Here is a 424671-nt window from a genome sequence, read left to right as displayed (position 1 = left end):
CACCACGGTGTCGCCCTCCGACAGCAATCAGACCGATCAGCTCGAGACCCGCTCGTTGTTCCTGCAGGATACGCTGCATCTCACCAACTGGTTCGCGCTGGTCGGCGGCCTGCGCTGGATGGAATACGACCAACTCGCCGGCCGCGGCCGGCCGTTCACCGCCAACACCAATCTCGACGGCAGCAAGGTGCTGCCGCTCGCCGGCGCCATCCTCAAGCTGAACGATCAGGTCTCGCTCTATGCCAGCTACACCCAGTCGCTGCAGCCGACCTCGAGCATTGCGCCGCTGACCGGCGGCTTCGTCATCGGCTCGAACATCGCGCCGGAAGAAGGCACGCAATACGAAGCCGGCCTGAAGTTCGACCTGAACAAGCGGCTGTCGGGCACGCTGGCGGTCTACGACATCGACAAGAAGAACGTGCTGGTGTCGCAGTTCAACGCCGCGACCGGCCTCAACGAATATCGCGCTGCCGGCAAGGTCCGCTCACGCGGCGTCGAGTTCGACGTCACCGGCCGGCTCGATGACCACTGGAGCACGATCGCCAGCTACGGCTACACCGACGCGATCGTCACCGAGGATCCGGCGCTGGTCGGCAAGCGGCTGCAGAACGTCGCGATGAACACCGCGTCGCTATTCCTGGTCTACGATTTCGGCACGGCGCTGCCCGGCCGGCTGCGTGTCGGCGGCGGCCCCCGTTATGTCGGCGATCGGCCCGGCGACAGCACCAATTCCTTCGTGCTGCCCGCCTACACGGTGGCCGACATCTTCGCCAGCTACGAGACCCGGACAGGTCCGTTCCCGGTGACCTATCAGTTCAACGTCAAGAACGTGTTCGACACCGTGTACTATCCGTCCGCCGTCAACACCCTCAACGTCGCGGTCGGTGACGCTCGGCGGTTCTCGCTGGCCGCGACGGTCAAGTTCTAGTTCGATGCGGGCCCCGGCGCTCAAGGCCATCCTGCTGCAGCTCCATTCCGTTGCCGGATTGGTGCTTGCGGCGGTGCTGGTGGTGGTGGCGTTGACCGGCGCGGTGATGAGTTTCGAGGACGAGATCCGCGGCGCGTTGGATGCCGGCCGCGTCCAGCTCGCACCGCACGCTGCATCGAGGATATCGCTGGACGCGCTGCTCGCGAAACTGCAGGCCGGCGGAGATCCGGTCGCGTCGATCACGGTGCCGCGCAGCGCGACCTCAGCCGCCGAGGTCCGGTTCGCGCGCAATCAGGATCACACTCGGCCCGCACCACTCTATGTCGATCCCTACAGCGGCGACGGTCTCGGCCATCCGGCCGCCGACGCATTCTTTGCGACGGTCCGCAAGCTGCACCGCTGGTTGTTGCTGCCGGGCGACGGCAATGGTTACGGCCGGACCGTCACCGCCATTGCCGCGCTCGGATTGCTGGCCATGCTGCTCACCGGGCTGGTGCTGCGATGGCCGCATCGCCCTGGCAGCATCAAGGTCTGGCTGAAACCGCACTGGCAGTTGCGCGGGCGCGGACTGCACCGGTCGCTGCACGCCGTGATCGGAACCTGGGTGTTGCTGCTCTATTTGATCATGACGCTGACCGGCCTGTGGTGGTCGTTCGACTGGTACAAGGCCGCCGCGACATGGCTTCTGGCACGATCCCCGGTCACGACGCAGCGTCCACACCGTCCTGCCGTTCCTGAGGCGCCGTCCGCAGCGGTTTCGCTGGATCGCGTCTGGGCGACACTCGTGGCCGAGCGTGGCGACAGGTTCGAGGCTGCACGCCTGACGCTGCCGTCCGGACGCGACGGCACCGTGCGGGTCCGCGCCTGGCTGACCGACGCCCGAGACGGCGCGCATGACGAATTGCGGATCGACGGTCGGACTGGCCAAATCCTGTCCGCTGACCTCTACGCCGACAAGACGATCGGCGAAAAGGTATTGGCACGCGTGCTCGACATCCACCGCGGCAGCATTTTCGGCTGGCCCGGTCAGTTGCTGTTCATGCTGGCGGCGGCGGCAATGCCATTGTTCGGGGTGACCGGCGTTCTGCTGTATCTGTCGCGCCGGCGGCACAAGCGGATGCAGCGTGCTGCTCAAGGCAAAACCGGCTGACGCCGATGTCGGGGATCAGCCCGGCGGCCGAAATGTTGCGCCGCGCCGATCCGGCGCGCTATAAGCCCCCGGTCAAGTCACCCCGACCGGTCGCGAACCAACCGCCGCGTCATGAAAATCTTGCTGGCGGTCTTCCAACTCGAAAAGCAGAGCGGCAAAGAACGCGATTGCATCGCTATCGCGCGCCATCTCGCCACTCGCGGCCACGACGTCACCATCGTCACCACGATCCCGTCGCCAGAGCCGCTCGACCGCATCACGGTCGTTCAAGTGAAGGCGCGCGGCCTCACCAATCACCGCCGGGCGCGTAATTTCGCGCGTGCGGTCCGCGAGCACCGCCGTACGCATCAACCGGATGCGCTGCTGTCGTTCGAACTGGTGCCCGGCGCCGATTTTCATTACGTCGCCGACGATGCGGCGATCCTGCGCGACCGGCTGTGGGCCTGGCCGCCGCGGCAGCGAATCCGGCTGGCGCTGGAGCGCGGCGTGTTCGCCGCAGCGTCCCGCACCGAGCTGTGGTTCCTGACCCAGGACCAGCACGACGCCTATCATATCGCCTACGACTTCGATCCGGCCCGCGCCCATGTGCTGCCGGCGGACCCGAAAAAGCTGCTGGCCACGGTCGCCACCCGTCTGGAGCAGCACGTCCCGGCGGCTTGAAATCGGGTGGCCGGCCGGCCGCGGCGGACGTAATCTCGGTGCTATGATGCCCACGACCCAGCACAGCCATGCCCTGTTCGACACAGCGATCGGTCGCTGCGGCATCGTTTGGGGCGCGCGCGGAATCGTGGCGGTGCAGTTGCCGCAGCCGACCGAAGCGCAGACCTGCGCCCGCATCACCCAGCGTCACCCCGATAGCGCCGAAGCGGCTCCGCCGGCCGACGTGCAGCGTGCGATCGACGGCATCGTCGCTCTGCTGGAAGGGGCCGCGATCGATTTCGCCGACATTCAGCTTGATCTCGACGGCACCTCGGCGTTTCAGCGCCGGGTCTACGACATCGCTCGCGGCATTCCGGCCGGCAAGACGCTGACCTATGGCGACATCGCCAAGCAGCTCGGCGGCGTCGAGCTGTCGCGTGAGGTCGGGCAGGCGTTGGGGCGCAATCCATGCCCGATCATCGTGCCGTGCCACCGCGTGCTCGCCGCCGGGGACAAGCCCGGCGGCTTCTCGGCCAATGGCGGCGTCACCACCAAGCTGAAGCTGCTGGCGATTGAGGGCGCCGCCGTCAACTACACGCCCAGCCTGTTCGACTAGGCGGGCTGCGGCTCAGGCCGCCGGCGGTACCGACACCTTCACCGACTCGCGCTGCGACATCCGCTGGAAGAACGCATCGAGATTGGGATAGGCCGCGCGCCAGCCGCAATCCGGAAAGCGGAAGTCGGCGTAGCCGAGCACGCAGGTGAGCGCGATCTGGGCGATCGTCAGTGGCCCGTTCAGCATCGCGGTGTCGCGATCGAACCGCGCCATGCCGGCCCAGGCCCGCGCCCAGTGATCGTCGTACCAGCCCTGCCAGAACAGTTCCTTCGGCCGCACCAGCTTTTCGTAGCGGCACAGCAGCATCGAATCCAGCATGCCCTGCAGCAGCGAGTGATCGCTCTTCACCCGCCAGCGCTCCGCGCCCGACACCGGGATCAGCTTGCCGCCGCCGGCGAGGTCGTCGAGATATTCGGCGATCACGTAGGAGTCGACGATCACCTCGCCATTGTCGAGGATCAGCGCCGGCAGCTTCTTCAGCGGGTTGACCTCGCGCATATACGGCTCGTTGGCCTGCGCCGGGATCACGGTCGCCGACACGAACTCGATATGGTCGATCAGTCCGAGTTCGATCGCCGCGATCCGCACCTTGCGGGCGAACGGCGAGGCTTGGGAGAAGGTGAGTTTCATCAGATAAGATCCTCAGGGACGAAGCGTTGTTTGCTTTCGCCGTCATTGCGAGGAGCACCCGGATCGGCGCTCCGCGCCGTCCGGGCACAGGCTCCGCGACGAAGCAATCCAGTCTCGCGCGAATGGCGCTGGATTGCTTGGCTTCGCTCGCAATGACGTCGTGGATATCCTTACGCCGCCACGATGGTCTGTTTTTGCTCGCCGAGGCCTTCGATGCCGAGGGTGACGACGTCGCCGACATTGAGGAATTGCGGCGGCTTCTTGCCCATGCCGACGCCGGGCGGCGTGCCTGTGGTGATGATGTCGCCGGGCATCAGCGTCATCAGCTCCGACAGATACGACACGATCTTCGGCACGTTGAAGATCATGGTCGCGGTCGAGCCGGTCTGGCAGCGCTTGCCGTTGACGTCGAGCCACATCCCCAGCTTGTGCACGTCGGCGATCTCATCCTTGGTGACGACCCAGGGGCCGAGCGGGCCGAAAGTGTCGTGCGACTTGCCCTTGGTCCATTGCCCGACCCGCTCGAGCTGGAAGTTGCGCTCGGAGACGTCGTTGCACACCGCATAGCCCGCGACGTAGTTGAGCGCGTCGGCTTCGCTGACATATTTGGCGCGGCTGCCGATGATCACCGCGAGCTCGACTTCCCAATCAAGCTTGGTCGAGCCGCGCGGCTGTTCGACGTCGTCGTTCGGCCCGCACAGCGAATTGTTGGCCTTCATGAACACGATCGGCTCGGCCGGGATCGGCATGTTGGCTTCGGCGGCGTGGTCGGCGTAGTTCAGGCCGATCGCGATGAATTTCGGTGCTCCGCCGACCGGCGAGCCAAGCCGCGGATGGCCGGGCACGGCGGGCAGTCCGGCGACATCGAGCGCAGCGAGTTTGGCAAGGCCTGCGGGCGAAAACGCGTCGCCTGCAAGGTCGGCGATCTGCCCGGACAGATCGCGTAGCTGGCCGTCTTTATCGATCAGGCCGGGCTTCTCGTGGCCGATAGCACCATAACGAACAAGCTTCATCCCGCGTGTCCTCCGCAGTTTTGCAGGCTGCCTAAGTGATGGATCAGTAGTGAGTTGAATTCAATACATGGCCGCGCCGGCACGCTATGCGCCGCGTCGCCATGCTTTGTCATGACGGCGCCACGAGGCGGAAAGCGTCGCCGTCGCGGATGATCCGGCCGGGACCGAAATGCCCGCCGAACAGCAGCGTCGGCGTATCGGCAAAGCGCGAGAACAGGCGGCGTCGCGTTTCGATCGATTGCAGCCCGTCGGTATCGAAGCTCGACGACCAGTCCAGCCGCACCATCTGGCAAGGATGATGCGCGACGTCGCCCGACAGCACCGCCTCTTCGCCCTCGGAGCGAATGTGCAGCGCGATGTGGCCGGGGCTGTGGCCGGGCGTCGGGATCAATGTGATCTCATCGGCGATCTGGGCATCACTGCCGACCAGATCGACGACGCCGGCATCGATCACCGGTTCGACCGAGTCGGCGAACACCGCGGCGTGGGCCGCGTCGGTGGAGTGCTTCTTCCAGTACTCGTATTCGATGCGGCCGAACAGATAGCGTGCGTTGGGGAAGGTCGGCACCCACTGGCCGTCGACCAGCTTGGTGTTCCAGCCGACGTGGTCGACGTGCAGATGGGTGCAGATCACCGTGTCGATGCTGTCCGCCGGGTAACCGGCCTTGGCCAGATCCTGCAGGTACGGCTTGTCCAGCCCGTTCCAGTGCGGCACGCCGCGGCCCTGCTTGTCGTTGCCGATGCAGGTATCGACCAGGATCCGCCGGCTCGGCGTTTCCACCACCCAGCTGTGCACCGACATCGTCAGCCGGCCTTCGGGGCTGGCGAACTGCGGTATCAGCCACGGCATGGCCTGAATTTCCTGGGGGGTGGCTTGCGGCAGGATGAACCGGGTGCCTCCGGTCAACTCCATCTCGACGATTTTTGTGATTTTGACCTTGCCGATGGTCCAGACCATCCCACGTTTCTCCCGGGCTTTTCGTATTTTGCCCAAACATGCGGGTTTTGCGCTTGAGGCGCAATGGATCATCTCGCGCTGCAGTGCGTTAGTTCGCGCGCGCCGGAGAGCGAAACCCGCGCCACGACGGAGGAAAGACGATGCCCGAGCTCGCGATTTCGACCGACAAGGTCGCGTTTCTGATCGAGAAGGCGCGTGAATTCGACGTCAAGGAAGGCGACGCCGATGCCGATTCCGGGTCGAATGGCGCCGACGACAACATGGTGGACGTGCTCGAAGACACCGGCGAAGACCCGGTTGTTCAGGAGATCGCCGGCTTCATCAGCGCGATGACCGAGGAAGAGGAGATTGACTTGGTGGCGCTGATGCGGCTCGGCCGCGGCGACGGCAGCATCGAGGAGTGGGACGATCTCCGCCGCGAAGCCGCCGAGGGGCGCAACGGGCGTACCGCGCGCTATCTGCTCGGCGAGCCGCTGCTCGGTGATTATCTCGCCGAAGGGCTGGATCAGTTCGGGCTGTCCTGGAACGACGAGCGCACCACACCTGTGGTTTGAGCGCGCCCCCACGCGTACTCGGGTGCTGCGGTCCCGTAGCATTCCGAGGGACGCCGATTTACCAGCGATTTCAGCGCTGTGCGGTCTAATCTACCCGGCCCTTTGATCGGCACGAACGAATGCCGGTCGACCCGTGGAGGCGACCATGAAGCCGGAGGCTGGTTTCGATCCCCGCGACCTGCTGCGTAAGCTCGGTCAGGGTCACTCGATCGCCAAATTCGCCAAGAACCAGACGATTTATGCGCAGGGCGACAACGCCGATAGCGTGTACTTGCTGCTGCAGGGACGGATCAAAGTCGTCGTGCTGTCGGTGCAGGGCAAGGAAGCGGCGACCGGCATGGTGTCGCCGGGGCAGTTCTTCGGTGACGGCTGTCTGGTCGGCGAAATCAGCCGCAGCACCACCACGATTGCGATGCAGGATTGTGTGGTCGCGGCGATCGCGAGTGCGCGGCTGATCGAGACGCTGCGGGCGCAGCCGGATTTCGCCGAGCTGTTCGTGCGGCATCTGCTGCTGCGCAATCGCCGCATCGAAGAAGATCTGCTCGATCAGCTCCTCAACTGCAGCGAGAAACGGCTGGCCCGGCTGCTATTGCGCCTCGCCGAGTTCGAGGAGGGCAGCGAGCCGCAGCCGATCGCGCCGCACATCAGCCAGGAGACGCTGGCCGAGATGATCGGCACCACGCGGTCGCGCGTCAGCTTCTTCATGAACAAGTTCCGAAAACTGGGCCTGATCAGTTACGACCGCACCATCGAGGTGCACCCGGGCCGGCTCAGCGCCGTGCTGCACGATCAGGCCGAGGCCCGCGGCTAGCCGCGCAGCTGCATTTCGTCGGGGCCGCGGTCAAGCCACTTGCGCGGCCTCGCCTCGCAAAACCGCCATCCACTTTTGCCGGATACGCGCGGCTGTGCCGCCAGTATAGTGCGCCCCGCGCGCAAGACGCAGGGTGGAAACGGCATGGACGATGAGGAGCGGCACGATCGGCTCGCGATCCGCGAACTGATCGAGAACTGGGTGGTGTGGCGGGACGCCGGAGACTGGGAGCGTTTCCGCACGGTCTGGTTCGACGACGGCCGGATGATGGCGACCTGGACGCAGGGTACCGCCGACGAATTCATCGCGATGAGCAAGGCCGGCTGGGCCAAGGGTGTCTCGATCCTGCACTTCCTCGGCGGCCAGTCGATCGACCTCGCCGGCAGCCGCGCAGTCTCGCAGACCAAGATGACGATCTCGCAGCGCGCCAGCGTGCATGACGTCGTGGTCGACGTGGTCTGCACCGGCCGGTTCTATGATTTTCTTGAAAAGCGCGACGGTCGTTGGGGCCTGGTGTTGCGCCAGCCGATCTACGAGAAGGATCGCATCGACCCGATCGATCCGGCTGCGAAGCTGGCGCTGGATCCCGCGCTGCTGGCGCAATTCCCCGAAGGCTATCGCCATCTCGCTTACTTGCAGAGCGGCCTCGGCTACCCGATCAAGCGCGACATGCCGGGCCTGAAAGGCGAGGCCGTCGAACGGCTGTACGCCAGCGGCGCGAAGTGGTTGAAAGGCGAGGCGCTGGATCGCTGACGCCCGCTGACTTCTCTCGGCGTCATTGCGTGTGAAGCCAAGCAATCGAGAGTGCCGGACACGGACTTCTGGATTGCTTCGTCGCTTCGCTTCTCGCAATGACGGAGCACTTGTCGAACTGGATAACCAAGAAACGTGGAGACCGAAATGCCCGACTTCATCACACTTCCTGCCCTGGTTCGCGGCACCGCGCAGGCGCGCCCGGACCGGATCGCAGTGATCGACGGGGAACGGCAATTGCGCTACGCGGAATTTGATGCGCTGATCGATCGCATCGCCGCGACCTTGCAGCGCGACGGCCTGAAGCCGACCGACACGATCTCGATCTGCGCGCTGTCCTCGATCGAATACGCCGCGACTTTCCTCGGCGCGCTGCGCGCCGGCATCGCGGTCGCGCCGCTGGCGCCGTCGTCGACCGCCAAGGACTTCTCCGCGATGGTGCGGGACTCCGGCGCCAAGATCCTGTTCACCGACGACTTCGCCGCCACTGCGATGAAGGACGCCGAGATCGATGCCGCGGTGAAGCGCGTGGCGTTCGACGATGGCAGCAGCGGCGAAGCGTTCACCCGCTGGCTCGCGCCGGAAGGTAGCAAGCCCGCGCCGGTGACGATCGATCCGGAATGGGTGTTCAACATCATCTACTCGTCGGGTACGACCGGCACGCCGAAGGGCATCGTTCACAGCCATCAGATGCGCTTGGCGCAATACGGCAAGCTCGATCCGATCGGCTACGGCCCCGACGCGGTGACGCTGCTGTCGACGCCGCTCTATTCCAACACGACGCTGGTCTGCTTCAATCCGACGCTCGCCGGCGGCGGCACCGTGGTGCTGATGAAGAAATTCGATGCCCGCGGTTTCCTGGAGCTGGCGCAGAAGTATCGCGTCACTCATGCGATGCTGGTGCCGGTGCAATATCGCCGGATCATGGCGCTGCCGGAGTTCGGTCAGTACGACCTGTCGTCCTTCCAGATGAAGTTCTGCACCTCCGCGCCGTTCGCGCCGGAGCTCAAGGCCGACATCCTCAAACGTTGGCCCGGCGGTCTGACCGAGTACTACGGCATGACCGAGGGCGGCGGCTCGTGCACGCTGCTCGCCCACGAATTCCCGAACAAGCTGCACACCGTCGGACAGCCGCGGCCCGGTCATGAAATCCGGATGATCGACGAGGACGGCAACTTCCTGCCCAATGGCGAAGTCGGCGAAATCGTCGGCCGCTCCGACACCATCATGAAGGGCTACCTCAATCAGCCGCAGAAGACCGCCGAAGTATTCTGGACCGACAAGGACGGTAACCTCTGGGTCCGCAGCGGCGACGTCGGCCGGTTCGATGCCGACGGCTTCATCACCCTGATGGACCGCAAGAAGGACATGATCATCTCGGGCGGCTTCAACATCTATCCGAGCGATATCGAAGCCGTGGTTGCCAAGCATCCCGACGTTCTCGAAGTCGCGGTCGTCGGCATGCCGTCGGAAGAGTGGGGCGAGACCCCGGTTGCGTTCGTGGCGTCGCGGCCCGGCCGCAGCATCGATCCGGCGGAGCTGAAGACTTGGACCAACGGTCAGGTCGGCAAGACCCAGCGTCTCGCCGAGGTGGTGCTGGTCGAGTCGCTGCCGCGCAGCGCGATCGGCAAAGTGCTGAAGCGCGAACTCCGCGACCAGCGCCTCGGCATGAAGGCGGCGTCGTAGACCAAGCAAACGCTCAGCCTCACCGACGTCATTCCGGGGCGCTCACGAAGTGAGCGAGCCCGGAATCCCGAGATTGTTGCGACGCGGAGATTCCGGGTTCGCCGCTACGCGGCGCCCCGGAATGACGAGGGCGAAGGGCTTGCGCTCGAGCGGGCGAGCGCCCTCTCTCAATAATGCGGCGGGCGCTCATTGGCCGGAGCGCCGGCGCTGCTCTCGGCCTGGTCGAGCCGTTCGCTCAGCGCAGCGAGCTGCCGGGTCAGCGCGTCGATCTGCTTCCACTGCGCGGTGACGGTCTGGTTCAGCGCCTCGATCGTCTCGTCCTGATACGCCAGGCGGACTTCCAGTGCCTCGACGCGGTCGTTCAGATCGTTCTCGCCGGCCATCGCTCGCTCCTTTTCGGCTCGGTCTGCCCGCTCACGGCCGGCAGGACGCAGGTTGTCGCCGGCCCGGATGCGGAAGCGCGGCATTGCACGGGCGGTTTAACAGCGCGTGCGCCGGCAGGAAACCAGCCCTTTCAGCCAGATTACGGTCGCCCGGCTCCGGTCGCGGCGAGGATTGCTCGGCGGCCGTGGAATATGCCAACTAGGCCGGCGCCGGAGCGCGGCGTAACCAACCCAACGAGCTTGTGCCTATGAGGAATTTCCATCTCGCCGGCCGGTCCACCGTCCACGCCCGTAACGGCATGGTCGCGACCTCGCACCCGCAGGCGGCGCTGGCCGCGATTGAAATCCTGAAAGCTGGCGGCACCGCTGCCGACGCTGCGATCGCCGCCTCGGCGCTGCTGGCGGTGATCGAACCGCAATCCACCGGCATCGGCGGCGACTGTTTTGCTCTGGTGCAGCCGAAGGGCACCGGCAAGATCACGGCGTATAACGGCTCGGGTCGGGCGCCCGCGGCCGCCAAGGCCGAGTGGTTTCTGGAAAAGGGCATCGACGCGATTCCGCTGACCAGCCCGCATTCGGTGACGGTCCCCGGCGCGATCGACGCCTGGGCGACGATTCTGCGCGATCACGGCCGGTTCGGGCTCGACAAAGTGCTGCAGCCGGCGATCAAAGCCGCGGCGGAAGGCTACGTGGTGGCGCCGCGTATCGCGTTCGACTGGGCCAACGGCTTCGCCAAGCTGAAGAAGGGTGCCAACACCGAGCGCTATCTGCTGCCGCACGGCGAAGCTGCCAAGACCGGCGACGTCATCACTCAGCCGGAGCTGGCGAACACGCTGAAGCTGATCGCCGACAAGGGCCCGGACGGTTTCTATAAGGGCCCGGTCGCCGAGGACATGGTCGAGACGCTGCGCGGGCTCGGCGGTCTGCATACGCTGGAAGACTTCGCCGAACACTGCACCGAAACGACGTCGCCGATCGGCACGATCTACAAGGGTCTCGACGTCTGGCAGTGCCCGCCGAACGGCCCGGGCATCACCATGCTGGTGATGCTGAACATCCTCAGCCGGTTCGATCTCACCAAGTTCGGCCCGCTCAGCGTCGAGCGCTTCCATCTGGAAGCCGAGGCGACCCGCATCGCCTACATGATCCGCGAGCAGCACATCGGCGACCCGCAGCATGTCGATGTCGACGTGCTGCGTATTCTGGCGAAGGAATTCGCCGAGGAGCATTACAGCCAGATCGCGCTCGACAAGCTTCTCGACCTGCCGGTGGTGTCGCCGCCGATGAATCCGTCGACCGTGTACATCACCGTGGTCGACGAGGAGCGCAACGTCTGCTCGTTCATCAATTCGATCGCGCATTCGTTCGGCTCGGCGATCGTGTCGAACAAGACCGGCGTGCTGCTGCAAAACCGCGGCGCCGGCTTCCGCATTCAGCCCGGCCACCCGAACTGTATCGCGCCGAAGAAGCGCCCGCTACACACCATCATTCCGGCGCTCGCGACCGAGAACGGCCGGGCCCGGATGTCGTGGGGCGTGATGGGCGGCCAGTATCAGCCGGTCGGTCAGGTTCACGTGCTGACCAACGTGCTCGACTACGGGCTGGATATGCAGGAAGCGATCGATCTGCCGCGTGGCCTGCACTACGAGGACATATATCAGCTCGAGGATGGTGTGCCGGCGGCGACCGTCGAGGGCCTCAAGGCGCTCGGTCACAAAGTCGTGCCGATCGGCACGCCGCACGGCGGCGGCCAGGGCATCTGGATCGATTGGGATAAGGGGACGCTGACCGGTGGCTCCGACCCGCGCAAGGACGGCTGCGCGCTCGGCTACTGATCGCCGGCTCTCCACCGGCTTGTTCAAAATTGCTCTCGTCCAAACATGCGAAGACCGGCCCGAGGGCCGGTCTTGCACCTGCTGATCGCCGCCTCAGCGGCGGTCAACGCGCAGACATCACAGATTCTTGTGCGCGGTGCCGGCGACCTTGTCGGCCGCATTCTTGACCGCGTCCTTGGCGTTGCCGAGCGCCTGCTGGCCGTGGCCCTTGGCTTCCTGCATCACGCCTTCGCCCTGCAGCTTGTCAGAACCGGTGGCTTCGCCGATGCCCTGTTTGGCCTTACCGGCGAGCTCGTTGGCCTGACCCTTGATCTTGTCCATCGTGCTACCCATCAGATGTCTCCTTCGCTGTTTGATCTTCGCGAGGACAACAGACTGGTCCCTCGGATGTTCCCGGGGAGTGACGGTTGCGGTGCCGAAGGACTGCACGCTGTTGACGTAATTGATAGCTACTAAATTACCTGTCGTTAGTCCGCTTGGCGGATTATTAACCGAGGCGGCCGTTGCGGCCGAGGTTCGGCGGTCGAGTTAACGGTCGTGAAGCCCGCCCGCCGCATGGTCGGCGGGCTATCGCCTGACCGGCAGGCGACGATGGAATGGTCGTCTCCGGCGCTGTCGTACGAAAGGAAGACTTGATCCTCTCGGGCGGCTACACTGTGCATGCGGGGCCGCGCATGACACGGCGAGGACCTGGATCTGAGGACGGCCGAGAGAGCGCTTCGAGATGTCCGGCCTGTGGCAATCGATGACAACGGCCTGGATGTCGCAAACCGAGCGGTCGGCTTTGCTCGACTTCTGGCTCGGCGGACGCGGTGCCGGTACGCTGATATCGCAGCCTGATATCGACGAGCACGAAATGCGGCGGATCCGCGCCGCGCAGATCAATAGCGTTACCCGGCTGACGCCGGTGACGATGAGTATCAACGTCGCCAACGCTGCTCTGATCCTGTTCACCTTCTGGGACAATGACGCCCGCCCGCAACTGCTGGCGTGGATGGCGATGATGCTGTTCGCGGCGGGGGCGGCGGTGCAGTCATGGCTGCGCATGCGGTTCGAACCGCGGCTCGAAGCCTCCGCGCGTGCGATCCGCCGCATGACGCTGCACGCGTTGCTGCTCGGACTGATTTGGGGCGCGATGCCCGTGATGGTGTTCGTGAAGGCCGAGCCCGGCGATCAGCTGATCGTCGCCTGCGTGGCGGCCGGCATGATCTCGGGCGGTGCGTTTACACTATCCACCGTGCCGCGCGCCGGGCTTGCTTACACCTGGACACTGGCGGCGGGTTCAGCTCTATCGCTCGCGCTGAGTGACGGCACCGCCTATCGCATCACGGCGGCCTTTCTGGTGCTGTACGCGGTGTTCATGTCGCGCAACCTGATCTCGCACGGCGAGATGTTCTTCGACAATCTGCGGGCGAAGTTCGAACTCGAACGGCAGACCGAAATCATCTCGCTGCTGCTGAAAGACTTCCAAGCCAATGCCAGCGACTGGCTGTGGCAGACCGATGCGCATGGCCGGCTGGTGCACGTGCCGGAGCGCTTCGTCGAAGTCGCCAAGCTGCCGCCGTCGCTGCTGATCGGGGCGCCGCTCGCGGATGTGATCGGCATGCTGTGCCCCGAGGACGGTCGCTGTGCGATGGGCGTCGCTGCGAAGATGGCGCAGCGGGAGGCGATGAACGATCTTGTGGTGCATGTGGTGATCGGCGGCACGCCGCGGCTGTGGTCGCTCACCGCAAAGCCGATGCTCGATGCGGCCGGCGAGTTCGCCGGCTATCGCGGCGTCGGCCGTGATGTCACCGAGCGCTGGCGCGCCGAGCAGGCCGAAGCCGAGAACCGCGCCAAGTCCAGCTTCCTGGCAATGATGAGCCACGAGATCCGGACGCCGATGAACGGTGTGCTGGGTCTCGCCAATTCGCTGCTCGAAACCAAGCTCGATCCCGAGCAGCAACAGGCCGTCACCACGATCCGCGATTCCGGCGACGACCTGCTGCGCATCCTCAACGACATCCTCGATCTGTCGAAGCTCGAAGCCGGCCGGCTGGAGTTCGAGCAGGCCGACTTCTCGCCGGCCACTTTGGTCGAGTCGGTCCGCGCGATCATCGAGCCGGAAGTCCGCGGCAAGGGCATCGAGCTGAAGGTCGATATCGATCCGCGGCTGCCGCCATCGCTGAATGGTGACGCCGCGCGCATTCGTCAGGTGCTGCTCAACCTCGCGGCCAATGCGGTGAAGTTCACCGAGCAAGGCTCGATCGCGATCGTGCTGACGTGCGTGAAGCGCAACGACAGCCACGCCACCGTCGAGTGGCAGGTAACCGATACCGGCATCGGCATTTCGCCGGATCGCGTCGGCAGCCTGTTCACCGACTTCGCGCAGGCCGACGTCTCGATCAACCGCCGGTTCGGTGGCACCGGCCTCGGGCTGGCGATCAGCCGGCGGATCGTCGAGCAGATGGGCGGCGATATCGCCGTCACCTCGCGCGAAGGCGAGGGCTCGACCTTCCGCTTCAGCCTGGATCTGCCGTGGAGCAATGCGTGGATTGCCGATCACCGGCTCGACCGGCTCGGCAGCGACGATCTCCGCACCCGCATCGCGATGCTGGGACGCCCGCTGCGCGTCCTGATCGCCGAAGACGACGCCACCAACCAGATGGTGGTGATGAAGATGCTGCAGGAGTTCGCCGCCGAAATCACCGTGGTGTCCGACGGCACCGACGCGGTGACGGCGGCAGGCGAAGGCGAGTTCGACGTCGTGCTGATGGACGTGCGGATGCCCAACATGGATGGCCTTGCCGCCACCCGTGCGATCCGCGGCAAGGGTGGCGTGCTCGCCAAGCTGCCGATCATCGCGCTCACCGCGAACGCCTTCCCCGACGACGTCAAAGTCTGCCGCGACGCCGGCATGAACGACTTCCTGTCCAAGCCGCTGCGGAAGCCGGCGCTGGTCGCGGCCGTGCTGCGGGCGCTGCGCGGCGCATCGACGCCGGTGACGATGCCGTCGCCGCCGATGCAGGTCGATATGGACACGCTCGCCGAACTCACCGCCGAGATCGGCCAGGATCAGGTGAGCGAGATGGTGGCGCTGTTCTTCGCCGAAACCGAGCGGCGGATCGCGCTGTTCCGGCGCTTCGCCGAACAGATGGACCGCCACACAATCGAGGTCGAAGCGCATTCGCTCAAGGGTGGAGCCCGCACGCTCGGCTTCCACCCGATCGCCGAGATCGCGCGTTCGATCGAGCGCGATGCGAAGACGATCTCGCCGGAAGGGCTCGATTTGCTCACCGGTCAGCTCAACAAGGCGCTGATCGAGCTGCGCCGGCAATGCGAAGGCAGCCTGAAGCTGGCGAGCTGACGTTCGATCGTCATTGCTTTTGAAAATTCGCGTCGGCTGTCGGCCGGCAGCGCGTTCGATCGTCCTCGGCATAATGCAAATGCGTTGTGCGGGAGGATGCGCGAATGTCGAAGATCGTTCCTTGTCTGTGGTTTGCCGGCGAAGCCGAACAGGCAGCGCAGTTCTACGTGTCGCTGCTGCGGGACTCGCGGATCGACAACGTCCAGCGCAGCGTCGTCGACACCCCGGGCGGGCCCGAAGGCTCGGTGCTGGTGGTGGAGTTCACGGTGGCCGGGCAGCCGTTCATGGCGCTCAATGGCGGCACGCCGCTGCCGTTCAATCACGCGGTGTCGTTCAAGATCGATTGCGTCGATCAGGCCGAAGTCGATCGGCTGTGGGATGCGTTGCTGGCGGATGGCGGCGAGCCGGTGGCGTGCGGCTGGCTGCGCGACCGCTACGGCCTGTCCTGGCAGATCGTCCCCGCCGACGCGCTCAAGCTGTTCGCGGGCCCAAACCGCGAAGGCGCCAAGCGTGCCATGCAGGCGATGATGCAAATGGTGAAGCTCGACGTCGGCGCCCTGCAGCGAGCGTATGAGGGCGTGTAGGGGGCTGTGAGCCCGGAAAAAGGATCGGCCTCCATCACGGACTCATGATTTCTGACGATTATTGACAATCGTCATAAATCAATCGACAGTTCCCGTCACCGCAAGGGGAGGCTGCCGATGCGTGCGATTTCTGTATTCGACGGGTTTTTCAGGCTTCTGATAGGTACCCTGCTGGCCGTGGCGGTGCTCGGTCTGGCGGGCTGCGACGGCAAAGACGCCAAACAGGAGCTCTCCAAGCGTCCGGTCCTGGTCACGGCGGTGCATTACACCCCGCAGGCGCCGGAGCGCAGCTTCGTCGGCACGATCAAGCCCCGCACCGAGACCGACGTCGGCTTCCGGGTCACCGGCAAGGTGGCCAAGCGCCTCGTCGAGGTCGGCGACACCGTGGAAGTCGGCCAGAAGCTGGCGCTGCTCGATCAGACCGATCTGAAGCTGCAGGCCGAGCAGGCCGAGGCCGAACACAGTGCCGCCAAGGGCGTGCTGGCGCAGGCGATCGCGTCTGAAAACCGTGCCAAGGAGCTGCGCGCCAAGGGCTGGGCGACCGAAGCCCAGATGGATCAGGCGCGCGCCACCGCGGACGAGGCGCGCGCCCGCTTTGCCCGCGCCGAGCGCTCGGTCGAGCTGACCCGCAACTCGCTGTCCTACGCGACGCTTGAAGCCGATAGCCGCGGCGTCGTCGCGGGTGCGCTGGTCGAACCCGGGCAGGTGGTGGCAGCCGGTCAGGCCGCGTTCCGGCTCGCGCGGATCGGCGAGAAGGAAGCGGTGGTGGCGATCCCCGAGACGCTGATCACCCGCGCCACCAAGGGGCTGGCCGACGTTACGCTGTGGTCCGAGCCCGGCCGTCACTACGTCGCCAAGCTGCGCGAGGTGGCGCCGCTCGCCGATCCCGCGACCCGCACCTTTCTGGCCAAGTTCTCGCTGCCGGACGCCGACGACCGCGTCGTGCTCGGGATGACCGCGACGCTGACGCTGACCGATCCCGACAAGGTCCGCGTCGCCCGGGTGCCGCTGTCGGCGCTGTTCAATCAGGGCGGCCAGCCGTCGCTTTACGTCGTCGACGGCGGCGGTGAGGTGAAGCTGAAGCGGGTCGCCGTGAAGGCATACGAGACCGAAGACGTGGTGATCGCCGAGGGCGTCGACGAAGGCGATCAGATCGTCACGCTCGGCGTGCAGAAACTCGATCCGGCGGAAAAAGTGCGGGTGGTGTCGGCTCTGACGTTCTGATCTGCGCTGGGGAGTGCGACGATGCGTTTCAATTTGTCGGCCTGGGCGGTCCGACATCCGGCGCTGATCCTGTTTTTGATCTGCGCGCTCGGCTTCACCGGCATCTATTCGTATCAGCGGCTCGGCCGCGCCGAAGATCCGTCATTCACCGTCAAGGTCGCGGTAGTGTCGGCGATCTGGCCGGGCGCCACCGCCAAGGAGATGCAGGAACAGGTCGCCGACCCGATCGAGAAGAAGCTGCAGGAGCTGCCTTACTTCGAAAAGGTGCAGACCTATTCGAAGGCGTCGTTCACCGCGATGCAGGTGACGTTCCGCGACTCGACGCCGCCGTCCGAAGTGCCGCACCTGCTCTATCTGCTGCGCAAGAAGCTGTGGGACGTCGCGCCGCAATTGCCGAGCAGTCTGATCGGCCCGTCGATCAATGACGAGTACGGCGACGTCGACTCGATTCTCTACATGATGACCGGCGACGGCGCGAACTACGCGCAGCTCAAGAAGGCGGCCGAAGGATTGCGGCAGCGGCTGCTCAGGATTGCCAACGTCTCGAAGGTTAACATCTACGGCACGCAGGACGAGAAGATCTATGTCGAGTTCTCGCACGCCAAGTTGGCGACGCTCGGCCTGACGCCGCAGGCGATCTTCGACTCGCTCGCCAAGCAGAACGCGGTGGTGCCGGCCGGCACGGTCGAGACCTCGTCGCAGCGCGTGCCGCTGCGCGTCACCGGCGCACTCGATGGCGCGCAGGCGGTGGCGGAGACACCCGTCGAGAGCGGCGGCCGGGTGTTCCGGCTCGGCGACGTCGCCGAGATCCGCCACGGCTATGTCGATCCGACCGATTACCAGGTGCGGCAGAAGGGCAAGCCGGCGATCGGCATCGGCATTGTCACCGCCAAGGGCGCCAACATCCTGCAGCTCGGCGAGCAGGTCAGTGCGGCGACCGCGGCGTTCATGGCCGACGTGCCGCAGGGCATCGACATCGAGCAGATTGCCGATCAGCCCGAAGTGGTAAAGCACGCGGTCGGCGAGTTCATGCGCTCGTTCGTCGAGGCGCTGGTGATCGTGCTGTTCGTGTCGTTCCTGGCGCTCGGCTGGCGCACCGGCATCGTGGTAGCGCTGTCGGTACCGCTGGTGCTGGCGATCGTGTTCATCGTCATGAACGTGATGTCGCTCGATCTGCACCGGATCACGCTCGGCGCGCTGATCATCGCGCTCGGCCTGCTCGTCGACGACGCCATCATCGCCGTGGAGATGATGGTGGTGAAGATGGAGCAGGGCTGGGATCGCGCCAAGGCGGCGTCGTTCGCCTGGGAGTCGACGGCGTTTCCGATGCTGACCGGCACGCTGGTCACCGCGGCCGGCTTCCTGCCGATCGGTTTCGCCAATTCTGCGGTCGGGGAGTATGCCGGCGGCATCTTCTGGATCGTGGCGATCGCGCTGATCGCCTCGTGGTTCGTGGCGGTGATCTTCACGCCCTATATCGGCGTCAAGCTGCTGCCGGACTTCGCCGGCAAGAAGGGTCACAATCCGGACGAAGTGTATCACACCCGGATCTATCGCGCGCTACGCGCCGCGGTGACCTGGTGCGTGCGCTGGCGCGGCACGGTGGTGGCCGCCACGGTCGGCATCTTCATCGCCGCGGTGGTCGGCTTCGGCCATGTGCAGCAGCAATTCTTCCCGCTGTCGGAACGGCCCGAACTGTTCCTGCAGCTGCGCTTGCCGGAAGGCACCGCCTTCGATGTCACCACGAAGTCGGTGAAGGAAGCCGAGACGCTGCTCAAGGACGACGGCGATATCGCGACCTACACGGCCTATGTCGGCAAGGGCTCGCCGCGGTTCTGGCTCGGCCTCAATCCGCAGCTTCCGACCGAATCCTTCGCCGAGATCGTGATCGTCGCCAAGGACGTCGCGGCGCGCGAGCGGATCAAGGCACGGATCGAGCAGGCGGCGCATAGCGGCCGGCTCGCGGCGGCGCGGGTGCGTGTCGACCGCTTCAATTTCGGCCCGCCGGTCGGCTTCCCGGTTCAGTTCAGGGTGATCGGCCCGGACACCGCCAAGGTGCGCGAGATCGCCTATCAGGTCCGCGACGTGGTGAAGAAGAACGCGAGCGTCATCGATCCGCATCTCGATTGGAACGAGCAATCGCCGTATCTGAAGCTGGTGGTCGATCAGTCGCGTGCCCGCGCGCTGGGCCTCACCCCGCAGGACGTCTCCCAGGCGCTGGCGATGCTGATCTCGGGCGCGCAAGTCACCACGGTGCGTGACGGCGTCGAGAAGATCGGCGTGGTCGCGCGCGCGGTGCCAAACGAGCGGCTCGATCTCGCCCGGATCGGCGAACTCACCATCACGGCGCGCAACGGCATGGCGGTGCCGCTGTCGCAGGTCGCCAAGGTCGAGTATTCGCACGAGGAGCCGATCCTGTGGCGGCGCAATCGTGACATGGCGATCACCGTGCGCGGCGACGTCGTCGACGGCGTGCAGGCGCCGGACGTCACCAACGCGATCTGGCCGCAGCTGGAGAGCATCCGCGCCAATCTGCAGCCGGCCTACCGGATCGAGACCGGTGGCGCGATCGAGGAATCCACTAAGGGCAATGCGTCGATCTTCATCCTGTTTCCGGTGATGGTGATCGCTATGCTGGCGCTGCTGATGATCCAGCTGCAGAGCTTCCCGCGGCTGCTGCTGGTGTTCCTCACCGCGCCGCTCGGCATCATCGGCGCCTCGCTCGGCCTCAACGTCGCCTCGGCGCCGTTCGGCTTCGTGGCGCTGCTCGGCCTGATCGCGCTCGCCGGCATGATCATGCGCAATGCGGTGATCCTGGTCGACCAGATCGAGAGCGACGTCGCGCACGGCTCGACCCGGCGCGAGGCGATCGTCGAGGCGACGGTGCGCCGGGCGCGGCCGGTGGTGCTGACCGCGCTGGCGGCCATCCTGGCGATGATCCCGCTGTCGCGCTCGGCGTTCTGGGGCCCGATGGCGATCACCATCATGGGCGGCCTATTCGTCGCCACCTTCCTGACGCTGTTCTATCTGCCGGGGCTGTACGCGCTCTGGTTCCGGAGCAGCCTGGACGAACGGGGCACGGCCGCCGAGCCGGATCTTGCGCCGCAACACGGCACCGCTGGCCCGAACGCCTTTCCGCTTGCCGACGCGGCGGAATAATTGAATATCTTGGCCCGATGACGCTTGTTTCTGAGAATACCGAAGCCGACATGCGGCACCGCATCCTGGTGGTGGCCGAACGGCTGTTCCGTGAGATCGGCTACCAGAAGACCACGGTGGCCGACATCGCAAAGCTGCTGCAGATGAGCCCGGCCAATGTGTATCGCTTCTTCGATTCGAAGAAGGCGATCCACAAGGGCGTGGCGCGGCATCTGATGGGCGAGGTCGAGCAGGCGGCGGTCGCCATCGTGCATGCGCCGGGGTCGGCGGTGCAGCGGCTGCGCGATCTGCTCACCACCGTGCACCGGATGAACTGCGAGCGCTACATCGGCGACGCCAAGCTGCACGAGATGGTGGCGATCGCCATGGAGGAAAACTGGGATGTCTGCATCGCCCATATGGAATTCATCACCGGCACGATCGGCGAGGTGATTGTCCAGGGCGTGGCGAGCGGTGAGTTCAAGGTCGCCGATGTGCCGCAGGCGGCGAGCTGCACCTGCGCTGCGATGATCCGGTTCTTCCACCCGCAGATGATCGCGCAGAGCTTCACCAAGGAGCTGCCGAAGCTCGAGGACATGATCGATTTCGTGCTGGCGGCGCTCGGCGCCGGCCGGCACGCCGACGCGCAATAACAATAAGGACATCCCGCGTGACTGATCTGCATTCCTACAAGCCGGCGAACGGCCACGGCCTCAAGCACGACCCGTTCAACGCGATCATTGCGCCGCGGCCGATCGGCTGGATTTCGTCCTGCGATGCCGAGGGCCGCGTCAACCTCGCGCCGTACAGCTTCTTCAATGCCTTCAACTATCATCCGCCGCTGATCGGGTTCTCGTCCACCACCTGGAAGGACACCGTCGCCAACATCCAGCGCACCGGCGAGTTTGTGTGGAATCTGGTGACGATGGATCTGGCGCAGGCGATGAATGCCACCTCCGCCAGCGTGCCGCACGAGGTCGACGAATTCGCGCTCGGCAATCTCACCAAGCTCGACAGCGAACTGGTGAAGCCGCCGCGGGTCGCCGAAAGCCCGGTGTCGTTCGAGTGCAAGCTGTCGGAGATCGTCCGGCTCAAGGGCGCCGACGGCGTCGAGGTCGATGCCTGGCTGACGATCGGCGAGGTGGTGATGGTGCACATCGACAAGCGCTTGATCGAAGACGGCGTCTATCAAACCGCCGCGGCGCGGCCGATCGTACGCGCCGGCCGGCGCGGCGACTATTTCGAGATTCGCCCCGACGCGATGTTCGAGATGGTGCGGCCGGCCTAGCGGCTTGTGAGTCCAAACGGCCGTCGCCTCCGTTTTGGCCCGTCCTGCGGCCTTGCTGCGGTCACTGAGTCCTCACCCTGGAGACCTTTGCACGGATAGCTCTGCCGTGATTCGCTAGTGTTGGTGAGTCGCGGAGGTCTGAGATGGGACAGCGGCGGATTGGTCAGTTGGGTCTGTTGGACGCGGCGGTCAGCCGCAGGAAGCCGCGGCGGGCCGACGTGCTGGACGATATCGGCCGATTGCTCGACTGGGCGGCCTTCGAGCGCCTACTGGCTGTGATCCCGGTCGCCGCCAAGGGCGAGCCGTCGTTTCCGGCCCTCATGATGTTCAAAGCGCTGCTGCTGCAGCGCTGGTACGGGTTGTCAGATCCAGCGATGGAGGCGGCGCTGTTCGATCGGCTGAGCTTCCAGCGCTTCGCCGGCTTGTCGCTGGACGACGAGACGCCGGATCACAGCACAATCTGGCGGTTTCGTGAGCGCCTGACCAAGATGGGACTGATCGAGGAGCTATTCGCGGAGCTTCAGCGCCAACTCGACACCCATGGCTTGCTGATCAAGCAGGGCACGCTGATCGACGCTTCGATGGTGACGAGCGCGGCACGCCGGCCACGCAAGGAAGATGGCACAACCAGCCCGGTCGATCCCGATGCTAGGTTCGGCGCGGATAACGAACGCCGCCGCTTTACCTTCGGCTACAAGATGCATGTGGCAGTCGATCAGGGTACGGGCCTGATCCGCAGCGGCCGGCTAACCTCCGCCAACATCCAGGATGTCAGCGTCGCGCCCGACCTGCTGCCGCCCAGCGCCGGCACGGTCTATGCCGACCGCGGCTATCACAGCCGATCGCTTCGCGAGCTGCTGGCGCAGAAGGGCTTCGGCGACGGAGTGATGCGCCGCGCCCACAAGAACCAGCCCCTCACGCCTGAGGAAGTCGCGCGCAATCACGCTTTGGTGCCGCTGCGCAGCCCTGTCGAAGCGGTGTTCGGCACGCTCAAAAGAAGCTACGGCTTCACCCGCATGCGCTACTTCAACGCGGCGCGGAATCTCACGGCCTTCCTGCTCGCCTGCATGGCCTACAATCTGCGGCGAAGTCTCCAACTGAACCCGGCATGAGCGGCCACGGGTCCAAGCCGCCTGTGCGCCAGCTGAGCCGCAGCCGGATCGACGCCAGCAAGGCAATCTCGATGCCGCCCAACCGCCTTAGCGCAGATATCGCCATCCGCGCAAAGGTCTCCACCCTGAGGAGCCCGGCGCAGCCGGGCGTCTCGAAGGGTGGGCCGCGCAGTACCAGCAGCCATGGTTCGAGACGGCGCTTCGCGCCTCCTCACCATGAGGCCGTGCGTATTGCGGAGCGCAGCCGTCTCGCGCCGCGCGTTGACCTGACGCGCGAACAGCCGCACCATGGCGCATCAACGTTGTAAGGTGCGTGCGTGACGGCTCTGACCCATCGTCAGTCTGAAATCCTCAACCTCGCCCGGGCCTCGGGCCGGGTGATGGTCGAGGATCTGGTGCGGCGCTTCGAAGTGTCGGCGCAGACCATCCGCAAGGATCTCAACGATCTGTGCGACCAGCGCTCGCTGACGCGAATCCACGGCGGCGCGATCATCGCCTCGGGCGTCGCCAATCTCGCCTATGAGGCGCGCCGCTTCGTTGCCGCCGAGGAAAAGAAGGCGATCGGGGCCGCAGCGGCGGCGCGGATTCCCAATGGCTGCTCGCTGTTCATCAACATCGGCACCACCACCGAAGAAGTCGCCAGCGCGTTGTCGGCGCACCAGGACCTGTTGGTGATCACCAACAATCTCAACGTCGCGATGCTGCTGTATCGGCATCCGCGGATCGAGGTGATTGTCGCCGGCGGCACCGTGCGGCGCGCGGATGGCGCGGTGATCGGCTCCACCGCCACCAGCCTGATCGGCCAGTTCAAGGTCGATTACGCCATCATCGGCGCCTCTGCGATCGACGAAGAGGGGGCGCTGCTCGACTTCGACTATCGCGAAGTCCAAGCTTCGCAGGCGATCATCGCCAATGCCCGCAGCGTGATGCTGGTGGCAGATTCGACCAAGCTGGAGCGCAACGCGCCGGTGCGGATTGCCGATCTCAGCCAGATCCAGACCTTCGTCACCGACCGGGCACTGCCGCCGTCACTGCAGGCGATCTGCGATACGAATGGTATCGAGGTAATCGAAGCCTGCCCGGCGAAACCCGAGCTCGACGAATCCGCGGCCTAAACCGCCTCTTCCAAGCGTCAGTTGTGCCTGTCTCCCAGCCTCTGGGCGCGATTTCGCGCGCGGAAACGCGATCCCTTTGCAGATCGCAGTTGCTTTCGTTTTGGTTTGTGCTTTATTCGTTTTCCAGCGTAAATCGACAGAAGCGAAAGTGCATTGCAGCAAAATGCTGCGATGCGGTGAGGAGCGTCGGTGGGGATGGTGTACGACCTCGCGATCATCGGGGGCGGGATCAACGGCTGCGGCATCGCGCGCGATGCGGCGGGCCGGGGACATTCCGTGTTCCTGTGCGAGATGAACGACCTCGCCAGCGGCACCTCGTCGTGGTCGACCAAGCTGATCCATGGCGGGCTGCGCTATCTCGAATATTTCGAGTTTCGCCTGGTGCGCGAAGCGCTGATCGAGCGCGAGCGGCTGTGGCAGATCGCGCCACATATCATCGGGCCGCTGCGTTTCGTGCTGCCGCATCACGACGGCCTGCGCCCGGCCTGGCGGCTGCGGCTCGGGCTGTTCCTGTATGATTATCTCGGCGGCCGGAAGCTGCTGCCGCCGACCCGTTCGGTCGATCTGGCGCATGACGAAGTCGGCAAGCCGCTGATTCCCGGGCGCTACACCAAGGGCTTCGAGTATTCCGATTGCTTCGTCGACGACGCGCGGCTGGTGGTGCTGACCGCGCGCGATGCCGCCGAGCGCGGCGCCGAGATCCGCACCCGCACCCGCGCGGTGCAAGTCAGCCAGCAGGGCGGCATCTGGCAGGTGACGCTGGAAGATGTTGGTAGCGGCGCGCGCAGCACGATCGAGGCGCGAGCGCTGGTCAATGCCGCCGGTCCGTGGGTCGAAGGCGTGCTCGGCTCCGGCGCCGGGGTCGATGCCCGCTACAAGGTGCGGCTGGTGCAGGGCTCGCACATCGTCACCCGCAAGCTTTACGATCACGACCGCGCCTACATCTTCCAGAATGCCGATGGCCGTATCGTGTTCGCGATTCCGTATCAGGGCGACTTCACCCTGATCGGCACCACCGACCGCGATTATCATGGCGATCCGTCACAGGTGAAAGCGACGCCGGAAGAGATCGACTATCTGTGCAAGGCGGTGAGCGGCTATTTCGCCAAGCCGGTGACGCCCGCCGATGTGGTGTGGACGTTCTCGGGCGTGCGGCCGCTGTATGACGACGGCGCCAGCGAGGCCAAGGCGGCGACCCGCGACTACGTGTTCGAGCTCGACACCCCGGGCGGCGCGCCGCTGCTGTCGATCTACGGCGGCAAGATCACCACCTATCGCCGGCTCGCCGAAGAGGCGCTGGAGAAGCTGTCGTCCTATCTGAAGGGCGGAACCGCCAAACAGGGCTGGACCGCGCATCAGCCGCTGCCGGGCGGCGATTTCCCGATCGACGGCGGTCCGGCGCTGATCGGCGATCTGTTGCGCGACTATCCGTTCCTCGCTTCGGCGCACGCCTCGCGGCTGGTGCATGCCTACGGCACCCGGGCGCGTGACGTGCTCGGCGCGGCCAAGTCGGCGGCCGATCTTGGCCGCGACTTCGGCGCCACATTGACGGAGGCCGAGGTCCGCTATCTGATGAGCCGCGAATGGGCCTGCAGCGCGGACGACATCGTCTGGCGGCGATCCAAGCTCGGCTTGCGGCTGACACCGGCCGCGGTTGCCGCGCTCGATCAGTGGATCTCCGACCGCCGCGCCGCCGAGAAGCCCCAGCAGCAAGCGGGAGGCCGGGCATGAGCGTCAGCCTGGAGAATGTCACCAGGGTGCTGGACGGCGTTCCGGCGATCCGCAACGTATCGCTGACGCTGGAGCGCGGTACGCTGAGCGTGCTGCTCGGACCGACGCTGTCGGGCAAGACTTCGATCATGCGGCTGCTCGCCGGCCTCGACAAACCGACCACCGGCCGCGTGCTGGTCGACGGCAAGGACGTCACCGGCGCCGATGTGCGCAGCCGCTCGGTGGCGATGGTGTATCAGCAGTTCATCAATTACCCGTCGCTGACGGTGTACGAGAACATCGCCTCGCCGCTGCGGGTGCAGCGCAAGCCGCGCGCCGAGATCGAGCGCCGCGTTGCCGAGGCCGCCAAGCTGCTCAAGCTCGAGCCGTATCTGCAGCGCACGCCGCTGCAGCTCTCCGGCGGCCAGCAGCAGCGCACCGCGATCGCCCGCGCGCTGGTCAAGGGGGCCGATCTGGTGCTGCTCGACGAGCCGCTCGCCAACCTCGACTACAAGCTCCGCGAGGAGCTGCGCACCGAGCTGCCGAAGATCTTCGAGGCCTCCGGCGCGATCTTCGTCTATGCCACCACAGAGCCGTCCGAAGCCCTGCTGCTCGGCGGCCGCACCATCTGCATGTGGGAAGGCCAGGCGCTGCAGGTCGGGCCGACCCCGCAAGTTTATCGCAAGCCCGACACCATGCGGGTGGCGCAGGTGTTCTCCGATCCGCCGCTCAATCTCGTCGGCGCCGAGAAGAAGGCCGGCACCGTGCATTACTCCGGCGGCGTCACCGCGCCGGCAACCGGGGTGTTCGCCGGGCTCTCCGATGGCGCCTACCGCGTCGGCTTCCGTGCGCATCAGATCGAGGTGAAGAGCGCCGATCCGGAGCGTCATGCGTTCCAGGCGACCGTGGCGGTGACCGAGATCACCGGCTCGGAGAGCTTCGTGCATCTGAAGCGCGGCGACGACTATTGGGTCGCGGTGCTGCACGGCATCCATGAGTTCGAGCCGGGCCAGACGCTCGACGCCATCCTCGACCCCGCCAATCTGTTCGTGTTCGACGCGGCCGATCGCCTCGTCGCCGCGCCGAAGCCGATCTGAGGGGACAGCCCGATGGCGCGCATCGATCTCGTCGATCTTGCTCACTCTTATCTGGTCGGTGACGACCTGCCGCCGCAGGCCTATGCGCTGAAGCCGGTGTCGATGACCTGGCGGCAGGGTGGCGCCTATGCGCTGCTCGGCCCGTCGGGCTGCGGCAAGACCACGCTGCTGAATATCATCTCGGGCATCGTCACGCCGTCGCGCGGCAAGATCCTGTTCGACGGTCGCGACGTCACCGCGCTCTCCACCCGCGAGCGCAACATCGCGCAGGTGTTCCAGTTTCCGGTGATCTACGACACTATGACGGTGCGCGAGAATTTGGCATTCCCGCTGAAGAACCGCGGTGTGCCGAAGGCCGAGATCGACCGGCGCGTCGCCGAGATCGCCGACCTGCTCGATCTGACGCCGAACCTGAAGCGCAAGGCGACGCGGCTCACCGCCGACGCCAAGCAGAAGATCTCGCTCGGCCGCGGCCTGGTGCGCAGCGATGTCGCCGCGATCCTGTTCGACGAGCCGCTGACGGTGATCGATCCGCATCTGAAGTGGGAGCTGCGTAGCAAGCTCAAGGCGCTGCACCGCGCGCTGGACCTGACGATGATCTACGTCACCCACGACCAGACCGAGGCGCTGACCTTCGCCGACACCGTGGTGGTGATGCACGACGGCCGTGTCGTGCAGAGCGGCACGCCGGAAGAATTGTTCGAGCGCCCGGCCCACACCTTCGTCGGCTACTTCATCGGTTCGCCGGGCATGAACATCGTGCCGGCCGAGGTGAAGGGCCGCGAGGCGCTGGTCGCCGGCCATCGCGTGCCGCTCGCGCGCAGCTACGACAAGCTGCCGCCGGGCAAGATCGAGATCGGGGTGCGGCCGGAATTCGTCCACCTCACCGCCAAGGCACCCGGCCTGATGACCGGCCGCGTCGAGCGGATCGACGATCTCGGCCGCATCCGCTTCGCGTCGGTGCGGGTGGGTGACGTCAAGATCGCCGCGCGGGTGCCGGATGGCTTCTCGCCGAGCGGGGATGAAGCGGCGCTGCGGTTCGAGCCGTCGCGCATTCACGTCTATGCCGACAGCGAAATCGTCGAAGGCAGCTCACTGGAGCAGGTCGCCTGATGGACAAGGTCGTCAACCAGAAAGCTTGGTTCCTGGTGCTGCCGGTGTTCGCTATCGTGGCGTTCTCGGCGATCCTGCCGCTGATGACGGTGGTGAACTATTCGGTGCAGGACACCTTCGGCAACAACCAGTTCTTCTGGAACGGGGTCGGCTGGTTCAAGGAGCTGCTCGATCCGTCGACCGATCTCGGTGGCCGGTTCTTCGCTTCGCTGTGGCGCAATCTGGCGTTCTCGGCGATCATCCTGGCGATCGAGGTGCCGCTCGGCATCGTGGTGGCGCTGGCGATGCCGCGCCACGGCTGGTCGGTGGCGTTCTGCCTGGTGATCATGGCGCTGCCGCTGTTGATCCCGTGGAACGTGGTCGGCACCATCTGGCAGATCTTCGGCCGCCCCGACATCGGCCTGATGGGCTACACGCTCAATCATCTCGGCTTCAATTACAACTACGTGTCCAACGATTTCGACGCCTGGGCCACGGTGGTGGTGATGGATGTCTGGCACTGGACCAGCCTGGTGGCGCTCTTGTGCTACGCCGGCCTGAAGTCGATCCCGGACGCGTATTATCAGGCGGCGCAGATCGACGGCGCCTCGCGCTGGGCAGTGTTCAAGGCGATCCAGCTGCCGAAGATGCACCGCGTGCTGCTGATCGCCGTGCTGCTGCGGTTCATGGACAGCTTCATGATCTACACCGAGCCGTTCGTCGTCACCGGCGGCGGGCCGGGCAATTCGACCACTTTCATCTCGATCGAGCTGGTCAAGATCGCGCTCGGGCAGTTCGACCTCGGCAAGGCCGCGGCGCTGTCGATCGTCTACAACCTGATCATCATCATCGTGTGCTGGGTATTCTACACCGTGATGACCAATGCCGGCGCCGAGCGCCAGCCGACCGAAGGGAGCGCGTGATGCATTCGATCCCCGGCCGCCGCATCGTCATGGCGCTGTATCTGTTGTTCCTGATGTTGCCGATCTATTGGCTCGTCAACATGAGCTTCAAGACCAATGGCGAGATCGTCTCGACCATGACGTTGTGGCCGCACCAGCCGACGCTGGAGAACTACCGGACGATCTTCACCGATCCGAGCTGGTATTCGGGCTACATCAATTCGCTGCAATACGTCGTCATCAACACCGTGCTGTCGATCTCGTTCGCGCTGCCGGCGGCGTACGCGTTCTCGCGCTATCGCTTCCTCGGCGACAAGCACCTGTTCTTCTGGCTGCTGTCGAACCGCATGGCGCCGGCCGCGGTCTATGCGCTGCCGTTCTTCAATCTGTATTCGGCGCTGAACCTGTTCGACACGCCCTGGGCGGTGGCTCTGGCGCACTGCCTGTTCAACGTGCCGCTCGCGGTGTGGATCCTCGAGGGCTTCGTCTCCGGCGTGCCGAAGGAAATCGACGAAACTGCGTTCCTCGATGGCTACTCGTTCCCGCGGTTCTTCGTGAAGATCCTGATGCCCCTGATCGCCAGCGGCATCGGTGTCGCGGCGTTCTTCTGCTTCATGTTCTCCTGGGTCGAACTGCTGCTGGCCCGCACCCTGACCTCGGTCAACGCCAAGCCGATCTCGGCGGTGATGACCCGCACCGTGTCGGCCGCCGGCATGGACTGGGGCCTGCTCGCCGCCGCGGGCGTGCTCACCATCATCCCGGGCGCGCTGGTGATCTGGTTCGTCCGCAACTACATCGCGCGCGGCTTCGCGCTCGGACGGGTGTGAGGGAATGATGACGCGACCGCACCCCCATCGTCATTGCGAGGAGCGTAGCGACGAAGCCATCCAGCTCCGTGTGCTGGGTTCTGGATTGCTTCGCTTCGCTCGCAATGACGGGGACGGGCTCTTCGCCTGCAACAATCGACGGGGAGGGCTCTGATCATGGATTCCTTCGCATGGATGGCGTGGACCTGGCCGACCGCGGCGTTCTTCGCCGCGCTGGCCGGTACGCTCGCGACCATGACCTGGCTCGCGGTGGTTGATCCCGAGGTCGAGCGCGTCGGTGTCTTGCGGATTCCGACGACGCGCGGCGACCGGCTGTTTCTGTCGCTGATCCTGGCCGCGGTGATTCATCTGGTCTGGATTGCGCTGGTCGGGACCGATCCGCTGCTGACGCTGCCGATCGGAGAAGGAGTCGAAGTGTCGAGCCTGTGGCTCGCCACGCTGCTGTCGCTGGTCTCAGCCGTTGCGATCTTCCGCACCGTCTGATCCCGGCGAACGAGGAACAGATCCGGGATCAACCTGGACCTGAATGATGTCGCTCAACGGAGGAAACGAACGATGATTGGACGAAAGCCCCACCTCAGCCGTTTGCGGCTGATGACGATGGTGAGCGCTGCGGCGCTGATCGCCACGTCGATGACGCTGTCGCCGGCGCGTGCCGCGGACGACGCGGTCCTGAAGAAGTGGATCGACGAGGAATTCCAGCCCTCGACGCTGTCCAAAGAAGACCAGATGAAGGAACTGCAGTGGTTCGCCAAGGCGGCCGAGCCGTTCAAGGGCATGGAGATCAACGTCGTCTCCGAGACGCTGACCACGCACGAATACGAAGCCAAGACGCTGGCCAAGGCGTTCAGCGAGATCACCGGCATCAAGCTGAAGCATGACCTGATCCAGGAAGGCGATGTCGTCGAGAAGCTGCAGACCCAGATGCAGTCCGGCAAGAACGTCTATGACGGCTGGATCAACGATAGCGACCTGATCGGCACGCACTTCCGTTACAACCAGACCATCGCGCTGTCGGATTACATGACCGGCGAGGGCAAGGACGTGACCGATCCGATGCTCGATGTCGCCGACTTCATCGGCACGTCGTTCACCACGGCGCCCGACAAGAAGATGTATCAGCTGCCGGACCAGCAGTTCGCCAACCTGTACTGGTTCCGGTACGACTGGTTCACCAATCCGGAGTACAAGGCCAAGTTCAAGGCCAAATACGGCTACGACCTCGGCGTCCCGGTGAATTGGTCGGCCTATGAGGACATCGCCGAGTTCTTCACCAACGACATCAAGGAAATCAACGGCGTCAAAGTCTATGGACACATGGACTACGGCAAGAAGGACCCGTCGCTCGGCTGGCGCTTCACCGACGCCTGGTTGTCGATGGCCGGCAACGGCGACAAGGGCCTGCCGAACGGTCTGCCGGTCGACGAATGGGGCATCCGCATGGAAGGCTGCCGTCCGGTCGGCTCGTCGATCGAGCGCGGCGGCGACACCAACGGTCCGGCGGCGGTGTATTCGATCGTCAAATATCTCGACTGGATGAAGAAGTACGCGCCGCCGCAAGCGCAGGGCATGACGTTCTCGGAGTCGGGCCCGGTGCCGGCGCAGGGCAACGTCGCCCAGCAGATCTTCTGGTACACCGCCTTCACCGCCGACATGGTGAAGCCCGGTCTGCCGGTGATGAATGCCGACGGCACGCCGAAGTGGCGCATGGCTCCGTCGCCGCACGGCGCGTACTGGAAGGAAGGCATGAAGCTCGGCTATCAGGACGTGGGTTCGGCCACGCTTCTGAAGTCGACCCCGGCGGACCGCCGCAAGGCCGCCTGGCTGTATCTGCAGTTCATCACCTCCAAGACTGTCAGCTTGAAGAAAAGCCATGTCGGTCTCACCTTCATCCGTGAGAGCGACATCTGGGATAAGTCGTTCACCGAACGCGCGCCGAAGCTCGGCGGCCTGATCGAGTTCTATCGCTCGCCGGCCCGCGTGCAGTGGTCGCCGACCGGCAACAACATCCCGGACTATCCGAAGCTGGCGCAGCTGTGGTGGCAGAACATCGGCGACGCGTCGTCGGGTGCGAAGACCCCGCAGCAGGCGATGGACTCGCTGGCCGCCGCGCAGGACTCGGTGCTCGAACGCCTCGAGAAGTCGAAGGTGCAAGGCGAATGCGGTCCGAAGCTGAACAAGAAGGAGACCGCCGAGTACTGGTACGCCAAGTCCGAAAAGGACGGCAACATCGCGCCGCAGCGCAAGCTGGCGAACGAGAAGCCGAAGGGTGAAACCATCGACTACGACACCCTGATCAAGTCCTGGCCGGCGACCCCGCCGAAGCGCGCGGAAGCGAAGTAAGCGGCTGCGAAGCCTCATGGTGAGGAGGCGCTCAGCGCCGTCTCGAACCATGAGACGACACGCACAGTGCTCGGCGCATCATCCTTCGAGACGCCCGGCTGCGCCGGGCTCCTCAGGATGAGGTCTCCGCAAAATCGAAAGGCCGGGAGCGATCCCGGCCTTTTTTGCTTTTGCATTGTCTTTCCACGTCATTCCGGGGCGCTCGCGGAGCGAGCGAACCCGGAATCTCGTCGTAGCAACTGCTGGATTCCGAGTTCGCGAGCTGCGCTCGCACCCCGGAATGATGGTGCGTACGGCTTACTGCGCCGCCTGCGCCGACTCCAGCGTCGGGTAGTCGGTGTAGCCCTTGGCGCCGCCGCCGTAGAAGGTCGACTTGTCGGGCTCGTTCAGCGGAGCATTCCGCTTCAGGCGCTCGACTAGATCCGGGTTGGAGATGAACGGCTTGCCGAACGCGATCAGGTCGGCCGCGCCTGCGTCGAGCTGCTTGTTGGCGAGCGCGAGGTCGTAGGCATTGTTGCCGATGTAGGTGCCGCTGAATCGCTTGCGCAAGCTCGCGTAGTCGAACGGCGCGATGTCGCGCGGGCCGCCGGTGGCACCTTCGATGACGTGGATGTAGACCAGCTTCAGCTTGTTGAGCTCGTCGACGATGTAGTCGAACAGCGCCTGCGGGTTGGAGTCCGAGACGTCGTTGGCCGGCGTCACCGGCGAAATCCGGATGCCGGTGCGCTCCGGTCCGATCTCCTTGGCCACCGCCGCGGCGACTTCGAGCATCAGCCGCGCCCGGTTCTGGATCGAGCCGCCATATTCGTCGGTGCGCTTGTTGCTGCTGTCGCGGGCGAACTGGTCGAGCAGATAGCCGTTGGCGCCGTGGATCTCGACGCCGTCGAAGCCGGCCGCGATCGCATTGGCGGCCGCTTTCCGGAAGTCTTCGATGATGCCGGGGATTTCAGACAGCTCGAGCGCGCGTGGCTCGGAGACGTCTGCGAACTGGCCGCCGACGAAGGTCTTGGTCTTGGCGCGGATCGCCGACGGCGCGACCGGCGCGCCGTGGTTCGGCTGCAGGTCGACATGCGAGATGCGGCCGACATGCCAGAGCTGGATGAAGATCTTGCCGCCGCGCTTGTGCACCTCGCCGGTGACCTTGCGCCAGCCTTCGACCTGGGCCTGCGAGTAGATGCCGGGCGTGTCCTGATAGCCCTGGCCCTGCTGCGACACCTGGCTGGCCTCGGTAATCAGCAGGCCGGCGCTGGCGCGCTGGCCGTAATACTCGGCCGCCAGCGGGCTCGGGACGAGACCCTCGGGCACGGCGCGGTTGCGGGTCAGCGGCGCCATCACGACGCGATTGGCGAGGGTGATCGGGCCGAGCTTGTAAGGTTCGAAGAGCTTGGAAGTCGACATGGGGCCGTCCTGGACAGTTACGGATGTCAGGAACTTGGGGGGCGGTCCCCGAAACACAATGGCCCAGCCGAAAATAGATGCGTCCGCATGAAACTTTGAAGTGCGGTTTCGAAAATGCCGTTCTTAAGGGAAGAGAATTGCTGGAAATGACGCAGGCCGGGATAATTCCTGCCGATCCGCAGTTCGGCGGCGAGAGGCGCCGCCGAACCTGTCTTCGCGATCGCGCATTCGGTGCGCGTCCGTTAGGCGGCCGCAACCGTGCGGCGCTGGCGGCGGAAGAACCAGAACACGATCGGGCCGACGAACAGCGTGCCGAACGCCGGCAGCGCCGCGACCCGCAGCATCGCGGTGGCGTCGAGCACTTCGCCGCCGATGCCGGCCTTGTCGAGCACGAAGGCGGCAACCAGCGTGATAAACGGCCCGACCACCATCGAAGCGGCACCGGCCGCCTGGCAGTACAATTTGCCTTCCGGCGCGGAGGCGGCCAGCACGCGCGCCACCACGGCGGTGGCGACGAAGGCGATCGCGGTAAGGACCAAGAGCAGCATCATTCCAACTTCCTGTTTGGTCGGACGCTCCCCTGCCGCAGCGTGAATATGGTGCTGGAGTAGGGAGAATGTCCTAGGTCGACAAAGGCGCGGACTATGGGAGGGCGCCTGTTCAGCGGCAACAGGATACTTTGTGCGCTGCAAACGATGTTGATCGAGCGCAGAAACTGCTTCTTATTTTACCGGCGCGGGTACTGGCCCAAGAGGTATCGCAGGACGCGAACAGGCATTTTACTACCGAAATCCTGCACCCAGGCGCTGAGTGACGGCGTTGCTATCAACCTCTGGGGGTGCGAAGAGGCACTAAAGAGCGCAAGGCTGGAATCGTTCGAAACGATCCGCCCGAATGGGTCGCTTCTAAGACTTTCGTCGAGCTACTCGGCGGCCTTCGGCGCCCCGCGCAATCGGCCGACGATTCCGGTCGGGAAGAAGTACACGCTGGCCACGAACAATAGCCCGAGCCACAGCAGCCAGCGGTCGGGATGCAGCAGGTTCGGCAGCAGCGGCAGCCCGGCATCGGCGGCGGCGGTCGAGGCGGCGCCCATCAGCGCCTGCAGATAGTTCTGCGCCAGGATGAAGATGGTGGCGCCGATGATGGCGCCGTAGATCGTGCCCATGCCGCCGATCACCACCATCAGCAGGATGTCCAGCATGATCGAGAACGACAGCGACGTATCCGGTCCGGCATAGCGCAGCCACATCGCATTGAGCACGCCGGCGGCGGCGGCGACCAGGGCGGCCAGCACGTTGGCGTAAGTGAGATGAAACACGGTGCGATAGCCCAGCGCCTCGGCGCGGAAACGGTTCTCGCGGACCGCCTGCAGCACCCGGCCGAACGGCGAGTTCACCACCCGCAGCAACGCCAGGATCATGCCGGCGCAGCCGACCAGGATGATGTAGTAGGTCAGGATCCGGCCGTTGATCCGCACCCCGAAGAAGTCCTTGATGAACACCGTGCCGGGCCGCAGCAGCTCCGGCAGGCTGAAGCTGCGACCGTCTTCGCCGCCGGTCAGCCACGACAGCTGCGACGCCAGCACCAGAAAGGCGGAAGCGACCGCCAGCGTGATCATCGCAAAGAAGATCGCCTCGACGCGCAGCGAGAACAGCCCGATGACCAGCGCCAGCAAGGCCGCCAGCGGCAGCCCGATCACGATGCCGGTTGCCACCGCCGCCCAGCTCGGCCCCATGCCGTACAGCGCGATCGCCACCGCGTAGCTGCCGATGCCGTAGAACATGGTGTGGGCGAACGACACCGTGCCGGTGTAGCCGAGCAGCAGGTCATAGGACGCCACCAGCGCCGCGAAGATACAGATCTTGGCGGCGACGTTGAGCGGCTTGGCGCCGGGAAACACGAACGGGGTGATTGCCAGCATCACCACGATCGCAATCAGCAGCAGCGACAGCACCCGGCTGCGCGGCGGATCGCCGGACAGGATCATCATCGACTTGTCACCGCATAGAGCCCGCGCGGCCGCCACATCAGGATCGCGACCATCAAGAGGATATTGGAGACCAGCGCCAGCTTCGGCACCAGGAAGCCGCCGTAATTGGCGACCATCGCCACCAGCAGCGCTCCGATGAAGCAGCCGCCGACCGAGCCGAGCCCGCCGATGATCACCACGATGAAGATCAGCACGGTCAGCTCGTTGCCCATCGAGGCGTGGACCTGCTCGCGATACAGCGCCCACATCACGCCGCCGAGCCCGGCCAGCGCTGAGCCGACCATGAACACGCCGAGGAACAGCCGCTTGACGTGATAGCCGAGCGCTTCGACCATCTCGCGGTTCTCGACGCCGGCGCGGATCAGCAGGCCGATCTTGGTACGGTTCAGCGTCAGCTGGATGCCGACGAACACCACGAGGCCGACCAGCATCACCAGCAGGCGATATTTGGCGATGGCGATGTCGCCGATGATGAACGAGCCGCGCAGCGACGTCGGTAGCGGCAGCGGGATGATCTGCGGCCCCCACAGCGCATACAGCGCCTGCTCGGCGACGATCAGTCCGCCGGTGGTCATCAGGATCTGCTTCAGATGCTGGCCATACACCGGCAGGATCAGCACGCGCTCGACCACCACGCCGAGCGCGCCGGACACCGCCATCGCAGTCAGCACTGCGGGCACCAGCACGGCGAGATTGGTCAGTAGCGAGTCCGCTCCCGACATCGCCGCCAGCGGCAGCAGTACCAGCGTCGCCACATAGGCGCCGACCGCGATGAACGCGCCGTGGCCGAAATTCAGCACGTCCATCAGCCCGAACACCAGCGTCAGGCCCGACGCCATGATGAAGATCATCATCCCCATCGCCAGGCTGGCGACCGTCAGCGTCACCCAGGACGAGAACGAACCGACCAACGGCAGCATCAACAGCGCCAGGATCGCCGGCAGCAGCACCGGCAGCAGATCTCGCTTGGCTTGCGGCAGCGGATCGGAGGTGGAGGGCGCGGGGACGGGGACGTCGGTCATGTCAGCTCCGATCGTCATTGCGAGGAGGCGAAGCCGACGAAGCAATCCAGCTCCGTGCACGGGCTCTGGATTGCTTCGCTTCGCTCGCAATGACGGAGAGGGGATTGCGTAAAGTCACTGATGCGCCTCCAGGCTGAGGCCGAGCAGGCGCTCCTGCAGCGGCACGTCGGCGGCGAGCTCGGCCATGGTGCCGCGATGCACGATGCCGCCATTGTCCATCACCACCACGCTGTCGCCGATCTGTTGGGCGACGTGGAAATTCTGCTCTACTAACAAAATGGTGGCGCCGGTGCGCTTGAGTTCGGCGAAGCAGTCGATCAGCGCGCCAATGATCGCCGGCGCCAGCCCCTTGGTCGGCTCGTCGATCAGCAGCAATTGCCGCGGTTCGATCACCGCGCGGGCGATCGACAGCATCTGCTTCTGCCCGCCGGACAGCGAGCCGGCGCGCGACAGCCAGAATTTTCGTAAGGCCGGGAAGAATCCGAAGATCCAGTCGAGGCGCCCAGCGTCCATCTCGCCGTCGCGTGCCGCCAGGATCAGATTTTCCTTCACGGTGAGATCGGAAAACACCGCCATCGTCTCCGGCACGTAGCCGACGCCGAGCCGCGCGATGTCGGGCGTCGCCATCGCTTCGATGCGCCGGCCGCCAAGGGTGATCTCGCCGCGCGACGCCGGCCACAGCCCCATGATGGTACGCAGCGTCGTGGTCTTGCCGGCCCCGTTGCGGCCGAGCAGCATCGTGGTCTGCCCCTCCGGCACCACGAAGTTGACGCCCTGCAGGATGTGATAGCGCCCGATATTGGTGTGGACGCCGGAAAGGGTGAGGAGGTCGGTCATGCGGCGCTTCCCGATGAGGACGTATGACCTCTCCCCGAAGCGAAGCCTGCTCCCCTCCCCCTTGCGGGGAGGGGTCGAGGGTGGGGGGCCACAACGGGACGCCATCCTTGTGGCGCCCTCACCCCAACCCTCTCCCGCAAGCGGGAGAGGGAGCTCGCTGGCGCGCGGGGAAAGGGCGTTAGCAACATCATCGATCGATCAGTCATGCGCTGCCCGCCGTGACGAGGCGCCTCTGCTCCCCTCCCCCTTGCGGGGAGGGGTCGGGGGTGGGGGGCCACAACGGGACGCCATCCTTGTGGCGCCCTCAGCCCAACCCTCTCCCGCAAGCGGGAGAGGGGGCTCGCTGGCGTGAGGGGAGGGGGCGTGACCAACACCGCAGAAGCTGGCGTCACCAAAATCGAAGCATTCGATATTTTCATCATCACTCTCACGCCGCACTCTTGCCCGGTGCAATGCCCAGATACGCCTCTTGCACGATCGGCGAAGCGATCACCTCGGCGGGTTTGCCGTCGGCGACGAGCTTGCCGTGGTGGAGGACGATGATGCGGTCGGCGAGGGAGCGGACGACGTCCATCTTGTGTTCGACCAAGAGGATGATCTTGGACGGGTCGGTCTTCAGCCGCGCGATCAGGTCGAGCACCACTGGCACCTCGTCGACGCTCATGCCGGCGGTCGGTTCGTCGAACATGTAGACCTTGGGCTCCAGCGCCATCATCAGCGCGACTTCGAGCTTGCGCTGGTCGCCGTGCGACAGCGCGGTGGCGGCGACATTGCGGCGGGCGCCCAGCGCAACGCTGTCGAGGATGGCGTCGGCGCGTTCGATCAGGTCGCGCCGCGTCCGCCACGGCCGCAGCATGTCGTAATGCGTGCCGCTGTGCGCCTGCACGGCGAGGCGAACATTCTCTTCGACCGACAGATTGGGAAACAGATTGGTGAGCTGGAACGCGCGGCCGAGCCCGGCGCGGGTGCGCAGCGGCGCGGTCATCTTGGTGATGTCGGCGCCGTTGAACAGGATGCGGCCGCCGCTCGGGCGGAGTTGCCCGGAGATCAGGTTGAAATACGTCGTCTTGCCGGCGCCGTTCGGCCCGACGATCGCGGTCAGCTCCCCGGGGCGAAACGCGCAACTCACCGCATCGACCGCGACATGGCCGCCGAACCGGATGGTGAGGGATTGGGTCTCGAGGGTGGTCATGGAGCACGGTCACCGCAACGTCAGAGCATCATCGAAGGCGTAGTGGAGCATGAGTGGTGCACGACGTCTCCCCAATCCCGTCGTCATCCTCCGCGAATGCGGAGGATCCAGTACGCTGCAGCGCTTCGGTTCATCACCGTCGCCCTGGGATACTGGGCCACCCGCATGCGCGGGTGGTGACGGTTTGTGAGTGAGGCAGGCGACGAGCCTCATCGCTAGAGTTCGTCATTCCGGGGCGCGAGCGCAGCTCGCGAACCCGGAATCTCGAGATTCAGGCCACCTGAAAAAGTGGCGCGGGACATGTCGGGATTCCGGGTTCGCGCTGACGCGCGCCCCGGAATGACTCCCGCCCGGCAATTACTTTTTATTCCGGATCGGGATGTCCATTTCCTCGATCTTCAATTCGCGCACCGGCTCCAGCACCGCCCAGGCGACGGCCGGGTCGACCTTGACCTTGAAGTGATACATGCTCTGCAGCGCCTGATGGTCTTCCTTGCGGAACATCATCTTGCCCTTGGGCGTGTCGAACTCCATGCCCTCCATCGCGGCGATCAGCTTCTCGGTGTCGGTCGACTTCGCCTTCTGCACGGCGGTGACCACGGCCATCGCGGCCGAGAAGCCACCGGCGGTGAAGAAGTCCGGCGGCGCGTTGAAGCGCTTCTGGTGCTCGGTGACCAGCCACTCGTTGATCGGGTTCTTCGGGATGTCGTAGTAGTAATAGGTCGCGCCTTCCATGCCGGGCAGGCGCTTATAGGCGGCGAGCGCAGGCAGGATGTTGCCGCCGGTCGACAGTTCGATGCCGTAGCGCTTCGGGTCCATGTCCTGCAGCTTGGTCAGCGGATCGCCGCCGCCGGCCCAAATCACCCAAATGATTTTCTTGCCCGGCTTGTCCTTCAGCGCATCAAACAGCCGCTGGCCGACAGCGGTGAAGTCGGTGGTGGTGGTCGGCACGTATTCCTCGGCGGCCAGCGTCGCGCCGGTCTTGGCCAGCGCTTCCTTGAAGGCGGCGACGCCGTCGCGGCCGAACGCGTAGTCCTGCGCCAGGGTGGCGATGGTGACGCCCTGCTTGCCGATCGCGACCGCGTTGGAGATCGCGTCCTGCGACGAGTTGCGGCCGGTGCGGAAGATGTAGCGGTTCCACTTCTCGCCGGTGATCTGGTCGGCCACGGCGGGCTCGACGATCAGGATCTTCTTGTTTTCTTCGGCGACCGGCAGATCGGCGAGCGCTGCGGCCGACGACGAGGTGCCGATCGCGATGTCGGCGCCGTCATCCTGATAGGCTTCGGCGAGAGCGGCTTTGGAGAGGTCCGGCTTGCTCTGATCGTCCTTGGTGATCACCACGATCTTGCGGCCGTCGAGCGTCATCGTGCCTTTGGTGGCGTATTCCAGCCCCATCATCAGGCCGGTTTCAGTCTGCTTGGCGTAGGCTTCGAGCGGGCCGGTCTTGCCGTAGATCAGCGCGATCTTGAGGTCATCGGCGGCATGGACCGCGGTGGTAGCCAGCGCGACAGCCGTGGCTGTCATAATCAACAGATGACGCACGTCGTTTCCTCCAGAGTGTTATTGCGTCGCACCCTAGAGCAAGTCGGCGGAATTTGAAAAGCCGCGGGACGGATTTTTCGGTTATTGCGGCAGCGGCGCCGGCGGGCGGGCGCGCTTGGCGCGCCGCGGCTCCGTCGGCTGCATCGGGTCTGCGGAAGCCGAAGGCGCCGGCGCGGCGCTGCCGCCCATCCGGGTGAGCAGTTCGGCGGTCGGCCAGGAATCCGCCGGCAGGCCGTACTTGAGCTGCATTGCCTTCACCGCGCTGCGGGTCTGCTGGCCGAGCACGCCGTCGACCTTGCCGACGTCGAAGCCGGCGCGCACCAAAAGCTGCTGCAGCTGCTTCATCTCGTTGAACGACAGCTGAGCCACAGCGGCGCGCGGCTTCTGCATCGGTCCGGCGCCGGCGATCCGGGTGGCGAGATAGGCCGCGGTGGTCGAATAGATCAGCGAGTTGTTCCACTCGGTGTAGGCGGCGAAGTTTGCATAAGCCAGGAACGCCGGACCGTGCCGCCCCATCGGCAGCAGCAGCGATGCCGGCAGCGCGTCGTTCGACAGCGGCCGTCCGTCCGCCGCGGTCACGCCCCACTGCGTCCATTGCGAGCGCGGATGCTTCACGGTGAGATCCGCCTGATCCCACGGCAGGTTCTCCGGCACCCGCACCTCCTGCAGCCACGGCTCGCCGCGCCGCCACTTCAGCCCGGTGGCGATGTAGTTGGCGGTCGAGCCGATCACGTCAGGCGCGCTGTGCAGCAGGTCGCGGTGGCCGTCGCCGTCATAGTCGACCGCATAGTCGAAATAGTGCCGCGGCAGGAATTGCGTCTGGCCGAGCTCGCCGGCCCACGAGCCGATCATCTCGCCCGGCGACAGGTCGCCGCGGTCGATGATCTTCAGCGCCGCGATGGTCTCGTCCTGGAACATCTCGGAGCGGCGGCAGTCATAGGCCAGCGACACCAGCGAGCGCAGCGTCGGCAGATTGCCCTGCACCGCGCCGAAGTCGCTCTCCAGCGCCCAGAACGCGGTGATCACCGCCGGCGGCACGCCATATTCCTTCTCGGCCCGCGCGAAGGCGTTCGCGTATTGCTTGATCAGCTGCTGGCCTTTGACGCGTCGTCCTTCGGAAGCCATCCGCCCGGCGAACACCGTGAAGATCTGCCCGAACACCCGCTGCCCACGGTCGCGATTGACGATGCCCTGATCGTACACGAGATACGGCGAAGCTTCGGCAATCGCCCGCTGCGATACCCCGGCCGCCACCGCCTTCTGCTTCAGCCCGGCGAGAAACTGATCGAAGCTCTGCCCGCCATGGCACGACGCGCCACGCTGGGCGAGGGCGGGCGAGGCGGTGAGGGAGGCGGCCGCCGCGATAGCTAAGACCGCGGCCATCGCGCCAACGGATGTCCGCAGATCTCTCGCCGTCGCCTTCAGCCGCAGCATGCCCGTCTCCCCAAACGTCATCGCCGGGCTCGACCCGGCGATCCATCAAATCAGAAGAGCTGACTGTTGTTGGGATGGATTGCCGGGTCAAGCCCGGCAATGACGGGCGGTGCGGGCCCTCGTCGGTGCGGCCAACGTCTCTCTCCGTCATTGCGAGGAGCGTAGCGACGAAGCAATCCAGCCCAGTGCTCGGAGCTGGATTGCTTCGCTTCGCTCGCAATGACGGGGAGAGTCGTGTCTGCAAAACGGGCGAATAACGAAAGAGCGCGCCTCACAGCTCCCGCGCGTTACTAAACGCAAAGCTGCTCGCCCTTCTCGTGTTCTCGTCGAGGATCAGTGTCCTGGTGATCGGCGGCTCCGCTCTCTGCGAACAATGCTCTCGTTCGCAGAGGCGGCAGTTGACGCCGATCGGGGTGCCTTCGGCTTTCTCCAAATCCATGCCGGCGGCGTAGATCAGTTTGGCGGCGTGGCGGATTTCGCAGCCCAAACCGATCGCGAAGCGCGGCTGCGGCTGCGGGTGCGGGGCGATCGGGCGGCGGACCATCTGGGCGATCGAGAAGTAGCGGCTGCCGTCGGGCAGTTCGATCACCTGCTTGAGCAGCCGGTCCGGGGTGTCGAAGGTCGAGTGCACGTTCCACAGCGGGCAGGTGCCGCCGAATTTCGAGAACGGGAAGGTGCCGGATGAGAACCGCTTGGAGACGTTGCCGGCGTTGTCGACCCGCAGCATGAAGAACGGCACGCCGCGGGCGTTCGGCCGCTGCAGCGTGGTGAGGCGGTGGCAGACCTGTTCGAAGCCGGCGTTGAAGCGCTGCGCCAGCACGTTGACGTCGTAGGAAAGTTGCTCGGCGGCGGCGTGGAACGCCGCATACGGCATCATCACCGCGGCGGCGAAGTAATTGCCGAGCGTGATCCGATACAGCCGCCGCGCCTGATCCTCGAGCCCGCCGGCGCGATGCACAATCGCGTCCATGATGCCGCCGTGCTCGGTCAGCCCGGTCTGAAATGCGACCTGGAAGGCGCGGCCGGGGCCGTCGATCAGTTCGGAGATCAGCAATTGCCGGCGATGGCGGTCGAACCGGCGCAGCGTCTCGCGCATCACGTCGACCGGCATGATCCGGGTGGTGATCGAATGGCGCTCGCGCAGCCGGTCGGTCAGCGCGCCGAACATCTCCTGCGAGCCGATATTGAGCTCGTCGCGCACCGCTTCGGCGGCCTGCTCCAACTCGGGGAAGTAGTTGCGGTTGGCTTCGATCAGGTCGCGGATGCGCTCGATCGGGTTGGCCTCGTAGCGGATCTGTTCGCGGTCGGCCATCTGGGCCGCCACCATGGTCTCGCCGCGGCGCGCCTCGGTATAGGCGGCGTACAGCCGCTGCAGCGAATGGGTGACGCCGGGGCACAGCTCGGCCAGGTCGCGCAGCTCCTGCTTCGGCAGGTCGATCTGCCGGAACAAGGGGTCGGAGAAAATCTCGTTGAGCTCGGCGAAGAACCGGTCCTCGTCGGCGGTGGCCAGGTCCCGGAGGTCGAGGTCGTAGGTCTCGGCCAGCCGCAGCAGGATCTGGGCGGTCACCGGGCGCTGGTTGCGCTCAATCAGGTTGACGTAGCTCGGAGAAATGCCCAAACCTTCGGCGATCTGGGTTTGCGACAGCCCGAGCTGCTGCCGAATGCGGCGGAAGCGGGGGCCCACGAACAGTTTTTTACCGGAATCGCCGGCCATTACAGGGTCCTTTCAGATTCCGCCCCAGATATCGCGTTTTACAAAATTTACAAAATAACAAATGTTACATGTACTGAAGTTACATGACATCACCATTCGTTCGCAAGAGGTCTGTACGTCTTCTGTCATCTCGCGTTTATCTCTCGGCACGTTTCAAGGCGCGATTGTCACGAATGTCGCGCTGCGAATTATTCGTACCGAAGGGATCATGTCATGAACTTCCAGCCACGCGGCATCAGCGCCATCCACGCTCCGAGCTCCTACAAGAGCGAGATCGAAGCGGCCGAAGCTCTCCTCAAGGACAAGCCGACCTGGAATGGCGTCACCGCCGAGGCCGTGGCTCGGATGCGTCTGCAGAACCGCTTCAAGACCGGTCTGGACATCGCCCGTTACACCGCGGCGCAGATGCGTGCCGACATGGCGGCGTATGACGCCGACCCGACCAAGTACACCCAGTCGCTGGGTTGCTGGCACGGCTTCATCGCCCAGCAGAAGCTGATCTCGATCAAGAAGCACAATGGCGGCAAGACCGATCGCCGTTACATCTACCTGTCGGGCTGGATGATCGCGGCGCTGCGCTCGGAGTTCGGCCCGCTGCCCGACCAGTCGATGCACGAGAAGACCTCGGTGCCGGCGCTGATCGAAGAGATCTACACCTTCCTGCGCCAGGCGGATTCGCGCGAGCTCAACGACCTGTTCCGCCAGCTCGACAAGGCCCGTGAGGCCGGCGACAAGGCCAAGGAAACCGCGATCATCGACCAGATCGACAACTTCCAGACCCACGTCGTGCCGATCATCGCCGACATCGACGCCGGCTTCGGCAACGCCGAGGCGACCTATCTGCTCGCCAAGAAGATGATCGAAGCGGGCGCCTGCGCGCTGCAGATCGAGAATCAGGTCTCGGACGAGAAGCAGTGCGGCCACCAGGACGGCAAGGTCACCGTGCCGCACGACGTGTTCATCGCCAAGGTCCGCGCGATCCGTCACGCGTTCCTCGAGATGGGCGTGGAAGACGGCATCATCGTCACCCGCACCGACTCGCTCGGCGCCGGCCTGACCCAGCAGATCGCTGTCAGCCATCAGCCGGGTGACATCGGCGACCAGTACAACAGCTTCCTGGATTGCGAAGAAGTCGATGCCAGCAAGATCGGCAACGGCGACGTGATCATCAGCCGCAACGGCAAGCTGCTGCGCCCGAAGCGTCTGCCGAGCAACCTGTACCAGTTCCGTCCGGGCACCGGCGCGGACCGCTGCGTGCTGGACTGCATCACCTCGCTGCAGAACGGCGCCGACCTGCTGTGGATCGAAACCGAGAAGCCGCATATCGAGCAGATCGCCTCGATGGTCGATCGGATCCGCGAAGTCGTGCCGAACGCCAAGCTGGCCTACAACAACTCGCCGTCGTTCAACTGGACGCTCAACTTCCGCTGGCAGGTCTATGATGCCTGGAAGGAAGAGGGCAAGGACGTCAGCAAGTACAACCGCGCCGAGCTGATGAAGGCCGAATACGACGAAACCCCGCTGGCGATCGAAGCCGACGCCCGCATCCGTACCTTCCAGGCGGATTCGGCCAAGCGCGCCGGCATCTTCCACCACCTGATCACGCTGCCGACCTACCACACGGCTGCGCTGTCGACCGACAACCTGGCCCGCGAATATTTCGGCGACCAGGGCATGCTGGGTTATGTTAAGAATGTGCAGCGCCAGGAAATCCGTCAGGGCATCGCCTGTGTGAAGCACCAGAACATGGCCGGCTCGGACATCGGCGACGATCACAAGGAATACTTCGCCGGCGACGCGGCTCTGAAGGCCGGCGGCGAACACAACACGATGAACCAGTTCAGCTAAACGGAAAGAAGCAGGAGAAGGACCATGACAGCGGGCAGCAACTTCTGGGTGATCGGTGGCGAGTTCGGTTCGATGAACTTCCACAAGCTCGTCGAAGGGTCGGCCCAGGTGAAGGGTCCCTTCAAGACGCGCAAGGAGGCCGAAGAGGCCTGGAAGGTCCTTTCCGAAGAGAACCGCCATCGCGCAGGCGTTCGGTTCTCGATCGTGGAAGAGCCGAACCGGGCCGTCACCCCGGCCTGATGCGCTCCTGACCCGCGGCGGCGTACGCGCCGCCCGGCGAGCTGACGAGATAGAAGACGTCCAAGGACTTTGGCGGTCCTGTCGGGGCAACCCGGCAGGACCGCCATCGTCGTTTTGGAGCACTTCAAGCCGGATGCGGGAACGACCCTCAGAGCGCCGTGGATGAGCCAACTGGTTGATCCGCAACCGGCTTTCGCGGCCGGAGGGTTACTGATAGGTTAATCGGCGGCGGGCTCAGGCAGGCACGAGGCTGAAGTCGAGAATGGCGGACGCTCAGAACTCCGTAAGCACGGCAGCGAGGCCGATGCGGCTGAAGGATGCGTTGCGGCAGGCCCGGATCGAGGCCGCCGACCGCACCGGCGTGGTCGTCGACCTGCGCGACGCCGAAATCGCCCGCCTCGAAATCCTTAATGACTCGCTCGACCCGCTGTTCGCCGAGATCCCGGGCGGGGTCGAGCTGTTCGATCGCGGCATCAGCCAGGGCGACACGCCGCGGCTGTGGATCGACGTGGTCGCCCATGTAGTGATGGGGCGGGACAAGCGGATGTACCGCTTCGTCCAGGACACCGCCTACGGCCGGATCGTACTGGCCGAATCCCACGAGGCGGCCAAGATCGCCGACGCGGTGACGAGCTATGTGGCCCGCCGGCTGGTCGAGCGTGAGCGGGCGCTGTCGTTGCCGCCGGTCCAAGCTGCTCCGCCGCTCCCGGCACCGCCGCGTCGCAATGGTCTATGGACCTTCGTGCTCGGCTTCATCGCCGGCGCGCTGGCGCTGTTTGCGCTCGCCCTGTTCGCGGCGCTGCGGATTTCCTGACGCCGTGCGGCGTCATTGGCACCGCATCCCCCGGTCAATACCAACTCCCGCCTCCCTCCGTCATTGCGAGGAGCGAAGCGACGAAGCAATCCAGCCTCGTGCACGGGGCTGGATTGCTTCGCTTCGCTCGCAATGACGGGGAGAGCCGGAATGACATGGCTACAGCCACTCCGGCGGCCGCAAATCCTCGATCAGCTCGCTGGCCTGGAAGCCACGGATGCGGTGTTCGCAGCGCCAGCCATCATTGCCTTCGCTGATCTTGAACAGGTTGTAGGCCGCCGACGGGCGGTGGTGATCATTCATCGCCGAGGCCGACGGCACGCCGACCACGGGAATCGCGCCAAACGGCGTGTCGATCCGGACCGTGGCGTGGACATGGTCATGCCCATGCAGCACCAGATCGACCGGATGCCGCTGCAGCAGCGCGATCAGCTCGGCGGCGTCGGTCAGCCGCTTGTGCCGCGACCGCGACTGCAGCGGATGATGGATCAGCAGCACCTTGAACACGCGCTCGCCGGCAAGATTCTGCAGCAGCGCGTCCAGCGCGGCCCGCTGGGGTGCGCCGAGCCATCCGGTGGCGCGCAGCGGCGCGGTCGGCACTGCGCTCGACACCCCGATGATCGCGATCGCCTCGCGCCGGCGCAGATATGGAAAGCCCGGGGGCGCGTCGTCGCCGCTGATGTAGTCCGGAAACGTCTCGGCGAAGCGATGCGCGGTGGAGCGGACGTAGGCGTCGTGATTGCCCGGCACCAGGCTGACGCGGTCGGCCGGGCCGACGCTCTCCAGCCATTGCCGCGCCGGGGCGAATTCGTTGACCAGCGCGATATTGACGAGGTCGCCGGTGACCGCGATGTGGTCCGGCTGCTGCGCCTGTAGGTCGGCGACCAGCGTATCGAGGATGTCGCGGCGGTGGATCAGATGGCGGTTACGCCGCCAGTTCAGGTAGCCGAGCGCGCGCTTGGAGGCGAGGTGGCGCAGACTGGTCTTCGGCGGCAACGGCAGATGCGGGTCGGACAGATGCGCCAGAGTGAATACGGTCATCGCCCGATCCTGTCGCGACGCCGCGCGCTTGCGAGCCGGTCGCGAACTGCCGCCTGTGAAAATCTCTGCGGTTTTGGCAAGTTGGCCGGACCGGCGCAAGCCTCCGCTGCGCCTTGGCGCGAGGGCCACCGGCGGTGACCGCTGTTCAGAATCTGCGTTTGAAATTCGAGCCGGTGCTGACCCGGATGTTTCATCTGTACTGGCGGTTCGCCCGCGGCATGACGCTGGGCGCGCGCGGCGTGGTGCTCGACCCGCAGGACCGGGTGTTCCTGATCCAGCACTCTTATGTCGGCGGCTGGCATCTGCCGGGCGGCGGAGTCGAGGTCGGCGAGAGCTTCGTCGATGCGCTCACCCGCGAGCTGATGGAGGAGGGCCGCATCGCGCTGACCGGGGCGCCGGCGCTGCACGGCATCTTCTTCAACAGCCACGTCTCGCCGCGCGACCATGTTGCCGTCTATGTGGTGCGTCAATACCAACAAGATCGGCCGCCGGAGCCGAACCACGAGATCATCGCCAGCGGCTTCTTCGCCGCCGACGCGCTGCCGGCCGAAACGACGCCGGGGACCCGGCTGCGGATCGCCGAAGTGCTCGAGGGCCGGCCGCCGATCGCGACTTGGCGGTAAAATCGCCAAAGCGCTGGGCGTCGGCCCCAACTTGACCATCCGGGTTCCCTCGTGTTGCTGGTTACGCGCGACCACAGAGATGGCCCATTTCCTGACTATCGGTGCGGCCGAAGCATTTTGCGCTGGGATCGCGGGGCGCCGGAGACGGTGGAGCCCAAGTGGACGATTCGTCCCGATTCCACGCCCGTCCGTTCAAGAGGAGCGATTTTGACGTCATCTGCACGCGCGTTGTTTCGAGCCCTGATCCTCGTCGCGACCATGACCCTTGTGGTCGCGAGTTCTGCCTTCGCCCAGATCCCCGGCACCAACGGCAATGGTGCGGCACCCGCGCAACCCGCGGCGCCGACCGACCCGCTTGGCCGTGAGACGCCGGCCGGCATGGTGGCAGGCTTCATCGCCGCCGCCGCCGAGCAGAACTACGAACGCGCCGCGATGTATCTCGACCTCAGCCAGGAAAAAGACGCCTGGGGCCCGAGCGTCGCGCAGCAGCTTCAGCGCATCCTCGATCGCGGCGGCGTGGTGTATTCGCGGCTGCGGCTGAGCACCGAACCGCAGGGCGACCAGGACGACAGTCTGCCGCCCGAGCAAGAGAAGTTCGGCATGGTGCGCACCGACCACGGCACGGTCGACCTGATCGCGCAGCGCGTCGAGGGCAAGGACGGCGTCAAGATCTGGCTGGTCTCCGCCCGCACGGTGGCCGAACTGCCCGAGCTGTCGCGCACGGTGGTGTCGAGCTCGGTCGATAAGCTGCTGCCCTATGCGCTGCGCGACGAATACCGCTTCGCCGGTGTGCCGATCGGCCACTGGATCGCGGTGGTCGTGCTCGCGTTCGTGTGCTTCGGCGCGGTCTGGCTGATCACCGGCGCAATCGGATTCATCATCCTCAAGTTGCGTCGCTCGACCGGCGACTCGCGGATCAGGCGTGTGCTGGAAGCCTCGGCGCTACCGGTGCGGCTGTTGCTGACCGCCTGGGCGCTGCGGATCGCGATGTCACTCGCCGGCGTCGCCATCGTGGCGCGGCAGCATTTGTCCGGCGCCATCGAACTGCTCGGCTGGGTCGCGCTGTCGTGGATCATTTGGCGTGTCGTGGATTCGCTGGCGGCGTTCGCGATCGATCGCATGACGTTGCGCGGCCGGCTGTCGATGCTGTCGGCGGTCACCTTCATCCGCCGCAGCGTCAAGTTCGTCATCATCGCGTTTGCGATCATCGTCGGCTTCAACGCCCTCGGCTACAACGTCACCGCCGGCCTCGCCGCCCTCGGTATCGGCGGTATCGCGATCGCTCTGGGCGCGCAGAAGACCATCGAACATCTGGTCGGCAGCCTGACGCTGGTCACCGACCAGCCGATGCGGGTCGGCGATTTCTGCAAGTTCGGCGACACCTCCGGCACCATCGAAGACATCGGGATGCGCTCGACCCGCATCCGCACCCTCGATCGCACCGTGGTGACGGTGCCGAACGGCGCGCTGGCGGCGCTGCAGATCGAGAATTTCAGCCGCCGCGACAAGTTCTGGTTTCATCCGATTCTGGAGCTGCGTTACGAGACCTCCTCCGAGCAGATCCGGACGCTGCTGGCTTCGCTGCGGGAGATGCTGCTCGACCATCCGGACGTCGACAACGACCCGGCCCGGGTGCGGCTCATCGGGCTGGCGCCGGCCGCCCTCAAGGTCGAGATCTTTGCCTATGTGCATGCGGTGGACGGCGACACCTTCCTGGAAGTGCAGGAAGATCTGATGCTGAAAATCCTGGAGCTGGTCGAAGCGGCCGGTACGGGCTTTGCCGCCGGCTCGCAGACCGTCTATGTGGCGCGCGCCAAGGGCGCCGCCCAACGCTCGTCCGGAGATGAAGATGCGCCGTCCGGTGGCTCGGACGGTGCCAAGGTGAGGGGCGGCATCCCCGAGCGGCTCTAGCCTAGCAATGGACCTGATGCGGAGGCGGTGCTATCTCGCCTCCGCCATGTCCGATCTGAAACTCACCATTCTGCCCGAATCCCCGAACGACGCGCAGGCCATCGAGCGGCTGCACGAGCGCACCTTCGGGCCCGGCCGCTTCGTGCTCAGCGCCTATCGGCTGCGCGAGCATGTCGATCATCTCCCGGAGCTGTCGTTCACCGCCTGGATCGGCACGCTGCTGGTCGGCTCGGTGCGGCAGTTGCCGATCCTGGTCGGCGACACGCCGGCGCTGCTGCTCGGTCCGCTGACGGTGGAGCCGCCGTTCCGCTCGCGCGGCGTCGGCCGGCTGCTGCTCGACCGCGCCATCTCGGATGCGCGCGCGCAGGGCCACAAGCTGATCGTGCTGGTCGGCGACGAGCCGTATTACAGCCGGGTCGGCTTCAAGCGGATTCCGAAAGGCCGCGTCACCATGCCCGGCCCGGTCGATGCGGCTCGCCTCTTGGTGCTCGAACTCGCCGAAGGCGCGTTCGAAGGCGTCGGCGGCGCGATCCGCCCGGATTGGAGCAAGGCGCGCTGACGCGCCTTGCTGTGGGACGGCTTCAGAACTTCTGCGCCAGGCCGACATAGAAGCCGCGCCGCGGACCGTATTGCGGCGCGAACACGCCGATCCCCGAGCCGTCGCGGATTTCGTACACGCTGTCGAACAGGTTGACGACGTCGAACCGCACCGTGGTCGGCTTGGTGGCGCTCACCAGATGGAAGTCGTGCGACACGCCGAGATTGACCTGGGTGTAGGACGGCAGCGAGCCGATATTGGCGAAGCCGGAGCGAAGTCCGCTGCCGTAGATCATCGACGCGCTGAAATTGGTGTCGTGCCAGCGATACGATGCGCCGGCCGAAGCGGTCACCAGCTGGGCATGGTCGGTGTAGATGTAGTTGCTGGCGATGTAGGCGAGCTCGTCCGGATCGAACAGATACTGGTTGGAGACGACCTTGGTGGCGATCTGCCGGGCCAGCGCCAGATTGCCGTAGATCCGAAAGTTGCCGCTGGTGTACGCGCCCTTGAACTCGATGCCGACATTCTCGGCGCGGTCGTAGTTGAACGCCGACAGCACATAGGCGGCGCCGAACTGGCCGTCGTCGAGCAGATCGCGCGCGGTCTTGTAGTAGGTGTCGATGCCGACTTCGAGGCCGGGCAGCAGCTTCTGCGTGACGCCGACATCGAACACGTTCGAGCGTTCAGGCAGCACCGGGCTGCTCGCGTTGACGGCGGGCTGCTGCGTGGTGTTCTGCACCAGCGCCAGATTGGTGGGCGCCGCCAGCACCTGTACGGGCGGTGTGAAGTTGCGTGAATAGCCGGCGTGGAACGTGGTGTCCTCGAACGGCTTCCAGGTCAGGCTGATGCGCGGGCTGAGCTGGTTGGCGCTCGTGTATTCGTTCATCTGGTCGAACCGCAAGCCGGAGTTCAGCGTCACCGTGTTGGTGACCCGCCATTCGTCCTGCAGATAGGTGCTGAACAGCCAGCCGAGCTTGCTGCTGGAGTCGACGACGCCGAACGGCGCGTCCAGCGGATTGCCGCTGTCGTCGAGCGGCAGCACCACCGAGGAGTTGGTCACGCGGCTTTGCTCGGCGGTGACCTGGAAGCCTCCGCGCAGCGTATGTGCGTCGCTGAGCCGGTACGAGCCGTCGGCCTGGATGCCGCTGGCGACGCTCTTGCGATAGACGTCCGAGGCGACGCCGTTGAACACCAGATCGCCGATCGTGTCGGGCGTGAAGTGCAGCGTGCTATAGCGCGAGAACGCCGATAGCTGCAGGTCGAAGCCATTGATCGACTTCTGCAGCGCCAGAACGCCGAAGCCGTTGCGCTCGCGCTGGGTTTCGTTGAGCCGCGCCGAGTCGAAGTTCGATACGCCGAACGCCGTGAAGCCCGGCGTCTGGCCCGGGTTGTTGGGGATCTGGTAGTTGTTGGCCGAGCCGCCCCCGATGAAGGTCAGCCGCGTCGTGTCGTCGATCACGGTCGACAGATACGCGAATCCTCTACCCTGCTGGGAATCGTCGTGGATCGCGTTCGGCGACGAGGTCGGGTTTTCCAGCCCAAGGCCTGTTCCGAAGTAACGGCCGGAGACGAAGTACTGGGTGTTGCCGGCCGTGCCGCCATATTCGACGCTCGGCGTGATGGTCTGGCGGCTGCCGCCATAGACGCTGACGGTACCGCTGTTGTTGAAGGCGTCGGTGCGCGTGGTGATATCGACGACCCCGGCGGTCCGCAGGCCGTATTGCGCCGGCAGCGCGCCGGTGAGCAGGGTCAGTCGCCCGACCAGCGAGGTGTCGAGCATCTGGCCGAAGCCGCTGACGCCGTCGGGCAACGCGATGCCGTTGATGCGGTACTGCACATTGGCGTGCTCGTTGCGGACATGCAGATCGCCGCTCGCGGCGGAGTCCTGCGACACGCCCGGCGCCTGCAGCAGCACCTTGTCGAGCGTCGCATTGGCGCCTTGCGGCAGTGCCAGGATGGCCTCGTGATTGACGTCGAAGGCGCTGGCGCCATTCGGCGCGAAGATCGCCTGCCGCGCAGCATCGAAGCCCGCATGTTTGGCCGCGACGGCTTGTGCCGCGGTTTGCGGCGGCGTTTGGTTGTCGTGCTGCGGCGAGGCGGTCGCCGTTCCGCGCCGCGCCCGGGCCGCGGTTTGAGTCTTCGGACGCCGAGCCGGGTGGGGCGCACGCTGCGGCTGGATCACGTCGATTTCCGGAAGCGGTGTCGCACCGCGACTGGCCGGCGCCGCGCTCTGGGCCAGACCGGGTGAACTCAGAGCGGCTAACAGCAGCGTGGCTGAGCTCGACGCCGCAAGGCCGCGTTTGATGTGACAAAGCATGTGGGTCTCCTCGAAGCCATGCGGGCGCGGGCGACGCTGATCGTCGCCGCTGGGTCCGGGCGATGGCTTGCCGTCGATGGTCGACGGGCTTGGCTGACATCGAGATCGCGCGGCATGGCGCGATCTCCGGCTCACAGGGATCGATGTCAGCAGGCGGGAGGAGCGCGGGGATCGAAGGCGGTGCGGATGCCGCCGGACCGGATCAGGACGAGATCCGGGACGCGGTGCACGAGCGTGGTGGCCTGCCGCAGCGGCAACGAGGGCGGCGATGCCTCGAGCATCGCATCCGCCATCGCCATCACGGCGCAGACCGTACAACCGTCGGCATCGTCGTCGGACTGAGGATCGCCGTCGGGCGTGGCCGGATCGGCGGCCGTGAGCGCGAGTACGACCGACTGGGTGACGATCTGGTGGAAGTGACCGAACGCCACGACGAAGTGCAGCGCCAGCGCAACCAGCGCCAGCCGCGTTCCCAGTCGGATATGCGTCCGCACCCAGTTCATGGTTTCATCCGAGCCCGGTGACGTGTTTTTCGCGCGCGCCGGCAATTGATCTCGTTCGTCATTCCGGGGCGCGAGCGAAGCTCGCGAACCCGGAATCTCGATGGGGAGACGGGAGCGTTCCCACAACTTCTGGATTCTGGGTTCGCTCACTTCGTGAGCGCCCCGGAATGACGTCGTTGGCTCAGAACTTCAGGTTCGCGAACGCCCGTACGCCGATGCCGGGCATCAGCACGTTGTCCTTGCTGTAGGACGTCGCGATCCGGATGTTTTCGTTGAGCAGATTGTTGCCGACAATGCCGACCAGCATCTCGCGCGCGCCCCAGGCGTTGGGGTCGAGCTTGGTCCGGTAGCTGACTTCGGCCTTCAGCAGGTTGTAGCCGGGCGTCGTCGTTTCGGCGATCGGCGCCACGTCGTTCTGCGCGAAGGCGTGCAGCAGGTTGACCTTCATCAGCCAGTTGGCGTCGCGCCAGAACAGGCCGCCGCCGACCCGCATCGGCGGAATTCGCGGCACGTTGGTGCCGTCCGCGAAGGTCGCCCGCACGATGTCGAACTGGTTCTCGATGCCGAAGGTGCCGCCATAGAGCTGGGCGACGTCGATCTGGCTCTGGAATTCGCCGCCCTTGAAGGTGGCGTCACGCTGCGAGTAGATCGCCTGGTTCAATTCCAGCGTGCCTGTGCCTGGATCGACGCAGGAGGCGTCGTCGCAAGTGTTGCCGGTCAGCCGCCGATAGATGAAGCCGCTGAACTGCGTGTAGTAGGCGGTGATCTCGAACCGGAACGGTCCGGTGGCGCGGCGCAGCCCGACCTCGACCGACTTGGCGGTTTCGATCTTCAGGTTGGGATTGCCGATGTCGAAGGTGGCGGTGGCGTCGTGGCCGCCGCGCGAGAACAGTTCGGCCGGCTTCGGCGCGCGCTCGACATATTGCCCGGTGATGCTCGCCGACAGATCCCACGGCAGCGCCTGGATCAGGCCGACGCTGAAGCTCTTCGGCGTGAACGACAGGTTGCGCTGGGTGGCGGGGCCGATCGCGCTCGGATCGGTGTTGAGGTCGAAGATCTCCGGCACGAACGCCGGCGTGGTGCCGGACAGCTCGACATGCTCGATGCGGCCGGCGACCTGCGCCTTGGTGGTGTTGGTGAACTGCAGCTCGTTGAAGACGTAGCCGGCCGCCTTGGTGTTCTTGTTCGGATCGAACAGACCGTTCAGCGGGCTGCCCGGATCGTCCGGGCTCGGCGCCGTCAGTTCCTGATGGCTGGCCTGAATGCCGACCGCGGTGGTGATCGCCGCGAAGCCGGCGTTGAACGGCGCGAGCTGCACCTCGAGCCGGCCTTCCTGCTCACGATTGGTGAAGGTCTGGCGCACGCCGTCGGTGGTCGGATCGCCGGCCGTGGCCTGACCGACTTCGTTGTGCTTGTAGTCGGTGGCGCCGACCCAGAACCGGATCGCGTCGATCGCGGCCGCATCCGGGCGATACTCGCCCTTGGCATTGAACTTGGTCTGCTTGGCGTCGATCCGGGTGCCGACCTGCGAACCTTCGACACCGGGGATGTGATACAGCGAATTGTTCTGGGTGATCGACGCGCCGATGAAGCCGCCGTCGAACAGATACGAGCCGCCGACCGAGGCGCCCGCGGCAGTCGCGGCGGAGTTCGGCTGACGACCGTTGAACGGCATGCCGGGCGCCGCATACGGATAGCTCGGCACGTTGTAGTCGCCGGCATTGCGGCCATAGACGTCGGTATGGACCGCGACGTTGTTGCCGCCGGCATCGAGCAGCACCGCGCCTTCGACGCCGCGATCGACCGAGCTGACGGCGCTGCGGACTTCGCCGTTCATGCAGCCGGCGCCGCCGAACAGCGTCGGCGGCTTCGCCAGCCCATAGCTCTGGAACGGCTGCGCGCAGGGCGGCAGCGCGTCGGGAATCCGGTTGTTGGTGGCGCTGACGACGCCGCCGATCGCGGTCGAGCCGTAGCGCAGCGTGGCCGGGCCGCGGATCACTTCGACCTGATTGGTGGAGAGCGGATCGACCGGCACGAAGTGGTCTTCGCCGAGGTCGGACGCGCCGTTGCTGCCGGTGCCGTTCTCGATGATGCTGACACGGTTGACGTCGAGGCCGCGGATGATCGGGCGGCTGGCGCCGCCGGGCGCGTATTGCGAGGCGCTGATGCCGGGTTTGTTGCCGAGCAGGTCGCCGAGCGTGCCGCCGCCGCTGCGGCGGATTTCTTCGTTCGGCACCACCGTGACGGTGGCGAACTGGTCGGTGACGATCGGCAGGATGCCGGGCTGCGGCGCCGGGGTGGCCTGGGCGACGGGCGGCGTCTCGGCGGGTGCGGGGCCGCGCTGCCTTGCCGGAGCCGCGACGCGCGTCGCCGGACGCGGCTTCGCTTCGGTGTGGTGGCGGCGCTGAATCGGGCTCGGCGCTGTGACGGTGACTTCGGGGAGGGCGGTTTGGGCGCGCGCTGCCGGCGCGCCGGTGCTGCACACGGCGAGCGTTGCGGTGCCGAGCAGCAGCCCGGTCTTGAGGCGAGATGACATGGTTCTGTCCTGACTGCCGGCTCGCAGCGGAGCCGGGATCTGCGGCGACGCAGATCGATCACGTTGGTCCGCGCGCCGCCGGTGATCGGCTCGGCGCGGCATTCACAAGGGATCGGCGGTCAGGACAAAGGGGGGCCGCGCGGCTGAAAGCCGGCGGGCGGTGACGACAATTCGGCGTCGTCGAGGACGGCGAGGCGGTAGTGGAAGGAATGCGCCTGCTGCGGCGGCAGCGCCGGCGGCATCGCGGTCAGCGCCAGGCTCGCCATCGAGACGACTGCGCAGATCGCGCAGAGGTCGGCGCCGGGATGGTGGTGGTCGGTATCAGGTTCGGCTGGGCCATTGGCCGAGTCAGCCTGGGCGATCTGCAGCGCAGGCGGTTCGAAGCCGTGGAAGTGGCCGAACGCGGCGGCGAACTGCAGGGCGAGCGCGATCAACGCCAGCCGCGCGCCCCACCGGATGTTCGTCCGCACCCAATCCATGCCGCCCCAGCCTCTCACGGTGCCGGCGTCGTCCCCCGCCACGCAACGTTACAATGTAACATTGCGGCAAGCGCCTCCGCTGTCAACGGAGGTACCGATGAAGGTCGGCGGGTGTGACTTTTACGCCAGCTTCCGGGGTCGTCACTTCGACTTCGGCAACAGCGCCTTCAGCTTGTCCATGTCGGCGATGTTCATCTTGATCCCGCCGGGCATCACGATGTCGCCGGGCTTCTGGCCGTCCTTGCAGGGGCCGAGCCACTTCGCATCGAGCGTCGTGGCGGACTCCTTGGGAACGCCGGGCAGCGGGTTCTCGTTCTGCGATGTCACCTTGACCGTGTAGGCCGAATTGAAGTCACCGGTGATCTCAGCGTGCGAGGTCGTGGTCATTCCAGCGACCTTGCACACCGAATCGTTGGTGTAGCCGGTCGCGGTCTTCTGGATCGTCGGCGCTGAGCAGGCTTCGGTGGCCAGCGGCTGCACCGCCGCGTTCATCTTTTTGTCGATGGTCTCGTCGGTGCAGTGCTGGATCGCGACGTTCTGCCCGGAGCCGGAGCCCTGCATCTTCAGCTCCCACAGTCCCGGCTTGCGGGTCGGCAGGTCGATCGCCTGCGCCGCCGTCACTGGCGCGGCGAGCAGCAAGGAAAGCAGCCAGATGCGAGACAGATGGCGACGGCTCATCGCTGCGGCTCCGATCAGTATTTGGTGCGCAGCGGCCGCTCGTCGGCGCCATACGGCACCCAGCGGCACGCGAACGAGATGTAGCCGCCGTAATTGGCCTGCACGCCGAGCAGCTTCACCACCTTGCCGTAGCGGGCGCAGTGATCGACCGCCATGGCGCGGACGTCGGCGTGGCCGATCAGGCTGGTGGAGATGATTCCGCCGGTATCATTGCCCTTGAACGGCGGCACATAATCGGCGCGCGCCGCCGTGCTTGCCAGCACCGCACCCAGAACGGCCAAGCCGGCAGCCCCCATCAATCGCATCGTGATCTCCCTCTGTCGCTGCGTTCGAGTCTAGAACGCCGCCATGAGAATGGAAAGAACACGCCCCGCGTTCCGCGTGGGGTTCTGCCGAGGTGTGGCCGGCCCGCACTTGACCTTGGCATGGCTTCGCGGCACCGTCCGCCGCATCGAATTCCGGTGGATGAGCCATGCGATTCATTTCGACGTTGAAAACGCCCGTCGCCGCGGTCGCGGCCCTGCTTGGCCTGTTCGCGCTGGCACCCACCGCTCAGGCGGCCAATCCGCTGGAGATGAACTTCTGGCTGTCGGGTCCGCGCTATGACGGCAATCTGCCGCCGTGCGAAGCGGCGCTGCCGTCGATCACCCACCAGTTCGCCGAGAAGGAAGGCACCTTCTGGAATTCGGATCTGCGCATCACTGCGTATGCGAAGGTCCGCGACGTCGCGTTCCGCCCCTGGCAGAGCGACAACATTCCGCGCCGCTTCTGTGCCGCCGACGCGCTGCTGAACGACGGCAAGACCCGTCCGGTGTATTTCTCGGTGATCGAGGATGGCGGTCTTGCCGGCTTCACCGACGGCGTCGAGTTCTGCGTCGTCGGCGTCGACCGCAATTGGGCGTTCAATCCGGCCTGCAAGGCCGCCAAGCCCTGAGCGGCGCGCCGCGCTGAACCACGGCGCTATCGACCATTTGCGTTCTTGAAACGTTCCTGAGTCCTGGTAGGCTTTTCGCACTTCCAGCAGCAGGACCCTGTGACATGCTTGGATTTCTACGTCGACGACGGTCGCTGATCGCCGCCTGCGCGGTGGTGGGGGCTCTGTTCACCTCGGCCGGAGCCGAGGCGCAGGATCGCCGCCAGAATGCGCCCGGCGCGTTCGATTTCTACGTGCTGGCGCTGTCGTGGTCGCCGTCTTATTGCGAGCAGGCGTCCGAACGCGGCCTCAGCGGCCGCTCACAGCAGCTGCAGTGCGGCGGCCGTCCGTTCGCCTTCGTGGTCCACGGGCTGTGGCCGCAATACGAGCGCGGCTTTCCGGAATATTGCGAGCGTCCGGCGCCGCGGCTCGACCGCCGCATCGTCGACTCGATGCTCGACCTGATGCCGGCGCCGGGGCTGATCTATAACGAGTGGGACAAGCACGGCACCTGCGCAGGGCTGTCGCAGCGCGGCTATTTCGAGCAGATCCGCAAGGCCCGCGCCGCGGTCCGGATTCCGCCCGACTTCATCGACGCCAAGGAGCCGCGCACCGTCACCGCCGACGAGGTCGAGGCCGCCTTCATCAAGGTCAATCCGGGTCTGTCGAATTCGGCGATTGCGGTGATGTGCGACCGCAAGCGGCTCAGCGAGGTGCGGATCTGCATGAGCAAGGATCTGCAATTCCGGGCCTGCGAGGAAATCGACCGCCGCGCCTGCCGCCGCGACCAGCTCGAAGTCCCGCCGCTGCGCGGCGGCTGAGCCCTCGGCACCTCGCTTCAGACCTTCCCGAAGGTGTCCCAGGCCGCACGATGGCTTGACACCGCGCGCGGCTCCGCGTCACGGTCCGGGTCCCTCCTGAACGCGATGAACTGAATCCCAAATGACAGGCTTTGCCGTAATCCGCGACGATACGCCGACGGCCGTGATCCCCAAGGGCGCGGTGGTGGCGATGGGCAATTTCGACGGCGTCCACCGCGGCCATCGTGCCGTGATTGGCGCCTGCCTCGACATGGCGCGGATCAAGAAGGCGCCGGCCCTGGCGGTGACGTTCGAGCCGCACCCGCGCAAGTTCTTCAGCCCCGACGTCCCCCAATTTCGGCTCACCGACGAGACCGCCAAGCTGCGGCTGCTCGCGGGCACCGGGCTCGACGGCGCGGTGATCCTCAGCTTCGACGCGCGGCGGGCTTCGACCACGGCGCACGACTTCATCCAGCACGAGCTGATTGGCCGGCTCGGCGTGCAGGGCATCGCGATCGGCTACGATTTCCACTTCGGCAAGGGCCGTGGCGGCTCGCCGTCGATGCTGGTCGCCGAAGCGCCGTCGCTCGGGATCGAAGTCGACGTCCAACCGCATGTCGATTTCGGTGACCATCCGGTGTCGTCGAGCGCCATCCGCAAATGCCTGGAGGAGGGCCACATCGCTGCCGCCACCGAGATGCTGGGCGGGCCATGGTTCGTCACCGGCGAGGTGATCCATGGCGACAAGCGCGGCCGCGACCTCGGCTATCCGACCGCCAATATCAGGCTCGATCCGGAGTGCAGCCTGAAGCACGGCATCTATGCGGTGCGGGTCGGCCGCGGCGGTAAGCACTATGATGCAGTGGCGAATTTTGGCCGCCGCCCGACCTTCGACAACGGCGCGCCGCTGCTCGAAGTGTTCGTGTTCGATTTCAACGAACCGCTGTACGGCGAAACGCTCGACGTCGCCTTCATCGCCTTCATCCGCGACGAGGAGAAGTTCGAGAGCATCGAGGCGCTGATCCGGCAGATGGACGACGATTCCGCCCGCGCCCGCGCGGCGCTCGCCGCCGACCACGGCGCGTTCCCCAAGCTCGGCACGCTGCGATGAACCGGACCGAGAAGGAGAAGATGCTGGCGGGCGAGCTGTATCGTCCCGGCAGCCCGGAGCTCGCCGCCGACGAGGCCGCCAACAAGGCCTGGATCGTCCGCTACAACGCCTCGGGCGCGCTGCCGGCGGCGGAGCGGCACGTGCTGCTGTCCGAGCATTTCGGCCATGTCGGCAAGAGCGCGGTGGTGCGGCCACCGTTCTTCTGCGACTGCGGCTACAACATCTTCCTCGGCGACAACGTCTTTCTGAATTTCAACTGCGTGATCCTGGACATCATGCCGGTCCGGATCGGCGACCGCACCCAGATCGGTCCGGCGGTGCAGATCTACGCCGCCGACCACCCGCGCGACGCCGCCACCCGCCGCGAGGGCCTGGAATTCGGCCGCCCGGTGACGATCGGCAACGACGTCTGGATCGGGGGTGGTGCCATCATCCTGCCCGGCATCAGCATCGGCGACGGTGCCGTGATCGGGGCCGGCAGCGTCGTGACCCGCGATGTCGCCCCCCATTCGATCGTCGGCGGCAACCCGGCCAAGCCGCTGGGGAAGGGCTGACAGCTCCCTATCCACCGATCAGCCGCGGATCGAACGGTGCGCGGACAACCTCGGCGATCGCGATTGGGCTGCATCGGGATGCGCTGGATTGAGCAAAAAGTTGTCGGCCTGCGGCACGATCGCAGACGGCACACGAAGCAACGGGCTCGTCCCGTGATCGAGCCAATTGTCGCCAACCTGGCGGCTCACCTCGAGCCGATTGGCCCAATCCAATGGCAGATCATTCGGCGCGATAACGTTCGCTTCGAGGTCGTTCGCAACCGCAATGCGCAGCATGGTAGGTCGCGGGCAGAAACTCGCGGTCCATGTGGACCAGCATCTCGAGCACTGCGCTCGATGGATGGTCGGCAAGATAGACGATCCGCCGCCCGCGGCTGTGCCAGCGACCGCTGGCCCTAAGTCCACCTGTCCCGGTCAGATCCGCATAGTTCGAGATCCGCCAGAGCTCCATGACGAGGGGCTCAAGCAAAGATTCCGTGGTCGATCTGCTCCAGTTGTTCACGAACCACTGCAGCCCCGAGTTCGTCACGCAGCAGGTCGAGCGGACGCTGTCCGTTCAAACCCCGGTTCGGGTGGTTGAGCCAGGCCTCTGCCTTGGCCGGATCGGCAAAGACTCGATCTGCCAGCGCGCGGATTTCCAGCGTTCGGATCGGGGTGGCGGCAGAGTCGGTGGAGCCCCGAAGGGCCAGTCGGGCGTCATCCAGCAATTCGTCGAGGGGGCGGTTGTCTCCCTCGCGGCGAAGCCTCTTCAATTCTTCAAAGACTTCCGAAGGTGGCCTGACAGACATGGAATTCCTCCATCGATCAATAGATTAGTCTTTTGGAGGTCGACCGCAACCGGCACCTTGCCGGCGAGCCGCAATCGGCGCATCTCGGGGTAAATTCGATTGCCCGGCCAGTTCAATCGGGTTTCCGAAGCCCCGCAAAACCGCTATTCACGCCGCCATGACCGACACGCCCGCAAAAGACGCCGCCCAGGGCGGCAACGATTATTCCAAAACCCTCTTCCTGCCGCAGACGGAATTTCCGATGCGCGCCGGACTGCCGCAGCGCGAGCCGGAGCTGCTGAAGCGCTGGGAGGAGATGGACCTCTACGGCAAGCTGCGCGAAAGCGCCCGGGGCCGCGCCAAATTCGTGCTGCACGACGGCCCGCCCTACGCCAACGGCAACATCCATATCGGGCATGCGCTGAACAAGATCCTCAAGGACGTCGTGACCAAGAGCCAGCAGATGCTCGGGTTCGACTCCAACTACGTGCCCGGCTGGGACTGCCACGGCCTGCCGATCGAGTGGAAGATCGAGGAAGAGAACTACCGCTCCAAGGGTAAGCCGAAGCCGAACTTCAAGGACTCCGCGGCGATCATCGCGTTCCGCAAGGAGTGCCGCGCCTACGCCACCAAATGGCTGAATGTGCAGCGCGAGGAGTTCAAGCGGCTCGGCGTGATCGGCGATTGGGATCATCCCTACGCCACGATGAACTACTTCGCCGAGGCGCAGATCGCCCGCGAGCTGATGAAGTTCGCCGCCAACGGCACGCTGTATCGCGGCTCCAAGCCGGTGATGTGGAGCGTGGTCGAAAAGACCGCGCTGGCCGAGGCCGAGGTCGAGTACGAGGACTACACCTCGGATACGGTGTGGGTGAAGTTTCCGGTCAAGACCGGCGATGCGGCGACCAAGAACGCCAGCATCGTGATCTGGACCACCACGCCGTGGACCCTGCCGGGCAACCGCGCGATCAGCTTCTCGTCGAAGATCGCCTATGGTCTCTACAAGGTCACCGATGCGCCGGCTGATAACTGGGCCAAGACCGGCGACCTCCTGATCCTGGCGGACGCGCTCGCCGAGAGCGTATTCAAGCAGGCTCGCGTCGCGGCGTACGAGAAGGTCTCGGACATCGGCGCCGACGTGCTGAAGGCGAGCGAGTGCTCCCATCCGCTGCAGGGCCTCGACGGCGGCTATGAGTTCATCGTGCCGCTGCTCGATGGCGAACACGTCACCGAGGACACCGGCACCGGCTTCGTCCACACCGCGCCGGGCCACGGCCGCGAGGACTTCGATATCTGGATGCACAACGCCCGCGCTCTGGAAGCGCGGGGCATCTCGTCGACCATCCCTTACACCGTCGACGAGAACGGCGCGCTCACCGAGCAGGCGCCGGGCTTCACCGGCAAGCGGGTGATCAACGACAAGGGCGAGAAGGGCGACGCCAACGAGGCGGTGATCCAGGCGCTGATCGCGCGCGGCGCGCTGCTGGCGCGCGGCAAGCTGAAGCATCAGTACCCGCATTCGTGGCGCTCGAAGAAGCCGGTGATCTTCCGCAACACGCCGCAATGGTTCATCGCGATGGACAAGGACATCGTCGATGATGGTTCGGCCAAGCCCGGTGATACGCTGCGCGCCCGCGCCCTGCAGGCGATCTCCGTCACCCAATGGGTGCCGCCGGCCGGCCAGAACCGCATCAACGGCATGATCTCCGGCCGTCCCGACTGGGTGATCTCGCGGCAGCGCGCCTGGGGCGTGCCGATCGCGGTGTTCATCAAGGACAGAGGCGACGGTTCGGTCGACATCCTGCAGGACGAGGTCGTCAACCAGCGCATTGCCGAAGCCTTCATGCAGGAAGGCGCCGACGCCTGGTACGCCGAAGGCGCGGCTGAGCGCTTCCTGGGCGATCGCGCCGCGGAAGGCTGGCGCAAGGTCGACGACATTCTCGACGTCTGGTTCGACTCCGGTTCGACCCATGCGTTCGTGCTGGAAGATGCGCAGAACTTCCCCGGCCTCGCCGGCATCCGCCGCAAGGTCGACGGCGGCGCCGATACGGTGATGTATCTGGAAGGCAGCGATCAGCATCGCGGCTGGTTCCATTCGTCGCTGCTCGAGAGCTGTGGCACCCGCGGCCGCGCGCCCTACGACGTCGTGCTGACCCATGGCTTCACGCTCGATGAGCAGGGTCGCAAGATGTCGAAGTCGCTCGGCAACACCACCGATCCGGCCAAGGTGATCGCGTCCTCCGGCGCCGACATCCTGCGGCTGTGGGTGTGCGCCACCGACTACGCCGACGATCAGCGTATCGGCCCCGAGATTCTCAAGAACGTGGTCGAGACCTATCGCAAGCTGCGCAACTCGATCCGCTGGATGCTCGGCACGCTGCATCACTTCAAGCGTGACGAAGCGGTGGCGTTCGCCGACATGCCGGAGCTGGAGCGGCTGATGTTGCATCAGCTCGCCGAGCAGAGCGCGACGGTGCGCGCCGCCTATGCGGAGTTCGACTACAAGACAGTGGTGGCGTCGCTTGCGGCGTTCATGAACACCGAGCTGTCGGCGTTCTATTTCGACATCCGCAAGGACACGCTGTACTGCGACCCGCCGTCGTCGCTGGCCCGCAAGGCGGCGCTGACCACGATCGATATCATCTGCGACGCGATCCTGAAGTGGCTGGCGCCGGTGCTGTCGTTCACCGCCGAGGAAGCGTGGGGCATGTACCGGCCCGACGCCGAGCCGAGCGTGCACCTGACGCTGTTCCCGCTCGACCTCGGCGAATATCGCGACGAGGCGCTGGAGAAGAAGTGGCGGGTGATCCGTGCGATCCGCAAGGTCGTCACCGGTGCGTTGGAAGTCGAGCGCGCCGCCAAGCGGATCGGCTCGTCGCTCGAAGCCTCGCCAATGATCTATCTGCCGGAAGCCTTCATGGGCGATCTGTTCGACGTCGACTGGGCGGAGATCTGCATCACTTCGAACGCGATGGTCGAGATCCTGCGCGGCAACGACACCCCGCCGGCCGATGCGTTCCGGCTGCCGGAGCTCGCCGATGTCGGCGTGGTGATCGAGCGGGCGCAGGGCACCAAGTGCGCCCGGTCGTGGAAGATCCTGTCGAGCGTCGGCTCGGATGCCGAGTATCCAGACGTCTCCCCCCGCGACGCCCAGGCGCTGCGGGAGTGGAAGGCGCTGGGCGGCTCGGCGTCTTGAGCGGCGTGACACGCGCACCGGCCCCTCATGGTGAGGAGCGCGCCCTCGGGCGCGCGTCTCGAACCATGAGGTGGCGTGGCCCTCATCCTTCGAGACGCGGCGAAGACGCCGCTCCTCAGGATGAGGGGGCCGTGCCGGTGGTTCCTTCGCCGTCATCGCCGAGCATGACGACGCCTCGTTTTGGGGTGGGCGCCGCATCATGACCCCCGTCCGCCTCGGCGTTCTCGCCGCGATCGTCGCGCTGGCGCTCGACCAAGCCAGCAAGCTGTGGCTGCTGCACGGGTTCGAGCTGGCGCGGAAGGGCGTGGTGCAGGTGCTGCCGTTCTTCGATCTGGTGCTGGCCTGGAACACCGGGATTTCCTACGGCTGGTTCTCCGGCCAGGGGCCGACCGGGCAGATGCTGATGCTGGCGTTCAAAGTGGTGGCCGTGGTGGCGCTGGCGATCTGGATGGCGCGCTCCACCACCAGGCTTGCGACCATCGGTCTCGGTCTGATCATCGGCGGGGCTATCGGCAATGCGATCGACCGGCTGGCCTATGGCGCGGTGGTCGATTTTGCCCTGCTTCACGCCGAAATCGGCGGCAAAACCTACAACTGGTACGTGTTCAACGTCGCCGACGTGGCGATTGTTGTCGGGGTGGCAGCCCTGCTGTATGACTCCCTGATAGGGCTACCCGCCGCAAAAGCGCCCTGATCCCGGCCGATACCGACCGCGCGGAATTGGGCCTGCTTCCGGGTTGCGGCCCGATCGCAAGACGTGAATAGGATCAACGCCATGCGCCAGACCGACAGCCGCCTTCCGAAGACGGAAACGTCCACCGCCGCGCTGCTCCGCACCGCCCGGGTCGCCGCCGTTGCCCTCGGGGTCGGCATGGTGCTGACGGTCGGAATCGCCCGCGCCCAGGACCAGGAAGAGGCGGACGACTCCACCTTCGAGGAAAAGATCATCAAGGGCCTGATGTCCGGCATCGGCGCCACCAACATGGACAATTCCGGCATCAATTATCGCGAGCGCTCGCCGCTGGTGGTGCCGCCGAAGCTCGAATTGCCGCCGCCGGAAACCGCCGCGGCCGCCGCGCCGGCGCCGAACTGGCCGAAGGACGCCGACCTGCAGCGCCGCAAGGAAATCAAAGCGGCCGAAGCCAAGGCCAAGCCGAATCCGTGGGAATCGGCCCAGCCGCTGACGCCGTCGCAGCTCAAATCGGTCCGCGCCGACGCCGCCAAGGGCGGCAACGATCCGATGCAGCCCGGCAACCAGCAGAACAATCCGATGTTGAGCCCCTCGCAGCTCGGCTTCAACGGCTCGTTGTGGGGCGTGCTCGGCGGCGGCAGCAAGACCGAAACCGCGACCTTCACCGGCGAGCCGACCCGCGAGAACCTGACCCAGCCGCCGTCCGGCTACCAAACGCCGTCGCCGAACTTCGCCTACGGCACCGGGCCTAAGGAAGCGCTCGGCAGCAAGCGGATGGACATCATGTCGGGCAAAGAAACCAGCAATTGAGCCTGGTTGCCGTCCGTCCTCGTTCATCACGGCTCGCCGCGTCGCGCGGCATTCCCATCTCTCGTTCCCTCGAACAGCGTGCGCGTCAGCGCCGCTGCCGACGGCTTGCGCCTTGTTCTTCGGACAGGCGCTCGGCCTGATCCGTCCTCCAGCCTGGATGATGCCTGATATGACCGCATCCGCCGCTCCGCGCCGCCGCCCGCTCGCCGCGCTCGCCGTCCTTGCCGCCGTGGTGGTCGGGACGCCTGCCGCCGCGCAGACCGTCACCGCCGCGCCGCCGGCGACCTTCACGCTGCAGAACGGCCTTCGGGTGGTGGTGATTCCGGATCACCGCACGCCCGTGGTGACGCAGATGATCTGGTACAAGGTCGGCTCCGCCGATGAGACGCCCGGCAAATCGGGATTGGCGCATTTCCTCGAACATCTGATGTTCAAGGGCACCGAGAAGCATCCGGCCGGCGAGTTCTCGCAGACCGTGCTGAAGATCGGCGGCAACGAGAATGCGTTCACCTCCTACGACTTCACCGGCTACTTCCAGCGCGTGCCGAAGTCCCACCTTGAACAGATGATGGCGTTCGAGGCCGACCGCATGACCGGCCTGGTGCTGAAGGACGAGAACGTGCTGCCGGAGCGCGACGTCGTGCTCGAAGAGTACAACATGCGGGTCGCCAACGATCCGGATGCGCGGCTCACCGAGCAGATCATGGCGGCGCTGTATCTCAACCATCCCTACGGCCGCCCGGTGATCGGCTGGCATCAGGAGATCGCCAAGCTCGATCGCGAGGATGCCTTGGCGTTCTATCGCCGGTTCTACGCGCCCAACAACGCCACGCTGGTGATCGCCGGCGACATCGAGGCCGATGAGGTTCGCCCGCTGGCCGAGCGGATCTACGGGGCGATCCCGGCGCAGCCGGCGATCCCGCCGCAGCGCATCCGCCCGCAGGAGCCGACACCGGCGGGGCCGCGCACGGTGACGCTCGCTGATCCGCGCGTCGAACAGCCGGCGGTGCGGCGCTATTATTTGGTGCCGTCGGCCCATACCGGCGCCAAGGGCGATAGCGCTGCGCTGGAAGTGCTGGCGCAACTGCTCGGCCACGGCAGTAATTCGTATTTGTACCGCGCACTGGTGATCGACAATCCGCTGGCGATCACGGTGGGGGCCAACTACCAGGGCAATGCGCTCGACGACAGCTACTTCATCGTCGCCGGCACGCCGAAGCCGGGTGTCGATTTTGCAGCGATCGAGAAGAAGATCGACGAGGTGATCGCCGATGTCGTCGCCAACCCGGTTCGCTCCGAGGACCTGGAGCGCGTCAAGACCCAGCTGATCGCCGCCGCGGTCTATGCGCAGGACAATCAGGCGACGCTGGCGCGCTGGTACGGCCAGGCGCTGACCACCGGCCTCAGCGTCCAGGACGTGCAGAGCTGGCCCGACCGCATCCGTGCCGTCACCTCCGACGACGTCCGCGCCGCCGCCAAGCAGTGGCTCGACCGCAACCGCTCGGCGACCGGCTATCTGGTCACCGGACCCGCCGCCAAGCAGGAGGAGAAGCGCTCGTGAGCATCGATCTGTTGTCGTCGCGGCGCCTGACCGCTGCTCTCGTCGTGACCCGCGCCGGCTTTGCCAAGCAATTCGCGCTCGCCGCCTGCGTCGGGCTTGTCGTCGCTTTGTCCGCGGTGCCGTCTCATGCGGCCGCCAAGATCCAGCGGCTGGTGACGCCCGGCGGTCTGGTTGCGTGGTTCGTGCAGGATGCCACCGTGCCGCTGATCTCGATGGAGTATTCGTTCGACGGCGGCGCCAGCCAGGATCCGGCCGACAAGCCGGGCGTCGGCCACATGGTCGCCAACCTACTCGACGAAGGCTCCGGCGACATGGACTCGGCGACGTTCCATGAGCGGCTGGACCGCCGCGCCATCCAACTGTCCTACTCGGTGACCCGCGATTACTTCCGCGGCTCGCTGCGGATGCTGAAGGACGACCGCAACGAAGCGTTCGGTCTGTTGCACACCTCGATGACCCAGGCGCGGTTCGAGCCGAAGGACGTCGAGCGGATTCGCGCGCAGCTGTTGTCGACGCTGCGCCGCCAGGCGCTCGATCCGAGCAACCTCGCCAGCCGCAAGTTTCTCGAAGTGGCGTTCGGCGATCACCCCTATGGCCGGCCGTCGACCGGCACGCCGGAAAGCCTGCCCAAGGTCACGATCGAGGACATGAAGGGTTATGTCGGCCGGGTGCTGGCGAAGGACACGCTGAAGATCGCGGTGGTCGGCGACGTCGATGCCGCCACGCTGGCCAAGCTGCTCGACGACACCTTCGGCAGCCTGCCGGCCAAGGCGCAGCTGACGCCGGTGCCGGCCGTCGCCGCCGCCAAGCCGCCGCAGCGGACCAACGTCACGCTCGACGTGCCGCAGACCGTGGTGATGTTCGGCGGACCGGGCATCAAGCGCGACGATCCGGATTTCATGGCCGCCTATGTGGTCAATCACATCCTCGGCGGCGGTTCGCTGTCGTCGCGTCTGTATCGCGAAGTGCGCGAGAAGCGCGGGCTCGCCTATTCGATCTACGAGCAATTGCTGTGGATGCAGCATTCGGCGCTGTTCATCGGCTCGACCGGCACCCGCGCCGACCGCGCCACCGAGACGATCGACGCCATCACCGCAGAGGTGAAGCGGATCGGCGAGCAGGGGCCGAGCGAGCAGGAGCTCGCCGAGGCGAAGTCCTACATCAACGGCTCGCAGATGCTGTCGCTCGACACCTCGGCCAAGCTGGCGCAGGCGCTGCTGCAGTATCAGAACGACGGCCTGCCGATCGACTACATCGACAAGCGCAGCGAAGTGGTCAACGCGGTGACGCTGGCAGATGCCAAGCGCGTCGCGCAGCGGCTGTGGTCGAACGGTCTGCTCACCGTGGTGGTCGGCCGCCAGCCCCAGGCTGCAGCCCAACCGGCCGTCAAACCCGCCGGCGCCCCGCCTGCGCCGCGGGCGAATTAGCACCACGCTCAGACTAGCATTACCGCGACCTCTCCCCGAGCACGACTGAACCTCTCCCCGCAGGCGGGGGGAGGGCGCAAGCGGCTCGACCGTGCTAAACAGCAGGCCGCCGTGCGGTCCGCGCGGCATCAACCGCTTTGGTGCCCCATGCTGCGGATCAGCCGCAACCTCGTGATCGAGGACGACGACATCGAGATCAGCTTCATCCGCGCCTCTGGGCCGGGCGGGCAGAACGTCAACAAGCTGTCGACCGCGGCTCAGCTCCGGTTCGACACCGCCAAGATCGCGTTGCCGGAAGATGCCGCCGCGCGGCTGGTCGGGCTCGCCGGCCAGCGCATGACCAAGGACGGCGTCATCGTCATCCGCGCCGACCGCTTCCGCACCCAGGAGCGCAACCGGGCAGATGCGCTGGAGCGGCTCGAAGAATTGCTGAAGGCTTCGCTGGTCCGCCCGATCCCGCGCCGCGCCACCAGGCCGACGCTCGGCTCGAAGAAGCGCCGCCTCGAAGGCAAGAAGCGCCGCGGCGACATCAAGGCCGGGCGAAGCGGCAAGAGCTTCGATGATTGATCTGGTGCCGCCACGTCGTCATTGCGAGGAGCGAAGCGACGAAGCAATCCAGGAGCCATGTGCACGGAGCTGGATTGCTTCGCTGCGCTCGCAGAGGGCCACGTCCGCGGCTGACGGCGGCAACCGGCTTCTCTAAAGTCACCGCTCACGCCCACGAGTCGCTCGGTTCCCATGCCCGTCCGCCAGCTTCCCGAAACCATCGTCAACCGCATCGCCGCCGGCGAGGTGGTGGAGCGGCCGGCGAGCGTGGTGAAGGAGCTGGTCGAGAACGCGATCGATGCCGGCGCCAGCCGGATCGACATCTTTTCGGACGGCGGCGGGCGGCGGAAGATCGTGATAGCCGACGACGGCTCCGGCATGACGGCGGCGGACCTCGCGCTCGCGGTCGATCGCCACGCCACCTCCAAGCTCGATGACGAGGACCTGCTGCAGATCCGCACGCTCGGGTTTCGCGGCGAAGCGCTGCCGTCGATCGGCGCAGTGGCGCGGCTGTCGATCACCACGCGGCACGCAACCGAGCCGCACGCCTGGAGCCTGCGGGTCGAAGGCGGCGACAAGACCCCGATCGCGCCGGCCGCGCTGACCCAAGGCACCCGCGTTGAAGTCGCGGATCTGTTCTTTGCAACGCCGGCGCGGCTGAAGTTTCTCAAGACCGATCGCACCGAGGCCGAAGCGATCCGCGAAGTGGTGCGGCGGCTGGCGATGGCGCGGCCGGACGTGGCCTTCACGCTGGCCGGCGAAGAGCGCGCGCCGGTGACATGGGCGGCGGCGCTGCCGGGCGCGCCCGGGCAACTGATCCGGCTCGGCGACATTCTCGGCGCCGAGTTTCGCGCCAACGCCATTGAAGTCCGCACCGAGCGCGAGGGCGTGATCGTCGAAGGCTTCGCGGCGGCGCCGTCGCTGACCAAAGCCAATGCGCTCGGGCAGTATCTGTTCGTCAACGGCCGTCCGGTGCGCGACAAGCTGATCCTAGGGGCGGTACGCGCCGCCTATTCGGACTACTTGCCGCGCGACCGTCATCCGGTGGTGGCGCTGTTCGTCACGCTGGATGCGCGCGAGGTCGACGCCAACGTGCACCCGGCCAAGACCGAGGTGCGCTTCCGCAACTCCGGTCTGGTCCGCGCGCTGATCGTGCACGCGCTGAAGGATGGCCTCGCGCGCGAAGGCCGCCGCACCGCGGCCAACAGCGCCAGCAGCGTGATCTCGACGTTTCGTCCCGCCTCGATGCCGCCGGCGAATTGGGACTGGCGTTCGTCGCCGTCCTATCCGGTCGGCGGCAGCGTGGCGCCGTCGTTCGCGGAGCGCGCGCAGGCGGCGTTCGATGTCGGCGCGCCGAGCGCCGACATTCGTCCGACCGAGGTGACGCCGGATCTGCTAGACCGGCCGCTCGGTGCTGCGCGCACGCAGATCCACGAGACCTACATCGTGTCGCAGACCCGCGACGGTCTCATCGTGATCGATCAGCACGCCGCGCACGAGCGGATCGTCTATGAACGGCTCAAAGCTTCGCTCGACGCCAACGGCGTGCAGCGCCAGATCCTGCTGATCCCCGATATCGTCGAGATGGACGAGGCGACGGTCGAGCGTCTGGTCGCGCGGGCCGAAGAGTTGGCGAAGTTCGGCCTAGTCATCGAGAGCTTCGGTCCCGGCGCGGTGGCGGTGCGCGAAACGCCGTCGCTGCTCGGCAAGACCGATGCCTCAGGCCTGCTGCGCGATCTCGCCGAGCACATGGCCGAATGGGACGAAGCGTTGCCGCTGGAGCGCAGGCTGATGCACGTCGCCGCCACCATGGCCTGCCACGGCTCGGTGCGCGCCGGGCGCGTGCTCAAGCCGGAAGAGATGAACGCGTTGCTACGCGAGATGGAAGCGACGCCGAATTCCGGCCAATGCAACCACGGCCGCCCGACCTATGTCGAACTGACGCTGGCCGATATCGAGAAGCTGTTCGGGCGGAGGTAGTTGGGCGTCTGTGCGTAGGCGCATTGCATGCGCCCCGAGCACAATGCGCTCCCTCTCCCGCTTGCGGGAGAGGGCTGGGGTGAGGGTGCCCCCAGGCAGTGAGCCAGCGATCCGCGGAGAGGAGTGCCCTCACCCGGATCGCTGCGCAATCCGACCTCTGCCGCAAGCGGAAGAGGTTACGCGCGGTCGGGTCTGAAGGTTGTTACCAAAGAGAGATTCCGGGTTCGCTGACTTCGTCAGCGCCCCGGAATGACTCGTCGAGGGGTGGCTCAGATCACCTTACGGATCCAGCCGTGCTTGTCCGGCGTGCGACCGTATTGGATGTCGACGAGCTGCTTGCGCAGGCCCATCGCCACCTCGCCGGCCTGGCCGCCGTTGATGGTGAAGTCGCCGTGGTTCGAGCACACCTTGCCGATCGGCGAGATCACCGCGGCGGTGCCGCAGGCGAACGCTTCCTTGAGCTTGCCGGAGGCCGCGTCGGCGCGCCACTGATCGATCGTGTACGGCTCCTCGCGGACCACGCGGCCGGCGTCGCGCGCCAGCGTGATGATCGAGTCGCGGGTGATGCCGGGCAGGATGGTGCCGAGCGGCGGGGTCGACAGCGAACCGTCGTCGAACACGAAGAACACGTTCATGCCGCCGAGCTCTTCGACGTAGCGGCGCTCGAGCGCATCGAGGAACACCACCTGGTCGCAGCCGCGCTCGATCGCCTCGGCCTGGGCGCGCAAGCTGGCGGCGTAGTTGCCACCGCACTTGACGCCGCCGGTGCCGCCGACCGCCGCGCGGGTGTAGGTCTCCGACACCCAGATCGACACCGGGGCGGGGCCGCCCTTGAAGTACGAGCCGACCGGCGAGGCGATCACCGAGAAGATGTACTCGGCCGACGGCTTGACGCCGAGGAACACTTCGCTGGCGATCATGAACGGCCGCAGATACAGGCTGCCTTCGCCGCCCGGGATCCAGTTGCGGTCGATCTTCACCAGCTGCTCGATCGCCTCGATGAACACCTGCTCGGGCAGCTGCGCCATCGCCATGCGGTCGGCGCTGTCGCGGAAGCGGCGCGCATTGGCGTCGGGGCGGAACAGGTTCACGCCGCCGTCGTCGCGCTTATAGGCCTTGAGGCCTTCGAAGATTTCCTGCGCGTAGTGCAGCACGGCGTGGGCCGGATCGAGCGGGAAGTTCGAGCGCGCCTCGATGCGGGCGCCGTGCCAGCCGTGCGCCTGGTCAAAGCGGACGATCGCCATGTGGTCGGTGAACACCCGGCCGAAGCCGAGGTTTTCCAGCTTCGCGTCGCGTTCCTTGTCGGGGGTCGGGTTCGCCGAGGGCTGGATGTCGAAGTTCAGCCAGAGCGAGCCGTCGATCTTATCGAACGAAACTCCCATCGATCTTCTCCTGGACCGGCGCGCCTGCGGGTGGCCGTGGTTGTCGCGGATCCGGCTGCGAAAGCCGGCCGCAAAAGTGGTTATCGGTCCCGGCGCATCGCCGGGAGATGTTTTGGCGGAATTGCCGAACTCCGCTAATGTTTCGGCCGAGCCGTCCGACCATCGCATGCAGGCCGCCGAGCAGCTTCCTTTATCGGACTGCACGGGCAGGGGTCGCAAGCGGAATAGTCGATTATTTCGTCTTGGTCGGCGGTTTTGTAACATAAAGACCTGATATGTCAACATGGCTGACATAAATTTCAACGAGATGATCCGGCCGTCCGGCGAGCGCTCCCCGGCTGCCCCTGATCCGCATCCGCCGCGGTGGGACATCATCGAGCTGCTGTTCTTCGCCTATCGGGACTTCGTCGGTGATGCCGACCATGTGCTCGAAGCGTTCGGATTCGGCCGCGCCCACCACCGGGTGGTGCATTTCGTCTGCCGCTATCCGGGCCTGACGGTGGCCGATCTGCTCGACGTGCTGCGGATCACCAAACAGTCGCTCAGCCGGGTGCTGAAGCAGCTCTTGGACGAGGGCTATATCGTGCAGAAGGCCGGCGACAGCGACCGCCGCCAGCGCCTTCTTTTCGCCACCCCGAAGGGCGAGGCGCTGGTGGAGAAACTGGCCCGGCTGCAGACCGAGCGGATCGATCGCGCGCTGCGCGACCTCGCTCCCGGCGGCGCCGAGGCGGTCGCCAAATTCCTGCGCGCCATGATCGATCGGGACGATCCGGACAAGGTGCTCCAGACCATCCTGCACGGCGGCGCCACCGCAAAGGACGTGACGTGATCCAGCTCGCAGCACTGGCGAAGAAGCCGATCCGCCCCGCCGACGATGCGCCGCATCTGCTGCTGGTCGACGACGATCGCCGCATCCGCGATCTGCTGTCGCGGTTTCTCGCCTCCGAGGGCTATCGCGTGACCACCGCGCAGAGCGTGCGCGACGCCCGCGCCAAGCTCGCCGGGCTCGACTTCGATCTGTTGATCCTCGACGTGATGATGCCTGGCGAGACCGGCTTCGATCTCGCCCGCTCGATCCGCGAAACCTCGGACGTGCCGATCGTGATGCTCACCGCCCGGCACGAGGCGGAGAGCCGGATCGAGGGGCTGCAGATCGGCGCCGACGACTACGTCGCCAAGCCGTTCGAACCGCGCGAATTGCTGCTGCGGATCGGCAATATCCTCAAGCGCACCGCGCCGGCGCCGGCCGCCAAGGCCGAGACGGTGGCGTTCGGGCCTTACGTGTTTCACATCGAGCGCGGCGAACTGCGCCAGGGTGATGAGATCGTCCATTTGACCGACCGCGAGCGCGACATGCTGCGGATGCTGGCGGCGGCGCCCGGCGAGACTGTGCCGCGCGGCGATCTCAGCGGCGCCGGCAATGCCAATGAGCGCGCGGTCGACGTTCAGATCAACCGCCTGCGCCGCAAGATCGAGCGCGACCCCGCCAACCCGCTGTTCCTGCAAGCCGTCCGCGGCATCGGCTATCGCCTGGTGGCGGCGCCGTAGGGGCCTGATTAGTTTGGTGATGAGCAGAGCTTTGCCCCAGGCACCGTGCAACCTCTCCCCGCAAGGGCGGGGTGAGGGAGCTCGCCATGCTGGGGGCGGGTGCGTTGCTTTCAGCATCGGCGCTGAAAGGGACAGCGCTCGCGCATTTGGGCAGTCTTCGTCATGAGCACGCTCGACACCGGGCTGACGCTGATCCGCTCTGCCTATGGGCGGGTGTCGGCGGCCAATGGTTATTTGGGGCAGCGCTTCAACGATTTCATGCCGAAGGGGCTGTATGCCCGCGCGCTGCTGATCATCATCGTGCCGATGGTGCTGCTGCAGTCGGTGATCGCCTTCGTGTTCATGGAGCGGCACTGGAACACGGTGACGCAGCGGCTGTCGGCGGCGGTGGTGCAGGACATCGCGACGCTGATCGACGTCTACAAGAGCTATCCGCAGGACAAGGACAAGGCGGTGCTGCGGCGGATCGCGCAGACCCGACTCGGCCTGGTGGTCGATTTTCTCGGCCCCGGCGAAATGCCGCCGCCCGGTCCGAAGCCGTTCTTCTCGCTGCTCGATCAATCGATCAGCAAGCAGATCAGCCGGCAGATCGCGCGGCCGTTCTGGATCGACACCGTCGGCCGCTCCAGTCTGGTCGAGATTCGTATTCAGCTCGATGATGCGGTGATGCGGGTGTTCGCGCTGCGCAGCGCGGCCTACGCGTCGAACTCCGAGATATTCCTGCTGTGGATGGTCGGCACGTCGACGGTGCTGCTGATCGTCGCGGTGCTGTTCCTGCGCAATCAGATCCGGCCGGTGCTGCGGCTTGCGGACGCCGCCGAGAGTTTCGGCAAGGGCCGCGACGTGCCGAACTTCCGGCCGCGCGGCGCCCGCGAGGTGCGGCGCGCCGCCTATGCGTTCATCGAGATGAAGGCCCGTGTCGAGCGCTCGATCGAACAGCGCACCGCGATGCTCGCCGGCGTCAGCCACGACCTGCGCACGATCCTGACTCGTTTCAAGCTCGAGCTCGAACTGATCGGCGATGCGCCCGAGACCGAGGGGATGCGCAAGGACGTCGATGAGATGTCGGCGATGCTGGAAGCGTATCTGGCGTTTGCGCGCGGCGACAGCGGCGAGCAGGCGCAGCCCACCGATATGGCGGCGGCCTTGGAGGAATTGCGTTCCGACGCCGAACGCCATGGCCACGTCGTCAGTGTCGCCTTCACCGGCCAGCCGGTGGTGACGGTGAAGCCGGCGTCATTCAAGCGCTGCCTCGCCAATCTGGTGTCGAACGCCGCCCGCCACGCTCATACCATCGCGATCACCGGCGCACGCGATCATCGCTATCTCACTGTGACGATCGACGACGACGGCCCCGGCATCCCGATGGCGATGCGCGAAGAGGTGTTCAAGCCGTTCCTGCGGCTCGACGACGCCCGCAACCAGGACGAAGGCGGCACCGGGCTGGGCCTCGCCATCGCCCGCGACATCGCCCGCTCGCATGGCGGCGAAATCACCCTCGGCGACAGCCCGATGGGCGGCCTGCGCGCGATCGTGCGGGTGCCGGTGTAGGCCGAAGCGCTAACCCCACTCTCCGCCGTCATCACCCGCGTATGCGGGTGATCCAGTATTGCAGGGCGGCTGTTGTAACTAACCGGCGCTCTGGATTACTAGGTCGCCCGGTCAAGCCGGGCGATGACGTGGGTGTGTGGGGCGACGCCGCCAACCGAGATAGTCATCGCCGGGCTCGACCCGGCGATCCATCCTCTTCGTGAAATGTGCAGAGCATTATCTCGGCGCGCTTGCGCGCGCGATGGATGCGCGGGTCGAGCCCGCGCATGACGTCGGTATTCTGCCTACTTCGCCAGTTCCTTCGACCGCTTGGTCGCTGCGGCGACCGCGCGGGTGAGCAGCGGGCGGAAGCCGTCGTCCGCCATCAGCACCTCGAGCGCCGCGGCGGTGGTGCCGCCGGGGGAGGTGACGTTCTTGCGCAGGGTGGCGGCATCGAGGTCGGAGCGGTGCAGCAGCTCGCCGGAGCCGGCGACGGTGGCGCGGGCAAGCGTCATCGCGAGGGCTTCGGGCAGGCCGGCTTCGACGCCGGCGCGCGCGAGTTCTTCGGCGAGCAGGAACACGTAGGCCGGGCCCGAGCCGGACACCGCCGTGACGGCATCGATCAGGGCTTCGTCGTCGACCCATTCGACGCCGCCGGTAGCGCGCAGCAGCGCATCGGCAATGCCGCGCTGCGCGGGGGTGACGTTTCCGGCCGCCACCGCGACGGTGATGCCGCGGCCGATCGCGGCCGGCGTATTCGGCATCGCGCGGACGACGTGGCCGCCGAGCTGTTCGGACAGCGCCGCGATCGGCTTGCCGGCCATGATCGACACCACCAGGGTCGAGGGCCCGACGTAGCCGCGCAGCGCCGCGGCGGCTTCGGCGAACATCTGCGGCTTCACCGCAACCACCAGCGTCGAGACCGCGCCGACATCGCTGGCAGAAGCATTGAGGCGGATGCCACGGGCGCTCAGCGCGGCGATGTCGTCGGTCGGATGCGGCTCGATCACCACGACGTCGCCGCCGTCCAGCCCCTGCGCCAGCCAACCGGTGAGCAGCGCACCGCCCATCTTGCCGGCGCCGGCGAGAACCACCGTGCCGCCGAGCTGTTGCAGGGGAGATTGAGCAGAGCTGGTCATCGCAAACATCCATCCGCGCCGCGACGGCGGCGTGTTCTAGCCGGGTTTTATTGGATGCTCGAAGGGGTCACAAGCGCTGTGCCCCGCGCGCAGCGATCAGAAGGTCTTCATGAAGAACAGGCGCTGCGATCCGCGCGGGTGATCGGCGATGCGGCCGAACTCCTGATAGCCCTGCTTGCGGTAGAAGTCCGGCGCCTGAAACTGATAGGTATCGAGCCACACCCCGGCGCAGCCGCGGTCCTTGGCGATCTGCTCGGCGCGGCTCAGCAGCTCGGTACCGAGCCCGCTGCGACGCGCCGTCTCCGGAACGGCAAGGAATTCGACGAACAGCCAGTCGTAGATGATCCGGCCCCACAGGCCGCCGGTGGTCTCGCCGGTGGCAGGGTCTTCGACCACGAGGCAGACTTGCTGAAAGCCCGACGGCCCGCCCGCCTTCTCATTGTGGGTGATCAGCGCGCGCAGGATCGCGGCGCGGTCGAGCTCGGAGGCGCCGTCGCGAACGACGATGCGCGGCGCTTGGCTCACGCCTCGCCCTGAGTGTCGAACATCGCCGCGCTCATCGCTTCGGCGGCGGTCTTGCCGGCCCACACAGTGAACTGGATCGCCGGGTAGTAACGCTCGCAGGCGTGGATCGCGCTGATCAGCATGGTCTCGCACTGCGCTTCGGTGGCGGCCAGTCCGCCCGGCAGAACCAGCGCCTGACGGTACATCACGGTGCCGGTGTGATTCCACACGTCGAAATGTCCGACCCAGAGCTGTTCGTTGATCGCCGCGATCAGCCGCAGCGTTTCGTTACGCCGTGCCGCCGGCACTTTCATGTCGAACGCGCAGGCCAGATGCAGCGCTTCGATCTCGTTCATCCAAGTGAACGACAGCGTGTAGTCGGTCCACTGGCCCTTGGCGACGATGGTGATTTCATCCTCGCCGGAACGCTCGAAGGCGAGGTCGTTCGATGCCGCGATGTCTTCGACGACCGCGAGCGGATTATTTCGTGAATCGATGATGCCTTCGAGCAAGGGCATGCCGTCTCGACCTTACGTTGGAATATGCTGATACGCATGAGGCAGGCCGGTACGCGCCTGTACCTGTGCTCGCGTCGGAAGGATTAGTCCGGACGAACCGAGGTTGCAGGGATGAAATGATGTGATTTGCGGAATCGGCGCAATCCCGGGCTTCGCCAATTCCACAACCAAAGAGTAACCCTCCACAGCGGAGCGAGCGGCGCGAGAACAAAACGGAATCGGATTCGCGTTAGCCGAGTCCGGGGCGCGGAATTCGCTCCACACGAGTCTTTCGCCGCATGGTCAACCTTTGATTCAGGGGCGGCCGCTGGTAGCCTGAGCTGCCCTTCAGATGACAGCCCAGTGAGCCCGCCGATGACCGAAACCGTGACCGATCCTGCCGAGACTGCGCCGCCGCCGGCCGAGCGGTCGTATCCGCGCTTCGCCAAGCCGCAGCGCGTCGCCTTCGTGCAGTCGTCGTGGCATCGCGACGTTGTCGCCGGCTGCTGGGAGTCGTTCGTGCGGGAGATCGTCGAGCGCGGCATCGTCGCCTCGCAGGTCGACCTGTTCGAAGTGCCGGGCTCGTTCGAGATTCCGCTGCACGTGCAGATGCTGGCGAAGACCCGGCGCTACACCGCGATCGTCGCAGCCGGCCTCGTGGTCGATGACGGTCTCACCGGCTTTGTTGCCCAGACGGTGATCCAGGCGCTGATGGACGTGCAGCTCAAGACCGAGGTGCCGGTGTTCTCCGCGGTGGCGACGCCGCACAGCTTCGAGCGCGGCGAGTCGAACACCGAGCACTTCCAGCGGCACTTCGCCGCCAAGGGCGCCGAAGTCGCCCACGCCTGCGCCGACACCCTGCTCAGCCTGGAACGCCTGCGCGGCCAGGTCGCGGCGGGGATCGTGTAGTTGCGGGATCGTGTGGTCGAACGACTCTGTCATTCCGGGGCGCGAGCACAGCTCGCGAACCCGGAATCCAGAGATTGTTGAAATATCGCTGGTGCCTCGAACGTCGAGATTCCGGGTTCGCTCACTTCGTGAGCGCCCGGAATGACACACAGAGAGGCTGCGCGATTGCGTCGCGCCCCGGAATGACAAAAGAGATTGCGTCGAATGACGACGGAGATCAGGGAAACTTAGTCGAACAGGCTCGACACCGACTCTTCCGCCGCGGTACGGCCGATCGCTTCGGCGATCAGGGACGCGATGGTGATGGTGCGGATGTTCGGCGCCTTGCAGACGCCTTCGGTGGCCTGGATCGAGTCGGTGATCACCAGCTCTTTGAGCTTGGAGTTGCTGATGCGGGCGCAGGCGCCGCCGGACAGCACGCCGTGGGTGATGTAGGCGGAGACCGCGGTCGCACCGTTCGCGAGCAGCGCTTCGGCGGCGTTCACCAGCGTGCCGCCGGAGTCGACGATGTCGTCGAGCAGGATGCAGGTGTAGCCGGCGACGTCGCCGATCACGTTCATCACTTCGGACTCGCCGGCGCGCTCGCGGCGCTTGTCGATGATCGCCAGCGGGGTGTTGAGGCGCTTGGCGAGGCCGCGGGCGCGGACCACGCCGCCGACGTCGGGCGACACCACCATCACCTTCGACAGGTCGAAGCGCTCCTTGATGTCGCGCACCATCACCGGCGAGGCGTAGAGGTTGTCGGTCGGGATGTCGAAGAAGCCCTGGATCTGGCCGGCGTGCAGGTCCAGCGTCATCACCCGGTCGACACCGGCATGGGTGATCAGGTTGGCGACCAGCTTGGCCGAGATCGGCGAGCGCGAGCCGACCTTACGGTCCTGGCGGGCGTAGCCGAAATACGGGATCACCGCGGTGATACGGCGCGCCGAGGCACGGCGCAGCGCGTCGGTGATGATCAGAAGTTCCATCAGGTGGTCGTTGGCCGGAAACGACGTCGACTGGATGATGAAGACGTCCGAGCCGCGGACGTTCTCCTGGATCTCGACGAAGACTTCGTTATCGGCGAAGCGGCGGACGCTCGCTTTGGTGAGCGGCATCTTCAGCCATTCGGCGATGTCGCGCGCCAGAGCAGGGTTAGAATTGCCGGCGACCAGTTTGACCGATCCGTTCTTGCCCGACATCGACGCGTCCCCCCTCGGCGCGGTGGATACTACGTTCAGCATATCGGTTGACTCGCGAAATCGGACTGTTTTGCGAGCGAGGTGATACCAGCCGGTCGCCAGCGATGGCAACCCGTTGTGACGGTTTTCCGGTGCGGATTCGACCTATGTAGCGTGCAATTGCAGCAATCAGCGCGCAGCGAAACTCAGGGCTGCAGAGGGCGCATCGCTGCTCGCGGCCGGTGCCGGCTCGGCGCTTGCGATCGCGGGGCCGCGCTCGGCCGGGGCTGCGGTGGGTGCAGTGTCGGCAGGTAACCCGCCGTTCACCAAGCCGCTCATCCCGGTGAAGCCGGCCTGCGCGATCCGGCGCAGCACGACATCATCGGCCTGCTGCCAGGCATCGCGACCGTTGCCGGCCGGTTCCTCGCCCGACAGCCGCAGCGTGCGCTGCTGGTTGCGATCGTACACATCCCACACCCAGGCGATATTGGTGCGATTGCCGCGGACCTGCGCCGACAGATAGCTGCGGACGCGATACGCCGCGCCACCTTCGCGCGACACCACCGGGATTTGGCGCAGCTTGGATTCGCTGTCGAGCACCGCGACCATGCGGTCGAACACCTGCGGCGGCGGGCCGTCGATGGATTCGAACGCGACGCCGCTGCCGCCAGCCGAGGCCATCGGGCCGGTGCCGCCTTGGGTGACGCAGCCGGCGAGGCCGGTCAGCAAAGTGAGCAGGAGGGCGGTGCGCGTGGTGCGCGTGGCAATCTGGCGGGGCAGGCGAGCCAACATGCAGGGTCCCGTCGAAAGCGCGGCGCAGCGGCCGCCGAACGACGGAAGCGATATCGTTAAAATGCATTAAGGTCTAGGGCGGGGCGAGTACCAGGTTAATCCTTTGCAGGTTGCCAAATTCAATTTCTCTAAAATTTTCAGAATATTAGCCGGATCGGCGTCGCCTCGGGCGTAAACGAACGTGGTTAATTCCCGTTCATCTTTGGCAAGCTTCGGCGAGGTTTGGCGGGTCTCAGGCGTCCGGGTCGAGCACGATGGCGTGGATGTGGCGGCCGTAGTCCGGCTCGCTCCGATGGGTGGTGCGGCGATAGGAGAAGAACCGCTCGTCCGGATAAGTGTCGATGTCGAGGTCGTCGATCATGCCGACGCCGGCGGCCTCGAGCCTCATCCGGATGAAGCCGCCGAGATCGAACATCGCGTGGCCGGGCCGCTCCGCTTCAGTGAAGAAGGTCGCATAGGCCGGGTTAGCCGCGGTGAAGCGGGCGACGAACTCGTCGCCGACTTCATAAGAAGGCTGCCGGATCAGTGGACCGATCGCCGCGACCACGCGGCTGCGCTGGGCGCCGAGCCGCTCCATCTCGTCCAGCGTGGATTCCAGCACGCCGGTCAGTGCGCCCTTCCAGCCGGCATGGGCGGCGCCGATCACCTGCGCCGCTGGGTCGGCGAACAGGATCGGGCCGCAATCGGCCGTGGTGACGCCGATCGCCAGGCCCGGTGTGCGGGTGACGATGGCGTCCGCCTTCGGCCGGCTCGCCTGGTCCCACGGCGCTTCGGCGACGGCGACGTCCGGCGAGTGCACCTGATAGACGGTGAGGAAACGCTCCGGCGCAACGCCGAGGGCTTCCGCCATCCGCCGCCGGTTCTCGGCGACCTTGGCCGGATCGTCGTTGGAGCCGATGCCGCCGTTCAGGCCGGCATAGATGCCGTCCGACACACCGCCCTCGCGGGTGAAGAACGCATGGCGCAGGCCCGGTGCAGCGCCGAGCAGCGGCGAGGTGATGATCATCCGTGGGTCCCTTGCCGGCGCTCGGCTTCGCGGTCGGTGTCGTCGCTGAGCGCGACCAGCGTCTCGATCTTGGGATCGGACACCCCGATCACCTTGAACATCGAGCCCATCGCGCCGCGGCCTTCGCCGGTCAGGCGCTGCAGCGCGCCGGCGATATCTTCGGACACCTGCGGCGTTGCCTTGGCCATCAGCGACAGCGCGCGCGTCTCGATGCCGAGCCGCTTCAGGAATGTGCCTTGCGTCACCGGGCCATGGGCGCGGGCGCCGACGCTCTCGGCGGCGCGGCCGAGCGCGTCGAAATCGACATGCGCGGTGAGGTCGGCGCGGCCGGGATGCTGCAGCGGATCGGCGTAGCTGTGGCTGGCGATCGCCTGGAAGGTGTCGCCGACGTCGCTGCGCAGATGCCCGTAATCGATGATCAGCGCCGCACCGCCTTGGTCGCGCACCCGGCTGGCAATCTTCAGGATCTCGGTGTCGGGCCGCCATTCGAACACGGCGCCGGGGGGCGCCAGCCGCACCAGCGGCGGCAGCAATGCCTCGAAGCCACGGATCGGATCGGCGGCGACGCCGAACACCAACTCGCCGGCTGCGCCGATCTCGATCACCCGCTCGTGCCAGCCGGTTTCGCGCTTGATCGCCTGATGGATCGGCAGCACGTCGAAATATTCGTTGGCGAGGATGACCGCAGGACCTTCCGGCACGTCATCGAAGCTGTCGTGCCAGTGAATGTTGCGGATGCCGGCCAGCATGGTCTGCTGCTTCTGGCGCAGAACCGGGTTGATCTCGACCAGATGGATGCTGAGCGACTGGTACAGGACCGGCAGCACCCGCAGTGCGCGCAGCGCGTCCGCCATCATCGTGCCGCGGCCCGGGCCGATCTCGATCAGCCGCAGCGTCTCCGGCTCGTCGGCGGCCTTCCACACCGACGCCGACCACAGCCCCAGCAGTTCGCCGAACATCTGGCTGATCTCGGGCGAGGTGGTGAAGTCGCCTTCGCGCCCGAGCGGGTCGCGGGTGACGTAATAGCCGTGCTCGGGATGGCCGAGGCACAATTCCATATAGCGCCACACCGGCATCGTGCCGGCGGCCTTGATCAGCCGCTTGATCTCGGTGGCGAGGGCCGTCTGGTCGATCATGAGGCTGCCTCGCTGGAAGGTGTCGTGGCCGCAGCGGGCGTGACGCGCCCACGCCGCCACGTCGTGATCATCACCACGATGCCGACGATCACCATCGGCACCGACAGCAGCATGCCCATCGTCAGGCCGCCCCACAGGAAGCCGAGCTGCGGATCGGGCTCGCGGAAGAATTCGCCGGTGATGCGGGCGAGGCCATAGAAGGTGAGAAACGCACCGATGATCAGGCCCGGCCGCTTCAGGGCGCCGGCGCGGATCATCAGCGCCAGGATCACGAACAGCCCGATGCCTTCGAGCCCGGCTTCATAAAGCTGGCTCGGATGCCGCGGCAGCGGACCGGCATTGGGAAACACCATCGCCCATGGCACCGAGGCGTCGGCCGGGCGGCCCCACAATTCGCCGTTGATGAAGTTGGCGATGCGGCCGAGGAACAGCCCGATCGGGCCGACCGCGCACGTGATGTCGCCGAGCGACAGGATCGGCACCTTGCGCTTCCACCCGAACAGCACGACCGCCAGCACGCAGCCCATGAAGCCGCCGTGGAACGACATGCCGCCCTTCCACAGTTCGAAGATCTCAGCCGGATGCCGGATGAAGAAGTCGAGATTGTAGAACAGCACGTAGCCGGTGCGGCCGCCGAGAATGATGCCGATGGTGATCCACAGGATGAAGTCGTCGAACGCTTCCAGCGAGATCGGCGACGGGCCGCCCCACAGCCGCTGTCGCTGCAGCAGCATCCGGGCATACAGCCAGCCGATGACGATGCCGGCGATATAGGCCAGCGCGTACCAGCGGATCGCGAACGGACCGATCGCGACGGCCACCGGATCGAACACGGGAAAGGCGACGGCGAAGAATGGCATTGTTCGTTTGGCTTATCTCCAAAGCCCGCAACGGTACAGCGTCAATTGGCACCGCGTGTCGTCCAGACCGATGCTTAAATCGACCTTGCGACGGGGGTGCGAACGTCGCAAGGAATGGCAAATCGGATCGGGTCGGCGCAGGTCCCGCCTGGCGGCCTTGAAGTAGGCCCGATCCATCGCCATTGTCACCGCCAATGCCCGTTTGGCTTGCAACCGCGCAAGACGCGCGACGGAGATCTCGACCATGACCCAGACCAACAACCGGCTTTTCGACGAGATCGGCCGCCTGATGAACGACGCTGCCGGTGCCGCCCAGGGCGTCAAGCGCGAGATCGACGGGGTGGTGCGCAGCCAAGCCGAGAAGATCCTGCGCGACCTCGATCTGGTGAAGCGCGAGGAGTTCGAGGCGTTCAAGGAGATGGTTCGCCTCACCCGCGAAGAGAACGAAGCCCTGAAGGCCCGGATCGCCGCGCTGGAAGCCCGCCAGGGTGGTGGCTCCGAGCCTCCGACCGCGCTGGCGTGAGGACGGCGGACAGGCGCCAATTTTCCCTGCCTGAGTCCCTCATGGTGAGGAGGCCGCGAAGCGGCCGTCTCGAACCATGAAGGCCGATGAGGTCAAGCTTACACCCGGGCGCATCCTTCGAGACGCCCGCCGCCGCCTTGCGGGCGGCGCCGGGCTCCTCAGGATGAGGCCGTGCTCCGAAGGCGCGATTTCCTTGTCATTTGCGGCCTTTGCGGCTAGAAACCGGCCACGTCCGCGGCCCCCGCACCCCTGGAGGCTTGCCGCGACGTGTCAAATGGGCCGCTTTGCGGCCTTTAACTTTTTACAGATCAAGGACTTAAGCAGATGACGAGCGTCTTGGAACTGAAGGCGACCGCACGTCCGAAGAGCGGCAAGGGGGCCGCCCGGGCTGAGCGTCGCGCCGGCCGCGTGCCCGGAGTGATCTACGGTGACAACCAATCCCCGCTGCCGATCTCGGTCGAAGAGAAAGAACTCCGCCTGCGGATTCTCGCCGGCCGGTTCCTGACCACGGTGTTCGACGTCGTCCTCGACGGCAAGAAGCATCGCGTCATTCCGCGCGACTATCACCTCGATCCGGTGAAGGACTTCCCGATCCACGTCGACTTCCTGCGGCTCGGCGCCGGCGCGACCATCCGCGTCAGCGTGCCGCTGCACCTGAAGGGCCTCGAAGTGGCCCCGGGCGTGAAGCGCGGCGGTACCTTCAACATCGTCACCCACACCGTCGAACTCGAAGCCCCGGCCGAGAACATTCCGCAGTTCATCGAAGCCGACGTGTCGACCCTCGACATCGGCGTGTCGCTGCATCTGTCGGACATCGCGCTGCCGACCGGCGTCAAGTCGGTATCGCGTGACGACGTCACGCTGGTCACCATCGTGCCGCCGTCGGGCTACAACGACGACAAGGCTGCGGCGGGTGCCGCGCCTGCGGCCGCTGCTGCCCCGGCTGCTGCGGCGAAGGCTCCGGCTGCGGCCGCCAAGGCTCCGGCCGCGGCTGCTGCGCCGGCCAAGAAGAAGTAATCCGGCGCGGGGTTCCGCGTCATGCGGCTGTTCGTTGGGTTGGGCAATCCCGGGTCGAAGTACCAGGGCAACCGGCACAACATCGGCTTCATGGTCATCGACGAAATCGCGCGGCGTCATGGCTTCTCGCCATGGCGCCGTCGTTTTCAGGGCGAGACCGCAGACGGCGTGCTCGACGGCGAGCGCATTACACTGCTCAAGCCGCTCACCTACATGAACGAGTCCGGCCGCGCCGTGCAGGAAGCGGTGAGCTTCTACAAGATCGGCCAGAGCGAGGTCGCCGTGTTTCACGACGAGATCGAACTGCCGCCGGCGAAAGTTCGCGTGAAGGTCGGCGGCGGGATTGCCGGGCATAATGGCCTGCGCTCGATCTCGGCGCATATCGGCAACGATTATCTTCGCGTGCGGCTCGGCGTCGGCCATCCGGGCGCGAAGGAGCTGGTGCACAATCACGTGCTCGGCGATTTCGCCAAGACCGAGCGGCCCTGGGTCGAAGCGCTGTGCGAGATCGCCGCCGACAACGCCGGCCTGATCGCCAAGGGTAAGGACGCCTCCTTCGCCAACAAGGTGCATCTGGCGATGCAGGCGAAGGGTTTTTACGACAACGACAAGGGCGAGCCGAAGGGCAGCAACAAGTAACAGCGTCATCGCCGGGCTTGGCCCGGCGATCCATCTTCTCGCGAAGGAGATGGATACGCGGGTCAAGCCCGCGTATGACGCGGTACCTTAGTTGCGGCGTCGGCCTCGAACAGCAGGACATATCATGGGCTTCAAATGCGGGATCGTCGGTCTGCCGAACGTCGGCAAGTCGACGCTGTTCAACGCGCTGACCGAGACGGCGGCGGCGCAGGCGGCGAACTATCCGTTCTGCACCATCGAGCCGAATGTCGGCGAAGTGGCGGTGCCGGATCCGCGGCTCGATAAGCTGGCCGAGGTCGGCAAGTCGCAGCAGATCATCCCGACCCGCCTGACCTTCGTCGACATCGCGGGTCTGGTGAAGGGCGCCTCCAAGGGTGAAGGCCTCGGCAACCAGTTCCTCGCCACCATCCGCGAGGTCGATGCGATCGCGCATGTGGTGCGCTGCTTCGAGGACGGCGATATCACCCATGTCGAGGGCCGGGTCGCGCCGCTCGCCGATATCGAGACGATCGAGACCGAGCTGATGCTCGCCGATCTCGAGAGCCTGGAAAAGCGCGTCGACAATCTGACCAAGAAAGCCAAGGGCGGCGACAAGGATTCCAAGGAGCAGCTCGAGCTGGTCACCCGCGCGCTGACGCTGCTGCGCGACGGCAAGCCGGCGCGCTTCCTCGAGCGCAAGCCCGAGGAGGAGCGTGCGTTCCGGATGCTCGGCCTGCTGACCTCCAAGCCGGTTCTGTACGTCTGCAACGTCGAGGAAGGCTCGGCCGCCGAAGGCAACAGCTTCTCCGAACAGGTGATGGCGCGCGCCAAGGAGGAGGGCGCGGTCGCGGTGGTGATCTCGGCGAAGATCGAATCCGAAATCGCGACGCTGTCGAAGGAAGAGCGTACCGACTTTCTCGACACGCTGGGCTTGCACGAAGCCGGTCTCGACCGGCTGATCCGCGCCGGCTACGAGCTATTACACCTGATCACGTACTTCACGGTCGGTCCGAAGGAAGCCCGCGCCTGGACCATCACCAAGGGCACCAAGGCGCCGCAGGCTGCCGCGGTGATCCACACCGATTTCGAGAAGGGCTTCATCCGCGCCGAGACCATCGCCTATGACGACTACATTCGTCTCGGCGGCGAAGCCGGCGCCCGCGACGGCGGCAAGCTCAGGCTGGAAGGCAAGGAATACGTCGTCGCCGACGGCGACGTGATGCACTTCAGGTTTAATACCTAAGGCTGACGGCGAAACTCTTCGAGCGCCGTCCTTTCAGCGAGTCATTCCGGGGCGCGCGAAGCGTGAACCCGGAATCTCTGTGCGCTACAATCTCTGGATTCCGGGCTCGCGAACTATGTTCGCGCCCCGGAATGACGAGCGACACCTCGTCGCGGCTTATCTGAATCCCTGCTGATCGCGGATCGCGCCGAGGTGTTCGTTGATGCGGAACACGATCAGCACGAACTCGGCGACGATGCGCGAGAACACGATCCCGACCAGGATCGAGGCGAGGCTGGACAGCACCAGGATGAAACCGCCGAACGGGCTCACCGCCATCGCCGCCAGCCCGGAAAACACGCCGGAAATGCCGAACAGCACGGTCAACGCGATCACCAGCCAGTAGAAGGTCTTGATGATGGTCGGCGTGATGAAGCGGTCCCATTGAAACAGGTCCCGAAAATTGAACATCGGTGGTCTCCCCCAACAAACCGAATGATGGGCTTGTGATCGACCGCAATAACGGCCACAATCGGGCCTCCCACCAGCAAATGCCATGACAACCCTGTTCTTCGAAAATTTCGCGCCCGGCCACTTCGGCCGCTATGGACCTCGCCGCGTGACGCGCGAGGAGATCATCGCTTTTGCTTCGGAATACGATCCGCAGCCCATGCATCTGGACGACCACGCCGCCAACGCCTCGATGCTGAAAGGCATGTCTGGCTCGGGCTGGCATCTGTCGTCGCTGATGATGCGGATGATGTACGACGGCTTCATCAAGGACACCGCGTCGCTCGGCTCGCCGGGCGTCGACGAGATGCGCTGGATGTCGCCGCTGCGCCCCGGCGACGATCTGCTGCTCGACGTCGAAGTGATCGAAGCACGGGTGTCGAAGAGCCGGCCCGAAACCGGGATCGTCACCTTCAAGTGCTACGTGCGCAACGGCCACGGCCAGATGCTGAGCGAGATGGTGTCGCCGATCATCGTCAAGCGCCGCGACGCGGACGCGACCAGCGCCGGCAGCAACGGATAACGATCACCATGCGTTTCCTGGAAGACATGACGATCGGCGAACGCCGTGAGGTCGGTACGTTCACGTTCACGGCCGAGGCGATCAAGACGTTCGCGGCGCAGTTCGATCCGCAGCCGTTCCACCTCGACGAGGAGGCCGGCAAGAACTCGCTGTTCGGCGGCCTCGCCGCCTCGGGCTGGCACGTCGCCGCGGTGTGCATGAAGCTGATGGTGGCGGACGCTCAGCGGGAATCCGCCGAGGCTGCCAAGCGCGGCGAGCTGGTGGCGACCGGCGGTCCGTCCCCGGGTTTTCGCGAGCTGCGCTGGCTCAAGCCGGTGCTGGCTGGCGACACCATCACCTACTACAAGCAGGTCGAAAGTCTGCGGCCGTCTGATTCGCGGCCGCAGTGGGGAATCATGCAGGCCCGTAACACCGGGATCAATCAGCGCGGCGAGGTGGTGTTCTCGTTCCTCGCCACGGCGTTCGTGCCGCGCCGGCCGAACGCGGAGTGAACTGAGGCGAGGGGGACACAGCCGTTCGCATTTTAACCAAATGCGAGGCTTTTGACCGAGACGGCCCCGGAACGGCCGGGATATTAAGACGTTGTGAACCCTGCGAGCGTCACGGTCGACGAACGCAGGGCTGAGGGAATTGAAGACAATGGCTGACCAAGCTGGACTGAAATGGGTGGGCGTGATCTTCGCCACCGTGACGCTGGCGGTGATGATCACCACCGGAATGGTTGTGAAGGGTTACGCGGTGGGCTCCTACAGCCTCGACTCCGCGACTACGCTCTCCGACCGCTGAGCTTAAGGCTCGCGGCTGCCGGCGTCCCCGCCGGCCATCCTCTCTAAAATCCGAGATCGCACGCAAAAAAAGCAGCCACCTCGCGATGGCTGCTTTTGCGTTTTCAAGCCGGTGATTGCCGGGCTCGCCCGGCAGTGCCGGATCAGCCGTGACGCAGGGTCTCGGCGGCGCGCTTCCACTGCGCGACGTTGTCGGCGATCATCCGGGTCGATTTCATCGCCGCCTGGCTGAGCTGCGCGTAGCTCGAGATCTCGCGCTGAACCCGCTGACCTTCGGCGTGCAGCAGGTCGCGCAGCGTCTCCAGCTCACCGATCAGGTTTTCGATCTCGCCGAGCGAAGTGCCGGCAACGCGCTGGATCAGCGAATTGACGTTGTTCACCGCGGCTTCGGCAGTGCCTTCGAGACCGAGCGTCGCGGCCGGAGCGGCAGCGGTGTCGGTGGTCGAGGTCGTCGCCGAGGGACGGCGCAGATAGGCGATGTCGTTGCGGACGAAGTCGCGGATCCCGGCTTCGACCTCGGAAACGGCGGCGAGGTTCTCGTCGGTTTCGGTGGTCTCGATCTTCTCGGAAGGAATGGCGTTCATTCGGTTGGTCCCCTGTGTGAGCGTCACGCCGCGCGGGGATCCCCCGCACGTAATCTGCCGCCGCATGACTCCAGCGCAATTTGACCGCATCGCGGCCGTTCTGCGGCGCCGTCTCGGTGTTTCGGCGACAATCCTCAACGTCCCATTAACGACGCGGCTGCCAGCCTCAGGGGAGACGCCGGCAGCACCACAACTGGGACGATTGTCTCAGGCGATCTTGGGCAGGTGGATCGGGCGGCCGAGCGCTTGTTCGACCAGGTCGAAGGTGTCGAGCACCATCCGCAGATTGGTCAGCCGGCCGCCGTGAAACTGCGTGAACAACGCCATGCGCACGCTGATCGGCCGGTTAGTGCCGGCGGCGGTCAGCGAGTAGCGGACCATCGAGGCGGCGGAGTCGATCCCCAGCATCACCGACTCCCGGTGATAACGATAGATCCGCACGCTGTCGGCGATCTGGCGGCAGACTTCGAGGACGGCTTCTTTGCCCTGACGGGCGCCGAAGAACGGAAACATGTCGATCGGGCCGTAGATCGCCCAGTCGATATTGTCGTCGATGATGGTGGCGAGGTCTTCGGTCTGACGGTCGTTGAGGGCGCGATGCAATGCACGCGAGAACCGCCAGAGACTATGCTCTGTCATTGGCAATCCCGTTGGGAAAGGTTGATTGTCGATGCAAGCAGCGGCACCTGGCGACGCGGTGGTCGCCTTGCCCTTTGCAATTTGCTGCGCTGTCGGTTCCGATTAGTTACACTAAGAGCTAATTGCAATCGCATTTTGTGCATTGCACAAATTTAGAAATGCCGGCTCTAAACGCCCGTTTCACAGGCATCGGTCGGGCCAAACCGCCATGGTTTTGCCGGCTTCTCTGCAGCTTTCGAGTAGTTGCGCCCGATATCGAGTAATCGCCCCGTGCGGGTCCGGAATACTCCGAGGCGGATAGCGTACCGAGGCTGCAAACGTCAGCCAGGCGATACCGGCCGGTGAGCCGCGCGGCGCATCAGCATCGCAAGATGGCGGCACGTTGCGCCATCTGATTCGCGGATCGTGAGGAGATGCGGAGCGCAAGCCGCCGGCTTGGAGCGAGACGGGCGGACGCTTCGCCCATCTCAACAGCCGAGCTGGCTCAGCGCTTGGCCTTCTTGGCCGCCTTCTTCTTCGCGCCGGTCTTGGCCGGCTTGGTCTCGGCCTTGTCGGCCGCCGCCTTCGCCGGCTTCGGCTTGGAAGCCGCTGCGGCGGCCGCGGCGGCATCTTCGGCTGCCTTACGCATCGCGCGGGCATAGGCATCGGCTGCGTTGTCGGCCGCGGTCTGCAGCCGCTTCGCCGCGGCCAGACCCTGCTCATAGGCGGCAGTCGCCAGCGCCTTGCCCTGTGCCTTGCCGCCGGCATCCTTGGCCTTGGCGGCGCGGGCCAGCAGCGCGTCGCGGCGCTTCTTCACCGCGGCGGTGAGCGCCTTGGTCTGCTGTTTTGCGAGCTGCCGGATGATCGCGTCGAGATCGGCCTCGGCCATGTTGGTAGTCCCCCAGAAGTGTCTTGTTGGCGCGCGACTATGCAGAGGCGCACCGCGGTTGGCAATTCGTCAGTTCCGCCGCGCGGCATAAGTCGGCGCGCGCCACAGATTGCATGGTGCGACATCGCTGCCGCGGCTTGACTTCGCTCTCGTCTCGGACAATCTCGCCGCCAAGCCCCAACAAACCGCAAACAACATCGGGAGAAGAACAAGATGGCAGACGCCTACATCATCGACGCAGTCCGCACCCCCCGCGGCATCGGCAAAGTCGGAAAGGGCGCTCTCGCCGACATGCATCCCCAGCACCTCGCCGCCACCGTGCTGAAGGCGATCGCCGAACGTAACAAGCTCAACACCGCCGACGTCGACGACATCATCTGGTCGACCTCGACCCAGCGCGGCAAGCAGGGCGGCGACCTCGGCCGCATGGCCGCGCTCGACGCCGGCTACGACATCAAGGCTTCCGGCACCACGCTCGACCGCTTCTGCGGCGGCGGCATCACCGCGGTGAACTTCGCCGCGGCGCAGATCATGAGCGGCATGGAAGACGTGGTGATCGCCGGCGGCACCGAGATGATGTCGCTGACCGCCGCGATGGCCGCTGAGGACATGGCGGCCGGCAAGCCGCCGCTCGGCATGGGCTCGGGCAACGCCCGCCTCGCCAAGGTGCATCCGCAGTCGCACCAGGGCATCTGCGGCGACGCCATCGCCAGCATGGAAGGCATCAGCCGCGAGGCGCTCGACGCGCTCGGCTTGGAAAGCCAGCGCCGCGCCGAGATCGCAATCAAGGAAGGCCGCTTCGACAAGAGCATCGTTCCGGTGGTCGACGACGAGGGCAAGGTCGTACTGGCGAAGGACGAATATCCGCGTCCCGAAACCACCGCCGAAGGCCTCGCCGCACTGAAGCCGGCCTTCACCGCGATGGCCGACTATCCGCTCGACGACAAGGGCACCACCTATCGCAAGCTGATCAACCAGAAGTATCCGAACGTCGACATCAAGCACGTCCATCACGCCGGCAACTCCTCGGGCGTGGTCGACGGCGCCGCGGCGGTGCTGCTGACCTCGAAGGAATACGCCGAGAAGCACGGCCTCAAGCCGCGCGCCAAGATCCTGGCAATGGCCAATATCGGTGACGATCCGACGCTGATGCTCAACGCCCCGGTGCCGGCCGCCAAGAAGGTGCTGCAGAAGGCCGGCCTGACCAAGGACGATATCGACCTCTGGGAGATCAACGAAGCGTTCGCGGTGGTCGCCGAGAAGTTCATGCGCGACCTCGACCTCGACCGCTCCAAGGTCAACGTCAACGGCGGCGCGATTGCGCTGGGTCACCCGATCGGCGCCACCGGCGCGATCCTGATCGGCACCGTGCTCGACGAACTCGAGCGCCGTGGCCTCAAGCGCGGCCTCGTCACCATGTGCGCCGCCGGCGGCATGGCGCCGGCGATCATCATCGAGCGGGTGTGAGGCGAGAGGACGCGTAGGATGGGTTGAGCGTCAGCGAACCCCATCAATCCTGCGCAACACTGCTGAAGTCATCGAAAAGGGCGGCGCCACTTGCGTCGCCCTTTTTGCTTTTCACGACCTCTCCACGCCGTCATGGCCGGGCTCGTCCCGGCCATCCACGTCTTCTTGAGACTTTTCCGCTCGGCTTCGTCATTGCGAGCGCAGCGAAGCAATCCAGCCGCGTGCACGGAGCTGGATTGCTTCGTCGGCTACGCCTCCTCGCAATGACGGAACATCTGCGGGCGTCATTGGTCTCGCTGACGATGGTCACCATATCTGCAGCATGCCCGCCAAATCCTCCCCCACCATCGCTCGCCCCAAACGCCCGCCGCCGGTGCTGATCTGCGGCAAATGCCTGTCGAAGATCGACGGCGGCAAGAAGCTGAAGCAGGCGCTGAAGGCCGAACTGAAGCACGCCGCCGCCACGCAGGGCGGCAAGCGGCCGAAGCTCGTCACCACCAGCTGCCTCGGCATCTGCCCGAAGCGCGCGGTGGTTACGGCGAGCGCGGCGACGCTGGGACGCGGGGAGTATGTGCTGGTGGAAGATCGGAAGAAGGTGGAGGAGGCGGTAAAGGCTCTGAGTGATCAGTAGACGGCTGAAGCTCTGCCGACCGAGGTAGAATATATCGCCCCGTCTACGCGACCTTCGGCTGTGCCACTAAGCTGATGCCGAGTGCGTGCAGCACCTTCAGCACGGTCGCAAATTCGGGTTTCGCGCCGCCGCCGAGCGCGCGGTACAGATTCTCTCGGGACAGGCCCGTGTCTTCCGCGACGCCGCTCATACCCTTGGCGCGCGCGACAGCGCCAATCGCCTTGGTGATGAGTGCCGGATCCTCGGATGCGAAGGCTTCGGTCAAATAGTCCGCGATCATTTCGGGACTATCGAGATAGTCAGCGGCGTCGAACGGCGTCGTGCTCACCATGTTCAATCCTCCAACTCTCTTGCCAGTCGCTTCGCGGTGGCGATATCAGCCGCCTGAGAGCTCTTGTCGCCGCCGCAGAGCAGTACGACCAGAGTTGCGCCGCGCTCAACGAAATAAACCCGATAACCTGGCCCGTAGTGGACGCGGAGCTCGCTGACACCCTCGCCAATAGGAGCGACATCGCCAGGATTCCCTAGCTCCAGCCGATCGAGCCTCAAAAGGATTCGAACGCGAGCCCGGCTGTCTCTCAGATTTCGCAGCCAGCGCTCGAACTCTTGCGTCTTTCGGATCGTCGACATCCGGCCGCCCTCATTTGTAGCTTAAGCGCTACAATTAGGCTTTGCAACCGGGGGCCAGCTACCTCTTCTTCCACCCGCCCCGCTTTCCCGGCGCGCCGCCTGTGCTGCGCGGGGAGGGGCCGAATTCGGGGCCGGCTTCGCGGCTGGAGGTCGGCTGATAGATCTTGCTCTCCGTGCCGGGCCCCATTTCATCGAGCGTCGGCTTGCGCGGCTTGGGGCGCTGGACCTTCTTGAACTCGTGAAAGCCGGCGATGCCCATTTCGTCGAGGTCGGGCTTGTGGACTTTTGACGCTGTGCCTGGGGTACCCCCACCCCGGCCTTCGGCCGACCCTCCCCGCAAGGGGGAGGGTGACGAGACGGCACCGCCTCGCGAAACACTGTCGCCCGACGCGCCGCGCGCTCCAGCCTTGCCGCGTCCGCCTTTGCCAGCGTCGGCCGGCAAGTTCGCGGCGTCGCCGTAGCGTTTGGCGCCGGCGTAGCTGCCGGCCTTTGCCGCGACGCCGCGCTGCTTCACCGTCGGATCGTCGATCACTGCGAGCTCGGTGGCGCGCAGGCGTTTGACTTCGTCGCGCAGGCGCGCGGCTTCTTCGAAGTTCAGGTCTGCGGCGGCCTCGCGCATCCTGGTTTCGAGATCGGCCAGCACCGCCTCGAAATTGTGGCCGATCACCGCGGCGTCGTCGGTGAAGCCCGCGCCCTTGCCGTCGCCGATTTCGACCAGCACGTGGTCGCGCTCGTACACGCTATTCAGAATATCGCCGATCGACTTCTTGACGCTCTCCGGCGTGATGCCGTGCGCGGTGTTGTATTCGATCTGCTTCTCGCGGCGGCGGTTGGTCTCGTCGATCGAGCGCTGCATCGAGCCGGTCATTTGATCGGCGTAGAGGATCACCTTGCCGTCGACATTGCGCGCGGCGCGGCCGATGGTCTGGATCAGCGAGGTTTCGCTGCGCAGGAAGCCTTCCTTGTCGGCGTCGAGGATCGCCACCAGCGCGCATTCCGGAATGTCGAGGCCTTCGCGCAACAGGTTGATGCCGACCAGCGCGTCGAACGCCCCGAGCCGCAGGTCGCGGATGATCTCGATGCGCTCGATGGTGTCGATGTCCGAATGCATGTAGCGCACGCGGATGCCCTGCTCGTGCAGGAACTCGGTGAGGTCCTCGGCCATGCGCTTGGTCAGCACGGTGATCAGCGTGCGATAGCCGCGCGCCGCGGTGGCGCGGACTTCGCCGACGAGATCGTCGACCTGGGTGCGGGCCGGGCGAATGTCGACGGGCGGATCGATCAGCCCGGTCGGGCGAATGACCTGTTCGACGAACACGCCGCCGCTCTCGTTCAGCTCCCACGCCGCCGGGGTCGCCGAGACCGCGACCGTCTGCGGCCGCATCATGTCCCATTCTTCGAACCGCAGCGGCCGGTTGTCCATGCAGGACGGCAGCCGGAAGCCGTATTCGGCCAGCGTCGCCTTGCGGCGGAAGTCGCCTTTGAACATCGCGCCGATCTGCGGCACCGAGACGTGGCTTTCGTCGGCGAACACCAGCGCGTTGTCGGGCACGTATTCGAACAGCGTCGGTGGCGGCTCACCCGGCCGGCGGCCGGTGAGGTAGCGTGAGTAGTTCTCGATGCCGGCGCAGCTGCCGGTCGCCTCCATCATCTCGATGTCGAAGGTGGTGCGCTGCTCCAAACGTTGCGCTTCGAGCAGGCGTCCCTGTGCGTGCAGCTGATCGAGCCGCCATTTCAGCTCGGTCTTGATCGAGGAAATCGCCTGGATCAGCGTCGGCCGCGGCGTCACATAGTGCGAGTTGGCGTAGATCTTGACGAATTCCAGCTCGTCCTGCTTGTGGCCGGTGAGCGGGTCGAATTCCTCGATGCCCTCGATCTCGTCGCCGAACATCTTCACCCGCCAGGCGCGATCCTCGTAGTGCGCCGGGAAGATGTCGATGACGTCGCCGCGCACCCGGAAGGTGCCGCGGGTGAAGTCGGCCTGGGTGCGCTTGTATTGCAGCGCCACCAGATCGGCGATCAGCTGCCGTTGATCGATCCGTTCGCCGCGCTTCAGCGCGAAGGTCATCGCCGTATAGGTCTCGACCGAGCCGATACCGTAGATGCACGACACTGAGGCGACGATGATGACGTCGTCGCGCTCCAGCAGCGCGCGGGTGGCGGCGTGGCGCATCCGGTCGATCTGTTCGTTGATCGACGAATCTTTCTCGATATAGGTGTCGGTGCGTGGAACGTAGGCTTCCGGCTGGTAGTAGTCGTAATACGAGACGAAATACTCGACCGCGTTGTCGGGAAAGAAGTTCTTGAACTCGCCGTAGAGCTGCGCCGCCAGCGTCTTGTTCGGCGCCAGGATGATGGCCGGGCGCTGCGTCGCCTCGATCACCTTGGCCATGGTGTAGGTCTTGCCCGAGCCGGTGACGCCGAGCAGCACCTGGGTGCGATCGCTGCGGTCGATGCCTTCGACTAGCTCCTTGATCGCCTGCGGCTGGTCGCCGCGCGGCTGGTAATCGGATTTCAGCACGAAGCGCACGCCGCCTTCGGACTTCTCCGGGCGCGGCGGCCGGTGCGGCACCCACAGCTTGACGCCGCCGTCCTCGCCCTTGAATTCGGGGCGGCCGTCGCGGATCAGGCTCTCCAGTGCGTCGGCCGTGGCCTTGACGCCGAGTGCCTCCATCTTGCTGCGCGGCGGACGGGCCAGCGCTTCGGCGTCGTCCTCCTCGGTCGGCAGGCCGAGCTGCCGCGCCAGCTCCGGATCGAGCGTCGGAATGGTGGCGGCGGTTCCGTAATTCGCCTGCGGCGCCTCGTTCAGGCCCCCTCGGCTCGCGCCGGGCGGCTGCGGATAGGGCTGCAGCGCCGTCGGCCGCGGCGTGGCGCCGTCGCCGACCTTCGGCGTCGATGCGCGGCCACGATGCACGGCGGCTTCGCCGCCGGTGCGGCGGTCGTGCGAATTGTCCGGCGGCTGCTGCAAGCCGGTGCCGGATCCGAGACCCGCGTCACCGCGATTGAGCGCCGGATTCAGAAGTTCGGCCAGCGCCGGCCCAATCGGCTTCACGTCGGGCCGATGTGCTTTGGATTTTGGGGTTTTTGCCGGCTTGCCAGGCTTGTCAGGAGTCTTCGCCATGCCGGCAATATGGGGCGAAGCGCCCGGCGAATAAAGGGCGGCCGCCCGCGCGCGTTCTGCTTATGCCGGCGCCACCCGCAGCCGCTTCATCCCGTGGGGAAGACGCGCGTCACACCATGCCTCGATCGCCGGCTGGCGGCGATGCAGGAACAGCCCGAGGGCAATGATCGCGATGCCGATCAGCGACAGCGCGAACGGGAACAGCAGCGAGTCGCGGAACAGTTTTTCGGCAAGGTCGCCGAGATAGATCGCAATCCCGAGCGCGCCGAACACCGCGAACACCCGCCGGCCCAGCACCACCGCGATGCCGAGGAAGACGACGTTCATGGCGCAGTACAGCGCCTTGTCCAGGTTGGTCCCGTTCGAGGTCGCGGTGATGCCGCCCCAGAACGTCATCACGCCGAACAGGTACAGCCAGAATGCGAAGTCGCTGCTGCGCTGGCGCAGATGCACCAGCACCGCGGCGATCACCATGCCGGCGCCGAAGCCGATCGAGACCTTGCGGGCGGTTTCGAAATCGCCGTGCGGCGTGCCGGTGATCCACGGCACCAGGTCCATCGACAGGAACCACAGCGCCACCGCCATCAGAAACACGATGAATGGAAAGCGGTAGAACGCCAGCGCCACCAGCGCCGCCGCGATGGTGGCAAGCTCCATGAAGATGAAGCTGCCTTTGACCCAGATGTAGAAGCTGCGAACGGTGTCGGGCTTGCCGAATTCCGACCACAGCCCGAACGCCTCCTGCACGCCATACACCGCCAGTGGCATCATCCCGACCGCGACGGCGATACACAGCCCGCCCGGCGTGCGCAGATTCTTCACGTGCCACAGATAGTGCCCGGTCCACCAGAACGCGACGGCGTAGATCAGTGCCGTGGCGGTCAGTGCCGCGCCGCCAAGGCCGGCGAACGCCATGGTCGAGAACAACCCCATGGCGCTGATCACGATCAGCGCGCCCGCGTACCAGAGCAGATGCACGATATCGAAGCGCGGGCCGTCGCTCGCTGCCGCCGGGTGCCTTGCGTCCAGGAAGGCGCGGAGCGCTCCCTCCTGCGCCGGCGTGATGACGCCAGCCTGAGTCGCTGCCTGCAGATCTTCGGCCGAATAACGCATCGTCACTCTCCCTCCGCCCAACCGCGCGTCCCGCGGGCCGCCGCCGTTGGTGGTGTCAGTGAAGCGCGATCATGTTCAATTCGCGTTACGGAATACTTTGCAGTGCGGGAAAACCGTAGCTGTGGAGAGCCGAGATTGCGGGAGGAAATTTCGGTTTCGCGGGCGGGATTGCAATGGTCATTGCGGCGGGAACCAGGTGATGATCCGTGCCCTTCCGGAGATTGAGCATGGCACGAATAATACCGTCGATGATATTAGCGACCGCCGCGGCGCTGGCGCTGCTGGCCACGCCGCTCGCCGCGCAACCCAACGACGCCGAGCCGGCGACCCGCGCCGCCAACGAGGCGATCACCAAGACCTTGCCGCTCGCCGACCGCGCCGACTTCGAGGACGCGCAGCGCGGCCTGATCGCGTCATTGCCGGACGGCGTTGTCCCCGGCCCGCCGGGGGCGCCGGCGGCGTGGGATTTGAAGCCGTATGACTTCCTCAAGGGCGATCAGCCCTCGGCCACGGTCAATCCCAGCCTGTGGCGGCAGGCGCAGCTCAATCTCGCCAGCGGCCTGTTTCAGGTCGCCGACCGGGTCTATCAGGTCCGCGGGCTCGACATCGCCAATGTCACCATCGTCGAGGGCGACACCGGGCTGATCATCACCGACACCACGCTGACGGTGCAGACCGCCAAGGCGGCGCTCGATCTGTACTACCAGCACCGGCCTAAGAAGCCGGTGGTGGCGCTGATCTACACCCACAGCCACATCGACCATTTCGGCGGGGCTCGTGGCCTGATCGACGAGGCCGATGCAGCCAGCGGCAAGGTCAAGGTGATCGCGCCGACCGGCTTCATGGAACATGCGGTCGCTGAGAACGTCATCGCCGGCAACGCGATGAGCCGCCGCGCGCAATTCCAGTTCGGCACCCAACTGCCGGTCGGCGACCGCGGCCAGGTCGACGCCGGCCTCGGCAAGGCGCTGGCCAAGGGCACGGTGTCGCTGATCGCGCCGAACGACCTGATCAAGCAGGCCTACGAGACCCGCAGCATCGACGGCGTCGAGATCGAATTCCATCTGGTGCCAGAATCCGAAGCGCCGTCCGAGATGATCGCGTACTATCCGCAGTTCAAGGTGTTGAACATGGCGGAGGACACCACCCACACGCTGCACAACCTCTACACCCTGCGCGGCGCCGCGATCCGCGACGGCCGGCTGTGGTCGAAATATATCGGCGAGGCGATCGAGCGCTACGGCGACAAGACCGATGTGGTGATCGCCCAGCACAATTGGCCGGTGTGGGGCCGTGACCGCGTCGTCGGCTATCTGAAGAAGCAGCGCGACGTCTACAAGTTCATCCACGACCAGAGCGTGCGGCTGCTCAATCACGGCCTGACGCCGACCGAGATCGCCGAGCGACTGACGCTGCCGCCGTCGCTGACGAGTGAATTCGCCGCGCGCGGCTATTACGGTTCGGTCAGCCACAACGCCAAGGCGGTGTATCAGTCCTATCTCGGCTGGTACGACGCCAACCCGGCCGATCTCAATCCGCTGCCGCGTGCCGAGCAGGCCAAGAAGGAGATCGACTATATGGGTGGCGCCGCCGCGGTGCTGGCGCGCGCCCGCGACGACTACAAGGCCGGGCAATATCGCTGGGTGGCGACGGTGACCAGCAAGCTGGTGTTCGCCGATCCGTCCAACACCGAAGCCCGCGCGCTCGGCGCCGACGCGCTGGAGCAGCTCGGCTATCAGGCCGAAGCGTCGACCTGGCGCAACGCCTATCTGCTCGGCGCGCAGGAGCTGCGCAACGGCCTGATCAAGACCGACTCGGTGACGTCCAATCCCGATCTGCTCAAGGGCGTGTCGATCGATCTGGCGTTCGACTTCCTCGCGGTGCGGCTGAATGCGGCGAAGGCCGAGGGCAAGCACATCGTGGTGAACTGGACCTTCACCGATCTGAAGGAAACCTACACCATGAACCTGGAGAACTCGGCGCTGACCCACGTCTCCGGCAAGCTGTCCGACAACGCCGATGTCAGCGTCACCCTGAACCGCGCCACCTTCGATGCGATCTCGCTGAAGCAGCGCGGCTTCCTCGGCGCCGTGCTGAGCGGCGACCTCTGGGTCACCGGCAACCCGCTGAAGCTGCGCGAACTGTTCGGCTTGTTCGAGGACTTCTCGCCGAATTTCGAGGTGATCGAGCCGGTGAAGGCGAAGGTGGAGTAGGGGGCGGCGCACACTGCCATAACAGTGTCATTCCGGGGCGCTCGCGCTGAGCGAGCGAACCCGGAATCCCGAGCTTGTGAAGCACCTCTTTGTCCTTGCACGTCGAGATTCCGGGTTCGCCGCTACGCGGCGCCCCGGAATGACAGTCGATGCATCACCAGTCCCGTCATGCGCGGGCTTGACCCGCGCATCCATCATCTTGAAGAGATGGATCGCCGGACCTCGTCCGGCGATGACGTGACGTGTGTGGCGAGCGCCCGGCGCCGGAATGTTCGGCGAGCGCCCACGACCAACGCGAGACCCGAGGACGCGCGACATGACTCTCAAACTGTTTGAACTGGTCGGGGCCGATGTGGGCCGGCCGTTTTCGCCGTTCGTGTGGCGGACGCGGATGGCGCTGGCGCACAAGGGGCTGCAGGCGGAGACGATTCCGTGGCGCTTCACCGATAAGGCGGCGATCGCGCCGTACGGCTCCGAGAAAGTGCCGGTGCTGCTCGACGGCGACAAGACGGTCGCCGACTCCTGGGCGATCGCCAACTACCTCGAAGACACCTATCCGGATCGGCCGTCGCTGTTTGGCGGCGAGGGCGGCCGGGCGATGGCGCGGATGCTGAACTGGTGGGGCGATCTTGCGATCGTCGGCGGCCTATTTCCGCTGATCGTCGCCGACATCGCCCAACGGCTCGATCCGGACGACGCGGTGTATTTTCGGCAGTCGCGTGAGGCACGGCTGAAAAGGACGCTGGAAGAGACCGCCGCAACCCGCGATCGCGCGGTCGAGGGCTTCCGCAAGTCGCTCGATCCGCTACGGCTGACGCTGAAGACGCAGGCCTTCATCGGCGGCACCGCGCCGAACTACGCCGACTACATCGTGTTCGGCGGCTTCCAATGGGCTCGGGTCGTCAGTGACTTCCAGCTGCTGCAGAACGACGACCCGGTCTATGCTTGGCGCGAGCGGCTGCTGGACGCGTTCGGCGGCCTAGCCCGGGCTACACCTGGCTATCCGGTCTGAACCGCGGCGCGCGGCCGAGTCTGCCAGTCGGCGAGGCCGCGCGACAGCTCTTCGCGTCCGACCAGCGCGGCAAACTGGGCGCGTTCGACTAACAGGCCCTCGTCGATCGACAGGTTCAGCCCGCGGGTCGCCGCGGTGATCACTGCCGCGACTGCGCCGGCTGGATGCCGGATGATCTGCCGGGCCAGCGCATCCGCCGCGTTCAGCAACTCGCCATGCGGCACCACGCGATTGACCAGGCCGATCGCCAGCGCATGCGCGGGTGAAAACGGCTCGCCGGTCAGCAGTAATTCCAGCGCTCGCTTGCGGCCGGCGAGGCGAGGTAGCCGCTGGGTGCCGCCGAAGGTCGGCGGCATCGCCAGCTTGATCTCCGGCTTGGCGAAGCGGGCGCGCTCGCTCGCCACCGCCAGATGCACCGCCTCGGTGATCTCGCAGCCGCCGCCATAAGCAAGGCCCTTCACCGCTGCGATCACCGGCTTGGGAAAGCTCTCTAGCCGAGCCGTCATGGTCTGGCCGCGGCGGACGAAGTCGCGCACCGCGTGGTCGGCGCCGCGCGCGACGCTGCCGGAGAACTCGGCGATGTCGGCGCCGGCCGAGAACGCCCGCTCGCCTGCGCCGGTGAGGATCACGGCGCGGATCGCGTCATCTACTTCGATCGCGTCCAACCGCCGCATCAGCCGGTCGATCAGTGCGTAGTTCAGCGCGTTCAGCTTGTCGGGGCGGTTCAGCGTTAAGAGCGCGACGCCGTCGCGCAGCTCGATCGGGATCAGCTCGGTCATGTCGTGGCCTCCATCGGTCACCCGATGGCTACCGCGGGCATCGCATTGTGTATATTCACTGGTCGGTATACATGGGCGAGATGACCGTCCGAATGTCAGCAGCAGCTCCGAAGTCCCGCGAGGGCAATACCACGCGAGAGCGCATCGTCGCCGCAGCCGCCAAGCTGTTTTATGCCGAAGGCATCCGCGCCGTCGGCGTCGACGCGGTGGCGGAAAAGGCCGGCGTCACCAAGCGGACGCTGTATTATCACTTCCGCAGCAAGGACGATCTCGTCGCGGCGTATCTCGAAGGCCGCGATCAGCCGAACCTGGCGCTGTTCCGGCAATGGTTCGAGGAGACGCCGGGCGCGCTGCCCGCCAAGGTCGAAGGCATCTTCCGCAATCTTGCGCGGGCTGCGCGGCATCCGAAATGGAAAGGCTGCGGTTTCCTGCGCACCTCGGCCGAGCTCGCCAATTTGCCCGGCCATCCGGCGATCAAGATCGGCGCCGCGCACAAGAAGAAGTTCGAGCGCTGGCTGTGCGAGATCTTCGCTGAGGCCGGCATCGCCACGCCTGAGGAACTTGCCCGGCAGATGCTACTGCTGCTCGATGGGGCGTTCGCGGTGGTGCTGCTGCATCGGGATGCGAGCTACATGGAGACCGCGGGCGCGGCGGCAGCCAAGCTGGTGGCGGCAGCCTTGCCGGCGCGTGCGAGCGGGCCGCGGCGCGCGGCGAAAGTCAGCGCGTCTCGCACCCAGCGCTGAGGAACGGGACGTCGAGTCGGCGGTTGAGGGGGCGGTTCGCCGCCCACCTCTCCACGGAGCTGCCCGATGAATTTCGTTCCGGTGTTCGCCGCGCTCGCGTTCCTCGCCGTTGCGGCATGGCCTGCCGCGGCGCAGCCGGCGAACCCGCCGCATCATGCGGCTTTACGGGCCGACCCGCAGCCGCTCAGCGACGCCGACAAGCAGTTCCTGGCGTTCGCGGCCGAAGACAATCAGGCCGAGATTCAGCTCTGTCTGTTGGCTGAGAAGCGCGCCGTCGACCCGGCCCTGAAAGCGTTCGCGCGGCTGATGGTGAACGATCACGTTGCGATCGAGAGCCGGCTCGCCGCGCTCGCCAACGACGTTCAGGCGCAGTTGCCGGACGGCGTGGGCGATGAGGGCGAACGTACCCGCGCCGAACTGAAGGGCCTCGCCGGCGATCAGTTCGACCGCAAGTTCCTCGCGGCGCAGATCGAGGATCACAGCAAGGACATCGAGAAGTTTTCCCAAGCCGCCGATCGCGGCAGCGAAGGTGCCAGCCGCTTCGCATCCGAGACGCTGCCGATCCTGCGCCAGCATCTGGCGCTCGCGCGCGCCGTACAGACGCAGCTGAAGGCGGCCGAGTAACCGGCCTTCGGCCCGGAACGATCGCGTCAGGCGGCTGTTGCCGCTGACATCCACAGGATCACAGCCATGACCAATACGATCTCCCGCAGAGGTGTCGTCGGCGGAGCGGGTGCCGGCATGCTCGGCGTCGCGGCCGCAGCCGCGCCGGCATTTGCCAAGGATGCTCAGACCATGACCGACGCCGCTCCGCTGCAGGACCCGACCTCGAAGTATCCGAAGCCGCCGTTCGAGCGGCAATCGCAGCCATGGCCGGGATTGGCGTCGAAGATGAATCCGCGACCTGACCACGGTGAGCAGAGCTACAAGGGCTCGGGCCGGCTCACCGGCCGTAAAGCGCTGATCACCGGCGGCGACAGCGGCATGGGCCGCGCCGCCGCCATCGCGTTCGCGCGTGAAGGCGCCGACGTTGCGATCAACTATCTGCCGGCCGAAGAGGAGGACGCGCAGGAGGTGATCAAGCTGATCAAGGACGCGGGCCGCAATGGCGTGGCGATCCCGGGCGATCTGCGCGACGAGCAGTTTTGCAACCAACTGGTCGAGCGTGCGGTGGAGAGCCTCGGCGGCCTCGATATTGTGGTCAACAATGCCGCCCGGCAGCAGACCCGCGCGTCGATCCTCGACGTCAGCTCCGAGGATTTCGACGCCACGATGAAGACCAACATCTACGCGCCGTTCTGGATCATCAAGGCGGCGCTGCCGCACCTGAAGCCGGGCTCGTGCATCATCGGCACCTCGTCGGAGCAGGCGGCCGACCCGTCGCCGGATCTGTACGACTACGCCCAGACCAAGGCCGCGACCACCAACTACGTCCGTTCGCTCGCCAAGCAGCTCGCCCCCAAGGGCATCCGCGTCAACGCGGTGGCGCCAGGCCCGATCTGGACGCCGCTGCAGGTCTCGGGTGGTGCGACGATGGAGAAGCTTGAGAAGTTCGGCAGCATGGCGCCGATGGGGCGCCCCGGCCAGCCGGCCGAGCTCGGCTCGATCTACGTCCAGCTCGCCGCCAGCGATGCCAGCTACGCGACCGGCCAGGTCTATGGCGCGATGGGCGGCGGCGGACTGCCGTAACGATTACGCTCCGTCGAAGCGCCGAAGGCCTCTCGATGTCTTCCGTCATTGCGAGCGAAGCGAAGCAATCCAGCTCCGTGCACGAAGCTCCTGGATTGCTTCGTCGGCTATCGCCGCCTCGCAATGACGTTGAGAGATCATGACGACATAAGATCTTCCGCTCAGCCTGCTGATCAGGCTGGCACCGGCGCAAATCGTCCGCGGGTCTGCAGGACATCCAGCACGCCGTGCAAGTCCGGCAGCACCGCGGCGCATTTGCCGCGGGTGGAGGCGTCGGGCTGCAGCAGGTCCGGCACCATCAGGGTGATGGCGCCGGCCGTGAACGCTGAGGCGACCCCGACGCTGGAATCTTCCACCGCGACGCAATGCGCCGGCGGCACGCCGAGCCGGTCGGCGGCGAGCAGATACAGATCCGGTGCCGGTTTGCCGTGGGCGACATCGTCCCGCGTGAGGATCGTGCCAAACCGCGCGCGGATGCCGGCGAGCGTCAGGTGCATGTCGGCCGTCTTGCGCGATGACGACGTCACCACCGCGACCGGACAGCGGGCATCATCCAGCGCATCGAGCAGTTCGCAGGTTCCGGGCTTCACCGGCAGGCCTTTGGCGAACCGGGCGTCGCGCTTTGCGACGAAGGCCCGGTTGATGTCGGACAGCGGCAGCGTCTCGCCGTAGCGCGCGATTAGCAGCGCCTGGCACTCCGGTCCGGGCAGCCCGACCATCGACTCGCAGGTCTTTGTCGCATCCGGCAGCCCGAACGCGTTCAGCACCTCGGTCAGGCTTTCCAGATACACGCGTTCGGTATCGACCAGCGTGCCGTCCATGTCGAGCAGCACCGCTGCGATCAGCCAGTCCTGTGCGACCTTCACGATGTGCGGCTCGCCTTCGCCATCGCGCGCAAGCAGTCCGGGCACAGGCAATCCGTCGCATCCGACGGCAGCGGCATCGTCGCCGGCTCCGCCGCGCACCAGCAGCCCTTGTCCATCGTGCACGAAAACTCGGCGCCGCAGCCGGCGCAGATCAGCCGCCGCGGCGGCGGTGCAGGCGTGTCGGACGAGGTCGGGCGGAGCGGCATGAGCAACGATCGGTGAACGCTGGTTGAAACACACTCGCAGCGTACTCCGCCTGGGCCGCGATGCAATACGCGGAAGGTCGCGGAGGGGAGGGGCGTGCGGCGGTCGTGACCAATAGAAGGAACACCACCTCTCCACCTGTCATTCCGGGGCGCCGCGTAGCGGCGAACCCGGAATCTGACACGCCCACTCACCTCGGGATTCCGGGTTCGCGCCGTTTCGGGCGCGCCCCGGAATGACGGTGTGAGGAGGCGTTGCCGCCAACTACCCCTTCGTCATCGCGTCCACCTCGGCCATCTCCTCCGCCGTCAGCTTCCAGCTCGCGGCCTTGACGTTCTGCTCGATCTGCTCGGGCGTGGTGGCGCCGGCGATCACGCTGGAGACTTGCGGGCGGCAGGCGAGCCAGGAGAACGCCAGTTCGAGCAGCGAGTGGCCGCGCGCTTCGGCGAACGCCTTCAGCTTGTCGACCAGATCGAGATTGGCCTCGGTGAAGTAGCGGTCGCGGATCGCCGGCATCTTGGCGAAGCGGGTGTGCGCCGGCGCTTCCGTGCCGCGCTGATACTTGCCGGTTAGAAGGCCGCTCGCCAGCGGGAAGAACGGCAGCAGGCCGAGCTTGTATTCCTGCGCGGCCGGCAGCAGATCCTTTTCGATGTCGCGCACCACCAAACTGTATTCGTCCTGGCACGACACATAGCGATGGGTGCCGAGCGCACGCGCGACGTACTCCGCCTCGGCGATCCGCCATGCCGGAAAATTCGAATTGCCGATGTAGCGCACCTTGCCGGCGCGGATCAGGTCGTCGAGCGCGCGCAACGTCTCGTCGATCGGCGTCAGCGGATCGTAGTCGTGTTGCTGATACAGGTCGATCCAGTCGGTCTTCAGGCGCTTCAGGCTGGCCTCGACCGCCTCGACGATGTAGCGCCGCGAGGCGCCCTGCTTGGTGCCGTCGGTCGCCATCGGCTTGCAGAATTTGGTCGCCAGCACGATGTCCTTGCGGCGATCGCCGAGCACGTTGCCGAGCACGGTCTCGGAGCCGCCCATGCCGGCATAGATGTCGGCGGTGTCGAATAGCGTGACGCCGAGGTCGATCGCCTTGTGGATCACCTTCTTCGAGGTTTCGGGGTCGGTGCGCTGGCCGAAATTGTTGCAGCCGAGGCCGACGACCGAGACCCGCAGGCCGCTGCCGCCGAGATTGCGAATGTCCATGAAGTGTCCTTGAGAGGTGCGTGGAGCCGCCCATTGTGGCGCGCGCGCTGCAGCGCCGCAAGGCACCGCCCCCATCACACAAGCGTCAAGCGGCGTCGCCGGCGAGTGTCGCGAAGGCCATTCTACTTGCGGGCGTTAGCCTATTACTCGGCGTCGCGGCGCGCGACACGCCAGAGGCGAGATCTACGTTCGTTTCGTCGCTCACGCCGCTCCAGGCAGTCATTCCGGGGCACGCGCGTCAGCGCGTGAGCCCGGAATCTTGCAGTTTGGGGCACGGCGGGCGGCCTACATCTTCGGGATTCCGGGTTCGCTCGCTTGCGCGATCGCCCCGGAATGACGGCTTGTGGCAGTGCGTGAGCGCAGCGCGCCCTACGCCGCTTCCGGCTGCACGTCGGGCGTCGTCACCGGCGCTGCGGCGGGGCGCGGGGCGATGGTGCCGCGCATGCCGGCGCGGCGGGCAGCTTCGCACATCCGGCGCACCGACTGCTCGGCGTCGCGGGTGATCTGTTTGCGGTCGGCGTCGATCGAGGTCGCGACCGCATCGCCCCAGCTGACGGTGACGTCGATCGCACCGGCCGACAGCAGATCGACGAAATGCGGAATCAGCTCGGCGTCGCCGTACCACGCCACGCGCTGGCGCAACTCGCGGCCGATCGGCAGGCCGCCGAAGCCGGTATACGTCACCGCCATCGGCTGCACCGCGACGCGGGCGCCGCTCTGTTCGCCGATCGCGTGATGCACCGCGCCGACCAGCGCCGAGCGGAACGGCAGCACGCGGCTGCCGTCGGACGAGGTGCCCTCGGCGAACAGCACCATGGCGTCGCCATCTTGCAGCCGCGCGCCGATCTCGCGCGTCGCCTCGCCGGTGCGATGCCGGGCCTGGCGATCGATGAACACGGTCCGCTGCCAGCGCGCCAGCGCGCCGAACACCGGCCAGCCGGCAACTTCGCTCTTGGCGATGAACGACACCGGCGCCACCGCGGAGATCACGCAGATGTCGAGCCAGGAGACGTGATTGGACAGGATCAGCACCGGGCCGTCGCAGCGGCGGCCGACCTGATGAATGCGCACGCCGATCAACGCGCAGACGATGCGATGATACAGCTGCGGAATCGTGCGCTGCGCGCGCCACCCGAACCGGATCGCCAGCAGATGCACCGGCAGCAGGGACAATGTCAGCGGCACGACGGCGGCAATGACGAGGATGAAACGCAGCATGGCAATAACTTCGCGCCGCTCAAAAAGGTGCGGCCCCGGTCAGACGCGGCGACTGACGGGGACCGCTGGGGACGTTGATCGGCGACGGGGGGCCTCGATCAGACGCGAGCGGACCCTAACGGTAGTTTGTTACACGGCGGTGACGCGTCAACTACATCTTAACGTGTGAGGCGAGCCGCGGCCGCGGGCGCACTTCTCCGCTGAAAATACCGCTTAGTTGGCTGCCGGCGCGACGCGCAAGAGTCGCCCCGTATCGCTGTCGGTCAACAGCCACAGCGCGCCGTCCGGCCCCTGGCGCACGTCGCGAATTCGCTCGTCGAGCGTCTGCAGCAACCGCTCTTCGCCGGTGATCTTGTCGCCGTCGAGCGACAGCCGCACCAGCATCTGTCCGGACAGCGCGCCGACGAACAGGCTGCCCGTCCAGGTCGGAAACAGCTTGCCGGTGTAGAACGCCATGCCGCTCGGCGAGATCGACGGCACCCAGTACTTTGCCGGCTGCTGCATGCCCGGCTTGGCGGTCGCCTCGTGGATCTTGGCGCCGCTGTAGTCGATGCCGTAGCCGATCACCGGCCAGCCGTAATTCTCACCTTTGCGAATGATGTTGACCTCGTCGCCGCCACGCGGGCCGTGCTCGACCTCCCACAGCTTGCCGTCGGCGGGGTTGAAGGCGAGGCCTTGCGGATTGCGGTGGCCGAGGCTCCAGATTTCGGGCTTGGCGCCGTCGCGGCCGGCGAACGGATTGCCGTCGGGCACGCTGCCGTCCGGCGCGATGCGGACGATCTTGCCGAGATGATTGGACAGGCTCTGCGCCTGGTCGCGATACGCGTAGTGCTCGCCGAGCGTGACGAACAGATTGCCGCTTCCGTCCTGTGCGATCCGGCAGCCATAGTGATTGCCGGACGACAGCGGCCCCTGCTGGCGGAAGATCACCTTGATGTCGTTCAGCCGCGGTGCATCGCCGACGTCGACAGACGCACGCGCTACCGCGGTCCGGCCGCCGTTGCCGTCGCGCTCGGCGTAGCACAGGTAGATCGTGTGGTTGCTGGCGATGTCCTTGTCGGCCGCGACGTCGAGCAGGCCGCCCTGACCCGAGGCCCACACCTCGGGCACGCCCTGCAGCGGCTTCGAGACCTGGCCTTGCGGCGTCACCAGCCGCAGGCGGCCGGGGCGCTCCGTCACCAGCATTCGGCCATCAGGCAGAAACGCCAGACCCCAGGGATGCACCAGCTTCTGCGCCACGGTCTGGACGGTCAGCGGGCCGGCAGAGGATTCGTACGTGGTGATTTCGCCGCGGCTGGCGGTCACGATCAGCAGCGAGGCGAGCAGCGCGGTGGCTGCGCTCAGCGTACCGGAAACCCAGACGATCGGAGCCTTCATCGCACTGCCTCCTCGCAGGATGGCCGTCGCGGCTGCGGTGCGGCGCGCCAGTCAACGCGCCGTGATGGGAAAGGATCGTTGCCGAGCCGATCAGAGCGCGAAAGGCGTCCCCATGCCGCAGGCCGGCCCGCATTGGGTCGACAGCAGCGTCAGCGCGAGGATGGTGCCGAGCGAGGCGACCGCGATGACCAGCGAGGCGGCGACGGCTCGAACCAGACGGGGAGAGGTGACGGGCGCGGCGGGGCGGATGAAGCCGGAGGCCGTGCCGGACGACGAAAGCATGACTCGAAATCCTCGAACCAAACGCCGGCGAATCACCGGCATTTGTGGATTGTCGTGCGATCACGGGCGTTTATGCGGCGCCGAAGGGCGCCAATCATGGTCAAATCGCGGCGGAATTCGAGCGCTGCAGCCGGGCCTTAGGCCTCGGCCGCGAAGCTGGTGGGGTCGGCCGCGATGGTTTCCGGGGTCCAATCCATGGTGATGAAGCCCGGGGTCTGCTCCACCCGCCGCAGCCACGCATTCACCGCCGGAAACGTCGACAGGTCGAAATCGCACTGGTCGGCGACGTGAGTGTAGCCGTACAGCGCGATGTCGGCGATGGTGAGCTGGCCGGCCGCGAAGTAATCGTTGGTCTTCAGATGATTTTCCATCACCTGCAGCGCCGCATAGCCGCGCTCCAGCCAATCCTCCAGCGCGTGGGTCTGCAGGTCGCGGCCACCCTTGACGAGGCACAGCCAGAAATACGCCGAGCCGATATTCGGCTCGAGTGCATGCTGCTCGAAGAACATCCATTGCAGCGCTTCGGCGCGGTCCATCCGGGTGTCCGGCGCCAGCGAGGTGCCGACGGCGAGATACCACAGGATCGCGTTGGACTCGGCGAGGTAGCGGCCCGGCGCGGTTTCCAATAGCGGCACCTGGCCGCTCGGATTCTTGGCGAGGAAATCGGGCGTGCGGCTTTCGCCGCGCAGGATATCGACCTCGACCGCACGGTAGGGGGCATCGAGAAGCGCCAGCGCAAGGCGAACCTTGTAGCTGTTTCCCGATCGCTGCATCGAATAGAGCTTGTACATCCGAAGGTCGCTTCGCTCTCCCTGCCGCCGGCATCTGCCGCGCCTAACGCGGCTAAACAATGATGTCCCCCGGCAGACCCCGCAAGCCCCAAGCGCTGGAAAGGGTCGAAATCCCATGCCGCATTGCACAGGGTGCGGCGGCACCGCGAAAATCCCGCCGCAGCGACCGATTTCGTCTTTTCGCTATGCGAAATCGGGCGGGTGCGCGCGATGCCGCGCATGACTGGCAACTGCCGTTCTCAGCAAGGGGACGCGCGGCCTCTCCTGATGGTTGTGCCGACCACCACACAATGCCGCTATTCCCGCAAGCTTCTTGCGATGCAACGTGGCCACGCTTAGTGTGGGGATATTCCCGTCAGAGATGGAAGAGTCGCGCCAAATGCCGACTCATGACGGCTGCAAGGAGAAGACGATGCCGTTCCTCGCCACCGCGCTCGATCGTGTGAAGCCGTCCGCGACCATCGCGGTCACGGACAAAGCGCGTGAGCTGAAAGCGGCCGGGCGCAACGTCATCGGCCTGGGCTCCGGCGAGCCGGACTTCGATACTCCCGCCAACATCAAGCTGGCGGCGATCCATGCGGTCGAGGCCGGCAAGACCAAGTACACCGCGGTCGACGGCATTCCGGAGCTGAAGCAGGCGATCATCGCCAAGTTTCAGCGCGAGAACGGCCTGACCTACAAGCCGAACCAGATCATCGTCGGCACCGGCGGCAAGCAGGTGCTGTACAACGCGCTGATGGCGACCATCAATCCGGGCGATGAGGTGATCATCCCGGCGCCGTATTGGGTCAGCTATCCGGAGATGGTGGCGCTCGCCGGCGGCGAAAGCGTGCCGGTGGTGTGCACCGCCGAGTTCGGCTTCAAGCTGCAGCCGGCGGCGCTGGAAGCGGCGATCACGCCGAAGACCAAGTGGATCATCCTCAACTCGCCCTCGAACCCGACCGGCGCGGCCTACAGCCGTGCCGAGCTGAAGGCGCTCACCGACGTTCTGGTCAAGCACCCGCATGTCTGGGTGATGACGGACGACATGTACGAGCACCTCGTCTATGACGATTTCGAGTTCACCACCCCGGCGCAGATCGAGCCGAAGCTGTTCGATCGCACCCTGACGGTGAACGGCGTGTCGAAGTCGTATTGCATGACCGGCTGGCGGATCGGCTACGCCGGCGGCCCGGCCGAGCTGATCAAGGCGATGTCGACGATCCAGTCGCAGTCGACCTCGAACCCGTGCTCGATTGCCCAGTGGGCCGCCGTCGAGGCGCTTAATGGTCCGCAGGACTTCATCGACGCGCACAACAAGGTGTTCAAGGAGCGCCGCGACCTGGTCGTGTCGATGCTGAACCAAGCGGCCGGCATCGACTGCCCGCGTCCGGAGGGGGCGTTCTACGTCTATCCGTCATGCGCCGGCACCATCGGCAAGACCGCGCCGTCGGGCAAAAAGATCGAGACGGATCAGGACTTCGTCACCGAGCTTCTGGAAGCGGAAGGCGTGGCGGTGGTGCAGGGCTCGGCGTTCGGTCTTGGCCCGGCGTTCCGCATCTCCTACGCCACCAAGACCTCGGATCTCGAGGATGCCTGCAAGCGCATTCAGCGGTTCTGTGGAAATTTGCGGTAAACAATTCATTAACAATCCGCAACGTTCACAGGATTCGTTCCAAAACTGCGAAAGCGCCTTGTTTTGGACAAGACGCTTCCTTTTTGTCGCCGTCGCAATCTCAATCCACATGTGGAGTGTGCTTCTATGTTTACCCTCAGACAGTTCGGTCTCGCTGCGGTCGCGTTGGTCGCCTCGATCGCGAGCGCGAGCGCTCAAGAGCGGGTGCAGGTTGGCGTGATCGAATGCGCCGGCGGCCCGAACGTCGGTTATGTGGTCGGTTCGACCACCCAGCTCGAGTGCCTGTTCCGGACCGATGGCCGTCGTCCCGAGCCGTACATCGCGCACGTTCAGCGCATCGGCGTCGACCTCGGCTTCACCCAGAACACCGGCCTGGCCTGGGCCGTGTACGCCCCGACCCGTCGCGTCGGCCGTGGTGACCTCGGCGGCAGCTACGGTGGCGTTGGCGCCAACGCGTCGTTCGGCTTCGGCGTCGGCGGCAACCTGCTGATCGGCGGTTCGAACAACGCCTTCGCGCTGCAGCCGCTCAGCCTGCAGGGCCAGACCGGTCTCAACGCGACCGCGGGCATCGTCGACGTGCAGCTGCTGCCGGCCCCGATCGCCAAGAAGCATTATCGTAAGCATCACCGTCATCATCACTAAGTGACAGCGTTTACGAAGCATTAGCGTCGTAACGAAAAGGGCCCGCCAGCGCGGGCCCTTTTTGCGTCTGGACGATGCTGTACGCTCGGACACTCGGTCTTGGCGCTACGCCGGGTGTCATTGAAGATTTGCCGATGCTGTGACTAGATGGCGCGCTCTAGTTCGCGCGTTCGCCCGAATCGGGTCGTCTTCCGCATCACCTTCCCACGTCGGAGATCTTCGCTATGCGCCGCCTCTCACTTCTCGCCGGCCTCGCCGCCGCCGCGCTGATAACAACCGCCGCCAATGCTCAACAGGGCCGGGTGCGTGTCGGCATGCTCGAATGCCGCGGCGGTGCCAGCATGGGCTTCATCGTCGGTTCGGTGACCAATCTCGGCTGCGTCCTGCGTAGCGAAGGCCGGCCGGACACGCCCTATGTGGCGACGATCCGCAAGGTCGGTCTCGATATTGGTATCACTCCGGAAACCGCGCTCGGCTGGGCGGTGTTCGCGCCGGTCGAACGCTTCGGCCCCGGCGACCTCGCTGGTAACTACGCGGGCGCGCAGGGCTCGGCTTCGGTCGGCGTCGGCCTCGGTGCCAACGTGCTGATCGGCGGTTCGGCGAATTCGATCGCGCTGCAGCCGGTCAGCCTGCAGGGCCAGACCGGCGTCAACGTTGCGGTCGGCCTGCAGGAACTGGAGCTGCGTCCGGGCCGCTAACTAACAGCGCGCCCGCCAGAACAATTCCTGTTTTGCAACATTGCGCTGCGATGCAAACGCGTCGCAGCGCAAATTTTTGGTGTCCTTGATCCTGCTCAACACCGACATCATCGCGTCGTAATTTTTCGCGCTTGCCAAGTGTCGTGTGTTGCGAAAGCATCACGTCTTGCCGACCCAATCACGGGCCGAGCTCCAGATAGAAGGAGGCGGCGATGGGACAAGACGTCAGAAGTCCCCGTGGTCCCCGGTGCATCGCACTGGTGGGCCCATTCCAAAGCGGAAAAACCACACTACTTGAAGCGATCCTGGCACGAACCGGTGCCATCCCGCGGGCCGGCTCGGTCGATGCGGGCACCTCGCACGGCGACTCCAGCCCCGAGGCGCGCCAACACAAAATGGGCCTCAGCCTGACTGCCGTCACCACCCAGTTCATGGGTGAGAGCTACACCTTCCTCGATTGTCCCGGCTCCGTCGAATTCGCGCACGACATGCGCGCGGCACTTCCCGCCGTCGACGCCGCCGTGGTGGTGTGTGAAGCTGACGAGCGCAAGCTGCCGCAGTTGCAGCTGATTCTGCGCGAACTCGAAGATCTCGGCATTCCCAGATTTCTGTTCCTGAACAAGATCGACCGCGCCAACAAACGCATTCGCGAAGTGCTCGACAGTCTGCAGCCGGCCTCGCGTATCCCGCTGGTGCTGCGCCAGATTCCGATCTGGAACGGCGACCTGATCGCCGGTTACGTCGATCTCGCGCTGGAGCGAGCCTTCGTCTATCGGGAGCACAAGCCTTCCGAAGTGGTCGACCTCGAAGGCGGCAATCTCGACCGCGAGAAGGAAGCGCGGTTCTCGATGCTCGAGAAGCTCGCCGATCACGACGACGCGCTGATGGAGCAGTTGCTCGACGACATCCAGCCGCCGCGCGATGCGGTGTTCGACGACCTTGCACGCGAACTGCGTGAAGGTGTGATCTGTCCGGTGCTGCTCGGCTCGGCGCTCCGCGAGAACGGCGTGCTGCGTCTTCTCAAAGCGCTGCGTCACGAAGCGCCGGACGTCACCGAAACCGCGGCGCGGCTCGGCGTCACCGCCGGCAAGGATGCGGTCGGCTACGTCTTCAAGACTCAGCATCTGCAGCACGGCGGCAAGCTGTCGCTGGCCCGGCTGTTCGCCGGCACGCTCGCCGACGGCGACAATGTGCAGTCGTCGGCCGGTGAGGCGTCGCGTGTCTCCGGCATCCAGACGGTCGGCGGCGGCCACGACAGCAAACGCTCGTCGGCGACGGCCGGTGAAGTCGTCGCGCTCGGCAAGCTCGATGCGATCAAGACCGGCGACACCTTCGGCAACGGCAAGGCCGCGCCGGCCTCGCTGGTCGAAGTCGCGGCCGCGCCGCCGGTGCTGGCGATGGCGCTGGCCGCTACGGATCGCAAGGACGACGTCAAACTCGGCCAGGCGCTGCAGCGGCTGAACGAGGAAGATCCCTCGCTCACCATCGTGCACGATCCGCAGAGCCACGAGATGGTGCTGTGGGGGCAGGGCGAGATGCATCTGCGTGTGGCGTTGGAGCGGCTGCACGATCGCTACGGCGTCACCGTGAAGTCGCATGCGCCGGGGATCGGCTATCGCGAGACCATCCGCAAGCCGGTGACTCAGCGCGGTCGCCACAAGAAGCAGTCGGGCGGCCATGGCCAGTTCGGCGACGTGGTGCTCGACATCAAGCCGCTGCCGCGGGGTGAGGGCTTTGCCTTCGCCGAGACCGTGGTCGGCGGCGCGGTGCCGCGCAACTACATGGGCGCGGTGGAGGAGGGCGTGATCGATGCCCTGCGTGCCGGACCGCTCGGCTTCCCGGTGGTCGACGTCCACGTCACCCTGACCGACGGCTCGTATCACAGCGTGGATTCGTCCGACATGGCGTTCCGTACCGCGGCGCGGATCGGCATTGCCGAGGCGCTGCCACAGTGCCAGCCGGTGCTGCTGGAGCCGATCCACACCGTCGAGATCGTCTGCCCGACCGAGGCGACCGCCAAGGTCAACGCCATCCTGTCCGGGCGGCGGGGCCAGATCCTCGGCTTCGACACCCGCGAGGGCTGGCCGGGTTGGGACATGGTGCGCGCCACCATGCCGGAGGCGGAGATCGGCGACCTGATCGTCGAATTGCGCTCGGCCACGGCTGGTGCGGGCAGCTTCACCCGCACCTTCGACCATATGGCTGAAGTCAGCGGGCGGACCGCCGACCAGATCGTTGCGGCCCACCGCCAGGCGGCGGCCTGACCCTAGGAAAATCAGCGGGGCGGAACGTCTTCCGCCCCGCTCACTAAAATATGACTGCTCCGAAGCGGCTGGACTGATGTCTCAGACATCACTCCAGCTGTTTTTTGTTTGCTTGATGCTATTCAGAGCATCATATTGGCATCTTCAGACATCAGAGTTCATGCTTCATCCATGATGACCGCAGCCCAATTGCGCGCCGCGCGCGCGCTGCTTGGCATCGACCAGCGCACGCTGGCCGAACTGTCGGGCGTGTCGCTGCCGACCATTCAGCGGATGGAGGCGAGCGAAGGCAACGTCCGTGGTGTGGTGGAATCCCTCACCAAGGTGATCGAAGCCCTCGACCGCTGCGGCGTGACCCTGATCGGAGACAATTCCCGCAGCGAAGGCGGCGGCCGCGGCGTCCGGTTCAAAGAGCCGGCGCCGCCCCGCAACGAGGCCTAACGGTTTCGGTGCAGCAGCGGGGCGGACCAGGAGCAAACAGCATGGACACCTCCCGGCGACTTGTGGCTGCCACCAAACCGAGCTTCCGCGAGCTGTTCACCCCAAAGCTGATCACGGCGCTGCGCGAGGGCTACGGCCTCGGCGACTTTCGCGCCGACCTGATCGCCGGCCTCACCGTCGCGATCGTGGCGCTGCCGCTGTCGACTGCGATCGCGATCGCCTCCGGCGTCACGCCGGATCGCGGCCTCTACGCTGCAGTGGTCGGCGGATTTCTGGTATCGCTGCTCGGCGGCTCGCGGTTTCAGATCGGCGGCCCGGCCGGCGCATTCATCGTATTGGTGATGCTCAGCGTGCAGCGCCATGGCATCGATGGCGTGCTGCTCGCGACCTTCCTGGCCGGCATCATGCTGGTGATCGCCGGCTTCCTGCAGATCGGCACCTACGTCAAATTCATTCCGTATCCGGTCACGGTCGGCTTTACCGCCGGCATCGCGGTGATCATCTTCGCCAGTCAGCTCAAGGATCTGCTCGGCATCGAGCTGGCGCACGAGCCGGGGCCGTTCCTCCCCAAGCTCGAAGCGCTGGCGCAGGCGTTGCCGACGATGAATTTCTACGCGCTCGGCATCGCACTGACCGCGATCGTGCTGATCGTCGGCCTGAAGAAGCTGCGGCCGAACTGGCCGGGGCTGCTGATCGCGGTCGCCGTCACTGCGGCGCTGGTGTGGGGCTTCTCGCTGCCGGTCGCCACCATCGGCACCCGGTTCGGCGGCATTCCCGAGAGCTTCCCGCTGCCGTCCTGGCCGGTGTTCTCGGTCGCCAAGGTGATCGAAGTGCTGCCCGACGCGATGGCGTTTGCACTGCTCGGCGCGATCGAATCGCTACTCTCCGCGGTGGTGGCCGACGGCATGACCGGGCGGCGGCATCGCTCGAACTGCGAGCTGGTGGCACAGGGCTTCGCCAATATGGGTTCGGCGCTGTTCGGCGGCATCTGCGTCACCGGCGCGATCGCCCGTACCGCGACCAACATCCGCACCGGTGCGCGCACGCCGATCGCCGGCATGCTGCACTCAGTGTTCCTCCTGGTGTTCATGCTCGTGGCGGCGCCGCTGGCGAGCTACATCCCGCTCGCCACGCTCGCCGCGGTGCTGGCGATCGTCGCCTGGAACATGGCGGAGAAGCACGAATTCGCCACGCTGGTGCGCTCGTCGCGCGGCGACGCGGTGGTGGTGCTGGCGACCTTCCTGCTCACCGTGTTCCGCGATCTCACCGAAGGCATCGTGGTCGGCTTTGCGCTCGGCGCGGTGCTGTTCATTCACCGCATGTCTGAAGTCACCGGGGTGGAGGCGTATTCCGGGCTGGCGCAGGAAGATCGTGCCGACGAGAGCGGCAAGCGCCGCGGCACCGCCGCCGATCTGTCGCTGGTCACTGATCCGGACGTGGTGGTGTATCGCATCACCGGGGCATTCTTCTTCGGCGCCGCCGCGACGGTGTCGTCGGTGCTGAACAACATCGCCGATCGCCACAAGGTGTTCGTGGTCGATTTCGCCGCGGTGCCGTTCCTGGATTCCACCGCCGCGAACGCGATCTACCGGGTGGCGCTGTCGGCGCAGCGCAAGCGCATCAAGCTGATCGTCACCGGGGCCTCGCCGACCGTCCGCCGCGCGCTGCTCACCCATGGCGTCAAGCCGCCGCTGGCGCACTACCGTGCCGACATCGCGAGCGCGGTCGACGAGGTCAAGGGCAAGACCCCCGCACCCCAGGAGGCGACCGCACCGCAGCCCGCCTCGGTCTGACGTCCCCGACTTCCGTCGCGGCGCCGCGTTTTGCGATTGACGCTGGCGCGGCGGCCTGATTTTCACAGGCTTCGGAGGTCTCGCGTCTGTTGGAGGGCGAAATGGCTGCGACCAAGCGCGCCGCGTGTCTGATCGGCTGGCCGGCGGCGCATTCGCGCTCGCCGCTGATCCATCACTACTGGCTGCGCCAGCTCGGCATCGAGGGTGGCTACTCGATCGAAGCGGTCCCGCCGGAAGGCTTTGCCGAATTCGTGCTGCACCTGAAGACGCACGGCTATGTCGGCGCCAACGTCACCATCCCGCATAAGGAACGTGCGCTGCAGCTCACCGAGCCGGACGAGCGCGCCCGCGCCGTCGGCGCCGCCAACACGCTTTACTACGACGGCGATCTGTTGCGCTCGACCAACACCGACATCGAAGGCTTCATCGGCAATCTCGATGCCTCGGCGCCGGGCTGGGATCGCTCCCCGCATGCCGTGGTGCTCGGCGCCGGCGGCTCGTCGCGGGCGGTGGTGTTCGGTCTGTTGGAGCGCGGCGTGCAGCGGATCGCGCTCGCCAACCGTTCGATCGAGCGGGCAGAGGCGCTGCGCGATCTGTTCGGCGACCGCGTGGTGCCGATCGCCTGGAGCGACATCCCCGCGGCGTTGCCGGGCGCGGGTCTGTTGGTCAACACCACCTCGCTCGGCATGAAGGGACAGCCGCCGCTTCAAATCGACCTGTCGGCGCTGCCGGCGGACGCGGTGGTGGCGGATCTGGTCTATGTGCCGCTGGAGACTGATCTGCTCGCCGCTGCCAAGGCGCGCGGGCTGCGCACTGCGGACGGTCTCGGCATGCTGCTGCACCAGGCTGTGCGCGGCTTCGATCTGTGGTTCGGGGCGCGGCCGCACGTCACCTCGGAGCTGCGGGCGTTGGTCGAGGCAGATCTGGTGCCGAAGTAAGCGTCGGGCGTTACGCGGCGTGGTGCATGATCCGCCACGTCCGCGCGATGATCGAAAGCTGCTCGCGCAGTTCGGTGAGGTCCACCGGCTTTGACACCGCTTCCAGCATGGTGAGATCGAGCGACTCGCCGAAATCATGCGCCTTGCGCGCGATCTCGCTCTTGGCGCCGCTGAGGATGATGATCGGCGCCCGGAAGTCGCGATCGGCAAAATGGCGTAGCACCTCGGTGCCGGCCTGCTCGCCGAGCGACAGATCCAGCGTGACGCCTTCGAAATCGTTGTAGGTGGTCAGCTCGACGACCTCGTCGAGCGTGCCGGCTTCCACCGGTTCGAACCCGGCGCGCACCGCGATCTTGCAGATGATCGTGCGGTGCACCTGGTCGTCATCGATCACCAGGAGGCGCGGCTTCAACTCTGCTGAACCCGCCGCAGCCGCGGCAGAGCTCTCGGGATGGTCGGTCATGGCGCTCCGATCGAGCTGGCTGCGATAGCGAACACGCGCCGAGCCGTCTGCAGCAAGGCAGCAGTGGGCTCGCGTGTTGTTCCACAATGTCGCCCGATCGGTGAATCAAACCGTAAGACGGCGCCGCGTAGGACTACGTGGCGCAGGATTAGGTGGCGCGGGGCTTACTTACCCTGGAAGTTCGGCTCGCGCTTTTCCAGGAAGGCGCGGATGCCTTCGGCCATGTCCTTGGATTTGAACAGCGGCAGCAGCTGCAAGTACACGTGATGGACGTGATCCGGGAAGGTCTCGTTGAGTCCCATCCGCATCATGCGCTTGGCCGCCTGCACCGCCAGCGGCGCGTTGCCGGCGATCTCCTTGGCGACCGCGCGGGCGCGTCCCATCAGTTCGGCGTCTGGGACGACTTCGTTGGCGAGGCCCCACTCCAGGCTCTCGCGCGCGCTCAGCGTCCGGCCGGTGAAGATCAGCTCTGCCGCCTTGGCCCAGCCGATCATCCGGGGCAGAAACCAGGTGCCGCCGCTCTCCGGCACTACGCCGCGCTTGACGAACGCGGCAGCCAGCTTGGCGGATTCCGCCATGATGCGGATGTCGCAGCCGAGCGCGGTATCCATGCCGTAGCCGGCCGCGCCACCGTTGACGGCGCAGATCGTCGGCTTGTCCATCGCCTGCAGTACGGTCGGCGGCGTGTTGCGCAGGTCGAGCGTGGTCGGCGACGACGCCGCGCTGAGACCTTCGTCGCCGCGCTCCTTGTTGAGGTCGAGCCCGGCGCAGAATGCGCGGCCGTTGCCTGTCAGGATCACGCAGCGGACGTCGGGATCTTCGTTGGCCTTGGTGAGCAGCGCAGCGAGCGTATTCAGCATCGGCCCGGAGATGGTGTTCAGCCGCTCCGGCGCGTTCAGCGTGATCGTGGCGATGTGATCCTCGACCGCATAGAGCACTTCGCTGGAAGCGGGCTGCACGCTCGTCTGCATATTGGTCATCGGTTTCCTCCTCATTTTTGCTTTTGTTGTTGTTAGTTGTCCTCTCCCCGTCATTGCCAGGAGCGAAGCGACGAAGCAATCCAGCGCCGTGCACTCGGCTGGATGGATTGCTTCGCCTTCGGCTCGCAATGACGTGGAGAGGGCAGGGCGGAATTACTCCGCCAGCACCTTCTCGTCGATCTCGTGGATCGAATTGACGCCGCACAGGCCCATCGTGGTCGACAGTTCTTTGCCGATGATGTCGATCGCCTTGGCGACACCCGGGCCGCCATAGGCGCCGAGGCCGTAGATATAGGCGCGGCCGATCATGCAGCTCTTGGCGCCGAGCGCGAGCGCGCGCATCACGTCCTGGCCGGAGCGGACGCCGCCGTCGAACATCACTTCGATATGCGAGCCGACCGTGTGGACGATCTCCGGCAGCACCTCGATCGACGACGGCGCGCCGTCGAGCTGGCGTCCGCCATGGTTCGACACTACCAGCGCTTCGGCGCCGACCTTCACGGCCTCGCGGGCGTCTTCGACGTCGAGAATGCCCTTGATGATCAGCTTGCCCGGCCAGATCGAGCGGATCCAGTCGATGTCGCGCCAGTTCAGCGAAGCGTCGAACTGCGATGCCACCCAGGCCGACACCGATTCCAGATCCTTGGAGCCGGGCAGGTGGCCGGCGATGTTGCCGAAGTTGCGCCGCGGCGTGCCGAGAATGCCCTTCACCCAGCGCGGCTTGGTGGCGATGTCGATGACGTTCTTCAGCTTGAACAGCTGCGGCGGCACCGTCATGCCGTTCTTGATGTCCTGATGGCGCTGGCCGATCACCTGAAGGTCGACCGTGAGCACCAGCGCGCTGCACTTGGCGGCGATCGCGCGCTCGATCAGCGCTTTGACGAAGCCACGGTCACGCATCACATAGAGCTGAAACCAGAACGGCTTTTCGACATTGGCGGCGACGTCCTCGATCGAGCAGATCGACATCGTCGACAGCGTGTAGGGGATGCCGGCGGCCTGCGCGGCGCGGCAGGCGTGGATCTCACCGTCGGCGTGCTGCATCCCGGTCGAGCCGACCGGCGCCAGGATCAGCGGCATCGCGTAGGTGTCGCCGAGGATCGTGGTGGCCAGATCGCGCTTGGAGATGTCGACCAGGATGCGCTGGCGGAACTTGATCCGCTTCAGGTCTTCCACATTCGCCCGCAGCGTCTCCTCGGCGTAGGAGCCGTGGTCGACGTAGTCGAAGAACATCTTCGGCACCCGGCGCTTGTGGATCTGGCGGAGGTCTTCGATGCAGGTGATCTCTTTCATGGAAATGCCGTCCGCCTCTTGCGGGTTGTTGCGAGCCGCTCGTCCTGTAGCACGCGGACGCCATGTGCAAAATCGTCGCGTCGGGCTTTGCCGAAACTCGGGGAACCCGGTGCATCGCGGCGCGTTTCCCTCGAATTCTCAAGGTTCGAGCAGGAGGACCGCGATGACCGACACCAAGACCGCCGAAATCCCGACCAAGTCCAAGAAGGAGCTGGAAGATCAGCTCAATGAAGGGCTCGAGGAGTCGTTTCCGGGCTCCGACCCGGTCAGCGTGACCCAGCCGGCACCGTCAAAACCGGATGGGGATAAGCGCCGCAAGGATTAATCACCCGACGCGGCATACATCTGGATAGATGATATTTATCAAGTGCTTACGCCGTCGTCCCAAGTCGGCGGCGTAATCTTTGATTACATTTTTTGAAGTCCCCGCAACTATTTTGGGCCTATAAGGCCGTTTCGCCGTACGGCAAGCCCCGGACGAATCGTGGGTTTTTGACCGTGACCGGCAAGGGCGGGGGATGATTGGATGAGCCGCAGATATTTCGGGACGGACGGAATCCGGGGCCGCGCCAACGGTTTGATCACGCCGGAGCTGGCTCTCAAGGTCGGCCAGGCCGCCGGCCTCGCGTTTCAGCGCGGCGAGCACCGCCATCGCGTGGTGATCGGCAAGGATACGCGCCTGTCCGGCTACATGATCGAGAACGCGCTGGTCGCGGGCTTCACCTCGGTCGGGATGGACGTGCTGCTGGTCGGCCCGATGCCGACCCCGGCGGTCGCGATGCTGACCAAGTCGATGCGCGCCGACCTCGGCGTGATGATTTCGGCCTCGCATAATCTGTTCGAGGACAACGGCATCAAGCTGTTCGGCCCGCTCGGCTACAAGCTCAGCGACGATGTCGAAAAGCAGATCGAGCTGATGCTCGACGAGTCTCTCGACAAGAAGCTGGCGCAGAGCGCCAGCCTCGGCCGCGCCCGCCGCATCGACGGCGTCCACGATCGCTACATCGAATTTGCCAAGCGCACGCTGCCGCGCGAGCTGAGCCTCGAAGGCCTCCGCGTGGTGATCGATTGCGCCAATGGCGCCGCCTACAAGGTGGTGCCCGAAGCGCTGTGGGAGCTCGGCGCCGACGTGATTTCGATCGGAGTCGAACCCGACGGCTTCAACATCAACAAGGAATGCGGCTCCACCGCACCGCAGGCGCTGTGCGCCAAAGTCCGCGAGATGCGCGCCGATATCGGCATTGCCCTCGACGGCGATGCCGACCGCGTGATCCTGGTCGACGAGCGCGGCCACGTGGTCGACGGCGATCAGCTGCTGGCGGTGATCGGCCAGAGCTGGAAGGAGGACGGCCGCCTCGCCAAGCCGGGCGTGGTCGCCACCGTGATGTCCAATCTCGGACTCGAGCGCTTCCTGGCAGGCGAAGGCATAGCGCTGCTGCGCACCCCGGTGGGCGACCGCTACGTGCTCGAGCAGATGCTGAAAGAGGGCTACAACGTCGGCGGCGAGTCCTCGGGTCACATCATCCTGTCCGACTTCAACACCACTGGCGACGGCTTCGTTGCCGCGCTGCAGGTGCTGGCGATGGTGCAGAAGCTCGGCCGTCCGGTCTCCGAAGTCTGCCACCGGTTCGATCCGCTGCCGCAGATCCTGAAGAACGTGCGCTATCGCAGCGGCCGGCCGCTCGATGACAGCGGCGTGATCTCGGCGATCCAGGACGGTGAGAAGCGGCTGAACGGCCACGGCCGTCTGCTGATCCGTCCGTCGGGCACCGAGCCGGTGATCCGGGTGATGGGCGAGGGCGACAATCACGACGTGGTCGAGGAAGTGGTCGACAGCATCGTCGATGCGCTCGGCAACGCGGCGGCTGCGGCCGCCTGAGGCCTGCTCCCGCCGCATCAGGCGGGGTGCAACGCTGCCATCGCAAATCCGCGCTACACACACGCAGCGCCTGGAACTAACTTATGAACGGTCGGCCAACGTGCCGGCCGTTCGTCGTTATTGCGCCCGCGAAGTTTGCGTTGGCGCCCCAAGCCCACCTCAGGAAACGCCGTGAACAAGCCTGTCACCATCGATGCGGATATCGCTGCTCCGGTCAATCCGGCCGAGCTGCCGCTACCCGAACTCACCAAGCCGGCGGCGCCCGCCGCGGCCGGGCCGGCCTACGTTGTCCTCGGCGGCATCAGCTTCTCGCACTTCCTCAACGATACGATGCAGTCGCTGATCCCGTCGGTGTATCCGATCCTGAAGGCGAACTACGCGCTCGATTTCGGCCAGATCGGCATGATCACGCTGGCGTTCCAGTTCACCGCGTCGCTGCTGCAGCCGGTGGTCGGGCACATCACCGACAAGAAGGCGCAGCCGTTCTCGCTGGCGATCGGCATGGGCTCGACTTTCCTGGGTCTGCTGCTGCTCAGCGTCGCGCATTCCTATGCGGTGATCCTGATCGCCGCGGCGATGATCGGGCTCGGCTCGGCGGTGTTTCATCCCGAGTCGGCGCGGATCGCGCGGCTCGCCTCGGGCGGTCGCCACGGCATGGCACAATCGGTGTTTCAGGTCGGCGGCAATGCCGGCACCGCGCTCGGGCCGGTGCTGGCGGCGCTGATCGTGGTGCCGTTCGGCCAGCCCTCGATTGCCTGGTTCTCGTCGATCGCGTTCCTCGCCATCATCGTGCTGTGGCGCATCGGCGTATGGTACAAGCCGCAGGTCGCCGGCAAGAGGAAGATGGTGGTGCAGCCGCATCCGCACGCGCCGAGCCGGCGCCGGGTGATGGTCGCGCTGGTCGTGCTGGTGGCGCTGCTGTTCTCCAAGCAGCTGTATCTGTCGAGCCTGTCGAGCTACTACACGTTCTATCTGATCGAGAAGTTCCACGTCTCGACCCAGACCGCGCAGATCTTCCTGTTCATCTTCCTGGCTGCCACCGCCGCCGGGGTGTTCTTCGGCGGCCCGCTCGGCGACCGGTTCGGCCGCCGCTACGTGATCTGGTTCTCGATCCTGGGCATCCTGCCGTTCACCTTGGCGCTGCCATATGCCGGGCTCACCGCCAGCGCGGTGCTGACGGTGTTCATCGGGTTCATCCTGGCGTCGGCGACGCCGGCGATCATCGTGTTCGCCCAGGAGCTGATGCCGCATCGCTTCGGCATGATCTCGGGGATCTTTTTCGGCTTCGCCTTCGGGATCGGTGGCCTCGGCGCGGCGGCGCTCGGCCAGCTCGCCGATCATCGCGGCATCGACTTCGTCTATCAGGTCTGCTCGTTCCTGCCGGCGCTCGGCCTGCTCGCGGTGCTGCTGCCGAAGATGCCGCGCCACGCTCACTAGCGCAGCGTTGGGGCGGGCGTCGCTCTGATCCGCTCGATCACGGCTCCAGTTCCGATGGAACTGGAGCCGTTTTTTGTTCGTGCGCCGGCCAGTCGGATCGCGTTCGTCAGTAATGATTTGTTAGTCATTGCGGCGTCGGCACGGGGCTGGCGTTTGAAGTTGTTACCAGCGCAAAACGTTGCGACACCAAATATCAACCTTAAAAATTAGGGTTAAGTCGCGCTTAAGAAATTGATGGCATCGTTCGGTCTCATAGGTTTCCGGGTGTGGGGCCTTCGTAATTGATCATTGGACCAAAGGACGAAGCCAATGCGTAGCGTGAAGATTCTGATGGCCGCTGGAGCGGCTTCGCTGGTTGCCTCGGCCGCGATGGCGGCCGATATGCCGATTGCCCCGCCGCCCGCCTATGCGCCGCCCCCGGTTGAAGATTTCGGTGGCTGGTACCTGCGCGGCGACGTCGGGTTCAGCAACCAGCAGGTCAAGCGTCTCGACAACGCTCTTGATTCAACCCTGCTAACCCAGCGTCAAAATCTCGATTTTGCCAGCGCTGGAATCTACGGAATTGGTGTCGGCTACCAGTTTAATAACTGGCTTCGCACTGACGTTGTCGGTCAGTATCGTGGCAAGTCGTCATTCCACGGAACTGACAACAACACCTTCAATAATGGCGGCACCATCGGTTACGGCGCCGACACCTACACCGCCACCAAATCGGAATGGTTGGTGATGGCCAATGCGTATGTCGATCTTGGCACCTGGTGGTGCATCACGCCGTTCGTGGGTGCGGGTATCGGCGGCGCTCGGGTGACGGTAGCTAATTTCACCGACCAGAATGTTGGTTCGCTGTTCCCTCCTGGTAGCGGTGTCGGACCGGGTGTTGCTTACGGCGACACGGCATCTCGCTGGAATCTGGCGTGGGCAGCGCATGCTGGCTTGGCCTACAAGGTCAATCCCAACGTAACGCTTGAACTTGCCTATAGCTATCTCGATCTCGGTAAGGGTGTGACCGGCGATCTGCGCGCCTTCGACGGCACCAACAACATCTACAACCCGACAACTTTCCGCGATATTACCTCGCACGACCTGAAGCTCGGGGTGCGCTGGAATCTCGACTCCGGTCCGGTCTACGCCGCGCCGCCGCCCTTGATGCGCAAGGGCTGATCGTCGCCCTCGATTGTTTAAAAGTATTAACGGCGCGGGAGCTTTCCGCGCCGTTTTTCTATGTCGGATACCTCGGGCGACAACGAAGAATTAAGGTTAACAGCCGATGATTGCGGTTGTGGAAAGGTTCGTCGAGGAGTGTAGCGATGCGTAGAGTTGTGGTGGCTGCGGCAGTCGGCGTGATGGCTCAGACAGCGTATGCGGCCGACATGCCGGACTACGGTCCACTCCGCGGCGCGCTGGTGGAAACACCCCGTGTGATCAACTGGGAAGGCTTCTACGTCGGCGCTCAGGGTGGTTATGGCACCTCCGACATGGACTTTACCAATTCGACGCAAGGTATTGTTTCCAACCTCCTTGTGAACACGGCAGTCCAGGGGGCTCTCGGCGTGTCGTCGTGGCCAGTGCTGGGCAAATCTTCATCCCATGGCCAGGGCTGGGGCGGCTTCGTCGGCTACAACGCTCAATGGGACGATGTCGTGCTCGGTATCGAAGCCAACTACATGCACGGCAATTTCGGCGGCTCGACGTCGGGATCGATGGCCCGGCAGATCTCCTCCGGTGGCGTGAACTACGGCGCGATCTACGGCGCCAGTGCTGGGATCAACGTCCACGACGTCGGTTCGGCGCGGCTGCGTGCCGGCTATGCGTTCGGCAGCTTCCTGCCTTATGCATTCGGCGGCGTGGCGCTTGGACAGGCGGACATCGTCCAATCGGCGAGCGTTATCGGTACGGACGCCGGTGGCACCTGGGTGCTGAGCGGAAGCCAAGTCCAGAACAGCCATTTCATCTACGGCTATTCGGGCGGCGTCGGCATGGACATGATGCTTTACCGCGGACTTTTCGTGCGTGCCGAGTGGGAGTATCAGAAATTCGCGGCGCCGATCAACACGGCGGTCTCCACCGTGCGCGGCGGTATCGGCTACAAATTCTGATCTGACGTTGATGCACGCTCCGGCGACTGCTCGTCTCTGTCCGGAGACGCGAGGGCCTTCCGCGCATGAAGATCTACGGCGACCTCAACTCTGGTAACTGCCTGAAGGTGAAGTGGACTTGTGATCGGCTGAGTCTGCCTTATGAGTGGATCGCAATCGACACGATGAAGGGCGAGACCCGGACGCCGGCGTTCCTGGCGCTGAACCCGGCCGGGCAGGTGCCGGTGGTCGCGTTCGACGACGGCCGCTCGCTGGCGCAATCCAACGCCGTGATCCGCTATCTCGCTCGCGGCAGCGACCTGATCCCTGCCGATCCGTGGCTCGAGGCCAAGATGGACGAGTGGCTGTTCTGGGAGCAGTACAGCCACGAGCCCTATATCGCGGTGTGCCGCTTCCAGATGGTCTATCTCGGCAAGCCGGCCAGTGAGCTCGATCCGGACAAGGTTCGCCGCGGCCACGCCGCGTTGGCGCGGATGGAGCAGCATCTGGCAGATTCCCAGTTTCTTGCCGGCGAGAGGCTGTCGCTCGCCGATGTGGCGTTGCTGGCCTACACCCGGATGGCCGAGCAGGGCGGTTTCGCGCTGAAGGACTATCCAGCCGTTCGAGCCTGGATTGCCTGGGCCGAAGCCGGCCTCGGCCTGCCGGCCTTCCGTCCGTGAGTTGAGTGGCCCGATGAGCGCCGATCCCGCCGTCAGAATTCGTCCTGCGCGCCGGGACGATGTGTTCGCGATCGTGGCGATGCTGGCCGATGATCATCTCGGTGCCGGTCGCGAGAAGCTCGAAGACCCTCTGCCGGAGTCGTATTACGCCGCGTTCGACGCCCTGGAGCGCTCGCCGCATATTCAGATGGTGGTGGCTGAAGATCACGACGGCCGTGTCGTCGGCTGTCTGCAGCTTGCGGTGCTGCCGGGACTGAGTTCGCAGGGGGCGTCCCGAGCGATCATCGAGGACGTTCGTGTGGCCCGTGATTGCCGTAGCCGCGGCATCGGCGAACTGCTGGTACGCTGGGCGATTGATGAAGCGCGCCGCCAGGGCTGCAAACTGGTCGAATTGTTTACGCATCAGAGCCGTGTCGATGCACAGCGGTTCTACGTCCGCCTTGGATTTCAGCCGTCGCATGTCGGCATGACGATGCGGTTTTGAATCGATTACTCCCCAGGCTTGTCATAACCCGGTATTGCTACTGAGTGGCAGTTTAACGGCGGGGTAACGGGCTCAATAAGATTCTACCCCGTATAAGAAGTGCAATTTCTCGGGGAGGAGACCGGCCTGAGACCTGTCAGTTCAGGTTCCATCTTCAGGTTTCCATGATCAGGAGTGCACGACCGATGGCTCGGCCCCAGGTGAAGCCGACGGGCATCGAATGCCCGTTCGACGAAGATGAATTGATCGTCTCCAAGACTGATATCAAAGGGCACATTACCTACGCCAACGACGTCTTCGTTCGTCTGGCGAAATTTCCGCGTTCGGAAGTGATCGGCGCGCCGCATTCGCTGGTGCGACACCCGGACATGCCGCGGTCGATCTTCAAGCTGCTGTGGGACACCATCCAGGCCAAGAAGGAGATCTTCGCCTATGTGGTGAACATGGCGAGCGACGGCGATCATTACTGGGTGTTCGCCCATGTCACGCCGACGCTCGATGCCAACCGCAACGTCACCGGCTTCCACTCCAATCGGCGCAAGCCCGATCGCGATCAGGTCACCCGGATCGAGGCGCTGTATCGGCAATTGCGCGACGAGGAGAACCGGCATCGCAACGCCAAGGACGGCATGCTGGCGGGCTACGCGTTGCTGATGAGCATGATCAAGGATCGGGGCGTCGAGTATGATGAGTTTGTCTTCTCTGTCTAAGGCGATGATCGCGGTCGCCGGTGCCGCCGTGGTCATGCTCGGCTTGGCCGCGGCGCGTATCCTGATCGGACCGCTCGGCTCGGTCGTGGAGATCGTCGGATTGCTGCTCGGTCTCGGCTCGATCGGTGTCGCGGCGTGGCTGCTGCATGGGGCCGCAGGCGCGGTCGGCGAGATTGCTGCAGTGGCCGAAAGTGCCGCGCATGGCGATCTCGAAGCGCGGGTGCAAGGGCGTCGCGACGGCGGTGACATCGGCAAGGCGCAGGCCGGCGTCAACAACATGCTCGACATCGTCGACGCCTTCGTTCGGGAGGCTTCGGCCTCGATGGACTACGTCAGCCAGGGCAAGACGTTCCGCAAGGTGCTGACGCGCGGATTGCCCGGATCGTTCAAGGTGGCGTCGACCACGATCAACAATGCCACCGGCGTGATGGATCGCCGGGTGCGCGACGTTGCCAAGGAAGCGCAGTGCTTTGCGGCCGGCATGGACAATGTCGCCAGTATGCTGGTCACCGCGTCGACCGGCCTGAAGGGCGATGCCGGCGCGATGGCCAATGCGGCCGAAGAGACCAGCCGCCAATCGGTGAGCGTTGCGTCCGGTGCCGAGCAGGCCTCCGCCAACGTCCAGACGGTCGCCAGCGCGGCGGAGGAACTCACCGCTTCGATCGCCGAGATCTCGCGGCAGATCCAGCACTCGACCACCAGCACCCATCAGGCGGTCGATGAGGCCGCGCAGACCACTGACAAGATTCGGCAACTGGCCGATGCGGCACAGCGGATCGGCGACGTCGTCAAGCTGATCAACGCAGTCGCGGCGCAGACCAACCTGCTCGCGCTCAACGCCACGATCGAGGCGGCGCGCGCCGGCGAATCCGGGCGTGGCTTCGCCGTCGTGGCGGCCGAGGTGAAGGCGCTTGCCAGCCAGACCGCCAAGGCGACCGAGGAAATCACCGCGCGGATCGGCGAGATGCAGTCGATCACGGAGGAGTCCGTGGGGGCCGTCGAGGCGATCAGCCGCCGCATTAGCGAGATCAACGAGGTGAGTACATCGATCGCCTCTGCAGTGGAGGAGCAGGGCGCCGCTACGCGCGAGATCGCCAGCAACGTACAACAGGCTTCGGCCGGCACCGCGCTGGTGTCGTCGAACGTCGTTGGTATCAGCCATGCCGCCGACGATGCCGGCAAGATCGCGGTACGGGTCAACGGCGTCTCGGGCGAGATCGCCGGCCAGGTCGATCGACTACGGAACGAAGTGCAGCGCTTCATCTCACAAGTCGCCTGATCGCGTTCGGCTGTTCCTACACCGTCGCCCTAACTCGTGTGTGATAGCGCGGAACGAGATTGCGCCGGCCTCCGTTCTCCCCTCACAGCAAAGGGAGAACGTCATGGAATCCAAGAGTGGTTTGACCAAGAGTGGTGTGATCATCGCAGCCGTGCTGCTGGCGGCGTCAGGCGCATCGGCCCAAACCGGTGGCACAGGTGGTGGCAGCGGAGCCGGCGGCACCGCAGGCGGAGCGGCCTCGCCGGGCGGCATCAGTGCGCCGAGTTCAGTGCCGCAGAATTCCGGTAGTGCGGGGATTTCGTCGGCGCCGGGTGGATCAAGTACTTCGGCGACCGGAACCGGAATGTCGGGTGCGACGACCGGATCAAGCCTCAACTCGGGAACTAATCAACCGGGTGTGCCGAACACCTCGACGCCTGGCAGTATCGGTACCGGCGCGTCGCCGAGTGGTCTGCCAGGTGATTCCACCAGCAGCCCCGGCCATCCCGGTCAGGTCGGCAAGTAGCAGGTCGGTCTGAACTTACTCGTTTGCAGCGCGCGTCGGCCGTTCCAGCCGGCGCGCGTTGTCCGTTCTTGCTCGTCATGGTCTCGTCGTATTGCCGGCAAGGGCGCGGCTTTCGAAAGTCTAAGCTGTCCGTGATCTCCCGGATGGCGAAGTTCCTTGACTTTCGAGGCCAAAGGACTATCCCCAGCAGCGGGAAACCTCTCCCCACCGAGAGGCAGCTATCTGGAAGGATAGACTATGACTGTAGCGAAGCCCGCTTCGCGGCCCAATGCGCCGCAATTCTCCTCCGGCCCCTGCGCGAAGCGCCCCGGCTGGTCCCCCGAAAATCTCAAGGACGCCCCGCTCGGCCGCTCGCATCGCGCGAAGGTCGGCAAGGCCAAGCTCAAGCTCGCGATCGACCTGACCCGCGACGTGCTTGAGGTCCCCGCCGACTACAAGATCGGCATCGTTCCGGCCTCCGACACCGGCGCCGTCGAAATGGCGCTGTGGTCGCTGCTCGGGCCGCGCCCGGTCACCACGCTGGCCTGGGAATCGTTCGGCGACGGCTGGGTCGGCGATATCACCAAGGAGCTGAAGCTCCCCAACGTCACCAAGCTCAAGGCTGGTTACGGCGAAATTCCCGACCTCACCAAGGTCGATTGCAACACCGACGTCGTCTTCACCTGGAACGGCACCACCTCGGGCGTCCGCGTTCCGAATGCCGACTGGATCAAGGCCGACCGTGAAGGCCTGACCATCTGCGACGCCACCTCGGCCGCCTTCGCGCAGCCGCTGGATTGGGCCAAGCTCGATGTCGTCACCTTCTCCTGGCAGAAGGCGCTCGGCGGCGAAGCCGCGCACGGCATGCTGATCCTGAGCCCGCGCGCTGTTGCTCGTCTCGAGAGCTACACACCGACTTGGCCGATGCCGAAGATCTTCCGCCTCACCAAGGGCGGCAAGCTGATCGAAGGTATCTTCCAGGGCGAGACCATCAACACCCCGTCGATGCTGTGCGTCGAGGACTACATCGACGCGCTGCAGTGGGCGAAGTCGGTGGGCGGCCTCAAGGGCCTGATCGCCCGTGCCGACGCCAACACCAAGGTGCTGACCGACTGGCAGGCGAAGACCCCGTGGGTCGACTTCCTCGCCAAGGATCCGGCGATCCGCTCCAACACCTCGGTCTGCCTCAAGGTGGTCGATCCCGCGATCACCGCGCTGTCTCCGGAAGCCCAGGCGGACTTTGCGAAAAAGCTGGTCGCGGCGGTCGAAAAGGAAGGCGCGGGCTTCGATCTCGGCGCCTATCGTGATGCCCCTCCCGGCCTGCGGATCTGGTGCGGCGCGACGGTTGAGACTGCCGACGTGCAGGCCCTGACGCAGTGGCTGGACTGGGCGTTCGAGACCACCAAGGCCTCGCTGACTCAGGCGGCCTGATTAGTCACCCTCCCCTAGAGGGGGAGGGTCGACGCACCGTAGGTGCGGCGGGGTGGGGTGACAGACTCTCCCCGCCCTCGGACTCCAATTTCCATTCTCGACGCTTTCACCCCACCCCGGCGCTGCGCGCCGACCCTCCCCCTCAAGGGGAGGGTGTAGGAGAAATCCCATGACCGCTCCCAAAGTCCTCATTTCCGACGCGCTGTCGGAAGCCGCCGTGCAGATCTTCAAGGATCGCGGCATCGACGTCGATTTCCAGCCGAACCTCGGCAAGGACAAAGACAAGCTCGCCGAGATCATCGGCAATTATGACGGCCTCGCGATCCGCTCCGCCACCAAGGCGACCGCGAAGATCCTCGAGAAGGCCAACCGTCTCAAGGTGATCGGCCGCGCCGGCATCGGCGTCGACAACGTCGAGATTCCCGCGGCGACCGCCAAGGGCATCATCGTGATGAACACCCCGTTCGGCAATTCGATCACCACCGCCGAGCACGCCATTACCATGATGCTGTCGCTGGCCCGTGAGATCCCTGCCGCCGACGCCTCGACCCAGGCCGGCAAGTGGGAAAAGAACCGCTTCATGGGCGTCGAAATCACCGCCAAGACCCTCGGCGTGATCGGCTGCGGCAACATCGGCTCGATCGTCGCCGACCGCGCCCTCGGCCTGAAGATGAAGGTGATCGCGTTCGATCCGTTCCTGTCGCCGGAGCGCGCCAAGGATCTCGGCGTCGAGAAGGTCGAGCTCGAAGACATCTTCAAGCGTGCCGACTTCATCACCCTGCACACCCCGCTCACCGACAAGACCAAGAACATCATCGACGCGGCTGCGATCGCCAAGATGAAGAAGGGCGTCCGCATCATCAATTGCGCCCGCGGCGGTCTGGTCGACGAGAATGCCCTCGCCGAAGCCCTGAAGTCCGGTCACGTTGCCGGCGCGGCGTTCGACGTGTTCTCCGAAGAGCCGGCCACCAAGAACGTGCTGTTCGGCCTGCCGAACGTGATCTGCACCCCGCATCTCGGCGCCTCGACGACGGAAGCGCAGGAGAACGTCGCGCTGCAGGTCGCCGAGCAGATGAGCGACTACCTGCTGACCGGCGCGATCACCAACGCGATCAACTTCCCGTCGATCACCGCGGAAGAAGCCCCGAAGCTGAAGCCGTTCATCGAACTGGCCGAAAAGCTCGGCTCGTTCGCCGGCCAGCTCACCGACACCGGCATCACCAAGGTCACCATCACCTATGAGGGTGAAGTGGCCGAGATGAAGATCAAGGCGCTGACCTCGGCGGTTCTGTCGGGCCTGCTGCGTCCGATGCTGGGCGACATCAACGTCGTTTCGGCGCCGGTGATCGCCAAGGAGCGCGGCATGGTGGTGGACGAAGTCGTCCGCGCCGCCGAGAGCGACTATGAGAGCCTGATCACTCTGACGGTGACCACCGAGAAGCAGGAGCGTTCGGTGTCCGGCACGGTCTATGCCGACGGCAAGCCGCGCCTGGTCGACATCAAGGGCATCCGCGTCGACGCCGAATTCGGTGCCTCGATGATCTACGTCACCAACGAGGACAAGCCGGGCTTCATCGGCAAGTTCGCCAGCCTGCTCGGCGACGCCAAGGTCAACATCGCGACCTTCAACCTCGGCCGTCACACCGAAGGCGGCGACGCCATCGCGCTGGTGACGATCGACGGTCAGGCTCCGGCCGACGTGCTGGAGAAGGTCCAGGCGCTGCCGCAGGTCAAGCAGGTCAAGGCCCTGACGTTCTGATCGAAAGGCCGGATCGCACCGCTGCGGAGCAGCTCAGCCCCGTAGCTTGATCCCGAGCACGACGACATCAAGCCCTCTCCCCGGTACCGGGGAGAGGGCTTTCGTTTGCACGCTCCGCGCGAAATGGACGGAAGGTTCGCAAAATGGACGATTGAGTGCGCTGCAGTAACTGTCCGGGAAGAATTCCCGCGTAGTTGTACGAGGCGCAAAATTCTCGCGCCGCGTTGCACCTCGGGAGAAGTCCGTGAAGTTCAGTAATCTTCGAATTACTCCGAAGCTGGGCCTGCTGGTCGCAGGTACCCTGATCGGCTTGTGCGTGGCCGGCATCCTCGCCGGTGTAATGATGCAGCGTGAGATGCTCAACGCGCGGTATGAGCAGGCCAAGGCCATCACCGAGATGGGGCGCAATCTCGCGATCGGCCTGCAGAAGAAGGTCGAGGCCGGAGAGCTCACCAAGGAGCAGGCGATCGCGCAGTTTGCCCGCGATGCGGCGCTGCTGACCTACGACAACGGCCAGGGCTATCTGTTCGCCTACACCATGGACGGCGTCACCATCGCCACCCCGGACAAGAAGGCGGTCGGCACCAACCGGATGAACACGCCGACCGGCGACCGCTATCTGGTGCGCGAGCTGCGTGACGGCGTCGCCGCCAAGGGCGACGTCACCCTGTATTACGATTTCCGCCGGCCCGGGACCGAGGAGAACATCCGCAAGATGTCCTACGGCCTGGCGATTCCCGGCTGGGACATGTTCGTCGGCACCGGCGCCTATCTCGACGATCTCGACGCCAAGCTGAAGCCGATCTTCTGGACGCTGGGCGGCGCCATCCTCGCGATTGCAATCGCTGCCGGCCTGTTCGCGGTGTTGATCGCCCGCGGTATCACCCGTCCGCTGGCCAAGCTCGGCGCCGGGATGGATTCGCTGGCGCATGGCGAGCTGGAGCAGCCGATCCCCGGCATCGAACGCGGCGACGAGGTCGGCGAGATGGCCAAGACCGTGCAGGTGTTCAAGGACAATGCGCTGCGGATTCGCGACCTGGAGCGCGCCGAAGAAGCCGCCAAGGAGCACGCCGAAGCCGAGCGCCGCGCCGCGATGGAGCGGCTTGCCGACGAGTTCGAGCACAGCGTCAACGGCGTGGTGCAGTCGGTCGCCACTGCGACCTCCGGCATGCAGCAGACCGCGCAGTCGATGACCGCGACTGCGACCGACGCCAGCGCCCGCGCTGCGACGGTGTCGTCGGCCTCGGCCAACGCCTCCAACAACGTCAGCACGGTGGCATCCGCGGCCGAAGAGCTGTCGGCCTCGGTCACCGAGATCTCGCGCCAGGTCGAACAGTCGCGGGAGATCGCCGGCAAGGCGGTCGACGATGCCGCGCTGACCAACCAGACCGTCAAGCTGCTGGCGACCGGCGCCGAGAAGATCGGCGAGGTGGTGCAACTGATCCACTCGATCGCGTCGCAGACCAATCTGCTCGCGCTCAACGCCACCATCGAAGCCGCCCGCGCCGGCGAATCCGGCCGCGGCTTTGCGGTGGTCGCGAGCGAAGTGAAGGCGCTGGCCAGCCAGACCGCCAAGGCGACCGAAGAAATCTCCGCGCAGGTCGCGGCGATGCAGTCCTCGACCAACGACGCGGTGCAGTCGATCGGCGGCATCACCGCGACGATTGCGCAGATGAGCGAGATCACCATGGCGATCTCGACCGCGGTCGAACAGCAGGGTGCGGCGACTCGCGAGATCGCCCGCAACATCCAGTCGGTTGCGGCCGGATCGACCGAGATCAGCATGCATATCGGCGGCGTCACCGAAGCGGCCAGCGCCACTGGCTCGGCCGCCGGCCAGGTGCTCGCCAATGCCCGTGAACTCGACGCCCAGTCCGGCGAACTTCGCCGCGCGGTCGACGACTTCCTCGGCAAGGTCCGCGCCGCCTGACTTCCCGCGAGCTTCGGCTCCCGCGATCACTTTATGAGCCCCTGGCAGATCCGACGGTCTGCCAGGGGCTTCGTCTTTTCAGGGTGTTAGCAAGGTCCGGGGGCGCAACCCTCGGGTTCCTACGAGGGAACTATTAAACCGATTGGACACCCTGAGCTTGTAACGCTTCTCGCAGCTAGTCTCGAAATGCGTAGGAGCTGATCGCTGTGAAGTTCACCAATCTGCGGATCTCGCCGAAGCTGGGCATCCTGGTCGCCGTCGCGATGCTCGGCCTGGTGGCGTCCGGCCTGTTTGCGGCGTCGATGCTGCAACGTGAAATGAGCAACGAGCGGTTCGAGCAGACCAAGGCGCTGGTCGAAAGCGCGCTGAATATGGCGATGGGGCTGGAGAAGCAGGTCGCGGCCGGCAAGCTCACCAAGGAGCAGGCGATCGCCGAATTCCAGCAGCGCGCCCAGAGTATGACCTACGACGGCACTAACGGTTACTTCTTCGCCTACAAAATGGACGGCTCGGTGGTCGTAATGTCCGATCCGAAAATGATCGGCACCAACCGGCTCGACGTCGAGACCGGCGGCCGTAAGATCGTGCGCGAACTGCGCGATGGCGTCGCCGCCAAGGGCGACGTGACGCTGATCTACGAATTCATGAAGCCCGGCAGCACCGAGCTGCTCCGCAAGGTGTCGTATGCCGCCGTAATCCCCGGCTGGGACATGTTCGTCGGCACCGGCGTGTATTTGCAGGACATCAACGCCAAGCTGAAGCCGCTTCTGACCTGGCTCGGCGTCGTCATCGTCGGCATCGGCGTGGTGTGTGCCCTGGTCGCGTGGCTGATCAGCCGCAGCATCACTCAGCCGCTCGGCGTGCTCGGCACCCGCATGACTTCGCTGGCCGAAGGCCAGCTCGACGCACCGATCCCCGGCGTCGACCGCGGCGACGAAATCGGCGCGATGGCCAAGACCGTGCAGGTGTTCAAGGACAACGCGATCCGGATCCGCGGGCTCGAACAGCAGGAGCAGGAGGCGCAGCGCCGCGCCGCGGCCGAGCGCAGCGCGCTGATGCAGAGCATCGCCGACGATTTCGAACGCAGCGTCAACGGCGTGGTGCGGAGCGTGGCCGATGCCACGCGCTACATGCAGAACACCGCGCAGTCGATGACCTCGACCGCGGCCGATGCCTCGACGCGTGCAGCGGCGGTTGGTGCGGCGTCAGATTCGGCATCCGGCATGGTCGGCACCGTGGCGTCGGCCTCCGAGCAGCTCTCGAGTTCGGTGCAGGAAATTTCCCGTCAGGTCGATCAGTCGCGCTCGGTCGCGAGCAAGGCGGTGAGCGACGCCGAGGAGACCAACGGGACGGTGATGCAGCTGTCGGTCAGCGCCGAGAAGATCGGCGAAGTCGTGCAGCTGATTCACTCGATCGCGTCGCAAACCAATCTGCTGGCGCTGAACGCCACGATCGAGGCCGCCCGCGCCGGCGAGTCCGGCCGCGGCTTTGCGGTGGTGGCGAGTGAAGTGAAGGCGCTGGCGAGCCAGACCGCGAAAGCGACTGAAGAAATCTCTGCGCAGGTCGCGGCGATGCAGTCCTCGACCGCGAGTGCGGTGCAGTCGATCGGCGGCATCACCGCGACGATCGGCGAGATCAACAAGATCACCGTGGCGATTGCGACGGCGGTCGAGCAGCAGGGGGCTGCAACGCAGGAAATCGCCCGCAACATTCAGTCGGTTGCGGCCGGTTCGAGCGAGATCAGCGATCACATCGGCGGTGTCAGTTCCGCCGCCCAGGCGACCGGCGACGCGGCTTCGGAAGTACTTTCGCATGCCCGGGCGCTCGACAGCCAGTCTGGTGCACTGCAATCGGCGGTCGACGACTTCCTCCGCAAGATTCGCGCCGCCTGATCGTGCTCGGGGCTTGAACCTTTTGGCCTTCAGTGGTGACAATTCTCTGCTGGGGGGATGCGTGAAGGACGAGAGACAACGCATGCCCATGATGTTGCAAGGCACCGTCGCTTTCGAACCTGAATTCGTCGGCAATCTGGCGTGGCTCACCCGCGCGCTGATCGCCCGCGATATCGATCCGGATGGCGTCATCATCGCCAAGGATCTGGCCGGCGCGGGCGCGATGCCACGCGCGGCAAGCCTGCGCTACGTCTACACGGTCTCGACCGGCGATACTGATTTCGTCGTGATCGAAACCAGCGACGCGCGGTTTCTCGAACAATTCCTCAATCGTCTCGAATCCGCCGACGACACGCCGTCGGCCTTGCCGCCCAAAGGCATGTTCGCGCGCCTGACCCGCTGGATGTCACCGCCGGCGTAATGACAACGGACGCGAGATTCGTATGCCGAAGCGGCGCCTCCCGCCGCAACGTCATTCCGGGGCGCGCCGACAGGCGCGAACCCGGAATCTCGAGATGTTGAAGTAACGCCGCAGGACCGCACCGCGAGGTTCCGGGTTCACGCGCTGATGCGCGTGCCCCGGAACGACACAGTTCTTTGCTTTCCAGTGCTTACTTCGCCTTCAGGAAGTCGGCGACTTCGAGCAGGACGAACTCGTTGTCGTCGGCCTTGTTCGGGTCGCGGCTCGACGAGAACGGCAGGTTGTTGTCGTTGCCGACGATGATGTGGCGGTCGTCGACCTTGTCGACGTTCTCGATGGTGAAGAACGGGAACGCCAGCACGCCGTCGGTCAGCGGCTTCTTCGCCTTCTTGTCCGGATCGCGGATCTTCATCAGGTCGATGAAGCCGATCTTGTTCACCGGCTTGCCGGCGTTCGCATCGGTCAGCTCGATCTTGTAGACGCGCTTGAACTTGGCGAGATCGTTGAAGCAGTCGGTGCCGGTCTTGCCTTCGGGGCAGGCCTTGTCCTTGGTGCCTTCGCCGTTGTCACGCTCGATGACGAGGCCGTGGGTGGCGTCGATCATGTTGAAGTCGCCGATCGCGTTGCCGTTCTGCTCGAACACGTAATGCCAGGAGCGGCCGGTGAACTTCTTCTGCGCGACGTCGAATTCGAGGATGCGCGAGGCTTCCTTGCCGTCGACCTTTTCCCAGTCCTTCTTGTCGGCGTCCCACAGCGGGCCTTCGAGCAGGCCGTACAGGAACTTGCCGTCCTTGGAGGCGGCGAAGCCTTCGTAGCCCTTGGAGCGCTTGAGATTGACGCCGGTGTAGGTCGCGCCCGGCGCGCCGGGCGACTGCACCGACCAATGATCCGGCGACTTGATCGGCTTGCCGTCGGCCATGCTCTCATAGACGCCGATGATCTTGCCGGTCAGGTCGGCTTCGATGATGTAGGGGCCGAACTCGTCTCCGATCCAGAACCGGTCGCCGATGATCTGGAAGCCTTCGGTGTCGAAGTCCGCGCCGGTCAGATAGCGCTTGTCGGTGTCTTCGTGGACGATGCGGAACGGCACCTTCTCGTCCGGATCGTGCAGGAATACGGTCTGCTTGCGGTCGACCGTGCCGGTCGCCCAGTCGATCTTGTAGTTGTCGAGATACAGCATCGAGTCGGCCGAGTTGTAGCGCGAGCCGAAGCCGTTGTCGGTCAGCACCCAGAAGGTGCCGTCCGGCATCGCCTTGATGCCGGAATGGCCCTGCAGCGGCTGGCCCTTGAACGGCACCGACACGCCGGTCGGACGGCCGTTGGACTTGCCCATCACGCTGCCCTGCGCTTCGACGCGCTGCCCGGTGGTGTACTTGCCCGAGGTCTTCAGATCGGCCGGCGCATCGGCGGGCGCGTCGACGAACGAGGCCGCCGACAGCACCGCATGGCCGGCGAGGGTGGCGGGAAATTCGCCTTCGGATTGCGCCAGCGCGGCGGACGTCGCCAGCGCAAAGACCGCGACCGAACCGAGCAGTAGTTTTCGCATGAACAGCCTCCTGGAATGGAAAGCCGGTCTTGTGGCGGCGCTCGGTCACAGAGGCCTGACGGATCGATGAAGCGACGATGACGGGCCCTGCGACCAATTGGCCTCCCGCTGCCGAGCTCGGCTTTGACTCCCCTGGCCGGTGATCCTATTTAGAAACGTTCTAAACTTGCGGGTGCTGAAATGAAGGCGTTTTCCGACCTCACCGAGCGTGAAATCCTGGCCGTCGCCATCTCGGGCGAGGAGGAAGACAGCCGGATCTATCTGGCGTTCGCCGAGGATCTGGCCGAGCGATACCCCGATTCCGCGCGCGTGTTCACCGAGATGGCGCAGCAGGAGAAGGGCCATCGCCACATGCTGCTACGGATGTACGAGCAGCGGTTCGGGCCGGACCTGCCGCCGATCCGCCGGGAGGACGTTAAAGGCTTCATCCGCCGCCGCCCGATCTGGCTGACCCGCAATCTGCCGCTCGACCGCATCCGCAAAGAAGCCGAGACGATGGAGTTCGAGGCGCAGCGCTTCTACGAGCGAGCCGCCGAACGGGCGACCGACGTCCACATCCGCAAGCTGCTGTCCGACCTCGCCGAGTTCGAGAAGCGCCACGAGCAGCGCGCCACCCAGCTCACCGACAAGATCCTCACCCCCGACGCGCGCAGCGCCGAGGATCACGCGGCGCGGCGGATGTTCGTGCTGCAATACGTCCAGCCCGGTCTCGCTGGTCTGATGGATGGCTCGGTGTCGACGTTGGCACCGCTGTTCGCTGCCGCCTTCGCGACCCATCAGAACTGGCAGACCTTCCTGGTTGGTCTCGCCGCCTCGATCGGCGCCGGCATCTCGATGGGCTTTGCCGAAGCGCTGTCCGACGACGGCTCGATGACCGGGCGCGGCTCGCCGTGGCTGCGCGGCGGCATCTGCGGACTGATGACCACGATCGGCGGCCTCGGTCACACGCTGCCGTATCTCGTCCCTGATAGTTGGGCCAACGCGTTCTGGATCGCGACCGGCATTGCCGCGCTGGTGGTGTTCGTCGAACTGTGGGTGATCGCTTACGTCCGCGCCAGATACATGGACACGCCGTTCCTGCACGCGGTGTTCCAGATCGTGCTGGGCGGCGTCATTGTGCTCGGTGTCGGCATCCTGATCGGCGGTGCTTAGTCGCGGTGCTACACGCGGCGTTAGACCTAAGTCTTGGTCGGGAACCGGCTTTCCTCGTAACCGCACGAGGCGTTTGCTTAAACAATTCCAAATAGCCGGCAATCAGCATGGGGCTCTCCTAGGAGTGCCTCATGTCGTTCTCGTTCAAATCCATCCGCAAAATTCAGGTCAAGATTGCGCTGGTCGCGGGCCTCTGCCTGACCGGCGCCAGCCTGATCCTGATCGGCTACAGCGTCCTGTCGGCGCAGAGCACGCACCACTACGTCACCGCCGAGGTGATGAAGCTGGTCGATCAGCAGACCAAGGAAAGCCTGCTCAACCGCGCCAGCTCCGAAGCCTCGGTGATCAAGGCCGAGCTCGACCTCGGGCTCGACTCCGCGCGCAACATGGCGCACGCCTTCGAGGTGCTGGCCGATCCCAACAATGCGGGCACCACCGACGGCAATCGCCGCCTGCAGCTCAACGCGGTGCTCAAGAATACGCTGGAGCAGAACCCGGCGTTCAACGGCACCTACTCGGCCTGGGAGCCGAACGCGCTCGACGGCAACGACGTGGCGTTCAAGGGCCGCCAGACGATGGGGTCGGATAACACCGGCCGCTTCCTGCCGTATTGGACCCGCAGCGCCAGCGGTTCGATCGCGGTGCAGCCGCTGGTCGAATACGACAGCCAGGAGCGGCATCCGAACGGCCTGGTGAAGGGCGCGTGGTTCATCAATCCGAAGGCGACCGGCAAGGAGAACATCCTCGGCCCGCTGCCCTACATCGTGCAGGGCAAGGCGGTGTTCCTCGCCACCATGTCGGTGCCGATCAAGATCGACGGCAAGTTCGTCGGCGTCGCCGGTGCGGACTACAATCTCGACTTCGTGCAGAAGCTCGCCACCCAGGCCAACCGCTCGCTGTTCGGCGGCAAGGGCAAGGTCGCGATCCTCAACGACACCGGCCTGATCGTCGCCAACAGCGCCAATCCGGAATCGATCGGCAAGGCGGCGTCGAGCGCCGATCCGCGCTGGTCGGAGAGTCTGGCGATCGTCAAGGAAGGCAAGGGCACGGTGCTCGACGATCCGAAGTGGGATAACGTCGAGGTCTACTCGCCGATCTCGGTGGGACGGACCGGCACGCCGTGGTCGGTGCTGATCTCGGTGCCGCGCAAAGTGGTGCTGGCCTCGGCACATGAGCTCGACACCGCGCTGAACGAGCGCGCCAACTCGGCGATGTTCTGGCAGCTCGGCGCCGGCATCCTGGTTGTTGTGCTCGCCATCACGGTGATCGCGTTCGCAGCCCGCAGCATCGCCCGTCCGATCGGCGATTGCGCCAACTTCGCGGACGGCATCGCCAAGGGCGAGCTCGACCAGAAGCTGGCGATCGAACAGGCCGATGAAGTCGGCGTGCTCGCCGCCTCGCTGCGCACCATGCAGGGCGAACTCAAACGCAGCATCGCGCAGCGTGCGGAGGATCAGGCCAGCGCCGATCTGGCGCGCCGGCGCGACATGAACGACATGGCCGACAAGTTCGAATCCGCCGTCGGGAAGATCGTCGAAACGGTGTCGTCGGCCTCGACCGAACTCGAAGTCTCGGCCGGCAGGCTGACGACGACGGCCGAGCGTTCGCAGCAACTCACCTCGATGGTCGCTTCGGCGTCCGAAGAAGCCTCGTCGAACGTGCAGTCGGTGGCGACGGCGACCGAAGAGATGTCGGCGTCGGTCGACGAGATCAGCCGGCAGGTGCAGGAGTCCTCGCGGATCGCCAACGAGGCGGTCAACCAGGCTCAGAAGACCAACGACCGCGTCGGCGAGCTCGCCAAGGCCGCGACCCGGATCGGCGACGTGGTCGAGCTGATCAACACCATCGCCGGCCAGACCAACCTCTTGGCGCTCAACGCCACGATCGAGGCGGCGCGTGCCGGCGAGGCCGGCCGCGGCTTCGCCGTGGTGGCCGCAGAGGTCAAGCAGCTCGCCGAGCAGACCGCCAAGGCGACCGGCGAGATCAGCGCGCAGATCAGCGGCATCCAGTCGGCCACCGGCGAGTCGGTGACGGCCATCAAGGAGATCACCGACACCATCGGCCACATCTCCGAGATCGCCGGGTCGATCGCGTCCGCGGTCGAGCAGCAGGGCGCCGCGACCCGCGAGATTTCGCGCAACATCCAGCAGGCGTCGCGCGGCACCAGTCAGGTGACCGGCAACATCAGCGACGTGCAACGCGGTGCCAGCGAGACCGGCAGTGCGTCGTCGCAGGTGCTGGCGGCGGCGCAGTCGCTCGCCGGCGACAGCAATCTGCTTCGACGCGAAGTCGCACGCTTCCTGGACACCATCCGCGCCGCCTGACCTGGCTGTCGTCAGTTGCGGTTACGCGCTCGGCGCCGCCGTCTCGCACGGCGGCGCCGCAGTATTTTAGAGCGCTTCATCGATTGATTGAACCGGATTTGGCCTTTGCCAAGCGTCCGAAGTCCTCATCCTGAGGAGCCCGGCAAAGCCGGGCGTCTCGAAGGATGAGGAGCCACATCGCCTGCGGCGCATGGTTCGAGACGGCGCTTCGCGCCTCCTCACCATGAGGCTCTACGAGCTGCGACCGCTAGGAAGTTCGGTCCTGATTCTGTCAAAAGCAGAGATGCTCTAGAGTGTAAGTAACAAGTGGCAGGCGTCTTCGTCTTTCGTCGCTACGGACTCATACGTAGCCCGCGATTAACGAAGATTGATACGCGCGTAGGTAGTGTCGATCTGCCGCGATTGGCGTGATGCCCGGCGTTCAACGGCGAACCCCACCATCGAAATCGGACCATTAGATTTCCTGCGGCCTGTTCCAGGTTCGGAACAGGCGCGCGTCGCCGTCGCTCGTTGAAACGCGCCAATCAGGAGCCGGCGATGTCTCTTAAAATCCGTGTATTGCTGCCGTTGATCGTTCTCGCGCTCGCGGCCACCGCCATGACGCTCGCCGGGTTCGAGGCGCGTGACGCGGTGATCCGCCGCCGCCAGTCCGAAGCCTTCGTCGAGGTCAATCGCATCTCGCAGCTGCTATTGAAGAGCGCCGGCCGGTGGGCGCTGGAGCGCGGCCTGAGCAACGCGGCGCTCAATGCCCCGGAGCCGACCGATCCCGAGCGCCGCGCCGACATCGCCAAGGCGCGCAATTCCGGCGACACCGCATTCGCCGAGGCGCTGCGGCTGATCGGCGATGTGCCGCAGATGAAGGCCGGCGGCGCCGCGATCACCGATGCGCAGCGCGCCCAGCAGGATCACGGCGCCCTGCGTCCGCGTGTGGACGAAGCCATTGCCAAGCCGGCGTCCGCACGCGATCCGGAGGTGGTGCGCGGCACCTTCGGCATCATCACCCGCAGCATCGATGTCGCCGGCAATTCGCTGCGCAGCACGCTGGAGACGCTGACCGATCCGCCGTCGGTGGCGCTGGCGCAGATGATCCGGCTCCGGCATCTGGCGGCGGTGATGGCCGAAAATGCCGGGCGGGAGCGCGCTTATCTCGGCGCCAAGGTCAGCGCCCGGGCCAAGTTCACGCCTGCTGAGATGGGCGAGATCTCGGCGTTCCGCGGCCAGATCGATTTGGCGTGGCCGATGATCGCCGCATTGAAGCAGCGCACCGACACGCCGGCCGCGGTGATCGACGCGATCCGCAGCGTCGATGCCGATTACTTCGGAACCTATGTGCGGGTCCGGAGCAGCGTGCTCGCCGCCAGCGACACCGGCGCCTATCCGCTCAGCGGCAGCGACTACATCGCCCGCGCCACCGACGGGGTCGAGACCATCCTCAAGCTCGCCGGCGCGATCGGCCAGGCGGCCGATGCCGAAGCCGCTGCGGATTCCGCCCACAGCAGTTCGCGGCTGATCCGGGCGCTGGCCGCACTCGGCGCCGCCGGTGCGCTCGTGGTAATCAGCCTGTGGATCACGTTCCGCCGCGTGCTGCGTCCGCTCGCCGAACTCGGCGGCGCGCTGCACAAGCTGGCGCAGGGACAGCTCGACCTGACGCTGCCGGGCCTCGACCGCAAGGACGAGATCGGCGACATGGCCAATGCGATCGAGGATCTCAAGGTCCACGCCGCCGCCAAGGCGCGCGAAGAGGCCGAGGCTAGAATCCGCCAGGATGCGATCGCTGCCGCGCAGCGCCGCGCTGACATGCACAAGCTCGCCGACGATTTCGAAAGCGCGATCGGCGAGATCATCGAGACGGTGTCGTCGGCCGCGACCGAACTGGAAGCCTCCGCCGGCACCCTGAACGTCAATGCCGAGCGCGCCCAGCATCTCACCGTCACGGTCGCCGGTGCCTCGGAAGAAGCCTCCACCAACGTGCAGTCGGTAGCGTCGGCGTCCGAGGAGATGACCGCGTCGGTCGAGGAGATCAGCCGCCAGGTGCAGGCCTCGGCCAAGATCGCGTCGGATGCGGTCGAGCAGGCGGCCCACACCAATCACCGCGTCGAGGAGCTGTCGCAGGCTGCGGCGCGGATCGGCGACGTCGTCGAACTGATCAACACCATCGCGCAGCAGACCAACCTGCTGGCGCTCAATGCCACCATCGAGGCAGCGCGTGCCGGCGAGGCCGGCCGCGGCTTTGCGGTGGTGGCCGCCGAAGTGAAGGCGCTGGCCGAGCAGACCTCGAAGGCGACCGGCGAGATCGGTCAGCAGATCGCCAGCATTCAGTCGGCGACGCACGAGTCGGTCGAAGCCATCAAGGGCATCGGCGGCACCATCGAGAAGATGTCGGAGATCGCTTCGACCATCGCCTCGGCGGTGGAGGAGCAGGGCGCTGCGACGCGGGAGATCTCGCGCAATATCCAGCAGGCGGCCGAAGGCACCCGCGCGGTGTCGTCGAACATCGTCGAGGTCGAGCACGGCGCCAGCGGCACCGGTGCCGCGGCCGGCGAAGTGCTGCATGCCGCGCAGTCGCTCGCCGGCGAGAGCAACCGGCTCAAGCTCGAGGTCGGCAAGTTCATGCACACGGTGCGCGCGGCCTGACGGCTGCGCGTTCCGTCACCGCCGGGCGGCGATGAACACGCCGGCGACCACCATGGCGTAGCCGGCGAGGTGAAACAGCTCGGGCTTTTCGCCGAGCAGCACGATCGCCATCACCGAGCCGAACACCGGCATCAGATGCAGGAACGGCGCCGAGCGGTTCGGCCCGATCAGCGCCACCCCGCGGTTGAAGCAGAGATACGCCAGCATCGACGGGAAGATCACCACATAGGCGAGCGTCGCGGCGCTGAGCCAGTCGGCGCTCGGCCGCACGCCGCTGGCGTATTCCCAGGCGCTGAACGGCAGCAACAGTAGCGCGCCGCAGCCGGTCGTCACCACGATCAGCGACAGCGGATGGGTTGCGGGCCGCTTCGGCATCAAGGCCGAATACAGCCCGAATGCGCACAGCGCGCCCGCCACCATCAGGTCGCCGCGGTTGAGTTCGATGCCGGCGAGCGCCGCGAAGTCGCCGCGCAGGATGATGGTCAGCACGCCGAGCAGCGACAGCGCGATGCCGGCCGCCTGCATCCAGGTCAGCCGCACGCCGAACAGCAGCAGCGACCACAGCGCCACGAACAGCGGCCCGGAGGACTGCATCAGCAGCGCGTTGAGCGCCTGGGTGTATTGCAGCCCCCAATACGACAGCGCGTTGTTGATCGCGAAGCCGGTCGCCGACAGCACGATCATCAGCTTCCAGTGGTGCAGCAGCTTGCGCCAGTCGTGCCGCAGATGCGGCCAGGCGAACGGCAATAGCAGCAGCATCGCGCCGACCCAGCGCGCGCAGCTCAGCGTCACCGGCGGCACGTGGCCGGCCACCGCGCGGCCGAGCACGATGTTGCCGGCCCAGAACAGCGAGGTCAGGCTGAGCAGCAGATAAGGCTGGTGGGCGAGCCAGCCGAAAGCGGAGCGGGACCAGGCGATCAAATCGAGGGCCGGGGCAAGGGAACCATTTTGGTCTTCGTGCCTGAATTCACGTCGGCGCAAAAGAGGTGCGCGGCGGATTGCTGGCATGCGTCGCGAGTTTGCGCGTGCGGCGAGTTCCATGCACGGCGCGGGTGGAAGCGTTGCCGCGGCGCGGTTGGCCGCGGCAAAGAATCGGCTACCACGTCGCCGGCGATCTGCGCATGCTGGCGCAGGGATCGAGTGGGGCGAAGATGAGCATCGACGAGTTGAACATCGAAGGGCTGACGGCGCTCGACCGGGACGATCCCGGCCCGGTGGTGATGGTGAACCTGCTGCGGTTCAACGAGCAGTCCGCAGACGGCGACGGCACCGGCTGGGATGCTTACTTGCGCTACAGTGCCCAGAAGGTAGCGCTGATCAAGGAGCATGGCGGCATGCTGCTGTGGAACGGGAACGCCAAGGGCATCGCGCTCGGGCGCTCCGACCACGCCCCCTGGGACTATGTCTCGCTGGTGTATTACCCGACGGTCGCGGCGTTCATGGCGATGATGCGGTCGCCGGAATATCTCAGCCAGTGCGAGCCGCATCGGCGCAACGCCTGCGCCGATCACCTGATCATCTGCACCCGCGAGGCGTTCAGCAAGTTTCACATCCCGGTGAAGTGAGCGCCGGCGCGCTCACGCCGTCTTCGGCTTGCGCGCCGCGATCACCACGCCGGTCAGCACCAGTGCGTAGCCGACGGCATGGTAGAGGTGGGGCTGCTCGCCGAGAAACAGGATCGCCATCGCCGAGCCGAACACCGGCACCAGATGGAAGAACGGTGCCGAGCGGTTGGCACCGATCAGCCGGACGCCGCGGTTGTAGCAGAGATAGGCCAGGATCGACGGGAACACCGCCACATAGGCGAGCGCGCCGAGATTGCGCCAATCGACTGCCGGCAGCGGCTTGGTGCTCAGCTCCCAGATTTCGAGCGGAATCAGAAACAGCGCGCCGCAGCCGAAGGTGAAGCCGAGAAACGACAGCGCGTGCATCGGCGGCCGCTTCTGGGTCAGCGTGGTGTAGAGCCCGAAGCTCGCCAGCGCGCAGACGAACAGCACGTCGCCGCGGTTGAGATCGATCGCGGCGAGTTCGGCGATGTTGCCGTGCAGGATGATCACCACCACGCCGATCATCGACGAACCGATGCCGATCGCCTGGGTCAGGGTCAGCCGCATCCGCAGCACGATGAGCGCCCACAGCGCCACGAACAGCGGCGCGGTGGATTGCAGCAGCAGCACGTTGAGCGCCGAGGTGTACTGCAGCGCGGTGTATTGCAGCGTGTTGAAGGTCGAGATGCCGATCACCGACACCGACACCATCAGCGGCAGATGCCGGCGGATCACTTTCCAATCCGCGATCAGGTGCCGCCAGGCGAACGGCGCGACGATCAGGAACGCGCAGGTCCAACGCAGGAACGACAGCGTCACCGGCGGGAAGTGGCCGGCGATGGCGCGGCCGACAATGGCGTTGCCGGCCCAGAACAGCGAGGTCAGGCTCAGCAGCAGATAGGCTTGGTCGGAGATCCAGCCGAAGCGGGGCGCTTCAGCGGGCGGCGTCGTGGTGGTCATAGCAGGCCCGGTGGCTCGGAAGCGGCGCGCACGCCCGGCCATGCCCGCATCAGCAGAACGCCGCCTCCCTTTGAGATTTGGCCCCAGCAATACGGGTTTTTGCACAGATCACAAGCGGGCTGCACGCATCGCGAGCATGCGCGGCGGCGAACGGGCCTGTCAGTCCGCTGCGATCGGGCGCGCCACGGCGCCGAGCGCGGTGACGGCGGCGTTGGGATCGAGTTCGATCTGCAGGCCACGCTGGCCGCCGTTGAGATATACGGTGGTTTCGGCGAGCGCGGCGTCGTCGATCGCCACCGGCACGCGCTTCTTCTGCCCGAACGGCGAGATGCCGCCGACGTGATAGCCGGTCAGCCGCTCGGCGTCGGCCGGCTTCATCATCTTGGCGCTCTTGCCGCCGAGCGCGGCCGCCAGCTTCTTCATGCTGACTTCCTTGTCGGACGCGATCACCGCACACACCGGCTTGCCATCCAGCTCGGCCATCAGCGTCTTCAGCATCCGCTTCGGCTCGACCCCCACCGCCGCTGCGGCGGCCAGTCCGATCGCCTCGGCATTCGGATCGTACTCATAGCTGTGCAGCTTGAAGGCGACGCCGAGCTTCTCCAGCATCTGGGTGGCGCGGGTGGATTTCGACATGGTGGAGACTCGAGGCAGGTCGCAGGGCGGCGCACCAGTGTGCGCCGGCGCGCACATTGTCACTGCGCGCAAGCCGACGCAATGCAACGCCATCATGTCCCCCGCACCGTCATTCCGGGGCGCTCGCGCCAGCGAGCGAACCCGGAATCTTGCGGTCATGGGGCACGGCGGGTCGGCCAGCACCTCGGGATTCCGGGTTCGCGCTTGCGCGCGCCCCGGAATGACGAGGGTAGGGCGACGACACCCCACGGCGGCTGTTACTTCATGCCCAGTCACACCGTCATTCCGGGGCACGCGCGTCAGCGCGTGAGCCCGGAATCTGGAGGTGTGGGGCAAGGCGTTGGGACTTGCATTTCGGGATTCCGGGTTCGCTCGCTTTGCGAGCGCCCCGGAATGACGAGGACGGAGCCAAATACTCGTCCGCTCAATTGTGGAGATCCCGCCGCTACGCCTCGTCCCACTTCGGCGAAAACGCCGGGGTGACGAAGCGCTGGTTCTTCGGCAGTTTGGCGATCACGGCGCGGTCGTCGAAGTCGAGCTTGATGGTCAGCGCGCCGAGGTTGCTGCGCTGGCTGGCTTCGCTGCGGGCTTTCGGAATCGCCATCACGCCGTCCTGCTCCAGCAGCCAGGCCAGCGCGACTTGCGCCGCGGTGGCGCCGTGCTTGTCGGCGATCGCCTGCAGCTCCGGATAGGAGGCGAGCCGGCCCTGAGCCAGCGGCGCGTAGGCGGTGAGCGGGATGGATTTGCTCTGCAGATAGGGCAGCAGCTTGGTCTGCCCGAGCAGCACGTGGTACTCGACCTGATTGCAGGCGATCGGCGCGCCGATCTCCTCCACCGCCTGCTTCATCAGCGCCACCGGGAAGTTGCAGACGCCGATCGCGCGGGCGCCGCCTTCGTCCTTGATCTTCAGCAGAGTCTCCAGCGCCGCGCCGAGATTCATGTCCGGCGCCGGCCAGTGGATCAGATAGAAGTCGACATAGTCGGTCTTCAGCTTGCGCAGGCTCTGGTCGAACGCCTTGCGGATCGCGTCCGGCGCGAGATTGGTCCACCACACCTTGGTGGTGAGATGAATCTGATCCCGCGGCACGTCGGTGTCTTCCAGCGCGTCGCCGACGGAGTCCTCGTTGGCGTACATCTCGGCGGTGTCGATGTGGCGATAGCCGAGGCCGAGCGCGGTCAGCACCGCCTCGTGGCAATCCTTGCCCTGCAGCTTGAAAGTGCCGAGCCCGAGCTTGGGCACGCGAAGTCCCTGGGTCTTGATGCTGTCCATGCGGTCTCCTGGTGCGTCTTGGCGCGAACTGGACACCAGCCCGCTTCGACAAACGCGTCAAACCCAAATCAGGCTCATCGGATCTCATGTGATCAGGGCGGCGCGCCGGGTGGGCGTCGTTGCTCTTAGGAGAGCTTGCCACGCTGCGGAAAAGGTCAACGCATTGTGAATGCGAATGCCTGACATCTGCATTGGATTTTACGAATCGGAAGTGGTTGTGGATTATGATTCGCCACAACTGACGGGAGTAATAGTTCCGAGGGATTGGCTTCGCGCGCGGAGCCCAAGGCCCGCGGGCGGCTGCCGTCGGCGCGTCGATCCGAGATTTCAAGAACAAGACGATTGGCCGCGACAACGTCGTTGCGGCGCCAAGAATTGCACGGAGCCGAGCGTGACCTATGGCGACCGCAAAGATCCGCGGGTCCGGTTCGAAACCGCGATGGATTCGGTGATGATTGCCGTCGATGGCACCTGGCGGCGCGATTGCGCGATCGCCGACATCTCGCAGACCGGCGCCAAGCTGATTCTGAAGACGTCGATGGCCGGGCTGAACCTGCGGGAGTTCTTCCTGGTGCTGACGCCGAACGGCACCGCCTATCGACGCTGCGAGCTGGTGCGGGTCGAGGGCGACACCATCGGGGTGCGCTTCGTCGTCGTCCGCAAGGGAGCCAAGCGGCTGCCGAACCAGCGGGCCAGTGTCTGAGACCAAAACGGTATTGCGTCCGGGGTGATCGGCAGTCACCGCGGGGCGACGCGTCGGCCTCGCCGGAATGCCTCCAAACAGTGACGGATTTCAGAGGGGATACAATGCGTTGCAGCGCCGTGGGACGGGCGTTTCGCTTGCGTCGCAAGCCTGCATCCGTTATCCGGTGCCGTGCCTCGTATGCGAGCGGCCACGGCCGCGTTTGCCTGGGCGCGCGAGCCCGATCCGTCATCGTCGCCACCGGCGCGCCGCGATCGTGCTTCATCCGATAAAGTGGCAGGGGAACCTTCTCGAAATGGCCAATGTCGTCGTGGTCGGCGCCCAGTGGGGCGACGAAGGCAAGGGAAAGATCGTCGATTGGCTCTCCGAGCAGGCCGACATCGTGGTGCGATTCCAGGGCGGTCACAATGCCGGCCACACCCTGGTGATCAACGGCGCGACCTACAAGCTGGCGCTGCTGCCCTCGGGCGTGTTGCGGCCGTCGAAGCTGGCGGTGATCGGCAACGGCGTGGTGTTCGATCCGCAGGCCTTCCTCGATGAAGTGAAGAAGCTGCAGGGCCAGGGCGTCGCGATCTCGCCGGACAATCTGCGCATCGCCGAGAACGTCACGCTGATTCTGCCGCTGCACCGCGAGCTCGACGCCACCCGCGAGAACGCCGCCAAGGCCGGCGCGATCGGCACCACCCAGCGCGGCATCGGCCCGGCCTATGAAGACAAGGTCGGCCGCCGCGCGATCCGGTTGATGGACCTCGCCGACCTCGACACGCTGCCGACCAAGATCGAACGGCTGCTCGCGCATCACAATGCGCTGCGCCGCGGCCTCGGCCAGCCGGAGATCGACGCCGGCCAGATCCTGGCGGAGCTGTCGGCGATGGCGCCGCAGTTGCTGCCCTATGCCGAGTCGGTGTGGCGTCTGCTCGACATCAAGCGCCGCGAAGGCAAGCGCATCCTGTTCGAAGGCGCGCAGGGCGCGCTGCTCGACGTCGATCACGGCACCTACCCGTACGTCACCTCATCCAATACCGTCGCGGCGCAAGCGGCGACCGGCACCGGCATGGGCCCGGGTGCGGTCGGCTATGTGCTCGGCATCTGCAAGGCCTACACCACGCGCGTCGGCGCCGGCCCGTTCCCGACCGAACTGACCAACGAGATCGGCGAAGAGATCGGTCGTCGCGGCAAGGAGTTCGGCGTCAACACCGGGCGCAAGCGGCGCTGCGGCTGGTTCGATGCGGTGCTGGTGCGGCAGACGGTGCGGACCTGCGGCATCGCCGGTCTGGCGCTCACCAAGCTCGATATTCTCGACGGCTTCGACAGCGTCGAAGTCTGCGTCGGCTACAAGCTCGACGGCAAGGAGATCGACTACCTGCCGGCCGGCGAAGGCGCGCAGGCGCGGGTCGAACCGATCTACGAGACCATCGAAGGCTGGAAAGAGCCGACCGCGAATGCCCGCTCGTGGGCGGAGCTGCCGGCGCAGGCGATCAAATATGTTCGCCGCATCGAGGAACTGGTCGGCTGTCCGGTGGCATTGTTGTCCACCAGCCCGGAGCGCGAGGATACAATCCTGGTGCAGAACCCGTTCGAGGCTTAATAAGATGTTACCGAAAGACATCGTAAATTGAGTCGAGATGGCTGATTACTATCCGCTGATCGCACGCGCTATTGCGAGCCTGGATCCGAGTGCTCCGGGCGAGCAACGTCGCGCGATCTATGAGCGGGCGCGCGCGGCTCTGATCGCGCAGCTGCGCGGCGTGCAGCCGCCGCTGACCGAATCCGAAATCACCCGCGAGCGCCTGGCGCTCGAAGAGGCCGTGCGCAAGGTCGAGTCCGAGGCCGCGCAGCGCGCCCGCGATGCCTCGCGCGCCGAGCTCAAGGGCCGCGGCCGTCCGGGCGATCCGCCGCGTCCCGGCGATGCGCTGCGTGCGTCGAGCCGTCCGCTCGGTCGGCCCGGCGATCCGCCGCCGCAGGTTAATCGCGGTGCGCCGCCGAGTTCGATGCCGGAGCCGGAGCTGCCGTCGTCGGTGCGTCCGCGCAATCCCGACGAACCGATTGCTGCCGAAGACACCGGGGAGCCGAGGCCGCCGCGCACGCTACGAGTCGATCCGCCGCCGATTCCGCCGGAGCCGCCGTTGCCCGGTCGCGGTCCCGCCGCGCCGCCGCGTCGTGGTCCGCTGCCGAACCAGCCGCCGCCGCCCGCCAATTCGCCGGGGCTGCGTGGCTTTCGCGACGTTACCGCCGATCTCGACGATCTAGGCCGCGCCGCTGCGCAGGCCAATCGCTCGGCGCGCAAGACCTACGCCAATGTCGCGCCGTCGCCGGAATTCGACCGGCTCGAGCCGACCATGGAGAACCGCTCCGATCCGGACGCGCCGTACTCCTATGACGAATCGCCCGACGAGGCGGCGCGCTACACGCCGCCGCCGGCCGCCTCACGTGTCCCGGCCGAGCCGAAGCTGAAGGGCAGCCGCAAGCCGTCGAAATTCCCGCTGCGCACCGCGCTGGTGATCGGCGTGGTGGCGATGCTGATCGGTGCCGGCCTGGTGTGGGGACCGGGCGTGGTGTCGAGCCTGATGTCGATGATGCGCTCGCCCTCGACTCAGACTGCTGCGCCCGCGACTCCGGCGCCGTCGACCGAGCGACCGAAGATCACCGACCGGGTTGGCCAGCCGTCGACCGAGCAGGCTGCGCCGGTGGCGCAACGCGTCGTGCTGTATGACGAGGATCCGAACGATCCGAAGGGCAAGCAGTACGTCGGCACGGTGGTGTGGAAGACCGAGCAGGTGAAGGGGGCCAGCGCCAAGGGTGGCGCCGACATCGCGGTGCGCGCCGACATCGAGGTGCCCGAGCGGGCGTTCAAGATGACAATGTCGTTCCGCCGCAACACCGACACTTCGCTGCCGGCGAGCCATACCGCGGAATTGACCTTCATCCTGCCGGCGGATTTCCCCGGCGGCGGCGTTTCCAACGTGCCGGGCATCCTGATGAAGTCGAACGAGCAGTCGCGCGGCACGCCGCTCGCCGGGCTCGCCGTCAAGGTCACCGACGGCTTCTTCCTGGTCGGCCTCAGCAACGTCGAAGCCGACCGCGCCCGCAACCTGCAGCTCCTCAAGGAGCGCTCCTGGTTCGACGTGCCGATCGTCTACAGCAACGGCCGCCGCGCCATCATCGCCATCGAAAAAGGCGGCCCCGGCGAACGCGCCTTCAACGACGCCTTCAAGGCCTGGGGCGAGTAGTTAGGACGTTATGGCACCCGCGCCTTTGTGGCGCGGGGCCTGCGCGCTTCGGTCCTTTCGAGCGGCATTCCCGACTTACTGAAGTCATTCCGGGGCGCTCGCGTCAGCGAGCGAACCCGGAATCTCGACGTCGTATTGCGCGGCGCTGGCCGCGCGCCCGCTGCATCTTGCTTCGCTACAATCTCCAGATTCCGGGTCTGCGTGCTTTCGCACGCATCCCGGAATGACCGTGGGTGGTGAGGTGCGCGCGTGGCGTTCGCTGCTTCCCCGAGTCATTCCGGGGCACGCGCGCAGCGCGTGAACCCGGAATCTCGACGCAGGCAAATAACAACAGCCGTCATCGCCCGCGCAGGCGGGCGACCCAGTATTCCAGAGCCTCCGTGCCAATCACCAGCGCTCTGGAATACCGGATCCCCGCCTGCGCGGGGATGACGTCAGAAGCCGGCGGTCGCCCACGATGGACAGCTTCGCGCGGTACGCAGACCACTGCGAGATTCCGGCTCTGCGTGCTCTCGCACGCATCCCGGAATGACGGTGGGTGGAGAGGGGCGCGCGTGGCGTTTGTTCACTGCTCGGGCTTCTCCCCGAGTCATTCCGGGGCGCTCGCGTTAGCGAGCGAACCCGGAATCTCGACGTCGTATTGCGCGGCGCTGGCCGCGCGCCCGCTGCATCTTGCTTCGCTACAATCTCCAGATTCCGGGTCTGCGTGCTTTCGCACGCATCCCGGAATGACGGCAGGTGGTTAGGGGGCGCGCGTGGCGTTCATTCACTGCTCGGGCTTCTCCCCGAGTCATTCGGGCGCGCGCGCGCAGCGCGTGAATCCGGAATCTCGACGCCGGCAAATAACAACGCCCGTCATCGCCCGCGCAGGCGGGCGATCCAGTATTCCAGAGCCTCCGTGCCGATCACCAGCGCCCTGGAATACCGGATCCCCGCCTGCGCGGGGATGACGCCAGAAGCGAGCGGTCGTCCACAATGGACAGCTTCGCGCGGTACGCAGAACACTGCGAGATTCCGGGTCTGCGCGCTTCGCACGCATCCCGGAATGACGGCGGGTGGTGAGGGACGCGCGTGGTGTTTTTCGCGCCATCACTAGCCCCCGAATCAAAACGCGCCGCGGTGGCCGCGGCGCGTGGGTGGGTGAGGTTTGACGATTGGATTATGGCGCGCCGATCGAGCCGGCGCGGACAGCGTCATCGACCAGTTCGTGGGCGTCGGTGATGCCGCGGGCGGCGTTCTGCACGATGATTTGCGCCATCATCGCTTTGGTGGCCGGAGTGCGGTGCTCCGCTGCGATCTGCTCGACCGCGATATCGAGCACTTCGCGCAGCGTCGCGACGTATTCGGGATCGAACTTCGGCGGTTCGTTGGCAGTCATCGTCGTCTCCTTCAGTTACGGCGCGCACCTTGTCGGGCCAATGCGGCCCAAGTGCGGAGCGGCGATGAAGTTGCAGTGACGGAGACGATTTTTCCGCGACCTTACGGAGCCGTCATGAATCGAAAAACCCTTGCGGCACAATCACAAACGTGATTCCGCCATGGCCTCGACACGTTCCAATTTCGAGCAAATCCAGGCCGGCGCGAAAGCGGTGTCGCAGGTTGTTGACGTGGCTGCGATCTGCGGTGCCGTTCGCGTGTGAATTCAACCGTCGCGAGTCACTGGCTACGCGTCATGCGCGCAAACGGCGGATGGGACTCGGGGCCGATCAGGACACGCGGTGACATGCTGCGGTCATCACTGTGTCGTCGCGGCATGCTGCGGCCTTCAGGCCGCCAAAAACAAAACACCCGCCGGGACCTCCGCACGAGGGGCCACGACGGGTGTCTTGTCAGCTTCGAAGAAGTAAGAAGCTTACTTCTTGGCGGCCGGAGCAGCCGGCGCCGGCGCAGCGGCCGGGGCGGCGACGGTGGCGCCGTTCCAGTACTTCGGGAACCAGGTGGTGTTGCTGAGAACAGCGAAGTGCACCAGGATCGCGATGACGGTGACGCTGCCGAGCAGCAGCGGCAGGCCGACGCCCGGGTTCACGACGGTCCAAATACGACCTTGATTCATGTTCGATACTCCTTAGTGCAGCCAGGGCGAATAAACATACGCCAGGAAATGCGCGACGATGGCGATCGCGCCGAAGATGCGCGTGCCGTCGATCACATGCTTATGGAGCTCTTCCGACTCCGCGATCGTCAGACCGGTCGGCCAGACCTTGTTCAGATCGTCTGCCATTGTAAAACCTCCTGAGAGACTTCGATCAATTGCGTGCTGTTCGCACGCGTAAAGTGCCGCTAGCAGCGACCGGGTCGCCTGGTCCGTCTGACCAATCCGCGAAGACCCCCTCAGGACTGTCGCGCAATCATCCGAACCATTCGCTTCCGGTTGAGACCTCCGCTTTCGGTGCCGCTCCGATCCCGGAGGGGCGTTGTCGATCACGGCGTTCTCTCGCGCAGTCACATTATCGTGACAGTACCCCTTGTCAACTTGACATGACACTGACCTGTGTCCGGTTCATGCCGGACAGTGCCTCTCGTACCGAACGGACAAATCCGCCGGTCATTTCGGCGGCGGGGCGGGCTGGTCCGAGCCTTGATGCCGGGGGCTCGGCTGAGCATGGCCATGGCCGTGCTCGTGGTGGCTGTGCCGCGGCGGGCGGTAGGAAATCACCGCGCAGGCCAGCGCCAGGATCAGGATCGCGCCGCTCTCGTACAACAGGTTTTCGGCGGGCTGGTCCTTGCCCTGCAGGATCAGCAGCCGCGAGATCGCCGTGATGGCGATGAACATCGGCAGCGTGATCGGGATCTTCTTGCTCTCGTAGTACACCGCGACCATCGCGATCACTTCGACATAGATGAACATCAGCAGCAGCTCTTTCAGCGTGACGCGGACGTTCAGCACGGTCTCGTAGACTTCCTGCGTCATCGCCACCACGGCGAAGGTGCCGATCAGCAGCAGGAAGGCGTTCTCGATCAGCTGGAAGCCTTTGCGGATCAGCGGCATCGGCGGGTTGGGCGGCGGCAGGTCGTTCATCGATCGAATCCGGTTGCGGCGCGGCTTGCGCCTTGAAGCGGCGCATCTAGCGGATCGGGCGTGAAGCGTCTTTGACACGGTCACGCGCTGCGGAAAAACGCCGCTGCGGCGGATGCGCGCCGTCCAAGATCAAGCGATCGGCTGCGCCCGTTCGACCACTGCCTGCTGCGCGCTGGTTTCGATCGCGCCGCGGCCGCGCGCCGCGCGCACCTGCGCGATCGCGGTGGTCGGCGGCACGCCGAGCTCGACCAGCAGCCGCGCCGCGATCATGCCGGCGCGACCGAGCCCGCCTTTGCAATGCACCAGGACGTCGTCGCCGGCACGCAGCCGCTGCCGGATCAGGCGGCCCTCGGTTTCCCAGCGCCGTTCGAACTCCGCGGTCGGCGGGTGATAGTCCGGTATCGGCAGATGCAGCCACTGCATTGCGCGGCGCTCCACCTCGGCGCCGAGCTCCGGCACCTTCAGCAGCTCCAGTTCGCGCCGCTCGACCAGCGTGAGCACCAGCTGTGCGCCCCACGCCTGGATCGCATCGAGATCGGCGGCGAGATCACGCGCCCAGCCGCCGGTCAGCGCGGAATGATCGTGCTTGCCGGGGCAGAAGGTGATGCCGATGCGGCCGTGGTTCGGCCCGGCCCGCACTTCGGCGATCTGCAGCGGATGGGTCTGGCTGGTGCGCAGCGGCGCCATCATTCCTCCAGGGTGTCGAACGCGCCGACGCGATTGATCGCCGGCGCCGCGCCGCAGGCGGCGACGCGGCGGATCAGATCGTCGCGCCGCGCGAGCAGCAGCACGGTCAGGGCGCGCGCGTCGTCGGTGTCGCCGAGCACGTCGCGAACCACCGCGGAGATCGCCGGCTCGGTCAGCCGCGCTACCTTGGCGACGGACGCCGCGAGCGCGTGCCGGGTCATCGCACCGAATACGCTGGCCGCCACCGCATTGGCGCGGGCATCGCGCAGGGTGTCGAACTCGATCACCTCGGCGCCGAAATCTGTCTTGCGCGCGCCGCGGGCCCGATAGGCCAGCGCGCCGCCCTGGTCGATCCGCACCACGCCGCCGTCGCGCGTCACCAGCACGTTGTCGAGGTCGACGCCGAGCACGTCGCGATTGGCGAGCCAGGCATCCACCGCAAAATCGCGGCAGACCTCGGCGGCGACGCCGTTCTCCGGATAGGCCAGAGCTTCGCCGAGCGAGGCGCCGCGCAGCATCGCGCTTGCGATCGCGAGGCCTCCGCCGCGCGTCACCAGCTCGACCTCGGCGACGTTGGTGCCGGCGAGCCGATACAGCCGATTGGCCAGCACCTCGTTGCGGGCGTGATCGTCGCTCGGCGGGGTTTTGACGTACCAGGCGCGGCCACCAGCGTCGGCGTATAGGCCGCCGGCATTGGAGCCGGCCTGGCCGCCGATCGCGGTCCAGCCGTTGGCGTCGCACAAGGTTCGCGCGCTGTCGCTTGGCTCCGGCATAGACTCCCCGAGGTTGATCGCGCGCGCCTCGCAATTTGCGCGAAATCAAGCGACATCCCGCCGCCCGCCGATTAGCGTAGCGCCGCCGCTGGCCTACGCAACATCGACCAAACGCTGACGAGCCGGGAGCGAGGCGATGTCATTCTCGAGGTTCTGGGACGTGTTCACCGGGCGCGACACGGCGCGCGCGGGCCGGATCGACTGGGACGCCAAATACGGCACCGACACCCGCTCGACCGTCGAGCTGCACGGGCTCACCATCCCTCACGACAGCCGCAGCTTCGGCGAGCGCTATCAGGCGAGCGATCCGTCGGTGCTCAGCGACGCGCTGGCCTTCGTCGGGCTCGATCCGCGCGCCTATCGCTTCATCGATCTCGGCTGCGGCAAAGGCCGGATGCTGATCGTGGCCGCCGAGCTAGGCTTCAAATCCTGCGTCGGCGTCGAATTCGCCGACGAGCTGGCGCAGACCGCGAAGGCCAACGCCGCGGCGGCCGGCTTCAACACGATCTCGATCGTGCACGGCGACGCCGGCGCCTACGCGTTCCTCGACGAGCCGTTCGTGCTTTATCTGTTCAACCCGTTCTCGCACCAGATCATGGCGCGGGTGCGCGACAATCTCTCGAAGCTGCGCCGCGCCGAGTACTACGTGATCTACAAGAATCCGCGCGAGCGCCGGATCTTCGACGAGATGCCGACGCTGCGCTATCTCGGCACCCCGCCGGCGCACAAAGGCGTGTGGGGCGTGCATGTCTGGGCGCCGCGGGGCGCGTAGTTCGTCCGATCGAGATTCCAGGTTCGCGAGCTTTCGCTCGCGCCCCGGAATGACTGGGTGGAGCCATGCGTGCGCCTCTCCACCCGCTGTCATTCCGGGATGCGTGCGACAGCACGCAGACCCGGAATCTCGCAGTGTTCCGCTTACGCGCGAAGCCGTCCATCATGGGCGACCGCTCGCTTCTGACGTCATCCCCGCGCAAGCGGGGATCCAGTATCCCAGAGAGCTGGTGATCGGCACGAACGCTCTGGAATACTGGGTCGCCCGCCTGCGCGGGCGATGACGGACCATTGTTATTTGCCTGCATCGCGATTCCGGGCTCACGCGCTGGCGCGCGTGCCGGAATGCCTCGCTGCGTCACCCGAACGCGTAGCCTGAAATGCGCTTGTTGCCGATCAGGTCGCTGAATACGCGGCGGCCTTGGTCGGAGCCGGCGGCGCCGGCGGTGACCATCAGCGGGATCAGATGTTCTTCGCGCGGATGGCAGGCGCGGGCGCCGGGGGCGCTGGCCCAATGTGCCAGACGGTCGTTGCGGAGCGCGGCGTCGGGCGCGGTCGCGGCTTCCGTGAGCCAATGATCGAACGCTTCCGATTCCGCCTGTTGGCCGTCGAAGAAAGTCGAGAGGTTGTGGAAGCTGTTGCCGCTGCCGATGATCAGCACGTTGTCGTCGCGGAGCGGCGCCAGCGCGGCGCCGATCGCCAGATGCTGCACCGGATCGAGGTCCTGCTGCAGCGACAGCATCACCACCGGGATCTGCGCCTCCGGATCGACGATCAGCATCGGCACGAACACGCCGTGGTCGAAGCCGCGTACCGCATCGGTGGCGGTGGCGATGCCGGCATTGCCGAGCAGCGCCTGCACCTGTTTGGCCAGCGCCGGATCGCCGGGCGCCGGATAGCTCAGCCGGTAAGTGTGCTCGGGAAAGCCGTAGTAATCGAACAGCATCGATGGGGCGGCCGAGGTGCTGACGGTCGGCAGCGCCACCTCCCAATGGCCGGACACGATCAGGATCGCGCGCGGCCGCGCCGGCAGTGAGGCGAGCACGCCGGACAGATAGGCGCGCAGGCCGTCATAAGCGTGCGGCCCGAACCGCCGCGGCGGCTCCATCCAGAAGCAGGGGCCGCCGCCGTGCGACAGGAAGATGGAGGGTTGACGGGGCATCGTCGTGATCTCCCTGATTGGAAGTGATGTTGAGCGGCCGCGTCACAGCACGCGGCAGGCTTCCTCGAAGGCGAGCCGCGGGTTGCGCGGAAACAGCTTCTCGGCGTCGCCGTAGCCGATGTTGCACAGGAAGTTCGACTTCCAGCGGCCGTCGGGGAAGAACTCGGCATCGAGCGCGGCGTGATCGAAGCCGGACATCGGACCGGCATCGAGCCCGAGCGCGCGGGCGGCGAGGATCATGTAGGCGCCCTGCAGCGCCGAGTTGCGCTTCGCCGTCTCGGTGATCAGCTCCGGCTTGCCGACGAAGCCGCTGCGCATGTCGCGTGCGGGAAACAGCTGCGGCAACAGGTCGTGGAATTCGGTGTCGTAGGCCACGATCACGCAGCACGGCGCCGCCTTGACCTTGTCGACATTGCCCGGCGCGACGCTCTTCAGCAGCCGCGCCTTGGCCTCGGCGCTGCGCACGAACACGAAGCGGCCCGGATTGCTGTTGGCTGCGGTCGGCGCCCATTTCACGAGATCATACAGGGCGTGGATAGTGTCGTCGGTCACCGGCTTCGAGGTCCACGCATTGTGGGTGCGGGCCTGAACGAACAGCTGGTCGAGGTGGGGGTCGGGCAGCGAAGTGCTCATGGGGCGGGTTCTTGTCTGGGACGAGGGGAGAGGCGCCCGCCGCCGGATGCGGCGGGCGCGGAACGTCGAAGCGATCAGTTCTGCTTTTCGAATGCGGCGCTGATCTCGAGGCCGACCTCGTCGCTGATCAACGGCACATATTTCGTCACGCCGAAGTCGCTGCGCTTGATCGTGCCGGTGAGATCGAAGCCGACCGTCACCTTCTTGTTCAGCGGATTGACGCCGGCGCCGTGCAGCCGGGCGTCGAGCGTCACCTTCTTGGTGACGCCGTGCAGCGTCAGCTCGCCGGTCACCTTGGCCTGGCGCGGGCCGGTCACGTTGACGCTCTGCGAGGTGAAGCGGATCTCCGGATTCGCCTTGGCGTCGAGCCAGTCGGCGGCCTTCAGCTCCTCGGTCAGCTTGTCGACTGGGGTGTTCACCGAGGCGGTCGGTAGCTTGATGTCGAAGCTGCTCTTGGCCGGGTTGGCGCCGTCGAGCTGCAGCGTGCCGGAGACGTCGCCGAACCGGCCGCGGAAATCCGAAAAGCCCATATGCGACACCACGAAGCCGACCTGGGTGTGGTCGGGGTCGATCGCGTAAGCGCCGCTCTCGACCTTCACCGGCTCGGTCTTCACCGCCTGGGCCTTGGCGGCCTTCGGCGCGGTCTCGGCGAACACGGCGGGCGCGGCCACCAGGGCGGCGGCCAGGATCGGAAACAGCAGGCGTCGTTGGATCATGTGCATCCTCCAGTTTGGCTGTCCCCCTGACTTAAGAGCGGCTGCCCGCCGAAGAAAGAGATGAAGTTTTGCGGTTCTTCATCTAAAATTTCGATGATGAACGACGGCCTCACCCTCGACCAGATCCAGCTCCTGCTCACCGTGGCGGACGAAGGCAGCTTCTCCGGCGCCGCCCGCAGGCTGCGGCGGGCGCAGTCGGCCGTCACCTATGGGGTGCAGAAGCTGGAGCAGCAGATCGGCGTCGCGCTGTTCGATCGCTCCGGCTACCGGCCGGTGCTGACCGAGGCGGGCCGCGCGCTGCTGGCGCGGGCGCGGCGGATTTCCGAGGAGGCGGCGGCGTTTCGCGATCAGGCCCGCAGCCTCGCCGGGGGCCTGGAGTCGGAATTGACCCTGGTGCTGGACTCGATGTTTCCGATGCCGCGGATGGTCGATGCGCTGCGCGCCTTCACCGACGCCTTCCCCACCGTGCCGCCGCGGATATTCGTGCAGTCGCTCGGCGCCTCGGCCGAGCTGGTGCTGAACGGCACCTGCGTGATCGGGCTGGTGCCGGAGCCGTTCAGCGACCATCCCGATCTGAAGCGCTCGACGCTGTCCACCGTGCAGCTGCTGCCGGTGGTGGCGCAGGGTCATCCGCTCGCCGCGATCGCCGGCCCGATCCCGACCGACGTGCTGCGCCGCCATGTGCAGCTGGTGCTGACCGATCGTTCGGCGCTGACCGAGGGGCGCGACTACGGCGTGCTGTCGACGCAGACCTGGCGGCTCGCCGATCTCGGCACCAAGCACGCGATGCTGCTGGCCGGGCTCGGCTGGGGCAGCATGCCGACCCATCTGGTGGCGGACGATGTCGAGGCCGGCCGGCTCAAGCTGATCCAGCCGATGGAATTCGAGGACCGCACCGCGCAGCTGGTGATGACCGCCGCGCACCTCGCCGCCCGCCCGCTCGGCCCCGCTGCGCAATGGATGCTGAACTACCTCCGTGCCCAGAGCCCGCGCGGGTGAGCCGTGCTCCTCAGAGCCCGACTGGAAATGCGGGCAATGAACTCGAGCACCTTCGTTTCAACCCGTCATGCCCGGCCTTGTGCCGGGCATCCACGCCTTGCGGCGAAAACCGCATGCAAAGGCGTGGATGGCCGGGACGAGCCCGGCCATGACGAAACTCATCGTCGATTGGACGGCTTAGGAAAGCCTTTGCTGTCCGCATGTCCGGTCGGGCTCTGAGAATGCGGGCAGCGTCCGCTCGCCCTCAGCTCTTGCCCGGCGCCGCGAACGTCCGGTCCGGCGACAGCTCGGCGTCGTAGGCCATTTCCATGACGATCTTGAACAGCCGGTCGCAGCGCTCGTCGGGGGCGAAGTGGGTGTCGTCCTTGATCCAGCCGAGCGCCTTTTCCCAGCTCGGCGAGCGGCCGATATAGGCCATCGTCCAGTTCGGGAATTCGCGTGTCTCGACCTCGGCGGCCGACATCACCTGGATCTTGCCGTGGCGCGGGTCGTGCCGGATCACGTCGAAGATCCGCTCCACGGTCTCGCGCGGGCCTTCCAGCACCTGGGCGAAGAAGCCGCAATTGAAGATCAGCGCGCCGGTCAGGCCGAGCGCGTCGTTGTTGCGGCGGGAGGTCGCGAGGATGCCCTCGATCTCACGGGCGACATGCGCGACATCGCCCTCGATCCGATTCTCGCTGACGTAAAGCAACCGATACAAATGCGATTCAGTCATCACCGCGCAGGTTTAGACGGAGTAATGCAATCAGCCAATCCTCTGCCGCCATTGAGGAGCGCTGCGCCTCGCGCTGCCTTGCGCGGCGTCAAAACACCCCTGCGTCTTCTCACCCCCTGTCATTCCGCAGCGCTCGTGACGCGCGCGAGTCCTGAATTCTCGCAGTCGTGAATCGAAAGCGCGGCCGCGAACGGGCGCGGTGATGACTCGCTAAAATTGTCGGGATGCTCCGTGTCGCGCCGATGTCCGTCCGAGTCATTCCGTGGCGCTCGCGCCAGCGAGCGAACCCGGCATCTCGATCCCTGGATCAACGAGGGCCTGACATGACTCCGGGAGCCGAGAACGCCGGATTGTCGAGCGCAGCGAACTTCATCAGCGGTCGTGAAAGCGCCTCAGCTCAGCATCGGCCACAGCCGATACGCCACCGCCACGGCGAGCACGATCGCGGCCCAGATCAAAGCGTGGTTCAGCCATTGGCTGGTGGTGGTCCCGCGCAGTAGGCCGCGGCCGACGAACAGCGTCAGCGCCGACAGCATCGCGACGCCGACCACCGTCGAGGAGTCGAACAGTTCGCCGCTATAGGCGGTGTCGTTGACGATCGCCGCCACGCCGCCGGTGACCACGATCGCGATCAGAAGCCAGAAATACGCCATGGCCGAAGTCTCGGCCGCACCGCGCGCCCCTGTCAATGCGGGGCAGCGACGCGGGGGCAGGGGGCTTGCGCGTGCGCTTAGGGCGGCAGTGTCGCCAGATAGCTGGCGATCGCCGTCATGTCAGCGAGCGTCATCGCCGCGGTGTTGGCCTGCATCGGTTCGGCCAGCGCGCCGCGGCGCAGGCCGTGTTTGAATTCGTAAAGCTGCCGCACGATGTAGCTCGGCGAGCGGCCGGCGATCGGCGGGATGGTGTCGGTGCCGTGCAGGGTGTCGCCGTGGCAGCCGGCGCAGGCCGGCACCCGCTCCGCCTCGGCGCCCGCGACCAGCTTTTGTCCGCGCGCGATGCTGCCGGGCGGCACATAGGCGGTGAAGGTGACGCGCGCGTCGCGGTTGACGTAGTTCTCCTCGTCGTCCGGCACCTCGACGATGCGGTCGCCGAGCGGCTCGGTCGCGCCGCCGCCGCTGGGTGTGTAGTACCAGTTCGGGGTCGTGGTCGCGGGCGCTCGCTCGCTCTCGACCACCTTGATCCGCGCCGGCAGCCGGATCGCCGCGTAGTAGGCGGCGGCCTGGTCGATCTCCTCCGGCGTCAGCTCCTTCAGCGCCGCAATCATCCGGAATACATGCGCCCGCGCCGGTGCGCCGGTGCTGCGCGCACCGCTGCGATAGTCGTCGATCTGCCGCTTGATGTAGTCGGCCGGCAGGCCGGCGAGGCTGGCGTTCTCCGGCCCGCCGATGCCCTCCGGCCGGTGGCAGCTGCCGCAGGCGCGCAGGTTCGGCTTCCGCCCCAACGCGACGATCGAGGGCATCGCCGCGTGCGCGTCGGGCCGCCAGTCGAGCGCGAAGAACAGATCCCGGATCTGCGTCAGCGTGTAGCCGGCCTCGCTGCCCGCCACGTGCCGCACCGTGCCGTCGTCGGCCGGCGCTACCGTGCCCGGCGGCGCGATCGGATAGGCCCACACCGGCGGCGCCTCGTCCTGCGCCAGGCCTGCGGAGGCGGCACACAGCGCGGCCGGCACCAGCAACAGACGCATCGCCCGGCCCACGCGTCTCCGCAGCCGCCCCATCCGTGCCTCTCCGCGTCCGAGCACGCGCCTGCGGCGCTCGCCCCAGTTGTTATTTGCGGCTCAGCAGCGCGATGAGCAGCGCGCGTTCGCCGGCCGGTCGCGCAGGATAGGTAGTTTGGTATGGCCGTCAATCGGCAATGGGGGAAGGCAACGGGGACTCGACCGAGCGATCGTAAAGGCGATGCCAAGCCGGTTCATGGCTTGGCGGTCCGGTGCGCTCGATGAGCTGATGGCGTTTGCAGTCACGCGTAGGGCGGGTCAGCCGAAGGCGTCACCCGCCGACATGCGACGCGAAGGAAGACGGCGGATGACGCTGCGCTCATCCGCCCCGCGGTTGATCCCGTCGTCCGCGTCTCAGCGTTTCAGGCGGCGGAGGATACCAGCAGGCGCGTGGCCAGCTTGTGGACTTGCCGGACGCCTTGCTGATCCAGATTCCAGGTCGCGACTTCGCTGCGGATCAGATCGGGGTGCTTCTTGCTGACGTCCCGCAGGGCGTTGCCGACCGACTTGCGCAAGTACTCGCTGGCGTCGCTCCGCAGCGGCGACAGCAGTGCGACGGCGGCTTCGGGATGGGCGCGGAAGTAAGGCCGCGCCGTCCATATCCGCAACCCCTCGGTCACGGCGCGCCTTGTGTTGGCGGATGCCGCCGACAACCACTCCCGGATGGTCGGCAGCGCGGCCTCATAGCCGGTGTCCGCGCAGAACCGGTCGAATGCCTTGGCCAGAATCTCCTGCACGCGCCAATCGTCGTCCTGGCTGACTCGCTGCTTCAGCACGGCGAGCGCATCGCCGTCGCCGGCGGCCAGACGCCCGAGAATGAACGTCGCCACACAGCGGGCTTGATGGACCTCGGATCGCAACAGCTCCAGTGCGACGTCTTTCGACCGCGCCGCATCGCCGGACGCGATCACTTCGTCGGCCGCCAGTTCGAGATCCTTGAACCCGTTCGCCGTGCGCCTGGCCCGTTCGACGATCGCCGTTGTGATCCGCATCATGGTCTCGGTTTGAGCTTCGCAGGACACTATCGCGATCGTGGCCGCGCTTCCATGCGCGCGGCGTGGACTCGGTCGGTGCAATAATGATGCGCGCTCAGCGCGTAGGGCGGGTTAGCCGAAGGCGTAACCCGCCGATTTGCGGCGCCAGTGAAGGCGGCGGATGACGCCGCGCTTATCCGTCTCCTATGAGCTTGAAGCACGGGCCATTCCGCAGATCGCAGCCCGCTCCCTCTCCCGCTTGCGGGAGAGGGTTGGGGTGAGGGCGACGCGGGTCGTGAGTCCAACGTGTAGCCCGCGCGAGCGAAGCGAAACGCGGGACGAAGCGCGGCTCACAGATCGCGATAGGCCGCTTCGTCGGACTCCAAAAGCCATTCGGAGAATGTCGCGAACGGATCAACGTCACGTACCGGGAGCCTCGTCCGACGCGGCGTAAGTCCGACATCCCGACAAGGCGATGCTTGCATCGCATCGACCAGATCGTGCCCGCTCTGAGCCATGTCGACTGCGGGTATGCCAGTTGTCCTTCCGGCGTCACGAGCGATGCCGGACGGCCTCCGCTTGTTCGTCATAGAACACATCCTTGCAAAAGACCCCGTGGTCGCTTCGCTCGCGCGGGCTACGCTTGCTTGCCGGTGAGGCCGAGATGATCAGGCTCGTTGTGCGCCGAAAGGCGAAATGTGCCGACAGGAACGCCGGCCTCTACCAGTCTGGAGAACACCCGATCTAGGCGTTTTTTGTACCAGTCGTAATGGCGGAACGGATGATGCTTCAGCAGCGCTTCTTTCCCGAATGCAGCTTCTATCATCAACTCGAATCGCGATATCTGGCCAAGTCGCCCTCCTTCTCCAATTCTGCTTATTTGGTCATCATTGTATGGCGATATAGCCGTTTGAACCTCATTAAGGTCTCTAAAGCCGATCGTCTTCAGTAATCGTGCCAGCCAATCGTAGGCTGCTTCCGATATTCGCCCATCTGGCCCCAAATTCTTGTCTAGGAACTCTTTGATAGAGCGCGGAGTAATTTCAACGCCAGCTAGCTTCCCCTTCTGGACGTCCTGGCTAGCCTTTTCGTTCAGTTGCCGATCGGCTTCATCGATGGCTTGAAATTCCCTGTCGGCGACTTCAAGCATCCCCGCAAGGGCCATAAATCGGCGGTGAATTTCTGTCGGTATAGTGTCTGATGACTTGTACTGTATATCATGCTCGATCTCTGCCCATGCGTGCTGCAGGATCGTTCGGACCTGTATTTCGGTGACGGCGCTCTTGAACCGCGAATATTCAGCTAGCCCAGAGCGAATACTTCTTATTTTGACTAGATAGTGGACGCTTTGGTAGCCAAAACGGTCCTCTTCGATCAATTCAAGTCCTTTGTTTGATTTTTCAAGTATTTCAAATTCTTCATTTATTATCGTGTCTATATCAGAGAGTGTTCCCAAGAATTGGGTGATCACCCTGACGCCGGCGAGGTCGGTTATGTCGCTAAGAGGGTTTTTATATTTTGGCTTAGAAGGATCAACATCAGATGGCTTGGCTGCCTTTTTTGCGAAGCTTGTAGGGTCTTTTGCTCTGGCTTGAATGGAGTGGATCTTGATGTTGCGGGCCTTGATGCACTCATCGAGTATTCGCACCACGACTTCGGAAAGGGCGGAATAGAAATTCTGTTCCTTAAGGTAGTCCACCAGGGCCTTTTGAGCGTGAGATTGTAGGTCACAGAGTGGAGGTTCTGTCGTTTGATCGTTGTTAGGTGGCTGGTCGGCAGACATGCAGAAGGCCATTTGATAATGTGGGTGTCTGAAAAGGCGTCGGAACTATATTCTTAGAAGGTAAGAGGTGGCAATGAATCAGGTGGTGTTTTCGAATGGGGGCGGCGCGTAGGGTGGATTAGCCGAAGGCGTAACCTGCCGATGTACGGTATCGATGGACACGAGGGGCGGTGCTGCACTAATCGACCTGCGGTTTTGGGGGGGGCTGGGCTTGATCCGCGGTCGAAGTAGTCGCTAGGAGGCGCCGTCCCGGCCTATCTGGGCACCGCGGATATTTGGTGGCGCATTGTGGATGTCCGGGATAACTCCGTTTCACTAGAAGATCTTTGTCGCTGTCCTGAAACAATGTTCGGCGATTCGTCGAGGCGTTTCAGTCTCTGCCGAGCCTGTCTTCCCTATTGACTTTGCGGTAATCAGTTGTGGGGCGCGCATTGCAATGAGGTGCTGATGACAAAACGTACTATCCCCATGGCGATCGCCTATGATTTCGATGGGACACTTGCGCCGGGGAATATTCAAGAGAACAGTTTCCTGCCCGCAATTGGCATGAAAAAGAGTGATTTCTGGACAAAGAACAAAGAGCGCGCCGCCAAGCATGAAGCTGACGAGATTCTGTCTTACATGACTTTCATGCTCGAACGAGCGAAGGCTGAGGATGTGCCCGTTCGTAGGCAGGATTTTGCCAAACACGGCAAAGAGGTGAAGCTATTTCCAGGGTTAGAAAATTGGTTCGAGCGCATTGACGAGCATGCGAAGGAATTGGGCGTGCGTCTCGACCATTTTGTAATCTCCTCGGGCATCAAGGAGATGATTGAGGCAACGGACATAGGAAAGAAATTTAAGAAGGTCTTTGCGTCATCCTTTGCCTACGATGCAAATGGCGTCGCCAGTTGGCCGGCCCTCGCAATCAACTACACAACGAAGACACAGTATCTATTTCGCATCAATAAGGGTGTTCTATCCGTGAATGAGCACGGGCTCATCAATAAGTTCGTTGCGCACGAGGATCGGCCAATGCCGTTCACGAACATTGTATTTATTGGAGACGGCGAGACCGATGTTCCCTGTATGAGGTTGGTCAAAGAGCAAGGCGGTCATTCGATTGCTGTGTATCGTCCGAATGCCTCAAAGCTTAAAGCCGAAAAACTCATAGAGGATAGGCGAGCGGACTTCATCGCACCGGCCGACTATTCGGAAGGGAAGCAGATCGAAGCTATAGTAACTGCGATTATCGACAAGGTGGCCGCGAGCCACCAACTGAACTGCATGAAGTCGCGCTAAAGAGGAGCTCGGCGTAGCCGAGCGTCTCGAAAGGTGAGGAGGACGTAGGGCGGCTTCGTCGAAGCGCCCCGCCGATCCACGTCATGAAGACGGCGGATGACGCTGCGCTAATCGCCCCTAGGGGTTAGGCGTTCCCAACTTGTCGTTTGACAGGATTCCGTATCTGGATTATATTCCCATACATCCCGCCCCATCGAGGGGCGCGTTGCCGGGACGCTGGTCGTCGCGGGGCGGGGTGTGGCGCCTGCGGGTGTGGGGTGGACGTCGCCCTGTACCTCCGGGAGGCTGAGGGTCGCCGTCCGCCGCTACTACGAGCGGCCGCCGCGACAGAGGCTGGACGGGTACGGTAGAGGCCGGGGAAAGCCCGCAAGCTCGCCGTGTCCCGGAAGAACGGTCCTTCAGCCAAAAGTCGCCACGGTGGAGCGTCGAAAGACGTTTCCGCGGCGCTCGCGCTTCGGCGATCCGAGGCATGAGGCCGCGGGTACTACCAAAGGCGCGTCTTTCGGCGCTCCACCTCCCTCGGCCCGATGGCCGACCGGAGGCCCCCTGAACCCACCACTCACGCAAGGCTTTTGCGGGCAACGCGGCCGCATGCGCGCGCGCCCGCTGGTATCAGCATCAGGAGGGAGCGATGCCGACTTGGCCGACCGAACAACTCAGCTGGGATCACGCGCGGCTGGATGCGCTCGAGCAGCAGGCCAGCGCCGAGCGGGCGCAGCTTTGGCTCGATATCGACAGGCTGGCGGCACGCCGCGCGCTGCAGCGCGCGCTGGCAGATGAAGCGCAGGCGCACAAGCGTTGCCCAGTGAAGAACTGCCGCCGGGCGCGCGGCTGCCGCACGCCGATGCTCTGCGCCGTGGTGCCGATGGACCCGCCGACCGAGTCACAGTGGAAGATGATCGACACGCTGTACACCAACCTGCAGCGCCGCCGCCGCGATCAGGCGCTGGCGCGGCGGCAGGACGGCGAGCGGATGCGCGATGGGCGCAAGGCGGGGAGCGGGCGATGACGGTGGGGAGGGCGCTTTGCGATGATGCCGGCCGCGGAGCTGCAACGCGCTCGATCCGTCATCCTCCGCGCAAGCGGAGGATCAAGTCTTCCAGAGAGCCTGCGGTCAGCAACGCGCGCTCTGGAATACTGGGTCGCCCGCCTGCGCGGGCGATGACGATGATGGTGATGAGAGCGATGGTGGGGAGGCCGCTTTGCGCTGATGCCGGCTCCGAAGCCGCAACGCGCTGGGTCCGTCATCCTCCGCGCAAGCGGAGGATCGAGTATTCCAGAGCGCTTGCGGTCAGCAACGCGCGCTCTGGAATACTGGGGCGCTCGCTTGCGCGGGCGATGACCGTGAGGGGCGGTGGCTCAGAAGCCGCCTTCTTCGTCCTCGTCGTCGTGTTTCTTGCCGCCGATGGTCTTGAGCTTGGCGAACACCGCGTCGACGTCGAGATCTTCCTGGCTCTTGCCGGAGGTCGCCGCTTCGAACTCGGCTTCCTTGCGGGTGGTCTCGGAGGCCGGAAGCAGCGTGGCGCCGCCATACTGCTGGTCGGTCGGCTTCTCCTTGGCGGCGCGCTGCACCTCGAAGTCGAGGTCGAGCTGCGAGCACAGGCCGAGCGTCACCGGGTCCATCGGGGTCAGGGTCGCGGCGTTCCAATGGGTGCGGTCGCGCACGGATGCGATCGTGGTCTTGGTGGTGCCGACCAGGCGCATGATCTGCGCGTCCTTCAGCTCCGGATGATTGCGGACCAGCCACAGGATCGCGCTCGGGCGCTCGTGGCGGCGCGACACCGGGGTGTAGCGCGGGCCCTTCTTCTTGGCGGCCTGCGGCAGCACCACCTTGCTCTCGGCGAGCTTCAGGCGATAGTCCGGGTCCTTCTCGCCCTTCTCGATCTCGTCGCGGGTGAGCTGGCCGGTCGAAATCGGGTCCATGCCCTTGATGCCCTGGGCGGCGTCGCCGTCGGCGATCGCCTTGACCTCCAAGACATGCATCTTGGTGAAGTCGGCGACCTGATCGAACGTCAACGCCGTGTTGTCGAGCAGCCAGACGGCGGTGGCCTTCGGCATCAGCGGTGCGTTGCTCATGGCAAATCTCCTTTGTCCCTTGCCCCTCCGGATTCGTCCTGAGGCAAGGCGGGTCGTCGAGGATGACGGGAATTGCCGCTTATATATGCTGTCCGGGGCTCGCCGCGCAAGGAGCCTTGCTAAAGTGCAGGTTGAACGGCCTTGACAGTGCCGCAAACCCGGCCCAATTCCTACCCCGTTCGACCGCTGCGCAACGCCGTTGGCGTGCGCCCGTTTTCCGCCGGTTCTGCTCGGCGCCCAGGCCCCCGGATCGTTGCCAATGCTCGCCAAATCGCCGCTGAAAATCGTGTTGTGCTCGCCGCGCGGGTTCTGCGCCGGCGTGGTGCGGGCGATCGATACCGTCGAGCGGGCGCTCGCTCTGTACGGCGCCCCGGTCTATGTCCGGCACGAAATCGTCCATAACAAATACGTGGTCGACAGCCTGCGCGCCAAGGGCGCGATCTTCGTCGAGGAACTGGAAGAGATCCCGGACACCAAGGCCCCGGTGGTGTTCTCCGCCCATGGCGTGCCGAAGTCGGTGCCGGAAGACGCGCTGTCGCGGAATTTCTTCTCGATCGACGCCACCTGCCCGCTGGTCACCAAGGTGCACCGCGAGGCGGCGATCCATTTCAAGCGCGGCCGCGAGATCCTGCTGATCGGCCATTCGCACCACCCCGAAGTGGTCGGCACCCTCGGCCAGCTCCCGGCCGGCGCGGTGACGCTGATCGAGACCGCGGCCGATGCCGAGGCGTATCAGCCGAAGGACCCCAACAACCTCGCCTTCGTCACCCAGACCACGCTGTCGATCGACGACACCGCCGGCATCGTCACGGTGCTGCGCGAGCGCTTCCCGAACATCTCCGGGCCGCACAAGGAAGACATCTGCTACGCCACCACCAACCGCCAGGCGGCGGTGAAGAAGGTGGCGCCGGTGGTCGACGCCATGATCGTGGTCGGCGCGCCGAATTCGTCGAACTCGCAGCGGCTGCGCGAAGTCGCCGAGCGCGAGGGCTGCAAGGTCGCGGTGCTGGTGCAGCGCGCCTCGGATCTCGACTGGAGCCAGTTCGAGGGCATCAAGGTGCTCGGCCTCACCGCCGGGGCCTCCGCCCCCGAGGTGATCGTCGAGGAGATCATGGGCGCCTTCGCCGAGCGGTTCGACCTGTCGGTCGAGACGGTGTCGGCAGCGGAAGAAAACGAGTTCTTCCCGGTGCCGCGGGTGCTGCGCCCCGACGCCGCGGAATAACCGGCCGGACCCGGGGGCGCCCTTTCATCGCGCCCCGTCTTGGTCTAGGAAGCCGCCAGCTTTTTTTCCTTCTGATCGGATCACGCCATGGCGGTCTATACCGACGTCGCCGCCGACGAGCTTGCGGATTTCCTGAGCCGCTACGACATCGGCGACTTGTTGTCCTACAAAGGCATCGCCGAAGGCGTCGAGAACTCCAACTTCCTGCTGCACACCTCGCGCGGCTATTTCATCCTGACGCTGTACGAAAAGCGCGTCGCCCGCGACGATCTGCCGTTCTTCCTGTCGCTGATGACGCATCTGGCCGGCAACGGCATCAGCTGTCCGCAGCCGGTCGCCGATCGCGAAGGCCAGACGTTGGCGACGCTCGCCGGCCGTCCGGCGGCGATCATCAGCTTCCTGGACGGAGTGTGGCCGCGCAAGCCGAGCGTGGTGCATTGCGCCGGCGTCGGCCAGGCGCTCGCCAAGATGCATCTGGCGGGGCGCGACTTTGCGATGAAGCGGGCGAACGCGCTGTCGGTCGCCGGCTGGCGGCCGCTGTTCGCCGCCGCCGAGGCGCGCGCCGACGAGGTGCAGCCGGGCCTGCGCGATTTTCTGGCCGCCGAACTGAGCTATCTGGAAAGCGGGGTGTGGCCGTCCGATCTGCCGCAAGGCCTGATCCACGCCGACCTGTTTCCCGACAACGTGTTCTTCATCGGCGACGACGTCTCCGGCATCATCGACTTCACCTTTGCCTGCAACGATCTGCTCGCCTACGACGTGGCGATCTGCCTGAACGCCTGGTGCTTCGAGGCCGATCACGCCTTCAACGTCACCAAGGCGCGGGCGCTGCTCAGCGCCTATACCCGCGAGCGGCCGCTCGAGGCCGCCGAGCAGGCCGCGCTGCCGCTGCTCGCCGGCGGCGCCGCGCTGCGCTTCCTGCTGACCCGGCTGGTCGACTGGCTCAACGTGCCGGAAGGCGCGCTGGTCAAGCCGAAGGACCCGATGGAATACGTCCGCAAGCTGCGCTTCCAGCAGAATGTCGCCGGAATCCGCGACTATGGTGTCGAGATCGCAGGGGCGGTGGCGTGAGCGAGGCTGACCAGAAGCCGGTGATCATCCACACCGACGGCGCCTGCTCCGGCAACCCCGGCCCCGGCGGCTGGGGCGCGATCCTCAAATTCGGCGACGTCGAAAAAGAGCTGAAGGGCGGGGAGCCCCACACCACCAACAACCGGATGGAGTTATTGGCGGCGATCTCGGCGCTCGAAGCGCTGACGCGGCCGTGCTCGGTGGATCTCTATACCGACAGCCAATATGTGAAGAACGGCATTGGCAGCTGGATTCACAACTGGAAACGCAACGGTTGGAAGACCGCCGACAAGAAGCCGGTCAAGAACGTCGACCTGTGGCAGCGCCTCGACGCCGCGCTGAAGACTCACAGCATCCGCTGGCACTGGGTCAAAGGCCACGCCGGCCATGCCGAAAACGAACGCGCCGATCAGCTTGCGCGGGACGGGCTGGCGGAAAATCGGCTGAAGGGGCGGGTTAGTTAGCAAGGTCCTCATGGTGAGGAGGCGCGCAGCGCCGTCTCGAACCATGAGTTGGTAGCAGGCTGTGCTCGCGGCCATCCTTCGAGACGCCCGACTTCGCTCTGCGAGCGAAGCCGGGCTCCTCAGGATGAGGTCAGTGTACGTTACTAATCACAGCTGCCCGAGCAGCGTGTCGCCGCCGGAGACTTCGACCTTGCCGGGGTTCGGCTCGAGGTTGAGAGTCTTCACCACGCCGTCTTCGACCAGCATCGAATAGCGCAGCGAACGGGTGCCGAGGCCAAAGCCCGAGCCGTCCATTTCCATGCCGATCGCCTTGGTGAAGTCGGCATTGCCGTCGCCGAGGAAGATCGCTTCATTGCGCTGGTCGGTGTCGCGCTTCCAGGCGTTCATCACGAAGGCGTCGTTGACCGAGACGATCGCGATGGTGTCGACGCCCTTGTCCTTGATCGCATAGGCGTTGAGGAAGATGCTCGGCAGATGCATCTTGTGGCAGGTGCCGGTGTAAGCGCCGGGCACGGCGAACAGCGCCACCTTCTTGCCCTTGAAGATATCGTCGGTGGTCTTCACCTGCACGCCGTCTTCGGTCATTACCCGAAACTGCGCGTCGGGCAGGCGGTCGCCAACCTTGATGGTCATCGGTATCTCTCCCTGTTGTGCGGATGATTTCTAGCCCGTGGGTATGACAGTGACAATATTGCGGGATCGGTCGGGTGTTTGTGCTGGTAGGCGGCGGCGCGTGCTCCAAGCGTAACGCCGTCATTCCGGGGCGCTCGCGCCAGCGAGCGAACCCGGAATCTGACACCGGCATGATAACTGCGAGATTCCGGGTTCGCGGCCGTTTGGCCGCGCCCCGGAATGACGTGGAGGGCACGAGAAGAGCAGGCGTTTACGCCGCCGCCTGATTGCTCTTCTTCTCGTCGCGCAGTTCGCGGCGCAGGATCTTGCCGACGTTGGTCTTCGGCAGCGTGGTGCGGAATTCGATCTGCCGCGGCACTTTGTAGTTGGTCAGTTCGTTGTGGCAGAACTTGATGATGTCCTCGGCGGTGACATCCGGGTCCTTCTTCACCACGAACGCCTTGACGGCTTCGCCGGTGCGCGAGTCCGGCACGCCGATCACCGCACATTCCAACACACCGGGATGGCTCGCGACCACTTCCTCGACTTCGTTCGGATAGACGTTGAAGCCGGAGACCAGGATCATATCCTTCTTGCGGTCGACGATCTTGGTGAAGCCGTCCGGTGACATCACGCCGATATCGCCGGTGCGGAAGAATCCGTCGGCGGTCATCACCAGCGCGGTCTCGTCGGGACGATTCCAGTAGCCGGACATCACCTGCGGACCCCTGGCGCAAATCTCGCCGGGGGTGCCAAACGGCACTTCCTTGCCCTCTTCGTCGCGGATCGAGAGCTCGGTCGACGGCATCGGAAGCCCGATGGTGCCGTTGAACTCGGTGACGGTCGCGGGGTTGCAGGTCAGCACCGGCGCGGTCTCGGACAGGCCGTAGCCTTCGGCGATCGGGCAGCCGGTCATCTTCAGCCAGGCTTCGGCGACCGGACGTTGCACCGCCATGCCGCCGCCGTTGGAGATCTTCAGCTTGGAGAAGTCGACCTTGTCGAAGCCCGGCGCGTGGAGCAGGCCGTTATACAGCGTGTTGACGGCCGGGAAGCTGTTGACCTGATACTTCATCAGTTCCTTGATGAAGCCCGGGATGTCGCGCGGGTTCGGGATCAGCAGGTTGACGCCGCCGGCGCGCATGCCGAGCAGGTAGCACGCGGTCAGCGCGAAGATGTGGTACAGCGGCAGCGCGCAGACGATGAACAGCTGGTCGACATGCGGCGGCTTGGCCAGCGCCGGCTGCAGCCAGGCGTCGTTCTGCAGCACGTTCGCCACCACGTTGCGGTGGAGCAGCGTCGCGCCCTTGGAGACGCCGGTGGTGCCGCCGGTATATTGCAGGAAGGCGACGCTCTCGGGACCGATCGCCGGCTTGGTGAATTTCTGGCCGCGGCCGGCCGAGACCGCATCGTTGAACGAGACCGCGCCCGGCAGCGAATAGGCCGGCACCATCTTCTTCACCTTGCGGACCACCAGATTGACGATCACGCCCTTGAAGCCGAGCATGTCGCCCATCGTGCCGACGATGATGTGCTTGACGGGCGTGCGGGCGACCACCTGCTCGACCGTGTGGGCGAAGTTCTCCAGCACGATGATGGCTTCGGCGCCGGAATCCTTGAGCTGATGCTCCAGCTCGCGCGGGGTGTAGAGCGGGTTGACGTTGACCACCGCGAAGCCGGCGCGCAGCACCGCAGCGATTGCCACCGGATACTGCAGCACGTTCGGCATCATCAGCGCAACGCGCGCGCCCTTCTGCAGACCCTTGCCCTGCAGGTAGGCGCCCAGCGCGACCGACATTTCGTCGAGCTCGCGATAGGTGATCGCCTTGTCCATGCAGATGAAGGCTTTGCGATCGCTGTACTTACGGAAGCTTTCCTCGAACAGATCGACCAGCGAGGGATACTGCGTCACGTCGATGTCGGCCGGGACGCCCGGCGGGTATTGCTTGAGCCAGATCCGCTCCATGGTGTGTTCCTCGTGTCGCCTGCCCGAAGCATTCCGCTTCGTGCGTTATGATTGTTGCATATCGGTTGGGGGCGGCGAATTGGCCGAAAGACGCCGCAGGTCGTTTGCTGCGCTGCGAAATAAGTACTCGAAAACCGCGTTCGACCTCCCGTTCGGCGGAGTATTGAGCGAAGCCAACACCGAACGCAAGCGGCCGCACGCCGCAGTGCGACGGCGGTCTGTGAACCATCAAGCGGCAGCAACGAGAGGTTGATTCAGGCTGCCGTAACGGTCGTCAGGATTTCGGCTTGGCGTCGCTGGCTGCGCTGCTCGGTGCAGGTTTGGCGGCTGCCTTCGGCTTCGGCTTGGCCGGGGCGGCGGGCTTGTCCGCGGCGGCTTCAGGCTTTGCCGTCGCATGCTTTGGGCTCGCATGCTTGGTGCCGGCTGGCTTGGCACCGGCAGCAGGCTTGGCCGGCTTGTTGGTATCGACGACGACCGCGGTACGCGGCTTGCTGCCCTTCGGCGCGGCCTGATCGACGCTGGCTTCCTGACCTTCCGAAGCGGCGTCGTTCTTCTTCGCGACCCGGGCTTTCTTCTTCTTGGCCGGCTTGACGGCCTGCCGCTCGGCATCGCTGGCCTCGGCGGCGATCAGCGCCGGACCGCTGCGGGTCGGACCGGTATAGACCAGCACCGGCTGGGTCGGTTCAGGTTCGGCGGCGATCATGTCGACCGGCCGCAGCGCCGGCGTCTGGAACATCGACATCACCGGATTGCCCGACAGCGCGTTGGCGACGGTTTCGTCTTCGTCGCTGGCCGGGCGCTTGCGCTTCGGTCCGCACATCTCGTCACGCAGATCCGGCGGCGCTGCGGCGATCGGCGCCAGATTGTCGACGGTGCCGAGCGACGGCGTCAGCCAGGCAAGGGTGTTGGTGGAGAAGCCGCGCTCCAACAGTTGCGCGGCCTTCACGGCGCGGTCTTGGCCGGAGCTGGCACCGAGCACAACGGCGATCAGCCGGCGGCCGTTGCGCGTGGCGCTGGCGACCAGATTGTAGCCCGAGGCGCAGATAAAGCCGGTCTTGAAGCCGTCAGCGCCGGGATAGCGGCCGATCAGCTTGTTGAAGTTCCGCGTCACCCGCTTGCCGAAGCGGATCGCCGGAATGTGGACGTAGTATTCGTATTCGGGCAGGTCGCGGATGATGGCACGAGCCAGGATCGCAAGGTCGCGCGCCGAGGTCACCTGCTCGTCGGCGGGCAGGCCGTTGGGATTGACGTAGTGGGTCTGCGTCATTCCGAGCCGCGCCGCGGTATCGTTCATCATCGCCGAGAAGCCGTCGATCGAACCGCCGACGCCTTCGGCCAGCACCACGGCCATGTCATTGGCCGACTTCACCATCATCATCTTCAGCGCGTTGTCGACGGTGAGCTGGGTGCCGGCGCGGAAGCCCATCTTCGAGGGCGATTGCGCCGAGGCGATCGGCGACACTGTCAGCAGAGTGTCCGGTGTGATGCGGCCCTGCTTCACCGCCTGCAGCGTCACATACAGCGTCATCAGCTTGGTGACGGAGGCCGGATGCCACGGGTAGGTGGCGTTGTCGGCCTGCAGCACCTTGCCGGTATCGGCCTCGATCAGCAGCAGCGCTTCGGCATTCGCGACGCGTGGCAGCACGGTCAGCGACAACAACGCCGCAACGACGATGGTCAAAAACGAGGATGAACGGCGAGGCTGTGCAGTGATGAAAGGCACGTTCCGATTCCGGTCCTGTGAGTTCCGTCGCGCCGACGAGATCGCGGCACGGTGACGTTCGGGTTTTCAGGCGGTGGCCCCAGCAAACCCGACCCTATACCGGCTCGCGCCCGCAGAACAGGGCTTGGCCCCGGGTAATCGGGGACGAAAAGGGCTGAAATTCGACCGATCAGAGTTGTGCGTCGGCTGCCGGGCTCATTGCCGAGCGCGCGCTCTCCTGGACCATGAATTGCGCTCGTGCCAACTGCGCAAATGCGCCGCCGCGCGCCACCAGTTCATCGAACGTTCCGCTTTCGATCACTTTGCCGTTGTCGAACACCAGAATACGGCTGGCGTCACGAATGGTGGACAGCCGGTGCGCGATCACGAAGGTGGTGCGGCCTTTCATCACCTCGTCGAGCGCGAGGTTGAGTTTGGCCTCGGTCACCGCGTCAAGTGCCGAGGTGGCTTCGTCGAGGATCAGGATCGGCGGATCCTTCAGCAATGCACGCGCGATCGACAACCGCTGCCTTTCGCCGCCGGACAGCATGCGTCCGCGCTCGCCGGCATTGGTCTCGAACTTGTGGTCGCTGCGCTCGATGAACTCCAGTGCTTGGGCGCGCTCGGCGGCGAGGCGCAACTCTTCCGGCGTCGCGTCCGGCTTGCCGACCCGCAGGTTATCGGCGATCGAGCGGTCGAACAGCAGCGCTTCCTGAAACACCACGCCGATGTTCCGCCGTAGCGACGCCAGTGTAATACCCCGGACGTCCATGCCGTCGACTTTGATCACGCCGGACTGCGGATCGAAGGCGCGATGCAGCAGCGCGATCGCGGTCGACTTGCCGGCGCCGGTGGCGCCGACCAGCGCGATGGTGTCGCCGGGCAGGGCGGTGAAGCTCAGGTCCTCGACCGCTGGCCGCTTGCCGTCATAGGAGAACGACACGTTCTGGAATTCGACCAGGCCGGACAGCCGGCCGCAGTCGATCGCATCGGCGCGGTCACGCACGGCGGGCACGGTATCGAGCACCGCGATGAATTCGCGCAAGCGCGGCGCTTCCATCAGCACGTTGTTGATGAAGTTCACCACCTGTTCGAGCCGCTGGATCAGCAGCGTGGCGAACGAGACGAACATCACGATCTCGCCGACGCTGGTGAGCCCCTGCTGGTTGAGGTAGATGCCCAGCGCGAAAATCGACAGCACCGTGATGGTGGTGGAGGCGCGGGTGATCACCGTCACCAGCGCCCACCACGACAGCACCGGCATCTGCGCCGCGAGCAGCCGCCCCGAGACGTTGCGCAGCCCCTGCACCTCGGCGTCGACGCGTACGAAGCTCTGCACCAGGGCGACATTGCCGAGCGCGTCCGAAGCGCGAGCGGAGAGATCGCTGTACTGGGCTTCGACCTCGCCCTGCATGCCGTAGGTCTTGTGCACCACCAGTGTGGTCAGCACCGTGAACACGACGCACAGCACAAACAGCAAAATTGCCAGCCGCCAGTTGATGTACAGCGACAACGGCAGTAGCACGACCAGCGACAGAATCGCGGCGAAGTGCTCGCGGAAGAAGCCGAGCCACATCCGCCACAACGCGTCGGTGCCTTGCAGCATCACCTTCATCAGCCGGCCCGAATGGGTGCCGGTGTGGAAGCTGATCGGCAGCTGCAGAATGTGTTCGAAATAGCCGGTGAGCACGGCCTGGCGTTGCCGATGCGCCAACCGGTCGGCCTGCAGCGCAACCAGGGCCGAGCACATGATGGTGAACAGGCCAAAGCCGACCCATGCGCCGAGTAGCGGCCAGGGCGAGCGCGTCTCCGGCACAAGTGCGCCGGTGGCGAGATTGCCGCTCATCACGTCGACGATCCGGCCGAACAAGATCGGCTCGGCGAATTGCGCGGTGGCGAGCAGCAGATTGGCGACGGCAAGAATCCAGCCGAGCCGCGCCTCCTTGCCGAGCAGTTGCAGCACGCGGGTGTAGAGATGGATTAGCGACATCAGCCGGCCCAGGACGAAACAATTATCGTTAGATCATTTCAGCGTCCGGCGAAATGTGTTCGCGCATCTGTCCCGGGTGTGTTCGGACGGACCGAATGCGTACGCGGCCGACCTCGGACGGTCACCGGGGCATGCAAGCTCACGGCCATCGCGGCTCAACGTGGCAACGTGCCGCAGATTGCGGATGACGCCGATTCGGCCGTTGGGAAAGCCTTGGCTGGAGCCCGCAAAGCCCTGCCATGCGGGGCTTTCCGACACCCTATACCGGGTTCCAAGTACAGGAAATCACAGCGGGATTCTCACGTTGTCGTGGCCGCGGAGTTGATCCGCGTCAACCAGCCTTGACGGGTCGGATGGCATGGTGACGATGCGTTAACAACCCGACTTCTACACCCCACGTCGGATCGTTCGTGATCCGCTCTTCCGCTGTTTGTTGGAGCCTTGCCGGTGGGTGATCTGACCCTTCCGATCAATTCGGGCGCCGCACTCGCTATCCACGTCGCGCTGTCGGCCGGGATCGTTGCGGCGATCATCGTGGTCGCGGCCTGGCTGCGCGAGAAGCGCTCCGGTGCGCGGCCCGACGTGCCCTACGAAGGCGGCGTGCTGCCGGCGCAGCCGCAGCAGGGGCCGCTGAATGCGCCGTACTTCCTGATCGCCGCGCTGTTCGTGATCTTCGACATGGAAGCTGCGATCCTGTTCGCCTGGGCGGTCGCCGCGCGCGACGCCGGCTGGCTCGGTCTGATCGAAGCCGCCGTGTTCATCGGCGTGCTGCTGCTGGCGCTGGTGTATCTGTGGCTCGACGGAGCGCTCGACTGGGTCAAGGGCAAGCGCCGATGACGATGACGCCGCAACATCCGGGCATGCCGGGCGAACAGCGCTCGGTCGAAGAACATATGGCGCTGTCGAGCCTGTTCACCACGCTCGAAGACCTCACCGCATGGTCGCGCAAGCACAGCCTGTGGCCTTTCAATTTCGGCTTGTCGTGCTGCTACGTCGAACAGGTCACGGTGCTGACGCCGGTTTACGATCAGGCGCGGTTCGGCGCCGAAGTGATCCGCGCTTCGCCGCGGCAGGCCGATCTCCTCGTCGTGTCCGGCACCGTGTTTCACAAGATGGCTGCGCCGCTGCTGCGCCTGTACGAACAGATGCGCGCGCCGCGTTGGGTGATTGCGATGGGCGCCTGCGCCTGCTCGGGCGGCATGTACGACATCTATTCGGTGGTGCAGGGCGTCGACCGCTTCATTCCGGTCGATGTCTACATCCCCGGCTGTCCGCCGCGGCCGGAAGCGGTGCTCGATGCGCTGATCATGCTGCAGCAGCAGGTCGGCAGCGAACGTCGTCCGCTCGGTGTCACCGTCGGCAATACCGCCGGCCTGGGCTTCGACGCGCCGCGCCGGCGCGACCAGCGCCATGACGAACGCATGGCGCAGACCCTGCTTGATCCGCCGGAGTCATTGTGAGCGCATCCGAACTCGTCACCGAGCTCAGCGCGCGCTTCAAGGACGCGGTGCTGGGCGAGCAAATGACTGCCGATCGGTTTCCGACCGTATGGATTCGGCCGGACGCGACGATCGACGTGCATCGCTTCCTGAAGCAGGAGATCGACCGGCCGTTCAAGATGTTGGTCGACCTGTGGGCGATCGACGAAACCGCGCGCAAGCATCGCGAAGGCCTGCCGCCGTCCGGCATCACCATCGCCAGCCACCTGATGTCGCACGAGCGTAATGCCGACATCCGGATCAAGATCGCGCTCGATGCCGAATATCCGCGCGCCAAGTCGATCGGCTCGGTGTTTCCCAACGCGCCATGGTACGAGCGCGAAGCCTACGACATGTTCGGCGTCGAGTTCGAAGCTCAGCCGCACTCGCTGCGTATTCTGCTGCCGCCGGGCTGGGAAGGCCATCCGATGCGCAAGACCCAGCCGGGTCGCGCCACCGAACGGCCGCTGTTCAACATGACGGCGTCGCTGTTCGACGCCAAGGAGCACGCGCTCGCCGCTGATCCGGAGAAGTTCGGCCTGCCGACGCATCGCGACGGCGTCGAGCTGATGATCCTGAACTACGGGCCGCATTCGATGGCGACCCACGGCGTGTTCCGGATCGTGCTGGCGCTCGACGGCGAAGAGATCGTCGCAGCACGGCCCGATATCGGCTTCCATCATCGCGGCGCCGAGAAGATGGCCGAGCGCCAGACCTGGCATAACTTCCTCCCCTACACCGACCGCGTCGATTACTTGGGCGGGGTGATGGGCGAGATGCCCTACCTGCAGGCGGTCGAGAAGGCCTGCGGCATCAAAGTGCCGGACCGTGCGCTGACGGTGCGGATCATGCTGTCGGAAATGTTCCGCATCATGAACCACCTGCTGTTCTACGGCACCATGGCGCAGGACACCGGGGCGATGTCGCCGGTGTTCTACATGTTCACCGACCGCGAGCGCGGCTACCGGGTGATCGAGTCGATCACCGGCGCCCGGATGCATCCCGGCTTCTTCCGCATCGGCGGCCTGTCGATGGATCTACCGGAGGGTTGGGACCGGCTGGTCCGCGAATTCCTCGACTGGATGCCGTCGCGGCTCGACGATTACGAAGGCATGGTGCTGCGCAACGAGATTTTCCGCGCGCGCACCAAGGGCATTGCGGCTTACGACACTTCGATGGCGCTGGATTGGGGCGTCACCGGTCCGGGCCTGCGGGCCACCGGCTATGCCTGGGACGTGCGCAAGGCGCGGCCCTATGCGGGCTTCGAAAATTTCGACTTCGAGATTCCGGTCGGTCACGCCGGCGATTGCTACGACCGCACGGTGGTGCGGGTCGAGGAAATCCGGCAGTCGCTGAAGATCATCCGGCAGTGCGTCGACAACATGCCGTCCGGCCCGATCAAGGCCGATCATCCGCTGACGACGCCGCCGCCGCGCGAGCGGATGCTGCACGACATCGAGACCATGATCCATCACTTCGTCAGCACGAGCTGGGGTCCGGTGCTGCCGCCGGGCGAATACACTGGCCAGGTCGAGACCGTGCGCGGCCTGACGCAGTTCGCGCTGATCTCGGACGGAGAACCGTCGAGCTATCGCACCCGGATTCGCACGCCGTCGTTCGCGCATCTGCAGATGATCTCCGCGGTGGCGCCCGGCATGATGGTGGCCGATCTCGTCGCCTATCTCGGCAGCATTGACTACGTGATGTCGGACGTCGACCGATGAGCCTCAGTCCCGCCCTCAAGACCGCGATTCAGCATGCTGCCGCCACCCATGGCGGCGCGAAGGCTGCGATGGTGGAAGCACTGAAGCTGGTGCAGGAAGCCGAAGGCTGGGTGTCCGACGCGCACCTGAAGGAAGCCGCCGACGTCCTCGGCGTCACGCCTGCCGAGATCGACGCGCTGGCGACGTTTTACAGTCAGATCTTCCGATCGCCGGTCGGCGACACGGTGATCCTCTTATGCGACGGGCTGAGCTGCTATCTGTGCGGCGGCGATGCGGTGCGCGATGCGGTGATGAGCAAGCTCGGCATCGGCTTCGGTGAAACCACGCCGGACGGCAAGTTCACGCTGATCAACATCTGCTGCGTCGGCGGCTGCGATCGCGCCCCGGTGGCTCTGGTCGGCCCGGAACGTAAGCTGATCGGTCCGCTGACGCCGGACGATCTCGACGCGCTGATCGGCGGCGCTGCGGTGGGAGGCCAGCCATGAGCGACAAGCCGCTCACCGGCCGCGCTCGCGCCGACCGTCAGCCGCACAGCCTCGCCGCTTGGCGGGGGCTCGGCGGCTATGCGGCCCTGTCGCTGGCGCTCAAGCGGCATAGCCCGGAAGCGATCATCGCGATGGTCGAGGCCGCGGGCCTGCGCGGCCGCGGCGGCGCCGGCTTTCCGACCGCCAACAAATGGCGCTTCATGCGCACCGGTAGCGAGAAGGCCGGTCCAGGCGCACGCTATCTCTGCGTCAACGGTGACGAGACCGAGCCCGGCTCGTTCAAGGACCGGCTGTTGATGGAGGCGCTGCCGCATCAACTGATCGAGGGGGCGACCATCGCAGCCTATGCGATCGGCGCCACCGAAGTGATCATCCTGGTGCGCGACGAATATCGCGCCGCTGCCACCGCGCTGAGCCGCGCGATTGCCGAAGCGGAAGCCGCAGGGCTGCTGGGCCGCGATATTCTCGGCTCCGGCTTCGATCTGACGATGCGCGTGCACGCCTCCGCGGGCCGTTACATCGTCGGCGAAGAGACCGCACTGATCGCTGCGATCGAGGGCGAGCGTCCGGTGCCGCGGCATCGGCCGCCTTATCCGGCGGTCAGCGGCCTGTGGGGCCGGCCGACCACGGTCAACAACGTCGAGACGCTGTCGTCGGTGCCGTCGATCATCGAGAACGGCGCCGACTGGTATCGTTCGCTGTCGTTCACCGACGAAGGCGGCACCAAGCTGTACGGCATCTCCGGCTGCGTCGAGCGCCCGCAACTGATCGAAGCGCCGATGGGCTCGACCGCGCGTGAATTGCTGCATCGTGCCGGCGGCATCCGCAATGGCCGTGCGCTGCTGGCGTTCCAGCCCGGCGGCGGCGCCACCGCGTTCTTCGAGAAGGCCGAGCTCGACGTGCCGCTCGATTTCACCAACGCCAAGAAGGCCGGCAGTTCGCTCGGCACCGGCGCGCTGATCGTGCTCGACGATCGCGCTTGCCCGGTGGCGGCGATCGGACGCCATATGCGGTTCTACGCGCGCGAGAGCTGCGGCCTGTGCACGCCATGCCGCGACGGTTTGCCGTGGGTGGCGAAGCTGCTCGACACGCTCGAAGCCGGCAAGGGCACGCGCGCCGACATCGACCTGCTGCACCACCACGTCGCGCTGTCCGGTCCCTCGGGCCGCTCCTATTGCGACCTCAACACCGGCGCGCTGACGCCGCTCCGCAGCGGTCTCGAACGCTTCGGTGATATCTTCACGGCCCACCTGCAGGGCTTCTGTCCGGTGGGCCGCGCATGACCAAGAAGAAGATCGAGATCGACGGTCGCGTCATCGAAGCCAAGGACGGCGAAGACCTGTTGTCGGCGTGCCTGACGCACGGCATCGACGTGCCGTATTTCTGCTGGCACGGCGCGCTCGGCTCGGTCGGCGCCTGCCGGCAATGCGCCGTGAAGGTCTATGACGGTCCGGACGACAAGGAAGGCCGCATCGTCATGAGCTGCATGACGCCGGTCGCCGACGTCGAGCGGGTCTCGGTGAGCGATCCGGAAGCGGTGGCATTCCGTGCCCAGGTGATCGAGTGGCTGATGGTCAACCATCCGCATGATTGCCCGGTGTGCGAAGAGGCCGGCTCCTGCCATCTGCAGGACATGACGATCGCCACCGGTCATATCGATCGCCGCTACAAGTTCACCAAGCGCACCCACCGCAACCAGGATCTCGGGCCGCTGGTGACGCACGAGATGAACCGCTGCATCGCCTGCTATCGTTGCACCCGGTTCTATCGCGACTATGCGGGCGGGCGCGATCTCGACGCGTTCGGCGCCCATGACAACGTGTATTTCGGCCGCGCCGAGGACGGCCCGCTGGAAAGCCCGTTCGCCGGCAATCTCGCCGAAGTGTGTCCGACCGGCGTGTTCAACGACAAGGGCTGGTCGCGCGATTATTCACGCAAATGGGACATGCGGACGACGCCGTCGATCTGCCCGCATTGCTCGCTCGGCTGCAACATTCTGGTCGACCAGCGCGACGGCCGGGTGAAGCGGGTGCAGAACCGCTACCACGGCGCGCTCAACGGCTACTTCATCTGCGATCGCGGCCGCTACGGTCCGCTGCACGTCGTCTCCGAGCATCGGCTGCGGCAGCCGCTAATCGGCGGCGCGCCTGCGAGCGAGCACGAAGCTGCCTCGGCCGCCCATGCCATCGTGGCCGAAGGCGCGATCGGGATCGGTTCGCCGCGTGCCTCGCTGGAAGCCAACTACGCGCTGCAGCGTCTGGTCGGGCCGGAGCGGTTCTTCGCCGGCGTGTCCGATGTCGAAGCCGGTCTGGTGCGGCGTATCGTCGAGAGTTTGCGGGCTGGGCCTGCCAAGATCGCGTCGCTGCACGAGGTCGAGCACGCCGATGCCGTGCTGGTGCTCGGCGAAAACCTCACTGGCACCGCGCCGCGACTGGCCTTGGCTCTGCGGCAAACCGCGCGCGGCGCCGAGCGCGAGCTTGCCGCGCAGAAGGGCGTGCACGCTTTCCTCGATCCGGCGGTCCGTACCGCCGGCGAGGGGCGCCGCTCGCCGATCGTGCTGGCGACGCCGCTGCCTGATGCGCTGGACGATCTTGCTGCGCTGTCGCTGCGGCTTGATCCCCAGGGCGTCGCCGCGTTCGGTGCGAGCGTTGCAGCGGCACTTGGCGCAGGCCCCGCCGAGGCGGTCGAGGAGCATTCCGAAGCCGCGCGGGTCGCCGAGATTCTGGCGAACGCCGAGCGGCCGCTGATCGTCGCCGGCTGCGCGCTGATGTCGGCAGAGATTATCGAGACGGCGGCGCGCATCGTCGCCGCGCTCGGCACGAAAGCGCGGATCGTGCTGCTGGCGCCGGAAGCCAACAGCATCGGGCTCGCGCTGCTCGGCGGCGACGGCCTCGACAGCGCTGCCGCTTTGCTCGAACGTGGCGGTGCCAAGACCGCGATCGTGCTCGAGAACGATCTGTTCGACCGTGCCCCGCGCGCTGGCGTCGAGCGGCTGTTCGCTGCCGCGAAGGGTGTGGTTGCGCTGGACTCGATGGCCAACGAGACCACCGCGCGCGCGGCGGTTGCGCTGCCGGTGGCGCCGTTCACCGAGGCGACCGGCACCTTCGTCAATTATGAAGGCCGGGCGCAGCGCTTCTTCGCCGCGGTGGCGCCGCAGGATTCCGCACCGGCAAGCTGGCGCCGGCTCGATGCGTTCGGTGCCGGCGACTGGCACGGGCTCGACGCGCTGATCGGCGATCTGATCGTCGAGCGTCCCGATCTCGTGGCCGTGGCGGACGCTGCGCCGGGCGAAGATTTCGGGATGCCCGACGGCAAGGTCACCCGCGCGCCGCGGCCTTACACCGGCCGCACCGCCGACGATCGCGCCGGGCAGTTTGCCGATGCGGTGATCCCGGTCGATCAGGATGGGCCGCTGACTTTCGGCATCAAGGGCGCGCGCGGCACCGCAGTGCCGGCGCCTTTGATCACCAGCTACAAGACCTCCGGCCTGCATTCGGCCAATAACGTGACGCGCTTCCTGGAAGAAGTCGGCGGCCCGTTGCGCGGCGGTGATCCCGGCACCTTGCTGATCAAGCCGGGCGAAGCGTCGCTGCCGGATGCCGTGCTGCAGCCGATCGAGGCCGGCGAAGGGCTGTGGCTGATCCCGCTGCACGACACCTTCACCGGCGGCGAATTGAGCCGTGCCAGTGCGTTACTTGCTGCGCGCCGGCCGGCACCGCGATTGCTGCTGCATCCTGACGACGCGGCGCTGCACGGTTTCCGTGACGGCACAGCGGTGCAGGTCGACGGCAATCCCTGTGCGCCGGTGGTGACTTTGGACGCTTCGGTGCCGCGCGGCACCGTGGTGATCAGCGCCGGCTCGTGCCAGCCGCGCGGGCCGCTGCGCCGGGTCAAGGTGGAGGCGGCGCCATGATCGGTATGATCATCACCGCCACGATTTCAGTTGCGCTGATTATGGTGCTGCTGGTGCTCGCCGGCACCTTCACCTGGGTGGAGCGGCGGCTACTCGGATTCGTGCAGGAGCGTTACGGGCCGAACCGCGTCGGCCCGTTCGGGGCGCTGCAATGGGTCGCCGACACGGTGAAGATTCTCACCAAGGAGGATCGTCCGCCGCCGGGCGCCGATAAGCTGCTCTACATCCTGGCGCCGGCCGTCGCGGCGACGCCGGTGCTCGCCGGCTTCGGCGTGGTGGCGATCGGTGACGGATGGGCACTGTCCTCGGTCGATGTCGGCTTGTTGTTTCTGCTCGGCATGCTGGGGCTGACCGCTTATGCCGCCGTGCTCGGCGCCTGGGCGTCGAACAACCGGTTCTCGCTGCTCGGCGGCATGCGCGCCGCGGCGCAGATGCTCGCCTATGAGGTGTTCCTCGGCCTGTCGCTGATGGGCGTGGTGATGATCGCCGGCTCGTTCTCGATGGCCGAGATCGTCGAGGCGCAGCGCAGTGTCTGGTTCGTGCTGCTGCAGCCGCTCGGTATGGCGCTGTTCACCATCGCGGGCGTCGCCGCCGCGCACCGGCTGCCATTCGACTTGCCGGAATCCGAGAACGATCTGATCGCCGGTTTCATCACCGAATACACCGGCATGTCGTTCGGCCTGTTCTTCCTCGGCGAATATCTCGCGGTGCTGCTGGTGTCGGCCCTTGCAGTGACGTTGTTCTTCGGCGGCTGGCTCGGGCCGTGGCTGCCCGGCCCGGTCTGGTTCGGGCTGAAGACCGCGGCGATCGCGGTCGCGTTCGTCTGGATCCGCGCCACGCTGCCGCGGCCGCGCTACGACCAGCTCCTGAGCTTCGCCTGGAAGGTGGCGCTGCCGCTGTCGCTGCTCAATCTGATGCTGACCGGCATCGTCGTGGTGGCGAGGAGCGCGTCATGATCGGATTCGGATGGCTCGAAGCGCTGTTGCGGGTCGGCCGCAAGCTGTTCGTCAAGCCGGAGACCCAGCTCTATCCGGAAGTGAAGCCGAAGCTGTATCCGCGCGCCCGCGGCCGCATCGTGCTGACCCGCGATCCGGACGGCCAGGAGCGCTGCGTCGCTTGCAATCTGTGCGCGACGGTGTGTCCGGTCGGCTGTATCGATCTTTCCAAGGCGGTGGCCGACGACGGCCGCTGGTACCCGGAGCATTTCCGCGTCAACTTCGCCCGCTGCATCTTCTGCGGCTTCTGCGAGGACGCGTGTCCGACGGCGGCGATCCAGCTCACACCGGACTACGAATTGTCGGAATGGCGCCGCGACGCGCTGGTGTACGAGAAGCACGACCTTCTGATTTCCGGCGAAGGCAAGGTACGCGGCTATCGCTACTGGTCGTTCGCCGGCAAGGCGATCCCTGGCAAGGACAAGGGCGAGGCCGAACACGAGGCGCCGCCGGTGAACCTGAAGGGGCTGCTGCCATGAGTTCGCTGCTTGCGATCTATGCCGGCGCCTTCGCGCTGATCTCGGCTGCGCTGTCCGTGACGCGGCCGAACGCGGTGCACTCGTTGCTGTATCTGGTGGTGACGCTGCTGGCGCTGGCGGTGTGCTTCTTCGCGCTCGGCGCGGCGTTCGCCGCCGTGCTGCTGATCATGATCTATGCCGGCGCCATCGTGGTGCTGTTCGTGTTCGTGGTGATGACGCTGCCGATTTCGCCGGAAGCGATCACCCGCGAGCGCGCGCTGCTGCGCGGCGCCTGGCCGATACCTCTCTTGATGTCGGTACTGATCGTTGCGCCGTTCGTGTTCGGCGAAATCGGCCTGAAGGCCACCGGTCAGCCAGCGCCGGTGTCGGCCCAGGAGGTCGGCAAACTGCTGTTCGGGCCGTGGGCGCTGGCGATCGAGCTCGCATCGCTGCTGCTGCTCGCCGGCTTGCTCGGCGTCCGCCACATCGGTCGCAACGACCGTAGCCCGAGGAGCGGATCATGACCGGCTCCGACCTGATCGGCATCATGATCCTGGCCGCCGGCCTGTTCGCGATCGGCGTGTTCGGCGTGCTGGCGCGCCGGGGCATGATGTTTCAGCTCGTGGCGCTGGAGGTCGCGCTCAGCGGCCCGGCGCTCGGCTTCATCGCCGCCGGCGCCTATCACGCCGATCCCGAAGGGCAGGGGATGTTCATCCTGGTGCTGACGCTGGCCGCCGCCGAGGTCGCGGTCGGGCTGGCGTTGTTCCTGCGTCTGCGCCGGCTCACCGGCACTGACGACAGCGATGCCATCAGCGGGCTGAAGGGGTGAGCATGGCGCATCTGCTTCCGTTCGTCCCGGTGCCGGCGCTGCTCGGCTTCCTGATTTTGTCGCTGATCCCGGTGCCACTGTCGCGCGCTGCGGTGATTGCGCTCGGCGTCGGCGCTGCGGTACTGCCGGCGATCCTGTTCTTCCCGGTCGGGCTGTCCTGCATCGAAGGCGTCTGCGTTGCCGGCGCGGTGGTGCCGATTCTGTCGATCGACACCGGCGTATTCGTCGCGCAGATCGCGATGTCGATGGACCCGCTCAGCATGGTCACCGGCGGCACCGTGGTGCTGGTTGGCGCGCTGGTGCTGATCTATTCGGGCGCCTACATGGCGTCCGAACCGCTGCCGGATCTGCGCCGGTTCTTCGCGGTGATGAACTTGTTCCTGGCCGGCATGCTGGCGGTGGTGTTCGCCGCCGACGTCATCCTGCTGTTCCTGGGCTGGGAAACCATCGGCCTGTGCAGCTTCATGCTGATCGCGTTCTACGACAAGTTGCCGAAGGCGGTGGCGTCGGGGCGCAAGGCGCTGATCACCACCCGCGTCGCCGACAGCTTCCTGCTCGCCGGCCTAATGATGCTGTTCTTGAATGCCGGCACCACGCGGCTCGACGGCATGCTGGCCGCGGTGCCGGCAATTGATCCGTGGCGTCTGGCGCCGATCGCCGGACTGATCGCGCTCGGCGCGCTCGGCAAGTCGGCGCAGTTTCCATTCCACACCTGGCTGCCGAGCGCGATGGCCGGCCCGACACCGGTGTCGGCGCTGCTGCACTCCGCCACGATGGTGGCGGCCGGCGTGATCCTGCTGGCGCGGCTGGCGCCGCTGTTCGCCGCCGCGCCGGAAATCTCCGCCATGGTGGCGATGCTCGGCATCCTCACCGCGGCGCTCGGCGCGCTGGTCGCGCTGATCCAGACCGACGTCAAGAAGCTGCTGGCGTTCTCGACCATGAGCCAGATCGGCTTCATGGTGCTGGCGCTCGGGCTCGGTGCGCCCGCGGTGGCGCTGTCGCACTTTGCCATCCACGCGGTGTTCAAGTCGCTGCTGTTTCTCAGCGCCGGCGTGATGAGCCACGCCGCTGGCGGCTCGACCGCGATCGAGGCGCTACGCGGCTCGCGCTATCGCCAGCCGCTGGCGTTCTGGAGCTTCGCGGTCGGTGCCGCCTCGCTCGCCGGCCTGCCGGTGATCACCGCCGGCTGGTACTCGAAGGAAGCCGTGCTCGCCGCGGTGTGGAGCAGCGGACCTTGGGGCGTACCGTTGTGGCTGCTGGCCGCGACCGCCGCGGTGCTGACCGGCGCTTACGCATTCCGCGTCGTGTTCATCGCCGCCAGCCAGACCGCCGATCTCGCAGCTCCCGCCTGGGGCGGTCTCGCCGTGGTGGTGCCGCTGACGGTGCTGACGCTGGTTGCCGTGGTCGGTGGCTTGTCGGTCGGCGCGCTGATCCAGTTCACCGGCGGCGCCCCGGTGCACACGCCCTTGCTGCCGACGCTGCTCGGCGCCGCCGCGCCGATCCTCGGCGTGCTGTTGGCACGGCAATTGGTGAAACACCCGCAGGAGCTCGACGCGCTGGCGAAGCGGATGCGCCACGTCCGCATCTTCCGGTTCGAGGTGCTGTACTACTATTACTTCGTCCGGCGCTTCCGCCGCGTCGCAACGGTGCTCGGCAATGCCGAAGGCACCGAGGCAGTGGCCGACGCTGTCGCGCTGCGTCGTGAGGGCGTTGACGTGCCCGGACTCGTCACCGACGATCCGCTCGGCCGCGGTGCCGGTCAGGTCCGCGGTATCCGCACCGACCTGATCACGCGCGCCACCGACGGTCAGACCCCGGTGGTGCGGATGGTAGCCGGCGATCCGATCGGCCGGCTGCTGATTGTCGTGGCCCGGCTGTTCGTCGGGTTCTTCGTGGCGCGGTTCAATCCGGACCGGATCGATCGCGCCTGGATGGGTTTGGCCGGCGGTGCCGGACACGCCTGGGCGCTGGTGCGGCTGACGCAGACCGGCCGCGTCCGTGATCACTCGCTGTGGATCGCGCTCGGTTGCGCGGGACTTCTATTGTTTGCCTGGGGGACGTCATGGCGTTGATTGCGCTCATCCTGCTGCCTGCGATCGGCGGCCTCGTCGCATTCTTCGTCGCCGGCAAGGGCGAGCGCGAGCGTTGGGTCACGATTGCGACCTTCGCGCTGATGCTGGTGCTGTTGGTCGGCGTCGTTGCGACCGGCGCCGAGGGGCGTTGGTACGACAAGGTGTCGTACCCCTGGGTGCCGTCGTTCGGCATCTCGCTGGATTTCGCGATCGACGGCCTGTCGGCGACGATGATCGCGCTCGCCGCCGGGCTCGGCATCATCTCGGTGATGGCGTCGTGGTCGGAGATTCGCACCCAGTCCGGGCTGTTTCATGCCAGCCTGTGCTGGACCGTAGCCGCGACCGTCGGCGTGTTCCTGTCGTTCGACCTTCTGATCTTCGCGTTCTTCTGGGAAGCGATGCTGGTGCCGGCGTTCACGCTGATTGCGGTGTGGGGCCATGGCGACAAGGAAGGCGCGGCGCTGAAATTCCTGATCTTCAACGCAGTCGCGGGCTTCGGCTTGCTGGCGGCCTCGTTCGCGCTGGCGGCGATGGCCGACCACATGACGTTCAGCGCATTCGAACTCGCCGAGATGAAGCTCTCGACGCCGGTTCAAGTGTGGATGCTGCTCGGCTTCTCTCTGGCCTTCATGGTCAAGCTGTCGGTGCCGCCGTTCCACGCCTGGTTGCCTGAAGCGCACACGCTGGCGCCGACCGCGGGCTCGATCCTGCTCGCCGGCCTGCTGCTGAAGACGGGCGCCTACGGGTTGTTCCGGTTTGCGCCGATGCTGTTTCCCGACGGTCTCGCGGCCGTCGCGCCTTACGGCATCGCGCTCGGCGCCGCCGGTGCGCTGTATGGCGGCCTCGTCGCCTGCGGCCAGAACGACGCCAAGCGGCTGGTCGCCTATACGTCGATCGCCCACATGTCGATCGTGCTGATGGGCATTGCGGCCGGCGTGCACTACGCGCTCGCCGGTGCCGCGGTCGAGATGATCGCGCACTCGTTCTCGGCCTCAGCGCTGTTCCTGCTGATCGGCGCGCTGTACGAGCGCACCCATACACGCGACCTGCGCCAGCTCGGCGGCCTGCAGCAGACCGCACCGAAATTCGCCGCGGCGTTCGCGCTGTTCTGTTCGGCGCTGCTGGCGCTGCCCGGCACCGCGAACTTTGTCGGCGAGGCACTGGTGATAGTCGGCATCTTCCAGGTCAATTGGGTGTTCGCGCTGCTGGCGCTGTCCACCCTGATCGTCTCGGTGATCTACGCGACGCGGCTGCTCAAGGGGCTGGTGTTTGGCCTGCCGCAGCCCAAGCCGCCGCTCGCCGATATGACCTGGCGTGAGTATTGGCCGATCCTGGTGATGGGTATCGGCACGCTGATCGTCGGCCTTTATCCGCAGAGCCTGCTGGCGCTGCTCGAGCCGGCCATCAAGGCCGCGCTGATCCACACGCCGTGATCGCCGCGCCATGACCGCAGCCCAATTCGCCGCGCTCTCGCCACTCGTGGTGCTGGCCATCGCCGCCGTCGCGGCCATGATGCTGGTGCCGCTGGCGCGGCTGCAGATCGTGCAGGCTTCCGCAGCGGCGGGGCTGGCGGTGGCCGCTGCGCTGGTGCTGCTGCGGATCGGTGCCCCGGCGGCGCCGATGGGCGCGCTGTTCACCGACGACGGTCCGGCGCGGTTCGGCATCGTGTTCGCGTGCCTAGTGTCGCTCGGCGCGTTGGTGTTTCTGCGCACCGGTCACCCCGCCAAGGAGGCGCCGTCGCTCCTGGTGCTGGTGGCGATCGGTGCAGCCACCTTGGCCGGTGCCGGCCACCCCGCGACGCTGTTTCTCGGCATCGAGATCCTCAGCCTGTCGCTGATCGCGTTGTTCGCGTTTCGGCTGACCCGGCAGGGGCTGGAAGCTGCTTACAAGTTCCTGGTGATGAGTGGGCTTGCGTCCTCGGCGCTGCTGCTCGGCATTGCGCTGATCTTCGCCGAGACCGGCGCGCTCGATTTCGCCGGCTGGGGCGGCCGCGGCGCGCTGACCGCGTTCGGCACCGCGCTGCTGCTCGCCGGCCTCGCCTTCAAGTTTTCGCTGGTGCCGTTCCACATGTGGACGCCGGATGCGTTCGAGGCGGCCCCCGCGAGCGCCGCGACGCTGGCCGGCGTGGTGTCGAAATCGGCCGTGGCGATCGTGATCCTGCGGCTGGCACTGACCGCCCATCTGCCGGAGCCGGTGTGGAGCCAAGGTCTCGCCGCGCTCGGTGGCGCCTCGGTTCTGATCGGCAATCTGCTAGCGCTGCGGCAGCCGCAACTGCCGCGGATGCTCGGCTACTCGACGATCGCGCATTCCGGCTACATCGCGCTGATCATCGCCTCCGGCACACCACATGCCGGCGAGGCGGTGCTGTTCTATCTGGCGATCTATGCCCCGGCGATGCTCGGCGCGTTGTGCGTCTCCGCCGCACTCGGCCGCGCGCCGACGCTGCCCGATCTGCACGGGCTGATGAAGCGGCGCCCGTTGGAAGCGGTCGCGCTGTCGCTCTCGCTGTTGTCACTCGCCGGCCTACCGGCAGCGGGCGGCTTCATCGCCAAGCTGTTCCTGTTGCGGGTCCTGATCGACGGCAGCCTGTGGGTGCTGGTTGGGATCGTGGTTGCCGGCTCGTCGCTCGGCTTCTTTTACTACGCGAAGTTCTTCACCGCGCCGTTCGTCGGCCACACCCACGACGAGTCCGAGCCGCTGCCGCAGCTCGATCGCGGCCTGTTGATCGTCTGCATCGCGTTGATCATCATCTTCGGCGTCGCCCCGGCCGGGCTGATGAACGTCGTCGCTGCGACGATGGCGCCGTAGCGGCACTCGCTTTTCCCCGCGTGTAGGGGAGAGGTGGGATAGGCGTAGCCATCCGGCTGAGGTGGCGTGTCCCGCGAGGCCGAGACTCAGTGCTCGCGTCGCCCTCACCCCAACCCTCTCCCGCAAGCGGGAGAGGGAGCGTGCTGTGCCGGGGAAGTGTATCGCTTCCCGTTCTTACGCCGCGTTCGCCAGGCGTCCGGCGGCGAGGCCGCGGTCGATGTCGGCGAGGATGTCGTCGATATGCTCGAGGCCGATCGACAGCCGCACATAGCCGTCCGACACGCCGGTCGCGAGCTGCTCTTCGGTGGAGAGCTGCGAGTGGGTGGTCGAGGCCGGGTGGATCGCCAGGCTGCGGGCGTCACCGATATTGGCGACGTGATAGAGCAGCTTGAGCGCGTCGATGAACTTGCGCCCGGCCTCGCGACCGCCGGCGAGTTCGAAGCCGACCAGACCGCCGAACTTGCCCTGGAGATACTTCTCGGCGCGCTCGCGGGCGACGCCGCTCTGCTTCGACGGATGGATCACCTTCACGACTTCGGGGCGCTTCTCCAGATAGTCGGCGACCTTCTGGGCGTTCTGGACGTGACGCTCGATCCGCAGCGGCAGCGTTTCCAGACCCTGAATGATCTGGAAGGCGTTGAACGGCGACAGCGCCGAGCCGAGGTCACGCAGCAGCGTGGTGCGGGCCTTGATGATGTAGGCCACGGGGCCGATCGGCTTCACCGCTTCGACCCAGACTGCGCCGTGATAGCTCGGGTCCGGCGTGTTCAGCGCCGGCTGACGCTGCGGGAACTGCTCCCACGGGAAGTTGCCGCCGTCGACGATCAGGCCGCCGATCGAGGTGCCGTGGCCGCCGAGATATTTGGTTGCCGAATACACCACGATCGCTGCGCCGTGCTCGAGCGGCTTCACCAGCAGCGGCGCTGCGGTGTTGTCGACGATCAGCGGGATGCCGTGCTTGCGGCCGATCGCGGCGACTTCCTCGATCGGAAACACCGCCAGCTTCGGGTTCGGCAACGTCTCGGCATAGTAGGCGCGGGTGCGTTCGTCGGTGGCGCGCTCGAACGCCTGCGGGTCGGACGGATCGACGAAGCGGACTTCGATGCCCTGATCCTTCAGGGTGTTGGCGAACAGGTTCCAGGTGCCGCCATACAGGTCGGTCGACGACACCACGTTATCGCCGACGCGGGCGAGGTTCTGTAGCGCAAAGGCCGACGCGGCTTGGCCGGACGCGACAGCGAGCGCGGCGACGCCGCCTTCAAGAGCCGCGACGCGCTGCTCCAGCACATCGGTCGTCGGGTTGCCGATCCGGGTGTAGATGTTGCCGAGCTCCTTCAGCGCGAACAGGTTCGCCGCATGCTCGGTGTTGTGAAACTGGTACGAGGTGGTCTGGAACAGCGGCACCGCGACCGAGCCGGTCGCTGGATCGGCGCGCCAGCCAGCATGCAGGGCGAGGGTTTCGGGGTGAAGTTTCTGGGTCATGGCGACATCCTTCCGGCAATGAAATTCGGGCTGTAAACCGCGCGCTCATGACGGCAACGCAGGTCCGCGGGCCGTCATCAGGACGCCGCAGGGTGGCCAAGTCAATCAATGGGCAGAAATAAAAATCTCCGTCTCGGCAGTATGGCCACGGCGATGCGTTCATTCTTCGCCGATTGCGGGAAGAAAGAGAAAAATTTTCCCAATCCTACAATTGGGAAGCCCGCGCAGGGACGGCCCCGGCGCAAACAGAAAAGGCCACCATTGCTGGTGGCCTATCTGTCCGATCCGATGAAAGAGATGCTCCGGCGGGGATACCGCCGAGGTGGGCTTAGGCGTCGAGATTGCGAAGCTGCGCGCGGTTGCGCAGTTCGATCTGGCGGGCGCCGGAGAAGCCCAGGATACCCTTGCTCTGCAGCTGCGACAGCGCGCGGGAGACGGTTTCGAGGGTGAGGCCGAGATAGTCGCCGATGTCGCGGCGGCACATCGGGAGCGCCATCATGCCGGCGACGGCGAGGCGGCGGTCCATTTCCAGCAGGAAGTTGGCGACCCGCTCCATCGCATTCTTGCGGCCGAGCAGCAGCATGTGGTCTTCGGCGTGGCGCAGCTCACCGGCGGTCATCGACCACAGGCCGCGGGCGATGTTGATGTCGGTGGCGGCGGCCTGTTCGAGGCTGCGGCGCTTGATCAGGCGAACGGTTGTGTCGACGATCGCTTCGGCGGTGAGGCGGTGGGTCGGTCCCGACTCCAGCCCGAACACGTCGCCGGGAAGATAGAAGGCGCCGATCTGGCGGCGGCCGTCGGACAGCAGCTTGTAGCTGCGCACGGCACCGGATACCACCTGGTAGACGTATTCGGACGGCTCGTCCTCGCCGTAGATTTCCTCTTCCTTCTTATAGGTGAATTCGGAGGCGATCAGACCGGCGTGACCGGTGGTCGCGAAGAACTGCTCTGCCGGAGAACACAAAGAGGGATCGATGGGCGCGTGGGCGGTGGCGGGCGTCCTGAGCGACTGGTTCAGCATCTGGCCATCTCCTTTGATCGGATGGCCAGGGTTGTACGGAAGATTCCGAGGACGAGGTATTTCGCTCCATATCTTAAGTGGGTTCCCCTAAGTAGGTTTACGGAGGCTGGGAGCGTGCGCCCCCGTCCGCTTCTGTGCGGAAAACCGAAGTCTTAACAAGATCTTAATATGATGGGCGAGGGAGCCGTCGCGGCTCGCTCAGGCTGCGGCGCCGCTCTCTTCGAGAGCGGCCCGGATATGCCAAACCAGGCTCTCTTCGAGGTGGGGTTTCACCACCACGTGCTGCACGCCGACGACGCTGGCGCGGCTGGAGATCGTCTCGTCCGGATAGCCGGTGATCATCACGATCGGCGCGCGCACTTTGCGCTCGCGCAGCCCGCGGGCGAGGTCGATGCCGTTCATGCCGGGCATCTTGTAGTCGATCACGATGCAGTCGACCGGGCCTTGGTCGATGGCGTCGAGTAGCGCCGGTCCGCTCCGGAACGTGCGCACCGCGAAGCCATCAGTTTCCAGCAGGAAACGCAGCGATCCGAGCACGCCCTGATCGTCGTCCACAACGTAAACGATGGTTTTTGCGGGTGCGTTCGGCATTACCAAACCTCACGCACCAATGAGCGCTGCGAAAACTGTCATACTGGTAGCATACGGGCTACCAACGAAGCCGGATTGATCTGTCTCAATCCTTGATAACGCCACCGCGCATCGCCATCCGCACGAGTTCCGACAGGCTCGAGGCCTGCATCTTGGTCATCACGTTGGCGCGATAGACCTCGATAGTACGCGGGCTGATATCGAATTCGCGCGCGATCACCTTGTTGGACATGCCGGCAATCAGGCCGTCCATCACCTGGCGTTCACGCGGGCTGAGCGACTGGATCCGTGCCGCAATATCCTGCGCCACAGCTTCGCTCTTGGCGCCTTCCTGGGCCTGCTTCAGCGCCGTTTCGATCAGTCCGATCAGTCGGTCGTCGTCGAACGGTTTCTCGATGAAGTCGGAGGCGCCAAGCTTCATTGCCTCGACCGCCAGCGGCACGTCGCCGTGGCCGGTCATGATCAGCACCGGCAGCTTGCTGCCAGCCGCTTTCTGGCGCTTCAACAGGTCGAGACCATCGATCCCCGGCATCCGGACGTCGGACAGGATGCAGCCGAATTCCACGTCCGGCAGGTCGAGAAATGCCTGCGCGGATTCGTACAGTCTGACCTCGTAGCCGGCCGAGCTCAGCAGGAAGTCGATCGATTCCCGCATCGCCAGGTCGTCGTCGATCACATGCACGGTTCCCTTAGGCATCAGTCAAATCCCCGACGGGCGCCAGCGGCAGCGTGAAGCGGAACGTCGCGCCGCCGGCGCTGTTCGTTTCCGCCCACATCCGGCCGCCATGAGCCTCGATGATCGAACGGCTGATCGAAAGTCCGACCCCCATTCCGGTTTCCTTGGTGGTGAAGAACGTCTGAAACAGCTTGGCTTTGACCTGCTCCGGCAGACCGCTGCCGGTGTCCGAGACGGTGACCTCGACCATGTCGTCCGCCACGCGCGCGTTGCCAGCGGACAACTCCTTCTTATCGGAATTGGCCATCGCTTCCAGCGCATTGCGGAACAGATTGACCAGAACCTGCTGGATCTGAACCCGGTCGACCAGCACCAGGTCGTGGGCCGGATCGAGGTTGAAGCGCAGCACGACGCCTTGTTCCCGGGCGCCGGTGAGCCCGAGCGCACCTGCCTCTTCGATCAGCTTGGCGAGGCTCTCGACCCGTTTTTCGGATTCGCCGCGCGCGACGAAATCCCGCAGCCGACGGATGATTTGGCCGGCGCGCAGCGCCTGCTCGGCGGCGCGTTCCATCGCGCTTTCGATCTTGACCGTGTTCGGATCGGTGCTGCCGGCGAGCAGCCGGCGCGAGCCCTTCATGTAGTTGCTGATCGCCGACAGCGGCTGGTTCAGTTCGTGCGCCAGCGCCGAGGCCATTTCGCCCATCGCGGTCAGCCGCGAGACGTGGACCAGTTCGGCCTGCAATTCGTGCAGCCGCGCCTGGGTCTGCTGATACTCGGTGAGGTCGCGGATGAAACCGGTGAAGTAGCGCTCGCCGCCGGATTCCATCTCGCCGATCGACAGATGGATCGGGAAGGTGCTGCCGTCCTTGCGGCGGCCGGTGACGATGCGGCCGATACCGATGATGTGGCGTTCGCCGGTGTTGTTATAGCGGTCGATGTAGTTGTCGTGACGGGTGGCGTCGGGGCGCGGCATCAGCACGCTGATGTTCTGGCCGATCGCTTCGCGCTCGGACATGCCGAACATCCGCTCCGCCGCGCGGGAGAAGAACCGCATGATGCCGCGGCCGTCGATCAGGATCATCGCGTCCGGCACGGTGTCGAGGATCGAGCGAAGCTGGCCCTGCTGCAGCCGCAGTTCCTGCTCGAGCACCTTCTGCTGATCGATGTCGAGCACGATGCCGCAAAGATAGGAGGCTCCGTCCTCGTGGACGACGCCGCCGCGGGCGCGCAGCCAATGGCCGGGGCGGTCTTTCTCCGCCACCCGGTACATCACGTCGATCTTGTCGCCGTGCTCGATCGATTGCTGCAGTGCGAGGGCGATTTGCTCCCGATCGTCCGGATCAAGCAGGGAGATGAAGGTGTCGTAGGTGAGGGGAGCGTCGGCCGGCACGCCCAACAGCTTCCGCGCGGTCGCCGAACACGCCAATTCCTGGGTGGCGAGATTGAGCTCCCAGGTGCCGACGCCGTACCCGTCGATGCCCTGCTGCAAACGGCGATCGCGCGCGAGGAGTTCGGTCGACGGTGGGGCTGGTTCGGTCACGCGACGCCTGAAATGCTCTCTTTGCCGCTCTTAACACAACGGCATTCCGATCCGCAACACGGCGCGCGGACGCGACTTCACAACCAGCGGAAGGCGGGACGCCCGCCGCTGCCAGGGTCACTTAAACGGCGGCGGCGCGCCGATTTCAACTCGCTTTTTTGGCCGCCCGATCGTCTTCCGGCGAGTTCAGGTAGAACCCGGACATGGTATCGACCCAGCACAGATGATCGTGCACTTCCCGCACCCCGCAGACGTTCTCGGCGACCACCACCGCGGCCTGCCGCGACCGCTCTTCGGTGATCACGCCGTTGAGGTGCACCACGCCGTCCCGCACCAGCACGCTGAGGCCGAATGGGCGCCAGTCGTTCCGTTCGATTTCGGCGATGATCTTGTCGCGGATCTTGTCGTCGGCCGCGTTCGGCTCGGGGGCTTGGCGCGCCAGGTCGGCGACAGCGCGCAGCAGGTTCTTGCGGGTGACGATCCCCACCAGCAGATCGCCGCGCATCACCGGGAAGCGTTTGACGTGGTGCTTCTCCATCAGCTTCACGATGGTTTCGATCGAGGTGTCTTCGCTGACGGTGTGGGGATGGTGCGTCATCACCTCGCCGACCTTGCGGCCGTGCTCGTGGACGAAGTCGCCGGCGCAGGTGCCGGGGCCGAGCAACATCCGCAGCCAGCGCCCGCGCTTGCGCTGGGTTCCGATTTCGGCGCGGCGGATGAAGTCGCCTTCGGAGATGATACCGATCAGCTTGCCGTCGTCGTCGACCACCGGTAGGCCGCTGACGTGATTGTCGATCATTGCATTGGCGGCATCGACGATCGACGCATCCGGACCGATCGTGACAAGTTGCCGGGTCATGATTTGGTGAGCACGCATATCCAGTCTCCCCTAAGCCGCGGCGGCAATCCGAGCGCCACGCCGGTCGCACCGTGGCTTGTTGTGTCGCTGGCCCCTGCGACGCGTCAATGCGAGATCAACGCGGGCAAGGTCAGCGATTTGAAGATGCCTCTCGTCACACCGCCGAGGATGAACTCGCGCAGCCGCGAATGGCCGTAGCCGCCCATCACCAGCAGGTTGGCGCCGCTGTCGGCGGCGAACGACAGAATGGTGTTGTGGATGCTGCCGGGCGGCGAGGTGAGCTGGTGTCCGGTCGCCGCCAGATCGTGGCGCATCAGGTGCGCCAGCAGTGCGGTCGACGACGCCTGTCCGACCACGTCCTCATCTTCGTTGACGGAGACGACGTCGATCATCTTCGCCCGGGTGAGGAACGGCATCGCGTCATGCACTGCGCGCGCCGCGGGACGCCCGCCGTCCCAGCAGATCAGGATGCGGTCGAAGGCGAGCGGACCGGAGTGGATGTAGGGCACCATCAGCATCGGCTTGCCGGAATTGAACAGCACCGCTTCCGGCAGCGGGTCCTGGTGACCCGGCTTGGCGCGGTCCGGCTGCACCAGGACGGTGAGGTCGTACAGCCGCGAGATTTCCGACAGGGCCTGATTGGCCAGCACCGGCGTATCGCACACCGAGCGTGCGCCGTGCGTGACGCCGGCGGCGCGGGCGGCAATCTCGAACTGATCGAGCCGCGCGGCAGCCTCATCGGCATCGGTGTTCTGCTGGGTGGCGGCGGCATAGTATGCGGCTGATGCGCCGACCATGATGGCCGGATTGATCGGCTGATAGGTGCAGACGATGCCGTCCAGATGCGCATCGAATGCCTTCGCGACCGAGACGGCGCAGGCGACCACGCCGTCGGCCGGTCGATCGGCCGGGATGTGGGCGACGATGTCACTCAGCATTGCAGGACTCCCGCTTCCAAGCGTGTCGGATCGGGAGCGGAATATATGGCGGTGCTTGCGGGTTACTTTGATCTAGCTCATCGTATCTGAAAGCTCTGTTGCGGGATCATGGCTCCGTTGCAGTGGCCGGAAGCGGTGAGCGGTGGCTGCAGGATTGTGGTTGCCGCGGTGGTTCCCGGGAGGTGCCCGATGACGTACTCGACGGTGATGGTCGCGCTCGCGTTCGACCAGCCCAACGCGTGTCGTCTCAGCATCGCGGCGGAATTGGCAGAGCGCTTCGAGTCGCGCCTGATCGGGATTGCGGCCTCCGAACTGAGCCCGCCGGTGTACTACATGTCCGGCAGCCAGGCCGAGCGCCTGATGGTGGAGGGGCTCGCGACCATCAAGCAGCGTCTGTCGGATCTGGAAGCCGAATTCCGCCAGGCGATGAGCGGCCACACCCGCGAACTGCAATGGCGCAGCGCCATCGAACAGCCGTCGCGCTACATCGTGCAGCAGGCGCGCGCCGCGGACATCGTGGTGTGCGGCGCCGGCGTGTCGAGCCTGCTGTCCGATCCGTTCGCGTCAGCCGCTCCGGCCGACCTCGTGATGGAGATCGGCCGCCCGCTGTTGGTGGTGCCGCCGAACGTCTGCCGGATTGATCTGTCGAGCGTGCTGGTGGCGTGGAAGGACAATCCCGAGGCGCGGCGCGCGATCGTCGACGCGCTGCCGCTGCTGCGCCAAGCCAGCCACGTCACCGTGGTCGAGATCGTCGAGAGCGAAGAAGACCATGGCCGCGCCGCCGCGCTTGCCGGTGTGCATGACGTCGTCGATTGGCTGTCGCGTCATCACATCCATGCCATCGGTGAGGTGCCCGAACACACCGGCGATGTCTCCCGGCAGATCACCGACATCGCCCGCCAGGTCGGCGCCGGCATCGTGGTCGCAGGCGCCTACGGACGTTCGCGCTTCCGCGAATGGATCCTCGGCGGCGTCACCCAGCATCTCTTGGAGCAGACCTCGCGCTGCGCCTTCCTGGCGCGCTAGCGACCTTCCAGCACAACTGGCTGTGCTCCGGCGCCACAAACTCGGCGCCGGCGTGTCTAATGCCGGGGATGCGCGGCGTGCCGCCGCCGGCCGCGGTGACTGCTCAGATTTGCCAGCGCCAGCCGTTTGGCGAGCTCGGCGCAGATCAGATAGCAGATCACAATCACGGCCAGCATCAAGCCGAGTTGTGCCCCGATCGGGGCGAAGCCGAACACCGATCGCAATGGGCTCACCACCAACGCGATGGCGAAGGCGAGCGCGCCGAGCGATGTCGCGGCCAGGATCCAATGCGGGCGGCTGGTCCAGAACGGGCCGCTCGAACGGATCAGGAAGATCACCAGGATCTGGGTCGCGATCGATTCCACAAACCACGCCGTCTGGAACGTCGCTTCCTGGGCGTCGAAGACGTTGAGCAGCACGGCGAAGGTGGCGATATCGAACACCGACGACACCGCGCCCATGATCATGGTGAAGCGCAAGATGCTCTTCATGTCCCAGCTGTGGGGTCGTTCGACATCGCCTGAATCGACGCTGTCGAACGGAATGCCAATCTCGGACAGGTCGTAGAGCAGGTTGTTGAGCAGGATCTGCATCGGCAGTAGCGGCAGGAACGGCAAGACGATCGAGGCCAGCGCCATCGACAGCATGTTTCCGAAATTCGAGCTGGTGCCCATCCGCACGTATTTGAGGATGTTCGCGAAGGTCCGCCGTCCTTCGCGGACGCCGTCCGCCAGCACCGCGAGATCGGAATCCAGCATGATCATGTCGGCGGCCGCGCGGGCGACATCGGTGGCGCCTTCGACCGACAGGCCGACATGCGCGGCCCGGATCGCCGGTGCATCGTTGATGCCGTCGCCCATGAAGCCGACGACGTGGCCGCGGCGCTGCAGCGCCTGGATGATTCTGGTCTTCTGGTCCGGATCGACCCGTGCGAACAGATCGACGTGCTCGATCCGCGCGGCGAGCGCGGTCTCGCTGAGCTCGGCGATCTCGGCACCCGTCAGCATTTGCGCATTCGGCAGACCGACCGCATTGGCGACATGCTGTACCACTGCGCCGTGATCGCCCGAGATCACCTTCAGCCTGACGCCGAGGGATTGCAGCGTCGCGATCGCGGCGGCGGCATCCGGCTTCGGCGGATCAGAGAACACGCAGAAGCCCATCAGGACGAGGTCGCGTTCGTCGGCGAGGCTGATCTCGGTGGTGCCGGCGGGCATCCGCTTGGCCGCAACCGCCAGCAGCCGGTAGCCCAGCGTCACCTGAGCCTGTTGCAGCTGCTCCAGCGCGGCTCGCGCAGTGTCGTCAAGCGGCCGGACCGCGCCATCGCCGCCATCAAGGCCGGTGGCTCGCGACAGGATCGCCTCCGGGGCGCCTTTGCTGATCAGCCATGGCCCATCGCCGTCGGCGGCGAGCACCGAGACGCAGCGGCGTTCGAAATCGAACGGTACTTCGCCGAGCCGCTGCCAGGAGGCAGTTTCGGGCAGGTTCGGATGGGACAGAACGGCTTGGTCGAGCGGGCTCCGGACCCCTGTCTCGAACCGGCTGTTGATCGTGGCGAAGGTCAGAAGCCGATCACTGGTGGCGCCGTCAGGGCCAAGGTGATCGACAAGTGTCACGGTGGCCTGCGTCAGCGTGCCGGTCTTGTCGGTGCACAAGACGTCCATCGCGCCGAGGTCGTGGATCGCCGACAGCCGCTTGACGATCACCTTCTTGGCGGCCATCCGCAGCGCTCCCCGCGCCAGCGTCACCGTCATCACCATCGGCAGCAGCTCTGGCGTCAGGCCGACGGCGAGCGCCACCGCAAACAGGAACGACTCGATCGGCGGCCGGCCGGCGACCAGATGGGCCAGCAGCACGAACAGCGTGAGAAATACGGTGAGCCGGAGGATCAGCAGGCCGAGGCTGTGCACGCCCTTTTCCAGCGCGGTCTCGGGCTCGTTCGCTGCCAGCGCGGTAACGATGCCGCCGAACCGGGTGTCTTGCCCGGTCGCCACCACCAGCATCACGGCGCTTCCTCCGACCATGCTGGTCCCTGCGAACAACGCATTGGCCGCGTCCGCCGGGGTCGGACTGTGGCATGGCCCGCTGTTCTTTGCCGATGGAAACGCCTCGCCGGTCATCAGGGATTCGTTGACCTGCGCGTTATGGGCCTCGATCACGACGCCATCGGCCGGGACCAAATCGCCGGCGCGTAGTTCGACCACGTCGCCGGGCACGATATCCTCGACCGGCAGTGGGGTGACCTTACCGTCGCGATAGACGTCGGCCCTGACTGCAACTGAGCGCCGGAGGTTCTCGGCCGCCGCTTCGGCGTGATGCTCTTGGACGATGTCCAAAGTGATCGAAAAGGTGATCACCGTCAGGATGATGACGAAGCTGCCGAGATCGCCGCTGATGCTCGAGATCGCGGCGGCGACGAGCAGGATCGCCACCAGCGGATTGAGCATCCGCTTGCCAATCTTGGCGAGCAGTGATTGACCGGCCGGCGGGTGGAAGGCGTTGCGGCCGTAGCGTGCGAGCCGGTGTGCGGCCTCGTCGGAGCTCAACCCTTCGCGCCGACTCTCGAACTGGGCGAGCAGCGTCTCGATCGGGTGGAGCCAGAACAGCGGGCGATCTTGCACGAGAAAACCGATGTGTTGATCGGCATCAAGGGACGGAATATCGCCAGATGCGATCCTGTCGCAAAAGTTCGACGCTACGCCCGCTTAACCATCGGGCAAGCCTCGATGGATTCCACGGACGCGTGACTAAGCGATGACATCTTCGTCGTCCTATATGTCGGTGGCAATACCCGCTGCGAATCCGGTCAAAGGACCGCATATTCGAGTGCGTCGAAGTATCAGTACGAGGCCATGATGCTGCAGACACCGGTCACCCCCATTGCTGCCGAACCGCCCGCCCCCAAGCCGCCGGCCAGGCACCTCGGCCCGAGCGACAGCGACCGCACCCTGCATGCGACGCTGGCGCCGCTGACCGGCGGGCTGTCGCCGACCGCGCTGACGCTCGCCTATGCCGACTGGCTGTCACATCTGTTCTGGGCACCGACGCAGCGGATGGATCTTGTCAACGAAGCGCTGCGCCGTGGGACGCAGCTCGCCGAAGCCTCGGTCGGTCAGACCGCGCCATGGTCGCTGATTGCTCCGCAGCCGCAGGACCGCCGCTTCAGCGCGCCGGAATGGCGCGAGCCGCCGTTCAACCTGATGGCGCAGGGCTTTCTGCTGGCCGAGCAGTGGTGGCACGACGCCACCACCAACATTCGCGGCGTCTCCGAGCAGAATGAGAAGATCGTCGAGTTCGCGACCCGGCAGATGCTCGACGTCTTGGCGCCGTCGAACTTCGCCCTCACCAACCCGGAAGTGCTTCGCCGCACCGTGTCGACCGAAGGACGCAATCTCGCCGATGGCTTTCGCAATTGGTGGGAAGATCTGCTCGAACTGATGGCGCACGAGCCGAAGCACGATTTCGTCGTCGGTAAGGACGTCGCGGTCACGCCGGGCAAGGTGGTGTACAGCAACAAGCTGATCGAGCTGATCCAATACGCGCCCGCCACCGAGACGGTGCGGCCGGAGCCGATCCTGATCGTGCCGGCCTGGATCATGAAGTACTACATTCTCGATCTGTCGCCGCATAATTCGCTGGTGAAGTATCTCACCGATCAGGGGTACACCGTTTTTATGATCTCGTGGCGCAATCCGACTGCCGCGGATCGCGATGTTTCGCTCGAAGATTATCGCCGCCTCGGCGTGATGGCGGCGCTCGACACGATCGGCGCGATCCTGCCGGAACGGCCGGTGCACGCGGTGGGTTATTGCCTCGGCGGCACGCTGCTGTCGATTGCGGCGGCTGCGATGGGACGCGACGGCGACAGCCGGCTCAAATCGATCACGCTGTTCGCCGCCCAGACCGACTTTACCGAGGCCGGCGAGCTGACGCTGTTCATCAACGAGAGCCAGGTAGCCTTCCTCGAAGACATGATGTGGAATCGCGGCGTGCTCGACACCACTCAGATGTCCGGCGCGTTCCAGATCCTGCGCTCCAATGATCTGATCTGGTCGCGGCTGGTGCATGAATATCTGATGGGCGTGCGCTCCGAGCCGAACGACCTGATGGCCTGGAATGCCGATGCCACCCGGATGCCATACCGGATGCACTCCGAATATTTGCGCAAGCTGTTCCTCGACAACGATCTGGCTGAAGGCCGTTACACCGTCGATGGCCGGCCGATCGCGCTGTCCGACATCCACACGCCGATCTTCGTGGTCGGAACGCAGCGCGATCACGTCGCGCCGTGGCGGTCGACGTTCAAGATCCATTTGCTGGCCGACGCCGATGTCACCTTCTGTCTGACCGGCGGCGGCCACAACGCCGGCATCGTCTCGCCGCCGTCGCCGAAGGCACATGGTTATCAAGTGATGACCAAGGAAGCCGATGGTCCGTATGTCGGACCCGACGATTGGTTGAAGCAGGCGCCCCACGCCGAAGGCTCATGGTGGACCGAATGGGTGCATTGGCTCGCCACCCGTTCCGGCGAGCCGGTCGCGCCGCCGCGCATCGGATTGCCGGACGTCGATCCGGGCGCACTTCCGGCCGCGCCTGGCAGCTACGTGCTGCAGACCTGAGCGGCCTGCGGCAACGCCGCCAGCGCTAGCGACAGCGTCTCGGCCGGCGTGCCGCCGGCGTCGATCGTGGTCCATCCGACCACGCCCTGCGCGTAGCTTTGCTGCTGCCGGACGATCTCCGGCGTGGCATCGGAGGCATCGCCGATGCGGCCGGCGACCCGTGCGATCCGCGTGGCGAGATCGGCGGTGAGAAACAGGCCGTGGAACGGGACGCCGAGCCCGGCAGCAACGCTTTCGATCGCGCGGCGCTCCTCGGGCTTGGAGAACACCGCATCGACAATCACCGAATGTCCTTGCTTCAAGATATGCGCGGCGCGCTCGGCGAGGCCGCGATAAACCGCCTCCGTCACCTCGGCGGTGTAGGCTGTCGCCGGGAGCCTCTCGGTGTCGGCGACGCCGTGCAGCCGTTTGCGGGCCACATCCGAGCGCAGCACCACGGCGCCGGGCAGGGGCGGGACGTGGCCTGAGAGAGCGCGAGCCAGCACCGATTTGCCGGTGCCGGATAGCCCCCCGACCGCGATCAGCCGGGGCGGTGGCGGCCCGATCAGCCGCAGCGCCAGATCAAAATAGGATTCCGCAATCGCCCGATTGGCTTGCCTGATCGTCTCATTGGCGGCGGGCCGCGCCAGCATCACCTTGGCGCGGATCGCGGCGCGCATCGACAGCAGCAGCGGCAGTACCGACAGCGCATCGAGATTGTCCGCGCTCGTCACCGCGAGATAGCGGTTCAAGAGTTGTGCGGAGTCGCTGCCGCGGCCGTAGTGCAGCAAGTCCATCAGCGGAAAGGCGAGATCGTACAGCACGTCGACCGAGGCGAAGGCCGGGTCGAACTCGATGGCGTCGAATAGCGTCGGCTTGCCGTCGATCACCACGATATTGGCGAGGTGCAGATCGCCGTGGCACCAGCGGACGAAGCCTGCCGCACCGCGCTGCTCCAGCAACGGACGCAGCCGTCCGAGCGCATCGCGACTGCTCGTGTCGAGCATCGCAACGTCGGCTGCAGCAAAACCGCCTGCAGCAAGCTCGTTGGTGTCGTCAGCCAGGATCGGTTCGATCGATGCGACCCAAGGCGCAGTCGCCGCCAAAGGCGCGGCCTGATGCGAGGCGGCGATCGCATCGGCGACGGCGTCGATCAGCTCAGGGCCGAGCGAGCCGGCGCGGGCGAGATGATCCAGCGTGGCGCTGTCGTCGAAACGCATCATCTCGACGGCCCATTCCACCGCGGGCCCGTCGCCGCCGATCTGTAACGCGCCCTTGTCAGTGCGTGTGACCGGGACGACACGGCGATAGATCGCGGGCGCGAATCGGCGGCCGACGGCGAGCTCCTGCTCGCAGGCGATCTTTCGTTTGGCGAGGGTCGAATAGTCCAGAAATGGGAATTTGACGGCACGCTTGATCTTCAGCGCCCGGTTCCCCTCGAGGAAAACCGCTGCACCATGGGTGTCGATCTGCACCACGGGCGTGTCGCCGGCACCATGGCCCAGGAAGCCGAAGACCTCTTGTTGCGGGGGGGCGGTGGAGCTGGCGTCTGGGGCGGACATCGGGACTACTACTTAGGCGGCTGCGGAACTGTCCGAGGATGGATCACGTTGCATCCCGATTGCGCAATCCGGGCGGGCAGATCATGAGCATTGTTGTAGGAAAAACAAGCGGCGCCCCGAATTGCCGGTGGTTTGACCTTGATCAATTCAATTCGCCAAAGCTGCGGTCAATTTGCACACCAACGACGATTAGCAGGGCCGCCATTGGGTCGCCACAAATCGTTGGCGAAAATTCCGAGTGATTGGGTCCGGTCTTGTATAAGTTTCTAGAGGCAACCGTTGCCGACCATATGACGCGAGCGGTGAAATCCGTGTCGCGCGAACTGACCATGCGCGAGTTGGAGGACAAGTTCGAGCACGACGACTTCAACGCCTATCCGGTGGTGGAGGATCAGCGTGTCATCGGCATGGTGACAAAGTACGATTTCCTGAGTTGTTTCGCGTTCCACCCGACCCAGATGCTGCCGCATTACGACGACCTGATGAATCGGACCGTCGGCGACATCATGTCGGGGGACTTCCTCTACGTGCACTCCGATACCAAGCTCACCCGGGTGTTGCAGTTGATGGTCGAACACCAGACCCGCAGCATCCCGGTGTTGGACGCCGATCGCAAGCTGGATGGTATCATCTCGCGCGAGGACGTCATCAAGGCGCTGGCGACCTTCACCAAGGTACGCTAACTGCGCGAGCAGTACGCGTCCCTCCGTCGCGCCAGGCCGACATTGGCTTGTTGCAGCAACTGTCGTACACCTTTGCCGCGCAGATTCCGGATCGTGCGACGGCTGCCGTTCGCGGCCGGCCGTCCGGTGTCGAGGTGAGATGTCGACCTATCGATTGAGCACCCTGCTGTCGCCCGGAGCCGTGGCGGTCGTCGGCGCCAGTCCGCGGCCGGCCTCTCTTGGCCGCGCCGTTCTGACCAATTTGCGCGAGGCGGGATTTAAGGGGCAGATCGGAGTCGTCAATCCGCGCTACCCGGAGATCGGCGGCATCAAGACCGTCGGTTCGATCGCGGAACTCTCCTTCGTTCCGGATCTGATTGTCATTACGGCGCCGCCGCGCTCGGTCGCCAAGGTCGTCGCCGAAGCTGGCGAACTCGGCGTTGCCGGCGCGATCATCATCAGTTCGGAGATGGGACGCGGTAAAGGCTCCTATGCGGAAGCTGCGAATCGCGCTGCGCGCAAGTCCGGCATCCGGCTGATCGGGCCGAACTGTCTCGGCATCATGATTCCGGGCGTCAATCTCAACGCCAGCTTCGCCGCCCACATGCCGCGGCGGGGCAATTTGGCGCTGATCTCGCAGTCGGGCGCGATTGCGGCCGGCATGGTGGATTGGGCGGCCGTCAAGGAGATTGGTTTCTCCGGCATCGTCTCGATCGGCGATCAGCTCGACGTCGATATCGCCGACATGCTCGACTTCTACGCGGCCGATCTCGAGACCCGCGCGATCCTGCTCTACATCGAAGCCGTCACCGACGCCCGCAAGTTCATGTCGGCGGCGCGCGCCGCGGCACGGGTCAAGCCGGTGGTGGTGGTGAAGTCGGGCCGCATGGCGCACGGCGCCAAAGCGGCTGCGACCCACACCGGCGCGTTCGCCGGCGCCGATGCGGTTTACGAGGCTGCGTTCCGCCGCGCCGGCATGCTGCGGGTGTACGATCTGCGCGAGCTGTTCGACTGTGCCGAAACGCTCGGCCGCGTCAGCGCGCCGCGCGGCAAGCGTGTCGCGATTCTCACCAATGGCGGCGGCATCGGCATTCTGGCGGTCGACCGTCTGGCCGAACTCGGCGGCGAGCCGGCGACGCTGTCGGCCGATCTGCACAAGAAGCTCGACGCGATCCTGCCGACCTCGTGGTCCGGCTTCAATCCGATCGACATCACCGGTGACGCCGACGCCGAGCGCTATGCGGCGACGCTGTCGATGCTGCTCTCCGATCCGGATAATGACGCGATCCTGGTGATGAACGTGCAGACCGCCGTGGCTTCGCCGCGGGACATCGCCCGCGAAGTGATCCGCGTGGTCGGTGAGGAGCGCGTTCGCCGCACGCTGTTCAAGCCGGTGTTTGCGGTCTGGGTCGGCGCCGAGGAGGCGGTCACCCATGCCTTCGACGCCGCCTCGATCCCGAACTATCCGACCGAGGACGACGCAGTTCGCAGCATCATGAACATGGTGCGCTATCGCGAGGCGGTACAGCTTCTCACCGAAGTGCCGCCATCGCTGCCGAAGGATTTCGACCCCGACACCGAGACGGCGCGGGCGATCGTCGAGAAAGCGCTGCGCGAAGGCCGCACCTGGCTCGATCCGCTGGAGATCAGCGGTCTGTTTGCGGCGTATCAGATCCCGATGATTCCGACGCTGGCGGCCACCAATGCCGAGGAAGCGGTGTCGTGGGCGTCGTCGTTTCTGTCGCAGGGCGTCACCGTGGTGGTGAAAGTGCTGTCGCGCGACATCCCGCACAAGTCCGACATCGGCGGCGTGGTGCTCAATCTCACCAGCGTCGAAGCGGTCCGCGTTGCGGTGAACGAAATCATGGCGCGTGCCGCCAAGCTGCGCCCCGACGCGCGGCTCGAAGGCGTGATGGTGCAGCCGATGATCCTGCGCCCGAAGGCGCGCGAGCTGACCATCGGCATTGCCGACGATCCGACCTTCGGTCCGGTGATCGCGTTCGGTCAGGGCGGCACCGGCGTCGAACTGATCGACGACCGGTCGCTGGCTTTGCCACCGCTCGATCTGCCTCTCGCCGAGTCGCTGATCGCGCGTACCCGTGTCTCCAAGTTGCTTTGCGCCTATCGCGACGTGCCCGAGGTGAAGCGGAGTGCGGTGGCGCTGACGCTGGTGAAGCTGTCGCAGATGGCGGCCGACCTGCCGGAGATCCGCGAACTCGACGTCAACCCGCTGCTCGCCGATGAAAGCGGCGTGGTGGCGATCGACGCCCGCGTCGTGGTGCGCCCGCCGGAGCGCAAATTCGCCGGCCTCGGCAATTCGCACTTCGCCGTGAAGCCGTATCCGACTGAATGGGAGCGGCATCTGACCGTCAAGGATGGCTGGCGCGTACTGGCGCGGCCGATCCGTCCGGACGACGAGCCGGCGATCCACGAATTCCTCAAGCACGTCACGCCGGAGGATCTGCGGCTGCGGTTCTTCGCGGCCATGAAGGAGTTCAGCCACGCCTTCATCGCCCGGCTGTCGCAGATCGACTACGCCCGCGCGATGGCGTTCGTGGCGTTCGACGAAATCACCGGCGAAATGCTCGGCGTGGTCCGCATCCACTCGGACTCGATCTATGAGAGCGGCGAATACGCCATCCTGCTGCGCTCCGATCTGAAGGGCAAAGGGCTCGGCTGGGCGTTGATGAAACTGATCATCGAATACGCCCGTTCCGAAGGCCTGCATTATGTCTGCGGCCAGGTGCTGCGCGAGAACACCGCGATGCTGCGGATGTGCCGCGATCTCGGCTTCGAAACCAAAACCGATGCGTCCGAGCCGGACATCCTTAACGTTCGGTTACCGCTGACCGAAGAAGCCGCGCGCGCCGCCAAGCTGGCGTGACGACAGCGTCGCGCGAGAGCGCCTCCTCATGATGAAGCTGTGCCGTGCTTGCTACAGCCGGTTCACGGAGACCACACGGAAGGTGTGCATGTCACCTTCCTCGCGCAGCGACACGTACTCACCTTGGACGAAGCGTTCGTCGGCGAAGTGATAGCCGGCTTCGTCGGGCAGTTTCGCAGCACTGTCATATTGAAATGCCCATGATCCACCCGGACGGTGCACCAGGTGACCGAGGTTGTCCGGCTGATGCGGCCGTTGCCGTGCCACACGGCAGGCTTCGCGGTGCTTCTTCCAGATTTCGGCGTCGATCCGGTCATTGCCGTCGAGCGGAGCGATGATCACATAGGCGATGTTCGCTTCGCCTTCAGGATGTCCAGGTTCTCGTGCGAGTTCGAGCCTGATCTGGCGGAAGCACGCCGGCAACGAGGTGTTGAGGATTGCGGAGGGCGTAGCTTTGGTCATTGTTTCGCTCCTGGCATCGCGAACGATGCTGACGCAGAGCAGAAGCGGCATAATTGATTTGCATCAATCGCGGTACACGACGCAAACTGTGCGCTGCAACGCGTCGGGGCGAATCGAAACGGAGCAGCGCATGCTGGCCTTCGAGACCGGATGGGACCAGCCGTGAGCCTCGCGCCTGTGCTGAATGCCAAGACCGATGGCGATACGCTGGAGCTCAAGCCGAAAGGGGCTTGGACCGCGACCAACAGCAAATTCATGGAGCAACTGTCTGAGGACGTTGCTCCTCAGATCGCGGCGGCGAAGTCGCTCACCATCGATATGGCGGAGATCGGCGAGATCGACACGATCGGCGCCTGGGTGCTCGAAAAGCTATCGCGCAGCGCCGCACAGGCTGGCCGCACCGCGCAGTTCAAAGGCATTTCCGCGAGCTACGCAGAGCTGATCGACGAGGTGCGGCAGCTCAATCGTCGTGGGCCAACCCCGCACCCGAAGCCCAACCCGATCATCGCGAAGCTCGACGAAATTGGTCGGTCAGCCTGGAGCGCCACCACTGATATCGCGGTGTTTCTGGCAATGCTCGGTGCCCTCGGTGCCGTGCTGCTGGGTGTGCTGCGGCGGCCGCGCTCGCTGCGACTGACCTCGTTGACTTACCAGGTCTACAGGGTCGGCTGGCAGGCAATCCCGATCATGGTGCTGATCACCTTCCTGATCGGCGCGATCATCGCCCAGCAGGGGATCTTCCACTTCCGTAAGTTCGGTGCTGATTCCTATGTCGTCGACATGGTCGGCATCCTGGTGCTGCGCGAGATCGGCGTGCTGATCGTCGCGATCATGGTCGCCGGCCGGTCGGGGAGCGCCTACACGGCCGAGCTCGGCTCGATGAAGATGCGGGAAGAGATCGACGCGCTCTCGACCATGGGCCTTGATCCCGTTGAGGTGCTGATCCTGCCGCGGATCATCGCGCTGGTGATCGCGCTGCCGATCCTGGCCTTCATCGGCTCGATGGCGGCGCTGTATGGCGGCCTGCTGACGGCGTGGTTCTATGGAGGGATGCAGCCCTCGGTATTCATCGCCCGGCTGCACGAGGCCGTGTCGCTGAACTCCTTCCAGGTCGGGATGTGGAAGGCGCCGTTCATGGCGCTGGTGATCGGCATCGTCGCCTGCAGCGAGGGCCTGCGGGTCAAGGGCAGCGCCGAGTCGCTCGGCCTGCAGACCACCACCTCGGTGGTGAAGTCGATCTTTCTGGTGATCGTGCTGGATGGATTGTTTGCTGTTTTCTTCGCGTCGATCGGGATGTAGCGATGGACGCGCTCGCTCAACTCTATGCCATCCGCGTCGCCGACCTCGTGGTCGGATTCGGCCGGCAGACCGTCCTCAATCATCTGTCGCTCGATGTCCGCCGTGGTGAAATCCTCGGACTGGTCGGCGCGTCGGGTGGCGGCAAGTCGGTACTGATGCGCACCATCATCGGGCTGATCCCCAAGCAAAGCGGGCATATCGAAGTGATGGGCCACGATACCGAGCGCGGCTTCGGCCGGGCGCGCGGGGCAGTGGCGGCGACTTGGGGCATCCTGTTTCAGCAGGGCGCGCTGTTCTCTTCGCTCACCGCGCGGCAGAACGTGCAGTTCCCGCTGCGCGAGATGCTCGACATGTCGGAGAAGCTGCAGGACGAGATCGCCACCGCCAAGCTCGAGATGGTCGGTATCGCCCCAGACGATTGGGACAAGTACCCGTCGCAGCTGTCCGGTGGCATGACCAAGCGTGTGGCGCTGGCCCGTGCGCTGGCGCTCGATCCCTCGATCGTGTTTCTCGACGAACCCACCAGCGGCCTCGACCCGATCGCGGCCGGTGACTTCGATCAACTGATCAAGACCCTGCAAACCACGCTCGGGCTCACCGTGTTCATGGTGACTCACGATCTCGCCAGCCTCAACGTCGTCTGCGACCGCGTTGCGGCGCTGGCTGACGGCAAGATCGTGGCGGTGGGGCCGATGCGCGAATTGCTGCAATCCGAACATCCCTGGGTGCGGGCCTATTTCCACGGCAAGCGCTCGGCGATGCTCCAGCCCAGACAGGACTAGGACGCCACGCCATGGAAACTCGTGCTCCTTTCGTGATCGTCGGTGCGTTCGTACTCGCGGCGATCTTTGCGGTGTTCGGCTTCGTGTTCTGGCTGCACAACACTTCGGGCGTCGGTGCGCGCACCAGCTATCACATCCAATTCCGAGATCCGGTGCCGGGGCTGCTGGTTGGCGCCGCCGTGCTGTTCAACGGCATCCGGGTTGGCGAGGTCACGGCGCTGTCGCTGGCCTCGGATGATCCGCGGCGGGTCGATGCGACCATCGCGGTGGCGCCGTCAACGCCGGTCCGTCCGGACACCAAGGTTGGCTTGGATTTCCAGGGCCTGACCGGCGTGCCGGTGGTGGCGCTCGAAGGCGGCAAGCAGCTCAGCGGCTCGGCGATCGCCACCACGCTGGTGGCCGAGCCGGGAGCGGGCATGAGCATGACCCAGGCTGCCCGCGAGGCGCTGCGCAAGGTCGATACCGTGCTCGGCGAAAACTCCGGCCCGCTGAAAGACACCATCGCCAACTTCAAGACGTTCTCGGAGTGGCTGGCGGGGAAGACAGAGAAGCTGGACGGGATCCTTGGCGGTGTCGAGCGGATGACCGGCGCGAACGAACCGGTGGTGAAGAAGGTGGTGTACGACCTGTCGGCCGCGACCGGCTTCCCGCCGCCATCGCCGCCGCTCAAGGCGCAGCTCACCATTCCGGAATCCAATACGGTGGTTCTGTTCGACAGCCAGAAGATGCTGCTGGCGCCCGGTCTGGAAGTTCCGGCCTTTGCCGGCGCGCAGTGGAGCGACAGCCTCCCGAAGATGCTGCAGGAGAAGCTGATCCAAAGCTTCGAAAACTACGACATCGCCCACGCGCCGATGCGCCCGAACGATGCCGTGCAGCCGGACTACCAACTGCTGACCGATATCAGGAGTTTTCAGGTGATCGGTGAAGCGGATGCGCTTCGCGCCGAGATCGCGTTCAGCGCCAAGATCATCGACAAGGAAGGCAAGCTGGTTGCGGCCAGGCTGTTTCAGCAGGCGACGCCGCTCGACAAGCCTGAGCCAGCTGCGGCCGTCACCGCGTTCGACAAGTCGTTCGATACCATCGCCAAGGAGCTGGTGCCGTGGGCAGCGCAGGCGCTCGCAGCCGGTCACGCCGACGCCGAGCCGGCCTCGACACCCCCAGGCAGGTCGACTACCGCTCCAAGGTCTTCAGGTACGACAAAAGGTCGTTGATCTGGTCTGGATCGAGTTCGAACGCCGGCATCCGCGGGTGGCCGGTATAAATACCTTCAGCAAACGCCTCTGCCAGCGTCTCGACGGGATAGCGCGTGTGAAGCGTGCGGAACGGCGGGGCCTGTTCGAGCCGACTTTTACCGCTACGGCCGATAGCATGGCAGCGCGCACAGTGTGATTTGGCGAAGCCGAGGCCGCGGCGCTCCGACGGAGTCGCGGCGGCCGCCGCTTGGCTGGCCACAATTAGCAGGATCGCCGTGCAGGCGAGTAGTCGTCCCATGAGCCGCCCGGTCGGTAAAAACAGGTCGCCAAACAACGACTTGCACGATGCATGACGGTCGTGTCATGACCTTGATCTGTGTCAAGCTGCCTTGACGAATTGCCGACATATTAACTCTTCTGGCGCAGAATGGGCGGTCAGTTGACGGCGATGCGCGCCAGGAGAGTTCAGTCTGGCGACCGCATGGAGTGATGGATGCCGCATCTCGCTTATCCGACGACGACTTGCGAGGGATTTCGCTGTGAGACGCACTGCGCGGTGCGTGGGCTGGCGATCTGTGGCGAACTCGGCCCTGCCGACCACGAAGAGTTCGAACGTCTTGCCCAGCATGTCCGTTACGGGCCGAAGGAAGCGCTGTTCTCCGAGGACGAAGTCGCTGACTCGGTCTACAGCCTGATCGAGGGGATCGCCCGCCTGTACAAGCTGCTGCCCGATGGCCGTCGCCAGATCATCGGCTTTGCGCTTCCCGGCGATTTCCTCGGAATGGCACCAGGTAACCGCTACTCCTTCTCGGCCGACTCGATCGGCGGCGTGACCGTCTGCAAGTTCTTCCGCGGTCCGTTCCTGCGCTTCATCGAAAATCGCCCGCAGATGTTGCTCCGCATGAACGACTTCGCCACCCGCGAACTCAGCCTCGCCCAGGATCAGATGCTGCTGCTCGGCCGCCGCTCCGCCGAGGAGAAGGTCGCTGCCTTCCTGGTCGGTTGGCGCGATCGTCTGGCCCGGCTGGAAGGCGTCACCAAAACCGTCAGCCTGCCGATGGGCCGTCAGGACATCGCCGACTTCCTCGGCCTGACGATCGAAACCGTAAGCCGCACCTTCACCAAGTTGGAGCGGGAAAAACTGATCGTGATCGTTCCGGACGGGGTACGCGTGCTGGACCCGAAACGCTTCGACGCGCTCGCCGCGGCCTGAAACGCTTCACTTTCGGCCGCGCATCCGCCCGGAATCCCACCCGAGGCTACCGATGCGCGACGAAACGCCGGCCTATCTTCGAGCCCGGCATTATTTCTACGAAATCCTCGAATCCCAGGCGCAGACCTCGCGCATGGGCGTCGTCGTCAATCGCTTCATCGTCTTCTTCATCGTGCTCAGCGTCGGGATCACGGTGATGGAGTCGGTGCCGGCGATGCGCGACGACTACAGCCGGCTGTTTCAGGCGCTGGAGCTGCTGTGCCTGGTGGTGTTCTCGATCGAATACTACATCCGGATCTGGATCGCGCCCGAGCATCTGCCGTACCACCACATGAGCCCGCTGCGCGCTGCGTGGGCCTACATGATCAGCCCGCAGGGTATCGTCGATTGCATCTCGGTGATGCCGCTCTGGATCGCGCTGTTCGGTCCGGACGACCTCCGGGTCTTGATCATCCTGCGGATGCTGCGGCTGCTGAAATTCGCCCGTTATTCGTCGGGCATGCGGTCGCTGCTGGAAGTTCTGGAGAGTGAGCGCCGGGCGCTGATGGCCTGCCTCGTGATCCTGGCGTGCGCGACTCTGGTCTCGGCGACCGCGATGCACATTGCCGAGGGCCACGTGCAGCCCGAGAAGTTCGGCACCATTCCTGACGCGATGTGGTGGGCGATCGTAACGCTCAGCACGATCGGTTATGGCGACGTCGTGCCGGCCACCGGAGTCGGCCGGATGATCGCCGCCGCCACCATCATCTGCGGCCTGATCATGATCGCGTTGCCGGTCGGCATCGTCGCCAACGCGTTCTCCGAGGTGATCCACCGCCGCGACTTCATCGTCAATTGGAGCATGGTGGCGCGGGTGCCTTTGTTCTCGCATCTCACCGCCGGAGACATCGCGCACATTATGCAGCTGCTGCAGGCGCGGCAGATCGAGCGCGGCGAAGTGGTGTTCCGCCGGGGTGAGCCGGCGACCGCGATGTATTTCATTGCCGAAGGTGACGTGGAAATCGAGCTTGGGCCCGAGGACAAGGGCCGCCGCATCCGACTCGGCACCGGGCACTTCTTCGGCGAGATTGCAGTACTAAAGCGGGTCGAACGCTCGGCAACCGTGAGGGCGGTGTCGCGGACGCGGCTGTTGGTCCTGGATGGCGCCGATCTACGTGCGTTGATTGCCCGCGAGCCGAGCATCGCGCGCAAGATCAACCAGATTGTCGAAGGCCGTACCGGCCGTAACCTCAACCTCGAGATCGCTGATCTCGAGGGGCAGGCCGACGTCTCGGTGGAAGAGAACGCGTAAGGCGCTAACGGCGCTTATTCCGCCGCCATCGCGTACAAGCTCGCGATCTTGATCGGGCGGTGCTTGCTGCGGCGCTTCGGAAACTCGCTGGCGCGCGTCAGCGAGCGCTGGGCAGCCAAAAACGCCATCACCTTATTTCCGGCGTCAGCGAACGAGGCGCCGAGCGGCAGGCCGAACTTGCGGCAGTCTTCCGGCGACAGCGGTTGTTTGGCATGGCGGAGCGCCATCGCAGGTCCCCACCACCAGCCCGGAGCCGGAGACCGGTCGTCCGCCGGAACGGCGCGCCAAGCCGCCATTTCCTGAGCCAAACGGTTAAATTCGATGTGCTGTGCCGGATGCATGTCGTACGTCCCTGTTGTGCCGGCATAACGTCCGAAAGCCCAAAAGGTTGCAGGTCGCTGGCGTCCGTCGCCGTACGAGCAATAGTCCGGTACCGTTCTCAGTCGGGAAAACTCGTGCTAACCATTCGCATATGAACCAGCGTGCCGCGATCGACATCCGCCATTCCACTTGTCCGCACGACTGCCCCTCGGCCTGCGCACTCGACGTCGAAGTGATCGACGGCTCGACCATCGGCCGGCTCCGCGGCTCGAAGCGGCAGACCTACACGGCCGGCGTCGTCTGCGCCAAAGTCGCCCGCTACGCCGAGCGCATCCATCATCCCGACCGGCTGACCTATCCGATGCGCCGCACCGGATCGAAGGGCTCCGGACAATTTGCGCGCATCTCCTGGGACGAGGCGCTGGACGAGATCGCGGCACGGTTCGATGCCGCCGAGGCGGAGTTCGGCGCGGAGTCGGTGTGGCCCTATTACTATGCGGGCACCATGGGGCTGGTGATGCGGGACGGCATCAACCGGCTCGCCAATGTCAAAAAGTACTCGCGGTTTTACTCGACAATCTGCGCGAATGTCGCCTGGGCGGGCTTTGCGGCCGGTGTCGGCAAGGTCGCCGGCGTCGATCCGCGGGAAATGGCGAAGTCGGATCTGATCGTGATCTGGGGGACTAATCCGGTCTCGACCCAGGTCAACGTCATGACCCACGCCGCCCGGGCCCGCAAAGAGCGTGGCGCCAAGATCGCGGCCATCGATATCTACGATAACGAGACGATGCAGCAGGCCGATATCCGGATCATCCTGCGTCCGGGGACCGACGGGGCCTTCGCCTGCGGTGTGATGCACGTGCTGTTTCGCGATGGTCTTGCGGATCGCGGCTATCTGGCCCGCTACACCGACTGTCCGGACGACCTCGAAGCGCATCTTAAGACGCGGACGCCCGCATGGGCCTCCGCGATCTGCGGTGTGCCGGAGGCGGAGATCGAAGCGTTTGCGCATGCGGTGGGCCACACCAAGCGCAGCTTCTTCCGGCTCGGCTATGGGTTTACCCGCAGCCGCAACGGCGCCGCGCAGATGCACGCTGCGCTGTGTATCCCGGCAGTGACGGGGGCGTGGCAGCACGAAGGCGGCGGCGCTTTCTTCAACAATGGCGCGATCTTCGGCTTCGACAAGACTCTGATCGAGGGGCTGGATCAGCTCGATCCGGCGACGCGGATACTGGATCAGTCCAAGATCGGTCGCATCCTCACCGGTGATGCCGAGGCGCTGGATGGCGGCGCGCCGGTCAAGGCGATGCTGATCCAGAACACCAATCCGATGACCGTCGCGCCGGAGCAGGAGTTGGTCCGCGTCGGCTTCGCCCGCGAAGACCTGTTCGTTGCGGTGCATGAGCAGTTCATGACCGAGACCGCGCTGGTGGCCGATATCGTATTGCCGGCGACGATGTTCTTGGAGCACGACGACCTGTATTACGGCGGCGGCCATCAGCACATCTCGGTCGGCGCCCGGCTGGTCGAACCGCCCGGCGAATGCCGCTCCAATCACCAGGTGCTCCAGGGGCTGGCGCAGCGGCTCGGCGTCGATCATCCGGCGTTCGCGATGACGCCGCGTCAGGTCATCGATACGACGCTGAAAGCCAGCGGCCATGGCGGCATCGAGCAGCTCGAGGCTGATCTTTGGCGCGATCTACAGCCGGATTTCCGCGAGTCTCACTTCCTTGACGGCTTCGCGCATCCGGACGGCAAGTTTCACTTCCGGGTCGACTGGGGCAACGTCAACCTCGCGCGCAAACTGCGGCTAGGACCGTGGCAGGAGATGCCCAGCCTGCCGGATCACTGGGCGGTGACCGAACAGGCCGATGCGCAGCATCCGTTCCGGCTTGCTACGAGCCCGGCCCGCAGCTTCCTCAACACCACCTTCAACGAGACGCCGTCGTCGCAGGCACGCGAGGGCGAGCCCAACGTGATGATGCACCCGGCCGATGCCGCCGAGGTCGGCGTCGGTGAGGGCGATCTGGTGATGCTGGGGAATGCCCGGGGAGAAACGATGCTGACGGTCCGGCTCAGCAGCGGACTGCGGCGCGGCGTCTTGATCGCCGAATCAGTGTTTCCGAACCGGGCTCATCGCGGCGGACGTGGAATCAATGTCCTGACCAGCGCAGAATCAATCGCGCCGCACGGCGGTGCGGCGTTTCACGATAATAAAGTCTGGATAAAGAAGGCTGATGCGCCACTCGCGAAGCGCGACTGAGGCCCGATTAATCCGGTCGTAACCGGAGGTCGGCAGTCGTTATCGCTTCGCGAGTTGCGCGTTCAGGCTCAGCGCTGGTGGCCGAGGCCGATACCGAGCTTCAGCGCCTTCTGGCGCAGCGAGCCGACGGTCCGATTGGTCAGACGGGCGATTTCCGCCACCGGAGTGCGCGCCTTCGAATGCGCCTTCAACTCCTTGATGTCTTCCTTGGTGTACTCGCGGCGAGTGATCTTGCCCTTCTTGGCGGCCTTGGCCTTGGTAGCGGTCTTCGCCGCAGCCTTGGTCACGACCTTCTTGGCCTTCTTCGACTTCGCTGCGGTCTTCGCAGTCTTTGCTTTCGCTTTCTTTGCCACGCGTAGGCTCCTTTAGTGAAGCGCCCTTCTACTACACCCATTCCGTGCCGACAATTCGGAAATTGAGAATTTCGAACTGATCGAGGCGGCTTCGGTTAGCATTAGTTTAAGTGTGTGTAGTTGGCAATTTGGCGAAATTAGGTACTCGCGCGTAGTGACTATCGCCGTTTTGTCGATGTCTTGGCTCGTTGACACCGGTCAAACTGCTGCAAATCACTACACCGGCCCGGCGCGTGCCGGGTTTTCTCGCAAAGTGGAAACTTGCCACCCAAGAGTGCAAATCGGTGCCCGTCAGCCGTGTATTTCCGAGGATCGGTGCTGCTGATGGAGACGATTTGTCGCGAATAACGCGGTGGGACGTGGTCGCGCTTAGTGTGCGCGGGCTACGCAATCCATCCAACCAAAGGCGTATCGGGGGGGCGCCGCGAGATATCAGCGCGACGAGAACAGTGGAATGCGATTGATCAGCGCGGCTGTTTCGCGTTTGGCGCGAGTGCGGCGCGAGTGCGGGCGAGCGTGCGCTCGTAATAGTCCTCGCGCTCTTGCTTCAGGCTGATCTGCAGATTTCGGAAGGCTGCAATGCGTTTCGCGATCTCTTCGCGTTCTCGCGATGCAATCGTTTCAGGACGAGACACTTCAGCCTCGGAGTGTTGGGTCGCCGGAGGTATTTGCGCTCGTGAGTCGGTTTGGAACTCGGTAATTCCGCGAGCACCGGTCTGAATGCCCGCCGCAGCCGCGTCCTCAGAGCCACTATCCAGGCTGCTGCTTTCGCTGAAATCAGCGGACTCGGAGTTTGGCAGTTGCGACGTCGTCATTGCTCTTCCTAAAAGTCATCATTGGGAGCGCTGATCAGGGGCGTCAATCGAAATCGCTGCCAACAGGCTGCGGTGGTGGATAAATCGTACGGTTGGTTGCGGTGAAAGCGGTACTCGGTAGCCCAGCGCGAAAGTTGGAGCGGGCGCCAATAGCCAAGATCGATCTCGACTCCCTGAGCATCGAAGAACTCGCCGCCTTCCGGGACGAAGCGACCGATAAGCTCGCCGAGAAGGTTGCCGCGTGCCAAGCCGAGCTCGCGATGCTGTCGCGCTACGGCAAGGTCACCAAGAATGGGCCCGCTGCGGCCGAGGCCAAGCCGCGGAAAGAAGCCAAGGACGCTGGGTATTCCTCGAAAGATCAGTCCGCAGCGGCGTAAGCAGCCCGCTGCTGCGACCTATAGGGCGCCGACTAAGGATGTAGGCGGTTGTTTGAGTCCGGCGCGATGACGCCGCGGCGCTGCTCACGGCTTGCAATCTCTTGCCGCATCGTTCTTATTTCCGGCTCGCGGTGACGATTGATCGGTTTTGCGCCGCGTGGCTGCTTTCCTCAGATCTCCTACCGGAAATCCAATATGTCGGATCATCACGGCCCTCTCCGCGTCGGCATCGGTGGCCCCGTGGGCTCGGGCAAGACTGCGCTGATGGACCTGCTCTGCAAGTCGATGCGCGAGCGCTACGACATCGCGGCGATCACCAACGACATTTACACCAAGTGGGACGCCGAATTCCTGGTGCGCTCCGGCTCGCTGACGCCGGATCGGATCGCCGGGGTGGAGACTGGTGGCTGCCCGCATACCGCCATCCGCGAGGATGCGTCGATGAACCTCGCCGCCGTGGCCGAGATGCGCAGCAAGTTTCCGGGGCTCGATCTGGTGCTGATCGAGTCCGGCGGCGACAACCTGGCCGCGACATTCTCGCCCGAACTCGCCGACATCACCATTTATGTGATCGACGTCGCCGCAGGAGACAAAATCCCCTCCAAAGGCGGCCCAGGTATCACCCGGTCCGACCTCCTGGTGATCAATAAGATCGATCTGGCGCCCTATGTCGGTGCGTCGTTGGAGAAGATGGATACCGATGCCAAGCGAATGCGCGGCGCGCGGCCGTTCGTCATGACCAATCTGAAGAAGAGCGACGGACTCGATCGCATTATCGGCTTTATTGAAGAGAAGGGTGGCCTGACGCCGCGGCAGTCGGCCTGAGCCTCCGCCGGCGCAGCTACCTGCGGTATCTCCGCGTGCGCTGCAGTACCAACTTCGTGATTGTTGGGGCGGGAACGAAATCAGGCCGGGCGTGGTTGAACCGCTCTTGGAATTCGTGCCCCACCGACCGTCCTCCAGGATCGTTCAGTTGCGCTCAGGTCGACGCTTCTTCATGGTGGGGCCGGTTTCGATACGTTGAATAGGTGAGGCGGACGCTCCGCCTCGGACAACGAGTAAGAGCGTGGTTCGGCTTGGCTTCATCATCGGCTTGATCGCTATCATAGGGGTGGTGCTGTCAGGCTTTTCCGCATCCCGCGTCTATGAGCAGGAAGCGGCGATCCAGCGCATCGCGCTCGGACGGGCCATCGACGTTCATGCCAGCCAGGTTCAGGACCGCCTCACCGAGCGCGAACTGCTCGGCCGGGTCGCTTCAGGCCTGTTTCGCAAGCCCTCGGTGATCAAGGCCGACATGCTGCAGCCGCTGCGGTCGTCGATCTACACCTTCAAGACCGATTTCGTGCTGGCGACCTGGGTGGCACGGCTGAAGCCCGAGGAAGTGCCGGCCGCCGAGGCCGAGCTGACCAAGGCGGGTTTTCCCGATCCGACCGTGCGCGACTATGACGGCAAGCCGCTCGATCTGAGCAGCCCGGTGCCGCTCGACGTCGTGATGGATGTCGAGCCGCGAAACGCCGAGACCATGGCGCTGACCGGCCGGATGCTGGATCATGATCCGGTGCTCGGCCGGACCTTTGCGCAGGCCCTGGCCGAGGGCCAGCCGCACGTCTCCGATCCGGTGCCGCTAACGGGCAGTGGTCCGGTCGGTGTCGTTCTGGCGGCGCCGGTGATGAACACCGACAGCTCGGACATCGTCGGCTTCGTCACCTTCTCCTATAAGCTCGCCACGCTGATGCTCACCAACGACGATCTGTCGTTGTTCTCGGTGGTGCTGAAGGATCCGAGCCGCGAGGGTTATGAGCTGCTCGCCGACGAAAGCGGCGAGATCACCTCGCGGGTGGCGCACCCGGAAGGGGCTAATCCGATCATCGTTCGCACCGTGACGTTCGGTAATCGGGACTGGTCGCTGGCCTATTACCCGAAGATCGATCCCTATGACCGCGCTCAGAAAATGGCGCTGATCATCGGGCTCGCCGGCCTGGCGCTGACGCTGATCGTCTGTGGGCTGTTCGGCTATGTCAGCTACAGCAACATCCGGCTGCGACGCGAAATCCAGATGCGGATTGGTTTCGAGCGCCGCTTGACTGCGGTGATCGACGAGCTCAACCACCGGGTGAAGAATATTCTGGCGGTGATCCAGTCGATCGTGACCAGGACGCTGCGCCACGGCTCCGATCTCGACGTCGCGCGCGAGCTGCTGATCGGGCGGATTCATGCGATGTCCAACGTCGTGTCGCTGCTCAGCGACAGCCAGTGGCAGGGCGTGATGCTCAAGGGCCTGTTCGAAGGACGGGCAATCCCGCATGCCGACCGCATCGAGGTTGACGGTCCTGATATCGCGGTCAGCGCGCGGGCGGCACAGAGCCTGTCTCTGCTGTTCTTCGAGCTGGCGTCGCATTCCGATGAAGGCTTGGCCGTGGTCGGCAAGCACCCGCGGGTGGTTGCGAGCTGGACCGTCACAGGCGAAGCCAAGGACGCAACATTTCATTTCCGCTGGGAAGAGTTCAACACCAGCGCGTCGACCCGGCGTCCGGATAGCGAGTTCGGCATTATCCTGCTTGACCGCGTGGCGCCCGAAGCGCTCGGCGGCACATCGAAGCGCTACTTCACCGACGTCAGCTACGTCTATGAGCTGACCGCGCCGCTCGATACAGTCGTGGACGTCAACGAGCGTGATCGCACCGGGCAGATCACCGCGCCGGTGCGCCCGATCCGAAAATCCCCGAAGCAGCCCCGCTAGTTCGCACGCAAACAGCCGGATCTGGCCGAAGCATGCTCGGCCAGATCTCGGTCTGTTCGCGAGGGGGCGCCCCGCATGGATCGTGTTTGGGGAGTGATACCGGCGCCAGAGATCGCTCGATGCGTCATTGGATCGAGCGATCCCCGCCGGGTCGGCGGTGGATCAGCCGTTGCCGCCAATCACGGCACGGACGGTGTCGTCGGGTCCGAAGTCTTCAGCACCGTCGACATAGAGCAGCGCACTAAGCTTCGACCGGGCTCGGTTGACGCGGCTCTTGATGGTGCCGACCGCACAACCGCAGATCGCCGCGGCGTCCTCGTAGGAAAACCCGGAGGCTCCAACCAGGATGAGCGCTTCACGTTGGTCCTGCGGCAGCTTGTCGAGGGCGGCGCGGAATTCCTCGAACTCGAGATGCGCGGTCTGTCCCGGTTGCGACTTCAGGGTCTTGGCATAGCTGCCATCGGCGTCTTCGACCTCCCGGCGCCGCTTGCGATAGTCGGAGCGGAACAGGTTGCGAAGGATCGTGAACAACCACGCGGGCAGGTTCGAGCCCGGCTGAAACGAGTCGATGTTGGCGAGCGCTCGCAGCAGGGTTTCCTGGACCAAGTCGTCAGCACGATCGGCGTTGCCGCTCAGCGAGATAGCGAACGCGCGCAGGCTCGGCACGGCGGCGAGAATGTCGTCACGAAGGGAATCGGTGAGAGGCATTAGTCCCTCCCTTCGGTCGCGGTCGAGTCCGAGGCATTGGCCGCTTCGGCCGCCTGCTGCGGATCGTCGAGCTTCTTGATCAGCTCCGCGAACCGATCAGGAACGCCTTGCCGGACCACGTCGTCGTACATCGCGCGCAATTGATGTCCGATCCGGGCCTGGATTTCGGCGTTGAGACCTCCCTTAGTGCCTGGAGCCGACTTCTTCATGGTTTGAGCCTTGAATTCTTGCATGACTGATCCAATGTTTTCCCCATGGTCAAGTCCCCTGAACTTCGAGGGTTTTCTTGATCTGTCGCCGTTCACGGGACCCTAATGCGATCCCGGCATGAAAGTTCCACACGGGAATGGAACTTTTGCCCCGCTCGGGCGTAGTTGCCCTCGCAGAGGTGCCGGCCCGCCGCTGGCGATGGCCGAATGACTGATGGAGTGGGGATGTCGAGATCACAGGTTGTTGCAGAGCATTTGCCCTTGCTGCGCCGCTATGCGCGCGCGCTGACCGGTAGCCAGACCTCCGGCGACGCTTACGTAGGCGCCATGCTGGAGGCGCTGCTCCAGGATCCGGCCCTGCTCGACGAGCGGCACGGTCCTCGGGCCGGTCTTTTCCGTTTGTTTACCCAAATTTGGAACTCGGTCGCCCTGAACGACGAATCCGACGTTCGCACGCTGCCGATGCCGTCGGAACGCCGCCTGTCGGCGATCACTCCGCTCCCCCGCCAAGCCTTTCTGCTGTTGTCCCTCGAAGGCTTTTCGGAAGAGGAGGTCGCCTTCGTACTGCAGGCCGAGGTCACCGAAGTCCGTCAGTTGGTCGAAACCGCCGGCAAGGAGATGGCCGAGGAGATCGCCACCGACGTTCTCATCATCGAGGACGAGACCTTCATCGCGATGGATCTCGAGAGCCTGGTCAAGGGCTTGGGCCATAACGTGATCGGTGTCGCCCGCACCCACGCCGACGCGATCGCGCTGGCACGGACGAAGAAACCGGGCCTGATCCTGGCTGACATCCAGCTTGCCGACGGCAGCTCCGGCCTCGACGCGGTTAACGAACTGCTAAGGACCTTCGAAGTGCCGGTGGTGTTCATCACCGCCTATCCCGAGCGCTTCCTGACCGGCGAACGTCCGGAGCCGGCTTTCCTGATATCCAAGCCGTTTCAGCCTGCGATGGTCTCAGCGGTTGCCAGCCAGGCGCTGTTCTTTCAGCGCAACTCGCGCAACCGTAAGCCCAACGCGGTTGCTTCCTGATCACTCCGCCATAGGCCGAAAACGACCAACGCCGTCCGGCTCTGCCGGGCGGCGTTTTGCTTTGCTGCGAGTGAGGTGCCGGAGGCTGGGAATCAAACAGGGCGCGGCTGGCATCACACAGCCGCGCCCTGTATCGCCGGCTTCGGGGCAGGGGGACTTAACCGGCGCCGGATGAACGCCGGTAGGTAAAAACCGTTCCGCGTCAACTGCTAAAAACGTTAACACGCTCTGTTGATCGATGGTTATCGAACCGCTTTGCCGCTCCCGCGATTAATCATTGTGTGCATCGCGAACGCATAGTTGGCGGTGCCGCAACAGGGAAAAGCGGCATAACGCCAGCTACAACAAAGCGGCAAGATACCATGTCACAGATCGTGCGGGGAATTTTGGGCGCCATTGCTATCACCGGAACGCTTGGCGCGGCTCAACTGGCTGTCGGCGAAGACCTCGGTCACGCCGGACTGATGCAGCAGGCGTCCGTTGCCGCACCGGCAGCCCAAGACGTCAACCGTTCGGGCAAAGCCGATCGTGCTGGTATCAGCGGCGATGTGCAGCCCGGCCAGACCTTTGCCGTGACGCTGATCGGCCAATCGGTTCTCGTCCGAATCCCCAAGGAGCAGGCCGACGGAGCGGCGAGCGGAGCGCCCGCGGCCACCACCAAGCCGGCGATGGCGCCGAAGCGGATCGTGGCCTGCGAGCCGGTGGTCAGTGTACTTACCGAGGTTGCCAAGCAGCTCCAGCCCGGACGTTGCGTCGCGTAACGCTTTCCATCAGACAACAGAGCATCCGACATCCGCCCCTGGGGCGGATGTTTCCGTTTGAAGGGGCGTGGTGAGTGGGCGTTAGGCCGGCGTGCCGACGTCAGTCACCGCCGGGAAGCTGCGGGACGTCCTCGGGCATCAGATGCTCCTTGAGCACCAGCCCGACGATCAACAGCGGGGAGGCCAGGAAGCTTCCCATCGGCCCCCATAGCCAAGTCCAGAACGCCAGGGTGATGAACACCGCCAGCGCGTTCAGCGACAGCCGCCGCCCGATGATGGTGGGGGTGATGAAGTGGCCTTCGAAGAAGGTCAGGAGCGTAAAGCCCAACGGGGCCAGCAGCCCGGCTCCCAGGGTCGGCATGCTGATGATGCCGACCACCGTGAGCACCACGAACATCACGAACGGCCCAATGATCGGGATGAAATTCAGCACCGCCGCCAGCGCCCCAAGGCCGGCCGGGTTCGGCATGCCGGCGGCGGCACAGATCAGGCCGGTGGCGGCGCCGTAGCATAGGTTGATGACGGTGACGGTCAGCAGATAGGCGCCGAGGCTGCCTTCGATCTCGTTGAGGATACGCAGCGTCCGCAGCCGGGCATCGCGGCCGGCGAACACCATCACCAGCGATCGGCGAAGATCCTTCCAACTCGCCACAAACAGCACCAGCATCACCAGAAACAGCAGGAGTTCGGTCAGGGTCGGGGACAGGAATTCGAACACCCAGTCGATCTTCGGCATTTGCACCGAGCTCTGCGGCAGGCTCTCGGAGCCACTCAACGAGCTTTGGATCTGCCGCCACATCTGCAGCGGGCGATCGAGCACGTGCAGCTTTTCGCGCAGCAGGGAGCCGACCTCGGGAATCCGGCTGCTCCACTCGATCAGCGGAGCCGAGATCAGCCCGATCATGAACGTGACTGTGCCGAGCCCCAGCGCCACGATCAGCACCGCGCTGACCGCGCGGGGAATCCGGAAGCGCTCCAGGAAGCTCGCCGCCGGCGACACCATGGTGCCGACCACGAAGGCGGTGACCATCGGCAAAAAGAATGGCTTTCCGACGTAGAGCAGGCCTACCAACAGGATCACCAGCAGGGCGACTAAAGCGAGCGCAACGACTTCGGTGCGCCGGATCAGCGGCGGCCGCTCGTCCTTGCTGTCGGGAAGCGGCGTGCCGGCAGGCTCGGCGGGAAGTACGCGCAATGGACCACCCAGCGTCTGAGTTATGTGTGGAGACGTGGAAGTCGACGGCGAGCGGGCCGGATGACGGCGCAACCATCGAAGACTGCCGCTGCGTGCAACGACGATCGACCAAGAAGGTTCCGGGCTCGCTGCGGACGCCTTCACGCATCGCTTGAGCCAGGTGCGGGAACGGACTGGAGCGCGACCGCGTTCTCTCGCCGACGCCGAACGGACGTCGCAACTAACAGCGGGGACTTTCCATGATCACCACGATGCTGTCTGCATGCGTCCCGCAGCGGGGACGCGCGTTCAATTCGGTGGCGGCGACCGGTGCTGCGCTTTTGCTCGCGCTTGCACTGCCGGCAACTCCGGCCGCCGCCCAGGCGCTCGGCTATGCGGCGCAGCCGCCGCAGTTTGCGCCGTTCGAGTCCGACGAGGCGGTGATTGCGCCGTCCGAACCCGCCGATAACGATGTTGCGGTCGACGCGAACGAGGACGCGCAGCTTCCCGACCGGTTGCGCCGGACGGTGGTGAGCTATCCGAGCAAAGAGCCTGCCGGTACCATCGTGATCGATACCTCGAACACCTATTTGTATTACGTGCTCGGCGGCGGTCGGGCGATCCGCTATGGCGTCGGCGTCGGCCGCGAAGGCTTCACCTGGGCCGGCGTCCAGACCATCACCCGCAAGGCCGAGTGGCCGGACTGGCGGCCGCCGGCGGAGATGATTGCGCGCCAGCCCTATCTGCCGCGCTTTATGGCCGGCGGCCCGGGCAACCCGCTCGGTGCGCGGGCGATGTATCTTGGCTCCACCGCGTACCGCATCCACGGCACCAATGATCCGTCGACGATCGGCAAGTTCGTCTCCTCGGGCTGCATCCGGCTCACAAATGAGGACGTTGAGGATCTGTTCAGCCGGACCGGGATCGGGACCCGCGTCGTGGTGCTGCCGAAGTCGGGCTCGCATCCGATCGAAGCGCGCGCGACCCCGCGGCCGGGCCGGCAGGCCATGAACATCTCAGCCTCGTCGATCGACTAACGCCAGACAGCCGGAGACCGTCATGCGCAAGCTCACCTCACGCCACATCGGAATCGGTGCCGCGGCACTTGCGGCTGTGACCGTGGCGACGCCCCCGGCGCATGCGCAGGATTTCTTTCAGGCGCTGTTCGGCGGTTTCCAGGCACCGCGCTATCAACCGCGGATGCCGGCGCTGCCGTTTGCGGATGACGGGTATGGCCGCGATACGCGGGAGCGCGTCTCGCGTCCGAGCGCGCGCACCTATTCGACCGGCGGGCAGGCGTATTGCGTCCGAAGCTGCGACGGGCGTTATTTCCCCATCTCGTCCAGCGGGGGCGATACCAAGGCCGAAACATGCAACAGCTTCTGTCCGTCGAGCGACACCAAGGTGGTGTACGGCTCGTCGATCGAGAACGCCCGCACGTCCAGCGGCAAGCCGTATTCCGAGTTGCCGAACGCGTTTAAATTCCGCACCGAGATCGTCGCCGGTTGCACCTGCAACGGCAAGGACCAGTTCGGCCTCGCTAAGATCCCGATCGAGGACGATCCGACGGTGCGCAAGGGCGACATCATCGCCGGCAAGGACGGCCTAATGGTCGCGGCCCGTAACGCCTCCGGCAACGACGGCAAGGTGGCGCTCGCCCCGGCCTCTGGCGCCGATCACGTCCGCGCCGGCTATTCCAAGGTCCCGGTGCTGGCCCAGGACTAATCCCTCGGCTGCGAACAGTTGGGAAGCCGCGCGTCTGTCACGCGCTATTTCTCATGGGAAGTTACGATAGTTCCGAACTTGGAACTGATCAGCGTCTTGGCGATTGATCCGGTGCGGCGCGACCGCGGGTTGGAGCTAGGAAGATGAGCATTCTGATCGGAATTCTGATTACATTTCTCGTCGTCATTTTGGTGCTGTATCTGATCAACATGCTGCCGATGGACGGCCGCGCCAAACAGATCGCACGGATCATCGTCATCATCATCGGCGTCGTATCGCTGTTGAAATATCTGGCGGTGTTCTAAGCCAGCAATCCGGCCGGGCCATCGCCCGGCCTTTTCTTTGGTCGCCGCAAAGCAGACCCGTCGTCAGTCATTCCGATAGTGCCGACAAGCGAAAAGCCCCGGCTCTCGCCGGGGCTCTGCATGTCGAGCTGTGATGTCGATCACTTCAGGGTCGAGAACCAGTCGTCGACGTCTTTGCGGACTTGGTCCTTGGCGTAGCCGTAGCGCTCCTGCAGCTTGCCTTCGAGCTGGTCGCGGCGACCTTCGATCACGTTGAGATCGTCGTCGGTGAGCTTGCCCCACTTCTCTTTGACGTTGCCCTTGAACTGCTTCCAGTTACCTTCAACGCGGTTCCAATCCATCCTGTCCTCCAATGTTTGGATGCCGGTCAACGGGCGGTGCTGAGGATGGTTCCGGCTTCCGCTGCGGCAAGCCGTCACCCAAGGCTTGCGCTTTGCGGCCTCGAAATCAGCAGCAAGTAACGAGCTACCAAAGCAAAAGACCTCCCCCTGGCGGGGGAGGTCTCGTGACTGCGGAAGTAACAGGTCTGCTGATTTAGCGCGCCGAGTCGAGATGCGCCGCCTTCGCTTCGCGGCGGCGCTCATGCAGGATGAACTCGGTGTAGCCGTTCGGCTGAGCGCGGCCCTTGAAGATCAGGTCGCACGCGGCTTCGAACGCGACGCCATCGAAATCCGGCGCCATCGGACGGTACAGCGCATCGCCTTCGTTCTGCTTGTCGACCACCACGGCCATCCGCTTCAGCGAATCCATCACCTGCTCCTTGGTGACGACGCCATGGTGCAGCCAGTTGGCGAGATGCTGGCTGGAGATGCGCAGCGTGGCGCGGTCTTCCATCAGGCCGACGTCGTGGATGTCCGGCACCTTCGAGCAGCCGACGCCCTGGTCGATCCAGCGCACCACGTAGCCGAGGATGCCCTGGCAGTTGTTGTCGATCTCCTGGCGGACATCGTCCGGCGCCCAGTTCGAATTCGACACCGGGATGGTGAGGATGTTTTCGAGCTTGGCGCGCGGGCCGCCCTTGGCCAGCTCCTGCTGGCGCCCGATCACGTCGACCTGGTGATAGTGCAGCGCGTGCAGCGTTGCTGCGGTCGGCGACGGCACCCAGGCGGTGGTGGCGCCGGCCTGCGGATGGCCGATCTTCTGCGCCAGCATGTCGGCCATCTTGTCCGGGGCCGCCCACATGCCCTTGCCGATCTGGGCGTGGCCGGGCAGGCCGTCGACCAGACCGGTGTCGACGTTCCAGTCCTCGTAGGCCTTGATCCAGGGCTGCGCCTTCATCTCGTTCTTGCGGATCATCGGACCCGCTTCCATCGAGGTGTGGATCTCGTCGCCGGTGCGGTCGAGGAAGCCGGTGTTGATGAAGCAGATCCGCTTGCTCGCATTCTGGATGCAGGCCTTGAGGTTCACCGTGGTGCGGCGCTCCTCGTCCATGATGCCGACCTTCAGCGTGTTCTCGGTCAGGCCGAGCATCTTCTCGACGCGGCCGAACAGCTCGACGGTGAGGGCGACTTCATCCGGGCCGTGCATCTTCGGCTTGACGATGTAGACCGAGCCGGTGCGGCTGTTGCGGGTCTTGCCGAGGTGCTTCAGATCGTGGATCGCGATCAGTCCCGACACCGCAGCGTCGAGGAAGCCTTCCGGGATCTCCTGACCTTCGCTGTCGAGCACCGCATCGGTCCACATGTGGTGACCGACGTTGCGCATCAGCAGCAGGCTGCGGCCATGCAGCGAGATTTCCTTGCCGTCCGGCGCGGTGTAGGTGCGGTCGCCGTTGAGCGCGCGGGTAACGGTCTTGCCGCCCTTCTCGAAGCTTTCCGACAGCGTGCCGTCCATCAGGCCGAGGGTGTTGCGATAGATCAGCACCTTGTCGTCGGCGTCGACGGCGGCGACCGAGTCTTCCATGTCGAGAATGGTCGAGACCGCCGACTCGATGATCAGGTCGGCGACGCCGGCCGGATCGTCCTTGCCGATGGCGCTGGCGCGGTCGATCTTGATCTCGATGTGCAGGCCGTTGTTGACCACCAGCACCGCACTCGGACTGGCGGCATCACCGCGGAAGCCGGCGAACTGGGCCGGCTTCTTCAGGCCGGTGGCATTGCCGCTCTTCAGCTTGGCCGACAGCTGGCCGGCGATCACGCTGTAGCCGGTGACGTCGCTGTGGCTTCCGGTGGCGAGCGGCGCGGCCTGGTCGAGGAACGCCTTGGCCTTGGCGATCACCTTGTCGCCGCGCGCCTTGTCGTAGCCCTTGGCCTGGGTGGCTTCCTGCGGGATCGCGTCGGTGCCGTAGAACGCATCGTACAGCGAGCCCCAGCGCGCATTCGCGGCGTTCAGCGCGTAGCGCGCGTTCGACAGCGGCACCACCAGCTGCGGGCCGCACAGCTTGCCGATCTCTTCGTCGACATTGGCGGTCTCGACCGGCGCGGTCGCCGGCTCGGGCTGCAGGTAGCCGATCTCCTTCAGGAACGCGGTGTAGGCCGCCATGTCCTGCTTCTTGCCCTTGTTGGCGAGATGCCACGCATCGATCTTGGCCTGCAGATCGTCGCGGGTCTTCAGCAGCGCGCGGGTCTTCGGCGCCAGATCACGAACGATCGCAGCGAGTCCGGCCCAGAATACGTCGGGAGCGATGCCGGTTTTCGGCGCGGCCTCCTTGGCGATGAAGTCGAACAGCACAGGCGCGATTTTCAGTCCGTGGGCGTCAATACGATTCATTTTTGGATGTCTCGCGAGAAAACGGCGCGCTGGCGCCTTTTCAGGGGTCAAATGACCGGTCGCCGCGTAGCGGCGCCGGGTGCTCCTTTTAGCGTCAAAGGTCGCCAAAAGAGAAGGCCCGCACTGTCTGACTGCAGTCAGGCGCCGCCGGGAACCCTTTCTTTCCCAGCCCAAACACCGATCTGCCGGGAGTCGCGGCAGGAAGGAGGGCGGCACGGCCCTTGCTCAGCTCAGACTCCAGATGCGGCCGAGAAAGACTGTCTCTGCCAAGTGGCGACGAGGGGCGAAATTTCTCTACGGATCGGCAGAGGTGGAATGGAATGATTTTCTTCCGGCCCTGCTTGTGTCGCGGAGGCGGAGAAAATAATTCTAAACAGCCCCAGGTGGCGATGGAGCGGACATGCGATTTCTTCCAGTGTTTCTGGATCTGGCGACGGGACCCGTGGTGCTGGTGGGCGCCGGCGAGATGGCGCGCGCCAAGCTGCGGCTGTTGCTCGGCGCCGGTGCTTCGGTCCGCTGGTACGTCACCGATGGCGACCGCGATCTGGCCGGCCTGACCGAGGCCGAGCGGGCGCGGGTGAGTTTCCCGGACGGCGATCCGGCCGCCGCTGACCTCACCGGCGCGATCGCGCTGCTGTGTGCGGGTGCTGGCGAGATCGCTGCCCCGCTGGCCGCGAAGGCGCGGGCACTCGGCGTGCCGGTCAACGTCATGGACGAGCTGTCGCACTCGACCTTCATCTTTCCCGCGATCGTCGATCGCGGCGACGTGGTGGTGGCGATCGGTACCGGCGGGTCTTCGCCGGTGGTAGCGCGTCGTCTCCGCGAACTGATCGAGACCGTGGTGCCGGCGCGGATCGGCGAGCTGGCCGCGCTGATCGGCCGCTGGCGCACGCCGATCAAGACACGGATTCCTGAATTCCCGCTGCGCCGCCGGTTCTGGGAGCGCGTCGTCGACGGCCCGATCGGCCGCGCGGTGCTCGACGGGCGGCTGGCGGATGCCGAGACCGAACTGAAGAAGATCGACGACGCTACAGACTACGCGCGGCATTCGCTCGGCCGCCGCGCTGACGGTCACGTCAGCATCGTCGGCGCCGGTCCCGGTGATCCTGATTTGTTGACGCTCAAAGCTCTCCGGGCGCTGTCGGACGCCGACGTGGTGTTCTACGACGAGCTGGTTTCGCCCGAAATTCTCGACCGCATCCGGCGCGACGCCAAACGCGTGCCGGTGGGCCGCCGTGTCGGCCAGCCGGGCATCGGTCAGGACGCGATCAACAAGCTGCTGGTCGAAGCGGCTCGGTCCGGCCAGCGCGCCGTGCGGCTGAAGGGCGGCGATCCATTCGTGTTCGGCCGCGGCGGTGAAGAGGTCGAAGCGCTGCGCGAGGCCGGCGTGTCTTACGCGGTGGTGCCGGGTATCAGCGCGGCGCTTGGTGCGGCGTCGCAGTTCGAGGTGCCGCTGACCTATCGCCACGAGGCGCTGCGCATCACCTTTCTCACAGCCCACAAGGCCAAGGATGCCGAGGCCGTCGACTGGTCGGCGCTGACTGATCAGAAAATGACGGTCGTGGTCTACATGGGCATGAGCGCGGCGCCGACGATCCGCGAAGGGCTGCTCGCCGCCGGCCGCGCGGCCGATACCCCGGTCGGCGTGTTCGCGCGGGTGACGCGTCCGGACGCTGGCTCGGCCGTCGGCACGCTCGAAGATCTGCCGGCGCTGGTCGAGCAGGTCGACGGCGGCCCGGCACTGCTGGTGATCGGCGACGTCGTCGCGCACTCGGCGCCGTGGCGCCAGCAACAACTCCTGCAACTCGTTTCGACCTATCAGATGGCCGCCGAATGACGTCCCCGCTGCAACAGAAGATCAAGATCACCGGTCCCTCGGTGGTGACCGCAAACCGAACCACCGATGGCGTGGTGATTTATCGAACCGCGCAGAGCGGCTGGTCGACCGATCTGGCCGACGCCGCCATCGTGCGCGAGGCCGAGCCGGCGCGCGCGCTGCTCGCCGCTGCGACCGCCGATGATGTCGGCGCGGTTGGTGCCTACATCGCGCCGGTGGAAATCGGCGCCGACGGGGCGATCAGTCCCGGCAATCTGCGCGAGAAAATCCGCCGCAATGGCGTCACCATCGCGCTGCCCGTCCAGGTTTGAGGGCTGTTTCATGTATGCTTACGACGACATCGACCGCGCCATCGTTCACGAGCGCGTCGAAGAATTCCGCGACCAGGTGAGCCGCCGTCTCTCAGGCGACCTCACCGAGGACGAGTTCAAGCCGCTGCGGCTGATGAACGGCGTCTACCTGCAGCTCCACGCCTACATGTTTCGCGTGGCGATTCCGTACGGCACGCTGTCGTCGGCGCAGCTCCGGAAGCTGGCGCATGTGGCGCGGACCTACGACCGCGGCTATGGCCATTTCACCACCCGGCAGAACATCCAGTTCAATTGGATCGCGCTGAAGGATCTGCCCGACGCGCTTGCGGATCTTGCCGAAGTCGGCATCCACGCGATGCAAACCTCGGGCAATTGCACCCGCAACGTCACCGCCGATCAGTGGGCTGGCGTTGCGCCGGGCGAGGTCGAGGACCCGCGGGTCTGGGCCGAAATCCTGCGCCAGCACACCGCGCTGCATCCGGAATTCTCGTTCCTGCCGCGTAAGTTCAAGTTCGCCATCACTGCGTCGGATCACGATCGCGCCGCGATCAAGATCCACGACATTGGCCTCAAGCTGGTCAGGAATGACGCCGGCGAGACCGGCTTCGAAGTTCTGGTCGGCGGCGGGCTCGGTCGCAGCCCGTTCATCGGCCGGACCATCAAGTCATTCGTCGCGGGCCGCGACATCCTCAGCTACATCGAGGCGATCCTGCGCGTCTACAACCAGTACGGACGCCGTGACAACATCTACAAGGCGCGCATCAAGATCCTGGTGCACGAGCTCGGCATCGAGAAGTTTGCCGCCGAGGTCGAACAGGCGTGGCGCGAGATCGCCGACGGCCCGCTGACGCTCGATGACGAGATGATCGAGGATATCCGCTCGCGCTTCATCTATCCGGCCTATGAGAAGCTGCCGGCCGAACCTGACGAGCTGCGCGCCGCGGCCGGCGATGCGCGGTTCGAAGCGTGGCGCAACAACTCGGTCGCGCCGCACCGCCAGGATGGCTATGCCATCGTGACGTTGTCGCTGAAACCGGCAGGCGGCCCGCCCGGTGATGCCACCGCCGAGCAGATGGATGCGGTCGCAGACCTGGCCGACAAATACTCGTTCGGCGAGATCCGCGTCGGCCATGAGCAGAATCTGGTGCTCCCACATGTCGCCAAGCGTGACCTGCCGGCGCTGTGGGCCGCGCTCGACAAGCTCGGTCTTGCCACACCGAACGTCGGTCTGGTCAGTGACATCATTGCTTGCCCGGGGCTCGATTACTGCTCGCTGGCGAATGCGCGGTCGATCCCGATCGCCCAGGAATTGTCGCGCCGGTTCGCCAGCCCCGAGACCGCCGCGCTGATCGGGCGGCTGCACATCAACATTTCCGGCTGCATCAATGCCTGCGGCCATCACCACGTCGGCCATATCGGCATTCTCGGTGTCGAGAAGAACGGCGAGGAGTTCTATCAGATCACCATCGGCGGTCGTGCCGACGAAGGCGCCGAACTCGGCGTTCTGATTGGCCCCGCGGTGCCGTACGGCGAAGTCGCCGACGTGATCGAAGATATCGTCGAGGCCTATCTCAGCCTGCGGCAGCGGCCGGACGAATTGTTCGTCGACGCCGTGAAGCGCCTCGGCGTCGAGCCCTTCAAGGAGCGGGTCTATGCCACTCGTTAAGAACGGACAGATTTCGGTCGATGAGTTCGTTGCCGTCGCCGACGACGCAGAGTTGCCGGCCGCGGGTTCGGTGCTGATTTCGGCTGCGCGCTTCCTGGCCGATCCCGAGCGCCTGGTGGCGCGCAACAGCCCGCTCGGCGTGATCTGGCCGAACAACCGGGATGTCGCCGAGCTGAAGCCCTGGCTCGACCGTCTGGCGCTGATCGCGCTGGTGTTTCCCACCTACAAGGATGGCCGCGCCCACAGCCAAGCGCGGCGGCTGCGAGAGGTCTATGGTTATCGCGGCGAACTGCGCGCCACCGGGCAGGTGCTGCGTGACCAGTTCACCTTCCTGGTCCGCAATGGCTTCGACACGCTCGACGTCAAGAAGGAAGCCGACGCGCACGCCTTCGGCGAAGCGACGCATCGCTACACCGAGTTCTATCAGCCCACAGGCGACGGTCACCGCAGCGCGCTGCAGCTCCGCCGCCAGCGGCATCTGACGTCGGCGACGTAGCCCGAACGCATTCGTCATTGCGAGCGCAGCGAAGCAATCCAGCGCCCCGCGTGCGGCATGGATTGCTTCGTCGCTCCGCTCCTCGCAATGACGCGGCTGTCTTTGTCGATTGACCTGGTGCGCGCTTTGCATCAAATGCGCCGCCATGAGCAATCAGCTTCTCGACCGTGTCGTTGCCGAAATCGCCGATGAGATGGCGCAGCGGACGGACCGCGGCGAGGTGGCGAGCTACATTCCGGAACTGGCGCGGGTCGATCCGAAAGCGTTCGGCCTCGCGGTGATCGGTGCCGACGGCCATGTCGCCGCCGCCGGTGATGCCGACGTGCCGTTCTCGATCCAGAGCATCTCGAAGGTGTTCACGCTGACGCTGGCGCTGGGCAAGGCCGGCGATCGGCTGTGGCGGCGCGTCGGCCGTGAGCCGTCGGGCTCCGCCTTCAACTCGATCGTGCAGCTCGAGCACGAGCGCGGCATCCCGCGCAATCCGTTCATCAATGCCGGCGCGATCGCCGTCACCGATCTGATCCTGTCCGGGCATCAGCCGCGCGAAGCGCTCGGCGAAATCCTGCGCTTCATGCAGTTTCTGGCCGGTGATTCCACCGTCGCGATCGATGAAGCGGTGGCGAAGTCCGAGCAGCGCACCGGATTCCGCAACGCTGCGCTCGCCAATTACATGAAATCGTTCGGGGTGCTGGACAATCCGGTCGAGTACACGCTCGGCGTCTATTTCCATCACTGCGCGATCGCGATGAGCTGCCGACAGCTGGCGATGGCCGGCCGCTTCCTGGCGCATAACGGCCAGAACCCGTCGACCGGACTCAACGTGGTGTCGAGCGAACGCGCGCGCCGCATCAACGCGCTGATGCTGACCTGCGGCCACTATGACGGTTCGGGCGAATTCGCCTATCGGGTCGGCCTGCCGGGCAAGAGCGGCGTCGGCGGCGGCATTCTCGCGGTGGCGCCGGGCAAAGCCTCGATCGCGGTGTGGGCGCCGGGGCTCGATGCCGCGGGCAACTCCCATCTCGGCCGCGTCGCGCTGGAGGCGCTGACAAAGCGCATGGGCTGGTCGATCTTCGGCGTCTGATGATCAGGCGGGCGATCCGGCGCAACAAAAAGGGCCGAACGCGTGCGCCGGCCCTTCGTCAGTCGCTCTGTTGATCACGGCAGCGGCGCCGCGCAAGCTGCGGTGTCATGGCCGCTTGGTGGACTGCTCTTCAAGCATCGCGATCTCGTGATACCAGCTCGAGCAGGTCAGGATATTGGCCGGATTCGACGCCGCCTCGCTGCTCGGAAGCGCGGTGCGGTTGGCTCCATCCCGGCCGCCGACCGGGAACTGGTAGATCTTGGCGGAGGTCTGATTCAGGCTACTCACGCGATCTCTCCTTTCTCTCCTTCGGGTCGATGAAGCTGGCTCGACGAGCGGTCTGGCCGCGCGCCGCAACGGATGATAACGCGATTGCTTCGCGTGCAGGCAGAATGATCAACAAAGAACCAGCCGCTGGCGATTCTTTGCGCATTCGCCCGTTTGCTGACGAACTCGGCATTGGATTGATGCAACGCGGCCGGGATGGCTTGGTTGCGCACTCCCCCCTTCCGAGAAAATCGTGCGCCCGAGGGGTTAATTTTGTTCACCGCGGTGGGTGCGGGGAAATACGGAGGAATCTGGCGTTCCGCGCTCCGCGACCGCGCAAGGCCCACACTGTCTTGCGCATCGAACTTGCCGCGCGACCGCTGCGGACCTGCCTGCGGCGATTTGGCTCATTTTGGCATATTAAATGCTTCATGTTCGCAGGACCGAAGGCCGCCGGGTGCGGTTCCGTGTCCGTCATCGGCCGAATACCGGTGGCATCTCCAACGAGAGGACCGCATGACCAAGTACAAGCTCGAGTACATTTGGCTCGACGGCTACAAGCCGACGCCGAACCTGCGCGGCAAGACCACCATCAAGGAATTCGAGATCTATCCGACGCTTGAGCAGCTTCCGCTGTGGGGGTTCGACGGCTCGTCCACGATGCAGGCCGAAGGCCATAGCTCGGACTGCGTGCTGAAGCCGGTCGCGATGTACCCGGACGCTGCGCGGAACAACGGCATTCTGGTTCTGTGCGAAGTGATGATGCCGGACGGCGTCACCCCGCATCCGACCAACACCCGCGCCACCATTCTGGATGACGAAGGCGCCTGGTTCGGCTTCGAACAGGAATACTTCTTTTACAAGAACGGTCGCCCGCTCGGCTTCCCAGAGGCCGGCTATCCGGCTCCGCAGGGCCCGTATTACACCGGCGTTGGCTACAAGCACGTCGGTGATATCGCCCGCCAGATCGTCGAAGAGCATCTCGACCTCTGCCTCGCCGCCGGCATCAACCACGAAGGCATCAATGCCGAGGTGGCGAAGGGCCAGTGGGAATTCCAGGTGTTCGGCAAGGGGTCGAAGACTGCCGCCGACCAGATGTGGATGGCGCGCTACCTGATGCTGCGTCTTACCGAGAAGTACGGCATCGATATCGAGTTCCACTGCAAGCCGCTCGGCGACACCGACTGGAACGGCTCGGGCATGCACTGCAACTTCTCGACCAGCTACATGCGGGAAGTCGGCGGCAAGGAGTATTTCGAATCGCTGATGAAGGCGTTCGAAGACAATCTCGACGACCACATCGCGGTGTACGGTCCGGACAACCACATGCGGCTCACCGGCAAGCACGAGACCGCACCGTGGAACAAATTCTCCTACGGCATCGCCGATCGCGGCGCCTCGATCCGCGTGCCGCACTCCTTCGTCAACAACGGCTACAAGGGCTATCTGGAAGATCGCCGCCCGAACTCGCAGGGCGACCCCTACCAGATCGCGTCCCAGGTTCTGAAGACGATTTCGTCGGTCCCCACCTCGAAGTCGGCGGCCGCCGCCTGAACCTCCAAGGCGACTGCTCGCGGCCCGGACGCAAGTCCGGGCCGTTGCCGTTTTGATGTCCTCACCCGATTGCTCTCGTTTGTTTTGGCGCGTTTTTTCGTACGAATTGCTGGTGCTCTCAGTCGCAGCGCTCGGGCGCCCATCTTCACCTTTCAGCCACTGTTGACGTGCAACAACTGCTCGGCGCGTCGTGAGCCGGTGACGGGCCGGCAGTGCCGATCGCGCGCGAATGGGGAATCTGGACAATGTTTCGCGGGGTGATGGCCGTTCTCGGCCTGTTGGTGCTGGCCGGTTGTGCCGGCGGCGATGTCGCACCGTCGGTCGATACGCCGTCGATGTATCAGAGCATGGCGCGTGAGGGTGCCAAGGTCGATGTCGCCGCAGCGGCCGTCATGATCTCACAATATCGCCAGAACAACGGGCTTGGCCCGGTGACGGTCGATCCGGCGCTGACCAAGCTCGCCGAGGACCAGTCCTCGACCATGGCAAGGCGCAACAAGCTCGACCATGACGTCAAGGCGCCGCTGGCGCAGCGGCTGAACGCCTCCGGGTATCCGGCAGCGGTTGCGGTCGAGAACGTCTCTGCGGGCTATCACACGCTGGCGGAAGCGTTTTCGGGCTGGCGGGATTCGCCGCCGCATCGGGCCAACATGCTGAAGAATGGCGTCGACCGGATCGGCATCGCCGCCAGCTACGCGCCGGGCACCAAATACAAGGTGTTCTGGACCATGATCCTCGCCTCCACCGACACGCCCCGATAAAGCGGGCGTGATCGGCTCCCTCCGTTGGCGCAATTGACGCTGGCGCCGCGCATCGCCAAGTTGCCGGCGTTGTTGCTTAAGGTGCGACCGACCAGATGGACTCGACACCGCACAGGAAGGCCGCAAGGCCCTGCGACGCGCGCCGCGTGCTGGTGCTGCAAGGCGGCGGTGCGCTCGGCGCGTATCAGGCCGGCGCCTACCAGGCGCTGTGCCATCACGATTTCGAGCCGCAATGGCTCGCCGGCATCTCGATCGGCGCCATCAATGCCGCGATCATCGCGGGCAATCCGCGCGAGCAGCGCGTCGAGAAGCTGAAGCAGTTCTGGGAGATGGCGTCGTCGCCGGTGCCGTGGCAGCCGCTGCTGCGCGACGACCACGTGCATTCGCTGTTCAATGAGACCTCGGCGGCGATGATCGCCACCTTCGGGGTGCCGGGCTTCTTCACCCCGCGGTTTCCGCCGACGCATCTGCTGCCGTCTGGTAAGCCTTCCCACCTCAGCTATTACGACACCGCGCCGCTGCGTTCGACGCTGGAGCGGCTGGTCGATTTCGACCGCCTCAACCACAACGGCATCCGCCTGAGTGTCGGTGCGGTCAACATCGTCACCGGCAACTTCGTGTATTTCGATACCACCAAGCAGACCGTCGGCCCTGAGCACATCATGGCTTCGGCCGCGCTGCCGCCCGGATTTCCGGCGATCGAGATCGACGGCGAGTATTATTGGGACGGCGGCGTCGCCTCCAACACGCCGCTCGACTATGTACTGGACTGCGAGCAGCGCGACGATCTCTTGATCTTCCAGGTCGATCTGTTCAGCTCCCGCGGCCGCCTGCCGGAAACACTGCTGGAGGCCGCCGAGCGCGAGAAGGACATCCGCTATTCCAGCCGCACCCGGCTGAATACCGACAAGAACAAGATGATCCACAACACCCGCAAGGCGCTGCGCGATCTGATCGATCGGCTGCCGGCGGAATTGCGTGACGATCCGGCCTACGCCATCCTGCATGAGGCGGCCAAAGAGAACACCGTCACCGTGGTGCATCTGATCTATCGTAAGCGGGACTATGAGGCGTCGTCGAAGGACTACGATTTCTCCCGGCTGAACATGATCGAGCATTGGAAGGCCGGCGAGCAGGACGTCTACGTCTCGATGCGCGACCAGAGCTGGCAACAGGCGCCGCAGGACGGCGAGACCATGGTGACCTGGGACCTCACCCGGGATGCATTCGAATAAGCGGCCCGATCTGCGCCGCTTTCTCAACCTCGCGAACAGGAGCGGATGATGACGAATTTGACAGGCAAGACCGCGGTCGTGACCGGCTCGACCTCGGGCATCGGGCTCAGCTATGCGCGCGCCTTCGCCAAGGCCGGCGCCAACGTCGTGATCAACGGCATGGGCGACGCGGACGCGATCGAGAAGGAGCGCAAGGCAATCGAGACCGACTTCGCCGTCAAGGCGGTGTATTCGCCGGCCGACATGCTGAAGCCCGCCGAGATCGCCGAGATGATCAAGCTCGGCGAAACCACTTTCGGTTCGGTCGATATCCTCGTCAACAACGCGGGCATCCAGTTCGTGTCGCCGGTCGAGGACTTCCCGGTCGAGAAGTGGGACGCGATCATCGGCATCAACCTGTCGTCAGCGTTCCACGGCATCCGCGCCGCGGTGCCGGGCATGAAGAAGCGCGGCTGGGGCCGCATCATCAACACCGCCTCGGCGCACTCGCTGGTCGCCTCGCCGTTCAAGTCGGCTTATGTGGCCGCCAAGCACGGCATCGCCGGCCTGACCAAGACGGTGGCGCTGGAGCTCGCCACCCACAAGATCACCTGCAACTGCATCTCGCCCGGCTACGTCTGGACGCCGCTGGTCGAAAAGCAGATCCCCGACACCATGAAGGCGCGTGGCCTCACCAAGGAGCAGGTGATCAACGACGTCCTGCTCGCTGCCCAGCCGACCAAGCAGTTCGTCACGCCCGAGCAGGTCGCCGCTCTCGCAGTCTATCTTTGCGGCGACGATGCCAGCCAGATCACCGGTGCCAACCTGTCGATGGACGGCGGTTGGACCGCGGCTTAAGGCGGGTTTGGGGCCGCCCACATTCGGTCGGGCTCCGCCTTCGCTCGCGAACGAACGTGATCCTCCGCGCAAGCGGAGGATCGAGTATTCCAGAGCGCCATGGCCCTGGAATACTCGATCGCCCGGTCAAGCCGGGCGACGACGTGAGTGTGATGAAGTAAGTCTCGCTGCCCGGGCGCTGCCTTCGATCACCATGAAGGGCATCAGCCGTGAGGTGGTGCCATACGCGATCGACCACCTGCGTGACGGCAGCGAGGCCTCGGCGGTGGTGATCGAGAAGATGCCGGGATTCGACTCACCCCGTCTTGCCGAACGCCAGCACATGCCCGCCGAGACGTTCGCAGACGATCCAGAACAGCATCACGGTTTCGAAGGTCCGCGCCGCTTGATGCTTGCGGCTATCTCTTCGCCCGCTTTTGCACCGCTTGCTCCAGAGCCATCCGGATGTAGCGTTGGTAGGGGACACCTGCAGCCTTCGCCTGCTGGCGGACGGCAGACAGCAGTTGCTCCGGCAGTCGCAGGTTGACCGACTTGTCTTTCGGTTTCATTTCGAATTGCATGGTGACCATGCCCGACAGGTCGTAATCGGAGAGGTCCGCGTCGGCGACGAAGGCTTCCGCCTCTGCGTCACTTTCCAGCTTTGGCAGCTTCTTCTTCATAGGCGGCGATCTCCTTGCGGTGCATGTAGCGGGCGCTAATAGGCCGGATGAGCGTCCGCTCGCGCAGCGTTCTGAGGGTGAACACCACGAACACCATTCGTCCCGCTTCGGTGCGGCCGATTGCCTTGAAGCGCTCCTCGGTCGTGGAGTGAGCCGGATCAGGAAACACGCTTACCGGGCCGCGAAACAGGCCTTCGATTTCGGCGACCGTGACGCCATGTTTGGCGCATTTGGCTCGATTTCCGAGATCCCAATCAAAGCCGGCAACTTTCATAGGCCGCCTCTAGCAAAATAGGCATTTGTATAGACAAATGTCAATGCAAAGCCAATATCCGTAGCGCCTCGAACAGAGCCTTAAGTCGTCTCAGTGCGCCTTCGCGCCGAACGCCAGCACGTGCAGGCCGAGGCGTTTGCGGACGATCCAGAACAGCATCACGGTTTCGAAGGTGAGGGCCGCGGAGGTGGCGGCGGCGGCGCCGTAGCCGCCGAAGCGGGGCACCAGGATCAGGCACAGCGCGAGATTGACCGCGAACGCCAGCGCGTAGGCTAGCGCGCAGACATGCTGGTGGCCGAGCATGTTGAGCAGCCGTTCCACCGGCCCGATCGCGGCGCGGACCATCAGGCCGATCGCCGCAACGAACATGATGCCGTAGCCGGACGTGAATTGCGGCCCGAACAGCCACAGCAGCGGTTCGCCGAGCGCCAGCAGCGCCAGCGTTGCGACCAGCGACGGCCAGAACGTCCACACGATCGCGTGGCGGACATAGGCCGCCAGCCGGACCTTATCGCCGGCTGCGTTGTACTCGGTGAAGCGATGCGCGGTGGTGGCCGACATCGCGTAGTGAATGAACGACACCAGCGCCAGCGTCTTCACCACCGCATAGTAGATGCCGACTTCCTCGGGCGTACTGAACTGCTGCAGCACCAGCACGTCTGTGTAGGACAGCAGCAGGTAGAAGCTCTCGACCAGCAGGATCGGCAGCGAGGTGGCGAGCCAGCCGCGGACGTCGTAAGCGCGCGGGCCGGGCGGGACATGGCCGGCCAGCCTGCGGTTGAGCGCGATCATCTGCCCGAGCATCGCGATCCACACCGCCGCACAGCTAGCCGCCATTGCGGCCACCGCGCCGAGCTCGAAGCCTAGGACAAACAGCCCGGCGGTGAAGCCGATGATCAGCGCCTGCCGGATGATGAACTGCGGCATCAATCCGAGCCGCATCCAGTCGTGCGAGCGGGCGATGCCGTCCTGGGTGTTGGCGACCACGAAGGCCGGCAGCGTCAGGCAGCCGAGATACAGCGGCACGACGGTGGCGTCGCCGATCAGCGGCGCCAATGCCCAGACCAGGAGCGCGAGCAGCAGCGACACCGCGCTGGAGGCCGCCAGCGTGCCCCAACGGCTGCCGGTCAGAAAGCCGCGCAGCCGGTCGAGCTCGCCGCGCGCGCGATATTCCGGAATGATCTTCTGGGCCGAGGCGGAGATGCCGAAATCCAGCATCGATCCGAGCAACAGCACCCAGGTCCAGACATAGACGTAGATGCCGTAATCCGAGCCGCCCATCCAGCGCGCCAGCAGGATCTGAGCCCCATAGGCGAGGCCGGCACTGACGACACGGATCAGGAAAATGGTGCCCGCGAGCCGGTTGGTGAGCGAAGTTTCGTTGGAACCGCCGAACAGAGCGGTGAGGCGCGCTTTCAGCGTCGCCAGGGGCGTTGCTGGTGGAGAATCCATGACAGCCAAAAGCGTTTCCCCGAACCGGCCGCATCGGGCGCGACGCGGCGTCGATCTCGTCTAGCAACCAGATGTTAAGATTCGGTTCGGTGTGGCAGGGACGCCGTCACCCCGCGCCGTCGTACGCGACTTGTGCAGTCAATTGCGGCCTTGCGCTAGCGCGCGCATGAGGTTGTAAGCCTGCCTCGGCATCTCAAATGATCTGAGTGGGTGCTCGCGCGGATGTGCGATGAAGGCGAGTTGTTCATACGCGTTGGAAAGCTTCTAATCGTTGCTGATCACTTTGCTGGCAGGCAGCGAGACGCGTGATGCAGGCTGAGACTGTGTGCTCAGCAGTCGCGTCAGGAAAACCACTACAACGCAAGTTGTCGCAGCCCAATTCGTGAGCAGCTAAGTAACAACACAGTGACGTCGAATGCCGATTTATAGCGATGTAGTCGGTGGTTGAGCGAACTAACTATTAAGACCTGCCTCGTAGCTTTGCGGAGCCGGACCGGGGCCGCAATCAGAGTCCGTGCAAGTCGTTCTCAGCCGCTGAACCGGAATTCGCCGTGACCTCTTCCGTCAAGCCCACGGGCGTTGAAGTATTCTTCGACGCCGACGACATCATCGTGTCCAAAACCGACCTGAAAGGCCGGATCACCTACGCCAATCGAGTGTTCACCGACATCTGCGGCTACAGCGAAGCCGAACTGCTGGGCCAGCCGCATTCGATTGTGCGGCATCCCGACATGCCGCGCTGCGTGTTCAAGCTGCTGTGGGACACCCTCGCCGAGGGGCGCGAGATCTTCGCCTACGTCAAGAACATGACGAAGTACGGCGATCATTATTGGGTGTTCGCACACGTCACGCCGTCATTCGACGCCGCCGGCACGGTGATCGGCTATCACTCCAATCGCCGTGTGCCTGAGCGCCGGGTCGTTGCCGCGCTGGAGCCGGTCTATGCCGAGCTGCTGGCGCAGGAGTCCCGGCACCGCAACGGCAAGGACGCGCTCGCGGCCGGCTATCAGCACATGATCGATTTCGTCAAGTCGAAGAACATTTCCTATGATCAACTCGTCTTCTCTCTTTAAGGCCGGTCTCTGCCTCGCCGTCACCGTCGTCGGCTCCCTTGTTGCTGTGGCGGGGCTGACGCTCGGCGCGCCGCTGCTGCTGCAGGTCGGACTCGGCGCCTCGCTGCTGGGTGCCGCCGGCGTTGCCGCGATGCTGCTGCGGCTGAACCGGATGCTGACGCAGATCGATGAGGTCTGCGGCCGGATTGCCGACGGCGACTTCGAGGCTCGGCTGATCGGGCATCGCGACGGTGGACGCCTGCTCGAGATGCAGAACCGCTTCAACGACATGATCGACCGCTGCGACGCGTTCGTGCGCGAGTCCAGCGCCGCGATGGCGGCGATCCGCGACGACAAATACTATCGGCACATCCTGCCGCAGGGCCTGCGCGGTTCGCTGCTGATCGCCAGCCGCACCATCAACGAGGCGATGCAGGCGATCGAGACGCGGGTCGCGGCATTTAACGCCAACACCGCCGAGTTCGAGACCGCAATCGGCACGGTGATCGACGCGGTCGGCGCCGCCTCCAGCAACATGGGCGAGACCGCCACCAGCCTCAACCGCGGCGTGATCGCGACGCGCGATCGCACCCTGGCGGTGTCGGCTGCCAGCGAGCAGGCCTCGACCAACATGGAGACGGTGGCGGCGGCGACCGCCGAATTGACCGCCTCGGCCAACGAGATTCTCAGCAGCGTCAATCGCTCGGCCTCGATCGCTCAGGCCGCGGTGGCGGCCTCCGATCACGCCCGCGACACCGTCGGCAGCCTATCGACCGCCACCGAACGGATCGGCGCGATCGTGCAACTGATCGAAGAGATCGCGTCCCAGACCAATCTGTTGGCGCTCAACGCCACGATCGAGGCGGCGCGCGCCGGTGACGCCGGCCGCGGCTTCTCGGTGGTGGCGCAGGAGGTGAAGTCGCTGGCCGAGCAGACCGCCAATGCCACGCGCGACATCTCGCGCAGCATCGCCGAAGTGCAGGAGACCACCCGCGCCGCCGTCGATGCGATCTCCGGCATCGGCCGTTCGATCGGCGAGGTCGATGATATCACGCACCAGGTGGCGCTCGCGGTCGAGGCGCAGACCGCCGCGACCGGGGAGGTCGCGCGCAACATCGAAGAAGCGTTTGCCGGCATTCGCGACATCTCGGGCAACATCCAGGGCGTCGGTAGCAACATCACCGAGACCGAGCAGCATGCCGAGGTGACGCTGTCGGCGTCCGGCACGCTCGCGCAGCAGGCCCGCTCGCTCGGCGACGCGGTGCGTGACTTCCTGCGGACGCTTCATCGCGATGGTACGGAGCCGCTCAAGGCTGCTTGAGCGAAGGTTGCCTCAAGGAGCGCGCAGCGCCATCAAGCGCTGCGTCGAACCAATTGCGCCGCACAGGTTAACGCAAGTTCATCTAGATGAACTCGCTCGTCAGCGCCCGTTCAGCTGCAACTTCCTAAGCTCGAGACAGTTCTGATGGTTCTCGATCGTAAGGAGGTTGTCCGATGAATCTGAAACTCGCCGTTGCTGCCGCAGCCGCTCTGAGCGCGGTCGCGCTCTCGCCGGGCATCGCGTCTGCGGCGATGCCGAACGGTCTTCCCGGCGCCGCGCAGGCTGCCGGCAGTCCATCCGCCCAGGTCGATCAGGTGCGTTACGTCTGTAACGCCTGGGGCCGCTGCTGGTGGCGCCCGAACTACTACGGCGCTTACGGCTACTACGGTCCGCGGTTCTATGGCCCGCGCTATTATGGCCCGCCGCGTCCGTACGGGCGGCACTACGGCTGGCGCCGTTGGTGATCGCCGCGCTCAGGCGCAAAATCTCTCAACTGATGCAAGCAATGACGGGGCCCGCGGGCCCCGTTGTCGTGTTCACGGCTGGGTCGGCTCGCTGCGGTCCTCGCAGACATCGACCCATTCGGCGCCGACCAGCTCGGCCATGCGCTGCGGGGCAATTCGCACTGCGCTGTGAGTCGAACCCGCTGCCGGCACGACCACATCGAACGTCTTCAGTGAGACGTCGCAATAGATCGGCAGCGGCGCCTTGAGGCCGAACGGACAAACGCCGCCGACCTCATGGCCGGTGAGATCGGCGACCTCGTGAACGCCGAGCATCTTCGGCTTGCCGCCGAGCAGCGCCTTCGCCTTCTTATTGTCGAGCCGCATCGTCCCGCTGGTGACGATCAGCACCACACGCTCGCCGACGCGCAACGACAGTGTCTTGGCGATCTGCGCCGGCGGCACGCCGTAGGCTTCGGCGGCGAGCGGCACGGTCGCGGAACTCATCGTCGATTCTTCGACCGCGATGTCGGGGGCATGTTGGGCAAACCATGCGCGAACGGATTCGAGGCTCATGCGGCTCCTCATGGCCGGCATTCCGGGCCGGCAATCGAGCGGCCGATATGCCGCAAAGCAGCACGTGGCGCAAATCTCAGCGCGCGGCCACGATCTCCACCAACGCGGTCAGCGATCCGATGCGGTGGTCGGGCTCGAAGCCGAGCACGTCCATCTGGGTGCGCAGCGCCTTGAACAGCGTCTGCGGCGAGAGCGGCCCAGGCCTCCGTAGTTCGCGCGCCATCGCCTCGCGGCTGACGCGCTCGATCCAGGCGACGTTAAAGCCGAATGCCTTCGCCCCCGCCACGTCCCAGGGATTGGAAGACACGAACAACATCTCGCGCGGCGTCATGCCGAGCCGCGCTTCGGCCAGCGCATAAGCGCGCGGATGCGGCTTGAACGTCTTGGCTGCGTCGACGCTGATCACGTCGTCGAGCACGCTGTGGAGGCCGGTATTGCGGGTGAGGGCGCCAAGCATATCGGGGCTGCCGTTGGACAGGATCGCACGCTTGCAGGGTGCAAGCGCCTCCAGCGCCGACAGGGCTTCGGGGTAGAGCGCGAGATCGAGATATTTCGCGAAGATGCGCTCGAATGCGCCGCCGCCGGCCTCGATGCCGAGACAGTCGAGCGTGTAGGCGAGCGAATCGCGGGTGACGACGGCGAAGTCCTCGTAGGTCCCCATCTGCGAGCGCAGCCAGGTGTATTCGAGCTGTTTGATCCGCCAGATCTGCGTGATCACCTCGCCATAGCCGGGAAACTCCCGCTCGGTGATGGCCGCAACCGACTGGATGTCGTACAGCGTGCCATAGGCATCGAACACGACGGCCTTGATGGTCATGTGCGGCAGCTTTCAGTTGAGCTCGTCACGGCGATCTGGCCTTTCCGCTTTCGTCCTTGCGAGGAGCAAAGCGACGAAGCAATCCAGAGGCCGACAGCTGGCGCTGCCGGATTGCTTCGCTTCGCGTGCAAGGACGATATCGTTGGGTCTAGATCCCCAGCAGCTTACGGGCGTTCTGCTTCAGCACCTTCGGGCGGATCTCGTCGCGGATCTCGAGCTTGGCGAAGTCCGACAGCCAGCGGTCCGGGGTGATCACCGGCCAGTCCGAGCCGAACAGCATCTTGTCCTGCAGAATCGAGTTGATGTAGCGCACCAGGATCGGCGGGAAGTACTTCGGCGACCAGCCCGACAGGTCGATATAGACGTTGGGCTTGTGGGTCGCGACCGACAGTGCCTCCTCCTGCCAGGGGAAGGAGGGGTGCGCCAGGATGATCTTCATGTCCGGAAAGTCGGCGGCGACGTCGTCCATATACATCGGGTTGGAGTACTTCAGCCGCATTCCCATGCCGCCCGGCATGCCGGAGCCGACACCGGTCTGGCCGGTGTGGAACAGCGCGATGGCGCCGCCTTCCTGGATCGCTTCGTACAGCGGATAGGCCAGCCGGTCGTTCGGGTAGAAGCCCTGCATGGTTGGGTGGAATTTGAAGCCCTTGATGCCGTAGTCGGCGATCAGCCGCCGGGCTTCGCGCACGCCGAGCTTGCCCTTGTGCGGATCGATCGAGGCGAATGGAATCAGCACGTCGGAATTTTGCCGCGTAATCTCGATCATCTCGTCGTTGTTGTAGCGGCGGAAGCCGGTCTCACGTTCGGCGTCGACCGGGAAGATCACCGCGGCGATCTTCTTGGCGCGATAATACGCGGCGGTCTGCGGGACCGTCGGCGGGTGCTTGTTCGGCGAGCCGAAATATTCGGCCATCCGCGCCTGGAAGTCGTCGTAGCCGTCGTCGCCGTGGCAGCCGCACGGCTCCTCGGCGTGGGTGTGGATGTCGATGGCGACGAGATCGTCGGGATTCAGCATCGGGCGTTTCCTTCGGGCATTTCTCGCCTTCTTGCGGCGAAGAATTGATTATGGTGTATAATTATTTTGCGGAGCTGTGAAGCGGCCCAAACCGTCGGCGTCCGGCGAATTTTGCGCCTTACCTTGGTGTGGCCGCCGGCCCAGCGCTGGTTTTCCGCAATGGCCTGCCGGTTCCGGCGGTGGATCGATTGACAGGTCGGGAGTCGCTGGATAGATACAGCACCGACCCGGGCGGGCTTCCGCCGGCGGGCTGTTATCGTTTTGTATTCGGCCAATTGTCACGGCCTTTCAAACAGTCAGGATAGACCCATGAAGGTCCGTAACTCGCTGAAGTCGCTGCTCACCCGCCACCGCGAAAACCGCCTGGTGCGCCGTAAGGGCCGGCTCTACGTCATCAACAAGACCCAGCGTCGGTTCAAGGCCCGCCAGGGCTGATTGCGCTGGGCCGCTCGCGGCCCGCGCCTCGATCTCACGCCGCTGTGACGCGCGCGCTGCTTTGCAGCGCGCTTTGTCGTGTCTAGACTGTCGCAATGGCGTTCGCCCCTCGACATTTTCGGTTCGGCCTCTGCGCCTTGGCGCTTGCGACTTTGGCGCTGGGTATGCCTGAGGGCGCGCGAGCCCAGGCCCCCGACGGACCCAAGCATCCGCTGGAGAAGCCGCTCGCGCAGCCGCCGGCACCGCCGGAGAAGCTGCCGCGGGTGCCGACCGACCGCACCAAGGGCCTCGACTTCCTGTTCGGTGCCCTGAAGGCTGCGCCCGATGAGGCCAGCGCCAAACACGTCGAAGGGCGAATCTGGGCGCTGTGGAGCCAGACCACCAGCGACACCACTGCGCTGCTGATGGCGCGCTCGAAGGTGGCGATGGATGCCAAGCAGTTCGACGTCGCGTTGAAGCTGCTCGACGCCGTGGTCAAGCTGAGGCCGGATTACGTCGAAGGCTGGAACCGGCGCGCGACGATTTACTATTTGCAGAACGACTACATGCACTCGCTCGAAGACATCGAGCAGGTGCTGGCACGTGAGCCGCGGCATTTCGGTGCGCTCGCCGGCCTCGGCATGATCATGCAGGAACTCGGCGACGACAAACGGGCGCTCGATGCGTTCCGCAGGGCGCTCGCGCTCAATCCGCATCTCGACAAGGTGCCCGACCTCGTCAAGACGCTGTCGGAGAAGGTCGAGGGCCGCGACATCTGACGCGCTTCTGCGTCGTCGTGCTTTGAATCCGGCCGAACCACCCCACATCCAAGGTCCACTCAACCGTCGCTGCACGGACGATGTGCCGCGCGGTCGATTCGACATCAGCACGGGAGATCCCAATGAGCACGACATCCGGTTCGGCGAAATGGCAGGGCGGTATCAAGGACGGCAAGGGCGCGATCTCGACCAAGAGCGGCGCGCTGTCCGAATATCCCTACGGCTTCGCCAGCCGGTTCGAAGGCAAGCCCGGCTCCAACCCTGAGGAACTGATCGGCGCCGCCCACGCCGCCTGCTTCACCATGGCGCTGTCGCTGATCCTCGGCGAAGCCAAGCTCACCGCCGAGCAGATGGAAACCAAGGCGGACGTCACGTTGGAGAAGCAGGGCGACGGCTTTGCCATCACCGCGATCCATCTGACGCTCACCGCCAAGATCCCCGGCGCCGACGACGCCACCTTCCAGGACTGCGCCGCCAAGGCCAAAGCCGGGTGTCCGGTCTCGAAGCTGCTCAACACCAAGATCACGCTGGATGCAAAGCTGGTGAGCTGAGCTCTTCTTCAGTCATTCCGGGGCGCAGGCGAAGCCTGCGAACCCGGAATCCAGAGGTTGTTAGGCTTGAGGTCAGGACATCTCGGGATTCCGGGTTCGCCGCTGCGCGGCGCCCCGGAATGACGATCGGTTCGATTCTAATCGCAGAGCCTCAGTCACATCTCCGCGTCGCTCGGTCCGACATAGGCAATGCGGACCATGTTGGTGGCGCCCGGAGTGCCGAGCGGGACGCCGGCGACGATGATGACGCGCTGGCCGGACTTGGCGAAGCCGTCGCGGAACGCGATGCGGCCGGCGCGCTCGACCATGTCGTCCTGATCCTTGGCGTCTTCGGCGACGACGCAATGCACGCCCCACACCGCCGACAGCTTGCGCCCGGTGCTGATGCTCGGGGTGATCGCCACCACCGGCACCTTCGGCCGCTCGCGTGCGACCCGTAGCGCGGTTGAGCCCGACGAAGTCCAACAGATGATCGCCGACAGGTCGAGAGTTTCGGCGATCTGCCGTGCTGCGCCGGCGATGGCATCGCCGGCGGTCGCTTCCGGATCGGGGCGCTGCGCCGTCACCACCGTGCGATAGGTGACGTCGCGCTCAACTTCTTCGCCGATGCGGTTCATCGTCGACACCGCTTCGACCGGATATTTGCCGGCGGCGGATTCGGCCGACAGCATGATCGCGTCGGCGCCTTCATACACCGCGGTGGCGACGTCGGAGACTTCCGCTCGGGTCGGCACCGGGCTGGAGATCATCGATTCCAGCATCTGGGTCGCGACCACCACCGGCTTGCCGGCGCGCCGTGCCATGCGGGTCATTTGCTTTTGCAGGCTCGGCACCCGCTCGAGCGGCATCTCGACGCCGAGGTCGCCGCGCGCCACCATCAGCGCGTCGGAGACGTCGAGAATGTCCTGCAGCCGGTCGATCGCCTGCGGCTTCTCGATCTTGGCCATCACGGCGGCGCGGCCGCGGATCATCCGCTTGGCTTCGACGACGTCTTCGGCGCGCTGCACGAAGCTCAGCGCCACCCAGTCGATGCCTGTCTCGCACGCCGCCTCGAGGTCGGCGCGGTCCTTGTTGGTCATCGCCGACATCGGCAGATCGGTGTCGGGCAGGCTGACGCCCTTGCGGTCGCTCATCTTGCCGCCGATCACCACGCGGGTCACCGCGCGATCGCCAACCGTCTCTTCGCAGATCAAGCGCACCTTGCCGTCGTCGAGCAGCAGTGCGTCACCGACCTTGAGGGCCGCCAGGATCTCCGGATGCGGCAGATACACCCGCGTTTCGTCGCCCGGCTCCTTGATCGAGTCGAGGACGAAGTTCGAGCCGTTGTTGAGCTGGATCGGCCCGTTGGCGAACGAGCCGAGGCGCAGCTTCGGCCCCTGCAGATCGACCAGGATGCCGATCGGGCGGCCATAGCTGCTCTCGACGTTACGGATGGTCTTCACCAGCTCCCGCATCTTGTCGTGCGGGGTGTGGCTCATGTTGATCCGGAACACGTCGGCGCCGGCCTCGAACAGCTTGCGGATCATCGTGCTGTCGGAAGAGGCGGGGCCGAGCGTGGCGAGGATCTTGATCCGGCGCAGGCGTCTCATGGCTTGGTCCCGGCCTCGCCTGGATTGCCAGGCGTGGCGGGGGCGGTGCGGCCCGGCGACGGAGGAATGCCCGGCAAGCCGGTCCCCGGCGCCCCGGGCATTCCCGGCAGCTTCTGCATGTTCTGTTCGTTACTTTCAGTCAATTGCACGGTCCAGGCCCGTTGCTCGCCGGTGTCGACCTCGAAGAAGCCGGTGCGGTCGAAGCCGCGCGCCAGGCAGTTCTCGGTCCCCTTGATGGTGAATTCCTTGTCGCGCGAGCACATGAAGGCCTGGCCCGACCACTCGCCGCCGCGGTCGTAATCGAGCGCGTAGATGTAGTAGTAGCGCGCCACCAGAGCGCCGCGGAGCAGCGTCTCGCAGCTTCGCGACGACACGTTCCACCAGCCCTCGGTGGTCCAGCCGTCGACGTCCTTGTAGCCCAGCGCGATTCCCACCCGGCTCGAGGTGTTGTTGCACAGCCGGAAGTCGGCGGCGGCCGGAGCGCTGCCGCACAGCAGCGCGCCGAAGGCCAGCGCCGCCGTCACGGCGGCCGCGGGCCGGGCCCAGATATGCCGGAAGGGGAGGGAATCTGTGATGATCATGCAGCCAAGCTATACCAATTTGCTGATGATTTCGCGTGACAGGGGCGGCCTGTCAACGGCGGCGCCGCCGCGGGCGGTCTGCCGGCAGCGCGCTCGCCGCGCGGCGGAGTCGGCTGTACCCCCTAGATGTGGCAAAATCTCAGCCCGTCCCCATCTGGGGAAGACCGCAAGCCCGAGCAAAGGTGACCGCATGGACGACAGCACCCGGACCGAATTGGAAGCGGCGGCGTTTCGCCGTCTGGTGGCGCATCTGCGCGAACGCACCGACGTCCAGAACATCGACCTGATGAATCTCGCCGGGTTCTGTCGCAACTGTCTGTCGAACTGGCTGAAGGACGCCGCAGATGCGCAGGGCGTGGCACTGAGCCGGGAGGAGAGCCGCGAGGCGGTCTACGGTATGCCGTACGAAGCCTGGAAGGCGAAGTATCAGAGCGTTGCCACGCCGGACCAGGTCGAAGCGTTCAAGAAATCTCACCCGCACAGTCACTGACGCGGCGCCGTCACGCCGCGCATCAAGGCGCAATTTCGGCGCCGGCGATTTCCGCTGTGGGTCGCTGTGGATGGGCGTGATGCCCCTTGACGGGAGGCGCCGCGGCGAAGAGTGTCCGGCGCAGATGCGGCGCGCGAGGCGACCGCCCCGCCGCTTTTTCCAATCATTATCTGCCAGGAGTGCACGATGGCCACCTCCGCTGCCGCCGTCCAAGAGGATCCCGCGACCAATTTCGCCAAGGACCAGCTTCGGGCGATCATCGAGCGGATCGAACGTCTCGAGGAAGAGAAGAAGACGATCTCCGACGACATCCGCGACGTCTATGCGGAGGCCAAGGGCAACGGCTTCGACGTCAAGGCGCTGCGCACCATCGTCCGCATGCGCAAGCAGGACGCCAACGAACGCGCCGAGCAGGAGACGATCCTGGAAACCTACATGCAGGCGCTCGGGATGCTCTGAGACCGTTTGGGTCTGTTGCCGCTGCCGGATCGGCCCGCAATGGCTGCCGATCTGGTGAGGCGCCGAAAACAAAAGTGCCCGGGACCAGCCCGGGCACTTTTTTTTCAAATCAGATGCTGCCGCAGAGGTCAGCGGGACGCGTCGCCCGGAAATGCCGTGGTGGTCAGCGTCGCCACCGCCGAGCCGCTGAAAGCGTCGGCGTAGAGGCCGGGCTGCGGATCGTCGGCGAAGCTGGTGGCCAGTGTCGCCTCGGGCTTGGCCAGATAGCCGCTCAGCAACGTCATGTCGGGATCGCCGATCACGGTGGCAGCGGTGTGCATCGCCCGCGGCATCAGGATCATGGCGCGAATCCAGACGTCGTTGTCGCGGCTGCCGGCGGCGGCGAGCCGTGCCGAGGTTGCGATCACCGTCTTGCCCTGACCAGACGACTTGCCGATCACACTGTCGACCTTGCCCGATACCGCGGCGTGCCGCTGCAGCGATGCGCGCGTCGGCGGCAGCGGGGCGCTTGCGGTGACGACATGCGGATGGCGGGTCTGGGCGTGCTGGGAGGAATTGTCCTGGGCCATCGGCGCGTAGGCTAGCGCATTCATCGCGGCGGCCTGTTCTGATTTGTCGGCGGCGGCCAGTGCCTGGCGGGCGCTGATGGCGGCGACCTGGGCCGGGCTCGCCTGCTTCGGCGCCACCGGAATGTCGTCCCAGAACCCGCGGGCGTTGATGATGTCGGCCGGGCTCTGCGGCTTGGCGTCGGCGGTCTTCGATTCTGCCGTCTTCGGCTCCGCAGTCTTGGCCTCTGCCTTCGCAGCTTGGGCCGGGCGCGGCGCCGGCAATACGACGTTGCCGGCGGAGGCGAGCTGGATGGCGCCGGCGGGCTTGGCGCGCGGCATCGGCACCGGATCGCTGGAGCCGACGTCGGCCGGCTTGACGCCGGCCGCAGCCGCAACCGCATCGGCAGCCGCAACCTTGATGTCGGCCATCGGCTTGGCACCGGACGGTGCCGCTGTCGCGGCGGCTTCGTCCTCGTCGTCACGCGACTTGCCGCCGAACAGCGCGGCGAGGAAGTTGCTCTTGGCCGGGGCCACGGTGCTCCCGTCGCGGCGCTTCTCGATGTCCGCCAGCGCCAGCTCGTAGCCACGCAGCGGCTTGCCGTTGGACGGGATGTGGACGGTGCGGCCGTCCGGGAACACGCGGGCAAGCTGGTCGGGGGTCATCCGCGGCCAGTGCCGGATACCGCCGGTATCGAGATGAACGAAAGGCGAGCCGGAAGTCGGATAGAACCCGACGCCGCCGCGCTGCAGCCGCAGGCCGGCGAACCGGATCTGCTCCAGCGCCACGCCCGGGATGAAGAAGTCCATCGCGTGGCCCTGCATGTGCTGGCTGTGGCGCGCCACACCCGAGGAGCGGCGGCGCAGCATGGCGTTGGTGGCAGGGGAGCGGTACGCGGAGATGATCTGGATCGGCTGTTTGGCGTCGACGTCCCGGTACACTTCCCACAGAATGTCGAACAGTTGGCGGTCCATCACGGTCTGTTCCTGGGACCGCCAGTCGCGCAGGAAATGATTGAGCTGCTTCAGCGCGTCTTCGTCGTAACGGCCGCTGCGCTTGAAGGTGACCGTGAGGCTTTCGCCCGAATGGGTGTGGTGGAACGACAGGGTCCGGCTGTCGCCGACCGCTGATGCGTCGTGGACCGAGCCGGCGCCCGCCAGCAGCAATGCCGTCGTCAGTACGGCGCCGTAACCGGCCCTGGGCATCGACAGTGATTTGAGACGGCGCGAAAGTGCAGCCAGCACGAAAACAGCCCCACCAATGGTCGACCAACAAACCCTGCCCGCGAACCCCAAGTCAGCGTGGCAGGGCGACGTGCCGTTACCGAAGTTAGCGATCCGGAAACGGCGTCCGTGACCCCAAGTCGATCATCAACCTTAACCCTCTGACTATGGCGAAATCGAGCCCGGTGCCGCAATCTAGATGGAGGATGGTTAATGTGAGTTAACAAACAAGGGCCCGCCTCGCGGCGAGCCCTTGATAACATTCAACTACTTTTCGCGTCCGAAGGGGGACGCGGTTACTGATCAGCGGGCGTAAACCCGGCGCTGATTGCGCTGAGCCGGCTGCTGCTGACGCGGCTGCGGGCCGCCGAACAGGTTCTCCAGGAACGAGAACGGGCTCGACGAGGCTCCCGACGAGCCGGTGTAGTCGCCGGCGACACTGACGCCGTCGGGCAGCCGGGTCGGGCGGGTGTAGTTCGGCTGGGCGTGGGCCACCACGGCTTCGAGGTTCTTGCCCTTGTCGTTCTTGAGCAGCGCCAGCATCGTCGCGTCGCGGCCGTAGACGTCCTTGCGGAGCTGCAGCTTGCCGGCGTCGTCAACGAACGCGGTTTGATAGGTGATGTTGACCGGGATCGGGGTCGGGAACTTCAGATCGACCTCGCTGCGGCCGTACATCGCCCGGACCTTGGCCGGGGTGTAGTCCTTCTCCGGCATCGCGATGTTCAGCAGCGTCGACGCATACACGTCCGGGTTCTGCACCCGCATGCAGCCGTGGCTGAACGCGCGCTCTTCGCGGGCGAACAGGTTCTTGTCAGGGGTGTCGTGCTGATACACCAGGAACTTGTTCGGGAAGTTGAAGCGGATGCGGCCGAGGGCGTTGGCTTCGCCCGGCGGCTGCGAAATATGGATCGAGCCGTCGCGATTACGCTCGAGCTTCAGACCCATGCGGTCGAGCACGGTCGGATCCTGCTGCAACGCCGGCAGATACTCGTTGTAGATGATCGACGGCGGCACGTTCCAGGTCGGGTTGACGGTGATGTACTTCATCGTCTCCGTCAGCAGCGGGGTGGCGTGCTTGCCCGGCTTGCCGGTGACGACGCGAGTCGTCCACACTTCGGCGCCGTGCTGCATCACCTTCAGCGTGTAGTCCGGAATGTTGAGGATCACATAGGCATCGCCGAGCGACGGCGCGCCGAGATCGCGCGGCAGCCAGCGCCAGCGCTCCATGTTGACGATGATGGTGTCGATGGTGCGGTCGCGCTTCGGCGTGTTCAGCGCCTTCACGGTGCGCTCGTCGAGCACGCCGGTCGCCTTGAGGTCGGCGTGGTCCTGGAATTTCCGCACCGCCGCCGCAACCGTCGCGTCGTAGGTGGTGCTCTCTGGGTTTTCGCTGACGCCGAGGCGGGCGCGCAGCTGCGGCACGCGCGGATCGTCCATCTTCACTTCGGCGCGCTTCTTGCGGGCCGGCTGATAGCGCAGCGTCTCGCCGTCGGCGATCTTGATCACCGGCTTGTCGCCTTCGCCGCGCAGCTCGGCGAGCTTCTTCTTCAGCTCGCGATACAGCTTGTGCGGCGGGTTGTAACTGTCGAGCGCCGTGGACGCATCGGCCGCGGTGGTGACCTTCGCCAGCACCTGGGCCGGATCGATCGGGTGTTCCGGATACTGGATGTCGGCCGACACCTGCGACCAGTGCATCCGGCCGCTTTGCGCCTGACGCGCATAGTCCATCATGCTCTCGGTGAGCCGCAGCTCGGCTTCGGCGAGCGCCTCGGGCGAGGTCGCGGCGCTAAAGCTCGGCACCGGATAGTCCTCCGGATCGAGGCCGTCGGCGGCGGCGTCCTTCAGACGCGCGATCACCCCCTTGGCCTGTGCGGTCAGCGCGCCGGCCTTGGTCCACACCGGCGCGTAGTCGCGGGTCTCGTAGAACTTCTCGACCGCGCTGCGCTCGGCCTTGCGATCGAAGTAGCGCGACGCGCTCTTGGCGATCAGATCGCGAAGCTGGTCGGCCACCGGCTGGTCGGCCGACGCAACCGTGCTGGCGGGCTTCTGCGGTTCGGCCGGCTTGGTGGTCGTTGCCTGATCGGTCGCCGGCGCGGCGGGAACGGCGGCAGGAGCGGTGGCGGTTGCCGCCGGAGCTTCCGTCTTGGGCTCGGCTGCGGGCGCAGTTGCCGCGGTGTCTTTGCTCGGCTCGGGCGCAGCCGGCGCCGGGGTGGCGGCAATGTCCTTGGCGGGTTCGACAGGTGCCGGAGCGGCAGCAATGTCGGGCTTGGCGGTGGCGTCGGGTTTGGCGGCAGGGGTTTCGGGCTTGAAGTCACCGACCGAGGGCGGCGGCAGATCGACCGGGCTTGGCACCGGCACGGCGGCATCGATCGCGAGATCCGCGGGCGACCGCGTCGGCGATTGCGCCAGGACGGAGGTCGCCGACACGGTGAGGAAGGTCGCCGCGACGGCCATCAGCACGCCTTCGAAACCGCGGCGTCCAGTCGAGTGATCTCGCATTCGTCTACCCCTTGGGAAAGCTGCCCGGCCGGCAGTTCGTGACTTGCAGTTTGGTTCTCGAGTGTCAGGGCACCCGCTCGTGGATCGGCACGCGGCCGATCTCACGTCTCAGTCGGAGGATACACAGGCCCGGTTCGAGCGGCCAGCATCGGCCGGGCAGACTCACGACAAACTGACCCCAGTTGCAGTTGGCTAGGGCGGTCAGTGGCTTGTGCCACGGGCCGCCCTGGTTGTCTGTCACTATCGCGCCACGGTTCAAAAGGTTCCGCGAATCAGCGATCCGCAGGCCGCCATGCGACAGCCACATTCGGTCCTGAGGCCCCGAAAACTTACAGGGCGCGGGTAGTCCTCGTTATCGCGCCTCGGCCTGCGCGGCGCGCTCGGCTTCGATCTCGTCGAGTTTGCGATACAGCGTCGAGCGGCCGATCTTCAGCCGCCGCGCCACTTCGGACATCTGGCCGCGATAATGCGAGATCGCGAACCGGATGATCTCGCGTTCCATTTCGTCGAGCGGACGCACTTCGTCGTCCGCGGTCAGCATCGACAGATTGCCGACGCTCGGCAGCGGCGCGATCGGCACTTCGCTTGCGGCGACAAATTGCGGCTCGCTGCGTTCGATCACCAGCGGCTCGCCGGTTGTATCTTCTGCCGGCACGACCGATGGGGCGATCGCCAGCGGGAAGTCGGCGAGGCCAAGCTGATCGCCGTCGCTCATCACCACGGCGCGGTACACCGCGTTTTCGAGCTGGCGGATGTTGCCGGGCCAGTCGAGCTGCGCCAGCCGCGCCATCGCTTCGCCGGTGATGCCACCGATGCTGCGCTTCTCTTCGGCGCAGAACCGCATCAGGAAATGCCGCAGCAGCGGTGGAATGTCTTCGCGGCGGGTGCGCAGTGGCGGGATCGTCAGCGGCAGCACGTGCAGCCGATAGAACAGATCCTCCCGGAACTGGCCCGCCTTCACCCGGTCGAGCAACCGGCGGTTGGTGGCCGAGATGATGCGGACATCGACTTTGACCGGCCGGCGCCCGCCGACCGCTTCGACCGCGCCTTCCTGCAGCGCGCGCAGCAGCTTGACCTGCGCCGTCAGCGGCAGCTCGCTGACCTCGTCGAGAAACAGCGTGCCGCCAGAGGCCTCGACGAACTTGCCGTCGTGGCGCTCGGTCGCGCCGGTGAATGCACCTTTCTCGTGGCCGAACAGAATCGACTCGACGAGATTGTCGGGGATCGCGCCGCAGTTCACCGCGACGAACGGCTTGGCGCGGCGGTCGCTGGAACCGTGGATGGCGCGCGCGAACAGCTCCTTGCCGACGCCGGATTCGCCTTCGATCAGCACCGGGATCGCAGAGCCTGCAGCCTTTTCGGCGGCGCGCAGCACCGGCGCCATCGCCTCGCTGCGCGTGATGATATCTGAGAACGTCAGCCGGCCTTCGCGGGCATGGCGGATGCGCTGCAGCTCACCCTTCATCGCGCTGGCATTCAGCGCATTGCGCAGAGACACCTGCAGACGCTCGATGCCGACCGGCTTGACGACGAAGTCGTGCGCGCCGGCACGCATCGCCGACACCACATTGTCGATGCCGCCGTGTGCGGTCTGCACGATCACCGGCACGTCGAGTCCGCTGGCGCGAATCTTCGACAGCACGCCGAGTCCATCGAGTCCGGGCATCACCAGATCGAGCACCACGGCGTCGATTGCCGGTGCATCGGGCGCGGTCAGGGCTTCTACCGCAGCGTCGCCGCTATCGACCGAAATCGCCTCATAGCCGCACTTCTGCACCATGTTCTCGACCAGCCGACGCTGTACTGCATCGTCGTCGGCGATCAGAATACGCTCAACCATTACTCGCTACTGCCTCAACCCGAACTGTCCCGAATTGGTGCAGGATTGCGACGAATGCGTTAACGCTTGGTGAAAATGCAGATGGTTATCCGCTGTTATCCGAAGGCGTGCGGCCAGATCTCGAGCGCGCCGCGATAGATCATGTCGCCTGCCACATAGAGAATGATGGCGAGGCCGATATAGGCGATCCAACGGTGCTTATGCAGCAGCCGTGCGATGAAGCTTGCGGCGAGACCCATCAGCGCGATCGACAGGGCGAGGCCGAACACCAGAATCACCGGATGCTCGCGTGCCGCGCCGGCCACCGCCAGGACGTTGTCGAGCGACATCGAGACGTCGGCCAGCGTGATCTGCCACACCGCCTGCGCCATGGTCTTGGTCGGAGCGCCGGTTGCCGCACCGCCGTCGCCTTCGAGCGCATCGACGTCTTCGGGCGGGTTGCGCAGCTCGCGCCACATCTTCCAGCACACCCACAGCAGCAGCACGCCGCCGGCGAGCAGCAGCCCGATGATTTGCAGAAGCTGCACGGTGACACTGGCGAAGGCGATGCGGAGCGCGGTGGCGACCACGATGCCGATCAGGATCGCCTTACCGCGCTGCTCTTTTGGCAGCCCGGCAGCGGCGAGGCCGATGACGACGGCGTTGTCGCCGGCGAGCACCAGGTCGATCATCACGACCTGGGCGAACGCGGTGAGGCCTTCGGGCGTGAAGATTGCGAGAAAGTCGGTCATCGGGCGCTCCGTGAGCGTCCAGTCCGACATCACAGTTCAGACGAACTGCCAGAGGGGCCCGGTCCAGGACGTGGTGCATGCGGCGCAGTCGAAAGGCTGCGTCAGATCGCTTGCGTCAGCGCCGATACCAGCACCAGACCGCACGATGGTCAATCGCCGCACGGTCAGAGCCGAACTGTTCGGGAACGAACGCTTTGCAGCGGTGTCGTAATCCTGCCGCCAAGCTCGATCAAGGCGGCGAGGGGCTGTTCGAGCCGCGCTGCCTTGTCGCAGGGCGGCTCCCCTTGAAGGAAACTGTGACTTGCGAAGCCGGTGACGGAGCTAGTAGCGTTTCGCAAGGCAAATCGCACGCGATCTGAAAGCACCATGGCGAAATCTGCGACCTCCCGTACCGCAAAGTCCTCTTCCCGCAAGTCCACCCCCGCCAAGCCAGCACCGCGCAAGGCCGCGCCCAGCAAGGCGAAAGCGGCCAAGACCGCGGCCGCGGGACGGAAGACCGCAAGCAAGCCGGCGAAACTGCCCGAGTGGAATCTGACGGATCTGTATCCGGCGATCGACTCGCCGGAGGTCGCCGGCGATCTCGATCGTCTCGATGCCGAATGCGCTTCGTTCGAAGCCGACTTCAAGGGCCGGCTGGCGGAAGAGACCGCGAAGGACGGCGGCGCGCTGTGGCTCGCCGGCGCGGTCAAGCGCTACGAGGCGATCGAGGATTTGGCCGGCCGGCTAGGTTCCTATGCGGGCTTGGTCCACGCCGGCGACAGCGTCGATCCGGTGAAGTCGAAATTCTATGGCGACGTCTCCGAGCGCCTGACTGCCGCTTCGGTGCATCTGCTGTTCTTCACCCTCGAGCTCAATCGCGTCGACGACGCGGTGCTCGAGACCGCAATGCATACGCTGGAGCTCGGCCACTACCGGCCGTGGATCGAGGATCTGCGCAAGGACAAGCCGTATCAGCTCGAAGACCGCATCGAGCAGCTGTTCCATGAAAAGTCGCAGACCGGCTACGGCGCGTTCAACCGTTTGTTCGACCAGACCATCTCGTCGCTGCGCTTCAAGGTTGGCGGCAAGGAACTGGCAATCGAGCCGACACTGAACCTGATGCAGGATCGTGCGCCCGAAAAGCGCAAGGCGGCCGCCGAGGCCTTGGCCAAGACCTTCAAGGCGAATGAGCGCACCTTTGCGCTGATCACCAACACGCTCGCCAAGGACAAGGAAATCTCCGACCGCTGGCGCGGCTTCGAAGATGTGGCCGACAGCCGCCACCTCGCCAACCGGGTCGAACGCGAAGTGGTCGATGCGCTGGTCGCCTCGGTGCGCGCGGCGTATCCGAAGCTGTCGCACCGCTACTACAAGCTCAAGGCCGGTTGGTTCAAAAAGAAGAAGCTGCCCTATTGGGACCGCAACGCGCCGCTGCCGTTCGCCGCGACCGGCACGATCGCCTGGCCGGAAGCCCGCAACATGGTGCTGACCGCCTACAAGGCGTTCTCGCCGGAGATGGCGCAGATCGCCGAGCGGTTCTTCACCGATCGCTGGATCGACGCTCCGGTGCGGCCCGGCAAGGCGCCTGGCGCATTCTCGCATCCGACCACGCCGTCGGCGCATCCCTATGTGCTGATGAACTATCAGGGCAAGCCGCGGGACGTGATGACGCTCGCCCACGAACTCGGCCACGGCGTGCACCAGGTGCTGGCCGCCAAGAACGGCGCGCTGATGGCGCCGACGCCGCTGACACTGGCCGAGACCGCCAGCGTGTTCGGCGAAATGCTGACCTTCCGCCGTCTGCTGACTCAGACCAAGGACCGCAAGCAGCGTCAGGCGCTGCTCGCCGGCAAGGTCGAGGACATGATCAACACCGTGGTCCGGCAGATCGCGTTCTATTCGTTCGAGCGGGCGGTCCACACCGAGCGCCGCAGCGGCGAGTTGACCGCGCAGCGGATCGGCGAGATCTGGCTGTCGGTGCAGGGCGAGAGCCTCGGCCCGGCGATCGAGATCAAGCCGGGCTACGAAAGCTTCTGGATGTACATCCCGCACTTCATCCATTCGCCGTTCTACGTTTACGCCTATGCGTTCGGCGACTGTCTGGTGAACTCGCTGTATGCGGTCTACGAGCACGCCCAGGAAGGCTTCGCCGAGCGCTATCTGGCGATGCTGTCGGCGGGCGGAACCAAGCATTATTCCGAACTGCTCGCCCCGTTCGGCCTCGACGCCAAGAACCCCAGCTTCTGGGACGGCGGCTTGTCGGTGATCGCCGGCATGATCGACGAGCTGGAGGCCATGGGGTAGGGCGACTGGCTGTCGTAAAACATTTGTTGAACGGAACGGCAAGGCGCGTTATACGTTTGTATAACGCGCCTTGTTCGTTGCCGGGCGTGCGAGGCTTAGGCCGGCGCATTCTGGGAAAGATTGGATCGCGATGAAGATCGAAATCAAGAAGATTGGGAATTCCGACGGCTTGTTGCTGCCGAAGGAACTGATGCAGCGCCTCGATCTCAAGCGTGGGCAGGAACTGCACATCACCGAATTGCCCGGCGGCGGATTCCAGGCGTTGCCGTACGACCCCGACTTCGAGCGAACGATGGCAATCGCCGACGAGGTCATGGAGAAGTACAAGGACACGCTGGCTGCCCTCGCCAAATGAGGAGCTTTCGATGGGCGAGCCTGTCGAGCCGAGCTGGATCACCTACGAGCAGGCGATAGCGATGCATGCCAGACAGCTGCGCCGATTTGGCGGCGCGCCGGGGCTGCGCGACGAGGGCATGCTGCGGTCGGCGCTCGAACGTCCCATCAACAAATGGCAGTATGAGCACTGCGATCTGCCGGAGCTTGCCTCCGCCTATGCGTTCGGGCTGGCCAAGAATCACGCCTTCGTTGATGGCAACAAGCGGATCGCCTTCATGGCGATGGTCGTCTTTCTGGCCAAGAACGGCATCGTCTTCGAACCTGCTCCCGCCCATGCGACCATGATCATCCTTGCCCTCGCGGCCGGCGAAGTCAGCGAGGCTAGCCTGACGCGTTGGATCCGGGACAACTGGCCGGCCTGACGTGCGGTCGACGATCGCGTCGTCACTTCGAGCGTGCGATCATCTCGTCATGAGGTCACGACTGATCCGCAGCACGGAATAATCAGTCGCTGCTTGTTGCAATCGCTTCGTAACAGCTTGTTCTAATCGTTTGTTGCGATCACACTGCACAAGCGATCGGTGACGGCGGCCTAGACTTTGGAATGAACCCAAACTGGCTAGGCTAACAATTGCTGCAGTGCCGTTGCCCTCGCAATAAGATTGCGCTAATTGCATCCCCCACTTCTCGAAGATGTCGGAGAGACGAATGGCAGAGCACCACGAGTTTGCCTACACGACTGCCGATGGCAACGACTACGCCGCGCATGAGCAAACCTATGAAGGGTTCATCAAGCTGGTGAAGTACGGCACCGCCGCCGTCATCGTGATCGTCGCCCTCATGGGCATTTTCCTGACTTGATCTGTGCTGGAGTGCGCCGTTACACGCGGCGCTCTCTCGGAGAACGCCCCGGCAAAGTGGAGTCCGGTTTGCCGCCTGGACGTTCTCCAAACAAATAAGTAAGCGCGCATCCCGGTCCCAAAACCGGTCCCACTTTTGCGGGGTGCGCGCATATCTCGCTCGCTCACGCGCGTGCTTCGCGCCGCCGGAGGCTCCATGAAGATTGCTGTTGCCAAAGAACAAGATCCCGCCGAGCCGCGCGTCGCGGCGACGCCCGACACGGTCAAGAAGCTGAAAGCTCTCGGCGCCGAAGTCGCGGTCGAGCCGGGCGCGGGCCTCAAGTCCGGCCTGCCGGATTCCGATTTCACTGCCGCCGGGGCCACCGTATCCGCCGACGCTCTGAAGGACGCCGATGTCGTCTTCAAGGTGAAGCGTCCGGAGGCGTCCGAACTCGCCAGCTATAAGCGCGGTGCGCTGGTGCTGGCGATCATGGACCCGTACGGCAATGACGCTGCGCTGAAGAGCATGGCGGATGCCGGCATCGCCGCCTTCGCGATGGAGCTGATGCCCCGCATCACCCGCGCCCAGGTCATGGACGTGCTGTCGAGCCAGGCCAACCTCGCCGGCTATCGCGCCGTGATCGACGGCGCCGAAACGTTCGGCCGGGCCATGCCAATGATGATGACCGCGGCCGGCACCGTGCCGGCGGCGAAGGTGTTCATCATGGGTGTCGGCGTTGCCGGTCTGCAGGCGATCGCCACCGCGCGCCGTCTCGGCGCCATCGTCACCGCGACCGACGTGCGTCCCGCCACCAAGGAGCAGGTCGAATCGCTGGGCGCCAAGTTCCTCGCCGTCGAAGACGAGGAGTTCAAGAACGCCCAGACCGCCGGCGGCTACGCCAAGGAAATGTCGAAAGAGTATCAGGCCAAGCAGGCCGCTCTGACTGCCGAACACATCAAGAAGCAGGACATCGTCATCACCACCGCGCTGATTCCGGGCCGGCCCGCGCCGCGCCTGGTCACCGCCGAGATGGTGAAGTCGATGAAGCCCGGCTCGGTGCTGGTCGACCTCGCGGTCGAACGCGGCGGCAACGTCGAGGGCGCGGTCCCCGGCCAGATCGTCGAGACCAACGGCGTCAAGATCGTCGGCTACACCAACGTCGCCGGCCGCGTCGCGGCGTCGGCTTCGGCCCTTTATGCGCGCAATCTGCTGAGCTTCTTCGAGACCCTGGTCAACAAGGAGAAGGCGCTGGCGGTGAATTGGGACGACGAACTGGTGAAGGCCACCGCGCTGACGCGCGACGGCGCCGTCGTTCATCCGAACTTCCAGCCCAAGTCGGCGTGAGCGCGACCGCTTAAGGAGAGTTGCTATGGAGCATATGGTTCAAGCGGTCGATCCGTTCGTGTTTCGGCTGTCGATTTTCGTCCTTGCCGTGTTCGTCGGCTACTTCGTGGTGTGGTCGGTGACCCCCGCGCTGCACACGCCGCTGATGTCGGTGACCAACGCGATCTCGTCGGTGATCGTGGTCGGTGCGCTGCTCGCGGTCGGCGTGTCGCTGGTCGGCAGCGACAACGGTCCGCTGTGGGCGCGCGGCTTCGGCTTCGTCGCGCTGATCTTCGCATGTATCAACATCTTCGGCGGCTTCCTTGTCACCCAGCGCATGCTGGCGATGTACAAGAAGAAGCAGAAGTGAGTAGGGGCCGTCGATGAGCGCCAATCTTTCCGCATTTCTGTATCTGATCGCAGGCGTCCTATTCATTCTGGCGCTGCGCGGTCTGTCGTCTCCGGCCACCAGCCGTCAGGGCAACCTGATGGGCATGAGCGGCATGGCGATCGCCATTGCCACCACGCTCGCCGGCCATCCGCCGGCCGATCTGCTCGGCTGGGTGCTGGTGATCGCCGGCATCGCGATCGGCGGCGCCATTGGCGCGGTCATCGCCAAGAAGGTGCCGATGACCTCGATGCCCGAGCTGGTCGCCGCCTTCCACTCGCTGGTCGGTATGGCCGCGGTGCTGGTCGCTGCCGGTGCGTTCTATGCGCCGGGTGCGTTCGACATCGGCGAGCCGGGCAACATCCACGGCCAGAGCCTCGTTGAAATGTCGCTCGGCGTTGCCATCGGCGCGCTGACCTTCACCGGTTCGGTGATCGCGTTCCTCAAGCTGTCGGGCCGCATGAGTGGCGCGCCGATCCTGCTGCCGGCACGGCACGTGGTGAACATCGCGCTCGGCGTCATCATGTTCGCGGCGATCATCTACATGGTGATCACGCAGAGCGAGGTCGCCTTCTGGGTGATCACCGGCGTCGCGCTGCTGCTCGGCATCCTGATCATCGTCCCGATCGGCGGCGCCGACATGCCGGTGGTGATCTCGATGCTCAACTCCTACTCGGGGTGGGCCGCGGCCGGCATCGGCTTCACGCTCGGCAACTCGGCGCTGATCATCACCGGCGCGCTGGTCGGCTCCTCGGGTGCGATTCTGTCCTACATCATGTGTAAGGGCATGAACCGCTCGTTCATCTCGGTCATCCTCGGCGGCTTCGGCGGTGAAACCGCGGCGGCCGGCGGTGGCGGCGGTGAACAGCGCCCGGCCAAGCTCGGCTCGGCCGACGACGCGGCCTTCATCATGAAGAACGCCTCGAAGGTCATCATCGTGCCGGGCTACGGCATGGCGGTGGCTCAGGCTCAGCACGCGCTGCGTGAAATGGCCGACTCGCTGAAGAAGGAAGGCGTCGAGGTGAAGTACGCGATTCATCCGGTCGCCGGCCGTATGCCGGGCCACATGAACGTGCTGCTCGCTGAAGCCAACGTGCCGTACGACGAAGTGTTCGAACTTGAGGACATCAACTCGGAGTTCGCGCAGGCCGACGTCGCGTTCGTGATCGGCGCCAACGACGTCACCAACCCGGCGGCCGAAGAGGATCCGTCCTCGCCGATCTACGGCATGCCGGTGCTGCAGGTGTGGAAGGCTGGCACCGTGATGTTCATCAAGCGGTCGCTCGCCTCCGGTTACGCCGGCATCGACAACCCGCTGTTCTATCGCGACAACACCATGATGCTGCTCGGCGACGCCAAGAAGATGACCGAGAACATCGTCAAGGCGATGGCGCACTAACCGCCGACGCCCTGCCCAAAACGAAACGCCCGGCCGCAAGGCCGGGCGTTTTTGTTTGGGGCCAGACCCACTATCCACGTCATGGCCGGGCTCGTCCCGGCCATCCACGTCTTGCTGCGCGTCGACGCCGAAAGACGTGGATGCCCGGCACAGGGCCGGGCATGACGGAGATTGGTGTAAGCCTCACATCCGGTGCATGACGCAGAGCTTGTTGCCGTCGGGGTCGCGCAGGTAGGCGAGGTACAGCTTCATGTCGCCCATCGCGCGGATGCCGGGCGGGTCTTCGCACGTCGTGCCGCCGGCCGCGACGCCGGCCGCGTGCCAGGCGTCGGCCTCTTCCGGGGACTTCGCCACGAAGCCGATCGTGCCGCCATTGGCGGCAGTCGCCGGTTCGCCATTGATCGGCTTGCTGACCGCGAAGGTGCCGGTCTTGGTGCGGTAGAAGATGCGATGACGATCGACCATCGCCGGCGGCACGCCGAGGGTGCCGAGCAGTTTGTCGTAGAAGTCTTTCGCCGCTTCGAGATTGTTGGTGCCGATCATGACGTGTGAAAACATGGCGTTTCCCGTGTGCTCCTTGGTGTTTTTCACCCTGAGGGTGCCCGCCGACTATACCGATCCGATGCCACCTGGCGATACCGCCCGAGCATCAGCTGCGCCGATTGTACGCATGGCGCTGGGCCTGGATCGCCGGATGTCGGGCAGGGTGATTGGTGGTATCCGTGTCTTAGTTGGCAGCGTTCTGCCCGGAGAAGGGACGTCATGACGGTTGCGGCAAAATCCGAGATTCAGATCGACAACGACGAGGTGCGGGTTACCGAGTGGCGGCTGCCGCCGGGCTCGGCGACCGGTCACCACACCCACGGCATGGACTACGTCGTGGTCCCGATGGCCGACGGCGAGATGACCATCGTGGCGCCGGACGGGACGCGCTCGCTGGCCCAGCTCAAGACCGGCCGCTCCTACGCCCGCAAGGCCGGTGTCCAACACGATGTCCGCAACGAATCCACAGCCGAAATCGTGTTTCTCGAGATTGAGTTGAAAGCTTAACCTCTCGTTAAGCGGCAGGGCCCAGCTTCGCCTCGCGGCCCGCTCGGTGGCGCTCCGAACACCTCGTTCCGATGCCACCGATCGGTCGCAGTTGATCCCTCAATCAGCCTCAAACTTCCAGCATCACACGTGCGGGGAAGAGGCCGGCCATGCTGAAATTCATCACCGAAAAACTGCTCGGGCAGATTCTGCCGTCGGTGGTCGCGACCGTGATCGCCGCCTACGTCGTGAATCAGTACATCGTCGCCAGGCCCGACGCGCCGCCCCCGGCCGCCCCCGCGACACAGCAACTCGATATCACCAAGGCCGCCAAGCCGGCCGAGCCCGTCGCCGTAGCGCTGCCGGCGGAGGCTGCTCGGCCCGAGCCGACCCGGAGCGAGCCGCTCAAGGTCAAGCTCAGCGCCGACAAGATCTCCACTGAGAAGGCCGCGGCCGACAAGCCCGCCGACCGCCCAGTGGGACGGCACCAGATCACCGTGCACGACAACAAGGCGGCGGTCCCGTCCAAGCCGGTCAGCACCGCGTCTGCGACGCCGGAGCCGGTCAAGGTGCCGGAGGAGCGCAGCGAGCCCGCGCGCGATCCCAACGAGCTCGTCAGGGCCGCCGTCGAGCGTCTCCGTGCGTCCGCGCCCGCAGAGGCGCCGCGGGCCACCGAAACGCCGGGACGTGCCCCCGAGCCGCTGAAGGTGCCTGAGCCGCCGCGCGCCCAGGAGCCGCCGCGGCAGCAGGAAGCCGCGCGCGTCATCGCCCCGGCGTTGCCGCCGGCCGTCAACGTCGCGCCGACCAATGTGTCGATTGCGCCCTACGCCAATCCGCCGGCAACCACTGCCTCCGTGCCGGCCAGTAGCCGCCCTGCCGATTCGATCGACCTGCGCGACAGCGATCAGCACCCGCCGACCCCGCCCGCCGATATTCCGGGCGCACGCGCGGATGCGTCCGGCGACGGCAATGCCGCCCGCAAGCCGTCGGTCGCGGAGGATGTGTTGTTCACCGCCAAGTCGGTGATCCACTCGGTCCTGCCGCGGTAGTAACAACCGCGATATCCACAGTCATCAATGCCCGGGCGTCGCCCGGGCATTTTGTTCTGTGGGGCAGGTCGCCGATCGAGCGCCAAGCAGCACCGAAAGAAGCAACAACGAAAAACGCGGGCCCGGGGCCCGCGTTCTTCAAACTCAGTTCGCTTCGTCGCCGAAAGGCGCGATTAGCGCGCCGCCGCGGCCGGACGGCGATCCGCGCCGAAAGCCGGCTTCGGCTTGCTCGGCAGCAGGCCTTCGCGCTGCAGCTTCTTGCGGGCGAGCTTACGGGCGCGGCGTACGGCTTCCGCCTTCTCGCGCGCCTTCTTCTCGGACGGCTTCTCGTAATGTCCGCGCAGCTTCATCTCGCGGAAAATCCCCTCGCGCTGCATCTTCTTCTTCAGCGCCTTGAGGGCTTGATCGACGTTGTTATCGCGAACGAGAACCTGCACGCGGCATCCTCTTCAGAGTGATCGGATCGGAATTTATTGGATTAGGCGGGGCCGACAACGGCCAGGCCCTCCACCTAGAGGGCGCCCATGTACCAGATCGGGCCGGCAATGTCCACCTGACGCGACAATTAAGTTTTGCGACGTTGGTCGGTTCCGTCAGCGTTTTCCCGGCTCGACCACCGTGACATGGCCCATCTTGCGGCCGGGCAGGGCATGGCGCTTGCCGTAGAGGTGCACGGTCGCCCCGGGAACGGTCAGCCAGCGGGTATAGTCGTGAACATCGGCGCCGATCAGGTTGGTCATGGTCACCGCGCCGTGCCGCACCGGCTCCGCGAGCGGCCAGCCGGCGATCGCTCGGATGTGCTGTTCGAACTGCGAGACCGAGGCGCCGTCCAGCGTCCAGTGCCCGGAATTATGCACCCGGGGAGCGATCTCGTTGACCAGCACCTTCGGGCCGTCCGCGCCGGGCACCACGAACATCTCGACCCCGAGCACACCGACATAACCGAGCGCATCGGCGATCGTCTTGGCGATCCGGCGAGCCTCGCTCGCCACCGCGTCGGGGATCGCCGCCGGCGCCTTGGAAACTTTGAGAATGTGGTCGCGGTGCTCGTTTTCGGTGACGTCGTAGCTCACCACCTGGCCATCGGCGCCGCGCGCAGCGATCACCGAGATCTCGCGCTCGAACGGCACGAAGGCCTCCAGAATCGCAGCCCGCGTCTCCAGGCTGGCCCAGGCCGCTTCCGGATCGTCGCCCGGGCGCAGCATCACCTGCCCCTTGCCGTCATAGCCGAACCGCCGGGTCTTCAGCACCGCGGGCAGACCGAGCCGGGTCACCGCGTCGCGCAGCGTCTGCGGCGAGGTGACGTCCGCATAGCCGGCGGTGCCAATGCCGAGCTTGGACACGAAGTCCTTCTCGGCCAAGCGGTCCTGGGTGGTCTCCAGGATGGTTTGGTTCGGCAGCACCGGTTTGCGCGCCGCCAGAACCAGCGCGGCGGAAGCGGGCACGTTCTCGAACTCGTAGGTGATGACGTCGACGTCGGAAGCAAACGATTCCAGCGCTTCGACATCGGCGTATTCGGCGCAGGTGCCGTTCTGCACCACGTCGAACGCCGGCGAATCCGGGTCGGGCGAGAATATCTGGCACTTCAGCCCGAGCCGGGCCGCGGCGAGCACCAGCATCCGGCCGAGCTGGCCGCCGCCGAGAATGCCGATGGTATCACCGGGCTTCAGCGGTTCACGGCGGGATGTGCTCACGCTGCGCCCTCCGGCCGGGCCGCGACCGAATCGGTCTGCGCCTTGCGCCATGCCGCCAGCCGCGTCGCCAGATCGGAATCGGTCAGCGCCAGCACGCTCGCGGCGAGCAGCGCCGCGTTGATCGCGCCGGCCTTGCCGATCGCCAGCGTGCCGACCGGGATGCCGGCCGGCATCTGCACGATTGAATACAGCGAATCCAGGCCCGACATCGTCTTGGATTCCACCGGCACGCCGAACACCGGCAGCTCCGTCAGCGCCGCGGTCATCCCCGGCAGATGCGCAGCCCCGCCGGCGCCGGCAATGACAATGCGGTAACCCGCTGCCTTTGCGCCCTTGGCGAAGGTATAGAGACGGTCGGGGGTGCGATGCGCGGAAACGATCTGGGCGTCATGGGCGACGCCAAGGGCGGTCAGGGTGTCGGCGGCATGCCGCATCGTCTCCCAGTCCGACTGGCTGCCCATGATGATCGCGACGGGAGCTGTCATTCAAACGATTCTTTCGAGCGATTCTGTCGTGAATCCAGAAACATAGGTGGGGATTATAGGAACGCCAGCCGCTCCGGCCAAGGCGTCCGGAATGCACTATCCTTTCTTGGTGAAGAGCGGCAAGTGTTGTGGCGGTTCTCCGGCTGATTCTGATGAAAAAGAAGCCCATCCGCCCCTCGTCCGCCCGCCGCTCCGTCGACCGTGGGACCCCGAAACCTGCCGCCAAGAAGCGAAAACTGCCGACTGCCGGGCCGCGCCCGGCCCCGGCGACGCCGCGGGCGCAGGTTGCCGGGGGGCGGCTGCCGGCCGATCCGCAGCTCAAGATCCGCCGGCTGAAGGCCCAATTGGCCGCCGCTCTGGCCGAGATCGACGTGCTGCGCGCGTCCGCCGAAACCGACTTCCTGCTCGGCATCGCCAATCGCCGCGGCTTCGAGCGCGAGCTCGGCCGGGCGCTGGCCTACATCAAGCGCTACGGCGCCGGCGGTGCGCTGATCATGCTGGATGTCGACCGGCTGAAACCGGTCAATGACACCCTCGGCCATGCCGCCGGCGACGTCGTGCTGAAGGCGGTGACCGAGGCGCTGCTGCGCCACGTCCGGGCGTCCGATCTGATCGGCCGGCTCGGCGGTGACGAGTTTGCCTTGCTGTTGTGGAATCTCGACGAAACCGACGCGCGCGCCAAAGCGCTCGGCTTGGAGACGGCGGTCGACGAGCTTGCGATCCGCTATGGCGATCAAACGATCGAGGTCGGGATCTCCGCTGGCGTTGCGATGCTGACGCCGGAGATGGACGCTGCCGAAGCGTTCGCCGTTGCCGATCAGGCGATGTATGCCCGCAAGGCAGAGCGCCGCGCGGCGTCGGCTGCCAAGACGTCGGCAGCCAAGATCAAGCGATGATGTCGGGCGTGATCTGATCTTCGATGAAGGCGATGCGATCACGCAGCGCCAGCTTGCGCTTCTTCAGCCGCTGCAGACGCAACAGATCGGGCGCAGGCGAATGGTGCAGCGCATCGATCGCGGCGTCGAGATCGCGGTGCTCTTGTTGCAGCTTAGCCAGCTCGGCACCGAGGTCGCCCTCGTCTTCGTCGGTCATGATCAGTGTCGGCTTGAACCGGTTCGCGAAGCGCGGCCCGGTTGCGGAGGAATGTCGATCAGTTCGCCGTCATTATCGCCTTTGCGGCGTTGCGAGCAAGCGGTGCGTCCGCGCATCGTGCGGCGTACGACCTTCGTCAGGTGAATAATTCCAAAACCCGCGTTCGGACATTCGATGCTTTCGCGGAAACCCCTCATCCTCGGGCGTTTGCGGGGATGAACTGATCGTGCTCACGAATCGTTTCGTGAGGCGCGAAATTATGACGCGGATATTTCAAGACCTATCGACAGACGCCACCAGAGATGTACACTTCCTCGTCCGGATGGAAACTCAGTCTCATCAAAAGAGGAGGTTTCGTATGGCAATTCAGGCGCATCTCGTCGAACTGGAACGCAAGCACAAAGTTCTGGAGACCGAATTGCACAACGCTCTCGCCCATCCTTCTACGGACGACGTGCGTATTGCCGAGCTGAAACGTCGCAAGCTCATGGTCCGGGATCAAATCGCGAAACTGAAGCAAACCAAGACCAGCGTACACTGACCTCCCTCACTGCACTGCAGCAAAGCTGCCCCTCGCTGACGTCCGCATCGATGATGCCGACGACGTGATGGCGACAGCTTCGGGACATCATTCACCTCTGACGCCGAAGAGCCTTCCGGGCGGCGCCAGAGGGGATTTGAAGTCCCAATCCCCAGGTGATTGACGCCGGTCACAGCGCCGCAAGGCGGCGAGGTGATCGGCAATCGCCATAAACGCCGCAGATCCTGGCAACCAATCCCAACCACTTTGATCAATCGGCGCGATGTTCGCGTGAGTGTTCATTGCTCGACGCGAATCCGTGTGTCGCGGACAGTGCCGATTCCCGATCCGATGATTGAGCACGCTGGCCCGCCGCGCATGGCGGCCGACGCGATGCTTGCACCAGTATTGACGCAAGAAGCGCGACGCCGCCGCGTACAGCGCGTTACTCGGTTGAGCGCACCTCTCCGAACCGTTCCCATTGCTTGCCGGTGAAGCGCATGAACTGGACCTGTTCGATCGGAAGGTGGTCGTCGGCCGCAGTCTGGACCTTGATCCCCGGCAGCAGCATCGGCAGCTCCAGCTGTTTGATCGAGAGCGCCTGCTTCATGATGTTGTCGCGGCTGAGATCGTTGCCGGCCGCCTTCAGCACGTGTTCGAGCACCATGCCGTTGTTGTAGCCGTTGACGTAGTTGGAATCGCGCAAGTCGCCGTCCGGAATGTACTTCTGCATGTAGGCCCGCCAATCCTTTACGCCGGGATCGTCGGTCCATGCAGGATCGAGCGGATCCTTGACGTAAGCGGTCGAGATGATGCCGACACCGGCGTCGACGCCGGCCGGCTCCATCACCGATGACATCCACACCGAGACGTTGGACAGGAAGCGCATCGGCTTCCAGCCGATCTCGAATGTCTTGCGGATCGCCTGGGCGGCGAATTTCGGTGTTGCTGCGATGATCAGCGCGTCGGCCCCGCTGGCTTTCAGGCTGACGATCTGCGAGTCGATGGTCGGGTCGGTGACTTCGTACATGCTCGCGGTCACCGCCTTGTCGTAGCGCTCGCCGAGCACATCGCGCAGTCCGGCAAGATAGTCGCGCCCGAAATCGTCGTTCTGAGCGATCACCGCGAAGGTGGCGTCCGGCTTCTTCTCCAGGGCATAGCGGGCGTACATTCTCGCTTCGTTGCGGAACGGCGCCATGATGCCCATGATGGCGAGTGGGTACTGCGAGATGTCGCCGAATTTGGAGGCGCCGGAAGCGACGAATAGCTGCGGCACCTTCTTGCTCTGCAGATATTTGGCGATTGCTGTGTTGTGCGCGGTGCCCATGGTGGAGAAGATGAACGAGACTTCGTCGCTTTCGACCAGCCGCCTGGTCTGCTCCACCGTTTTCGGTGGCACGTAGCCGTCGTCGAGTGAGATCAGGTTGATCTTGCGGCCGTTGATGCCACCGCGATCGTTGACCATCTTGAAGTAAGCGAGCTCGCCCTTGCCGAGAATCCCGAATGCCGAAACCGGCCCGCTATAGGGCATGGTCTGCCCGATGCGGATTTCGGTCTGGGTGATCCCCGGCTGGTCCTCGGCTGATGCGGCGGTGCCGATCAGGCCGAGGGATACGGCGAGCAATGCCCGCGCGGTCGTCATGCGCATGCTGGTTTCCTCCGTTTGGTTTTTTGCTGGTGCCGGTCGTTGAATGTGCCGGTCGTCGTTTCGGTCGAATGGTCGCTGCAGGATCGGAGATTGGCGATCGGCCGCAGGCGACCGGAGTTTTCATTGGCTTTGGGCTGTTCTCTTCGCGCGAACCGCTTTCGATCGCGCAAAGCCGCTGTTGCGGTGCTCGGGGCGGCCCTCGGGCGCCCTCGGCCATCGTTTCGATCACTTAAGCGACGCTGGCCGCGCCGCGAATATCGGCGAGACCCGATCAGTCACACCGCCCGATCAGCCTCGAGAAATCCACCGGAGGAGATCGCGACGCTGTCCTTGGTTGCGGTGAAATGCTTGGCCAAAGCCGCGACCGCCGCCTCGGCGTCGCGCCTGATCACCGCATCGACGATGGCCGCATGCTCGATGTCGACATCGGCCGGATCGCGCCCGGAGTCGCGCCGGATCGACAGCCGTCGGTAGCGTTCGCTTTGTTCATGCAGAAGGTTGCGGAAGCGCAGCAGCCAGGGTGAGTCATAGCCGCTCACCAGCGCGAGGTGAAAGGCGTTATGGTGCTTGGCCCATTCGTCGTAGTGCAGGGGATCGTCGCCCGGAAAACGGTGCGGAAACGCCTTCAGAGTCCCCCAGGTGGCTTCGACCGCATTGAACCAAGCCTGGTCGCCGAGTTCGATTGATCGCCGTAGCATCAATCCCTCGATCTCGATGCGCGATCGGGTGACGTCGGCGAGATCCTCTAGAGACACCGGGCTGACGCGGAAGCCGCGTTGGTCGGCGGCCTGCACCAGCCCGTCGGCGACGAGGCGGGACAACGCCTCACGGACGGCCGCGAGGCTGACCGAGAACTGCTTGGCGAGGCCGGCGATGTGTAGCTTTTGTCCCGGCAGCAGGCGGGTCGCCAAAATATCGGCGCGTATCCGCTCCTGGACCGCGGAGGTCAGGCTCCGCGGGCCGTCGCCATCCAACGCATAGTGAAGGATCGGACTTGCGCTGCTCATGCTGCGAACAAATCGCAGGATGGGCCGCGCGTCAACGGAAAATCGATTTTCGATATTTCGGGATAGGGCGGGCTTCTGTCCGCGTGCGATCAGCCGGTGAGCGTGGCGACGTGGTCGGCAATCGCCAGCGAAGCCGTCAGCCCAGGGGATTCGATCCCGAACAGGTTGATCAGCCCCGGCACGCCATGCTCACGCGGGCTCTGCACTACGAAATCCTGCACAGCGACCGACGGCGGCACGATCTTGGGCCGGATGCCGGAGTAACCGGGTGACAGCGCGCCGTCCGGCAGGCCCGGCCAGTACTTGCGGATCGCCGGATAGAACCGTTCCGCGCGCGCCGGATCGACCACGTAGTCGAGCTCGTCGATCCACTCGACGTCGGGACCGAACTTCGCTTGGCCGCCGAGATCCAGCGTCAGATGAACGCCGAGCCCGCCGGGCTCCGGCACCGGATAGATCAGGTGGGAGAACGGCGCGCGCGCGCTGCAGGTGAAGTAATTGCCCTTGGCGAGATACGGCGTCGGCACCAGCTCCGTCGGCATGCTGGCGATCGAACGCGCCACAGCGGTTGCGCAGAGGCCGGCGGCATTGATCAGCATCCGGCAGCCCAGCGTCATCGGCATCTCGCCGCCGATCTCGAGCGCGAGCAGCTCGCCTTCACGGCGTGCCGACAGCAGCGGCGCGTGAAACGCAAACGCCGCGCCGGCGGCTTCGGCGTCACCGCGCAGCGCCAGCATGTAAGAGTGGCTGTCGACGATGCCGGTCGACGGCGACACCAGTGCGGCGACGCAGGACAGCGCCGGCTCCATCTGCTGCGCTTCGGCGCCGTCGATCGCGCGCAGATCATCGACGCCGTTGGCGGCGGCGTGGGCTCGGATCGATTCCAGCTTGGCGGCTTCCGCCGCGGTGGTGGCGACGATCAGCTTGCCGCATTGCCGATGCGGAATGCCGTGATCGGCGCAATAGGCATACAGCGCGCGGCGGCCGGCGACGCAGAGCTGCGCCATCAGGCTGCCGGCCCGATAATAGATGCCGGCGTGGATCACTTCACTGTTGCGCGACGAGGTGCCGGTTCCGATCGCTTCGGCCTGCTCGACCACGATCACTTCGCGGCCCTGCTGCGCCAATTTCCGCGCGATCGCCAGCCCGACCACCCCTGCGCCGACGACGACGCACTCAACTTCTTCCATCGATCCGCGCTCTTGTTGCGATTGACTCGTCCCGCGGCGTTTATGATCGGGTTAACCATCTCGGGTCAATTGATGAAAATTCGCGCAATCACTGCCTGCCGGGCCAGCGGTGTTTACATGTTCCAAACATCTCTTGCACCAGACTCGGATTGCAATCTCTGGGTGTTTTATGACGGCGCGGATGAGGAAAGCGGGCAGGGGGGCAGCATGTGCTGCATTGGGCACCTGTCTGTTTTCGTCGGCGGCTAACGCGGCGCCCGGCTTCGTGCCCTCCAGCTACATCGGCAACATCGAGCCCGAGATCCTCTGGGAGTTGCTGATCGGCGGCTTCGTTGTCGCGTCTTTCATGTGCGCGACCGCGCTGTGGGCGACCTCGATGCTGCGCAAGCAGCGCCGCGCCCATCGCCGCAAGAACATGCTGGTCGATTCCGTGCTGAACAAGCTGCAGCAGGGCGTCGTCATCGCCGATTCCTCGGGCCGGATCGTGTTCTGCAACGATCGCTATCTCGAGATGTACAAACTGACGCGCGCCGAGGTCGCGCCGGGAATGCCCGGGCGCGATCTGTTGGCACTGCGCCGTGCCCGCGGGATGCTCGATCTCACCAATGACGAGTTCTACCGCAACGCCGGCCTGCCGCAGGGTTACGTTTCCGAACTGCCCGACGGCCGCTGCATCCAGGTCAAGTTCTCGCGGCTCGCCAATGGCGGCACCATTGCGACCCATGACGATTGCAGCGAACTGCGCCGAATGTCGAAGGAGCTGTCGACCACCAAGCAGTTCCTGGAATCGGTGATCGACAACATCCCGGTCTGCGTCGCCGCCAAGAGCATAGAAGACGGCCGTTACATCCTGGCCAATCGGGCGTTCGAGACCCTGTCGGGGCTGAGCCGCGACAAGATCATCGGCGCCACCGCCGACCAATTGTATCCGGCGCGCTCCGCGGCGAGCATCCGCGCGGCGGACGAGAGCGCGCTGCAATCCACCACCGGCGCCTATCAGTCCGAGCTGACCGTCGAGATGGGGCGGGGCGATCGCATTCTCGCCAGCAACCGCGTGGTCGCCCGCAACGAACACGGCGAGCCGGAATTCCTGATCGCGCTGTTCGAGGACATCACCAATCGCCGCGCATTGTCGGTCGAATTGGAAAAGACCAAGCGCTTCCTCGAACTGGTGATCGACAACATTCCGGTGGCGCTGACGGTGCAGAACACCGCGGACGGCCGCTACGTGCTCGCCAACCGCGGTGCCGAGATCATTCTCAACCGCCGCCGCGAGGATGCCACCGGGCTGACCACCGGCGAAATCTTCAACGCCAAGGAAGCGCGGCTGATCGCCGAGCGCGACGAACTGGCGATCCGCAAGGGCGGCCTCGTCGTCGAGGAGCATCCGATTTCGACCGCCGGCGGCTTGCGGCTGTTCGTCACCCGCCGGATGACCGTGACCGATCAGGCCGACCAGGTGAACTATCTGATCAAGACCCATGTGGATGTCACCGACCGCCGCCAGACCGAGGCGCGGATGGCCCATATGGCGTATCACGACGGCCTCACCAACCTGCCGAACCGCGACGCCTTCCTGAAGTCGCTGACCCAGATGATCGAGGCGTGCGACAACGCGGTCGATGAATTCGCGGTGCTCTCCGTCGACCTCGATGGTCTGAAGGAGATCAACGATGTGTTCGGCCACGCGATCGGCGACAAGCTGCTGGTCGAGGTGGCGCGGCGGATCGAATGGGCCTCGCGCGGCGGCGTGGTGGCGCGTCTGTCCGGCGACGAATTCGGCCTGATCATCGATGGTCCGCAGCCGGCCGCGGCCCGCAATCTCGCCGGCATGGTGGCGAAAGCGCTCGCACCCGGCTTCGTCATCGACGACAAGACGGTGCGGATCGGCGTCACCACCGGCGTGGCGCTGTTTCCTGCCAACGGCACCGACGCCGCTTCGCTGCTGGCCAATGCCGGCGCTGCGCTCTTCCGCGCCAAGGCCAAGGCGCGCGGCTCTGTCACGGTGTTCGAGCCCGAAATGGACATGCAGATCCGCGACCGCCGGGTGCTGCATCAGGATCTGTCGAACGCGATCCGCAACGGCGAGATGTCGCTGTACTACCAACCGCAGGCGTCGAGCACCAAGCGCGTCGGCAACAACGATATCGTCGGCTTCGAGGCGTTGACGCGCTGGCGCCATCCGACCCGCGGCTTCGTGCCGCCGAGCGAGTTCATTCCGCTCGCCGAAGAGAGCGGGCTGATCGTCGAGCTCGGCGAATGGATCTTGCGCGAAGCCTGCCGTCAGGCCGCCTCATGGGCGCGGCCGCTGCAGGTCGCCGTCAACCTGTCGCCGGCGCAATTCCTCAACACTGATCTGGTCGCCTTCGTGCACGAGGTGCTGCTGCAGACCGGGCTCGAACCGGGCCGCCTGGAGCTTGAAATCACCGAGGGCGTGCTGATCGAAGATTTTGATCGCGGCCTGTCGCTGCTGCGCCGGCTGAAGGCGCTCGGCGTCCGGGTGTCGATGGATGATTTCGGCAGCGGCTATTCTTCGCTGACCTATCTGCAGGCGTTCCCGTTCGACAAGATCAAGATCGACCGCGCCTTCATCATGAACCTCGGCCGCAATCCGCAATCGGCGGCGATCGTTCGCGCCGTGATCGGCCTCGGCCACGGCCTCGGCGTCACGCTGGTGGCCGAAGGCGTCGAAACCCAGGATCAGCTCGACTTCCTGGTCGACGAGTCCTGCGATGCGGTGCAGGGCTATCTGATCGGCAAGCCGGCGCCGATCGATCAGTATCGCTGGCTGGTCGGGCTCGATGCGCTCGACGACAGCACCCCGCTCCGCGCTCGCGAAGCAGGCTGATCGCCCGCTTCGCCGAGCGCGGAGAAGTTCGTCGAGAGCTTAGGCGCCGGTGTTGTCCGGCTTGCCGCCGAACGCCACCGGGGTCTGCGGCCGCTCATCGACATGCAGCGTGAACAGGTCCGGCCGCGAATAGTGGCCGACCGCGTCGAAGTCGAGCTTCGAGCCGAGGATGTCGTCGGTGTCGATGTCGGCGGTCAGGATGCCTTCTTCGTCGAGCAGCGGGCCGGCGAGGATTTCGCCGAGCGGCCCGACGATCACCGAGCGGCCGCGCATCATCCACTCGTCCGGGCCGGCCTCGATCCGGCTGGCATAGTCCTCCGGGAAGTCGGAGCGCCGCATCACCTGGCAGGCGCCGATCACGAAGCAGCGGCCTTCCAGCGCGATGTGGCGCATGGTTGCGATCCAAGTTTCACGGTCGTCGGCGGTCGGCGCGGCCCAGATCTGCACGCCCTTGGCGTAGTAGGCGGCGCGCATCAGCGGCATGTAGTGCTCCCAGCAGATCGCGCCGCCGAGCTTGCCGTAGGGCGTGTCGACCACGGTGAGCGTCGAAGCGTCGCCGAAGCCCCACACCAGCCGCTCCGAGCCGGTCGGCATGAGCTTGCGGTGGACGCCGAGCAGGCCGGTTGGCGCCAGATACAGCGCCGTGCAATACAGCGTGCCGCCGTCGCGCTCGATCACGCCGACCACGGCGTGGAGGTCGTGTTCGGCGCAGGCGGCGACGAGCTGATCCACTTCCGGTCCCGGAATAGTGATGGCGCCGCGGACGTAGCGGGCGAAATCCTCGCGGCCTTCCGGCGTGCGCCGTCCGATCGCGCAGCCGAAATCGAGGCCTTTCGGATAGCCGCCGATGAAGGCTTCCGGAAACACCGCGACCTTTGCGCCCTTGGCGGCGGCTTCGCCGATCAAGGCGACGGTGCGCGCGGTCGCACCCGCGGCGTCGAACGGAATGGTCGTCGCCTGCACTGCTGCGACTTTCAACTTGGCCATCTGATGAGTCCTTATGATGCGGTGGTGAGGGTGACCTGCGCGTCCTGCCAGAGCGGACGGTCGAGATCGAACAGATCGCGGGTGCGGGTGTAGGCGGAGGCGCCGTGCATCCGGCCGACGAGATCGAGCGCGGCGTGGTCGACGCGCGGGCGCTCCGGATCGCCGGTCAGGACGTGTTGAGCGTAGTGCGCGTGCAGCACTTCTCCGACCACCATCACCTGGCCGGGGCCGGTGTCGAGCCAGTGGGTGCGGCGGCATTCGAATGCGACCGGCGAGGCGGCGATCCGCGGCGGGGAGACGGCGACGCTCGGCAGCGTCTGAAGACCGGCGAGATCGAGTTCGTCGACCTCCGGTGGTGCTTCGACGCAGGTCGCGTTCATCGCCTCGACCAGGCTGAACGGCACGAGGTTGACGACGAATTCGCCGGTGGCGCGGATGTTTGCGGCGGTGTCTTTCGGCGCGTCGGGCCGCGCCAAAATGCCGAGCGCGACGACGGGGCGATCGGAGCCGAACATGTTGAAGAATGAGTAGGGTGCGGCGTTGACGCAGCCGTCGGGCGAGCGCGTGACGACCCAGGCGATCGGTCGCGGCATGATGGTCGACGCCATCAACCGATAGCGATCCGCGCCGGACATCTTGGCGAAGTCGAAGTGGCGCTGCGGCTGCTCGACGCTGGCGAAGGGCTTGTCGCTCGGCCGAGCTAACGCATCGACCGGAGATGATATCAGCGTAGTGCTCATCACGATCCTGCCACCGCGACGCTGCGCGGGTGAAAGTTAGTTATCCGTCATGGCCGGGCTTGTCCCGGCCATCCACGTCTTTCTTGCGGTCCAAGCTGCAAGGCGTGGATGGCCGGCACGAGGCCGGCCATGACGAGGTTGAGAGATGTGCCAAAATCCATTGGCAGAAGGTTCGGACGTGATGTTCGTTCTCAGGCCCGGGTGATCTTCACGCTCTTCGGGTCGAAGCCCTTGGCCACGGCTTCCTTGTCGGCCGCGCTGGCGATCGTGGTGTCGACGAACTTGCTGACGTCGGGCACGCGCGGCAGCAGCTTGTTTTCGACGCCCCATTTGGCGAGCGTGTCCATCTTGGCGATCTGCGCCGGCGTCAGGGTCGCCTTGATGTCGCTGAACGACTTGGCGCTCCACGCCGGATCGTAGCTGGACGCTTTCTCCAGCACCTCGACCGGAATGTTCTTGGCAGGCTCCAGCGTGCGGAACCAGCCGTTGACCAGATCGTGGTTCTGGCTGGCGAAGAACAGCGCTTCGGAATTCGCCATCAACATCCGTTTCAGCACGTCGGGGCGGTCCTTGAAGAAGCGGTTATTGGCGGCGAGCACGATCACCGGCGTGACGTTCTGCGACACCACCTGGGCGAAGCCGGCGTTCTCGAAGAACGATACGAACGGATCGTAGGTGAAGAACGCATCGATGCGCTGCGAACCGACTGCGTCAGCGAGTTCGGCGGGGCCGACATTGACGAAGGTGACATCCTTACCCGGCGTCAGTCCGGCCTTCGCCACGGCTTCCTGCGCGTTCTGGAACGCGGTGATGCCGAAGGTGCCGTAAATTTGCTTGCCCTTGAGGCCGGCCAAATCGGTGATGCCCGACTTCTTGGTAGTCAGCACGGCCGAGCGGAAGATCGCCTGCGACGACACGGTGGTGACCGGCGCGCCGATCGCCATCGTGGTGACGGCGGCAAAGTCGGACAGCGTGCCGATGTCGGCCGCGCCGGAGACCAGCGCCTCGGTGATCGCTGGCGACGCGGCGAGCTGGATCATCTCCATCTTCAGGCCGTGACGCTCCGCGATATCGGTGCGCATCAGCACGTGGGCGATCTGGGCCGACACCGTGGTGGTGTTGAACCAGCCCATCTTGACGACATCGCTACCCTGCGCCCGCAGGATCGACGGCGCCGCGAGCGGCATGGTGGCGGCAAAGCCGGCGGCGAGCTGACCGAAGCGGCGGCGCGATAGAGTGATTGTCACGGCTTATTCCCCTTTTTGCCATTCAGGCTTCAGCGTCTCCCAGAGGTCGTTGACCGTGGAGACGAACCATGGATCGGAACGCATTTCGGCGGTGCGCGGCCGCGGCAGCGGCACCAGCACTTCGTCGCGCACGCGGCCGGGCCGCGGGCTCATCACCACGACGCGGTCGGCGAGGAACACCGCCTCTTCGATGCCGTGGGTGACGAAGATCACCGTCTTGCCGGCCTCCGAGGAGATGCGGGCGATTTCTTCCTGCAGCAGCACGCGGGTCTGGGCGTCGAGCGCGCCGAACGGCTCGTCCATCAGGAGGATGTCGGGATCGGGCGCCAGCGCACGGGCGATCGCGGCGCGCTGCTTCATGCCGCCGGACATCTGATGCGGATACTTGTCTTCGAAGCCGGTGAGATGAACCGTCTTGATCAGCGCCCGCGCGATCTCGGCGCGTTCGGTCTTCGGCATGCCCTTCGCCTTCAGGCCGAACTCGACGTTCTGCTGCACCGTCATCCAGCCGAACAGCGCGTAGTCCTGAAACACCACGGTGCGCGACGCGTCAGGTTTCGAGATTGGACGGCCGTCCTGCAGGATCTGGCCGCTCGAGGCCGATTGGAAGCCGGCGATGATGCTGAGCAGCGTCGACTTTCCGCAGCCCGACGGGCCGAGCAGCGAGATGAACTCGCCTTTCTTGATGCGCAGCGACACGCCGTCGAGCGCGATCACCGCCTGGTGGGTGGTCTTGGAGTCGTACACCTTGCCGACATTGCGGATGTCGATCTGGACCTCGGCAGTGGTCGCCTGCGGCACGGCAAGCTCGGCGGCAGCCAAGGTGGCGGGTGCGAATTGTGCGTTCATGGTGAGGGCCCTCAGCTGCGCTCGGAAGGAGCCCACGCGTTCACGCGCCGCTCGATACGTTCAAGGATGGCGGACATCGCGAAGCCGATCAGTCCGATCGTCACCATGCCGGCGACGACGTTGTTGATCTGGAAGAGCATGCGCGACTGCTGGATCAGGTAGCCGAGGCCGGTCTGGGCGGCGATCAGTTCGGCGGTGACGACGCACATCCAGCCGACGCCGAGCGCGATGCGCAGGCCGGGCAGGATGATCGGCAGCGAGGCGGGGATCAGCACGTCAGTGAACAGCTGCCAGGGTTTGGCGCCGAGGCAGAGTGCGGCGTTCATCTGGTTGCGGTCGAGGCCGCGGATCGCCGTGTAGGTGGCGATGAACACCGGGAAGACGGCGCCGAGGAACACCAGAAAGTAGGAGGCAGCGTCGCCGAGGCCGAACCACAGGATGGTGATCGGGATCCAGGCCAGCGGCGGGATCGGCCGCAGCGCTTCGATCACCGGCCGGACGTAGTCCGACACCGTGCGCCACCAGCCGCAGAGCAAGCCGAGCGCCAGACCGACCACGCAGGCGAGCAGGAAGCCGACCGCAACGCGCTGCAGGCTGGCGCCGAGATGCACCCAGAGCGAGCCGTCGAGCGCGAGTTGCCACAGCGCTTCGGCGATCGCGACCGGCGAGGGCAGCAGGAAGCCGTCGACCAGATTGAGCTGGGTGATCGCCTGCCAGATCGCGAAGAACGCGGTGAGACCGACCGCGGCCCGCATCGGCCGCCCCGCAAAGGCATTCTGAATCATCGCGAACCGCGGCCTCATCGTTTCAACCGGCAGGCGGCCCGCATCGGCTTCCGCTTCCATCTGCAATCCTCCTTTGGTCGCGCTCCGTCGTCGCGTGACCCCTGAACTTTGGAATATGTCGGATAAATCCGTCAATCTGAATCGGTGAGAGGTCGGAACATAAATCGAGCAAAACCGCAGAATATCCGCTTAACTTGACGCCATTTGCCGGAGCATTGTGCATTGCGGTCAATTTCGGCCATAAATCATCGGGAAAATCCGACAATAGACGTTGCGGCCGAGATCGGACATGGTCGGCGCGCTTCCGCGGTGGGGGACGACGTTGGATATCGAAGGAAAATTGGCCCGGATCGGCATCACCGGGTCGCTCTACAAGCTGTATCTGACTGCCGTCGGGCTCGGCGGCGCGTCGGTGACGGCGGTCGCGGCCAAGGCCGGCCTGCCGCGCACCACCGCGCATGATGCGCTTGCCAAGCTGGAGGCCGAAGGGCTGGTCCGGTTCGTTGACCACGGCAAGCGGCGCTTCGTCGTGGCCCAGGAGCCCGGCATCCTGCTGGAGCGGCTGGAAGCACGCCGGCAGATGCTGGAAGACGTGATGCCGGTGCTGCGCTCGATGTATCACCACGAGAGCGGCCAGCCGAACGTACGCTTCCATCCCGGGCCCGAAGGTATCCGCACCACGCTGTGGGATACGTTGTCGGGTGGCGACAAGGTGCTGCGCGCGACGCTGTCGATGCGCGAACTGATGGCCGAGCCCGGCCTGGAAGAAATGGAGCACTATCTGCAGGAGCGCGCCCGCCGCGGCATTTGGTTGCGGGTGATCCGCTCGGTCGAGCGCGACATCGCGCCGATCTGGCCGTCCAGCCAGGAATTGTGCCGCGAGCTGCGCTACGCGCCGCACGAGCACACGCTGTCGATGACCTGTTTCATCTACGGCAACAAAGTCTGCCTGATCTCGTCCGCACGCGAGAGCTACGGGCTGATCATCGACAGCGCCGAATTCGCCGCGTTCCAGGCCTCGATGTTCGACGCGATGTGGAGTCTCAGTACGCCGGATACCCAGCCAGCGATCCTGACGCCCGACGGCGAGGGATGAGCGAAGTACCGGCGTTCGCGACGGTTGAGTAGCGTGCGATAGGCCGCTACAGCTTGCGGTTCTGATCGAACCGGCCTGGAGCTGTAGAGACGCTGAGGACATGACGGAGCACGCTGGATATTCCGCGCCGGCCGAGGTTGCCGGTGAGCCGCTGTTGCGTATCGAAGCCGTGGAGAAACGGTTCGGCGGTTTCGTCGCCGTCGACCGGCTGTCGCTGGACATCAAGGCCGGCGAGTTCTTCGCGCTGCTGGGTCCCAGCGGTTGCGGCAAGACGACGCTGCTGCGGATGCTGGCGGGCTTCGAGACGCCGGATGCCGGGCGCATCCTGCTGAACGGCGTGGATATCGCCGCGGTGCTGCCGCACGAGCGCCCGGTCAACATGATGTTCCAGAACTACGCGCTGTTTCCGCACCTCACCGTCGCGGCCAATATCGCGTTCGGGCTGAAGCGGGCGCGGCTGCCGCGCAAGGAGATCAAGGCGCGGGTCGCCGAGATGCTGGCGCTGGTCAGGCTCGAAGGGCTCGGTAAGCGCAAGCCGGATCAGCTTTCCGGCGGCCAGCAGCAGCGCGTCGCGCTGGCGCGGGCGCTTGCGCTCCGGCCGAAGCTGCTGTTGCTCGACGAGCCGATGGCAGCGCTGGACAAGAAGCTGCGCGAAAGCACGCAGCTCGAACTGATGGCGCTGCAGAAGCGGCTCGGCATGACCTTCGTGATCGTCACTCACGATCAGCAGGAGGCGATGACGGTGGCTGATCGGATCGGCGTGATGCGCGCCGGCAAGCTCGATCAGGTCGCGGCACCGCGGCAGCTCTACGAAGCGCCGGCTTCGCGCTGGGTCGCGGAGTTCGTCGGCGACGTCAACATGCTGGAAGGCAGCGTCGCCGGCCGCGACAACGGCCGCATCACGGTTGCGACCGGCGGGGCCGGTGAGGTCGTGGTGGCCGAGCCGCGTGCCGCCCTGGAGGCCGAGGCGATCTGCGTCGCGATCCGGCCGGAGAAGATCAAGCTGTCGCTGCGCGGCCCTGCCGCCGACGCCGGCCATGCCGATGCGATCAACCGGCTCGACGGCACCATCACCGACATCGGCTATGCCGGCGGCATGACCAGCTACAAGGTGCGGCTCGATCACGGCGCCACCTTGCTGGCCGCAATGGCCAATACGACGCGGCTCGACGTCGATGCGTATCACGCCGGCCAGCATGTGGTGGCGTGGTTCTCGCCCGACGATTGCGTGGTGCTGACCCGATGAGCGGCCGCCGGATTTTCACCAAACCGGCGCGGCTCGCGGCCGTCGCGCCCTATGTCTGGATGCTGCTGTTCTTCCTGGTGCCGTTCGGCTTCGTGGTGAAGATCAGCCTGTCGCACACCGCGATCGCGCAGCCCCCTTATACGCCGGTGTTCGATCTTGCCGCCGGCTGGACCGCGCTGCGTGCGGCGTTCGACGCGCTGTCGGCGGACAATTTCAAGCTGATCTTCGGCGACCACCTCTACGTCGTTTCCTACTTGCGCAGCCTTACCGTCGCGGCGGTGTCGACCGCGATTCTGCTGCTGATCGGCTATCCGATCGCCTACGCGATGGCGCGGCTGCCGCGCCGCTGGCAGCCGTTGGCGATGATGCTGGTGATCGTGCCGTTCTGGACCTCGTTCCTGATCCGGATCTACGCCTGGATCAACATCCTGCAGCACGACGGTCTGCTCAATCAGCTGCTGCTGGCGCTGCATATCGTGTCGAAGCCGGTGGTGTGGCTGTCGACCGACACCGCGATGTATGTCGGCATCGTGTATTCGTATCTGCCGTTCATGGTGCTGCCGCTGTACGCGACGCTGGCCAAGCTGCCGCATTCGCTGTCGGAAGCCGCCGCCGATCTCGGCGCCTCGCCGCGGCAGGCTTTCTGGCTGGTGACGTTCCCGCTGTCGCTGCCCGGCATCGGCGCCGGCGTGCTGCTGTGCTTCATCCCGATCGTCGGCGAGTTCGTCATCCCCGATCTGCTCGGCGGCTCGACCTCGCCGATGATCGGCCAGACGCTGTGGCTGGAGTTCTTCACCAACCGCGACTGGCCGGTCGCCTCGGCGCTCGCGGTGCTGCTGCTCGGCGTGTTGCTGCTGCCTCTCCTGATCTACGAGCGCGCGCAGCGACGCCAGCTGGAGGGGAGGTCGTGATGGGCGGGATAGCCTTTGTCGCGAGCGTAGTCTCAGGTTGCTGCGAAGAATACCCTCCCCCTCCAGGGGAGGGTACAAAAACATGAAGCTCTCCCGTTTCAACCTCGTCTCGCTGACGCTGGGGCTGGCGTTTCTGTATCTGCCGATCGTGATCCTGGTGGTGTATTCGTTCAACGACTCCCGCCTGGTTACGGTGTGGGGTGGCTGGTCGCTGCGCTGGTATCGCGAGTTCTTCCAGGATCAGCCGATGCTGGATGCCGCCTGGATGAGCCTGCGCGTGGCGCTGACCTCGGCCACAGCAGCGGCGGTGCTTGGTACGCTGGCGGCGGTGGCGCTGTCGCGCGCGGGCCATTTCAAGGGCCGCACGCTGTTCTCCGGGATGCTGTATGCGCCGCTGGTGATGCCGGAAGTGATCACCGGCCTGTCGCTGCTGCTGTTGTTCGTCGCGATCAACGCCGAGCGCGGATTCTGGACAGTGGTGATCGCCCATACCACGCTGACGATGTGCTTCGTCGCGGTGGTGGTGCAGTCGCGGCTGCATGCGCTCGACCGCAGCATCGAGGAGGCGGCGATGGACCTCGGCTGCGCCCCGGTGGAAGCGTTCCTGCGCGCCACCGTGCCGTTGATCTGGCCGGCGATCGCGGCGGGCTGGATGCTGGCGTTCGCGCTGTCGCTCGACGATCTGGTGATCGCCAGCTTCACCACCGGCCCTGGTTCGACCACGCTGCCGATCCGGATCTATTCGGAAGTGCGGCTCGGGGTGAAGCCGGAGATCAACGCGATCTGTACCCTGATCATCGCGGCCGTGACGGTGCTGATCGTCATCGCCTCACTGGCGTCGAAGCTGTCGAAGACCCAGGCCGACAACGCCGCGCCGATGTGATGTGGCACAAGTCCTCGTGCTGGCGAGGAGCGTAGCGACGACGCATTCCAGCAGCTCGATGTTGGGCGAGCTGGATTGCTTCGCTGCGCTTGCAATGACGGAGAGGGGCATGCCGGTGCGTAGCCGGCGGCTACGCAGATCACGCTGAGCTGATCAGTTCGCCTTCGGCTCGGGCTGCGCGGCGGCAGGTGCGTCGGCCGGCGGCTCGGCGTCCTGTTTCTTGCCGGTGATCCGTTCGAGCACCGAGCGCACGGTGTCGCGGGTCTTGCGATCCTTCACGGCGTCGAGCAGCGGCGCCGAGGCGGGCGAGCGGCGGATCAGGCTTTCCGGGTCCGGGAAGATCAGCGGATCGTCCCACGGGCCCTGCACGATGAACGGCAGGTCGAAGCCGGGCTTGGCGGCGGAGCCGCCGGCAAGGCTGGCGACGCCCTTCAGGTCGTACTCGCGCGCCGGCACCGAAGCAGTGCCGCTCAGCGAAATCCGCGCGGTGGGGCCGTCGATCCGCACCTCGTCGGCAGTGGCGATGCCGTCCGCAAACCGCACCGAAACGGTGAGCTTGTCGAACGGGGTGTTGCCGCTGCGGAAGTTGCCGCCGCCGGACAGCGGCCGCCGCTCCAGCCGCTTCAGCAATTGTTCGACGTTAAAGCCGCTGATCGCGCCGTCGTGGCCGGTGAGCAGCGCGGAGCCGTCGAGCGATTGCGCCAATCCGAACGGGCTCGCACCTTCGGCTTCCAGTGACACGCTGAGGTTGCCGCGCCCCGACAGGTTGCGTACGCCGAGCAGGTCGGCCGCGCAGGTCTGCAGCTCGACGTCGTTGAACTGAAATTGCGCCTTGATGCTGGCGGCCTTGTCGGAGCGCGAAATGCCGAACGTACCTTGCGCGATGCCGCCATACACTTGAGCCTCGCCGACGCTGAGCGCCAGCGCACCGCCGCGCAGATTGGCGCTGATCGCGGTGCGGCCGAGCGTGGTGCTGCCGATCGAAACTTTCGCGGCCGACAGCCGCATGTCGAGATCGACCGGATCGGCCGACGACAGATCGAACAATTGCCGGTTCCAGTCGCGCGCGCCGCTGGCGAGCAGGCGGATCGTCGACAGATACGGCGTGACGTCGATGCTGCCGGCGGCGAGCGTCGCCTGCAGGCCCTGATGGCCGCCGGCGATGCTGTAAGTCATCACCCCTTCTGCGACGTTCTTATCGAGCTCGACGTTGACGTTGGTGAGCGCGATCGAAGAGCCGACCAGATTGGCGCGGGCCTTCAGCGCGAAGCGGCCGAAGCCGCCGGTGCCCGGAGGCTCCTGTCCGGCCCAGCGCAGCGCGTTGCGCAGCGAGGCGCTGTCGGCGCTCACCGTGCCGATCAACGACAGGCTGGTCTTGTTGGTGATGGTGCCGTCGAACGCGATCTTCATCGGCGCGCCGGCGAGCCGCAGCTTGATCCCCGACGTGTCGCCGCGCAGCGCCGCGATGAAGTCGGCGACGGTGATCGAGCCGTCGAGGCGTTCGCCGCGGAAGTCGAACTGACCGGTCGCCGCGAAGGTGCGCGAGATCGACGGCCATGCCAGCGACAGGTCGATGTCGTCGATATGCTCGTGAACGCCGGCTGTTTCGTCGCGATAGCTGAGTTCGCCGTCCTGCAGCCGGATCTCGGAGAACGACACTTGATCGTCGAGACCGGGCTTCATCGTCCGGGTCAGGCTGTCGATGAACGGCGTCCAGTTGCTGCGGCCGTCGGCGTCGCGCACCACGTGGATCGACGGCTGGTTGAGCATCACGTCGGCGATCTCGAACCGGCGCAGCAGCAGCGGCAGCAGCCGCAGGTTGGTGATCAGCGTCTTGACGCTGAGCGCCGCGTCGGCGCCGCCGTCTTCGTCGCTCTTCAGGCGTACGTTGCTGAACGTCACGGTGCTGCGCGGGAAGATGGTGACGTCGATATCGCCGTCGACCACCAGCTTCAGGCCGGTGGCGGCGCGAAGCTGCTGCTCCACGGCCTGGCGCAGGGCACCGCGGTCGATCGTCAGCGACAGCGCGAACGCCCCTGTCACGGCGACGGCGATCAGCACCGCCACCGAGATCCCGAGGCGCTTAATTCCTTGGGCCATCGCCAACCAGTTTCCGGAACGTGAGCGTGAATGAGGTGTGTGAGAGGCGGCTCCCAACAGGGCCGTACCCGGGGCGCAACTTGCTCGGTTTTCTTGGCGCTTTCAAGGCTTTCCGGGTGTTACAGGGCCTGGTGCAATTGACGGGTTGCGGGGTTTTTGCCTAATAGACCTAATCGCAGCAAAGCCGGCTCAAAGGTCCCTGCATCATGAACAAGGTCTACCCCGACGCCAAGGCGGCACTCGACGGCATCTTGCGGGACGGCATGATGATCATGTCCGGCGGCTTCGGCCTTTGCGGCATTCCCGAGACCCTGTCCGACGCGATCCGCGACGCGGGCGTCAAGGATCTCACCTTCGTTTCCAACAATGCGGGCGTCGATGGCATCGGCCTCAGCCGGCTGCTCGAAACCCGCCAGATCAAGAAGATGATCTCGTCCTATGTGGGCGAGAACAAGCTGTTCGCGCAGCAGTTTCTGGCCGGCGAGCTGGAATTGGAATTCGCCCCGCAGGGCACCCTGGCCGAGCGCATCCGCGCCGGCGGCGCCGGCATTCCGGCGTTCTTCACCAAGACCGGCGTCGGCACGCTGGTGGCGGAAGGCAAGGAAATCCGCGAGTTCGACGGCGAGAAATACGTGATGGAACGCGGCCTGTTCGGCGACATCGCGATCGTCCACGCCTGGAAGGGCGATACCGCCGGCAACCTCGTGTACCGAAAGACCGCGCGCAACTTCAATCCGATGATGGCGACTGCGGCGAAGATCACCATCGCCGAGGTCGAGCATCTGGTGCCGGCGGGCGAGATCGATCCGGATCATATCCACACCCCGGGCATCTTCGTGCAGCGCATCGTCCACGTGCCGAACGCGAAGAAACACATCGAGCAGCGTACCACCCGCAAGCGTGCCGAATCGGCGGCGAGCTGAGGAGATCCCTGATGGCTTGGACCCGCGAACAGATGGCGGCGCGCGCCGCCAAGGAATTGCGCGACGGCTTCTACGTCAACCTCGGCATCGGCATTCCGACGCTGGTCTCGAACTACATCCCGGATGGCGTCGACGTGGTGCTGCAGAGCGAGAATGGCATGCTCGGCATGGGGCCGTTCCCCTACGAGGGTGAAGAAGACCCGGACCTGATCAACGCCGGCAAGCAGACCGTCACCGAGCTGCCGTCGACCAGTTACTTCTCGTCGGCCGATTCCTTCGCGATGGTTCGCGGCGGCCATATCGATCTCTCCATTCTCGGCGCCATGCAGGTCGCGCAGAACGGCGACCTCGCCAACTGGATGATTCCGGGCAAGATGGTGAAGGGCATGGGCGGCGCGATGGATCTCGTCGCCGGCGTCAAGCGCGTCGTCGTGGTGATGGAGCATTCCGCCAAGGACGGCCCGAAGCTGTTGAAGACCTGCAACCTGCCGCTCACCGGCGAGCGCGTCGTCGACATGGTGGTCACCGATCTTGCGGTGTTTACAATCGACAAGCACGGCAATGACGGCATGGCGCTGATCGAGCTTGCCGATGGCGTCACCCTCGACGAGGTCAAGGCCAAGACCGAAGCCGAATTCCGCGTCGCGCTGAAGAACGCCTGATTCCGCGGCGCCGCGCACCGCCGCCGTGAAGCTGCGGCGGCACGCCGCGCGGTGTCCGGTGATCTTGAAACCCGTTACTGTTCCCCTAGATCGAGCGGTACCGGCCCTGTGATGCGGGGCCGGCACGCCGCTTGAGTGTGTCGCCCGGCAGGTGCTCACTTGCCGTAAGCCTTTACACGCGGCCGCGCACTCTCAAGGCCTGATCTCATAGCGCCGCTCGCGATGCGGCTTGCCGCTCCTCGCGCGCTCTGCTGCGGGTTGGCTGCGGGAACTCGGCCGTGAGCTGCGGCGTCTTTGTCGGACGAAGGAGCAATGCTCCCGTCGAGGGAGCGCAGCGGGGGGAGTCACCGTCGTGGAGCTCAACAAGAAGACCCAGTTCAACATCTGGTACTGGCTGGTCGCACTCTTCGTCTTGCTCGGCTTCCAATACCTTTTCACCACCGCGACGCTCGTCGCGCAGCTTCCTTACAGTCAGTTCGAGACCTATCTGGCCGAAGGCAAGATCGCCGAGGTCGCGGTGTCCGATCGCTTCATCCAGGGGCGCTTCAAGGAAGCGATCGACGGCAAGCCGATGTTTATTACCACCCGGGTGGAGCCTGATCTGGCGCGCCAGCTTCAGGACAAGGGCGTCGTCGTCACCGGGCGGATCGAGAGCACATTCTTCCGCGATCTGTTGTCCTGGGTGGTCCCGGTCCTGCTGTTCGTCGGCGTCTGGATGTTCATCATCCGGCGGATGGGCGGCGGGGTCGGCGGCGGCCTGATGCAGATCGGCAAGTCGAAGGCCAAGGTCTATGTCGAATCCAACACCGGCGTGTCGTTCGCCGATGTCGCCGGCGTCGATGAGGCCAAGGACGAATTGAAAGAGATCGTCGATTTCCTGAAAGATCCGGACGGCTACAGCCGGCTCGGCGGCCGGATGCCCAAGGGTATCCTGCTGGTCGGTCCGCCCGGCACCGGCAAGACGCTGCTGGCCAAAGCGGTGGCGGGCGAAGCCGGCGTGCCGTTCTTCTCGATCTCCGGCTCGGAGTTCGTCGAGATGTTCGTCGGCGTCGGTGCCGCGCGGGTGCGCGATCTGTTCGAGCAGGCCCGCGCCAAGGCTCCGGCGATCATCTTCATCGACGAACTCGATGCGCTCGGCCGTGCCCGCGGCATCGGGCCCTACGCCGGCGGTCATGACGAGAAGGAGCAGACGCTGAATCAGCTCCTGGTCGAGCTCGACGGCTTCGATTCCTCGACCGGCCTGGTGCTGCTCGCCGCCACCAACCGCCCCGAAATCCTCGATCCGGCGCTGCTGCGCGCCGGCCGGTTCGATCGCCAGGTGCTGGTCGATCGGCCGGACAAGGCCGGCCGTATCCAGATCCTCGGCGTGCATATGACCAAGGCGAAGCTCGCCCCGGATGTGTCGCCCGAGCAGATCGCGGCGCTGACGCCCGGCTTCACCGGCGCCGATCTGGCGAACCTCGTCAACGAGGCGACGCTGCTGGCGACCCGCCGCAAGGCCGATGCGGTGACGATGCAGGACTTCAACAACGCGATCGAGCGCATCGTCGCGGGGCTCGAGAAGCGCAACCGCCTGCTCAATCCGAAGGAGCGCGAGATCGTCGCCTATCACGAGATGGGACATGCGCTGGTGGCGATGGCGCTGCCCGGCGTCGACCCGGTGCACAAGGTGTCGATCATTCCGCGCGGCGTCGGCGCGCTCGGCTACACCATCCAGCGTCCGACCGAGGATCGCTTCCTGATGACCCGCGAGGAACTGGAGAACAAGATGGCGGTGCTGCTCGGCGGCCGCGCGGCGGAAAAGATCGTGTTCGGCCATCTGTCGACCGGTGCAGCCGATGACCTGATGAAGGTCACCGACATCGCCCGCGCCATGGTGACGCGCTACGGCATGAGCGAACGGCTCGGCCACGTCGCGCTGGAGAAGGATCGCCGCTCGTTCCTGGCGAGCGACCAGCCGTATTACGGGCCGCAGGAACGTAGTTACTCCGATGAGACCGCGGCGGCCGTCGACGACGAGGTCAAACGCATCGTCGATGCCACCTTCGATCGCACCGTCAAGCTACTTGGCGAGCGGCGCGACCAGCTCGAACGCTCGGCGCGCCGGCTGATGGAGAAGGAGACACTCGACGAGCAGGACCTGCGGGCGTTTGCCGGCGAAGGCGCGCGAGCGCCTCAATCTCCGGCCGAGGCACCGGCCTGAGCCAGTGCCGACACGACTGATCAGCGCCGGCCGCCCGAGAACATCGGCGACTCGCCGGGCAGCAGATTGGAACGGATGTCGCTGTCGGTGGTGCCGTTGTACTGGGTGTAGCCGGCCGACAATGACAGGCTGACATTCGAGGTCGGCTTGATCTCGATGCCGGCGTTGACGGTGGTGGCTGCGGTATTGCTGCTGGCGAAGCCCGGCGAGGTCAGCGAGGTGAAAACGTCGGGCTTGTACTTCAGGCTGTCGACGCCGCCGAACAGCGTCACCGGCATGTCGCCGACGCCCTTGAAGCGGTAGCCGTATTGCGAGCCTTCGGACGCGAGCGAGCCGAAATTGCCGAATGCGCCGGCGCCGCCTGGGCTGTTCCAGCCCAAGCCGCCGGCCAGCGGTGTCACCGGAGCGCTGTAGCTCCGTGCCACGAAGCCGCTGCGCAGCTCGCCATTCTCATCGGTCTCAGCAGTGAAGCCGGGAACGTCGCTCCAGCTCAGCGCTTTCCAGCTCTCGGTCGCGCCGCCGCCGAAGCCGAACGGCCCGCCGGGCACCCAATAGCGGATCGGTGCCACCTGCGCCTGGGCGGACGCTCCGGCGAGGAGCATCGCGGCGAGGGCGAGGCCGCAGCGGGCGGCGACAGGAGAGATCCGGATCTGCGTCATCGGGCGGATTATACGGTCGTGGACGGGTCGGGGCCAGCCGGTGCTGCGGATCGCCGCAGCGCCGGAGTTCCGCACCTATCAGCCACGGGATGAGGGCGGCAGCGTGGCGGCCGGCTCATTCCGGCAGGTCGGAGAACCGGGTCAGCCAGATCACCGGCGGAATGCTGGCGGCGACGATGATCAGGGCCGCCAGGGCGCCGTCCTCGAAGCTGCCGCGGCTGGCGTATTGGTAGATCGAGGTCGACAGCGTCTCGACGTTTAGCGGCCGCAGCAGCAGCGTCGCCGGCAGCTCCTTCAGGCAATCGACGAACACCAGGATCGCTGCGCCGACCAGTGCCGGGCGCAGCAGCGGCAGGTCGATCTTCCAGAGCGTGACGAGGCGGCCGGCACCGGCGGCGCGGGCCGAGTCGTCGTAATCGCGCGGGATGCGGTCGAACCCGGCCTTCAACAGCCCGGTCGGCACCGCCAGGAAGCGGATCACATAGGCGGCCACCACCGCCCCGCCGGTGCTCATCAGGATCAGGCCGGGCGACGGATAGCCGAAGGAGCGGAAGATGTTGGCGACCGTGCCGTCGATCACCAGCACCGGCGTCAGCAGCCCCAGCGCCAGCACCAGGCCGGGTAGCGTGTAGCCGAGCTGGGCGACCGCCATGGCGGCGCGGGTGGTGCGGGCCTCGCGCCAGCGCGTGGCCAGCACCACGATCAGGCCGAGCCCGAGCGCGATCAGGGTGGCGAGCGCCGCGAGCGCCACGGTGTGCAGGGTGTCGCGCCACAGCGCCGGGTCGATCCCGATCGACAGGCTGCGGCGCAGGCTTTCGCCGAGCAGATAGGCGGCCGGCAGCACGAAGCCGAACAGCGGCGGCAGCAGACAGGCCATGGTTGCGAGGCCGCCCTTGAGGCCGCGCAGCCGCGTCCGCGACCGCAGCCGCGGGCTCTCCGCCGACAGCTCGACGCTGGCGTTGCGCCGGCCGATGCGCTCGATCGCGATCAGCAGCGCGGCGAAGCCGAGCAACACCAGCGATAGCTGCGCCGCGCCGGCGAGGCTGCCGCGATTCAGCCAGGTGTTGAACACCGAGACGGTGAGGGTGCGGACGCCGAGATATTCGGAGGCGCCGATGTCGTTCAGCGTCTCCAGCGCGGCAAGCGCGACGCCGACCGCCAGTGCAGGCCGTGCCATCGGCAGCACCACCCGGCGCAGGATGGTGAAGCGGCCGGCGCCGAGCGTCCGCGCGGCCTCGATCGCATCCGTTCCTTGCGCCTGAAACACCGCGCGGGCCGACAGATACACGTAAGGATACAACACCGCGGCGAGCAGCAGCATCGCGCCGGGCAGCGAGCGCATTGGCGGCAGCCATTGCACCGCCTGCGCGGCCGGCATCACCAGGCTGAGCGCGCGATGCACCAGCCCGAGCGGCTCGAACAGATCGACATAGACGTAGGCCGACAGATAGGTCGGGACCGACAGCGGCAGAGGTAGTAGCCAGATCAGCGCGGAGCGGCCGGGAAAGTCGTGCGACGACACCAGCCAGGCCGTAGCGGTGCCGATCAGCAGCGTCAGCGTGCCGACGCCGGCGATCAGCAGCGCGGTGTCACTCACCGCGCGCGGCAGCACATAGGCGATCAGATGCGACCACACCTCCGGCGCCGGCTGCAGCGCGATCAGCATCAGGCTGACCACCGGCGCGGCGACGAGCAGGGCGGTGAGGAGAGCGAGGACGAGGACTGTCTGGTCGGAGGGCGGTGACGGCCTCATTGCAGACGTCGCTCTGTCTTGCCACCAGGCGACAAGACGTCGCCGTCCTGAAGGTCGTCATGCCCGGGCTTGTCCCGGGCATCCACGCCTTCAGGCTCAGCTTCGCACGTGGCCGTGGATGGCCGGGTCAAGCCCGGCCATGACGGAAAGTCAGTCCCGTTTGTCAGTTGTCGAATCCGACCTTGTCGACCAGCGTCGAGGCGGCCTTGCGGTTGGCGGCGATCTTGGCGATCGGCAGCGGATCCGGCTTCAGCTTGCCGTAGCCGGCGATGATCGGGTTGAGCGGCACCCCGGCGCGGATCGGATATTCGTAGTTGGCGTCGGCGTAGATCTGCTGCGCCTTCTCACCGGCGAGCCATTCGATCAGCTTCACCGCGTTGGCCTTGTTGGGCGCGTGCTTGGCGAGCACGACGCCCGACAGATTGACATGGGTGCCGCCGCCTTCGAACGTCGGCAGCACCACACGGGTCGCGTCCGCCCAGGCCTTCTTGTCGGGATCGTTCAGCATCAGCGCCCAGTAGTAGGTGTTGCCGATACCGAGATCGCATTTGCCGGCCGCGACGTCGCGCGCGGTCTCGCGGTCACCGCCGGACGGCTTCTGCGCCAGATTGGCCTTCAGGCCACGCAGCCATTCCTCGGCCTTGGCCTCGCCGTGCTTGGCGACGTAAGCAGCGAACAGCGCGTTGTTGTAGATGTGCTGGCCGGAGCGGATGCAGATCTTGCCCTTCCACTTTGGATCGGCCAGCTCTTCATAGGTGATCGCTTCCTGCTTGACGCGATCCTTCGAGGCGTAGATCACCCGCGCCCGCATCGAGATGCCGGCCCACTGGCCGTTCGGATCGCGGAACTGCGCCGGCACGATTTCGTCGATCACGGGCGAATTGATCGGCTGGCTGATACCCGCCGCCACCGCATCGTCGATCCGGCCGATGTCGACCGTCAGCAGCACGTCGGCTGGGCTGTCGGCGCCCTCGGCCTTGATCCGCTGCTCCAGACCCGAGCTCGCCGAGATCACGTTGACGGCGATTCCGGTGTCCTTGGTGAAGGCATCGAACAGCGGCTGCACCAGCTTGGTCTCGCGGTAGGTGTAGACGTTGACCTGCTCGGCGGCCCCGGCGGCGAACGGCACGAAAACGGCGGCAAGTGCGAGGGCAGCGGCACGGAAACGGCTCATACGGCGGGCTCCTGACGAAAATCGAGAACGCTTGTCAGTAGCTCAGGCCATCAGGGCAGTGCAGCGGCGCAATGTCGCGATTAGAACTATTCCAGCCCAGCGAAGCGCGGCGGCGCCGGTCAGCGCAGCTGCTCAGCCAGCATGTCGCGCACCTTGCCGACCAGCGCCGGCTCGTCACGGCGCGGCGGAACCAGGCTGAATTCGACTTCGGGCAGCGGCGGCAGCCGGTTGCCTGCGGCCAGCACCACGGCGTCCGCCGGCACGGCCGACGCGTTGAGGCAGGTCAGCCCGAGTCCGGCGGCCAACGCCAGGTGCAGTCCTCCCACGCCGGAGGCCGAGTGCATCACCGTGTGCGGCAGCCGGTGCGCCGTCAGTGTGCGCGCGATGAAGCGCTGCAGCGAGCAGGTGTCGGGCAGCACGACGAGCGGCAGGACGCCGTCGTCCGGCATCACGAACGAGCGGTCGGCGACCCACAATAGCGGCTCGCGCCGCAGCTTGATCCGCTTGGCCGCGTTCCGCCGCGACGGACGGTCGAGAATCGCCATCGACAGGCCGATGTCGAATTCATCGGAATCTGCGGTCTCCTCGATCAGCGCACTCTTGCGGATCGAGACGTGTAGCCGCAGATGCGGAAACTTGTCGCGCACGCGGCGCAGGATGCCGGGCAGCGCACCCGGCCGAAAGTAATCGGTGATCGCCAGCCGCAGTTCGCCGGCGAGCTGGGCGGCGTGCATGTCCCGATAGGCTGCGTCGCTCAGCGCCAGCAGCTGGCGGGCGTGTCCGATCAGGCGTTCGCCGGCGGGGGTGAGGCTGGCGCCGCTCTTGCCGCGCCGGAACAGCGGTTGCCCGCACATCTCCTCCAGCTTGCGGATCTGCTCGCTGACCGCCGATTGCGACCGGCATAAGCGAGGCGCTGCCGCCGACAGGCTGCCGGTCTCGGCCACCACCACCAGCGCGTTAAGGAGATCGAGGTCGAACAGCCGGCTCATCATCCACCCGAAAATCAGATGGATGATATCGTATCTTCCCGTTTTTCAGGAGAAAAGAGCCGCGGCATGATCGGCATCGACATCCACCACCAGAAAGCAGCGGATATGCCCGGCATCACCCTGACGGTCTCCCTTCCCCTCGACCCGGCGCTGACCGGACGGCTCGCCGCCGCGGTCGCCGAACTCACCTGCCGGGTGCTGCGCAAGGAACTCGATCGCACGGCGGTGTTTATCCGCCATCATCCGGCCGATCAGTGGTTCATCGCCGGCCGTGCGCTCAGCGACTGGCGCAAGAACGCATTCAAGCTCGAGGTTACGATTACCGACGAGACCAATACCAAGGCGGAAAAGGCCGCGTATCACCGCGAGGCGTTCGCGCTGCTGTCAGAGCTGATCGGTGACCTGCATCCGCACTCGAATATCCATATCATCGACTGCCGGGCGGCGGCCTATGGCTATGGCGGGGTCACGCAGGAGGCGTATGCGTATTGCGCGCCGGGCTGACAACGTCCGGCGCGGCAACGGCCTCAGAGCAGCAGGTTGCCTGCACCGTTCTGGCAGGCCGGGCATTTGCACGCATGGAAATTGACTTCGGCGGCGACGTATTCGGCGCCACAATGAATGCAGGCGATCTTCAGATGCGGACGTCGATCAGCGCTGCAGCTGGCCGCCCGGGCGACCAGATACTGACCGAGTGCATTCTGGTCGCCTTCGGCGACATGATAGTTCGCACTCACGAGCATCCCCCGGATTGTGCATGTGCGAGATAGTCTAGCACACAGCCCTCGGGGGAATGCAATTCGAATAGCTGCAATCGAATCGCGCAATTCGGTGGCGCAGCGGTGTTGTAATGCCGAGAGTGAATCAAACCTTGCACGAATGGTATTCAGGCCATGAGGTCCGATCCATAACGGGGCTAACGCCGCCCCGCCTGCGCGCCGTTGCCATTGCCGTTGTCGTCGAGCGCGCGGCGCAGGCGGCGAATGATCACGCTGCGCGCGCGCTCGTCGGCCGCGGCTTCGACGCTGGCGTTGATATCGAGCAGCAGCTTCGACATCTCGTTGTGCCAGTCGAGCTTGACCACTGATTCGGGCTCGAGCCGCCGGCGATGCTTGCCGTCCTGCGCGGTCGGAACCGGCGTGGTGAGTTCGTAGACGTCGTCGAGCACAGGCTGAAAGATTTTCGCGGCCGGCAGCACGCCGCCGCCGAGTCGCTCCGCCAAGGCGGCGATCGCGGTTTCCTCACCATGGGCGAGGAACAGCCCGCGATCGATCGGCCGCCGCTCGGTGATCCAGCGCGTCAGCTCGCCGGCGTCGGCATGGCCGGAGTAATCGTCGATGCGGCGGATCCTGGCTTTGACGCGGACTTCTTCGCCCATGATCCGCACCGCCTTGGCGCCCTCTTCGAGGAAGCGGCCGAGCGTGCCGTTGGCCTGATAACCGACCAACAGAACGGTACCGGTGGAGCGGCACAGCCAGCGCTTGAGATGATGGCGGATGCGGCCGGCATCGCACATGCCGCTGGCGGCGATGATGATGTGAAAGCCATTGAGCTTGGCGATCGCCTTGCTCTCTTCCACCGTTTCGGTGAAGCGCAGATGCGGCGAGGCCAGCAGCCGTTCGACATCGACGTCTTCGTCGAGATCGGCGGCATGGCGGCGGAACACTTCGGTGGCGCGGATCGCCAGTGGTGAATCCAGGAAGATCGGCGCGCTCGGGATCGTTCCCTTTTCCATCAGGTCGATCAGGTCGACGATCAGCTCCTGGGTGCGCTCGACTGCGAATGCCGGAATCACCAGGGCGCCGCGCGCTGCGGCCGCGGCGTTGACCTCGGCGGCGAGCCGCTCGTGGCGGAGTTTGGGCGAGGTCGGCTCGCGCACGCGGTCGCCATAGGTCGACTCGCAGATCACGTAGTCGAAATGCGCAGGCGCTTCCGGATCGGGCTGCAGCAGCTTGCCGTCGGGGCCGATATCGCCGGAGGCGAGCAACCGCAGCGCCGATGACGAGCGTCCCTCGCCGTCGATCTCGATTTCGATCGAGGCCGAGCCGAGCAGGTGACCGGCGTTCCAAAACCGCGCGCGCACGCCGGGGAGGACGTTGACCCAGCTTTGGTAATCGACCGGATAGAACGACGACAGCGTCGCGATCGCGTCGGCTTGGGTGTAGATCGGGCTGACCTCGGGCTTGCCGCGCGCGGCGTTGCGGCGGTTCAGCATCATCACTTCGGACTCCTGGATGCTGCCGGCGTCGGGCAGCATGTAGGAGCACAGATCGATCGTGCCGCGGGTCGCCAGGATCCGCCCCTTGAAGCCCTCGCGCACCAGTTTCGGCAGCAGGCCGCTATGATCGATATGCGCGTGTGTCAGCAGCACCGCGTCGATCTCGGACGGGCGGAACGGAAACGCTCCGTAGTTCAGCTCCTTCAGCGTCTTGTGGCCCTGGAACAGGCCGCAATCGACCAGGAAGCGCTTGCCCTTGGTCTCGAACAGATAGCAGGAGCCGGTGACGGTGCGCGCAGCGCCGCAAAATCGGATGGTGACACTCATGCGCGGGTCTCCTGAATGGTCGTGCCGATCTCGGCTCGCAGCGCCTCGACGAACAGATCGTCGAGTGTGATCGCGTTGGTCGGGTGCGGCACGGTGTGGGTGGAGCGGATGGTGCGGATGCCGGCGGCGGCGAAGTCGCGCAGCATCGCCGGGGGAAACAACGCGTGGGTGATCACCGCGTCGACAGACGTTGCGCCGGCGCCGAGCAGCGCGCGGGTGCAGGCGATCAGCGTGCCGCCGGAGGAGACGATGTCATCGACCAGCAGTGCCGGCCGACCCGCGACCGCGCTTGCATCAGGGAACGCGATCTCGACCGAGCGGTCGCCGTGGCGGATTTTCTGCGCCACCGCCGACCGCGTGCCGATCAGTTTGGCGAGCGCATCCACCCATTGTTGGGATTCGGAATCCGGTCCAACTACCACGGTGTCAGGATCGAGCGTGCCGCGCAGCGCCGCGGCGATCGCCGGCATCGCCGACAGCTCGTCCGCTGCGATGCCGGGGAACACGTCGCCGAGCCGCGGCGTGCGATGCAGATGCGGATCAACGGTGATGACGCGGTCGACCAGCCCTGCCAGCAGCCGGCCCATCGCTTTTTGGCTGATCGCGTCGCCGGGATGGAACGCGACGTCCTGGCGCATGTAGCAGAGATACGGCGCCAGCAGCACCAGCCGGCTGCAGCCTTCGCGGCGCAGCGCTTCGGCGGCGAACAGGACGGTCACCAGCTTATCGTTGGGCTGGTCGAGCGGCAGATACAGGATCGTGGTCGCAGCCGCGGGGCCGACATTGACGGCGATCTCGCCGTCCGGAAAACGGTGCTGCGTGATCAGATGCGCCGGCACGTCGAGCCTGGCTGCGAGCCGAATGGCATCGTCCGCAGCCGAGTCCAGATAGCGCAGGGCGACGCTCACGACACCAGGTCCACGTCGGCCGGCGTATGGTGATTGATCGCGAAGCCGGACTCCGCCTGCGCGGCGGCCAGCGCCAGATCGAATTCGGCTTGGTCGGACGCATACACCCGATACAGCGGCTCACCCTTTTCGACGCGGTCGCCGATCTTCTTGAACAGATCGATGCCGGCGCCCTTGGCGACCGGCGCGGCGGCGCTGCGGGCGAGGCGATTGATCCGCAGACAGTCGATGCCGTTGACCACGCCATCGGCGGCCGCCAGCACGTCGGCAGCGTAGCTGCCGAGCTCGGATGGGCACGGCGACGGCCCCTGCGCGTCGATGATCTGCTGCATCTTCTTCAGCGCCGCCCCGCTGTCGAGCAGCTCCTTGGCGCGGGCATAGCCGGCGCCGCCGCGCAGCTTCGGATCGTATTCCAAGAGATGCGCGGCAAGCCGCAGCGATTTCTCGCGCAAGTCGGCCGGCGCGCCGGGCTCGTTGCCGAGCACCGCCATGACGTCGCGGGCTTCCAGCACCGGGCCGATACCGCGGCCGATCGGCTGGCGGCCGTCGGTGGTGACCACCTCGACGCCGATCCCGAAATGATCGCCGACGAATTCGAACAGCTTGCGCAGCCGCATCGCCTCGTTGGCGCTGGCGACCTTGGCAGAGGGGCCGACCGGGAAGTCGATCAGCAGCCGGGTCGAGCCGGCGGCGAGCTTCTTCGACATGATCGAGGCGACCATCTGCTCCGGCGTGTCGAGGCTGAGCGGGCGTTCGACCGAGATCAGGATGTCGTCGGCGGGCGACAGGTTGACGTGGCCGCCCCACACCAAGCAGCCGCCGCAGGAATGGACCACCTGCTTCATCTGATCGACGTCGAGATCGACCCGCGCCAGCAGCTCCATGGTGTCGGCGGTGCCGGCCGGCGAGGTGATGGCGCGCGACGAGGTCTTCGGAATCATCAGTCCGTGCGCGGCGACGATAGGCACCACGATCATCGTGGTGCGGTTGCCGGGGATGCCGCCGATGCAGTGTTTGTCGACGACGATCGGGGTGTCCCATGTCAGTTTGGTGCCGACCGAAGCCATCGCGCCGACCAACGCCAGCAGCTCGTCGGTCGAGGTGAAGCGCGCGGCGCTGATCAGGAACGCGGCGATCTCCATGTCGGAGTAGCGGAAGTGCGCGAGGTCATCGACGATCGCGGTGATCTCCGCCGCCGACAGCGTGTGGCCCTGGATCTTGGCGCGCACCGCATCGAGGCTGGCGGGCGACCGCGCCGGCGTCACCGACACCGCACTGCCGACCGGCTCGTTGAAGCGGCGGAACGCCGGCTCCGACAGGCCGAGTTCATCGGGGCCGATCATCGCGTCGTCGTCGGTGATCATCAGCGTCGCCAGCAGCACCTTGGAGTTGATGCGCAGTTCGACGCGGCTGAAGCCGCGAAACACTTCGGGTCGCAGGGCGCGCGAACGGCGGGAAAGCACCGCGACGTTTTCGCGGCCGGTATCGAGGCTGATCCGCCGGATGGTCAGCGGCGGGCGGGAGAGATCGGGAGCATTCAAGATAGCGCAACTCCGCGCATCGGCCGGGCGGCCTTCAGGAGCGCGTGGCGAAGCGGCGGGTGCCGGGACACGCGATGGCCGAGGCTAGAAGCTCGGCCCGCGGGTCTATTTGATGCGTGTCAATGTCCTGCGCGGCCTTGGGTCGCGGTTCAAATCCCGGCCGATGCCATCGCGCGGCCCAGGTACTCGCGCAGCCGCGCCAGCGGCACATCCTGTTCGCGCACCAGGCGAAAACCCAGATGGATCGGCGGCAGGCCGGCCGAACAGCCGCCGGCTTTGGCGTCGCGGATGAAATCGGAGACGTAAGCGCGGTGCAGCCCTTCGGCGATCCGCACGCCGCAATTGGCGGTCTGCGCCTGCGGCCGGCCGGCGGCGTCGATCGCGGTGCGGTCGAAGCAGGTGGTGGTCCATTCCCAGACGTTGCCGGACAGATCGAGCAGTCCGCGCTCGTTGGCGCCGAAGCCGCCAAAGCTGCGCAAGCTGGCCGACAGATCGTCACGATCGGACTCGCGTTCATAACGCGCGATCCACCGTACCGACGGATCGTCGCTGTCCGAGGCCAGCCCGTCATCCTTGAACTTGCTGCCGGCCGCAAACGCCCATTCGGCGTCGGTCGGCAGCCGGTAGTGTGCGCCGGTCTTGCGCGACAGCCAGTCGGCGTAGGTGGTGGCGTCCTGCCAGGACACCTGTACGGCGGGCCTGTCGGCGCGAACCGCGGTGTTGGCCGGCATCGGATGGCAGGCGCCATCGTCGACGCAGAGTTGATAGTCCGCCGTGCTGACCTGATGCAGCATGATCGACAGCGGTCGGTCGAACTGCAGCTTGGTCCGCGGCGCCTCGATCTGCCGGCCATCGCGGGTGAATTCGCCGGGCAGCCGGTAGTCGATCGCGCCCGGCGCGATCTCGACCATCGCCTGCTGGCCGTCGAGCGCCGCGTCGCCGTGGCCGATCACCAGCGGCGTGACCGCCAAAGGCGTGGCGAAGCCGGCGAGGGCAGCGAGGGCGATCTTGGCTTTGAAGGCGAGCAGCATGGCAGCAACCAGGTCATCTGTCCGTCATTGCGAGGAGCGAAGCGACGAAGCAATCCAGCTCCGATCGCTGGACTGGATTGCTTCGCTTCGCTCGCAATGACGGGTGGGACGCGAGGGACCCGCGCGGACGCGGGTCCTGGTGGCGGAGGTGATTAGTTCGTCGGGCCGCCCGGGATCGGGCCGGGTGCGCTGACCTGCTTCATCAGGTCGTCGTTCCACTTGCCGTCGACCTTGAAGTGCGCGGTGGCGCCGAGCTCGATCGCTTCGATCAGGTTGTGGTTGAGGTAGGCGTAAACGCCCGGCTGCTTGAAGGTGTAGAGCGCAGCACCGGCCGAACCGCCGCGAATGAACCAGGTCTCCAGATTGGTCTCCGGCGGATTGGCGAACTTGCCGGTCTCCCAGACGTAGTCGCCGTGACCGCCGATCAGGTGCGGGCGGGTGTCGCGGTTGGCCTGCGAATGCACGATCAGCACGGTCTCGCCGACCTTGGCGGGCATCGCGTTCTTGCCGGTCAGCGCTCCGACCTTGCCGTTGAACACCACATGGGTCGGGATCAGCTTGCGCATCACCTCGGCGGTGTCGACGTAGGATTCGGCCGGCGACGCATAGGCCTTGTATTTGCCGTTCTGATCCTTCGGCACGTACATGTCCTGCTCGCCGATGTAATAGACCCGGTCGTAGCGCAGCGGCTTGCCGTTCCGATCCTTCAGGCCGTCACGCGGCAGCACCATGATGGCGCCGTTCATGCCGGAAACGACGTGCCACGGGATCATGTTGCCGCCCGGAGCGCAGTGATACACGAATACGCCCGAGCGATCGGCCTTGAAGCGCAGCACCACCTGTTCGCCGGGATTGATCAGCGTCAGCGCGCCGCCACCGAGTGCGCCGGTCGAGGCGTGGAAGTCGATGTTGTGCGGCATGGTGTTGCTGGCGGGATTGACCAGCGTCAGTTCGACATAGTCGCCCTCGTGCACCACCATCAACGGTCCGGGCATCGAACCGTTGAAGGTCATCGCCTGGAATTTGGTGCCGTCTTCGTCGATCACCACTTCCTTTTCCTGCACCACCATCTTGAATTCGACGACCTTGGGTCCGTCCTTGGTGGCCTGCTGATGCGCGTGCACGAACGGCGGTGCGACCAGTTCGACCTTCTGGCGCGGCAGCTTGGAGACATCGTCTTCCGCGGCGGCTGCTGCCACGGTCGGCGCGCTGAGTAACAGTGCGGTGACGGCAGCGCTCAGCAGAGTATCTCGGCGGGTCATCATGGTGGAGGTCCTTGCGGCTGGATTGAAACTCGGCTGGCGCAACCATGCTCCTGCCGCGCCACCGCTGTTTGTCCCAGCACAAGCTCGCAGATGAATACCTTTCAACTGCGGGATCGCCCGCATCCGTCATTCGTCGGATGTGACAACTACGAGGTGTAGGAACCCTCCGAAACGTTGTCGCGCGACAAAGAACGCCGCCGCCCCGGGCCTCAGCATGGCGGGTCAACGGAGACGACAATGTCGATTGACCGCACCCTCGTAGTCGAAGACGTGATGCGCCGATGGCCGGCGACGATCCGGGTGTTCCTGGATTTCAAGCTCGCCTGCGTTGGCTGCCCGATCGCGACGTTTCACACGATCGAGGATTCCTGCAACGAGCATGGCATCGCCGAGGCGCCGTTTCTCGCGGCGCTACGCGAGGCGGTGGCGCAGTCTCAGGAGGTCTTATCGTCGGGCGCCTGATCGGCCAGCACCACGAGTTGATGTGGCTCGCGCAGCACGATCTTCTGCCGGCCGCTTTCGATCAGGCCCTTCTGCTCCCAGCCCGACAACAGCCGGCTCACGGTGTGCAGCGTGGTGCCGGTCATCTGTGCGATGTCCTGCCGGCTGATCGGGAAGTCGATCTGCACGCCATTCTCGACCTTGCGGCCGCTCTGCTTGGCGAGCCGCAGCAGCGCATGGGCGACGCGCTGCTCGACCTGCTGGGTCGACATCTCCACCACCCGGGAATGCGTCTCCTGCAGCCGGCCGCCGACGGTGCGCAGCGTGTTGGTGGCGAGCGCCGGATACTGCTCGACCAGCCGCGGCCACGCCGCGGTCGGCCAGGCCAGCACGATCGAATCGTCGACCGCGGTGGCAGTCGCCGGATAGCGGTTGAGCCCGATCGCCATCGCCACACCCAGCGTCTCGCCGGGCGCGACATAGCGCACCACGATCTGCTCGCCGGCCGGCGTCACCTTGCTGGCGCGGACGTGGCCGTGCAGCAGCACAAAGAACGAATGAGCGTCCTCGCCCTGTTCGAACACATGGCCGTTCTTGGGAACCCGGATCGACCGCGCCTCCAGCAGCACGGCGTCGAGCTCCGCCGGGCTCAGCCCCGCAAACAGCGGCAGTTTCGCAACCAGGGAAGTATCGATCGTCGCCATCGAGGCTCTCGCGCCAGGGTTCGGTCCGCGCCAGCTAAATCGCGATTGCCGGCGGGGGGCAAGGGGGAAGCCCAGGGAGAGATCTACGTGACAAGCGGAATATCGGTCAGCGGAAAGTCGTTGCCCTTGCACAGCAGGGGGGCATTCAAAGCTTTGGCCAGCGCATAGGCGAAGCAATCTCCGTAGTTGAGAGCTGCTTTGTGGCCGGTCCCTTTCCCGAACCGCAGATGCGCCGAACGCGCGTATCCGGCCTGCTCGGTGGTGACGGGCTCGATCCGGATGCGGGCCGCCGCGATGAAGTCATCAAGCCATCGTTCGGCTTTGGCTGGCTGAATGTCCTTTAGTCCACGAAGAGCGATCGCGGCCTCCAGCAAATTGCCCGAGGAGAGAACCGGTTGGTCGTCGGAGGCGATGAGCCGCGCAAACTGGGCTGCCTCTGGTTCCTCGCGAAAGATCGCAATGATCGCCGACGTGTCGATGACGATCACGTGGGCAATCCGTTCTCATCGTAGCCGAGAATCTCGTCTGGAGTTCTCCCGGTGTCAGGCAATGCGGCGTACCGGCCTCCGATTTTCAGCAGTCGTTGCGCGATCTGGTCGGTTTGGCGGCGACGATGCTCGCGGGCGAGCTGTTCGCGCAGCGCATTGGTCACCGCCGCAGTGAGGCTCTCCCCGGTCATGCGGGCCAGCTCTGTCGCTAACTGATGAGCTTCGTCGTTCTTGATGTTGAGATGCATGCGATCTCCGATTGGTAGAAAAGTCGCATTTGTCTACCGCGCCATGTAATTTGGTCTGGCGGGAGGCGCTTGACAAGGGGGGGGGGCGTCCAAGGGACTGTATTCCTAATATTGCCTTCCATCGGGGGCGTTTCCGGGACGCTGTGAGATGCGGGGTGAGGCGGTGGCGCCTGCGGGCGGGAAGCAGACGTGCTTCCTTCCTTCGGGAGGCTAAGGTCGCCGTCCGCCGCTACGACGAGCGGCTGCCCTGTGCGTGGCTGGACGGGCGCAGAGGATGCGGGGAGATCCTCGCCAGACCCGGTCACTCACGCAATCATTTGCGGGTACCGCTTCCGCATGCCCGGAGCGGATGCTTCGCGCGCGATGTAGGGTTCGCTCACACCGCCGCAGGCATGTGGGCGAACACCACTTCGATCAGCGTGCCGGATTGCGGCGCGCTTTTGATGTGGAAGGTGGCGCGGTTGGCTTCGACCAGCGCCTTGGTCAGCGACAGGCTGACGCCGGCGGCTTCGGTGCGGTCGCTCGGCGTGCGGAACGGCTGCAGTGCGGCGGCGAGTTCGTCGTCGTTGAGACGGCTGCCGGTGTCGCGGACGCGCAGCACCACTTCGCCGGCATCGCTGAGCGCTGTCGAGACGATCACCTGTCCGCCGGCATTGGCCAGATGGATCGACGTACTGATCAGGTTCATGACGATCTGGCGCAGCGCCTGTGCGTCGGCCACCACCGTCGGCAGCGAATGCGCCAGCGAGGTCCGGATGATGATGCGCTCGCGGTTGGCGCGCGGCTGCATCACCGCGACGCTCTGTTCGACCAGCTCATTGAGGTTGATGCTGGCGAAGGCGAGATCGAGCTTGCCGGTCTCGATCCGCGACAGATCGAGCAGATCGTCGACGATGCCGATGACGCGTTCGCCCGAAGCGCGGATGTCCTTCAAGTAATCGACGTAGCGCTCGTTGCCGAGCGGGCCGAACCGTTCCTCGATCATCACTTCGGCAAAGCCGATAATGGCGTTGAGTGGCGCCCGGATCTCGTGGCTGAGCCGCGCCAGCACATCCGCCTTGGCGCCGGCGGCGCGTTCGGCGAGCCTTTTGGCCTGGCTCAGTTCGGTTTCGGTACGCTGCACCTGCGACAGATCGCGGAATACGGCGAAGAAATTCGGCCCGTCGGCGCGGGTTCGGCCGATCGTCATGCTGAGCGGAAACAGTCCGCCTTCACGCACCTGGCCGAGCGCTTCGAGCCCGTGGTCGAGCACGCTCTGGGCGCGGCCGCTCTTAATGCTGTCCAAGTAATCGAGCACGGCGGCGCGGCTTTCAGGCGCGAACAGCTCGATCAGATTGTGCTGCGCCAGCGCGTCACCGTCGTAGCCGAACAGCGCTTCCGCGCTGCGGTTGGCGGCGCTGATCTGGCCGGCCTCGTCGAACATCAGCACGCCTTCGGCGGTGGTGTCGAGAATCGCGCCGAGTTCTTCGGCGTTCGCGGCGCCGACCACCGAGGGCGCGTCCTCGAGCGCAGTCGCCGGCGCGAACGGCAATTCGGGCACGGCGGTCGGTGCAGGGGTGGGCGAGCAGATCAGCGCCAGCGCCTGATCGCCGTCCCAGGCGATCGTGAACAGCCGCGCTTCGGTCGGGGCTGCGTCGCCGCCTTGCGCTGCGGTGATGGTTATCGGCGTGCCGGTCTCCGAACCGCTGCTGGATTCGCCGACGCCAGAGTCGACATACAGCGCATCGAGGCCGCCGGCCTCTTCGAGCGCGGCGACGCTCGGAAAGCCCATCCGCGCCAGAAACGCGGGGTTTGCATAGAGCAGCCGGTCGAGCCGATAGATCAGCACGCCGACCGGCATCAGATCGAGCAGCAGGCGATCGCGCGCGCTGGCGCCGCTTGCCGGCGTGGGCGTCGGCGCGAGCCACTCGGCGCGCGGGGCCTCCGGCGTCTCGGCGGGGGCGGCTTCCTGCTCCGGCGCAACTTCGTCGTCGGCAATCGATGGAGCATCAGCGGTCGGCGGAGTTTCGCTTGCGAGCCGGGCTGCCAGTTGCTGCGCCAGTTCGTGGAAGGCGCTGTTCTCGCCCGGGGTCAGCGACGGCGCACGCGCGTCGTTGGCGGCGCGGAACGGCAGGACGTTTTTCGGGGTATCCACGGGCGTGTCCAAGGGGTTCAGGAGCGGGTCCAGAGCAGGGGCCTGGTCTGAAGCGGGGGAGTGCGGCGCGCGATCGGCCGACAGCGGCTGCGGCCGCGGCGGCGGTTCGTTCGAGCCGTGCCGGCGGAGCGCCGCGAGATAATCGAGCGCGGCGAGATCGCGGCAGACGCCGAAGCCGCGATAGCCGGCAAAGGCGCCGCCCTGATCCTGCACCGGCAGACCGGACATTTCGATCGGCAGCCGCAGTGCGGCGCCGTCAGCCGGCCATTGCAGCGTGATGCCGCTCCAGGTGTGGCGGGTGGCAAGTGCGGCCGCGACGAGACCTTGCGGATCGAGCCTGAGCCGGTCGGCGACCTCGCTCCAGCGCTCGCCGAGATTGGCGGCGGTGTGCGGGCCGATCAGGCGGAGGAATTCGTCGGAGGCGATCGCCAGTCGGTCGGCCAGATCGATCTGCCAGACGAAGCGCAGCGGATGCCGGCGCGGCGCAGGCAGTTCGGGCGCCGTGTCGACGGCGGGTGCAGCGTCGGTTGCCGCCGGCTCTGCAGCGGCCTGCTCGGGTGCCGCGGATTGTTCGGTGGCCGGCTGCGGTTCGTTCGCGGCGACGTCCGGTTCTGCCGGCTCGTCGGCGACGGCCTCGATGTAAGGCGAAGGCTCATGCGTCGTTTCAGGCGCGACAGGCTGTTCGACTGAGACCACCTCGGCGGCGGGCTGTTCGACAGGAGCAGCCGGCGGCGAATGCGGCGCGTTGCTATCGACACTGTCCACCTGCGGCTCGGTCGCTGCCGACTGCGCCTCGGCAGCGGGGGCGACGTCGTCGAGCAGCGTGAATTCGGCGGGCGCTTCGCTCAGGATCGCGAAGGTCTCGTAGTCGGGCTCAGCCGATGCCGCCGTGGTTTCGGCCGGCTGCTGATCGGATGAGGGTTCTGGAATCTCCCGTTCGACGGGCGGCTGCGTAGCGCTGGACTCGTCGTTTGCTCCCGGCGCAACCGCGATCGGCTTTGCCGCTGGCTCAGCAGCCTGCGGAGCTTCGACAGTCGGCCCGGCCTGTGTGGCCGGCTCGACCGGCGCCTCAACGGCCGTGGGATGCTGGGCTTCAAGCTGTGGATCTGAATCAGGCTGAGGCTGCGGTTCTCGAGACGTGGTCTTCGGCTGCGGAGCAGGCTCCGTGATGGTGCCCGGCGCCAGCAGCGCGATCAGGCCAACATCCGCGCCGCTGCCGACCCGCTGCAGCACCAGATGGCCAAATCCGATCGGCGTTTCGGCACGGCCGAGCCGCAGCGCGTCGGCGCGCGCCTGGTCGAGACCAGCCTCACTGAGATTGCGGAAGCCGAGCAATGTGCGCGCGGCGGCGCTGGAGCCGACGAACAGGCCGTCGCTGGCAAAAGCTGCGATCGGGGTATCGACGCCTTCGACCAGGCCGCGCAGCCGGTCGATCAGCGGCATCGGGCGGCCGATCGATTCTGCTGCGGCGATCAGAACCCCGGCGCTGCCATCGGCGAAAAAGAGCCGGGTGCAGGCGCAGGTCACCAGCGCGCCGAGCGGGGCGCCGAAGCCGCGCAGCCGTTCCAGCCGCGTCGCGCCGTTCTGCGGCAGCTTGGCGGCGAGCTGGGCGACCTGACGGCGATGCGGATCGGCGGGACGGAAGCTGCGGCCCGCGAGCTCGGCGGCGTTGGCGGCGCCGAACAGCCGAGCGGCGACTGGGTTTGCCCAGAGCACGCGGCTGCCGTCGGTCGACCACAGCCACGCCGGCAACGTCCGGGTCGCGTGCACCGCGAGCCGGGGATCGTCGACCCCTCGCAATTGAAAGTCCCAGTTCGTCATCGCTACTCGTACGCCCGGCTCGCCAGCGGTTGCGCCTGTGGCCGACAGAGCGCGGGGCCTGAGAACCTTAACAATTCATTATCGCCAGCGGCTCCCGTTAGGTCCACGTTTGCGATGAGGCTATCCCGTCTTAAGCGCCGATAACCTTAATTTGGCCACGCCTGAGGACCTGGAAAGCCCTGATCGCGTTGGAAGGTTGCAAAACCATGACGATCGGTCACGATGCGCTAGTCGACATCCGCCGGTCACACCGGCGATGCGATAGGTCGGTAAGGTCTTCGGCGCCGGGTCGAGCAGCGGCGTAACAGGCGGAAGGAGCTGACGATGGATCAGGAAGAGCGTGATCGGTTCGAGATTCCCAAGGAAATGCGCTCGATGGCCGAGGCTGGGTTCGATCAGGCCCGCAAGGCGTTCGAGCACATGCTGTCCAGCGCCCAGCAGACTGCCGCCACCATCGAAGATCGCGGCGCCGCCGCCCGGGCCAATGCCAAAGAGATCACCGGCCGCGCCGTCAGCTTCGCCGAGCGCAACGTTCATGCGGCGCTCGACTACGCCCAGCAGCTTGTCCACGCCAAGGACCTCGGCGACGTGATGCGGGTGCACACCGAATACGTTCAGTCGCAGATGAAAGCGCTCGCCGAGCAGGCCAGCGAGCTCGGCCAGGTCGTCACCAAGGCGGCTCAGGACGTGGCCAAGCCGAAGAGCTGAGCCTTTACGTCCTAATCGGCCCGGCGGGGCACCGGCCCCGCCCACCACGCCCATGGCGCGAAATGTGGCAGTGCAATGCAATTTTATGTTGCATTGCACAATTTCTGTGGTATTTTGTGACGAATGGACGGCCTAGGTCGTCCCGGCTCGGCGTCCAGCCTGAAGATTGCGCAGGCCGCTCGCGCGGGTCACTTCGATTTGCCCCACCAGCGAAGGATGCCCCTATGGCCGACTCGAGCGATCCGTTTTCCACCGTGATGCCGTTCCAGCTTCCGGAGCAGGTCCGCGCCTTCGCCGAAAAGGGCGTGTCGCAGGCCCGCGAAAGCTACGCCAAGCTGAAGGACGTCGCCGAGACCCAGAACGGCACCATCGAGGCGGTGTTCACCTCGGCCAGCAAGGGCGCGACCGACTATTCGACCAAGGTGTTCGACTTCGTGAAGACCAACACCAGCGCCAGCTTCGACTTCGCGCAGAGCCTGATCGGCGCCAAGACCCTGCCGGACATGATGGAATTGTGGACGTCCCACGCCAAGAAGCAGATCGAGACGCTGACCGCGCAGACCAAAGAGCTCACCGAGCTGACCCAGAAGGTCGCCGCCGAGACGGTCGAGCCGATCAAGGCCAACGCCTCGAAGATCTTCAAGCCCGCCGCCTGATCCGGCCCGGTTTTCAACGTTTTCAGGGCCCGGGCCATGCGCCCGGGCTTTGTCGTCGGAAGGTTGTTGTCGACAGTACCCCCGACATTGGTTTTGCAGCCGAACACGGTCTTGCCAAAGCGCGGCGTTGCACCTAGTTTCCGCCCGTTCGCGGGCCACCTCGGCCGCGCCGGATGCAGTTGTAGCTCAGTTGGTTAGAGCGCCTGTCTGTGGAACAGGAGGTCGGTGGTTCGAGCCCACCCAACTGTACCACTCCTAAAATCCCTCTTTTCAGATCGATCAGCCGCCCAGCCGCCGACAAAGCGTCGAGCGGACCAAGATCGCGTGCGCAGGCCCGTGGCTATGCGGCACTCCCATAATACCGTTTCGGGGAGATTCATCGTATTCACCTTAACTCTATCTTGATGCGCCTCGACCTAAGATTGCGACAAGTTGCGTTGAGTTTAGTAACCGGAGTTTGCGGATGCGCCTGAGTAAGCCGCGCATTGTCGTTTTGGGCATTGCTCTCGCCGCCGGCGCTGCTGCCGCGTTCCTGGCGAGCAGTTCGGACTCGGAGCGACCCCGTCAGGTCGCGGAGCCGATTCCCCAGCTCCAGACCGTCGATGTTCTCGTCGCGAAATCGAATATCGCGCTTGGACAACTCGTCACCCCTTCGGATGTCCGGTGGCAGAGCTGGCCGGCCGACAGCGCCAGCGAGCACTTCCTCCGCCGCGACAAGATGCCCAACACCGAAGCGTTTCTGGCCGGGACAATCGCGCGCTCGCCGTTCGTTGCCGGCGAGCCGATCCGCGAAGTCAAACTGGTGAAGCCCAATGGCTCCGGCTTCATGGCGGCGATCCTGCCGACCGGCATGCGCGCCGTCTCGACGGAGATTTCGCCGGAAACCAGCGCCGGCGGCTTCATTCTTCCCAACGACAAAGTCGACGTGATCCTGACCAAGCGTGACAAAAGCTCCGACATTCCCGGCGCTAAGGACACGGTGACGTCGACGACGATCCTGACGAATGTGCGCGTGCTCGCGATCGACCAGCTGCCCAAGGAGCGGGAAGGGCAGAACAACGTGATCGGCAAGACGGCGACTCTCGAGCTCACAGGCGATCAAGCCGAGGTGCTGACGCGGGCCCGGCAGTCCGGCACGCTGTCGCTCGCGCTGCGCAGCATCGCGGACGCCCGGCTTGTGGCCGAGGCATCGGACCAAGGCGACAAGCAGATCACGATATACAAAGGCACGGACAAAGAGCTCTACAGCTGCGCGCCTCTCTGCGAACGCCGATAGCCTTCCAAGAACCCCCACGAGGCGGTGAGTCTAGCAAGGTGGACCGTCCCGCCTTGCCGGCGCTACGCGGCGACTGAATAGCCCAAAACCACCTGCCGAGATCGTCCCCCTGCCGGCCGCTTGCTGAGCGGGCGGCCGCCATCGCGTTATGGCATTCCGTTCGGAACGGAATGGCGGACGGTCACGTTGCTTGAAGCGAAACAAAGCGTGGGGAGCCGGCATGACCGACCGGGAATTGAGCGATCAGGCGGTCGCCGTGTTGGTGGATGTGGCCCGGACAGCCGGCCGTGACCTCAATGCGGGCCAGCGTCTCGAACTCGACCGGCTGGTTTCGGATGGCCTGGTGGCCGTCAGTCATTCCGGCGATCCGGCCGGGAAGCGTCATTATCGTCTGACCGTGGCAGGTCAAAGCGCCTTGGACCAGCGCGGCGTCGGCGCCAACGAAGCTTAGCGTCCAGCCTTGTCGCGCAACGCCGGCTCGCGCGCTGCTTGCGAATTCCTCGCGCCTCACGCACACTCCGCCAATCAGCCAAATAATAACAAGGCGGCCGAACGCCTGCGGGGAAACGTCAGCACAGCAGGGGGGCCATCCATGATCTCGAACCATTCGATCTCGCCGCGCGTCGTTCGTCGTCATGGTCTTGTTCTGGCCGCCAGCTTTGGTCTGTCACTGATTGCAGGTTCAGCGCTGGCCTACACCGCCGAGCAGCAGCAGGCGTGTACGGGCGACGCGATGCGGTTGTGCGGTGCGTTCGTTCCGGACGTCGACCGGATCACCGTCTGCATGGTGCAGAACAAAGCGCAGCTCACACCCGCCTGCCGCGCACACTTCGGGCCGACGCCGGTGGCGATGCAGACAAACGAGGCCGTGCGCCGCAAACCAACCAGCCTCAAGCCCCGCAAACCTCACAAGCGCGAGCGGCAGTAACTGACAAAGCCTCCGCGGTTCCGGGATCCGCGCGACAGCTTGCCGCGTTGGTGCCGAAATCGACGCGCATATCTCGCGCCTGAGGAGAGCTTTGTGACAGAGATCGATCACCGCGCCGAACTCGACCGCCATCTGCAGTGGTTCGAGTCCAAGCTACCACCCCGGCCGGCGCATTTCGTCGGCTGGCTGCGGCGGCCGTCATCAAAGTACGTTCGGCTGCCCCTCGGCGTCGCCCTGGTTGGCGGCGGCATGCTGAGCTTCCTGCCTGTCCTGGGCTTATGGATGCTGCCGCTCGGCATGGTGCTGATCGCCCAGGACGTGCCGGCGCTGGAGAAGCCGACCGCACGGACGCTGAACTGGATCGAGCGCAAATGGCTGGAGCGGCAACGCGGCCGCGGTGCGGATACTAAGCCGTTCAGTGCTGATCAGCAGACGGCGGGCTCTGATACATCCGCCAAGACCGCGGCCTGATCAGCAGCGCTGTCATCAAGCCGCTATTCAAAAACCGTCTTCGGGACTCAATGAGGGCCTGTGCGCGGCGTCAATCCCGGAACTGGTGTGACTCAAAAACCAGCCGGTCGCTACAATCTGGCGAGGCGATGATCACTGCCTGCAATTTTATCTTTCACGAATCAACGAGCTGATTCACTTTGCCGCCAAGGTCAATCGGGAGGCCAAGGTATGAACGTCATCGTTTTTGCTTCGCGTAAAGGCGGCTCGGGAAAAAGTACCCTGGCTGCTCACTTGGCTGCACAGGTTCACAAAGCCTCGCGTCCGTGTCTGCTGATCGATGCCGATCCGCAGGGCTCGCTGACGCTGTGGCACAAACTTCGCGGTACCAACGAGCCGCCGCTGCGGACCGCAACGCGGTCGATCACCGACATCGTGGCCGCCGCTAAGCGCGATGGCATCGAATGGATCTTCGTTGATACGCCGCCGAACCTGTCTGCGGTGGTCGACGATGCGATCCGCAACGCCACGATGGTGATCATTCCGGCGCGGCCCGGCGTGTTCGACGTCAACGCGGTGCAGGATACGATCCAGACCTGCCGCTCGCACCGCAAGCCCTACGCGGTGGTGCTCAACGGCGCCCCGGCGCTGCGTGACGAGGTCGAAAGCCGGATCGTCACCATCGCGCGCGATGCGCTGGCCAAGTTCAAGGCTCCGGTCTGGGGTGGGCAGATCACCAATCGTGCCGATCTTCTGATGGCGCTCGGTGAAGGCCAGGGCGCCCGCGAATACGCCGCCGAAGGCCGCGCGGCTTACGAGATCAGCCGGCTATGGGCGGCGATCGAACGCTCGGTGAAGGCGATCCGCGGGGCCGGAAATTCCGGCATGCACAAGCAAGCGGCCTGATCGCAAACCAACACGACTGCAGCGCGCGGCCACCCGCGCGTTTTTTCATGAGTTGTTGCGACCGATCGCCGCGTGCGCGCGGCCAGATGATTGCGCAGAAAAAAACCGGGCCCACGAAGAGCCCGGTCTAAGGTCTTTGGCCTGATAGGCCGACACAATCACCTTCCAAGAGGGATAGCTGAGCCGCCGCGCCACTGGAGGAGGGGGACTTGATGCAGCGCGACCCCTCAACGTGAGAACGATTTGATCCGCGATCCGGCGGCCCGGCAAGCGGGCCCCCCGCATGTCAGACATGCGGAGCCCCGGGAGCGACAAATCAGCCCGGCCAGCGTTGCGCCTTGTTGACCACGAAGTCGCGGAACACCTGCACCCGCGCCACGGTCTTCAATTCTTCCGGATAGACGAAGTACGTGTCGAGCTGGATTGAATCTTCCTCGCCGAACAACTGCACGAGCCGGTTGGTGTCCTCGATCAGGTAATCCGGCAGCGCCGCGATGCCGAGGCCCTGCTGGCAGGCGCGCACCAGGCCGAGGATGTTGTTGACCTTGAAGTAGGGCTCGCGCGGACCCATGCCGTTGCGCCCGGCTTCGATCAGCCAACTCCGGTTCTGCAGATGCGGCGGCACCTGGCTGTCGCTCAGCATGATCAGCCGGTGATTGTCGAGATCCTCCAGCGTCCGCGGCGTGCCGAAGTTCTTGATGTACTCCGGCGAGCAATAGGCGTGGAAGCCGATCGAGAACAGCTTGCGCTGGATCAGATCGGGTTGGGTCGGCTTGCGGGTGCGGATCGCGACGTCGGCCTCGCGCATCGACAGGTCGAGCTCTTCGTCGGTGACGATCAGCGAGATCCGGATCTCGGGATACAGCGCGGTGAATTCACCGAGCCGCGGCACCAGCCAGTGAATGCCAAGCCCCGGCGTCGTGGTGACCTTGAGGTCGCCGCTCGGCCGCTCGCGGCTGTCGGTGAGCTTGGCGCGTGCGGCCTGCAACTGCATGAACACGTCATGCGCGGTGCGGAACAGCAGATCGCCCTGTTCGGTGAGGATCAGGCCGCGGGCGTGGCGGTGAAACAGCGACACCGAGAGCTCTTGCTCCAATGCGCTGACCTGCCGCGACACCGCCGACTGCGACAGCCCGAGCTGCTCGCCGGCATGGGTGAAACTCCCCGCTTCGGCAGCGGCGTGAAAGACCTTCAGCTTATCCCAGTCCATATCGGTGAACCCGTCGCGGTGTCGCGCCATCCAGAGAGTTATTCGGCCGCTTGGCGGTCGCCGGCGCGCAGCGCCAGGAAGCGTTCGGCTTCGAGAGCCGCCATGCAGCCCATTCCGGCTGCGGTGACGGCTTGGCGGTAGGTCTCGTCGGCGACGTCGCCGGCGGCGAACACGCCAGGTACCGAGGTTGCGGTCGAATTCGCCGCGACCTCGACATAACCGGACGGTTTGAGCTTGATCTGGTCTTTGAACAGCTCCGTCGCCGGCGCATGACCGATCGCGATGAACACGCCGTCGGCCTTGACCTCGCTGGTCGTGCCGCTCTTGACGTTCTTCAGGCGCACGTGGGTGACCTTGGTCGGGTTCTCGGCGCCGCAGATCTCATCCACCGCGACGTCCCAGATCACCTTGATCTTCGGATGTTTGAACAGCCGGTCCTGCAGGATGCGTTCGGCCCGGAAGTGATCGCGCCGGTGGACGATGGTGACGCTGGCGGCGAAGTTGGTCAGGAACAGCGCTTCCTCGACCGCGGTGTTGCCGCCGCCGATCACCACGACATCCTTGCCGCGATAGAAGAAGCCGTCGCAGGTCGCGCAGGCCGAGACGCCGAAGCCCTTGTAGGTCTGTTCGGACGGAATACCGAGCCAGCGCGCCTGAGCGCCGGTGGCGAGGATCAGCGTGTCGGCGAGATAGACGTCGCCGCTGTCGCAGGTCAGCCGGAACGGCCGCTGGCCGAGGTCGAGATCGACCACCAGGTCGGTCTTGATCCGGGTGCCGACATGCAGCGCCTGCTTCTCCATCTGCTCCATCAGCCACGGGCCTTGGATCACATCGGCGAAGCCGGGGTAGTTCTCCACGTCGGTGGTGATGGTGAGCTGACCGCCGGGCTGCATGCCCTGGATCAGGATCGGCTCCAGCATCGCGCGAGAGGCGTAAATCGCGGCGGTATAACCGGCGGGCCCGGATCCGATGATCACGACCTTGGCTTGAACCGGACTCGGCATGAATCAGTCCCCGAAACTGAGGGCGGCGCGACGCAGGGAAAGGCCTGGCTGGGGCATCGCCAATGGGCGGAAGATCAGACAGAAGTCTATGTTATTTGGCGAGCTATGCAAGATTTGCAATACCTCCGTGCAGGATTTCCCACCAAGAATAGAAAACGAGCTGTGAGCATCGCGAAATAAAATTACCCAAATTTCGCGGGGTGCGCTAAGAGAGGCTGTTTCTAAGCCGAATCCGCCTTGCGGGAATAGCACCAGCGTGACCAAGAGCCTCGACCAGATCGACCTCAAGATCCTGCAGGAAATTCAGGACGACGGCCGAATCACCAATGTCGAACTGGCCAAACGGGTCGGGATTTCGCCGCCGCCGTGTCTGCGGCGGGTGCGGACGCTGGAGGAAGAGGGCTACATCCTCGGCTATCGCGGGCTCCTCGATCCGGCGCATCTCGGTTTCGACGTCACGGTGTTCGCCTCGGTGCATTTGTCGAGCCAGGCCGAGGCCGACCTGCGCGGGTTTGAGGAATTCGTCCGCAACGAGCCGCTGGTACGCGAGTGCTGGATGCTGTCGGGCGAAGTCGACTTCATCCTGAAATGCGTCGCGCCCGACATGGCGACGTTCCAGAATTTTGTCGCCCATCTCACCGCCGCCCCGCACGTCCGCAACGTCCGCACCTCGCTCGTGCTGCGCAATTCGAAATACGCCGCCGCGGTGCCGCTGGAGTTAAAGGCGGCGACGACCTGAAGCCGCCGCCGCGATCGTTTCAGCGCTGCTGCAGAGTCAGCGATCGCGCCGCAGGATGCGGTCGAGGCTGATCGGTCCGCCGCCCGTCGTCACCAAGTACAAGCACGTGAAGCACATCGCGATCGCCAAGCTGCCGCCGTTCAGGAGCGGCAGCCAGACCGGCGTTGCGCCCTTGAAGACGTGGCCGAGGAAATACGCGAACGCCATCTCGCCCGACAGGATGAAGGCGACCGGGCGGGTGAACAGGCCGAGCATTAGCAGCGCGCCGAGGATCAGCTCCAGGCTGCCCGCCGCGCCATACAGCGAGAACAGCTCGACCTTGGCGAACATCGGCACAGCGGGAAATTTGAACAGCTTGGCCACGCCGTATTGAAACAGCAGCAAACCGGTGATGAAGCGGAGCAGGCTCAGGGCAAACGGCTGCCAACGCGCGAACGACTGATTCATGGACGATCCTGATTCTCGAGGTGGGGCAGTCGCGGCCGAGCAAGAATGCCGCCGACCGTACGGAACCTTGCCGCAACACCATGGCACCAGCGACTGAATTCACCGTGAGCCGCTGGAGTTCGGGCAACAAAAAAGCCGCGGCGAAGCGCGGCTTTTTCGTTTCGTTGGCGGTGTGCGCTGGTCAGCGCCACTCGACCTTGGCGATCTCGTAAGCCTTGGCGCCACCCGGGGCCACGACCTCGACCGAGGAGCCCGCTTTCTTGCCGATCAGCGCCCGTGCCAGCGGCGAGGTGATCGAGATCTTGCCCTTCTTGGCGTCGGCTTCGGCCTCACCGACGATCTGCCACACCGCCTTCTTCTCGGTGTCCTCGTCGATCAAGGTGACGGTGGCGCCGAACTTGACGGTGTCGCCCGACAGCTTGCTGACGTCGATGATGTCCGCGCGCGCCAGCTTGTCCTCAAGCTCGTTGATCCGGCCCTCGTTGTGGGACTGCTCTTCCTTGGCCGCGTGGTATTCGGCGTTTTCCGAGAGGTCGCCATGGGAGCGCGCTTCGGCGATATGTTCGATGATGCGCGGACGGTCCACCGACTGGCGATGCTTCAACTCGTCCGAAAGTGCGGCGTACCCGCTCGCAGTCATCGGTATCTTTTCGACCATCGTCTCTTCATCCTTCAAGAATACGTTGCGGATCGCCGAACCCTGCTCGCCCGCAACGTCGTCGGGTGTTTACGGCGGCGCCGCGCCTGTGCGGCGTCCGAAGTCGGTTCAAAACGGCACCAGAGCTGTCCGGCAAACGCCGGAGAGAACAATTCCAATGCGGGCGGGTTCCCCGGCCTGACGGCCTGTCAGTCGATAGCCGGCCGCTCGGGCCGGGCGACGATCAGCTTTCGGAAAAGTAGCTCTGCAGGGTCCGGACCTCAAGGTCCCCATCCAAATAGGCCCGGATGCCCTTTGCGGCGGCCACCGCGCCCGAAAGAGTGGTGTAATAGGGAACTTTATGCAAGAGGGCAGCGCGCCGCAGTGACCGGCTGTCGGCCAGCGCCTGCGGCCCCTCGGTGGTGTTGAACACCAGTTGCACTTCGCCGTTCATGATGGCGTCGACGATGTGCGGACGGCCTTCCAACACCTTGTTGATCTTCTCCGCCGGCACACCGTGGTCCGCCAGATAGCGCTGGGTCCCGGAGGTGGCGATCACCCTGAAGCCAACCGAGTGCAGCAGCTTCACGGCGTCGAGGATCCGCGCCTTGTCGCTTTCGCGGACCGACACGAACACCGTGCCCTTGCGCGGCACGCGGGTGCCCCCGCCGAGCTGGCTCTTGGCGAAGGCGACCTCGAACGAGCGGTCGAGGCCCATCACTTCGCCGGTCGAGCGCATCTCCGGGCCGAGCACGGTGTCGACACCCGGGAAGCGCGCGAACGGGAACACCGATTCCTTGACGCCGACGTGGTCAAGCGTGCGCTTCTTCAGGCCGAGGTCGGCGATCTTCTCGCCGGCCATGATTCGCGCCGCGAGCTTGGCGACCGGCATGCCGATCACCTTGGCGACGAACGGCACGGTACGGGACGCGCGCGGATTGACCTCCAGCACGTAGATCTCGCCGTCCTTGATGGCGTACTGCACGTTCATCAGGCCGACGACGTCGAGGCCGAGCGCCAGCTCACGGGTCTGGCGTTCCAGCTCGGCGATGGTTTCGGCGCTGAGCGAGTGCGGCGGCAGCGAGCAGGCGGAGTCGCCGGAGTGAATGCCGGCCTCTTCGATGTGCTCCATGATGCCGACGATGAAGGTGTCCTTGCCGTCCGACAGGCAGTCCACGTCGACTTCCGTCGCGTCCGACAGATAGCGGTCGAACAGCAGCGGGTTGGTACCGAGCACGGTGTTGATCTGCCCGGTCTTGTCGTTCGGATAACGTGCCTTGACGTCGCCCGGCACCAGCTCGGGCAGGGTGCCGAGCAGGTAATCGCTGAGCTGATTGTCCTCGCGGATAATCTGCATGGCGCGGCCGCCGAGTACGTAAGACGGACGCACCACCAGCGGCAGGCCGAGTTCGGCCGCGACCAGGCGGGCCTGCTCGACCGAGTAGGCGATGCCGTTCTTCGGCTGCTTTAGCCGCAGCTTGTCGAGGATGCGCTTGAAGCGATCGCGGTCTTCGGCGAGGTCGATCGCGTCCGGGGAGGTGCCCAGGATCGGCACGTCGGCGGCTTCAAGGGCGCGCGCCAGCTTCAGCGGCGTCTGGCCGCCGAACTGCACGATCACGCCGCGCAGCGTGCCGTTGGAGCGCTCGGTGTCGATGATCTCCAGCACGTCTTCGGCCGTCAGCGGCTCGAAATACAGCCGGTCCGCGGTGTCATAGTCGGTCGACACCGTTTCAGGGTTGCAGTTGACCATGATCGATTCGTAGCCGGCGTCATGCAGCGCGAAGCAAGCATGGCAGCAGCAGTAGTCGAACTCGATGCCCTGGCCGATCCGGTTCGGACCGCCGCCGAGGATGATCACCTTCTGCTTGTCCGACGGCCGGCTTTCGTCCGACGCTGGGCCGGCGAACGGCGCCTCGTAGGTCGAGTACATGTAGGCGGTCGGCGAGGCGAACTCCGCCGCGCAGGTGTCGATGCGCTTGAACACCGGGCGGACGCCGAGCGCACGGCGCTTGGCCTTGACCTCGGCCTCGGTGGTGTTGGCGAGCACGGCGAGGCGGGCATCGGAGAAGCCCATTGCTTTCAGGGTTCGCATGCCGAACGCATGATCCGGCAGACCTGAGTCGCGGACCCGGGCTTCCATGTCGACGATGCCGCGGAGCTGCGCCAGGAACCAGGGATCGATCTTGCAGGAGTTGAAGATCTCTTCGTCCGACCAGCCGAGGCGCATCGCCTGCGCGACCTGCAGCAGCCGGCTCGGCGTCGGAGTGCCGAGCGCCGCGCGAATCGCGTTCTTGTCGTCGCCGCGGCCGAGCCCTTCGATCTCGATCTCGTCGAGACCGGTGAGGCCGCTCTCAAGGCCGCGGAGTGCCTTCTGCAGGCTCTCCTGGAAGGTGCGGCCGATTGCCATCACCTCGCCGACCGACTTCATCGCGGTGGTCAGGTTGGCGGAGGCGCCGGGGAATTTCTCGAAGGCGAACCGCGGAATCTTGGTGACGACATAGTCGATCGTCGGCTCGAACGAGGCCGGCGTTGCACCGCCGGTGATGTCGTTGGCGATTTCGTCGAGCGAATAGCCGACCGCCAGCTTGGCGGCGACCTTGGCGATCGGGAAGCCGGTGGCTTTCGACGCCAGCGCCGACGAACGCGACACGCGCGGGTTCATTTCGATCACGACCAGCCGGCCGTCATCCGGGTTGACCGCGAACTGCACGTTGGAGCCGCCGGTTTCGACGCCGATCTCGCGCAGCACCGCCAGCGAGGCGTCGCGCATGATCTGGTATTCTTTGTCGGTGAGCGTCAGCGCCGGCGCGACGGTGATCGAATCGCCGGTGTGCACGCCCATCGGATCGAGATTCTCGATCGAGCAGACGATGATGCAGTTGTCGTGCTTATCGCGCACGACCTCCATCTCGTATTCCTTCCAGCCGAGGATCGATTCTTCGATCAGCACCTCGTTGGTCGGGGAGGCGTCGATGCCGCGTTCGACGATCTCGATGAACTCGGCCTTGGTGTAGGCGATACCGCCGCCGGTGCCGCCCATCGTGAACGACGGCCGGATCAGCGCCGGGAAGCCGATCTCGTCGAGCGCGCGCAGCGCATCGGGCAGGCTCTTCACCTGGCGCGAGTTCGGGGTTTCGAGCCCGATCTTGGTCATCGCCTCGCGGAACCGCTCGCGGTCCTCGGCCTTGTCGATGGCGTCGGCGGTGGCGCCGATCATCTCGACGTCGAACTTTTCCAGCGTCCCGAGCTTGCGCAGAGAAAGCGCGCAGTTCAGCGCGGTCTGGCCGCCCATCGTCGGCAGCAGCGCGAAGCGGCCGGGGATGACGTAGCGCTCCTTCTCGATGATCTTGGCGACGATCTCAGGGGTGATCGGCTCGATATAGGTCGCGTCCGCCAGCTCCGGATCGGTCATGATCGTCGCCGGATTGGAGTTGACCAGGACGACCCGATAGCCCTCCTGCTTCAGCGCCTTGACCGCCTGCGTGCCGGAATAGTCGAATTCGCAGGCCTGGCCGATCACGATGGGACCGGCCCCGATGATGAGGATGGTGGAGATGTCGGTTCGTTTGGGCATCAAATCTCGCTGACGCGGGCGGAAATCGCGGGCACAAAAAAAGGGCGCGCAGTCGCGCGTCCCTCAGGTCTTCAAGCGCCGGGCCGTCCCAGGCGCGCGGGAGGTTCTTAGACCAGTTTCCCGGGCGGCGAAAGGCCTTCGAGTCGCCCGTCAACCGGCAATTACAGCAAGATCTGGAGGCCCAGCCTGGACTTGAACCAGGAAAAAGGGCGTTGCACCGCCCCCGCGTTAATCTTCCGCCACCGGGCCGAGCGCATCTTGGCACTTCACGAAGGGGTGATCCAGCCCGGAGCGCGGCTATCCTTAATGCAATGCGGCCTTTGGGCTTTGGTCATTTAGGAATTGGGGCCGGGCATAGCGGCGTCCGCAGGTTGCGGGCGGCGGCGCGGTGCAAAAGTACCGAACTGTCTGGGGCTCGCGGCTTTGCGGCCCTTCCCTTCTGGTCGAGCTGGCGGTCACGAACTCGTGTCTGCGCCCGCGTAACAGCCCGGCGCGAGCCCCGTATCTTGAGCGCAACAGCCAGGCTGATGGCCTCGGCCTTAACCTCGTGAGGACAGCTCATGCGCGCTCCATTTGGTCGTCTTGCTCTCTGCGCCGCCGTTGTGGGGGCGCTCGCGTGGTCCGCTCTCGGACCGTCTCGGGCGGCCGAGGAGCCAGTGGTGATTCCGCCGCCGCAGCTCGATGCCAAAGAGGGCGGCGGGATTCAGACGGCCGTATTCGCCGGCGGCTGCTTCTGGGGCGTGCAGGGCGTGTTCCAGCATACGGCCGGTGTGGTCAATGCGCTGTCGGGCTATGCCGGCGGTAGCAAGGCGAGCGCGAGCTATCCGCTGGTGTCGACCGGCACGACGGGTCACGCGGAGGCGGTCGAGGTCAAATACGATCCGAAGCGGATCTCCTACGGCAAACTTCTGCAGATCTACTTCTCGGTCGCGCATGATCCGACGCAGCTCGATCGCCAGGGGCCGGACAGCGGGCCACAGTATCGCTCGGCGATCTTCACCACCAGCGACGAGCAGAAGCGGGTCGCCGACGCCTATATCGCGCAGCTCGACGCTGCCAAGGTGTACGGCGCGCCGATCGTCACCAAGATCGGACCGCTGAAGGGCTTTTATGCCGCGGAAGCCTACCACCAGGACTACCTGACGCTGCATCCCAGCCAGCCCTATATTGCGTACAACGACCTGCCGAAGATCGAAGCCCTGAAGAAGCTGTTTCCGACGGAGTATCTCGACAAGCCGACGCTGGTGAGCAGCGTCAAGGCCACCAACTGACGGCGGGGCTCGACGGTTCAGGAGGAGCGATGTCCGACACCAAAACCACCACGCCCGGCAAGGTTCACAAAAGCGAAGCCGAGTGGCGCAAGGAGCTGACGCCGATGCAGTACGCCGTGCTGCGCGAGAAGGCGACCGAGCGGCCGTACACCGGCGAATACGAATACGAGACGCGGCCCGGCACCTATGTGTGCGCCGGCTGCGGTCAGACGCTGTTCGAGTCCGATACCAAGTTTGATTCCGGCTGCGGCTGGCCGAGCTTCACTGCGCCGGCGGCGACGGGCGCGATCGACGAGGAGCGCGACGTCAGCCACGGGATGATCCGCACGGAGGTGCTGTGCTCACGCTGCAGCGGCCATCTCGGCCACGTGTTTCCCGACGGCCCCGGGCCGACCGGGCTGCGCTACTGCATCAATTCGGCGGCGCTGAAGCTCCAGCCGAAATAGCGGGTCGCAATTGGGCACGATCATCAGCGAAGCGGGCGTCCTTGGCGCCCGCTTCTTGTTTGTGCAGTTCACAAAAGCGAAACGAATTCATTCAGATAGCGCAATCGTGGCGACCTTGATTCGCAAATCCGCGCATCGTGCCTATATGAAGTGGGTCGGAATTGAAGCCGCCGGTGCCGATCAAGATCGCGTTTCCGTGTGGCCCATCACCCCAGTCAGGAGGCCACTTCCGCCATGGCGTTCAGCTACGATACCGCCGCCGAACTGTTTCCCGCAGCGATCCGTAAGAAACGCCGGACCGGGGTCGCCTATCGCCGCTTCAGCAGGGCGGCCGAAGCGGTGCGCTACGCGATTGAGGAGTTGCCGGCGGATTGCCTGAACGGCGCCTATCTGCAGGTCGACGAAGCCCGCTTCGACCACAAGGGAATCCGCACGCTTTACGAGAGCGACGAATACCCGCTGCAGCGCCGGGCGTCGTGATCGAAACCCGTCTGCGCCAGCACGCGATCTCTTTAAAACGCCCTGAAGCTCTGGATGTCGCAGCGATCGACGATCGCGGCAAACCGATAGGTCTCGAGCTTGCCGCTCTTGTAAAACAGCGCGTAGGTCTGCCGCGCCTGATCCGGTGCCTTGCTGCGCAGGCACACGATCCACGGCGTGACGGTGACCGGATCGGCCTCGATCGGACCGGCGATCTCCCAAGGCTGCGGCAGCTTGGCTTCATCGCCGACCTTCTTTAGATCAACCGCCATCACCGCCGCCTTCGGCGCCTTGTCGCCGCCATCCGGCAGCGCCTCGAGAATCGAGGAGCAGCCGACGAGGGCGAAGCACGCCGTCAGCCCGACTGCCATCCACGCAATGTCGCCGAAACGTCGAATAGGCTGGTCTCCGTCCGCTGGGTCCCGGGTCACTTCCAAGCGGCGCGGGCTGCAATGATCGCACCCATCTAGTCGATCTTGGGCGACAAATCAAAACGGGTGCCCGCGACCAGAGATAGAGCGTCGCAGTTTCAGATCGTCTGGTTATACGCACCCACTTCGGGATGCTGGCGCAGCACAACATTCATGGCCTCGAACATGTCGTGCATCCGCTGCTCCGACACCGGGCTCTCGACCACCACCACCAGCTCGGGCTTGTTGGACGAGGCGCGGACCAGGCCCCAGCTGCCGTCTTCGCAAGTCACGCGGACGCCGTTCACGGTGACGAGATCGCGGATCGGCTGGCCGGCGACCTTGTCGCCGTTGTTCTGCGCTTTTTCGAAGTGCTTCACGACCTCGTCGATCACGCGATACTTCACCTCGTCGGCGCAATGCGGCGACATCGTCGGCGACGACCAGGTCTTCGGCAGTGCGTCTTTCAGCTGCGACATCGACTTGCCGGGCGCGCGGTCGAGCATCTCGCAAATCGCGATCGCCGACACCAGGCCGTCGTCATAGCCGCGGCCGAGCGGCGCGTTGAAGAAAAAGTGGCCAGACTTCTCGAAGCCCGCCAGCGCCTTGCTCTCATTGGTGCGGCGCTTCATGTAAGAGTGGCCGGTCTTCCAATACTCGGTCTGGGCGCCCTGCTGTTGCAACACCGGATCGGTGGCGAACAGGCCGGTGGATTTGACATCGACGACGAAGCGCGCGTTCGGATGGATCGCCGACATGTCGCGCGCCAGCATCACGCCGACTTTGTCGGCGAAGATCTCCTCGCCGGTGTCGTCGACCACGCCGCAGCGGTCACCGTCACCGTCGAAGCCGAGCCCGAGATCGGCCTTGTGCTGCAGCACCGCGTCGCGGATCGCGTGCAGCATCTCCATGTCTTCGGGATTGGGATTGTACTTCGGGAAGGTGTGATCGAGCTCGGTGTCGAGTGGGATCACCTCGCAGCCGATCGCTTCCATCACCTGCGGGGCGAACGCGCCGGCGGTGCCGTTGCCGCAGGCGACCACCACCTTGAGCTTGCGCTTCAGCTTGGCATGCTTGGTGAGATCGCCGATGTAGCGGGCCGGGAAGTTCGGATGAAACACATACGAGCCGGCGCCCTGCTTGAACGCTGCGCCGAGCACGATCTCCTTCAGCCGATTCATCTCGTCGGGGCCGAAGGTCAGCGGCCGGTTGGCGCCCATCTTGACGCCGGTCCAGCCATTGTCGTTGTGCGAAGCGGTGACCATCGCAACGCACGGCACGTCGAGCTCGAACTGCGCGAAATACGCCATCGGCGTCACGGCCAGGCCGATGTCGTGCACCTTGCAGCCGGACGCCATCAGGCCGGCGATCAGCGCGTATTTGATCGAGGCCGAATAGCCACGGAAGTCATGCCCGGTGACGATCTCTTGCGGCCGGCCGAGCTCGGCGATCAGCGTGCCGAGGCCCATGCCGAGCGCCTGCACCCCCATCAGGTTGATCTCCTGGCCGAACAGCCAGCGCGCATCGTATTCGCGGAAGCCGGTGGGCTTCACCATCGGCTCGGATTCATAGGCGTAGGTGTTGGCCGTCAGAAGCGGCTGCGGCGTCGGGAACATGGCCTGCGCGCCCTTGTGGAGAAGACCCCCGATGCCGATTTGCTGCGCGAGATAATCGGCTTCGACGCCGAGCGGCTGATGGAGATGGAGGTCGGCGGCCTGACGGGGCCGGCTACCGCGAGAGGACGCCGGAGCGGCTGCGCAGCGCAACGGCTATCGCGATCGCTACTGGGAGACCGGGCCGGCACGGTCCAACTGCGGATCCGAAGCTGCGCAAGGGCAGCTACTTCCCCGGCGTCCTGGAGCCCCGCCGGATGGCCGAGGAGGCGCTGACCGCGGGGATCCAGGAGGCCTATGTGCACGGCGTCTCGACCCGCTCGGTTGACGATCTGGTCAAGGCGATGGGGATGAGCGGCATCTCCAAGAGTCAGATCTCCCTGCTGTGCGAGGAGATCGACGACAAGGTCAAGGAGTTCCTCGGCCGGCCGATCGAGGGCGATTGGCTGTATCTCTGGATCGACGCCACCTACGTCAAAGTGCGCCAGGCCCGGCCGCATCGTCTCGGTGGCGGTGATTGTCACTGTCGGCGTCAACAGCGACGGAAGGCGCGAGATTCTCAGCCTCGATATCGGCCCGTCCGAAGCCGAGACGTTCTGGACCGCGTTCCTGCGCGAGCTCGCTCGCCGCGCCCTGCGCGGCGTCAAGCTGGTGGTCTCCGACGCCCACGAGGGCATCAAGGCCGCCGTCAGCAAGATCTTCAACGCCACCTGGAAGCGCTGCCGCCTCCACTTCATGCGCAACGTGCTGGCGCATGCCGGCAAGAGCGGACGCCGCGTCGTCGCCGCCTTTCATCGCCACCGCCTTCGCGCAGGACAACGCCGAGGCCGCCCGGTCACAATGGCGCTCGTCGCAGATAAGTTGCGGCCGAAGCTGCCCAAGCTCGCCGCATTCCTCGACGACGCCGAGACCGACGTGCTGGCCTATATAAGCTTCCCGCCGCACATCGCACCAAACTGCACTTGACCAATCCGATTGAGCGCCTCAACGGCGAGATCAAGCGCCGCACCGAGGTCGTCGGCATCTTCCCCGACGAGGACGCCATCGACCGCCTGGGGGGCGCCATTCTGCTCTAACAGAACGACGAATGGGCGGTCCAGCGCGCCCGCTACATTACGTTGGAAACCGTCGCTCCGATCGGCGATGATCCCGCCGTCAGCCTCCCGGCATTCGCCAGCTGACCGGCCCGGACCCTACCGGCCATCCCGGTGACCCGTCGCCATACACCACGAAAAGGGACACCATCCCGTTAAAAGTCGCAGGAAGGCTGGCATTCCAGTATCTCAACGGCTACGTACATAGCCAGCCTCATTCCCTGTATTCTCGATCAGGGCATGCTTTGAATTGTGTGCCGAGTCGAAGCTGGCGGCCTTTGCCTCAGAATCGACCCTAGGCTGATTAGGCTTTGGAGGCCGGAGGGGGTAACTACGTTGGCTCTCGTACTCGTCACAGGAGCTTCCGGTTTCATCGGTCGCGCGCTCGTATCGACCTTAGTCGCAGGTGGTTATCACGTGCGCGCCGCCTGTCGCAATCCGGCTGGATTGGTCGATGTGGCTGGCATCGATATCGTCAAGCTACCCAACCTCTCGATGCCAATTCATTGGGATGCCTTTCTAGAGAATGTTCAGTTGGTTGTTCATTTGGCAGGCGTGGTCCACCGCGCGGACGTCACCAGGGCCGAGTATGATAGGGTTATTACAGAAGCGACCGGCGAACTTGCGCAGTCCTGCCGGCGATGTGGAGTCTCGCATTTGGTGTTTGTATCCTCGATTGGTGCTCAGACGGGACCTTCCGCCAATTTCACCGTGACAGAGGACGATGAGCCACAGCCCACGACTTACTATGGCAAGGCAAAGCTCGCTGCGGAGGGACTCGTCAGTATGGCTGGCGTCCCATTCACGATCTTACGCCCGGCGGTAGTTTATGGGCCTGGTGCCAAAGGCAACGTGGCAGCCTTGGCGAAAATTGCGTCTCTCCCACTCCCGCTCCCATTCGCCAATCTTGAGAATCGTCGCTCTCTCGTTGGTGTGGACAACCTCGTCGCCGCGATTCTGTTCTGCCTGAGCCATCCGGCCACGACGGGCCAAACCTATGTCGTTGCTGACCGTGATCCACTTCGGTTATCCGATATTTTCGCAATCCTACGGTCGGCCCGCGGTCGTCCGGCCGCGCTTTTCCCTTTCCCGGCGACCTGGATCGAAAATCTGCTGCACGCGATTGGCAGGGACGCGCTGTGGGATCGGATTGGGCGCAACCTCGTGATCGACTCGGGAAGGCTTTTGTCGGCTGGCTGGCAGCCGCCGATAGACACGCTTTCTGGGCTTAGAGAAATGGCCAGATCCGACATGACGCAGGCCAGGGCACCGTCGAGATGAGCCGCTTGGAATGTCATCCGGCCGACGATGGCGCGGCGACGGCCTATCTTGGACTTTCTCGTGCCCGACCAATTCCGTGGAGCACCCGAGCGTTGCTACCTCAAGGCCGTGAATCTAACAATGAAACCAACCAATCGGTTGTGTAGACATATGACACGTATCGTCTTTGTTGCGACCGAGGATTGGTCGATTATCACTTATCGGCTGCCAGTTTTGCGCGCTGCTCGAGATGCGGGCTATGAAATTCATGTCATTACCCGCGTGGATCGGCACAGACAAGCCATCGAAGCTGAGGGAGCCGTCGTCCATCCGATCGACTTCAGGCGGGGCAGTAGCCGGCCCGACTATCTGGCTCGGACGGTCGTCTCCGTTCGACGGCTCTACAAGGAGATCCGGCCCGACATCGTGCACAGCTTTGCCGTTCAGGCGGTGATCGTTGCCACCTTGGCCACTACAGGGCTTGAGCTGCGTGTAGTCAATTCGGTGACTGGGCTTGGCACCGTCTTTACGTCGGCACGCGGGATAGTCCCCCAGGTCATCGCCATGCTGCTACCCCGACTGTTGGCTCGGCCTTTGACGAGTGCAGTAGTTCAGAATCAGGACGACGTAGATTTTCTAAGACTGCTCGGCGTGCCCGAGCGCAATATAGATCTCGTCGCTGGGTCTGGCGTGGATGTCGATGTCCTGTTGCCTATGTCCGAGCCTCTGGGCGAGCCGACGATCGCTTATGTCGGGCGGATGCTCGAAGACAAGGGCGTTCGCACGCTTGTCGAAGCTCATCGGATCTTGCGGCGTGCAGGTAAAGCGCCTCGACTGCTTCTTGCAGGAACGACCGATCCGCTTAATCCCAGTTCGATCCCTGAAGGGCAGGTCAGGTCCTGGGGCGAGGAGCCCGGGGTGATTTGGCTTGGGCACGTTGAGAATATCGCCGAGGTCTGGAGGGCGGCTCACATAGCAGTTCTTCCTTCGCGCCGCGAGGGATTGCCGAAAAGTCTGCTCGAAGCCGCGGCGTGCGGCAGGCCTCTGATTGCTTCCGACGTTCCAGGCTGTCGCGCCGCGGTCCGATCTGGAGCTAATGGTCTACTCTATCCATTTGGCGATGCGAATGCCTTGGCTGCCGCGATCGTCCGTCTCGTCGACGATCCAGAATTGCGTCGGCGGTACGGTGAGGAGAGTCGGCGGCGTGCGATCGAGGAATTCTCCTCGGCACGCATCGGTCGGGAGATCGTCGGGATCTACGAGCGACTGCTGAGGAGTTCGTCTGGATCCGGCGCTATGCGCCAAAGACTCGGCTAATGCTCGCTTGACGGAGGTGCGTTACGTCCGCCTCCTGCCAGGAAGTCGGCGTAGGTGGCGGTCAGTCCGTCGCGTAGGCTGGTTTTCGCCTTCCAGCCGAGCGCCGCAAACCTCGAGGCATCCAGCAGACGCTGTGGCGCGCCGTCCGGGCGGGATGCGTCGAACTCGATCCTGCCTTCATAGCCGACGACTTCGGCGATCAGCCTGGCCAGGTCGCCAATTGCGGTATCCTTCCCTGTACCGACATTCAGGAAGCCGTGACCGGAGCAATTCTTCATCGCGAACACGCACGCGTCGGCAAAATCGTCGACGGCGAGGAACTCGCGTCGCGGCTTGCCGCTGCCCCACACGCTTACGACCGGCGCATTCGTGGTCTTGGCGATATGGAAGCGACGGAGCAGCGCCGCGACGACATGACCGTCTTCAGGACTATAGTTGTCGCCGGGGCCGTAGAGGTTGGGCGGGGTGATTGCAATGAAGTCGTCACCGAATTGGCGACGAAACGCTTCGCAGAGCTTGGCGCCGGCGATCTTCGCGATGGCATAGGGCTCGTTGGTTGGTTCGAGGGAGCCGGTGAGGACGAATTCTTCCTTCATGGGCTGCGTCGCGAATTTAGGATACATGCAGGCCGACCCCGGAAACAGCAGTTTCGTGACGCCCGTAGCGTGGGCAGTCTCGATGACGTTGACCGTCATTTGTAGGTTGTGAGCGATGAATTCGGCCGTATAGGTGTTGTTGGCGTGGATGCCGCCGACGCGACCGGCGGCGAAGAACACGGCATCGGGCCTATTGGCTCTCATCCAGGCTTCGACGGCCGCCTGCCGCGTCAGGTCGACCTCGTCGCGCGCGACGATCAGGACCTCACAGGATTCCTGCTTCAGCCGGCGAACGATCGCGCTCCCGACCATGCCGCGATGGCCGGCGACGAAGACGCGCTTGTTGCGGAGATCGAAGTGTCCGGTTGATTGCATGGTGACCTCTTCGTCGCTTGCAGAATGGGCTGCAGCCTTGATTCGCCGAGCCTGTCCGATCGAGTGGATACGTCTCATGATCCAATTGAGACGGCAATGGTGCGGTTAGGGGCGGGTCGGGAGAGGCGTTGTTTCCTTCGCCGATGCCCCGTCAAAGCGGTTGCGCGGGGCTTCCCATGCGTGTACGGCCAGCAAAACCACGCAACGAGGCCGCCATGTCGATCGCCGAGTATCTTGACCTTTCCGCACGCATTCTGAGCGAGAGCGCCGCCTATGCAGGGTGTGCGCAGGTCGATCGCGCGGTCGAGGTGTTGGTTGATGCGCTGTCGGCAGGGTATCCGCTGTTGGTCTGTGGTAACGGCGGGTCGGCGTCGGATGCCATGCACATCACCGGCGAGCTGGTCGGACGGTTCCTGAAGGAACGCAGGGCCCTGAATTGCATCTGCCTGTCGTCGAATCCTGCAGTGCTCACCGCCTGGGCGAACGACTACGCATTCGAGACTGTGTTCGCGCGGCAGGTCGAGGCCTATGCGAAGCCGGGTGGTGTCGTCATCGGTATTTCGACCTCGGGCAACTCTAAAAACGTCGTTACGGCCTTCGAAGCGGCGAAATCGTGCGGTATGGCGACGATCGCGCTGACGGGCGAGGGGGGGGGGAGCCTCGCCGCTATAGCCGACATCCTGATCGACGTGCCCTCGCGGTCTACGCCGATTATCCAGCAGGTTCATATCTGCCTGTATCATTACCTGTGCGAGCAGGTCGAAGCGCGGCTGGTCGCAACGGGAGCTTCCTGAGCCCATCGGGGCCGGCTCATTGCGCGCCTTCAGTTGCTGGCGCGGCCGAAGCCGGCACGCACTATATCATTGGCCTGCTTCAGGCCAGGGACTTTGCGAAGCCAATGGCGAATCCAGCCGTCCAGATCGTACGGCACCGGCGTGTTCACCTGCCACCAGTGACGTGGCGTTCGCCCCATCCGGCTCTGCCATTTACCGAAAAATGTTTCGGTGTCCTTCTCGAAAGACCCACTCAGGTTGGATTGCTTCACCTCGTCGGCGGCCTGGTCGATTTCCAGCCACGCATCGGGACAGATCGCAACGCGGCCGCCGATCTCGTGAATGCGCAGAGACAGATCCGGGTCAGCCCAGTAATTGCGGAATTCGGGATCGAACAACCCTCCAGCGGCTTCAATCGAGGCCTTTGAAGCACAGAGCCAGCCGACATACAGGTGGCCATAGACGCTCCATTGTTCCGACTCGCGCCCGCCCGGAGCGCGCTTGCGAAATCCAGCGAGAGCCGGTTCTGCCTGCTGCAGCACGAAATCGAGCATTCGCGCCAAGCTGCCCTCAAGCGGGCGCGCATCGTCGGACCAAAGCAGGACGATTGGAGCGGACGCGTGGCGGTAGGCCTCGTTCATCGCGTGAATGACGCCTCGCCGCTCGATCTCCTGGACGTGCACGACACGCGGGCCGGACACCACGAACGGGCTCACCACAACGATCTCATAATCGACGGCAGTAGCCGTCTTTGCAAATTGATCAATCCGTTGGCGCGCAAGTGCTGGTCGGATCGAAGGTAGTAGAATACTGACGTCCGTCATGACTTTGCCAAAGCAATAGGGGGCGTTCCGAATTCCGCAATCTTGGCCCGATCCGCGATGACCCGCGTCACGCGGCCGTTCTCCAGCGACAAGACGATGTCGCAGCCGCGCAGCGTGCTCATCCGGTGCGCGACGATCAGCAGCGTCATGTCTCGGTCAAGGGCATCGATCGATTCCATCACGGCGGCCTCGGTCTCGTTGTCGAGCGCGCTGGTCGCCTCGTCGAGCGCTAGGACCGTGGCATCCTTGTAGAGTGCCCGGGCGATGCCGATGCGCTGTCGCTGTCCGCCGGACAGCCGCACACCCTGCTCGCCGACCATCGTGTCGAATCCCTCCGACAGGCCATCGATGAAGCCAGCGATCTGCGCCATTTCCGCGGCTCGGGAAACTCGGCCCCGGTCGATTTCGTGCCGCGGCACTCCGAACGCGATGTTCTCGGCAATGGTGCTGTCCGCCAAATATAGCGACTGTGAGACGTGGGCAACCGACCGGCGCCAGGCGACGACGTTGTCCTCGGTCACCTCCGTTTCATCGATCCAGATCTTACCTTCGCTCGGAGGCAACAACCCCATGATGAGATCGAGTAGCGTGCTCTTGCCGCTGCCGGTCGTCCCGATGATGCCGACGCGCGCACCGCGACGGATCGACAGGGACTCGATATCCAGAACCCAGTCCTGGACCGAAGAATAACGAAACTTGACGTGATCGAGTCTCAGCTCCTTGTGGAATGGAAGCCGCTCTCTAAGCGAATCGCCTCGCGGCATGGGCTGGTCGAGCAACGCCAACGCGTCCTCGAGCGTCGCCTGATGCCCCATGATCAGCGACCAGGAATTGTAGCCCTGCTGGAACGCGGGTAGCATGCGCTGGACCCCTAGCGCGAGCGCGCCGAGTGTCGGAAGCGCCGCGGTGAGGCCGCCTCGGCTGTAAAGATAGAGGGCAAGCAACGCGATCGTTGCCATGCCGAGCGACTCCATCACGTAGCGCGGGCTTCCGGAGGTGAACAGGTTGCGCGCTTGCGCCTGACGGACCGCCAGGTCAGCGCCCCTGTACTGCTGGCAAAAAAAGGTCTGAGTTCCGTTGACGAGTACGTCGCGGATGCCGCCCAGGCCTTCCTGCAGGGCTTTGAGCGCGTTAACTTGCTCCCGGGAAATGACTTGGCTGTCGGCTGCAAGACGGATATGCGTCTGGCTCGCCAGCAGCACATAGCAGCCTGCGAAAACGACGGCCGAACCGAGCGCGATGACCGGATCGATCGCGATCAGTGCTGCGACCATGAATATCAGCACCACCGACGAGTTTAGAAGCGTCAGACTCGGCAACAGGACGTCGAACATCACCGAATTGGTCTTGACGGTGATCCCGCTGATCAGCTCGGCGCTGTTGCGCGCCACGTGGACGGCGTAGGGCTGGTACAGCGTTCGTCGGAAGATCTCCATGCTCAGATCGGCACCGGCGTTGAACGTCAGCCAGGTCGACGCTCGCAGCAGCACGAGCCGCATGCCGCCAGCGACAAGCGCGGTCACAGCGAACAGGATTGTGAGAAACAGGATCGGATTGCCGGGATCCACGCCCGTCCACGCAGTCAATCGGCTCATCGCGGCGCGGGTGGTTGGTCCATCCGGGTCGGCGAGCGCGCCGAGGAAGGGCAGCACCGCGCCGAGGGATATGACCTCCATCACCGCGCCGACCAGCATAAAGACGAGCAGCAGCCCGAACTGCCAGCGTCGGCGCGGCGTCAGATGCCCCCACAGCCGCAGCAGCTGGCCGACGGTTCCGCCTCGGGCCTTCCGGATCGACGAAGCCCTATAAAAAGATTCAATCACGATAGGGCTCTCCGACCAATGGGATCGGTTCCGGCCGCGGGATGGTGCGCGTTCCCGCATAGTGCGCTGTCAAGTGAAGCCATCGAGCCGACCGCAGCGGTTCGTCCGTTTCTAGATTGCACAGCAAAAACTCATTCGGATAGGCCTCGACTCTGACGTTTCTCTGATCCCGGCGGGAGTAAAGAGGCATTCTTCATCAAAGTGCGGTAAACGCCTTCGTACATCAGCACGGTTTGGTTGATATCAAAATGCTGCAGTACTCGAAGGCGTGCTAGCTGTCCAAGCTCGCGCCTCTTCATTTTTGGAAGTTGCAGAAGCTCGAGGATGCCTTGGGCAAGTCCGCGCATATTTCCGCATTCTACGACACGTCCCGTTTCGCCAACGATCGCGGCCGAATCGCCAGCATTGGTAACGACGCAGGGTATCTCGCAGGCCATCGCCTCTATAAGAGCAACCGGAAAAGCTTCTCCATGGGAAGGGGAAGCTAAAACATCGAGAGCGCTTAGCAAGCTCGGGATGTCGTTCCTGCGGCCGAGAAGGTGAAAGCGATCAGTCAAGCCTCCGCGGTGGATGGTATCAACCAGCACGCTATTCGAGCCGTCAGCTCGATCTCCAGCCAAGACGAAGTGCACGCTTGGATCAATCTCGTTGATTAGGCCCGCTGCTATCAGGAATCCCATGTGATTCTTTTGCGGATCAAATCTGGCTATCATTCCTACAAGAGGTGTATGCAGGTCAATGCCAATCTCGCTACGAACTAATTCTCGTGCGATTGGATGGGGCGACATGCGCTCGACATCCACTCCGTTCGGAATGATCAGCGCGCCGGTGGGATCATATCCGATGCGTTCATGAGCCTCCCAACCGCGTCTCGAACACGATATGATGCGATTTGGCAGCCATTTCGAAAGAGCGGCACTCAAGCGTATGATTGCATAGGTTGAGTTGCTATAGTATTTGCGATCGAGGTTTCCGGCATGCAGCGACCAGCATCTTGCTTTAATGCCCATGGCAAGCGCCGCGCCCGCCCCGATGAGATTGGCATGTGGCATCCACGTTTGGACCACATCTGGGCCAAAATCACGCAACCATCGAATCAAATCCAAGGTTGCGATCAGTGCAGCTGGGCTGGCGCCGAACGTCACGGTGTCGGTGATAATGCCGATCTTGCGGAATTCTTCTGCTAGTGGCCCTTCGCCCGTCAGCGATAAGACTCGGCAATCGAAGGTGCTGCGGTCTATACGGCGAAGGATCTCCAGCAGCATTCCTTCGGCGCCGCCGACCGATAGGCCGGTGATAATGTGTGCGACTTTGATCATTCGACTTGGCTCAGTATTTTATTCTGATCCACGGCAACCGGCTTCTTGCGCCCTTGGCGATAGCTTCAAGTCGAGGATGTTCTCTCAGAAAATGCAGCACGCCCCTGATGAAGAAATGATAGGCTGCGGACCATGCGATGCGGCCGGTCCGTGCGCCAACGCTGAGTTCTTCGACCGCGCGGGCAAATTTGCCTTCGAGCAGGAAGAGCGCAAGGTAGAAGAACCTGAATGCAACGTAATTGCGGCGAAACTCCTTGTCCAGATACAGCGAAGTGGGCGTCTGCCGCGGTAGACTGTCGAGTTTTGCAAAGATCTTGGCGAATCCTCGCTCGGTATCGTAGTTTGCGATGGCTCGTTCGTGGGCCCTTAAGGCCATGGCAGAGCGCTCATCTTCATGATCGAGATAGTGCCTGACCTTGGATAGTAGCTCTTCTTTGGTTCGGAATACGTCGAACTCGCGTCCGGGCTCGAACATCGCTTCGATCCCGACCGCGTACTGGCTCAGAATGAAGCCGCCGCTTAACGCGATCTCGATCGGTCGTCCCTTCGACTGTCGTATCCGTTGGTTGATGCGGGGGAGTGTGATCGCGTAGTTGTCGAAATTGGATGTGCCCGTGAAGTTTAGGTTGATGCGAGCGCGATTGAACAGCCGCACCATGTCATCGAAGTCGACGAAGCCGTTGTCGGTCCCGTGGCCGAACGCTTCGACGCGAATGCCATTCGATTTGAGAAAGTGGATGTATTCCGCTCGGTCGGCCTGCTTGATGTTGCCGACGAAAGCAACATCGATATCCGGGCGGATCTCGGGATCGCGTCGGTAGGCGTGTCGATCGAACAGCGCGAAAGAGGTGTGCGCTGGGATACCGAGGTGTTCGTAGCGATGGCGCGACAGTTCATCGGGCAGCATCACCAGATCTGCCGATTGTGCGAGGTAGCGGTCGACCCCCTCGAAGAAGTACTCCGTATCGAAGAAGTTCATTACGAGTCGCGCCTTGCTGGCGAGGCGGGCCAGGAAGGTCGGATCGAAGGTCAGATCGCAGGACCACCAGACGAAAACCACGTGAGTGATGCCATGTTTGGCAGCGAAACGCTCTATGTAGTCTTCGAAGCCGCAGTGCCCAAATTTGCGGTAAGCATCGACGTAGTCGATGAAGTGGTATTCGCTCGCATTCGCGCTGATGCCATTGCAGTAGTCTTCGAAGACCCGGTTGATGCCGACGTTGAAATGACTAAGTGCAAGAACTCTACGAATGGGCGGCATCAGCGGTGTTCGGTTTGCGCGCCAGCAAGAAGGCGGGGAGCAACGGGATCCAGAAATAGCGAAGATAGAGGTGTGGATAGCTCATGGCCGATACCGCCATTGCGAATACCGACATGCCGATCGTTACCGCTTCAGCGCGCCAGTAAGTGGCGCGCCGAAGCGCGAAGATGATTGCTGCTAAAAGGAAGCTGGCGAACAAGCACATTCCGGCCAAGCCTGCCTCCAGCCAAAGCAGTAGATAGAGGTTATGAACGTCGAGCGATACGTCGCCGAACGTGAACAGCTCCGAGAAACGGGCGTTCCCCAGTCCGTTGCCCCACAGAAGATTGCCCTTCTGCTGGCCGATAATGTGCAGAGCCGCTTCCATCAGCTCCATCCGCTGGGAGCCGGAGCCGATTGCTTCCAGGCCTTGGCCCGCTAGCCCTGCCTTCGCGGTTGCGAATCGGGGAGACAAATCGGTGAGCACCTGAGGTTCATAGAGGCAGATGGCAAGAGCAAGTGCCAACGTCAGTGAGCCGGTCAAAGATACGAACCTGATCACGTCGCGCCACTCTCGTAGCCTCAGTCCAAAACGCCACATCAGGAAAAGTGCCACGACGGCGATCATCACCGAGAGTGTCAGGATCGAGCTGAAGGAGACGGTAAGTAGGAGAGATACAATTGATACTGCGGATCCCGCATAGCCCAGGATCTGCCAGGCGCCCCTCTCTGTGAGAGACAGGTAGACGTAGTAAGGCAGGACCAGTAGGATTACCACTGCGAAGGAGTTGGCATTCCCATAGGTGCCGATGCCGCGGTTGATTGAGTAAAAGAGGCTTCTTAGGTCGTCCGGACTGGAGTGGTTCACGAGGATGAGCCCAAGCAGCATCGGTGGCAGATAGGCGAGCGCGATCCAGCGAATGCTCTTCCGAAGGTCCAACGGTAGGTAATACATCGCCAGCCACGGCAGGGCGATCAGAACAAATCCGTATTGGGAGAGTACGGAGAGAAAGTTCCACCATTTCAGTGGCGTTTCAAACTGGATCAGGTAGCGGCCGAGCGCAGCGGCGATCATAGCTACCAAGACGAAAGTGACCCCGATCTTGGCATAGACGCAATTGCCGAATTGCCGCACGAGATTCGCGCGCTGCTCAGTGAGCGCAGAGATCAGAAGGGCAAACAGACCGATATCCACGAGGCTAAGGCTGGTGCCGCGCGAAAAGTCGAATCCATAGGGACGAATGTAGAAGTAGGGCGCGGCAAGGATGGTCGCGAGCAGAAGATAGTTTCGGCGTTGAGAAATCCCTGCTTTCACGACAGGACTGGCCGCAACCGGTGTGCCAGCAGTCGGGCTTCGTTCCGCAAAAAACATGCTATAATCGCTCGATCCGAGGGGGCGCTTCCCGCGCTTCTGATGACGTTCCGAACCTTACCGTTCCGAACGGTTGTTCGCTAGCCGGGTTGGGGGGGGGGGGGCGTTCTGTGGCAATAAACAATGTCTTTTACCCCGCGGAGTTGCGGAAATGTCTCAACTGTCCAAGGTGGAGCAGAGCATCAGCGTTCTTCAAGCCGTACCGTCGAAATAACTACGGTACCAATCGACGAATCTAGAGATTCCCTGCTCGATGGTCGTCGACGGCTTGTAATGGAACTGTTCAACCAGATCCGACACGTCGGCATAGGTGTTTGGAACGTCGCCCTGCTGCAGTGGTAGCAGTTCGACCTGAGCCGTCTTTCCCAACGCCTGCTCGAGCGCCGCAATGTAGTCCATCAGTTCGACGGGATTGTTGTTCCCGATGTTGTAGACACGCCAGGGTGCGTTGCTGCTGCCCGGATCCGGCGCGGCCCCGGTCCATTCCGCGTTCGGTGGCGCTGGGCGATCCAGTACGCGAATGACGCCCTCGACGATGTCGTCGATGTAGGTGAAGTCGCGGCGGTGCCTTCCATAGTTAAAGATCTGCAGTTTTTCACCCGAAATGATCGCTTTGGTGAATTTGAACAGCGCCATATCGGGGCGCCCCCACGGCCCGTAGACGGTGAAAAACCGCAGGCCGCTGGTCGGCAGGCCGTAGAGATGGCTGTAGGTATGCGCCATCAACTCGTTGCTCTTCTTACTTGCGGCATAGAGTGAGAGCGGATGGTCGACGTTGTGATGCACTGAGAACGGCATTGTCGTGTTGCCGCCATATACGCTCGAACTGCTAGCATAGACGAGATGGTCAACGCCGTGGTGCCGGCAACCCTCGAGAATGTGGGCGAAGCCGACGATGTTGCTGTTGATGTAGGCCAGCGGGTTGTCGATCGAATAGCGCACACCCGCCTGTGCCGCGAGATTCACCACCCGATCTGGGCGATGGGTCGCGAAGGCGGATTCGATGGCGGCGCGGTCCGCCAGATCAATCCTAAGGTGAGTGTAGCGAGGGTGATCGGCGTGCCGCGCCAATCTGGCTTCCTTGATGACGGGGTCGTAGTAGTCGTTGTGATTGTCGATGCCAACGACGGTCTCGCCCCGTTCGAGCAAGCGGATTGCTAGCTCCGATCCAATGAAGCCGGCGGTGCCGGTGACAAGAATTCGCATGCCCTCAGGTTCCACAGCGTTTAGACCCTCGCACGACGTAGCAATATATCCTCGTCGACACGCGCGCCAGCCCTGGTGCTGGTCCAATGCGGCGGACTGATGGTTGGCAGAAATGCAGGCAGGCTGCGCGCCGGGAGCGCCGTCGCGCGGGCGTCGCAGTCCATGTTGGATGCGGCTGCATTATGCCGCTTTATCACTTTATCAGCCGCACGGGTTCGAGTAAGAGGTTTTTTGTTTTGGTTTTTTTGGTTTTTTGGGATTGAAGGTTGGGTGGTCCTGGGATGACGACTGAGACGAGGCTCAGGATCGGCGGGAACGCGCTGGCGGGCTTGCCTGCGCGTGCGCGGTGGGTGTGGCGCGAGACGCTTGCGCTGAACCTTCTGGCGCCGGAGACGCGTCTGGCGTCGTCGCTGTCTTCGATCGAGATCTTCGTGGCGCTGTATTACGGTGGGGTGCTGGCGTTCGACCCGAAGCGGCCGCTGGCGGCGGAGCGCGACCGCTGCGTGATCAGCAAGGGCCACGGCTCGATCTGCATGTATCCGATCCTGGCCGATCTGGGGTTTTTCCCGGTCGAGGAGCTGTCGCGGATCTGTCAGGCCGGCAGCTTTCTCGGCGGCATCCCCGATCCGGTGATTCCCGGCTACGAGACGGTGAACGGCTCACTCGGCCACGGCCTCGGGGTGGCGAGCGGCATGGCGTTGGGCTTGCAACGGGGCGGCGGCGCCGAGCGCAGCGTGTTCGTCGTCACCGGCGACGGCGAACTGCACGAGGGTGCTAACTGGGAGGCGATCATGTTCGCGGCCCAGCACGGGCTGGACAATCTGCATCTGATCGTCGACGACAACCGCATCAGCATGCTTGGCTTCACCGACGACATCGTCAGCCACGACGATCTGGCGGCGCGGTTGACAGCGTTCGGCTGGAGCTGCGCGCGGGTCGACGGCCACGACGTCGAGGCGGTGCGCGCGGCGCTACTGGCGATGAAGGTGGTACGCGACGGCCGGCCGAAGGCGCTGCTGGCGCGCACGGTAAAGGGCCGCGGCGTGCCGGGGCTTGAGAACGTGGCGCTGTCGCATATCCTGACACCGAAGCGCGAGTTGCTCGACCGCCTGCTGGAGACGACCGCGTGAGCGACGCCAGACCGATTGCGATGCGCGACGCGTTCCTGGAGCGGATCTGGCGCGCTATGGAGGACGACGAGGCGATCTTCTTCGCTTGCGCGGATTTCGGGTCGCCGGTGCTGGACCGGATCCGCGGCGACTATCCGCAGCGCTTCGTCAACGTCGGGATCGCCGAGCAGCAGCTGATCAACGTGTCGGCGGGTCTGGCGCTGGAAGGCTACAAGCTATTCGCCTACGCAATCGCGCCATTCATCACGATGCGCTGCTACGAGCAAATCCGGGTCAGCTTGGCGCTGCTGTCAACGGTGCGGCCGATGAACGTCAACCTGATCGGGGTTGGGGCCGGCTACAGCTACGTGGTGTCGGGTCCGACGCACCAGTGCTACGAGGACCTGACGCTGATGCGGGCACTGCCGAACATGCAGGTACTGTCGCCGGCGGACCACGTCACGGCGGCGTCGCTGTTCGATCACTGCGTATCAGCGCCGGGCCCGAAATATCTTCGGTTCGACGCTCAGCTTCTGCCCGTAGTGTACAACACCCCGCCGGACCTCGGCGCCGGCTTCCACGTCCACCGCCGCGGCGCGCGGCTATGCCTGGTGGCGACCGGCTACATGCTGCACACCGCGTTCGCGGCGGCCGACCGACTCGCGGCCGAGACCGGGGACGCCGTCGGGGTGATCGATCTGTTCGACCTGGCGCGATTCGACTGCGATGCTCTGGCGGCAGAGCTGTCCGGCTATGCCGGACTGGTCAGCCTGGAGGAAGGCTTCCGCGGCCGCGGCGGCATGGACGCGCTGCTGTTCGAGTTCATCGCACGGCGCGGCCTGTCCGGCCGGCTCTTGAACATCGGTGTCGAGGGCGGCTACCGCTTCGAACTTGGCAGCCGCGCCGAACTCCATGAACAGGTCGGCATCGGACCAAACGCCGTTACCGAACAAATCAAATCATTCCAAGAGACGCTTCGGTGAGCCGAGGACGCGCTTCGAATCTCACCATTCGACAGACAAAGTTGGAGTCTTCATGCAGTTTCCATTGATGCGCAACAACATCTCGCGCGAGGATCTAGACGCGGTGATCGCTCATCTCCAGCAAGACGATCCGATGCTCACTCATAGCCACAATGTCCGCGCCTTCGAGAACGAGTGGTCGAATTGGTTGGGGGTAAAGTACAGCGTGTTCGTCAATTCGGGCGCATCGGCTAATCTTCTTACCATGGCAATCCTCAAGATCCGCCATCCTGAAGGTGGTGAGGTGATCGTGCCGCCCCTGACCTGGGTCTCGGACATCTCGTCGGTTCTTCAGAACGGCTTCATGCCGGTGTTCGTCGATATCGATCGGCGATCGCTGGCGATGGATGCACGCCAGGTGCTCGCCAAGCTCACCGATAGAACCCGCGCCGTCTTTCTCACTCATGTCCAGGGGTTCGACGGCTTGGACGACGAACTGATCGCGGAACTGAAGCGCCGCAACGTGCCGCTGATCGAAGACGTATGCGAGTCCCACGGCGCGACCCATAACGGCCGGCGGCTCGGGTCGATCGGCTGGATCTCGAATTTTTCCTACTATTACGCACATCACATGAGCACGATCGAAGGCGGCATGGTGTGCACCGACGATCCGGAGGTCTATCAGCAGATCAGGATGCTGCGGTCCCATGGCATGGTGCGCGAATCAAACGATCCCGAGCTTCGCAGCCGTTACGTCAGCGACTACCCGGAGCTCAATCCGGACTTCATATTCGCGTTTCCAGCCTACAACATGCGCAACACCGAGCTCGGGGGCATTCTCGGACGCAGCCAGCTGAAGCGGCTCGATGCCGCCGTGGCCCGACGCAACGAGAACCTGCATCGCTTCATGCGCCAGCTGGATTCGTCGAAATACCGCACCGACTTTAAGTTCGAGGGATGCAGCAACTATGCATTCAACATCGTGCTAAAGGACGCCGATGACGGGCTGGTGCAGCGTCTGATGACCCGGATGCGCGAGGCCGGCATCGAATTCCGCCGCGGCAGCGCCGGCGGCGGCAACCAGATTCGCCAGCCCTATCTCAAAGGCATAGTTCCAGAGGGGCACCATAAGCTGTTTCCTGAGGTTGAACACATTCATTTCTACGGTTTCTACATCGGCAACTTCCCCGATCTTAGGGGCGACGAAATCGACAAATTGTGCGAGATCATCAACGCCGTGCAATGACGGGGGCGGGGGCGGCACGCTGGCGCCGGTGGAGCGGTAAGGATTGGTTTGTGCGCGTCGTTCCCGCAGGACGGCGCCTCGCGAATGTTGACGGTCATCATGGACATGCCTTCGAATCTCGCCTCGTCACCGGGTCAGCAGAAACGGCGTCGCATAGCCGTCGTCGGCCTCGGCTATGTCGGCTTGCCGGTCGCAGTGGCCTTCGGGCGTGCCGGCGTCCCGGTTGTCGGCTTCGACATCGACGCGACGCGGATCGACGAACTCCGGACCGGCCGGGACAGGACCAACGAGGTGAACGCCGACGAACTCTCGGCCGCGCCGGTTCGCTACACGGCCGACCCGACCGACCTCGCCGATTGCGATTTCCACATCGTCACGGTGCCGACGCCGATCGACTTGGCGAAGCGGCCCGACCTAAGCGCCTTGACGCGCGCATCTGAGACGGTCGGGCGCGCTCTCAAGCGCGGCGCCATCGTCGTGTATGAATCGACGGTCTATCCCGGCGCCACGGAGGAACACTGCGTGCCGGTCCTTGAACGGGCTTCGGGCCTGCGCGCGCCGGACGATTTCACGGTCGGCTACAGCCCCGAGCGGATTAATCCGGGCGACAGGCAGCATCGCTTCGAGACGATTCAGAAGGTGGTGTCGGGGCAGACTCCGGAAACTCTGGACGTGGTAGCCGCGGTGTACGGCTTAGTGGTCAAGGCCGGGATTTACCGCGCCGCGACCATCAAGGTCGCCGAAGCCGCCAAGGTGATCGAGAACACGCAGCGGGATCTCAACATCGCCCTGATGAACGAACTGTCGGTGATCTTCCATCGACTCGGTATCGATACGGCAGACGTCCTCGCCGCCGCCAGCACCAAGTGGAATTTTCTGCCGTTCATGCCAGGCTTGGTCGGCGGTCACTGTATCGGCGTCGACCCTTACTACCTCACCCATCGCGCCGAGATAGCCGGCTATCACCCCGAGGTCATATTGGCCGGCCGCCGGATCAACGACGGCGTCGGGGCGCGCGTGGCCGAGGAGTGCGCCCGCCTGTTGATGCTCCGGGGCGTCACGCAGGGACGCGTGGCGGTGCTGGGGATCACGTTCAAGGAAGATGTGCCTGACCTGCGCAATTCGAAAGTAGTCGACGTAATCCGCGGCCTTCAACGGTTTGGTCTGACAGTCGCTGTGCACGATCCTCACGCCGATCCTGCCGATGCGCAACACGAATATGGCATCGTGCTGCAACGTCTGCAAGACTTGGCGCCCGCGGACGCGGTGATCTTGGCGGTCAGCCATCGCGACTATCTGGAACGAGGTTGGGACCTAATCCGGGAATTGCTCCGGGATGGAAGCGGCGTCGTTGTCGACGTCAAATCGCGGGTCGATCCGGCCATGCGGCCGGAGGGCGTGACGCTCTGGCGGTTGTGACACGGTGGCCCGCACCAGAAGGGGCAGTCGCTTGATGATCGTTCGCTGCCTGCTGCAAATCGCCCTCGCGTTAAATTGCAGCGATCTACGGCGATCGCACGCCGGCCGGCTACGCCAGCAACGAGGGTAGTAACATGTGTGGCATCGCTGGCTTGATCGATCCAAGACTCGTCGGCAACGAGCTTGAGCTGTTGCGGCTAGGGGAGGGCATGGCCAACGCAATGGTGCATCGAGGTCCGGATGCGGGCGGGGTCTGGGTCGATGCTGCGTCCGGCCTCGCTCTTTCGCACCGCCGGCTTTCGATTCTCGACCTCACCGCTGCCGGTGCCCAACCGATGCAGTCCGCCGATGGCCGATGGGTAGTCAGTTACAACGGCGAAATCTACAACGCCGAGGACATGCGTCGTCATCCAGCGCTGGCCACGATCAATTGGCGTGGTCATTCCGACACCGAAGTGATGCTAGAGAGCGTCGCGCGGCGCGGTCTCAAGACGACGCTTGCCGAATTGAACGGGATGTATGCGATTGCACTGTGGGACCGCCGCGAGAGCGTTCTGCATCTGGTTCGCGACCGGATCGGCATCAAGCCGCTGACCTTCGCCTGCATTGGGCACCGCATCGCGTTTGGTTCGGAATTGAAGGCGCTGCGGCCGGCTTTCCTGGAGACGCCGCAGATTGACCCGCGCGCGCTGGCGAGCTTCTTGCGCTTCGGTTACGTGCCGGCCCCGCATGCGATCTTTAGAGGAGTGGAAAAGGTGATGCCGGGCGAGATGGTCTCGTTCGATGGTGGCGGAAGGATCACGCGGGCGCGCTACTGGCGGCTCGACGACGCGGTCGCGGCGGGGCGTCTAGCTCAGCTCGAGGTGTCTGACTCCGAGGCCGTCGACCAGCTTGCCACCTTACTCGCCGATGCCGTCAAGCGCCAGATGATCTCGGACGTCTCTCTCGGAGCGTTCCTGTCCGGCGGCGTCGATTCGTCCGCCGTCGCCGCCCTGATGATCGCGGCCGGCAAGGGCACGGTGCGGACCTTTTCGATCGGCTTCGGAGATTTCGGCTTCGATGAGTCGGCGCACGCTGCCGCCGTCGCCAAGCATCTCGGTACCACGCACACCGAGCTGGTGATCACCGCCGCAGATGCCCTCGGCGTGGTTCCTCAGCTCGCCGAGATGTACGATGAGCCGTTTGCGGACTCGTCGCAGATCCCGACGCATCTAGTGTCGAAGCTGACGCGCGCGCACGTCACGGTGGCGCTGTCCGGCGATGGCGGCGACGAACTGTTCGGCGGCTATAATCGCTATCTGGTAGCCGCCCGGGATTGGCGGCGTATCGTTGCGATTCCGCCGGCAATACGCCGCCTGATCGCCGGCGTATTGGGCCAGGTGCCCCCAGGTCTGGTTGACGGTATAGCGCGGGCGGTGCCACGCGGGTTTCTGCCGGCCCAGCCGGGAGACAAGTTGGCCAAGCTGGCCAGCGTGCTGCCGCTCGACGCCAATGGCCTTTACCGTCGTCTGGTCAGCCAGGTACCAGAGCCGATGGATCACCTTTCCGCCCCAGAGTACGACGCCGACTCTGGTCAATTGATTCCCGACCTTGATATTTTGGATCGGATGCGCTTCACCGACACCATGACGTATCTGCCGGATGATATCATGCAGAAGGTGGATCGCGCCTCCATGGCCGTATCACTGGAAGCGCGGCCCCCGTTGCTCGATCATCGCGTCGTGGAATTCGCATGGCGGCTGCCCAGACGTTTCCTAGTGCGCAACGGCGAGACCAAATGGATTCTTCGCCGGGTCCTCGACCGTTTCGTCCCTCCGCGATTGATCGACCGGCCGAAAATGGGATTTGGAATCCCGTTGGCCGACTGGTTACGAGGCCCGCTGCGATGCTGGGCTGAAGACTTGCTCGAGCCCGCACGGTATGGCGGCGGTCTGCTCGAGCCGGCACCGGCGCGGGAGCTTTGGCGACAACATCTTACGTGCCGCCGCAACCACGCTTACCAGCTCTGGACGCTGCTAATGTTCGAATCTTGGAGGCGACGATGGATGTGAACCCGGAGTTGAGAAACCTTGACAAGGCAGTCGTGCGAGGCTTCGGCGACGAGTGGTCGCGATTTGATCAGAGTACGCTATCCGCTGCCGACCGGGATCGCATCTGGCAGGATTACTTCGCCCTGTTTCCGTGGGAAGCGCTGCCGAGCGATGCCGTAGGCATGGACGTCGGATGCGGGAGCGGGCGGTGGGCCCAACTGGTCGCTCCCAGGGTCCGACGTCTGCTGTGCATCGACGCCAGCACCGAAGCATTGAACGTCGCGCGCCGAAATCTCGCCGGGCACGAAAACGTCGAATTTCGAGAGGCTTCGGTCGAAGCTTTGCCGGTGGCCGATGGCAGCCTGGACTTCATCTATAGCCTGGGTGTCTTGCACCACGTGCCGGACACTGCGGAGGCGGTGCGATCGGTGGCCGCCAAGCTGAAGCCGGGTGCACCGATTTTGCTGTATCTATATTATGATTTCGAAAATCGCGCGGGCTGGTTTCGCGCCCTATGGCGTGCTTCGGAACTAGTGCGGCGCATTCTGTCGCATAGCCCCCACGGCCTGAGCTACGCGATGAGTAACGTTTTGGCTGCAGTCGTTTACTGGCCGCTCGCGCGCTTGGCGCAACTCGCGGATAGAGCTGGTGCTTGTGTCGATTCGTGGCCATTGGCTTATTATCGCGACAAGGGCCTTTACGTGATGCGCACCGATGCCCGTGACCGTTTCGGGACGCAGCTGGAGCAACGATTTTCGCGCGCAGATATCACTACCATGCTCGTCGCCGCAGGATGCGAGGCTCCAGTGTTCTCAGATCAACCGCCATACTGGGTCGCGGTGGCCCGCAAATCGTGACACCACCCGGCATCCTGGTCATCGGGCCGCATCTCAGCGTCGGGGGCGCCGAGTGCCATCTCGCCCAGCTACTTCCTCCACTGAAACGTCGCGGCCTCGACATGCATCTTCATGCCAGGGTGCGCAGTGGAGCGCTCGAACCGGCGATCCTAGCTGCCGGCGTACCGCTCGTCGGGCGCCGCAGGGCTGGGCTGGGTGCGTACCACCGTGCGCAGAACTGGCTCTGCAGTTTCGGGTTCTTCGTCTGGACTTCGACACCTTTTCTACCCGAACCGACGCTGCTCGGTCACTTGACCGCGCTGCTCGCAGGCAATTGGCCGATCATCGTCAGCCGTCGATGGCTGCGAACAATCGCCAGGCGTATCCGAGATTTCGGTCGATCGAGTGCGCGCTCCATCGCCGGACATTGGCGCTGCTGGTCAATTCGACGACGGTGGTTGCGGAGCCGGTCGACGAGTCCGCCGATCCGGCAGAAGGTTGGACTAATTCACAAACGGCGATATCCTGCCCGGACAAGCCGGCTCGTGCGGCGCTTGGGCGGCAATGGGGCTGGCTGCTGACAGCCAAGCCATCATGGTGGTCGCCAATCTGATTCCGTACAAGGGGCGCGCTGACCTGATCGATGGTCTCGGTCTAGTCAGAGACCCGCTGCCTGCCGACTGGCGGTTGGTTCTGATCGGTCGCGATGAAGGTCTGGGTGGGGCCGCGCTCGACGCCCGCGCCTCAGGCCTGGGGATTGGGACAGGCTGATCGGGATCGGCGAACGCAGCGATGCGGCGGCGCAGCTGGCCACGGCCTGCGATCTCGCGGTGATACCCTCGCATCAGGAGGGGGCTCAAACGCGTTGCTCGAAGGACTGGCCAGAGGCGTGTCGACGATCGCCTCTCTCTGCGGCAATGTCGACGCGGTCGAAGACGGTGTGACGGGGCTGCTCGTGCCCGCTGCATCGCCGGCCGTACTCGCGGCCGCCATCCTAGAGCGCTTCATGTTTTGATGGAAGCGTATCCTGCATTGATGAAGTAGCTGGCGCACTCGTCTGGGATGATGGTCCCGGTGAGGCGCCCGATGTGATCGCAAGCGGCGTCGATGGTTCGCTTCTGGGCGATGCGCATCCAGTGCTTGATCTTGGCGAAGACCTGCTCGATTGGGTTGAGGTCGGGTGAGTACGGCGGCAGGTACCAGAGCCTCGCACCGGCTTCTCGGATCATCCGCCGGACGGAGGGCGATTTGTGGCTTCCGAGATTGTCCATAACGACGATGTCGCCTGGCCGCAGCGCCCGAACGAGTTGCTGTTCGACATAGGCGCGGAAGCTCTCGCCGTTGATCGGCCCATCGAATACGCAAGGCGCAGTGAGCCGGTCACAGCGTAGCGCGCCCAGAAAGGTCAGCGTCCGCCAATGACCGTGCGGTGCAAACCCGCGGAGCCGCTCACCTTTGGGGCCCCAGCCGCGCAACGGGGCCATGTTGGTCTTGACCCAGGTCTCGTCGATGAACACCAGCCGGCTTGGATCGAGGCGATCCTGCAGGCTGCGCCACCGCTGCCGCCGCCATGCGACGTCGGCGCGGCCCTGCTCAAGGGCGAACAGCGTTTTTTTAGAAGCTCAGACCTTCGCGCTTGAGGAAGGTCCACACCGCATGGTGCGAGACCTTCACGCCGCGTGCAGCGAGTTCGTCCTTCAGGCCATGCAGCGTCAGATGTGGCGTTTGCCTAATCCGCTCCATGATGAACGCGCGATGCGGCAGCAAGATCGGCTTGCGGTGTCCGCCTATCTTGCCCGGCACCACCGATCCTGTCTCCAGATACAGCCGGTGCCACTTCACGACGGAAGACGGCGCGACGCCGAACCGCTGCGCGACAGCCCGGCAACTCTCGCCGGCCCGCATCGCCGCAACCGCTCGTTCACGAAGATCGTTCGAAAGAGGTCGGACCATCGAAGCTGGTCTCCGATCCAGCCAGCATCTTGAATCATAGACCGCCGACCAACGGAATCCCTTTCGATTCTATCTAGTGATGAACCGCTCTAGATCTGGCTCACGATCCTGAACGGCGGGGCGGCTCGGGCGCGCTGCACGCGAGGCGTGTGCGCAGAATTTGGCTTCGATACCATTGTCGACCACTACGAGTGGCTGTATCGGCGTCACGCCGGTGACCTGGATACTGTCCGGAGCACCGGACCTGTCGATCTGACTGAAATGTCGTCAAACCAACGCATGTCGCTCAGACGTTACCGTAACGTGAGTTCTTGATCATACGGAAGCCCTTGACGAGCTCCGCCAGACCTTGGTCGAGCGACACGGCTGGCTTGTAGCCGGTGGCCTCGATCTTCGCGTTGGACACAATGTAGTTGCGCTGATCCGGATCCTTTCCGACCGGAGCCTCGATATAGACAAAGCTTGGAACCAGTTTTTGGATGCGCTGACACAGCTCGAACTTCGAGATGTTCGCTTCCGATAGGCCGACGTTGTAGATCTGGCCCTTCATCGCCTCGAAATTTCCGATTCCGTGTAGGAACGCTCGCGCCACGTCGCGGACATGGATGTAGTTGCGCTTAAAGTGGCTTTCGAACAGCACCACGAAGCGGTCGTACACGGCGCGGTAGGCAAAGTCGTTGACGAGTAGGTCGATGCGCATCCGCGGTGACATGCCGAATACCGTCGCGAGCCGGAAGCTGATCGCATTGGGATGCTCCATCAGCTCCTTCTCGATGGCGACCTTGTCGATCGCGTATTTCGAGATTGGGTTCAGCGGCGATTCCTCGGTGCAGAAATTGTTCTCGTCGCCAGTCCCGTATGCGCTGTTGGTGGTCGGCATCAAAATGCGCTGGTCCTTGGATAGGTGCCGCAGCATCATCAATATCGCATCGTGGTTGATGGTTTGGGCACCGACGGGATCCTGGCTGCACAGTGGCGCGCCGACATAGGCCGCCAGCGGAATCACAACGTCCGCCTTCTTCAACAGCGACAGCAAAGTGCTCTCGATCCGGATATCGCCTTTCACCACGTCGAAGTCGGGATTGAAACAGACATGATTCAAACTCGTCTGCTGATACATAAAATCGTCCAGCACGGTCACCTTGTGGCCGGCGGCCAGTAGTTCAGGCACCATAATCGAGCCGAGATAGCCCGCTCCACCCGTCACCAAAATATTGTAGGACACGCTTGACTCCAATGATGTCGCCTCAGGATGGGGTCTGCATATCATCCATGCCGATGGTTCGCCACAGCCGAAGGCAGGTTGATTCGGCATTCCGAACGTCATCATTCCAAAGAAACGTCAGGGCAGAACGGTCTCCGCCCGCCGATAATCGTCGGGAATTCCGATATCGATAAAGCGCCCGCGGCTCTCCATACCAAACAGTTTCCGCCCTCTCTCGACCACGGCCGGCAGCAACTCGTACTCTAACGAAAGCTTTACGCCGGCGACGTAGGGAATAGCCCGAAGTGCGGCCGGGTCAATCAGATAGACACCGCCATTGGCAAGTTGCTCCGGCCCGCCGGCGCGCGGTGTGAGCGAACGGATGGCGCCGCCCGCGGCGACGTCCATGCCCATATAGCGCTGCGTGTCGGCCGTGCGGAACAAAGCGAAGGTCCAATCCGATCGCTGACGGCGATGCCAATCGGTAAGGGCCGACAATTCGACCTCGAAGAAGGTATCACCGTTCAGCACCAGAAACGGCGCGGACAATCCGGAGGCTCCCATCAGCAGACCGCCGCCCGTACCGAGCGGCTGTTCTTCGATCGCGTAGGCGACAGGCACACCGCGATAATCGTCACCGAAATGATCGATGATGCGCTCACGCATATGGCCCACCGAGAGCACGAACCGCTCAACCCCCTGGTTGATCCAGTAATCCATCAGATGCGACAGAAACGGCCGCCCGCGAACGCTAGCCATTGGCTTCGGCAGATCGGGCACCGCATCCCTGAGCCGTGTCCCCAATCCGCCGGCCAGAACGATGGCCGTGGTCACGACGCGCACCTCCCGTCCGGCAGCGTCTCTTGGAATGATTTGATTTGTTCGGTAACGGCGTTTGGTCCGATGCCGACCTGTTCATGGAGTTCGGCGCGGCTGCCAAGTTCGAAGCGGTAGCCGCCCTCGACACCGATGTTCAAGAGCCGGCCGGACAGGCCGCGCCGTGCGATGAACTCGAACAGCAGCGCGTCCATGCCGCCGCGGCCGCGGAAGCCTTCCTCCAGGCTGACCAGTCCGGCATAGCCGGACAGCTCTGCCGCCAGAGCATCGCAGTCGAATCGCGCCAGGTCGAACAGATCGATCACCCCGACGGCGTCCCCGGTCTCGGCCGCGAGTCGGTCGGCCGCCGCGAACGCGGTGTGCAGCATGTAGCCGGTCGCCACCAGGCATAGCCGCGCGCCGCGGCGGTGGACGTGGAAGCCGGCGCCGAGGTCCGGCGGGGTGTTGTACACTACGGGCAGAAGCTGAGCGTCGAACCGAAGATATTTCGGGCCCGGCGCTGATACGCAGTGATCGAACAGCGACGCCGCCGTGACGTGGTCCGCCGGCGACAGTACCTGCATGTTCGGCAGTGCCCGCATCAGCGTCAGGTCCTCGTAGCACTGGTGCGTCGGACCCGACACCACGTAGCTGTAGCCGGCCCCAACCCCGATCAGGTTGACGTTCATCGGCCGCACCGTTGACAGCAGCGCCAAGCTGACCCGGATTTGCTCGTAGCAGCGCATCGTGATGAATGGCGCGATTGCGTAGGCGAATAGCTTGTAGCCTTCCAGCGCCAGACCCGCCGACACGTTGATCAGCTGCTGCTCGGCGATCCCGACGTTGACGAAGCGCTGCGGATAGTCGCCGCGGATCCGGTCCAGCACCGGCGACCCGAAATCCGCGCAAGCGAAGAAGATCGCCTCGTCGTCCTCCATAGCGCGCCAGATCCGCTCCAGGAACGCGTCGCGCATCGCAATCGGTCTGGCGTCGCTCACGCGGTCGTCTCCAGCAGGCGGTCGAGCAACTCGCGCTTCGGTGTCAGGATATGCGACAGCGCCACGTTCTCAAGCCCCGGCACGCCGCGGCCCTTTACCGTGCGCGCCAGCAGCGCCTTCGGCCGGCCGTCGCGTACCACCTTCATCGCCAGTAGCGCCGCGCGCACCGCCTCGACGTCGTGGCCGTCGACCCGCGCGCAGCTCCAGCCGAACGCTGTCAACCGCGCCGCCAGATCGTCGTGGCTGACGATGTCGTCGGTGAAGCCAAGCATGCTGATGCGGTTGTCGTCGACGATCAGATGCAGATTGTCCAGCCCGTGCTGGGCCGCGAACATGATCGCCTCCCAGTTAGCACCCTCGTGCAGTTCGCCGTCGCCGGTGACGACGAACACGCTGCGCTCGGCGCCGCCGCCCCGTTGCAAGCCCAACGCCATGCCGCTCGCCACCCCGAGGCCGTGGCCGAGTGAGCCGTTCACCGTCTCGTAGCCGGGAATCACCGGATCGGGGATGCCGCCGAGAAAGCTGCCGGCCTGACAGATCCGCGACAGCTCCTCGACCGGGAAAAACCCCAGATCGGCCAGGATCGGATACATGCAGATCGAGCCGTGGCCCTTGCTGATCACGCAGCGGTCGCGCTCCGCCGCCAGCGGCCGCTTCGGGTCGAACGCCAGCACCCCACCGTAATACAGCGCCACGAAGATCTCGATCGAAGACAGCGACGACGCCAGACGCGTCTCCGGCGCCAGAAGGTTCAGCGCAAGCGTCTCGCGCCACACCCACCGCGCACGCGCAGGCAAGCCCGCCAGCGCGTTCCCGCCGATCCTGAGCCTCGTCTCAGTCGTCATCCCAGGACCACCCAACCTTCAATCCCAAAAAACCAAAAAAACCAAAACAAAAAACCTCTTACTCGAACCCGTGCGGCTGATAAAGCACGACTCGACTGCCAGCGGTCTCAAACTGGAAGGGAACGTGGACAAGTCGGTTCAGCCGGTTCCGGACGGCCTCTTGCCGCTCCGGCCTAGCGAACAGCAACATGAATCCGCCGCCGCCTGCGCCGAGCAACTTGCCGCCGGTCGCGCCGGCCGAACGCGCTGCTTCGTACAAATCATCGATGTCCGGCGTCGACACCCGGTCCGACAGCTGGCGCTTGTACTGCCAGCTTTCATCGAGCAGTTTGCCGAATTCATCTATCGGCCCGCTGCCTTGCAGAATGTTAGTCGCCTCGTCGACCATTCGGTGCATGCGTTTCAATTCGTCTTGACGTTTGTTCAGATTGGCGATTTTGGACTTGGCAACTTCGGAGGCGATGCGCGAGATGCCAGTAAAGCACAACATCAGATGCGACTGCAGATCGCGCTGTCGCTCAGGGTGGAGCACCATTGGCGATACGTCGATTGATCCGCTGCGACTAAAGTCGATCCGATTAAAGCCGCCATACGAAGCCGAAACCTGGTCCTGCGAGCCGACGTTCTCGCCTATCACGTTCTGCTCAATTTCGATCGCCTGTTGCGCCAACATTTCCTTGCTAGCCATCTGGCCGCGCAGGGCATAGAGCGCGTGGATCAACCCGACGGTAAAAGACGAACTGGAACCAAGGCCGGAGCGGGCGGGCAAATCACCATCGTGGTGAATCTCGATCCCGTCAACGACGTTGGCCCAGGTCAGCACTGCCCGCACGGCTGGATGCTCAATGTCGCGGGGCGATGCGACGTTCTCGATGCGTGAATATACAATCCGATGCTTGTGCTCAAAAAACGGCGGCAGACGACGACAACTGATGTAGCAATATTTGTCGATCGTCGTTGCAAGAACCGAGCCGCCATGATTGGTGTACCAGTCCGGGTAGTCGGTTCCCCCGCCAAAAAATGAAATGCGGAACGGGGTACGTGTGATAATCATAGGCTCTGTCGATCTCTGGTAGACGGCTGTTCTCGCCCAACATACCGCCGGATCAGATCCCGCTCGTTCTAGGATTCGCACGCAATCCCAGCTTCGACGCACCGGATCAATCTAAGCGATAATCATGGCGGTGCCAACCACACTAGTCGGCCTTGGCACTCAAGCTTCCGTTCTGGACGGCAAAGTGCAGTGTGTAGGCACATGGCGCATTACATGAGAATAGAGGAGAACACAACCCGGGGAGGATCTGAGACAGAACGATGTCTGACCCGGTGGGCTTTGAAAAACCCCGCAGTCTTAGCGAATCCGATGGCTTCTCCGGATCAATAATCGCTAGACGGCCTGCTTCTTGCCAATACACTCTTGCGCGGCGCCTTAACCCCTCATAACCACCTCTTCCTCCGCTTAAAGCTCTTCAAATTCTTGAAGCTCTTCCGTTGATCGCCGGTGCCACCGAGGTAGAATTCCTTGACGTCCTCGTTGTCGCGCAGCTCGTCGGCGGTGCCGTCGAGGACGACTTTGCCTTGTTCCATGATGTAGCCGTGGCTGGCGACGGAGAGGGCAGCGCGGGCGTTTTGTTCGACCAGGAGGATGGTGACGCCGAGGTCGCGGTTGATCTGCTGGATGATAGAGAACACCTCCTTCACCAGGAGGGGGGAGAGGCCCATTGAGGGCTCGTCCATCAGGATCATCTTGGGCCGGGCCATCAGGGCGCGACCGATCGCCAGCATCTGCTGTTCGCCGCCTGACAGGTAGCCGGCCAGCCCGGTGCGCTCTTTCAGCCGCGGGAAGTAGTTGTAGACCATCTCGATGTCGCGGCCGACCTCGCGGTCGCTGCGGGTGAAGGCGCCGAGCCTTAGGTTCTCCAGCGACGTCATGTCGGAGACGATGCGGCGACCCTCCATCACCTGGAAGATGCCGCGGCGGACGATCTTGTCCGGATCGGTGCCGTCGATTCGCATCCCGTCGAACATGATCTCGCCGCGGGTGACCTCGCCATCCTCGGTTTTCAACAGCCCCGAGATCGCCTTCAGCGTCGTCGATTTGCCGGCGCCATTGGCCCCCAGCAACGCCACGATCGCGCCGTGCGGTACGTCGAGGCTTAGCCCGCGTAACACCAGGATGACGTCGTCATAGACGACCTCGATGTTGCGGACGCTGAGAAGCGGGGCGGGAGCCGACGATGCGCCGGGCTGCGGACGGTGAAGTTCGGCGGCTTCGGTCATGGCGCAGGTCCTGCAGGAATGAGCGTCGTAATGTCGATCTGAGGCATGGGGGTGCCCACTCTCCGCCACCATCCCCCGCGAAAGCGGGGGGACCCAGTATTTCAGAGCGCTGGCTTCTTAAACGCGACGCTGCGGTGTACTGGATCCCCGCCTACGCGGGGATGACGGTGTTATTGGAGAGGCGCCGCGGCTCACAGCGGATGCGGCGCCTCGCTCTTGCATGCAACTACGGCAGGCAAGGTTTCAGCCGTATCCAAGCTGGCTCACCATCCGGCCCATTCCGGCTTGCGCGGCAGGTCGACGGTCTTGACCTTCTCGAGCTTGATGGTGCCCTTGGCGATCAGGTCCTTGAGGTCGCCGTCGGTCGCGCCCGACACCTTGGCGCGGTACAGGTCGATCTTCATGGTGCCGCGGTGGTCCTTGGCGGTCCAGGTCGACGGGTTGCAGACGCCTTCCATGCCGGCCGGCACCCAGTCGGCCTTCTGGTAGAATCCCTTGGCGACGTTCTCGCCGGTGGCGCCGCCGTTCTTGGCCGCCCACTCGATCGCCTCCTTCATGTACAGCGCCGAGCAGACTGCAGCGACGTAATGCACCGGGCGATAGACGTTGCCCGACGGATCGGAGATCTTCGAGATTTCCTCCACCGTCTTCATGCCGGGCGCGTTGCCCCCCCAGGCCACGGCGGTGCGCAGCGGGAAGATCACGCCGTCGGCGGCATCGCCGGCGGTCTTGGCGGCGTTCTCGTCCATGCCCCAAACGTTGCTCATGAACTGGACGTCGACGCCGGCCGCCTTGCAGGCCTTCATCACCGAGATGTTGGAGGCGGCCGTATTGCCGAGATAGGCGTAGTTGGCGCCCGAGCTCTTGAGGCTGAGGCACTGCGCCGAGTAGTCGCCCGGCGCGAGCGCAAACACCAGCGGCGGCAGCACTTCGAAGCCGAGCTCCTTGGCCATCGCCTCGCCGGCGGCTTTCGGGGCGTTGGGGTAGGGATGGTTCGCGCCCATGTGGACGAACTTCGGCGCGCCGGGCTTGCCCTTGGCCTTCCAATCTTCCGCCGCCCACATCAGCTCGGCGCGCAGCGCATCGGAGTAGGACGGGCCGTAGAAGAAATTGTAAGGGGCCGGCTTAGCCTTGCCGCTTGTGCCTTCGGGATCGGTCAGTGCGGCTGCGTAGGAGCCGGATAGGTCGGGGATCTTGTCGTTGGCGAGGAAGCCGGTGAGCGCCTCGGTGTCGGCGGTGCCCCAGCCCATGATCGCCGCGACCTTGTCGCCGCCCGACCATTTCTTGTACAGGGCGATCGCGCGCGGTACCTGGTAACCGTAGTCGTTGGTGTCGACGTTCAGCTGCTTGCCGGCGACGCCGCCGTTCTTGTTGACCCAGGCGAAGGTGTCGGCGACCGCCTGGCCATAGGGCGTGCCGACGTCCGAGGTGCCGCCCGAATAATCGGCGAGGTGGCCGATCGCGATCTGGGCCTGCGCGGTCGCGGAGGCGCCGGCGATCACCAGCGCCAGCGCGGCGCTGCTGAGCAGGGATTTCATCGTCATGGTGTTCTCCTCCAGTGTCGTTTTTATTGCCGTCTTGTGGTTCGTCCGTTCACGCGCTCAATGCGAGAATGGGTAGAGTTTCCAATACGCCTTGATCTGCCGCCAGCGATGCGCCAGCCCATCGGGCTCGAACACCAGAAACAGGATGATGATCAGGCCGATCGCGATTTCGCGCAGGAAGGTCAGGTTGTTGTTGAGCTCCAGCGCGCGGTCGATCGCGCTGCCTTTCAGGCCGCTGCTGAGCCATTCCATCGTCTCCGGCAGCAGCACCACGAAGGCGGTGCCCATCAGCGTTCCCGAGATCGAGCCGATGCCGCCGATGATGATCATCGCCAGGAACAGGATGGAGCGTTCGATGCCGAAGCCCTCGTTGGAGACGACGAGCTGGTAGTGCGCGTACAGCGCGCCGGCGATGCCGGCGAAGAACGCCGCGAGTGCGAACGACAGGGTGCGATATTTGGTGAGGTTGATGCCCATAATCTCGGCCGAGAGATAATGGTCGCGCACCGCCACCAGTGCGCGGCCGTCGCGGGTGCGCATCAGGTTGGTCACCAGGATGTAGCTGACCAGGAGATATGCCAGCACGACGTAGAAATACTGCTTGTCGCCCTGCAGGACGTAACCGAACAGCGAGAACGGATTGGCCATTGCCGGCACCGAGCCGCCGGAGAACCATTCGGCACGCGAGAAGAAGTCGATCAGGATGTACTGCGCCGCCAGCGTGGCGATGACGAGATACAGCCCCTTCAGCCGCGCCGCCGGCACGCCGAACACCAGCCCGACCAGCGCGGTGACGAGCCCGGCGAGCGGGATCGCGAAGAACACCGGGATCGGGAAGTGGTTGTTCAGATACGCCGAGGTATAGGCGCCGAGTAGGAAGAACGCGGCGTGGCCGATCGAAATCTGGCCGGTGAAGCCGACCAGGATGTTCAGCCCGAGCGCAGCGATGCCGAAGATGCCGATCTGGATCAGGATGCTGAGCCAATAGCCCGACAGCACCAGCGGCGCGAAGCACACCAGCACGACGCCCAGGATCGCCATGTTGCGGCTGGTCCTGGTCGGGAAGATTGTAGTGTCGGCGGCGTAGGAGGTGCGGAAATCGCCGGCGGGGATCAGGGAAGCATTCGCCATCGTTAGAGTCCTCCAGCCTTCCACATCATCCTTCGAGACGCCCGGTTTCGCCTTCCGGGCTGCACCGGGCTCCTCAGGATGAGGCCGCCCTCATGGTGAGGAGCGCGGCGGCACACCGCGCGTCTCGAACCATGAGCTGTTCTGTTTAGGCCCGCACCTAAGCTCATATGCGCTCGATGTCCTTGGTGCCGAACAGGCCGTAGGGCTTGATCATCAGGATGATGATCAGCACGTAGAACGGCGCGATTTCGTAGAGATTGCCCCAGTGCAGATATTCGCTGTCGACATACTGGGCGATGTTTTCCAAGAGGCCGATGATGATGCCGCCGAGCACGGCGCCGCCGATCGAGTCGAGACCGCCGAGGATCGCGGCTGGAAACACCTTGATGCCGTAGGCGGACAGGCCCGATGACACGCCGTTGACCACGGCGACCACGACGCCGGCGACCGCCGAGACGGTGGCCGAGATTGCCCAGGCCATTGCGAACACGCTCTTCACCGAAATGCCGAGCGACTGCGCGACCTGCTGGTTGAACGCGGTGGCGCGCATCGCGAGGCCGTATTTCGACACTTTGAAGAACCACGCCATGCCGATCATCATCGCGACCGAGACGACGAGGCTCATCACATAGACCGTCTGAATCTGTAGGCCGCCGATCGAGATCGATTGGGTCGTGAAGATCTGCGGGAAGGGCTGCGGGTTGACGCCGTAGATCCACTTCAGTGCCGCTTGGAACACGGTCGACAGCGCGATCGTCACCATGATCACCGAGATGATCGGCTCGCCGATCATCGGCCGCAGCACGATGATCTGCACCGCGATGCCGAAGATGAACATGAACACCAGCGTGATCGGCATGCCGACCCAGAACGGCAGCTGATATTTCGCCAGCAGCGTCCAGCATACCCAAGCGCCGATCAGCAGCAGTTCGCCCTGCGCGAAGTTGACCACCTGGGTGGCCTTGTAGATCAGCACGAAACTCATCGCGACCACGCCGTACAGCGTGCCGACCACGAGGCCGTTGACGAGGAGCTGGATCAGGAGGTGTGAGTTCATCTTCTTGCCTCCCACGTCATTGCCGGGCTTGACCCGGCAATCCATCTTCTTTGAACGATGGATGCGCGGGTCAAGCCCGCGCATGACGCCGTTAGATGACGATGCTTTTCCACGTCATGTCCGGGCTCGTCCCGGCCATCCACGTCTTGCCGCGGTCGCTGTTTATGGATGCCCGGGACAAGCCCCGGCATGACGGTGGCGGCGAGGGCGGGTGTCATTCCGCTGCCTCCGCATGGGCGTGGCCGCCGCCGAGGTCTACCACCTTCAGCGTCGTCCTGATCCGCTGGGTGGTGCCGTCCTGAAACTGAATAGTCGTGTCGACCGGGATGTCGCTCTTGCCGCCATAGATGCCGTCGATGATGTCGGCGTATTTGTCGTTGATCACGCTGCGGCGGACCTTGCGGGTGCGGGTTAGTTCGCCGTCATCGGCGTCGAGCTCTTTGTAGAGCAGCAGGAAGCGGGCGATCCGCTGCGCCGGCGGCAGGGTGGCGTTGACAGTCTCGACCTCGCGCCGCAGCAGCTCGTACACTTCGGGCCGGGAAGCCAAGTCCGAATAGGTGGTGAAGGCAATCCGCTTCTTCTCCGCCCATTTCGAGATGATCGAGTAGCGGATGCAGATCATCGCTGCCAGCATGTCGCGGCCGGCGCCGAGGATCACCGCTTCGGCGACGTAAGGCGAGAACTTCAGCTTGTTCTCGATGTATTGCGGCGAGAACCGCTCGCCGTGTGACAGCTCGGCGAGATCCTTGATGCGGTCGATGATGACGAGCTGGCCGGCGCCGTTGAAATAGCCGGCGTCGCCAGAATACATCCAGCCGTCTTTGAGGTCGGCGGTCGAGGCTTCCGGGTTTTTGTAGTAGCCGAGGAACATGTTGGGGTGGCGCACCACCACTTCGCCGATGCCCTGGACGTCCGGGTTCAGGACCTTGATCTCGATCTCGGCGCCCATCGGCACGCCGGTTGTGTCGGGATCAACCGCATCCGCCTTGTGCAGCGTATAGGCGCCGAGCAGTTCGGTCTGGCCATACAGCGTGCGCAGCGGCACGCCCATGGCGCGGAAGAACCGGAAAGTGTCGGGGCCGAGCGCGGCACCGCCGGTTGCGGCCGAGCGCAGCCGCGTGAAGCCGAGGCGGTCGCGCAGCGCGCGGAACAGTACCGCGTCGGCGAACGCCGAATGCTGACCCTGGTCGAGCGCGGCCAGGCCGGCCTTCATGCCGATGCCGTACAGCCGCTGCTTCAGCGGCGAAGCGTCCATCACCCGGGCGCGGACGTCGGCGGCGATGCCTTCCCAGACCCGCGGCGCGAACAACACGAAGGTCGGTGCGATCTCGCGGAAGTCGTTCATCATCGTGTCGGGCTCTTCGACGAAGTTGACCTTCATCCGGCACAGCAGCCCTTTGCCGAGCGCGTAAACCTGCTCCATGATCCAGGGCAGCGGCAGTACCGAGACGTATTCGTCGTCCGGTCCCTTCGGATCGAAGCTCAGATAAGTCGCGCAGTGTTTCAGCACGCGCCCGGACGCCAGCATCGCCAGCTTGGGATGCGCGGTGGTGCCCGAGGTGGTGCACAGGATCGCGACGTCCTCGCCCTGCGTGGCATCGACCAGCCGGTCGTACAGGCCCGGCTCGCGGATGGCACGATCGCGCCCCAGCTTGGCGAGCTGATCGGCCGGCAGCAGCCGCGGATCGTCGTATTTCCGCATCCCGCGCGGATCGGAATAGACGATGTGCTTCAGATGCGGCGCGCGGTCGGCGAGCCCGAGCAGTTTGTCGACCTGCTCCTCATCCTCGGCGAACACCAGCTTGGCCTCGCCGTAATTGAGCAGATAGTCGGCTTCCTCATCGAGCACGTCGCGGTACAGACCGAGGCTGAGGCCGCCGATCGCATGCGCGGCGATTTCGGCCGCGACCCAGTCGGGCCGGTTGTCGCCGATGATGCCGATCACGTCGCCGCGGCCGAGGCCGAGTTCGATCATGCCGAGCGCGAAGTCGTGCACGCGGGCCTGATAATCGGCCCAGGTGAACACCCGCCACAGCCCGAGATCCTTCTCGCGCAAGGCGATTTCGGCCCCGAATTCCTTTGCATTGAGCCGCAGCAGTTTCGGAAAGGTGTCGGCTGCCGCGACGCGGCCGGCATAGTCCATCATGCCACGCGCTCCGCCGCCGTCGGGTGGTCCGGCGCATCGTCAGGATCGACCAGCACCTCGTCCTCTTCGCCGAGATACGCGCGCTTGACGTGCGGATCGGCCAGCACTTCGGCCGGATCGCCCTCGGCGATCTTGCGGCCGAAATCCAGCACCACGACGCGGTTGGAGATGTCCATCACCACGCTCATGTCGTGTTCGATCATCACCACGGTCATGCCGAACTCTTCGTTGAGGTCGACGATGTAGCGGGCCATGTCCTCCTTCTCTTCGAAGTTCATGCCGGCCATCGGCTCGTCGAGCAGGATCAGCGTCGGCTCTAGCGCCATCGCACGGGCTAGCTCGACACGCTTGCGCAGGCCGTAGGACAGGGTGCCGGCGGTCGCCTTGCGCACCGACTGCAGGTCGAGAAAATCGATGATCTCTTCGACCTTCTGGCGGTGTGCGAGCTCCTCGCGGCGCGCGCCAAACCAGTATAGCGCGCCGGTCAGGAAGTTGTTTTTGAGGAGGTGGTGGCGCCCGACCATGATGTTGTCGAGCACACTCATGTGATGAAACAGCGCGAGATTCTGGAAGGTTCGACCGATGCCGAGCGACGCGCGGGCGTTCGGCTTCAGGCCGGTGATGTCGCGGCCATGGTAGAACAGTTGGCCTTCGCTCGGCTGGTAGCGGCCGGAAATGCAATTGACGACGGAGGTCTTGCCGGCGCCGTTCGGTCCAATGATCGAAAACAGCTCACCGTTATTCACGGCAAAGCTCACCTCGCTCAGCGCGCGGACGCCGCCAAAGCGCAAGGAGACATTGCGCACTTCCAATGCGTGTTCCAAGCCCGATTTCCTCCCGGACACCGGCCGGCGCGTTGTTCGCGCCTGATCCTCGTGCCGCAGCATTCTTTTGAGCCGCCTTCTGGGAGGCGTTGCTGTCATTTTGCCGAAGCGTAGCTTAGCCGGCCACCCGACGATATTCGACTATTTGAGTTTGGGAAGAGAGACTTGACGCAAGCCGCTGCGTAATCCCGTCTATCGTTACCGTTGACGCAGATATCTGCCCGGCAAGGCGACCCGATGCCGCAGCGGTCGTGTTGTTATCGCAATGCAACAAACACGGCTTAGCGGCGGCGCCAGATCGTTGCGGTGGCGTCGCCGATCGGCAGCGCGTAGCTCGCATGTAATGGAGCTGATGGTCCGATCATCCCGCTGGCCGACAATGTCAGCTCTTTTGATTCCAGGGATGCTACTCGCTGGATGAGCGGGCTGCCGAATCGACGTACAGCCGCGAGAAGACCATGCCGATGAAAATCGAGATCATGGCGGCGCTGAAGGCGTTCATCGAGAACAGGCCGGCATATTCGGCCGGCTGGTAGCTGTGCGGCGGCGGCGCGTAGCGATCGTGCAGGAACAGGTAGGCCGCGACCGGCACGCCAGACAGCGGCAGCATCAGCAGGCGCTCGCTGGGACGAAACAGCACGCTGGCCAGCATCGCGCAGGGCAGTAGAAACAGTTCGACCCCGGAGGGCACGCCGAGCAGCCAGGTGCAGAATATCGTGTTGCCGGTCGCGATCAGGGACAGCGTCACCCGCCCGAGCCGTGATTGGAGACGGGCCAGCGCCGGCACCGCGAGGAAGCACGGAAACGACAGCAGCGTCAGCAACAGCCATGGCATCCCGCCTGTGCCCCCGACGAATGCGACATACAGCGGATAAAACGGCCCGTTGCCGGCCAGCACCAGGGCCACCAGGTTGCCGGTGGCGGCGAGGGGATCGGGATTATCGGCGTAAGCGCGAAACCAGTCGGTGGCGCGGAGCAGGGCAGGGGGCAGCATCGGTCTCACAAGGGGTCGGCGAACGGGCCGGAAGGGTAGCCTGGAACCAGACCGCCGGGAAAGCGTCCGTGATGTGCGCTGCTCGGGTGCCAGGGTCTCACACCGCGGGGATCTTCCCGTCCCGAGAGGCAGGCCCAAGCCTCATCCTTGCCGAAACTGAGCCGCTCGTGGCTCAGACCTCCAGCCATTCCTTGCGGATGGCGGCGTTGGCCTTGAGGTCGTCGGGGGTGCCTTCGAACACGATCTTGCCGTGGCCCATCACATAGACCCGGTGCGAGATCCGCATCGCGATCGACAGCTTCTGCTCGACCAGCAGGATGGCGACGCCGCGGCGGGCGATTTCGGCGATCAGGTCGCCGACCTGCTGCACGATGATCGGGGCCAGCCCTTCGGTCGGCTCGTCGATCATCACCAGCTCGGGATCGCCCATCAGCGTCCGGCAGATCGTCAGCATCTGCTTCTCGCCGCCGGACAGCACGCCGGCCGGAGTGTCGGCACGGGCCTTGAGGTTGGAGAACATATCGAGCATGTCCTCCAGCTTCCATTTGCCGGGGTTGCGCGGGTTCTTGATGCCGAGCATCAGGTTCTGCCGGACCGTCAGGCCCGGGAAGATGTCGCGATGCTCGGGGACGTAGCCGAGCCCGAGATGCGCGATCTTGTAGCTCGGCAGCCCGGCGATGTTCTTGCCCTTGAACAGGATGCTGCCGTGCGGCGGCACTTCGCCCATGATCGCCTTGACCGTGGTGGAGCGGCCGACACCGTTGCGGCCGAGCAGGCTGACCACCTCGCCGGCGTCGATATGCATGTCGACGCCCTGCAGGATGTGGCTTTTGCCGTAATAGGCGTGCAGGTCTTTGACCTCGAGCATCAGGCCGCTTCCTCGCCGAGATAGGCTTCCTTGACCTTCGGATTGCCGCGGATTTCGTCCGGCGTTCCCGAAGCGATGATCTGGCCGTAGACCAGGACCGAGATGCGGTCGGCGAGGCCGAACACCACGCTCATGTCGTGCTCGACGATCAGCAGCGTGCGGCCTTCTGTGAGGCGGCGGATCAACGTGACCGCGCGTTCGGTCTCCGCATGGCTCATGCCCGCGGTCGGCTCGTCGAGCAGGATCACATTGGCGCCGCCGGCAATCGTGATGCCGATCTCGAGCGCGCGCTGTTCGGCATAGGTGAGCAGGCCCGCAGGGACGTCGCGACGCGAGGTCAGGTGGATGTCTTCCAGGATCTGCGCGGTACGCTCGCGCACCTCGGGCAGATTGTCGACGTTCTTCCAGAACGCGTAACGATGCCCGGTCGCCCACAGCACGGCGCAGCGCAGGTTTTCCCACACCGTCATGTTGGCGAACACGTTGGTGACCTGGAACGAGCGCGACAGCCCGCGGCGGTTGATCTGGAACGGCTTCATGCCGGCGATCTCTTCGCCGCGCAGCAGGATGCTGCCGGTGGTCGGCCGCATGTAGCCGCTGATCAAATTGAAGGTGGTCGACTTGCCGGCGCCGTTCGGGCCGATCAGCGCGTGGCGTTCGCCTTGGGCGATCGTCAGGTTGATGTTCTGGATCACCTTGGTGACGCCGAAGCTCTTTTCGACGCCGCGGAGTTCGATCGCGGTGCTCATAGGGCGTGAACCTTGGCGCGGGCGGCGGTCAGCGTGGTGTCCCAGGTCTGCGTGACCCGGCTCCACGCCATCTTGGCGAGGATGAAGCCGCCGATGATCAGCACTGCCGAAGTCACCCAGGTCAGCGGGCTGGCGGCATTGAACGGAATGCCGAACGCCACCCGGTTTGGATCTTCGTGTGGATTGACGGTGTAGTGCACGGTGGTCTCGATCATCAGCATCAGCCCGACGCACAGCGCCAGCGTCGGCAGGGCGGCCATCACATAGCTCGGCAGCATCCGCGTCAGCATGCCGGCGCGCATCAGCGGCCGATGCATCATCAGGACGCCGGTGATGCCGCCCGGTGCGAACAGCACCACGATGATGAAGAACAGGCCAAAATACAGTTGCCAGACCTGGGTCAGGTCGCTCAGCACCAGCGACAGCACGGTGACGAAGATCGCGCCGACGATCGGGCCGATGAAGAAGCCGATGCCGCCGATATAGGCCGCGAACAGCACGGTGCCGGATTGGACCGCGCCGAGATAGGCCGAGTTGGCGATCTCGAAATTGATCGCAGCGAGCGCTCCGGCGATGCCGGCGAAGAAGCCCGAGAAGCAGAACGACAGATAGCGCACCACGTGCGGATCGTAGCCAACGAACTGCACCCGCTCCGGGTTGTCGCGGACGGCGTTGCACATCCGGCCCAACGGCGTCCGGGTCAGTGCGTACATCGCGATGATTGCGATCAGAGTCCAGGCGGCCACCAGGTAATAGATCTGGATCTGCGGACCGAACGACAGGCCGAATACCTTGAACAGCTTGGTGCGGTTGGCCGAGATGCCGGCCTCGCCGCCGAAGAAGCTGCGGAGGATCAGCGCCGAGGAGGCGACCAGCTCGGCGAGGCCGAGCGAAATCATCGCGAACGCGGTGCCGGAGCGCTGGGTCATCACCCAGCCGATCAAGGCAGCGAAGAACAAGCCGGCGAACCCGCCGATCAGCGGCACAAATGGCAGCGGTATCGGCCATTTGTTGAAGCCGAGGATGTTGATGGTGTGGATCGCGAGGAAGCCGCCGAGGCCGTAATACACCGCGTGGCCGAACGACAGCATCCCGGTCTGGCCGAGCAGGATGTTGTAGGACAGCGCGAAGATGATCGAGATGCCGACCAGGCTGAACGTCGTCAGCGAGCCGCCGGAAGCGAATAGCTTCGGCAGCAGTAGCAGCACCAAAGCGGTGGCGATCCAGAGTCCGTAGAACTTGGCACGTTCGGACAGCGTCGGCCGGGGCGGCGCGGCGCTGGAGGCGAGGTCGGTCATGTTTCTCGGGTTCCCAACAGCCCCATCGGCCGGAAGATCAGGATGAGCACGAGCAGCAGATACGGCATGATCGGTGCGATCTGAGCGATGGTCACGTTCCAGATGTCGTTGAGCCAGGAGGCCGCGAGATCAGGACCAAGCGGACCGAACAGCGAGGCGGGCGAGGCATTGATCGACACCGCAAAGGTCTGCAGCAGCCCGATCAGCAGCGAGGCGATGAACGCGCCGGGCAGCGATCCGAGGCCGCCGACCACGACGACGACGAACAGGATCGGACCGAGCAACGCCGCCATGTTGGACTGCGTCACCAGCGACGGGCCGGCGATCACGCCGGCAACGGCGGCAAGTGCGGTGCCGACGCCGAACACCAGCATGAAGATGCGTTCGACGTTGTGGCCGAGATGGGCGACCATGTGCGGATGGGTCAGCGCCGCCTGAACGATCAGGCCGATCCGGGTCTTTTTCAGCGCGACCAGGAGGCCGACGAAGATCACCACCGACACCGCCAGCATGAACATCTTGTAGGCGGGATAGTTGGTCGAGAAGATCGTGAAAGCCGGGAAATCCAGCAGCGCCGGGGTGCGGTAGTCGACCGGGACCTTGCCCCAGATGATCGAGACCACTTCCTCGATCGCGAAGGCGAGCCCGAAGGTGAACAGCAGTTCGGCGACATGGCCGTTGCGGTGGACGCGGCGCAGGCCAAAACGTTCGACCGCGGCGCCGATGGCGCCAGCGAGCAGCGGCGCGATCAGCAGCGCCGGCCAGAACCCGGTCCAGCGGCTGATCTGATAGCCGAAGAAAGCGCCGAGCATATAGAAGCTGGCATGAGCGAAGTTCAGCACGCCGAGCATGCTGAAGATGACGGTGAGCCCGCTCGCCATCAAGAACAGCAGCATTCCGTACAGAACGCCATTGAGGGTGGAAATGACGATCAGTTCGAGCATGATGGGGTTAGGCCGCCTGACGATGTGAGGTCGTCATGGCCGGGCTTGTCCCGGCCATCCACGTCTGTTGTGAGTCCACGCCGAAGGCGTGAATGCCCGGCACGAGGCCGGGCATGACGGGGTGAGGCTTACGGCCGGTCCATCTTGCAGGTGGTCGGCAGCATGGTCTGAGCAGTGTCGATCTTGGCGACCTGCTTCCAGCCCCAGCCGGTCTTTTCTTCATCGAACTGGCCGGCCGGAATGTCACCGAACGACGAGATGTAGATCGGCTGGAAGAACTGGTGGTCGTCCTTCCGCATGATGCCTTCGCCGCCGTCCAGCACTTCGAACTTCATGTCTTCGAGCGCCTGCGCGACCTTCACCGGATCCAGCGACTTGGCCTTTTCGGCCGCGGCCGCGAACATCCGCATCTCGTTCACGGCGCGCGGATACCACAGGCTGAGGTCGACCTTGGCGCGGAACGCCTTTTCGAAGTCCTGTGAGGGCTTGTGATCGACGTTGGCGAAGCCTTCGGTGATCTGGAACACCTGATGGTTGAGGCCGGTCTGCTTGATCGCGGTCGGGCCACCGGCGCCGCCGGCGTAGTAGGTGTACCAGCTCACCTTGAGGCCGGCGTCTGCGGCCGCCTTCAGCAGCAGCGCGATGTCCTGGCCCCAGTTGCCGGTGACGACGGTGTCGGCGCCGGACGCCTTGATCTTGGCGACGTAGGGCGCGAAGTCGGAGATCTTGAGCAGCGGATGCAGTTCGTCACCGACGATCTGGATGTCCGGACGTTTCTTGGCCAGCATCGCCCGGGCCTGGGTCCGCACCGACTGACCGAAGGAGTAATCCTGGTTGATCAAATAGACCTTTTTGATCGCCGGGACGTCCTTCATGTAGTTGGTGAGCGCTTCCATCTTGATGTCGGAGTTGGCGTCCCAGCGGAAGTGCCAGAAGCTGCACTTCTCGTTGGTCAGCACAGGATCGACCGCGGCGTAATTGAAGTACAGAACTTCCTTGCCGGGGTTGCGCTCATTGTACTTGGTGAGGAAGTCGGACAGCGCGCCGGCGACCGACGAGCCGTTGCCCTGGGTGACGTAGCGCACGCCGGCGTCGATCGCCTTCTGCGCCTGGATCAGGCTTTCCTGCGGATTGGTCTTGTTGTCGAGCGGAACGATCTCGACCTTCTTGCCGAGGATGCCGCCCTTGGCGTTGAGTTCGTCGGCGAGATATTGGAAGGTCTTGAGGCCGCCTTCGCCGACGCTGGCGCCGCCGCCGGACAACGGATCGATGTAACCGATCTTGACGGTCTCTTGCGCCATCGCAACCGATCCGAACATCGGCAGCGCGATAGCGACGGCTGCAAGCAGAGCTTTACGCATTTAGCAGTCCTCCCTGAAAACTTTATTCGTTAGATCGTTGTTTCGGTGTTAGCCCAGATCAGTCGTGCGTTTCAACCGCCCTTTGCTGACGATTAGTTAATAAACACCGGCTCCGTCATTGGTCGGTAGCTAGTTGCCGAGCGACGCATCATGCCGTCCAAAAGATGGACGGCGCCTCCGGTTCAAATTCCGTGCAATGGAACCAAGCGATCGGCTGGGCCGAGTGTTGACGACCTGGTGCGTCAACCCGCTGCGGTGTTGCGCGGCGCGCGTCTGCCGAGTGCGACGATCATCGCGCTGATCAGCGGCTTCATGAAGAACGCCTCATTGGCAGGGGTGATGGTCGGCGCGAAGCCGTGCGCGGCAAGTTCCTCGTTGACCACCGGACCCACCGAGGCGATCGGCGTGCGGCTTAATCCCTCGCGCAGGCGGTCTTCGCAGGCATGTGCGCGGGCGACGTCGAACAGCCGCCGCACCTGACCGGAACTGGTCAGCGCCAGCGCGTTGACGCGGCCTTGCGCCATCTCCTCGACTGCGATGACGACCGTCTGTTCGGCCGCGCGCGCGTCGTAGGCATAGGGCAGCACCGCATCGACGATCGCACCTTGCGCCGTGATGGCATCGAGCAGCGCGGCGTGGTCACGTTCGGGATAGAGCTGAACGCCGATCCGGCGGCCCGCGAGATCATAACGTTTCAGCGTGGCGGCGACGCCCTCGGAGGTCGGCGCTTCGGCAGTCACCTGCGGCTCCAGCCCGATCTCGCGCAAGGCACGGCCCGGCTTCGGTCCCCGGATGAAGGTTCGCGTCCGGCCCACCGCCGCGACGAAAGACTGCTCGCGGCCGGTCGCGCGGGCCAGCTTGGTCAGGCGTCGCAGCCCTTCGCCGGTCAGCAGCACCAGATCGTCGAACGGCACGGCGATCAGCCGGTCGATCCAAGCGGAGACCGGGGCCGGGTCGGGCGCATCGCGGATTTCGAACATCGGGCACTGCAGGACGTCGGCGCCCTGTTCGGCCAGCAGCCGGGCGAACTGAGCCTCCTCGCGGGTCTCCAGGATCAGGATACGGGTGCCTTGGAGCCGTTCGGCCATGCAGTCTCGCCCTTCGCCCATTGTCGGGGCATCTTGCGCCGGTCTCCGGGATTGGCGCAAGCGATGCGGCGATGCTACAGCAGGGCACCGCAACGAGTTCCAGCGCCGCCGGCGCTGCCGCCCAGATCGCCATGCCCCATCATCAGTATGTCCTGACTCTATCGTGCCCGGATCGTGCCGGGATCGTCTCCGCGGTGAGCACGTTCCTGTTCGAGAACGGACAGAACATTCTCGACGCGCAGCAATACAACGATACCGAGAGCGGCCACTTCTTCATGCGGGTTGTGTTCAACGCCGCCGAGAAGGTGATTCCGCTGGCGTCGCTGCGGACCGGCTTCGGCGTGATCGCTGCCAAGTTCACGATGGGCTGGCACATGCGGGACCGCGAGACCCGGCGCAAGGTGATGCTGCTGGTGTCGCAGTCCGACCACTGTCTGGCGGACATTCTGTATCGCTGGCGGGTCGGCGACCTGCACATGATCCCGACCGCGATCGTCTCCAACCACCCGCGCGAGACCTTCAGCGGTTTCGATTTCGGCGATATCCCATTCTACCACTTCCCGGTGAACAAGGAGACGCGGCGGCAACAGGAGGCGGCGATCACCGCCCTGATCGCCCAGACCCACACCGATCTGGTGGTGCTGGCGCGCTACATGCAGATCCTGTCGGACGAGATGTCGGCGCGGCTCGCCGGCCGCTGCATCAACATCCACCACTCGTTCCTGCCCGGATTCAAGGGTGCGAAGCCGTACCACCAGGCGTTCGACCGCGGCGTCAAGCTGATCGGCGCCACCGCGCATTACGTCACCAGCGCGCTCGATGAGGGCCCGATCATCGATCAGGACGTCGAACGCATAAGCCATCGCGACACCCCGGCCGATCTGGTGCGCAAGGGCCGCGATATCGAGCGCCGGGTGTTGTCCCGGGCGCTGCACTATCACCTCGACGACCGGGTGATCCTCAACGGCCGCAAGACGGTGGTGTTCACCGACTGAGGCTATTTCACCGGCAGCGTCGCGGCGAGCGCGCGGGCGACGCGGCTCGGCAGCACCAGGCCGGCGAGCTGCCAGCCCGAGCCGGCGAAGTGCAGCCGGATTTCGCTGTAGCTGTCGGCATCGGTGGTGTCGCTGATCCGCACCGCGAATTCGACCGGCTCGACGAAACGGAACCGGCCGAGCGTCGCCAGCACGTTCTTGGTGTCGATGGTGCCGAGCTGAGGCAGGCCGGCGATCGGCGGCAGGTCCTGGACGCCTTCGAGCTTTCCGGTCTTCAGCAACTGCGTCAGATGGTCCGGCGTCAGCATTTTGGCGATCATCGCGTCGGCGATGCCAAGGCCGGCGGCGCGCACCAGCATGCGCTCGGAGGGACGGATCTCGCGGGTCTGTCCGATCCGTTCGAGATAGGCCGCGACGATCTGGTCGGCCAATGACTGCGTTAGCGATTTGACGTCGGTGCGGGCGATTACGCCAGCGCCGTCGCCGCTGCGCACCGCGTCGGCAAGGCCGCCGAGCGAGACGACTGCGGAGCCGACATAGACGATGACCAGAATGATGAGCGCGGCGAGGCCGCCGAAGAACCAGCGCATGATGGTCCAAAACTCCGAGAGACGCGGGAGTCGAGGACGACCGCTGGCGTTCGTCCTATCGGGCCGGCGCGCCCGCGGGCGGCTGTCCGGCTTCGGCAGCCTTTGCCGCTTCGAGCTTTTCCCGCTCGGCCGCCGGCATTTTCCGGAGCCGTTCCTGCTCCTTCATATAGGCGTCGTACCTGGCGGTACCAGGGCGCGGCGGGGCGTCAGCCGGCAGTCCGCCGGCCCACTGCGGCACATAGTCCGCCATCCCGGTGGTGAGCGCGCTGTTGATCGAGCCGCAGCCCGTCAGCGCGCCCAGCATCACCACGGCGCACGCCAAGCGCAGTCCCCGAACCATCCCAACTCGCATCGATACATCTCGCTTCGTCGTCACCGGCAGAAGGCGCCGGTGCGGCTGTCTACCGCGTTCCGACGAACGTTCCAAACCCGCACCGCTATTGGATAACAGCATACCTGATATCGCACCATCATTTCAGTTTCCGTGGCAATGATATGGCCAAGCCTGCGTCGGAACCGTGGACGTCGGATCGTCGGCAACATCGTTGTCGTCGGCCGGTGTGACATCATCCGGCGCCTTGACGCTCCGCCCGCCGACCATCGCGCGCTTCGTGAGACAGCGTCACGCCGTGTCGGCTAAGGTGGGATGGGCCATAAGCCTCGACAAAGAGGCAAGGGAAAAGGAAACACTCATGCGGATGGGCAGACGAACGCTGTTGCAGGCAGCCTTCATCGCACTGGCAGGCGCCGCGCCGATCGCGGTGGCGCATGCGGAGGACACCGTGAAAATCGGCCTGATCGTGCCGATGACCAGCGGCCAGGCGTCGACCGGCAAGCAGATCGACAACGCCGTCAAGCTTTACATCAAGCAGAACGGCGACACCGTCGCCGGCAAGAAAATCGAAGTGATCCTGAAGGATGACGCCGCGGTGCCGGACAACACCAAGCGGCTCGCACAGGAACTGATCGTCAACGACAAGGTCAACGTCATCGCCGGCTTCGGCATCACCCCCGCCGCATTGGCCGCGGCGCCGCTCGCCACCCAGGCGAAGGTGCCCGAAGTGGTGATGGCGGCCGGCACCTCGATCATCACCGAGCGCTCCCCCTACATCGTCCGCACCTCGTTCACGCTGCCGCAGTCCTCGACTGTGATCGGCGACTGGGCGGTGAAGAACGGCATCAAGAAGGTGGTGACGCTGACGTCCGACTACGCGCCCGGCAACGACGCGCTGGCCGCCTTCAAAGAGCGCTTCACAGCCGGCGGCGGCCAGATCGTCGAAGAGGTCAAGGTGCCGCTCGCCAATCCGGATTTCGCCCCGTTCCTGCAGCGCGCCAAGGACTCAAAGCCGGATGCGATGTTCGTGTTCGTGCCGGCCGGGCAGGGCGGCAACTTCATGAAGCAGTTCGCCGAACGCGGCCTCGACAAGTCGGGCATCAAGGTAATCGGTCCCGGTGACGTGATGGATGATGACCTGTTGAACAGCATGGGCGATGCCGCGATCGGCGTGGTCACCGCCCACATCTACTCGGCGGCGCATCCGTCGGAGAAGAACAAGGCGTTCGTCGCCGCCTACAAGAAGGAATTCGGTCAACGGCCGGGCTTCATGGCGGTCGGCGGCTACGACGGCATCCACCTGATCTACGAAGCGCTGAAGAAGACCGGCGGCAAGGCCGACGGCGACTCGCTGATCGCCGCGATGAAGGGCATGGCCTGGGAGAGCCCGCGCGGCCCGATCTCGATCGATCCCGACACTCGCGACATCGTCCAGAACGTCTACATCCGCAAGGTCGAGAAGGTCGACGGCGAGCTCTACAACGTCGAGTTCGACAAGGTCGACGCGGTCAAGGACCCGGGCAAGACGAAGAAGTAGTCGCGGTGCGACGAGCCGTCGTCATGGCCGGGACAAGCCGGGTATGACTGGAAACATCCACGCGTCATTCCGAGGCGCGCGAAGCGCGAACCCGGAATCTCGATCGGTCAACAACCTCTGGATTCCGGGTTCGCTCGCTAGCGCGAGCGCCCCGGAATGACGACAGAGAACTGATTGTTCCTTTTATGACCCTGCTCACCATCCTGTTCGACGGCGTTGCTTACGGCATGCTGCTGTTCGTGCTCGCATGCGGGTTGGCTGTGACGCTGGGGCTGATGAATTTCGTCAATCTCGCGCACGGTGCGTTCGCGATGGCCGGTGGCTATGTCTGCGCAGTGCTGGTCAATCGCGCCGGCTGGCCGTTCTTCGCCGCGCTGCCGCTCGCCTTCCTCGCTAGCGCCGCGATCGGCGCGGTGCTGGAGCGGCTGTTGTACCGTCATCTCTACGCCCGCACTCATCTCGATCAGGTGCTGTTCAGCGTCGGGCTGGTGTTTATGTCGGTCGCCGCAGTCGACTACATCATGGGCTCGTCACGGGTCTTCATGCAGCTGCCGGAGGCGCTGCAGGGGCAGATCGACCTGTTCGGCGTCGGCATCGGCCGCTACCGGCTGATGATCATCGTGATCTGCGGCCTTCTGACCGTCGGCCTGCAACTGACCCTGGCGAAGACGCGGTTCGGCAGCCGGCTGCGTGCGGCGGTCGATGATCCGCGCGTCGCATCCGGCCTCGGCATCAACGTGCCGCAGGTGTTCGCGCTGACCTTTGCGTTCGGCTGCGGGCTGGCCGGCTTCGGCGGTGCGCTCAGCGCCGAGATCCTCGGGCTCGATCCGTATTTCCCGCTGAAGTTCATGATCTACTTCCTGATCGTCGTCACCGTCGGCGGCTCCTCTTCGATCACCGGGCCGTTCCTCGCCTCGCTGCTGCTCGGCATCGGCGACGTCGCCGGCAAATACTATCTGCCAAAGCTCGGGCCGTTCGTGATCTACACCATCATGATCGTGATCCTGATCTGGCGTCCCAATGGCCTGTTCGGCCGCACCGCGGCGCGCTGATGAGCATGTCGACTCCTCCCGAAAACGTCGGCTTCCACGCCCGCCGCACCGCGCGATGGCACTGGGCCGAGTTCGCGTTCTGGGCCTTGCTGATCGGCTGCGGCCTGCTGTTTCCGTCGCGCTATCTGATCATGACCGAGATCGTGCGGCTCGGCCTGTTCGCACTGTCGCTGGATCTGATCCTTGGCTATGCCGGCATCGTCTCGCTCGGCCACGCCGCATTCTTCGGCGTAGGCGCCTATAGCGCTGGCCTGCTGGCGCTGCACGGCATCGTCGGCGAACCGGTGCTGGCGCTGCTGGTCGCAGGTCTCGTCGCCGCTGTGCTCGGCTTCGCCACTAGCTTCCTGGTTATTCGTGGCGTTGATCTCACCCGGCTGATGGTGACGCTCGGCATTGCGCTGCTGCTCGAAGCGCTGGCGGAGCGGTTCTCCAACATCACCGGCGGCACCGACGGCCTGCAGGGGATCGTGATGCAGCCGCTGCTCGGCATCTTCGAGTTCGACATCTTCGGCAAGGTCGGATTCTGGTACACCGTTGCGGTGCTGCTGGTGCTGTTCCTGCTGGCGCGCCGGGTGGTGCATTCGCCATTCGGCCTGTCGCTGCGCGCGATCCGCAACAACCCGCTGCGCGCCTCGGCGGTAGGCATCCCGGTCAACGCCCGGCTGGTCGCGATCTACACCTTCGCGGCGTTCTATGCGGGGATCGCCGGCGCGCTGTTTACCCAGACCACCCAGCTCGCCTCGCTCGACGTGTTCTCGTTCGAGCGTTCGGCTGATCTGATCCTGGTGCTGGTGCTCGGCGGCACAGGTTATCTGTATGGCGGACTGATCGGCGCGGTGGTGTTCAAGCTGCTGCAGGAGACCTTCTCGATCCTTACGCCGCAATACTGGCTGTTCTGGATCGGCCTGGTGCTGGTGGTGATCGTGTTGATCGGCCGCGAGCGGCTGCACCGCTGGGTGCTGTTCCTACCACGTGCGATCGTGCGCGCGGTGCGGGGCGGCAAGCCCGCGGCGGGAGACGCAAAATGACCCTGGCGCTGCAAACCATCGGGCTGGAGAAGCACTTCGGCGGGCTCAACGTCACCCGTAACCTGTCGCTCAATGTCGAAGCCGGCGCGCGCCATGCCCTGATCGGCCCCAACGGCGCCGGCAAGACCACGGTGATCAACCAGCTCACCGGCGTGCTCAAGCCCAACGGCGGCCGCATCCTGCTCGAGGGCCACGACATCACCCAAATGCCCGTGCACAAAAGGGTGCTGCGCGGGCTGTCGCGCACCTTCCAGATCAACCAGCTCTATGCCGACCTGACGCCGCTCGAGACCATCGGGCTCGCCGTGTCGGAGCGCTCTGGTCATGGCGGCGACTGGTGGCGGCGGATGGGCACGCGTGCCGATATCAACGACGAGATCGCCGAGAACCTCGAGCGCTTCAAGCTGCTCGACGTGATGAACGAGCCGACCGGCACACTGCCGTATGGCAAGCAGCGGCTGCTTGAGATCGCGGTAGCGATCGCTACCAAGCCGCGGGTGCTGCTGCTCGACGAGCCCGCCGCGGGTGTGCCGGAGAGCGAGCGCCACGACATTCTCGCCGCGGTCGCCGGCCTGCCGCGCGAGGTGACGGTGCTGCTGATCGAGCACGACATGGACCTGGTGTTTTCGTTCGCCGACCGCATCTCGGTGCTGGTCTCCGGTGCGCTGCTGACCGAAGGCACGCCTGAAGAGGTTGCGCACGATCCGCAGGTCAAGGCGGTTTATCTCGGCGAGGATGCCCATGTCTGAGCTCGTAACGTCTGAGCTCGAAATGCCTGAGCTGGCCAATGTCTGACTTGCTTGCGATCGATCAGCTTCGCGCCGGCTATGGCGAGGCGGTGGTGCTGCCGTCGATGTCGCTGCGTCTTGCGGAAGGCGAAGTCCTGGCTCTGCTTGGCCGCAACGGCACCGGCAAGACCACGCTGATCAACTCCATCGTCGGCGTCACCCGCCGCTTCTCCGGCACCATCGCGGTCGGCGGCGTCGATGTCACCGCGCTGCGCCCGGATCAGCGGGCGCGGGCCGGGATCGGCTGGGTGCCGCAGGAGCGCAACATCTTCAAGTCGCTCACCGTCGAGGAGAACCTTACTGCGGTGGCGCAGCCGGGGCCGTGGACGGTGGCGCGGGTGTACCAGATGTTTCCGCGGCTTGAGGAGCGACGCAGCAATTTCGGCAATCAGCTCTCGGGCGGCGAGCAGCAGATGCTGGCGATCGGCCGTGCGCTGACGCTCAATCCCAAGGTGCTGCTGCTGGACGAGCCGACTGAGGGCCTCGCGCCGATCATCGTTGACGAATTGCTAACCGCGCTCGGCACCATCACCCGCTCCGGCGGCATCTGCACGATCATCGTCGAGCAGAACGCGCGAAAAATCCTCCAGCTCGCGGATCGGGTTGTGATATTGGAACGCGGCGCGATCGTGCATGATGCGGCGAGCGCGGCGCTGAAGGATGATGCCGCAACGTTGGAACGCTATCTGGGCGTCTCCGGCGGAGCCAAGAGCTGACCTTGGGGAGTGACAATGACGCAAAGAACAAAGCCACCGTTCCGAGCCGACGAGGTCGGCAGCCTGCTGCGGCCGCAGAAGATCAAGGAAGCCCGCGCCAAGCTGGAGAAGGGCGAGATCACCGCCGCCAATCTGCGCGAGATCGAAGACATGGAGATCGAGAAGGTCGTCCATAAGCAGTCGGCGATCGGGCTGAAGCTCGCGACCGACGGCGAGTTCCGCCGCTCATGGTGGCACTTCGACTTCTTGAGCCATCTCACCGGCTGCGAGCTCTACCATCCCGACACCGGCATTCAGTTCGCCGGCGTGCAGACCCGCAACGATTCGATCCGCGTCATCGGCAAGCTCGACTTCCCCGACGACCATCCGATGCTCGATCACTTCCGCTTCCTCAAGAAGCACGCCGACATCGCGCATGTGACGCCGAAGATGACCATTCCGTCGCCGGCCGTGCTGCATTTCCGCGGCGGCCGCAAGGCGATCTCCAGCGAGGTTTATCCGGATCTCGATGGCTTCTTCCAGGATCTCGCCAAGACCTATCGCAAGGCCGTGAAAGCGTTCTACGACGCCGGCTGCCGCTATCTGCAATTCGACGACACCGTGTGGGCGTATCTGTGCTCTCAGGACGAATTGCAGAAGGCACGTGCCCGCGGCGACAATCCGGACAATCTGCAGCAGATCTATGCGCGGGTGATCAACTACGCGATCGCCGATCGACCGGCCGACATGGTGATCACCACCCACGTCTGCCGTGGCAATTTCCGCTCGACCTGGATCTCTTCGGGCGGCTACGAACCGGTGGCGGAGACGCTTCTCGGCGGTATCAATTACGACGGCTATTTCCTGGAATACGACTCCGAGCGCGCCGGCGGCTTCGAGCCGCTGCGCTTCCTGCCCAAGGGCAACAAGGTCGTGGTGGTCGGCGTCATCACCTCGAAATTCGGCGAACTGGAGAGCAAGGACGCGATCAAGCGCCGGCTCGAAGAGGCGTCGAAATTCGTGCCGCTCGACCAGCTCGCGCTGTCGCCGCAATGCGGCTTTGCCTCGACCGAAGAGGGCAACATCCTGTCCGAGCAGGAGCAGTGGGACAAGCTCCGCCTCGCGGTGGAAGTCTCCTGGGACGTTTGGGGCAAGTAAGCAGTCTCGTTCCGACCTTTGGATCTGCTTGATGGCCGGGCTTGTCCCGGCCATTTGCGTTTCAAACGAGCCCTGTCATTCAGGGGCGCGCGCGAAGCGAGTGAACCGGGAATCCAGAAGTTATGGCGATGCGGGGTGCTCAACAGCTCCAGTTTCCGGGTTCGCGCTCCGCGCGCCCCGGAATGACGGTGTGGGGGACGGAGGCTGACGGAGTGCCTATCGCCTGGCGTTAGTCGAGCCCGAGATACGCCGCCTTCACCTTCGGATCGGTGAGCAGCTCCGCGGCGGGGCCGGCGTGAACGATGCGGCCGGTTTCGATCACGTACCCGCGGTCGGCGATTTCGAGGGCGGCCGCGGCGTTCTGTTCGACCAGCAGGATGGTGATGCCACTGTTACGCATCGCAACCACGGCGTCGAGGATCTGGTCGACCAGGATCGGCGAAAGCCCGAGCGAGGGCTCATCGAGGAGCAGCAGCTTCGGCTGGCCCATCAGGGCGCGGCCGATCGCCAGCATCTGCTGTTGGCCGCCGGACAGGCCGCTGGCTTGCTGGTCGCGCTTGTCCTTCAGGATCGGAAACATCGAATAGACGCGCTCGCGGTCGGCCTCGATGCCGTCGTCCTTGCGCAAATAAGCGCCGAGCCTGAGATTGTCGGCGACACTGAGCGGGCCGAATATCTGGCGCCCCTCGGGCGACTGGGTGATGCCGAGGCCAACGCGCTTGTGCGGCGCCAGCTTGTCGATGCGTTGGCCGAGAAACCGGATTTCTCCGCCGGACACCGGCTGCACGCCGGACAGCGCCCGCAGCAGCGTTGTCTTGCCGGCGCCGTTGGAGCCGATCAGCGCGACGACTTCACCGGCACGTACTTCGAGGCCGATGCCTTTAAGGACGTCGATCCGGCCGTAGCCGCTGTGCAGGTCCTTCACCTCAAGCACGCGCCGCCTCCCGCGCGCCGTGGCGTCCGAGATAGGCTTCCGCCACTAGCGGATTGTGCCGCACCTCGTCGGGCGTGCCTTCGACCAGCATCCGACCCTGATTGAGCACCAGGATGCGATGCGAGATCTTCATCACCAGCTTCATGTCGTGTTCGACCAGCACCACCGCGATTCCCTGGTCGGCGACGCGGCAGATCAGGCGGTCGATTTCCTCGGTCTCGACCGAATTGCACCCGGCTGCCGGCTCGTCGAGCAGCAGCACCCGCGGTTCGGCGGCGAGCGCGCGGGCGATCTCCAGCCGCTTGCTCGCGCCATACGACAACGAGCCGGCTGCGACGTCGGCGACATCGCGCAGGCCGACCTGATCGAGCAGCGTGAGCGCTGCCGCGCGGGTGGCGCGGTTCTGCCGCGTCACCGAGGTCAGGCGCAGTAGATCGGCAAACAGGCTGCAGCGCTCCTGCAGATGCCGCCCGACCATCACGTTCTCGGCGGCGGTCATGCGGTGGAAGATCTGCAGGTTCTGGAAGGTGCGCGACAGCCCACGGGTGGCGAGTTCGTCCGGCGGCAGGCCGGTGACGTCGCGGCCGTCCAGCTCGATCCGGCCGTGGTCGGCGGCGTACATGCCGGAGACGACATTGAACAAAGTGGTCTTGCCGGCGCCGTTTGGGCCGATGATCGACAGGATTTCGCCGGGCGCCACCGTGAAGCCGACGCCGTCGATCGCTTTGACGCCGCCGAATGCGATGCCGACATCGCTGACCTTCAGAAGCGTCATCGCCGCGCCCTCATGGTCAGCTTCGCCAGCATCGGCACCATGCCGTCGCGCATGAAGATCATCGACACGATGATGATCAGGCCGAGCAGGAAATGCTCGTAGTTCTGAAACACCGTCAGCAGCTGCGGCAGCACCACCAGCACCGCGGCGCCGACGATGCTGCCGACGATCGAGCCGAGGCCGCCGAGCACCACCATCGTCACCAGCTCGACCGAATGCAGGAAGCCCGCCTGATCCGGATTGACGAAGCCGTTCATCATTGCCAGCGCCGAGCCGGCGATCGAGGCGTACACCGCGGCGATGACGAAGGCCTGCAGCTTGAAGCGTTCGACATGCACGCCAGCGGTGCGCGCGGCGATCTCGCTGTCGTGCAGCGCCCGGAAGGCACGTCCGGTGGGCGTGTCGTCGAGGTTGAGCGCGAACCAGGTGCCAATCAGCAGCAGCCCCGCCGTGATCCAGTACCAAGTGTTCGAGCCGGAGACGCGCCAGCCGAACAGACTGAGCTTCGGCACCGGCATGCCGTCAGGCCCCCCGGTCCAGCCGCTTTCGGTGGTAATCACCATCGCTACCAGCACGCCAAGCCCGAGCGTGGCGATGGCGAGGTAATGCCCCTTCAGCCGCAGGATGGGGCGGCCGACCAGAAAGGCGAGCAGGGCGGAGAGCAGAGCGCCGACGAGCACGGCGAGCAGCGCGTTGAGGCCTAAATGCGCCGGCCCGATCGCCACCGCATAAGCGCCGATACCGAAGAACCCGGCATGGCCGAGGCTGACCTGGCCGGCTTTGCCCATCAGAATATTGAGCCCGACCGCCGCAAGCGCCGACACCCAGACCAGCGAGGCGACGCGGAAGTAATAGCTCGATGGAAACAGCAGCGGCAGCACCGCCATCACGACGGCGAGCGTGACCAGAATGACGGACCGGCGTCCGAACAGGTTCAGCATCACTCAAACCCGCTCGACGGTACGACGGCCGACCAGCCCCTGCGGCGCGACGAACAGCACGGCGAGGATGACGATGAAGGCGATGGCGTCCTTATAGGTCGACGACACGTAGCCGGCGCCGAACGATTCCAACAGGCCCAGCAACAAGCCGCCGATCACGGCGCCGAGCGGATTGCCCATGCCGCCGAGCATCGCGGCGGCAAAGCCTTTCAGCGCCAGCAGCGTGCCGACGTCGTAGCTGGTCAGGGTGATCGGGGTGATCAGGATTCCGGCGATGGCGCCGATCGCGGCCGAGCCGCCGAAGGCGAGCGCCATCACGGTGGCAACGTTGACGCCGACCAGCCGCGCCGCGAGCCGGTTGGCGGCGGTGGCGACCACAGCCTTGCCGATCAGCGTCCGCTCCATCACGTAGTACAGCGTCAGCACCACCAGGGCCGCGCCGCCGAGCACCCACAGGCTTTGCGGCTGGATCACCGCGCCGAAGAGGTGGATCGGCGTGTCGCCGGAGAAGGCCGGCAGCTTGTGGAATTGCTTGTCGAACACGATCTGGGCCGCGCCGCGCAGCAGGATTGAGGCGCCGATGGTGATGATAATGAGTGAGACCGCGGAGGCGCCGCGCGCCGGCGCGATTGCGAGCCAATACAGCAACAGCCCGACCACCACGGCGACGATCACCGCCAGCAGGGCCGCCAGCGGTAGCGGCACGCCAGCCGCGTACGCAAACACGGTGACCATGCCGCCGAGCATGACGAATTCGCCCTGGGCGAAATTGACGACGTCGGAGGCGTGATAGACCAGCGTGAAGCCGAGCGCGACCAGCGCATACACCGCTCCGACCGTCAGCCCCGAGATCAAGAATTGCAGCAGTTCGGACATGGCGCCGGAGTGACTTTCAGATCGATTGAACGCGGCAGATCGCCCAGAGCTCTCGTCATTCCGGGGCGCGCGTGAAACGCGCGAACCCGGAATCCAGAAGTTGTTAGGTCGAGATTCCGGGTTCGCGGGCGGGTGCCCGCGCCCCGGAATGACATCCGACTTTGCTCAGCTTCCCGGCTGCACCAGCATCCAATCGCCGTTCTTGACCTCGAGCATCCGGAACGCCGAAAGGTCGAGGCCGAGGTGATCGGTCGGCGACATGGTGACGATGCCGCCGGTGCCGACGAAGCCCTTGGTGGCTTCGATCTCGTCGCGAACCTTCTTCGGATCGGTCGACTTCGCCCGCTTCATCGCATCCACCAGGATGTAGAGGCCGTCATAAGCGTGACCGCCGAAGGTCGAGACCGGCTGCTTGGTGGTGTCTTCGTAGGTCGCCTTGTACTCGGTCACGACCTTCTTCTGAGGATCGTTGTCCGGCAGCTTGTCGGCGACGAGCAGCGCGGCGGCGGGCAGCCGCACGCCTTCGGCCGCCGGGCCGGCGAGCTCGATGAAGCTCTTCGAGGCGACGCCGTGGCTCTGGTAGAACGGCGTCGACGACATGCCGAGCTGCGCGTAGTTGCGGGTGACGATCGCCGGGCCCTGGCCAAAGCCGGGATTGACCACCGCCTCGACGCCCGGGGCAGCCTTGATCTTGGTGAGCTGCGCCGTCATGTCGCTGTCGCGCGGGCCGTAGGTTTCTTCGGCCACGATGCTGACGCCGTAGTTCGGCGCGACCTTCAGACACTGCGCACGCATTGACGATCCGAAGCCGTCGGTGCCGGAGATCATCGCCACCTTGGTGAATTTGCGCGCCTTGATGTTCTCGAAGATCTTCTCGCACGCCATCTTGTCGGTGTGCGGGGTCTTGAACACGTATTTGCGGACAGGATCGATGATTTCGACCGCGCCGGCAAACGAGATGAACGGGATCTGTGCTTCCTCGAACACCGGGATCATCGCCATCGTGGTGCCGGTGGTCGAGCCGCCGATCATCGCCACCACTTTGTCGTCCTCGACCAGGCGGGTGGCGAAAGTGCGCGCCTTGTTGGCGTCGCCGCCGTCGTCATAGACGACGAGTTCGATCTTCTTGCCATCGACGCCGCCCGCGGCGTTGATCTTGTCGACATACATCTTCAGCGTCTTGTCCTCGGGATCGCCGAGGAACGACGCGGGGCCGGTGATCGACAGCACCGAGCCGAGCTTGATGGTGGATTGCGCCAATGCGCCGTGCATCAGCGAGAAGCTGGACAACGCCAGAGCCGTCGCGCCGACGGCGACGCTGCGCAGGACATGCGTGTAGCGAGACATGAATCTGTTTCCTCCGTTGCAGGCTGCGCTTCTTGCGAGCGCCTTTGGCCTGATCCAATCCCGGTGCCTTGTATACGACGCCGACCGCGCCGATCGCACCTTATGCTTTCTGCTGATCGTAAAGCTTAACCGAACGGTCGGTCAATAGTGTTGCGCAAGCGCGCGCCACCGCGGCCGCTGGTGCGGCGCGATCAGCAAGCAGGATGGAGATCGGAGAGGCGGGTGCCGTGCGGCAGCGGCCGGCGCTACAAAAATCAGCAGCGCCGGCGAGGCAACTACGCGTCGCCGCGGCCGACGCTGTGATAGCTGAAGCCGTGCTCGGCCATTTCGGAGGGGCGGTAGATGTTGCGCAGGTCGACGACGATCGGCTGGGCCATTGCGGCTTTCAGCCGCGGCAGATCGAGCGCGCGGAATTGCACCCACTCTGTGACGATCACCAGCGCGTCGGCGCCCTTGGCGCAGTCGTAGGCGTCTTCGCAATACGTGATGTCCGGCAGCTCCGCCTTGGCCTGCGCCATGCCGGCGGGATCGAACGCTTTCACTCGGGCGCCCATGTCGGTTAGGCCGGTGACGAGTGGGATCGACGGCGCCTCACGCATGTCGTCGGTATCCGGCTTGAAGGTCAGGCCGAGCACCGCGACGGTCTTGCCGCGCATGTTGCCGCCGAGCGCGTGCGAGACCTTGCGGGCCATTGCGCGCTTGCGATTGTCGTTGACGGCGAGGACGGCCTCGACGATCCGCACCGGCACGTCGTGGTCATGGGCGGTCTGTACTAGCGCGCGGGTGTCCTTGGGAAAGCACGAGCCGCCGAAGCCGGGGCCGGCGTGGAGGAACTTGGAGCCGATCCGATTGTCCATGCCGATGCCGCGGGCGACGTCCTGGACGTCGGCGCCGACCTTCTCGGCGAGGTCGGCCATCTCGTTGATGAAGGTAATCTTGGTCGCCAGGAACGCGTTGGCGGCGTATTTGATCAGCTCGGCTGTGCGCCGCGCGGTGTACATCAGCGGGCCCTGGTTCAGCGACAGCGGCCGGTAGATCTCGCCCAGCACCTTGCGGGCGCGCTCGTCATTGGTGCCGATCACGATCCGGTCCGGGAACTTGAAGTCGCGGATCGCGGCGCCCTCGCGCAGGAATTCGGGGTTCGAGGCCACTGCCGCATCGGCGGCGGGATTGGTCTCGCGGATCAGCCGCTCGACCTCGTCGCCGGTGCCGACCGGGACCGTCGACTTGGTCACCACGACAGTGAAGCCCTTTAGGGCAGCGGCGATTTCCTTTGCAGCCGCATACACATAGGACAGGTCGGCATGGCCGTCGCCACGCCGCGACGGCGTTCCAACGGCGATGAACACCGCGTCCGCTTCACCCACTGGGGCGGTTAGGTCGGTGGTGAAGTCCAGCCGCCCGGCCTTGACGTTGGCTGCGACCAGCTCGTCAAGTCCTGGTTCGTAAATGGGAATTTCGCCTCGATGCAGGGCCGCGATCTTGCTGGCATCCTTGTCGACGCAGGTCACTTGATGGCCGAAGTCCGCAAAGCAGGCCCCAGACACCAGCCCCACATAACCCGTCCCAATCATCGTGATGCGCATCGCTCAATCCGTTCCGTAAGCCGCCCGGAGCCACCGGACTTGCGCGCCTCTTAGCAGACGGATTGCTGTTTCCCAATGACAGTTTGATGGTGGCATAACCCTGTTTGCACCGATTTATCGATGGTACTCATCTCATCGTCGCCCTTTCGGCGGTGGGAAATGCGTGGTATGGGAATTCACCGAAGCGGAACTGCCCACCCCGCCGTTACATGAATAACGACCAGCTTCTCAACCGGATATCGGACTATTGCCGTCAGGCCGGGATGGCCGAGACGACGTTTGGCCGTCGTGCGGTCAATGACGGCAAGCTGGTGTACCGGCTGCGCGAGGGAAAACGCATTACCCTGGACACTCTGGAGCGGATTGAGGCGTTTGTTGCTGCTGGGCTGGGCGTTGCGCCGCCGCCGCGGGGGCTGGTGGTGCCGCTGGAGCGGCGGGACCCGCGCAGCAACTTCCGGTTTTTCGAGAACCGCCAGAAATATCTATTGTTTGTCCACACTTGCGGGGAAAAGCGGGTGGTGGCGGACCGCGTCGCGCTGGAGCTCGCCAACATCCACCCCCGCCCGCCCGCGCTGCGGGTGTTCGATGCGGGGTGTGGGGACGGCACGGTTCTGGCGCGCGTGTTGCGCGCGATGCATGGGCGGTTCCCCCAGATACCGTTCTACGTCTCCGGCAAGGAGCTCAGCGTCGAGGACCTGCGGCTGACGCTCGACAAGGTGCCGGACCGGCTGTTCGAGCACCCGGCCTCGGTGTTCGTGTTCACCAACATGAACTACGCCGAGGCGCCGTGGCTGACGCCGGCGTCTTCCGCGGCCGCCGCCGGGATGATCTGGCACGAGGTGGCGCTGCGCGGGGGCTCTTCGGGCGAGTTCGAGACCCAGATCGCCGAGCTGGCGCCGTTCCTGCAGGACAATTGGCGCGCCAATGTCAGTCCCCGCACCGGGATGCCGGTGTACGAGCGCCCGGTCGCGATCGTGCTGTACCGCGAGGACCACCGTTTCCTGCTCGACGCCGTGATCCCGCGCGCCGGCCGCACCGAGGCCAATTTCGACCTGATCATCGCCTCGCAGCCGTACCGGGCGAAATCATCCGTCAACTTCCGGGCCAAGCGGATCATCGCGCCGCTGGCCCGCGCGCTGCGCCCCGGCGGCCGGCTGATCGGCATCCATTCCCACGGCCACGATCCCGGATTGGAAATCGTCCAATCGATCTGGCCGGAGGAGAACCCGTTCTCGGTCAGCCGCCACGAATTGTTGCGCGCGGTCAAATACGAGCTCGGCTCGGCTGGTAGAGACCTGAACTTCAATGCCTACGCCGATAACCGCTCGATCTTTCGCTACGATATGGAGGCTTTGCCCAATGAGGTCACCGGACCGATCGGCAATTCGACGGCCTTTGCAGCATGGAATGCCGCGGTGTATGTCGCGCAGATCGAGGACGACCGGCTCACGGAAGTGACCCGGGACGGCCAGTACTTGGAAGCCACCAGAGAAGTTCTGCGCAAGCACAGCGGTCTCTGGTTCAACGACGAATCCTACGTCATCTCGCGCAGGCGCGACTGACATCTCTCAGGATAGGTATCTTTCACGAAAACACCGCCGGGGTCCGGCGGACAAGGGGTTGGTGATGCGCGCGTCTTATATGTTCACGAGTGAGTCCGTGTCCGAAGGCCATCCGGACAAGGTCTGCGACCGGATTTCCGACGAGATCGTCGATCTGTTCTACCGCGAAGGGCCGAAGGCCGGGATCGATCCGTGGGCGATCCGTGCCGCCTGCGAAACGCTCGCGACCACCAACAAGGTGGTGATCGCCGGTGAGACCCGCGGCCCGGCCTCGGTCACCAACGAGCAGATCGAACACGTCGTCCGCGAAGCCATCAAGGACATCGGCTACGAGCAGGACGGCTTCCACTGGAAGACCTGCGATATCGAGATCCTGCTGCATCCGCAGTCGGCCGACATCGCGCAGGGCGTCGATGCGCTGCAGCCCGGCACCAACAAGGAAGAGGGCGCCGGCGACCAGGGCATCATGTTCGGCTACGCCACCAACGAGACGCCCGACCTGATGCCGGCGCCGATCTTCTACGCCCACAAGATCCTGCGGCTGATCTCGGAAGCCCGCCACTCCGGCAAGGAGAAGGTGCTCGGCCCGGACAGCAAGAGCCAGGTGACGATCCAGTACGAGAACGGCAAGCCGCAATACGTCCGCGAGATCGTGGTGTCGCATCAGCACCTCGTCGAGGATCTGACCTCGAACCAGGTTCGCGACTGCGTCGAGCCGTATGTGCGCCAGGCGCTGCCCGCCGGCTGGATCACCGACAAGACGATCTGGCACATCAACCCGACCGGCAAGTTCTTCATCGGCGGCCCGGATGGTGACTCCGGCCTGACCGGGCGCAAGATCATCGTCGATACTTACGGCGGCGCGGCCCCGCATGGCGGCGGTGCGTTCTCCGGCAAGGACCCGACCAAGGTCGACCGCTCGGCGGCTTATGCGGCGCGCTACCTCGCCAAGAACGTCGTCGCCGCCGGCCTCGCCGACAAGTGCACCCTGCAGCTCGCTTACGCGATCGGCGTGGCGCGGCCGCTGTCGATCTACATCGACACCCACGGCACCGGAAAGGTCGCCGAGGACAAGCTCGAGACCATCGTGGCCGAGGTGATGGACCTGACCCCGCGCGGCATCCGCACCCACCTCGACCTCAACAAGCCGATCTACGCCCGGACCTCGTCCTACGGCCACTTCGGCCGCACCCCGGACGCCGACGGCGGCTTCTCCTGGGAGAAGACCGATCTTGCCGACGCCATGAAGCGTGCGGTGTAACTAGAGCCGTACCACCGTCTCTAACCTCTCCCCGCGCGCGGGGAGAGGTCGGGTCGCCGCGGAGCGGCGATCCGGGTGAGGGGGCCTTTCACCGAGGCCGAGCCTCGCGGCTGCCCCTCACCCCGGCCCTCTCCCCGCACGTGCGGGGCGAGGGAGACGAGGCGCACTGCCTCAAACTGCCCGATTCAGTTCGTAGTGCTCAGTTCGACTGACACAGACATCAGGAAACCCATCCGCATGACCGCCAAGTTCACCGATTACATCGTCAAGGACATCGGCCTCGCCGAGTTCGGCCGCAAGGAGATCTCGCTGGCCGAGACCGAAATGCCCGGCCTGATGGCGACCCGCGAGGAATACGGCCCGAAGCAGCCGCTGAAGGGCGCGCGGATCGCCGGCTCGCTGCACATGACGATCCAGACCGCGGTGCTGATCGAGACGCTGGTGGCGCTCGGCGCCGACGTCCGCTGGGTGTCGTGCAACATCTACTCGACCCAGGATCACGCCGCCGCCGCGATTGCCGCAGCCGGCATTCCGGTGTTCGCCGTCAAGGGCGAGACGCTGAAGGATTACTGGGACTACACCGCCAAGCTGTTCGACTGGTCGGACGGCGGCACCCCGAACATGATCCTCGACGACGGCGGCGACGCCACCATGTTCGTGCATCAGGGCCTGCGCGCCGAGAACGGCGACACCGTGTTCCTCGATCAGCACAATTCGGAAGAAGAAGAGATCTTCTTCGCGCTGATCAAGCGCATCCTGAAAGAGAAGCCGAAGGGCTACTTCGCCACGCTCGCCAAGAACATCAAGGGCGTGTCGGAAGAGACCACCACGGGCGTGCATCGTCTGTACGACATGGAGAAGGCCGGCAAACTCCTGTTCCCGGCGATCAACGTCAACGACTCGGTCACCAAGTCGAAGTTCGACAACCTCTATGGCTGCCGTGAATCGCTGGTCGACGGCATCCGCCGCGGCACCGACGTGATGATGTCCGGCAAGGTCGCGATGGTGGCCGGCTTCGGCGACGTCGGCAAGGGCTCGGCGGCGTCGCTGCGCCAGGCCGGCGCCCGCGTCATGGTGTCGGAAGTCGATCCGATCTGCGCGCTGCAGGCGGCGATGGAAGGCTACCAGGTCGTGACCATGGAAGATGCGGCGCCGATCGCCGACATCTTCGTCACCGCCACCGGCAACAAGGACATCATCACCATCGAGCACATGCGCGCGATGAAGGATCGCGCCATCGTCTGCAACATCGGCCACTTCGACAACGAAATTCAGATCGCGCATCTGAAGAACCTGAAGTGGGACAACATCAAGCCGCAGGTCGACGAGATCACCTTCCCGGACGGCAAGCGCATCGTGCTGCTGTCGGAAGGCCGCCTCGTCAACCTCGGCAACGCCACCGGCCATCCGTCCTTCGTGATGTCGGCGTCGTTCACCAACCAGACGCTGGCGCAGATCGAGCTGTTCCAAAACCAGGGCAAGTACGAGAAGAAGGTCTACGTGCTGCCGAAGACGCTGGACGAAAAGGTCGCCCGCCTGCACCTCGCCAAGATCGGCGTCAAGCTCACCGAGCTGCGCAAGGACCAGGCCGACTACATCGGCGTCAAGGTCGAGGGGCCGTTCAAGGCGGATCATTACCGGTATTGATGGGGGAGGGCGCGGCCGCTCACACGCGGCCTCTGCTACCTGCTCACGCCGTCATGGCCGGGCTTGACCCGGCCATCCATCGGACGACAAGAAGCCCCGGAGCGATGCTCCGGGGCTTTTTGTTAACCTGACGCTTAGTATCGACGCCGGCGCTCGTACGAGTCTGTCAGGCGCAGGGATGTCGGCTATGGGTCGGAAGCGGCGCTCTTGAATTGAGAGCGGTAGTCCTAGGATGCAGAAGATCGTGCGAGAAACCGCACCGAACCCTACCCGTATCAGGGCGTGCGTTTGCTCCGATTCAAGAATCTAACGTGCGAACGATAGAAGAGAGGGCTAGTATGTTGCGTCACCTGTGCGGCGGGGCGGCGCGGACGGCAGCCCTAGGAAGCTGGTGCGGAGCAGCTTTGCGTTGAGGCAGATATCGTGATCGGCATAGCATTGCGGCTAAAGAATTTTTTGGGAACGCTCGTCTCTTCAAACGACAGTGAGCCACGCGAAGAAGTGTTCACAGCGGACCTTCCGATACAACGCGCGACCGAGGATCTCCTGGACCGAGGATCGTTCGCCCGCGCTCTCGGTTCGGTCATCTATAGATACCGCGGGTTCGACAGCTTCGTCGTGGCGCTGCGAGGCGATTGGGGTTCCGGAAAGACGTCGATCAAGAACTTGGTCGTCGAGACCCTTTCGCCGGCAGGCGCGCCGCCCATGAAGGTTGTCACTTTCAATGCGTGGCGCTGGGGGGACGACGATGCGATCACACGTGCCTTCTTCCGCGAGATCGAGATTGCGCTCGGCGACAAGGGGCAGTCCCTGTCCGCTCGGCTAAGAGCTCATGAGTTCAGGCGTTACGCGCTCATTCTTGAACGTCTCTCCGGTACAGCGAAACAAGCAGGGACGAAGCTTTCGGAGCAGGTCGTTCTGCTCGGAGGAATCGGTCTGCTGTTAGCGGGCGGTGTCATTACGCTCGACCTGCCGGCGCAGTGGCTTGCTGCGGTCCTTACGGTCCTAGCCGGAGTGATGCTCGTGCTCAGCAATGCAATTGCATTCTTCTGGCGAGACCGAGAAGACGATCGTCCGCTTGACATGGCGCGGGCGTCCCTTGAAGACAGGCTGAAGAGCCTGCCGCGCAACATCCTCATTGTGATCGACGACATCGACCGGCTTGAGCCGGATCAGATACGGACGGTGATCAGACACGTCAAAGCCAATGCTGACCTTCCGGGGCTCAGCTACCTGCTTCTATATCAGCGCGATGTCGTCGAGCGAGCGTTCGACGCCGGCGAGCCCGGATCAGGCCGCCGCTACCTTGAGAAGATCGTGCAGGCGGCCTTTGACGTTCCCGTCGTCGAGGGGGACAGAATAGGGCGCATCGTTCTCTACGAACTTGAAAAATTGACCAAGGGCCTTCCGGAAGATTCCGCGTTCGATCAGACGCGTTGGGGCAACGTCTGGCACGGTGGTTTGAAACATCTTTTCCGTAACCTTCGCGACGCCAAGCGCTTCATCGCCGGAGTCGAGGTGCAATTTGTTCTCCATCGTGGATCCCGCGTTATGGAGACGAATTTGATCGACACGATAGCGCTAGAAGCATTGCGCGTGTTTGCGCCCGACGTACATCTGGCGTTGTCACGTAACAAAGGCATGGTTACTGGCAGCAAAGACCGTGCCAGCGGCGACAAGGATCAGATCAAGGCTCTCTTCGGGCACGCGACCAAAGAGAGTCGCGAGTCTGTCGAATGCATCGCCTCGCAGCTCTTTCCGGTCGTGGGCTGGGCGTACGGTTCGCCTTGGCACGGCTCGGACTTCGAGAGCAGTTGGGCGACTGAAAGGAGAATTTGCTCGGCCGCCTACTTCGATCGCTATTTCTTCCTCAGACTGCCGGAAGGCCAAATACCAGATTCTGAATTCCTTGACTTCATTTCCGGCACCGCCGATCGAAGGCACATCGACGAGGTGGTCTCTAGAATGAGCGCTCGTGGCTTGCTACCAGAGTTGATCGACCGCCTAGATCAGGCCGCAGTAGGAGGCAAGCTCCCGCTGGAGAACATGGATACTTTGCTACCGGCGATCTTCGATATCGCCGAGCCGTTGCCGCACGAGTTCGGATTCAGTTCGAGGATGCCGTTCATTTCGTGTTGGCGCGCAGCTCTTTGGTATCTCAGGTCTGAGCCCAATCAGGGTGAACGGAGAGCCGCATTTGAAAGGGCCGTAAGCGTTGCCGACGGGTTGGCTGTGCCGGGCACCTTGATCGGTCTCGATATTGACCGTCGCAAGAAAGGTGAAGGCGAAAATCTATTCGACGACGACCAGTTGGCCGCGAGCAAGTCAGCCTGGGTCTCGAAGCTCGTCACCCTTCTCCAGAACGAGTCGGAAAAGGTGATCAGAGGACATCACCTGATCGATTATCTCTACCGTTGGCAGGAATTTGACGGCATCGATGGACCAGCCGCTTGGTTCGCGAAAACCACCGCTGATCCTAAGCTCTTGCCCTTGCTTCTTCGGGTCTTTGTCCACCAAGGGCAAGCGCACGCGATGGGCGATTACGTCACTCACAAGGTCGTCAGCTTTAGACTGGACGCGATGCTACCGTTCGCTGACGTTTGTGAGGTGCTGGCTTTCGTACGCTCCTTGCCTTCGCAGTCGGACCCCACGCTGAAGGATGCTTGCGAGCGTTTCATAGAGGCAGCCGAAAGGCATTTGGCGCAGCCTGACGATGCTTAGGCTGCCAAGACAGAAGATCGCTGACCGTCTCAGCCACCAGCCTGGGACGACGGAGCCGAACAGAAGCCCGTAGCCCGTAGGGCAGATTAGCGCAGCGTAATCTGCCATTGCTTTAAGACAAGCCATTCGGCTACTCGGCGGATTGCGCCTTCGGCTAACCCTCCCTACGAACCGAACGGATTGACCACCGCCACGCCGGTCGGCGCGAAATCCGACACGTTCCGCGTGACCACCGTCAGCCCGTGCTCGAGCGCGGTGGCGGCGATCATCAGGTCGGCGCTGTCGTTATGAAGCGCGGCGCTTAGCGCGCCCCAGCGCCGCGCCGCGCGGAGATCGAACGGGACGATGCGCTCGCCATACACGGTCAGGACGCGGTCGAGCCAGGCGGCGAGCGCGGCCGCGAAGTGCTGATCGGTCGCGCGCTGCCGGGCGATGCCGCGCTCGATTTCGCCGATGCTGATGACGCTGATGAAGAGATCGGCGGTTCGCTGGCGCTCGAACCAGGCGACGACGTTCGGGTCGCGCCGCCGCTTGCGCAATTCGGACAGCGTGACGGTGTCGATCAGAAACATCACAGATCGAGATCGCGCATCCGCACGGCGTCGCGCGAAAACTCGCCATCGTCCTGCGGCATCGCCAGCAGCACGTCGGCGAATGACGGGGCGGTGGCGCGTTCGAGTTGCTGAAGTCGTTCGTACTCGGCCACGTCGACCACGACGACGGCCGGCTTGCCATGCTTGGTCACCGTCTGCGGACTGCGCCGCGCGGCCTCGACGACCTCGCTGAACCGGTTCTTGGCGTCCTGCACCGACCAACTCCGCTCGGCCATTTGCGGTTCTTTCTGGCTAGAAAATCTAGCCAGAATATATAGAGCGAAGGCAGTCGCGGTCAAGGCGTAGGCGGAAGGCGGTTCGGTTGGGGGACGGCGGTTCGGCGCGCGCAATGCTCCCCGGATTTCGCTGCGCTTCATCCAGGCTACAGGCCCACGGCGCTGACTGTCGCCCGTCGCTGCCCCGCGTTACGATGGAATTGTTAGTCGGTAGCTTAGATCTGGGATTTCAGGCTGGTCGAAGACATGTTGTCTCATTGGATTGCGGTGATCGTTTTGATTCTCGTCGCCTCCGGGGCAATGGCCCTGGCTTGGCCGCTTCGGAAGAAAGGAAGAGATCCATTCGGTGCCGACGTGAGTGGTCCGGGCTCCGCGATCAGCGGAGGCCATTGCCACTCGGATGGGGATAGCTGTTCGGGCGGGGACGGGGACTAGATCGGCTAGCTCACATTGGTCAGCTGGACTTGATGATCGCTGCGCTCCCCTTATCCAAGCCGCCGCTCACCGCCACCTGTTCACCACCCAGATCGCGCCCCACGCTCCGGCCAGCGTCACGATCATCGCGCCCGCGAGCGCGGCGGCCATCACCGGGCCGCCGGCGGCGGCGAGGGAGGAGGAGCCCTGCACGAACGGGGCGAGCAGCATGGTCACGGCCATGCCGCCGAGCGGGGCGGAGAGGAAGGCGCCGGTGAGGGCGACGGCGATGCTGACGATCCAGCCGAGCGGGCCGCGTTGGCTGGTTCGGGCGTCGTGGATGCCGACCGCTAACGTGCCGAGCAGGAAGGCCAGCGCGATCAGCATCGGCCCGCCGACGCTGCTCTGCGGGATCGCGCCGGTCGCTTGCAGAAACAGGATGCCGATCACGGCACTCAGCATGATGATGGGCATGCGGCGCGTCCTCGCTGCTGGGCGGCGCCGAGAAGCTCGCGGCGGCCCATCGGCATGATCAAGATGGGGGCGCGGAGCCGCTTGCGGCGGCGTCGGTCGGCTTTCCCCTTTGTCCGGGAAGCGGGCTTGCAAGTTCAACGCGCTGCGTTCGGGATGATTACCGGGCTGACGGCCTGTTCGTCCGTCGCGATCGGCGCTCAGGCCGCGCGGCCTGACGGCGCCACAGCCACGCGATCGGTTCGGCTGCGATGCTGCAGCCACAGCAACGCCGCGCCGAACAGCGGGATGAGGATGTCGGTGTAGAACACCACCCCGGCGTTGCCCGGCGCGAAATTGTGCTGCGTCACCATCTGATTGATATGACCGACGGCAGCGCCGAGCGTGAACAGGCCGGGGCCGACGATCGCAGCGAGGCGGAGGTCGAAGCTGCGGAAGGCGGCGAGAAAGCCGACGGCGGAGAACCCGAGACTCGCGGTGGCGACTTCGAACTGGAACGGGCTGTCGGCCCAGCCGATGAACGCCGCCGACATCTTGCCGAAGAAGCCGTGCATCACGAAGTTGTAGAAGTAACAGACGCCGATCGACCAGAACAGGTGCCAGGCCAGCAGCCGGTCGATCACGTCCGGGAATCGCAGCGGCTTCGGCGCCCGCGCGATCGCGACCAGCGCGAACAGCAGGCCGATGACGAGGAAGCTCAGCGAAAAATTCGACAGCACGAACACGATTGTCGCCCTGATCACTTCCGCCATGCCTCGGTCTCCGTTCGGTGATGAGCGCCGCAGCCGCGTAGCTGACGCGCTGGGATCGGGGCGATGGTAGCACTCATTCGGACCACAGCAATCAAGCGCGACGACCCGCCGAACGATCACGGGGCGAGTGCGCGCTGCTACGCGGGGAACCGTTCGACGTGGAGTTCGGCGGACCGTTATGATTGCCCCGTCGCCTATTGCGCGCGTACGGCCGAGATGATTTTTCGCATTGCGGGATTAGGTTCGCACGCTGTTTTAAACGCAGTTCGATCAAGACAACCCGGCGGGTTCGTGTCTATAACCGTTGCGCGGCCGTCCACGCGGAGTGGCTGCCAACGACGCCAAGAAACGCAACCAAGAAAAGCACGAGGAGCACGCCCGCATGCAGACGGCCTACGTCCCCCGCCAGACCCCTTACACGCTCGCGCCCGAAGACACGCTCAACGATCTGCGGATGAGCGAATCCGTCCGGCCGCTCTATGACCATGTGAAGAAGTTCATCGCCGACGTCGTCGAGCCGATGCAGCACGAGTTCGAGATCGCCGAAGCGAAGAATCCGAACCGCTGGTCGTTCAGCCAGGAGCAGCTCGATCTGCTGGCGAAAGCCAAGGCGAAGGCCAAGGAGCAGGGGCTGTGGAACTTCTTCCTGCCCGACGCCGAGACCGGCGAAGGCCTCAACAATCTCGACTACGCCTACATCGCCGCCGAACTCGGCAAGGCGCCGCTCGCCTCCGAAGTGATGAACTGCTCGGCGCCCGACACCGGCAACATGGAAGTGCTGGAGCGCGTCGGCACCCCTGAGCAGAAAGAGAAGTGGCTCAAGCCGCTGCTCAACGGCGAGATCCGTTCGGCCTATGTAATGACCGAGCCGAACGTCGCTTCGTCCGACGCCAAGAACGTCTCGACCTCGGCCGTGCTCGACGGCAACGAGTGGGTGATCAACGGCGAGAAGTACTACATCTCCGGTCTCGGCGATCCGCGCTGCAAGATCATGATCGTGATGGTCAAGACCGATCCGACCGCCGCGCCGAGCAAGCAGCAGTCGCAGATCCTGGTGCCCGTCGACACCCCCGGCGTCGAAGTGCTCGGCCCGATGCACGTGTTCGGCCACGACCACGCGCCGCGCGGCCATATGCACATGCGCTTCAACAATGTCCGGGTGCCGAAGGAGAACATCCTGCTCGGCGAAGGCCGCGGCTTCGAGATCTCGCAGCTTCGGCTCGGCCCCGGCCGCATCCATCACTGCATGCGCACCATCGGCAAGGCCGAGAAGGCGCTCGACCTGATGGTGGCGCGCGGCTTGACCCGCGAGGCGTTCGGCAAGAAGCTGGCGCATCTCGGCGGCAATCTGCAGATCATCGCGCAGGCGCGCTGCGAGATCGAGGCGATGCGGCTGATGGTGCTGAAGGCTGCCAAGGCGATGGACGTGCTCGGCAACAAGGAAGCGCGCGTCTGGGTCAGCATGGTCAAGGCGATGGTGCCGGAGCGCGCCTGCAAGATCATCGACCAGGCGATCCAGATGCACGGCGCCACCGGCATCTCGCAGTGGACCCCGCTCGCCGAGATGTACACCGACGTTCGCCACCTCCGCTTCGCCGACGGTCCGGACGAAGTGCACTGGATGGTGGTCGGCCGCCACGAGCTGACGCTGTAAGCGACCGCTGTCAGTGTGACGACATCAGGGCCGGGGGCATTGTCCCCGGCCTTATTATTTGTGAGATGCGGCGCGAGGCCGGCGTCACGCTCCGCAGGCGCCTCAGCGAAACTTCTTCTTCGCCTTCTTCTTGAACGGCGGGTTCTTGGCCGACGGATCGGCGCGGCGGGCCTTGCTGACATAGGCGGGCTTGTCGCCCTTCGCCTTGCCCGCCTTGAAGCCGTCTTTCTTGAACGGCTTGGCTTTGAAATCGCCCTCGAACGGCTCCTCGCCGCGCGGCTTGAAGCCCTTGTCGTTGAAGCCCTTATCCTTGAAGCTCTTGTCCTTGAACCGCGCCGGCTTGCCGCCGCGCGGAGCGTCGTCGTGCGGCGCGCGCTTGCCCGGACGCGGCGCGTCCTGCTCGCGCGGATCGGGCAGCGGTTCGCCGGACAGCGGCGACCACGAGTCGGGGCGCTTGGCACGGCGCGCGTCGCGATCCGGCTTGCGGTCCGCATCCGGCCGCGGCGGACGCTTGTCCTCGCGCGGCGGGATCGGCTTGGCGCCGATCAGCGGTTCGATGCGGATGTTGTCGTCGTGATCGGGCCGCTTGATCTGCGCCGCGAAGGCGTCCGCGGCGGCCGGTGAAATCTCGAACTCGGTGGTGGTGTCGAGGATCCGGATCGCACCGATGTCCTGCCGGGTGATGCCGCCGCGGCGGCAGATCATCGGCAGCAGCCAGCGCGCCTCGGCATTCTTGCGCTTGCCGATCGCGGCGCGAAACCACACGCCGCCCGCCATCGCGTGCTTCTCGCCGGCCTTGGCCGAGCGCGTCCGCGGCGCCTTGTCGCGCACCTCGTGATCGCGCGGCTCGCGCGCGGCCTTGCCGCCGCGCTCGTCGCGGCCGCGGGTCGGCCGTTCGCCGGGATCGAGAATGTCCTCCGGCGCCGGCATCCGGGCGCGCACCACCCTGGCCAGCGCCACCGCGATCTGTTCGGGCGAGCGCTCGGCGAGCAGCGCCTGAGCCAGCGCCTGATCCTCGGCGGTCGGCTCCTCGGTGAACAGCGGGTCCTGCAGCATGCGCTGCTGATCGAGGCTGCGGATCTCGTCGGCCTGCGGCGCGGTGCCCCAGTTCGCCTCGATGCCGGCGAGCTGCAGCAGCAGTTCGGCGCGCCGCTGCCGCGCCGGCGGAACTAACAGGACGCTGATGCCCTTGTTGCCGGCCCGCCCGGTGCGGCCGGAGCGGTGCTGCATCACCTCGGCGTCGTTCGGCAGCTCGGCGTGAATGACCAGGCCGAGGTTCGGCAGATCGATGCCGCGCGCTGCGACGTCGGTGGCGACGCAGACCCGGGCGCGGCCGTCGCGCAGCGCGTTGAGCGCACCGGTGCGTTCGTTCTGGGTGAGTTCGCCGGACAGCGCCACCACGGCGAAGCCGCGCTCCAGCAGCGCGGTCTGCAGATGCGTCACCGCGCTGCGGGTGTTGCAGAACACGATCGCGGTCGGGGATTCGACGTAGCGCAGCACGTTGACCACGGCGTGCTCGACATCGCTCGGCGCAATGCGGATGGCGCGATACTCGATGTCGGCGTGGCCGCCCTCGGCGCCTTCGACCTCGATCCGCATCGCGTCGTGCTGATAGGTCTTGGCCAGCGCGATGATGCCGCGCGGCAGCGTCGCCGAGAACAAAAGGGTGCGGCGAGTCTCGGGCGTGGTTTCGAGGATGAACTCCATGTCCTCGCGAAAGCCGAGATCGAGCATCTCGTCGGCCTCGTCGAGCACCACGGCCTTGAGCTGCGAGACATCGAGCCGGTTGCGGCGCAGATGGTCGCACAGCCGCCCCGGCGTGCCGACCACGATGTGGGCGCCGTCCGCCAGCTCGCGCTGCTCGCGCCGCGGATCCATGCCGCCGACGCAGGAGACGATGCGGGCGCCGGCGTGGCGATACAGCCAGCTCAGCTCGCGGTGCACCTGCAGCGCCAGTTCGCGGGTCGGCGCCACGATCAGCGCCAGCGGCGCGGCGCCGGGCTCGAACTGCTCGGCATCGCCGAGCACGTCGCGCGCGATCGCCAGCCCGTAGGCGACGGTCTTGCCGGAGCCGGTCTGCGCCGACACCAACAGGTCGCGGCCGACCGTGTCGGGCGCCAGCACCGCGCTCTGCACCGGCGTCGCCTGGAGATAATTACGCTCCGCCAAAGCTCGCGCGAGCGGCGGGGGACTGGTCGGAAATGTCACGAACGACAACCTTCTGGGCGATCACGCCGAATGGGAAATCCCGGGACCGGATCGGTCGACCGGCGGGCCTTGGACGATGCACGTCGCAACAAGCCGCCGATGATGGGAGGTTGCGCTCTTTTAGGCTAATCCTGGTCCCGGCGCCATTGGTTCCTCACCCAGGTCCGATGAACGGCCCGAAAGCCCCCTGTAATGGCTGCGGCGCCCCAGGATCGCCTAGCGGCGATGCGTGGCCGCCAGCTCGATAACGCGCGCGGCCTCGGTGAGGTCGGCGGTGGCGAAGCCTTCGGTCATGGCGGCGCGCAGCCGCTCGAGACGCTGGAGCGGAGCCGAGCTGTCCCGATGTGGTGAAGCCGAGACGAGACTGACGAGGGCCCGCAATTCCAGCATCGGCGAGCCGAGCGCGTGCGCCAGATTGGCCGCTTTCTCGAGGTCGTGGCCGCCCGCATCATCCTGCGGGTCCGCCGCCAGCAACAGCGATCCGCGAAGCCGGTATAGCTCCGGCCCGCAAAACAGCGTCCGGTTGGCCTCCGTGATGTCGATCGCTTCGGTCAGTAACGCCAAAGCATCCTCGACCGCGCCTCCGGCACCAAGCGTCTCGGCGAGCAGCATCAGGCCGTAGGGCCGGATCAGCTCGGCGCCCGTGGCGCGATAATCGTCCAGCCCGGCTTTGATTTCGGCTACGCCCGCTGCCGGGCCGTCCAGCCTGCCGATGGCCCAGCCGCGCAAGATCCGCCCCCAAGCGCTCCAGTAGGGGAAGCGATAGCTCTGGCCGATCTGAATCGCCTGCTCGGCGGCCTGGAGCGCTTCGTTCGGCTCACCACGGCTCTGGCGGATCGAGGCCTCGAAGCTGAGCGCGAAGCCGAGGCTGTGGGGATGATTGAGCTGGATCGCCCGCGCCATCGCCTCGGCGCTGTCCGCGACGGCCGTATCCGGCAAACCGACGAACCACTCGGTCCACGCGAGATTGCATTGCGCGAGAACCGCCGGATCGGAGCCATATTCGAACCGATGGTGATGATGCCGATCGGGATCGTACAGCTGCAACGCCTGCTTCAAAGTCTCCTTCGCGCTACCGAATTGGCCGAGATAGAACTGGGTCAGGCCAAGCGGCCGCTTGGCCTGCAGCTGAAGGCCGTCGTCGCCGGCGCGGTCTGCCTGTTCGATCAAGCGCACGCCGCATTGATGCGCCTTTTCGAGCTGACCTCGCACGATGAAGAACATCATGAGCCCATAAAGGGCCCTGAACAGCAGCCGGTGCTCGCCCAGTCTCCAGCTGAGCTGATAGGCACGGGTGAAGACTTCCTCCACCTGCGGGGCGGCATTCCCCTTGATGGCGAGAAGTTGCGAGCCGCGCTCCAACTCGAGCGATAGTTCTCGCCGTGCCCGCTCGGCCGTGTCGGGTAATCGGCGAAGGATCGCAAGAGCACTGGCAAAGTGGCTGGCAGCCTCGACATTGGCCGAACGCTCGGCGGCCTTGTTGCCGGCCGCCTCCCAATGCGCGATCGCCGCTTCCGCAAGATCCGCGGCTGCATAATGCTCGGCCAGGACCTCGGGAGTTGCCGCGACGACATCAGCGAATTGGGTGGAGATGACTTCCGCGATTCTGCGGTGCATCGATCGTCGCTCGCTCTTGAGCAGCGAGTCGTAAGCAGCTTCCTGGATCAGGGCGTGCTTGAACGAGTATTTGGCCTGAACCTGCGTTCCATGCTGATGGATGAAGCCCTGGCGCAACAGTTCGTCGAGCTGCGCGCGGAGCGCTGGCTGACTCTCTCCGGTGACGGCCGCCAATACTTCGCTGTCGAACGTCCGGCCCAGCGTCGCGGCGACCTGCGCCAGCGGCTTTGCGATCTGAAGGCGGTCGAGCCTTGCCGCCAACGAGCCACGGAGCGTGGATGGAATGCTATCGACGAGCGCCGTCAGTCGCACCGGATCATGGTCGGCGGAAGAAGCACCGGCGAGAACCGCTTTGGTGAGCTCTTCGATGAACAACGGAATTCCGCCGGTCTTGGCGACGATCGACGCAATGATGTCTTCCGGGACGGTCGAGGTCTCGGCAATCTGTGCGGTCAGCGCTCTTGCTTCGTTCTTGGAGAGGCGGCGCAGGCCCAGCCGGGTCACCTGCGGTCCCAGCAGCCATTCGGCCGTCAATTCCGGGCGGAACGTGAAGATGGCCATCACCCGCCAGTTCGAGAGCCGTTCCACGATGTGCCGGAGCAGGGTGGTGGTGGACGCGTCTGCCCAATGCAGATCCTCGATGACGAGGACCACAGGAACATCCTCGGATTGTCTCAGGACCCATTGCGTCAGCACTTCCAGCAGCAGTTCGCGCCGCCGGGCCGGCGGGATGTCCTTGATCGCGGCGGAAACCGGCAACTCGAGTAGCTCGGCAACCAGCGCCGCGGCCTCTGGGGTGATCGTCTCCAAGCCGACGAAGGCGCGCTGCAGATTCGCCGCCAATTCGTCTGCATCCGCCTCGCCGTCAGGTCTCACGACGCGGCGGATCATTTCGATGATCGGATAGAATGCGCTGGAGCGGCTGTATGCCGAGCAGTAACAGGTCATCGGCAGAAACGCTGCCGGCTCGAGCCGGGCCTTGAATTCACGCACCAGCCTGGTCTTGCCGGCGCCCGCTTCGGCTGTGATCTGCACGACCTGGCCTTCACCGTCCTGTGCGCGGAAGAAGCGGTCCTGTAGCAGCGCCAGTTCCTGCTGGCGCCCGATCATCTTGTGGCTGGCGGCAGGCCGTTCCCGGACCGCCTCAGTCCGCTCGCCGGAAACCTCGAACAGATGAAGCAGTTCATCGACGCCGCGCACCTGCTGCAATCCGAGATCGATCAGATCAAAACGTTCGCCGAGGAGTTGCGCAGTCTGATTGGTGATTACCAAACGATCAGGAGCGGCGAGGCTCTGCACCCTCGAGGCAATATTGGGCGTTTCGCCGAGGATACCCATTGCCTCGAAACTGTCCGAGGATCTGAGGTCGCCTGCGATGACGATTCCGGTGTGCATGCCCATCCGCACGTGGATCGCCTTCATCTCCTCTTCGGCATTGAGGCGCTGCAGATTGTCGAGAAGTGCCAGGCCGGCGCGCGTGGCCCGGATCGGATCGTCCTCATGGGCGAAGGGAAAACCGAAACATATAAGGATGCCGTCGCCGATATAGCGGACGATGCAGCCATCGAACTGACGTACCGCGCTCGCGCAGATGTCGCGGTAGCAATAGATCACGTCCTTGAAGTCTTCTTCGTCGAGACGGATCGACATTTCGGTCGAGCCGATCATATCGACGAACAAAATCGTGACCTGGCGCCGCTCGGGTCGCTGATCGCGAACGGGCGCAGAGCCTCCCGACGCACCGGTGACGGCCGTCTCGGAAGCCTCGACGAGGGAAGCGCCGCAGCCGCCGCAGAAGTGCGACCCGAGCGGGCTCCGAAATCCGCAACTCTGGCAATGCAGGCTGAGCTTTGCGCCACAACGTGGGCAGAAGCTCGCCTCCGTCGGGGCCGAGAAGCCGCAGGCAGAGCAACGCATACTGATTAGTGTCCGTTGCTATTTAGACGATAGTATGATTAGCTCACTCCCATCTCTAACGATCGAACATTGGACGACAGGGGCTTAGATTCGTTCATCTCACAGCGAAATGGTTCAAGGCCATGGCGCAAATCGAGAATCCATTCGCCCTCGAGCAGCCACTAAAGCTCTCGATCTGTTTTACTGAGACCTGCAACCTCGCGTGTCAGCACTGCTATTCCGATTGCTCGCCTGACAAGGCGGGAGCGGAATTGAGCAGCGAAGACTGGTCACGCTTTCTGGATGAGATTGCCGAACTCGGCGTGATCTATCTCTACATCGAGGGCGGTGAGCCATTTCACCGGCCGGACTTCCTGCCGTTTTTGGCATCCGCCTCTGGCCGTTTTCTCACCGAGGTGCGTACCAACGGCACGCTGATCACGCCGCAGACGGCCCGCTACCTGAGGGACATCCGTGTCGGCATCGTGCTGGTCGATTTGTTCAGCTCCCGAGCGGAGGTGCATGACGAGATCACGGGTGTACCCGGGAGCCACGCTCGCGCTTGCGACGGGATCAGATCCATGCTGCAGGCCGGCATCGAGGTGCAGACTCTGTGCATCCTCAGCCGCAAGAACGTTGCCGATCTTCAGGGTTACATTGATCTTGCCGACCGGCTTGGGGTCAAAACCGCTGGGGTTTTGCGCCCTTATCCCCTCGGCCGGATGAAGTATCGCTGGGCGGAGTTCGCGCTGTCCCTGGAAGAGATGCACGCGGCGCTCGATGCGCTCCGCCTGCCGCCCGGCATGAAGGTGATGCAGTCATGGCATCCGAATGACGGCAACTCCTGCTGGCAGATGGCGGCGGTGAATGCCTTCGGAGATTCGATCGGCTGCGCTTATCTGCGTGAGTACGTCAATTACGGCAATATCAAGCGGATCTCCTTCATGGAGACATGGGAGCATCCGCTCTACCGGGAACTCAGATCCGGGCGCGTCAAGGATAGTTGTCCGAGTTGTGCATCCAGCCAAGGTTCGCATGGGGGGTGCCGTGCGACGGCCTATGCGTTTCACGGGGCTTGGGACGCCCCCGATCCGTTCGATAAGGTGCTGAACAGGGGAGTAGACCTGCGTGTCCTACCCGAATGGCTGTTACAACCACACCCAAAACCTCCGACTGCGACCACTTAAGGAAATGAAGAGCTGCGTGGTGTTTCGGCCTGATCCGCCGAAGCTGTTCATGCTGAATCTGAACGCGTGGTTTATCCTTGAGCTCTGCGACGGCAGCACCGCCGAGCAGATCGAGCAAAAGTACGTTGCACAGGTTGCGACCAAGAACCCGGAGGAGGATGCACGAAATCACCTCAGAGCTGGACTTCAACGATTGCAGGAACAGGGATTGATCGAACTGACACACCAAGGAGATTGATCATGGCCAACATCGAGTCCTCCGGACTTGCCGCCAGTTTGATTGCTGGCGAAACGCTGGTGCCCCCAACCGTTGCGGCAATTGAGCCGGAGGTCCGATCGGGCGGTTTCTTCCCATTCTGCGATCTTCTCAAGCATGGCGAAGGCAAGCAGGAGATCGAGAAACTCCTGAATGACAGCGTTCTGCTGGGAGCTCTGGTGATCGAGTGGGGCTACGATGTTCCTTTCAACAAGCATGACGAGTTTCGGAAATGGCTGATCGCCAACGAACAGAAACTCGATCAGGTAACCCCCGAGGGGGTCACTTATCGCGGGACCTACGCGGTTTCGTCGACGAGTGAAAAGGGCAGCGGCCTCTACCGCACGATCTGGGCATTCCGGACGCTCGCGGCGCTGCAGACGTTCAACGATGCGATGCACGCGGGCACTGATTTTGCCCGTCTGATCCACGATCTGTCGAGCTATCGCGATCGCGAGCGCGGTGCCGCAAACAGTCAGCAGATCTATCAACCGGTTCGCTGCGCCGATCGGCTAGGATGATCAAACTTGCATTGTGACCAACCATTCTGGACGACAGAGCGGTGACCTCCGCTCTGTGGCAGGCAAGCGGCCCCGGCAAACGTGTCGGGTGAGGAGGAACGGGCTTGAGTCTCATTGGGGACTTGGCCCGTCGAAACACTGATGGCGTCGATGACAACGAACCTGGGTCGCAGATCGACCAAGATAATTGATGTCGTCCGTGCCCACCGGCTGTTTCAGGATCTTGCGCCCGACGCGCTCGACCAGCTCTGTCGTTCCGCATGTATCGTCCGGTTCAGACGGGGACAGACCATCTTCCTCAAGAGAGACGCCGCCAACGCTCTCTTCATCGTGGTCGAAGGCGCGATCCGGGTGAGCTCGGGTTCGGCCGATGGACGCACCGCCATGCTCAATCTGATCGGCAACGGCGAGATCTTTGGTGAAGTTGCCGTGCTGGACGGGCTGCCGCGGACGACGGATGCCATCGCCCACTGCGATTCCGTCTTGCTGTCGATCGCGCGGCGCGATCTCCTCGATCTGATCGACATGCAGCCTCATCTGATGATGAAGCTCATTGTTCTGCTCTGCGGGCGGGTTCGCGCGACCAGTCAGCAGGTCGAATGGTTGATGCTGCAGTCGATGCCGGCTCGGCTCGCCGGCACGATCATGCGGCTGGCGGAGCGTGACACCGACCCGGCTCGGCTTCGTATCGAGCTGACCCAGCAGCAGGTCAGTGAGATGGCTGGGATGTCACGCGAGAGCGTCAATAAGCTGCTGGCGCGCTGGGCTTCGCAAGGGTGGATCAGGCTTGGACCGCAGACCTTGGAGATTGTTCAGCCGGACGCCCTCCGTACGGTTGCGGGCGAAGGTTGATTAGCTCTTTGTCTCCTCTTGGTGGATAAGCCGGCCGCCTCAGGCGGCATCGCGAAGCTGGGCGGGACCACCAGGATCGACCGCCGAGGCGGTCGTTTGTCACCATAGCACGCCACGCCGGCCGCCGCGATTTGAAGGACCACCCCGCCGATCCAACTGGCGGCGAGCAGGGAAAGCCAAACGGCCGGCGGGTCTGCGCCGATGACGAGCACACCGACCGATGTCAAAGCCATGACCGAGGTTAGAAAAGTGCCGGCGGCGCACAGCAGACAGACCGGATCGAGTCCTGAGTGTCGCGTCTCGCCGTACTGAAGTCCGCTCGCGGCGGCAAAGCCGACCCCGCCTGCCACTACAATGACCAGCGATGTCCATTCGGACTGCAGGACGCCAATATCGGCATGACCGACCGAAGCCGCGACGAATGTGCCGCAAGCAAGTCCTGCCATTGCAAGACCGATCCGCTGGATGAGTTGCGTCATATGCCTGATCGTATCCATGATGCTCGCTCCCGAACCATCTCCTTTGCTCACTGTAGTTCGAGGTAGAGCGCACCGTTGTGAACTGGTTCACACCGTCGACACTGGCGCTATCAAGGATCGGTGACATGAGCCGATTATCTGGCGGCTGGTAATCGAGTCTGACGTCGAACTCCACGAGACTCATCTGGCCGTCGCTGATGCGCCGCTGCCGCTGCCTTCATTGTGTATTAACCACGCGGCCGAAATGCTGCTGTGCAATTTATCAGTTGTTGTCTGCTGTCGTGCAACTCGTGGTGTAAGTGAGTCACTGGCGCGTCCTGGAGGCGTGACAATGCACAAGAGACGACCTGAGGAAACGCACCACGTCGCGGGATCGCCGGATCAGCCGGAGACCGCGGGGCTGCAGCGCGAGCTGGCCGAGGCCAGGCAGGCGCTGGAGACGCTGTATGCCGCGCTCGACAATGTCGACGCCGGGCTGTTGATCCTGAATGAAGAGCTGCGCGCCGTTTACAGCAATCCGGTGCTGCACGTGATGTTCAGGGCCAACAGCGCCGAAGAGATCCGGCAGAACCGTCCGCTCTATGCCGAGATGCTGGCCGCCTCCGCGCAGGCGGTCGCGGTCAATCTCGAAGATTACGTGTCGCGGCGACTGGCCTGGGTGCAATCCGGCGATCCGAAGCCGATGGATCTGGCGATGACCGACGGCACCGCGCTGCGCTGTCATCTCGCCGTGCTGCCCGGCGGCGGCCGGATGCTGATCTACAGCGACGTCACCGACATCGTGCGCAACGCCGAGGAGCTGGAGCGGCTGGCGACCACTGACGGCATGACCGGGGTGTATAACCGTCGTCACTTCCTCACGTTGGCCGACCGTGAATGGTCACGCGCCCGTCGCTATGAGCGGCCGATGTCATTCCTGATGATCGACATCGATTACTTCAAGGCGATCAATGACGGCTTCGGGCATCAGGTCGGCGACGAGATGATCGTGCATCTCGCCAAGCTGGCGCGCGACTGCAAGCGGGATTGCGACGTGCTGGCGCGGCTCGGCGGCGAGGAGTTCGCGCTGCTGCTGCCGGAGACCGATCTGGCCCAGGCGGAAGTCGTCGCCGAACGACTGCGCCGCGAAGTCGCCGGCAACGCCCTGGTGGTCGCCTCGCACGCGATCCCCGCCACAGTGAGCATCGGCGTCGCCACCGCGCTGTCGGGCATGAAAGACGTCTCCGATCTGATGAAGGCCGCCGATCAAGCGCTCTACGACGCCAAACACGCCGGCCGCAACCGCGTCATCTGCCGCGCCTGCCACGACCCCGCACCGAGTCTGGTACCGGCCCTCACGCCGCGCTGCGAGGCGGCGACAATGAGGTGAGCGGCATCAGTCTCAGGCTTCTAGGCGAAGCCTGAGACAAGCTGGTGTCGCTACTGATTGGCCGCGATCGCGATCTGAGGTTGGCCGCGCCAGCTCAGGCCGCCGGCAGTCTGGGCCGTGGCCAGAAACGCCACGGTCGCGAGGACAGCCAGAAGATATCTTCCGAAGTCGGACATCATCGCGGCAGCTCCTGGTCAGCCCCCGCCGCGATACTCCCGATTTATGGTTAATGGCTTGCTAACGCGCCACCAACCGGCCCGTCAGGCCGGCTTGCCGATCGTCACGTTGAGGGTGCCGATGCCGTCGACGCCGCAGGCGATGCTGTCGCCGGGCGACAGCGCCGCGACGCCGGCCGGGGTACCGGTCATGATGATGTCGCCGGCCGCGAGCTCGACCTGTGACGACAGCTTGGCGATGATCTCCGGCACGTTCCAGATCATCTCCGACAGATCGCCGCTCTGCCGCTCGGTGCCGTTGACCGACAGCCAGATCTTGCCGGTAGCCGGATGGCCGATCTCGGAGGCCGGGCGCAGCGCGCCGCACGGCGCCGAGGCGTCGAACGACTTGCCGATCTCCCAGGGCTGCTCCTTCTTGCGCGAGGCGATCTGCAGGTCGCGGCGGGTGAGGTCGATGCCGACCGCATAGCCCCAGACGTGATCGAGCGCCTTCTCGACCGGAATGTTCAGCCCGCCGCTCTTCAGCGCGACCACCAGCTCGACCTCGTGGTGCAGATCCTTGGTCAGCGGCGGATACGCGATGGTGGCCCCATCGGGCGCGACCATGTCGGCGTGCTTGGCGAAGAAGAACGGTGGCTGGCGCTCGTCATTGCCCATCTCGCGGACGTGTTCGAGATAGTTGCGGCCGACGCACCAGATCCGGCGCACCGGAAAGCGGTCGGCCGAGCCGGCGACGGCGAGGGCGGGCTGCGGCGGCGGGGCGATCACGAAACCAACATTGCTCATGAGTGTCTTTCGCAAGCCAAGGAGGCGGGGCGGGAGGGCGCGGGATCGGGTCCGGTCAGGTTAGGTTAGGTTAGGTTAGGCGGTGGCGGCGGCCGGCGCCAGCGGCGCGGTGTGGCGCTGCTGCAGCCGGAAGAACGAGGCATAGCGTCCGCCACGGCGCAGCAGGTCGTCGTGGCGGCCGTGTTCGACGATCTCGCCTGCTTCGACCACCAGGATGGAATCGGCATGCATGATGGTGTGCAGGCGGTGCGCGATCACGATGGTGGTGCGGCCGCGGGCGAGATGATCGATCGCCTCCTGCACCAGCTTTTCCGATTCCGAATCGAGCGCCGCGGTGGCTTCGTCGAGCAGCACGATCGGCGCGTCGCGCAGCAGCGCGCGGGCGACCGCGATGCGTTGGCGCTGACCGCCCGACAGTTGCGCGCCGTGCTCGCCGACCGGAGTGTCGTAGCCGAGCGGGAAGCTCATGATGAAGTCGTGCGCGCAGGCGGCCTTGGCTGCGGCGACGATCTCGTCGTCGGTGGCGCCGAGCTTGCCGAACGCGATGTTGGCGCGGACGGTGTCGCGGAACAGATAGACGTCCTGGCCGACATAGGCGGTCTGCTGCCGCAACGACTCGCGCGAGATGGTCGCGGTCGACTGTCCGTCGATGCGGATCTCGCCGGATTGAACTTCGTACAGCCGCAGCAGCAGCGCCAGCACCGTCGATTTGCCGCCGCCGGACGGGCCGACCAGCGCGGTCGTCTGGCCGGGCTCGGCGACGAAGCTCATATGATTGAGCACCGGCTCGTCTGGCCGATAGGCGAATGAGACGTGGTCGAACTCGACCCGCGCCTTGGTGAGTTGCAAGGCCGGCTTGTGGCTGTCGTCCGGCTCGCTCGGCGGGCTGTCGATGATCTCGAGCAGCATCCGGGCGCCGACCAGGCCGCTGTTGAGTTCGATGTTGAGCCGCGCCAGCCGTTTGGCCGGCTCGTAGGCGAGCAGGAACGCGGTGAGGAACGAGAAGAACTCGCCGGGCGTGGCGCCGGTCGCGACCACGCGGTAGCCGCCATACATCAGCGAAGCCGCTACCGCGAAGCCGCCGAGCGTTTCCATCAGCGGGCTGGAGCGGTTCGACACCTTCGCCATCTTGTCGGCGTTGGCCTGAACCGCGGCGATGTTGGCGTCGATCCGGTCGCTCATGGTCTTTTCGAGCGAGAACGCCTTCACGGTGCGGATGCCTTGCAGCGACTCCTGCATCGTCTCGAGAATTTGCGCGTTGCCGGTGAACTGCGTCAGCGCCAGGCCCTTCACGCGCTTCACCAGCTTGCGCACCACGAACGCGGCGGGCGGCGCGACCAATAGGCCGAATAGCGCCATGAACGGATCCTGCACCACCATCACGATCACCAGACCGATCAGGGACAGGAAATCGCGGCCGATCGCGTTGATCAGCAGGTTGAGCACTTCGGTGACGGAGTTGGCGCCGGCGGTGAGGCGCGCGAGGAATTCGGACGAATGCCGCTGCGAGAAAAAGCCGATGCTCTCGCTCATCAGCTTGTGGAACATCCGCCGCTGATTGTTGGCAAGGATCGCGTTCTTGATCTGGGTGAGGATCACCGACTGGCCGTAGGTCGCCGCGCCCTTCAGGCTGAACACCACAAGCGTGACGACCGACCAGAACATGATGCCCTGCAGGTCGCGATCGACATAGGCCTGGTTGATCACCTTGCCGAGCAGGAAGGCCGAACCGGAGGTCGCGGCCGCGGCGATCGCCATCAGGCCGAAGGCAAGCGCATAGCGCCGCCAATAGGCTGCGGCCTGTTCCATCACCAGGCGGCGGATCAGCTGCCACGCGCCATACGGGTCGTCAGTGATCTTGCGTGGGGCTTCGGTCATTCCCGCATTCCATCGACGGCGTCGGACAAGGGTCGCGCGCGAGGAAGGCGTGCGTCTTGGCGGAGTCCTTGCCCCCGATGGGCCGGATTTTCAAGCCAAAACGGCGGAACCAGAGGCGTTGTCAGGCCGGAATTGCTTGCAATTCAACCGCTTGGCGCTGGCGCAGCAGCTTTTCCTCCCACGCCAGAGCGTGGGCCGCGATGGTGTCGAGATCGTCGTAACGCGGGGTCCAATCCAGCGTGCGGCGGATTCGGCTGGTGTCGGCGACCATCGTCATGATGTCGCCGGGCCGGCGCGGTGCCGCGGCGACGGCGAAGTTGCGGCCTGCGACGCGCTTCACCGCATTGATGGTTTCGAATACCGAATAGCCGTGGCCATAGCCGCAGTTCAGCGTCACCGGACCGCCACCCGCGCGCAAGTAACCGAGCGCGGCGCCGTGCGCTTCGGCGAGATCGGTGACGTGAATGAAGTCGCGAATGCAACTGCCGTCCGGGGTCGGATAGTCGGTGCCGTAGACGTCGATCCGGCTGCGCTGCCCGGTCGCAGCTTCCACGGCAATTTTCAACAGATGCGTGGCGCCCACGGTGGCAAGCCCGATCCGGCCCAGCGGATCGGCGCCGGCGACGTTGAAGTAGCGCAGCGCCACGTAGTTGAGACCGTAAGCTTCCGCCGCGTCATGCAGCATGATCTCGGTCATCAACTTGGAGCGGCCATACGGAGACAGCGGCCGCGTCGGCGCGTCTTCACCGACCGGAATGTGGTCCGGGTTGCCGTACACCGCGGCGGTCGAGGAGAAGATGACGTTCCTGACGCCGCGCCGCGTCGCGGCGGCGAGCAGATTGCGCGACGTCGAGGTGTTGTTGCGATAATAGCCGAGCGGATCGCGCATCGAGTCCGAGACGATCACCGAGCCGGCGAAATGGATGATGGCGTCGACGCGATGCGAGGCGATCACGCCGTCGACCAGATTTTCGTCGCCGGCATCGCCGATGAACAGCGGAACGCCCTCAGGCACGAAATGCGAAAAGCCGGTGGAGAGATTGTCGATCACCACCACGCTTTCGCCGGCCTCGACCAGCGCCAGAACCGTGTGGCTTCCGATGTAACCGGCGCCGCCGGTGACGAGTACGGTCATCGTGGTTTCCGTCCAAGGTGCTGGTTCGTCTCGCGCATTTGCGCCAGCCTGTCGACAAACAATGGAATTGCGGTATAGCGGGGCCGCCTCAGCGGCGAATTGCCAGCGTTTTTGCCGGGGATTCGACTCTATGGTTGTCAATCCTGTAACGAGGACCGCGCAATTGCGGGCCTTTTGCGTCAATGTCGGACATCCTCATCATCAAGACCTCTTCCCTCGGCGACGTGGTGCACCAGATGCCCGCGGTCACCGACGCTGCGCGCGCGCTGCCGGGATTGCGGATGAGCTGGGTGGTGGAGGAGGCGTTCGCGCCGCTGGCGCGGTTGCATCCCTCCGTGAGCGAAGTGATTCCGGTGGCGACGCGGCGCTGGCGGTCGCATCTGGCGAGCCGCGCCACCTGGCGCGAGATCGGCGATTTCAACACCCGTTTGCGTGAGCCCGAGTTCGACAAGGTGATCGACACCCAGGGCCTGATCCGTTCGGCGATCATCGCCCGGCTCGCGCAGGGCGAGCGCCATGGCTACGACGCGCAGAGCATCCGCGAGCCGCTGGCGTCGCGGTTCTACGACGTCCGCCACAGCGTCAGCCGGTCGCTCCACGCGGTGGCGCGCAACCGGGCCCTTACCGCGCTGTCGCTGGGCTATCAGCCGGCGGACGACATCGACTACGGGCTGATCAAGCCTGCGCGTGGCGCTGATGCGCCTTACGCACTGCTGCTGCACGGCACCTCGCGCGTGTCGAAGGAATGGCGCGCCGAGGATTGGATCGAGACCGGCCGCTGGCTGCAGGGCCAGGGGCTGCAACCGGTTCTGCTGTGGGGTACCGAGGCCGAGCGGCAGACCGCCGAACGGCTGTCGAGCGCGATTCCCGGAAGCCGCGTGTTGCCGCGTCAGCCGCTCGATCTCACCGCCGGCGTGATCGCGGGCGCGGCCGTGGTTATCGGCGTCGATACCGGCCTATTGCATCTGGCTGCCGCGTATCGGGTGCCGCTCGTCGGGATCTATGTCGCGACCGATCCGGGACTGACCGGCCCGGTCGGCGGCGGTCCGCTGCGGGTGCTCGGCGGCAAGAGTGGCGGCCCATCGGCGCGGCAGGCGATCGAGGTGGCTGAGCAGCTGCTCGGTTAGTTGGATGCAGCGGCGCGCTGCATCTCGATCAGCACCTGTTTGACGAAGCCGTCGATGTCTTCGCCTTCGAAGCGAAACCCGGGAATGCCGGCAGCCTGCGCGGCTTCGACATCACTTGCGCTGTCACCGATCACGAAGCTGCGGGGCATGTCGACCGGCCAAGCCTTGGCGAGATCCAGGATCATGCCGGGGCCCGGCTTGCGATGTTCGCAGGCGACCCGATAGGCGTCGATCGTTCCTTCGACATGATGCGGGCAGAACCGGATGTCGTCGATCAGCGCGCCTTGTGCCTGCAATTCATCCTGCATCCAGCGATGCAAAGCACGGACGTCGTCCTCGCTGAACATGCCGCGGGCGACGCCGGACTGGTTGGTGATGATGAAGACGTAGTAGCCGGCGGCGTTGAGCTGCCGGATCGCCGCGGCGATGCCCGGCATCCAGCGCAAGCGTTCGCGCGTGCCGACATAGTGATCGTTGTAGTTGATGACGCCGTCGCGATCGAGGAAGGCGGCGGGACGGCGCGGCGCGGACGAGGTCATGGCGCCGGCCTGCCCAGCACGACTTCAATCTCGTCGCAGATCGCATGCGCGGCCATCAGATGAATCTGCTGAACCAGCGCGGTTTCGGGGGCAGGCGCAATCAGAAGATGATCGCACAGCGTGCCCATCGATCCGCCGCTCGGGCCGGTCATGCCGACGGTGACGAGGCCGCGTTGACGCGCGACTTCGAGGGCCGCGAGGATGTTCGGCGAGCGGCCGGAGGTGGTGATGCCGATGAAGACGTCGCCGGGTTGCCCGAGTCCTTCGACCTGCCGGGCGAACACGCGCTCGAAGCCATAGTCGTTGGCGATTGCCGTGAGCGCCGAAGTGTCGGTGGTCAGCGCCACTGCCGGCCAGGCGGCGCGGTCACGCTTGTAGCGGCCAATGATCTCCGCGGCGATGTGCTGGGCATCGGCGGCACTGCCGCCATTGCCGGCGAGCAGAATCTTGCGGCCCTGCTGCAGTGCCTTGATTGATGCCGCAGCGATCGCCCGCGACGCGGCCAGCAGCGCTGCATCGCCCGCGGCAGCAGTCATCGCGGCAAGCGAGAGCTGGAAATGGGCGGCGATCTTGTCCTGGCTCACGTCACACCTGAAGGCTGAAACTGAAGGTTCTGGTAAAGCCCAGGGCCGGGTCCGGCGCAAGCCGAAGGGCTCAGACCGCCGGTGCGATGCCGGCGGCCTGCAACGCGCGCAACGCGGCGGCGGTCACGTCCTCGACCGCGATGTCGCGCATGCAGCGGTGATGCTCCATCCGGCAGACCGGCTTGTGGCAGGGTCGGCAGGGGATATCCCCGGGCGCCTGGATCACCGTCTCGATCGGGTTGAGCGGGGCATAATGCCAAGGGCTGGTCGGGCCGAAGATGCCGATGGTCCGGCTGCCGATCGCGGCAGAGACGTGGAGCAGGCCGGAATCGTTGGAGATCACCAGATCGGCCGCCGCCAGCGCCAGGATGCCGTTGCGCAGGTCTGTGCCGGTAAGATCGCGGACATGTGGGCCGCCGGCCGCGACGATCTCCTGCGCCTTGGCGGTTTCGCCCGGGCCGCCGACCACCCAGACCTCAAAACCGCGCTGGGCCAGCGCCTTGCCGGCCTCGACGTAGTAGCTCCAGCGCTTCGCCGGTCCGACAGCGCCGGGCGCGAGCGCCACCACGGTCCGGCCGTGCAGGCCGTTCGCCTGCCGCCACGCCGCAATCTCGGCTTCCGGCACCTGAAGCTGCGGCTCGGGCCAGTCTAGCGGCAGTTCCGGCAGCGGCGGCAGCGCCAGTGCGGCGCAGCGGTCGATCATCCGCGGCAACGCCTTCTCGCCGCGCCGCCAGTCATTGAGCAGGCCGAACCGGACCTCGCCGATGAAGCCGGTGCGTTTCGGAATACCGGCAAGCCAGGGTGCGATGGTCGATTTGAAGGTGCGCGGCATCACCACCGAGGCGCCGTAGCCCTGCTGCCGCAGCTTCGCCGCCAGCGCCCGCTCTTCAGACAGCGAGATCTTGCTGCGCGGCAGGTCCCAGACGATGCCCTGGCGCACCCCGGGCATGTAGTCGACCAGCGGCGCGCACAGCGTGGTCGTGAGGACGTCGACCGGCCGGTTCGGCCAGCGGTCCTTCAGGACCCGCACCACGGTGTGGCAGCGCACGAAATCGCCGATCCACATATACGGGACCAGCAGCACCGGGCTGGTCTCGTTGCGGTCCGGCGCGATCGCCAGGCTGGCTTTGAGTGATTCGTAATTCATCGCTTGTTCTGTTGCCCTGCTTGGCAGGGGCTGATCGGCCCAGCCGGTTAGCGCCTGCGGAGGCCCGCGTCCAGCCGCCATTTCGCGCCGAGCCCATTCCGCATTCACAGCAATTCAGAGTTGAAGTTGCCTGCCCGGGCGGAGTGGGGCAAAGGTGGCCGCGCAAATCGAGGCGGAGAAGTCATGCTGCTGGTTACCGGGGGCGCCGGGTTCATCGGATCGAATCTGGTCGCGGCGCTGAACGAGGCCGGGCGGGCCGACGTCGCTGTGTCCGACTTTCTCGGCCATGACGGCAAGTGGAAGAACCTCGCCAAGCGGCAGCTGGCCGATTTCGTGCCGCCGGCGGAACTCGCCGACTGGCTGAAAGGCCGCAAGCTCGACGCGGTCTTCCACATGGGGGCGATCTCCGCGACCACCGCCACCGATGGCGACATGGTGATGGAGAACAATTTCCGGCTGTCGCTGCGGCTGCTGGACTGGTGTACCGAGACCGGCACGCCGCTGATCTACGCCTCGTCGGCGGCGACCTATGGCGACGGCGAACACGGGTTCGACGATGACTTCTCGCTGGCCGCGCTGAAACAGCTGCGGCCAATGAACCTATATGGCTGGAGCAAGCATCTGTTCGACCTGGTGGTCGCCGAGCGCGCCGCCAAGGGCCACAAGCTGCCGCCGCAATGGGCCGGCCTGAAGTTCTTCAACGTGTTCGGCCCGAACGAATATCACAAGGACACCATGGCCAGCGTGCTGGCGCGGCGGTTCTACGACATCAAGTCCGGCCGGGTGGTTCAGCTGTTCAAGTCGCACCGCGACGGTATTGCCGACGGCGACCAGCGCCGCGACTTCATCTATGTCGACGACGTGGTGCGGGTGATGATGTGGCTGTTCGCTTCGCCTAGCGTCAGCGGCATCTTCAACGTCGGCACCAGCCATGCCCGGAGCTTCCGCGACCTGATCCTGGCCGCCTATGCGGCGCTCGGCACGCCGCCGCAGATCGAGTACATCGACATGCCGGAACAGATTCGCGGCAGCTATCAATACTTCACCCAGAGCGAGGGCGACCGGCTGCGTGCCGCTGGCTACAACGGCGGATTCACCCCGCTCGAAGAGGCGGTCACGTCTTACGTCACTGGTTACCTCGACCGCAGCGATCGCTTCCGCTGATCGCAAGCAACCGTTTGGATTCGGATGTTCAGCTTCGACGCCTTGCTGCAAGCGATCGCTCGTCAGACCGTCCTGTGCGTCGGCGACCTGATGCTCGACGAGTTCGTCTATGGCGAGGTGTCGCGGATTTCCCCGGAAGCTCCGGCACCGGTGATCGCGGTTCAACGCAGCGAGACCAACATCGGCGGCGCCGGCAACGTCGCGCGCAATATCGCGGCGATCGGCGCGAGCTGTATCTTCGTCGGCTTGATCGGTGATGACGCTACTGGGCGTTTTCTGGAGGCCGAACTCGGCAGCGAGCCGCGGATCGAGCCGGTACTGGTCCGTGATGCCTCGCGGCCGACGACCCGGAAAGTGCGGTTCGTCTCCGAGCACTTTTCGACCCACATGCTGCGGGCCGATTGGGAGACGGCGGCGCCGGCCGCTACGGACGTCGAGCAGCGCCTGCTCGATGCGATCCTGCCGCAGCTTGCCCGTGCCGACATCGTGCTCTTGTCCGACTATGCCAAAGGGGTGCTGACGGCGCGGGTCATTCGCGACACGATCGATGCCGCCAAAAAACTCGGCAAGCGGGTGATCGTCGATCCGAAAAGCGCCAACTTCGCGATCTATCGCGGCGCCACGCTGCTGACGCCGAACCGCAAGGAATTTACCGCGGCGACGCGAAGCGCAGCAGCGACCGATGACGAGATTGCCACGGCGGCTCAGGACGCGATGGCGCTCGCCGAATGCGAGGCGATGCTGGTGACCAAGAGCGAGCACGGCATGACGCTGGTGCCGCGCGGGGGCGAACCGATCCACGTGCCGGCGCTGCCGGTAAAGGTGCGCGACGTCTCCGGCGCCGGCGATACGGTGGCGGCTGTGCTAGCGGTGGTGTTGGCTTCCGGGGCGAACTGGGCAACCGCGATGCGGGCGGCGAGTGCGGCTGCGGCGGTGGCGGTCAGCAAGAACGGCACCGCAGTGGTGACGCCGGCCGAACTGCGCCGGCGGATTCTGCCGCATGCCTCGCTGGCGGCGGAAGAGAAAATCATCGGCAGCGATACGGAGCTCGACGAGCGGCTGAAGCAGTGGCGCCGCGAAGGCCTTCGGGTCGGGTTCACCAACGGCTGCTTTGACATTCTGCACCCGGGCCACGTCAAGGTGTTGACCGCAGCGCGCGGTGCCTGTGATCGGCTGATCGTCGGGTTGAACAGCGACGCATCAGTGCGGCGGCTGAAGGGCGAAAGCCGGCCGGTGCAGCACGAACGTGCCCGCGCCGAGGTGCTGGCCGCGCTCGAAGCGGTCGACCTGGTGGCGATCTTTGAAGAAGATACTCCGCTGCGGCTGATCACGCGGATCGAGCCGAGCGTCCTGGTCAAAGGCGGCGACTACACCCGCGAGCAGGTGGTCGGCCACGAGATCGTTGCGGCCAAGGGCGGCGATGTGCTGCTGGTCGATGTGCTGCCGGGTTTCAGCACCACCTCGCTGGTGGCGCGGGCGCGCGAAGGACAGTAATTATTAATACTATCTGATTGCAGGGCGAGCGATGTTGGCACCTATTTCTTCATTTTCGTATCGGAATTGGCTGATCGCTGCCCACGATGCCTTGGCTACCGCAGCGGCAGTCCTTCTCAGTTTCTATCTTCGGTTCGATGGCGAGAATCTGGTCGATCGTCTGCCGCTGTTGCTGAACGTTCTGCCCTACTTCGTCTTCTTCAGTTTCTTTGTTTGCTATGTTTTTCAGCTCACCACGACCAAGTGGCGTTTCATCTCGATTCCTGACCTGCTCAACATTTTGAGAGCAGCGACCACTTTGACGGTTGCACTTCTGGTGCTTGACTACATTTTTCTTGCGCCGAATATCTACGGTGCGTTTTTCCTCGGGAAAACCACTATCGTTTTGTATTGGTTTCTTGAGGTGTTCTTCCTCGCAGGTTCCCGCCTCGCTTATCGCTACTTCCGCTACACCCGCACACGAAACAAGGCTCGCCGGACGGATGCCGCGCCGACGCTATTGGTCGGCCGGGCCGCCGATGCCGAGGTGTTCCTGCGAGGTATTGAAAGTGGAGCGGTCAACAGGCTTTGGGCGGTCGGCATTCTGTCCCCCGCGTCATCTGATCGGGGACAGTCGATCCGTAGCATTCCCGTGCTTGGTGGGCTCGACGATTTGGCAGATGTCGTGGAGGACTTCGCTGGTCGAAATAAGCCGATTCGCCATGTGGTGATGACGCCGTCAGCTTTTGAGAAAGACGCAGAGCCCGAGGCGATCTTGATAAAGGCGCGCAAGCTGGGACTCACAGTCAGTCGGTTGCCTTCGCTTGAAGAAAGCCGCGACGCACCGCGCTTGGCGCCGGTTGCTGTCGAGGATCTTTTGCTGAGGCCCAGTGTTAATATCGACTACTCCAGACTGGAGGAATTGCTTCGCGGAAAAGCGATCGCGGTTACGGGTGGCGGGGGGTCGATAGGGCACGAAATGTGCGACCGAGTCGCCACTTTTGGTGCCGCCCGGTTACTGGTAATCGAGCATTCGGAACCCGCGCTTTACGCTGCAACCGAAGCCTTAGCTGCCCGAGCGAGCAGCACAAAAATCGAGGGCCGGATCGCAGATATCCGCGATCGCGCACGTATATTTCAGCTGTTTAACGACTTCAAACCTGATCTTGTGTTCCACGCCGCCGCTCTGAAGCATGTGCCAATCCTTGAGCGCGACTGGGGCGAGGGCGTCAAGACCAATATTTTCGGCTCGGTCAACGTGGCCGATGCGGCGCGAGCGTCCGGCGCCGAAGCGATGGTGATGATTTCGACCGACAAGGCGATCGAGCCGGTGTCGATGCTCGGCCTCACCAAGCGGTTCGCCGAACTGTATTGCCAAGCACTCGACCGGGAACTCGCCACTTCTTCCGGTGACAAGCGGGCGATGCGGCTGATCTCGGTGCGGTTCGGCAACGTGCTGGCGTCCAACGGTTCGGTAGTGCCGAAGTTCAAGGCTCAGATCGAGGCTGGCGGACCGGTGACGGTGACGCACCCGGATATGGTCCGCTACTTCATGACCATCCGCGAGGCCTGCGACCTGGTGATCACCGCCGCGACCCATGCGTTGAAGTCACAACACACGGATGCGTCGGTATTCGTGCTCAGCATGGGCCAGCCGGTAAAGATCGTTGAGCTGGCAGAGCGGATGATTCGGCTGTCCGGTCTGCAGCCCGGTTACGACATCGAGATCGTGTTTAGCGGCGTTCGACCGGGCGAACGGTTGCACGAAATTCTGTTTGCCGAGCACGAGCCCACCACCGACATCGGCGTTCCCGGCGTCATGGCCGCGTGCCCCAACGAGTTGCCACTCCCGACGCTGCGGCAAGGCCTCGCTGCACTCGAAACGGCTATAGCAGCAGGGCGCCAAGAGGACGTCGTGGCGATCTTGAAGGGGGCGGTGCCTGAATTCCGGATCGAACCGACAGTGCCTGCGCCGTAGCTGCGCCCGTGGCTGACGCGTCACGCTTTACGACGCGCAAACCGCATTAATAGGGCCGCGACCCCCGCTCCACCGAGGGCAAGCAGCACACCATCGGCGGCGATGGAATTCAACGCGATCGAGACTCCGGCCAGCAACGCAAGCGCCAAGTTTATCAGGAAGACAAGCCCAACGACTTCGCGCACCGGAAAGCCGTTATCGGTTGCGCGCTGATAAAAATGGGAACGGTGCGCCAGCCAAAACGGTTCGCGCCGTAGCATTCGCCGCAACAACGTCAGGGTACTGTCGGCGAGATAGTATAGCGGCAGGAGCAGTGCCGCGGTGACATGCCCTTGCAAGGCGAGCTGCAGCAGGCACCAGCCGAGCAGAAGCCCGATCGGCAGGCTGCCGACGTCACCGAGAAAGACCTTGGCAGTGCCTGGCCGGTTGAATGGAGCAAAACCAAGGAGGGCTCCACCGAGCGCCGCCGCAATCAGCATCGGCGACTGCGTCAGCGCTCCGAGCAAGCCGAACACCGCCAGGGCGGCCGTGACCGGCACGCCTTCGGCAGCGGTCATCCAGTCGAGACCATCCATAAAGTTGACGAGATTGACGAACCACAAGCCGCCGATCAGCAGCGCAGTGCGTTCGAGCCACAGCGGCAGGGTGGGAATGATCTGCTGGTCCAACGGCAGCGTGAGCACGACCGCCCCTACACACAGCGCTTGCAGGGCAAAGCGCGGTAGCACAGGAATCGGTCTGATATCGTCGACCGCACCAACGATGGCAATGACGACGGTTGCAGCAAATAACGGCAGGAGCGCCAGTAGCGCGGTGGTTGTGCCGAGAGCCAAGGTCGTGACGACCAGCGTGGCGGCGATGACGGCAATTCCGGCACCCTGCGGCGTTGGAATCTTGTGCGACGAGCGCGCGTTCGGGCGCGCCAGCGCGTAGCGGGCCAACAGCGGCATCAGCACCCAGGTGAGCACGGCACATCCGACTGCTGCGGACATGAACACGAACAGCGCGACCAAGTTCGTCCCCATTAGTCGTTGAGCCTGACGCTGAAAAACATCCTGTCGCCCGTGGCGCTGCGCATCGCGCTATTCCGGAACTTCGATCGGCGCGTCGCCCTTGGCGGCTTTTTCGGCGCTCATGATCCAGATCAAGCCACCGATTCCTCCGACGACGAAGTAAACGGCACCGAACAGCAATGACACCGCGACGCCGTCACTGGGGTTGAGGCCGGCATAGCCGAACGCCAATCCCATGCTGGCTTCGCGCACGCCCCAGCCGGCGATCGAGATCGGGATCATGGTGATCAGCATGATCGGCGGCACCAGCTCAAACAGCTGCACGAAGCTGCTCGGCGATTCGATCGCCCGAGCCACGCACCAAACGATCACCACCGCGAGAACCGGAATGATCAATGAGGTGGCGACGAGGATCGCCGCGCTTTTCGGAGTCGATAGAACCTTCAGGGCGACTTCGGAGCAGCCGCGCATATGGCGGGTGGCCCAGATCCGGTCAAGCAGACCGAACCGCAGAAACGGCAAAGCCAGGAACACGATGCCGGCGCCCAGCGCGGCAAAATCCAGTAGCATCAGTCCGAGACGACCGTCGGCATTGTCGATCAATCGCAGCGTCCACGGCAGTGTTACGAAGATGATCGCCGACAACGCGATCAATCCGGTCGCCCGATCGACGAACACCGAATAGGTGGCCGCGCGCCATCCGGCACCGGCCCGCGCCAGCAGCCAGACACGCACGGCGTCACCGCCGATCGCGGACGGCAATGTC

General features: G+C 64.9%; 400 protein-coding genes, 2 tRNA genes and 1 pseudogene (2 of these 403 only partly in view). 209 read left to right on the top strand and 194 right to left on the bottom strand.

Annotation, left to right across the window (positions count from 1 at the left end; genetic code table 11):
* From RPPS3_RS22290 to RPPS3_RS22275, 4 genes are all read left to right on the top strand, one after another.
* Positions 1-928: the 3' end of a TonB-dependent siderophore receptor gene (locus tag RPPS3_RS22290; protein WP_107345998.1), read on the top strand. 1406 nt of this gene lie to the left of the window's left edge; 928 of the gene's 2334 nt are visible here — the last part of the coding sequence; its start codon lies beyond the left edge, outside the window; the stop codon is at positions 926-928.
* Between the two features lie 4 nt (positions 929-932).
* Positions 933-2078 carry a PepSY-associated TM helix domain-containing protein gene (locus tag RPPS3_RS22285; protein WP_107345997.1) on the top strand — a complete coding sequence of 382 codons (1146 nt, stop codon included), beginning with the start codon at positions 933-935 and terminating at the stop codon, positions 2076-2078.
* A 111-nt stretch (positions 2079-2189) separates the two neighbouring features.
* Positions 2190-2738, top strand: a complete 549-nt coding sequence (locus tag RPPS3_RS22280; protein ID WP_107345996.1) for a glucosyltransferase — start codon at positions 2190-2192, stop codon at positions 2736-2738.
* A gap of 43 nt (positions 2739-2781) precedes the next feature.
* Positions 2782-3333, top strand: a complete 552-nt coding sequence (locus tag RPPS3_RS22275; protein ID WP_107345995.1) for a methylated-DNA--[protein]-cysteine S-methyltransferase — start codon at positions 2782-2784, stop codon at positions 3331-3333.
* A 12-nt stretch (positions 3334-3345) separates the two neighbouring features.
* Here the strand turns inward: RPPS3_RS22275 and RPPS3_RS22270 are convergent, their stop codons facing one another.
* The 3 genes from RPPS3_RS22270 to RPPS3_RS22260 all read right to left on the bottom strand — a co-directional run bounded on the left by RPPS3_RS22270 (position 3346) and on the right by RPPS3_RS22260 (position 5934).
* Entirely contained in the window at positions 3346-3963 is a 618-nt protein-coding gene (locus RPPS3_RS22270) for a glutathione S-transferase family protein (protein ID WP_107345994.1), read from the bottom strand.
* A gap of 170 nt (positions 3964-4133) precedes the next feature.
* Complete coding sequence (locus RPPS3_RS22265) at positions 4134-4976, bottom strand: fumarylacetoacetate hydrolase family protein (protein ID WP_107345993.1); 843 nt, start codon at positions 4974-4976, stop codon at positions 4134-4136.
* A gap of 109 nt (positions 4977-5085) precedes the next feature.
* A complete protein-coding gene (locus RPPS3_RS22260; RefSeq protein WP_107345992.1) occupies positions 5086-5934 on the bottom strand; it encodes an MBL fold metallo-hydrolase in 849 nt (282 codons plus the stop codon).
* A 140-nt stretch (positions 5935-6074) separates the two neighbouring features.
* Here RPPS3_RS22260 and RPPS3_RS22255 point away from each other — a divergent pair, with 140 nt between their 5' ends.
* The 4 genes from RPPS3_RS22255 to RPPS3_RS22240 all read left to right on the top strand — a co-directional run bounded on the left by RPPS3_RS22255 (position 6075) and on the right by RPPS3_RS22240 (position 9738).
* Complete coding sequence (locus RPPS3_RS22255; protein WP_107345991.1) at positions 6075-6488, top strand: DUF3775 domain-containing protein; 414 nt, start codon at positions 6075-6077, stop codon at positions 6486-6488.
* A 145-nt stretch (positions 6489-6633) separates the two neighbouring features.
* Positions 6634-7299 carry a Crp/Fnr family transcriptional regulator gene (locus RPPS3_RS22250; protein WP_107346736.1) on the top strand — a complete coding sequence of 222 codons (666 nt, stop codon included), beginning with the start codon at positions 6634-6636 and terminating at the stop codon, positions 7297-7299.
* A gap of 144 nt (positions 7300-7443) precedes the next feature.
* On the top strand, positions 7444-8052 hold the full coding sequence (locus tag RPPS3_RS22245) for a nuclear transport factor 2 family protein (protein WP_107345990.1): 609 nt from the start codon (positions 7444-7446) through the stop codon (positions 8050-8052).
* Positions 8053-8199: 147 nt separating this feature from the next.
* A complete protein-coding gene (locus RPPS3_RS22240) occupies positions 8200-9738 on the top strand; it encodes a class I adenylate-forming enzyme family protein (RefSeq protein ID WP_107346735.1) in 1539 nt (512 codons plus the stop codon).
* 167 nt (positions 9739-9905) lie between these two features.
* Here RPPS3_RS22240 and RPPS3_RS22235 read toward each other — a convergent pair whose 3' ends face one another.
* Positions 9906-10121, bottom strand: a complete 216-nt coding sequence (locus tag RPPS3_RS22235; protein WP_011159954.1) for a SlyX family protein — start codon at positions 10119-10121, stop codon at positions 9906-9908.
* Positions 10122-10369: 248 nt separating this feature from the next.
* On the opposite strand from RPPS3_RS22235, the gene ggt reads away from it, so the two are divergent.
* Positions 10370-11956 carry a gamma-glutamyltransferase gene (ggt, locus tag RPPS3_RS22230; RefSeq protein WP_107345989.1) on the top strand — a complete coding sequence of 529 codons (1587 nt, stop codon included), beginning with the start codon at positions 10370-10372 and terminating at the stop codon, positions 11954-11956.
* Between the two features lie 117 nt (positions 11957-12073).
* Here the strand turns inward: ggt and RPPS3_RS22225 are convergent, their stop codons facing one another.
* Positions 12074-12289: a CsbD family protein gene (locus RPPS3_RS22225; protein WP_107345988.1), complete on the bottom strand. Its 216-nt coding sequence runs from the start codon at positions 12287-12289 to the stop codon at positions 12074-12076.
* 391 nt (positions 12290-12680) lie between these two features.
* On the opposite strand from RPPS3_RS22225, the gene RPPS3_RS22220 reads away from it, so the two are divergent.
* From RPPS3_RS22220 to RPPS3_RS22150, 15 genes are all read left to right on the top strand, one after another.
* Entirely contained in the window at positions 12681-15302 is a 2622-nt protein-coding gene (locus RPPS3_RS22220; protein WP_107345987.1) for a hybrid sensor histidine kinase/response regulator, read from the top strand.
* 104 nt (positions 15303-15406) lie between these two features.
* Positions 15407-15886 carry a VOC family protein gene (locus RPPS3_RS22215; protein ID WP_107345986.1) on the top strand — a complete coding sequence of 160 codons (480 nt, stop codon included), beginning with the start codon at positions 15407-15409 and terminating at the stop codon, positions 15884-15886.
* Positions 15887-16003: 117 nt separating this feature from the next.
* Positions 16004-17110: an efflux RND transporter periplasmic adaptor subunit gene (locus tag RPPS3_RS22210; protein WP_107345985.1), complete on the top strand. Its 1107-nt coding sequence runs from the start codon at positions 16004-16006 to the stop codon at positions 17108-17110.
* Positions 17111-17131: 21 nt separating this feature from the next.
* The gene (locus RPPS3_RS22205) at positions 17132-20269 is read left to right on the top strand and encodes an efflux RND transporter permease subunit (RefSeq protein WP_107345984.1); all 3138 of its coding nucleotides are present in this window, start codon (positions 17132-17134) and stop codon (positions 20267-20269) included.
* Positions 20270-20286: 17 nt separating this feature from the next.
* Positions 20287-20901: a TetR/AcrR family transcriptional regulator gene (locus RPPS3_RS22200; RefSeq protein WP_107345983.1), complete on the top strand. Its 615-nt coding sequence runs from the start codon at positions 20287-20289 to the stop codon at positions 20899-20901.
* A gap of 17 nt (positions 20902-20918) precedes the next feature.
* Positions 20919-21536: a flavin reductase family protein gene (locus RPPS3_RS22195; RefSeq protein WP_107345982.1), complete on the top strand. Its 618-nt coding sequence runs from the start codon at positions 20919-20921 to the stop codon at positions 21534-21536.
* A 143-nt stretch (positions 21537-21679) separates the two neighbouring features.
* The gene (locus RPPS3_RS22190; RefSeq protein WP_107345981.1) at positions 21680-22648 is read left to right on the top strand and encodes an IS5 family transposase; all 969 of its coding nucleotides are present in this window, start codon (positions 21680-21682) and stop codon (positions 22646-22648) included.
* A gap of 317 nt (positions 22649-22965) precedes the next feature.
* Entirely contained in the window at positions 22966-23763 is a 798-nt protein-coding gene (locus RPPS3_RS22185; protein ID WP_107345980.1) for a DeoR/GlpR family DNA-binding transcription regulator, read from the top strand.
* Positions 23764-23952: 189 nt separating this feature from the next.
* Positions 23953-25494, top strand: a complete 1542-nt coding sequence (gene glpD, locus RPPS3_RS22180) for a glycerol-3-phosphate dehydrogenase (RefSeq protein ID WP_199852167.1) — start codon at positions 23953-23955, stop codon at positions 25492-25494.
* Positions 25491-26570 (top strand): ABC transporter ATP-binding protein, encoded by a 1080-nt coding sequence (locus RPPS3_RS22175; protein ID WP_107345978.1) that lies wholly within the window; start codon positions 25491-25493, stop codon positions 26568-26570. Before glpD ends, RPPS3_RS22175 begins: the two co-directional genes overlap by 4 nt.
* A 12-nt stretch (positions 26571-26582) precedes the next feature.
* Entirely contained in the window at positions 26583-27683 is a 1101-nt protein-coding gene (locus RPPS3_RS22170) for an ABC transporter ATP-binding protein (protein ID WP_107345977.1), read from the top strand.
* The gene (locus RPPS3_RS22165; RefSeq protein WP_107345976.1) at positions 27683-28585 is read left to right on the top strand and encodes a carbohydrate ABC transporter permease; all 903 of its coding nucleotides are present in this window, start codon (positions 27683-27685) and stop codon (positions 28583-28585) included. Before RPPS3_RS22170 ends, RPPS3_RS22165 begins: the two co-directional genes overlap by 1 nt.
* Positions 28585-29391: a carbohydrate ABC transporter permease gene (locus RPPS3_RS22160; RefSeq protein ID WP_011159940.1), complete on the top strand. Its 807-nt coding sequence runs from the start codon at positions 28585-28587 to the stop codon at positions 29389-29391. The genes RPPS3_RS22165 and RPPS3_RS22160 overlap by 1 nt, the downstream gene beginning before the upstream one ends.
* A gap of 156 nt (positions 29392-29547) precedes the next feature.
* Positions 29548-29874 (top strand): DUF2160 domain-containing protein, encoded by a 327-nt coding sequence (locus RPPS3_RS22155; protein ID WP_107345975.1) that lies wholly within the window; start codon positions 29548-29550, stop codon positions 29872-29874.
* 72 nt (positions 29875-29946) lie between these two features.
* Positions 29947-31734, top strand: coding sequence for an ABC transporter substrate-binding protein (locus RPPS3_RS22150; RefSeq protein WP_107345974.1), 1788 nt, complete (start codon positions 29947-29949; stop codon positions 31732-31734).
* Positions 31735-32031: 297 nt separating this feature from the next.
* Here RPPS3_RS22150 and RPPS3_RS22145 read toward each other — a convergent pair whose 3' ends face one another.
* The 9 genes from RPPS3_RS22145 to RPPS3_RS22100 form a co-directional block, all read right to left on the bottom strand.
* On the bottom strand, positions 32032-33132 hold the full coding sequence (locus RPPS3_RS22145) for an alkene reductase (protein ID WP_107345973.1): 1101 nt from the start codon (positions 33130-33132) through the stop codon (positions 32032-32034).
* A gap of 242 nt (positions 33133-33374) precedes the next feature.
* Positions 33375-33683, bottom strand: a complete 309-nt coding sequence (gene pufW / locus RPPS3_RS22140) for a reaction-center light-harvesting complex 1 protein PufW (RefSeq protein ID WP_107345972.1) — start codon at positions 33681-33683, stop codon at positions 33375-33377.
* Between the two features lie 371 nt (positions 33684-34054).
* Positions 34055-35122 carry a branched-chain amino acid ABC transporter permease gene (locus RPPS3_RS22135; RefSeq protein ID WP_199852166.1) on the bottom strand — a complete coding sequence of 356 codons (1068 nt, stop codon included), beginning with the start codon at positions 35120-35122 and terminating at the stop codon, positions 34055-34057.
* Entirely contained in the window at positions 35119-36144 is a 1026-nt protein-coding gene (locus tag RPPS3_RS22130; protein ID WP_107346734.1) for a branched-chain amino acid ABC transporter permease, read from the bottom strand. Before RPPS3_RS22130 ends, RPPS3_RS22135 begins: the two co-directional genes overlap by 4 nt.
* Positions 36145-36258: 114 nt before the next feature.
* Positions 36259-36981: an ABC transporter ATP-binding protein gene (locus RPPS3_RS22125; protein WP_107345970.1), complete on the bottom strand. Its 723-nt coding sequence runs from the start codon at positions 36979-36981 to the stop codon at positions 36259-36261.
* Between the two features lie 427 nt (positions 36982-37408).
* Complete coding sequence (locus RPPS3_RS22115; protein WP_107345969.1) at positions 37409-38173, bottom strand: ABC transporter ATP-binding protein; 765 nt, start codon at positions 38171-38173, stop codon at positions 37409-37411.
* 357 nt (positions 38174-38530) lie between these two features.
* Positions 38531-39715 (bottom strand): substrate-binding domain-containing protein, encoded by a 1185-nt coding sequence (locus tag RPPS3_RS22110; RefSeq protein ID WP_107345968.1) that lies wholly within the window; start codon positions 39713-39715, stop codon positions 38531-38533.
* Positions 39716-39796: 81 nt separating this feature from the next.
* Entirely contained in the window at positions 39797-41098 is a 1302-nt protein-coding gene (locus tag RPPS3_RS22105) for a lytic murein transglycosylase (RefSeq protein WP_434006786.1), read from the bottom strand.
* Positions 41099-41420: 322 nt separating this feature from the next.
* A complete protein-coding gene (locus RPPS3_RS22100; protein ID WP_107345966.1) occupies positions 41421-42863 on the bottom strand; it encodes a helix-turn-helix domain-containing protein in 1443 nt (480 codons plus the stop codon).
* Positions 42864-43076: 213 nt separating this feature from the next.
* Here RPPS3_RS22100 and RPPS3_RS22095 point away from each other — a divergent pair, with 213 nt between their 5' ends.
* The 3 genes from RPPS3_RS22095 (at position 43077) to RPPS3_RS22085 (ending at position 45765) form a co-directional block, all read left to right on the top strand.
* The gene (locus RPPS3_RS22095) at positions 43077-44711 is read left to right on the top strand and encodes an isocitrate lyase (RefSeq protein ID WP_107345965.1); all 1635 of its coding nucleotides are present in this window, start codon (positions 43077-43079) and stop codon (positions 44709-44711) included.
* Positions 44712-44735: 24 nt separating this feature from the next.
* Entirely contained in the window at positions 44736-44951 is a 216-nt protein-coding gene (locus RPPS3_RS22090; protein WP_013504258.1) for a DUF4170 domain-containing protein, read from the top strand.
* 262 nt (positions 44952-45213) lie between these two features.
* Complete coding sequence (locus RPPS3_RS22085) at positions 45214-45765, top strand: hypothetical protein (protein WP_107345964.1); 552 nt, start codon at positions 45214-45216, stop codon at positions 45763-45765.
* 159 nt (positions 45766-45924) lie between these two features.
* Here RPPS3_RS22085 and RPPS3_RS22080 read toward each other — a convergent pair whose 3' ends face one another.
* Positions 45925-46806: a metallophosphoesterase family protein gene (locus RPPS3_RS22080; RefSeq protein ID WP_107345963.1), complete on the bottom strand. Its 882-nt coding sequence runs from the start codon at positions 46804-46806 to the stop codon at positions 45925-45927.
* 134 nt (positions 46807-46940) lie between these two features.
* Here RPPS3_RS22080 and RPPS3_RS22075 point away from each other — a divergent pair, with 134 nt between their 5' ends.
* From RPPS3_RS22075 to RPPS3_RS22065, 3 genes are all read left to right on the top strand, one after another.
* Positions 46941-47429, top strand: coding sequence for an NUDIX domain-containing protein (locus RPPS3_RS22075; RefSeq protein WP_107345962.1), 489 nt, complete (start codon positions 46941-46943; stop codon positions 47427-47429).
* A 207-nt stretch (positions 47430-47636) separates the two neighbouring features.
* Positions 47637-49340 (top strand): mechanosensitive ion channel family protein, encoded by a 1704-nt coding sequence (locus tag RPPS3_RS22070; protein WP_107345961.1) that lies wholly within the window; start codon positions 47637-47639, stop codon positions 49338-49340.
* A 46-nt stretch (positions 49341-49386) separates the two neighbouring features.
* Positions 49387-49899: a GNAT family N-acetyltransferase gene (locus RPPS3_RS22065; protein ID WP_104512931.1), complete on the top strand. Its 513-nt coding sequence runs from the start codon at positions 49387-49389 to the stop codon at positions 49897-49899.
* A gap of 22 nt (positions 49900-49921) precedes the next feature.
* Here the strand turns inward: RPPS3_RS22065 and RPPS3_RS22060 are convergent, their stop codons facing one another.
* The 6 genes from RPPS3_RS22060 to RPPS3_RS22035 form a co-directional block, all read right to left on the bottom strand.
* Positions 49922-52195 (bottom strand): TonB-dependent receptor, encoded by a 2274-nt coding sequence (locus tag RPPS3_RS22060; protein ID WP_107345960.1) that lies wholly within the window; start codon positions 52193-52195, stop codon positions 49922-49924.
* A gap of 146 nt (positions 52196-52341) precedes the next feature.
* Positions 52342-52698, bottom strand: coding sequence for a hypothetical protein (locus tag RPPS3_RS22055; RefSeq protein ID WP_107346733.1), 357 nt, complete (start codon positions 52696-52698; stop codon positions 52342-52344).
* A 181-nt stretch (positions 52699-52879) separates the two neighbouring features.
* Positions 52880-55234 (bottom strand): TonB-dependent receptor, encoded by a 2355-nt coding sequence (locus tag RPPS3_RS22050; protein ID WP_107345959.1) that lies wholly within the window; start codon positions 55232-55234, stop codon positions 52880-52882.
* 119 nt (positions 55235-55353) lie between these two features.
* Complete coding sequence (locus RPPS3_RS22045; protein ID WP_234820027.1) at positions 55354-55755, bottom strand: hypothetical protein; 402 nt, start codon at positions 55753-55755, stop codon at positions 55354-55356.
* A gap of 99 nt (positions 55756-55854) precedes the next feature.
* Positions 55855-56391 (bottom strand): DUF3617 domain-containing protein, encoded by a 537-nt coding sequence (locus RPPS3_RS22040; protein WP_107345958.1) that lies wholly within the window; start codon positions 56389-56391, stop codon positions 55855-55857.
* Between the two features lie 14 nt (positions 56392-56405).
* Positions 56406-56696 (bottom strand): hypothetical protein, encoded by a 291-nt coding sequence (locus RPPS3_RS22035; protein WP_107345957.1) that lies wholly within the window; start codon positions 56694-56696, stop codon positions 56406-56408.
* 167 nt (positions 56697-56863) lie between these two features.
* Here RPPS3_RS22035 and RPPS3_RS22030 point away from each other — a divergent pair, with 167 nt between their 5' ends.
* From RPPS3_RS22030 to RPPS3_RS22015, 4 genes are all read left to right on the top strand, one after another.
* The gene (locus tag RPPS3_RS22030; protein WP_107345956.1) at positions 56864-57325 is read left to right on the top strand and encodes a hypothetical protein; all 462 of its coding nucleotides are present in this window, start codon (positions 56864-56866) and stop codon (positions 57323-57325) included.
* 104 nt (positions 57326-57429) lie between these two features.
* On the top strand, positions 57430-58125 hold the full coding sequence (locus RPPS3_RS22025; protein WP_107345955.1) for a ribonuclease T2 family protein: 696 nt from the start codon (positions 57430-57432) through the stop codon (positions 58123-58125).
* Positions 58126-58246: 121 nt separating this feature from the next.
* Positions 58247-59215, top strand: coding sequence for a bifunctional riboflavin kinase/FAD synthetase (locus tag RPPS3_RS22020; protein ID WP_107345954.1), 969 nt, complete (start codon positions 58247-58249; stop codon positions 59213-59215).
* Positions 59212-59769, top strand: a complete 558-nt coding sequence (locus RPPS3_RS22015) for a sugar O-acetyltransferase (RefSeq protein WP_107345953.1) — start codon at positions 59212-59214, stop codon at positions 59767-59769. Before RPPS3_RS22020 ends, RPPS3_RS22015 begins: the two co-directional genes overlap by 4 nt.
* An 18-nt stretch (positions 59770-59787) precedes the next feature.
* On the opposite strand, the gene RPPS3_RS24795 is transcribed toward RPPS3_RS22015, so the two are convergent.
* From RPPS3_RS24795 to RPPS3_RS22005, 3 genes are read right to left on the bottom strand one after another with little or no spacing between them, the layout of a single operon-like run.
* The gene (locus tag RPPS3_RS24795) at positions 59788-60045 is read right to left on the bottom strand and encodes an RES family NAD+ phosphorylase (RefSeq protein ID WP_234820026.1); all 258 of its coding nucleotides are present in this window, start codon (positions 60043-60045) and stop codon (positions 59788-59790) included.
* Positions 59990-60220 (bottom strand): RES family NAD+ phosphorylase, encoded by a 231-nt coding sequence (locus RPPS3_RS24790; protein ID WP_234820025.1) that lies wholly within the window; start codon positions 60218-60220, stop codon positions 59990-59992. The genes RPPS3_RS24795 and RPPS3_RS24790 overlap by 56 nt, the downstream gene beginning before the upstream one ends.
* 10 nt (positions 60221-60230) lie before the next feature.
* Entirely contained in the window at positions 60231-60557 is a 327-nt protein-coding gene (locus tag RPPS3_RS22005; RefSeq protein WP_107345952.1) for an MbcA/ParS/Xre antitoxin family protein, read from the bottom strand.
* 157 nt (positions 60558-60714) lie between these two features.
* On the opposite strand from RPPS3_RS22005, the gene ileS reads away from it, so the two are divergent.
* From ileS to mutL, 7 genes are all read left to right on the top strand, one after another.
* A complete protein-coding gene (gene ileS, locus RPPS3_RS22000; protein ID WP_107345951.1) occupies positions 60715-63732 on the top strand; it encodes an isoleucine--tRNA ligase in 3018 nt (1005 codons plus the stop codon).
* Positions 63733-63931: 199 nt separating this feature from the next.
* Positions 63932-64426 (top strand): signal peptidase II, encoded by a 495-nt coding sequence (gene lspA / locus RPPS3_RS21995; RefSeq protein ID WP_107345950.1) that lies wholly within the window; start codon positions 63932-63934, stop codon positions 64424-64426.
* A gap of 81 nt (positions 64427-64507) precedes the next feature.
* Positions 64508-65233: a hypothetical protein gene (locus RPPS3_RS21990; RefSeq protein ID WP_107345949.1), complete on the top strand. Its 726-nt coding sequence runs from the start codon at positions 64508-64510 to the stop codon at positions 65231-65233.
* 169 nt (positions 65234-65402) lie between these two features.
* Positions 65403-66794 carry a M16 family metallopeptidase gene (locus tag RPPS3_RS21985; protein ID WP_107345948.1) on the top strand — a complete coding sequence of 464 codons (1392 nt, stop codon included), beginning with the start codon at positions 65403-65405 and terminating at the stop codon, positions 66792-66794.
* Positions 66791-68221, top strand: coding sequence for a M16 family metallopeptidase (locus RPPS3_RS21980; RefSeq protein ID WP_107345947.1), 1431 nt, complete (start codon positions 66791-66793; stop codon positions 68219-68221). Before RPPS3_RS21985 ends, RPPS3_RS21980 begins: the two co-directional genes overlap by 4 nt.
* 147 nt (positions 68222-68368) lie before the next feature.
* Positions 68369-68788, top strand: coding sequence for an alternative ribosome rescue aminoacyl-tRNA hydrolase ArfB (gene arfB, locus RPPS3_RS21975; RefSeq protein WP_107345946.1), 420 nt, complete (start codon positions 68369-68371; stop codon positions 68786-68788).
* Between the two features lie 171 nt (positions 68789-68959).
* Entirely contained in the window at positions 68960-70747 is a 1788-nt protein-coding gene (gene mutL, locus RPPS3_RS21970) for a DNA mismatch repair endonuclease MutL (protein WP_107345945.1), read from the top strand.
* 269 nt (positions 70748-71016) lie between these two features.
* Here mutL and RPPS3_RS21965 read toward each other — a convergent pair whose 3' ends face one another.
* Positions 71017-72129, bottom strand: coding sequence for a branched-chain amino acid aminotransferase (locus RPPS3_RS21965; protein ID WP_107345944.1), 1113 nt, complete (start codon positions 72127-72129; stop codon positions 71017-71019).
* A gap of 283 nt (positions 72130-72412) precedes the next feature.
* Here RPPS3_RS21965 and RPPS3_RS21960 point away from each other — a divergent pair, with 283 nt between their 5' ends.
* The 3 genes from RPPS3_RS21960 (at position 72413) to RPPS3_RS21950 (ending at position 75228) form a co-directional block, all read left to right on the top strand.
* A complete protein-coding gene (locus tag RPPS3_RS21960) occupies positions 72413-72958 on the top strand; it encodes a MarR family winged helix-turn-helix transcriptional regulator (protein ID WP_107345943.1) in 546 nt (181 codons plus the stop codon).
* Positions 72955-73677, top strand: coding sequence for a response regulator (locus RPPS3_RS21955; protein ID WP_107345942.1), 723 nt, complete (start codon positions 72955-72957; stop codon positions 73675-73677). Before RPPS3_RS21960 ends, RPPS3_RS21955 begins: the two co-directional genes overlap by 4 nt.
* Before the next feature lie 162 nt (positions 73678-73839).
* On the top strand, positions 73840-75228 hold the full coding sequence (locus RPPS3_RS21950) for an ATP-binding protein (RefSeq protein WP_107345941.1): 1389 nt from the start codon (positions 73840-73842) through the stop codon (positions 75226-75228).
* A 284-nt stretch (positions 75229-75512) separates the two neighbouring features.
* On the opposite strand, the gene proC is transcribed toward RPPS3_RS21950, so the two are convergent.
* From proC to RPPS3_RS21935, 3 genes are all read right to left on the bottom strand, one after another.
* Positions 75513-76346: a pyrroline-5-carboxylate reductase gene (gene proC, locus RPPS3_RS21945; RefSeq protein ID WP_434006764.1), complete on the bottom strand. Its 834-nt coding sequence runs from the start codon at positions 76344-76346 to the stop codon at positions 75513-75515.
* A gap of 96 nt (positions 76347-76442) precedes the next feature.
* A complete protein-coding gene (locus RPPS3_RS21940; protein ID WP_107345939.1) occupies positions 76443-76871 on the bottom strand; it encodes a GNAT family N-acetyltransferase in 429 nt (142 codons plus the stop codon).
* Entirely contained in the window at positions 76868-77368 is a 501-nt protein-coding gene (locus tag RPPS3_RS21935; RefSeq protein WP_107345938.1) for a YbjN domain-containing protein, read from the bottom strand. Before RPPS3_RS21935 ends, RPPS3_RS21940 begins: the two co-directional genes overlap by 4 nt.
* A 354-nt stretch (positions 77369-77722) precedes the next feature.
* Between RPPS3_RS21935 and RPPS3_RS21930 the strand changes: the two genes are divergently transcribed.
* Complete coding sequence (locus RPPS3_RS21930) at positions 77723-78256, top strand: 6,7-dimethyl-8-ribityllumazine synthase (protein WP_107345937.1); 534 nt, start codon at positions 77723-77725, stop codon at positions 78254-78256.
* Positions 78257-78483: 227 nt separating this feature from the next.
* Here RPPS3_RS21930 and RPPS3_RS21925 read toward each other — a convergent pair whose 3' ends face one another.
* From RPPS3_RS21925 to lgt, 5 genes are all read right to left on the bottom strand, one after another.
* Positions 78484-79437 carry a ribose-phosphate pyrophosphokinase gene (locus RPPS3_RS21925; protein ID WP_107345936.1) on the bottom strand — a complete coding sequence of 318 codons (954 nt, stop codon included), beginning with the start codon at positions 79435-79437 and terminating at the stop codon, positions 78484-78486.
* Positions 79438-79605: 168 nt separating this feature from the next.
* On the bottom strand, positions 79606-80208 hold the full coding sequence (locus RPPS3_RS21920) for a hypothetical protein (protein ID WP_107345935.1): 603 nt from the start codon (positions 80206-80208) through the stop codon (positions 79606-79608).
* A gap of 232 nt (positions 80209-80440) precedes the next feature.
* Positions 80441-81214 (bottom strand): peptidoglycan editing factor PgeF, encoded by a 774-nt coding sequence (pgeF, locus tag RPPS3_RS21915; RefSeq protein WP_107345934.1) that lies wholly within the window; start codon positions 81212-81214, stop codon positions 80441-80443.
* Complete coding sequence (locus RPPS3_RS21910) at positions 81211-82350, bottom strand: class I SAM-dependent methyltransferase (RefSeq protein ID WP_107346731.1); 1140 nt, start codon at positions 82348-82350, stop codon at positions 81211-81213. The genes pgeF and RPPS3_RS21910 overlap by 4 nt, the downstream gene beginning before the upstream one ends.
* Complete coding sequence (gene lgt, locus RPPS3_RS21905) at positions 82347-83210, bottom strand: prolipoprotein diacylglyceryl transferase (RefSeq protein WP_107345933.1); 864 nt, start codon at positions 83208-83210, stop codon at positions 82347-82349. The genes RPPS3_RS21910 and lgt overlap by 4 nt, the downstream gene beginning before the upstream one ends.
* Positions 83211-83454: 244 nt before the next feature.
* Here lgt and RPPS3_RS21895 point away from each other — a divergent pair, with 244 nt between their 5' ends.
* The 4 genes from RPPS3_RS21895 to ychF all read left to right on the top strand — a co-directional run bounded on the left by RPPS3_RS21895 (position 83455) and on the right by ychF (position 86611).
* Entirely contained in the window at positions 83455-83733 is a 279-nt protein-coding gene (locus RPPS3_RS21895; RefSeq protein WP_011159891.1) for an accessory factor UbiK family protein, read from the top strand.
* 324 nt (positions 83734-84057) lie between these two features.
* Positions 84058-84750 carry a 50S ribosomal protein L25/general stress protein Ctc gene (locus RPPS3_RS21890; RefSeq protein ID WP_107345931.1) on the top strand — a complete coding sequence of 231 codons (693 nt, stop codon included), beginning with the start codon at positions 84058-84060 and terminating at the stop codon, positions 84748-84750.
* Between the two features lie 21 nt (positions 84751-84771).
* Positions 84772-85389, top strand: a complete 618-nt coding sequence (pth, locus tag RPPS3_RS21885; RefSeq protein WP_107345930.1) for an aminoacyl-tRNA hydrolase — start codon at positions 84772-84774, stop codon at positions 85387-85389.
* A 124-nt stretch (positions 85390-85513) separates the two neighbouring features.
* Positions 85514-86611 carry a redox-regulated ATPase YchF gene (ychF, locus tag RPPS3_RS21880; protein WP_107345929.1) on the top strand — a complete coding sequence of 366 codons (1098 nt, stop codon included), beginning with the start codon at positions 85514-85516 and terminating at the stop codon, positions 86609-86611.
* 156 nt (positions 86612-86767) lie between these two features.
* Here ychF and RPPS3_RS21875 read toward each other — a convergent pair whose 3' ends face one another.
* Positions 86768-87061 carry a DUF4282 domain-containing protein gene (locus tag RPPS3_RS21875; protein WP_011159887.1) on the bottom strand — a complete coding sequence of 98 codons (294 nt, stop codon included), beginning with the start codon at positions 87059-87061 and terminating at the stop codon, positions 86768-86770.
* Between the two features lie 85 nt (positions 87062-87146).
* On the opposite strand from RPPS3_RS21875, the gene RPPS3_RS21870 reads away from it, so the two are divergent.
* From RPPS3_RS21870 to RPPS3_RS24690, 3 genes are all read left to right on the top strand, one after another.
* Positions 87147-87623 (top strand): MaoC family dehydratase, encoded by a 477-nt coding sequence (locus RPPS3_RS21870; RefSeq protein ID WP_107345928.1) that lies wholly within the window; start codon positions 87147-87149, stop codon positions 87621-87623.
* A gap of 8 nt (positions 87624-87631) precedes the next feature.
* Positions 87632-88114, top strand: coding sequence for a MaoC family dehydratase (locus tag RPPS3_RS21865; RefSeq protein WP_107345927.1), 483 nt, complete (start codon positions 87632-87634; stop codon positions 88112-88114).
* Positions 88115-88262: 148 nt separating this feature from the next.
* Positions 88263-88409 (top strand): hypothetical protein, encoded by a 147-nt coding sequence (locus tag RPPS3_RS24690; RefSeq protein WP_199851768.1) that lies wholly within the window; start codon positions 88263-88265, stop codon positions 88407-88409.
* A 142-nt stretch (positions 88410-88551) separates the two neighbouring features.
* Here RPPS3_RS24690 and RPPS3_RS21860 read toward each other — a convergent pair whose 3' ends face one another.
* From RPPS3_RS21860 to RPPS3_RS21850, 3 genes are all read right to left on the bottom strand, one after another.
* Positions 88552-88992, bottom strand: coding sequence for a hypothetical protein (locus RPPS3_RS21860; RefSeq protein ID WP_107345926.1), 441 nt, complete (start codon positions 88990-88992; stop codon positions 88552-88554).
* Positions 88993-89199: 207 nt separating this feature from the next.
* Positions 89200-89631, bottom strand: coding sequence for a nuclear transport factor 2 family protein (locus RPPS3_RS21855; protein ID WP_107345925.1), 432 nt, complete (start codon positions 89629-89631; stop codon positions 89200-89202).
* A 484-nt stretch (positions 89632-90115) separates the two neighbouring features.
* Positions 90116-90499: a hypothetical protein gene (locus RPPS3_RS21850; RefSeq protein WP_107345924.1), complete on the bottom strand. Its 384-nt coding sequence runs from the start codon at positions 90497-90499 to the stop codon at positions 90116-90118.
* A 213-nt stretch (positions 90500-90712) separates the two neighbouring features.
* Between RPPS3_RS21850 and RPPS3_RS21845 the strand changes: the two genes are divergently transcribed.
* Both RPPS3_RS21845 and RPPS3_RS21840 read left to right on the top strand, forming a co-directional pair.
* Complete coding sequence (locus RPPS3_RS21845) at positions 90713-91966, top strand: acetyl-CoA C-acetyltransferase (protein ID WP_107345923.1); 1254 nt, start codon at positions 90713-90715, stop codon at positions 91964-91966.
* Positions 91967-92288: 322 nt separating this feature from the next.
* Positions 92289-92597 (top strand): (2Fe-2S) ferredoxin domain-containing protein, encoded by a 309-nt coding sequence (locus tag RPPS3_RS21840; protein ID WP_199852165.1) that lies wholly within the window; start codon positions 92289-92291, stop codon positions 92595-92597.
* Positions 92598-92640: 43 nt separating this feature from the next.
* On the opposite strand, the gene RPPS3_RS21835 is transcribed toward RPPS3_RS21840, so the two are convergent.
* The 4 genes from RPPS3_RS21835 to RPPS3_RS21820 are packed head-to-tail and all read right to left on the bottom strand — an operon-like array spanning position 92641 to position 97461.
* Entirely contained in the window at positions 92641-92928 is a 288-nt protein-coding gene (locus RPPS3_RS21835; RefSeq protein ID WP_107345921.1) for an addiction module antidote protein, read from the bottom strand.
* A 2-nt stretch (positions 92929-92930) separates the two neighbouring features.
* Positions 92931-93227 carry a type II toxin-antitoxin system RelE/ParE family toxin gene (locus RPPS3_RS21830; protein ID WP_107345920.1) on the bottom strand — a complete coding sequence of 99 codons (297 nt, stop codon included), beginning with the start codon at positions 93225-93227 and terminating at the stop codon, positions 92931-92933.
* 58 nt (positions 93228-93285) lie between these two features.
* Positions 93286-96348, bottom strand: a complete 3063-nt coding sequence (gene uvrB / locus RPPS3_RS21825; RefSeq protein ID WP_107345919.1) for an excinuclease ABC subunit UvrB — start codon at positions 96346-96348, stop codon at positions 93286-93288.
* Between the two features lie 60 nt (positions 96349-96408).
* The gene (locus tag RPPS3_RS21820; protein ID WP_107345918.1) at positions 96409-97461 is read right to left on the bottom strand and encodes a hypothetical protein; all 1053 of its coding nucleotides are present in this window, start codon (positions 97459-97461) and stop codon (positions 96409-96411) included.
* Positions 97462-97688: 227 nt separating this feature from the next.
* Here RPPS3_RS21820 and RPPS3_RS21815 point away from each other — a divergent pair, with 227 nt between their 5' ends.
* Together RPPS3_RS21815 and RPPS3_RS21810 are read left to right on the top strand one after the other, a co-directional pair.
* On the top strand, positions 97689-99674 hold the full coding sequence (locus RPPS3_RS21815) for an alkyl/aryl-sulfatase (RefSeq protein WP_107345917.1): 1986 nt from the start codon (positions 97689-97691) through the stop codon (positions 99672-99674).
* A gap of 316 nt (positions 99675-99990) precedes the next feature.
* A complete protein-coding gene (locus tag RPPS3_RS21810) occupies positions 99991-100686 on the top strand; it encodes a glutathione S-transferase family protein (protein ID WP_107345916.1) in 696 nt (231 codons plus the stop codon).
* On the opposite strand, the gene RPPS3_RS21805 is transcribed toward RPPS3_RS21810, so the two are convergent.
* Positions 100674-101465 carry a crotonase/enoyl-CoA hydratase family protein gene (locus RPPS3_RS21805; RefSeq protein WP_107345915.1) on the bottom strand — a complete coding sequence of 264 codons (792 nt, stop codon included), beginning with the start codon at positions 101463-101465 and terminating at the stop codon, positions 100674-100676. The two genes, RPPS3_RS21810 and RPPS3_RS21805, sit on opposite strands and share 13 nt — an antisense overlap.
* 80 nt (positions 101466-101545) lie before the next feature.
* Here RPPS3_RS21805 and RPPS3_RS21800 point away from each other — a divergent pair, with 80 nt between their 5' ends.
* The 3 genes from RPPS3_RS21800 (at position 101546) to RPPS3_RS21790 (ending at position 103897) form a co-directional block, all read left to right on the top strand.
* Positions 101546-102208 carry a TetR/AcrR family transcriptional regulator gene (locus RPPS3_RS21800; protein ID WP_199852236.1) on the top strand — a complete coding sequence of 221 codons (663 nt, stop codon included), beginning with the start codon at positions 101546-101548 and terminating at the stop codon, positions 102206-102208.
* Between the two features lie 66 nt (positions 102209-102274).
* Positions 102275-102832, top strand: coding sequence for a DUF4142 domain-containing protein (locus RPPS3_RS21795; RefSeq protein WP_107345914.1), 558 nt, complete (start codon positions 102275-102277; stop codon positions 102830-102832).
* Positions 102833-102898: 66 nt separating this feature from the next.
* Complete coding sequence (locus RPPS3_RS21790) at positions 102899-103897, top strand: SDR family oxidoreductase (protein ID WP_107345913.1); 999 nt, start codon at positions 102899-102901, stop codon at positions 103895-103897.
* 173 nt (positions 103898-104070) lie between these two features.
* Here the strand turns inward: RPPS3_RS21790 and RPPS3_RS21785 are convergent, their stop codons facing one another.
* Positions 104071-104763, bottom strand: a complete 693-nt coding sequence (locus RPPS3_RS21785) for an HAD family hydrolase (protein WP_107346729.1) — start codon at positions 104761-104763, stop codon at positions 104071-104073.
* 3 nt (positions 104764-104766) lie between these two features.
* Between RPPS3_RS21785 and RPPS3_RS24860 the strand changes: the two genes are divergently transcribed.
* On the top strand, positions 104767-104985 hold the full coding sequence (locus tag RPPS3_RS24860) for a hypothetical protein (RefSeq protein WP_159060703.1): 219 nt from the start codon (positions 104767-104769) through the stop codon (positions 104983-104985).
* A 246-nt stretch (positions 104986-105231) separates the two neighbouring features.
* On the opposite strand, the gene RPPS3_RS21775 is transcribed toward RPPS3_RS24860, so the two are convergent.
* From RPPS3_RS21775 to RPPS3_RS21755, 5 genes are all read right to left on the bottom strand, one after another.
* Positions 105232-106173, bottom strand: a complete 942-nt coding sequence (locus RPPS3_RS21775; protein WP_107345911.1) for an aldo/keto reductase — start codon at positions 106171-106173, stop codon at positions 105232-105234.
* Between the two features lie 369 nt (positions 106174-106542).
* Positions 106543-107391, bottom strand: a complete 849-nt coding sequence (locus tag RPPS3_RS21770) for a lysophospholipid acyltransferase family protein (RefSeq protein WP_107345910.1) — start codon at positions 107389-107391, stop codon at positions 106543-106545.
* Positions 107392-107604: 213 nt separating this feature from the next.
* Entirely contained in the window at positions 107605-108768 is a 1164-nt protein-coding gene (locus tag RPPS3_RS21765; protein WP_107345909.1) for a PQQ-dependent sugar dehydrogenase, read from the bottom strand.
* A gap of 90 nt (positions 108769-108858) precedes the next feature.
* The gene (locus RPPS3_RS21760) at positions 108859-109050 is read right to left on the bottom strand and encodes a hypothetical protein (RefSeq protein ID WP_012497539.1); all 192 of its coding nucleotides are present in this window, start codon (positions 109048-109050) and stop codon (positions 108859-108861) included.
* Positions 109051-109187: 137 nt separating this feature from the next.
* Positions 109188-109841 carry a glutathione S-transferase family protein gene (locus RPPS3_RS21755; RefSeq protein WP_011159866.1) on the bottom strand — a complete coding sequence of 218 codons (654 nt, stop codon included), beginning with the start codon at positions 109839-109841 and terminating at the stop codon, positions 109188-109190.
* 412 nt (positions 109842-110253) lie between these two features.
* Between RPPS3_RS21755 and RPPS3_RS21750 the strand changes: the two genes are divergently transcribed.
* The 7 genes from RPPS3_RS21750 (at position 110254) to RPPS3_RS21720 (ending at position 118232) form a co-directional block, all read left to right on the top strand.
* Entirely contained in the window at positions 110254-111456 is a 1203-nt protein-coding gene (locus RPPS3_RS21750) for a pyridoxal phosphate-dependent aminotransferase (RefSeq protein WP_107346728.1), read from the top strand.
* Between the two features lie 126 nt (positions 111457-111582).
* Entirely contained in the window at positions 111583-112098 is a 516-nt protein-coding gene (locus tag RPPS3_RS21745) for a DUF992 domain-containing protein (RefSeq protein WP_107345908.1), read from the top strand.
* Between the two features lie 224 nt (positions 112099-112322).
* Positions 112323-112796 carry a DUF992 domain-containing protein gene (locus tag RPPS3_RS21740; RefSeq protein ID WP_107345907.1) on the top strand — a complete coding sequence of 158 codons (474 nt, stop codon included), beginning with the start codon at positions 112323-112325 and terminating at the stop codon, positions 112794-112796.
* 212 nt (positions 112797-113008) lie between these two features.
* The gene (locus tag RPPS3_RS21735) at positions 113009-115060 is read left to right on the top strand and encodes an elongation factor G (protein ID WP_107345906.1); all 2052 of its coding nucleotides are present in this window, start codon (positions 113009-113011) and stop codon (positions 115058-115060) included.
* Positions 115061-115231: 171 nt separating this feature from the next.
* Positions 115232-115501 (top strand): helix-turn-helix domain-containing protein, encoded by a 270-nt coding sequence (locus RPPS3_RS21730; protein ID WP_011159861.1) that lies wholly within the window; start codon positions 115232-115234, stop codon positions 115499-115501.
* Positions 115502-115542: 41 nt separating this feature from the next.
* Positions 115543-117294, top strand: a complete 1752-nt coding sequence (locus tag RPPS3_RS21725; protein WP_107345905.1) for a SulP family inorganic anion transporter — start codon at positions 115543-115545, stop codon at positions 117292-117294.
* Positions 117295-117395: 101 nt separating this feature from the next.
* Positions 117396-118232, top strand: a complete 837-nt coding sequence (locus RPPS3_RS21720; RefSeq protein ID WP_107345904.1) for a shikimate dehydrogenase — start codon at positions 117396-117398, stop codon at positions 118230-118232.
* A 10-nt stretch (positions 118233-118242) separates the two neighbouring features.
* Here RPPS3_RS21720 and RPPS3_RS21715 read toward each other — a convergent pair whose 3' ends face one another.
* The 3 genes from RPPS3_RS21715 to RPPS3_RS21705 form a co-directional block, all read right to left on the bottom strand.
* Complete coding sequence (locus tag RPPS3_RS21715; protein WP_012497531.1) at positions 118243-118695, bottom strand: response regulator; 453 nt, start codon at positions 118693-118695, stop codon at positions 118243-118245.
* Positions 118696-118859: 164 nt separating this feature from the next.
* Positions 118860-119675, bottom strand: coding sequence for an enoyl-CoA hydratase/isomerase family protein (locus RPPS3_RS21710; RefSeq protein ID WP_107345903.1), 816 nt, complete (start codon positions 119673-119675; stop codon positions 118860-118862).
* Positions 119676-119828: 153 nt separating this feature from the next.
* Positions 119829-120968 (bottom strand): alpha-hydroxy acid oxidase, encoded by a 1140-nt coding sequence (locus tag RPPS3_RS21705; protein ID WP_107345902.1) that lies wholly within the window; start codon positions 120966-120968, stop codon positions 119829-119831.
* Positions 120969-121131: 163 nt separating this feature from the next.
* Between RPPS3_RS21705 and RPPS3_RS24685 the strand changes: the two genes are divergently transcribed.
* The 14 genes from RPPS3_RS24685 (at position 121132) to RPPS3_RS21635 (ending at position 137429) form a co-directional block, all read left to right on the top strand.
* Positions 121132-121293, top strand: coding sequence for a hypothetical protein (locus RPPS3_RS24685; RefSeq protein ID WP_199852164.1), 162 nt, complete (start codon positions 121132-121134; stop codon positions 121291-121293).
* 201 nt (positions 121294-121494) lie between these two features.
* Entirely contained in the window at positions 121495-122847 is a 1353-nt protein-coding gene (glmM, locus tag RPPS3_RS21700; protein ID WP_107345901.1) for a phosphoglucosamine mutase, read from the top strand.
* Positions 122848-123018: 171 nt separating this feature from the next.
* Positions 123019-124284, top strand: coding sequence for an MFS transporter (locus RPPS3_RS21695; protein ID WP_107345900.1), 1266 nt, complete (start codon positions 123019-123021; stop codon positions 124282-124284).
* A gap of 309 nt (positions 124285-124593) precedes the next feature.
* Complete coding sequence (locus tag RPPS3_RS21690) at positions 124594-125445, top strand: outer membrane protein (RefSeq protein WP_107345899.1); 852 nt, start codon at positions 124594-124596, stop codon at positions 125443-125445.
* Between the two features lie 146 nt (positions 125446-125591).
* Positions 125592-126380, top strand: a complete 789-nt coding sequence (locus tag RPPS3_RS21685) for an outer membrane protein (RefSeq protein WP_107345898.1) — start codon at positions 125592-125594, stop codon at positions 126378-126380.
* A 65-nt stretch (positions 126381-126445) separates the two neighbouring features.
* Positions 126446-127039 carry a glutathione S-transferase family protein gene (locus RPPS3_RS21680; protein WP_107345897.1) on the top strand — a complete coding sequence of 198 codons (594 nt, stop codon included), beginning with the start codon at positions 126446-126448 and terminating at the stop codon, positions 127037-127039.
* A 13-nt stretch (positions 127040-127052) separates the two neighbouring features.
* Positions 127053-127523 carry a GNAT family N-acetyltransferase gene (locus RPPS3_RS21675; protein ID WP_107345896.1) on the top strand — a complete coding sequence of 157 codons (471 nt, stop codon included), beginning with the start codon at positions 127053-127055 and terminating at the stop codon, positions 127521-127523.
* A 185-nt stretch (positions 127524-127708) separates the two neighbouring features.
* Complete coding sequence (locus tag RPPS3_RS21670; protein ID WP_107345895.1) at positions 127709-128233, top strand: PAS domain-containing protein; 525 nt, start codon at positions 127709-127711, stop codon at positions 128231-128233.
* The gene (locus tag RPPS3_RS21665; RefSeq protein WP_107345894.1) at positions 128208-129512 is read left to right on the top strand and encodes a methyl-accepting chemotaxis protein; all 1305 of its coding nucleotides are present in this window, start codon (positions 128208-128210) and stop codon (positions 129510-129512) included. Before RPPS3_RS21670 ends, RPPS3_RS21665 begins: the two co-directional genes overlap by 26 nt.
* 742 nt (positions 129513-130254) lie before the next feature.
* The gene (locus RPPS3_RS21655; RefSeq protein ID WP_107345892.1) at positions 130255-131427 is read left to right on the top strand and encodes a phosphoserine transaminase; all 1173 of its coding nucleotides are present in this window, start codon (positions 130255-130257) and stop codon (positions 131425-131427) included.
* A gap of 169 nt (positions 131428-131596) precedes the next feature.
* Positions 131597-133186: a phosphoglycerate dehydrogenase gene (gene serA, locus RPPS3_RS21650; RefSeq protein ID WP_107345891.1), complete on the top strand. Its 1590-nt coding sequence runs from the start codon at positions 131597-131599 to the stop codon at positions 133184-133186.
* Positions 133187-133430: 244 nt separating this feature from the next.
* On the top strand, positions 133431-135116 hold the full coding sequence (locus RPPS3_RS21645; protein ID WP_107345890.1) for a methyl-accepting chemotaxis protein: 1686 nt from the start codon (positions 133431-133433) through the stop codon (positions 135114-135116).
* 206 nt (positions 135117-135322) lie between these two features.
* Complete coding sequence (locus RPPS3_RS21640) at positions 135323-137008, top strand: methyl-accepting chemotaxis protein (RefSeq protein WP_107345889.1); 1686 nt, start codon at positions 135323-135325, stop codon at positions 137006-137008.
* A gap of 13 nt (positions 137009-137021) precedes the next feature.
* The gene (locus RPPS3_RS21635; protein ID WP_234820024.1) at positions 137022-137429 is read left to right on the top strand and encodes a hypothetical protein; all 408 of its coding nucleotides are present in this window, start codon (positions 137022-137024) and stop codon (positions 137427-137429) included.
* Between the two features lie 190 nt (positions 137430-137619).
* On the opposite strand, the gene RPPS3_RS21630 is transcribed toward RPPS3_RS21635, so the two are convergent.
* Entirely contained in the window at positions 137620-138975 is a 1356-nt protein-coding gene (locus RPPS3_RS21630) for an esterase-like activity of phytase family protein (protein WP_107345887.1), read from the bottom strand.
* A 180-nt stretch (positions 138976-139155) separates the two neighbouring features.
* On the opposite strand from RPPS3_RS21630, the gene mbfA reads away from it, so the two are divergent.
* The 3 genes from mbfA (at position 139156) to RPPS3_RS21615 (ending at position 145085) form a co-directional block, all read left to right on the top strand.
* Complete coding sequence (gene mbfA, locus RPPS3_RS21625; RefSeq protein WP_107345886.1) at positions 139156-140127, top strand: iron exporter MbfA; 972 nt, start codon at positions 139156-139158, stop codon at positions 140125-140127.
* A gap of 131 nt (positions 140128-140258) precedes the next feature.
* Positions 140259-142451, top strand: a complete 2193-nt coding sequence (locus tag RPPS3_RS21620) for a methyl-accepting chemotaxis protein (RefSeq protein WP_107345885.1) — start codon at positions 140259-140261, stop codon at positions 142449-142451.
* A gap of 537 nt (positions 142452-142988) precedes the next feature.
* Positions 142989-145085: a methyl-accepting chemotaxis protein gene (locus RPPS3_RS21615; protein WP_107346727.1), complete on the top strand. Its 2097-nt coding sequence runs from the start codon at positions 142989-142991 to the stop codon at positions 145083-145085.
* 15 nt (positions 145086-145100) lie between these two features.
* Here RPPS3_RS21615 and RPPS3_RS21610 read toward each other — a convergent pair whose 3' ends face one another.
* Positions 145101-146006: a DMT family transporter gene (locus RPPS3_RS21610; protein ID WP_107345884.1), complete on the bottom strand. Its 906-nt coding sequence runs from the start codon at positions 146004-146006 to the stop codon at positions 145101-145103.
* Between the two features lie 230 nt (positions 146007-146236).
* Here RPPS3_RS21610 and RPPS3_RS21605 point away from each other — a divergent pair, with 230 nt between their 5' ends.
* Positions 146237-146650, top strand: a complete 414-nt coding sequence (locus RPPS3_RS21605) for a DUF1330 domain-containing protein (RefSeq protein WP_107346726.1) — start codon at positions 146237-146239, stop codon at positions 146648-146650.
* Positions 146651-146662: 12 nt separating this feature from the next.
* Here the strand turns inward: RPPS3_RS21605 and RPPS3_RS21600 are convergent, their stop codons facing one another.
* From RPPS3_RS21600 to RPPS3_RS21590, 3 genes are all read right to left on the bottom strand, one after another.
* Positions 146663-147592, bottom strand: a complete 930-nt coding sequence (locus RPPS3_RS21600; protein WP_107345883.1) for a DMT family transporter — start codon at positions 147590-147592, stop codon at positions 146663-146665.
* A 159-nt stretch (positions 147593-147751) separates the two neighbouring features.
* Positions 147752-148228 (bottom strand): Cys-tRNA(Pro) deacylase, encoded by a 477-nt coding sequence (gene ybaK, locus RPPS3_RS21595; protein ID WP_107345882.1) that lies wholly within the window; start codon positions 148226-148228, stop codon positions 147752-147754.
* A gap of 445 nt (positions 148229-148673) precedes the next feature.
* The gene (locus RPPS3_RS21590; protein ID WP_107345881.1) at positions 148674-149498 is read right to left on the bottom strand and encodes an aldo/keto reductase; all 825 of its coding nucleotides are present in this window, start codon (positions 149496-149498) and stop codon (positions 148674-148676) included.
* Between the two features lie 391 nt (positions 149499-149889).
* Here RPPS3_RS21590 and RPPS3_RS21585 point away from each other — a divergent pair, with 391 nt between their 5' ends.
* From RPPS3_RS21585 to RPPS3_RS21575, 3 genes are all read left to right on the top strand, one after another.
* Positions 149890-150201 carry a PilZ domain-containing protein gene (locus tag RPPS3_RS21585; protein ID WP_107345880.1) on the top strand — a complete coding sequence of 104 codons (312 nt, stop codon included), beginning with the start codon at positions 149890-149892 and terminating at the stop codon, positions 150199-150201.
* A 295-nt stretch (positions 150202-150496) separates the two neighbouring features.
* Positions 150497-151789 carry an adenylosuccinate synthase gene (locus RPPS3_RS21580; protein WP_107345879.1) on the top strand — a complete coding sequence of 431 codons (1293 nt, stop codon included), beginning with the start codon at positions 150497-150499 and terminating at the stop codon, positions 151787-151789.
* Between the two features lie 37 nt (positions 151790-151826).
* Positions 151827-153431, top strand: a complete 1605-nt coding sequence (locus tag RPPS3_RS21575; protein ID WP_107345878.1) for a hypothetical protein — start codon at positions 151827-151829, stop codon at positions 153429-153431.
* 1159 nt (positions 153432-154590) lie between these two features.
* Here the strand turns inward: RPPS3_RS21575 and RPPS3_RS21570 are convergent.
* The 6 genes from RPPS3_RS21570 to RPPS3_RS21545 all read right to left on the bottom strand — a co-directional run bounded on the left by RPPS3_RS21570 (position 154591) and on the right by RPPS3_RS21545 (position 157880).
* Positions 154591-154809, bottom strand: coding sequence for a hypothetical protein (locus RPPS3_RS21570; RefSeq protein WP_107345877.1), 219 nt, complete (start codon positions 154807-154809; stop codon positions 154591-154593).
* Between the two features lie 474 nt (positions 154810-155283).
* Positions 155284-155484 carry a light-harvesting protein gene (gene pufA, locus RPPS3_RS21565; RefSeq protein WP_107345876.1) on the bottom strand — a complete coding sequence of 67 codons (201 nt, stop codon included), beginning with the start codon at positions 155482-155484 and terminating at the stop codon, positions 155284-155286.
* Between the two features lie 12 nt (positions 155485-155496).
* Positions 155497-155652, bottom strand: coding sequence for a light-harvesting antenna LH1, beta subunit (pufB, locus tag RPPS3_RS21560; protein ID WP_022721374.1), 156 nt, complete (start codon positions 155650-155652; stop codon positions 155497-155499).
* Between the two features lie 324 nt (positions 155653-155976).
* Positions 155977-156450: a phosphate-starvation-inducible protein PsiE gene (locus RPPS3_RS21555; RefSeq protein WP_234820023.1), complete on the bottom strand. Its 474-nt coding sequence runs from the start codon at positions 156448-156450 to the stop codon at positions 155977-155979.
* Positions 156451-156579: 129 nt separating this feature from the next.
* Complete coding sequence (locus tag RPPS3_RS21550; RefSeq protein ID WP_107345875.1) at positions 156580-157137, bottom strand: cyclin-dependent kinase inhibitor 3 family protein; 558 nt, start codon at positions 157135-157137, stop codon at positions 156580-156582.
* Positions 157137-157880, bottom strand: coding sequence for a type III effector HopAG1 (locus tag RPPS3_RS21545; protein WP_234820021.1), 744 nt, complete (start codon positions 157878-157880; stop codon positions 157137-157139). The genes RPPS3_RS21550 and RPPS3_RS21545 overlap by 1 nt, the downstream gene beginning before the upstream one ends.
* A 166-nt stretch (positions 157881-158046) precedes the next feature.
* On the opposite strand from RPPS3_RS21545, the gene RPPS3_RS21540 reads away from it, so the two are divergent.
* Positions 158047-158682: a class I SAM-dependent methyltransferase gene (locus RPPS3_RS21540; RefSeq protein WP_107345873.1), complete on the top strand. Its 636-nt coding sequence runs from the start codon at positions 158047-158049 to the stop codon at positions 158680-158682.
* Between the two features lie 357 nt (positions 158683-159039).
* Here RPPS3_RS21540 and RPPS3_RS21535 read toward each other — a convergent pair whose 3' ends face one another.
* From RPPS3_RS21535 to RPPS3_RS21525, 3 genes are all read right to left on the bottom strand, one after another.
* On the bottom strand, positions 159040-159843 hold the full coding sequence (locus tag RPPS3_RS21535; RefSeq protein ID WP_107345872.1) for a DODA-type extradiol aromatic ring-opening family dioxygenase: 804 nt from the start codon (positions 159841-159843) through the stop codon (positions 159040-159042).
* Between the two features lie 42 nt (positions 159844-159885).
* Positions 159886-160476, bottom strand: coding sequence for a malonic semialdehyde reductase (locus tag RPPS3_RS21530; protein WP_107345871.1), 591 nt, complete (start codon positions 160474-160476; stop codon positions 159886-159888).
* A gap of 74 nt (positions 160477-160550) precedes the next feature.
* Complete coding sequence (locus RPPS3_RS21525) at positions 160551-161192, bottom strand: YceI family protein (protein ID WP_107345870.1); 642 nt, start codon at positions 161190-161192, stop codon at positions 160551-160553.
* A gap of 96 nt (positions 161193-161288) precedes the next feature.
* Between RPPS3_RS21525 and RPPS3_RS21520 the strand changes: the two genes are divergently transcribed.
* Entirely contained in the window at positions 161289-162191 is a 903-nt protein-coding gene (locus tag RPPS3_RS21520; RefSeq protein WP_234820020.1) for a LysR family transcriptional regulator, read from the top strand.
* A gap of 244 nt (positions 162192-162435) precedes the next feature.
* On the opposite strand, the gene RPPS3_RS21515 is transcribed toward RPPS3_RS21520, so the two are convergent.
* The 5 genes from RPPS3_RS21515 to RPPS3_RS21495 form a co-directional block, all read right to left on the bottom strand.
* A complete protein-coding gene (locus tag RPPS3_RS21515) occupies positions 162436-162906 on the bottom strand; it encodes a BLUF domain-containing protein (RefSeq protein WP_107345868.1) in 471 nt (156 codons plus the stop codon).
* Positions 162907-163298: 392 nt separating this feature from the next.
* Positions 163299-163559, bottom strand: coding sequence for a hypothetical protein (locus RPPS3_RS21510; RefSeq protein WP_234820019.1), 261 nt, complete (start codon positions 163557-163559; stop codon positions 163299-163301).
* 77 nt (positions 163560-163636) lie between these two features.
* Complete coding sequence (locus tag RPPS3_RS21505; RefSeq protein WP_107345866.1) at positions 163637-164590, bottom strand: c-type cytochrome; 954 nt, start codon at positions 164588-164590, stop codon at positions 163637-163639.
* A gap of 395 nt (positions 164591-164985) precedes the next feature.
* Positions 164986-165615 (bottom strand): DNA alkylation repair protein, encoded by a 630-nt coding sequence (locus tag RPPS3_RS21500; RefSeq protein ID WP_107346725.1) that lies wholly within the window; start codon positions 165613-165615, stop codon positions 164986-164988.
* 619 nt (positions 165616-166234) lie between these two features.
* Complete coding sequence (locus RPPS3_RS21495; protein WP_159060702.1) at positions 166235-167380, bottom strand: GTP pyrophosphokinase; 1146 nt, start codon at positions 167378-167380, stop codon at positions 166235-166237.
* Positions 167381-167827: 447 nt separating this feature from the next.
* Between RPPS3_RS21495 and RPPS3_RS21490 the strand changes: the two genes are divergently transcribed.
* Positions 167828-168661 (top strand): HAD family hydrolase, encoded by an 834-nt coding sequence (locus tag RPPS3_RS21490; RefSeq protein ID WP_107345864.1) that lies wholly within the window; start codon positions 167828-167830, stop codon positions 168659-168661.
* Positions 168662-169292: 631 nt separating this feature from the next.
* The gene (locus RPPS3_RS21485) at positions 169293-169670 is read left to right on the top strand and encodes a hypothetical protein (RefSeq protein WP_107345863.1); all 378 of its coding nucleotides are present in this window, start codon (positions 169293-169295) and stop codon (positions 169668-169670) included.
* 350 nt (positions 169671-170020) lie between these two features.
* Here the strand turns inward: RPPS3_RS21485 and RPPS3_RS21480 are convergent, their stop codons facing one another.
* A complete protein-coding gene (locus RPPS3_RS21480) occupies positions 170021-170737 on the bottom strand; it encodes a DUF1013 domain-containing protein (protein WP_107345862.1) in 717 nt (238 codons plus the stop codon).
* Between the two features lie 259 nt (positions 170738-170996).
* On the opposite strand from RPPS3_RS21480, the gene ispH reads away from it, so the two are divergent.
* The 3 genes from ispH to rnhA all read left to right on the top strand — a co-directional run bounded on the left by ispH (position 170997) and on the right by rnhA (position 173494).
* Positions 170997-171959, top strand: a complete 963-nt coding sequence (ispH, locus tag RPPS3_RS21475) for a 4-hydroxy-3-methylbut-2-enyl diphosphate reductase (protein WP_107345861.1) — start codon at positions 170997-170999, stop codon at positions 171957-171959.
* 87 nt (positions 171960-172046) lie between these two features.
* Positions 172047-173030: a homoserine kinase gene (locus RPPS3_RS21470; protein WP_107345860.1), complete on the top strand. Its 984-nt coding sequence runs from the start codon at positions 172047-172049 to the stop codon at positions 173028-173030.
* A complete protein-coding gene (gene rnhA, locus RPPS3_RS21465) occupies positions 173027-173494 on the top strand; it encodes a ribonuclease HI (protein ID WP_107345859.1) in 468 nt (155 codons plus the stop codon). The genes RPPS3_RS21470 and rnhA overlap by 4 nt, the downstream gene beginning before the upstream one ends.
* A 147-nt stretch (positions 173495-173641) precedes the next feature.
* Here rnhA and RPPS3_RS21460 read toward each other — a convergent pair whose 3' ends face one another.
* The 4 genes from RPPS3_RS21460 to RPPS3_RS21445 all read right to left on the bottom strand — a co-directional run bounded on the left by RPPS3_RS21460 (position 173642) and on the right by RPPS3_RS21445 (position 179761).
* A complete protein-coding gene (locus RPPS3_RS21460) occupies positions 173642-174127 on the bottom strand; it encodes a peroxiredoxin (RefSeq protein WP_107345858.1) in 486 nt (161 codons plus the stop codon).
* A gap of 250 nt (positions 174128-174377) precedes the next feature.
* On the bottom strand, positions 174378-176069 hold the full coding sequence (locus tag RPPS3_RS21455) for a long-chain fatty acid--CoA ligase (protein ID WP_107345857.1): 1692 nt from the start codon (positions 176067-176069) through the stop codon (positions 174378-174380).
* A gap of 274 nt (positions 176070-176343) precedes the next feature.
* Positions 176344-177792 (bottom strand): D-alanyl-D-alanine carboxypeptidase family protein, encoded by a 1449-nt coding sequence (locus RPPS3_RS21450; RefSeq protein WP_107345856.1) that lies wholly within the window; start codon positions 177790-177792, stop codon positions 176344-176346.
* A gap of 169 nt (positions 177793-177961) precedes the next feature.
* Positions 177962-179761 (bottom strand): glucan ABC transporter ATP-binding protein/ permease, encoded by a 1800-nt coding sequence (locus RPPS3_RS21445; protein WP_107345855.1) that lies wholly within the window; start codon positions 179759-179761, stop codon positions 177962-177964.
* A gap of 447 nt (positions 179762-180208) precedes the next feature.
* Between RPPS3_RS21445 and RPPS3_RS21440 the strand changes: the two genes are divergently transcribed.
* From RPPS3_RS21440 to RPPS3_RS21380, 13 genes are read left to right on the top strand one after another with little or no spacing between them, the layout of a single operon-like run.
* Entirely contained in the window at positions 180209-180598 is a 390-nt protein-coding gene (locus RPPS3_RS21440) for an NADH-quinone oxidoreductase subunit A (protein ID WP_011159799.1), read from the top strand.
* A complete protein-coding gene (locus tag RPPS3_RS21435) occupies positions 180595-181221 on the top strand; it encodes a NuoB/complex I 20 kDa subunit family protein (RefSeq protein WP_013504135.1) in 627 nt (208 codons plus the stop codon). The genes RPPS3_RS21440 and RPPS3_RS21435 overlap by 4 nt, the downstream gene beginning before the upstream one ends.
* Positions 181218-182963 carry an NADH-quinone oxidoreductase subunit C/D gene (nuoC, locus tag RPPS3_RS21430; protein ID WP_107345854.1) on the top strand — a complete coding sequence of 582 codons (1746 nt, stop codon included), beginning with the start codon at positions 181218-181220 and terminating at the stop codon, positions 182961-182963. Before RPPS3_RS21435 ends, nuoC begins: the two co-directional genes overlap by 4 nt.
* On the top strand, positions 182960-183448 hold the full coding sequence (gene nuoE / locus RPPS3_RS21425; protein WP_107345853.1) for an NADH-quinone oxidoreductase subunit NuoE: 489 nt from the start codon (positions 182960-182962) through the stop codon (positions 183446-183448). Before nuoC ends, nuoE begins: the two co-directional genes overlap by 4 nt.
* Positions 183445-184731, top strand: coding sequence for a complex I 51 kDa subunit family protein (locus RPPS3_RS21420; protein ID WP_107345852.1), 1287 nt, complete (start codon positions 183445-183447; stop codon positions 184729-184731). Before nuoE ends, RPPS3_RS21420 begins: the two co-directional genes overlap by 4 nt.
* Positions 184728-187361, top strand: coding sequence for an NADH-quinone oxidoreductase subunit NuoG (gene nuoG, locus RPPS3_RS21415; protein WP_107345851.1), 2634 nt, complete (start codon positions 184728-184730; stop codon positions 187359-187361). The genes RPPS3_RS21420 and nuoG overlap by 4 nt, the downstream gene beginning before the upstream one ends.
* Entirely contained in the window at positions 187358-188317 is a 960-nt protein-coding gene (gene nuoH, locus RPPS3_RS21410) for an NADH-quinone oxidoreductase subunit NuoH (protein WP_107346724.1), read from the top strand. Before nuoG ends, nuoH begins: the two co-directional genes overlap by 4 nt.
* Complete coding sequence (gene nuoI, locus RPPS3_RS21405) at positions 188314-188835, top strand: NADH-quinone oxidoreductase subunit NuoI (protein WP_107345850.1); 522 nt, start codon at positions 188314-188316, stop codon at positions 188833-188835. The genes nuoH and nuoI overlap by 4 nt, the downstream gene beginning before the upstream one ends.
* Positions 188832-189338, top strand: coding sequence for an NADH-quinone oxidoreductase subunit J family protein (locus tag RPPS3_RS21400; protein ID WP_107345849.1), 507 nt, complete (start codon positions 188832-188834; stop codon positions 189336-189338). The genes nuoI and RPPS3_RS21400 overlap by 4 nt, the downstream gene beginning before the upstream one ends.
* Complete coding sequence (gene nuoK / locus RPPS3_RS21395) at positions 189335-189643, top strand: NADH-quinone oxidoreductase subunit NuoK (RefSeq protein WP_107345848.1); 309 nt, start codon at positions 189335-189337, stop codon at positions 189641-189643. The genes RPPS3_RS21400 and nuoK overlap by 4 nt, the downstream gene beginning before the upstream one ends.
* Positions 189644-189645: 2 nt before the next feature.
* Entirely contained in the window at positions 189646-191715 is a 2070-nt protein-coding gene (locus tag RPPS3_RS21390) for an NADH-quinone oxidoreductase subunit 5 family protein (RefSeq protein WP_107345847.1), read from the top strand.
* A complete protein-coding gene (locus RPPS3_RS21385; protein ID WP_107345846.1) occupies positions 191706-193148 on the top strand; it encodes a complex I subunit 4 family protein in 1443 nt (480 codons plus the stop codon). The genes RPPS3_RS21390 and RPPS3_RS21385 overlap by 10 nt, the downstream gene beginning before the upstream one ends.
* Positions 193149-193158: 10 nt before the next feature.
* Positions 193159-194523: an NADH-quinone oxidoreductase subunit N gene (locus RPPS3_RS21380; RefSeq protein ID WP_107345845.1), complete on the top strand. Its 1365-nt coding sequence runs from the start codon at positions 193159-193161 to the stop codon at positions 194521-194523.
* 174 nt (positions 194524-194697) lie between these two features.
* On the opposite strand, the gene RPPS3_RS21375 is transcribed toward RPPS3_RS21380, so the two are convergent.
* From RPPS3_RS21375 to RPPS3_RS21345, 7 genes are all read right to left on the bottom strand, one after another.
* Entirely contained in the window at positions 194698-196005 is a 1308-nt protein-coding gene (locus RPPS3_RS21375; RefSeq protein ID WP_107345844.1) for an O-acetylhomoserine aminocarboxypropyltransferase/cysteine synthase family protein, read from the bottom strand.
* A 328-nt stretch (positions 196006-196333) separates the two neighbouring features.
* Positions 196334-197026 (bottom strand): helix-turn-helix domain-containing protein, encoded by a 693-nt coding sequence (locus RPPS3_RS21370; protein WP_107345843.1) that lies wholly within the window; start codon positions 197024-197026, stop codon positions 196334-196336.
* Positions 197027-197224: 198 nt separating this feature from the next.
* Positions 197225-197617, bottom strand: a complete 393-nt coding sequence (locus RPPS3_RS21365; protein WP_107345842.1) for a response regulator — start codon at positions 197615-197617, stop codon at positions 197225-197227.
* A gap of 85 nt (positions 197618-197702) precedes the next feature.
* The gene (gene fixJ, locus RPPS3_RS21360; RefSeq protein ID WP_107345841.1) at positions 197703-198314 is read right to left on the bottom strand and encodes a response regulator FixJ; all 612 of its coding nucleotides are present in this window, start codon (positions 198312-198314) and stop codon (positions 197703-197705) included.
* Complete coding sequence (gene fixL, locus RPPS3_RS21355) at positions 198307-199833, bottom strand: sensor protein FixL (RefSeq protein ID WP_107345840.1); 1527 nt, start codon at positions 199831-199833, stop codon at positions 198307-198309. The genes fixJ and fixL overlap by 8 nt, the downstream gene beginning before the upstream one ends.
* Before the next feature lie 145 nt (positions 199834-199978).
* Positions 199979-200710: a CBS domain-containing protein gene (locus RPPS3_RS21350; RefSeq protein WP_107345839.1), complete on the bottom strand. Its 732-nt coding sequence runs from the start codon at positions 200708-200710 to the stop codon at positions 199979-199981.
* A gap of 86 nt (positions 200711-200796) precedes the next feature.
* Entirely contained in the window at positions 200797-201630 is an 834-nt protein-coding gene (locus RPPS3_RS21345) for a universal stress protein (protein ID WP_107345838.1), read from the bottom strand.
* Positions 201631-201819: 189 nt separating this feature from the next.
* Between RPPS3_RS21345 and RPPS3_RS21340 the strand changes: the two genes are divergently transcribed.
* Complete coding sequence (locus RPPS3_RS21340) at positions 201820-202656, top strand: universal stress protein (protein ID WP_107345837.1); 837 nt, start codon at positions 201820-201822, stop codon at positions 202654-202656.
* 56 nt (positions 202657-202712) lie between these two features.
* Here RPPS3_RS21340 and mgtA read toward each other — a convergent pair whose 3' ends face one another.
* Complete coding sequence (mgtA, locus tag RPPS3_RS21335; RefSeq protein WP_234820017.1) at positions 202713-205277, bottom strand: magnesium-translocating P-type ATPase; 2565 nt, start codon at positions 205275-205277, stop codon at positions 202713-202715.
* Between the two features lie 234 nt (positions 205278-205511).
* Here mgtA and RPPS3_RS21330 point away from each other — a divergent pair, with 234 nt between their 5' ends.
* Positions 205512-207275: a PHA/PHB synthase family protein gene (locus RPPS3_RS21330; protein WP_107346723.1), complete on the top strand. Its 1764-nt coding sequence runs from the start codon at positions 205512-205514 to the stop codon at positions 207273-207275.
* Here RPPS3_RS21330 and RPPS3_RS21325 read toward each other — a convergent pair.
* Complete coding sequence (locus tag RPPS3_RS21325; protein ID WP_107345835.1) at positions 207257-208816, bottom strand: AAA family ATPase; 1560 nt, start codon at positions 208814-208816, stop codon at positions 207257-207259. The genes RPPS3_RS21330 and RPPS3_RS21325 overlap by 19 nt on opposite strands.
* Before the next feature lie 254 nt (positions 208817-209070).
* On the opposite strand from RPPS3_RS21325, the gene RPPS3_RS21320 reads away from it, so the two are divergent.
* Together RPPS3_RS21320 and RPPS3_RS21315 are read left to right on the top strand one after the other, a co-directional pair.
* The gene (locus RPPS3_RS21320; RefSeq protein ID WP_199851765.1) at positions 209071-209499 is read left to right on the top strand and encodes a CBS domain-containing protein; all 429 of its coding nucleotides are present in this window, start codon (positions 209071-209073) and stop codon (positions 209497-209499) included.
* Positions 209500-209638: 139 nt separating this feature from the next.
* Positions 209639-212362 (top strand): bifunctional acetate--CoA ligase family protein/GNAT family N-acetyltransferase, encoded by a 2724-nt coding sequence (locus tag RPPS3_RS21315; protein ID WP_107345833.1) that lies wholly within the window; start codon positions 209639-209641, stop codon positions 212360-212362.
* 51 nt (positions 212363-212413) lie between these two features.
* Here RPPS3_RS21315 and RPPS3_RS21310 read toward each other — a convergent pair whose 3' ends face one another.
* Positions 212414-212824, bottom strand: a complete 411-nt coding sequence (locus tag RPPS3_RS21310; RefSeq protein WP_107345832.1) for a hypothetical protein — start codon at positions 212822-212824, stop codon at positions 212414-212416.
* A 150-nt stretch (positions 212825-212974) separates the two neighbouring features.
* On the opposite strand from RPPS3_RS21310, the gene RPPS3_RS21305 reads away from it, so the two are divergent.
* The 3 genes from RPPS3_RS21305 to RPPS3_RS21295 are packed head-to-tail and all read left to right on the top strand — an operon-like array spanning position 212975 to position 216116.
* Complete coding sequence (locus RPPS3_RS21305) at positions 212975-214123, top strand: ABC transporter permease (RefSeq protein ID WP_107345831.1); 1149 nt, start codon at positions 212975-212977, stop codon at positions 214121-214123.
* 2 nt (positions 214124-214125) lie between these two features.
* Positions 214126-214905 (top strand): ABC transporter ATP-binding protein, encoded by a 780-nt coding sequence (locus RPPS3_RS21300; RefSeq protein WP_107345830.1) that lies wholly within the window; start codon positions 214126-214128, stop codon positions 214903-214905.
* 11 nt (positions 214906-214916) lie between these two features.
* Positions 214917-216116 carry an ABC-type transport auxiliary lipoprotein family protein gene (locus RPPS3_RS21295; RefSeq protein ID WP_107345829.1) on the top strand — a complete coding sequence of 400 codons (1200 nt, stop codon included), beginning with the start codon at positions 214917-214919 and terminating at the stop codon, positions 216114-216116.
* Here RPPS3_RS21295 and RPPS3_RS21290 read toward each other — a convergent pair.
* On the bottom strand, positions 216076-216396 hold the full coding sequence (locus tag RPPS3_RS21290; RefSeq protein ID WP_107346722.1) for a c-type cytochrome: 321 nt from the start codon (positions 216394-216396) through the stop codon (positions 216076-216078). The genes RPPS3_RS21295 and RPPS3_RS21290 overlap by 41 nt on opposite strands.
* A 195-nt stretch (positions 216397-216591) precedes the next feature.
* On the opposite strand from RPPS3_RS21290, the gene aadR reads away from it, so the two are divergent.
* Positions 216592-217311: a transcriptional activatory protein AadR gene (gene aadR, locus RPPS3_RS21285; protein WP_011159769.1), complete on the top strand. Its 720-nt coding sequence runs from the start codon at positions 216592-216594 to the stop codon at positions 217309-217311.
* A 52-nt stretch (positions 217312-217363) separates the two neighbouring features.
* Complete coding sequence (locus RPPS3_RS21280; RefSeq protein ID WP_107345828.1) at positions 217364-218602, top strand: cyclic nucleotide-gated ion channel; 1239 nt, start codon at positions 217364-217366, stop codon at positions 218600-218602.
* A gap of 14 nt (positions 218603-218616) precedes the next feature.
* On the opposite strand, the gene RPPS3_RS21275 is transcribed toward RPPS3_RS21280, so the two are convergent.
* A complete protein-coding gene (locus RPPS3_RS21275) occupies positions 218617-218943 on the bottom strand; it encodes a hypothetical protein (RefSeq protein ID WP_107345827.1) in 327 nt (108 codons plus the stop codon).
* A gap of 131 nt (positions 218944-219074) precedes the next feature.
* Here RPPS3_RS21275 and RPPS3_RS21270 point away from each other — a divergent pair, with 131 nt between their 5' ends.
* Entirely contained in the window at positions 219075-221186 is a 2112-nt protein-coding gene (locus RPPS3_RS21270) for a molybdopterin-containing oxidoreductase family protein (protein ID WP_107345826.1), read from the top strand.
* Positions 221187-221254: 68 nt separating this feature from the next.
* Here the strand turns inward: RPPS3_RS21270 and RPPS3_RS21265 are convergent, their stop codons facing one another.
* Positions 221255-221539: a hypothetical protein gene (locus tag RPPS3_RS21265; RefSeq protein WP_011159765.1), complete on the bottom strand. Its 285-nt coding sequence runs from the start codon at positions 221537-221539 to the stop codon at positions 221255-221257.
* Between the two features lie 464 nt (positions 221540-222003).
* Positions 222004-222354, bottom strand: a complete 351-nt coding sequence (locus RPPS3_RS21260) for a hypothetical protein (RefSeq protein WP_107345825.1) — start codon at positions 222352-222354, stop codon at positions 222004-222006.
* Between the two features lie 101 nt (positions 222355-222455).
* Between RPPS3_RS21260 and RPPS3_RS21255 the strand changes: the two genes are divergently transcribed.
* The 3 genes from RPPS3_RS21255 (at position 222456) to RPPS3_RS21245 (ending at position 225471) form a co-directional block, all read left to right on the top strand.
* On the top strand, positions 222456-222731 hold the full coding sequence (locus RPPS3_RS21255; protein ID WP_234820016.1) for a hypothetical protein: 276 nt from the start codon (positions 222456-222458) through the stop codon (positions 222729-222731).
* A gap of 195 nt (positions 222732-222926) precedes the next feature.
* The gene (gene ureG, locus RPPS3_RS21250) at positions 222927-223556 is read left to right on the top strand and encodes an urease accessory protein UreG (RefSeq protein ID WP_107345824.1); all 630 of its coding nucleotides are present in this window, start codon (positions 222927-222929) and stop codon (positions 223554-223556) included.
* Between the two features lie 241 nt (positions 223557-223797).
* Positions 223798-225471 (top strand): CHASE domain-containing protein, encoded by a 1674-nt coding sequence (locus RPPS3_RS21245; protein ID WP_107345823.1) that lies wholly within the window; start codon positions 223798-223800, stop codon positions 225469-225471.
* Positions 225472-225633: 162 nt separating this feature from the next.
* Here RPPS3_RS21245 and RPPS3_RS21240 read toward each other — a convergent pair whose 3' ends face one another.
* Entirely contained in the window at positions 225634-226179 is a 546-nt protein-coding gene (locus tag RPPS3_RS21240; protein WP_011159760.1) for a sigma-70 family RNA polymerase sigma factor, read from the bottom strand.
* Positions 226179-226412 (bottom strand): NepR family anti-sigma factor, encoded by a 234-nt coding sequence (locus RPPS3_RS21235; protein WP_199851764.1) that lies wholly within the window; start codon positions 226410-226412, stop codon positions 226179-226181. The genes RPPS3_RS21240 and RPPS3_RS21235 overlap by 1 nt, the downstream gene beginning before the upstream one ends.
* A 201-nt stretch (positions 226413-226613) precedes the next feature.
* On the opposite strand from RPPS3_RS21235, the gene RPPS3_RS21230 reads away from it, so the two are divergent.
* A complete protein-coding gene (locus tag RPPS3_RS21230; protein WP_107345822.1) occupies positions 226614-227420 on the top strand; it encodes a response regulator in 807 nt (268 codons plus the stop codon).
* Between the two features lie 362 nt (positions 227421-227782).
* Positions 227783-228181, top strand: a complete 399-nt coding sequence (locus RPPS3_RS21225) for a hypothetical protein (protein WP_107345821.1) — start codon at positions 227783-227785, stop codon at positions 228179-228181.
* Positions 228182-228281: 100 nt separating this feature from the next.
* Here the strand turns inward: RPPS3_RS21225 and RPPS3_RS21220 are convergent, their stop codons facing one another.
* The gene (locus RPPS3_RS21220) at positions 228282-229376 is read right to left on the bottom strand and encodes an AI-2E family transporter (RefSeq protein WP_234820013.1); all 1095 of its coding nucleotides are present in this window, start codon (positions 229374-229376) and stop codon (positions 228282-228284) included.
* Between the two features lie 251 nt (positions 229377-229627).
* Here RPPS3_RS21220 and RPPS3_RS21215 point away from each other — a divergent pair, with 251 nt between their 5' ends.
* The 3 genes from RPPS3_RS21215 to RPPS3_RS21205 all read left to right on the top strand — a co-directional run bounded on the left by RPPS3_RS21215 (position 229628) and on the right by RPPS3_RS21205 (position 231385).
* Positions 229628-230392 carry a L,D-transpeptidase gene (locus RPPS3_RS21215; RefSeq protein WP_234820011.1) on the top strand — a complete coding sequence of 255 codons (765 nt, stop codon included), beginning with the start codon at positions 229628-229630 and terminating at the stop codon, positions 230390-230392.
* 22 nt (positions 230393-230414) lie between these two features.
* Positions 230415-231080, top strand: a complete 666-nt coding sequence (locus RPPS3_RS21210) for a DUF2865 domain-containing protein (protein WP_107345819.1) — start codon at positions 230415-230417, stop codon at positions 231078-231080.
* A 143-nt stretch (positions 231081-231223) separates the two neighbouring features.
* The gene (locus RPPS3_RS21205; protein WP_199851763.1) at positions 231224-231385 is read left to right on the top strand and encodes a Thivi_2564 family membrane protein; all 162 of its coding nucleotides are present in this window, start codon (positions 231224-231226) and stop codon (positions 231383-231385) included.
* A 140-nt stretch (positions 231386-231525) separates the two neighbouring features.
* Here RPPS3_RS21205 and RPPS3_RS21200 read toward each other — a convergent pair whose 3' ends face one another.
* Together RPPS3_RS21200 and RPPS3_RS21195 are read right to left on the bottom strand one after the other, a co-directional pair.
* Positions 231526-231726, bottom strand: coding sequence for a CsbD family protein (locus RPPS3_RS21200; RefSeq protein WP_107345818.1), 201 nt, complete (start codon positions 231724-231726; stop codon positions 231526-231528).
* Between the two features lie 193 nt (positions 231727-231919).
* A complete protein-coding gene (locus RPPS3_RS21195) occupies positions 231920-234094 on the bottom strand; it encodes a malate synthase G (protein ID WP_107345817.1) in 2175 nt (724 codons plus the stop codon).
* A gap of 400 nt (positions 234095-234494) precedes the next feature.
* On the opposite strand from RPPS3_RS21195, the gene cysG reads away from it, so the two are divergent.
* The 5 genes from cysG (at position 234495) to RPPS3_RS21170 (ending at position 239485) form a co-directional block, all read left to right on the top strand.
* A complete protein-coding gene (gene cysG / locus RPPS3_RS21190) occupies positions 234495-235931 on the top strand; it encodes a siroheme synthase CysG (RefSeq protein WP_107345816.1) in 1437 nt (478 codons plus the stop codon).
* Positions 235928-236242, top strand: coding sequence for a DUF2849 domain-containing protein (locus RPPS3_RS21185; RefSeq protein ID WP_107345815.1), 315 nt, complete (start codon positions 235928-235930; stop codon positions 236240-236242). The genes cysG and RPPS3_RS21185 overlap by 4 nt, the downstream gene beginning before the upstream one ends.
* A 10-nt stretch (positions 236243-236252) precedes the next feature.
* Positions 236253-237908, top strand: coding sequence for a nitrite/sulfite reductase (locus RPPS3_RS21180; protein ID WP_107345814.1), 1656 nt, complete (start codon positions 236253-236255; stop codon positions 237906-237908).
* Positions 237895-238404, top strand: coding sequence for a DUF934 domain-containing protein (locus RPPS3_RS21175; RefSeq protein ID WP_107345813.1), 510 nt, complete (start codon positions 237895-237897; stop codon positions 238402-238404). Before RPPS3_RS21180 ends, RPPS3_RS21175 begins: the two co-directional genes overlap by 14 nt.
* A gap of 145 nt (positions 238405-238549) precedes the next feature.
* Positions 238550-239485, top strand: coding sequence for a glutaminase (locus RPPS3_RS21170; protein WP_107345812.1), 936 nt, complete (start codon positions 238550-238552; stop codon positions 239483-239485).
* 105 nt (positions 239486-239590) lie between these two features.
* Here the strand turns inward: RPPS3_RS21170 and RPPS3_RS21165 are convergent, their stop codons facing one another.
* Positions 239591-239773, bottom strand: coding sequence for a DUF2735 domain-containing protein (locus RPPS3_RS21165; RefSeq protein WP_012497457.1), 183 nt, complete (start codon positions 239771-239773; stop codon positions 239591-239593).
* Complete coding sequence (locus RPPS3_RS24535) at positions 239770-239985, bottom strand: hypothetical protein (RefSeq protein ID WP_159060701.1); 216 nt, start codon at positions 239983-239985, stop codon at positions 239770-239772. Before RPPS3_RS24535 ends, RPPS3_RS21165 begins: the two co-directional genes overlap by 4 nt.
* Positions 239986-240268: 283 nt before the next feature.
* Here RPPS3_RS24535 and RPPS3_RS21160 point away from each other — a divergent pair, with 283 nt between their 5' ends.
* From RPPS3_RS21160 to RPPS3_RS21145, 4 genes are all read left to right on the top strand, one after another.
* On the top strand, positions 240269-241306 hold the full coding sequence (locus RPPS3_RS21160) for a glutamine synthetase beta-grasp domain-containing protein (RefSeq protein WP_107345811.1): 1038 nt from the start codon (positions 240269-240271) through the stop codon (positions 241304-241306).
* 245 nt (positions 241307-241551) lie between these two features.
* On the top strand, positions 241552-242067 hold the full coding sequence (locus RPPS3_RS21155; protein ID WP_012497455.1) for a CAP domain-containing protein: 516 nt from the start codon (positions 241552-241554) through the stop codon (positions 242065-242067).
* Positions 242068-242162: 95 nt separating this feature from the next.
* Entirely contained in the window at positions 242163-243302 is a 1140-nt protein-coding gene (locus RPPS3_RS21150) for a DUF3734 domain-containing protein (RefSeq protein ID WP_107345810.1), read from the top strand.
* Positions 243303-243350: 48 nt separating this feature from the next.
* Positions 243351-244139 carry a 3-hydroxybutyrate dehydrogenase gene (locus tag RPPS3_RS21145; protein WP_107346717.1) on the top strand — a complete coding sequence of 263 codons (789 nt, stop codon included), beginning with the start codon at positions 243351-243353 and terminating at the stop codon, positions 244137-244139.
* A gap of 398 nt (positions 244140-244537) precedes the next feature.
* Here the strand turns inward: RPPS3_RS21145 and RPPS3_RS21140 are convergent, their stop codons facing one another.
* The 3 genes from RPPS3_RS21140 to RPPS3_RS21130 form a co-directional block, all read right to left on the bottom strand.
* A complete protein-coding gene (locus RPPS3_RS21140; RefSeq protein WP_107345809.1) occupies positions 244538-244798 on the bottom strand; it encodes a BrnA antitoxin family protein in 261 nt (86 codons plus the stop codon).
* Positions 244767-245072, bottom strand: a complete 306-nt coding sequence (locus RPPS3_RS21135; RefSeq protein ID WP_107345808.1) for a BrnT family toxin — start codon at positions 245070-245072, stop codon at positions 244767-244769. The genes RPPS3_RS21140 and RPPS3_RS21135 overlap by 32 nt, the downstream gene beginning before the upstream one ends.
* Positions 245073-245162: 90 nt before the next feature.
* Positions 245163-246524, bottom strand: a complete 1362-nt coding sequence (locus RPPS3_RS21130) for a lipopolysaccharide biosynthesis protein (RefSeq protein ID WP_107345807.1) — start codon at positions 246522-246524, stop codon at positions 245163-245165.
* A 551-nt stretch (positions 246525-247075) separates the two neighbouring features.
* On the opposite strand from RPPS3_RS21130, the gene RPPS3_RS21125 reads away from it, so the two are divergent.
* The 3 genes from RPPS3_RS21125 (at position 247076) to RPPS3_RS21115 (ending at position 249361) form a co-directional block, all read left to right on the top strand.
* Positions 247076-247597 (top strand): PAS domain-containing protein, encoded by a 522-nt coding sequence (locus RPPS3_RS21125; RefSeq protein ID WP_107345806.1) that lies wholly within the window; start codon positions 247076-247078, stop codon positions 247595-247597.
* A complete protein-coding gene (locus tag RPPS3_RS21120) occupies positions 247572-248897 on the top strand; it encodes a methyl-accepting chemotaxis protein (protein WP_107345805.1) in 1326 nt (441 codons plus the stop codon). Before RPPS3_RS21125 ends, RPPS3_RS21120 begins: the two co-directional genes overlap by 26 nt.
* Positions 248898-249070: 173 nt before the next feature.
* The gene (locus tag RPPS3_RS21115) at positions 249071-249361 is read left to right on the top strand and encodes a hypothetical protein (RefSeq protein WP_107345804.1); all 291 of its coding nucleotides are present in this window, start codon (positions 249071-249073) and stop codon (positions 249359-249361) included.
* Positions 249362-249433: 72 nt separating this feature from the next.
* Here the strand turns inward: RPPS3_RS21115 and RPPS3_RS21110 are convergent, their stop codons facing one another.
* From RPPS3_RS21110 to RPPS3_RS21100, 3 genes are all read right to left on the bottom strand, one after another.
* Positions 249434-249916, bottom strand: coding sequence for a YbaK/EbsC family protein (locus RPPS3_RS21110; RefSeq protein ID WP_107345803.1), 483 nt, complete (start codon positions 249914-249916; stop codon positions 249434-249436).
* 76 nt (positions 249917-249992) lie between these two features.
* Positions 249993-250733 carry a haloacid dehalogenase type II gene (locus tag RPPS3_RS21105; protein ID WP_107345802.1) on the bottom strand — a complete coding sequence of 247 codons (741 nt, stop codon included), beginning with the start codon at positions 250731-250733 and terminating at the stop codon, positions 249993-249995.
* A 148-nt stretch (positions 250734-250881) separates the two neighbouring features.
* Positions 250882-251751 (bottom strand): amidohydrolase family protein, encoded by an 870-nt coding sequence (locus RPPS3_RS21100; protein ID WP_107345801.1) that lies wholly within the window; start codon positions 251749-251751, stop codon positions 250882-250884.
* A 309-nt stretch (positions 251752-252060) separates the two neighbouring features.
* Here RPPS3_RS21100 and ykgO point away from each other — a divergent pair, with 309 nt between their 5' ends.
* The 3 genes from ykgO to RPPS3_RS21085 all read left to right on the top strand — a co-directional run bounded on the left by ykgO (position 252061) and on the right by RPPS3_RS21085 (position 253495).
* Entirely contained in the window at positions 252061-252186 is a 126-nt protein-coding gene (gene ykgO / locus RPPS3_RS21095; protein ID WP_011159732.1) for a type B 50S ribosomal protein L36, read from the top strand.
* 95 nt (positions 252187-252281) lie between these two features.
* Positions 252282-252944, top strand: a complete 663-nt coding sequence (locus RPPS3_RS21090) for a tetratricopeptide repeat protein (protein WP_107345800.1) — start codon at positions 252282-252284, stop codon at positions 252942-252944.
* Positions 252945-253066: 122 nt separating this feature from the next.
* Positions 253067-253495 carry an OsmC family protein gene (locus tag RPPS3_RS21085; protein WP_107345799.1) on the top strand — a complete coding sequence of 143 codons (429 nt, stop codon included), beginning with the start codon at positions 253067-253069 and terminating at the stop codon, positions 253493-253495.
* A gap of 155 nt (positions 253496-253650) precedes the next feature.
* Here the strand turns inward: RPPS3_RS21085 and pyk are convergent, their stop codons facing one another.
* Positions 253651-255084: a pyruvate kinase gene (pyk, locus tag RPPS3_RS21080; RefSeq protein WP_107345798.1), complete on the bottom strand. Its 1434-nt coding sequence runs from the start codon at positions 255082-255084 to the stop codon at positions 253651-253653.
* Complete coding sequence (locus tag RPPS3_RS21075) at positions 255081-255665, bottom strand: DUF1036 domain-containing protein (protein WP_107345797.1); 585 nt, start codon at positions 255663-255665, stop codon at positions 255081-255083. The genes pyk and RPPS3_RS21075 overlap by 4 nt, the downstream gene beginning before the upstream one ends.
* A 190-nt stretch (positions 255666-255855) precedes the next feature.
* On the opposite strand from RPPS3_RS21075, the gene RPPS3_RS21070 reads away from it, so the two are divergent.
* Together RPPS3_RS21070 and RPPS3_RS21065 are read left to right on the top strand one after the other, a co-directional pair.
* Positions 255856-256155, top strand: coding sequence for a DUF1244 domain-containing protein (locus tag RPPS3_RS21070; protein WP_107345796.1), 300 nt, complete (start codon positions 255856-255858; stop codon positions 256153-256155).
* Positions 256156-256341: 186 nt separating this feature from the next.
* Positions 256342-256614, top strand: a complete 273-nt coding sequence (locus RPPS3_RS21065) for a DUF2312 domain-containing protein (RefSeq protein ID WP_012497443.1) — start codon at positions 256342-256344, stop codon at positions 256612-256614.
* Positions 256615-256742: 128 nt separating this feature from the next.
* Here the strand turns inward: RPPS3_RS21065 and RPPS3_RS21060 are convergent, their stop codons facing one another.
* The 4 genes from RPPS3_RS21060 to RPPS3_RS21045 form a co-directional block, all read right to left on the bottom strand.
* Positions 256743-258365 (bottom strand): DUF882 domain-containing protein, encoded by a 1623-nt coding sequence (locus tag RPPS3_RS21060; protein WP_107345795.1) that lies wholly within the window; start codon positions 258363-258365, stop codon positions 256743-256745.
* A gap of 321 nt (positions 258366-258686) precedes the next feature.
* Positions 258687-260882 (bottom strand): L,D-transpeptidase family protein, encoded by a 2196-nt coding sequence (locus RPPS3_RS21055; protein WP_107345794.1) that lies wholly within the window; start codon positions 260880-260882, stop codon positions 258687-258689.
* A 352-nt stretch (positions 260883-261234) separates the two neighbouring features.
* Positions 261235-262722, bottom strand: coding sequence for a sigma-54-dependent transcriptional regulator (locus RPPS3_RS21050; protein WP_107345793.1), 1488 nt, complete (start codon positions 262720-262722; stop codon positions 261235-261237).
* A 95-nt stretch (positions 262723-262817) separates the two neighbouring features.
* Complete coding sequence (locus RPPS3_RS21045) at positions 262818-263453, bottom strand: TerC family protein (protein ID WP_107346716.1); 636 nt, start codon at positions 263451-263453, stop codon at positions 262818-262820.
* Positions 263454-263819: 366 nt separating this feature from the next.
* Between RPPS3_RS21045 and RPPS3_RS21040 the strand changes: the two genes are divergently transcribed.
* The 7 genes from RPPS3_RS21040 (at position 263820) to RPPS3_RS21010 (ending at position 270022) form a co-directional block, all read left to right on the top strand.
* Entirely contained in the window at positions 263820-265736 is a 1917-nt protein-coding gene (locus RPPS3_RS21040; RefSeq protein WP_107345792.1) for a M3 family oligoendopeptidase, read from the top strand.
* Between the two features lie 130 nt (positions 265737-265866).
* Positions 265867-266091, top strand: coding sequence for an AbrB/MazE/SpoVT family DNA-binding domain-containing protein (locus tag RPPS3_RS21035; RefSeq protein ID WP_107345791.1), 225 nt, complete (start codon positions 265867-265869; stop codon positions 266089-266091).
* A gap of 10 nt (positions 266092-266101) precedes the next feature.
* Complete coding sequence (locus tag RPPS3_RS21030) at positions 266102-266494, top strand: type II toxin-antitoxin system death-on-curing family toxin (RefSeq protein WP_107345790.1); 393 nt, start codon at positions 266102-266104, stop codon at positions 266492-266494.
* Between the two features lie 286 nt (positions 266495-266780).
* Positions 266781-266933, top strand: a complete 153-nt coding sequence (locus RPPS3_RS21025; RefSeq protein WP_011159718.1) for an aa3-type cytochrome c oxidase subunit IV — start codon at positions 266781-266783, stop codon at positions 266931-266933.
* 195 nt (positions 266934-267128) lie between these two features.
* On the top strand, positions 267129-268256 hold the full coding sequence (locus RPPS3_RS21020; RefSeq protein ID WP_107345789.1) for a Re/Si-specific NAD(P)(+) transhydrogenase subunit alpha: 1128 nt from the start codon (positions 267129-267131) through the stop codon (positions 268254-268256).
* Positions 268257-268281: 25 nt separating this feature from the next.
* Positions 268282-268605 (top strand): proton-translocating transhydrogenase family protein, encoded by a 324-nt coding sequence (locus RPPS3_RS21015; RefSeq protein WP_022722381.1) that lies wholly within the window; start codon positions 268282-268284, stop codon positions 268603-268605.
* 13 nt (positions 268606-268618) lie between these two features.
* Positions 268619-270022 carry an NAD(P)(+) transhydrogenase (Re/Si-specific) subunit beta gene (locus tag RPPS3_RS21010; protein ID WP_107345788.1) on the top strand — a complete coding sequence of 468 codons (1404 nt, stop codon included), beginning with the start codon at positions 268619-268621 and terminating at the stop codon, positions 270020-270022.
* A gap of 183 nt (positions 270023-270205) precedes the next feature.
* Here RPPS3_RS21010 and RPPS3_RS21005 read toward each other — a convergent pair whose 3' ends face one another.
* Entirely contained in the window at positions 270206-270580 is a 375-nt protein-coding gene (locus RPPS3_RS21005; RefSeq protein ID WP_107346715.1) for a VOC family protein, read from the bottom strand.
* A gap of 204 nt (positions 270581-270784) precedes the next feature.
* On the opposite strand from RPPS3_RS21005, the gene RPPS3_RS21000 reads away from it, so the two are divergent.
* Both RPPS3_RS21000 and RPPS3_RS20995 read left to right on the top strand, forming a co-directional pair.
* Positions 270785-271072, top strand: coding sequence for a cupin domain-containing protein (locus RPPS3_RS21000; protein WP_011159713.1), 288 nt, complete (start codon positions 270785-270787; stop codon positions 271070-271072).
* Between the two features lie 149 nt (positions 271073-271221).
* Complete coding sequence (locus RPPS3_RS20995) at positions 271222-272100, top strand: hypothetical protein (protein WP_107345787.1); 879 nt, start codon at positions 271222-271224, stop codon at positions 272098-272100.
* A gap of 173 nt (positions 272101-272273) precedes the next feature.
* On the opposite strand, the gene rpsU is transcribed toward RPPS3_RS20995, so the two are convergent.
* From rpsU to purE, 3 genes are all read right to left on the bottom strand, one after another.
* Complete coding sequence (gene rpsU / locus RPPS3_RS20990; protein WP_013504042.1) at positions 272274-272537, bottom strand: 30S ribosomal protein S21; 264 nt, start codon at positions 272535-272537, stop codon at positions 272274-272276.
* Between the two features lie 156 nt (positions 272538-272693).
* Positions 272694-273794, bottom strand: coding sequence for a 5-(carboxyamino)imidazole ribonucleotide synthase (locus tag RPPS3_RS20985; RefSeq protein WP_107345786.1), 1101 nt, complete (start codon positions 273792-273794; stop codon positions 272694-272696).
* Positions 273791-274279, bottom strand: a complete 489-nt coding sequence (gene purE / locus RPPS3_RS20980) for a 5-(carboxyamino)imidazole ribonucleotide mutase (RefSeq protein WP_107345785.1) — start codon at positions 274277-274279, stop codon at positions 273791-273793. Before purE ends, RPPS3_RS20985 begins: the two co-directional genes overlap by 4 nt.
* 152 nt (positions 274280-274431) lie before the next feature.
* Here purE and RPPS3_RS20975 point away from each other — a divergent pair, with 152 nt between their 5' ends.
* Positions 274432-275175, top strand: a complete 744-nt coding sequence (locus RPPS3_RS20975) for a GGDEF domain-containing protein (RefSeq protein WP_107346714.1) — start codon at positions 274432-274434, stop codon at positions 275173-275175.
* On the opposite strand, the gene RPPS3_RS20970 is transcribed toward RPPS3_RS20975, so the two are convergent.
* Positions 275165-275371 (bottom strand): YdcH family protein, encoded by a 207-nt coding sequence (locus RPPS3_RS20970; RefSeq protein WP_012497433.1) that lies wholly within the window; start codon positions 275369-275371, stop codon positions 275165-275167. The genes RPPS3_RS20975 and RPPS3_RS20970 overlap by 11 nt on opposite strands.
* Positions 275372-275729: 358 nt before the next feature.
* On the opposite strand from RPPS3_RS20970, the gene RPPS3_RS20965 reads away from it, so the two are divergent.
* Positions 275730-275912 carry a YdcH family protein gene (locus tag RPPS3_RS20965; RefSeq protein WP_107346713.1) on the top strand — a complete coding sequence of 61 codons (183 nt, stop codon included), beginning with the start codon at positions 275730-275732 and terminating at the stop codon, positions 275910-275912.
* A gap of 424 nt (positions 275913-276336) precedes the next feature.
* Here the strand turns inward: RPPS3_RS20965 and RPPS3_RS20960 are convergent, their stop codons facing one another.
* The 3 genes from RPPS3_RS20960 to RPPS3_RS20950 form a co-directional block, all read right to left on the bottom strand.
* Entirely contained in the window at positions 276337-277539 is a 1203-nt protein-coding gene (locus RPPS3_RS20960) for an ABC transporter substrate-binding protein (protein WP_107345784.1), read from the bottom strand.
* A 275-nt stretch (positions 277540-277814) separates the two neighbouring features.
* Complete coding sequence (locus tag RPPS3_RS20955) at positions 277815-278546, bottom strand: GntR family transcriptional regulator (RefSeq protein WP_107345783.1); 732 nt, start codon at positions 278544-278546, stop codon at positions 277815-277817.
* Positions 278547-278635: 89 nt separating this feature from the next.
* Entirely contained in the window at positions 278636-279736 is a 1101-nt protein-coding gene (locus RPPS3_RS20950; RefSeq protein WP_107345782.1) for an NAD(P)/FAD-dependent oxidoreductase, read from the bottom strand.
* Between the two features lie 169 nt (positions 279737-279905).
* On the opposite strand from RPPS3_RS20950, the gene RPPS3_RS20945 reads away from it, so the two are divergent.
* Complete coding sequence (locus RPPS3_RS20945) at positions 279906-282584, top strand: sensor domain-containing protein (RefSeq protein ID WP_199852162.1); 2679 nt, start codon at positions 279906-279908, stop codon at positions 282582-282584.
* 39 nt (positions 282585-282623) lie between these two features.
* Here RPPS3_RS20945 and RPPS3_RS20940 read toward each other — a convergent pair whose 3' ends face one another.
* The 5 genes from RPPS3_RS20940 to RPPS3_RS20920 form a co-directional block, all read right to left on the bottom strand.
* Positions 282624-283571, bottom strand: a complete 948-nt coding sequence (locus tag RPPS3_RS20940; protein ID WP_107345780.1) for a carbon-nitrogen hydrolase family protein — start codon at positions 283569-283571, stop codon at positions 282624-282626.
* A gap of 11 nt (positions 283572-283582) precedes the next feature.
* Positions 283583-284311 (bottom strand): flavin reductase family protein, encoded by a 729-nt coding sequence (locus tag RPPS3_RS20935; RefSeq protein ID WP_234820009.1) that lies wholly within the window; start codon positions 284309-284311, stop codon positions 283583-283585.
* Positions 284312-284502: 191 nt separating this feature from the next.
* On the bottom strand, positions 284503-285558 hold the full coding sequence (locus tag RPPS3_RS20930; protein WP_107345779.1) for an ABC transporter substrate-binding protein: 1056 nt from the start codon (positions 285556-285558) through the stop codon (positions 284503-284505).
* 3 nt (positions 285559-285561) lie between these two features.
* Positions 285562-286407, bottom strand: coding sequence for an ABC transporter ATP-binding protein (locus RPPS3_RS20925; RefSeq protein WP_107345778.1), 846 nt, complete (start codon positions 286405-286407; stop codon positions 285562-285564).
* Positions 286408-286418: 11 nt separating this feature from the next.
* On the bottom strand, positions 286419-287252 hold the full coding sequence (locus RPPS3_RS20920) for an ABC transporter permease (protein ID WP_107345777.1): 834 nt from the start codon (positions 287250-287252) through the stop codon (positions 286419-286421).
* A gap of 229 nt (positions 287253-287481) precedes the next feature.
* On the opposite strand from RPPS3_RS20920, the gene RPPS3_RS20915 reads away from it, so the two are divergent.
* From RPPS3_RS20915 to RPPS3_RS20900, 4 genes are all read left to right on the top strand, one after another.
* On the top strand, positions 287482-288288 hold the full coding sequence (locus RPPS3_RS20915; protein ID WP_107345776.1) for a TrmB family transcriptional regulator: 807 nt from the start codon (positions 287482-287484) through the stop codon (positions 288286-288288).
* A gap of 100 nt (positions 288289-288388) precedes the next feature.
* Entirely contained in the window at positions 288389-289534 is a 1146-nt protein-coding gene (locus tag RPPS3_RS20910; protein ID WP_107345775.1) for an ABC transporter ATP-binding protein, read from the top strand.
* Positions 289531-290445, top strand: a complete 915-nt coding sequence (locus RPPS3_RS20905; protein WP_107345774.1) for an ABC transporter permease — start codon at positions 289531-289533, stop codon at positions 290443-290445. The genes RPPS3_RS20910 and RPPS3_RS20905 overlap by 4 nt, the downstream gene beginning before the upstream one ends.
* Before the next feature lie 82 nt (positions 290446-290527).
* Positions 290528-291328, top strand: coding sequence for an ABC transporter permease (locus RPPS3_RS20900; RefSeq protein ID WP_107345773.1), 801 nt, complete (start codon positions 290528-290530; stop codon positions 291326-291328).
* A gap of 153 nt (positions 291329-291481) precedes the next feature.
* Here the strand turns inward: RPPS3_RS20900 and RPPS3_RS20895 are convergent, their stop codons facing one another.
* Entirely contained in the window at positions 291482-293428 is a 1947-nt protein-coding gene (locus RPPS3_RS20895) for an AsmA family protein (protein ID WP_107345772.1), read from the bottom strand.
* 206 nt (positions 293429-293634) lie between these two features.
* Between RPPS3_RS20895 and RPPS3_RS20890 the strand changes: the two genes are divergently transcribed.
* The 3 genes from RPPS3_RS20890 (at position 293635) to ftsH (ending at position 297216) form a co-directional block, all read left to right on the top strand.
* Positions 293635-294351 (top strand): CoA transferase subunit A, encoded by a 717-nt coding sequence (locus RPPS3_RS20890; protein WP_011159691.1) that lies wholly within the window; start codon positions 293635-293637, stop codon positions 294349-294351.
* A gap of 11 nt (positions 294352-294362) precedes the next feature.
* On the top strand, positions 294363-295013 hold the full coding sequence (locus RPPS3_RS20885) for a 3-oxoacid CoA-transferase subunit B (RefSeq protein ID WP_011159690.1): 651 nt from the start codon (positions 294363-294365) through the stop codon (positions 295011-295013).
* Positions 295014-295365: 352 nt separating this feature from the next.
* Positions 295366-297216: an ATP-dependent zinc metalloprotease FtsH gene (gene ftsH, locus RPPS3_RS20880; protein ID WP_107345771.1), complete on the top strand. Its 1851-nt coding sequence runs from the start codon at positions 295366-295368 to the stop codon at positions 297214-297216.
* A 20-nt stretch (positions 297217-297236) separates the two neighbouring features.
* On the opposite strand, the gene RPPS3_RS20875 is transcribed toward ftsH, so the two are convergent.
* The 4 genes from RPPS3_RS20875 to RPPS3_RS20860 form a co-directional block, all read right to left on the bottom strand.
* A complete protein-coding gene (locus tag RPPS3_RS20875) occupies positions 297237-297875 on the bottom strand; it encodes a hypothetical protein (RefSeq protein WP_107345770.1) in 639 nt (212 codons plus the stop codon).
* 115 nt (positions 297876-297990) lie between these two features.
* Positions 297991-299628: an ABC transporter permease gene (locus tag RPPS3_RS20870; RefSeq protein WP_107345769.1), complete on the bottom strand. Its 1638-nt coding sequence runs from the start codon at positions 299626-299628 to the stop codon at positions 297991-297993.
* A gap of 163 nt (positions 299629-299791) precedes the next feature.
* Positions 299792-300802 (bottom strand): Fe(3+) ABC transporter substrate-binding protein, encoded by a 1011-nt coding sequence (locus tag RPPS3_RS20865; protein WP_107345768.1) that lies wholly within the window; start codon positions 300800-300802, stop codon positions 299792-299794.
* Between the two features lie 119 nt (positions 300803-300921).
* On the bottom strand, positions 300922-301791 hold the full coding sequence (locus tag RPPS3_RS20860) for a LysR family transcriptional regulator (RefSeq protein WP_234820007.1): 870 nt from the start codon (positions 301789-301791) through the stop codon (positions 300922-300924).
* A gap of 66 nt (positions 301792-301857) precedes the next feature.
* On the opposite strand from RPPS3_RS20860, the gene RPPS3_RS20855 reads away from it, so the two are divergent.
* A complete protein-coding gene (locus RPPS3_RS20855) occupies positions 301858-302295 on the top strand; it encodes a tautomerase family protein (RefSeq protein ID WP_234820004.1) in 438 nt (145 codons plus the stop codon).
* A 23-nt stretch (positions 302296-302318) separates the two neighbouring features.
* On the opposite strand, the gene RPPS3_RS20850 is transcribed toward RPPS3_RS20855, so the two are convergent.
* From RPPS3_RS20850 to nirK, 6 genes are all read right to left on the bottom strand, one after another.
* A complete protein-coding gene (locus RPPS3_RS20850) occupies positions 302319-302534 on the bottom strand; it encodes a hypothetical protein (protein WP_107345766.1) in 216 nt (71 codons plus the stop codon).
* A 173-nt stretch (positions 302535-302707) separates the two neighbouring features.
* Positions 302708-304336: an MBL fold metallo-hydrolase gene (locus RPPS3_RS20845; protein WP_107345765.1), complete on the bottom strand. Its 1629-nt coding sequence runs from the start codon at positions 304334-304336 to the stop codon at positions 302708-302710.
* On the bottom strand, positions 304333-305244 hold the full coding sequence (locus RPPS3_RS20840; RefSeq protein ID WP_107345764.1) for a ribose-phosphate pyrophosphokinase: 912 nt from the start codon (positions 305242-305244) through the stop codon (positions 304333-304335). Before RPPS3_RS20840 ends, RPPS3_RS20845 begins: the two co-directional genes overlap by 4 nt.
* Positions 305241-306785 carry a thymidine phosphorylase family protein gene (locus tag RPPS3_RS20835; protein WP_107345763.1) on the bottom strand — a complete coding sequence of 515 codons (1545 nt, stop codon included), beginning with the start codon at positions 306783-306785 and terminating at the stop codon, positions 305241-305243. Before RPPS3_RS20835 ends, RPPS3_RS20840 begins: the two co-directional genes overlap by 4 nt.
* A gap of 149 nt (positions 306786-306934) precedes the next feature.
* Positions 306935-307816 (bottom strand): SUMF1/EgtB/PvdO family nonheme iron enzyme, encoded by an 882-nt coding sequence (locus RPPS3_RS20830; RefSeq protein WP_107345762.1) that lies wholly within the window; start codon positions 307814-307816, stop codon positions 306935-306937.
* 152 nt (positions 307817-307968) lie between these two features.
* A complete protein-coding gene (nirK, locus tag RPPS3_RS20825) occupies positions 307969-309081 on the bottom strand; it encodes a copper-containing nitrite reductase (RefSeq protein WP_107345761.1) in 1113 nt (370 codons plus the stop codon).
* Positions 309082-309318: 237 nt separating this feature from the next.
* On the opposite strand from nirK, the gene RPPS3_RS20820 reads away from it, so the two are divergent.
* Positions 309319-309543, top strand: a complete 225-nt coding sequence (locus tag RPPS3_RS20820) for a DUF1858 domain-containing protein (RefSeq protein WP_107345760.1) — start codon at positions 309319-309321, stop codon at positions 309541-309543.
* On the opposite strand, the gene RPPS3_RS20815 is transcribed toward RPPS3_RS20820, so the two are convergent.
* The 4 genes from RPPS3_RS20815 to RPPS3_RS20800 form a co-directional block, all read right to left on the bottom strand.
* Entirely contained in the window at positions 309516-310226 is a 711-nt protein-coding gene (locus RPPS3_RS20815) for a Crp/Fnr family transcriptional regulator (RefSeq protein WP_107345759.1), read from the bottom strand. The two genes, RPPS3_RS20820 and RPPS3_RS20815, sit on opposite strands and share 28 nt — an antisense overlap.
* An 83-nt stretch (positions 310227-310309) precedes the next feature.
* The gene (locus tag RPPS3_RS20810; RefSeq protein ID WP_107345758.1) at positions 310310-310714 is read right to left on the bottom strand and encodes a type II toxin-antitoxin system VapC family toxin; all 405 of its coding nucleotides are present in this window, start codon (positions 310712-310714) and stop codon (positions 310310-310312) included.
* Entirely contained in the window at positions 310711-310962 is a 252-nt protein-coding gene (locus RPPS3_RS20805; protein WP_011159676.1) for a type II toxin-antitoxin system VapB family antitoxin, read from the bottom strand. The genes RPPS3_RS20810 and RPPS3_RS20805 overlap by 4 nt, the downstream gene beginning before the upstream one ends.
* A gap of 376 nt (positions 310963-311338) precedes the next feature.
* Positions 311339-314917: a PAS domain-containing protein gene (locus RPPS3_RS20800; RefSeq protein WP_107345757.1), complete on the bottom strand. Its 3579-nt coding sequence runs from the start codon at positions 314915-314917 to the stop codon at positions 311339-311341.
* A 324-nt stretch (positions 314918-315241) separates the two neighbouring features.
* Here RPPS3_RS20800 and RPPS3_RS20795 point away from each other — a divergent pair, with 324 nt between their 5' ends.
* The 8 genes from RPPS3_RS20795 to RPPS3_RS20760 all read left to right on the top strand — a co-directional run bounded on the left by RPPS3_RS20795 (position 315242) and on the right by RPPS3_RS20760 (position 319841).
* The gene (locus RPPS3_RS20795) at positions 315242-315625 is read left to right on the top strand and encodes a phasin (protein ID WP_107345756.1); all 384 of its coding nucleotides are present in this window, start codon (positions 315242-315244) and stop codon (positions 315623-315625) included.
* 224 nt (positions 315626-315849) lie between these two features.
* Positions 315850-316281 (top strand): phasin, encoded by a 432-nt coding sequence (locus tag RPPS3_RS20790; protein WP_107345755.1) that lies wholly within the window; start codon positions 315850-315852, stop codon positions 316279-316281.
* Between the two features lie 175 nt (positions 316282-316456).
* A tRNA-His gene (locus tag RPPS3_RS20785) sits at positions 316457-316533 on the top strand.
* A 211-nt stretch (positions 316534-316744) separates the two neighbouring features.
* The gene (gene cpaB, locus RPPS3_RS20780; protein ID WP_107345754.1) at positions 316745-317557 is read left to right on the top strand and encodes a Flp pilus assembly protein CpaB; all 813 of its coding nucleotides are present in this window, start codon (positions 316745-316747) and stop codon (positions 317555-317557) included.
* Between the two features lie 220 nt (positions 317558-317777).
* The gene (locus RPPS3_RS20775; RefSeq protein WP_107345753.1) at positions 317778-318008 is read left to right on the top strand and encodes a hypothetical protein; all 231 of its coding nucleotides are present in this window, start codon (positions 317778-317780) and stop codon (positions 318006-318008) included.
* 9 nt (positions 318009-318017) lie between these two features.
* Positions 318018-318485: a hypothetical protein gene (locus tag RPPS3_RS20770; RefSeq protein ID WP_434006763.1), complete on the top strand. Its 468-nt coding sequence runs from the start codon at positions 318018-318020 to the stop codon at positions 318483-318485.
* Between the two features lie 93 nt (positions 318486-318578).
* Entirely contained in the window at positions 318579-318956 is a 378-nt protein-coding gene (locus tag RPPS3_RS20765; RefSeq protein WP_107345751.1) for a hypothetical protein, read from the top strand.
* Between the two features lie 210 nt (positions 318957-319166).
* Positions 319167-319841: a ParA family protein gene (locus tag RPPS3_RS20760; protein ID WP_107345750.1), complete on the top strand. Its 675-nt coding sequence runs from the start codon at positions 319167-319169 to the stop codon at positions 319839-319841.
* Between the two features lie 316 nt (positions 319842-320157).
* Here the strand turns inward: RPPS3_RS20760 and RPPS3_RS20755 are convergent, their stop codons facing one another.
* Both RPPS3_RS20755 and trxB read right to left on the bottom strand, forming a co-directional pair.
* A complete protein-coding gene (locus tag RPPS3_RS20755) occupies positions 320158-321081 on the bottom strand; it encodes a LysR family transcriptional regulator (RefSeq protein WP_012497402.1) in 924 nt (307 codons plus the stop codon).
* A gap of 8 nt (positions 321082-321089) precedes the next feature.
* Positions 321090-322055 (bottom strand): thioredoxin-disulfide reductase, encoded by a 966-nt coding sequence (gene trxB, locus RPPS3_RS20750; RefSeq protein ID WP_107345749.1) that lies wholly within the window; start codon positions 322053-322055, stop codon positions 321090-321092.
* 256 nt (positions 322056-322311) lie between these two features.
* Here trxB and RPPS3_RS20745 point away from each other — a divergent pair, with 256 nt between their 5' ends.
* Positions 322312-322794, top strand: a complete 483-nt coding sequence (locus tag RPPS3_RS20745) for an Lrp/AsnC family transcriptional regulator (protein ID WP_011159609.1) — start codon at positions 322312-322314, stop codon at positions 322792-322794.
* A 36-nt stretch (positions 322795-322830) separates the two neighbouring features.
* On the opposite strand, the gene RPPS3_RS20740 is transcribed toward RPPS3_RS20745, so the two are convergent.
* The 4 genes from RPPS3_RS20740 to RPPS3_RS20725 all read right to left on the bottom strand — a co-directional run bounded on the left by RPPS3_RS20740 (position 322831) and on the right by RPPS3_RS20725 (position 327701).
* The gene (locus RPPS3_RS20740; protein ID WP_107345748.1) at positions 322831-323241 is read right to left on the bottom strand and encodes a DoxX family protein; all 411 of its coding nucleotides are present in this window, start codon (positions 323239-323241) and stop codon (positions 322831-322833) included.
* A 181-nt stretch (positions 323242-323422) separates the two neighbouring features.
* The gene (gene greA / locus RPPS3_RS20735; RefSeq protein ID WP_011159607.1) at positions 323423-323899 is read right to left on the bottom strand and encodes a transcription elongation factor GreA; all 477 of its coding nucleotides are present in this window, start codon (positions 323897-323899) and stop codon (positions 323423-323425) included.
* Positions 323900-324122: 223 nt separating this feature from the next.
* Entirely contained in the window at positions 324123-327452 is a 3330-nt protein-coding gene (carB, locus tag RPPS3_RS20730) for a carbamoyl-phosphate synthase large subunit (RefSeq protein WP_107345747.1), read from the bottom strand.
* Positions 327453-327626: 174 nt separating this feature from the next.
* Positions 327627-327701: transfer RNA gene (locus RPPS3_RS20725), tRNA-OTHER, on the bottom strand.
* Between the two features lie 311 nt (positions 327702-328012).
* On the opposite strand from RPPS3_RS20725, the gene msrA reads away from it, so the two are divergent.
* The 3 genes from msrA to RPPS3_RS20710 all read left to right on the top strand — a co-directional run bounded on the left by msrA (position 328013) and on the right by RPPS3_RS20710 (position 329649).
* Positions 328013-328723, top strand: coding sequence for a peptide-methionine (S)-S-oxide reductase MsrA (gene msrA / locus RPPS3_RS20720; RefSeq protein WP_107345746.1), 711 nt, complete (start codon positions 328013-328015; stop codon positions 328721-328723).
* Between the two features lie 29 nt (positions 328724-328752).
* Positions 328753-329169 carry a peptide-methionine (R)-S-oxide reductase MsrB gene (msrB, locus tag RPPS3_RS20715; protein ID WP_107345745.1) on the top strand — a complete coding sequence of 139 codons (417 nt, stop codon included), beginning with the start codon at positions 328753-328755 and terminating at the stop codon, positions 329167-329169.
* A gap of 234 nt (positions 329170-329403) precedes the next feature.
* Positions 329404-329649, top strand: coding sequence for a hypothetical protein (locus tag RPPS3_RS20710; RefSeq protein ID WP_107345744.1), 246 nt, complete (start codon positions 329404-329406; stop codon positions 329647-329649).
* A gap of 32 nt (positions 329650-329681) precedes the next feature.
* Here the strand turns inward: RPPS3_RS20710 and RPPS3_RS20705 are convergent, their stop codons facing one another.
* Both RPPS3_RS20705 and RPPS3_RS20700 read right to left on the bottom strand, forming a co-directional pair.
* Positions 329682-330020, bottom strand: coding sequence for a hypothetical protein (locus RPPS3_RS20705; protein WP_107345743.1), 339 nt, complete (start codon positions 330018-330020; stop codon positions 329682-329684).
* Between the two features lie 158 nt (positions 330021-330178).
* Positions 330179-331675, bottom strand: coding sequence for a phosphomannomutase/phosphoglucomutase (locus RPPS3_RS20700; RefSeq protein ID WP_107346710.1), 1497 nt, complete (start codon positions 331673-331675; stop codon positions 330179-330181).
* On the opposite strand from RPPS3_RS20700, the pseudogene RPPS3_RS20695 reads away from it, so the two are divergent.
* The 3 genes and pseudogenes from RPPS3_RS20695 to RPPS3_RS20685 all read left to right on the top strand — a co-directional run bounded on the left by RPPS3_RS20695 (position 331658) and on the right by RPPS3_RS20685 (position 335343).
* Positions 331658-332853: pseudogene (locus tag RPPS3_RS20695) on the top strand (IS256 family transposase). The gene RPPS3_RS20700 and the pseudogene RPPS3_RS20695 sit on opposite strands and share 18 nt — an antisense overlap.
* A 249-nt stretch (positions 332854-333102) precedes the next feature.
* A complete protein-coding gene (locus RPPS3_RS20690; protein WP_159060700.1) occupies positions 333103-334047 on the top strand; it encodes an NAD-dependent epimerase/dehydratase family protein in 945 nt (314 codons plus the stop codon).
* Positions 334048-334197: 150 nt separating this feature from the next.
* Positions 334198-335343, top strand: a complete 1146-nt coding sequence (locus tag RPPS3_RS20685) for a glycosyltransferase family 4 protein (RefSeq protein ID WP_159060699.1) — start codon at positions 334198-334200, stop codon at positions 335341-335343.
* Here RPPS3_RS20685 and RPPS3_RS20680 read toward each other — a convergent pair.
* A complete protein-coding gene (locus RPPS3_RS20680; RefSeq protein ID WP_107345740.1) occupies positions 335340-336314 on the bottom strand; it encodes a GDP-L-fucose synthase family protein in 975 nt (324 codons plus the stop codon). The two genes, RPPS3_RS20685 and RPPS3_RS20680, sit on opposite strands and share 4 nt — an antisense overlap.
* Before the next feature lie 215 nt (positions 336315-336529).
* On the opposite strand from RPPS3_RS20680, the gene RPPS3_RS20675 reads away from it, so the two are divergent.
* On the top strand, positions 336530-337108 hold the full coding sequence (locus RPPS3_RS20675; RefSeq protein ID WP_107345739.1) for a D-sedoheptulose-7-phosphate isomerase: 579 nt from the start codon (positions 336530-336532) through the stop codon (positions 337106-337108).
* 29 nt (positions 337109-337137) lie between these two features.
* Here the strand turns inward: RPPS3_RS20675 and RPPS3_RS20670 are convergent, their stop codons facing one another.
* The 6 genes from RPPS3_RS20670 to RPPS3_RS20645 form a co-directional block, all read right to left on the bottom strand.
* Positions 337138-337911: a glycosyltransferase family 2 protein gene (locus RPPS3_RS20670; RefSeq protein ID WP_159060698.1), complete on the bottom strand. Its 774-nt coding sequence runs from the start codon at positions 337909-337911 to the stop codon at positions 337138-337140.
* Complete coding sequence (locus tag RPPS3_RS20665) at positions 337908-339734, bottom strand: ABC transporter ATP-binding protein (protein ID WP_199852161.1); 1827 nt, start codon at positions 339732-339734, stop codon at positions 337908-337910. The genes RPPS3_RS20670 and RPPS3_RS20665 overlap by 4 nt, the downstream gene beginning before the upstream one ends.
* Positions 339735-339865: 131 nt before the next feature.
* Positions 339866-341053 carry a glycosyltransferase gene (locus tag RPPS3_RS20660; protein ID WP_107345736.1) on the bottom strand — a complete coding sequence of 396 codons (1188 nt, stop codon included), beginning with the start codon at positions 341051-341053 and terminating at the stop codon, positions 339866-339868.
* Between the two features lie 10 nt (positions 341054-341063).
* On the bottom strand, positions 341064-342314 hold the full coding sequence (locus RPPS3_RS20655) for a glycosyltransferase (RefSeq protein ID WP_107345735.1): 1251 nt from the start codon (positions 342312-342314) through the stop codon (positions 341064-341066).
* The gene (locus RPPS3_RS20650; protein ID WP_107345734.1) at positions 342298-343665 is read right to left on the bottom strand and encodes an O-antigen ligase family protein; all 1368 of its coding nucleotides are present in this window, start codon (positions 343663-343665) and stop codon (positions 342298-342300) included. Before RPPS3_RS20650 ends, RPPS3_RS20655 begins: the two co-directional genes overlap by 17 nt.
* Positions 343666-343857: 192 nt before the next feature.
* A complete protein-coding gene (locus RPPS3_RS20645) occupies positions 343858-344871 on the bottom strand; it encodes an NAD-dependent epimerase (RefSeq protein ID WP_107345733.1) in 1014 nt (337 codons plus the stop codon).
* Positions 344872-345152: 281 nt separating this feature from the next.
* Here RPPS3_RS20645 and RPPS3_RS20640 point away from each other — a divergent pair, with 281 nt between their 5' ends.
* The 8 genes from RPPS3_RS20640 to RPPS3_RS24855 all read left to right on the top strand — a co-directional run bounded on the left by RPPS3_RS20640 (position 345153) and on the right by RPPS3_RS24855 (position 353488).
* The gene (locus tag RPPS3_RS20640) at positions 345153-346001 is read left to right on the top strand and encodes a transketolase (RefSeq protein ID WP_107345727.1); all 849 of its coding nucleotides are present in this window, start codon (positions 345153-345155) and stop codon (positions 345999-346001) included.
* A complete protein-coding gene (locus tag RPPS3_RS20635) occupies positions 345998-346963 on the top strand; it encodes a transketolase family protein (protein WP_199852160.1) in 966 nt (321 codons plus the stop codon). The genes RPPS3_RS20640 and RPPS3_RS20635 overlap by 4 nt, the downstream gene beginning before the upstream one ends.
* Before the next feature lie 52 nt (positions 346964-347015).
* Complete coding sequence (locus RPPS3_RS20630) at positions 347016-348188, top strand: DegT/DnrJ/EryC1/StrS family aminotransferase (RefSeq protein ID WP_199852159.1); 1173 nt, start codon at positions 347016-347018, stop codon at positions 348186-348188.
* A gap of 105 nt (positions 348189-348293) precedes the next feature.
* Complete coding sequence (locus RPPS3_RS20625) at positions 348294-349607, top strand: nucleotide sugar dehydrogenase (protein WP_107346708.1); 1314 nt, start codon at positions 348294-348296, stop codon at positions 349605-349607.
* A gap of 134 nt (positions 349608-349741) precedes the next feature.
* Positions 349742-351658 carry an asparagine synthase (glutamine-hydrolyzing) gene (gene asnB / locus RPPS3_RS20620; RefSeq protein WP_107345731.1) on the top strand — a complete coding sequence of 639 codons (1917 nt, stop codon included), beginning with the start codon at positions 349742-349744 and terminating at the stop codon, positions 351656-351658.
* Positions 351649-352494 (top strand): class I SAM-dependent methyltransferase, encoded by an 846-nt coding sequence (locus tag RPPS3_RS20615; protein WP_107345730.1) that lies wholly within the window; start codon positions 351649-351651, stop codon positions 352492-352494. The genes asnB and RPPS3_RS20615 overlap by 10 nt, the downstream gene beginning before the upstream one ends.
* Positions 352495-353037: 543 nt before the next feature.
* Positions 353038-353244, top strand: a complete 207-nt coding sequence (locus RPPS3_RS20610; protein ID WP_107345729.1) for a hypothetical protein — start codon at positions 353038-353040, stop codon at positions 353242-353244.
* On the top strand, positions 353180-353488 hold the full coding sequence (locus RPPS3_RS24855; RefSeq protein ID WP_349626910.1) for a glycosyltransferase: 309 nt from the start codon (positions 353180-353182) through the stop codon (positions 353486-353488). Before RPPS3_RS20610 ends, RPPS3_RS24855 begins: the two co-directional genes overlap by 65 nt.
* On the opposite strand, the gene RPPS3_RS20605 is transcribed toward RPPS3_RS24855, so the two are convergent.
* The 19 genes from RPPS3_RS20605 to RPPS3_RS20510 all read right to left on the bottom strand — a co-directional run bounded on the left by RPPS3_RS20605 (position 353478) and on the right by RPPS3_RS20510 (position 374573).
* Positions 353478-354426 (bottom strand): IS630 family transposase gene (locus RPPS3_RS20605; RefSeq protein WP_107344330.1). Its coding sequence is split into 2 segments (ribosomal slippage): positions 353478-354089 and positions 354091-354426, totalling 948 coding nucleotides; the frame shifts between segments, so codons are not numbered across the junction. The genes RPPS3_RS24855 and RPPS3_RS20605 overlap by 11 nt on opposite strands.
* 286 nt (positions 354427-354712) lie before the next feature.
* Positions 354713-355651, bottom strand: a complete 939-nt coding sequence (locus RPPS3_RS20600) for an NAD-dependent epimerase/dehydratase family protein (RefSeq protein ID WP_234820002.1) — start codon at positions 355649-355651, stop codon at positions 354713-354715.
* A gap of 117 nt (positions 355652-355768) precedes the next feature.
* On the bottom strand, positions 355769-356464 hold the full coding sequence (locus RPPS3_RS20595; protein ID WP_107346706.1) for a sugar phosphate nucleotidyltransferase: 696 nt from the start codon (positions 356462-356464) through the stop codon (positions 355769-355771).
* Positions 356461-357444 (bottom strand): transketolase family protein, encoded by a 984-nt coding sequence (locus RPPS3_RS20590; protein WP_199852158.1) that lies wholly within the window; start codon positions 357442-357444, stop codon positions 356461-356463. The genes RPPS3_RS20595 and RPPS3_RS20590 overlap by 4 nt, the downstream gene beginning before the upstream one ends.
* A complete protein-coding gene (locus RPPS3_RS20585) occupies positions 357441-358289 on the bottom strand; it encodes a transketolase (protein WP_107345727.1) in 849 nt (282 codons plus the stop codon). Before RPPS3_RS20585 ends, RPPS3_RS20590 begins: the two co-directional genes overlap by 4 nt.
* A 58-nt stretch (positions 358290-358347) precedes the next feature.
* Positions 358348-359343 (bottom strand): kinase, encoded by a 996-nt coding sequence (locus RPPS3_RS20580; RefSeq protein ID WP_107345726.1) that lies wholly within the window; start codon positions 359341-359343, stop codon positions 358348-358350.
* A gap of 383 nt (positions 359344-359726) precedes the next feature.
* A complete protein-coding gene (locus RPPS3_RS20575) occupies positions 359727-360569 on the bottom strand; it encodes an ABC transporter ATP-binding protein (RefSeq protein WP_107345725.1) in 843 nt (280 codons plus the stop codon).
* Between the two features lie 263 nt (positions 360570-360832).
* Complete coding sequence (locus RPPS3_RS20570) at positions 360833-362113, bottom strand: ABC transporter substrate-binding protein (RefSeq protein ID WP_107345724.1); 1281 nt, start codon at positions 362111-362113, stop codon at positions 360833-360835.
* A gap of 57 nt (positions 362114-362170) precedes the next feature.
* Positions 362171-363244 (bottom strand): branched-chain amino acid ABC transporter permease, encoded by a 1074-nt coding sequence (locus tag RPPS3_RS20565; protein ID WP_107345723.1) that lies wholly within the window; start codon positions 363242-363244, stop codon positions 362171-362173.
* 163 nt (positions 363245-363407) lie between these two features.
* A complete protein-coding gene (locus RPPS3_RS20560) occupies positions 363408-364301 on the bottom strand; it encodes a branched-chain amino acid ABC transporter permease (RefSeq protein WP_107346705.1) in 894 nt (297 codons plus the stop codon).
* Positions 364302-364515: 214 nt separating this feature from the next.
* A complete protein-coding gene (locus RPPS3_RS20550) occupies positions 364516-366447 on the bottom strand; it encodes a long-chain fatty acid--CoA ligase (protein WP_107345721.1) in 1932 nt (643 codons plus the stop codon).
* Positions 366444-367271: an ABC transporter ATP-binding protein gene (locus tag RPPS3_RS20545; protein ID WP_107345720.1), complete on the bottom strand. Its 828-nt coding sequence runs from the start codon at positions 367269-367271 to the stop codon at positions 366444-366446. Before RPPS3_RS20545 ends, RPPS3_RS20550 begins: the two co-directional genes overlap by 4 nt.
* 406 nt (positions 367272-367677) lie before the next feature.
* Positions 367678-368265 (bottom strand): hypothetical protein, encoded by a 588-nt coding sequence (locus RPPS3_RS20540; protein ID WP_107345719.1) that lies wholly within the window; start codon positions 368263-368265, stop codon positions 367678-367680.
* A gap of 172 nt (positions 368266-368437) precedes the next feature.
* Positions 368438-369133: an ABC transporter ATP-binding protein gene (locus RPPS3_RS20535; protein WP_107345718.1), complete on the bottom strand. Its 696-nt coding sequence runs from the start codon at positions 369131-369133 to the stop codon at positions 368438-368440.
* On the bottom strand, positions 369133-369882 hold the full coding sequence (locus tag RPPS3_RS20530) for an ABC transporter ATP-binding protein (RefSeq protein WP_107345717.1): 750 nt from the start codon (positions 369880-369882) through the stop codon (positions 369133-369135). The genes RPPS3_RS20535 and RPPS3_RS20530 overlap by 1 nt, the downstream gene beginning before the upstream one ends.
* Complete coding sequence (locus tag RPPS3_RS20525) at positions 369879-371180, bottom strand: branched-chain amino acid ABC transporter permease (RefSeq protein WP_107345716.1); 1302 nt, start codon at positions 371178-371180, stop codon at positions 369879-369881. The genes RPPS3_RS20530 and RPPS3_RS20525 overlap by 4 nt, the downstream gene beginning before the upstream one ends.
* Entirely contained in the window at positions 371177-372124 is a 948-nt protein-coding gene (locus RPPS3_RS20520) for a branched-chain amino acid ABC transporter permease (protein WP_107345715.1), read from the bottom strand. The genes RPPS3_RS20525 and RPPS3_RS20520 overlap by 4 nt, the downstream gene beginning before the upstream one ends.
* A gap of 128 nt (positions 372125-372252) precedes the next feature.
* A complete protein-coding gene (locus RPPS3_RS20515) occupies positions 372253-373485 on the bottom strand; it encodes a branched-chain amino acid ABC transporter substrate-binding protein (RefSeq protein ID WP_107345714.1) in 1233 nt (410 codons plus the stop codon).
* Positions 373486-373727: 242 nt separating this feature from the next.
* Positions 373728-374573, bottom strand: a complete 846-nt coding sequence (locus RPPS3_RS20510; RefSeq protein ID WP_107345713.1) for a uroporphyrinogen-III synthase — start codon at positions 374571-374573, stop codon at positions 373728-373730.
* Between the two features lie 131 nt (positions 374574-374704).
* On the opposite strand from RPPS3_RS20510, the gene purU reads away from it, so the two are divergent.
* Positions 374705-375568: a formyltetrahydrofolate deformylase gene (gene purU, locus RPPS3_RS20505; RefSeq protein ID WP_107346704.1), complete on the top strand. Its 864-nt coding sequence runs from the start codon at positions 374705-374707 to the stop codon at positions 375566-375568.
* 2 nt (positions 375569-375570) lie between these two features.
* On the opposite strand, the gene RPPS3_RS20500 is transcribed toward purU, so the two are convergent.
* Together RPPS3_RS20500 and RPPS3_RS20495 are read right to left on the bottom strand one after the other, a co-directional pair.
* The gene (locus RPPS3_RS20500) at positions 375571-376158 is read right to left on the bottom strand and encodes a DUF2939 domain-containing protein (RefSeq protein WP_107345712.1); all 588 of its coding nucleotides are present in this window, start codon (positions 376156-376158) and stop codon (positions 375571-375573) included.
* Positions 376159-376213: 55 nt separating this feature from the next.
* The gene (locus RPPS3_RS20495) at positions 376214-376510 is read right to left on the bottom strand and encodes a hypothetical protein (RefSeq protein ID WP_107345711.1); all 297 of its coding nucleotides are present in this window, start codon (positions 376508-376510) and stop codon (positions 376214-376216) included.
* 340 nt (positions 376511-376850) lie between these two features.
* Between RPPS3_RS20495 and RPPS3_RS20490 the strand changes: the two genes are divergently transcribed.
* The 6 genes from RPPS3_RS20490 (at position 376851) to RPPS3_RS20465 (ending at position 382750) form a co-directional block, all read left to right on the top strand.
* Positions 376851-378029, top strand: a complete 1179-nt coding sequence (locus RPPS3_RS20490) for an ABC transporter substrate-binding protein (RefSeq protein WP_107345710.1) — start codon at positions 376851-376853, stop codon at positions 378027-378029.
* 185 nt (positions 378030-378214) lie between these two features.
* The gene (locus RPPS3_RS20485) at positions 378215-379081 is read left to right on the top strand and encodes a branched-chain amino acid ABC transporter permease (protein WP_107345709.1); all 867 of its coding nucleotides are present in this window, start codon (positions 378215-378217) and stop codon (positions 379079-379081) included.
* On the top strand, positions 379081-380109 hold the full coding sequence (locus tag RPPS3_RS20480) for a branched-chain amino acid ABC transporter permease (protein ID WP_107345708.1): 1029 nt from the start codon (positions 379081-379083) through the stop codon (positions 380107-380109). Before RPPS3_RS20485 ends, RPPS3_RS20480 begins: the two co-directional genes overlap by 1 nt.
* A complete protein-coding gene (locus RPPS3_RS20475) occupies positions 380106-380858 on the top strand; it encodes an ABC transporter ATP-binding protein (RefSeq protein ID WP_107345707.1) in 753 nt (250 codons plus the stop codon). Before RPPS3_RS20480 ends, RPPS3_RS20475 begins: the two co-directional genes overlap by 4 nt.
* Positions 380859-380896: 38 nt before the next feature.
* The gene (locus RPPS3_RS20470) at positions 380897-381613 is read left to right on the top strand and encodes an ABC transporter ATP-binding protein (protein ID WP_107345706.1); all 717 of its coding nucleotides are present in this window, start codon (positions 380897-380899) and stop codon (positions 381611-381613) included.
* Between the two features lie 15 nt (positions 381614-381628).
* Positions 381629-382750: a cobalamin-independent methionine synthase II family protein gene (locus RPPS3_RS20465; protein WP_107345705.1), complete on the top strand. Its 1122-nt coding sequence runs from the start codon at positions 381629-381631 to the stop codon at positions 382748-382750.
* A gap of 229 nt (positions 382751-382979) precedes the next feature.
* On the opposite strand, the gene RPPS3_RS20460 is transcribed toward RPPS3_RS20465, so the two are convergent.
* The 6 genes from RPPS3_RS20460 to RPPS3_RS20435 all read right to left on the bottom strand — a co-directional run bounded on the left by RPPS3_RS20460 (position 382980) and on the right by RPPS3_RS20435 (position 389209).
* Positions 382980-383684 carry an ABC transporter ATP-binding protein gene (locus tag RPPS3_RS20460; RefSeq protein WP_107345704.1) on the bottom strand — a complete coding sequence of 235 codons (705 nt, stop codon included), beginning with the start codon at positions 383682-383684 and terminating at the stop codon, positions 382980-382982.
* Positions 383677-384459, bottom strand: a complete 783-nt coding sequence (locus tag RPPS3_RS20455) for an ABC transporter ATP-binding protein (RefSeq protein ID WP_107345703.1) — start codon at positions 384457-384459, stop codon at positions 383677-383679. Before RPPS3_RS20455 ends, RPPS3_RS20460 begins: the two co-directional genes overlap by 8 nt.
* Positions 384456-385400: a branched-chain amino acid ABC transporter permease gene (locus RPPS3_RS20450; RefSeq protein ID WP_107345702.1), complete on the bottom strand. Its 945-nt coding sequence runs from the start codon at positions 385398-385400 to the stop codon at positions 384456-384458. The genes RPPS3_RS20455 and RPPS3_RS20450 overlap by 4 nt, the downstream gene beginning before the upstream one ends.
* Before the next feature lie 3 nt (positions 385401-385403).
* Positions 385404-386276: a branched-chain amino acid ABC transporter permease gene (locus RPPS3_RS20445; protein ID WP_107345701.1), complete on the bottom strand. Its 873-nt coding sequence runs from the start codon at positions 386274-386276 to the stop codon at positions 385404-385406.
* A 165-nt stretch (positions 386277-386441) separates the two neighbouring features.
* Positions 386442-387623: an ABC transporter substrate-binding protein gene (locus tag RPPS3_RS20440; RefSeq protein ID WP_107345700.1), complete on the bottom strand. Its 1182-nt coding sequence runs from the start codon at positions 387621-387623 to the stop codon at positions 386442-386444.
* A gap of 275 nt (positions 387624-387898) precedes the next feature.
* Positions 387899-389209, bottom strand: coding sequence for a UDP-glucose dehydrogenase family protein (locus RPPS3_RS20435; RefSeq protein ID WP_107345699.1), 1311 nt, complete (start codon positions 389207-389209; stop codon positions 387899-387901).
* Positions 389210-389418: 209 nt separating this feature from the next.
* Here RPPS3_RS20435 and RPPS3_RS20430 point away from each other — a divergent pair, with 209 nt between their 5' ends.
* The 4 genes from RPPS3_RS20430 (at position 389419) to RPPS3_RS20415 (ending at position 396400) form a co-directional block, all read left to right on the top strand.
* A complete protein-coding gene (locus RPPS3_RS20430; RefSeq protein WP_107345698.1) occupies positions 389419-390771 on the top strand; it encodes a hypothetical protein in 1353 nt (450 codons plus the stop codon).
* Between the two features lie 64 nt (positions 390772-390835).
* Complete coding sequence (gene metK, locus RPPS3_RS20425) at positions 390836-392032, top strand: methionine adenosyltransferase (RefSeq protein WP_107345697.1); 1197 nt, start codon at positions 390836-390838, stop codon at positions 392030-392032.
* A 237-nt stretch (positions 392033-392269) separates the two neighbouring features.
* On the top strand, positions 392270-393679 hold the full coding sequence (gene ahcY / locus RPPS3_RS20420) for an adenosylhomocysteinase (RefSeq protein ID WP_107345696.1): 1410 nt from the start codon (positions 392270-392272) through the stop codon (positions 393677-393679).
* A 423-nt stretch (positions 393680-394102) separates the two neighbouring features.
* Entirely contained in the window at positions 394103-396400 is a 2298-nt protein-coding gene (locus tag RPPS3_RS20415) for a KAP family P-loop NTPase fold protein (RefSeq protein ID WP_159060697.1), read from the top strand.
* 164 nt (positions 396401-396564) lie between these two features.
* Here RPPS3_RS20415 and RPPS3_RS20410 read toward each other — a convergent pair whose 3' ends face one another.
* The 4 genes from RPPS3_RS20410 to RPPS3_RS20395 all read right to left on the bottom strand — a co-directional run bounded on the left by RPPS3_RS20410 (position 396565) and on the right by RPPS3_RS20395 (position 398866).
* Positions 396565-396972 (bottom strand): type II toxin-antitoxin system VapC family toxin, encoded by a 408-nt coding sequence (locus RPPS3_RS20410; RefSeq protein ID WP_107345694.1) that lies wholly within the window; start codon positions 396970-396972, stop codon positions 396565-396567.
* Positions 396972-397229, bottom strand: a complete 258-nt coding sequence (locus tag RPPS3_RS20405; protein ID WP_107345693.1) for a type II toxin-antitoxin system Phd/YefM family antitoxin — start codon at positions 397227-397229, stop codon at positions 396972-396974. The genes RPPS3_RS20410 and RPPS3_RS20405 overlap by 1 nt, the downstream gene beginning before the upstream one ends.
* A gap of 501 nt (positions 397230-397730) precedes the next feature.
* The gene (locus RPPS3_RS20400) at positions 397731-398117 is read right to left on the bottom strand and encodes a hypothetical protein (protein WP_107345692.1); all 387 of its coding nucleotides are present in this window, start codon (positions 398115-398117) and stop codon (positions 397731-397733) included.
* A 197-nt stretch (positions 398118-398314) separates the two neighbouring features.
* On the bottom strand, positions 398315-398866 hold the full coding sequence (locus RPPS3_RS20395) for a DUF6790 family protein (RefSeq protein ID WP_107345691.1): 552 nt from the start codon (positions 398864-398866) through the stop codon (positions 398315-398317).
* Between the two features lie 382 nt (positions 398867-399248).
* Here RPPS3_RS20395 and RPPS3_RS20390 point away from each other — a divergent pair, with 382 nt between their 5' ends.
* Positions 399249-400520: an acyl-CoA dehydrogenase family protein gene (locus RPPS3_RS20390; RefSeq protein WP_107346703.1), complete on the top strand. Its 1272-nt coding sequence runs from the start codon at positions 399249-399251 to the stop codon at positions 400518-400520.
* A 102-nt stretch (positions 400521-400622) separates the two neighbouring features.
* Here RPPS3_RS20390 and RPPS3_RS20385 read toward each other — a convergent pair whose 3' ends face one another.
* Positions 400623-402728, bottom strand: a complete 2106-nt coding sequence (locus RPPS3_RS20385; RefSeq protein ID WP_107346702.1) for a DEAD/DEAH box helicase — start codon at positions 402726-402728, stop codon at positions 400623-400625.
* Between the two features lie 216 nt (positions 402729-402944).
* Positions 402945-406262, bottom strand: coding sequence for an adenylate/guanylate cyclase domain-containing protein (locus RPPS3_RS20380; protein ID WP_107345690.1), 3318 nt, complete (start codon positions 406260-406262; stop codon positions 402945-402947).
* 122 nt (positions 406263-406384) lie between these two features.
* On the opposite strand from RPPS3_RS20380, the gene RPPS3_RS20375 reads away from it, so the two are divergent.
* From RPPS3_RS20375 to RPPS3_RS20360, 4 genes are all read left to right on the top strand, one after another.
* A complete protein-coding gene (locus RPPS3_RS20375) occupies positions 406385-407428 on the top strand; it encodes a radical SAM protein (protein WP_107345689.1) in 1044 nt (347 codons plus the stop codon).
* Positions 407429-407432: 4 nt separating this feature from the next.
* Positions 407433-407666, top strand: coding sequence for a PqqD family protein (locus tag RPPS3_RS20370; protein ID WP_107345688.1), 234 nt, complete (start codon positions 407433-407435; stop codon positions 407664-407666).
* 2 nt (positions 407667-407668) lie between these two features.
* Positions 407669-408205: a hypothetical protein gene (locus RPPS3_RS20365; RefSeq protein WP_107345687.1), complete on the top strand. Its 537-nt coding sequence runs from the start codon at positions 407669-407671 to the stop codon at positions 408203-408205.
* Between the two features lie 141 nt (positions 408206-408346).
* A complete protein-coding gene (locus RPPS3_RS20360; protein ID WP_107345686.1) occupies positions 408347-409057 on the top strand; it encodes a Crp/Fnr family transcriptional regulator in 711 nt (236 codons plus the stop codon).
* Here RPPS3_RS20360 and RPPS3_RS20355 read toward each other — a convergent pair.
* Positions 409018-409554 carry a hypothetical protein gene (locus tag RPPS3_RS20355; protein ID WP_234820000.1) on the bottom strand — a complete coding sequence of 179 codons (537 nt, stop codon included), beginning with the start codon at positions 409552-409554 and terminating at the stop codon, positions 409018-409020. The two genes, RPPS3_RS20360 and RPPS3_RS20355, sit on opposite strands and share 40 nt — an antisense overlap.
* Positions 409555-409867: 313 nt before the next feature.
* Between RPPS3_RS20355 and RPPS3_RS20350 the strand changes: the two genes are divergently transcribed.
* Positions 409868-410905, top strand: coding sequence for a sensor domain-containing diguanylate cyclase (locus tag RPPS3_RS20350; protein ID WP_107345685.1), 1038 nt, complete (start codon positions 409868-409870; stop codon positions 410903-410905).
* Between the two features lie 50 nt (positions 410906-410955).
* On the opposite strand, the gene RPPS3_RS24835 is transcribed toward RPPS3_RS20350, so the two are convergent.
* The 4 genes from RPPS3_RS24835 to galE all read right to left on the bottom strand — a co-directional run bounded on the left by RPPS3_RS24835 (position 410956) and on the right by galE (position 414880).
* Positions 410956-411084, bottom strand: coding sequence for a hypothetical protein (locus RPPS3_RS24835; protein ID WP_263989448.1), 129 nt, complete (start codon positions 411082-411084; stop codon positions 410956-410958).
* Positions 411085-411165: 81 nt separating this feature from the next.
* The gene (locus RPPS3_RS20345) at positions 411166-411867 is read right to left on the bottom strand and encodes a fumarylacetoacetate hydrolase family protein (protein WP_107345684.1); all 702 of its coding nucleotides are present in this window, start codon (positions 411865-411867) and stop codon (positions 411166-411168) included.
* Positions 411868-411942: 75 nt separating this feature from the next.
* Positions 411943-413745 carry an ABC transporter ATP-binding protein gene (locus RPPS3_RS20340; protein WP_107345683.1) on the bottom strand — a complete coding sequence of 601 codons (1803 nt, stop codon included), beginning with the start codon at positions 413743-413745 and terminating at the stop codon, positions 411943-411945.
* A gap of 121 nt (positions 413746-413866) precedes the next feature.
* Complete coding sequence (galE, locus tag RPPS3_RS20335) at positions 413867-414880, bottom strand: UDP-glucose 4-epimerase GalE (protein ID WP_107345682.1); 1014 nt, start codon at positions 414878-414880, stop codon at positions 413867-413869.
* Between the two features lie 182 nt (positions 414881-415062).
* On the opposite strand from galE, the gene waaC reads away from it, so the two are divergent.
* Positions 415063-416007, top strand: a complete 945-nt coding sequence (gene waaC / locus RPPS3_RS20330) for a lipopolysaccharide heptosyltransferase I (protein WP_107345681.1) — start codon at positions 415063-415065, stop codon at positions 416005-416007.
* Here the strand turns inward: waaC and RPPS3_RS20325 are convergent.
* The 3 genes from RPPS3_RS20325 to waaF all read right to left on the bottom strand — a co-directional run bounded on the left by RPPS3_RS20325 (position 416004) and on the right by waaF (position 418277).
* Positions 416004-416546 (bottom strand): HAD family hydrolase, encoded by a 543-nt coding sequence (locus RPPS3_RS20325; protein ID WP_107345680.1) that lies wholly within the window; start codon positions 416544-416546, stop codon positions 416004-416006. The genes waaC and RPPS3_RS20325 overlap by 4 nt on opposite strands.
* Entirely contained in the window at positions 416543-417130 is a 588-nt protein-coding gene (locus RPPS3_RS20320) for a D-sedoheptulose 7-phosphate isomerase (RefSeq protein WP_107345679.1), read from the bottom strand. Before RPPS3_RS20320 ends, RPPS3_RS20325 begins: the two co-directional genes overlap by 4 nt.
* Positions 417131-417200: 70 nt before the next feature.
* A complete protein-coding gene (gene waaF / locus RPPS3_RS20315) occupies positions 417201-418277 on the bottom strand; it encodes a lipopolysaccharide heptosyltransferase II (RefSeq protein WP_107345678.1) in 1077 nt (358 codons plus the stop codon).
* A 183-nt stretch (positions 418278-418460) separates the two neighbouring features.
* Between waaF and rfaD the strand changes: the two genes are divergently transcribed.
* The 3 genes from rfaD to RPPS3_RS20300 are packed head-to-tail and all read left to right on the top strand — an operon-like array spanning position 418461 to position 422892.
* Positions 418461-419441, top strand: coding sequence for an ADP-glyceromanno-heptose 6-epimerase (gene rfaD, locus RPPS3_RS20310; protein WP_107345677.1), 981 nt, complete (start codon positions 418461-418463; stop codon positions 419439-419441).
* Between the two features lie 24 nt (positions 419442-419465).
* A complete protein-coding gene (gene rfaE1 / locus RPPS3_RS20305) occupies positions 419466-420935 on the top strand; it encodes a D-glycero-beta-D-manno-heptose-7-phosphate kinase (RefSeq protein WP_107345676.1) in 1470 nt (489 codons plus the stop codon).
* Positions 420936-420966: 31 nt separating this feature from the next.
* Complete coding sequence (locus tag RPPS3_RS20300; RefSeq protein ID WP_107345675.1) at positions 420967-422892, top strand: polysaccharide biosynthesis protein; 1926 nt, start codon at positions 420967-420969, stop codon at positions 422890-422892.
* 20 nt (positions 422893-422912) lie between these two features.
* Here the strand turns inward: RPPS3_RS20300 and RPPS3_RS20295 are convergent, their stop codons facing one another.
* Both RPPS3_RS20295 and RPPS3_RS20290 read right to left on the bottom strand, forming a co-directional pair.
* Positions 422913-423917: a glycosyl transferase gene (locus RPPS3_RS20295; RefSeq protein ID WP_107345674.1), complete on the bottom strand. Its 1005-nt coding sequence runs from the start codon at positions 423915-423917 to the stop codon at positions 422913-422915.
* Positions 423918-423974: 57 nt separating this feature from the next.
* On the bottom strand, positions 423975-424671 hold the 3' portion of the coding sequence (locus RPPS3_RS20290; RefSeq protein WP_107345673.1) for a lysylphosphatidylglycerol synthase transmembrane domain-containing protein. It continues 263 nt past the right edge of the window; the window shows 697 of its 960 coding nt (coding positions 264-960); its start codon lies off the right edge, out of view; the stop codon is at positions 423975-423977.

The sequence above is a fragment of the Rhodopseudomonas palustris genome (assembly GCF_003031265.1).
GTDB lineage: Bacteria > Pseudomonadota > Alphaproteobacteria > Rhizobiales > Xanthobacteraceae > Rhodopseudomonas > Rhodopseudomonas palustris_H.
This window is presented reverse-complemented; position numbering and strand designations above follow the sequence as displayed.

Coding starts and splice junctions, on each gene's coding strand:
- RPPS3_RS22285 (WP_107345997.1), top strand. CDS start 933: ATGCGGGCCCCGGCGCTCAAGGCCATCCTGCTGCAGCTCCATTCCGTT.
- RPPS3_RS22280 (WP_107345996.1), top strand. CDS start 2,190: ATGAAAATCTTGCTGGCGGTCTTCCAACTCGAAAAGCAGAGCGGCAAA.
- RPPS3_RS22275 (WP_107345995.1), top strand. CDS start 2,782: ATGATGCCCACGACCCAGCACAGCCATGCCCTGTTCGACACAGCGATC.
- RPPS3_RS22270 (WP_107345994.1), bottom strand. CDS start 3,963: ATGAAACTCACCTTCTCCCAAGCCTCGCCGTTCGCCCGCAAGGTGCGG.
- RPPS3_RS22265 (WP_107345993.1), bottom strand. CDS start 4,976: ATGAAGCTTGTTCGTTATGGTGCTATCGGCCACGAGAAGCCCGGCCTG.
- RPPS3_RS22260 (WP_107345992.1), bottom strand. CDS start 5,934: ATGGTCTGGACCATCGGCAAGGTCAAAATCACAAAAATCGTCGAGATG.
- RPPS3_RS22255 (WP_107345991.1), top strand. CDS start 6,075: ATGCCCGAGCTCGCGATTTCGACCGACAAGGTCGCGTTTCTGATCGAG.
- RPPS3_RS22250 (WP_107346736.1), top strand. CDS start 6,634: ATGAAGCCGGAGGCTGGTTTCGATCCCCGCGACCTGCTGCGTAAGCTC.
- RPPS3_RS22245 (WP_107345990.1), top strand. CDS start 7,444: ATGGACGATGAGGAGCGGCACGATCGGCTCGCGATCCGCGAACTGATC.
- RPPS3_RS22240 (WP_107346735.1), top strand. CDS start 8,200: ATGCCCGACTTCATCACACTTCCTGCCCTGGTTCGCGGCACCGCGCAG.
- RPPS3_RS22235 (WP_011159954.1), bottom strand. CDS start 10,121: ATGGCCGGCGAGAACGATCTGAACGACCGCGTCGAGGCACTGGAAGTC.
- ggt (WP_107345989.1), top strand. CDS start 10,370: ATGAGGAATTTCCATCTCGCCGGCCGGTCCACCGTCCACGCCCGTAAC.
- RPPS3_RS22225 (WP_107345988.1), bottom strand. CDS start 12,289: ATGGGTAGCACGATGGACAAGATCAAGGGTCAGGCCAACGAGCTCGCC.
- RPPS3_RS22220 (WP_107345987.1), top strand. CDS start 12,681: ATGTCCGGCCTGTGGCAATCGATGACAACGGCCTGGATGTCGCAAACC.
- RPPS3_RS22215 (WP_107345986.1), top strand. CDS start 15,407: ATGTCGAAGATCGTTCCTTGTCTGTGGTTTGCCGGCGAAGCCGAACAG.
- RPPS3_RS22210 (WP_107345985.1), top strand. CDS start 16,004: ATGCGTGCGATTTCTGTATTCGACGGGTTTTTCAGGCTTCTGATAGGT.
- RPPS3_RS22205 (WP_107345984.1), top strand. CDS start 17,132: ATGCGTTTCAATTTGTCGGCCTGGGCGGTCCGACATCCGGCGCTGATC.
- RPPS3_RS22200 (WP_107345983.1), top strand. CDS start 20,287: ATGACGCTTGTTTCTGAGAATACCGAAGCCGACATGCGGCACCGCATC.
- RPPS3_RS22190 (WP_107345981.1), top strand. CDS start 21,680: ATGGGACAGCGGCGGATTGGTCAGTTGGGTCTGTTGGACGCGGCGGTC.
- RPPS3_RS22175 (WP_107345978.1), top strand. CDS start 25,491: ATGAGCGTCAGCCTGGAGAATGTCACCAGGGTGCTGGACGGCGTTCCG.
- RPPS3_RS22170 (WP_107345977.1), top strand. CDS start 26,583: ATGGCGCGCATCGATCTCGTCGATCTTGCTCACTCTTATCTGGTCGGT.
- RPPS3_RS22165 (WP_107345976.1), top strand. CDS start 27,683: ATGGACAAGGTCGTCAACCAGAAAGCTTGGTTCCTGGTGCTGCCGGTG.
- RPPS3_RS22160 (WP_011159940.1), top strand. CDS start 28,585: ATGCATTCGATCCCCGGCCGCCGCATCGTCATGGCGCTGTATCTGTTG.
- RPPS3_RS22155 (WP_107345975.1), top strand. CDS start 29,548: ATGGATTCCTTCGCATGGATGGCGTGGACCTGGCCGACCGCGGCGTTC.
- RPPS3_RS22150 (WP_107345974.1), top strand. CDS start 29,947: ATGATTGGACGAAAGCCCCACCTCAGCCGTTTGCGGCTGATGACGATG.
- RPPS3_RS22145 (WP_107345973.1), bottom strand. CDS start 33,132: ATGTCGACTTCCAAGCTCTTCGAACCTTACAAGCTCGGCCCGATCACC.
- pufW (WP_107345972.1), bottom strand. CDS start 33,683: ATGATGCTGCTCTTGGTCCTTACCGCGATCGCCTTCGTCGCCACCGCC.
- RPPS3_RS22135 (WP_199852166.1), bottom strand. CDS start 35,122: ATGATGATCCTGTCCGGCGATCCGCCGCGCAGCCGGGTGCTGTCGCTG.
- RPPS3_RS22130 (WP_107346734.1), bottom strand. CDS start 36,144: ATGACCGACGTCCCCGTCCCCGCGCCCTCCACCTCCGATCCGCTGCCG.
- RPPS3_RS22125 (WP_107345970.1), bottom strand. CDS start 36,981: ATGACCGACCTCCTCACCCTTTCCGGCGTCCACACCAATATCGGGCGC.
- RPPS3_RS22115 (WP_107345969.1), bottom strand. CDS start 38,173: ATGACCACCCTCGAGACCCAATCCCTCACCATCCGGTTCGGCGGCCAT.
- RPPS3_RS22105 (WP_434006786.1), bottom strand. CDS start 41,098: ATGGCCGCGGTCTTAGCTATCGCGGCGGCCGCCTCCCTCACCGCCTCG.
- RPPS3_RS22100 (WP_107345966.1), bottom strand. CDS start 42,863: ATGGCCGGCGATTCCGGTAAAAAACTGTTCGTGGGCCCCCGCTTCCGC.
- RPPS3_RS22095 (WP_107345965.1), top strand. CDS start 43,077: ATGAACTTCCAGCCACGCGGCATCAGCGCCATCCACGCTCCGAGCTCC.
- RPPS3_RS22090 (WP_013504258.1), top strand. CDS start 44,736: ATGACAGCGGGCAGCAACTTCTGGGTGATCGGTGGCGAGTTCGGTTCG.
- RPPS3_RS22085 (WP_107345964.1), top strand. CDS start 45,214: ATGGCGGACGCTCAGAACTCCGTAAGCACGGCAGCGAGGCCGATGCGG.
- RPPS3_RS22080 (WP_107345963.1), bottom strand. CDS start 46,806: ATGACCGTATTCACTCTGGCGCATCTGTCCGACCCGCATCTGCCGTTG.
- RPPS3_RS22065 (WP_104512931.1), top strand. CDS start 49,387: ATGTCCGATCTGAAACTCACCATTCTGCCCGAATCCCCGAACGACGCG.
- RPPS3_RS22060 (WP_107345960.1), bottom strand. CDS start 52,195: ATGCTTTGTCACATCAAACGCGGCCTTGCGGCGTCGAGCTCAGCCACG.
- RPPS3_RS22055 (WP_107346733.1), bottom strand. CDS start 52,698: ATGAACTGGGTGCGGACGCATATCCGACTGGGAACGCGGCTGGCGCTG.
- RPPS3_RS22050 (WP_107345959.1), bottom strand. CDS start 55,234: ATGTCATCTCGCCTCAAGACCGGGCTGCTGCTCGGCACCGCAACGCTC.
- RPPS3_RS22040 (WP_107345958.1), bottom strand. CDS start 56,391: ATGAGCCGTCGCCATCTGTCTCGCATCTGGCTGCTTTCCTTGCTGCTC.
- RPPS3_RS22035 (WP_107345957.1), bottom strand. CDS start 56,696: ATGCGATTGATGGGGGCTGCCGGCTTGGCCGTTCTGGGTGCGGTGCTG.
- RPPS3_RS22030 (WP_107345956.1), top strand. CDS start 56,864: ATGCGATTCATTTCGACGTTGAAAACGCCCGTCGCCGCGGTCGCGGCC.
- RPPS3_RS22025 (WP_107345955.1), top strand. CDS start 57,430: ATGCTTGGATTTCTACGTCGACGACGGTCGCTGATCGCCGCCTGCGCG.
- RPPS3_RS22020 (WP_107345954.1), top strand. CDS start 58,247: ATGACAGGCTTTGCCGTAATCCGCGACGATACGCCGACGGCCGTGATC.
- RPPS3_RS22015 (WP_107345953.1), top strand. CDS start 59,212: ATGAACCGGACCGAGAAGGAGAAGATGCTGGCGGGCGAGCTGTATCGT.
- RPPS3_RS24795 (WP_234820026.1), bottom strand. CDS start 60,045: ATGCTGCGCATTGCGGTTGCGAACGACCTCGAAGCGAACGTTATCGCG.
- RPPS3_RS24790 (WP_234820025.1), bottom strand. CDS start 60,220: ATGGAGCTCTGGCGGATCTCGAACTATGCGGATCTGACCGGGACAGGT.
- RPPS3_RS22005 (WP_107345952.1), bottom strand. CDS start 60,557: ATGTCTGTCAGGCCACCTTCGGAAGTCTTTGAAGAATTGAAGAGGCTT.
- ileS (WP_107345951.1), top strand. CDS start 60,715: ATGACCGACACGCCCGCAAAAGACGCCGCCCAGGGCGGCAACGATTAT.
- lspA (WP_107345950.1), top strand. CDS start 63,932: ATGACCCCCGTCCGCCTCGGCGTTCTCGCCGCGATCGTCGCGCTGGCG.
- RPPS3_RS21990 (WP_107345949.1), top strand. CDS start 64,508: ATGCGCCAGACCGACAGCCGCCTTCCGAAGACGGAAACGTCCACCGCC.
- RPPS3_RS21985 (WP_107345948.1), top strand. CDS start 65,403: ATGACCGCATCCGCCGCTCCGCGCCGCCGCCCGCTCGCCGCGCTCGCC.
- arfB (WP_107345946.1), top strand. CDS start 68,369: ATGCTGCGGATCAGCCGCAACCTCGTGATCGAGGACGACGACATCGAG.
- mutL (WP_107345945.1), top strand. CDS start 68,960: ATGCCCGTCCGCCAGCTTCCCGAAACCATCGTCAACCGCATCGCCGCC.
- RPPS3_RS21965 (WP_107345944.1), bottom strand. CDS start 72,129: ATGGGAGTTTCGTTCGATAAGATCGACGGCTCGCTCTGGCTGAACTTC.
- RPPS3_RS21960 (WP_107345943.1), top strand. CDS start 72,413: ATGGCTGACATAAATTTCAACGAGATGATCCGGCCGTCCGGCGAGCGC.
- RPPS3_RS21950 (WP_107345941.1), top strand. CDS start 73,840: ATGAGCACGCTCGACACCGGGCTGACGCTGATCCGCTCTGCCTATGGG.
- proC (WP_434006764.1), bottom strand. CDS start 76,346: ATGACCAGCTCTGCTCAATCTCCCCTGCAACAGCTCGGCGGCACGGTG.
- RPPS3_RS21935 (WP_107345938.1), bottom strand. CDS start 77,368: ATGCCCTTGCTCGAAGGCATCATCGATTCACGAAATAATCCGCTCGCG.
- RPPS3_RS21930 (WP_107345937.1), top strand. CDS start 77,723: ATGACCGAAACCGTGACCGATCCTGCCGAGACTGCGCCGCCGCCGGCC.
- RPPS3_RS21925 (WP_107345936.1), bottom strand. CDS start 79,437: ATGTCGGGCAAGAACGGATCGGTCAAACTGGTCGCCGGCAATTCTAAC.
- RPPS3_RS21920 (WP_107345935.1), bottom strand. CDS start 80,208: ATGTTGGCTCGCCTGCCCCGCCAGATTGCCACGCGCACCACGCGCACC.
- pgeF (WP_107345934.1), bottom strand. CDS start 81,214: ATGATCATCACCTCGCCGCTGCTCGGCGCTGCACCGGGCCTGCGCCAT.
- RPPS3_RS21910 (WP_107346731.1), bottom strand. CDS start 82,350: ATGATCGACCAGACGGCCCTCGCCACCGAGATCAAGCGGCTGATCAAG.
- lgt (WP_107345933.1), bottom strand. CDS start 83,210: ATGCCATTCTTCGCCGTCGCCTTTCCCGTGTTCGATCCGGTGGCCGTC.
- RPPS3_RS21895 (WP_011159891.1), top strand. CDS start 83,455: ATGACCCAGACCAACAACCGGCTTTTCGACGAGATCGGCCGCCTGATG.
- RPPS3_RS21890 (WP_107345931.1), top strand. CDS start 84,058: ATGACGAGCGTCTTGGAACTGAAGGCGACCGCACGTCCGAAGAGCGGC.
- pth (WP_107345930.1), top strand. CDS start 84,772: ATGCGGCTGTTCGTTGGGTTGGGCAATCCCGGGTCGAAGTACCAGGGC.
- ychF (WP_107345929.1), top strand. CDS start 85,514: ATGGGCTTCAAATGCGGGATCGTCGGTCTGCCGAACGTCGGCAAGTCG.
- RPPS3_RS21875 (WP_011159887.1), bottom strand. CDS start 87,061: ATGTTCAATTTTCGGGACCTGTTTCAATGGGACCGCTTCATCACGCCG.
- RPPS3_RS21870 (WP_107345928.1), top strand. CDS start 87,147: ATGACAACCCTGTTCTTCGAAAATTTCGCGCCCGGCCACTTCGGCCGC.
- RPPS3_RS21865 (WP_107345927.1), top strand. CDS start 87,632: ATGCGTTTCCTGGAAGACATGACGATCGGCGAACGCCGTGAGGTCGGT.
- RPPS3_RS24690 (WP_199851768.1), top strand. CDS start 88,263: ATGGCTGACCAAGCTGGACTGAAATGGGTGGGCGTGATCTTCGCCACC.
- RPPS3_RS21860 (WP_107345926.1), bottom strand. CDS start 88,992: ATGAACGCCATTCCTTCCGAGAAGATCGAGACCACCGAAACCGACGAG.
- RPPS3_RS21855 (WP_107345925.1), bottom strand. CDS start 89,631: ATGACAGAGCATAGTCTCTGGCGGTTCTCGCGTGCATTGCATCGCGCC.
- RPPS3_RS21850 (WP_107345924.1), bottom strand. CDS start 90,499: ATGGCCGAGGCCGATCTCGACGCGATCATCCGGCAGCTCGCAAAACAG.
- RPPS3_RS21845 (WP_107345923.1), top strand. CDS start 90,713: ATGGCAGACGCCTACATCATCGACGCAGTCCGCACCCCCCGCGGCATC.
- RPPS3_RS21840 (WP_199852165.1), top strand. CDS start 92,289: ATGCCCGCCAAATCCTCCCCCACCATCGCTCGCCCCAAACGCCCGCCG.
- RPPS3_RS21835 (WP_107345921.1), bottom strand. CDS start 92,928: ATGGTGAGCACGACGCCGTTCGACGCCGCTGACTATCTCGATAGTCCC.
- RPPS3_RS21830 (WP_107345920.1), bottom strand. CDS start 93,227: ATGTCGACGATCCGAAAGACGCAAGAGTTCGAGCGCTGGCTGCGAAAT.
- uvrB (WP_107345919.1), bottom strand. CDS start 96,348: ATGGCGAAGACTCCTGACAAGCCTGGCAAGCCGGCAAAAACCCCAAAA.
- RPPS3_RS21820 (WP_107345918.1), bottom strand. CDS start 97,461: ATGCGTTATTCGGCCGAAGATCTGCAGGCAGCGACTCAGGCTGGCGTC.
- RPPS3_RS21815 (WP_107345917.1), top strand. CDS start 97,689: ATGGCACGAATAATACCGTCGATGATATTAGCGACCGCCGCGGCGCTG.
- RPPS3_RS21810 (WP_107345916.1), top strand. CDS start 99,991: ATGACTCTCAAACTGTTTGAACTGGTCGGGGCCGATGTGGGCCGGCCG.
- RPPS3_RS21805 (WP_107345915.1), bottom strand. CDS start 101,465: ATGACCGAGCTGATCCCGATCGAGCTGCGCGACGGCGTCGCGCTCTTA.
- RPPS3_RS21800 (WP_199852236.1), top strand. CDS start 101,546: ATGACCGTCCGAATGTCAGCAGCAGCTCCGAAGTCCCGCGAGGGCAAT.
- RPPS3_RS21795 (WP_107345914.1), top strand. CDS start 102,275: ATGAATTTCGTTCCGGTGTTCGCCGCGCTCGCGTTCCTCGCCGTTGCG.
- RPPS3_RS21790 (WP_107345913.1), top strand. CDS start 102,899: ATGACCAATACGATCTCCCGCAGAGGTGTCGTCGGCGGAGCGGGTGCC.
- RPPS3_RS21775 (WP_107345911.1), bottom strand. CDS start 106,173: ATGGACATTCGCAATCTCGGCGGCAGCGGCCTGCGGGTCTCGGTCGTC.
- RPPS3_RS21770 (WP_107345910.1), bottom strand. CDS start 107,391: ATGCTGCGTTTCATCCTCGTCATTGCCGCCGTCGTGCCGCTGACATTG.
- RPPS3_RS21765 (WP_107345909.1), bottom strand. CDS start 108,768: ATGAAGGCTCCGATCGTCTGGGTTTCCGGTACGCTGAGCGCAGCCACC.
- RPPS3_RS21760 (WP_012497539.1), bottom strand. CDS start 109,050: ATGCTTTCGTCGTCCGGCACGGCCTCCGGCTTCATCCGCCCCGCCGCG.
- RPPS3_RS21755 (WP_011159866.1), bottom strand. CDS start 109,841: ATGTACAAGCTCTATTCGATGCAGCGATCGGGAAACAGCTACAAGGTT.
- RPPS3_RS21750 (WP_107346728.1), top strand. CDS start 110,254: ATGCCGTTCCTCGCCACCGCGCTCGATCGTGTGAAGCCGTCCGCGACC.
- RPPS3_RS21745 (WP_107345908.1), top strand. CDS start 111,583: ATGTTTACCCTCAGACAGTTCGGTCTCGCTGCGGTCGCGTTGGTCGCC.
- RPPS3_RS21740 (WP_107345907.1), top strand. CDS start 112,323: ATGCGCCGCCTCTCACTTCTCGCCGGCCTCGCCGCCGCCGCGCTGATA.
- RPPS3_RS21735 (WP_107345906.1), top strand. CDS start 113,009: ATGGGACAAGACGTCAGAAGTCCCCGTGGTCCCCGGTGCATCGCACTG.
- RPPS3_RS21730 (WP_011159861.1), top strand. CDS start 115,232: ATGATGACCGCAGCCCAATTGCGCGCCGCGCGCGCGCTGCTTGGCATC.
- RPPS3_RS21725 (WP_107345905.1), top strand. CDS start 115,543: ATGGACACCTCCCGGCGACTTGTGGCTGCCACCAAACCGAGCTTCCGC.
- RPPS3_RS21720 (WP_107345904.1), top strand. CDS start 117,396: ATGGCTGCGACCAAGCGCGCCGCGTGTCTGATCGGCTGGCCGGCGGCG.
- RPPS3_RS21715 (WP_012497531.1), bottom strand. CDS start 118,695: ATGACCGACCATCCCGAGAGCTCTGCCGCGGCTGCGGCGGGTTCAGCA.
- RPPS3_RS21710 (WP_107345903.1), bottom strand. CDS start 119,675: ATGACCAATATGCAGACGAGCGTGCAGCCCGCTTCCAGCGAAGTGCTC.
- RPPS3_RS21705 (WP_107345902.1), bottom strand. CDS start 120,968: ATGAAAGAGATCACCTGCATCGAAGACCTCCGCCAGATCCACAAGCGC.
- RPPS3_RS24685 (WP_199852164.1), top strand. CDS start 121,132: ATGACCGACACCAAGACCGCCGAAATCCCGACCAAGTCCAAGAAGGAG.
- glmM (WP_107345901.1), top strand. CDS start 121,495: ATGAGCCGCAGATATTTCGGGACGGACGGAATCCGGGGCCGCGCCAAC.
- RPPS3_RS21690 (WP_107345899.1), top strand. CDS start 124,594: ATGCGTAGCGTGAAGATTCTGATGGCCGCTGGAGCGGCTTCGCTGGTT.
- RPPS3_RS21685 (WP_107345898.1), top strand. CDS start 125,592: ATGCGTAGAGTTGTGGTGGCTGCGGCAGTCGGCGTGATGGCTCAGACA.
- RPPS3_RS21680 (WP_107345897.1), top strand. CDS start 126,446: ATGAAGATCTACGGCGACCTCAACTCTGGTAACTGCCTGAAGGTGAAG.
- RPPS3_RS21675 (WP_107345896.1), top strand. CDS start 127,053: ATGAGCGCCGATCCCGCCGTCAGAATTCGTCCTGCGCGCCGGGACGAT.
- RPPS3_RS21670 (WP_107345895.1), top strand. CDS start 127,709: ATGGCTCGGCCCCAGGTGAAGCCGACGGGCATCGAATGCCCGTTCGAC.
- RPPS3_RS21665 (WP_107345894.1), top strand. CDS start 128,208: ATGATGAGTTTGTCTTCTCTGTCTAAGGCGATGATCGCGGTCGCCGGT.
- RPPS3_RS21655 (WP_107345892.1), top strand. CDS start 130,255: ATGACTGTAGCGAAGCCCGCTTCGCGGCCCAATGCGCCGCAATTCTCC.
- serA (WP_107345891.1), top strand. CDS start 131,597: ATGACCGCTCCCAAAGTCCTCATTTCCGACGCGCTGTCGGAAGCCGCC.
- RPPS3_RS21630 (WP_107345887.1), bottom strand. CDS start 138,975: ATGCGAAAACTACTGCTCGGTTCGGTCGCGGTCTTTGCGCTGGCGACG.
- mbfA (WP_107345886.1), top strand. CDS start 139,156: ATGAAGGCGTTTTCCGACCTCACCGAGCGTGAAATCCTGGCCGTCGCC.
- RPPS3_RS21620 (WP_107345885.1), top strand. CDS start 140,259: ATGTCGTTCTCGTTCAAATCCATCCGCAAAATTCAGGTCAAGATTGCG.
- RPPS3_RS21615 (WP_107346727.1), top strand. CDS start 142,989: ATGTCTCTTAAAATCCGTGTATTGCTGCCGTTGATCGTTCTCGCGCTC.
- RPPS3_RS21605 (WP_107346726.1), top strand. CDS start 146,237: ATGAGCATCGACGAGTTGAACATCGAAGGGCTGACGGCGCTCGACCGG.
- RPPS3_RS21600 (WP_107345883.1), bottom strand. CDS start 147,592: ATGACCACCACGACGCCGCCCGCTGAAGCGCCCCGCTTCGGCTGGATC.
- ybaK (WP_107345882.1), bottom strand. CDS start 148,228: ATGTCGAAATCCACCCGCGCCACCCAGATGCTGGAGAAGCTCGGCGTC.
- RPPS3_RS21590 (WP_107345881.1), bottom strand. CDS start 149,498: ATGGACAGCATCAAGACCCAGGGACTTCGCGTGCCCAAGCTCGGGCTC.
- RPPS3_RS21580 (WP_107345879.1), top strand. CDS start 150,497: ATGGCCAATGTCGTCGTGGTCGGCGCCCAGTGGGGCGACGAAGGCAAG.
- RPPS3_RS21575 (WP_107345878.1), top strand. CDS start 151,827: ATGGCTGATTACTATCCGCTGATCGCACGCGCTATTGCGAGCCTGGAT.
- RPPS3_RS21570 (WP_107345877.1), bottom strand. CDS start 154,809: ATGACTGCCAACGAACCGCCGAAGTTCGATCCCGAATACGTCGCGACG.
- pufA (WP_107345876.1), bottom strand. CDS start 155,484: ATGAATCAAGGTCGTATTTGGACCGTCGTGAACCCGGGCGTCGGCCTG.
- pufB (WP_022721374.1), bottom strand. CDS start 155,652: ATGGCAGACGATCTGAACAAGGTCTGGCCGACCGGTCTGACGATCGCG.
- RPPS3_RS21555 (WP_234820023.1), bottom strand. CDS start 156,450: ATGAACGACCTGCCGCCGCCCAACCCGCCGATGCCGCTGATCCGCAAA.
- RPPS3_RS21550 (WP_107345875.1), bottom strand. CDS start 157,137: ATGGCGCCGCTGCGCACCAGCCAGACCCATCCGCTGCAGATCGCCGAA.
- RPPS3_RS21540 (WP_107345873.1), top strand. CDS start 158,047: ATGTCATTCTCGAGGTTCTGGGACGTGTTCACCGGGCGCGACACGGCG.
- RPPS3_RS21535 (WP_107345872.1), bottom strand. CDS start 159,843: ATGCCCCGTCAACCCTCCATCTTCCTGTCGCACGGCGGCGGCCCCTGC.
- RPPS3_RS21530 (WP_107345871.1), bottom strand. CDS start 160,476: ATGAGCACTTCGCTGCCCGACCCCCACCTCGACCAGCTGTTCGTTCAG.
- RPPS3_RS21525 (WP_107345870.1), bottom strand. CDS start 161,192: ATGATCCAACGACGCCTGCTGTTTCCGATCCTGGCCGCCGCCCTGGTG.
- RPPS3_RS21520 (WP_234820020.1), top strand. CDS start 161,289: ATGAACGACGGCCTCACCCTCGACCAGATCCAGCTCCTGCTCACCGTG.
- RPPS3_RS21515 (WP_107345868.1), bottom strand. CDS start 162,906: ATGACTGAATCGCATTTGTATCGGTTGCTTTACGTCAGCGAGAATCGG.
- RPPS3_RS21510 (WP_234820019.1), bottom strand. CDS start 163,559: ATGGCGTATTTCTGGCTTCTGATCGCGATCGTGGTCACCGGCGGCGTG.
- RPPS3_RS21505 (WP_107345866.1), bottom strand. CDS start 164,590: ATGCGTCTGTTGCTGGTGCCGGCCGCGCTGTGTGCCGCCTCCGCAGGC.
- RPPS3_RS21500 (WP_107346725.1), bottom strand. CDS start 165,615: ATGCGGATCACAACGGCGATCGTCGAACGGGCCAGGCGCACGGCGAAC.
- RPPS3_RS21495 (WP_159060702.1), bottom strand. CDS start 167,380: ATGTCTGCCGACCAGCCACCTAACAACGATCAAACGACAGAACCTCCA.
- RPPS3_RS21490 (WP_107345864.1), top strand. CDS start 167,828: ATGACAAAACGTACTATCCCCATGGCGATCGCCTATGATTTCGATGGG.
- RPPS3_RS21485 (WP_107345863.1), top strand. CDS start 169,293: ATGCCGACTTGGCCGACCGAACAACTCAGCTGGGATCACGCGCGGCTG.
- RPPS3_RS21480 (WP_107345862.1), bottom strand. CDS start 170,737: ATGAGCAACGCACCGCTGATGCCGAAGGCCACCGCCGTCTGGCTGCTC.
- ispH (WP_107345861.1), top strand. CDS start 170,997: ATGCTCGCCAAATCGCCGCTGAAAATCGTGTTGTGCTCGCCGCGCGGG.
- RPPS3_RS21470 (WP_107345860.1), top strand. CDS start 172,047: ATGGCGGTCTATACCGACGTCGCCGCCGACGAGCTTGCGGATTTCCTG.
- RPPS3_RS21460 (WP_107345858.1), bottom strand. CDS start 174,127: ATGACCATCAAGGTTGGCGACCGCCTGCCCGACGCGCAGTTTCGGGTA.
- RPPS3_RS21455 (WP_107345857.1), bottom strand. CDS start 176,069: ATGGAGCGGATCTGGCTCAAGCAATACCCGCCGGGCGTCCCGGCCGAC.
- RPPS3_RS21445 (WP_107345855.1), bottom strand. CDS start 179,761: ATGTCGCTAATCCATCTCTACACCCGCGTGCTGCAACTGCTCGGCAAG.
- RPPS3_RS21435 (WP_013504135.1), top strand. CDS start 180,595: ATGACGATGACGCCGCAACATCCGGGCATGCCGGGCGAACAGCGCTCG.
- nuoE (WP_107345853.1), top strand. CDS start 182,960: ATGAGCCTCAGTCCCGCCCTCAAGACCGCGATTCAGCATGCTGCCGCC.
- RPPS3_RS21420 (WP_107345852.1), top strand. CDS start 183,445: ATGAGCGACAAGCCGCTCACCGGCCGCGCTCGCGCCGACCGTCAGCCG.
- nuoG (WP_107345851.1), top strand. CDS start 184,728: ATGACCAAGAAGAAGATCGAGATCGACGGTCGCGTCATCGAAGCCAAG.
- nuoH (WP_107346724.1), top strand. CDS start 187,358: ATGATCGGTATGATCATCACCGCCACGATTTCAGTTGCGCTGATTATG.
- nuoI (WP_107345850.1), top strand. CDS start 188,314: ATGATCGGATTCGGATGGCTCGAAGCGCTGTTGCGGGTCGGCCGCAAG.
- RPPS3_RS21400 (WP_107345849.1), top strand. CDS start 188,832: ATGAGTTCGCTGCTTGCGATCTATGCCGGCGCCTTCGCGCTGATCTCG.
- nuoK (WP_107345848.1), top strand. CDS start 189,335: ATGACCGGCTCCGACCTGATCGGCATCATGATCCTGGCCGCCGGCCTG.
- RPPS3_RS21390 (WP_107345847.1), top strand. CDS start 189,646: ATGGCGCATCTGCTTCCGTTCGTCCCGGTGCCGGCGCTGCTCGGCTTC.
- RPPS3_RS21385 (WP_107345846.1), top strand. CDS start 191,706: ATGGCGTTGATTGCGCTCATCCTGCTGCCTGCGATCGGCGGCCTCGTC.
- RPPS3_RS21380 (WP_107345845.1), top strand. CDS start 193,159: ATGACCGCAGCCCAATTCGCCGCGCTCTCGCCACTCGTGGTGCTGGCC.
- RPPS3_RS21375 (WP_107345844.1), bottom strand. CDS start 196,005: ATGACCCAGAAACTTCACCCCGAAACCCTCGCCCTGCATGCTGGCTGG.
- RPPS3_RS21370 (WP_107345843.1), bottom strand. CDS start 197,026: ATGCTGAACCAGTCGCTCAGGACGCCCGCCACCGCCCACGCGCCCATC.
- RPPS3_RS21365 (WP_107345842.1), bottom strand. CDS start 197,617: ATGCCGAACGCACCCGCAAAAACCATCGTTTACGTTGTGGACGACGAT.
- fixJ (WP_107345841.1), bottom strand. CDS start 198,314: ATGCCTAAGGGAACCGTGCATGTGATCGACGACGACCTGGCGATGCGG.
- RPPS3_RS21350 (WP_107345839.1), bottom strand. CDS start 200,710: ATGCGTGCTCACCAAATCATGACCCGGCAACTTGTCACGATCGGTCCG.
- RPPS3_RS21345 (WP_107345838.1), bottom strand. CDS start 201,630: ATGCTGAGTGACATCGTCGCCCACATCCCGGCCGATCGACCGGCCGAC.
- RPPS3_RS21340 (WP_107345837.1), top strand. CDS start 201,820: ATGACGTACTCGACGGTGATGGTCGCGCTCGCGTTCGACCAGCCCAAC.
- RPPS3_RS21330 (WP_107346723.1), top strand. CDS start 205,512: ATGCTGCAGACACCGGTCACCCCCATTGCTGCCGAACCGCCCGCCCCC.
- RPPS3_RS21325 (WP_107345835.1), bottom strand. CDS start 208,816: ATGTCCGCCCCAGACGCCAGCTCCACCGCCCCCCCGCAACAAGAGGTC.
- RPPS3_RS21315 (WP_107345833.1), top strand. CDS start 209,639: ATGTCGACCTATCGATTGAGCACCCTGCTGTCGCCCGGAGCCGTGGCG.
- RPPS3_RS21310 (WP_107345832.1), bottom strand. CDS start 212,824: ATGACCAAAGCTACGCCCTCCGCAATCCTCAACACCTCGTTGCCGGCG.
- RPPS3_RS21305 (WP_107345831.1), top strand. CDS start 212,975: ATGGGACCAGCCGTGAGCCTCGCGCCTGTGCTGAATGCCAAGACCGAT.
- RPPS3_RS21300 (WP_107345830.1), top strand. CDS start 214,126: ATGGACGCGCTCGCTCAACTCTATGCCATCCGCGTCGCCGACCTCGTG.
- RPPS3_RS21295 (WP_107345829.1), top strand. CDS start 214,917: ATGGAAACTCGTGCTCCTTTCGTGATCGTCGGTGCGTTCGTACTCGCG.
- RPPS3_RS21290 (WP_107346722.1), bottom strand. CDS start 216,396: ATGGGACGACTACTCGCCTGCACGGCGATCCTGCTAATTGTGGCCAGC.
- aadR (WP_011159769.1), top strand. CDS start 216,592: ATGCCGCATCTCGCTTATCCGACGACGACTTGCGAGGGATTTCGCTGT.
- RPPS3_RS21280 (WP_107345828.1), top strand. CDS start 217,364: ATGCGCGACGAAACGCCGGCCTATCTTCGAGCCCGGCATTATTTCTAC.
- RPPS3_RS21275 (WP_107345827.1), bottom strand. CDS start 218,943: ATGCATCCGGCACAGCACATCGAATTTAACCGTTTGGCTCAGGAAATG.
- RPPS3_RS21270 (WP_107345826.1), top strand. CDS start 219,075: ATGAACCAGCGTGCCGCGATCGACATCCGCCATTCCACTTGTCCGCAC.
- RPPS3_RS21260 (WP_107345825.1), bottom strand. CDS start 222,354: ATGACGACGTCGCAACTGCCAAACTCCGAGTCCGCTGATTTCAGCGAA.
- ureG (WP_107345824.1), top strand. CDS start 222,927: ATGTCGGATCATCACGGCCCTCTCCGCGTCGGCATCGGTGGCCCCGTG.
- RPPS3_RS21240 (WP_011159760.1), bottom strand. CDS start 226,179: ATGCCTCTCACCGATTCCCTTCGTGACGACATTCTCGCCGCCGTGCCG.
- RPPS3_RS21235 (WP_199851764.1), bottom strand. CDS start 226,412: ATGCAAGAATTCAAGGCTCAAACCATGAAGAAGTCGGCTCCAGGCACT.
- RPPS3_RS21230 (WP_107345822.1), top strand. CDS start 226,614: ATGTCGAGATCACAGGTTGTTGCAGAGCATTTGCCCTTGCTGCGCCGC.
- RPPS3_RS21225 (WP_107345821.1), top strand. CDS start 227,783: ATGTCACAGATCGTGCGGGGAATTTTGGGCGCCATTGCTATCACCGGA.
- RPPS3_RS21215 (WP_234820011.1), top strand. CDS start 229,628: ATGCTGTCTGCATGCGTCCCGCAGCGGGGACGCGCGTTCAATTCGGTG.
- RPPS3_RS21210 (WP_107345819.1), top strand. CDS start 230,415: ATGCGCAAGCTCACCTCACGCCACATCGGAATCGGTGCCGCGGCACTT.
- RPPS3_RS21205 (WP_199851763.1), top strand. CDS start 231,224: ATGAGCATTCTGATCGGAATTCTGATTACATTTCTCGTCGTCATTTTG.
- RPPS3_RS21200 (WP_107345818.1), bottom strand. CDS start 231,726: ATGGATTGGAACCGCGTTGAAGGTAACTGGAAGCAGTTCAAGGGCAAC.
- RPPS3_RS21195 (WP_107345817.1), bottom strand. CDS start 234,094: ATGAATCGTATTGACGCCCACGGACTGAAAATCGCGCCTGTGCTGTTC.
- cysG (WP_107345816.1), top strand. CDS start 234,495: ATGCGATTTCTTCCAGTGTTTCTGGATCTGGCGACGGGACCCGTGGTG.
- RPPS3_RS21185 (WP_107345815.1), top strand. CDS start 235,928: ATGACGTCCCCGCTGCAACAGAAGATCAAGATCACCGGTCCCTCGGTG.
- RPPS3_RS21180 (WP_107345814.1), top strand. CDS start 236,253: ATGTATGCTTACGACGACATCGACCGCGCCATCGTTCACGAGCGCGTC.
- RPPS3_RS21175 (WP_107345813.1), top strand. CDS start 237,895: ATGCCACTCGTTAAGAACGGACAGATTTCGGTCGATGAGTTCGTTGCC.
- RPPS3_RS21170 (WP_107345812.1), top strand. CDS start 238,550: ATGAGCAATCAGCTTCTCGACCGTGTCGTTGCCGAAATCGCCGATGAG.
- RPPS3_RS21160 (WP_107345811.1), top strand. CDS start 240,269: ATGACCAAGTACAAGCTCGAGTACATTTGGCTCGACGGCTACAAGCCG.
- RPPS3_RS21155 (WP_012497455.1), top strand. CDS start 241,552: ATGTTTCGCGGGGTGATGGCCGTTCTCGGCCTGTTGGTGCTGGCCGGT.
- RPPS3_RS21150 (WP_107345810.1), top strand. CDS start 242,163: ATGGACTCGACACCGCACAGGAAGGCCGCAAGGCCCTGCGACGCGCGC.
- RPPS3_RS21145 (WP_107346717.1), top strand. CDS start 243,351: ATGACGAATTTGACAGGCAAGACCGCGGTCGTGACCGGCTCGACCTCG.
- RPPS3_RS21140 (WP_107345809.1), bottom strand. CDS start 244,798: ATGAAGAAGAAGCTGCCAAAGCTGGAAAGTGACGCAGAGGCGGAAGCC.
- RPPS3_RS21135 (WP_107345808.1), bottom strand. CDS start 245,072: ATGAAAGTTGCCGGCTTTGATTGGGATCTCGGAAATCGAGCCAAATGC.
- RPPS3_RS21130 (WP_107345807.1), bottom strand. CDS start 246,524: ATGGATTCTCCACCAGCAACGCCCCTGGCGACGCTGAAAGCGCGCCTC.
- RPPS3_RS21120 (WP_107345805.1), top strand. CDS start 247,572: ATGATCAACTCGTCTTCTCTCTTTAAGGCCGGTCTCTGCCTCGCCGTC.
- RPPS3_RS21115 (WP_107345804.1), top strand. CDS start 249,071: ATGAATCTGAAACTCGCCGTTGCTGCCGCAGCCGCTCTGAGCGCGGTC.
- RPPS3_RS21110 (WP_107345803.1), bottom strand. CDS start 249,916: ATGAGCCTCGAATCCGTTCGCGCATGGTTTGCCCAACATGCCCCCGAC.
- RPPS3_RS21105 (WP_107345802.1), bottom strand. CDS start 250,733: ATGACCATCAAGGCCGTCGTGTTCGATGCCTATGGCACGCTGTACGAC.
- RPPS3_RS21100 (WP_107345801.1), bottom strand. CDS start 251,751: ATGCTGAATCCCGACGATCTCGTCGCCATCGACATCCACACCCACGCC.
- ykgO (WP_011159732.1), top strand. CDS start 252,061: ATGAAGGTCCGTAACTCGCTGAAGTCGCTGCTCACCCGCCACCGCGAA.
- RPPS3_RS21090 (WP_107345800.1), top strand. CDS start 252,282: ATGGCGTTCGCCCCTCGACATTTTCGGTTCGGCCTCTGCGCCTTGGCG.
- RPPS3_RS21085 (WP_107345799.1), top strand. CDS start 253,067: ATGAGCACGACATCCGGTTCGGCGAAATGGCAGGGCGGTATCAAGGAC.
- pyk (WP_107345798.1), bottom strand. CDS start 255,084: ATGAGACGCCTGCGCCGGATCAAGATCCTCGCCACGCTCGGCCCCGCC.
- RPPS3_RS21075 (WP_107345797.1), bottom strand. CDS start 255,665: ATGATCATCACAGATTCCCTCCCCTTCCGGCATATCTGGGCCCGGCCC.
- RPPS3_RS21070 (WP_107345796.1), top strand. CDS start 255,856: ATGGACGACAGCACCCGGACCGAATTGGAAGCGGCGGCGTTTCGCCGT.
- RPPS3_RS21065 (WP_012497443.1), top strand. CDS start 256,342: ATGGCCACCTCCGCTGCCGCCGTCCAAGAGGATCCCGCGACCAATTTC.
- RPPS3_RS21060 (WP_107345795.1), bottom strand. CDS start 258,365: ATGCCCAGGGCCGGTTACGGCGCCGTACTGACGACGGCATTGCTGCTG.
- RPPS3_RS21055 (WP_107345794.1), bottom strand. CDS start 260,882: ATGCGAGATCACTCGACTGGACGCCGCGGTTTCGAAGGCGTGCTGATG.
- RPPS3_RS21050 (WP_107345793.1), bottom strand. CDS start 262,722: ATGGTTGAGCGTATTCTGATCGCCGACGACGATGCAGTACAGCGTCGG.
- RPPS3_RS21045 (WP_107346716.1), bottom strand. CDS start 263,453: ATGACCGACTTTCTCGCAATCTTCACGCCCGAAGGCCTCACCGCGTTC.
- RPPS3_RS21040 (WP_107345792.1), top strand. CDS start 263,820: ATGGCGAAATCTGCGACCTCCCGTACCGCAAAGTCCTCTTCCCGCAAG.
- RPPS3_RS21035 (WP_107345791.1), top strand. CDS start 265,867: ATGAAGATCGAAATCAAGAAGATTGGGAATTCCGACGGCTTGTTGCTG.
- RPPS3_RS21030 (WP_107345790.1), top strand. CDS start 266,102: ATGGGCGAGCCTGTCGAGCCGAGCTGGATCACCTACGAGCAGGCGATA.
- RPPS3_RS21025 (WP_011159718.1), top strand. CDS start 266,781: ATGGCAGAGCACCACGAGTTTGCCTACACGACTGCCGATGGCAACGAC.
- RPPS3_RS21020 (WP_107345789.1), top strand. CDS start 267,129: ATGAAGATTGCTGTTGCCAAAGAACAAGATCCCGCCGAGCCGCGCGTC.
- RPPS3_RS21015 (WP_022722381.1), top strand. CDS start 268,282: ATGGAGCATATGGTTCAAGCGGTCGATCCGTTCGTGTTTCGGCTGTCG.
- RPPS3_RS21010 (WP_107345788.1), top strand. CDS start 268,619: ATGAGCGCCAATCTTTCCGCATTTCTGTATCTGATCGCAGGCGTCCTA.
- RPPS3_RS21005 (WP_107346715.1), bottom strand. CDS start 270,580: ATGTTTTCACACGTCATGATCGGCACCAACAATCTCGAAGCGGCGAAA.
- RPPS3_RS21000 (WP_011159713.1), top strand. CDS start 270,785: ATGACGGTTGCGGCAAAATCCGAGATTCAGATCGACAACGACGAGGTG.
- RPPS3_RS20995 (WP_107345787.1), top strand. CDS start 271,222: ATGCTGAAATTCATCACCGAAAAACTGCTCGGGCAGATTCTGCCGTCG.
- purE (WP_107345785.1), bottom strand. CDS start 274,279: ATGACAGCTCCCGTCGCGATCATCATGGGCAGCCAGTCGGACTGGGAG.
- RPPS3_RS20975 (WP_107346714.1), top strand. CDS start 274,432: ATGAAAAAGAAGCCCATCCGCCCCTCGTCCGCCCGCCGCTCCGTCGAC.
- RPPS3_RS20970 (WP_012497433.1), bottom strand. CDS start 275,371: ATGACCGACGAAGACGAGGGCGACCTCGGTGCCGAGCTGGCTAAGCTG.
- RPPS3_RS20965 (WP_107346713.1), top strand. CDS start 275,730: ATGGCAATTCAGGCGCATCTCGTCGAACTGGAACGCAAGCACAAAGTT.
- RPPS3_RS20960 (WP_107345784.1), bottom strand. CDS start 277,539: ATGCGCATGACGACCGCGCGGGCATTGCTCGCCGTATCCCTCGGCCTG.
- RPPS3_RS20955 (WP_107345783.1), bottom strand. CDS start 278,546: ATGAGCAGCGCAAGTCCGATCCTTCACTATGCGTTGGATGGCGACGGC.
- RPPS3_RS20950 (WP_107345782.1), bottom strand. CDS start 279,736: ATGGAAGAAGTTGAGTGCGTCGTCGTCGGCGCAGGGGTGGTCGGGCTG.
- RPPS3_RS20945 (WP_199852162.1), top strand. CDS start 279,906: ATGACGGCGCGGATGAGGAAAGCGGGCAGGGGGGCAGCATGTGCTGCA.
- RPPS3_RS20940 (WP_107345780.1), bottom strand. CDS start 283,571: ATGGCCAAGTTGAAAGTCGCAGCAGTGCAGGCGACGACCATTCCGTTC.
- RPPS3_RS20935 (WP_234820009.1), bottom strand. CDS start 284,311: ATGAGCACTACGCTGATATCATCTCCGGTCGATGCGTTAGCTCGGCCG.
- RPPS3_RS20925 (WP_107345778.1), bottom strand. CDS start 286,407: ATGAACGCACAATTCGCACCCGCCACCTTGGCTGCCGCCGAGCTTGCC.
- RPPS3_RS20920 (WP_107345777.1), bottom strand. CDS start 287,252: ATGGAAGCGGAAGCCGATGCGGGCCGCCTGCCGGTTGAAACGATGAGG.
- RPPS3_RS20915 (WP_107345776.1), top strand. CDS start 287,482: ATGGTCGGCGCGCTTCCGCGGTGGGGGACGACGTTGGATATCGAAGGA.
- RPPS3_RS20910 (WP_107345775.1), top strand. CDS start 288,389: ATGACGGAGCACGCTGGATATTCCGCGCCGGCCGAGGTTGCCGGTGAG.
- RPPS3_RS20905 (WP_107345774.1), top strand. CDS start 289,531: ATGAGCGGCCGCCGGATTTTCACCAAACCGGCGCGGCTCGCGGCCGTC.
- RPPS3_RS20900 (WP_107345773.1), top strand. CDS start 290,528: ATGAAGCTCTCCCGTTTCAACCTCGTCTCGCTGACGCTGGGGCTGGCG.
- RPPS3_RS20895 (WP_107345772.1), bottom strand. CDS start 293,428: ATGGCCCAAGGAATTAAGCGCCTCGGGATCTCGGTGGCGGTGCTGATC.
- RPPS3_RS20890 (WP_011159691.1), top strand. CDS start 293,635: ATGAACAAGGTCTACCCCGACGCCAAGGCGGCACTCGACGGCATCTTG.
- RPPS3_RS20885 (WP_011159690.1), top strand. CDS start 294,363: ATGGCTTGGACCCGCGAACAGATGGCGGCGCGCGCCGCCAAGGAATTG.
- RPPS3_RS20875 (WP_107345770.1), bottom strand. CDS start 297,875: ATGACGCAGATCCGGATCTCTCCTGTCGCCGCCCGCTGCGGCCTCGCC.
- RPPS3_RS20870 (WP_107345769.1), bottom strand. CDS start 299,628: ATGAGGCCGTCACCGCCCTCCGACCAGACAGTCCTCGTCCTCGCTCTC.
- RPPS3_RS20865 (WP_107345768.1), bottom strand. CDS start 300,802: ATGAGCCGTTTCCGTGCCGCTGCCCTCGCACTTGCCGCCGTTTTCGTG.
- RPPS3_RS20860 (WP_234820007.1), bottom strand. CDS start 301,791: ATGAGCCGGCTGTTCGACCTCGATCTCCTTAACGCGCTGGTGGTGGTG.
- RPPS3_RS20855 (WP_234820004.1), top strand. CDS start 301,858: ATGATCGGCATCGACATCCACCACCAGAAAGCAGCGGATATGCCCGGC.
- RPPS3_RS20850 (WP_107345766.1), bottom strand. CDS start 302,534: ATGCTCGTGAGTGCGAACTATCATGTCGCCGAAGGCGACCAGAATGCA.
- RPPS3_RS20845 (WP_107345765.1), bottom strand. CDS start 304,336: ATGAGTGTCACCATCCGATTTTGCGGCGCTGCGCGCACCGTCACCGGC.
- RPPS3_RS20830 (WP_107345762.1), bottom strand. CDS start 307,816: ATGCTGCTCGCCTTCAAAGCCAAGATCGCCCTCGCTGCCCTCGCCGGC.
- nirK (WP_107345761.1), bottom strand. CDS start 309,081: ATGATGACCCGCCGAGATACTCTGCTGAGCGCTGCCGTCACCGCACTG.
- RPPS3_RS20820 (WP_107345760.1), top strand. CDS start 309,319: ATGTCGATTGACCGCACCCTCGTAGTCGAAGACGTGATGCGCCGATGG.
- RPPS3_RS20815 (WP_107345759.1), bottom strand. CDS start 310,226: ATGGCGACGATCGATACTTCCCTGGTTGCGAAACTGCCGCTGTTTGCG.
- RPPS3_RS20805 (WP_011159676.1), bottom strand. CDS start 310,962: ATGCATCTCAACATCAAGAACGACGAAGCTCATCAGTTAGCGACAGAG.
- RPPS3_RS20800 (WP_107345757.1), bottom strand. CDS start 314,917: ATGACGAACTGGGACTTTCAATTGCGAGGGGTCGACGATCCCCGGCTC.
- RPPS3_RS20795 (WP_107345756.1), top strand. CDS start 315,242: ATGGATCAGGAAGAGCGTGATCGGTTCGAGATTCCCAAGGAAATGCGC.
- RPPS3_RS20790 (WP_107345755.1), top strand. CDS start 315,850: ATGGCCGACTCGAGCGATCCGTTTTCCACCGTGATGCCGTTCCAGCTT.
- cpaB (WP_107345754.1), top strand. CDS start 316,745: ATGCGCCTGAGTAAGCCGCGCATTGTCGTTTTGGGCATTGCTCTCGCC.
- RPPS3_RS20775 (WP_107345753.1), top strand. CDS start 317,778: ATGACCGACCGGGAATTGAGCGATCAGGCGGTCGCCGTGTTGGTGGAT.
- RPPS3_RS20760 (WP_107345750.1), top strand. CDS start 319,167: ATGAACGTCATCGTTTTTGCTTCGCGTAAAGGCGGCTCGGGAAAAAGT.
- RPPS3_RS20755 (WP_012497402.1), bottom strand. CDS start 321,081: ATGGCGCGACACCGCGACGGGTTCACCGATATGGACTGGGATAAGCTG.
- trxB (WP_107345749.1), bottom strand. CDS start 322,055: ATGCCGAGTCCGGTTCAAGCCAAGGTCGTGATCATCGGATCCGGGCCC.
- RPPS3_RS20740 (WP_107345748.1), bottom strand. CDS start 323,241: ATGAATCAGTCGTTCGCGCGTTGGCAGCCGTTTGCCCTGAGCCTGCTC.
- greA (WP_011159607.1), bottom strand. CDS start 323,899: ATGGTCGAAAAGATACCGATGACTGCGAGCGGGTACGCCGCACTTTCG.
- carB (WP_107345747.1), bottom strand. CDS start 327,452: ATGCCCAAACGAACCGACATCTCCACCATCCTCATCATCGGGGCCGGT.
- msrA (WP_107345746.1), top strand. CDS start 328,013: ATGCGCGCTCCATTTGGTCGTCTTGCTCTCTGCGCCGCCGTTGTGGGG.
- msrB (WP_107345745.1), top strand. CDS start 328,753: ATGTCCGACACCAAAACCACCACGCCCGGCAAGGTTCACAAAAGCGAA.
- RPPS3_RS20710 (WP_107345744.1), top strand. CDS start 329,404: ATGGCGTTCAGCTACGATACCGCCGCCGAACTGTTTCCCGCAGCGATC.
- RPPS3_RS20705 (WP_107345743.1), bottom strand. CDS start 330,020: ATGGCAGTCGGGCTGACGGCGTGCTTCGCCCTCGTCGGCTGCTCCTCG.
- RPPS3_RS20700 (WP_107346710.1), bottom strand. CDS start 331,675: ATGTTCCCGACGCCGCAGCCGCTTCTGACGGCCAACACCTACGCCTAT.
- RPPS3_RS20685 (WP_159060699.1), top strand. CDS start 334,198: ATGACACGTATCGTCTTTGTTGCGACCGAGGATTGGTCGATTATCACT.
- RPPS3_RS20680 (WP_107345740.1), bottom strand. CDS start 336,314: ATGCAATCAACCGGACACTTCGATCTCCGCAACAAGCGCGTCTTCGTC.
- RPPS3_RS20675 (WP_107345739.1), top strand. CDS start 336,530: ATGTCGATCGCCGAGTATCTTGACCTTTCCGCACGCATTCTGAGCGAG.
- RPPS3_RS20670 (WP_159060698.1), bottom strand. CDS start 337,911: ATGACGGACGTCAGTATTCTACTACCTTCGATCCGACCAGCACTTGCG.
- RPPS3_RS20660 (WP_107345736.1), bottom strand. CDS start 341,053: ATGATCAAAGTCGCACACATTATCACCGGCCTATCGGTCGGCGGCGCC.
- RPPS3_RS20655 (WP_107345735.1), bottom strand. CDS start 342,314: ATGCCGCCCATTCGTAGAGTTCTTGCACTTAGTCATTTCAACGTCGGC.
- RPPS3_RS20650 (WP_107345734.1), bottom strand. CDS start 343,665: ATGTTTTTTGCGGAACGAAGCCCGACTGCTGGCACACCGGTTGCGGCC.
- RPPS3_RS20645 (WP_107345733.1), bottom strand. CDS start 344,871: ATGCGAATTCTTGTCACCGGCACCGCCGGCTTCATTGGATCGGAGCTA.
- RPPS3_RS20640 (WP_107345727.1), top strand. CDS start 345,153: ATGACGACTGAGACGAGGCTCAGGATCGGCGGGAACGCGCTGGCGGGC.
- RPPS3_RS20630 (WP_199852159.1), top strand. CDS start 347,016: ATGCAGTTTCCATTGATGCGCAACAACATCTCGCGCGAGGATCTAGAC.
- RPPS3_RS20625 (WP_107346708.1), top strand. CDS start 348,294: ATGCCTTCGAATCTCGCCTCGTCACCGGGTCAGCAGAAACGGCGTCGC.
- asnB (WP_107345731.1), top strand. CDS start 349,742: ATGTGTGGCATCGCTGGCTTGATCGATCCAAGACTCGTCGGCAACGAG.
- RPPS3_RS20615 (WP_107345730.1), top strand. CDS start 351,649: ATGGATGTGAACCCGGAGTTGAGAAACCTTGACAAGGCAGTCGTGCGA.
- RPPS3_RS20610 (WP_107345729.1), top strand. CDS start 353,038: ATGGGGCTGGCTGCTGACAGCCAAGCCATCATGGTGGTCGCCAATCTG.
- RPPS3_RS24855 (WP_349626910.1), top strand. CDS start 353,180: ATGAAGGTCTGGGTGGGGCCGCGCTCGACGCCCGCGCCTCAGGCCTGG.
- RPPS3_RS20585 (WP_107345727.1), bottom strand. CDS start 358,289: ATGACGACTGAGACGAGGCTCAGGATCGGCGGGAACGCGCTGGCGGGC.
- RPPS3_RS20580 (WP_107345726.1), bottom strand. CDS start 359,343: ATGATTATCACACGTACCCCGTTCCGCATTTCATTTTTTGGCGGGGGA.
- RPPS3_RS20575 (WP_107345725.1), bottom strand. CDS start 360,569: ATGACCGAAGCCGCCGAACTTCACCGTCCGCAGCCCGGCGCATCGTCG.
- RPPS3_RS20570 (WP_107345724.1), bottom strand. CDS start 362,113: ATGACGATGAAATCCCTGCTCAGCAGCGCCGCGCTGGCGCTGGTGATC.
- RPPS3_RS20565 (WP_107345723.1), bottom strand. CDS start 363,244: ATGGCGAATGCTTCCCTGATCCCCGCCGGCGATTTCCGCACCTCCTAC.
- RPPS3_RS20560 (WP_107346705.1), bottom strand. CDS start 364,301: ATGAACTCACACCTCCTGATCCAGCTCCTCGTCAACGGCCTCGTGGTC.
- RPPS3_RS20550 (WP_107345721.1), bottom strand. CDS start 366,447: ATGATGGACTATGCCGGCCGCGTCGCGGCAGCCGACACCTTTCCGAAA.
- RPPS3_RS20540 (WP_107345719.1), bottom strand. CDS start 368,265: ATGCTGCCCCCTGCCCTGCTCCGCGCCACCGACTGGTTTCGCGCTTAC.
- RPPS3_RS20535 (WP_107345718.1), bottom strand. CDS start 369,133: ATGCTCGAGGTCAAAGACCTGCACGCCTATTACGGCAAAAGCCACATC.
- RPPS3_RS20530 (WP_107345717.1), bottom strand. CDS start 369,882: ATGAGCACCGCGATCGAACTCCGCGGCGTCGAAAAGAGCTTCGGCGTC.
- RPPS3_RS20525 (WP_107345716.1), bottom strand. CDS start 371,180: ATGACCGACCTCGCCTCCAGCGCCGCGCCGCCCCGGCCGACGCTGTCC.
- RPPS3_RS20520 (WP_107345715.1), bottom strand. CDS start 372,124: ATGCTCGAACTGATCGTCATTTCCACCCTCAATGGCGTTCTGTACGGA.
- RPPS3_RS20515 (WP_107345714.1), bottom strand. CDS start 373,485: ATGCGTAAAGCTCTGCTTGCAGCCGTCGCTATCGCGCTGCCGATGTTC.
- RPPS3_RS20510 (WP_107345713.1), bottom strand. CDS start 374,573: ATGGCCGAACGGCTCCAAGGCACCCGTATCCTGATCCTGGAGACCCGC.
- purU (WP_107346704.1), top strand. CDS start 374,705: ATGCCCCATCATCAGTATGTCCTGACTCTATCGTGCCCGGATCGTGCC.
- RPPS3_RS20500 (WP_107345712.1), bottom strand. CDS start 376,158: ATGCGCTGGTTCTTCGGCGGCCTCGCCGCGCTCATCATTCTGGTCATC.
- RPPS3_RS20495 (WP_107345711.1), bottom strand. CDS start 376,510: ATGCGAGTTGGGATGGTTCGGGGACTGCGCTTGGCGTGCGCCGTGGTG.
- RPPS3_RS20490 (WP_107345710.1), top strand. CDS start 376,851: ATGCGGATGGGCAGACGAACGCTGTTGCAGGCAGCCTTCATCGCACTG.
- RPPS3_RS20485 (WP_107345709.1), top strand. CDS start 378,215: ATGACCCTGCTCACCATCCTGTTCGACGGCGTTGCTTACGGCATGCTG.
- RPPS3_RS20480 (WP_107345708.1), top strand. CDS start 379,081: ATGAGCATGTCGACTCCTCCCGAAAACGTCGGCTTCCACGCCCGCCGC.
- RPPS3_RS20475 (WP_107345707.1), top strand. CDS start 380,106: ATGACCCTGGCGCTGCAAACCATCGGGCTGGAGAAGCACTTCGGCGGG.
- RPPS3_RS20470 (WP_107345706.1), top strand. CDS start 380,897: ATGTCTGACTTGCTTGCGATCGATCAGCTTCGCGCCGGCTATGGCGAG.
- RPPS3_RS20465 (WP_107345705.1), top strand. CDS start 381,629: ATGACGCAAAGAACAAAGCCACCGTTCCGAGCCGACGAGGTCGGCAGC.
- RPPS3_RS20455 (WP_107345703.1), bottom strand. CDS start 384,459: ATGACGCTTCTGAAGGTCAGCGATGTCGGCATCGCATTCGGCGGCGTC.
- RPPS3_RS20450 (WP_107345702.1), bottom strand. CDS start 385,400: ATGCTGAACCTGTTCGGACGCCGGTCCGTCATTCTGGTCACGCTCGCC.
- RPPS3_RS20445 (WP_107345701.1), bottom strand. CDS start 386,276: ATGTCCGAACTGCTGCAATTCTTGATCTCGGGGCTGACGGTCGGAGCG.
- RPPS3_RS20440 (WP_107345700.1), bottom strand. CDS start 387,623: ATGTCTCGCTACACGCATGTCCTGCGCAGCGTCGCCGTCGGCGCGACG.
- RPPS3_RS20435 (WP_107345699.1), bottom strand. CDS start 389,209: ATGCGCATCACGATGATTGGGACGGGTTATGTGGGGCTGGTGTCTGGG.
- RPPS3_RS20430 (WP_107345698.1), top strand. CDS start 389,419: ATGAATAACGACCAGCTTCTCAACCGGATATCGGACTATTGCCGTCAG.
- metK (WP_107345697.1), top strand. CDS start 390,836: ATGCGCGCGTCTTATATGTTCACGAGTGAGTCCGTGTCCGAAGGCCAT.
- ahcY (WP_107345696.1), top strand. CDS start 392,270: ATGACCGCCAAGTTCACCGATTACATCGTCAAGGACATCGGCCTCGCC.
- RPPS3_RS20410 (WP_107345694.1), bottom strand. CDS start 396,972: ATGTTTCTGATCGACACCGTCACGCTGTCCGAATTGCGCAAGCGGCGG.
- RPPS3_RS20405 (WP_107345693.1), bottom strand. CDS start 397,229: ATGGCCGAGCGGAGTTGGTCGGTGCAGGACGCCAAGAACCGGTTCAGC.
- RPPS3_RS20400 (WP_107345692.1), bottom strand. CDS start 398,117: ATGCCCATCATCATGCTGAGTGCCGTGATCGGCATCCTGTTTCTGCAA.
- RPPS3_RS20395 (WP_107345691.1), bottom strand. CDS start 398,866: ATGGCGGAAGTGATCAGGGCGACAATCGTGTTCGTGCTGTCGAATTTT.
- RPPS3_RS20390 (WP_107346703.1), top strand. CDS start 399,249: ATGCAGACGGCCTACGTCCCCCGCCAGACCCCTTACACGCTCGCGCCC.
- RPPS3_RS20380 (WP_107345690.1), bottom strand. CDS start 406,262: ATGCGTTGCTCTGCCTGCGGCTTCTCGGCCCCGACGGAGGCGAGCTTC.
- RPPS3_RS20375 (WP_107345689.1), top strand. CDS start 406,385: ATGGCGCAAATCGAGAATCCATTCGCCCTCGAGCAGCCACTAAAGCTC.
- RPPS3_RS20370 (WP_107345688.1), top strand. CDS start 407,433: ATGAAGAGCTGCGTGGTGTTTCGGCCTGATCCGCCGAAGCTGTTCATG.
- RPPS3_RS20365 (WP_107345687.1), top strand. CDS start 407,669: ATGGCCAACATCGAGTCCTCCGGACTTGCCGCCAGTTTGATTGCTGGC.
- RPPS3_RS20360 (WP_107345686.1), top strand. CDS start 408,347: ATGGCGTCGATGACAACGAACCTGGGTCGCAGATCGACCAAGATAATT.
- RPPS3_RS20355 (WP_234820000.1), bottom strand. CDS start 409,554: ATGGATACGATCAGGCATATGACGCAACTCATCCAGCGGATCGGTCTT.
- RPPS3_RS20350 (WP_107345685.1), top strand. CDS start 409,868: ATGCACAAGAGACGACCTGAGGAAACGCACCACGTCGCGGGATCGCCG.
- RPPS3_RS24835 (WP_263989448.1), bottom strand. CDS start 411,084: ATGATGTCCGACTTCGGAAGATATCTTCTGGCTGTCCTCGCGACCGTG.
- RPPS3_RS20345 (WP_107345684.1), bottom strand. CDS start 411,867: ATGAGCAATGTTGGTTTCGTGATCGCCCCGCCGCCGCAGCCCGCCCTC.
- RPPS3_RS20340 (WP_107345683.1), bottom strand. CDS start 413,745: ATGACCGAAGCCCCACGCAAGATCACTGACGACCCGTATGGCGCGTGG.
- galE (WP_107345682.1), bottom strand. CDS start 414,880: ATGACCGTACTCGTCACCGGCGGCGCCGGTTACATCGGAAGCCACACG.
- waaC (WP_107345681.1), top strand. CDS start 415,063: ATGTCGGACATCCTCATCATCAAGACCTCTTCCCTCGGCGACGTGGTG.
- RPPS3_RS20325 (WP_107345680.1), bottom strand. CDS start 416,546: ATGACCTCGTCCGCGCCGCGCCGTCCCGCCGCCTTCCTCGATCGCGAC.
- waaF (WP_107345678.1), bottom strand. CDS start 418,277: ATGAATTACGAATCACTCAAAGCCAGCCTGGCGATCGCGCCGGACCGC.
- rfaD (WP_107345677.1), top strand. CDS start 418,461: ATGCTGCTGGTTACCGGGGGCGCCGGGTTCATCGGATCGAATCTGGTC.
- rfaE1 (WP_107345676.1), top strand. CDS start 419,466: ATGTTCAGCTTCGACGCCTTGCTGCAAGCGATCGCTCGTCAGACCGTC.
- RPPS3_RS20300 (WP_107345675.1), top strand. CDS start 420,967: ATGTTGGCACCTATTTCTTCATTTTCGTATCGGAATTGGCTGATCGCT.
- RPPS3_RS20295 (WP_107345674.1), bottom strand. CDS start 423,917: ATGGGGACGAACTTGGTCGCGCTGTTCGTGTTCATGTCCGCAGCAGTC.